This window comes from Brevibacillus laterosporus LMG 15441, assembly GCF_000219535.2.
Taxonomy (GTDB): Bacteria; Bacillota; Bacilli; order Brevibacillales; family Brevibacillaceae; genus Brevibacillus_B; species Brevibacillus_B halotolerans.
In genome coordinates this window covers 3,021,960-3,483,332 of sequence record NZ_CP007806.1, presented here as the reverse complement: position 1 = coordinate 3,483,332, position 461,373 = coordinate 3,021,960, and the positions used below count along the sequence as shown (strand labels likewise).

Below are 461,373 nucleotides of genomic sequence, written 5' to 3'. Positions count from 1 at the left end.
TGGGAAAATCAATAATGGAGATTACGCGGTTGATTTCGAAAAAGGTCGTGTCTATTTTACTGAATCATCTGGTGTAGACGACACAAACCGTCCAACTGTGACTTATAGTTATGCAACAAACGTTTCATTTTTTGATTTGTCAGTCCCTAATGGTGTTGATCCATCCAAGTATTACAATCGCCTCTTGGAGCGTTTTGACTACGAAAAAGCATACATGGGATCTGCACCGCGCTATGTTACACCTGACTTCGCTATTGGTAGCCTAAATGCAATGGTAAATCTAAAAATCTCTGAGTTGTTCTATAAATGGGCATCTCCAGAAGGTACGAAATTGCTACAAGGTCGTATGTGGTTTGCTGATCGAAACGGGTTGAATCTTGGTGAGATCAATGCTCCTTGGGCAGCGGGTGATAGCCGAATCCTCCTTGGTAAGATTAATGCTACTCGTTTTGGCGTTGGTTCTCCAATGCAAATCGAAGGGCCAGAACCTTACTATGATGGAACTGGTAAGCTGACTTCAGCCAAACAGTATTACGCAACGGAGCAAATCAGCATTGCTACACCACTGGTAACTGATAAAAATGGTGTGGTCTACAATCCTCCTTACCGCACCATTAAATTCGTGTAAGGAGTGACGAAAATATGAAGATCAATACAGGCTGCTCCTTTATACATCCGATTTCAGGAAACATGATCCATCCCGGACAAATGTATGATGACCATGTGTATACACCCGTTGATATCCAAAAAACAACTGAGCAAGAAGCTGAGATAACAGATTCCACTGAAGATAATTATCTGACACTTGAGCAGTTTGAAAAGTTAGGCGCAAATCATGAAAAGGAACTATTAATCCAGTTCAAAATAGTAACAGCATCAGATTCCGATTCTGTGAGCAATAAAGAGAAACGGGTTGAGTTGTATAAACAGTTCGTGGAGGCGAATACACATGATGGAGCTGGTGAAGAAGTTACGCTTTGACCTAGGAGACATGGAAGAACCCTTTTTCTATTCTAGCGATGACTTAATCAGTAGATTGACAGAAGCACTTTACGATTATTCTCGCTACCGTCCAAGAAGACGAAAGGGTTTTATAAAGCTAGTACCAGGTGTGACAGAATACAATCTTCCTGAAGATTACCAAACATGGATAGAAGGCTTAGCGGGGTATGAGATTCTTGATCGTACCCTGATAACTCCTGTTACACCTGCTGGCCATTCTAAACTAAGCTTTTATTACTACGCAGACCATACAATTGAAAGCCTTTCAGTAAGAGATCACCGAATTTTACTAGATTACTGCATGGCGAAGATCCTATATGAGATTGTTCGTGAGGGCGCAGAGATCAGCGGCTTAAAACTGGGCAAAGGGCTACAAATTAACTTTGACAACTTTGATAAAATCGCACAAGAAGCAATTTTTCGTGAGAAACGCTATGAACAATCGGTGAAGAAGCCTATAGGGATGTGGTCATAATGAACGCCTCAAAGTTGGCCAAGAAAATCAAACGAATTATTGATCGGCACATCAAGCAAAAGGGCTACGAGGTAGAAGCTGTCTTGCAAACGTTGACGGAAGAACAAACATCTAGCGGGCTTTCAATTATCGATAGAAAACAGCCTGATCCTATAAAAGAAACCATCAAAATAGTTGTTACGGGCCATTCAATCGATGAGGAAGCTACTGCTTTAGGGGATAATCCCGTGCAAAAGCTAGAGTTTATCTCTATTGAAGATGGCACGGAGCCACCTGAAAAAAGAGTAGAAGAAGGAAAGGTTCTCGTTTATGACGGCAAGCAGTTTAATATCCTATTAGCTTCTCCTGCGACTTTAGCGGGTGAGCTTATCATTAAGGAATGCCAAGCGAGGTCGATGTCATAATGGGTGACTTTAACGACTTGTATCGTGTGCTAGGGAATATCCCGCATCTGATGGCGAAAGCAGAGAGGAATACGCTGAAGAAGGGCGCTGCCGTTGTAATGGGTGCAGCTAAAAAGAAGCTGGGAACCTACCAAGGGGAATCAGGCGGGTATAAAGCGTGGGTAAAGCTGAAGCCAGAAACTGTCCGTAAAAAGCACATGTCCAAAACAAAAGCTGGTGCCTTAACACGAGCGGGAAAAAGGTACAAAGAGAAACATGGAGCATGGGGAGCTGGTGGAAATGACGATTCGCCATTAGTTGATTCTGGTAGCTTGCGACAAGCAATTACTACGGACGAAAAACAGATTAACAAAGGCGTTGCATATGTAGGAGTGGCTTCTGGATCATCCGATAGCAAAAAGGGTGATCCAGGAAGCTATGCAGCTGCCCATGAATTTGGATACGAACCTAAAAATATACCGGCGCGTCCGTTCCTACGACCTGCACTCCACGAAAATCGGGATCAAATAAAAGAGATCGCTAAAAAGGAAATAATTAAAAGTCTAAGGAGGCTTTGACGATGAGAGATCCACTTGTGTCGGCCTACACTGCCTTAGAAAAAGCCATTAAGACTGTTCACGGCTCAGGGTTTCTTGTGACTAACGATACACCAAACCCTATCGAGACTAAAAAAAGAGCCCTTCCTGCTGCTAATATCACGTATGTTAGCGGGACATCTGAAAAGGCCCTCATGAGGGAACACCACCCACATGGGGTACTATCAAACGGGAATGGTACTTTTACCGTAGGAACAGAAGCGGTACGGTTTCATTACCTCATTCAATTTCCTTTTTTGCTGAACGGCCAAGCCAAGCACAGCAGTTATCTACCAAGTTTTTAGCTTACATCGAAGCAGAAAATGAGATACCCATCCCTGAAGATAAGTGGGGTGACCTTGTACAGATTTTCATTGCTTCTCCACCTCTACCACCACGTGGCGAGCCTAACCTATACCAAGTGGATGCAACCTATCAATGTTTAGGACAGTTGATCATAGAGGAGCAAGTGAATGCGATTGATGTGAGTAAATTTAGACCAAAAATAATGTAAGGGAGCTGGTCTTGTTGACCATATTACGCGGAGTGACTTCGCTACAGGATTACGCACCTGGTTTATTTGTGAATGAGCTACCTGTGCCTCAAAGCGAAGAAATTAGTACACCACAATTTATTTTGGGTTTTGTAGGCGAATTTGATAGAGGACCACTCAATAAATATATGTTAATTTCTGAAACACCATCGAAACGATTAATTGAAATAGCCGAGCCTATTCTCGGCGCATCTACAAAAAAACTTGCGGGCAATCAATTGCTAGACCACCTACACCATGCCCGTATTAAAAAGGCAGCTTTCGTGCGAGTCTTGGGTAACGGTCACCAAACAGCTAGCTTACATTTGAAAGATCGCCAAGACAAAGAAACAGCCCGTATCTATCCAAAAGCCGGCCCCGGAGAGTACGCAAACATTTTTACTATTGAGGTACAAGAAGGGACTAAAGCAAACACCTTTAAGCTGATCTTATGGTCAGACTTAGGCGGTTTTGAAACTTATGACAATCTATCAAAGAATCCAGAGGATGCTCGTTATGTGGAGAAAGTAATTCAATCCACTAGCGAGCATTTTGTATTTGAAGATGTCAAAGCGGAAAAGGATTTCGACACAACACGTCCAGCAGTCATGGCCAGAACCCAATTGAAGAATGGATCGAATGGGGCTCCTTTAACGGATCAAGACCGTATAGGCTCCTTTGATCCAGGAACCGGTGTCCGGACGGGCCAGAGGTTACTAGGCGTTATTGGAAATATTCTAACGGATGTTGCTCATATTAACTATTCAAGTCCAGAAGTAGACAAAGCGTTGATTGCCCTAAGTGAGAAGCACAATTTCATTGCTTACATTGGGACAAATAACTCCCAAACGATTACTGACGCCTCGGAATATCGAGATCAGTTTGACAGTGATTTTGGACAAATGGTTTATGGCTATTACAGTTCGGTGACTGGCCAACGCATCTCCGGAAGTTGTCTTTCTGCAATTGCACACGTGAAAGGTCAAATAGAAGACTCCGGACTTGCCGTAGAGTGTAACTGGATTGCTGGTACCGATCAAGAACTTGAATTCGAGGACTACCAGGAGCTTTTTACTCATCAAATAGCGGCTTTCCAGCTAAAACCATCTGCTAAAGGGGATGGCTCTTATGCTTGGCGTATGGCTAACGATTACACACTTGCAAAGAACGACGTAGCGGGTGATCCAATTGCTGACAATAAGAATCGAAAAGTAAATCGTCGGCGCCTAAATAGCTGGATTGAGAAGCAATTGGAAGCTGTAGCCGCATCATGGCAAGGGAAAGCCATGACCAAGCCGATGAAAGAAGCAGCAGACATGCGCATTCGTACTTTCTTCGATAACCTAGTTAAACCGACCAACCCATTGGAAACAAGTAAAATCGAAACCTATTCCATTCGGTTTAATCAAAAGGCTCAATCAATCGATCAATTTGTACAAGAGCTGAAAGTCAAACAATATAACACTGCTGAGTGGATTCTATTGAATTATCAAGGCGGTACTAACGTGGAGGTGGATGTTTAATGGCAGAGGCGGGCTTGCTTGGTAAAAAGCTGGTAATTGCGATAACTGATTCGAATGGTAACGTCTTGAAAAAATCACCTGAGATATTGAAATGGTCTGAAGAGGAAATTACGACCGAGGATAAAAAGCACCCTATTGGTGAGGAGACTGAATACAGCACCAGCACGATAGATGGATGGAAAGGCTCATTTAGCGGCCAAGACACGAATGGGGCTTATGATGACATTGTAGATGCTAGGCTTAAATACCAAAAAGAGACGGGTGATACACTCTCTTTTTCGATGTTTACAACTAGAGTCTACAAAGATGGAACGGTAAAAAAATACAAGTTTACAGGCGTAACTTTTAGCGGATTTAAGGCTGATGTAGACGGCGGCAGTAAAGCAGTTAACAACTCAATCAATTGGCATGCGACAGAACGCATACTACTATAGGAGGGCTTACAAATGGAATACGCACTATCAACTGGTAAAAAAATTATTTTTCGTAAGAAGAAAGGCCCGCACCATCTTATTGAACGAAATCTTCTTTCAGCCGTACAAGGTCAAGGAGGTGCAAATTTTGGTGGTCTATCTCTATCAATATTAGTTAAGGCAGTGGTAGGTATTGAAAGTGTTGGCGGTGTAAAAATTGAAGTTCCTGATGATATTGTCGGACTCTTAGAGTTCATGGATCATTTTGAATACGATGAGTGGGATGAAGTAGAAAGTTTAATCCTTACTCCCCAAGAAAAACAAAAGTTTGAGGAAGCAGCAAAAAACTTGCTGGAGAGCCCTGGTTCAGAAGTAGAGTAGAGTTGGCTATGGGCTCAGGTGCAGGTATAACATACACAGAAGCGTTAGATATGGACGATGAAACGCTATTAGCAGCAACGATTGTTGTTAACGAATGGAATGAGAAGAACCCTCGAATGTTTTAATTTGGGGGTTCTCTTTTTGGGAGGGAGGCACCTCTTATTAGTACGATTTTAGATTTAGCTATCGCCATTAGCTTAACTGACCGTGTTTCAAGTGCTTCGCAACGGATTATTAGTCAATTTAAGTTGATGGAGCATGCCACAGATCAAGTACAAAGCAAGATGAACCGTTTAAAAAACATGGCCTTTGGCGGCGGTGCTCTCGCGGTAGGTGGGGTCCTGGCATTTAATTCGATTGCTAACGCGGCAGACGAGGTTGTTACTAGAGCTGGTAACTTACAAGAGATCATGACAGAGATTAAAGCACAGACATTCGGCAAACAGTTGTTTGATCCATCTAGCGCCAACGAAATCACACAAAAGATGAAAGAAATTGAAGACCTTTCTACCCGTTTAGGTTTGGAAACCACTTTCTCGAATCTGGATGCTGGTGAGGTAATTCGCGATCTTCAAAAAGGTGGTTTGCAATACAAGGACATCATGGATGGCGCGGCAGAGGCAACTATCAAGTTTGCACAGCTAAACCAAATGGCGCCAACTGCTGCGGCTGAACTCATGGTACAGACGAGAGCGGGTTTTCAACTCACCGGTCAGCAAATGTTAGAAGCAGCGGACACAGTAACGAAAGTGGCAGCGGCTTCAAGCGCTGGAGCTGAAGATATCAACCGTGGTCTTGGTAATATGGCGGGTGTAGCCTCTCAGATGTGGGGCACAAGAGGAAAGTTTGAACAAGTCATGGACTCTTCAGCCTTGGTAGCATTAACCCGAACACAGACAGCAGAGGGCTCCAGTGCGGGTACATTTGTGCGTAACTTCTTAGAGCGACTTGTACCTCAGACGAAGCAACAAACCGCGTATATGGCTTCTGTAGGCTGGCTAGATAAAAACGACAAATCGCTTTTCTTAGATTACTCAAAGGACCCCCGTGGGCAATTAAAATCTGCCACAGAAATAGCAAAAATTCTAAGGAAGACGGTTGGAAGCAATAAAATTATTGCAGATGAAAAAGCCGTAGAGAAAGAATTCGCCTTAGTCGAACAAGGTATGGGGACAGATAAACTAATCAAGCTATTCCACAAGGTTTTTGGTGAGCAAGGCGGTCGTACTGCCTATACGTTACTTCGATCAGGCGAAGGATCTCTAGAGGAAATTCTTAATAACGTAGATACGCAATTATCCTTAAACGATCGAGTCAAGATGCAGATGGAAAACTTTAATCAGGTAAAAGATACAGCGGGCGAGGCATGGAATACCTTCTTAACCTCCCTTGGATCGCCGTTACTGGAATCAGGAACAAAGTTTTTTGCGTTTCTAAACGACCAGTTATCGGAGGCGGCTCTGTATTTTCAACAACACCCTGAAGTAAGCAAGTACATGTTTGCAATTGCTGGCGGGGTTGCGGCTTTAGCTGGAATCGGCGGTATTATAACCGTTACGGCGGCTTCCTTTGGTGCATTGTCTTTAGGACTAAGTGCGGCCGGCATCGGTTTAGGAACAATTGCTTTGGTAAGTGGAGGAGTCTTACTTGCAATCGGAGCAATAGCAGGTGGAGCTTACTTGATCTACAAGAATTGGGATGAACTCCAGCCCTATGCAAAGGCCGTATGGGATGGGATTAAGGATGCCATATCGCCAGTTGTGGATTGGGTAAAAACGAACGTTATACCTGTCTTTACATCTATCGGTGATTCGCTTGAAGGACAATTTAAGCGGCTAGAGGAATGGGTTGGTACTAATAAGTCGAAAATCGAAGGTTTCTTTGGCTTCTCCCGAAAAACGGAGAGGGTAGGCAACGATCCGGAGGGGAAAGAGGTGCTATCTTGGAAACCACCAAGCTGGCTTAAAGCGGCTGGAGGAATCGCAGCCTTGTTTATCGGGGGTAAGGCTCTTGATAGGACTGTCTCGACGTTAAGCAAGCTAAGAGGGGTAATGAGTGCTGTAGGTAGAATCGGCGGCCCTATTAAGTTCTTTGGTGCTTTTATTCGTGGAGAGGTTGAAATGAAAAAGTTTGGCGGGATTTTCAAAAAGACTTTCGCTCTCCTAAAAAAAATACCTGGTGTTTCAGGCATTACTCGAATCGGTACTGCCTTTTTTGCAGTGGGCAAACGGATAATTGGTGTATTGCCAGCTATCACACGCTTTGGCGGCCTATTTGCGAGAGTGATGGGGGCAAATGCTAGGTTAATAGGGAAAGGCATTATGCAGATCGCTAAACTTGGTGGAAGCTTTGCGTGGTTAGCTGCACGTGCTTTGTGGATGGGCGGACGTGTTGCCTTAGCCTGGGTGATTGGATTAGGACCTGTCGGGTGGATCATTGCTGGAGCAACAGCGTTAGTGGTGGCTGGTATAGCGGCTTGGAACTCTAACTTCTTAGGATTCCGTGACAAAATGACCGCCCTTTGGAAATACATCAAGGAGAAAGCCTCTGCCGTATGGGATTGGCTGTCAAGCCTTCCTTCTGAAGCAGTACAGTGGGGCGAAAATTTAATGAAAATGTTTGCTGAAGGCATAACAAACGGAATCGCATGGGTAAAGCAATCGGCTGAAGATGCAGCGAGTACCCTCAAGCAGTTTCTTGGGTTCTCTTCTCCTACTGAAAAAGGACCTGCTTCGAAGTCCGATAGATGGGCTCCTAACTTAATGAAAATGTTCAGTGAGGGCATTACTGACTCGCTTCCGCATTTACAATCAGCAACAGGAACAGTAGCTGAAGCTTTACGAAACAATTTAAATAAATCTATTGAAGTTGCACCAAAGCTCAGTAGTAAGTTGAGCGATACTGTCCAAACTGATATAGGTTTGTCTGATCACAGCATACGAGTAAAGGGTCCTAGTGAGCTACCTAGATCAGAAAAGGTAGATTTACATTTCTATATCTATCAACAACCAGGGGAAGACACTGAAGCATTCGTTGACCGTGTTGCCAATAAAGTTATACGTAAGATGGGGCGAGATGCTCAAAGAGCTAATATGACGATGGGACGCGGGGCGTTTGGAGGGGCTACGTAATGAGAGTTGTCCTTGGAGGCATAGAATTAAAAACGTTTGAGAAGCCCGATGCAATACCGTTAGGCGGGCAACAAACATTAGCTATTAATCGATTCCCCGGTGGGGATGTAAGCATTCAAAATATGGGACCACAATACCGGCCGATCACATGGACCGGTATTTTTATTGGTCCAGATGCTTATGATCGAATGATCCGGATCGGGAATATGCGGACGGCTGGTAAGCCTATCACTTTTGAGACGGAGAAGTATTCGTTTCCTGTAGTGATTAGCGAATTTTTACCCGATCACAGGACCAATCGACGCATACCATTTTCCATCACCTTAGAACGGGTTATCTCTCAAAAAGGGAGCGGCAATGCTCAAAAGAGTGACCCGATAGCAAAAGCTGTACAAGCAGTAGCAAAAAGTAAACAGGCTTCTACGCAAAAAAAGCAAGCTACAGGTAAGGAGAAATACACCATTCAAAAGGGAGATACGCTATCTGGTATCGCCCAAAGAAAAAAGAAAAAATGGGAAGATATCTACAACAGCAATAAAAAGGTACTGGTTAACGGTCCTCATAAATTAAAGCCAGGATGGGTGATTTATGTTTAGCGATCCATTGATTAATCGAACAGGCCCATTTAGACCTACAGGAACCCCCATTGTAAAAATCATAGTCAACGGAAAGCCGGTACCTCACTGGCTTTCTTTTCGTGTAGAGCTAAACGGGCTAGGCTCCATTGATAATTTTGAGGTTACTCTACCGTGGGAGGTTACGGAGCAAAAACCCGATCATGAGCTCCTCTACAGCGGACCAAGTAAATCTTCACCACTTACAACAGGCCCTGCAATCGTTAGCATTGAGGTGGGGTTTGAAGGAGAAGGCGGTTTACAAAAATTAATAGAGGGTGACATGGACTACCCCATTTGGAATTTCGCTGAAAGCGAGACTGTGACGATAACAGGCAGATCCTACGGAGCAAGAGCCTTTGATTTTAAAGAATCTATCAAAATGCAAAACATGACGGCTAGTGCTGCTTTTAAAAAGCTTGCTGCTCAACACAATTTAAAACCTGTGGTACCTGTAGCGACAGACACTTTTATCGGTGAGTATATCGGGGAAGACCACGCTAATGCAAAGCGGGAGGTATCCCACTGGGATTTTGTTTTGTACCTAGCGCAGAATGAGGGGTTTACCACGCATGTTAGGGGGAAGGAGTGGTATTTTGGACCACGAGAAAAACTGCCGAACTACATGAAAGAACCTGTCATTTTTACATGGGGGCATAACATTAAACCAGGACTTCAAATCGAGCGGGCGCCTAAAGCATCTCGAAATCTAATCGTTGAAGTTATCTCTTGGATACCAGGACGAGCGAAGAAGAGAGGAAAAGGCAATCTCAAGGGACAGCGGATTGTAGAAAAAGCATCTTTTGCAGGCTCCTCATCCGGAGAGAAAAAAACACTGCGCTACTATTACCCCAACGTCACACGAGATCAAGCCCAACGTTTGGCTAGAAAAAAGCTAGAGGAGCTGTCTAAAACACAGGTCTTTGGCTCGTTTCCGACCGATTGGTTTCCCGATGTTCAAATCGATCGACGTATTTCTTTGCGGGGCGTCGGTACGGTTCTCTCACAGGACTACTTTACGTCAAAATTGATTGTCTCAGGGCAAATGGATTCGGGGATAGAAGCCGAAATTGAATTCACCAATTTAGAAGCTGACGACGGAGGTAAATTTGGATGAGGTTTCATGCAGAACAGGAAAAAGCATTTGATCGTTCCTTACCTGGGTCAAGTTTTTCTTTCGCTACGATTAGCGGTGTCAATGAAGAAGAACGCTTGTTAAAGGTTGTTTTGGAGCCATACGGCAATGAGACAGGGTGGTGTCGCGTACTAAAAGACACGTTTTATCCTATTCCAAAGCACAAGGACCATCCAGACCCAGACGGCAAACATACTCATGATGAACATGATCCTCAATGGCCCTATAAACCAGGGCAGGAAGTATTAGTGGGGTCTATTACTGGAATGGGGCATGAACAGTACGTTGTCCTTGGGTTAATCGATCAAGGGGCGGTGAGTGATCAATGACGGATTTTGGGAATGACATTATGATCGCAAATGGTGAGATCGTTTGGAATGGCGATGAAATCGTTATGGTAGAGGGGGAACGCAATGTTATACAGCAAGCGTACCTACGTTGCCAAGCAGATTTAGGAGAAAGCCTGATCTTTCCAGAGTACGGTAGCACATTGAGAGGATACCAAGGTAAGTCATTTACAAGCGAAAGCAAGATAGCAGCCGAATCCGAAGCCACTCAGCGTCTATTAATGGTGGGAGATGGATGGATCGAAGAGGTCTTGCGTTGTGACGTTTCCTTGATCGAAGTCAATGAAAAAAAGAAGATGTTAGTCCAAGCGAAAGTAAAAATCAGAGGGGTAGAAACGCCTCAAGACATGGATTGGAGCTTTTAAAAAGAGGTGATACGGATTGAAGTTTCCATCAAAAAATGAGTTCACGCAAAAGCTCGTGGAGTTTTTTGTTGGCGAGGGAAAAGCACTATCAGATTTACCAAATCAATGGTTTACCAAGTTCTTAATCCTTGCCCTACGTGAATCTCTGTTTGCGATTATTATCGTGATCCAAGCTGTATACGAACAAATAACCACACTGGGAGCAAAGGGTGAGATCCTAGACCAAAGAGGGTATGAATCGGGTGTCGATCGAAAACAAGCTTCGAAGGCTATCCACTCCGTCACTATTCAGAAAAGCGCTCCTGTCTATGAGGACACGCCTGTACCTGATCACTTTTTAGTAACAACAACGCCAAACGGTAGCAACCCACCTATCATGTTTCGAGTGGTAGAAGGTCAAAACAAAAACATCACTGCCGGTCAAAGCTCAGTTGAAAATGTCCTGATTGAATGTGAGGAAGAAGGAGAAATTGGGAATGTGCCGCCTAATTCCATTAACCTTATTGCCCAAGCGGGCTTTGATTATGTAACTGACTCGAAGGTAGTTAGCTATGGAACCGACCTTGAAGACGAGGAAATCTATCGTGGACGAATATTGGAAAGAAGACGTAGACCAGGACGCGGCGGTGCTGAAGACGATTATAAGTTTTGGGCCGAGAGCGTCCAAGGTGTTGTTTCTGCACGAGTAATTCCGTTGCATCGCGGCAATGGGACCATTGATATCAGCGTCGCAGGCGTCAACGGAATTCCGGATCAAGAGGTTATCCAGCGGTGCCAGCAATACATTGAAAAAAAGGCGCCCGCAGGAATGAAGGATGGCGGCGTTTTAGTAATAAGCCCTACACCAATAACAATCGATATTACGATATCTAATACCGTTTGGACTCTTGGCTATGATCTTGAATTAGGAGCTCCGCACGTCATTAACAATTTGCGGCACTATATCGAGAAAATATCCAATAGGGATCGAATCATTCGCTTTTTAGACATCATCACGATTGCGAAGCAGACATTTGATCCAGAAGACTCGCAAAAACAAAACCCTATCCTACTTGATTTTGTCATGGAGCACCCTCTTGAAAACAGGGCGCTGGCTGAAGACGAAATGGCGGTAGTTGGGGAAATTATTGTGAAATAAGGTGAGCGTATGGGATTTAAAGATTTTATCTTTAGTTTCTTTCCTTCTGGATGGTTGAATCCCAGTGCTGATGGAAACAAACGCTTTTTTGGGGGACTTGGCAAGTCCTTTGATTACGTTTATGACTTGGCCCATCAAGTCGAGTTAGAATCATCCGTATCGACAGCCGTTTTTACTTTGTCTGATCGAGAAATCGAATGCGGACTTGCTCCCGATCCATCTCTTGATGTGGAATTTCGTAGGGCTCGCTTAATCGCGCGGACGCAAGAGGAAGACGGTCCGGTTAACACCGAGGATTTTGAAAAAGCATTAGGGCTTTTATCAAATGGGATAGCGAAGATAATTCCTGATCACGCAAATTATTCTGTGACTTATCATCTTGAATTTTCAAAATCGCTCACATTGAACTTACTGTTACTTGAGGAATACATCCGGAGAAATAAACTTGCTCATTTAGCCCATTCTTATCGAATTGCTCCTACTACGAGCTCCGTACAATTTTTCACGGAAGAAAAGACAACCGTATACGTATCCACTTACCAGGAGTGCGGGACGTTTGTCGCGGGAGGTGGATGGTCATTAGCTTAACAAACAGTTGTCTTGAAGTTTTAGCAGAGCATCTATTAACCAAAGTAGTTTCTGCTGAAGTAGAGCTTGATAACAAAACCGTACAAGCAGGGTTAACGAAAACTCGTGAAGGAACACTGGTGAAATTCATTATTTCCTTAGGAGCCGACAGTAGCGGTGTTATTACAAACAGGATTTTAAAAAACGATTTGGGCGAAGTGTTCTGGAGTGACAAAGTTGGTAAGGTTCGAATTATAAAACCCAAAAGAGACATGCAGATCGTTATCCCTATAGACGTAAGCTGGCTTGAAGGAGGGGGCAAGCATTGAGTAGATCAAACCCGATAGCATTATTCCAAGATCGAATCCTAGAGCAAAACCCTGATAATACGCAGGAATACCGGTACAGGCTTATTGCTACGGATAAGCCAGACGAATTTTTAGTAAAGTTAGCTGCTCCAGTCATTCAACACGGCACCCCAATCAACGCTGCCATACTAAACAGGATAGTAGAGGAAGTAAATCTGCTGATGGGGACCTACGATACCATCAGGCGTTTTCAACTAAATTTTATCGCGGCGACAATTGAGCAGGAAACAAAAAACAACGCTAATTTAACTGGCGTCGATGCAAATATTGTGATCGAGACGTTTCGAAATCTGGACGATATCAACTTATTAGAAGGGGCCTTTGACGGGGTTAATCAAAAGGTCTATTTGCCTTGATAGAAGGAGGGAGATCATGGACTCAAAGATTACAATACCGTATAAGTGGAGCTTTAATAAAGATCAGCGCACTCAAACTGTAACCCTCAAAAAAGGGGACCTAATAGTAGGGTTCATTAGGTCTTCAAATAGTGGTGAAAAGTTTGAAATTACTTCTAGTCAGGGAGGTATTTCATTACTTAGATCAAGTGCATACAATACAGGCGGTAACGTCGTTGATTCTGTCTCAGCAGTAATTTATTTGACTACGACCGATATGAATACAACGCTTACTTTTCATGCACTACAACACCCTACAAATTTAGACTTTGCAATTACTGCTATTTTTAGAAATGCAAAATTAGTAGCGTTTGACAGTCTTGGCCATCTAAAAGGTTCACCTGAACAGACATTACCTACAAACAAATCAAACGGTATGGGGATTTTGTTATTAAATCGATATACCCCTAATCAAAAGACAGAAAGCTATACGGTAACTCTGGACGCAGGTGGTTCCTTTGGGCCAACTATGTTGACTTTAGACAATATACAAAAACAAGATGCAATGCCTCCTACTATTTCTTATAACGGTGGAGATTATTCATCTATAGTCGCCATTTTGTTAGATCCGGCTATAATCGGTCCCAATAAACCAACTAATCTTAGCCCATCAGGGTCAAGTAGCTCTCCAGCTATGGTAGGTTCAAACCCTACATTCGCATGGTCCTATAGTAGCCCTGACGCGGGAAGCACTCAAAAAGCCTATCAATTAGAGTTTAGAAAAAAAATCAATGATGGCACAATTTACGCCACGGGTAAAATAATTAGCGGAAGTAGTACGTTTACGATTCCAGAAGGATATCTACAACCTGATACGGAGTACTACTATGTGGTGAGAGTATGGGATCAATACGACAATCTCAGCCTAGAAAGTGATAGACAGTACCTTAAAATTTATAAGGCTCCAACAGCTACCCCGATATCGCCTGTAGGTAGTAGAGACAAACCAAGAGGCGCCAGTTTAGCACCTACCCTAAAATGGGATTACTATGACCCTCAAGGTTTTAATCAATACTCTTTTGAGATAAGGATAACAAAAAAATCCGATGATTCCCTAGTAAAAACCCCTGGCTTGGTAATAACGTCAAAAAACCAATACGATGTGCCTCTGGGTGATTTAGAGGCAGGGGAAGTCTATTATTGGTCAGTAAGGGTGCAATCAGAGAAGCACATAAAGCCTCTTACAGCGACACCAGCGCAATATTTTATTACGAATACGCCACCATCTGCTCCGACACTAACTTTACCCGTTGCCACCTATAGGACGAGCGCCAACCCGATCTTTGAGGCAATAGCTGGTAGCGATCCTGAGAATGATAAACAAAGCTTTGTTATCAAGATTGCATCAGATGAGCAATTTACTCAAGATATCCGTTATTACAACAGCGAATTCAATTATAAAAACTGGAGCTACTATGATGGCCATGAGTGGAAGGTGTTTGAAGACTAAAATTAAGTAACGATATCGTTAAAGGGAAAAAGATACGGTTCGATATGCGCGACAGCGAACCTCTACTAAAGAATAAAACCTATTATTGGAGCATGGCTGGTATAGACGGGACAACAGGAGCATTTGGCAACTGGTCTACTACACAATCAATCCGAGTAGGGAATGTTCTTCAGTTCCAACTAAAAGAGCCTATCTTCGATAAAGTAGAAGCTCATAGGCTAGTCATGAATGCAGTGTACAAGATAGCAGACGATGGGGCTAATCCAGCGAGACTGCTGGTAGAGGTAAGTAACAACGCGTTTGACGACTCCCCCACATGGGAAGACATGACTCAAGCGTTTCTAAACAGAGATTACCTTGAGCTACAAAATCGCGTAAAACAAGCAGACAAATGGGGTTTAAACGTGAGGATCACTGTCTTTGCTAATGACAGTTTAGGCCCGATTGAATTTGATGCGTTTGGTTTTTCTTATGACTAAGCGGGAGCTGAGGTGATATAGATTGGAAATAGCAAAATCAACGGATTTAGAGAAAATGCGTGCTGCTAAAGAAAAATTGGAGCAAGAGAAAAAGGAACTGCTAGACAAGGTTGAACAGCTTAAAAAAGATAAGCGGGATTTAATGCTTACTGTCACAGAAATGTACGAGCACACCTTGAAGGCGGACAAGCGGATTACAGCTATCATGATTACTGTAACAGAGTTATTCGAAAAATTTTTAGAATTACAATCTGGAGGTAAAGCCTAATGGATTCAATGGTTCCGATCTACTGCTCACTGATTAAGTCTGGAGACAAAACTTTGGAGCAGGTTCCCCAAAAAATTAGAGAGAAAGTTGAAAGTCAACTGAACGCCAATGAAGCTGATTAAAAGAGCTTTAGAGGCGTTTTTCTTTTGGCTTTTGGTGCTAGCGAAAGGGGGTGAATCCATCATGGCAATTGCGACTATATACGTCTATTTGATACTAGACGGCGACAAAACTTATCCTCAAGTACCGACTAAAATACAACCTGAAGTTAAGCGACAACTTACTGTACTGGGATATGAAGATTTAGCTAAGTAGCGCCTTCTCATTTTAAGAGGCGCTTTTTTTTCATGGGGAGCTGCGGCCCCCTATTTTATTTACCCCAAGGGGTGAGGAGGCATGGTACATGCGGCTAACAACGGATATTCAAACTTTATTCAAGCCAGGAAACGGCATTGCTGCTCTTGTAGGGGCCGTGGCCCTCCCGTGGATCGATATTTTATACGGTGCAGAGCGTCGAGAAGTATTGGTTTTTTTCTGTCTAATAATTGGAGCGGATTGGCTTACAGGTGTTTGCGCATCGAAAAGAGAGAAAACCTATTCGTCTGATTATGGAATCAGGAAAGGAATACCACGTACGCTATTCATCTTCTTGTTGCCTATCATTGCTAATTTTTTTGACGCTGCCTTAAAGACTCCCGGATTCCTTTTTTATGGAGTCATATTCGGCTTGTCCTACCATACATGGATAAGCGTAACAGCAAATACGGTGCGCGCGGGCTGGGGGCAGTTTGTACCCACATCTGTTATGAAAATTATAGGTTCGGAACTGAAGGCAAAATCAGAACGTTCTCAAAAGCATAAGGAGGGGAAATGATGGAGATGACCACTGATATTGCTACATTAGCTGCCATTGTTGCGGCGCTTACTGGTGTGGCTAAAGGGTTTGGGGTCCCTAACAAATACGCTCCATTAGTCGCTATGGCTTTTTCGGCCCTTTTTGTATCTCTTCCAAACGGCGAATTAAGAAACAATTTACTAACAGCAGTTGTGGGGGGATTAACGGCTTCGGGAGCTTATAGCTATGCAAAAACAGACAACGGGGGGAACAAGCAATGAAACCACAAGACTTTATAGGTAAGATTGCACCTAGCGCTGTAGCGGACATGAAGAAAACCAAGATACCTGCATCTCTTACGATCGCTCAGGCTATCCTTGAATCAGCTTGGGGAGAAAGTGGACTAACTAAACGAGGAAACAACCTCTTTGGTATCAAAGGAACAGGCCCAGCAGGTGTTTGCGCTATGCCTACAAAGGAGAATTACAACGGTCAATGGACAACTATCACGGCTAATTTCAGAGCTTACAACGATTGGGGAGAGTCTATTGCAGACCATTCCAAACTAATCTTAAACGGTACAAGAGACAAGCCGTCGCGCTATCATGGCGTGCTAGGTGCTGATTATAAGACTGCTTGCCACGCGATCCACAAGGGCGGATATGCCACTGATCCTGGTTATCCAGGTAAGCTAATTGGGTTGATCGAAAAGTACGGTCTAGCGAAATATGATAAGGAGGAAACAACAGTGAAACCAGAGGTAGCGAACGAAATTATTAGCCATTTACAGGGACAATGGGCTTTTTACAATCAGATGGGAATGAAGGATAAGGCTGTGAGGATCGGGCAATTGTCGGATGAGTTGAGAGTTGCAAGTGGGCAAGCAAGAAAGAATGAATAAGAACGGGTTAGAGTGTGCCAGTTACGTACTGGCACAATTTATTTTTTGCTATAAAACAGAACGTACATTCGTATCAAATGTAGATTGGTGGTCAAATAATGATGGATACAATTAACAAAAAATCTGCGAAAAATAAAATAATCGCTAACTTCTTGAGCAGAGAAGAGAATAAGAGTCTTTATGACAAAGTGATTTCAAACCCTTTAGACACTGGAGCAAGTGAAAAACTAAATGAAAGTTTCATAGAATATTTTGGTGAAATAAGGTTGGTAAAATATTTTGCTTCTTTAATAGAGTTTTCTTCCATCAATTATTCTAAGAAAAATCGTGAGGCAGAAGAAAAACTAGTCCCCATAATTTTTGAGAATGATGCAAAAGAAACAATTTCTAATGAGGATGATTATTTTACAGAAAACAATGACCTTTTAGAGGTAATTGGAAACGAAAGTTTGTACATAGCGTTAACCACATTAACTGATAAAGAAAAATTGATATTAAAGTATTTAGTTATTGATGGGTACGATGTTATTTTTATTTCAAAGAAGACAAATACAACTAAGCAATCAGTGTCAAAGACGAAGATTAGGGCACTAAATAAGTTGAAAAAGTTACTTGTGGAAAGGTAGATGTCATGACTTTAATTGAATTGATTAAAAAAGCAAAGCAACATGATACAGATGCAATGATTAAAATTTGTGAAAAATTTGAGCCGAAAATTCGGAAAGAGATTGCAAAAGCACCTAATCATTTAAAAGAAGATTTAAGACAAGAAATCGCAAAAAATATAATAGAAGCAGTATACAGATATGATATGAAAAGCATTCCTGATTTATTTGAATATATTAATTCTAATAAAAAAAGATTAGGTTGACTATTTTTGTTTTTTTATACCTTACCTTATATGAAACGTAAAAGATCGAATGTTTTGAAGGGAAACACTTGATCTTACCCTTCCGTTCAAATATAAGAATTGAGGTGTTTTTTTGGGAAATTTTATAATTACTTTTAAAACATTTATTCCAGAAGCTAAAATAGAAGAACCTGTCTGGGGTCACTGGTATAAAGGTGATAATCGAGGTTTTGATTTTTATGGAAGTTATCGTACCAAACAAAAAATTGTAATTAATTTTGATAATAAGACTATTGAAGATAAGCCTTATATTGGCGAAACTCATAATTTGACAACAGGAGAAACAGGAACTGCACCTACGAGTGACCTTAAATTACTTGATGTACAATGGAGTGGTTCAAATCAAGTAAAATTTAAAGTTGTTTGCTCAAGTAAAAATCCTTTGGTTAAAGGAGCTCCGGCGATTGATTACGAGTTTAAAGTAACTTTTAAATCAGATGGTACTGGATTTATTGAAGGATTGCATGACGGGTTCCCAAATTATGAAGTATATATCAATACTTCAAGTTCATTGGGAAGAAATAAAAACGTTATTTATACGTATGGTCATAAAAATGAAACAGCTAGGGCTCTCTTTCCTCCAATGGATAAGGGTGTAAGTCGTCGTCCATTTGCAGTTCGCATTGGCAAGTAAAAAAAGAGAGTTATCTAAAAACATAAAGAATCAAAAGGCTCCTTTTCAATAGAAAGGGAGCCTTTTGATTCTTATCTCTATACAATGATAAGCAATAAGATTGTGAAAATCGGACCACTAAAACTTAATAAAGTCGAAATTAATTTAGTGTTTTGAAATTGCGCTACGAAAAACATAATTGAACCGAATATAGTAATGAAAGGTAAAATGAATGCCTTAGGATAAAGCGTATAGAGTACAGCTCCGAAAATACTACCTAATACAATGAAGAAAAATGTACAAATGAGCCAGCTTTTAATTCTACTTTTTCGTAAAATAGTAAGTAACAACCAGCCAAAGATGCAACAAATATAATTAAATAATGAAATAAATAAAATAACAGCATCAAAACCTGATTTTCTTAAATCAGAAAAATCAATTGTATGACTTAAAGAAAATATAAAGAAAATTAAATTAGCAAAGAACAGAGATAATCCTGCTCCAGATAAGTATGATCGCATTTAGATCATAACCCCCCCTTGCGTTAATATTGCTTATTGTACCATAAAATGGGTATTGTTTAATGGTTCTTAATCTTACTAATGTGTAAATTTGAAATGTTAGGTTATTAAATGAGAGTATAAACATTGGGCAATTGGCTGATGAGTTGAGGGTTGCTAGTGGACAAGTTGTACAAAATAAATAAAACTAAGCCTCCTGTAAATAAACAGGAGGCTTAGTTTAGAGCTTATCTTTCTTCAATTTAAAGGAAATAACATTTAAATGTTTGGCTGTATCCAGTAGGTATCCAGGCTCTAAGTTAGCTAAGATCTCAATATCATTACGAAACAATCCAATTTCATAAACTAACTCTTCTTTTGTCTTAATACCATGTTGAAGTATAAGCTCAATGGCTTGTTTTAAGGCAGAAGGTTCTTCGAAAGGAATTACATCATCAAGAGGTTCATTTTTTAGCTGATTGTTAGATGCTAATTTTTTTCTAAGATAAATAAATTGATATTCATTTAATATGTTTAGTTGATATGCTCGGTATGCCATGGCTTGGATTGAAATTTTCCAACGTTTTTTTAAACTGACAAAATGATCAAGTGAACTAGACATCACTTCATTACCAAAACTTGAAGCTGGTAAAAGAAATGCAGAAGCGAAACGATCAGCTTCTTTTTCAATTAATTTGTAATTTACTTTGTTGTTAAACTCACTTAATTTCAAGTTTGGATGCAAAATTAAATGACCTAATTCATGAGCAACGTCAAATCGCGAACGTGGGGCAGTTTTATCATTGCCTAAAAATATATAGGGCCTCTCATCGTTTTCCCATCTAGAGCATGCATCAATTTTATAATCAGCAAAGGTAGCTCTTGAAATTATAGCTCCCTTCTTTTCAAGCAATAACAAAATGTTACTGATGGGACCATCACCTAAACCCCATTTTTTTCTAACTGTATTAGCTATCTCGTCTATCTCTTCAAATGCAATAGGTTCATAAACGTCAGATACATTGTATTTAGGGATATCTAATTCTGGAAATTCTAATATATCATCTAGGTATTTATGAATTATTTTAACCCAGTTAATTCTTTTAGAATGAATCTTTTTTGATTTAACTGTAGCCGCAGCTCTACTTCTAAAGAAGACTACACTATCTTCTGTTGCCTCTTTACTATTACTAAAAAAATAATGAATAGGCATTGTAAGAGTATCAGAAATGCGTTCTAGAGTTTGAGAACTAGGAGTGGTTGCCCCTTTTTCGAATTTAGAGATGGCTTGATGGGAGACCCCAACTAATTCAGAGAGCTCTTTCAGTGTAAGACCTCTAGCTTCTCTCGCGTCAGTTAGTTTTTGAGGGTTGAAAGTTGAGAAGTGAGACTTGTTATTTTTCACTTCCCACCACCTCTTTAACAAACTTTTTAAATCCAACTAATTGCTCTGGCATAATTTCCTCTTCCTTTACTTTGTTGTCATCTCTTGCTGTTACTAGATGAGGTTCAGCTAGCAAATTGATCTTTGTCATCCAAGAGTGCCCATCTGGGATACCTACATTGATAAAATTCGGTGCCTCTTGTCCATATCCATGAGTTATTAATATGTAATATGGTTGTTCAGTTACAAAATTATCATTAATAGTATCAAAATTAAAGCGAAGTTGGTTAGATAATTGCAGTTTCTTTCTGAAGAATGCATGTCTAGCAATTACATTATGATTTTGAACTTGACTCACTGTAATAATAGAGTTCCCAGTTTTCATTTCTAAATGTTTAGAGCTTCGGTTTGAATTGAACACCAAGCTACTTTCAAAAGGTAAATTACCATTCTCCGTTTCTTTTTTAAAGGCATACTGAACAGCTATATTTTTTAAATATCCAGTGTGTTGATACCCTAAATCCCAATCCAAGAAGGGAATCTCTTTTATAACATTATTCGCAAGATTGTAACCACGATTTATTATAGGTATAAACTTTGAACGGATTGCTCGGGGGATTTCTTCTTGAAGTACATCCATAGGATTCTTTAGAAGAATAATTTGCATTTATTAACCTCATTTCTTATTTTTCTTGACAAACATCTTTGCAACCATTTTACCTTTTTTCTTGTTTTTTTGCAACCAACTCTCTTCTTCGACGATCGAGGTTCAAACAGCTAAATATAAATTATGTACAGAAGACATGTTCCTAAATGTGCTATTTTATAGATGAAATGGGCCTTTAATCATTATAAGCACAAAATCCCTCTAGGAAGCCCTAGAGGGTTATTGCTATTTAAACAACTTACCAAACACCTTAAAAAAACACGAAAACCCCCTCCGTATGTAGGAGGGGGTATCTTATTATCTACTGTATTCTTGGACTTCAAAGCTTTCAATATGACTGTAGCTAATGAAGTCTTTTCTAGAATTGAAAGGTCCGATGTTGTATTTCTTATTAACGATGTAGGCTTCTCTACCGTTTCCTTTGGCTCTACCTTCATACCATTCGGTAAAGTTTCTGATTTCTTCATTTGTCATTTCATATTCTTTGATTAAACCACTATCCATGTAGATAACTAAGAGTGCGTTTCCAGTTGGATTTGGATTTGGTTCTGGGTTAGGATCAGGATTCAGATTAGGGTCTGGATCTGGATCTGGTTTAGATGTATCTGAAATGGCTAATTCAAATACGTCATTTAAATCTTTATAACCACCTATAGCATAAAGATGATCATTCACAAATTCAGATGTAAAATTACTTCTTCCTAGCGGTTTAACAGGATACTGTACTAATTTTTTTGAAAGTGAGTCATAGTAGGATAAACTACTCCCAAAGTAAAAAACTTTTTCATCATTAACATGTACATAGACGGTTCCATATAATTCAGGGGCCTGTTTTATAAACGTCCATGTATCCTCTATAGGGTTATAGTTATAAAGAAAAGTAGGGACTTCTGTATTATGATTAACAGCAAGTACATAAATAGAGTTATTGATAAGAAAAGGAATGGCTCTATCTGCTTTAACAGGCATTGGATTTTTCGTAATCCAAGTATCTGTTTGGGGATTAAATACTTCTACTGCGTCCGATCTTCCATCTTTTGAAGCTCCACCGAAAGTGTAAATTTGTTCTCCTAAGGTTATGGGATAAACATCATAACGTGGTGTGGGCATATCTTGTTTTGCAACCCAAGTATTTGAATTCGGATCGTATTCTTCAACTTTATTTGTTACTTTATCAGGGAATGTATAATTATATCCTCCTATAGCATAAAATTTACCTTGACTTTGAACAAGTCCTGTTTTGAATCTTGGAATAGAAGAACTGGCTAATTGTTTCCACTGATCTATTTCCGGATCATACATTTCGAGTGCTGAAGTTGCCATATCGTTTCCATATCCACCATATACGTATATCCTATCTTCATAGACTAAACTACGAAGACTTTCTTTTCCATTTGGCATTGGTGCTTTTTTAACCCATTCCATTTCTTCTGCTGCAAACGAATACGTTTGAAAACTAAACAAGGTCATAATCATCGCAATAGCGAATAATCCTATTTTCTTTAGGTTCATTTGTTTAACACTTTTACTCTATCTGTAGAGAAAGAGAAAAGTACTTACCTCCTTTATGAGTGTATGTAAGAATAACGAATAAAAAATGTTGTAAGAATACTAGCTATGTCGGCCGGCACATTTGCATTATACGAGATTGATTTTCATAAAACAAAACATAAATTGAAAAATCTGTAATTAATTATGGTGCATTTTGTATATTTTTTAAAAAATATCTTCTTTTTTAATTTAGATAGTCAAAAATTGTTCGTTGCATAATCTCCTCATCATCTAATAAAATAAGAACGTACATTCGTATTTAGGGAGATGTTTTGATGGCTAGTAAAATCCATGATCCACTTGTAACGAAATTCATCTTGCCGGAACATGTAGAAATGTTACGTCAGTATCACGAGGATAAGAAGCTGATCGAGAAGCCGATCATTGAAGAGGATGAGCTGGCCGAGTTTTGCTACAGGATATCTGACTCGCGTCAATATGACTATGCCTTAACAATTAGCTGGTGGAAAGAAACAAAAGAGGGTAGAGGCGTGATAGACTCCGCTTGGGGATGGGTAGATAGATTTGATTCAACGTTTAACCGGATCAAGTTAAAGAATGATGAGGATTTCTGGTGGATACCTGTGGAGGATGTGATTAGGGTAGAAGCCTAAGCAGAGTATCTTTCAATTGCATAAAATGTATTGCCTGTGGGAACAGGGATACAGCAAACACCCCCACCATTAAGAACCTGGCGGGGGATTTTACATTTCCCAAAAGTCGGTTTGCTTCACAGTCGGATCTACTTTGCGTATGGCGTCCAATATCTTTTTAGCGGTTCTCATCGTTGGTAGCTTTTCATCATTGGAGCAAAGTTGTCCAATTGTATCTCTGTTAACCTTTGAAGTCGAAGAAAGCCACTCCTGTTTCATTCCACGTCGATCTAGATACTTTCCAAGCTTTGTCCTTTTTTTTCCTAACCCAAACACTGATTTATCACCTCAGCACTAAGCTTTGACGAAATATCTGAAAAAAATACGTAAGCTTTCAGATAAAAATTGACATAATGGACAATCCATTAATCATTCATTTAGAACATAACAAGGAAATGTAAAAAACCAAAAAACAAGCAGAACAACCATAAATAAAGGGTTCCACCGTTTTTTGGTTACGTCTATAATATCTTGCTCTCCAATTCAGAAATACAAAATATTCCTTTACTACCAATTAAATAATATAGTAGTAATAATATGTAAATATTTTGCATTCGCAAGCGGGATTGCATTGTTGGGAATTTTTATTTTTTGTTTTTTAAATATTTTCTGATTACCAAAACGACTACCGCGATTACAACTACCCATATGATAACCCCAGTCCAAATTTGGAATCCGAATGAAAACATGGTATCAACTCCCTTCGGTTTCAATGAATTCCATTATACATTTTTTAGGAGGTAATTTCATGAGAAAATTTTTTAGTCTAGTTTTGGCAGTTGGTTTATTATTGCCCGCAGCGTTACCAGGAGCCGTATCAGCAAATAATGTATCAAGCGCTGAACAAACCTCAAACAAAACTCAGCTCGAAGGTGTTTTAACGGTTAAAGACGTAATCGACGAAGATTATCAAAAGTACATCGACAAATACAAAGGGGAGTTTAGCACTTATGAGGAAGTCCGTGCAAACGCGAACTTTGGGGATGGTGGAACAGTTGATATGGATGAGTTTGACCGTTCTAAAAGTAAAGGATACAAAGGTATTCAAGTTAACGATGTAGATGAATACGCTGCTTTATTGTTCTATCTTGACGATCAAAACAATAAACACACTACTGGTAAAATCGAGAAAAATTCTGGCATTGGCGCATATGCAACTAGAGAATTTGAAGAAATTATAAGTGATACTTATATCTCGTGGATTAAAGGCTATGTTACTGTCACTTATGATAAAGGTGTAATCACAAGTACCAGTACAGACAGTTCCATCTATGGATTCCATCCACTGAACACTTATACCCACAACAGCAAAAGGTCATATGTAGATTTGAACTCCAAGAAAAATGGCGGGAAAGCCTACATTAAAGGTACATTGAATCTTGTTATATTTATTGAGGGCCTAGGGACAGTTTCAACTAAGGAAATTAATGGTACAGTCAGTTTCTCCATTTAAACATTTTGGAAGAAGGTAGCTCTGATCAGGAGTTACCTTCTTTTATGCAACAAAATTTTTATATTCTTCGACAAGGTAACTGGAACACATTCCAACCTTGGGAGATTGCAAAACTCAAAAACCTATCCTTGATCGCCAGTATGACGAACGACATAGACTGGCAGCATGAGCTATGTTCAAGGATAGAGAAGATAGAGGGCTGAAATGAAATCATAAAATTCGTCTCCTAAGATATAAGGAAGCGAATTTTATGAAAACTATTAATTAAAAAACAGGTTAATTAAACTGTATATAGCTCTGGTACCGCCATAAAAAGGCGTCAGATTTCAAAACCAGATTTTTTCATTATCAACCTGCAGACTCATACGATAAGGGCGGTGTTTGCTTGTCGCTCGGTAAATACTCAATGACTATGTTGGCAAACATACCCAACGACAATTACGACCTGCAGAATCGCATACCCGAACTTTTTCATGTTCAGGAGGACATAGAGAACGAGGTTGCATAGGAAAATTGGAATATGGATCATAATATGGATGTGGACTGTAAGGCACTGGTTGAGTCATGCCATAAGGTATTAAAGGCGCATATGGCATTGGTTCTATACACCAAGGTTTTGTTTTATACTTATAACAATGGTGATGACATTCAAAATGCAAACCTGGATTTTCTCCAGATCCGCACCACTGCATGCAGTTCTCATAGGCTTCAGGGCCATAATAACAAACCAAAACAACCACTCCTTAACTTAATCTGATTTTCCTGTTAGTATATTTAGCTGTCTACATTCTAGACAATTGTCCATATATAATTGGATGAATACCTACATTCGTAACAAGACCTATTCTCAAACATTCACAGAGCAACAGAAAGTGGGTAAGGTGAATTCAAAGTTGTATACAGAAATACAACACATTAAAAGCGAATCTTTGATCGTTGGTATGATGAGTGACACAGACTGGTAGTATGAGCTCAAGGATAGAGAAGATAGAGAACTGACAACATTGACAACCAAATTGACAACGCACTTAAGCAAATCAGCTAAATGTACGTTAACTATATTCGTTAAGAATCGCATTAGAAAGCGGTTAATGCGGTCAAATTAACTAATAGAAACACAACTAATCAAACGAGTGATGTAGAGATAATTTGATCATCCATTGGCATGAGTATAGAGGAACATCTCGAACGTATGCTTACGAGGCGGTGGGATGTTCTTCTTTTTATGGATAATGAAGCTGATTAGGGGAAAAGAGGCAACATCGTGAATAACCATGATTTTAAACTTATTGCTAATCAAAATTCGTTGCTGTTGTCAGCTTTCTTTTGTTAGTATAATAGGATAGCAACCAAGGCAGGCATACATAGAGATAGGAATCAAATTTGATCGGATTTAGTATGAGTAGGAAACGAGTGATAAAATGATTGTAACAACAGGAAATGAGCCAAGGGCGTCTGTTTTGGCTCATGCGCAGGAACTGGCTACTATCTTTTCCGCTCCACTAGTTTCACGTGGAGAGCTTTCGATTGAAAAGCTCAGAGATAAATACCAGGCGAATGATATTTTAATTGTAACTGCTAAGGGAGCTAGGTTGGAACGGAGGGGTCAACAGGCTTTCTTTTTTCATCCAAATACAGCGTCTTTTCGTATAAAGAGGCTAGAACGCGGCGATAATGATACTATGCTTTCTGTTTGCCAAATTTCACCAGGTGATAAGGTGCTTGATGCTACGATGGGATTGGCGGCAGATGCGATCGTATTTGCCTATGCCACAGGTGGAACAGGGCAAGTGGTTGGAATTGAATCGGAGCCTATGATTGCGAGACTTGTCCGAGACGGTCTTACTCATTGGGATACGGGATCACCAGCTTTAATCGAAGCGATGCGGCGTGTACAGGTGGAACAGGTTGATCACCTTGACAAGCTTCAAGCATTGCCAGATAACTCATTTGATGTAGTTTATTTTGATCCTATGTTCCAACAAGCTGTCTTCGAGTCACATGGTATTTCTACCTTGCGTCAATTGGCTAATGATAAGGTGTTGACGGAGGAAACGATTGCTCAAGCTCGCCGGGTAGCTAAACGACGAGTCGTTTTAAAAGAGGGTACAACAGGTACCTTGCACGAGCAATTGGGCTTTACACCTTATCGAAAACGTGAACATCAAGTGATTTATAGTTATATGGAAGCATTGGAGGGGAGTGAGAGATGAGGCAAAAAGAGAATTTAGTGGTAATTGCAGGCCCTACGGCAGTAGGCAAGACTGCTCTTAGCCTTCGATTAGCACAACAGTTTAATGGAGAGATCATCTCTGGTGATTCTATGCAGGTTTATCGTGGCATGGATATAGGTACGGCTAAAGCTACCGAGGAAGAGCGGTCCATTGTTCCCCATCATCTGATTGATATCATGAATCCAGATGAGGAATACTCTGTGGCTATCTTTCAGCAGCAGGCCCAACAGCTAATCACCCAAATTAATCAGCGTAATCATCTGCCTATTATCGTTGGTGGAACAGGACTTTACATACAATCGGTTACTCATGCTTATCAATTCTCTGAGGCGGATCAGGACGAGGAATTGCGAGAGAGATTGCAACGATTTGCCGATGTGGAAGGAGTAGAAGCTCTTCACAGACGCCTACGCGAGCATGATCCTATTACAGCAGATCGCTTACATCCAAATGATGTTCGCCGGGTTATACGTGCAATCGAGATATACGAATTGACTGGAAAACGTATGTCTGATTTTCAAAATCAGGCCGCTTATTCGCCTTACAACTTGAAAATTATAGGCTTAACAATGGATCGGGCGAAGCTCTATGAAAGAGTAAATCAACGAGTCGATTTAATGATTGAGGCTGGATTGGTAGAAGAAGTTCGCAGGTTGCTAGATCAAGGGTATTCTGCTGATCTGGTAGCCATGCAGGGGCTGGGCTACAAGGAGCTCATTCCTTATCTATATGGAGAGATCACGTTAGATAAGGCAATAGCTGACATTAAGCAAAGAACAAGGCATTTTGCTAAGCGTCAGTTAACTTGGTTTAAGCGGATGCCTCAGTTGGAATGGTATGATATGACTGAATCCGATTCATATGAACAAGTGGTTGAAACAATTACCAGTGCGATGGAAGGAAAGTTCCATTCCACGCCGAATATATAACTTACAAGTCCTTTTAGGGGGTATTGTCCATGAAACAGACGATCAATATTCAAGATACGTTCTTAAACCATTTACGAAAAGAAAATATCGCAGTTACCATATATTTGGTAAACGGATTCCAATTGAGAGGCTATATCAAGGCGTTTGACAACTTCACAATCGTTATTGATACAGAAGGCAAGCAACAATTGGTTTATAAGCATGCGATCTCTACATTTACACCACAACGTCCGGTATCCTTGATGTCGGAAAGCCAATCACAACAAATGTAATTGCAGACAAGAAAATCAGGGTTTCTTCGGGAATCCTGATTTTTTTGCTTAAAAAAGCATAAACAAGAAGATTTTTGCAGGTAAATATTGACTTTTTTGCGGATAACGGAATAAAATGGAAGTATTACATAGTGAAGGCAGGCGATGAGATGTTTGCTGAAGAGAGAAGAGGAAAGATTCTGGAGATACTCCACGAAGCACAACGAGTGCTGGTGAAGGAGTTAGCGGAGCAATTTCATGTTTCTATTGATTCCATCAGGAGAGATTTATCCATTATGGAAGAACAGGGATTATTGAAAAAAACTCATGGAGGTGCTATCCCTGTATCAGCTGTGCGAAAGCCTGTTGTACCATCAGCGGTACGTATAAAAGATGGACCTAGTCATATCACTGCTATATCCAAAACAGCCGTATCCTACATACAAGAGCACGATACAATATTTTTAAGTGGAACGAACCTGCATTTTCATATGATAAAATATTTACCTCAACATATGCCGATAACAGTGGTGACGAACTCGGTTAAAATCGCAGAACAGTTACGTGAATCTGAAAATACTGACGTTTATCTTATCGGAGGACAAGTTAATAAAACAGGTATGATTTCCGATATTATTGCCAATGAAATGGTAAAACAATTTACAATTGATCTGTGTTTTATGACAGCAGGAGCCATTAGCTTGCAAGGTGTTAGTACTGCAACCCCAGAGGAAGCTAGTTTTAGTCGCGCTGTTTTGGAGGTTTCTCGACGTCGCTTCATTTTAGCGTCTCATGAGAATATGGAACATGATGCCTTTTCTAAAATAGGTCCCCTCAACAGCTTTCATTTACTCATCACTGATGAGGGAACACCAAAAGAGTTACGAGATCAAATCGAGAAGCAAGGATTAGAAGTAACGGTAGCAAAAGGAAGCTATCCTGTTGCCGTTCCTGATTATTCGTAGAATCTTACATTTCCTGGTCACCTACCTCTCTATCCGAAAGACGAAATAGGCTCCCAAGTTGCAAAGTGGCCAGGATATAATAATCATTGGCAGTTACTTCTTTAAAACCACAACGGTTATACAGTGTGAGCGCGCTTTTGTTCTTCGTTTCCACCTCCAAGACGATGGAAGGTGATTGTTTTTGAAGTAAGTCGTTCACCAATCTTGTCAAAATTTCTCTCCCAAAACCTTTTCCTTGTTGGGCTGGCATGACCGCAAAGCCGTAAATAAAATCCATATTCTCAATTCTTTGATAACTGGTTTTTCCTATAAATTCGCTGTTATGAAAGGCCATGATAAGATGCCGATCAGGTTCTTCAACTCCTGTTGAGGCATATCTGGTTGCATCCTCTTTTGTTGCTCCAAAGGCTTCCATATCAATTTGGACAAGCAGGGGAAGATCTTCTTGCGTTGCTTCTCTTAGTGAAAGAGAAGGTGCAATTAATTCTGTAGGCGGTGCTTCTAATTCCATCCAGTATTCTGAGAAGGAATAAGTGCTACCGAGTGATTCTAAAAATGCTTTGCCAGAATCTGATTTTTCCTGAGACATAAATATTAGCTTGGGTAATTGACGACGTTCGATTTCAGGATAGGCTTGCCGAAGCAAAGAGGAAAATATGCCATTACGTCTATACGCTGGATCTACCATCCCGCTGATTTCTACCTCCTGCGTATTAAAAATGTACAAGGCAAGATACCCAATGATTCGGTTATCTATAGCAAAGTAAAAATCTTGAATTTGGTCAGTGGGCCTACAGGTAAGCATATCCAGATTTAATTTTATCTGAATGTTATCGTGAGTATTACATACCTGTAGAAGCTCTTTTATTTGAATGAGTTCGGCTTCCGTAAGCCCTGTAGCGGCATAAGCACCGTTTGTTTGTCTAAGCACATTTATTCACTCCTTTCGAGAACTGCTAGCTACATCTAAATTTCCTGCGCTAACGTATCATAATTAAGTATAAAAAGAATACGGAAATTACGCACACTAAAAATTGCGCGTTATGTAGTATAAATTGCGATGCTTCATATTACTGTTTATTTTTCAGTGGCAGGATTGATGTTTCATATTTGACGTAGTGAAATGATTATTTGCAATGAGAAGTGGTCACTCTTTATAAAGAGCGACCACAGAGAGTACATATGACTACAATAAAGCTCCGGTAAAAGTAATTCCCCCTACAGCAGTAACTGTGCCGCTACCAACAGTTTGAGCCACTAATGTGTACGTGACATTACCAACTCCAGGGGCTAAATCAACATGATTTATACTCGTAGAACCAAACGCATTTGTTCCAGTTTTTTGATCATTAATACTAAAAATGACTGTTGTTCCTTGGAGAACTTGGAATTCGACTACTGGATTACCTGATCCATTTTGCCAACCAATTATTCCAGTTAACCAGATACGGCTTGTAGCTGTACTTCCTGTTACTGTGATGGTTTTTAATATGGTTTGAGTGGTACTTATTACTATAGTGGAACTGCCGCTGGTATTAGGTGCGTTTTCGGAAACTTGGAAATTTAAAAAGCTTCCAGAAGAACCAGTAGGTCCTGTAGCTCCCGTGTTACCTGTAGAACCAGTAAGTCCGGTAGCTCCCGTGTTACCAGTGGAACCGGTAGGTCCGGTGGGTCCTGTGTTACCAGTGGAACCGGTAGCTCCCATGTTACCAGTAGAACCGGTAGGTCCTGTAGCTCCCGTGTTACCAGTGGAACCGATAGGTCCTGTAGCTCCCGTGTTACCAGTAGAACCGGTAGGTCCTGTAGCTCCCGTGTTACCAGTGGAACCGGTAGGTCCTGTAGCTCCCGTGTTACCAGTGGAACCAGTAAGTCCTGTAGCTCCCGTGTTACCAGTGGAACCGGTAGGTCCGGTGGGCCCTGTGTTACCAGTGGAACCGGTAGGTCCTGTAGCTCCCGTGTTACCAGTAGAACCGGTAGGTCCGGTAGGTCCTGTGTTACCAGTGGAACCGGTAGGTCCTGTAGCTCCCGTGTTACCAGTGGAACCGGTAGGTCCGGTGGGTCCTGTGTTACCAGTGGAACCGGTAGCTCCCGTGTTACCAGTAGAACCGGTAGGTCCTGTAGCTCCCGTGTTACCAGTGGAACCGATAGGTCCTGTAGCTCCCGTGTTACCAGTAGAACCGGTAGGTCCGGTGGGCCCTGTGTTACCAGTGGAACCGGTAGGTCCGGTAACGCCAGTAATACCAGTGGCGCCAGTGATACCGGTAGCGCCGGTAGAACCAGTAGGTCCAGTGTCCCCAGTAGCGCCAGTAGCGCCAGTAATGCCAGTAGGTCCGGTAATGCCAGTAGGTCCGGTAATGCCAGTAGCGCCAGTAATACCAGTAGGTCCGGTAATACCAGTAGCGCCAGTAATACCAGTAGGTCCGGTAATGCCAGTAGCGCCAGTGTCTCCAGTAGCGCCGGTAGAACCCGTAGGTCCAGTGTCCCCAGTAGCGCCAGTAATACCAGTAGATCCGGTAATGCCAGTAGGTCCGGTAATGCCAGTAGGTCCGGTAATGCCAGTAGGTCCGGTAATGCCAGTAGGTCCGGTAATGCCAGTAGGTCCGGTAATGCCAGTAGCGCCAGTAATACCAGTAGCGCCAGTGATACCGGTAGGTCCGGTAACGCCAGTAGCACCAGTAATACCAGTAGGTCCGGTAATACCAGTAGGTCCGGTAATACCAGTAGGTCCGGTAATACCAGTAGCGCCAGTAATACCAGTAGTGCCAGTAATACCAGTAGCGCCAGTAATACCAGTAGTGCCAGTAATACCAGTAGCGCCAGTAATACCGGTAGCACCGGTAACGCCAGTGTCCCCAGTAGCACCGGTAGAACCCGTAGTGCCAGTGTCCCCAGTAGCGCCGGTAGAACCCGTAGTGCCAGTGTCTCCAGTAGCGCCGGTAGAACCAGTAGCACCAGTAATACCAGTAGGTCCGGTAACGCCAGTAGCACCAGTAATACCAGTAGCACCAGTAATACCAGTAGGTCCGGTAATACCAGTAGCACCAGTAATACCAGTAGCACCAGTAATACCAGTAGCACCAGTAATACCAGTAGCGCCAGTAATACCAGTAGCGCCAGTAATACCAGTAGCGCCAGTAATACCAGTAGCGCCAGTAATACCAGTAGCGCCAGTAATACCAGTAGCGCCAGTAATACCAGTAGCGCCAGTAATACCAGTAGGTCCAGTAATACCAGTAGGTCCAGTAATACCAGTAGGTCCGGTAATACCATTAGCGCCAGTAATACCAGTAGGTCCGGTAATACCAGTAGCGCCGGTAATACCAGTAGCACCAGTAATACCAGTAGGTCCAGTAACGCCAGTAGCACCAGTAATACCAGTAGGTCCAGTAACGCCAGTAGCACCAGTAATACCAGTAGGTCCGGTAATGCCAGTAGCGCCAGTAGGCCCCGTACCTCCTATTGTCCCTGCCCCTGTTTGTACTAAAACAATATCATCAACGACTATATCTGCAGTTGATGGAGCAGGGATTTTATGAATAATAACCATTGCTTGAGTAGCTGCTGCAGGTACAACAGAGGATATTTCGTAGATGGTAGACCAGTTATTATTCAGGTTATTAGGAAGTTTACCTACCGGAAGAATAATATTGATTCCGATATTTTCAGGAGTAGAAGCGGCATTTAAATAAATCAAAGCAATATTTACTTGTGGGCTTGGCAAATTTCCTATTTTTCCGATCGATAGAAAAAATTCAAAAATTTCTCCACTTGTGACAGGCACAGTCTGATACAATACACTATTAGTCGTATTTCCAAAAAATAGTGCACTAAAAGAACCTGTGTGGCTCTGCAGGTTATTAATTGCTACATTTGAAAAATTCCATGGGACTAAGCTTCCTGTCTCAAAATTTCCATTCACAATTTTGTTGCCAAAGGGCAAATAAATCACCGCTTTCATTAATAAATTTAGTAGATCTTTTGCATTATATGGTGACTCTTATAGATGGGGAAGGGTATATACCAGTGGCGAAAAATACAAAATGAAACGAAAAGAGGGCGTTATTTCTATAAAAAGAGAGAAGTGTATATTTTAATAATAATTAAAAAGAGTACAATAAAGATTTGGCTAAAAAATATACAATAGAAAAACAAATAAACTAGGACATATCAATGGATCATCGCTTTTTTATTCTTCTGATTATGTTAGACTAATGTGTAAAAATGTATGTATTTCCTATTGATAATGTCGTATTCCTGCTCATATAAAGGTCTTTTAAAATCAGAATATTGGGCACGTTAGAAATTCTTATTAGCTCTTGTAGTGGAGGAAATATAAATAAATGGATATGCTTTTAGAATGGAAAAACAGTGGTTTTCGATTGTTTACCTTACAACAGGGGGAAAGTGATGAATTACATGATCATGGCGATTACCTGCAAGTCAGTATGCCGCTGGACAATGAGGTAGAGATTCAATGGAATCAACGATATCAAAGAGTAGCAGCTAAGCAAAGACTGTTAGTACAACCGGATGAACAACATCGTCATCTTGCTACATATGGCCCTGCTACTATTTTGCTAGTTGGCCTACATCGTAATTTTCTACAACAGGTATGGGAGCATGAACAGCCCGTAAGAGCAAGACATGCACTTGAATATACAAGCTTATCTACGAAGGTTGTCCCCTTATTTCAACAAACCGTACAACGCGCCTTTCAGCGATCAGTGTTTGAGCCGATGGATGAATTGCTTCAAACGGAACTGGAGTGGGAGATAGCTAGACTCTTTCTTACCCTTCATTCAAAAAACAATACATACACGGAGCTTGAGGTAACCTCTTTGTATGAATATCCGGGAATCAAAAGAGCAGTTGACTATATGCACGAAGCATTTAAACATCCCGTAACACTTGAAGAAATAGCAGGCATTGCCGGCAGTAGCAAATATCATTTTATTCATCAGTTTAAAAAGAATAAAAAAATGACACCCGGACAATACCTGCAACATTTACGAATAAAAGAGGCAGCCTATTTACTACGTTCAACGGATTGGGATATCACTCGAATTGCATATGAGGCTGGATTTGGTAGCCTCAGCTCGTTTCAACGTGCTTGGAAGCAACAATATGGTGTTTCAGCGAGCGAGTTTAGAAAAAATGGATAAGCTATGTATAGAAATGTTCATTGTGGCTACACTATACTTATCGAGCTCGGTGGTCACAAATTAGAAACGCGCAACAGTCTTTATAGGAGGTTGATGTGCCGTGGACGATGAAATGATTACCCAGATTGTGGTATCCGGTTCGCTTTGATGATCTAACTCTATATTGGAGGTAGATGAGTTAAAGAACAGTACCGCTAGTACCCCAAAATGACTGAGCTCGATGTGAACCGCTCTCCTATGAGGGCGGTTTTTCATGTTTTACCTTTAGGGGAATTCCGATAAAAATCATTGTCACAAAAATCGTTTAGCAGAATCTAATTTAATAGAAGAAAAAAGAATACATAAAGCAGGTGAATTCATTGGAAAAAGCGGAAATCGCTTTAACAATGTCTAAAGAGACTATCTTTGAGTCTCTTATGCATGAATATGGTCCAAAGATTTTAAATATGGTGTATCTCATGATAAAAGACCAAAAGATTGCGGAAGACATTACACAAGAAACCTTTATGAAGGCGTATATGAATTGGGATTATTTTAGAGGGGAGTCAGAGCCTAAAACATGGTTGTATCGGATTGCTATCAATGAAACGAAAAAGTATGTCCGTTCCTGGTCATTTCGGACGATTTTTTCAAAGCTTACCTTGCAAAGTCAACAGCAGGCCCAAAGTAAGGTAACGGATGATACCGAAAGTATATTTTTTAAGCAAAACGGAGCCGTTGAATTAAGAAAGCTAGTGCTGTCTCTGTCTCCAGATTATCAGCAAGTCATTATTTTGCGTTATTACCAAGAGCTAGAAATGAAAGAAATAGCATTTATTCTACAGATAAAAGAAGAGGCAGTACGGAAAAGGCTTTCGCGAGCCCGCCAACAAATCAAGCAAATGCTAGAAAGCAGGGGAGAGACATGGATGTAGATTCATTTGATAAAAAATTAGCACAAGAGTTTAGGACAACTAACTTAGATGTCCTTCCCTTCACTCCTCAGTTGGAAGCAAAAATTTGGGAAGGTATTCGTAAGAAAAAGCAGAAAAACCGTCGATTATTCGCTTCCCTATCATTAGCGTGTGGCTTTACTTTGATTGTGCTTGGTTCACGCTCAGTGTGGCTCGAGGATATACAGCTTAGCTCAAAACAACCGATTATTAAGCTGGAAACAGAATTAAAAGGATTGTCTCTGGAAGCTCAAAAAACGATGCAGTCCCTTTATAAATTCGCCCCATATCTAAAAAATGGTAAAGTAATGGAGTTCAAAGATGCTCGTGATAATTATATTGTTACTATTGAAGAAAAGAAAACAGAAAAAGAAGAAGAGGGATGGTCAGCAAGAATTCGACTCGATCGGACTAATGGTAAGTTAGAAGAACTCGACGTATTGAATGCAGGACGGGATAAGGGGAATAAAGCGATTGATTCACAAAGTGCCACGGCTATTTTACAGGAATTTTTAGGTGAAAAAAGGAAAGAGTATAAACAAACCAATCTATCAAAAAGCTCAGCTAACTTTATGCGATATGTTAATGGGATTCCAGTAAGCGGGGATAATGTTTACATAAGTATTAATGGAAAAGGGGAGTTAAAAGGGTTCGGTGTACGGAGTGACGAATGGATAGATCAATCAGCCTTTCCACATCCGTCACAGGCAATACCTGTACATGAATTGGAAAATCAGTTACAAAAGTATATAAAATTAAGGTATGTCGAACATTTTGATCCAAAAAATGACCGGCCAATACTAGAATACACACCAGGTATCCTGAACGCGTACAGCTTTGATGCGATTACGGGCAAAGCGATCTATCATACTTACTACGATTATGATCAACCGACCTTGATTAAAATGAATCCACCAAATAAACCTGCCCTCGCACGCAATCAACAAGAAGCAGAGCTGCTCATTAAACAGGAGTATGGAATTAAGGGGCCATTAAAAGTTTACTCCAATAATTGGGACGATCATAAACAACGGAAAGAAGAAAATGAGGCTGTTTACCAATTTGGAGAAAAGGGTGAATATACGGTTATTACGGAATTAAGCTCCGGGCGTGTCCTGCAAATTTCCAAGGTTACTCTTAAAGAAAAATGGAGAGTTTCCAAAGAGAAAGCTAGAGAGAAGGCCATTCGATTTCTGGAGAAATACCTTGATCCTTGGGACAAAGAAGTACAGCTCACATACAGTAACGAGAATGAATACACGCATATATTCCGTTTCTTTAAAAGCCATCAAGGCATTCCGGTTTTACAGACGGATAGTTCCTATCTCAGTTATTCGGTTCATGTAGATTCAGCTACAGGAGAAGTCATCTTATTTATCAAAGATTCAGTTGAAAAGCCTTTTGTATCTTCTTCTATTAAGCAAGTCAAGCTCCCGGATCGAAATGCCATAGTGTCACCAAAAGTGGGAGCTAGTGAGTGGCTGCGCTATAATCCGGTAGAGCTTGTGTATGAATATGTGGATGGAGGTAAAAAGACTAGGTTAGTGTATCGAGTTAAGGAAAGAAAGGTAGACAAAAACGTATTTATTGATGCGACTACAGGTAAAGCTGTATTTGTTGACAGATAAGAAACATCCCGGATCACTGCAACAGGTGAGACGGGATTTTTTTATAAATCAAGCTATTTATTTTGGATTTTCTGTACAGGATTTCAAAGTGTGCTGCGTATACTGTAGAGACGATTATGGAAGGCAGGTGATGGGACATGAAACAGGCTGCGACTATGACCAAAACGGTCGTTACAGAATCACCGGAGTCACCACATCGAATTCAATTTGTGTTTCATCATCCGGTTGTACAGCCGCTAAAGGAACCAGAGCCGTTGGTAGACACGGTACGATCTACTGCGAATGATCAAATCAAATCCGTTATTAATGATCTGGAAAAAATGATTGGACTCGATGAGGCAAAGCTTGTCATGTACGAGATTTATGCCCTCCTTAGAACGAACCGTGAACGCGCAAAGCATCAGTTAAAGACAGAACAACAGGTATATCATATGGTATTTAAAGGTAGCCCAGGAACGGGAAAGACTACGGTGGCCCGGATTTTTGGGAAGGTGCTTAAAGAGATGGGGATTTTAAGCAAGGGCCATTTAATTGAGGTGGAACGAGCCGATCTAGTGGGAGAGTTCATTGGACATACAGCGCAGAAAACACGCGATTTAATTAAAAAGGCTTTGGGCGGAATCTTGTTTGTGGATGAGGCTTATTCGTTAGCGCGCGGAGGAGAGAAGGATTTTGGCAAGGAAGCAGTGGATTGTCTCACGAAGGCAATGGAAGATCACAAAAACGAATTTATTTGCATTTTGGCCGGGTACACAGAGGAGATGGATGAGTTTTTGCAGATCAATCCAGGCCTGCCCTCGCGTTTTCCGATTCAGATTCACTTTACAGATTATGAGGTAGATGAGCTGATGGAAATTGCGGCGATCATGGTCGAGGAAAAGCAATATGTGCTCACCTCTACGGCAAAAGAAAAAATGAAGCAGCATCTGATCCACCTGCTATCCGACCCTTTTTTGGAGTCATTTAGCAATGCGCGTTACATACGGAATATGCTGGAGAAGGCTATTCGAGCACAAGCTATGCGGTTGTTAAAGAGTTCTAACCCAAGCAAGGAAGAATTAATGAGCATACGAGCAGAGGACTTGCAGGTTAGCAATCCTTTTTTGAACTGAAGCCTGACGTTTAATGGATGTAACGTGTGTTTTTAAATCTGGAGAACAAAGTTGACATCTCCCTAGATTTAACGGGTGAAGGATGAAAAGGATGGCAAATGGGTAAAAAAGAAGGTATATTGATTACTAGCTAGTAAAAGAATGAATTAGGGCATACGTTTGCTAGACATGCGAACGGATGCCGTTCTTTTCGTCTGGGGACGTGGGAAGGAAGGTTACATATATGAGTGAATGGAATAAACAGCAAACAGCTATAGTAGTTGGTTGTCTATTAGATCAGCGAGATGAGGAGCGGATGCGGTTATCCCTAGAGGAGCTGGGAGAGCTAGCGCGGACGGCCGGTGTTGAAGTGCTAGAAGTTATTACCCAAAATCGCGAGCGTGTCGATTCAGCTTGGTATCTAGGAACGGGTAAAATCCAAGAGATTGCGGAATTAGCAGTTAGTCTGGATGTAGATGTTGTCATCTTTAATGATGAATTATCCGCTAGCCAAAACCGTAATTTAGAAGCGTTATTTGAGTGTCGAGTAATTGACCGTACACAATTGATATTGGATATTTTCGCGAGTAGAGCTAATTCGCGTGAAGGTAAGATTCAAGTAGAGCTAGCACAATATAGCTATTTACTGCCCCGACTTGCCGGGCAAGGAAATCAGATGTCCCGATTGGGTGGCGGTATTGGAACGCGTGGACCTGGTGAGACGAAATTGGAAACAGACCGCCGTCACATTCGTCGTCGAATTAGTGAATTAAAGCAACAGCTAGATGATATTGTGCGGACTAGACAGCTTCATCGTGAGCGCAGGAAGAAAAACCATGTTTACCAAATCGCGCTGGTTGGTTATACGAATGCAGGCAAATCTACCTTATTAAATAATTTAACAAAAGCAGATACATTGCAAGAGGATAAATTATTTGCTACGCTTGATCCAACCACACGTCAGTTGGCTCTTCCTAGTGGAAAAGAAGTACTGTTGACGGATACAGTTGGTTTTATTCAAGACCTGCCCACTGCTTTGATTGCAGCTTTTCGATCCACATTAGAAGGGGTTCAAGAGGCAGATTTAATCTTACATGTAGTCGACTGCTCCCATCCTGATTTTGAAGTTCATATGGAGGTTGTAGATCAGGTCTTAAAGGATTTAGAAGCTGAAGGCATCCCTCGATTAGTGGTATATAATAAGGCTGATCTGCTTGATACTGACAAGTATTTGCCGCACCCTGAAGATTCGATTCAGATATCAGCATTGTCTGAGCAGGATTTGCAGCGTTTATTAAATAGAGTCGAAGGAATAGTATTGACGGGGTATGAAAGTGTCGAACTGATTATTCCGATGGAGCGTGGGGACGTGATCTCCATGATGCATCGAGCTGGACTAGAGATGGAGCAGGAATTCTCCGAGGATGGCACCGCTTATCATATTACGATACGTATTAAGCCAGATGAACCCATGTATGGGCGTTTGATTCCATATATGGTAAACCCACCAGCAATCAACGAAGAGGAATGGTAAGAGAAAGGTGAGAGAAAGAACATGTTTCAACTGTTTACGCACGGGGCGCAATTACGTCCGCTTGTGGAAGAAGTAGAAGAGATGATTGCCAAGCGACATCAGGAAGTATCCCGCTTGGTTGACTATAATCAATTAAAAGTATTGCGCTCATTTCAAAAGCATGAAGTAAATGAATTTCATTTTTCACCATCCACTGGCTACGGTTATGATGATAGTGGTCGAGCAACACTAGAATCTATTTATGCAGAAGTGTTTGGTGGAGAAGCGGCTCTCGTACGTCCGCATATTATATCGGGAACGCATGCGATAGCAATAAGTTTATTTGGAATGCTGCGCCCAGGAGATCACTTATTATATATAACGGGCAAACCATACGATACGCTAGAAGAAGTGGTAGGAGTGCGTGGAGAAGGTCAAGGCTCATTGAAGGATTATGGGATTAGTTACGACTATGTACCATTATTAGAGGATGGAAGCATTGACTTTCATGCTGTAAGAACAGCGATTCGTCCCGAAACGAAAGTGATTGGGATTCAGCGTTCGCGTGGCTATGCGGATCGCCCGTCGTTTACGATTGCTAAGCTAGAGGAAATGATTTCTTTTGTGAAGGAAATACGCCCTGAATTATACGTGTTCGTGGATAATTGCTATGGGGAATTTACAGAGGAAAAAGAACCGCTACAGGTCGGCGCTGATATTATGGCTGGTTCACTGATTAAAAACCCAGGTGGCGGTTTGGTTAAAACAGGTGGTTATATTGTAGGACGCGAGGATTTGGTTACAATGGCGTCTTATCGTATGGCAGCTCCAGGAATCGGAGCGGAAGGCGGAGCGTCATTATACTCTTTATTGGAGATGTTCCAAGGCTTCTTCTTAGCTCCGCACGTGGTAGGTGAAGCGTTGAAAGGGGCGATTTTCTCGTCTGCTATGCTGGAAAAACTAGGATTCCGCACTGATCCGTTGTGGCATGAACCACGAACTGATTTAATTCAGTCTGTAGAATTTGGAAGTGCCCAACGATTAATAACCTTCTGCCAAGGTATACAGAAGGCGGCCCCTGTCGATTCGCATGTAACACCTTATCCTAGTCCAATGCCAGGTTATGCGGATGAGGTTATCATGGCAGCGGGCACCTTTATTCAAGGGGCTAGCATTGAGTTTTCTGCTGATGGTCCTCTACGTGAACCTTATTTGGGCTTTGTGCAGGGAGGGCTTACGTACTCGCATGTAAAAGTGGGTATTTTAACAGCTTTAGATGGCATGATTGCAAAAGGGTTACTTGATTTATAACATATAACGCTAGATATGATGAAATTATGCAGACAGCTATGAATGTCCAACATTTATAGCTGTCTTTTTATATGGAGTAAAAGTGAAACCTAGCGGGACGTACTAATTTTTCAGCTATATTATCTAATGGAATAAATGGAATGTTCTGGTATATTTATAAGAAAGGGATATATGACAAGGGATGCGGTGAAATCATGCAAATTGAACCAGAGCAGCAGCGAAAAAAAGACCCGGAAATAGTATTCCGTGTAAATATTATGTTTTTAGCTGTTTTTATCTGTTTTGTAGTTGTCATTTTACGGCTGGCATATGTTCAAGTTGTTCAAGGGGAGTTATTTGCGCAAGAATTAGAGAAATACAGCCTCAAAGAACTTCCAATTCCTGCTCCAAGAGGTCATATTTTAGATCGCAATGGAGTGGTCCTAGTGGATAATAAGCCTGTTTTCACTGTTAAATTTATGGATAGACCAGAAGAAAAAATAAACAAGGAGAGTGTAGCGGAGGAATTGGCTACCTTGCTTGATTGGAAGCAAGAGGAGCGAGGTGATGATAAGAAGCTGGCTGACTTAGGGATTCAGCTACAAGCTAGCTTTCCCATCATATTGTCTTTTGAGCAACGTCAGAGATTGCGAACGCAAATACAGACAAAATTAGATGCATTACCTTCACTAGAGAAAATGGAACTATTACAATCCGTAGAGTTACTCCGTCTGGCAAAAGAAGTGCATATCCCAATCAAATATGCCTTTACCGATGTAGAGCGCACTAAGGCTCTTGAGCTGTTACGAAAAAAAACAGGAAAGACCTTATCGTATGAGCAAGGGGCAAATGATCGGGTACTGCTTGGCGAACTTCTGCAACAGCAGATTCCGTTTCCTTATCATTTGGAGAAAAAACAATCAGATGATCTTGTTCGCAAAATAAAAAGCTCCATTGAGATTTTGCGTGCAACACCTGTTACGAAGCAAAGCGATCGAAAGCTAATTGAAAATGCACGCTTCTTTTTCTTAGATGTAAACCTAGGTCTGTCTGGGATACAACGTGAGCAGACTTGGCGAAAATTACTTGTTTTAGAGCGGATGGTAGGCATGGGTGTCCCAGCCTTCATGCCAAGACAGATAAAGCGAAATATTACAGCGGCTGAGGATGCTCGGATTGAGGAGCGATTAGCCCGATTCCCTGGTGTTTATGTAGAGGTGGAGCCGCTTAGAAAAGTAAAGACTGATGCAAACGGAGGGCCACTTGCGACACATATTTTGGGGTATATCAACTCCATTGATCCTCGCTTTGTGAAGGAGTATAAGTCCAAACAATATTCAGGGAATGAATTGGTTGGTGTAGCTGGCTTAGAAAATTATTACGAGTCGCAGCTACGGGGAAAAACTGGTGCTATGACTGTACAGGTAAATCGGAATTCGGAATTTGTCAACGAAACCATAAAGCGTGTTGCAGAGCCTGGAAATGATCTTATTCTTACTTTGGACTGGAGATTTCAAGATAAAGTAGAGGAAATTCTGCATAAAAACCTTTCGCAGAAAAATCTGAAAGTTGGGCATGCGGTGGTAATGTCTCCTGATACGGGGGAAATATTAGCTTTGGCTAATTATCCTGATTATGATTTGAATTTGTATTATGATCGAGAAACATTTAGTAAAGTGTATAAAACGGATATCTGGCCTTATGAAGATAATAAAATTACTCGGGGAGCCTATGCGCCAGGCTCGACCGTAAAACCTATATCCGTGATGCTTGCCTTGCAGGAGGGGCTGGTTACTCCTTCTGAGACGATCATAGACAGAGGTGGTCTCTTAGTTGGAAATCGCTTTAAAAATAACTGGTTACGCTCTGGACATGGTGCAGTAGATGCAAGAAGGGCCTTACAGGTATCTAATAATACTTATATGTATGAAATGGGGCTTCGTTTAGCAAGAAAGGGGAATCGTGAAGGCAAGCATTATAGCGAACAATTTAATGTGTTAGATTACTATAACAGCCAGTTCGGACTGGGTGTAAAAACGGGAATTGATCTTCCGGGTGAGAAGGCAGGGTACCTGGCAAACGACAAATATTTAGGGAATTTAGTAGATGCATTTATCGGTCAATACAATAGCTTTACACCTATGCAGCTTTGTCAGTACGTCAGTACAATCGCAAATGGGGGTTATCGAATCAAACCTCATTTAGTTAAAGAGATTCGCAAGGGAGCAAGTAATCCAACAGAACGAATAACATTGACCAAAGTGGAGCCATATGTTCTAAATAAGGTCGATATTGATCCCAAGTGGATAAAGGTAGTGCAGGAAGGTATGGCAAAGGTAACCCAGCCGAACGGGACAGCGTATCGTAACTTCAAGGGTTTTCCGTTTCCTGTGGCAGCTAAAACGGGCACAGCACAAACGGGAGGGAACGCAGACAATGCGCTAATTGTCGGATATGCACCCGTTAAAAATCCACAGATTGCATTTGCTGTCGTTGTACCAGGTGGGGGGCATGGTGCTGATATGTCTGGAGTGATTGCAAAGCAAATTTTGGAGGAATATGTGAAAATGTATGGGATCGAGCAGTAATTAAAATGAATAAGAAATAATCACAAGGGAGCATGTTCTCAGATCGTCTCGCTGTTCTACCGCAAATAAGGTAGTCAAGAGATCGTAGATAGCATGCTTTTTTCTTGTTGTAAAAAAGTCATGTCAGATTTCCTTACATGTGTTGACAGATAATCTGCTATCCGTTAGAATTTGAACATAACAAATTGAAATGATTTGATTTGCGAGGAAGGGGAAGCAAAATGAGTGATGAAATTCGTCGCAACATGGCCCTTTTTCCCATAGGCATCGTTATGAAATTAACCGATCTTACTGCACGACAGATCCGATATTATGAACAACACGGGTTAGTCACACCAGCTCGTACAGACGGGAAGCAGCGGTTATTTTCGTTTAATGACGTAGATCGTCTGTTAGAAATTAAACAACTGATTGATAAGGGGCTAAATATTGCTGGCATTAAACAGGTGATCCAATTGAAGGAGCCTGTTGTGGAGGCGCCGATCTTACCAGGGAAAACGGCAGCTCGTCCACAAATGGAGAAGAAGGAATTACTGCAATTATTGAAACAACAAGTGATCAACCCCAGTGCCAATCGCTTAGGTGAATCGGCATTGATTCGTGGAGAGCTTTCTAGGTTCTTCCACTAGATAGATGGGTACAAAAAATTGATGGATTTGGTCAAGGAGGAAGAGAGAATGAGCCGTTATACGAAAGAAGACATTATGCGTTTTGCTGATGAAGAGAATGTGAAGTATATCCGTTTGCAATTTACTGATCTAATGGGTATCAGTAAGAATGTTGAGATTCCGGTTTCTCAATTGCCAAAAGCGTTGGATAACAAGATGATGTTTGACGGATCTTCCATTGAGGGTTTCGTGCGCATTGAAGAGTCTGATATGTATCTTTTCCCAGATTTAGATACATGGGTGGTATTCCCGTGGGGAACTGAATTCGGAAAAGTGGCTCGTTTGATCTGTGATGTGTATATGCCGGATGGTAAACCGTTTGAAGGTGATCCCCGTTATATTTTGAAAAAGGTAATGAAAGAAGCAGAAGAGCTTGGCTATACGGATTTTAACGTTGGTCCAGAGCCTGAATTCTTCTTGTTTAAAATTGATGAAAAAGGCGAGCCTACTCTCGATCTGAATGATCAAGGCGGATATTTTGACTTTGCACCATTAGACTTGGGTGAAAACTGTCGCCGTGATATCGTTCTAACTTTAGAGAAAATGGGCTTTGAAATCGAAGCTTCTCATCATGAAGTAGCACCAGGACAACATGAAATTGATTTTAAATATGCAAATGCGATACATGCAGCTGATCAAATTCTGACGTTTAAACTGGTGGTTAAAACAATTGCGCGTCAACATGGTTTGCACGCAACCTTTATGCCAAAGCCATTGTTTGGTGTAAGTGGATCTGGTATGCATGCGCACCAATCCTTATTTATTGGCAACGAAAATGCATTCTATGATGAATCTGATGAGCTAGGTCTAAGTCAAACAGCAAAATACTATCTAGCTGGTCTTTTAAAGCATGCAAGAGGATTTGCGGCAATTACAAATCCACTAGTGAACTCTTACAAACGCCTTGTACCAGGCTATGAAGCACCTTGCTACGTGGCATGGTCTGCAAAAAATCGTTCTCCATTAGTACGTATCCCTGCATCACGCGGATTGGGGACTCGTTTGGAAGTGCGTAATCCCGACCCGGCAGCGAATCCGTACTTGGCACTAGCTGTTATGTTGAAAGCTGGTTTGGATGGAATCAAGAACAAATTAGAATTGCAGCCTGCTGTTGATCGCAACATCTATGTGATGAACGAAGCTGAACGTGAAGCAAACGGAATTGATAGCTTGCCATCTACGCTAAAAGAGGCGATCGAATGTCTGAAAGCAGATCGAGTTATCTGTGAAGCGCTAGGTGAGCATGCCGCGTTACACTTCATCGAAGCGAAGGAAATTGAATGGGATATGTTCCGTACACGTGTTCACGAGTGGGAGCGTAACCAATACATGTCACTGTAAGAATTGGCAAACCCCTTGCGCCTATAGGTGTGAGGGTTTTTCTTGTTTGTGGGTTATAGGGTTGAAAAAGTCTCCACCCACATACGCACCCACAAAACACCCACATTTTTTCAATTAGTCGTAAATATTTTGCATATACTCTTTGAATTTGCTTATCGAATCAGTTTCGATTTTTTTAGATATGTGGGCGTATACGTCTGATGTGATTCGAAGGCTGCCGTGTCCAAGACGCTCTTGAATGTATTTCATATCTACTCCTGTTTCTAAAAGCAAAACTGCGTGAGTGTGTCGTAAAGAATGTATGGGCATTGAGAGGATGCCTGCTCTAGTTAAAATCCTTGAGAAAGCGTTGAATAGAGAAGATTTAGGAATAAAGCTCCCATCATTTCTACATAGAACCAGGTTAAGATCGTGATGGTAGAGATCGTTTAGCGCTAACTTGTTTTGATTTTGATATTTTGCATGATTGATCAAATCATTAACTAAGTTTTAACTAATATGAATCGTTTGAACAGAGTGATAGGTCTTTGTATCACCAAATAACTCATTTCTATCCTTGGCAGAAAAATCGAGCGTTTTGTTGATGCTGATGGTCATTTGTTTTAAATCAATATCAGACCATTGAAGTGCAGTAGCTTCACCTTTTCGTATCCCTGTCTCAATTAAAAGCTTGAAGTAAATCCAATAGATGTAATTATATTGATAAGCTTGTTGCAAAAAAAGGGTATATCTTTTGACTCCATAAATTTTAAAGTCTGTACTTTTTGTTGACCTTTAATAGTTGCACCGATACATGGATTTTTCTCAATCTTCCCTAATGTAACAGCTCTGCTCATTGCATTATGCATGGTAGAGTGTACTAACTCAACTGAACGTTTGCTGTAGCCTTTATCAAATAGTTGATTCAAAAATTTCTGATACATAATAGGTTAATTTAATACGTACTATATTTGAAGTCCGTTTACCAATGGAGGATTCCCAAAGAGATTAAGTGTAAAATCCAAGTAAAAAATTTAAGAAAAATTTTATATTTACCCGACTTTTTATTTTAAAAGTTTTTCCTATCCTATAAACAAGTTACATCAAGGAGGAGACTAAAAATGAAAAAGTGGGGATTTTTATTGGTTTTTGCATTATTTCTAGTATTTATTTTTAATATATTACCGATATCCCAAGATAAAGTAGAGGATCAAATATATGAACAAAATGATAATACAGCTACTGAAAATACCCAAAAGATTGAGAGTACAGAAGAGCAGATCTATCAAGGGAATCTGCTTTTGGTTAACAGTGAATATGCTGTTCAACAAGCAGGTATAAAATAGGATATTGTAAAATTTATTTACGCACAAAGAATTGACGAAGGGGTATGGGTTACTTGATAACGAAATTAAATTGTCAGAAGAAATAGCTGAAGAATTTTCGGAGATGATAGCTGCTGCCGAAGAGGATGGGGTTAGTAATTTTTTAATTAGCAGTGGTTATCGAGACTTGGATGAGCAAAGCAAATTATACGAAGAGATGGGAGCTGACTATGCTCTGCCAGCGGGTCATAGCGAACATAATTTAGGATTAGCACTTGATGTAGGATCTACTCAAATGAAGATGGATAAAACACCTGAAGGAGAGTGGATAGAAGAAAATTCTTGGAAATACGGCTTTATATTACGCTATCCCTTGGATAAAACGGATGTTACAGGAATTCAATATGAACCTTGGCATATTCGCTATAAATTTCTCAAAACGAGACAATTGAAGTTGAAGTACCAGCGAATGAACAATATGAAATATCTGGTGATAATATAGATGGAGTGATTGTGACCACATTTTCTTGAATTAGGTTCTAAAAGTCATAGGTTTAATGTAAAGTTAGGAGATTCAGCAAGGGGGAATATTATGTCACTATTTCAGTATTTATATGTTTATACTCGTATATGTATTATGTATGTTGTTCATACGGATTTATTAATTAACATTATTTGCACATGTATTTTATGTATTATATTTCAAAAAATATTTTTTCTAAGGGCTAAGAAGAAGGAAGGAAGAGTTTCCCGCAAGCATTTTTTTGGGGTATTTATTTTTTTAGTGTATCTGTCAGTTGTTTATGGTGTAACAGGTATAGGAACAATTTGGGATGTGCAAAGGTTTGTTACCGCATCTACATCTGAATTTAATCGAATTTATTTAGTTCCATTCTCTAGTTCTGAGGTAACTATGCCGTATGTTTTAAATATTATAATGACGATACCATTAGGATTCTTGTTACCATTGATTTGGAAACAATTTCGAACAATAAAAAAGGTTGCCTTGTCGGGATTTTTGTTATCTTTATGTATTGAATTAAGTCAGTTGTTTACTCAAAGTCGAAACACAACGACAGATGATTTAATTATGAACACACTAGGCGCTATTATTGGATATTTCATCTTTAAAGCATTCTTTCACGTCTTCTTGAAAAAAAATAGCAACGAAAAAGATGAAATAACATCATCTTCAGTTGTCATCAAACACGAAGCATTCTTTTATTTAGGTTTATCATTTTTGGGGATGTTTTTATTTGCTATTTAGGGCTTTTCGCCATCAATAATGCTTGACAAAAAATAAAATTTAAAGATGATGAAAAAACGTCTGCTTAGCACTCTTGCACAAGGATAAGGAGTGTAACAGTATGGCAAAAGATCTACTTAAGATGCTCTGTAGATGGTTGTTGAAATACTTTCGAAAACCTGCGAATCAGAACTAAACATACTTCGATTGTAATTTCCTTAACGTTGTAAATCCGCATTTTCCTGACGCTATCCCTATTATAAGCATACTTCTTAGGATTTCTGAGCCATCCCCAGCCTTTTGGCATCCTTCAATCCAGCTCGATGTACTAACTGTCTTTTTAGGCTTGTCCTAGCTGCTACACGCTTTTTGAAACTTGGCTTACGCATTCCAAACTTCATAGCAATTACCCTTTTATTTTGATTTAGCGAGACGAAGATAATGCGAAAGCCCTCTGACGGTTTAATTTTTCTGTCGGAGGGCTATTTTTTTGTTTTCACGCTTTATTTCTGAATAGTTGGGGTTTCCAATCCAATGAAAACAGCTACAGCTAACTTTTCTTCATTGAGCACTTGTAGCTCATAATTCTCCGGAGTTAAAAGTGTTTTTTTCTCTTCCTCTGACGGTTTCTCTTTTAATTTGAGTTGTTGTGAAAGAGTATAGGTGTTTTCTTTACCTTTACTCAAATCAATTTGAATAACTGGAGGAGATTCAACAAGTAACTGCCCTATTTTTTTGCTACCCAATACGTCCCCAAACGTAAAATAAATAGGTTTTTCAGTATCCACCATCTTTTCCCTTAAATATTCCGATATAGAAATTTCAAGTTTAAGATCAGCCAAGGTATCTTTTTGGGATATTTGAAGTACAGATGTTTTTAGATGCTGTCCAGCAATTTCCTTACTGTACTCATTAATCGATTGATAGGTTTTGCTGGATACTTTCTGAATCGTTTCCTCTGATATTTTGTCTATTTTTCTCGGCGATTTATCTACTGCACAACCACTAAACAGAAATAATGAAGCAATGAGAACGGCTGGAATGACAGGTGTTCTTTTCATGTAGTTTTTTTTGCTACCTCAATTTTTTTGGATTTTTATCAGCATACTCGGAATATGAGTAATCGGTGTATACATAAGTGGTTTTCTTTGGCTCCCCGTGGAAGTACTTCACTATACTTCCGCTTGTGCTTACTGCTTTTGATCCGTACTCAATAGTTGTAACAGTATTTGCAGGAATGGTCCAGGTGTAAGTTGTAGTCTCAACAGTTTCCTTTCCAAATGCAACCTCTGCATTTATTCCTACTTTCCCTTGAATTAGCTTCCAATTAACTGCTGTTTCACCTGATGTGCCTACTTTTCCGGTAACAAATGTTTTTCTTGAAACTGATCTTGTAACAGAGTCATTTGCCGAACCCCTATTTGTTACTTCTGTTTCAAAACTTTTTGCTTTATATAAATCCTTTTTGCTAATTTCATAAACGGTTTCATTGAAATCGACATACTGAGGACTAATACCCTTGGGAGTATATTTCGTTTCCTTATCTTCTTCAAGAGCATCCTCATAATCATAATTCACAGGAGTATTCCAGACTTTTTCAACGATTTCCAAATCACCTATTGTTTCATGTGTAATAGTAGGTTCATTCATATCCTCAGATTTTGCGAATGCAGAACTCCCTCCAGATACTACTAAACAAATCCCTACAGCAATAGAAAGCTTTTTAAAGGCCATTTTTTTTGTTCCTCCTATTTTCTATTAATTTCCATTATATTACCAATTTAATACAAATATGTAAATATTAATATTAAACCTATGTATGGAAGGTATATAGAGGACACCTGTAAAGAATGTGACCATCTGGAGGCTTGGCAGTACTTCTTTCATTTACATTCGGTGTAAATACCAATTCTAACCATTGCATAATCTCCTCATCATCTAATAAAATAAGAACACACATTTGTATTTAAGGAGATGTTTTGATGGCTAGTATAATAAGTCATTGGATACGATGTTAGACATTTGGGATAGCACCAGGGATAGCACCAACAAAATGCGAATTTCGTACGCTAAGCAAAATTTTATAAAGAAGAAGCCGATTTCCTGTACGCTAAGAGATAATGGGATTCAGCCGAGATACACGTAAAAACAGGTCATAGGCTTACTTTTATTTCTAAATAAAACCTTTTGAACTTACAACTAGGCATCGTTTCGTCTATTTACAATAAAGAGTCGGTCTGTGTTTATTATGGGTGTAACCTAATTTTACAGAGATTATACATTGAGAAATAAACAACAATCCAATTGCAAAATAATTGTTATAAAAATGGAGAATTTATGAACATATCTGATTACATAATGAAAATAGTGGAATTTAGTGGAATTTAATTGTATGATTTTATTATGTGAATATATTCACATAATAAAATATTAACGGGAGGGTTTTTATGAAAAAATTTGCAAGTTTAATTCTTATAAGTGTGTTCCTTTTTTCGAGTACGCAATTTGTTCATGCGTCATCCACAGATGTTCAAGAAAGATTACGGGACTTGGCAAGAGAAAATGAAGCTGGAACCCTTAATGAAGCATGGAATACTAACTTCAAACCCAGTGATGAACAACAATTCTCTTATAGTCCCACTGAAGGTATTGTTTTCTTAACACCACCTAAAAATGTTATTGGCGAAAGAAGAATTTCACAGTATAAAGTAAGTAATGCATGGGCTACATTAGAAGGAAGTCCAACCGAAGTATCGGGGACACCTTTATATGCGGGAAAAAACGTATTAGATAACTCAAAAGGAACAATGGATCAAGAGCTGTTAACACCCGAGTTTAACTATACCTATACGGAAAGCACTTCAAATACAACAACTCATGGATTAAAATTAGGAGTCAAAACCACTGCTACCATGAAATTCCCGATTGCTCAGGGTAGCATGGAAGCTTCTACTGAATATAACTTTCAAAATTCTTCCACTGATACTAAAACTAAACAAGTATCATATAAAAGCCCATCACAAAAAATTAAAGTACCAGCAGGTAAAACCTATAGAGTTTTAGCATACCTAAATACTGGATCTATATCAGGTGAAGCTAACCTTTACGCAAATGTTGGGGGTATAGCTTGGGGGGTTTTACCAGGTTATCCCAATGGCGGAGGAATAAATATAGGTGCTGTACTTACCAAATGCCAACAAAAAGGATGGGGAGATTTCAGAAACTTTCAACCTAGTGGAAGAGATGTAATCGTTAAAGGCCAAGGTACTTTCAAATCTAATTATGGAACGGACTTCATTTTAAAAATTGAAGACATCACAGATTCAAAGTTACGAAACAATAACGGGAGTGGAACTGTCGTTCAAGAGATTAAAGTTCCACTAATTAGAACTGAAATATAGTAAGTCACTTTTTGATTATCCGTCTACTAGGGGTAGCACCACATTGCAATCAAGTGAAGAAATTGGTTGTTCCCCAAAAACGAAAAAAATGAGCTGAATTATTATTAACAACTATGGAAAGATAACGGGAAAGGCCTCTGACGGAAAGTTATAAATGGTATATCCCCTTTAGGTAGACAGTAAGAAGAAAGCCCTTTACTGTTTATGGTCAAGCCCCCGTTTTGTAGACAGTAAGAAAAGCCCCGGCCGTTAGGCCGCTAACTGACGCCTAAATTCACTAGGCGTCAGTTTATTTAACTTCAGTTGAAGACGTTCTTCGTTGTAAAAATAAATGTAATTTTCAATTCTCCTTTGAGCATCTTGAAGATCTCGTATATCATAGGGATATAGGGCTTCGGTTTTCAAATGAGAAAAGAAGCTTTCTATCGAGGCATTGTCTAGGCAATTGCCCCGTCGGGACATGCTGATTTGGGCGCCAACCGTAGGCAGCATGTCGTGGTATGCATGGGACGTGTACTGGGAGCCTTGGTCGCTGTGAACGATCAAACCAGTCACGTCTTTTTGCATTTCAAATGCTTTCCTAAAAGTCTCTAGAACAAGCGCATTGTCATTTCGAGTACTGATATGATAAGCGATAATCTCATGCGTACATAAATCTTTGATTGCAGAAAGGTAGATACGTTCCTCACCAATTCGATATTGGGTAACGTCAGTTACCCATTTTTGATTAGGCTCTTGAGCGGTAAAATCACGCTTGAGTAAATTATCTGCAACACGTCCATCCGATACCTTTGCTTGATGGGCAGTCATATAGGAACGTTTACGGCGAATGATGGATTTAAGTCCCAGATTTTGCATGATGCGTAATACTTTCTTATGATTAACCCTACAACCAAATTGGCGTAACAGTTCGGCCTGAATTCGACGATATCCATATATTCCTTTTCTTTGTTCATAGATCGTTCTGATCCGTTTTTTCATCGATTTATCCCTATACAAGTTTCTAGTAGAGAGGTACTTGTAATAGCCACTTCTCGAAACTCCTAACACCTTACAAACCTCAGTAATTGGATATATTGTAGACAAACTCTCCACAATTCGATACTTCTTCCTTACACCTCCCGCATCCAGATTTCCAAACACTTTTTTAGGATTTCATTCTCGTGCTTCAGTTTCTGGACATATCTATCCTGATCAATATAGGCCTCACGACGTCCGCGTCGATCTAGAAGTCCAAACTCACCCTGTTGTCTGTACTTTCTCATCCACTTTTTTAAGCGATCTTTGTCCTGAATTTCCAAATGCTCTACAATTTGTTTGTACGTCCATCTTTCCTCAATGTGTAAACGGATGGCTTCCATTTTCAATGATTCTGGATAACTTTTAAATTTTTGTCCTTTAACCGCCATGAAAAATACACCCCCTAAAGTTCATCGGATAACCTCAGGGCTTTTTCCAATGTCTACTTTAAGGGGTGCACTTCATTACTTGGAGGGGAATTTTTATGAGCAGCACTAAAAAGACGTATTCTCTTGAATTCAAACATCATGTAGTGGAATGTTTTTAGCAAGGGACTACTTATAGGGAGATTAGAGAAACATACGGTCTTGATTTAAGAATGTTCCGCAGGTGGGTTAGAAAATACAGAGATGATGGATTGAAAGGCTTAGAGGATCGTAGCGGGAAAACAAGAAAAACAGAGAAGACTCGTGAAAAATCTCTTCCCCCAGCGGAAAAAATACAGCGCCTTGAGGCAGAGATAGAATTCTTAAGCTCTTGGAGACCAGAAGGAAGGAAGAAGACCAGGAAGAAAACGGTAGAATTTAAGATCATTACGGAGTTGGCTAAACGGTTTCCTGTTTCACTTCTTTGTAAGATCGCTCAAGTTTCAAGAAGTGGCTATTATAAATGGCTGCGCTATCAAGAGTATCCGTCCCAAAAGCAGAAGGAAGAACAAAAGCTAAAATGATCATCACGGCCGCTTATCAAAGATTTAAAGGGATTTATGGGTACCCACGGATACAAGCTTGGCTCCGCCAAACACATGGCATTCCCATCAATCATAAACGCGTATATCGACTGATGAAGGAATAGGAATTCAAGCACGCATTCGGAAAAAACGTAAGTTTTTTGGTCGAAGAGAGCAAGTTGTCGTTTCCGAAAATAGACTAAACCGTGATTTTACTGCTTCACGTCCTCTGGAGAAATGGCAACGGACATTACGTTTGTAATTTTTAATGGACGTCGTCTGTATCTGTCGGTTATTTACGATCTATTTAATAATGAAGTCATGGCTTATCGAATCAGTAAACGGAATGATCTGAAACTTGTTATGGATACGGTAAAAGCAGCTATTAAAAAAAGAGATGTGAATGGTGTCCTCTTGCATAGTGATCAAGGATACCAATACACATCCAAAAAATATAACGAATTTCTACAAGCATCTAATATTACGGTTAGTATGTCAAGAAAAGGTAAGTGTCTGGACAACGCTTGTATCGAAGGTTTTTAGTCACCTCAAAACAGAATGTTTGTACCTAGAATCTTTTACGAAGGCTGAAGAGGTGCAAAAGGTGATTAAACGATATATTCATTTCTATAATAATGAGCGTATTCAAGTCCGTTTAAATAACCTGAGCCCGGTGAAATACCGAGCTCAGGTTGCCTAGGAAAGGGCTTGTTTCCAACTGTCTACTTGACAGGGGTAAGACCATGTAAACCGTTAGAAGGTTTTTTCGATTATTAGGTTGTGGTGTTTTCATTTATTATTTTTTCGCAAAAGAGCCACTAATAAAGCAATAGCGAATGATTGAGCGATTGCAAGTAATATCACCATATTCTCAATAAAAGAACCTTTGGTACTTCCGATAACTAAAAACACTAAAAACATTATTGCCATTGTGAGTAACCAGTATAGTATAACGCGTAATATCACAGAAGCTTCTCTCCTTCAGATCAATAGTTTATAGTGTCTAACATTACCGGAAAAAACCGGGTAAATTAAAGTTCTGGATACTTAAATTCTATACCAAAATCTGCCACTTGGGTAGTTTTTTCGGGTTGAATGGAAAGTCCCACGGGCTTATAAGAAACTGATATAGAACCGCCTATAATTGCATGCCCGTATTGGAACTTAATATTAATCGTACCTCTTTCATATTTATCAGCGTAAACATATTGAGAAATGTATCCAGAGTGTAGTTGTCTATTACCCATTTGTAAGTCATACTCTGCTGCTACACCAATACCTGGGTCCCAATCAGATGCTTTTGAAGAATCTTCGCATTCCCATTTCTTTTTAAAAGCTGGTTTAGTACAATAGCGATTTTCATGATCATCTGGTTTACCTTTTGAGGTCATAGGCATAAAGAATTTGGAGGTTGCAGGGTATCCAATTGACATTTTATCAGTTAACGTCCAAATCGGGGGTTCTGACCACTCGAATTTACCGTATAAATAGTATTTTCGATAACCACTTCTATCACTTTTGACTTCAAAAGCTTTTGCCTTTAGCTCTATTTCGCTAAAATCATCTTCTTCATCCTTCTTTTTGGCCAATGATTTATTCATCTCAGATTGACCTTCATCAAATTTATGAGTAACCGTTTTCGAACCAATTTTTTTAGCGTCCTGATCAATCAATGCTTGCAAGATATGAGGAGGCATATCTTCCAGTTCCTCTTCATCCAAACCAATGTCTGAAACAAGGGCTTCTCGTTCATTTTCTTTCAATTCTGTTTGGGTTGTTTCGGCATAAGCGCTAAAACATAAACTTAAAGATAGAAAAACAGTAAGAGCAGAAAACAGTAATCTCTTCATAATATTTCTCCTTTTCTTATATTTAAGAATAGAATAATTATATATGGAAAAAATGTCAAATGTTGAGAAATCATGTAGAACTCGTTTTGCTGGTCGAACTTTAAATACCATTTCCATCCATTGCATATTTTCCTCATCTATAAAATAAAATAGGAACGTACATTTGTATCCGAGGAGATGTTTTGATGGCTAGCAAAATTCTTGACCCACTTGTAACGAAATTCATCTTGCCAGAACATGCAGAAATGTTACGTCAGTATCATGAGGATAAAAAACTAATCGAGAAGCCGATCATTGAAGAGGATGAGCTAGCCGAGTTTTGCTACAGATATCTGACTCACGTCAGTATGACTATGCCTTAACAATTAGGTGGTGGAAAGAAACAAAAGAGGGTAGAGGAGTAATTGAATCGGCTTTGGGCTGGGTAGATAAGTTTGGTTCAACGTTTAAACAAATCAAGTTAAAGAATGATGAGGATTTTTGGTGGATACCTGTAGAGGATGTAGTGAGTGTGGAAGCCTAAGCAGAGTATTTTATAACTACAAAGAGATTGTATTGCTTGTGGATCGGGGATACAACAAACACCCCGCCAGATCAAATCAGGCGGGGTGGGGTAGTTTAATCGACTAAAAATGTTTTTGAGTAGCTGGCTTCTAAATTAGATTTGAAAAAAATTTAAAGGCCTCTGCCAAAATTCATTATAAAATTAAAGAATTTGTTCGAAAAAAGATGTACAGATATTGCACTTTTTTAAAATAGTATTAAAAAGCAAAGTTATTGTGTTAATAAGGTTTGAATATTATCATTAATAAAATCACTCAATGGTATTTGTTTTGAAACATAGGTTAAATTACTTTGTTTATTTTCAGTTGAATACCTTAAAACAAGTTCTTTTGTGAAATGATACGCTTGATTAATTTGTTCATCATTAATATTGTCTACATCAATTTTTTTAAAATCTTTATCTCCGTTATATCGAGATTTATTGAGAATTACTGAAACAAGCACTCTAGAAATATGAAAATGGTAATAGGTAGATAAAGCGGTATCATTATCATCGGTCGGAGTAAAAACTTGTTTCAAAAATACTTCAACTCGTTTCATTAATTTTATAGATTGTATATAGGTTTCCATTGGCCTACTTTCAGGAAAAAGCCTGTTATAATCACTTTCTTTTTTTGTAAGAATCGTAGGGTTAGATCTCGCTTTAGAAGGATTTTTCTCAATAATTGATGTTAAACACTGTGATAAATAATTTATTGAAATAATTTTTTTAAGAGGTTTATTTTGATTCCGATAATAATTTTTTCTCCTATCGTAATAAAAACCATTAGCTAAAAAATAGTCTTCAATGTCTCTCTGTACTTTATGAGTTGCTCTGAGTAAGGCTGGAGGGACAGGGTTGTGAGAATTATTAGATTTTATGACGGAATCCATGGTTTCTTTTTTATCAGTAATAATAATTTTTAGTAATATTGATCTTGTGTCTGATTCTGGAAGATTCTCAGAAAATACTTTATAAAGAGTATGTGAAGTTTGCAACCCGTTTACAATTTGAATATTTTCAAGTTGTAGTGTTTTACCAACTAGAGTACCATTTTCAGCTATAATAGTTATCCCATTATTTAACCACCAAAAATCAAACTCACTTTTTTCCTTAAGGGTATTTTCAATATCGTTATTGACTGAAGTATTATTTTGAAAATCTCGAATGTTTGATTCGAATAAATACTTTCTTAAAGAATTGTCTGTAGGATCACATAAAAATTTATAATATTCTTTTACGTTTACAGAAGCTATATATCCTCTTTGGTTTGTTTCAGTATATTCAATTGCTATTGGATTTTCGTTCAATTTAAGTGGAAGTGAATAGTTAGGTTCTTTTCTTAAAAGATCTAGAAGAGCCCCAGCATCAACTATTTTGTAATCAAAGTCCATATGACCAAGATTCGAATCGAGCGTCCTGTTTCTGAGAGTATTTATTTTATTTAGATAAGACAAGTTACTATGTTTAGATCCAAAAATATTTTGACTATCACCTTTACAAACATGATAGAAGGTTACATTTATTTTGGGGTGTCTAATTGCTATCTTTTTAATTATACTATGTATTAATTCTAATTTTTCTAGAAGATTACTAGAAATAGCAGACTGATAAGATTGGAGATCTTTATCTAAATTAAATATTTCTTCAGTAGCAACTATAAATTTATTAATAACTTGTTCGGAAATACTATCTGTATTTTTGTATTGTAGAAAATGTAATTCTAATGTCATCTTAGTTTGTAATTCAAATTCATCAATATTGTTAATTAATTCATTGTTTAAGTAGATATAAACTCCATCGATGCCGTAATCTTTAGTATCACCTACTAATCCCATTAATATTTCATCTATCCCTATTCCTTCATCTTTAAATATTTGTTCAGTCGAAAAAACCTCAAAAGCTTTATCAAGATTATCAAATGGGCTATTTAACAAGTAATTTTCCAAATGTACGTTTAAAAGTGTTAATTGATTACTCACGCATATACCATTCCTTTTTATTTTGATTGGAATATTATCCTAAAAAAATAATAGCATTAAGTTTTATAGTAATCTAGACTCAATGATTATAAAAGTAATATTTTGAAATAAACTATTGAGAAGGTATTATTGTTTATTACTAAATGAAAAGATAAATATTCTTATAAAATTTGTGATTTGATAGTATAAGGGGAGAAATTACATAATCAACGGATTTAGAGAAAATGCGTGCTGCCAAAGAAAAGCAGGAGCAAGAGAAAAAGAAACTGCTAGATCAGGTAGACCAACTCGAAAAGGAAAAGTGTGACTTAATGCTCATTGTCACAGACATATACGAGCAAAATTTAGAATCGAACAAGCGGATTACAGCTATCATGATTGCCGTAACAGAGCTGTTTGAACAATTAATAGAATTACAATCTGGAGGTAATGCCTAATGAATTCAATGGTACCAATCTACTACTCACCTACTGCTCACTAATTAGATCTGGAGACAAGACTTTGGAGTAGGTTCCCCAAAAAATTAGAGATAAAGTTGAAAGTCAATGAAGCGCCAATGAAGCTGATTAGAAGAGCTTTAGAGGCGTTTTTCTTTTGGCTTTGGGTGCTAGTGAAAGGGGGTGAGTCCATCATGCCTTTTGCGACCATATATGTATATCTAATATTGGATGGTGACAAAACCTATCCCCGGGTTCCGATTAAAATACGTCCTGAGGTTAAAAGACAACTTACTGTACTTGGGTACGAAGAATTAGCTACAAATAGCGCCTTCTCATTTTAAAAGGCGTTTTTTCATGGGGAGCTGCGGCTCCCTTTTTACTTTTGCCCCTAGGGGGTGATGAGGAGAAGGGAAGCATGGAAGAAATGATTACAAGGCAGTGATGTCCCAAGGGCCATTTGCTCTTTTGTTTGTATGGTTACTTTTTTTCTACCAAAAAAGATGGGAAAGAACGTGAAGCAAAACTCATGAAACAAAACGAGAAAATGGTGATTCAGCTCGAAAGAAATACAACTATCCTGCAACAGATTGAACGGAGTTTAGCAGAACTTGGCAGTGATGTCCAAGAACGAAAAGGTGGGATAAGGAATGGAGATGACCACTGATATCGCTACATTAGCCCCAATTGTTGCGGCGCTAACTGGTGTGTAAAGGGTTTGGAGTTCCGAATAAATTTGCTCCATTAGTCGCAATGGCTTTTTCAGCTCTATTTGTATTTCTTCCAAACGGAGAAGTAAAAACCAATTTACTATCAGCGGTAGTCGTTGGATTAACGGCTTCGGGAGCATATAGCTATGTAAAACCAGACAACGGAGGGAACAAGCAATGAAACCACAAGACTTTATAAATAAGATCGCACCAAGTTCTGTAGCTGACATGAAGAAAATAAAGATACTTGCATCCCTTACAATTGCTCAAGCAATCCTTGAATCAGCTTGGGGGGAAAGTGGACTAACCAAGCGAGGAACCAACCTCTTTGGCATCAAAGGAACAGGCCCAGCAGGTGGAGATGAGGGATGTAGCTGTTAGGATCGGGCAATTGGCTGATGAATTGCGCGTGGCGAGTGGACAGGAACCACAGGATAAAAATTAGTTGACGAAATATGTCAGCAACCAAGTTGATTTATATGAGATTTTTGTAACGGAATTGGGCTACTAAAAGTGAGGGCTATCAAGTGTTAACCATATACAGAAATAATTAAATGGTGAAACTGAAAGGGATTTTTAAGATGTGAATAATAAAAGGTTCCCAACAGAGAAGTAAATTCTAAACTGTTGGAAACCTATTTTATAACCTTAGTGAAACTTTCAAAAAACTATGTGCTTATGATTTATAGTACGTAACTTTGAAGGATTTAGTTCCAGTCGATTTACCATAATATTTAAAGCTTGCTGAGCCTGCCTTAACGGTAAAATAATTATTTCCAGGTTGAAGATATCCCGCGTCATCCCCATTAATATGGACCTTTACAGTATTAGAACCCATAGAGCCATGATAAATCTCATTTACATTAACACGAATTGTATGATTACCATAGTTACCTAATTCCAGAATATCTGTACTGGAACTAGAATATCCAGCAATGTTATGCGTAACTTGCTGTCCAAACTGTACATCTCCATTTGCTGTAATTTCCTTAGGTTCAGAGATTTGAGTTGAAGCTGATGCTGGAACTGCGGCTGTAACCATTGCAAGCACTCCTAAAGCAACTAAAGCTTTTCTCAAAATAATCACTCTCCTTAAATGGTTAGGCTATTACCTCTATACAATAACATAATATTGCAATAAATGTAAATATAATACATTTTTAAAAATTATTTTTATCATAAGAAATAATTTTTTATTGGTTAGCAGATTTATTGAACATGTAATTTTACCCATTGCATAGTCTCTTCAAGATTTAATAAAACAAGAACGCATATTCGTATTTTAAGGAGATGTTTTGTTGGCTAGCAAAATTCTTGATCCGCTTGTAACGAAATTCATCTTGCTAGAACATGCAGAAATGTTGCATCAGTTTTATGAAGATAAGAAACTAATTGAGAAGCCGAAAATCCAAAGACTGCAATGATCGACTACCAGTATGCATACTGATCTAACAATTTTTCCTATGTAGATGTTGGATGGAACAAACCACCCAGCTTGGCTCGTTTGATTTCGCAGGGTGGTTTGCGGCCATTATTCAGAGGGTTTTTGCCAGTGCGTTCGTCTCCAACGTTAATTCTTCTTGCAGTCCTTGTAAAAATTCACGCAATGTTCTGATTTGACTTACCAGTCCGCTAAGGGCGAATGTGAGTGCGAGTAGAATATCTTCTTTTTCGCTTGGCTCTTTACTCTCATTAGACAGCGTAGAGAGTAGCACTGCGAAACCGAAAGTAGCTTGCCTTTCTAAAGCAAGAATTGCTCTTTGTGTTGCCCTAATTCTTGTTGTTGTAGTAAAAATGTCAACCAAAAGGCTTTTTTGAAAGTCAGTGATCAAAATAAATCCCTCCCTTTATGCAAGCAATTGTTGAATGACGGCTAAAGTTTGTCGTAATTGCTCATTAATATCCTCGAAATCAGCTTTTATTTCGTCAGCTTCGTGCAGGAATTGACTTGTGAGTGTTTTAATATTTTCCTCGATTTCTTCCAAACGTTTACAGAGACTGGCACTCATGGTTCATAACCCCTTTCTGTTCTATGTGAGCAATGCTTGTTCGATTAATCTCTGGATCTCCGTGATGAGAATATTTGATTCATTTGCTTCTACTTTGCTCTCTCTTCTTGTATGTTTTAGTCTGCATTTAAATTTTTTGAGGTTGCGAACGATTTTATCAATTTCCTTTTCTGCACACTTGTTATTACTCATGGTATTCCCTCCCTAGTTTATCAGTGGTGTTATATATAATGCACAAGTGAAGAGAAGGGAAATAGACTAGTATCAAACCAAGAAGTCCATTTTTTGAGAGTCCTAGATATGTACCCATAGAAAGCAGAGATTTTACGTCAGCATCACGAGGATAAGAAACTGATCGAGAAACCGATCATGGTAGAGGATGAGCTGGCCGAGTTTTGCTACAGGATATCTGGCTCACGTCAGTACGACTATGCCCTTACGATTAGCTGGTGGAAAGAAACAAAAGAGGGGCGAGGAGTAATTGAATCAGCTTGGGGATGGGTAGATAGGTTTGATTCAACGTTTAAACAGATCAAGTTAAAGAACGATGAGGATTTTTGGTGGATTCCTGTAGAAGATGTGATTAGTGTAGAAGCCTAAGTTGAGTATCTTACAATTGCATAGAACGGGGAACAGGGATACAGTCAACACCTCACTATTAATAGCCTAGTGAGGTGTCAATGGCCCGTGACTCACTAGGGCTCTCGTGGTTGAATTACGTTTAAGGAAGAATTTATGTAGGTCGCCGTCGCCGTTTTTCCGGCGGCTTTTTGTATTTTTGGGAAAATACTACAGCATAGAATGTATTGTCAGTGAGGCATGGATACTATAATAGCCCTCCAGAGTACCGGAGGGCTAAAAGCGTGCAGACCTTCATACCTTTCTGTATTTTGTCTACACGCTGTACGCACCCAATGTGGTGCTTTTTTCTTTTGTACTTAATGTGTTACATCATGTTGCAATAACTCTGTTTAAATTGTAGTTTCTGCAACAGTAATAGGGGTTTTCGTTTACAATAACTAATTTCAAGAAAAATGGATATTTTAACCGTTTGAGTTTCTGTAAGCAATAACCTCCACAAAAGAAAAGAAATAAATATATATATAGGTCATTTTGATAGATATTTTTTCTATGAAACAAGGAAGATGAAACAATGCCTAGCAAACCATTAAAGACCTGTCTGCATTCCAGATGCCCAACCTTAACAAGAGTAACTTATTGTCCTTTACATCAAAAGAAACAAGTCCAGCAGTATGCTCGAGAACGCGGATCATCTACGCAACGTGGCCACGATGCTAAGTGGAGAAAAGCAAGAATAGGATTTTTAAGAAAGCACATCCACTCTGCAAACATTGCTTTGATAAAGGCTTACTCACTGGTGCTACAGTAGTTGACCAAATCGTTCCACATAGGGAGATAAGACGTTGTTTTGGGATCGGAACAACTGGTAGCCATATTGTGAGCAATGTCATAATCGGAAGAATGCTAGAGAAGATAGAGGCTCTTGGAGATGATCTATTTGTTAGAAGAAATAAAGTATTAGACGAAGTGCCTCATTAAGCTAAACGGAGATTAGTTTGGAAATATTAGCCGCTGTAGTGGAAACAAGTGGTTCTGGGAAAAGTACGTTATTAAAAGCGCTACTAGGGTTTTATCCCCCTGCGGAAGGCGATATAAATTTCTTTGCTAAAAATGCAAAAACTCACACTCTCACGCAGGTGAGAGAATTGATAGCATACGTTCCACAAGATCCGCATTTATTTGAAGGAACGATTGAAGAGAATATTAGATTTGGGAGGCCTGATGCAGAGGAGGAGGAACTTATTGAAGCAGCCAAAGCTGCGTATGCTCACGAATTTATTCTGGGGTTGCCTGATGGATACAAAACCTTCATTGGAGGGGATAAGGTACGTTTATCAGGAGGACAACGGCAAAGAATAGCCATTGAAACGTGCTTTATTATCAAAAGCTCCTATCGTTTTATTTGATGAGCCTACGTCTGCTCTAGATTCACATTCCGAATCATGTGTTCGTGACGCGATCCGCTCATTAAAGGATCAACGTACCGTCGTGATCGTAACTCATCAAATGCAAACTACAGAGATAGCAAATGTCATTTTCGTGATGGAGCAGGGCTCTATCGTGGATCATGGGACACCTGATGAGATGAAAGTAAAAGAGGGACCTTACCTGCGTTTATTTGTAGGGGAAACCACTTCTGACAAAGCAATCTCTATTCATTAGTATAGTACGGTCAATAGCATCTTTGACTTTTTCAGCATGAAATTTACAGAAATATATAAAAAAGTTCACAAAATTTACAAACACTTCAATGGAAGAATAATGCTAATATGTTATGGTGAGTCGCAAATGTTTATTTTTTCATAAAATATATTTTTGTGGAATATGTGATTTAGCTTTTACAGTGAGGTCAAAAGTTTTTTGCTGCAACAATATGTCACTCCCATCGAAAAGGAGGCCAAGTATGATCGCATACAACCGCTTCAATTATCCTTGAGTAAAAGAGGTGATGGTAAAATATTTGATAGATTCATATACAAAAAATCTTTTCTCACATCATGATGATTCCTCTGCATAAAGTACCGTCTTTCTTCAAGCGACTCCCTACATCTCCAGACATAACTCTCATAAATCTTAGATTAACGTCATCTATCCTAACATACAGTCAAACCTTACAACATGCCGATAGCATCTACATAGTAAGCAATCATAGTATTTTTTTATATAAACTATAATTTCTAACAAGAGGTGCAGCAATATGAATAAGGATTTGCTTCAATTATTTTCGTTGACTCATCCTCAACAAAGGATTTGGTACTCCGAATTACTTTATCCAAATACGGGGGTATCGTCGATTTCATTGACAGTTAAAATGAAAGGTAATATAAGTCTAGGTGCCTTGCAACAAGCTCTAAATATGATTATTTTCCGGCACGATGCCTTTCGGATTAAATTGACAGCTCAAAATGGCTATCCTCAGCAATATGTGGAGGAATATAGCGAAAAATCGTTCGAATGTTTCAATTTTTCAGGTGTTGATGGAGAAGCTCAGGCATTAAAGTGGCTGGACCAGCACAATCGTACACCATTTGAACTTCTACATTCAGAATTGTATCAATTTATCATTTGCAAGATTAGTGACCAAGAATATTGGTACAATGTCAAAATTCATCATATTGTCTGCGACGGAATCTCTGCAAGAATGTTCATCAATCAAGTGAACGAATACTATTCTCAGATTGCAAATGATGAGCTTCCAGAAATAACAAAGAATCATACTTATTTCGACTTCATACAAACGGAGCAGGACTATGAAAAATCGGATCGCTATCAAAAGGATAAATCGTATTGGGTAGATAAATTTAGCACCTTACCCGAAGTGATAGGGTTTAAATCATATAATCCTCTTACCTTGAGTACTGCTGGAAAAAGAAAAAATATTATCTTAGAAGAGCGTCTGTATTATAACCTGTATGAGTTTTGCAAACAAACAAACAGTAGTATGTTAACAGTCTTTATGACTGCGTTGTACATCTACTTGCATAAAAAGACAACACAGAACGATGTTTCAATAGGTACATTCTATGCGAACAGAATAACCAAAAAGGAAAAAGAAATGCTAGGAATGTTCGTTAGTACAGTGCCAACACGGGTATTCGTTGATCCTGAGATGGATTTGCTTTCATTATTGAAAGTTGTATCAAAAGAGCAGGTTTCGATCCTACGTCATCAAAGATTTCCGTACAATCAAATGATGGAAGATTTACGAGAAGCACATCAGCATAAGGACCTTCAACGTCTCTTTGGTGTTTCTGTACAGTACCGTGCTATGAATTATTCGCAGTATGAAAATGTTGAAATTGAAGTTGATGAGAATTTTTGTGGAGACGTCATTAATGATTTTGAAATGAATGTGATTGAATTAGATAATCAAAAAATTCTGTTTCAACTAAATTATCGAGCACAGTTGTTTACAGAAATGGAGATGGAACAACTAATTCAACAGTTCTTTACCATTATTGAAACAATCATTCATCATCCTACATCAAAAATAGCGGACATATCCCTGCTTCGAGAAGAAGAGAAAAATATGATTATATCTGAATTTAATAATACGGTAATGGAATATCCACGCGAAAAGCTGATTCATCAGCTATTTGAAGAACAAGTAGCACGTATACCAGATCAGATAGCTGTCATTTGCGAGGGGGAACAACTTTCTTACCGGGAACTGAATGAAAGAGCGAATCAGTTAGCGCGAAAGCTACGTGCTGAAGGAGTAGTAGCTGATCAATTAGTTGGAATCATGGCAGAACGTTCATTAGAGATGATGATTGGAATTTTTGGGATTTTAAAAGCTGGCGGTGCCTATATGCCGATCGACCCGGAATTTCCAGAGGAAAGAATCCGCTACATGCTAGAAGATTCAAAAGCAAAACTACTCTTGGGTCAGAACCATTTGTTGGAGCGAGTGACTTTTGCTGGGAAGATAGTAGATATAAATGACGCTCAAAGCTATCACCAAGATGGTTCGAATTTGGAAGCGATAAATGGTCCGAATCACTTAGCCTATGTTATTTATACATCAGGATCTACAGGGAAGCCTAAAGGAGTTATGATCGAACATCATTCAGTTATAAATCGACTGATGTGGATGCATGCAAAATACCCTATCTCATCCGCTGACACCATTATGCAAAAAACAGCGATTACGTTTGACGTATCAGTATGGGAGCTATTCTGGTGGTCGATGGTGGGCTCCAAAATGTGCCTTTTACCTGTAGGAGGAGAAAAGAACCCTGAGCAAATCTTAGAGACAATAGCCGAACATCGCATTACAACAATGCATTTTGTTCCTGCGATGCTGCACGCTTTTCTGGATTATGTTGAACAACAGCCAAGTAAGTTGGTAGAGGAAAAACTACAGTCTTTACGGCAGGTTTTTGCAAGTGGTGAAGCATTGCCACCACAGCATGTTGATAGATTCCGTCAAGCAGTTTCCTCCGTGTGTGAAGCTAGATTAATCAATTTATACGGACCAACGGAAGCTACTGTAGATGTTACGTATTTTGATTGTGATACAGATGAGGAACTAGCTGCAATTCCGATTGGTAAACCTATATATAATACTCAACTATACATCGTCCAGGCTAATTCTGAGAACCTTCAACCAATTGGGATAGCAGGTGAGTTATGCATTGCTGGTGTTGGTCTAGCAAGAGGGTACTTGAATCGACCGGAGCTTACGGAAGAGAAATTTGTGAAAAATCCGTTTGTCGCGGGAGAACGAATGTATAGAACAGGGGACTTAGCAAGGTGGTTACCAGATGGAAATATTGAATATTTGGGCCGAATTGATGATCAAGTAAAAATCCGTGGAGTTAGGATCGAACTTGGTGAGATTGAGTCACAAATGCGTAAGCTTGATGGTCTAAGAGAAGTAGTCGTTGTAGCGAAGCAAGATCAAGCGAAGGAAAAATTCCTCTGCGCATATATGGTTACGGATAGAGAGGTAAGTACAGCAGAAATACGTGCCCATTTAACAACTCAGCTACCGATCGCGATGATTCCTTCTACGTTTATTTCACTTGAGGCGATGCCATTAACTGCAAATGGAAAAATTGACAAGCGATCGTTACCAGATCCAGACAATTCTTTGCTTAACACAGAATATGTGGCTCCTCGAACCCAATTGGAAGTACAACTTGCTACTGTCTGGCAACAAGTTTTAGGTATTGATCGAGTTGGATGTAAGGACGATTTCTTCGCATTAGGTGGTCATTCCTTACGTGCTATGATGGTTATATCTCAAATGCATAAAGAGTATCAAATGGATATTCCTTTACGTGTCCTATTTGAAAAACCAACGATCGAAGAAATAGCCCAATACTTGGAGAGCGAGCGCATGAAGCAGATTATTTCTATCCGACCTGCTACAAAGCAAGATTACTATCCGGTTTCAGCAGCACAACGAAGAATGTTTATTCTTAACCAGTTTGATGGGATAGATATCAGCTATAACATGCCTTCTATCATGCTACTGGAAGGAAAGCTTGATCTGGTAAAACTAGAAACCGCTTTTAAAGGTTTAATCAACCGTCATGAGAGCTTGCGTACATCCTTTGAGTTAGTAAATGGTTCTCCCGTACAGAAAATCCATTCAGTAGTTGATTTTGAAGTCGATTATCAGGTAACTGTTGAAGAAGAGCTGGAAGAAATCATTGATGAGTTTATCAAACCATTCCAGTTAAATATGGCACCATTGCTTCGCGTCAAGCTTGTTCAAACCCGATTGGATCGTTATTTGTTACTAGTAGATACGCATCACATTATTTCTGATGGAGTATCATCTGGGATCATCATCAGCGAATTGGTGGAATTGTATCAAGGGAATACGTTACCAGAGCTTACGATTCAATATAAGGATTTTTCTGAATGGCAACATGAACAGTCTCAGACGGATTTGTATAAAAAACAGGAAGAACACTGGGTTCAAACATTTGCAGATGAAATTCCTGTGTTAAATCTACCGACAGATTTTCCGAGACCAAATACACAAAGCTTTGACGGAGATGTAATCACAAGAGGAACTGGCAAAGAGCTTATGGAAGGCTTGTACAAGATAGCTGCAGACACAGGAACTACACTTTATATGGTCTTGTTAGCCGCATATAATGTACTTCTTTCCAAATATTCTGGTCAAGAAGATCTGATTGTGGGTACACCGGTTACAGGTCGATCGCATGTTGATTTACAGAGCACTGTTGGGATGTTTGTCAATACATTGGCCATGCGAAATAAACCAGCTAGATCAAAATCATTTAGAGAGTTTTTAATAGAAGTAAAACGAAATGCATTACAAGCTTATGAGAATCAGGATTATCCATTTGAAGAGCTAGTGGAGAAACTGGAGCTACAAAGCGATGTAAGCAGAAATCCAATGTTTGATACCATGTTTACTCTCCAAAACAGAGGAGAAGATTCTATTGAATTAGATGAGCTACGGTTTATTGCCTATGAAAGGGAAAATAAATGGAAACACTCTAAATTCGATATCACCTTTATCGCCACAGAAGAAAGAGATCAAATCATGATTGGTGTGGAATACTGCACCAAATTGTACCGTCAGGAAACAATAGAACGCTTGACGACAAATTTCCTTCAGATTATAAAAGCGATCGTAGATAATCCTGAAGTGAAGCTAGCTACTATCGAAATACTGACGAATGCAGAAAAAAATCAGCTTTTACAAGAGTTTAATAACACAGAAAGAAACTATCAGCAGGATACAACGATTCATCAGCTTTTTGAAGAACAGGTAAGAAAAACACCAGATCAGGTAGCACTTATCTGGAACAAGAAGGAGTTGACTTATCAAGAGCTAAATGAAAGAGCCAACCAATTAGCTCGTACGTTACGTAATAAAGGAATCGTTCCCAATCAACTAGTAGCTATTATGGTAGATCGTTCCGTAGAAATGATTGTTGGTATCATGGGTATCTTGAAAGCTGGAGCAGCCTATGTCCCTATTGATCCAGCTTATCCTACTGAACGTATTGAATATGTCTTAGAAGATAGCGGTGCTGTTCTTTTACTGACCCAGTCGCATTTGTTCAATGGATTAGCAGTTAATATGGTGAGGCTAGATTTAGATGAGGAGCAAAATTATGTAGTTGATGGAACCAATCTCACAGTTGTGAACCAACCAACTGACTTGGCATATGTAATCTATACTTCAGGTACAACTGGTAAACCAAAAGGTGTCATGATTGAACATCATTCCATCGTGAACTGCCTGCAATGGAGAAGAGACGAGTATGCATTTAATCCAAAGGATAAAGCTCTGCAGATTTTCTCATTTGCTTTTGATGGATTTGTAGCTAGTTTGTTTGCTCCTATGCTTGGAGGAGCCACTTCGATCTTGCCAAGGGAAGAAGAGGCAAAAGATCCATTTGCACTACGGAAATTGATCGCCTCTGAATCAATCACTCATTACTATGGTGTTCCAAGTCTGTTTAATGCAATTGTGGATAGCGCTACAGCAGAGGATTTACACCAATTACGTTGTGTCACTCTTGGAGGAGAAAAATTATCACCACAAATTGTCCAAAAGATTAAACAAAAAAATCCTGCTATTGAGATTAACAATGAGTATGGACCTACGGAGAATAGTGTAGTTACGACGATCCAAAGAGCAATTGAAGTAGATCAAGCGATTACAATTGGTCGACCGCTAGCCAATGTAACTGTCTATATTGTTAATAATGAGCATCATTTACAGCCTATAGGAGTAGTAGGGGAGTTATGCATAGCAGGTCGTGGACTGGGTAGAGGTTATTTAAATCGACCAGAATTAACAGAAGAGAAGTTCGTTGCTAATCCATTTGTACCTGGGGAGCGCATGTATAAAACGGGTGATTTGGCCAAGTGGCGTCCAGATGGCACGATAGAATATGTTGGTCGGGTAGATGAACAAGTCAAAGTACGAGGTTTCCGAATTGAGATAGGAGAGATCGAATCTACCATTCTTCAGTATCATGGTGTTGGGGAGGTAGTGGTTACTGCTCAAGAGGATCAACATGCACAGCAATATTTATGTGCTTACTTTGTAGCTGAAAAGGAAGTTGTACTGGCTGATCTGAGAAAATTTGTTTCCAAGGAACTCCCAGCCTACATGGTTCCTACTTACTTCGTACAGCTTTTAGAACTACCTACTACTGCTAACGGAAAAGTAGATAAGAGAGCATTGCCAAAGCCTGAGAACGTCGGCGTTGCAGCAAAAGAATATATTGCTCCTAGAAACATGGTAGAGGAACAATTGGCTGCTATTTGGCAAGAAGTATTAGAGGTGGAAAAAATTAGCATCACCGATCATTTCTTTGAAATCGGGGGACATTCCTTAAAAGCGATGCTACTCATATCAAAGGTGTATGAGTACATGCAGGAAGAGTTGCCTCTACATTTTGTATTCCAGCATCCAACGATTGAAAAAATGGCAGAGTTTATTTTGCATAAGCAGTACGAGCAAAACGCGGGTCACCCGATTCTACTAAATAAAGAAACAAATCGACCTGTATTTAGCTTTACACCGATTGCAGCCCACAGTACCTTCTATCAAAAGCTTGCTGAAGAAGTCCACGACATTTCTTTATATAGCTTTGACTTCATAGAAGAAGACAATCGCATTGAGCAGTACGTCAATGCAATTACTCAGATCGATTCTGAGGGGCCGTATACTTTGATGGGGTATTCCTCTGGCGGTAACTTAGCTTTTGAAGTAGCTAAAGTATTGGAAAACCAAGGAAGACAGGTGTCCAGCATTATTTTATTTGACTCCTATTGGAAGGATAAAACAATTGAACAAACGGCTACTGAAGCAAGAAAAGAAATTGGAGCCTATTTTAAAAAAATAGCAGAAAATAACGAGCTGTTTAATATGACAAAAGAGGATCTAGAGCAGTTCATAACTAACGATTTTATCAAACAAAGTTTTTTTCAAAACATGTTCAGTTATCTGATGTTCCATAATCAATTGGTAAATAGAGGGAATATAAAGGCCGCTATTCATCTCATCCAAGCAGAATGCGAGCAAGGAAACGTAACAGCCTATGAGGCTGAAAAATGGAATGAGGAAGTGTGGGCACGGGCATCTGAACGATTTATAAACTATCGTGGCTATGGAGATCATCCGAGGATGCTTAGCGGAGAACAAGTTACTAAAAATGGCTCCATACTCAAAGAGATTCTCGAAGCGAGTTTTGCTCTGAAGTAAATAAGTTACCTTAGAGGCAGGCCACATGCCAGGTATGAAAGGAGCAACTGCTAAATTTGATTCAGCTGAACATACTACGTGTATATGGTTGATTACACTCCGACAACTGGTGGAGAACCAGTGAAAAATCATAAATGGGTAACAAAGAGTGAACTTTCAACTAAATAAAAGTTTGAACAATAGGGTTAGAAAATAAAGAAGCAATTCTTGATGGATTGCTTCTTTTATTTGTCCTATATTAAGGCGTATATTCAGCACATGGAGCGCGAAGAGGAATAGAAAATCAAAGAAATTTGTTACGATCCATACAATGCAACTCAATTCGCTGCTGATATGGAAGCAGAAGGCTATACCATGATTAAAATTAGGCAAGGGGTGTGTACTCTATCAGAGCCGACTAAGAATTTTAGAGAAATGGTCTTAGAAAAGAAGGTTCTAATGACAAGAAACCTGTCCTGGAATGGTCACTTGGAAACGCAGTTACCAAGATGGATGCCCAAGAAAATATTGGTCTTTTCTTTTGCAAGGGGGCGATCTGGTTTTTGACAAAGGAGAACTTGCAATGGGGTTGACAAGGGATATCTTCAAGCTGGGTGGAACGATTTTGAAGTTAAGGCAGGCTCAGCATGATAGAGAGTGGTAGTAGTACGCATAAAGTGACAGCATATTTACAAGCTGATACGGAGTTTTACGATACAGTACGAGTCTGGGATCAATACAACCACGCTAGTTTAGTGATAGACAATACCTTAAAACATATAAAGCTCCAATAGCTACTCTATTATCACCTGTAGGTAGTAGGGACAAACCAGAAGGCGCCAGTTTAGCACCTATCCTAAAATGGGATTACTATGATCCTCAAGGTTTTAATCAATACTCTTTTGAGATAAGTATTGCCGTAACAGATTCGAACAATTTTTACAATTACAATCAGCAGATAATGCTGTGGCTTTTAAAAAAATTGATTTGAAATAAAGATGGAGTAAAATGATATGATTTTGATGCCAAAGTATAATGAAATGCTCAAAAGTAAAAAATCAATATTAACTGAACTAATAGAAAGGAAGAGAAGAAAATGATTAATAAAGTCGGTCAAATTATGATATATGTAAATAACCAAGATGAGGCATTGCAATTTTGGACAGAAAAAGTAGGGTTTAGCGTAGTTTCTGAAGAAGATAATGGTCAAGGGTTAAGGTGGATTGAAATTGCTCCAACAAATGAGGCAGGAACGAGTATCATTCTCCACAATAAGGAACTAATTGCTAAAATGCAGCCTGAATTAAATCTTAATACACCTTCGCTGATGTTTTTCTCGGAAGATCTCGATAAGTTATATAAAGACTTTTCAGATAAAAAAATTACAGTCGGGGAAATTGTAAGTATGCCTTCTGGTAGAGTGTTTAACTTTGCTGATAATGAAAAAAATTACTTTGCAGTCATGGAAAAAAAGTAAATCATAAAATTATAGAAGAAAACATCAAAAGTTGTTTGGATGTGAGTGAACAATATACACCGTCTGTTATCAATCAAGCTTTTTTATAAAAATCGAGCCATCATTTATAAGTGAGGAATCCATTTTGATCAATCTTTTTTCAAAATGGATTCTTTTATTTTGGTGTAAAATGCAGGTTTACGCGCATATTTTGATCAAACTGTTTGGGTTGATAATAAATGTGCAACTGTTTATTAAGTTAGCCAAACTCATGGAGCATTACGAGCGAATGGTAATTCAATTAGAACGTAATACCACTACATTGCAACGGATCGAGCGCAGTCCAAATGGCTTAGAAAATGAATTACAAGAACTTAAAGAAAAGGTGGGCTAATGATGATAGAAATTGGTTTATGGCGTCAGGAGCATGGTTGAAAACACGGAGCTGGTCCCCAAAATGATTACATTCCTTTAGCTATTGTTGTGATGGCAATAGCCTATAATGCAATAAACGCTTTATTGTTCGAGGGAGATTTACTCGAAGCTGGCAAGAAAGCTTTTATTGAGGCAACGGCTGCCATTGGGATTCATTCAGGAGTTAAAAATTCGTTTCAGAAGGGAGATGTGGAGCTATGAAACCACAGGATTTTATAGATAAGATAGCACCTAGTGCTGTAGCTGACATGAAGAAAACGAAGATACCTGCATCCCTTACAATTGCTCAGGCGATCCTGGAATCAGCTTGGGGAGAAAGTGGACTAACTAAGCGAGGGAATAACTTATTCGGTATCAAAGGAACAGGCCCAGCAGGTGTTTGCGCTATGCCTACAAAGGAGAATTACAACGGTCAATGGACAACTATCACGGCTAATTTCAGAGCTTACAACAACTGGGATGAGTCTATTGCAGATCATTCAAAGCTAATTCTAAACGGCACAAGAGACAAGCCCACACGCTATCATGGCGTGCTAGGTGCTGATTATAAGACTGCTTGCCATGCTATCCACAAAGGCGGTTATGCCACTGATCCGGGTTATCCAGGTAAGCTTATCGGATTGATTGAAAAGTATAGTTTAGCTAAATATGACAAGGAGGAATTAACAGTGAAACCAGAAGTAGCGAACGAAATTATTAGTCATTTACAAGGACAATGGGCTTTTTACAATCAAATGGGGATGAAGGATAAAGCTGTGAGGATTGGGCAATTGGCTGATGAGTTGAGAGTTGCTAGTGGACAAATAAGAAAAAATTAATAAAAACAAGTTTAAAGAGCGTGTTAGTTACGTTTTGGCACAAGTAATAATATTTTTAAAAAAACCCCTAAGATATAGGGGCTTTTGAAACCTTCAATTAATCACTTATCAGCCCACAAAAGCTTTATTCCATAATCTATTGTATATGAAATCCATAAACAAATTACCATTTTGGTTTGATAGTGTTTTTAATCGTAAACTAATCCCATGAAATTTCTAAGCTGCCGTCTGGACCTTTTACTGAAGCAGTAACATTAATTGTTAGGACAGCCACACTACCATAAAAGTCTCGATCTAAACTATAAGTCCAAGACTTTTTAGTGCTTTTAGTCCAACCACTAGAATATGTCTCGTCAACAGTTTTACCAACAATTGTGCCACTAGTACCCACGGCACCGTATCCTATAATTCGAACGTCTGTGTTATAGTCAGTTGGTTCTCCGCTACTTACTTTAGTAGTGATATCCCCATCAATAGTATTATGCCAAATACCTAATGCTGTATAGAGCTTACCTTTTATCGAAGCATCGAAAAAATCGTTGAACGGATAAAGACGGTAAAAGTTTTTTCAAGATGATTTCTTCCTAGATAAAATAAATATTTACAAAAAATATAATATATATAAAAATAATACTTGTAAATAAAAGGAGTAAATTTCGCAAAATAATAATGATTTTAATTTAAAGCTTTACTTTTCGTTGATGGTGGTAATAAAGTTATTAAATGGATAACAAGGAGTGAAGTATCAATGTGGTCTGTTGGATATGCAGGGGTTATAATTCTTATCCTAGCTATTGTAGGGATTATTTTACTTATCAAAAATCTGAATAAGAAAAAATAGCCTAAGCTGACTCACTAAGTAACAGGATGCAAAGCTGTAGTAGTAATGAAACTAGAAAGATTGAGTCCAAATATAGCTATGTAATAAGCGTCCGAACTCCAAAATTCGGGCGTTTATTTCCTGTTTACAGTGATTAGCGTTTTTTCGATACTGAAGGTATGATCTAGCGAATTTTAATGGACAATGGCTGGATGAGCTGAGGATTGCTAGTGGATAGGAACCGCAGAATAAATAACTACAAAACCCTCCTTAATGATCTTACCCCTGTCAAGTAGACAACTTTAAACAAGCCCCATCTAGGCAGCCTGAGTTCGGTATTCTATCGGACTCAGGTTTTTTAATCGAGATTGAAACCGTTGCTGATTATAGAAATTAATGTAACCGTGGAGAGCTTCTTCCACTTCTTTATCTGTTTGAAACGAATGAAGATACAAACACTCTGTTTTTAAATGCCCAAAGAATCCCTCAATACAGGCGTTATCTAAACAGTTACCTTTTCTAGACATACTTGCTACGATTTTATATTTCTGAAGGAACTGGTTATACTGCTTTGAGGTGTACTGATATCCTTGATCACTGTGTAGGAGGACTCCGTTTACATCCCGCTTTTTAAGCGCTAATTTTACGGTATCCATTACAAGCTGTAAATCATTACGTTTGCTTGTTTTGTAGGCAACAACTTCGTTGTTATACATGTCGTATATGACCGACAGATAAAGACGGCGACCATTAAATAGTATGTAGGTAATATCTGTAGCCCATTTCTCATTTGGCCGTGAGGCGTAAAAATTTCGATTCAGCTTGTTTTCGGAGATAACAACCTTCTCTTTGCGCCCAAAGAATTTTCGTTTTTTACGGATTAGCGCTTGTATCCCAAGTTCCTTCATGATGCGATACACACGTTTATGATTGACTTTTAGTCCGTACCTTCTAAATAACCACACTTTTATTCGGGGATACCCGTAAATGCCTTTGACCTCTTGATAACACTCCATGATCATTCCTCTTAATTTTTCATTTACCAATTGTTTTGAGGTGGGGTGTTTCTCATGAGAAAGCCACTTGTAAAAACCACTACGAGATACTTTCGTAATTTTACACAATAAAGTAATAGAATACTTTTTAGACAATTCTTTAATAAGCTCGAAAAAACAGCGTTTATCTTTCGGTTTCACCTCTTTTCTAGACCTAGCCACTTTTTTAAGAATTCGTTCTCTGCACGTAATCGAACTATCTCTTCCTCCGTACTCTCTGGCCTTGTTCGTGGTCTTCCTCTAAGAGGATTTTTTGTTCTCCCGCGTTTTTCATCTAGTCCCTGTATACCTTCCTTTCTATAATGATCAACCCATCTTCTTAAAATAGAAGGGTCACTAATGCCGAGATCCCTTGTAAGTGTTTTGTACCCTTGTTCACCGCTCAAATAAAGCTGTACGGCTTTTAGCTTAAAATTCTTTGAATATGTTTTTCTAATTTTCCCCATAAAAAATTCCCCTCCTAGTTAATACAGTAAGGGGTCTTGCTTCTTACTGTCTACTAAAAGGGGATAATATCATAATCGGGAGGTTTTTTATTCTTTTTCTTGACAATCATCTCTGTAACCATTTTGCTTATTTTGGTGAAATTTTGTAACCTAAGTATTAGTTATTTAAACAACTTACCAATCACTTTAAATATATCAAACGTAGTCCTGTTATTAGCTTTATTATAAGCATACTTCTTAGGATTTCTAAGCCACCCCCAGCCTCTCGGAATTTTCAGCCCAACTCCGAAGTACTAGCTCTCTTATTAGGCTTTGTCCTAGCTACTACACGCTTTATGAAACTTGGTTTACGCATTCCAAACTTCATAGCAACCACCTTTTTTTCTTCAATAAAGGTACATGCTCTCAGCTCTATAAGCAACATTCGACATAACAAATTTTTATTTTCGCAAAAAAATCGTATGTCACGGATATTCTGAACATACGATTTTCTGCCAACCACTCCAAAGAATTTTCTCAAATTCTACTTGGTAATTTGTCCTGTTTCTTCATCGGTATTTAGTAAGAAATTCTTAAGTATGCAAAGTCCTTTCTCCAATTCATCAGCATCCTTGGTAGATGTCAACGAGATACGAATAAACTGATCAGATTCATCTTTTTTGACCAAAAAACGATGGGAATGATACACATGAATACCATGTGCCAAAGCGTTCTGTTCAAACTGTTTCAGTTGATACCTTTGGCGCAACGGAAGCCAACGAAAGAAACTCAAAGGGTTTTCGTTAGAATTTTTTTGAAAATATTGTTGATAGAGAATATTACGTTCTTTGGCAATTTCTCTCTTTTGAGTAATAATCTTCTCTGCACAACCAGTATTGATCAACTCTGTTATAACTTCTGCATTTAATGCGGAGGTCTTTATATTGATATTGAAAATTCCGTGAGTGATTTTTTCAGCAAACTGATTGGCGTAGGCTAAAAATCCAACTCGTATGCCTGAGCTTAGTGATTTAGAGATACTTAAACTATAAACAAAGCGTTCCGGTACAAAGTGTGAAATAGGTAGGTAACCTTGTGGAGCAAGGAAAGAAAATATGTCATCTTCCATTAGTATAAGGTTGTGTTTCTTTATGACCTTTGCTATATCTCTTCTTCGATTCATATCCATAGTGACAGCAGTCGGATTATTACAGGAAGGAATTAAATAGATTCCCTGCAAATGATTTGTTCTGCATACGGTATCTAACCGTTCTGGTATCATCCCAAAGATATCTCCTTCTACTGGAACTAAATGAATATTAAGCATATTTGCCAATTCTATAAAATTAGGGTAGGTATACGTATCTACCGCAATTTTATCCCCGGGATTAAACAGGGACATTAAAATCAGCGTAAGGGAATTTTGTCCTCCAGAAGTTATCGCAATATTTTCAACAGATACATCCATGTTAAAGCGCTCCATCCACTTTTTGGCTGCCATTCTATGATAAGGCATGCCTAACGGATGTCTGTAATCCAATAATTTTTCCAAATAATTTTTAGTGACGATGCTTTTAATTGTTTCTGCTACGAATGCATTTGAGCAATCAAGTGGTTCTATAATCCCCATCTCTATTACATTCCTTTTCTCTTCACTATCTGCTTTAAAAATAGCATTTCCCACATTAGGAGCGACAAAGGTTCCACTTCCGGTAACAGCGTAAATTAATCCTTTAACTTCACATATTTTAAAAGCTCTGGTTACCGTACTAAGATTAATATCAAGATAATCTGCTAGTTCTCTTTGAGGAGGAAGTTTGGTATTAGGTGTGAGATAGCCATTGAGAATATCATATTCTAATAAACTTGCAATGGATCGGTATATGGGAGAAACAAGCTGCTTCTTATCTGGTTTCCATGTCATTGGGTAATTTTCAAATGAATTTACAGGCATATTAAACCTCCTGATAATTGTCTTGCATACAATTCTATCATTGAAAGCATACAATTGCGATGATAAAGTAATTTGTAAGTTTTAGATAAAAACAAGGAGGTTATTACTAATGAAATATTACGTGGTAGACGCGTTTGCTGAAAAATTGTTTGAAGGAAATCCTGCGGGTGTCTGTATCATGAAGGAATGGCTACCAGATAACACTATGCAGAAGATCGCTACTGAAAACAACCTTTCTGAAACAGCATTTGCTGTCAAAGAGGGAGATATAGACAATTATCGTTTAAGATGGTTTACACCAGGAGGGGAAATTGATCTTTGTGGACATGCTACTCTAGCGACTGCGTATGTAATCACTAACTATTATGAAAAAGAACTAGAAAAAATCAGATTTCAAACAATGAGCGGAGAACTGGTTGTTTTGAAAAATTGCAATCTTTATGAATTGGATTTTCCAAGTATTAAAGTTGAGGAATATATGCTGACAGAACAGATGGTAGAAGCACTTGGTGTAAAGCCTATTGAAACATATATAGGGAGAGATTTGGTGTTTGTACTCGAAAATGAAGAAGCGGTGCTTAATTTATCCCCTGATTTTGCCAAATTAGCAAAATTTCCAGAAGGACTTGCAGTTTTTGTGACTGCAAAAGGAAAAGCGGTTGATTTTGTATCCAGAGCTTTTTGGCCAAAGTTACAGGTAAACGAAGATCCAGTTTGTGGCTCAGCGCATTGTAGTTTAACTCCTTTTTGGGCAAAACGACTAGGAAAAAACGAAATGATTGCTAGACAGCTTTCTAAACGTGGTGGAACACTATACTGTAAATTTATCGGGGAAAGAGTAAAAATTAGTGGTTTTGCTGTTTTATATTCTATCGCTGACCTTCAGATAAATTGTTAAGGATTGAGAAAGTATTATGGAAATAGAACGAAAAATTAAATAATTAGGTATTACACTTGCCTCTCAGTTGTTGTATTACGTGTTTGGTATCTTAGGTCAGCATGCTCGTACAGCTGTTGGTGTCAATCAGCTTCCGATGGATATTACAGTCGAAATTGACTTGTAACGAAATTCATCTTTCCAGAGCTAGCCGAGTTTTGTTTACAGGATATCTTACTTCACGTCAGTATGACTACGCATTAACAATTATCCGGTGGAAAGAAACGAAAGAGGGCAGAGGTTTATAAAATCAGCCTAGGGATGGACAGATAAATTTGATTCAACGTTTAAACAGATTCAAGTGAAAGAATGATGAGGATTTTTGATGGATACCTGTTGAGAATGTGGTAAATATAGAAACGTAAGCAGTGCACCTGTGGGGCAGGGATACAGCAAACACCCCACCATTGATAATCTGGCGGGGTGTTGCATTTGGCATCAATGCCTAGCGCTTGGCGTTTGTTTTCGCAACCTTCTGCTTTAGATTTAATTTCAAAACGGGCAAAGGAATCGGTCCAAAAAACTCGCGAAAAAATCTCCACCCTTTCCCCTTCGTTTCGATTTTCGTACTTTCATAAAAAGCGCCCGTTAAATTGAAAAATTAAGACTTCGATTGGGTTTCCCATTCTTTGAAGTAATTCATTAGTTCTTGATGATATGCTCTATTTGTATTCATGATTTCGCAACCTCTATCGTCATAAAGATGGAAAATACAATTTGTATTGATGTTTACTAAGAATACATCAGGCTCATAAAAGCTACCTTTTTTTCTTAAACGAGGCTGTAATTCATAAAAATCTTTATGTATCAATGTTTTTAATAACCACTCTAATTTTAAGTCAGATACTTTACATAACAATTCCATCTGCTGCACAAATTCATTCTCTTCATCATCCTGCCAATAATATTCATGAAGACGTAATGAATATTTTAGTTTTTGATTTTTTACATAACGTTTAAAAAAGTTTGGATATGCTGTTTTTTTTGTTTCATTCGGATATGAATTCACAACAACAATGACATCATCCTTTTGTTGAAATAGCAAGGAAGTAATTTCGGAAACTTGCTCATACACCCTATAAAACCTATCCATATTAAGTTGACCATTGCGATCTAATTGATATATATGATCGCCTAATTCAACATGGATTCCTAGTCCCCAAAGATGATAAAAATCAGGCATTAACTTTAAATTATGATAATGCTCTTCCATAAATTTTTTTAATTCCATATATACCACCTTACTTATTGATTTCTAATTGATTAGGCTATCCCCGTAGTTCCTACGGTTAGAAGTCGTATCGCTTTATTTTTTAGGTTTAAACCTGCATAAAGCTCTCTGGCGTGATGTGTACCACAAGATGGGCAATTCCAATCACGAAGGTTGAGATTCTTAACGTCTTTGTTTTGGTAGCCATAGCAGGAGCATAATTGAGAACTTGCAAAAGTTTTTACTAATTCTTTTTTCAATTGAGTCAACCCGACAGAGCACGTATTGTATGTAATGCTTTCTCTCCAAAATCCTTTCTTACTAACAAGACTCTTCCTTTAAAAATCAATTCTAACTTATCGATTTCTCCAAATTCTGTCAAGAAAAAAATCCGTGTGATCTTACAATCTGAGTTATTGTTTGATGAGATTTCAGATGCATATGTAACAACACAAATTCTTTTTCAAAACATTTATGGTTCGGTAAAGCAAAGACTTCGGTTCATTAAATTAATTATCATATAGGGGTAGCATCAGGAAATTGCCATTATCTTAACTTTTATGTGACAATCACTGTTAAATCAATGGCTCACATTGTTTAAATGTATTCAAAGTAGTTTTAAGCTTGTTTTGTTCGCTAATAATAAAGTATTAGACTGACCTCAAAAACAAACATAGCGACAATCCATGGACCATAAAAATAAAGTCCTAGACTGCAACTGTTTTATTAAGCTGACGTTTACCGTTAGTTTAATAAAAGTCAGCAAACAAAAAGAATCAATTTTGAAAAAAGATTGAACAAAATTGATTCTACAATATCGGATGGAAATGTAATACAAGAAGTTTGATCATTAGGATGGGTTTTGTTGAACTACATTTGTGGTGCTTCCATACCAAATTTTGCCCATTCCTCTTTTGAAGGACCATAAATTCCTGGAACAGTTAATCCTGCCTGTCGCATAAGAACGGTCATTTGTCCTCGATGGTGGCTTTGATGTTGAATCAAAAACATTAATAGTGAACCATTTGGCATCTGTTGGCCTATAAATTCGATAGATTCTTGTAGTGTATGGTCAGTCCATTCTTTTTTTAATGCCTGTACAAAAGCATTACTAGCTTGATGATAACTGTCTGCTATAAACTGAGCCGTAGTAGGAACGGGATAATCTTCGGCTGGGGCATCAAACGTTAAGTTTGTATTTGAAGTAATAATGCGAATGGCAGCAACGGTATGCCAAGCAATACGTCCTAAAGTCCAACTTTGTGAAGTTATTTCCTGTTTAAGTGATTCATCAGTTAGATTACGCAGTAGTTTCTGTGTAGCAGCAGCTTCGAACTCCCAAGATTTTAAAAAATGGTCTAAGGTTTGGAACATAAAAAAATCCCCCTAAAAATGTTTGTTTAATTTTTCTATTTTTAATGACGTTACAAGATAGATTTGAATTTTTAACAGATTAATTGAAATATTCTATAAAATATACACTAAATCCTTCTTACGCTAATCTCTCCTGCCCGTTAGCGTATTACCCCATCGTCAGGCTTCTGAAGTTCGGTAGGAAACTACCACAGCGCGACGGACTTCGGAAGCCGAAAGGTGGGCAAAACCAACTATATGTTAAAGGGGTGCTGTGATATGGGTGAGGAGCAAGTGAATTGTTTACAATGGTTTGAGTTTCAAAGTGAATTAGATGTGGTAGAACGATTGAAAAGCGTAGAGGAGATAAGACGTTTAGCGAAGGCACTACTATATTGTTGTATACCGTTTGAACGAACTTACAAGCGAGTAACGGGATTAGTCGAATCAGATTTGAGCTTGTCTTTAACTAAGGAAGTGCGGGATGAAGTAGCAAGGCGTCCTGTAGGCAAGGAACCCATTTATATTCGTTCGCCACAGGCTACTGCAAGCTAATCTTTGATCATTATGGGATAGGGCAAGCAGAGACTATAGAGGTACTGGGCCAGCACATATTTTGATTAATCAGGACAGGTAGTATTTAGCTTTATCAGATGGTCCTGTGATTGAAAAGAAGGAGTGAGGCAAAATGAAATGAACAATGTTCTGATTGGAGATGGTGAACGGGGGAAACGGGGCGATCCACTTAATGCTACTGATCTTTGCAAAATAGGTGGCTATTCAAAATTACAAGGATACTGTCTAATCCAATCGCTCTTAGACAAGAGAGCATTGGGCTTTTTAGCGTTGTCCAGCGAGGAGAAAGTGTATGTGGTCAACCCTGACTACTACACAAACGGCAGAGAGGTGTTGCCTGAGATTCACCGGTATTTTGAAAATGGAGATAACAAAAAAACGGATACTCCCCCGATAGATCAAAAATTCCTAAATCCTATGGGGGAGTATGGCGGAAGGCTGTTTTCTCTTTCCTATATACAGGAATAAATTGCTGTTTTTTTAAAAAATTCAGAAATAACTCTAGCCCATGTGGCTCTATGCGCCACCTTGTTTTTGGGGTGTTAATATTCTTAATACTAACACCAGAGAGCAAAAACACGTCATTAGACCAATAAAAACGCAACAAAATAAATGTTTGTAATAATTGGAAGGAAATACCGTATAACTCTAGAATAAGTCCCTTATGTAAAATATTTTAATAGTGTTAGGAGGATTTAAAATTTTTAAAGGTAATTCTATTTTCCTTTCAGTCATCTTGTCGCTATCGATTTTATCTTCTTCTTTAGTATTAGGTCCAGCATCAATTTCGGCAGCAGATCATGGAGGTATCCCAATCAATATTAATAAGGAGCAAAAAGGTGTTCTTCCTGCAATCTGGATAATTGCTGGGTTTTTAACAACAGGAGCCACTACTTTTACGATCTACACAGTCCACGAAAAAAATTATGATATGGCTGAACGACGCGCTCAAGATTGTAAAGATGCAGGGGGAGTTGCAGACGTAAAAAATACTTTTCCTGGTATTGGATATGATGTCAAATGCAAAATTCCACAATAATTAGTAAGAGGAAAAAAATGTTCTACCCCCTGTTGATTATAGTCTTAGTAATTGGTTGCTTTGTTTTCTTAAGCCTTCTTCATGCTAGAAACTACAGGTTTGCAGAAGTGCAATCACAGGATTGTAAAGAAGCTGGAGGCATTCCAGAAGTAAGAAATACCTGGGGTGGATTAGGATTTGTAATTACATGTAAAACAAAAGACTTAACATAGGAACTCAACACATTCATAAATCGGCGGAATGTTGTCCATAGTTTGAAATGAGAAAAAGAGAAACCAATTTGCTCCTCATATATAACAGAGGTTGGTAGAAAGATTTGCGGCATATAAAAAGCCTTACCAGTTCTGGACAAGCTCCCTATTTCTAGCACAGAATCCATTGTGCGTCCACTGTACAAGTAATAATCGGTTAACGGTAGCTAACGAAGCTCTGGCTCATGCTAGGGCTTTTTGTTTTAGAAGTAAATAGGCGACATCTGTAGCAATTAGACAAACTCCTACTCTTTTTATTTCGCATATGTTGGAATGGATAAATTTCTTCATGCCTATGATGAAGGAGAGTAGATATGTATCGATTTGCATCCAATCCAAATCAATTGAACATTGATGGAATCTACAAAACAAATGGGGGAACCACTCTAAAATTTAACACTTATATATACACAAATGTACTACCGCATCAGTATAGAGTTAATGGTTCAGTGTTGTTCAGGCATCAAGATCCTAACAAAGAAGACCCGATAATTTACATTACCGGAGAGTGGTTACAAGCCGGACCATTATTAGCATATTTACGGCGCGGCATTTGGTACTTTAGAGGTAGTCATGTTAATCCAGGCGCTGAAGCAGATTTTTATTTTGATGAGCATGAGAAAAAGGTTAAGGTTGAGGTAAGATTGTTTCGTCATCCACAAGGAGAAAAACAATATACATGGAGAGCAACAAAGATTCGATAGTGTGAGATAAAAAGGTAAACCATTCGATCCACTCAAAGTGATGTATCATGTGTACATGATCAAGCAATGAGTGGCTTTTTGATTAAGTTTTTGAGTGAAAAGTGGCGTAGCTCCCTGTTACGTACCGAACTAAAAATCGAGAAATTAAAACACAAAACAGTGGGAATCCATACATCGAGAAGACAGCCCATCCAGCTTTAGCTATGGCAACAAAAATGACCAAGGATATCGGCATTGATCTCTGCCAATATCTCATGACATCAAAAGCCCCTAAGGATAACGGCCCTACTATTATCACCTCTAAAAGGTTGATACAGAGGCTTTACAATCTGTGTTGGCCACCGAAAGCGGGTATCTGGAACTGTTAAGCGATCCTGGAGTAAAATGATCGTATCCAAATCTACTTAAAGGATAGACAGTTAGGTTTTTCATTTGTATTAGTAGCTCGTGCTCTTGCGAGATCACAAAACTTTGACGATTCTACTTGCATCATATCGTCATATGTTCTGGATGAATTTGCTTTCTTTGGTAGTTGGGACAGCGCCGTATACACGTTAGCGGTCCCTGTTCTTACAAGGGTAAAACATGGGTCTCTAACGACCATTAGCACCTCGCTAGGGAAGGTAGGAAAGTTTTACTAAATGGCTCCGAGAAGCGTACAGAGTTTTGAAGCCAGGTAGACATATTTATGTATCTATTGATTGGAGCATGTATTCGCTCTTTTATTTGTGGATGCAGCGTGTCGGATTTACGATAAAGAATTGGCTGGTTTGGAACAAAGTACACATGGGCATGGGCTGGCAATATCGCTATCACCCCCATCTTTATTTCTGAATATGTTATCCCATGGAGGTGATGTAAATGAGTAGAGACAAATCGAAAGATAAATATAAGAATGATAATTCAAAGGAAACTATCTCTAAGGAAGAGCATAAACAGGCATACGCTGATCTGAATGATTTAAATGAAGCGGCAAGCGCATTTTTTCGAATCCCTGTTTTTTTCAGCCACCAAAACCTGTTTACTCTCGGACCAGCGCAACCCCCATTATCACAGGAGCAACAATTCATCATTCGGATGTTTAAGGAAATCAAGAAGGTGCTTCTTTTTCCTAGAACGTTACCTAATACTGACCAGTACCCTAATACTACCTTAGAAAATATCCGCACCATGATCAACTCAAGTTACGGTACTATAGCGGCCCTATTGAAGCCAACAAAGCCAACAAATCAAGGTGAACCCTATTCTCCCTTCTTACAGATTGAACCTTCCATGGCATTCCAATATGGACTCCCTTTGCTCCTCGTTAAACAAGATACGGTTTCAGCAGGAGGGATTTGGGGTGATGCGGGGCCGCTCTTTCCCTTCACGCCACTGATCTGGCACTCTTCTACTGGTGTAACTGTGAATGATTTTTTTGAGAGTGTCCAGTGGAAGGAAGCATTGCATAATTGGGCAGGGCAAGTGAGAAGCGGTTACTTTATTCAAACATGCCCTGAATTTAAATATACTTGCAATGACTAAACCTTAAGCATTACAGGGGATCATAGATTGGAAGTTACATTGCCTTTCAATCGTCCCATTTAGTTTTTTCTTAAACAAAACCCCTTACACCATCCATTTTCTTTTACCATCAGAATTAGTTGTGGAGAAATATCAATTTTTTATTTTTGGAAAATACTTACCACATTAAGCTGTCGAACCGTCTAAACAAAAAACTTCCGTCATGTTGGAAGGGGTTAGACACCGAAGCATCTTACTTTAATTTTCCCGTACTAACAGTGAAGAGCACTCCACATGCCCGGTAGAAGGACAAAAAATGATTTATCCCATTGAAAAGCCAGTTAAACTTATGGAGAGTATTATTCTGAGCAGTAGTCAGGAAGGCGAAACGTTAGCGGATTTCTTTTTAGAATCTGGACCAACAGTAAAAGCGGTGAACAAGCTTGGCCGTTAAAATAACAGGATTTGAAATAGATGAAGTGTATTTTAAATTAGCCAAACAAAGATAATGCGAAAGCCTTCCAACGGTCTAATTTCCGTCAGAGGGCTATTTTGATATAAATGGATCATTTTTTATCTTTTGAGACGAAGCACAAGATACTAATAAATATAGAAGATTTATTTTGAGATATTTATGTCAAATGCTATTATGTTATGCAAATTGTTATGTTTGGTTTACCATATCCCTCATATGATATTGGAGTCAAGTATCTAATACAATTGCGGTTAAACAATGCCTGAACACTAATTTTATTTTTAGATAAAAGAATATTAACTCCTTCTTCTTTGGAACACAGAAAGACGATTTGCCCATGTTACATATAAAGTAACTAGTGACTGCGTTGGATTATTGAACGATTTAATCGTAACATATATTTTGACGAAAAAAACATTGGGAAAGAAAATCGAGACCATTAGAACCTTTATTATATGAATCAATTTCATAACTCGTAGCCTCAGAGCCCCAAGGGTTTTCAGGAGTTCTAAAAAGTAGTACCTCCCCAAGTTTCACTTACAAACATGTGTAAAAAACTTAGTAATTCCTGTAAAAACATAGCTTTTGATGAGCCGATTCGGTCTCTAAAGGAATATGACCAGTCAAAAGTGTTGAGGTATGCCCGGACTTGCTATGACCACATAGCGGGAGAAGTGGGTGTTGGATTGACTGATCGGCGGCTTAAGTTGGGAATGATTGAATGATCCGGTCGAGATTTTGTCGTTAGCAAACACGGTTATAACCACTTTAAGCACTTCGGTATCAATGTAGATAACGTACAAAAAGGGCGACGCCATTTTGCTAGGCAATGTCTGGATTGGAGTGAGGGATTTCTGGTGGATGCTGTTGTGGATGTAATATAAAGCAGGGTGGGAATCATTTTGTATATCTTCTCAGTGCGGATGTAATTTTGGATGTAAATTTTGTGCAACAGGTGACATTGGATTAAAAAGAAATTTGACCTCAGATGAAATAACTGACCAAATCCTCCATTTTTACTTACAAGGTCACTCAATTGATAGTATTTCTTTTATGGGAATGGGAGAAGCGTTAGCCAATGTACAAGTTTTTGATGCCTTAGATGTACTCACTGATCCTACGATGTTTGCTTTAAGCCCTCGTAGGATATCTATTTCAACTATTGGTATTATACCGAGTATAAAAAAAATGACTCTGAATTATCCGCAAGTCAATTTGACGTTTTCGTTACATTCTCCTTTTAATGAACAACGAAGTAAGTTGATGCCGATTAATGATAGGTATCCATTATTAGATGTAATGGACACATTAGATGAGCATATACGAATAACATCAAGAAAAGTATATATTGCTTATATTATGTTACCTGGTGTGAATGATTCTATTGACCATGCTAAAGAAGTAGTAAGGCTATTAAAAGGTCGATATAAAGAAGGACGTTTATATCATGTAAATTTAATCAGATATAACCCAACCGTCAGTTCTCCTTTAAGGTTCGGTGAAGTTGATGAAGGTCATGTTGTTCATTTTTACAAAAAATTAAAATCATCAGGTATTAATGTGACCATTAGAAGTCAATTTGGAATTGATATAGATGCTGCTTGTGGTCAATTGTATGGAAATTATTAAAAGAGCAACAAGCAGTAATTTGAGGTGAAGATGATGCTGAATTGTATTTCATAAAAAAATTTGTTACTATATAAATACAATTATGAGAGGACTGATGGATGGACAATGATTAACTAATCTATATTTTTATTTGAAATGAATAACTTCAAACTACAAAATATAGGGTTAGTCTATCCATTTTTATAAATCAGTTTACACTTTATTTGTCATGATTCCAATGGCAAAAAAGAGCTTATTTACTATAAGTGAAAGACTAATCCTTCCAATTACAAATTGGGAGGATTTTTTATTCTCTCATAGTCAAGATTGATATTTTTTAATCTGAAACTTTAATCTAATAAATAAAGGAGAGAGAGAAATGAGCAATTCAGACACTATTGTTACGCATGTAATACTCCGTATAAGTCGTTAATATCCATCAAACATATACGGAGAAATTTAGAATAGATGGATGTGCCGACTTTGTATAAAAAGTAAAAAGGGTTGATATACAAAGGAGGAATTATCATGTCAATGATACAAGTTCAAGACTTAACTTTTTCTTATCCAGGTAGCTTTGACAATATTTTTGAAGGTGTAAACTTTCAAATAGATACGGATTGGAAACTTGGATTTATCGGTAGAAATGGACGAGGTAAAACAACATTCTTTCATTTATTATTAGGGAATTATGAGTATAGTGGCAAAATCATTTCTTCGGTAGAATTTAATTATTTCCCTTATCCAGTTTCGGATAAAAACAAGTATACTCATGAAATCTTTGAAGAAATTTGCCCCCAAGCAGAAGATTGGGAATTTCTTCGTGAAATATCCTATCTAAATGTTGATGCTGAGGTCATGTACCGACCATTTAAAACATTATCAAATGGAGAACAAACAAAGGTGTTGCTTGCTGCACTTTTTTTGACTGAGGGTCAATTTCTATTAATTGATGAGCCAACCAATCATCTAGACACTGATGCACGAAAGACGGTCTCTGATTATCTAAGGAAGAAAAAAGGGTTTATTTTAATTTCACATGACAGAAACTTTTTAGATGGATGTGTTGATCATATTTTATCTATAAATAGGGCAAATATTGAAGTTCAAAGTGGTAACTATTCTTCTTGGAAGTTAAATTTTGATAGACAGCAGGAACACGAAGAGGCAACAAATCAGCGTCTACAAAAAGACATAGGGAGATTAAAACAGTCTTCAAAGCGTACAGCAGGCTGGTCTAATCAAGTGGAAGCTTCCAAAAATGGGACAACGAATTCGGGTTCCAAGTTGGACAAGGGTTTTGTAGGACATAAAGCAGCAAAGATGATGAAGAGAGCAAAGAACCTTGAATCAAGGCAACAAAAAGCTATTGAGGAAAAGTCAAAACTGCTAAAAAATGTGGAAAAAACTGAGTCATTAAAATTAGAACCATTGGAATTTCAGTCAAACGAATTGATTGTTTTGGCTGATGTGTCTGTTAAGTACAATGACCAAATAGTGAATAAGCCAATTAGCTTTAAAGTTGAACAAGGTGACCGAATTGTACTTGATGGAAAGAATGGAAGCGGAAAAAGTAGTATCCTCAAACTAATTCTAGGAAATCCGATACAGCATACAGGCTCAATGAATTTAGGTTCAGGCCTCGTTATTTCCTATGTCCAACAAGGTACTTCTCATTTGAAGGGACTGTTATCGGACTTTATTGAAGAGCATGAGATTGATGAACCGTTATTTAAATCCATCCTGCGTAAGATGGATTTTGACCGAATTCAATTTGAGAAAGATATATCTCATTATTCTGGTGGACAAAAGAAAAAGCTGCTTATAGCCAAAAGTTTATGTGAAAAAGCTCATTTATATATTTGGGATGAACCGTTAAATTTTATTGATATTTATTCACGCATGCAGATTGAAGAGCTTATTCAAAGATTTAATCCTACAATGGTTATTGTTGAGCATGATCAGGCATTTCAACAAACAGTTGCAACAAAAACTATATCTATGTAGTTAAATATGAAGAATTGAAGATATAATCAGTAAAAATCAGGTTATGAAACTATATGTTGCTTTAACTCTATTTTAAAGCAACATAGGGAACGAGCAAACGTCCGAATACGAGGGAGATTCGGACGTTTCTTCATAAATGATTATTCAGCTAAACCAATTATCAGCTATATTCATATCCTTTGTAATTTCATTTTATCTCCTTTCTGTTTATTAAATTATGGCATACACGATACCCTCTAGGATATATCCGCAAGTTTTTGCAACCCACCCCCAAAAGGAACGCTGCACAATAATGTAGGAATTGAATTTCTCCAGAAAGCAGAAATTTATCGAACGAGCTATGAAAACTTTGAAGAGGCAAAACGAGCTTTATTTTCTTATATGGAAGGTTTTTACAATTGGAATAGAATTCATAGCTCCATTGATTACTAAACTCCTCAGGAGCTTGAAGAAAAGATACGTAGCAAAATTACCTAATGTCTCTGCTAAAATGTATCCAAGATATGGACTCTAATCTAGACAGGAACCAATAAACGTAATTCAACAGTATATCTGAAAATAATGATTGACAAGTTGATTCCTCCTTTGATAACATAGCAACCATCAAAACGTAATGATTACTATTATCATTTAGGAATAAAAAACTAATAGAAATGGCTTCATCACTATAATTGAATTTTTATTTTATCTATTCATTCTGCTAAAGAATAGGGATTTCATTTATATTTTACTGATGAATAAAATTGTATGTGGGGATTTTTTGAAAATCCTTAACATACAAAATATACATATCAGCCAAAGAAGTTAGTTTAATTTGAGATGTAAATAGGAGGGTTTAAAATTGGTACAAGGATACGATAATTGGTGGCAAAAAGGGAATACTGGCGATCAGGAGATGGAAGACAGTCACCAAGAAGGATGGAAAAAAGTAATTGAGCTTATTGATATCGATGATGTGAAAAACCGAGATGTTTTGGATTTCGGTTGCAATCAAGGTGGATTTTTAAGGACATTGTATGATACCACGCCCTTTTATAGCGCTTGCGGGATTGATTTAGCTAAAAAAGCGATTGGGGTTGCAAAAGAACGTGTCAATGGGTATCCGATCGAATATTTTCAAACGGGAGATGCTACTTCATTAGAAAGAAAGTTTCATACGGTGATCAGCACCTCAGTACTATATCTGATTGAAAATATAGATGAACATTTCCGCATGATTTCGAGTGTATTAAATGATGGCGGAGTCTATTATGCTTCTTTTGCGGATCAATCGAAAAATCCTAGCTTCGATTATATGAAAGAACAGATAGATCAATTTGGAGCAACAAAAATGCAGAACAAGACGCTTACTGAGGTAGTAGATAGTCTGATCCAAAATGGATTTTCAGTCGAGCTGCTTAAAGAATACACTGAACCGGTATATAGTGTGACCGATTATAAAGAATTCTATCTATCAGTTGATGATTATATTTTATCTTGCGAAAATTCTTATCTAATCAAAGCAAGGAAAACAGAAAGCAACTCTTAAAATGATTACGACATATTGCCAGAAATGAATCAACGGATTTCATCCTTGTAGAAAAGCGGCATGGGAAATGTCCGTCCGCCTTGCAAAGCAAAGCTGTACATCTTGACAGTGCGAGGGTATGAAGTGGGACCATGTGCTTGCTCATCCCCTCGAGTTTTGCTGCGGACAACGACTTTTCCCTGCCCAAGTTTGGTTTACTGTAAAAAACACACAAGTGGTACGTTTGTTCTCAGACGATGTTGTCCTTTGAGTAGGAAATGTGAAAGGAATAATGATAACAATGAAAAAAAAGTTCGGGATTGTAATTTCTATGCTGGCTGCCATTTCTCTTGTTGGCTGCTCTTCTAATAATCAGGATGCATCAAAAAAAGATGAGAAGGCGACAGTAAATATCGCTATTTCAAACGAGTCAAATGCTCAGAAACTAGATGCCACTTCTTATGATACATATTTGGCTCTATATGGAGCAGTTTATGAGCCTTTAGTCGAATATGGCGAAAAAGGAGCCTTCAAGCCTGGTCTAGCTGAGTCTTGGGAAATATCAGAGGACGGGAAAAAATATGTATTTCATCTAAAAAAGGATGTCAAATTTTCTGACGGCAGCGATGTAAATGCGGAAGCTGTGAAATTTACAATTGATCGAGCAAAAGCAAAGAATGAGACAAGCGATTTGCAGACTCTGACAAATTTGGAAAAAGTCGAAGTGATCGATGGTACGACAGTCGCGATGCATTTTACAAAAATCTCCAATCAAGTATTAGCTGAATTGTGTCAGGCTCGTCCATTAAGAATCATGAGTCCGCATTCTGTTGAGGGTGAAAAAGTTGATGGAGCATTCAAAGAGGCAATTGGTACTGGGGCCTTTACTGTGAAGGAAATCTCTGCCGAGCAAGTGCTGATGGAGCCAAATCCATACTATAATCATGGAAATCCAGTGAATTATCAGGTAAATTTCAAGACGATCGAAGATGGAAGCTCACGTACTTTAGCGCTTAAAAGTGGCGAGGTCGACGTTGTCGGAGGAACATTAGGCAGTATCACGGATAGTGACATCAATTCATTGAAAAAGGATAAATCTTATCATGTACATAAATTTGAAGGAACGAGGTCGCATTTTCTAGCCTTCAATCCTGATAATCAAGTATTGACTTCCACTATCCGTAAAGGGATCGAATTGGCCGTCAACAAGTCTACATTATCGGATAAAAAGCTGGTTGGCTTATTCCAGGAGAACGTTAAATATGTTTCTACGGATAATCAAGAGAACTTCCCGTATGATCTTAACAAAGCTAGAAGTATGTTTGAATCAGAGGGCTACGTAGAAAATGCAGAGGGTTATTATGAAAAAGCAAACAATGTGCTTGCCTTTGATCTAGTTATCCAAACAACAGAATTTCCCGAATGGAAAGAACAGGCGGAAATTATTGAAAGCGACTTGAAAAAAGCTGGGGTAAAAGTAAATATCAATATCTTTGATAGTGAAAGCTACTATGATGTTTTATGGAACACGAAAAAGTATGACATGATTTTTTATCGTACCTATACTGATGCACTGCTGCCTTATAATTTCTTGAACTCACTTTATCATAATACTGCTGAGGGACATGGAGTTCTTGCAAATGACGCCAAATTGACGAATCTACTAGATGATTTTGCAGTTACAATCCAAGAAAAAAAACAGCAACAGATATTCGACAATATTTTTAAACGTATTTCTGAAGAAACACTTGCTATTCCAATCGATTACAAAGATGAAAAATTTGTTACTTCAAGCAAAATTTTAGAATTCCATTATTCTGGTGTATCCGATGTACCAATCGATTTTAAAAAACTTGTGGTGAAATAAGATGAATAAAGGGTTTTTTTTCTGGAAAACTCTACGTTTAGTCGTGAGTCTGCTGCTTTTTTCCTTTTTGCTATACGAGCTTCTCTCCTTTTCGACAGGCGATCCAGCATTAGGTGTTCTCCGAAAGCTGGGGGTCCAACACGTATCCCAAGAAGCAATTGAAGAAATGAGAACAAGGCTAGGGATCGACGGGAACTTTTTGGATCAGTACTTTCGCTGGCTGCTTAATAGTTTAAAGGGGGATTTTGGAAATTCCTTTATGACAAATACACCGGTTTTGCAGATCATTGCAGAAAAAGCTGCGGTCACTTTGAAATTGATCGGAATCTCCCTCGTTATTTGTATTGTTTTTTCTCTAAGTTTGGGAGGCATGATCGGGAATTTTCCTGCTTTGAAATGGCTGAGACAGCTTCTTTCTGTAATGTTGTCGTTTCCTATTTATTGGATCGCTATATTGGCTATCTTTATTTTTGGAGTCCAGCTAAAATGGTTCCCTTTTGTAGGCAGTAGTTCTGGCAGACATCTCATCTTACCTATATTCGTTATCTGCTTTTCTGAGGGATGTTATCTATCCAAAATGGTAAGTGATTTAATTGTATCTTCAGCAACCAGCGAGCAGCAGATTATTGCCAAGTTTAGGGGGATCAAGTGGTATTATCGGTTTTATTATCAATTGAAGGAATTGTTCGTACCACTGATTTCTCTTTACGGCAATAGTCTAATAAATCTTATCGGAGGGACGGTTATCGTCGAGATCATATTTAGTATTTCTGGCTTAGGAAAGCTGTTGATGGATGCCATCTCCACGAGAGATTATCCAGTTATTCAAGGGATCACCTTGATCATTGCTTGCGTTATCTTTTTATTGAATTATTTCGTCGATTTATTGATCCAAAAAATTGATATGAGAATACAACTCGATCAAGGGGGAGAATGATGAAGAAGCATATCGTTGTTTTTTTCGCTTGTTGCGTTGTTCTTGCCCTTATCTTCATTCAATTAAAAGACCCTTATGCTATCGAGAAGAGCAATAGTTTGCAAGGGATGAGCTGGAGCCATTGGTTTGGGACAGATTATTTGGGAAGAGATTTATTTAGTCGGACTTTTTATGGCAGCTTCTATTCTTTGCTGCTGGCCATTTGTTCTTTGTTCGGAGTCGTTTTGGTCAGCTTGATACTAGGTGGGATATCAGGTCTTGTTGGCGGGCTGGTTGATTCCAGTATAACAACTATTGCGGATATTATGATCAGTATCCCATCATTGATTTTGACGCTGGTTTTTACAGGATTCTTTTCAAATTCGATTTTTACTGTAATGGCTGCGCTAATCATAAGTTGGTCAGGCAAGTACATCCGCTATATCCGAAACTTAGTTCTGAATATCCGCAAAGAAGAATTCATCATTTTGGCTCCTTTGAGGGGATCGTATGGAAAGCATACATTGTTTTACCATATCATTCCTAATATTATTGCAGAATTACTTTCCTTATTTCTAACCGATATCGGCAAAATCATTTTGAGTATCTCTGGACTGTCTTTCTTAGGCATAGGTGTACAACCGCCAACACCAGAACTAGGAACAATCCTTTTTGATGGAAAAGCCTACTTCTTCGTAGCGCCATGGATATTTATTTTTCCAGGAATCATTTTGAGTGCGATCGTGCTCATAACTCAATTCATCAGCAGCAAAATCAGGAAACGGTGGGGAATAGCCTATGATTGATCTGTCCAATTGTTCTGTCTATTTCAAAGGACAAGCACTGCTAAAATCGATCTCACTGTCGGTTTCTAAAGGCGATTTCTTTTGCCTGATCGGTGAAAGCGGGGGTGGAAAAACCTTACTGGGCAAAACGATATTGGGCTTTTTGCCGAAAGAATTTCATGTCAGCGGCTCCATTCAAAGTGATCGGAAAAAGATGGAGATAATCCTACAGAATCCAATTGGGAGCATGCAAAGCAATGTTCCCGTGGAAACTCAATTTCATCATCTCTTAAAATCCAGAGGTATGAAAAATAGAGAAGAGCGTGAAAAGGAAATGCTTCAAATTCTAAGCTGGGTAGGTTTTTCCGATCGTTCTAGTTTGCTTGCCAAACGTCCTTTTCAGTTGAGCGGAGGAATGTGCCAGAAAGTGGCACTGGCAATGGCTCTCGTTTCTGATCCGGAGATCATCATTGCTGATGAAGCCACCAGTGCTTTGGATGAACAAAGCCAGGAAACGATTCTAAATCTTCTGCGGAGAATTTACGAGAAAAAGCAAATGACCATCTTTTTTATTACCCACGACTTAACGATCGTGAAGAAATATAGTACGCACGTGGGTATCATAAAAGATGGACGATTGATCGAAGCTGGACCAACAAATCAAGTCCTCAGTAAGCCGAAAGAAAAGTATACAAAGGAGTTAATCGAGATCTTTGAAGGAAAATACTAGTTTATTAAAAATCTCTCAACTGACCAAAACATATGGAAACCAATTGATTTTCAAAAATTTGGATCTTCTCGTTGACACTGGCGAGTGGGTAGGAATAGTGGGTGAAAATGGTGCTGGGAAATCTACTTTCGTTAGGATTATAACGGGATTAGAGAAATATTCCCATGGACAAATTTATTTAGACGGACGCACTATGGCAACTTTTTCTAAGAAGGAGTGGGTCCAGCAGATTCAGCTAGTGACCCAATATACACGGAGAGCTTTGGATCCGACAAAAACAATAAAACAACTATTATTTGAACCGTTAAAGCAGTTCCAGCTTGCCCGCAAAGAGGAATATCTACCAAAAGTCGAATCGGTGCTTTCACGTTGCAACTTGTCCGTTGATATACTTGCTAAGAGATCGTTGGAAATAAGCGGAGGCCAATACCAAAGAATCTGTATCGCTTTAGCTTTGCTCGTACAGCCTAAGCTCTTGATTTGTGATGAAGCAACGTCTAGTTTAGATAAGATCAATGAATTGTGGATCATTAAATTATTAAAAGAACAGGAAAATATGGCAGTTCTCTTTATATCACATAATAAGAAGCTTTTAAAAGAAGTTTGTGATCATTCTATTCAGCTAGAAGACTATAAATAAATTAGGGAGAATTTAACTAGTCCTGTGTTTTTCAAACCGCTTCTCATAGTGAGTAACTAAGATAACTTATTTCAATGATTTGCACTTGCACTAAAATACAGCAATAGTGAATGTAAATAGAAGAACTTCTTAAACTCAAAGCCACGCTCAAAAATTTACCCCAGATAGCGCTGACGGTTTAGCTGGAGGGTACACAATACTCATTTTGTTAAGTTAGCTTTCGAGAAAGACGTGCCATAATTTCACCCCATGGAGCTTTACCAAGAACTTGAAAGCCTAGTTTTTCATAGAGAGAGGCAGCGGCTTGGTTGTCCGGGTGATAGGCTACCATAATATCTGTTGTATCTGGTTTTGCTTTTATTTTGTCAATAACCTGTTTCATGGTTTCAATTCCGTACCCTTTTCCTTGATGACCAGAAGCGATCATAAGTCTATAAATCCAGTATTGCGAATCGTCGGGATCTATCCCAAACATCACAAATCCAACCATTATTTGATCTTTGTACACGGCAAGGGTTTCAAAATTCGGTAAAAATTTTGACTGTGCTAAGGAATATAGATTTGAGGCGATAAAGTGTTTTTGATCTTCATGGGGCTGTAACTCAATACATTCTTCCCAGTCTTCAGAAGTTACTTCCTTTAGAATAAGTTCCACAATGATATCTCCTTTCATTTTATTTAGGGAAATTATACCACACAATTAACTACTAGAATTGGATATTTAACACAGTGTGAAGGGAGAGTAGGTTACAACGAGCAAATGAAAGCCTTGCTGTGGTAGTTGGTTATTATTCCGATCGCGTATGGATGGGCAGATTATAAATATATCCCCCAATTTTTATTATAAATCTCCTTGTTTATTCATATTTGAATTTTCCAAGCGGGGGGCACTGACAGCCCCTAACGTCATATCCCCGCCGCTTGGAAATAATCCCCGATAATGCTGGCATTTCCTAAGACGTTCCAACAACGGTTATAGACAGGATTGTCTTAAAAACAACGGTAAATTTTTATTGACAACATTTTTGATAAGGATTAAAGTAAAGGATATTTATAAAGGGTGTTTATAAACCATATTTATAAATACCCTTTATTTTTAGGAGGCAAGCTAACAGATGAGCAAAAAAGTTAATCTTATAAAAGAGATTAATTTAAATAAAGTCCGTTCTGCCTTATTAGATGTTGAAACGGCGACGAAATCTCAGTTGGCCGAATTCACAGGTCTTAGTGTGGTTACCGTCAATTCCTTGATCAATACACTTATGGATACCGGAGAGGTTCTTCCGGATTTGGTATTGCATTCTGCTAGCGGACGTCCTGCGGCATCATTTCGCTATAACAGTACATTCCGCCTGGCTTTGATGATCTATATGCACGAATACTACGGACAGGACACCGTATTTTATGGCGTTGTCAATCTGAGGGGAGAGGTCATTCAAAGGACACAGCATGCTATTTCCAACGTTAATGTGGACAGCTTTGATAACCATATTGAAAATTTGCTTGCTCAATTTCCGGCAATCAAAGCTATCTGTTTTGGGATTCCGGGGGCAGAAGTGAATCAAAAGATCGTCATAAGCGATTACGAAGAAATGAGGGAACAATCCCTTTCTGGTCATGTTAGCGCAAAATTCCATTTGCCTGTTCTTATCGAAAATGATATCAATGCGGCAGTCATGGGTTATTGTCATCTGAATCAAATTCGTAGCGATGAGTGTGTGATCGGACTCTACTTTCCCGATAAATACCCCCCGGGAGCTGGAATTTACTTGAATGGGAAAGTTTATAAAGGACGAAATGGTTTGGCCGGAGAGATCAAATATTTTCCTTTCGGTGTTCATTGGGAATCATTTAATTACAACTCTGAAGAAATGGAAGATGTGATGTTCAAAACCATTAAGGCATTTCTTTGTATGTACAACCCGGATCGGATAGTTCTTTATGGGGCAAACATCAGGCACCGTATCACTGAGATCATTCATGAAAGATGTCTGTTGCCGTTAGAGAAGATGATGCTTCCCGAAATTATTACGTCAGCGGATTTAAATACCGATTTTGAAGCCGGAATCAAACATAGCGCATTAAGCATGATTGATACCAGATAAGATGCGGCAAAAAGAAGAGCTAGTGGATAATCAAAAACAAAAATATGAAAGCTCTGTCGGATTTATGTTCTTTGGACTCATGCTGTACGCGGCGAAGGCTTTTCGTGAGGATGGAAGAATTGACTTGTTTGAGCCTCATGTTTGTGATTGAACCCCTCACGAAGAGTGTTGCCCTGCTTATTTCCGAGATTTCTCTAAAGCTATTATCGGTGTCTGTTTATGTATTTTTTCACTACTCTCTTCCCAAGCCCACATGGGAGAGCGTTTGACTGCTAAAGGATCGCTTTTGCCGGTTTTGCACAAGTGATTGCGTCGATATTGGGGGAGCGTCGTATTTTCTCTTGCCATCGGAAAAGGCATGACCTTTTTTCAATGGCGACTAATTTTATTTATGGTGTTCTCTTGTTGTGAAATCCAGATGATTCACTATAAATACATACTATTTAACGTAGAACAGCGTGAAGGGATGAAGTAGATAATGAATCAAAAGGAAAGAATGCTTGCTGGTCTGCCTTACAAAGCCTGGTTAGACGGATTAAGTGAAGAAAGAACAGAGAACAGGCTGAAAATTCAAGAGTACAATTTGTCAAACCCGAACGAAGAAGCCAAACGGAATGATTTGATCCGGCGTATTTTAGGAAAAACAGGTCCAATTGTATATATTGAACCGCCTTTCCATTGTGACTATGGGAAAAATATTGAGGTAGGCAACAATTTTTATGCTAATTTCAACTGTACCATTCTGGATGTGGGTAAGGTCGTCATCGGCGAGAACGTTATGTTTGCTCCCAATGTATCCATTTATACGGCTGGTCATCCGGTTCATCCAGATTCTAGAAATTCAGGTTATGAATATGGAATTCCCATCACCATCGGGGACAATGTATGGATCGGTGGCAATGTCGTTATCAACCCCGGTGTTACGATTGGAAACAATGTTGTGATCGGAGCGGGCAGTGTGGTGACTAAAGATATTCCAGATAATGTGATTGCTGTAGGAAATCCTTGCAGGGTGATCCGCGAAATTACGGAAGATGACCGGAAATATTATTTCAAAGACAGGGAGTTTGATGTGGAGGACTATTTGCCAAATTGATGCATGGACGGAAGATATGCGGCGGCAATTTTACTTTCAACCGGTACTCCCGGTTGGAAGTCACTATATATGGAGAATGTGGATATGTTGGCTGAAAAGGGGAAAGTGTTGTCCGGAAAGCTATACAAAACATCGGATGAAGAATTGATTAGGCAGCAGGATAATCGCCAGAAATGCATCATGATTCAGTAAGTGGGGCCGGGAATGTCGTCACTAAAGATCTCCCGCCGGGGGGCCTTGCTGCCGGAGTGCCCTCGAGAATGATCCGTGAGATTACTGAGCTAGATAGCTGGAACGAATTATGGAATGATTCTAAAAATGGACAAGAGTGAATTAACTCAATGTCTTTACTGGCTCGCTGATTCTTATTCAGAAGCCACCGTGAGAATGGAAATACCCACACTGGCAATTCGTTAGGAGTGTCTGAAGTATATTCCGGGGTTCATAAGCCGTTCATGGTTGTTGGAGTATCCAGATGAGACTATTTGTACGGATTAATTACAATGACAGTGACAGTGGGGAGCCTTGTCTATTCGTTGCAGCTAGTGGAGAAACGGAGATGAATCGAAGCATATGACATCAACTTACAACCAAAATCCTAGAATTGTACGAAATATCTTGTTTTTACTGTTTGCTTTGCCCGGAATTTCCTTTGCTTCATGGGTTTCCCGCACACCTGCTGTTCGAGACTTACTTCAGCTCTCGACCGCCGAGATGGGAATCATTATATTCGCGCTTGCTGCTGGATCTTTGTTGGGCCTGCTCACGACCGGTTCGGTTATCGCACGAAAGGGTGCCTGTCTTGTCATTATGGTTAGTTCTCTGCTGATTGTGATTGGATTTGCGGCTATTGGGGTCGGTACGGCCCTGACATCGGTGCCCGTCGTAATGGGAGGATTGCTCATTTTTGGTTGCGGTTACGGCTCGGCGGAAGTGGCACTGAATGTCGAAGGATCGGCTGTAGAGAAGGTACTTAATCGAACGCTTTTACCTGCCTTTCATGGCTTTTTTATTGTTGGAACACTTGTGGGAGCGGCTATCAGTGCCGGGGCTTTGGCCCTTCACCTCCCGATCTTGGTTCATTTCTTGATCCTCGCTCTATTAATGGCTGCAGCAGTATATTACTGCTATCGTTACCTGCCGGAAAATACGGGAAAGGAACAAATGGAGGTAGGAACTCCAAAGCATTCGGCTGTTAAACAGCAGTTAAAGGTATGGAACGAGAAGCGGACGTTGCTAATTGGGATTATTGTTTTGGGTATGGCATTTGCCGAGGGTTCAGCTAATGATTGGCTGCCGCTGGTTATGGTGAACGGTTATGGGGTTAACGCGCTAACAGGTTCATTTGTCTATGACTTGTTCGTAGCCGCGATGACCATGGGACGTTTAACTGGAGGAAAATTTCTGGATCGTTTTGGACGAGAGCGGGTCTTATTGGGCTGTTCCATTGCAGCCACTATAGGATTACTGCTTGTGATCTGGGGACAGCATTATCTAGTCGCTTCGGTAGGCGTCGTCTTATGGGGGCTTGGAGCTTCACTTGGTTTTCCGGTGGGCCTGTCGGCGGCAGGAGATGAACCTCAAGGTGCTGCTGCAAGAGTCGGAGCCGTAGCCACTACAGGATATATCGCATTTTTGGTAGGTCCGCCTGTTCTGGGCTTCCTAGGAGAGCATTTTGGGTTATTGCGTGCACTGATTGCCGTATTTATTGGTATTATCATTGCAGGTTCACTTTCGAGAGCTGCCAGACCGCTGCAAAATCAAAATATTACAAAGAGTTAAAGAAACAGAACAACGTAATAGCTTCAAATTTATCGATATTCTAGGACTGTTATTATAATTAGAACTGACAAGCCAGGTATACAAGAGGTTTTATAATGTCGTACTATATAACAGATAAAAGTAGTATTTCGTATAGATAACTTAATTTATGAATTGGCAAATATAAAAAAAGCCTTTGCCGTTATAGACAGAAAGGCTAAAGAGAGTGATCGGGTTATTTTTTAGTTTTCTTCTTACGCTTTTTTAAATTGATACGTTCAAACACCAATAGGTTCGGCGTTCTCTTCGTTATCTTAAAACGATTTGACAGCAGACAATGTCTGGCGTTACTAACCCTTAGTCCTACAGCAATTAATGCTACGCACGGATCGGCACTTCCTTCGATTTTGAAGTCGATAATGTCTCCATCTATATTGTTGAATATCAATGTGACAATATCTACATTTATTCGGCGTCGCGGACAATATCGAGAGGCTTTAATTCTAGATGAACATGACATGTTTCATCACCTCCCTTTTCGTAATATTCTATAATATTGTTGAAAGAGTATTTGGTAACGGCTGATTGTCCATTCGTTTAATAAAAAAGATCACTCATGTGCTTTCGCTTAGGTGAAACTATTGTAGCGGGACGGACTTCAGAACCGAATATTGGAGGAAATTAGTTACATATTAAATGGGGATGTTAACTGACAGCGCAGCAAGCGAACAGTTCAAACGGTCTGAGCTTAAAATGAATATAGATGTGGTAGATGAGTGGAAATGCATAGAGGAAATGAGACGTTTAGTTGAGCAACATTCCTTAAAAACTATAGTTTAGTGTTTTACAGTCCATGAACTAATTACGTTAGAATTGGGTTCCGATAATAAGCACTATGTAGACAAACGTCCGGTTTCCTGATCTGAGCGCTTGTTGCTGTTAAATACAAATGCACCCCTTGAATCTGATTTTCAAGGAGTTGTTCCTATCTACTATAAGGGGTGCACTTCTTTTAAGTGGAGAGTTTTTTACAGGTTATACTTCTTTTTTCTCGGGAGTAATAATCTCTCCGGTTTTCGCATTTATTCCAAAAGTGATCGAGCGTTTGGAATCTTTTTCACTAAACGTAATGTTATATCTGCTAAAATTGCTTACATAGTTGTCGATAACATTCGCACTTGTAATCTCATAGGACTTTGTTTCTGGATACAAGGCGTAGATTTTATCTATCCCGGACTTTGCGTATGAAAGCACTTCAGCAGCCGTCAATGATTGTATGGTATAGCTGACTTTCCCCGTTTTCGCATCTACAGCAAAGTGAAAAAAGTTCTCTGAATCTTTTTCCAGTCTAATAACATACTTATCATACTCGCCTTTTGATACCACATCTTCATAGGCATTAATCTCATAGGATTTTGTTTCTTGAAACTGAGCATAGACTCGATCGATTGCTGCCTTCACATCCTTGTCCGCAAGAGCCTCGGAAGCTGTGATTTTTTTGTACCCTCCTGCATACAAACCTGCAGAATCTTGGTTTTGAGCTACAGTATTTTGAGCTGGATTTTCATTTGCACGTACTTGTAAACCACCAGATAGCGCGATTGCAGTGACCAATCCTAAAGCTGTCAAACGTACAGACGATTTTTTAAGGTTGTTTTTCATACCAATTCTCCTTTTTGTTATATAATTTGGGATTTCCAGTTCCCCCTTTCTTAGGTATAGGATAGTGAAGACTATTTAAATAAAAAGTAGGGTAAATTTAAAATTTTTATTAAATTCAGTTCAGCATCAGTGCCCGCTGGTAATCTTACTTTAAATATTGTTCGTAATGAACTACTTTCGGCAGAAATCGTTCAGTTATGTTGCAAGCTAGGTTACTTTTTCGATGAGACGGGGCATTTAATTATTAATAAGCACAAAACCCTCTAGAAAGCCCTAGAGGGTTAACTTTATGTAAACAACTTTTTAATCAACTTATTTACATTAAATGTAGTTCTGTTATACGGCTTGTTATAAGCATACGTTTAAGCAGATCAAGTCTCAATTTTACATATAAGGATAGTAAAGAAACAAATTAAAAGTGCCACAAGGAAAAGCACCCACTAAGGTGCCTTTTTTAATCCTATCATACAGAAAAGGGTTGAAGGGAGCAGTTTATTTAATTTTAATTCTAGCCCGTTTTGGATTGATCGAGCCATTAAATAAGTGAGTAAGCTGATACATCCCATGATAACAAGATGTTCGATCGCGTTTTCCTTTAGAAAGCCCATTAATGGCGTACCATAAAACGAATTTGTAGCCCCTTTATCATTTGAACTTATTTCGTTATAGAACCAGATAATCCTCTATTTCACTTCTACAGTAAAATCCTTCAGCGGCTGCATTGACCAACCTTGTGTCAATGAAACGATAAATCTGTATCTTGCTTTGGGAGCACTTTTGCTGGCTTTGACTTTGATTTGGACTGTGGCCGTTTCTCCGGGCATGAGTTCCAAGTTTTTTTCAGGGTCGGTAATAACCTTTACCATATTGGGACTGTTGAAGGCAAAGTGATAGTTGACATAAATATTGTATTTAGTGGTATGGACTCTGCTGTCATTGGTCACCTGAATATTTTCAATTACAATTTCTTCACCCGGGGACAACAAGTATCCACCATTGGTGTTCATCTGTTCTTCCGTAGAAGTGTTGGCATTTTGTGGCGTTGGTGCTGGTGTTTGGACAACGTGAGGTTGTTCGGTCGATGGTGCAGTAAGACTCTGATCCTGTGGGTATTGTTTTGACAAATAAACTACAACCTCATCGGTTTCAGGATAATGGTCCACTTTTACCATTGTATTACGGGTAGGAGACTCATAGAAATTCACGTCGCCTGAATCTAATGTTTTCGTAAGACTAGACAACCATTGTTTATTCAATAGTTCCTTCGTTCCCTCGTATGTCATGTAACTAATGGATTGGTCTTCATCATCGAAGAAAATTGATAAAGAACCATATCTGTAACATAAGCTTCTAGTCCCATTATCCACGTAGGACTCAGACTTAGGGTTCCCCAGCAATGTTTTCACTTCTTCTTTTGTTAAATCCAAAGAAAGTACCTTTTCCGTACCATTCTGATTGTAAACAGCTACATATTCATCCATCTGAAGAGAAGCATAGAAGGGCTCAAATCCTGCTTCAGAAGGATTGTTTACCTTATCAACAGGAGGTGAGGTTTGAGATTCACTATTTTCAGCTTCATTAAGCTTAGATACTCCTTCTGAACCCGCATTCTTCGCTGCTTCTGGATGAGCCGTTGTTATTACAGCAGTAGCATTTTTGGAGTCAAATACAAAATGATACAAACAATAGATAGAGCCTACACCTATTCCTAGAACAGTTCCGAACACTACGATGATTTTACCAAGCTCGCTTTTTGTTTCATTATTTTTTGCCAAGATGAGTCCTCCTACATCGTTACGGTCCATTGATCACTGCTCTGTTTACCAACGTCGTATGTCGTCTGTTACTTATTACCTAATATCGGAGTTTCGTTAAACGTTCTTTAGACCTGTGATTTCGATTTCGTTTTTTTAGTGGATATCTGTAGAAGAAGTGGATGCTGTTTTCAGGGTTAGAGGTACTCAACCTTCACACAAAAAGATGAATAGAAAATTACCAGAGGAGATATTCAATTTAATGAGGTTGGGAAAAAGGTAAAAACGAACTTAAACATAGTAAAACCGCCATTCTGTAGAGGCGGTACTTTTTATAGGGATATCTTGTAGCATAGGTTCGAATGATTCATCACCATATTAAAAATGATCAGCGTGTGCAGAAAACCTCTCTAGAGAAATAAAGTGTTCATATATTCGGCTAAAATGTTTGGCCAAACGTCATGTAAGGTGTTTTTATAGTCGAAGTGTCTAATAGCGTAATCTCGCCCAGCTTTTGCTATTTGATTTCGTTGCTTTTCATGGACTAAATAGTACGTAATTTTTTCAACTGTTTCTTTAGCGGAATTAGAGATTACACAATTAACGCCAGGAATAAGCTTAATACGGACTGCTGGTGTATCAGAAGTAAGTAAGAATCCCCCTGAAGACATGATATCAAAAGTGCGATTGCTTAATTGATCGTTACAGGTTTGTAAACTAATGGATATTTTTGCTGAATTATATATTTTGGGTGTTTCGGTATAAGCGATAGATCCATGCAGCATTTCAGATGGGAGATTTATATCACTAAAGTGATGTTGTACATTTTCCCAACCTTTCCCGAAAATTTTAGTTTTGAATGGTTGATTAATTAGAGAAAAGACAAGGTCACAAATACTTTTGTGACGGATTTCCCCAAAACCAAAGTGCCCATTAGCAACTACAGCAACATCACATTGATATTTTGGATCAATTGGTACGGGTCTGTGAATATCGGGATTGCAACCTACATCAAAGAACATAGAAGGTATCCCCAGATTTTGATATTTTTCTACACAGATTGTACTTCTTGTTAATACATAATTAGGTTGAATTGCTTCAACATATGACTTGGACCATCTGTCATGATGTAGCCAATCTTCTTCAGCAAAATATATATGAAAGATATTGTATTTTTTTAGAAGCTCCTTAATTAACGGGAATTTTCCTGTTTTAAAGAAAGATACATGCCACACTTCCCACCCCATACTAAATGCGATCTCTGGTTTAAATGTATTGATTGTTAGTTCCAAAAGATGTTCATCGAAGTTATCTAAATAAATGACTTCATGACCTAGCTTCTCAAGAGATTTTCCAATGGAAAAACGAAAAATTTCAAAAGACAGTAAGGCTAAAATTTTCATTTATTAAACGTTCCTCTCATAAAATAAAAAAGCCAAGGTGTCGAAAATTCTTTCGTATGAAAGTCCATAGATATAGAGGATAAAGCTAATTTTCATAAGAGCCCATTAATACAGGGTATGTTTTTTTTACAAAGTTGAGAACGGATTAAAAATAAAGGGGAGTTTTAACCCTTGATAATAGTTTGGCCTTTTTGAAAAGAATGATTTTATGATGGTTACGTAAACTGGTCTATTTTAGCAATCTAACGTGGTAAAAATACCGTTTAGTATCAGAAATACCAGTGATTATAATTCTAAGAGAAAGCATTACATGGCGTACCCAATGTGGTGCTTTTTCTTATGTACAGATTGGTTACATCATGTAGCCATAACTTTGTCGGATTTGTAAGAAAGCATCAATGCTGCAAACATTGTTATGCCAAAGAATTTCTAACGAGGGATACAGTAGTAGACCAAACGTTTTACACAAGGGAGATAAGACGTTATTTTAGGCTCGGAACAACTGGCGACCATTATGTGAGACGTGTCATAACCAAGAAGACTACTAAAGAGGGTAGGTGCGTTTGGACATAATCTATTTATCTGAGGCATGATACATGTGGCAGAAGGTTTCTAGTAAAGAAAAAGTAGTAGTCAGAAAGAAATATGTCCCGGACTACCACTTTTTCTTACACGATAGATTCCCGTTATTAGAAAAGTATTTGTACAAGATTTACGGGTGAGAGGGGGGAGGGGATGGTTAAACCAAGCAATCAGTTAGCTTGCTACTAGGAAGGCTTATTTGTTTGGCTCGTGGTGTATTGAATGCTTGAGTAAACCTATGAAATGAAGCAATTGGAAAGGGATACTTCCATGCCGGAGTCGTTTAACATTAATGGCTTCGCTCTTTCTTACAAGGGTCGAAGCCATTAATGGTTTGAAGGTAATATGGTTCATTGAAAAGAATCTTTTAGACTCGAAATAAAGTGTTAGACTGTGAACATATTGTTCTAAAATAAGTTCGTTAATCTGTTATCATGACCGAAGGAGTAGCTGTGCGCACGAAAATAATAGCATCAAAAGCTTTCGCTGGAATCATCTTTAAAGTATACATCTTTTCAATTTTTCCATACAATCCACTAAAGACTGCACCTATTGCACTGATGGACTGAGCTTTATGCAGATATTCAATGAAATTTTTATCATGTCTTACCTTTGCAAAGTCAAGGAATCCATCCTTCATGTTTGTAAGTGCAAACAGAACAGCTAGCCGATCGTTCCCATTATTTTTGACATAAAACTCTTTTCGTTCATTGGTAGAAGCGTCAGTAGCAATGAAGGAGCTTTCGTAGAATTCACTTCCTATTGCGTAATATTGATCACCTAAGGTTTTTGCGAGATACTCTCCCATGCAGGTTGTCATTCCCAAGGATGTGGAGGTTTTTTCGATGTGTCCATTATGTCCTGTTATGAATATGTTTTCACGACCGTAATATTTCTTTTCAAATGATAAAATCCATTTCACTTTTTCCGCCATATATTGATCACGGGTATTGTTATAGTTCGCATTTGTTCCGTGCAGTGTAGCGTTTTGCTTGATAGCCTCGGCAAAGGCCAGAGCCAACTCATATTCTTTTTCAGAGCTTTTTGCGGTATAAACGGATTTGTTTTCTTTCATCCGCTCCATCAAGCCTTTACTATGGGCAAGCCCCTCTTTAACGTTGGCCTGCTTTTGATCATACACCGTTTTATCATTTAGATTCGTAAGTGCAAGCTCATACTTGGAGGCAAGTGTCGGATCAACCTTTTTTAAATAGGAGAATAGCCCGTTTTTGTTATGGTCATAGCGCTGCATATCAAAACCATAAAAATGAATCTTATCTTTTGCCTCCCGATGCTCATTATAGGACCGCATCCAAGATAGAAGGGCCGCCATTTCTTGTGTATTGTAAATCGTAAATCCGATTGCCTTTGCAGCATCTTGCGCAGTTCCGTTGCCTCCTAAAATGTATTCATTGACTTTTTGTCCTCCGCCGAAATCGCCTTCTATGGCAAATACGCGATATCCTTGTTTTTCCACAAGATGCTTAAAAATATCTGACTTTAGCGTAGTAAATTGCTTGTTACCATGCGTAGCTTCTCCAAACCCGATGATGGTTTTCGAAGGAAGTTCCATTTGCGAAACAGGAACAAGGATAGATTTCAATGATTGTTCTAGCGTGTTGGGTGATTCAGAGATAGTGGTTTTCGAAGGAAGCTCTATTTCTGAAACAGGAACAAGGGTAGATTTCAATGACTGTTTCAACGTGTTGGCTGATTTAGAATAGAAACCCGTGAAAACACACATCATGATGAACAAGCTTATTACAATCAGGAGATTTTTTTTCATAGCGTTCTCTCTTTCTTGAGTTGAGCATTTGTTTTCAATTGGATGAAAGATGACAATCGCCTATGTCATCTTTCATCCAATTGATAAAAATGTACAGATTATGTTGTGGTTTTTCTTACTATTTACACTATTATAATCCTTTCTGATATTGTTAACTACATGAAATTGCTTGATACTCAGTTCGGGCCTTTACATGCAGAGTACGGACAGAAACATGGTTGGTGGGGTGGTGATTTTTCCTAAATCGAGTCATCGCTCTTTACATAGGAGATTGGATGGAAACGTCCTACTGCATTCAAGAAAGCAATTGATGAAAGTATCGCTCCTTTTATGTAGGAGCACGGATTGAAAGGAGTGAATGGACTGTTTAAGAACCTTGTCCTTGAAGCGTTCCCTACAACAGGAGAAAGGCTTATTTGCTAGATATCACAAATAAGCCTTTCAATAAAAATTTATTTTAGAAACTGGGAGATTATCTCCCTCCTCTTTTGGAGGGTGCAAAGTAGAAGCATGATAGTAGTTGTTATAGGGTTAATTTTGTTACGAAAAAATCAATAAGTCGCTTACCCATACAAATGTATTAGCTTTAGAAGAAATAAATTTTTCTTAGAGAATTCTATATTTCCCCATCTGCTAACCAAGGAAAAAAGCCATCGAAGAAACGTTCAGTGGCTGGCATAAAATATGAGCCAAAGTGATAGTCAGGATCAAGTGTTGTCATAATCCAAGTTCCATTAGTGCTTATCTTATCTACATACATTACTGCACCTCCATCTTCTGTTGTGATTAGTTTTTTCGTTCCTTCTATGGGCCAAAATACGCCATGCTGATGCCAAGTTGCATCAGCTAAAGTAATGTAATTAAAAAGGTCGTATTCAGGTGCAGACAATACTAGACCACTTTGGGCTCCTTTTTCTATCCACCACCAAAAATTCGTTTCTCGGTCCTCCCATTTTTGGTTTGGTAGCCACTCCCATGGTTGTGGGCCAAATGAAACGACAATTCCTCCTCGTTGTGCAAAAGCGTGAATTTTCTCTTTAGATTCTAGAAGTAATTTTTGGTTCAATTGAGACGGAACGATTAATACATCAAAACTATCTAGAGGGGTATCGAAAAATTCGGGAAAGTATATGAGTTCTTTGATATATTGTCGGTATTTAGGTTCATTAAATGTGCGATGATGCGGAGCGTTTCCACTGTAAATTACTGCGATTTTTCTCATTATTTCCCTCCTGAATTTTGTATTGTTTCGTATTCATCGTGAATCCATTGAAGTAATTGCGTACTAATACGATCTGTTGATTTATTTTGCATCCGATGGGCAAAAATGTCTCGTCCCGCGTGGGCTAAAATTGTCCCTTTTGTTGTATGCCGATCAATATATGTTACCGGCAAATCACCAGAAAGTGTAAGCAATACTTCAGCTTTGGCTGGAACAGGTGAATGTGTACCCCGGGCGAAAAAACCAGCAACTCCTTTGTTATAAGTCATATCGTTTGGTGTAACACCCTCAAAGATTGGATTTGATGTTGCGATAGAAATCTCATAATCTTTGTAAGTATTTATCTTTTTAGGCGTAAATATTGGACAACCAGGTAACCATTCTTTACATAAGTGACCAGAAAAAATAACAATTTTACCTTCTTCTAAAAATGAAGAAATTTTCTCCTTATGTTTAAACATATATTCCTGATCAATAAAATCATGGATGACAATACATTTGAATGGTCTTACATTTATCTCAGCAAAGTCATACTGATCAATTTGTGTAAAATTTTCTACGATAAATGGACTTGTACGATTCTCTAGACCAAATGCATGACCTGGATCTAACCATAAAAATTCTTTAAACTGAGCCAAAAAAAATCCTCCATTCGAATTGGGTTTAAATAGGTCTTGTTAACATATATCAATGTAACGGTGAACACCGTCGCCATATTCAAAAATTAACATATATTATTATCTTAATATTAAAATTTTGATATTATGATTGACCAAAGGATAGTATTGCTGTAAATTGATAATGAAAATCGTTATCAATAAAAATAATATCAGAATGAGGTAAAAGAATGAAGTGTAAATTTGTTTTATCGGCTACTACTCTACTATTGTTTCTTGCTGGATGTGGTAACACAGAAGAGATTTCTACAAGTAAAGAACTTATGCCAACTCAAGAAACAAAACTAATTGTTGACGAATTAAATCGAAAGGTGGAAATTCCAACAAAAATTGATCGTGTAGTAATGGGAAGTATTCTTCCATACTTCTCGACATGGTATATTGCAACCAATTCAACGGATGAAATTGTAGGGATTCATCCGAATTCATATAATGCAGCAGCGCATTCGATTTTAAAAGATATTTCTCCATCTATTCTAAAAGCGAAAACAAATTTTATTAAAAATGGTGAAGTAAACATCGAAGAATTATTAGCGTTAAATCCTCAAGTGTATTTTGAAATTGCTAACCAACAAAAGACTGTAAAAAAGCTTGAAGAAGCAGGTATTACAACAGTTGCTTTAGATACAAAAACAACTTCTTTAAACCCACTTGATACATTAAATCGTTGGTTGTCTTTAACAGGGGAAATTACAGGTACGATAAATCGACAAAAAGAAATTATTAATGAGGGTGAAGCAAATCAGAAAATGATTAGTGAAGTACTTTCAGGAGTGAAAGAAGATAAACCTCGTGTAATGATCCTTCAATATCATAGTAATGGGGAAATTTCGACAGCCGGTATTGGTATGCATGGAAATCGTTGGTTAAACGCAACGGGAGGTATTGATGTTGCTGCTGAAAAAATAAAAGGTATTAAAGCAATTAATATGGAGCAAGTTTATGAATGGAATCCGGACATTATTTACATTACAAATTTCACGGAAACACAACCAGAAGACTTATATAATAACGTATTTGATGGACAAGACTGGAGCCAAGTAAAGGCAGTGAAAAATAAGAAAGTTTATAAAATGCCTCTTGGAATATATCGTTGGTATCCACCAAGTGGAGATGCTCCTCTCATGCTGAAATGGATGGCACAGAAAAACTATCCAGAACTTTTCACATACGACATGAATAAAGAAATTAAGGATTACTATAAGCGTTTCTATGATTATGAATTAACAGATAAGCAAGTACAAGAAATCTTAAATCCCCCATCTGAGGCAGCAAAATATTAATGTAAAGGTGGCTTTCAAATGAAATCTAGATTCATAAAATCATTACTTTGGACGCTACCGCTGATATTTGGACTTATATCAATTGGAATTGGACGTTATCACGTAGATTTTATTGTACAAACTAAAATATTGCTTTCACAAATCGTTCCTATAGAAAAGACGTGGACAAATATGGATGAAACGGTTGTAATGAATATCCGTCTTCCCCGTATTTTACTTGCAATGCTCATCGGTGGCGGTCTATCCATCGCCGGTGCTGCATTTCAAGGAATGTTTGCGAATCCTTTAGTCAGTCCTGACATTTTAGGTGTTTCTGCCGGTGCTGGATTCGGTGCGTCTATTGGAATATTACTCTTTGGTAATGGTTTTACAATGCAAATTTTCTCACTACTGATGGGAATGTTAGCCATTGGATTTGCATTTCTTATCGGTGGTTCCAAACGAGATATGCCTATTTTTATGCTAGTGTTAGCAGGGGTTGTAACAAGCGCCTTATTTCAAGCTCTTATTTCACTAGTGAAGTTTCTAGCTGATCCAGAAGAAAAGCTGCCCTCCATTACTTATTGGCTGATGGGCAGCCTCGGAACAGCAAGCTATTCAGATTTATTTATTGGTGGTCCACTTATATTAATAGGAATCATCATTTTATATATCTTGCGTTGGCGTTTAAATATTTTATCGCTTTCTGAAGATGAAGCAAAATCGCTTGGGATATCGGTAGCGAAGATGAAATGGCTCGTAATTTTAGGGGCAACGTTAATTACATCTTCTGCAGTCGCAATAGCAGGAATCATAGGCTGGGTTGGTTTAATTATCCCACATATTGCCCGAATGCTTGTTGGTAGTAATAATCAGTATGTATTGCCTGCATCCATCTCAATTGGTGCGATGTATTTGTTAATGATTGATAATTTAGCGAGAAGTTTAACCTCAGCAGAAATACCATTATCGATCTTAACAGCAATTGTCGGGGCACCTTTTTTTGCGTATTTATTACGAAAAACAGGAGGTGGCTGGAGTTGATTTTACAAATAAAAGATGGCAACTATTTTTATAAAAAATCGAATCACGGCAATGAACAAAAGTATTTATACCATAACGATATCAACTTTGAACTACAGCCTGGGGAAATTATGTCCATTCTCGGCCCAAACGGTGCGGGAAAAACGACAATGCTCAAGTGTATTATGGGGTTGTTGAGATGGAAAAAGGGAGAAACTTTATTAGGTGGGAAACCTCTTTCTAGCTATAGTCAAAAGGAAGTATGGAAAACGATTGGTTATGTACCGCAAGCATCTAAAATGACATTTGGCTATTCTATTTTAGATTTAGTAATCATGGGGCGTGCATTGTTACTGCATACTTACGCCCAACCATCTGAAGTCGATAGAAAAGCTGCACTAGATGCACTCGATATGGTAGGTATTCAACACCTAGCAGAACAGCCATGCACAGCTGTAAGTGGTGGGGAACTACAACTTGCATTGATTGCTCGTACATTGGTATCAGAACCCAACATTTTAGTATTGGATGAGCCAGAATCGCATCTAGATATTCATAAGCAGAAAATTATATTACAAACGATTAAAAAGCTTGTGAAAGAACGTGGGCTAGCATGTGTTATCAATACACATTACGCAAATCATGCATTTTATTTTGGAGATAAAGTGCTCATGGTTGCTAAAGACCAACCCATTATTACAGGTCCAGTATCTGAGTTGATGACAGAAGAAAACCTATTACATTACTTCCAAATCGAAGTAACTAAGTTACTTCATAAGGTTGATGGACATGTATACGAAACCATAATACCAAAATATTTCGGTGTAGATTACGATAGTAATTGATGATAGTGGTAAAGCAGATGTTCTGAGAATTAATTCAGTACATCTGCATTTTTATTAGTAAGAATGAAAAGTTCCTTTACAATTGGATGTTACTAACATTTATGGGGTATTTAAACAAATAGTGAGGTCTTGAAGTAACAGGTGGTGTCCTGATTATCCCTCGTAAAATACTCAGTAGCTATATGGTCCAAAAACCCTCTACCTTTCTGGTAGGGGCTTTTTGGACTGTAGTTTTAGGGATTGAAGTAATGAGCAGAATAGTTCAATACCTCTCTACGTCAAGCTTGAACGGTTTTTTTAATAAATTTTCGTTGCATGTAGAACTATGTCTTAAGATTACGGAAAAGACTTAGCTATTGGAGAATGGCGTGTAAAACGAATGGATATAGCTTTTGATTGGTCAATTTCTATTAGTAGCCATTTTATTTGGAAAAATGGAAATGTAAGTGTATCTTTATGTATTTGATACTATGTCAGACTGGGAGGTAGGTTATGTAATTGCGGAACTAAACTCGGGAAGGTATTTTAAAAAAGAATTAGTGCCTTTAGAGGTGGTTGGAGTAGGTGTTGATAAAAATCCTGGAGGCTTATTCCACTTGTTGAAATTGGAGTGAGTCCTTTTTTGCATGGAGAAAAAACGAAGGAGATGAAAAGAGTATGGCAAAACTTGAACAGGTAGTAGAGGAAGCAGTAGTAAAAAAACAGGCGGGGGTGATAGCTCAGGCGCACATAGCTTATGATAAGCTGATGACCGAAATCCATGAAAACTCTCAAAAGGCAAGAGTATTGGGGGCAAATATTTCCTATTTCCCTGGTTACCAGAGTTAGGGAATTAGGAAGAGAAAGATAGTGCTTGGAAGTTATGATTTATATTATAATGTGCTAAAATCGATTCAACATAGGGACCTTTTTACATTTTACCCCTAGCCGGACTAGTAAGGAATGGTGATCTCCATGAATAAAACAAAAGTTCTCATTATTGAAGATGAACAACCAATTGCTGATTTACTTTCATATGGGCTTACGCTGGAAGGCTTTCGTACACGTACTTCCGCAAGTGGAGCTACAGGAATGATGGAAATGGAACAATTCAACCCCGATCTTCTCTTGCTCGACTGGATGCTACCGGATCAAAGTGGACTAGATATTTGTAAAAGAGTTACAGAAAACTACAATATTCCTATTTTAATGATAACTGCGAAGTCTGATATTACCGATAAAGTGCTCGGACTTGAATTCGGAGCAGATGATTATATCACGAAGCCTTTTGACCTGCGTGAAGTTATCGCTCGAATCCGCACGATTCTACGTCGGGTTGATCAAGCCAATATTAGGGAACGGGATACGGGTGAGAACGATGTGATCCGGTTTAAAAATATCGAGATTGTGGTGGAGGAAAGACTGGTTAAAAAAGAGGGCATACTAGTCGACCTGACTCCCAAGGAATTCGACTTGCTCATGACATTATTTGGCCACCGGGGAAGAATTTTTACTCGGTCAGAATTGCTAGACCTAGTATGGGGATACGATTTTGGCGGCGATACCCGGACGGTTGATACCCATATTCAAAGGCTCCGCAAAAAACTAGATGCAGGCGATCTGATCATAACCGTGTTCGGAATCGGGTATAAATTCGGGAAGCAGGTCGAATAGCGATGATCGGGACGATTCGAGCCAAATTTATCATCGGTTTTCTTCTGATCTTTCTTTTCTCTTTCCTTATCCTCAATCAGACGGTAAAAGAGATCATTTGGACGAGCAATCAAAAGATTGTAACTTCGGAATTGGTTGGTCTCAAAAACAACAGCAATGTGTATGTGCGTCAAGCATTTCTTATCAATCATTTTTCAAATAACAAACTCTATTTCAGCCAAATGGCTCAGGATTTGGTAAGTGATTTAAATCATGCCACCGGAAGCAACGTCGGCGTCTATACGTTGGAAGGCGTTTTGTTGTATTCCTCGGACAAATTGGTATTCTCAGGACAGCAAGAGGAGGACCTTAAACAGGCGATTGGAGGCAAAACAGCCTATCATATCACGTACGACCAGAACAACGGGGAGGTCTTTTTCTCTTATCCAGTTGTCATTGATGGAAGCAAGGTAGGAATTCTGCGATTTGCTAAAGACTTTAGCCTGCTTTATGAACAAAGTGGACGGATATTGGACATCATCTTTTACAGCTCGCTTGCGCTCTTCGCAGTGGCGTTTCTGTTCTCCTATATCCTCTCCAGGCACCTCTCGATCCCACTCGTCAAACTAACCCACGCTTCCACAGAGGTGAAGAACGGCAATCTCGATGTGCGTATTCATTTTCATCGCAAGGATGAGATTGGTCGATTGGCTGTCAATTTTAACGATATGATCGAGCGGATCAGCACCCAAATTTCAACCATCGAAAGAGACCGTGACTTACTTAAAGAAGTCAACCAACAGGAAAAACGATTTTTTGACAATATCACGCACGAGCTCAAAACACCGTTGACTTCCATTCTGGGGTACGCCGAAATTATTCGGGAAAAAGGGGAAACTGACCGGGCGTTTTTCGAAAAAGGGATCAATCACATCATTGAAGAGAGCCGACGTCTGCACAGAATGGTGTTGAAACTGCTTGAGATCTCCCGCAGAACCTCAAAGAATTATGAATTCGATAGGGTGGACACAGGAATAATTCTGCATGACGTTTGTGATTCGATGTCGTTTCGGGCGAAGCGCTATAAGAGGAAGATCGTCTGGAGGACTGAAGAAAATCTGTTTGTGTACGGTCAAGCTGACAAATTGCGCCAGCTTTTCATTAATCTTCTGGATAATGCCATCAAATACAGCTCAACTTATGCGGAAATATCAGTTAAGGGCGAGCTTTCAGCTGGGAATGTACGTGTTGAATGTAAAAATCCCGGTAATCCGATCGCACCTGAGCAACTAACAAAACTGTTTCAACCCTTTTATTCTGCAAATGTGAAAGGCGCGGAAGAAGGGAGTGTCGGTTTAGGATTGAGTATTGCCAAATCCATTGTCGACGATCACGGAGGGAAGATCAGTATCGTCAGCGAGAATGATTATACTAGCGTGTTTGTGGAAATACCTTGCATGAAGGCGGAGATATTATCATGATGAATAGTCGATCCTTGTTAACTTCTGGGGTGTTGCTGTTGTTCCTCGCCATCTTTCTGTCCGGATGCATGCAAGGGCCTAGATCTGAGACGATTGTTATACCAAGCAAGGAAGAGACTCATACCGATGAACTGAATAGCCGCCCGTTCCAGGTGAAGGCGATATACCGTTTCATTAATACATTCGTGGAGACGGATCAGATGTTGGGGTGGTCCGCCACAGATTCTGTGATTGGTTTGTTCAGAAAAGCGAGCACAACGGAGGGTGTGACGTGGAACCTGGGTCGTCTTCCCTTTCCCTATGAAAAGCTCAAGCTGCTGAAAAAAATCGACGCCAATACAGATTTTTTTGAACTGTCCCCAGACGGCAAGAAAATCTCTAAAATGGCCATGTCGGCATCGGGTGCATCGCTAAAGCTGATCTCGTTACCTGATGGAAAGGAAACGGAAGTAGTTATCTACCATTCTAGACAAAATTTGTATCTGCAAGATGTTGGGTGGTCTAACAACAGTCGATACGTATGCTTTCTCATCATAGATGCATCCATGAAGGGAAACGCCAGAGTAGGTGTATACGATAACGATTCAGGATCGTACAAAACGTATCAACTAAGGGATATTGATCGGGGAAGGACGCTCACAGGGGTTAACATTTCTGATGATGGACACAGCGTGCTACTTACCCTGTTTGAGAATAAATCAAATCGTTCCAACAGGATAGTCATGGGAATGATCAATGGAAGTGAGATTACCGTACAGTATGAGCACCAGACGGGTCGCGAACAAAACGCTTGGCTAAATAATGATCAGTTCGTGTACCTTGGAACAGATGGAACGCTGTATGAATACGACCGCAGAACCAGCGAGCTTACCGTCCTGCTGGATAAAGTAAGCAACTTCGAGTTCTCCCGAGACCGGAAGTATGTCGCATACTCGTTGTACGATAAAGACACCATCCTTGTCGGAAAGCTCCAAGGTAAAAATGTCCTCTACGAAGAACCCGTGTATCATGGAGTCATACCGTCGAAAATATTCTGGAGTCCAGATAATAAAAGCCTTCTCATTCATGGCAGGAAGTACTATTCTTCTGTGCAGGGTGGGCTGGTAGAATCGAATACCTCAGATGAGCCGCCTTTTGTACTCACATTTCAATAGTATATCTTGGAAAAGTAGCTCAATCTTAAAATCCTCAAATTTGTAATGATAATACCCTGTCTGAGGCCATATCGGGAACCAGACAGCTTTCCAACCTTATTTCGTTATTCAACCGAAATAAGGTTGTTTTTTTCATCAAAACAATAAAAGCTTGCGTCTGTCTCTTATATTGAACCTGAACTCTCTATCTCAGTAAATAGTCGGAATTACTCCTTTTCAGTACACATTACTGCCAGCTTAATGTTATAAAAAAGACATTTACAGATTCACCATGCTTTGAATCGTCAATAGATTTCATCCCTGTACTTTTTTTGTGTTTTAACGAAACGCCTATTTGGGGTACAGCCAGCAGTTTACGGGTCGTATCCACGACGCTGGTACAACCCAAAATTCAAAGGGATAAAGTTTAATTAGAAGAGCCGGTCACACCCTGAATGTGGTGAAAACCGGCTCTTTTATGTCAAGAAGTCCTTCATGTAGTAAATCTGCGTTTTGTTGGCGGTACCCCATATGCAAAAAAATTGAATTTGTAAACTGTTGATATTGCGAAAAGGTCTGACAGTTTTCTTTTGTTTTTTTTAATAATGAACGAGGGAAAGTTATCCATTTGGTTTCAAACGTCTGCTAAGCGCCGTAAAAACCCACATCAAGCATCCCCCGTTAAATAGAGGTGGTCGTTGGATAACGAGCTTGGCTCCCGCCGCCGTCAAGCAGAACCGTAGTGACATCAATTGAAAGAAGTATATAGAAAGCCTCAGACATCTACACGTCTTCATGATGTAACCATTAGAGGTATCGTCGCTTTCATGCTTTTCCCCTGCCCATTCTGAATCAACCTCAAGGGCCACACTGATTATCTCCTGTGTAGGTTTGATCCCCTTCAGTTCTAAGTCGATTTTCTTTCTTATAGAGATTCTTCCTTTTATGAGTGTTCATCGGAACTTGTTATATAAAAGTAGAGCGTTTGACTCCAAAAACAGCCCACCCAAGGGTGAACTGTTCTAGCAGGGTCTAAGCTTTTCCGATGCAACGAAGTATTTTTCTCAGTGAAGGTCGACAACAGGCTTCAAATTTATCATACTTCTGTTCCAAAGAGTGAACTATGCTATATCTCGGAGCTCGTCCTTATAAGGCTGAAGCAAGAAGATCAAATGTCGAGGACGACCGCCTACCTGGCCAATGGTGCTGTTCGGGAGGCGATGAATGCCTGGTCGAAATGTCGCATCAATGACTCGAGCGGACCGTTGGGGAGCCGCGCGATCAACCACCCCGTCACCAACGTTGCGACTGCAACGAGCAGGTCACTGAATGGAATTCCCTCAAGACCATATTCGATCCCCGCGAGTCTGAGACACCATATCACTATGAACTGAGCCGCATACATCGTTAACGCCACGCGTCCGACTGCCGCGAAAGGCATTAACACGGCAGAGGTCTTCTTCGGTACGAGGAATACCAGTCCCAGCACCAAGAATGCGCCCCCCAGCCCAATCAGCGTCTGGAATGTCGACGCACTGTGCGGAGATGTCCAGAGCAGCATGTTCCACAGCGGTGGTTCCGCGTTGAGCGGCCAAATTGCATTCGGGTCCGGCTGGTTGCTGACAGTGCTTTGAACGCCAATGAGCCATGCCTCGAAGGAAGGTCTCAGCCCAGGAAGAACGAAAGCGCCCAGCCCCTTTCCGACGACGAGCATGATGATGCCGCCGCCCGCGAGCGAGAGTGCAGTATGTATCTTGGTAAGTTCGAGGCGCCCGATTGCCATACCCGCGACGAAAGCGGGGGCAAGTGCGAGCGCAGACATCGGGCCGCCCGCAATATCATAAAGGAGGTAAGCTCCCGATAGGACGCTCGTACCAAGAATCATCAGCGGTGGGGCCACCACGGTCAAAGCGATTGCTGTCGTAATGAGTACGCGCGTCGATCGACGAATCAGCACCAACGCCAGCACGAACATTGCTGCATAAGCGGGCAAGATCACTCCATACGAGGTATTCAGTAGGATGAGCAGATACCCAATCACATCGATGAACACCGCGCGGGCGAGCATCCGTGTCCGGAAGACGGCTGTCTCCGTTTCTCGATCCTTCATGCGTTGCGCCATGATCGAGTAGGAAATGCCGCCACAGAGCACAAATAGTAGCGTCGTGTTCCCAGAGACGATTGCAGCAATCCTTTCGTTGAGCCCGAAGTGCTGCAAATACATCCCTATGACTGCCAACCCCCGTGCTGCATCAAGCGCTACAAGACGCCCCTTTGATTTGCCTGCAACCGCATTTTTTTTCAGTCCGTTGTTTTTGGAAGCCACTGCATCCGCGATGCTTGCTCCTGTTTTATATTCACTGCCGAACTCGTCCGGCGTCTTGCTACTGACTGACAATTAGCATTCCTCCTCAAAATGGTTATTTCTTTAGGTGTTCTATTATTCTTTGCATATGGGTGATGCTTGTGCTTATTCCACTATAGCGGGCACATGTCACCAAAGTTTGATCAACATGTAAACAAAATGTCACAGGCAAACGAAATTTATTTGGTACTGGCAAATTCTCCATTTTGTCCACTTAAGTGTCTGGCTGTTACACGGTTGTGTTCATCGAATTATTTGCTACGGGGAGTGGGTGCAGCTGTGTAGAACCCTCCTATTTTGACCCGGTAGTAAGGACGCTCCGTTAACATGAAGATCATAGAAAAACTAAATATTTCGCAGATTTCTTATTTATGTAGGAATTGTGTAATAGTATTACTTCATTAGAGAGCGGCGCTTTTTTCGAGGACGGGTGTCGGGTTTCTTGTTGCGATTCATGTTAAAAAGGGCACACGTGGTCCTACATTTAGAATAAAACGACATCTAAATAGATAAGACGCATGAGCCCATAACGACGGCGTATTTATAATTCGGGCGGGCGAGCTTTACTACCGACTTCTTTACCATTCCCGCCAACAAATTGTGTACCGCCGCGCAGACACGAAAAAAAGCTACTTATAGCATAAAATACCAATATTTGTGTCACGATCACAATGATAAATGGTTTGTAAATAGCAGAAAGTTGCTTTGATTAAGGAACTTTCTGCTATTTAATGAACAAAAAAACGAATGATAAAGTAATGTTGTAAAAAATAATGGAATTTATTCCAAGTATAAAATTGGTAAGATTTCATTACTTCTACAAATTACACCTAGAAAAGAGTTGATACGATGAAATTACCTAAAATGTATAAGTGTTTATTAGCTACTGCACTCCTCGGTTCATTCACATCCTATCCAGAGCTATCACATGCGGCTTCAAGCGAGAAAGAAATAATAAACGACCAAGAAGCGAATTTTAAAGGCCTATTGGGCTACTACTTCAATGATAAAGAGTTAAAAGAAACCGCACTGATTTCTAATTCTGAGTCTGGAGATCTATTCGTTGATAACGATCAAATCGATGATATGTTACCTGATGAATTAAAACAATTTCAATCTGCCATGTGGAGAGGATTTATTAAGGTAGAAAAATCAGGTGAATATACGTTCTCCACGTCTGATAATGACCACACCATGCTATGGATAGATGATCACCAAGTTATCGATCACTCCTCCGCTACGCAAAAAATCGAACTAGAAAAAGGGAAGCTTTATAAAATAAAAATCACTTATCAGCCAGAATCCTCCTCTGCTAACGAATTTGGCTTACAGCTTAACTGGATTACTCCACAAGGAAAGGAAGAAATCATTCCAGAGGGAAATCTACTGCTTCCTGACATAAAAAATCAACCAGAGAATGAATCTAGCAGAAAAAAAAGAAGTATTTCAGCTTCTGATGACGGAGTTGAAGATAGTGATGGTGACGGCATCCCTGATTCCCTCGAAATCGAAGGATACACCTTGGATGTCAAGAATAAAAAACTTATCCTGATGCCTTGGATTGAAAAAGTCCATGGAAAAAAACGCACGAAATCTGGAGCACCGTTAACAAAATATACATCTTCACCTATGAAATGGAGCACCGCATCTGATCCATATAGCGATTTCGCCAAAGTATCAGGAATGATTGATAAAAAGGTAAAAGTGAAACATCCGTTGATCGCGGCGTATCCTAATTTACAGGTTCATATGGACAAATTTATTATTTCAAAAAATAGAAATGAAACGCTAGAAAATGGCGGGAATACAAGTAGTTCGATCAGTGGAAGTACTTCCACAAGCAATACTCATTCAACAGAAGCTTCTGTTGGGGCGGAAGTTCATGCTTCCTTATTTAACTTTGGCGGAAGTGTATCCACTAATTTTAGCGATAGTAATTCACAGACCGTAACCATTGATCGTTCAAGCTCTGAGAGTTTGGGAAGAAACTGGTCCAAGTCCTTAGGTTTAAATGCAGGAGAGGCTGCCTATTTTAATGCAAACATTCGCTATGTGAATAATGGTACGGCACCTATTTATGAAGCAGCACCTACTACTTCACTAGTACTAGGGAAAAACGATACCATCGCAACGATAAAAGCAAAAGAGAATCACCTAGCAAACGTAGTGTTACCAGACCGTTTTTATCCAGATAAAGATCAAGCAGCTATTTCTCTACAAACCAAAGACGATTTCGGTTCTAGCCCGATCACAATCAATAAGGATCAGCTTACTATTCTGGAGCAGACACAGCAAATGCGCTTGGAAACAGATCAGGTTTCCGGTTATGTAGGAGTAATTGATCCTAAAACAAAATTAATTGTGGTAGATAAAGATAAACAGTGGAGTCATATTATCCCTCAAATTGAGGAAACTACTGCTCGACTGATCTTAAAAACACCAGACAATTCAGAGCTGGAAAGACGAGTAGCTGCTGTTGATCCTGATGACTACACTGAACAAACGAAGCCAGATGTTACATTAGGAGAAGCGCTCCAATTGGCTTTTGGTTTTGAGGACAAGCAAGGAAAATTATCTTACAACAATACGAGTATAGATGATTTTAGATTAGTGTTTGATGAAGAAACTGCTGAAAATATAGAAAAACAATTAGAAGATATGGAAACAAAAAATATCTATAACGTCCAACTGCATGCTCGAATGAATATACTAATTTCACCGAAGAAGGATGAACCTGGTGTTCATGAAGGGTTATCTAGCTGGGAAATAGATGGAGAAGACAATTACTATAAATATGATGTGCTGCAAACTGGCTGGCAAACGATAAATGGGAAAAAGTATTATTTTAATGAAAATGGCACTTTAGTACCCAACAAAGTAATTGAGGATGGAACCTATCAAATCAATACAGCATTAAAAAATACAAGTCTAGTTGATTGGAATAGAAGCGATAATAATATCACAGTGTGGGAAACGAACGATGGAAGTAATCAAAAATGGAAATTGAAGTATGATGACTCTCAACAAGCCTATGTGATTCGAAGCGTAGAAAATAACGATAAAATTATGGCTTGGAATGCTTATCAGAATTCTACTAATGTATTTGCTACAGCATTTGAAGGGAAACCCGAACATTTTTGGATTCCTGAATTGCTAGGTAATGATCTCTATATCTTAAAAAACAAGAAAGATCCGACAAAAGTGTTGGATGTAGATGGTTCAGGCACTTCAAACGGGTCCAACATTCAGGTAAGTGATTATAAAGGTACTGATAATCAAAAGTGGAAATTAGAACAATTAGAAGCAAATTAGGTTGTGAATCTACGTACAATGAAATAAACATGAAGGTAGTGTCTGAATCTCTCGCTATCCCATAGATGTTAAAATAGCCCTCTTTTACATAGTAATTATTTCATAGATTTACTAAAAAAGAGGGCTGTTTTCTTTCTTTGTCGATGAATCTGAGAAATGAGCGGTTCTATTCTTCGATGGAGATACAAAAGACGCTACTGCTTTCGGAGGTTCCACTACTGTAAGGAGGAATATAGATGCTACACAGACAAAAAATACGGAAAGTTCTGAGTACAACTGCTATGTTATTTGCCTTAACAGCCACTTCACCAGCGTTTTCCTATATTGCTCATGCGGCAAATGGATCACATGATGTGGAAGATAAAAAGAAAGAAGATAAAGAAAAAAAAGACAAGAAAGACAAAGAAGATAAAGAAAAGAAAGAGCGAGAGAAAAAAGCCAGAGAAGAAGGAATGAGGGAAGTCATAAAAGGAATTGTAACAACAAAGGGGAACAGTGAAGATAAACAACGGTTAGAAGATACCCAAGCACTAGTAAACAAGCTTTCGCCTGAAATATTGGAAATGTATGAAAAGGTGGGAGGGAAAATTCATCTGACCGAAAATAGTATCGCGGAAAATCCTATAGTCAAAGGACTCAGTGAAAAAGACAAAAACATAAAAGATAGCGAAGGAAAAGAGGTTTCTGTAGATTCTCACTTTGTATTTTCAATAGGTGGTAAAAATCCAACTGTGATTATACATACAGAAGAGTATTCAGAAAGCCACACCAAAAGCAAAGAGGTATATTATGAGATAGGAAAAGCAATCGCTCGTGACACGTTAGGAGAAAGTGCTTTTGTAAATGAAAGTTTTTTAGATGCTGTACATCAAGCAAAGGCAGACGAAGATGCAAGTGCTTTACTTCTTACACATGTACCTCCCTATGAAGGTGAGTATGATACCGCTTATGTGAAAGAACACATCAATGACTTTCGAGAAGTGTTTGCACAGGCCTTTGCGTATTATTATGAACCTAGTTATCAACCTGTTTTACAAGCTTATGCACCGGAAATGTTTAGATATATGAATGACATGAGCAAAAAAGGATTTAATGAAACGAATACTCACTTGATGGAAAAACAAACAACTCCCTTAGACTTTCAAGATGATATGGATGCTGCGAAGGAATTTGGAGCTAAAATAAAACTATCGGATACTGTAGTGACAAAAGAAGACAAAAAATTTATGGATGGTTATGTAGCATATGGCCCAATGTTAAATAGGATTTTAAGAGGGGTCGACAAACATCCGGGAATTTCTGATATTGATCTGTTCATTCATGGGATCGACAGTCTCTTTAAAAAAGAGGAAGCAAAGCTTCCTAATGATCTTATTGTATATCGAAGAACGGATGAGAGGGAATTTGCTCTCCCAGCGGGGTCTTTATTCACTAAGGATGGAAATGTTAATCACGACGCCATTAATAAATTAAAGAAACTAGAAGGCAAAATAAAAACGGATAAAGGGTTTATTAGCACATCACTAGCTCTTAATAGTGTTCCTTTAGGTGGAAATCAGGAATCAATTCTTATACAAATGAAACTCCCAAAAGGGACTCCTGCAATTTACATGGATAATAGCTGGTTAGAGTTATTATTGAAAAGAGATTCTTCTTATAAAATTATAAATGTGAAAGGTATAGTTTTAAATGGTAAGATCGTTGTCAATATAGAAGCTGAGCTGTTACCAGAAAAACAGAAAAAATAAATGATCTCTCCAATCAAAAAACCTCATAAATGAAGAACAAGTCGATTGCTAAAGGTGATATTTATGAAAGAGGTTCATACAGAAACGATTCATCCATCTATAAGGAAGCTTTTGTCCTTTGCCACATCAGAGTATAAGATTGGGCAAGAATACCAGAAGTATTTAGAATTGCTAAACCGAAAATTGTATAGTTTTGAGCTTGAAGGGGAAATTGTTGGTTGTATTGGTATTGAAATGATCAGTGATAAAGAGTGTGAAATTAAACATATTGCGGTATCTTCAGGCCAACGAGGTAAAGGTATTGGCAGCAAGATGATTACCTATGTCGCTGATACATATTCAGTGATTTATGCTGAGACGGATCATGAGGCAGTGGATTTTTATCGAAATTACGGTTTCGAGGTAACTAGTCTGGGTGAAAAGTATTCGGGCGTAGAACGTTTCCTATGTACATGGAGAAACGAGAGACTATATTGAACGAATAGGTGCTTTCGTTAGTCAAAACGAAAAAAGGTCGATTTCCTGTATACTAGGAATCGACCTTTTTCTGACTTCTTTTTTAAAAGGTTCTTTATGAGACAAAGGACTCTAAGATCATGTAAAATAAGAGACTATCAATCAATTTTTAATAAGGTGGGAGATACTGCTGGCTTATCATATTAGGGTAAGAGCGGGAGCAGTTATTATCAAAAATGATTCAATCCTGTTAATTGAATTTCATGACGAAAATGGCTCTTTCTGAATTACAGCATATCATCCTGTATCCAAACATAAGAGAGCATTTATTAGAAGAATATATCTCAAATTAAAGTTTACGTTTGATCTTAGAAACACTAGTGTTACGCTTTCATTAATAATTTCTTCATCATAATACTGAAAAGACAAATATTCGTTTGAAAGCAGATGTTTTAATGGCTAGCTGTAGCTTTGCAAGTAAGTCTGATTAAACTATACATGTATAGGAAGTGATCCCTTGTTTATTACTATATTTCTATCTATTCTTTTCGCATTACTCTCGGTTTTAAATACCAATAAGCTCATTGGCGTAAAGAATTATTCATCAACAAGTCATTTACATATGCAAATGAAAGTACTCATGATTACACCTGTAATTGCCTTGCTTATCATTTCAGTTGTTATATACAATTTTCATTCATTATATGAAGAATGGATTTCTCACGCGTTGCTTGTATTAAGTATGTGGATGTTAACTACTAATTCTATCTTTATTTATAGAAATATAAAAAGTCAAAATTGTAATAAAGCAACTACAGTTGCATTAGCTCTGATGAGTCTTATTGTCGCCATTTATTTTACCCCTCTTGAGCGATATAATAGTTTGTTTAACAGCCATTACTACGTAGTACCTTTCTTACTTAGTTTAAGCTTAATTGTCATTACATACATAAATCTATTTAGGATGAGGAAAGCTTTTTTCTCAGCACCAACTAATAAAATTGTGTAGAAAGGGGATTGATTCCTAGTAAATATAATTGACCTTATTCGATAGAAACAAGGCTGCAAATCGCAGCCTTTTCTTTCTTGTAAGGTTCAGCCTAGAATATCTATTTATAACGAATTGATGTAAAATATTTCTGAAATAAATTATGGATACATACAAGATTATTCTACAAGAGGTGAAAAAATGGAGATTAGAATGATACATGAAACTGAGGATGTACCGATGGAATTACTGTTGTTGGCAGATCCCTCTGAGAGGCTTGTGAAGGAGTATGTAGCGAGGGGGCAATGCTATATTATGGAACAGGATGGACGAATTATCGGTACATATGTGCTTATCCCGACTCGTCCAGAAACAGTAGAGCTTGTCAATGTCGCGGTTGATGAAGAACTGCATGGGAAAGGATATGGAAAACAACTAGTTTTACATGCCATTGAAAGTGCAAGATTGAGTCATTATAAAACGATTGAAATTGGCACGGGTAATTCAAGTGTTGTTCAATTAGCACTTTATCAAAAATGTGGATTTAGAATGACTCATATTGATAAGGACTTTTTTATCAGACATTATGACGAACCGATATTTGAAAATGGCATACAGTGCACAGATATGGTGCGTCTATCGCAAGACTTATAAGATTTGCAACTTTTAGATTTATTTACTTCTGGATAGACCAAGATAAACAGTAATAGGACTTGGGGCACCATTTTTAGCCGATTGTTATAGGGGCACAAAACGAGTCATCCTAAGGAGGAAAAATGAAACAGAAACCAATAGTAATAGCTATTGCGGCTGTGTCGGGTGGAGGTAAGACAACCGTTGCAAAAAATGTAGCTAGTAAACTTAATGATGCTAGAACCATTCATTTCGATGATTATGACATTGAAGGACCAAGTGATATTGGTAGATGGGTAGAAGAAAGTGCAAGTTATGATGATTGGAATGTTGAGCCAATCGTAAACGACATCAAATCGCTAGTACATGAATCTAACGTGCAATATATTATTGTAGACTATCCTTTTTCCTATCTTAATAAGCAGATGAAGGAATTGATAGATCATTCCTTTTATATCGATACACCATTAGATATCGCGATGGCCAGAAGATTCCTTCGTGAGCCGATGGATTCGATCAATGATGTCATAGATGATTACGAACTATATTTGGAGGTGGGAAGAAAGGCATACAAGCTGATGGAAAATAAGGTGAAACCTGATGCGGATTATATTATTGATGGTCAGCTTCCTCTAGATGAAATTGTAAAAGAAATACTGAATAATCTATAAGCTGTGAAAAAATAAGCAGATTACAAACGTGGCATGTGTTTGTAATCTGCTTTTGAAAATAGAATAGCTGTCCAATTGCGTGCATCAACTGTAAACTGCTGCAATCTTATATTCCTATAGATTTTTTTGCGCATAAATATGTAAAGAAATGTACATAGATAGGAAACCAATGAATAAGGCAATACCTAATGGAAGCCAATCTATGATTATGCCAGGGATTCCTTCAGTAAAAGAAAAATGCCAGGATAGGTTTGAAGATTGTATCCCTTTTAAAATAGTAGGAAGTACAAAAGGTGTTAGAAAGATTGTAAAGAATGAGATATATCTTGTTTTCTCATAACCTAACTTAATTTGAACGGGTATTAATATTCCAAAGAAAATAGAAACGACCAATAAGGCTATTCCGAAAGTCAAAGGGGTTAGCAATTCTAAACCAATAGATGCTCCAAGTACTGTTGCTAGGTTATACAGTATGAAACAGCTCAAAAAGATGAAAAGAACCAATAGGTATTTTCCCTTAATGATGCCATTTCGTGTATAAGGGGTAGTGCATAGCAGAACAGCACCTTTATATTTCTCTTCTGACATTGAAACCATATTAAATAGAATAAATTCTGCGAATATCACTGTGATTAGAAAGCTGATAAAGCTACCTCCACTGAATTCTAGCTTCGAATAGAGATAGATGGGGCCAACAACTGCAAAAATGAGCATGGGGATGATATATTTTTTGGCAAGAATTAAATCCTTTTTAACAAGATTCAAAACCATTTTGATGTCCTCCTATATAAGCTAGCATTACATTTTCGATAGATGGTCTCTCTACGATGACACCATTCATCTGTTCTAGAATCGCTTTTGGCTTATCTGTAATTCCTTCAAATCCGTATGCTGTTTGGCGCAGCTTTAAGAATAATTTTTCCGTATGCTGATTAATCAAATGATTGTCGCCCTTGATTAAGGCATGGCGGTCTAATAGTTCATCCTTACTCTCATTAAATATGATTCGACCATTATCAATGAGGATAAGAACGTCAGCAATCTTCTCTAAGTCAGAGGTTATATGAGTAGAAAAAAATACACTTTTTCCTTCCTCTTTCATAAATTCTAACAGGATCTCCATTAGCTCACTTCGAACGAGTGGGTCTAGGCCGCTTGTTGGTTCGTCCATGATTAATAAATCGGCATGATGAGAAAGAGCCAAGGTAATGGCAAACTTCATGCGCATCCCTTTTGATAGATGAGAAATTTTTTGATCTAATTTTAATTGAAATCGCTTGATATATTGGGAAAATACTGATTCATCCCAGTTACTATAAGCAGGGGCTATGATACTTTTCATTTCTTTTAATGTCATTTCCTCATAGAAATAACCCTCATCCAAGACTATTCCAATCCGATTTTTTATTTGTTGTTCATGTTTTTCTATGTCTTGACCGTTAAAGCGTATAACTCCTGAATCCTTTTTATAGAGTCCGAGTATTGTTTTTATCGTACTAGTTTTCCCTGATCCATTCGTGCCAATAAATCCAGTAATACAATTTTCTTGTAAGGAAAAATTAATATGATCCAGACTAAAACTGTCTAATTTCTTGGTTAGATGATTCACTTCTAAAACATTTTTCATTGTTCTTCATCCTCTTCAAAAAGTATATCCATCATGGCATATAGTTCTTCTTTCTGAATCCCTAGGTTTTTTGCCATATGCCATACCTCTGATAATTTTTTTTCTACTAGGTGCTTTTTCGTTTCCATTAATATATCTACATTTTCTGATGCCACGAATGAGCCTCTACCTGCTTGTGTTACAACAAAACCTTCCTTTTCTAATTCCTCATAGACTCTTTTGGTTGTAAGTACACTAACCTGGAGATCATTTGCTAATGAACGAATGGAAGGAAGCTGTTCTCCTGGCTTTAATTCTTCACGAAGAATAGCCGATTTAATTTGCTCCTTTATTTGCTGATATAATGGTTGACCAGAATTATTTTGAATAATAATTTTCATGAGTGTACTCCTTGTTATTCTAACTGTATATTATGATAATACACAGTATACACAGAGTCAACATGCATTACACTTTTAGTAGCGATTAACTGGTGTAAGAAGAGATTTTGCTGAGCTTGTTTATCGTACGGCTAATACTAAAATTATAATTGTAATTTTATGTAAATTAATATAATGTATGGTTATTTAAAAGGTACAATGTGTTAATGACTATCTGTTGAAAAAAGATTCATGGAGTTAGTATAGTCTCATGGACACCTCTTAGTTAAATCCTTACAATGAAAACAAGAGGAGATGAGGAACACAAAAAAACGAACAAGAGATACAATGAAGATTTTAAAAGAACAGTGGTAGATCTTTATCACTCTGGTTACTCTGTAAAGGAATTATCTAGCGAATATGGTATTTCAGAAGTTACTATTTACAAATGGATCAAAGAATTTACTCCTCTCGGGAAGCAGGACAATCTATTGCACCTAAAGAGATTGCTGCTATGCAGAAGGAAATGCTTCGATTGAAACAGGAAGTTGAAGAAATGAAAGGGATAGGTAATAATTGGAATGTGATTCGAGGGATGGTTATTAAAATGCATCTCACAAAAAGATATAATGATAATACACTGGAGAAGCTCTCCCAAAAAATCATGGAGGTTTCACAGGACGAAAGATGCTTTGCCGTACCATTGCTTGAGTAATATAATCGTCTCCTGTTAGAAAAGAAAGAATAAGCTAGAGAGTTTGAATATTAGAAAAGAAAACCCACAACAGAAAGGAAACATCAGGCATGATTTATGAGCTTCCTGTTCAACAATACGATCGGATTACGGATATTTTTCGCGAACAAATCAATCATCCTATTATTTGGGGAATCATTAATGGAAATAACCAAGGAAAAGTATATGTAGATGATACAGAAAAACCAAAAACAGCATTGATATGGGCAAGATTTGAAATATTTATACTTGGTGGAGACAAGGAGAACGAATCATTTAACAGAAGCCTTGAGTCGTTTATTCGGGAGAGGATTGCACCAGAGAGTTTGCAGATTGGTGACATTGCTTTTCAGCTAGAGTTCGCAGGGGCGAATACGGGTGAAGGAACAGTGATTGATAGGCTGAAAAGCTATTTGCCAAAAGCTTATGGACGTTGTGCTTTCACATTTAATGAAGCGAGGTATCGAGAGCTTGGAAAATGGCATGATCAGATTCCCTTTGGCTACTCTGTAGAAAAAATTACTCCGGAATTAATGGAGAGGGACAAAGAGGGCGTTATTCGAGAAGAGCTGGAGAACTTCTGGGTCTCTCCAGAGGTTTTTTTCGAGAAGGGTATTGGCTATTGCACCATGCAAGGGGATAAAGCAGTTAGCAGTTGCCTTTCTGTTTATGCAAGTGAAGGAAATATTGAGATCGGCATTAACACCTACGATAGGAAACATCGGAACAAGGGATTGGCAACACTGGCTGCTCGCGCTGTGCTGGAGGAATGTCTTCAACGGGGGATCACTCCGCATTGGAAGACAGAACATTTCCGTTATGCGTCCATAAGACTTGCAAATAAGTTAGGCTTTGAAAACCGTCGGGATTACATGGCGTACTATTTCTTTTATCGAGAACAAGATAATCTTGTCAGCAGTGCTTATTACCAGCTAAAAGAGTTTGGCGATGTCGTTACAGCCAATGACTATGTTAGAAGAGCAAAAGGTATGGGGGAACTGGAAGACTGGCATTGCTTTCTCATCGCTTGTGGCTTTGCTGTGAGTAAAGACACGACTACTGCTCTTTCCTATTTAGAACGAGCCATTGACAAGGGCTGGAGTGATACAAGCGACGTGAAATTTGAAAATGACTTGAAAAATTTGCATGGGCTAAAAGAATGGGAGATTCTGACCAAAAAGTTGTTTTTAACTGAAGATGAATAACGGTACCGGTTCTTAAAATAATGATTGAATTGCACTTTGAAATTTTTCAAGAAAAGAATGGGCTCTTGCTCCCACGTAGAATACGTGACGAATTTGTTTAAACAAGATACCATTGAGAGAATGGTGAATCACTTTTTTGCGATTATAGAGCAGATACTTCGAAATCCAAGCATCAGCATTTCTGATATAGAGCTCCTAACGCAAGCAGAGAAAGATAAGATTCTTTATCAGTTCAACAATACCAGAGAGGAGTATCCAAAAGATAAACAGGTTCATCAATTATTCGAAGAGCAAGTAGGACGCAATCCGAAGCAGATCGCTCTTATCTTTGAAAATCAGACATACACGTATGAGTTTGTGAACGAACGGGCGAACCAATTAGCGAGAAAATTACGTGGCTTAGGGATTGGAAAAGAAGATGTGGTAGGTTTACTTTTTAACCGTTCGGTAGAGATGATTCTAGGGATTTTAGCAGTGATGAAAGCGGGTGCTGCTTATGTAGCAATCGATCCTGATTACCCAGCGGTACATGTACACTACATTCTTGAAGATAGCAAAACACAGGTTTTACTAACGGAAACCAAGCATACCGATACGATTGCTTTTACGGGGCCAATTCTTGATCTTATCGCTGAATCAAATGGACATCGAAATCCTAAGCGTATCCTCCGTGCTCTTGAGTCTTATCATGTAGCACTTATCAACTTTGTTCCATCCATGTTTAAAGTATTCCTCAATTCGATTCACGAAGAGTCAATTGAGGTTCTCAATAAGTTGAAATACGTCTTGGTAGCGGGGGAAGCAATCTCGCACGACGTCGTCGAGCAATTCTCCTCTCTTACAAGGAATGTAACACTTGATAATCTCTATGGTCCTACAGAGGCAACCGTCATCGCCACAAGCTTTCCGCTGAGAAACGCAGGAGAGTATCATCCATTGCCGATTGGCAAACCGATCCAAAACGTTCAAGTTTATGTGATGAATGAGTCAATCCAATTGGAGCCAATCGGGATCGTAGGGGAATTATATATTGCTGGTGCAGGTGTGGCGAGAGGCTATTTGAATAAGCCAGAGTTGAATGAACAGACGTTTTTTGCTAACCCATTTGTAGCCAATGAGAGGATGTATCGGACAGGGGATTTAGCAAGATGGTTACCTGACGGAAATATCGAATTTTTAGGCCGAATGGATCATCAGGTGAGAATCCGTGGATACCGTATTGAATTGGAAGAAATCGAAACAAGACTTCGCTCCTATGAAGGGATAGCTGACGTTGTGGTACTAGATAAAGATGATTCACTTGGAAATAAACAGCTAGTAGCATACATCATTACCACAAATTCAATCAATATGAGTGAGATTAAGGAACATTTGAGTAAACAGCTTCCAAGCTACATGATTCCAGCTCATTTCATGACACTGGATACACTTCCCATAACGACCAGTGGAAAAGTAAATCGACGTGCACTTTAGGATGAAGTTCTACTTTTACCACCTAGGAACCAAGAAGGAGAAGAACCCCAGACTGTATTAGAAATGAAGCTTTTGGAAATTTGGAAACGTGTCTTGAAAGTTGAACAAGTAGGGACAAACGAGGATTTCTTTGAGCTTGGGGGAAATTCATTACTTGCTGTTACTCTTGACTTAGAGATGGAGGAAGAGGGATTAATCTCCGATGATCTGGTTGTCTATGAACACCGAGCGATCCGAGCATTAGCAGGATTTATCGAACAAAAGCAACCAACCAATGGCGAAGTTGAGACGCCTATGGAAAAATAAAACCTGAGGGCACAAACGATTATTACCTGTTTGTGCCCCTTATTTTTTATAATGTCATATGTTCGCAAGCTATGTTTTTCTTTGTTAAAGTCGATAACATAAAAATAAGATCATCCGATGTAAATGAAAAAATTGTTTTTTTATTGATGTTACAAAATTACATTTGAACACTACCAAAATACCGTGTATACAGCACGGTATTTTATTATGAATTGATACTAAAAAACTAGAATTTCCTTGTACGAAAAAATAAAAAAATTATAGATTATCAGAAATATAAATGTTATTCTCATAAAAGGAAATATTTGGTGGTTGTTTTTATAAATCAATTCTTAAATACGGTATAAGAGCGTTCTCAATTGTTTCTCTTCTATCTATATGGTCTGATGACTATCAAAACAAAATTTGTAAAAAGGAGAGTAGATATCATGAAAGTACATAACAAATTTGTGGCTTCTGTTTTAACGCTGTCCGTTTTAGGTGGTTTAATGGTGGTACCATATTCAGTAGTTGCAAATCCAAGTATCCCAGAGACTATGGAACCAGGAACCATTGTTACGTATGATGAAAATAATGAAATGATTGTCCATAAGTACCAATTTAATAATAATAATGCAAAGCGTTCAGCTCTTATTAAAGAAAATAGGCAAAATCTAAAACTCCTTGAAGAAGAAACGGCAATTTATGAAAAAGTGAAAAAAGATGCAGAATCGTTGCCTGTTTTTTATGTCGACGAGCCAGTATTACCGAAACCTGAACCTGGAATGACTATTTATTATGATGGAATGGGGTTACCTACAAAGATCGTTGATGCTAAAGGCAACTTAGTTGATACCGAGTCCAAAGCCGCTGCTTCTTGGACCCCTCCGAAAAATGGTGTTTACATTTATGGTAAGGATGATAATAAACTCACCATCACAGATAGCTATGTTCAAGGTGAAGGATGGGTATCATGGTATGATGGAATGGGCGAAAAAGGATCGGACAGAAAAGTATTAAAAGAAAAACATTGTGCTACAAAAATGAAATATGACAGACCTGCATACAATACGAAGATCAAAGTGAGGAACTTAAAAAATGATATCGTTGACTATGTATATAAGGCAGATGTTGGTGGCCTTCCTAATGCAGTCCTAGATATCATGCCTGATAAAATGGAAGATGACTTTGATTCTCCCGTAGACAGAAAAAAGAAAACTGGTCGATTTCAGGGAAGGACCTACTACGAAAAGTAGAACAGCTGCTCTTCTAAAATAGCTCATACCAAAAATGTTACTTATAACTGATTGATAAGTGTCGAGTTATTTTACGACACTTTTCTCTTTTTCAAAATAAAATGTAGTGTTATTTGTTATATAGGAGGGAGCCAAAAATGAAAAAAATCTTAACTACCTTCATTCTTGTCGTATCTGTAGCGATCAATGCCTGTACTCCAAATACAAGCACCACCAACACTTCGACTGTACCGTCTTCTGACTCAAATGCTGAAAAACATAACCAATCTGAATATTTTTCCCTCACCGTGACAAACAAACAAAATGAAAACCATTTTTATACATACGATATAGATGCAAAAACCATAAAAGAAATGGCCAAAACCCCTGATACTGCTCAATATCCTCTTGGAGCTGTTGATCTAAATACTAAGTCACTCTATTATTCCGAACGTGATTCTACAGGGTCTGACCAACTGGTAAAACTCGATCTAGCTACGAAAAAGAAGGAGAAATTAACCACCAATTTATTTGCAATCAATTATATTATCCCAGTGGGAAATCAAATAATTATAGCCGCTGCCGAAAAAACAAAATCAGCGGTCCAATTAGCTTCATATAACCTACAAACAAAAAAACTATCATTTTGGGTTCCTCCAAATGATGATGATACTTCAGTAAAACATCTAATGTATAATCCATATACAAAAAAGCTGTATGCTACTCTATATTCTAATCAGGAAGATGAAACACTTACCAGAAAAGCAGCAAAAGAACAAGCACCTGACATTGATGCAGCCACTCATCGTGTCGTCGAATACGATATGAATCAAGGAGAACAAAAAAAACCAAGAGAATTATACAAAGCAAAAGAAGTAATCAGATTATTCTCTGTCTCAACAAATACAGAAGTTGCACTGATAAAAAGTGGCTCTAAGGTTTTTAAAGAAAAACAAATGTATCTTTTTTATTTTGATTCAGGCAAAAAAGAGCCACTTGTTATTCCAGAACTAAGTACAATCGAAGAGGCATATTTTGCTTCTGATAAACAAGGTCTTTTCATAAAAGGAAACCTCAAATCGACTTTGAACAATAATGATATAACCGAAGATGGTCCACCGAATGGACTATTCTACTTTGATCTTAAGACTCATAAAATTAACGAAATATATTCAAAGTCCGACAGCTATATAAATAATTTCATACTGCTAGAAAACTCATCTAAGTAGCAGGGAGATTGATTGGGAACCCGTATTTGTGTAAGTGTTAGGATGGCTCTCCTCATACATACAAGTAGTCCTCACCATATTTAAGGTGAACAGGGCTATTTTGTGTTGTCATTTATAGCTTTCTTAGGATGAAACAGTAGGTCTGTTAGTTTAGTGGGACAAGCGTGCACTTATTATTAAAGTGAGTTCATTTCCTTAAAAATTACGCAAACAGGAGGAAACCGTATCATGAAGAAATTAAGTTAAATAGCCCTGATAAATATAAAAAACCCTTGCTAGTGAAAGCACGGGGCGTAGGAATGGGCATCCCTACATGACTGAAAGTTCGTGGGCAACTGATAGAAATCCTTTTTCGGATATGATAGTATATCAGATAAAATTGCTCAGGGAGAACATACATGCGAAAAACCATCTTGATAGTTGAAGATGAACCAATATTGCGGGAGATCATGAAGGATTATTTTATAAATGAAGGATATGAAGTGTTAGAAGCGGCAGACGGAAAAGAAGCACTCACGATTTTTCAGGAAAGTGAAGTACACTTGATTATTTTGGACATTATGTTGCCTGAATTGGACGGATGGACTGTTTGCAAACGTATTCGTAAGACATCCAATGTACCTATCATCATGCTGACAGCTCGTGTCGATGAGGATGATACGATCTTTGGGTTTGAGCTGGGGGCAGATGATTATGTGACCAAGCCATACAGTCCTCCCATTTTATTGGCACGAGCAAAACGGCTTCTGGAGAGTCGCGATGTTTCCGGGCTGGTGGGTGAAGGATTGTCGAGTAGCGGGATTACCATTCATTTCCTGTCCCGAACAGTTACCGTAGAAGGTGTTAAGACCGATTTAACGCACACCGAATTTGAAATTTTAGCTTATTTAATGAGGAATAAAGAGATGATTATCACAAGGGAGCAATTGATCACCAAAATATGGGGGTATGACTTTACCGGCGATGATCGCACCGTGAATAGTCACATTCGTAATCTGCGCTCCAAACTAGGGGAGAAATCAAAATGTATTACCACAGTCGTGCGTTCAGGTTATAAATTTGAGGAGCAAGTATGAAGTGTAGCATTGTATTGAAATTATTTATCTGGACAACGACTTTATGCTTGTTCATTCTTGCTTCCATTTATGTGGGACAGACCGTTTTCTTCAAACAATTTTACATCAATAAAAAAGTGGCGGACGTCCAAGCGAATCTGAAAACATTCGCACAAGAATATGGAAAGAACAACGGGGATGCGCAAGCGATCCAGAGGCTGGAGCAAGAATATTATCGCCAACACAATACATGGATCACCACGGTGGATTATCTGGGAAATATAAATCATGCCGATGATTTTTCCATCGAAGTAAAGCTATTGCCCGATAAGAACCGCCCCTTTTCCAATCAGACGCTTATTATTCCGTTATATGGGTTCCTAAATATTGAGGAAATTCATCAAGGAAACAGCTTTCTTCATACAGGAGCGATGGTTACCATTGAAGGAATCAAGAAAGATAAGGCGGTTGTTCCTTATCGACTTGGGGTGGAATGGGGGAAGGTAACTTTTGAAAATAATCAAATCGCTAAAAAAGAGCACGAGATAATTCCAAAATTTCAAGACCAGGAAAAATCGCTAAAAGCTTTCCCATCCATCTACCTTTTTGGAACCATCACCAAGACTCACCTTCCTGTAAAGAACGAAACACCCCGGCTATTATATACAAACCTTGTCTTTATGGACCGGATCAAAGAATTTCAAGCCAATCTTTTACTAAGTCCGGAAAAGATGAAATTGACTATCCCGTGGACGTACCTTGTAGAAGAAAACGATATCAAGTACCAACTGTTTGTCCATCCCATCCAGAACAAGGACGGGAAGCCAGCCTATATTTTTGCTATGACATCGCTACAGCCTGTTGATGAAGCAATCAGCATGATTAAAGAATACTATGTGTATCTCATTTTATTTGTACTGCTCCTCATCTTGTTGAGTTCGTTCTACTATTCGAAGCAGATCGCGAGGCCTTTGCTACGGATCAACCATACGACTAAAAAGATTGCAACCCTAGACTTCTCAGAGAAAATTCCCGTTAAGTCCAAAGATGAGATCGGGGACTTATCGCACAATATTAATATGCTCTCTGATCGGCTACACTCCTACATCGAACAACTGCAGCAAGATATCGAGAAAGAGAAGCAATTGGAAAATACGAGAAAGGAGTTCATCTCAGGAGTATCGCATGAGTTGAAGACTCCACTCAGTGTGATCCAAAGCTGTCTGTCGATCCTAAAAGATGGAGTGGCGAGCCATAAGAAGGATTATTATTTCGATGCGATGGAAAATGAAGTGAGAAAGATGGATATGCTCATTGTGGATATGCTGGATCTTGCTAAATACGAGTCCGGAACGTACAAGATGAAAATGGAGTTGTTTCCATTAGATGTGGTGATTAAGCAGATTTGTGAGAAATTACAGCCAGAAATCGAGAGCAAACAGTTGCATTTGCATACCGAGCTTGTTCCGATCAAGGTAGTGGCCAACCAGTTGCGCATCGAGCAAGTTCTTGTCAATTTCCTGACCAACGCTATTCGTTACACGCCTGATGGGGAAACCATCATGATTTCGATCGGCGCAGAACAGGATATGGCAATCGTTTGTATCGAAAACAAAGGAGCTCATATACAAGAAGAGCACCTTGAGAAAATATGGGATCGATTTTATCGAGGGGAGTCTTCCCGCCATCGCTCCACAGGTGGAACCGGGCTCGGTCTTGCCATCTCTAAAAAGATTTTGGAGCTCCATGACGTACCTTATGGCGTTTTCAATACGGAAGATGGCGTTATGTTTTACTTCCATCTCCACAAGTAAGTATAAGTCAACACCCAAGTGCAGAACCCGCTTCTGCGCTTTTTTTGTTTTCTTTCCGTTTTAGCGTATTCTTTAATCCATTTCGATTTCTTCTGCACTTTATCTTTATCTCTTTCTATTATCATCTCATTGTGAGCAAGAGAATGGAGCCTTGCGGATGTAAGTAAGAGGGGGAAAGGAGTAGGAAGTGATCGTCAAAAAGAAATTTATTTATATGATATTGCCCGTATTTGTCATCTTTATTGTTGGGTTATTATACAGCAATCCTAACAACAGTGATGCAAGCAACAGTTATGTAAACAAGAGCTATGCCAATCCTCAAGTCTATAAGATTGTCATCGACCCGGGGCACGGTGGAAAAGATCATGGCGCAAAGAGCGTAAGTGGTCAAGCTGAAAAGGATTTTACTCTGCAACTGGCACGAAAGGTAAAGGAGTTATTGGAGCAAGATTCGCGCATGAAGGTGTACTTGACCAGAAGCGATGACAGTTTTTTATCCTCGATTGATCGAAAGAGACCGGAATTTGCCAATCAGATGGGCGCAGATTTGTTTCTTTCCATCCATGGGAATACGTATACAGATTCCACTGTTTCGGGTACAGAAACGTACTATTATCGTCCCGAATCTCTTCCGTTTGCTGAGAGCATACACAAGCACGTGATAGAAGCGACCGGATTTCGGGATAGAGGGGTGAAAAAGGAGGATTTTTTCGTTGTCAAAGACACGGAAATGCCGGCAGTACTGCTTGAAGTAGGGTATGTAACGAATCCGATGGAGGAGCAAAAACTGTTGAAAGAAGATTTTCAATATCGCATTGCCACTTCGATTATCGAGGGAATTCAAGATTATCTATCAAACACAAGAGAGGAAGACTGACATGAGAAATAAAACTTTTGCAATTATGCTGACGGGGGTCATCGCATTATCCTTGGCAGCGTGTGGAAATCAGGCAAATGAGCAAGCAATGGGTTCAGTGACTCAAGAAAGCAAATCTGCTCCCACTATAGCAGAGCATTCGTATAAAACCACGTTTCAAACAAGTGTATTTTTAGGGGATTCGATCATGGAAGGACTGTCCTTCCATGATGTTTTGGACGAAGCCAATGTGAGTGCAGGTGCAGGGAAAACAGCCGAATTTGCCTTGGAAGATGTCAACGATCTGGCGAAAAGAAACCCGAAACATGTCTTTATTCAATTGGGATCGGATGACATCCTGTGGCCGACAGATGATCCCCTGAAATACTCGTATAAGCATTACGCAAAATTAATCGACAGCATCAAAGAAAGACTTCCTAAAGCAAAAATAACGATCTTATCGGTAACCCCGGTTACTGTGGAAGCGGAGCAGAAAGAACCCCGTTATCAAAAAATTGCAGAGTACAACAAAGGATTACAAGAGCTTGCTGCCGAGGAAAAAGTAGCGTTTGTCGATTTGTCTCCGATCTTTACCAACAGCCTCGATCTGTATGATAAGGACGGCATCCATTTCAACGAGAAATACTACAAACTTTTGCTGGACTTATTAAAAGGCTACGTGAACTGACATGCTGAAATTTTTAAATGACTGCAGGTTAGGAGGTGACGAGCGTTGGTATTCAGCAGTCTCATCTTTCTATACTATTTTTTGCCGATAACGATTTTACTCTATTTTTTAGTACCCACAGCTCTGAAAAATGTGATTCTCTTTGCCGCCAGTCTGGTGTTTTATGCGTGGGGAGAACCTGTATACGTATTCCTCATGCTCTTTTCAACCGTCTTTGATTATGCAAACGGACTATTGATAGACAACTTCAGGCACCGCAAAGGGATTAGCAGAGCTGTTTTTATCTGTTCGCTTGCCGGAAGCTTGGGCATTCTCGGGTTCTTCAAATATAGCGGATTTGTCGTGGACAATCTCAATCACTGGCTTGGCCTGAATTTGCAAGCTACAGAGCTTCCACTTCCGGTGGGAATTTCATTTTATACATTTCAAACGATGTCTTATATCGTAGATGTGTACCGTAATCGAGTGCCTGTACAAAAAAATATCCTGTCCTTTGGGCTTTACGTGACGATGTTTCCACAGTTGGTGGCAGGACCGATCGTTAGATACAGCGATATTGCCAAGCAACTATCCTTTCGAAAAGTGACATTGGAACGATTCGGCGAAGGAGCGGAATTGTTTATCGGAGGACTTGCCAAGAAAGTGCTGCTTGCGAATAACATCGGTATTCTGTGGACGAATGTGAAAGCGATGCCTGCAGAAGAAGTCACAGTTATTTCCGCCTGGCTTGGAATTATGGCCTTTAGTTTTCAGATTTATTTTGACTTCAGCGGATATTCGGATATGGCGCGCGGTCTAGGAAAAATGTTCGGCTTCGATTTTATGGAAAACTTCAAGTACCCGTACATCTCGAAAAGCATAACGGAGTTCTGGCGCAGATGGCATATTTCTTTAGGCACCTGGTTTCGGGAATATGTGTATATACCCCTTGGAGGGAACCGGGTAGGCATGCTGCGGCAGTTCATCAACTTGTTTGTAGTCTGGTTTTTAACTGGTCTATGGCATGGCGCGAGCTGGAATTTTGTGATTTGGGGATTGTATTTCGGGGTGTTGATCATGATTGAAAAATGGATTCTTTTAAGCTGGCTACAAAAGTCGCATGCCTTTGTCGGGCATGTCTACACGCTTATCATCGTGATCGTAGGATGGGTATTCTTTGAAATCGATCATGTTTCTGACGCCTGGACATTCATCCAAACGATGTTCGGATTCGGTTCGCATGGTGTTTCTGATGATCAATCGTTTTACTACCTGTCCAGCAATTTGATTCTTTTGCTTTTGCTGGCCTTGTGCGCAACACCATTTCCGAGAAAGGCTGTTTTGTACGTGAGAGAAAAATTCCATTGGGCAGGAGGTATTGCTGTTTTTACTATGCATTTCCTTTTCCTGCTTCTGACCACTGCTTTCTTGGTCAATGATACGTACAATCCTTTCTTATACTTTCGATTTTGAAGAAGGTGGTTTTTCTGAACAGACCTAATCATTGGTATCCGAACATACTTGCGATCCTGTTGATCGTTTTTTTATGCGGCATGTTGTTATGGAACCTTTTGACTCCAGATAAGCTCTTTTCGGAATCGGAAAACCGGAGCTTGGAGCAGCTAGCGAGTTTTTCCTCACGCAATCTGATGTCGGGAAAGCTTGCTTCCAATGTAGAGAAGTACATTGCTGACCAATTTGCGGCAAGGGATTTTTGGATCGGTTTGAAAACGGATGCGGAACGAGTTATCGGGAAAAAGGAGAGCCACGGGGTTTATTTGGGTAAGGACGGATTTTTACTGCAAAAATTTATTCCGCCAACAGACGAGAATCTGAAGGAAAAGGTAGCAGCAATCCATGCCTTCGATGATGCCACCCCCGATCTTCGAAAATACGTGATGCTTGTTCCCACGGCACAGAGTGTGTTGGCCGACAAGCTCCCTTCCAATGTCTCGGATAATGGCGAGCTTGTGTCCAGAGGCAAGGTCCAACGATCTCTTCGTGAAAATATTCATATTATTGATGTGTATCCAGCGCTTTTTGCCAATCGGGAGCAATCCATTTTTTATAAAACGGATCACCATTGGACTACCAATGGCGCTTACTATGCCTATCAGGTGTTGGGTAAGCAGATGGGGTTTGAGCCGAAAATAAAAGAAGATTTCCGTATTGAAACAGTGACGAATGACTTCTACGGTTCCCTGTATTCCAAGAGCGGTTACAGACACATGAAGCCCGACAGCATTAAGCTATATTTACCAGAGGATAACGGTAGAAACAGCGTAGAATATGTTGACGAACAGCAGCGGTCGGACTCCCTGTATGTGATGGATAATCTGAAGAAGAAGGACAAGTACACCGTTTTTCTCAACGGGAACCACGGCCTGATCAAAATAGCAACGAGCAATCGGAAGGGCAAAAAACTGCTGGTTATCAAAGATTCCTATGCCAACAGCTTTCTTCCCTTTTTAACACAGCATTTTCAAGAAATATATGTCATCGACCTCAGATATTATGAGGGAGATATCAAAAAGCTTATACAGGAACAGCAGATTCACGACATGCTGTTGCTATACAATGTCCAGACGTTTTTTGAAGATCCGTCTATCCAGGCCTTAACAGAACAGGAGGAGGAGAGAGGGGAGTAGAATGGAAGGAATTTATTCTAGCATAGGTTGTGGTTGCAGGAAATGGTTGTGTTTATTCCTTGCTTGCACAATTGTGTTTTGTGCGATGACGGGATGTTCTAGTGAGGGAGAAGATACCCCCATTCATACAGCGATCGAGGTCGGAGAACACATCAAGCAAGCCGTGAATTTGGAAAAAATGAAGCAAGGTGATATAGCTAAGCTGCAAAAGCTTTATCACATTGCTCCTGAGGAGGTCGAGGACTTTATCCTATTTACCTCTTCATCTAATGTTGAGGCGGACGAACTCTTGGTACTGAAAGTGAAAGACCTGAATCAGGTGGATGTCGTCAAAGAAAATGTGCAAAAACGAATTGAGGCCCAAACCCTCAAATTCAGAGACTATCGCCCGGAAGAATATCATCTCGTTGAAAAACATGTTTGGAAGGTGAAGGGCCAATTTGTTCTGTTTGTGGTTTCCAAGGAAGCCGATCAAATTGATCGTGCATTTGAAGAGGCTTTTCAATAATGAATGACCAATGTCTACTTTAAGGGGTGCACTTCAATAGGTTTATGGTTAGCATAGGGCTTTTTTTATTTTTTGATCATAAATAAGGAGATGAAATTATGAAAATTAGTGAGATTGCCAAACAATGTGATGTTGTACACGAGCTGTTTTTAAACATTAAAGAAAATCGCAAAAATCTGTTCAATATCTATTTCCCTGATCTAACGTAAATTGACTGAAATAATGAAAGGTGGTAACATTCTGAATAATTGTGGAAAATTACAGAAATAGGGGGTCGTTTGATGAAAAAATATATTATATTTGGAGCTAGCAAAGGTTTAGGAGACGCTTTTGTTAAAGGCTTACCCAGTTCTGGTGATCAGGTATGGATTGTGTCCAGAAGCAGGCCCAGAAGCTTAGACTTACATGACGGAGTTCAGCGAATATGGCTGGAAGCCGATTTATCGCAACAAAATAAAATAAAAATGATTACGGATACTCTTCAACATGAAAGAATTGATGTCCTGATATACAATGTTGGGGTGTGGGAAAAAGAAGGGTTTGAAGATCATTACGACTTCGAACAGGACGATCCAGAAGATATTGCTACTATCATTCATACAAACATAACATCCACGATTACTTATATCCAAGCCTTGTTGCCAAATCTAAGAAGATCAGAAAGTGGGAAGATCATCCTAATTGGATCGACTGCTGGGTTAGATAATACAAATAATTCTCAAGTATCTTTTGTGAGTTCTAAATTCGGGTTGCGAGGCATAACCAATGCTTTGCGAGAACATGTCAGAAAAGATGGAATTGCTGTTACTTGCATCAATCCAGGTGAACTAGCAGCAGAAATCCCATATGAGGCTGGTGCCGAAAAAGCGATTTCTGAATATAACGGCACACGAATTCCAGTTCAGGATATTGTCTCTTTAGCCAAATGTGTTGTGAACTTGTCAAAGGTTTCGTGTGTCAAAGAAATTCATGTACCAGCTATGACAGATTTAAATGCCTGACTCGATCTAACACGATAAATCAATACATGAATAGCTTTAATTTTTTTGGTAGCAAAACACATCTAAAATACATCGTAATCTTGTAAATTAAGATCGCGACATCAGCGTGATCTTTTTATTTTCATGCTTTCTTTTGGATAGGACTATGGTTTTCCGGCGGATCAGTAGGCGGTGGTTTTTGGGGCATGTACGAGAGTGAATTGAAAAGCTCTCCTTCATTTAAAAGGAGAGCTTTGTAGAGCCTATCTTCTATAAACTTTATACACTATTTCATCTTCTCCATCGAGAAGCAATTTAATATAACCACCGGTGAACTGGGAATCAGCTCTCATGTACCATGTTTGATTATAGGGATTTTTATATACCTCTAAATGTGAGTTGCCTGATATCACTACATATGAAATATTACGCATAGAATACAAAGGCACTGGTTGTCCACCTGGAACTACAAAAAGATCTCCAGTTCTTATTTGTGCTTTAACAATCTGCTGCTCTTGAGCGGAATCTAAAGTAGCCGCAGACGCGAAACTACCGCCAAATCCACTCATAAGTCCTAAGGCTAGGGCACCAACAACAAATTTTTTAAACATTTGCCTCAACTCCCTAAAAATTATTTTTTGTTACAACACAAATAATTCTTTGGTAGAAAGGAATATCCTTCCATATATGGTTAAGTTAACAATTTGGACACAAAGATTTATTGTTATTTCAACATATGGTACAAACATAAAAATCGAAAATATTTTATTGCACGAGTGAGAACCTTCTTTTATAGCTTCGTTTAACTAACGCCTTCATGGAGATCAACGAATTAACAGAGAAAAATACTGCTATGTAAAACAATTAGCAGCCTCCTTTTTCTACTGTTGATCCAATTTTATAGGATGGTGCTAGTGAAAAATCCATTATTCTCTCCTACATAAACAAAAATAAATTAGAAATATGCAGTGAATTGACTAGAAAATTTTTTTGCGATAACATTTGATTGATTGTTCGAAAAATTGATTATTGAATCGAAAATTCAAGGGAGAGCTTTTATGTGAACAAAAGAAGTGAACAAAAGTAGAGAAGCACAGCAACATGAATGAAGAAGAGAAGCGATCGTTCATTGCTTACGCAAGACGTGATTTAAAGTAGGCTCATCATACATAAGTAGGTGAAAATAGATGACAGCATCAAAGATATCATTGAATGAACAAAAAACAGTTGTTGGATACACCAAAATGATTGGTATTTTTTTATACGGTGGATTCGGAATAGTAGGGGTAGTTCTTGGTTTTTTTCTTCCTCAAATAGCGGCATGGGCTTTAACACTTCCTTGGGTCCCATTCAGAGGAATTTTAAAACTCATCAATTCCTTTCAAGGATTCTGGCCTACTATCGTGTTGGCAGTGATTGGTTTACTTGCTGGTTTGGTGTTTGCTTACATAGTTGTTAAAGAATCTCTTATCCTAACGATTACGAATCAGGAAGTACAGTTAGAGAAGGATGAGTATAAGCAGACGATTGCCTTAAAAGATATTGATACAGTTTTCTTGGATGGAAAACAATTGGTCATGCTCGATAAATCAGGATATGAGCTTGTACGAGAACAAAGCGATGAATCAGCTATCAAAATAAGTAATGCCTTTCAGAAGCATGGTTATCCTTGGTCTTCAGAAGGGGACCCGTTTAAAGACGAGTATCGGCGCTGGGTCCTTGATACCCCCGATATATCACCATCTGCCAATGCTCTAATGAGGGCGCGAGAAATGGCTTTAGAGAAGAAAGAAAAGGAAGATATCAGAGACTTTCGCAATGAACTTGCAAAGCTTGGCTACATTGTACGCGACGAAAAAACAAGACAATACTGGCGTAAAGTACATAAGGATATACAGAATCACTGAGGGCTTTTATCTAGTGAAGAAAGTCGTTTTCTATGAATGTAGAAGACGACTTTTTTGTAAACCTAATCGTTGTATTTTTACTATGTGTTGACCTGCTATGACCCAAGTAAAATGAACTAATTTGTATATGTAAACTCTCTATTTTATGTAGTTACTAGCTTGTTGGCTTTTCACTACATCGAATCGAACGGGGAAGTTGTTAAGAAGGTACATGCTTCTCTAAAGCCGGGTGGTGCTTTCATTTTTCAGTTGAGCATCCTATAATTTACTTCGTGAAATAAACAGGATTGGCACCTTGATAGAAAAACCAAGTCGTGCTGGTCAGCAGTATTCCTATCATCATAAATGACAAATCTGGCTCGCTTTACATAGGGTCTGGGAACTTAAGGGAAAACAAAAAGAGTTCAATGGCGTAGTATATTTTTTGCGAAGATCTTACTCTGTTCTCAGACGATTTACATCAATCTTAATAGAAAGTAATGTTAGTTGCACTAACATAGCTCTGGTAGGTGATTTAAGAGGATGTGCTGCTCACGTTCTATATCATGTTATGTGGAATAAGCTAGAGCCTACTCTTTTTACTGCCTATTTACTGGTAATTCATTACGGTAATTTTATTGTAAGAAAAGTGAATGCTATTTAAATCAGAAGTTTTTAAATTAACTAAAAGTAAACGTTTGCTAATAAACAAGCTATAATGAGGGCGTATTATCATTCTTCATCATTTGAAAACTAGATTTTTGGCATTATTTCATACTAAACCTGATTAAAAGGAAGTTGATATCATGGAGATTCTTAAGGGTACGATATTACTATTATTTGTACTAAGTCTGTTTTCCCTTTTTAGTTTTAAAGCACCCAATGGAATGAAGGCTATGGGGGCTTTAGCAAGTGCGGCAGTTGCTAGTTTTTTAGTTGAAGCTTTTCAGCTATATGTTGGTGGCGATTTAATCGGTATACCATTTTTAAAGGAGGTTGGCCAATCTTCCGGTAGTCTCGGCGGAGTAGCTGGTGCAACTTTGGTTGCTTTAGCGATGGGTGTATCACCTGTTTATGCTATGCTTGTAGGGGCTTCTGTGTTAAATTTTGGATTGCTGCCTGGATTTATTGCCGGTTACCTTATATCATTTTTAGTAAAACAAATTGAAAAACGCGTACCAGAAGGATTAGATTTAATTGCTTGTATTGTAATTGCGGCACCATTAACAAGATTAATTGCAAAAGGAATGGACCCGATTGTAACAGTAACATTGAAGCAGATCGGTGCAGTTATTACATCATCAACTGATGCCAATCCAATTATTATGGGAATTATTCTAGGTGGAATTATTACAGTCGTTGCAACTGCACCGTTAAGCTCAATGGCATTAACAGCATTGCTCGGATTAACAGGGCTACCGATGGCAATTGGTGCCTTGGCGGTAACAAGCTCATCCTTTATGAACTATGTTTTCTTTAAACGAATGAAACTCGGAGATAAGCGTACAGTAATTGCCGTTTCGATTGAACCATTAACGCAAGCGGATCTCATTTCAGCCAATCCAATACCGGTATATATAACGAACTTTATTGGTGGAGCAACGGCGGGAATTATTATTTCAATGTTTGATCTGATTAATAATGCAACCGGAACAGCAACGCCAATTGCAGGGCTTATGGTTATGTACGGGTTTAACGATCCAATGAAAGTGACATTATGTTTCTTATGTATTATGGTATCTGGTATTCTTTCAGGATATATTGGCTCACTGTTATTTAAAAATTACCCAATTCGTACAGCAGAGCAAATTCGTGGTACGGACGGAAAAGCAATAGATGCGGCAGCTTCGTAAATGAATGGGTTAAAATCGGACCAAAATACTAGTAGTGCTTCATGCAACAGATAACGTGGACCTGAAGCAGCACTAACAGGTCGTAGTGCAAGAAGGGAATTTTTACATGGGCACATACGAAAACAAGGCAATTACACGTAAAATCAAGTCGATTAACCGATGTACAGGATATCCTTTCCCTTTAAGTATATTCGTGCGATGAGATGAGACTTACAGTTTTTATAGACGAAGTTACGCTAGTAAGCCAGTTGAAATTAACTCAATTAGGAGGTTGTCCCTATCATTTTATTCCTTCTTTTCATAGTATGTAGCATACTCTTGGAAACAAGGTGAAAATATGGTAGAAGTTACTTGTATAAATGAAGTAAATGGCCAATTTTTCCTAGTTGTCACGCTGCTGGTGTGACAATTCGAACACCTATTAATGAAGCATTAGCAAACTTTCTGCTATCGCTAGGTGTACCGAGCTGCACATAAATTTGGTTTAACTAATTCTTGCTTAAAAAAGACAGAGTGAAGGAATGATTGTTTTGGGACAAGTGCTCCAGAGATAGAAGGAGGGGTTGTCCCTTTTTTTATCCGCAGCTTGTTGCCGTGTGAAGTGGCTTCAAGCATTTTCCATCCTGCTTTAATAAAATAGGTTTTATTATAAGCAATTATAGGAAGCAGAAAAACGGGGTAACAAAACGTGTAAAGGGGCGCGCTATTTCCTGGGACATAAGTATGAGTAAAAATGTGGGTGATAGGGAGGCTCTTTACGTATAAATAGATCGTTTCGTCTGGGAGTTAACTTAGGTGGTATTACTTATGCAGGCATGATAGAGGCTTATAAATTACTAAGAAAACCATTCTCGGACTTTATAAGAGAATACACCCCTTCAGCAGTCAATGGAAAACCTTATGGGTTACCGCTGAGCGTTAGGGGTGCATAGATTACGGAAAAACGGGTTGAAGTCTATTTAGTTGGTAATAGAATCTAATTTACTCTTCAAATCAGTTACGTATTCAACGATTTCGTTGTCATTTAATTGTTGCATTGTTTCATAATGGTTATACATTGTTTTTACATCTTCTAGCCAAGTTTGATATTCTTCTTTTTCTTGGCTGCGGCTACTTGTTACTAGTGAATCCAGGATAGCAGCATCTTGTTTAGTAACATGACTGAGATTACCTACAATCGTATTAAAAAACTCTACTACTTCTTCCTTATCCATTTTGTCTGATTTTTTTAATAGACGATCCAGATCAGATAGAGACTCATCTAAATCAATTAATTTTTCTATCATATCTTCTTTTAGACCCTGTCTGTCTAATTCTCTTGCTGCTGTATTGACATTTTCTGCAAGGTGGCTCGGAAGTAACGTTGCTTCTACTAGTAAATTTGTTTGTTTAACGCCAGACTTTTTCGTGTATTCGTAGGTGTCAATTTTATCAATTCTGTAAGAAGAACCTTTATCTATGATTAGTTCGGATTCTCCTTGATAGGTGGCAAGATCACCAAAAATATACGCAGCATGCGTTCCTTCTGGAATATTTATTTTAACTAAAACTGTTTTCGCATCAAACGATTCACTAAAATGGTTCGCTACTGAGGTACTAAGGAAAGCTTTTTCTTCTCTAATGGAACCTTCTAGCTGATTTTTCAATTTCTCTACAACATTTTCGTTTTTAAAATTAGTTGTTATGTCAATGCCTAGCGCATCTTTTCCCACTTTTCTATAGACAGTTCCTGCTTCTGAGAGAGGGGACTTAGCTAAAGCCTTTGACATATCTCTTACTTCTTTAATCTTATCTAAAGGCAAATCGTTCTCTCGTAGTCCTTTGTTGATCGTTTTATAATTTTGCGTGGTATATAATTGGATGGCAGATTTTTGTTCAGGCTTGAGTTTTTGACTATAATCCTTATACATTTCTTTGTACCATGTGTCAGCCGCTGTTACGTTTTCCTCGAAGTCTTTTCGCTCTGGCTGTTTTTCTGGTGCATCTACGCTCTTATTTATTTCTTCAAATCCATTTTTATTCATTTCATCCATGTACTTGAACATTTCAGGCGCATAAGTCTTTAATACCGGCTGATAGGTTGGTTCATAATAATATGAAAAGGCTTGTGCAAACACTTCGCGAAAGCCATCGATGTGTTCTTTCACATATTCGGAATCAAACTTCCCCTCATGAGTTGGTAAATGGGATAGGAGTAATGCGCTTGCATCCTCGTCTGCTTGTACACGATCTAAAGCATCTATAAATGCTTCATTGACAAAAGTTTTTTCTTCAAACGTATCACGAGCGATTGCTTTTCCGAATTCATAATAAACCTCTTTGCTTTTTGTGTGGCTATCCGAAAACTCTTCCGTATGAATAATCAGAGCTGGTTCCTTCCCACCAATTGAAAAGACAACATGAGAATCTAAGGATACTTCATTTCCTTCGCTATCTTTTATATTTTTGTCTTTTTCACTGATTTTTTCGACTAAAGGATTTTCCGCAATACTTTTTTCGGTCAGATGAATTTTTCCTCCCGCTTTTTCATACATTTCCAATGCTTCTGGTGGAAGTTTTTTTAATAGTTCTTGGGTATCTTCTAAGCGTCGCTCATCTTCCTTGTTACCTTCTGCTTTTACAATTCCTTTTATGACTTCCTTCATTCTTTCTTCTCTGGCTTTTTTCTCTCGCTCTTTCTTTTCTTTATCTTCTTTGTTTTTCTTTTCTTTATCCTCTTTCTTTTTATTTTCTACATCATGTATTCCATTTGCTGCATAAGTAATATGGGAAAACGCTGGAGAAGCGGCTGTTAAAGCTAACAGCATAGTAGTTGTACTCAAGACTTTCAACATTTTATTTCTGTGTGGCATCTAAATTCCTCCTTACAGGTAGTAAATCTTAAAAGATAATAGTGTGTTGAATAGGCAGTAAAAAATAGATCATCGTCTATCTATGTGCGCTACAGTAGAAGAAAAAAACCCTCTTTTTTAGTAAGTCTAATATGTGATTACTATGTAAAAGAGGGCTATTTTTGATATCTATGGTATAGAGAGAGGAGAATGTATCAACTTCGTGTTCATTTCATTGTCCAATATGAACGACAACTTAACTTTCTTTCACTAGTTTTACTTCCCACTTTTGATTATCAGTGCCTTTGTAATCTCGTACCTGAATGTTGGACCCGTCTGAAGTGTTTGAACCATCTACATCTAGCACTTTAGTAAGGTCTTTCTTATTTTTTAAGATATAGAAGTCATTATCAATCCATTCAGGAATCCAAAAATGTTCGGGTTTCCCTTCAAACGCTGTAGCAAATACATTAGTGGAATCCTGATAAGCATTCCAAGCCATAATTTTATCGTTATTTTCTACGCTGCGAATCACATAGGCTTGATGAGAGTCATCATATTCTAACTTCCATTTTTGATTATCCTCATTGTTCTTTTCCCACACTGTGATATTATTATCGCTTTTATTCCAATCAACTAGACTTGTATTCTTTAATGCTGTTTTAATTTGATAGGTTCCATCCTCAATTACTCTGTTGGGTACTAATGCACCATTTTCATTAAAATAATATCTTTTCCCATCTATCATTTGCCAACCAGTTTGCATCACGCCAAATCTATTGTAATATTTTTCTCCATCAAATTCTTCCCAACCAGATACCTCAACTTCATCAATAGGTTCATCATTATTCGGCTTGATTAGAATATTCATTCGAGCATGCAGTTGGACGTCATAGATATTTTCTGATTCCATATCTTCTAATTGTTTTTCTATATTTTCAGCAGTTTCTTCATCAAATACCAATTTAAACTCATCTATACTTTTATTGTCGTAATATAAGGTTCCATCCTTGTCCTCAAAACCAAAAGCTAATTGGAGCGCTTCTCCTAATGTAACATCTGGCTTCGTTTGTTCGGTGTAGTCGTCAGGATCAACAGCAGCTACTCGTCTTTCTGTCTCTGAATCATCTGTTTTTAAGATCAATCGAGCAGTAGTTTCCTCAATTTGAGGGATAATATGACTCCATTGCTTCTCTTTATCAACTGATACTAATTTTGTTTTAGGATCAATTACTCCTACATAACCGGAAACCTGATTTGTTTGCAAGCGCATTTGCTGTGTTTGCTCTAGTTTATCAAGCTGATCTTTATTGATTGTAATAGGGCTAGAACCGAAATCGTCTTTGGTTTGTAGAGAAATAGCTGCTTGTTCTTTATTTGGATAAAAACGGTTCGGTAACACTACATTTGCTAGTTGGTTTTCTTTTGCTTTAATTGTTGAAATGGTGTCGTTATCTCCTAGCACGAGTGAGGTAGTAGGTGCTGCATCATAAATAGGTGCTGTACCACTATTCACATAGCGGATATTCGCATTAAAATAGGCAGCCTCTCCTGCGTTTAGGCCTAAGGACTTGGACCAGTTTTTCCCTAAACTCTCAGAGCTTGAACGATCAATGGTTACGGTCTGTGAATTGCTGGCGCTCAAATTAGTAGATACACTTCCACCAAAATTAAAGAGGGAAGCGTGGACTTCAGCTCCAACAGAAACCTCTACTGAATTAGTATTGCTTGTGGAAGTACTTCCACTGATTGAACTACTTGTATTCCCGCCATTTTCTAACGTTTCATGTCTATTTTTCGAGATAATAAATTTCTCCATATGAACTTGTAAATTAGGATATGCAGCAAGCAATGGATTTCTCACTTGTACCTGTTTATCAATCATTCCTGATACTTTGGCAAAATCACTATACGGATCGGAAGCGGTACTCCATTTCAATGGAGATGATTTATATTTCGTTAGTGGAGCACCAGATTTCGTGCGTTTTTTTCCATGAACTTTTTCAATCCAAGGCATCAGGATAAGTTTTTTATTCTTAACATCCAAGGTGTATCCCTCAACTTCTAAGGAATCAGGGATGCCGTCACCATCACTATCTTCAACTCCGTCATCAGAAGCTGAAATACTTCTTTTTTTTCTGCTAGATTCATTCTCTGGTTGATTCTTTATGTCAGGAAGCAGTAGATTTCCCTCTGGAATGATTTCTTCCCTTCCTTGTGGAGTAATCCAGTTAAGCTGTAAGCCAAATTCGTTAGCGGAAGCGGATTCTGGCTGATAAGTAATTTTTACTTTATAAAGCTTCCCTTTTTTTAATTCGATTTTTTGCGTAGCAGAGGAGTGATCGATGACTTGTTGATCATCTATCCATAGCATGGTGTGGTCATTATCAGACGTGGAGAACGTATATTCACCTGATTTTTCTACCTTAATAAATCCTTTCCACATGGCAGATTGAAACTGTTGCAATTCCTCAGGCAACATGTCATCTAGTTGATCGCTGTCAATGGATAAATCGCCTGTCTCTGAATTCGAGATCAGAGCAGTCTGTTTTAATTCTTTATCATTAAAATAGTAGCCAATTAAGCCTTTAAAATTAGCATCTTGTGTAGTTACTACTTCCTTTTCGTGTGAAGCCGCATGTGATATTTCTGGATAGGTTGCAAATTGACCGAGAAGGGCAGTTGCCATCAAACATTTATACATGTTAGGTAACTTCATGGGATCATCTCTTTTCTGTGGAGTATTTGAGTGTTACGGTTTCATCCAAGTATATTTTCTCAAAGTCGTACGCCTTTGAAATCATACCTAGCAATAAGGAAAAACGTGCGTAATGAAGAGAAAAACCTCCCTTTTATCAATAACAAATTTCACATTGGTATAATTTGTTTTTATTTTTAATGAAAACATTTTATCATTTGGTTTTCTGTGAATTGAATAGCGAAAAATATATTTGTCAAAGTTACTTTTAGCCGTTCATTTGTAAGAAAAAAATCACGATAAGCATAGAAATCTGAACGTAAAATTGTGGAATGTAGGATCATGTAGAAAAGCTTTGCAATGCCGTTGTTCACGAGTGCATGGCATACACTAAATGAGGAGAGTAAGGGGGGAATAAGTAAGCGCGTTCATTATGTTTTACCTGTCAACCAATAGATGAAAGCGTGAACAAAATAACTAATGGATAGATAAAAAGTGGAGGGGAGTGAGAGCTTTCCTGAGGAGAACTTTTTGGCGGAAAAGGTTCTTAAAACAGGAAAAAGAGTGATCGAGCTTTAGTTTGAAACGGTGAGCTAGTAAGCAACGTGTTGTAAATAGGAGCTGATATAAAGAATACTAGACAAGCATGAGTGCCAGCTCATTACTGGCACTTTCCTTTTTACTGGAATAGGTATACATATACTAAAAATAGGCAGGGTCACTATGTACAATCAATAGCTATTTATAGCTAATGGTTAAATGGAGTACAACCTGTTCATCCCGTACGTTCATGTAAACATGCTTTTCACTCGCTGTAAACTGAATGGTGTCGAATTTGTTAAGTGTATAAGTGGCTTCACCAATTGTTAATTGAACTTCTCCTGCCATTACAGTAGCAATCTCGATCGTTCCAGGATGATGGGCTTCAGGCTCATACCGACAATGAGGTTGTAGGAAGCCACGATACATCTCAATACCTCCTCTGGTATCACTAAACAATGGTTCGAGCACCCATGCCTGACCCTCTTCTGAAATTTGTGGTCCTTGTCCAGCACGTAAAATATTAATTTCATTTTCCGGTTTTAAGAGTGTCATTAACGGTACAGAAAGACCGTTTGAAATTTTCCACAGCATCCCTAGCGTTGGATTGGTTTCACCTCGTTCAATATTTCCAAGCGTCAGCTTACTGACTCCTGTCTTTGCCGCTAGTTCCTCTAAGCTTAAATTCTGTTCCTTTCTAAGCTCTCGAAGTGTAGTACCTACAAATTGAATCAGTTTTTTTGTTTCATCATTAGTAGAACCCATATATAAATACACCCTTTTCGATGTTTAGCTTACTTTTTTCTTATTTTTATATATTATACTATATCAAATGAAGAGAGGATTCCTATTTATAAGTACTTTCTATTACATTTTTTATTCAATATAAGATATATTTTACTTTACATTATTACAGCAAAAGTATAATATAATATATCATAGTAGATAAAAAGAGGTGAATAAAAATGAGAGCAGTACTAGTTGGGATATTATCATCATTGTTTTTTTCAGCTACCTTTATCATAAATCGAGCCATGAATCTTGGGGGAACTAGCTGGGCTTGGACAGCATCTTTACGGTTTATTTTTGCCCTTCCATTTCTTTTTCTTATCGTATTGTTTAGAAAAAATCTAGGAGATTTATTCCGGGAAATGGCCAAGCATCCATTCCAATGGTTATTATGGGGGACAGCAGGTGGTGTTGGCTTTTATTCATTATTAAGTTTTGCGGCGGTTTATGGTCCATCCTGGTTAACATCAGGGACGTGGCAAGTCACGATTGTAGCGGGGGCATTGCTTTCGCCTATATTTTTTGTAACAGTACCAGCATTAAAAGGTCAGACGAGAGTGCGGCAAGCGATTCCTTTTAAAAGCTTGCGTTTTTCTGTCATTATTCTACTTGGTGTGATTCTCATGCAGGTAAATCAAGCAGGCCATTTAAGTGCTCAGGCATTTTTGCTAGGATTTATACCCGTTTTAATCGGTGCTTTTTTATACCCATTGGGTAACCGTAAAATGATGGAGCTGTGTGAGGGAAGAATCGATACCTTTCAGCGTACATTAGGAATGGCAATGAGTAGTTTGCCAATTGCGATTCTTTTGGGGATTTATGGAACGGTTACGGTGGGGTTACCGACTGGAACTCAATTTGTTCAGGCCATATTGCTGGCTCTATTCTCTGGAGTGATTGCAAGTATTCTTTTCTTCTTAGCAACAGATATGGCCAAAAACAATATGGGATTGCTTGCAGCAGTCGAATCCACGCAATCTGGAACGATGATCTTTACCGTTCTTGGTGAAGTGATTTTATTACATGGATCATTCCCCAGAGGATTATCTTTACTTGGAATGATTGTGGTTATAATTGGGATGATTCTGACGAGCCTAGCAAATGGCAAACAAAAAAGTCTAGCAAAGAAAAACGTTACGTAGACAGTGGGAGTTGTACAAAGAGAGAAGAGGGAGAGAAGCTAGCCAGAGAAGGCAGTTACAAATGTAGATAGTAAATTGGCTGGAGCCTCTGTAGTTGTTGAAGGATTAGCCGTAATAGAAAGTAGCATATCTCGATTAGCTACTAGCAACCGTATTTTGCATGATTCTCAATATGTAATTCTGAAGCCCTCTGTTCTATTTTCATGACAGAGGGTTTTGGGTTTATAAGATGCGGTTAAAAGGCTTTGATTGCATGTATCAACAGGTTGATCATTATTTAATCAGGATGAAAGTTTCCTTTGAGACAAAAAGTTGCATAAGGTTAAAAAAATATTTACAAATGAAACGATGTGGACGTATTATATTAATATATACACGCAATCGGTGTACTTTTTTTTACATATATTTTTTCCCTAAGGAAACATAATTTCCTTTACGCAATTTTAGTAGGAGGAAGAAACATGAATGCTCGAGTTGAAGAAGCAAAAGATAATAGCGGTTGGTTACAGAGAAGTTCCAATGTAAGCTTAGAAGAAGTGAATAATTCCGTGCGCATTCCTAGCAAGGCGGGGTTCTGGCGTAAATTTTTAGCTTTTGCTGGTCCTGGTTCGTTAGTAGCCGTTGGTTATGTTGATCCGGGAAACTGGGCAACGTCGATTGCTGGCGGGGCGCGGTTTGGTTATACCTTGCTGTCTGTGATACTCATTTCTAACTTAATCGCCATCCTACTTCAATCTTTGGCAGCTAAGCTGGGGATTGTTACCGGTCGGGATTTGGCGCAAGCTACTCGTGATTCGGTAGGTAAAAAAACAGCTTTTGTTCTCTGGATGTTAACTGAGCTTGCTATTATCGCCACCGATTTGGCAGAGGTGATCGGTTCTGCAATTGCCCTACATTTATTGTTTGGTATCCCACTTTTAGCGGGTATTGTCATTACCACGCTTGATGTTTTGCTATTATTAATGCTCCAGAAAAAGGGATTTAGAATTATTGAATCAATCATTATCGTGCTAATGACGACGATCTTTGGTGTATTTGCTTTTGAATTGATCATCTCAAAGCCAGAGGTATCAGCGTTATTATCCGGTTATGTACCTAAGGTTGAAATTGTTACAAATCCAGAAATGCTGTTTGTTTCCCTTGGAATTTTAGGAGCAACCGTGATGCCACATAATTTGTACTTGCATTCGTCCATTGTTCAAACCCGACAATATAAACGTAACCGGGAAGGGCGCAAGGAGGCACTTACGTTTTCAGTGCTTGATTCAACCGTTTCCCTGACTGTTGCTTTCTTGATTAATTCCGCTATTCTCATTCTCGGAGCAGCAGCTTTTCACGGAACTGGCTTGGATGTATCTGAAATTGAAGGTGCCTATGAGCTTTTGAGTCCGACTGTAGGTGTTGGTATTGCAAGTACATTATTTGCCGTTGCATTGCTCGCATCCGGTCAAAATTCAACAATAACTGGAACCCTAACAGGACAAATTGTCATGGAAGGCTTTATCCAATTACGTATTTCACCTTGGCTTCGTCGGATTATTACACGTTTAATTGCTGTCGTTCCAGCGTTTATTGTAACTTGGATAGCTGGCTCTAGAGGAACAGGGGATTTGCTCTTATGGAGTCAGGTGGTACTTAGCCTGCAGCTTCCATTTGCGGTTATTCCACTCGTATTATTTACAAGCGATAAAAGGAAAATGGGCGAGTTTGTAAATCGAACGTGGGTCAAATGGCTAGCTTGGTTGTCCACTGGCGTTATTTTAGCATTAAATGTCTTTTTGGTCGGATATATTCTCATGACTGGTCACGACTTGGGCTGACAATTAGGCTAGCGATGGGTTCAATTTGAAAGGCTTTACTATCTGCATCTATATAAGTGACATTCAATGTGAGAGATCTTCATTTTTTGGGAGGTCTCTTTTTCTTGCCCTTGATTTGGTGGTGGATGGATAAAATAACCACAAGGTGGATGGTTACACCAATTTTAGTAAATGATAGCATTCTTGTTGTAAGAACGATTCAAACCTATTTGAGAAGGAAATAAACAAAAACAAGAGGAGGAATTATGATGAAGAAATATCCGAAATTTTGTGCAGCAGCAGTTCAAGCAGCGCCCGTATATCTAGATTTAGATGCAACGGTTGAGAAATCTTGCAAATTGATTGATGAAGCTGCGACTAATGGTGCAAAGCTAGTCGCATTTCCAGAAGCATTTCTTCCGGGATATCCTTGGTTTGCGTTTATTGGACACCCAGAATATACAAGAAAATTCTATCACGAGCTATATAAAAATGCAGTTGAAATCCCCAGCTTAGCCATTCAAAAACTAAGTGAAGCAGCTAGAAGAAATCAAACGTACGTTTGCATTTCTTGCAGTGAAAAGGATGGGGGCTCCTTATATCTTGCACAATTATGGTTTAATCCGAACGGAGATTTAATTGGAAAGCATAGAAAGATGAGAGCATCGGTTGCAGAAAGGTTGATCTGGGGTGATGGAAGTGGAAGCTTAATGCCTGTATTCGAAACAGAAATCGGAAACCTGGGTGGTCTTATGTGCTGGGAGCATCAAGTGCCATTAGATCTTCTTGCTATGAATTCACAAAATGAACAAGTTCACGTCGCTTCTTGGCCTGGATACTTTGATGATGAAATCTCCAGTAGATATTATGCGATCTCAACCCAAACCTTTGTCATAATGACCTCATCCATTTATTCTGAAGAGATGAAAGATATGATTTGTTTAACACCAGAACAAAGAGAGTATTTCAACACATTTAAGAGTGGGCATACTTGCATTTATGGACCTGATGGAGAGCCGATTAGTGAAATGGTACCGGCAGAAACAGAAGGAATTGCTTATGCAGAGATCGATATCGAAAAAATCATTGATTTTAAATATTATATCGATCCAGCAGGACACTACTCCAATCAAAGCTTAAGCATGAATTTCAATCAAAATCCTACTCCTGTTGTGAGAAAATTTGGAGAGAGAAAAAACGAGACGATTTCTTATGAAGAAATCAATTTATTGGTAGGCAGTGAGCGATAATGTCAAAAAATCGGCTAGATTAAGCGAGCAAAAAAAAGTAGATCATCAAGCATAACTTTTATCATATTTTTTAAAGACTAGTCCTACATTTGAATAGAGACCATATTCATAGAACCCTCATGTCATTATGCGAGAGGGTTTTTCATATTTTTCATAAATAATAGGTTTTTTCTAAAAATAACATATTTTTATTTGTGAGACTATTTTTATAGCATGACGTAGAAAGCCCGGTAAATAGGGCTTTTTCGAATGTTAACAAATTCTTGTTTATCTATAAATTTAATTTTTTTGTAAAAATAAGAAAAAAATTCTTGATAATAGTTCTCAATGTAACTATAATGATTACAGGAGGTGAACAAATTAGAAGAAAGTGGTTAGAAGCAATTTTAATAATTTTCATAGTTTTTACTTTTTAACAATAATCTAAGGGAGGAATTATGATGTTTAAAAAAATTCTTTTAGCTGGTGTATTAGGAGTTGCAGGATTGACAGGAGCAAGCTTCACAGGTTTAGAAGCAACGAAAGCAAGTGCGGCAAGTGTTCAAGATCAAGATGTGTTTAAATATTATTCTTTAAGCTCTTATGAAGTTGCTCCAAAAGAATCCTTCTATCTAAAAAAAGGGGAAGAGCTTAGCGTTACCGTAACAAATTCAGGCTATCCGATCACATACACAGTCTATGATGCTGATAATAAGGTCATAGGTACATATGATACGTACGCAAGGTACGGCCGTATCTTTACAGCTACAAAAGATGGAAACATTTCTGTTCAATTTCAAGCAGGTGTAAATTCTTCTTTCACAAAGAAAATGAACTTTACTGCTACATTTTCTATTTATAAATAAGTCGAATAAGTTATACGATTTGTAGAAATCATACTTATTTGAAAACAAACTGGCGAATAAAAGTCACCAGAAATGGTAAGTAGGTCCTTCCTCAATAGAAGGACCTATTTATTTTTAAGCGAAAATATGATGATTCACTTTATTGCGCAAGAATATTTTCCCCCTATTTCTAGAGGATTCTGCCATCTGAACGGCTTTTTGGACCTCCAAAAGATCGTAATGAGCATAAGGCATCATGAGCCCCAATTTTTGCTTCATTATTAATGCTATTACATGAGAGAAGGTGTCTTGCCAGGTTTGTACAGATACCTGCTGATTCCAATGCCTTAAATGAAATAATCTAATGTTTACCTGTGTTCTACGCGAAATTTCCCCCCAATGAACAGGTGTTCCCGATAAAAGTCCAATCGTTACCAATGTCCCATTCGGCCGAACACAAAAAGCTAGGTCTGAACCAGCTGTGCCACCTACAGAATCAATAGCAGCAGTAGCTCCTTGGCCATTTGTCAATTCCATAACCGTTTGATGTAATGCGGTGTCAGAGGTGTTAATGACAGCAAAGGCGCCTAATTGAAGAAGTTCTTCGGTATAGAAATGATTCCTTGTGACCGCAATCAGTCGAAACCCAAGAATCGCAGATAACTGGCAAAGGATACGTCCAATTGAAGAACCACAAGCATTGACCAGAAGGATATCACCTTCCTTTAATTGTAATACTTCTGTACACGTAATCCAGGCTGTTATAGGGTTTATATAGAGCTGAGCCGCGATGTAATCTTCCATGGAAGGTGGTATCGTGATTGCTAAATCTGCTGGTGCTGTCACATAATCCTGCCAGGTCCCTTCTCCCCGCAAAGGAAGAACACGTTTGCCAAGAAGCTCATGAGAAACGGAAGATCCTACTTCCTCAACAATGCCGACACCTTCATACCCAGGAATGGTAGGCAATGAAATACGATGAGAATATGCTCCTCTAATAGGAAGCAAGTCAGATGGATTTATAGGACGATCAATCATGCGAACAAGAATTTCTCCATTCATAGGAGATTTCATTTGTTTTTGTTCAACCTGTAAAACCTCCTGCGGGTTTCCAAACGCATGAAATCTAATACATGTAGCTATCAAAGTTGTACGTCTCCTTTATCTTTTATCCTCTAGATTATTTTATAATATAAGTACTTGTCATGATGCTAGTGAATGTGGCTTTAATGTTCAAATTTACAATCCGTATAGTTATTGGTTAAGCAATGCAGCAGACAGCAGAAATTCTACTATTTATTTAGAATTTTTTGTTATAAAGCAGAAGTTTGCTTGCAATGTCTTCAAGATTATGAATAATAGTATATAACTTAAAAGGTTTTCTTTATTCTAATTACCTGCATGTTTTTGCTTTGTAGCTACTAAGGCCAGTTTCATTTTTCTTTTAGCAGTAAGAAGAGCGGGTTCAGTCCTATGAACCCGTTTTATTATAGTTTCATTATAGTAGTTAGATTAATAACCTCTAAAAATAGATTGGAGTAAAAATTATGAATATAAGGGCTTTTATTCAAATGTTCATCTCGATGACGATTTTTGGATCAGTAGGATTTTTTTCCGTGTTAACGGGTCTTTCCGCTTTAGAATTGGTTTTTATTAGATGCATTTGTGCGACAGTTTTTCTTGGTTCGATTTGGTTTATTACAGGAACGTATGCCAAAGAGCAATGGAGCAAAAAAGAACTAATGAGGATTGGCTTCTGTGGTATAGCAAATTTATTAAATTGGATTTTCTTGTTTAAATCCTTTGAGCTGATTTCGATTACAGTTGCCATCTCTCTCTATCATCTTGCTCCGATGATTGTCTTACTTGTCGGTAGCTTTCTTTTCAGAGAAAAGGTAACCATACTTTCAATTCTGGCTATCTCTGTATGCTTTGTAGGAACGATTTTTATCATCGGAGTAGATGGTGATCTCTCAAATGCTTCGTTTCAAATGACAGGATTTTTGTACGCTATTCTAGCGGCTCTTTTTTATGCAGTAACGATGATTTTAGGGAAGAGTATACAACAAGCAAGTGTCTATGCCACAACGTTTATTCAAACTGCTATTGGCGCGATATGCTTGCTTCCCTTTATCCATTACCATGTATTTTTAGACCTAACTCCGCAGAATTGGGCATACGCGATCATTACTGGCATTATCCACACTGGTGTTGTTTATCTTCTGTTTTTCGATAGTGTACGAAAACTATCGACCAGAACCATTTCAGGAATGGTATTTTTGGATCCAGCTGTTGCTATTTTATTAGATGTGATCATTATTGGATTTCGACCAAATATGATACAAACAATAGGAATTTTATTAATATTTATTGGGATGCTTTATACGTTAAAAAAACCAAAACAACAAAAAACAGCGAATATTACGTAAAAAAGATCACCTGCACTCTTGATTAACTAGTGGGGTACAGCTAAAATGGGGAAAATATTTTAGGATGGAGAGGGATCAATGAATTCTTATGAGCTGCAAATAAAAGAGTACCTACATGCAAAAGCTGCTGATGCCCAGCACTTTATACTGAATCAATCTTGCCATACGGTCGAAGAGGCGGCTAAAGCTGTGAATGCTTCTATTGATGAGCTGGTTAAAAATATTTGTATGATTGATGAAGATGGACGACTAATTGTGGCCATTGTAAAAGGAGAGGATCGAGCTAGTACATCACGAGTAAGTAAGGGACTCAATATAAAAAGACCTCGTTTGGCAGATGAAAAGGAAGTATTAGAAGCAACAGGTTATCCAGCCGGTGGGGTTCCTTCTTTTGGATTTGAGGCGATTTTTTTGGTTGATCCGAAAATAACAGAATTAGAGTATGTTTATACGGGAGGAGGCTCTCCTCATTCATTAGTGAAAATAAAGGTAGAAGATTTAGTAAGATTAAATAGCGGAAAATTGATGCGTGTAAGAAAATAGGCGATGCGATACAGCTAGCATTAAGGCATTTCCTCGCATACGACAACCCATTCTCCTACACCAATTTTTAGGGAATGCAGAGGCTGTAAGAGCTGATACTAATTGCGTGATAACGTGATAAAAAGACTAGTGAATCGTCACGTTGCCTGTAATAGGAACAGGTTTTATGCTAGCGTTTTGCAGAATAACAATCCAATGTGAATGTCGTGGGACGGTTACAGTAGAGCCTTTTGGGTAGATTTTTTCAGCTCCGTAGGTATTTGCATTCAGTAGATACCAGCCCAATGAATCTACTTTCTTATCAAACGTAACCGTTACGCTACCGCCTTTCGCAAGGAAAAAAGGGCCTGTAACACCAGCTTCCCCATAACCTCTATCCCATTCCTTTACCGTTAGTGCAAATGGAATAGAATATTGGCTGTAAGCATTACTACTAATCGTTACTTTTGTTGTGCTATGCTTATCTAAAGCCGCGTAGCTAGTCGAGGACAGTAAGAAAACAAGTGGTACTGCTAATAAAGAACAAACAATTTTGTGCATCTTGTAACCTTCCTTTCCGAAATAGGATATACAGGCTTGAAGCGGGGACAATTTAGTATATAGTATTAATTTCTCTAAATGTTATATTTTTCCTGTTATCCATATACCTTTTTCTTGCTGTCCTTTTGCCTGTATGAAGTGGAAAAAGGAACTGGTAAAAGAGCGCTATAGGTAAATAGGTCAGGCTTTGCTAAAAATGAGATCATAAAAAAGAGCAGAATCATGTATATGTAGGAAAAGACACGTTTCGCAAACAAGAAAAGGAAACTCCTAAGTAAAAATGAAACGTAGGAGGGCACTGAAACGTACATATAGAAAACGGGTCAGATGCAACAAAGAGGGGGGTTAAACATGGATGTTTTATTATGGTTGATTGTTATACTTCTATTCGGTGTAAGTATTGCTGGTATTTTCTTCCCAGTGTTACCTGATACGATTATGTTATGGGGCGGTTTTTTACTATATCAATTCGCGATTGCAGAGCCTGGAGCAGGATTACCGGTTTCCTTCTGGTGGGGAATGGGGATTTTGAGTGTGGTGTTATTTGGTGCTGACCTATTGACTAATATGTACTTTGTTAAAAAATATGGTGGCTCAAAAGCATCAGCAATCGGGTCAATATTAGGTGTTATTATTGGTGTACTTACGTTTCCGCCATTTGGTATGATTATTCTCCCATTTGTATTTGTATTATTAATTGAAATGCTGATGCAAAAACAACCGGCAGAACGAGCTTTTAAGATAGCGATAGGAAGTCTTATAGGTTTCTTTAGCAGTGTCATTATGAAAATCTCTATCCAACTCATCATGATTATCTGGTTCTTTATTGTTGCTTGGTAAAGCTTATTGTGGATCGTTACATTGGATTTTGAGTGTTGATCCATTCCATATAACCGAGATTGTCAAATTCTCTATCATTTCCTGTAGGGAAACCGGCAATCTCGGTTTATTTGTGTTTACAAATCAGAATTAGAGAAGGCTTGTTTGAAGATTGTTTGAAGATTTGCTAAAAAGAAACACTGTTTTAAGTGGCTATGCAGCTAATTTACACCTAAATATAAGTCCAAATAGTAGGAGAAACACGAAAGGTATCAAGGAGATAGGTAGAGTGGGGCATAAAATAAACCGTTACAAACAATAAATTTGAGCAGTAAAAAACTCTTGGCGAGTATGATCCTCACCAAGAGTTTGTACGTGTAAGCATGTGAGAAGTTAAAAATCCAATGCACTAGTGGAAAAGGCGGTAAACGCCAATTACTTTACCTAAAATCGTCACATTATCTAAAATGATTGGTTCTAGTTGTGAGTTTTCCGGTTGTAGACGGAAGTGGGTTTTCTCTTTAAAGAAACGTTTTACAGTTGCTTCATCCTCTTCGGTCATGGCTACCACGATATCCCCGTTGTTAGCTACATTTTGTTGGCGGACAATTACATAATCGCCATCTAAAATGCCTGCTTCGATCATGCTCTCTCCCATAACGCGCAACATGAACACATTGTCAGACGTAACGATGTTTTCTGGCAATGGAAAATATTCTTCCACCTGTTCAATAGCTGTAATAGGTTGACCTGCCGTTACCTTACCAACCACTGGTACTCGAACGATGGAGCTTTCATAATCGTCCTGTAGACGAGTCTCGTCCAATAATTCAATAGCACGTGGCTTAGTAGGATCGCGGCGGATTAAGCCTTTCTTTTCAAGTCTTGCGAGATGACCGTGAACAGTGGAACTGGAAGCTAGTCCTACGGCTTCACCGATTTCTCGAACAGACGGGGGATAACCTTTATCTTTTACTTCCTTACGAATAAAATCAATGATCGCTTGTTGGCGATTGGAGAGTTTGGACATTTCGAACACCTCATTCTCTCGATCCAGATATTTTCTACATTATACCATGAGAATTTGCGTTCGACAAACATTAGTTCGATTCTTTTGCTTGACAGGAATATTTGTTCGCATTATGATGATGTTATCAGAATGAGAACAAACGTTTGTGAGGGTGATGATAATGATGGTACAATCTAGCAATTGTCAGAATCTATATAAAGATAAAACAAAAACAATGACGAGTAAGAACACATTGGTACATCATAGAAAAGGGATAACGCGAGGGCAAGCAATCGTAACGTTATTGCTGATCATAGTATCCTTTGCAGCAGGCAGCATGATTTTTGGAAAAGAGAAGGTGGCTATTGCGGCTCCCCATACACAGCAGGTAGCTATAGTCATTACAATTCAGCCAGGTGATACGCTGTGGAGTATTGCACAAGCTTATCAACAGGAATCTGGGCTATCAGCCAGAGAGCTAATGGATGAGATCATGAAACAAAATCAGTTAGATAGCCCCATGATTTATGCAGGAAATAATCTAGCTATTCCAGTATACCGATAAGCGGGAGCCATAATTTATATCTCCTCTCCTTTGGTCTTGTGTTATAATAAAGAGAAGTTAGTTGAGGAGGTATCACCATTGGTTACTGATGCAGAAGTAAAACGTATTAATGAATTAGCCAAGAAATCGAAGGATGTTGGCTTAACTCCAGAAGAAAAAACGGAGCAACAAGTTCTTCGTCAAAAATACATTGATGCTATGAAGGCTTCCTTGAAATCTAGTTTAGATTCGATCCGTTATGTAGAGGATGAGGAACCTAAGCACTAGTCTATGTGATTTTTCCAAATGATCCGTAGCACTAGTGCTGTGAAACAGGTTTTTACAAGTAAATAGAGGCGATGGAGTTCGCCCTAAGCGCCAATAGGCTAATGACTCCTACCAGTAATATTACTGGTAGGAGTTTGTTTGTATATATGTGAAAAATAGTGGAAAAGGAGAGAATGCATGTCTTTTTTAATTGTTGGACTATCAGGAATGTTGGGGGCTGTATCCCGATATTTAGTAGGAGCATGGACAGCGGGCTGGTGGGAGCTCTCATTTCCTTTAGGTACGCTAGTAGTCAATTTCATAGGCTGTATCGGATTGGGAGCTCTCAATCAATATCTCTTAACCCGAAATCAACTGCCTGCTTGGTTTACCTTAGGAGTAGGAACAGGGTTTATTGGTTCTTTCACGACCTTTTCGACTTTTAGTGTAGAGACACTTACCCTTTGGCATCAGCATCAATATGTACTTGCCATTTGCTATGTACTGGCTAGTCTATGGGGTGGTTTACTGATGGTATGGCTTGGCTTTCATATCAAATGGAAAACGAAAAAGAGTTAGTTGTACTTAATCCTTTCAATTGAAGCTGGCAATGGTGTACCCCTTCTAGCCACTACTTTTGTAAATGGTGTATTAACAACTATGGTGTAAAAATAGTTCTTATCATTTTGCTTTTATCTGGATCACTGAGTACTGGCCATAGATCTGGAAGCTTAAGCATGAATTCAAACGCATCAGAACATGATGCACTTGCTTTCATTTGTTTATTAATAGCTTCCAGATCATTTAATGACTGAGTTTTTAAATCACGTTCCTCCATTGTCCGCTTTCGTAATTCTTCAACTGTTAGAAGCTCCTCAACAAATGCAAATTGCCATTTCTTTTTGCTTTCCTGAAGTTTATGTAGCTGCTTCTCAACATCATTTTTAGCAGTTTCTAATTGTGATTTCTTCTTAATCTGATTCCTTAGCGAGTTTCTTAATGAAAAAACTTACTGATACCAAGTATATAAAAGATGCTACTAGAACGATTCGTGATTCTAATTAGGGCCCCAAGCAAATTACAGGTGACGGAATATAATTGTGGAATTGATTTTACAATATATATCCCGATACGCGCATGGAAACCCTTACATAAGTGAAACTTCTTATGAAGAAACAATATATTTTGTAGATAGAATGTTGCTTACGTTAAATATATTGTAAGTCAACTATAGAAAAAGAAGAGATTGAATTTATTTTTTGACTCTGTTATACAACAATGTTGATCATTCATAAAAAAAAGGACTCCTTTTAAGTCCTGTTCAGAAAAATTAAATGGGGGTTGGCATTCTCTTTCTATGGTTTTGTTGGTTGAGCGGAAAGACCAACTATATCTGTGGAACCAAATATTAGCAATGTAATTAAAATAACTATTAGTATTAATTCCGAGAAACCCTCTCCATCAAAATTTTTCATTATGAGCTCACCCTTTTCCTTTTAATACTTATTAATTATCCATTTTCTTTTTAAGTGCCTGAATAATCTCATCCACAGTTATATTGCCATTATCGTTGAGAAATTTTAGCATGCTATCTACATTTGTATTGTTCAAATCGCCTAATGTAACGTACTTTCCCGTTAAACTGACAATCATCGTAGCTTGTCTAAACAATTGAACAGCATCTACTCTTAACTTACCAGTTAAAAGAAGAGCAGCCACAATAAGCTCTAAATTATTGCCATTCATGCAATGTAAAATGGATGAATTATTGGTTGATTGTTTCTTTTTAGCATTATTGGTTGACTGTTTCTTTTTTTTATTATTGGATGAATAATTGGTTGGCTGCTTCTTTTTTTTATTATCTGATGAATTATCGGTTGGCTGCTTCCTTTTTTCATTATCTAATGAATTGTTGGCTGACTGTTTCTTTTTAGCATTATTCGATGAATTTTGTGCTAACATGTTATTTTTTTGAAAGGAATCCATTTATTCTTCCTCCCACCAAACATAGTAATTGCTCATACATATCGGTGTGAGGTGAGACTGTAAAATACAATTTCGCAAGTTTCACCCTTTAGTACAAAACAAATAGAGTGCACACACTGACTTATAACCCATCATATTCAAAGAACGGATTTATTGTGCTTGGTAAAAATTTTTTGCGATTAAACTACTCGTTAGCTGAATAACAAATCACATTCTTTAACAGAACCTATTTTTGGGGGAATGGGAACGGGCAACCCTTTTCATTCTTGGTAATAATGTACATAACAAATTTGCATTCACACTATTTGTGTTTAGTTAGAGTACCTATGCTCTTTCCGATTGTATATTGAGTCACTATGTTGGCTAAATAAGAAAAAGACGAGTCAATGCCTTTGGTCGATAGTAGCTCATATGGAATGCAAATGTGGTAACAATTGGGGCTACTTATATTCGGGATGATTCACGTTGTACGCCTTTAGATTTCTAGGAAGATGATGAAGAGTGGTTAATCAGATAAGCTTCACCAGCCTTACCAAACACCAAATGCACGACATGATACTGCATCACAGTCAAATCTGGAAAAGGTAAACCGAACATTATCGCTGTTACGGATAGGTACCGATTTGATCAGGATGAATGATGTAGGCACGAAGATATGTATATCCTCGGTTCGTATGAACAGGGCATGATTGTTAGCTTTGGATAGGAGGAAGCACAATGACCAAACAGCAGCTCATTGAAACAGTGTAAGGGGCATCGTTATCCCCTTACACCCCACAAAAACTAATCTCTTCGAATGATCAAATATAATACCAAACCAATGATAGGAAAAGCCAATACAACTATTAATGCAATGAGTGAGAATTCCTTACTATTACCTCTACTTCTTGAATCACGATAGGCCCAGATACTAAAGAAAATATTTAAGAAAATGGGCAGCAATGCAAAAAAACTATGTATAATTTCGCCCATGTCAATCAAGGATATCACCTGCTTTTTAAGTTTGTGAGACATTTCGATTATATAAAAAAATTGGTAAATTGGTGTAATCTTTTTCACTAGGTTAATTACTCAACATACGATTTGTTAAAAATTGCATGGTTTAAGGAAAGGCCGGTCAGGAAGTAGGTAAGAATATTTTCTCTGAAAAAGCTTGGAACTGTAGAAAAAAACAAGAGACTGAGCTTCGAGTCTCAGTCTCTTGATAGTTTCAGTAATGAAAAAATTAATTGGTAACAGTAATGTAATAGACAACATGTTGCCCATTACCTAAAGTTCCACCTACAGAGGCTCTGCCTTCTTTGAGAGCAACGACTTTACCATTTCTATCAAGTGAAATAACACCATAATCTCCATTTAGGTAGAACCCACTTCCTGACAGGTAAAGGACATCTCCAACTTTCAAACTTGCAGGAACTTCAACTGTGTCCATTGCAGAGACTGAGCTTGATGTCACTTCTTGCTTTGCATGAACTTGGTTTACGCCAAACAAAAGAGGAACCAACATCATTGCTGACATGACTGCTTTACCTTTTGTCATAGAACCACAACCTTCCTTAAGTAGTATGTTACGTGCTTGATTATAAATGCCATTCTATTTACTGTAAATAACAATTATAGTAAAAAAAGTAAATAACTCAAATGTTTTGTCGATGACTTTGAATATGTTTAACACTGTATGGACTTTTTTGCTGCCAAAATATGATAAAGGGCGTGAAGTAAGGGCAGTTGCAAGCTATTTAATACGTGACTTATTACAACATTCAGGGTTTTTTGAGAGGCATTATGGCTACTCAAACTTGGCTGGTAACTTTGATGGTTAGGGTATCTCTTTTGGAATTATCCAATTTAACTTTGGACAGAGAACTCTTCAACCAGTTTTAAAACAATATATTTCATACCATGAAAAAGAATTCTATTCTATTTTCGGAAAAGAAAAAGGAGATATTCTTAAAAAAGTAGTTTTTGAGTACGGTTTTAGACAACAAGTTCAATGGGGAGCGAGTATTTCCAATCGTGGAGTAGTAATAAAGGAATGGGAGAAGCCTTTCATGGAGATGGGAAGAAGTAGAAATAATCAAAAGTGCCAGGAAGATGTGGCGATGGATTGTTAATCGAGCGGAAGTTTTTTTTGATTTATTTGGTATTATTTCAACACAAGGTCTTGCTTTTGTTTTTGATCACGTGGTTCAAAGTTGAAGTTTTAATAATATGCAACGAATTTTGCGTGAAATTCGAGAAAAAGAAGACGAGTATCGTAAAGCGCATGATAATATCATGTGAAAAACCGGATATTTACGGGCAGCTTTTTATTTTTTAATAAATAGAGATAAATTTCAAAAATAGTTCGAAATATTTGCAATTTTTTGTAATATAATACTTATATTACAAAAAATAATAGGAGTTTAATGTAGTGAAACTATTCAAATCTACAGTAGTAGCTATGACTCTAGTAGCTGGATTATCGACTTTTTCTGTTGGCGTGTCAGCAAGTGAAAATCAGCAGGTTAAACCTAAGAGTGTTAGTCTTCAAACCGCATCAACACAAGAATTAAGAATGAGTTATGAGTTGAGCCGTCTTATGAGGCAAACAAAAACAAAGGAATTTTGGGTAGGTTCAACAACTGATGTTACTTTTACACTTCTTCAATGGTGGGGGGATGGTAAGAGAGATGGATACCCTAAGGTGACATACAAGCTTATGAATCCTAATGGAGAAGTATCCGTTAAGGAGGTATATGGTCAAATTACAATTGAGGGGGATTTCAAGATAACATTTCCCAATCTTCCTCCTGGGAGTTACTATATCCACATTATAAACAACTCTGATTTTCCTATTCACGGGTTTGGATATGTTGAATATTAAAGAAAGTCATCTAAAAAAACGTGTGGCTGAACTTTTTCTTTTAAAATTTTTTATAAAAAAGAAGTCACTCTTGATGAGTGGCTTTTTTTGTCATGCAAAAGCCACCTATAAGTAGAGAGACAAATAAATCTTTTGTTATTGACATATGTTGAGCTAAGGATACTTCATGTCTTTTTGTAAACAAAAAAGAATTGCTGTTGATAAAAAAATGGATGAAGTACCAATATAAAAAGCTAATATTTTTTTGAAGAGTTCTTATATGGGTAGAGAATAATATTTTTTGAATCTAATATTATAAAAAAATGGTAAAATTATCATAATAATGTTATTATTAAATTGTAATATAATTATAAAAATGGTGGTGTATAGAAATGAAGAGGATGTTACTATCCGGCATAATCGCTTTATCTACAATTTTTGGATCAGCTAATGCATATGCTTCAGAAAAGGTCAGTCATCAAGACCTACTAAAAAACATTACTATTGAGCCTCATCAAGATCAAATTATCCTTAAATGGGGAGATATACCCAATACAGCTCAATATAAGGTTTATCAGGGGGACACTGAGTTATTCAGTGGCTTAGAAAACTCCTTTATACATAATAATTTAAAATCAGGAAAAAGCTATAAGTATAAGTTAGTAGCTCTTGATTCTGACAATTCTGAGATTATGAGCACAAAATTATATACTGAGACTTTGGAATCAGAAATAAAAAATGCGGGTCTAATTTCGCTATCTGCTAATGATAACGAAATAAATGATACTGTTGTTTCAACGATTTCCGATGGGAAAAATATAAAATTTGACTGGGATGATAACGGACAGGTAGAGGAGTATCAAATTAAGAAAAACGGAAAAATAATTGATACTGTCCAGACAAGTGAATATAGTGATGAATTGGACGGAGGAGAAGAGAAGGTTATCTATGAGTTTCTTGGTAAAATTCCACTAGATAAAGAAGAAAAGGAAAAGAGAAAAGAGAAAATACAGCATCTTTTGAAAAGTGGAGAAGCTAATGATTCCGAAATTGTTTCAAAAGGCGAAGAACTCCTCTATAATTATGTTTCAATTATTAAAATTGTAGAGAAAGAAAAAGTATCTCCGTTAGGGATTTCTTCAAATAATGATGTAGATAACGTAAAGTTAAGATATACAACTTTTATAGGTGACGAAATTGTGGGAAATCCAGTACCGAATTGGTTAAGATTAACTGGAGACAAATGGGAGAGAGACGTTGAATATTTTGGTGGAGATAATAGAGATTTTGCAGTTTCCCATTCTCGTTTTAGAACCCAGATAAATATTGAATCGGATTTTACAGATGAAGATACAACTTTATCAAAAAAAGTGAATAGCTCAACTTTTTATGACTCTAATAAAAAATTACTTAAAACCAAAAAGGCAGGTAGTAGTGGAATTAGATTAGATGAAAAAATTGTAAATATGGATAATATCAAATTTGATATTGAACATTCAGTTGGAATTCCATATTTAGAAGGTTCTTTAAAATTTACTCCGCCAGGAATTGATTACGCTTTTACTGCAAGTCTTTTTAGAGAAGACGGTGACTATAAAATTAAGGGTTGGCATGATGGGGCACCAAGTCATGAGTTCTACATATCTTTTGATGATGGTCCATACGAAGAATTATTTCAACACGATCTTTATGATTTCTTTTATTTATTCGAACTGACTCCAAAACATTATTTTAATATCTCTAATTAAACTGGAAGACTGGGAGCCCTTAAGCTTCCGGTTTTTTCACCTTAGTGAAATTAATGTATGTGAACTATTAACTAGACTAGTAATAAAGGGGGAAGGCAATGTTACACAGAATCTTTGTTGGGGTCGTTACCGCAATACTTTTTTGCTTAGTTCTTGCAGTGTCAGAATATACACCAATGACAGCACGTCAGCCGAATACCTATTATTTTCCTTTTATAACTCTAATGCTAATCTATCTAATGTACTCCATCCCGATATTTTTGTTTATTGGAATTCCCTGCACTATCTTAATCGATTTTATTACTAATAGAATGGAAATATCGACTAAAAGTAAGCTTTATTTTTTAAATTTAGGATTATATTCTTTAGCGGGTATTTCTATAGCTTGGTTTTTCTTCGGATTAAATAAAGGGGATATTCTACAAAAAATATTTAACTATAAAGCTTATATTATATATATAGTTGGATCGCTACTTTTTTATCATATATCTCTTGTCACAATGATTATTTTTAAAAAAATGACTAAGGACACAAACTGAAGCTCTGAGTATTAATTAGATCAGCACCTACTAAGGTGCTTCTGCGTGTAGACAAAATACCGAAAGGTATGGAGATCTGCACGCTTTTTTGTTGAATGTATGAATATAGTGGAAAGGAGTGAGTTTCTTGTTAAAAAGACAAGATGCAGAAGCCCGTTACCAACTGTCCGTTGTTTCGTTAGATGAGCTTGTCCCTTCTGATCATTTAGTTCGTAAAATTGAGAAAGCAATTGATTTTACTTTTATATATGACCTTGTAAAAGACAAATACTCGGCAGATAATGGGAGACCGAGTATCGACCCTGTTGTGCTATTAAAGATCGTATTTATTCAATATTTATTTGGAATAAAATCTATGCGTCAGACAATCAAAGAACTGGAGACTAATGTTGCTTATCGATGGTTTATCGGGTATGACTTCACTCAACCAATCCCTCATTTCTCTACCTTCGGTAAATATTATGCTCGCCGTTTTCAAGATACAGATCTTTTTGAAACCATTTTTGCACATATTCTTGGAGAAGCTCTTACACATCGATTTGTTAATCCTTCCGTTATATTTATTGATTCTACTCACGTAAAGGCTAATGCAAATAAGAAGAAATACAGAAAGACCATAGTTGAACAAGAGCCTAAAAAATATCTATCTTATTTAACAGAAGAATTAAATCAAGATAGGATCGATCACGGAAAGAAGCCCTTGCCAAAAAAGTCTGAGTCTATAAAAAAGGAAGTGAAGTTGAGCACTACTGATCCTGATAGTGGTTGGTTTATTAAAGATGAAAAAGAAAGGTTATTTGCATACTCTTTCCATGCCGCAAGCGATAAGAACGGATTCATATTAAGTGCAAAAGTAACAGCTGCTAATGTCCACGACAGCCAAGTGTTTCAGTTTTACATCAAGCTATTCATCAAGTGGGAAAACCGTATGCAGTAGCAGTAGATGCAGGCTATAAAACCCCTTATATCGCTAAAACCCTCATTACATCTGGTATACGTCCTGTAATGCCGTATACGCGACCACGTACAAAGGATGGATTCTTTAAGAGATACGAATATGCTTACGATGAATACTATGATTGCTATGTTTGTCCTGCAAATGAAGTATTATCTTATGAAACAACAACTCGTGAGGGGTATCGAATGTAACAGATCGAATCCATCCATCTGTAAAGATTGTTCCTTTCGGAACCAATGTACAAATAGCAAGGATGCAGTGAAAAAAATCAGTCGTCATATATGGGCAAAATACATAGAAGAAGCTGATCATCTTAGACATACGTCAAAAAATAGAGAAATCTATTCGAGAAGAAAAGAAACGATTGAACTAGTATTCGCAGATTTAAAGGAAAAGCATGGCTTGAGATGGACCACTTTACGGGGGATTAAAAAAGTGACCATGCAGGTGATGCTTGTTTTTGCTGCTATGAATTTAAAAAAACTATCTACTTGGCTTTGGAATCCTGAAAAGGAGAAGCGCAAGCTTCTTCAGTTACTGATTTTTTCCCAACAAAAAATAAAACAAACTCTCCTTATATCTGTAGCTTAAGGAGAGTTTGTCCACAGCCTGAAGCCTTGCATTAATTGCAAGGCTTAATGTTTTTATAGTAGCTCAATATAATGCTTTGCTTCCCGAGGTGTTAATTTAAGTTTATCTTGGGCTAATTTCTTTGCCTCAGCCTTTTGTCCTCGCTCAAGCAACGTTTGTAATTTTAAATCTAATTCATTTTCAATGGCTAATTTTTTAGAAATTTCTTTTAGCCTTATATTAGTTATTTTTATTGAAATGTACATATTTTTAAACAAGATCAAAGTTACTATAAAAAGAGTGGTCACCCAAATGATAATAGAAACACTGTCCATAGAATACCTCCTAAATAAATAAAAGTGCATCAGTTACGACTCAATTTACTATAATATGGAAACTATTTCCAGTCTTTAATTGGATATGTCAGAAATCCAATTTTTATATCTATTTAATTTGTTGCAGATTTGAATCTATAGTCGCAATCCCGCCTTGCTTTATAAGCTTGCCACAATTTGTATCCTGCTTTAGTACCGAGTACAGCATATGCTTCTTGTTGGTAAGATTCCGCCGACACGTAATAACATAATGAGGGTTCTGATGGAAACCTGTTGAGGGTGTATGAGAGTAGACAGTAAATAAAACCTACTCTAAATCAGTTTCATACGTCCGGTAGTTAGCTAATATATTTCATAGCATGAAAAAGAATTCTACTCTATTTTCGGAAAAGAAAAAGGAGATATCCTTAAAAAAGTAGTTTTTGAGTACGGTTTTAGACAACAAGTTCAATAGGGGGCGAGTATTTCCAATCGTGGAGTAGTAATAAAGGAATGGGAGAAGCCATTCATGGAGATGGGAAGAAGTGGAAATGATCAAAAGTGCCAGGAAGATGTGGCGATGGATTTTGTTAATCGAGCGGAAGGTTTTTGTGATTCATTGGTATTATTTCAACACAAGGTCGTGCTTTTGTTTTTGATCACGTGGTTCAAAGTTGGAGTTTTAATAATATGCGACGAATTTTGCGTGAAATTCGAGAAAAAGAAGACGAGTATCGTAAAGCGCATGATAATAGGTCTCTGCCAGATGAAGATCGCTTAAGTATTATTTTAGATTTTATTCCAGATGATGCAACTCACCAATTTAAAAGATGTTCCCTAATCAAACAAGGCTACGGATATTATGGAGATAACCGTTATGATATCAGTGATTTTGGATATGGGTCATTAAATTACAGTAGTTCATTTTATAAAATGAGAATGGGGGAATAATACCCCGTTTTTTATTTTAAAAGTTTTGTAAAATCCGGTTCCTGCTTTATCTCTAAGGTTTTCTTAATTTTGAAAGTGGGCAGATCAACTATATAGACAGTGTATGTTTTATATACCTTGTCACTATTATGGAAGTCTACATAATGAATAGTAATATAGGAAAGAGCTAAAGATTTTTTAACTGATGAAAATTGATAATCTGCAAAAAGGAATTTTTCATTAATGGGTAGTGTTGTGATTTTTTCATTCTCCTTTTTTAGTAAAAGAGAGTTACAAAGTTTAACTCCACATTGATATTTTAGGAGTAAATAGGTTGCATCCTTATTTTCTAAGAGGATCATACCACGTGTAGCAACACCCAGTTCAGCTTTTTTTTGTTTATCATCTTCTAGTTCTGAGTAAATCTCATTAAATTCTGGTATAGATTTGATTGGGACTTTTATGTTCTTTGTTTTGTCATTATAGTCTTCAAACGTAATATGATCTAAATCTTGTATGGATAAATATTCAGGAGGTGCACCTGTTCCAAAGGTAGGTTCTTCTACAGATGGAGAAGCTGCATAGAATTGAAGAACACCTAAAAGAATAAGCGTAAATAACCCAACTGATCTTACTTTCATCTGTGGTTCATCCTCCATATATACCAATTTTTACAAGTATAACATGATAAAGGGTAAATATCCTTAGGTATGTGAAGAACTTTGAAGCTTATTCGTTTTCGGATAGGCTTTTTGTCATGCAAAAGCCACCTATAAGTAGAAGGGTAAAACGATGGGAGGTGCTGAATTGAAAAGCGTTTCTTTAAGTGATAAAGAAATTGAATTAATCATTAGCGCTCTTGACTATCAAAACTATGAATTTGCAACCTATGAGGATGATATAGGTCATTACGATCTTAAATTAAAGCTAGAGCAAAGACTTAATCAAACACAGTAGCTACCTATATCCATCAAATGTTGTAGATTAATGCATGAAAGATACGAAAATTAAAATATATTAAAAAATATCAAAGCATTGCAAAATATTGTAAAAAAGTATATATTTGGTATATATTTACATTTAAATTACTTGGAGGTGCTTTAATTGAAAAAAGTAATTTTTAGTCTTTTAACATTAGCTCTAGTTACAAGTATTTCCTCATCCGCATTGGCTACAGAAAAAATTGGAGCAACAGAAGTAGCAGAAGCAACAAAAGCGACAGAAGTAAATACGTGTGCAGCGATATTCTATGATCGTGAACCAAATGATGACTTTGAACAAGCCAATGCATATATGATAGGTGGACAAATAAATGGGGAATTGCCTATGGATAAGGTTAGAGATAGATTAGACTACTATACATTTACCCCTACGCGCTCGGGTAAAGTTAGTTTAGTCTTTGCTTATAGTAAAGGAAAGTCGAATATTTTTAGTGTAGAAGTGTATGAAAAGTGGAGAGAAGGGAAACGCCCAAGTAGGATAACATGGACAGAAGATCCAGGAGAGGTTTTACAATTTGATGTTAAAGCAGGAACAAAATACTATATATGTATCAGCGCTGGGGCAAGAGATTCGGATTTTAGACATGATTACAATGTATACACAGAGTATATAAATTAAACTCAATAAACGAACAGGGCTACTCGATAACCGGGTAGCTTTTTTTGCCGCTAAAAATGATAAAGGGCGTGAAGGAATGGCAATTCCAAGTTCATTAGTCAGAGACATTTTGGTACACACTGGTTTTTTTGAAGGACACGATGGCTTTTCTACTGAATTCTTCAGTTTAACTTTGGTCAAGAAACTCTACAGCCTGTGCTTAAAAATTATATTAGATATCATAAAGCAGAGTTTACATCTACTTTTGGGAAAGAAAAGGCAACCATACTCAAGAAAGTAGTTTTTGAATATAGAAAAGAGGATCAAGTCAGGTGGGGAACGAGTATCTCCTTGCGGGGTGGAGGAGTAGTACCAGAGTGGAAAATTCCTTTTCAGGACATGGGTAGAAGTCGAAACAATCAAAAGTATCAAGAGGATGCTGATATGCAGTATGTTGATCGTGCAGAAGATTATTGCAAAAGGTTCGGTATCATTACAACTCAAGGACTAGCTTTTATTTTCGATCATATGGTTCAGACCTACAGGTTTGTAGATGAGCGATCTATATTCGTTAAAATAAGGGAACTAGAAGACGAATATCGTAAGTCTCATGATCGGGAACGCTTACCAGACCAAGATCGTTTAAGTGTCATTTTGGACTATATTTCAGAGAGTGCTAATCAAAAGTTACGCCGTGGCTTAAATAAAGAGGGTTATGGTAATTATCTAGGAAAGACATATGATATTTCCGATTTTGGTTCATTGTCTTATTACTCATATTTCTAATGAAAAAGAGGGGCCATACATGCCCCTCTAAAATTTTATGAGTTTTCACGTATGATTTTGTTTAAATCAGGAGTTTGTTGTTTTAAGGAGATTGTCTTATGTTTTTTTAACGTAGAAGTATCTATGAGGTATACCGTATATTCCTTATAGTCATTTCGGAGATCGGAAATAAAAGATAATGCTAATATCTCTTTATTTGGTGAAAATTTATGTTCTACATAAATTTGAGATTCTGGAATAACAGGGGTTGTTGTAATTTTGTTGTGGTCTTTTTTTATTAGAACTGCGTTACATAGTTTAGTACCACATTGATATCTGAGGAGTAGATAGGTTGTATCCTTATCTCCTGAGAGGATGATTCCACGGGTAGCATATAGCTCCATTTTTTTAAGGTTATCGTTTTCTAATTTTGAGTAAATCCTATTAAATTCTGGTATAGATTTGATTGGTATTTTTATGGTCTTGGTTTTGCTACTGTCGTCCTTAAACCTAACATTATCTAGGTCTTGGATGGATAAATATTCAGGAGGTGCACCGGTTCCAACGGTAGGTTCTTCTATAGATGAAGAAGCTGCATAGAATTGAAGAACACCTAAAAGAATAAGCGTAAATAACCCAACTGATCTTACTTTCATATAGGACCAAGCCTCCGTATATACCAATTTTTACAAGTATAACATGATAAAGGGTAAATATCCTTAGGTATGTGAAGAACTTTGAAGTTAAGCTTATTCGTTTTCGGATAGGCTTTTTGTCATGCAAATGCCACCTATAAGTAGAAGGGTAAATATGAGCGAAAACAAGTTGCTTTAAAAGAGAATATATTTTTTGTGGAAATATGAAACATTAAAAAAGTAAGGCAAAATCCCATGTATAATAGAGGGTATCATATGTAAGAAAGGGGTTGTTGCTATGGAGAAAATAAGGATAGTTGGTGACATCAACAGTGGTAATTATTCTGCTTATAAAAATGATGATACTGAACCATTTGTTAGTATAGTAGGATGGACAAATCGTGGGTTATCAGCAATAAGAAAAATGGTTGGTAATTATTTGGTGACTCAATGTGGTTATTCAACAACAACCAATATACCACAGCATAATATCAAGCCAGATAGACCAGAGAGTAAAAATGATCTTCATAAAATTTGTACTGTGCAAGATTATCTTGATGCAGTAGACCCAGCTAAAAAGTATAGAAAATCTTAAAACATCCGTCAAACGGATAAGTAATAAACAGGCTATTTGATGATGGGATAGCTTTGTCAGATATAATAGTATGGGCCACTCATAAAGGGTATAAGGTAGAAAACATTATATGTGTTAGGAAGACAATAATACAGGCGAAGCATAAATTACATTTCAAAATGGGCTGGGGTGCTATTATGCCAAAGAGCTTTAAGACCACATGATTTATTCAGTGGATACAGTATTAGGGTAGTAGCTAAGGTAGAAGGTGATGGATATTAAAAAAAAGTAACCACCATGTGGTAGCTACTTTTTTATTTTGATCTTAAATAATGGACCAAATTCTCCATCACTCATCCTACTCTCTACCCAACTGTAAGGAACCTGTATGGCAACATGGTGATTCGAAGTTTGTGTACTATAACCTAAAATAGTATCTCCATTTTCTAGGTCTTGAATTTCCTTATATTTTACATATACGGTTATAGTAATAAGACTCATAATAATTACATCTCTTTAGAAAATTTTACTTGGATTTGAGTCAATATCTTGGACACAATTAAGTTAAGTACTAGGATGCTTTTCTTTGCAAGTCTTCTACTTCTTGAGGTGTTTTGTAGCCTAGACTACCATGAATTCGGGTTCGGTTATACCAACCTTCTATATATGTAAAAAGCGCAAGCTTTGCGGATTCATAATCAATGTAAGTCACATGGTTTACTTCTTCTTTCTTCAGAATGGCATGGAACGATTCGATACAGGCATTGTCATAGGGACAGCCCTTTCTGCTAAATGAGTGAACAATGTGAAGTTGCTTAACATCTTGCATGAAATCCTTACTCGTATATTGGGCACCTAAATCAGTATGAAGTACCAAATCCCTTGCGGGTTTTTGAATATCATAGGCATTTTTTAATGCATGCAAAACTACATCCACTGTCATATGACGTGAAAAAGAGTACCCTATGATTTTTTTAGAATGTAGATTAAGAACGGATGCCAAATAACACCAACCATCCCGAAGAGTATGAATATACGTAATATCTGCTACCCATTTCTCGTTACTAGATGTTGTTTTAAAATCTTGCTGAAGTAGATTAGGTCTTTCCATAACTCTGTCTTTGCTTCCTTGTGGGCGGAATTTCTTACGCGTAATGGATCGAATATCGGCCTTAATCATTAATCGTTGCACTTTTTTCTGGCTAATAGAAAAGCCTTCTCTATTCAAAAGATAATGAATCTTGGGAGCACCATAACGTCCCTTGCTATCCTGATAAATTTCAAACATTCTCTTTCTAATCAGTTGGTTCTCTTTATGACGTGGAGAGTGCTCTTTCTTTTGGAATTGATAGTATGTACTTCTGGAAAGATTGAGTACCTTACACATAGTCTGTACAGAGTACTTTTCTCTGTTTGCTGCAATAAATTGATTCAGTTCTGCAATTTCTACTTTTTCGCGAATATGGCCATGGCCTTTTTTAGAATTTCATTTTCCTGTTTCAATCGAAGTATTTCCTTCTGCATAGCAGCGATCTCTTTAGGTGCAATAGATTGTCCTGCTTCTCCGAGAGGAGTAAATTCTTTGATCCATTTGTAAATAGTGACTTCTGAAATGCCATATTCGCTAGATAATTCCTTTACAGAGTAACCAGAGTGATAAAGATCTACCACTGTTCTTTTAAAATCTTCATTGTATCTCTTGTTCGTTTTTTTGTGTTCCATCCGGACTCATCTCCTCTTGTTTCATTGTAAGGACTTAACTAAGAGGTGTCCATGAAACTATACTAACTCCAAAGATATTCTAAATGTGGACTATGAGACAGAAGAGGTTTTTACTAGATCTTATGTTGATAAAAAAACAGTGATTTCTATAAGAGACACGAAAAAGTTTGACCTTAAAAATCGGTTAGTATTAAGTAACAAAGATCCTATATATTTTGTGGATAACATCAAAAAATATTAGGTTTGACTTGTTTATTTAGAATGAATCCCGATAAGAGATTTCTAAGGAGTGAAAAAACAAGTGGAAACTCTTCCAAGTTGGTTTTGGATTATATATTACTTGTTTTTGTTAACAACATTAAGAAGTGCTATATCCAGCCTTGTTAAAAAAAAGGTTTTAAGAATAGTATCTAGTTTTACAATTATTTTTGTGTGTACTATTCCCCTTATAAGTTTAATTTATAGTATCGAAAGACAAGAAGGGTTAAATGAGTTTGAATATTTTATCGATCAATTACAACAAGGAGAAGGGTGGACTATTTACTCGATTTTAGGATACATATACCTACTTGTGTGGTGGGGTCTAATAATCAACAAAAAAAAGACTAATTAATGTATACTGAAATGTACACTTAATGATACAGGCTTTTAGCTATACTAAACAATACTGGATAGCTGTAGTTGAGAAATGCCCCCCACGTGCTTGATCAAAATACCATGTTAAAATGATTAGGATAATTAGTTAGTTTATGGAAAAGCTCTAGAATTGTTCTAGGGCTTTTGTTGTGTGAGGCTTACATATATAATCATCATCTGTTAAAAAAATGATTAAACTAACACTTCATTTCCTCAGAATCTCTTTTTTGATCTTAGCATAAATACCCATTCCCTTTTTATCATAGATTCCTAATAGATTAATTTGCATACGAGAACGTACGTTTGTATTTTAAGGAGATGTTTTGATGGCTAGTAAAATACTTGATCCACTTATAACGAGATTTATTTTGCCAGAGCATACAGAAATGTTACGTCAGTTTCATGAAGATAAGAAACTGATTGAGACGCCGATCATTGAAGATGACGAGCTAGCCGAGTTTTGCTACAGGATATCTGACTTGTGACAGTACTTACTTTTCTTAAATTACTTTAAAGATATTTTTTTCCATTTACGAATTTTAGTTCTGAAATTCGTAAATGGAGCAACTGTATTGATATGCACCCATTTCCAAACAGGCCACATTGCTTTTGTTGTAGCCCATTTTCTTTGTTCTGGTTGGAATAATTCTGCTTCAGTAAGATCATTTATCCAATCGACTAGCTTTCGGACTAACTTTGTCAATTCTTCTTCCTGCTGTTTTAAGGTTAAAGCACCGTGTTGCTCATAAAAAGATTGATAAAGTTTACCTAAGTTATTCCATTTGTAGTCTGGAGTGGGTGTTTGTACGTCAAGTCCACTTTGCTCGTCTTTTTCCCACGATAACAATAAGTTGATCCACCCCAATTGATAGGAAAGGATTTCAGAAGGAGATTTATCCACTTCAGAGATATGTTTATCTCTCAACTCTTCAGGAATCACCTTAAATTCTTCAATAAATTTTTTATAGGCTTTATCGATTGATTCAATTAATTCTTCAGCATTAGAGTACCGCTGCATAGTTCTTTCACACCTTTACTTTTACTACCTTCAGTATATGATAGAATGGTATCAAAACCTGATACCCATTAGGAGCTTTTTATGAAAAAAGACGGGCGACTGATTCAAGAAATAATCTATCTCTTTGAGTTATAAATAAGATAAGGAAGCTTACTGACTCAGAAATGGAAGAAATGAGTCTTGTCTAAGTGCGAACGCTAAAAGGGCTTGAGAGATGGCAAAACTTAAAAACGTATTTTTGGTTGCCAGCTTAACAAGCGATACAAAGTGTCGACATGAGCTATGTGCAAAATCAGAAAAAATACAAGGATGAAATAAAAATGAAGAAAATCGTTTCCTAAGATAAAAGAAAACGATTTTTTCTTTTGTTACCTATTAATAAAAAATAGGTTATTTAAACTGTATATTATAGAAGATTTCATTTGAGATAATGATGTCGAATGCTATTATGTTAGGCAAAGTGTTATGTTTGGCTGGGTTCTTGGATAGGTACCCAATTAGCACAGAGAGGGAGCGATACTGATGCTGTTGAATAGTATAGGAGTAGCATTAGGCGGTTGTCTTGGGGCCATGTCTCGTTACGGAATCAGTTCTCTGATCAATCAACGTTATAAAGGAATGTTCCCATTAGCGACCTGCTGTATTAATATTTTGGGGTGTTTTTTATTAGGGGTACTAACAAGTTCTTCCTTAGCTCCTTTTTTTATCGTAATGGCAGGCACAGGTTTTATGGGGGCTTTTACGACATTTTCTACATGTAAGTGGGAGAGCTATTCATTATTTACATCAAAACGTTACCAGATAGGATTCATCTACTTGCTTATTAGCTATTCTGTGGGGATTTTATCTGCTGCACTAGGGATGCTGCTCGGGGTACATTTGTGATTTTTAAGATTGTCCTTGGAATTGCTTTTTCATTTTGATAAGATAAATATTCGTTTGATGAAAAGGAGGTTAGTCATGTGACCATTCATCATCCTGCATATAAGGAAGAACAAGATCGGCTGGAAAAAACAGTACATACGATTGAAAAGGAGATTGGACAGCTCCGAGAGGATTTGCGAGAGGCAACGGACGACTATGTCAAACAAGTAGTCAATTCCTCGAAAGCTAGGGATCTCTTTCATTTGGAAAGCTCTGTGAATAAGCCTTACTTTGGTCGAGTAGATTTCATGAAAGACGAAACCTATGAAATGGATTCCGTATATATAGGAAAGCGTGGGATTGTAGAACGCGACACAATGGATAGTGTTGTAGTAGATTGGCGTGCACCTATCGCTAGCCTTTATTATAGCGGGGAGAGCAAGGATGCTTTTTACCGAACATTACAGGGAATTGTACGGGGAGAAGTAAAGCTTAAGCGTAATTTTGCTATAGAAGATGGTCAGATTACAGGAATTTATGATGGTGCGTTAAAAGAGACGATCAATCGCGAAATCGGGACGCCAGAGGATTTTCTGGAAGAAGGCTATATTGATGAATTCTTAGCTTCCAGTCTGAATCAAAATAACGATAGTCGATTAAAGGATATCGTTGCTACCATTCAAACGGAACAGAATGATATCATACGTGCAGAAAAAGATCGGGCTATTGTGGTCCAAGGGGTAGCTGGAAGCGGAAAGACTACGATTGCATTACACCGCCTTTCCTATTTGATTTATAATTACCAGCATTTGATTGCATCCAAGAAATTTATGGTATTTGCTCCTAATAAGCTGTTTTTAACATATATTTCGGATGTATTACCCGAATTAGGTGTGGAGGATGTACAACAAGCCACTTTCTCAGAGTGGGCTGCCAAACAGGTAAAAGTACTTTTACCAAAAGGCTGGCGAATTGTTGATCCGAGCAAGCCATTGTTGCTTTTCTTTGAAGACGATGCTAGTAAGCAGGTACAGAAGCGTCAAACGTGGAATCGGATGTCTTTTAAGGGTTCCGTTCATTGTCGAAATATGCTAGATAAGTATATGGATTACTTACTGCATGAGCTGATTACCTATAAGGATTTACGATTTATTTATAACAAGACAAAGCATGTGTTTGAAATGAAAAAGGCAGATATTCGCCAGTTGTTTATTAATGAATTTGCTCATTTGCCCTATCACCGCAGAATAGAAGCCTTAGCTAAGCATGTTAAACAACAAATGACCCAGCAATTGTTTACACATTTACGAGAAGAAAAAATCGATTTGGATAAGCCAAGTTTATTGCGGTTCGAGAAGAAAATGGATGAATTGCTCGCTTTGTATTTAGGGAAGTGGCCAGAGATAGATGCTTTTACTGTGTATACCCAGCTTCTGCAGGATTGGGAGCTTTTACGAAAGCTTACTAGTGAGGATATTTCAGATGAATGGTTGCAGGATGTCGTAGAGACTTCAAAAGCAATCATAGAGGAAGAGCGTATAGAAGCAGAAGACCTTGCTCCCATTTTATATCTACGTCATCTGCTGGAAGGAAGCGGAAAGGAAGCCCCTTTTGATCATACGGTAATCGATGAGGCGCAGGATTTGAGCTATCTAGAGATTTTAGTGCTTTCTTTACATACGAAAAATGAATCAATGACAATCGTAGGGGATTTGGCACAAGGGATTCATGCGTACCGTGGATTAGATAGCTGGCAGCCAGTTTTACGAAATATCTTCAAAAAGAAAACAGACTTTTATACGTTAGAGCAGAGCTATCGTTCGACAGTTGAAATTATGAATTGGTCCAATGAGGTTTTACAGGGCACGCAATTGCCGGAAATTACTGAGGCAAAGCCGGTGTTGCGTCATGGTGAAGAACCGTTATTTTTACGGGCGAAGAATCAGAGCAACATGCTTGAGGATATTAAAAAGCGGGTTGAAAAGTCATTAGCACTTGGTCATCAAACGGTGGCGATTGTCACTAAAACCATACATGAGAGTAAAAAAATTGCTAAAGCCTTAAAAGAAAAGGGACTTGAGCTTCATCATCTAGGTGTGAAAGATAAGGAATTTCCAGGTGGAGTAACCGTTCTGCCTGCTTATCTGACGAAAGGGCTGCAATTTGATGTAGTAATCGTCCTACACGTAGATGATGAACATTACAAGGAGAATGTGATGGATGCCAAGTTACTTTATGTCACCATGTCACGACCTGTCCATCAACTTCTGCTATATATTCAAGGGGATGCTAAGGTGACTCCATGGCTAAAGACAAAAGCAGCTGCGATACAAGAGCTATGATATGAAAAATCATTCAGAAGATTAGATGTACACTTGATACAACCAATCCCCAAATAGGGGTGGCATACTCAGAAAAGCTGATAAAAATCAAAGTTAGTAACGTGTACAAAAGGAAGAAAAACAATGAAAACCATGAGGCTTTGCCAGAATGAACAAGTAAGATATTCCGGTAATGCAATCATGGTTTTTTCTTTAGTGAAGCTGACTTATGCTTTAGAGATGATCACTTGTTCTACTACTTCGGTATTTGGATGGAGTGATTGAATAATGGTGCAGTTAGGAGGTACCAAGCGCAAGGCCTTATCCAGCTTTTCCTGCACAAGGTCTGAACCAGTAATAGTATAAATGAGACTTATCTTCGTCAAAGGATTCGGGGCATTCTCGCTTTGAACGGCATCTACATGGAGAGTAAGCGAGTTGTATGAGATGCGTTTTTTTTCCAGGATGCGCGTAAAGACGATTTGGCTACACCCCGCAATGGCAGAAACTAGCAAATCAATCGGTTTAAAGCCTTGCTGACGGTCACTAGAGATGGTTAAATTTCCATAGGGTAGGGTTGTTTGCAAGTTTTGATTCATCTGAGTAAATTGCATGGTCCTTCCTCCTGTTTCGAAAATGGAGAAACCACGAAGAAGAGTGCTCCTCGTGGTTTCTCTGAAGGCAAATAATATGTAGAATATGATTTGATTCATACAAATTAATCAGGTAGAAGTATTAGTGATCTCCTGTATTGCCCTTGCTTGGATTGGTTACTACAAAGCCTTCCTCTGGAATAAACAGATAATCTATTACAACGCCATCTAGTAATTCCTCTGAGGTTTGCAGGAGGACATCGATATCTTTATCAGTAGATACAACGGTATCCTTCTCTGATGGTTTGTCCAAAGTCATTCCATAATGAGCGTGGTTACCGTGTTTATGTGTGATGTATACGCGAAGCTTTGCATCTTTATCAGTTTCCTGAGCCATGATTTCATTGATTTTTTTTGCCGCATTGCGAGTAATTTTTGCTTTCATCGTCGAGGACTCCTTACCTTGTTAGGATGTGTTCATCATAACAAACTTACCTTCCATGTGGCAAACCTCTTACGCACTTTTGCGTGAACATCTTGAATGAAGTGAATGGTTATATTTTAAAAGGAAAAATGAGGAACAAAAAACAGAAAATATGAATATTGGGTTGCCAATATGAACCTGGCAACCCAAGCTAGCTCGTTTTTAATAAAATGCTCCAGGCCAATCGTACCAACCTAGTGAAGATAAATAAGCATCTGTAAATGCATCTTCTTCACGAGGAGGGTAGGACAATTCGTGCTCATCTACAAATAACAACTCACTCGGCTCTGCATGACGATGTGGATCGTATTTCATGGAGAAAAGCCTCCCTTCACAGTACTAGTCTGTCCCATTTTAAAAGGAAATACGATTTTAAAACTTTTTTCAAAAAGGTATTGAATATCAAAAAGGTTCATGATATACTCAATCTTGTTGTGAAACAAGTGATATTTTAGTTGCTGAAATGCCGGTGTAGCTCAATTGGTAGAGCACCTGACTTGTAATCAGGGGGTTGTGGGTTCAAGTCCTATCGCCGGCACCATTTTTATGGGGAGATAGTGAAGTGGCTAAACACGGCAGACTGTAAATCTGCTCCCTCAGGGTTCGGCGGTTCGAATCCGTCTCTCCCCACCATACTTGTAATGAAAGCACTTTGACTGTTAGTCAGGGTGCTTTTTTTGTATTAGCTAGGATTTGTGTTTCAATTATTTGATGGAATTGCTTCAAATACAATTATTTTATGACACATGATTATCTGTATGTTATCCTATCATTGAGAAAGAGGCCTATTTTTTAGTTCGTCAAGGAAAGATAGAAGGAAGGTCCTCTTTTGCAAAATCTCGTTCCACAGTTCTTCTTCGTGCGATTAAATGAAAGCTCTGTTTGTCATACTAGAAAAGAGGAACTAATGAAACTGGGGTGGATACGTGATTTCACAACAAGATATTATGAAGATGAAGCAACAGATGAATCGGGAAGTCAGTAAGCTTGTTACTATTGTATTAGCCGACTCACAACAAGTGGCTGGCGAAATTTCGGAAGCAACCGATGAGGAGATTCGCTTATCTGATGGGCGAATCTACAGGTATGAAAATATCCGAGAAATTAATGGCTTATAAAAATGAAAGCGTTAACAATTTGATGGGAAAGAGCCGAAAATATTTTATAGGAAGCTACGATGTCTTAGTCGTCCTATCACCCTGTATTTCTTAAGGCTAAAAAAGGGGGCAGAAGCACCCCCTGCTATAGTTTATAGACCTGAGATTGGAAAGAAGTAGGTCAATGCATCAGGTAGCACACGTTGCCAAAAGCCCCATACATGGTCGCCGTGATCCTCAATATAGGAGGTACGTGCTTGCTTTTGATCCAAAACAGACTTCATTCTTCGGTTATAGTCTAAGAAATCGTAAGTGCCTGTACTGGTTTCGACTTGTAGCTCTTCCAAACCTACGATCATCCACATATTCATCCAGGATAGGTCAGTTTCTTTTTTCGCTTCATCAATAGAGGCATCAAAGAATGCACCTGATAAAGAGATGATTTTGTGGAATAGATGAGGGTAATCAAGAGCTAGATGGAACGAAACTGTACCACCAAGGGAGTCGCCAGCTAGAATGCGGCTATCAGGGTCTTGGCGAATTGGATATTTGTTTTCAATATAAGGAACAAGTTCCTCTGCGAAGAAGCGTTTGTACCCAGGGTTTCTTTCCCCAACATGTGAGTATTCACTGGTGCGTTTGCTTCGTTCGTTTGAGACGCCGACAATAATCATAGGCTCCATGCCTTCTTCAAGAATAAGGCGGTTAGCAATTGTAGCGATTCGACCCATCGTAAAGAACTCGTTTCCATCCTGACAATAGATGACCGGGTAGGAAAGCATGTCATTGTAACCCGGGGGTAAATATACTTTTACTTGGCGTGGTGTATCTAGGTACTTGCTGGTAAGTTCTTCTTTGATGATGGTTCGTTTTAGGATGTCTGACATCGAATGAAAACCTCCCGACAATTATTCTATCGTTTTAACAAATTGTAATTAAGGTCTTGCAAAAAAATGATACAGAACTTATCATTGATAATAACAGGAACAAGTAAACCCCTGTAATGACTATATTATAACACAAAAAACAGAGTCATGAACTGAAATATAACAGTTGAAATAACTTTTATATGGTTCATATATACAGGGCTTTCGTATCTTCCGAAAAATGTAATTTTACTCCAAACAAAACTCCGTTAATGAGGTGAGCTAAATGACTGTATCTACTGCTGTAGAACATATCGGTCACAATGAGCCATTGCAAATTCTGGCTCCGGATGGAACTGTTGTCAATCCTGAAATGATGCCTAAGCTTTCTGATGAAGAGCTTCGTGAAATTATGCGTCGCATGGTTTTCACTCGTGTTTGGGACCAACGTGCAATTAGTTTGCAACGTCAAGGTCGTCTTGGCTTCGTAGCTCCAGTTTCTGGGCAAGAGGCTACTATGGTAGGTTCTGAATTTGCTTTGAGCAAAGAAGACTTTATCCTACCAAGCTACCGTGACCTTCCACAAATGGTATGGCATGGTGTTCCTATGTACCAAGTATTCTTGTGGTCCCGCGGTCACATCGAAGGTGGACGTTACCCTGAGGGTGTAAACGTATTGATGCCACAAATTATCATTGCGGCACAATGTACACAAGCTACTGGTGTAGCAATGGGCTTTAAGCTTCGCGGAGAGAAGAAAGTAGCAATCAACTACTTCGGTGATGGTGCAACTTCTCAAGGTGATTTCTATGAAGCTATGAACTATGCTGGTGTATACAACCTACCAGTTATCTTCTTTAACCAAAACAATGGTTATGCAATCTCCCTGCCGTTTGCTAAGCAAACAAAATCCGAAAACATCGCTGTTAAATCCGTAGCAGCTGGTATTTCTAGCGCTCGTATTGATGGTATGGACGTTCTTGCAGTTGTAAAAGCAACTCAAGTTGCAAGAGAACGCGGTATTAACGGTGGAGGAGCTACATTGATCGAAGCTCTTACATACCGTTTCGGTCCTCACTCCATGTCTGGTGATGATCCAACTCGTTACCGTACTGGGGAAGAGCAATCCGAATGGGAACAAAAAGATCCATTGATTCGTTTCCGTAAGTTCCTAGAAGCAAAAGGTCTATGGAGCGAGCAAGATGAAGAGGCAGTAATCGAAGAGGCAAAAGCCCATGTTGCTGAGCAAATCAAGAAAGCTGACGAAACAGCAAAAATGAAAGTTTCTGAGCTTATTGATGTGATGTTCGAGACTTTGCCTCCACACCTAGAAGAACAAAAAGCAGAATATCTGGCAAAGGAGTCGAAGTAAGCCATGGCAAATTTGACAATGATTCAAGCCATTACTGATGCGATGCGTATTGAATTGGCACGCGACCCTCAAGTTCTAGTTTTTGGGGAAGACGTGGGTAATAATGGCGGTGTATTCCGTGCAACAGAAAATCTGCAAAAAGAGTTTGGCGAAGATCGCGTATTCGATACACCGCTAGCTGAATCTGGATTCGGTGGATTGGCAGTAGGTCTTGGTGTCAACGGATTCCGTCCAGTTGTTGAGATTCAATTCTTTGGTTTCGTTTTTGAAACAATTGATGCGATCGTAACTCAAGCTGCTCGTATGCGTTACCGTTCTGGTGGAAATTTCACTAGCCCAATCGTATTCCGCTCTCCATTTGGTGGTGGCGTAAAAACCCCTGAGTTGCATTCTGACTCACTAGAAGGTATCTTCCTTCAAACACCAGGTGTGAAAGTAGTAATCCCATCTAATCCTTACGATGCAAAAGGTCTATTGATCTCCGCGATTCGCGATAACGATCCGGTAATCTTCCTTGAGCATATGAAACTATATCGTTCCTTCCGTCAAGAAGTACCAGAAGGCGAATATACAATTCCATTGGGTAAAGCAAATATCGTTCGTGAGGGTACAGATGTAACGATCATCACTTACGGTGCAATGGTTCAAACAAGCATGAAAGCTGCGGAAGAATTAGAAAAACAAGGTAAAAGCGCTGAAGTTATCGACTTGCGCACCCTTTCTCCATTAGATATGGAAACAATCCTTGCTTCCGTACAAAAAACAAATCGTGCAATCGTTGTGCAAGAAGCACAACGCACTGCCGGTGTCGCTGCTGAAATCATCGCGCAAATCAACGAAAAAGCTATCTTACATCTAGAAGCGCCTGTTCTTCGTATCGCACCTCCAGATTCCGTGTTCCCGTTTGCACAAGCAGAAGATGTTTGGCTGCCTGATGTAAAAGGTGTTATTGACGGCGTGAACCGCGTATTGGAGTTCTAAGATTCGTATAATCAATGGCGGAAAGTAAGCTTTCCGCCTTCTTTCTCGAAATCGATAGGAGGGAATTATAGTGGCACGATTTGAATATAAACTGCCGGAAACCGGTGAAGGTATCCACGAAGGCGAAATCGCAAAGTGGCATGTTGCTGTAGGAGATACAATTGAAGAGGATCAAGTTATCCTAGAAGTACAAAATGATAAATCCATGGTAGAACTACCATCTCCTGTTGCAGGTAAAGTAGTTGAGATCAATGTGAGTGAAGGTACTGTTTCTACAGTAGGTGACACACTATGTGTTATTGAAGTAGAAGGTGCATTGCCTGAAGGTGCAGATCATGGACATGGTGGCGAAAGCGCAGCACCAGCTCAAGAAGCTCCTAAAGCTACTGAAGCACCAGCGGCGGCTGCAGCACCAGCTGTTGCTCAAGGTGGAGCTCCAATTGATCGCAAGCAAGTACTTGCTACTCCTTCCGTGCGTAAATATGCTCGTGAAAAGAACATCGATTTGGCGCTTGTACCAGGTACAGGCGGTAAAGTTGGTCGAATTACCAAAGCTGATGTAGATGCATATCTTGCTGGTGGGGCTACAGCACCTGCTCAAGCAGCAGCACCAGCGGCGGCTGCAGCACCAACTGCTTCTCAAGCAGCAGCAGCTACACCTACACAACACTACGCTCCACAAGCTTTCGAATTAGAAGAGCGCGTACCTTTGAAAGGTATCCGTAAAGCTATTTCTAAAGCGATGGTTAAATCTAAATACACAGCTCCACACGTTACTTTGTTTGACGAAGTAGACGTTACTGGCTTGGTTAACCTACGTAAAGAAGGTAAACCACTAGCTATGGAACAAGGAATTAAATTAACTTACCTTCCATTCATTGTGAAAGCAGTAGTGGCTGGTTTGAAAAAATTCCCAATCCTTAACACTTCTATGGATGATGAAACACAAGAAATCATCTTCAAAAAGTACTATAATATTGGTATTGCAACATCTACAGAAGACGGCTTGCTCGTACCTGTAGTTAAAGGCGCAGATCATAAATCCATCTTCGAAATCTCTGCTGAGATTAACGAATTAGCTGGTAAAGCTCGTGACCGTAAAGCAACTGCCGATGAAATGAAAGGTTCTACTTTCAGCATCACAAACATCGGTTCTGCTGGTGGAATGTTCTTCACTCCAGTGATCAACCATCCTGAAGTAGCTATTTTGGGTGTAGGTCGCATTGAAGAGAAACCAGTAGTGAAAAACGGTGAGATTGTTGTTGCACCAGTCTTAGCGTTGTCTCTAAGCTTTGACCACCGTCTAATCGATGGAGATCCAGCGCAACGTTTCATGAACTATATCAAAAAGCTTCTGGAGAACCCAACACTATTGGTTATGGAGGGATAACAACATGGTAGTAGGAGAATTCGTAGAAGAAATTGACGTAGTAGTCATCGGGGCAGGTCCTGGTGGTTATGTCGCAGCAATCCGCGCAGCTCAATTGGGGAAAAGCGTAGTTGTAGTAGAACGTGCTAACGTAGGTGGCGTATGCTTGAACGTGGGTTGTATCCCATCAAAAGCTCTTATCCATGCTTCTCACGTTTATGAAAATGCACAGCATGGCGCTAGCATGGGTATTACCATGGAAAACGTAAAAGTTGACTATGCGAAAGTACAAGAATGGAAAAGCGGCATCGTGAAACAATTGACTGGCGGGGTTGCTTCCTTGTTCAAAGGAAACAAAATACGTCTAGTTTCTGGGGAAGCGTTCTTCTTGTCTGAGAATGAAATCAGCGTTTATAACGATAATGAGTCCCTTAAATTCAAGTTCAACAATGCGATTATCGCAACCGGTTCTCGTCCGTTCGAACTTCCAGCGTTTAAATGGAGCAAGCGAGTATTGTCCTCTACTGAGGTATTAAGTCTTGGCGAAATTCCAAAACGCATGGTAGTTATCGGCGGTGGATACATCGGGGTTGAACTAGGTACAGTTCTTGCTAAATTTGGCACAGAACTTACAATCCTTGAGGGTGCAGACCATATCCTACCTGGATTTGAACAAGACATGACTCGTCTAGTTGAACGTCGTTTGAAAAAACACAACGTGAAAATTCATACCAAAGCTCTTGCAAAAGGCGTGGAAGAATCAGAAAACGGTGTAGTCGTAAAAGCAGAAGTAAAAGGAGAAGAAATGTCCTTTGAAGCTGATTACGTACTAGTTACTGTTGGCCGTAAGCCAAACACAAATGATATCGGTCTTGAAGCAATCGGCATGAAAATGAACGAGCGCGGATTGATCGAAGTAGATAAACAAGGTCGTACAAGTCTACCACACATCTACGCGATTGGTGACATTGTTCCAGGTCTTGCGCTAGCTCACAAAGCTTCTTATGAAGGTAAAGTGGCTGCTGAAGCAATTGCGGGACATGCGGCTGAAGTGGATTACAAGTGCATTCCTTCTGTTGTATTCTCCGATCCAGAAATGTCCAGTGTGGGTATCTCTGAAAGAGAAGCAAAAGAACAAGGTCTAGATGTAGTTGTAGGTCGTTTCCCTTATGCTGCTAACGGACGTGCTCTATCTGTTAATGCCGGTGAAGGATTTGCAAAAATCATTGCTGACAAAGAAACAGGAGTAGTTCTAGGTGCACAATTCGTTGGGGAAGATGCTTCTAACATCGTATCTGAAGTAGCTTTGGCTATTGAGATGGGTGCTACATTAGAAGATATCGAGCTAACTATCCATGCTCACCCAACTTTGGGCGAAGTAACATTGGAAGCTGCGGAAATGGCGCTTGGTCGTCCGATTCACGTAGTGGTAAAATAATTGCTTTCTATAAAAAAAGGTTGCTGGTCTATTTCAGCAACCTTTTTTCTTTACTCGTAAAAGAAGATCATATTAGCTTACAAGAAAAAGACAACAGGGTATACAGCATTACTGTGTAATACAAGCTAATAAAAGAGATCAGGTATACATTTTAGAGCCAGAGCGTTTAAACTCTTCTGCCTTTTGAGAAAGTCCTGTTTCAATGAGAGAATCTTCAAGACTTGCTGTACTTTTATCTGCCAAAGGACTGTTATCAACCATTCCTTTTAACTCATGACTAATTTTCATACTGCAAAATTTCGGCCCACACATCGAGCAAAAATGTGCTGTTTTAGCTGGTTCAGCGGGAAGGGCTTCATCATGATAATCGCGTGCTCGCTCGGGATCTAATGATAAATGAAATTGATCGTGCCAGCGAAATTCAAATCGTGCTTTTGACATCGCATCATCCCATGCTTGAGCAAGGGGATGACCTTTTGCTAGATCTGCGGCATGCGCTGCGATTTTATAGGCGATGACCCCTTCTTTTACATCATGCTTATTAGGCAGTCCTAAATGTTCTTTCGGTGTTACATAGCATAACATCGCAGTACCAAACCAGCCAATCATAGCAGCACCAATGGCAGAGGTAATGTGATCATATCCGGGGGCAATATCGGTTGTAAGCGGCCCTAACGTATAGAAGGGAGCCTCCTGACAAATATCCTGCTGAATGTCTACGTTTTCTTTAATCTTGTGCATAGGAACATGTCCCGGCCCTTCGATCATGACCTGAACATCATACTCCCAGGCAATTTTCGTTAGTTCACCCAAGGTTTCTAATTCCGCCATTTGAGCAGCATCATTGGCATCCGCAATGGACCCCGGCCGCAGACCATCCCCTAAGGAGAGTGAGATATCGTAAGCACTTGCAATTTCACAAATCTCACGGAAATGTGTATACAAGAAATTCTCCTGATGATAGGTAAGACACCAAGAGGCCATAATGGAACCTCCTCGCGAAACGATTCCTGTCACGCGGTTCATGGTAAGGGGGATGTAACGAAGCAAAAGTCCAGCATGTACTGTGAAATAGTCCACACCTTGTTCTGCTTGCTCGATTAACGTATCCCGGTATAATTCCCAGGATAAATTCTCTGGCTGTCCTCCCGCTTTCTCCAAAGCTTGATACAATGGTACAGTTCCGACTGGTACAGGAGCATTCCGTAAAATCCATTCACGTGTCGTGTGAATATTTTTACCGGTCGATAAATCCATGATGGTATCCGCTCCCCAGCGAATTGCCCAGACCATTTTTTCAACTTCATCTTCTATGGAGGAAAGAACAGCCGAATTTCCAATATTAGCGTTTATTTTTACCAAAAATTGCTTTCCAATAAGCATAGGCTCAAGCTCAGGGTGATTTATATTAGCCGGCAATATGGCGCGTCCACTGGCAATTTCTTGACGTACTACCTCTGGCTTTATTCCCTCGCGTATCGCTGCGAATTCCATTTCAGGTGTAATGATGCCTTTACGTGCATAATGTAGCTGAGTGACGCGTTTTCCTCTACGTGCTCGCAAAGATGGACGATTTTCAAATTCTTGAACAGGAAGCGGGTTAGCGGCCTTTGATTTTGTAGGGGCAAGATTTTTGGAGGCTCCATATGTTTCCGTGTCCTTCCGTTCTAAAATCCAAGGAGAGCGGAGTGGTGCAAGACCTTTGCTTAGATCAATCGTTTCAAACCGTGTTTCATCTGTGTAGGGTCCGCTCGTATCATACACTTGCAAAGGAGCATTTGGAGTAACGCGCCCTTGCTGATCAACAGTAGGGGAAAGCATAATTTCACGAAACGGAACCAGTAGATCAGGCCTTGAGCCTGTCACATATCTCTTGCGACTTGCTGGAAAAAAAGACGGAGTTGATAAAATAGACATTGCTATACCTCCCAACATCATTTAGCAACTAGCAAGGGACGGTAGGAGCGACAAACTAAAAAAGAGCCATACAGCAAAGGCTGACGGCTCTTATCCATACAAAATAAACATGCTGAAATAAACGAAGTCATTCGTATGGGATCGTTTCCTACGCTGGCATTATCCAGATCAGGTTTCACGGTCGGTAGCAGAGTTCTCCACCCTCTCAGCCTGGCTTCATCCAAGCTCCCGTATCCATATGTAGTTGCCCTTTTACCATATCATATGGGAAAATGTGGGTCAATAGGACTGATGGACGTTACGTGTGGGACAAATAAACAAAACCGCCAATCCGGCCAAGGACAAGCGGTTTGTTAGCAGAGGATTATCCTTCGCGTGTTTTAACTTGACGGGAATGATTCTTTTGCTTTACCTTTTTGGTTCCTGGTAAAGGTTTCCCGGTTTGTTCTAAGCCTTGAAATTGGTTATTATATGTTTGATGCGGATTTTCTACTAAGAAATCATCTTTTGCCATCCTTATCAGCTCCTTCGTGATTAGTATGGGAGGGAAATTGGTATCGCATGCACAGGGAAGTGTTTGTAACGCTGTGAATTATAGTTAAACAGGAGAGGACAGATTTTCATGAAAAAAAGATCGATGTTTACGGCAGTACTAGCTAGCTTATTACTTGTAACAGGCTGTAGTGGAAATCAATCGAATACTACGCCTACTGAACAAGCCCAAGATATAAAGGTTAATCAGATAGATCTCACAGCTGAGCTCAAGTTTACAGAGCAAGCTACGATTGGGAAAACGACACTAGCTCAGATGGAAAAAATATATGGTCCTGCTGTAGAAAAAAAGACCATTAAAAGTAATTTTCGTACCAATTTAAAATCAGAGAATGGACCAAATCCAGAAGTAGAGCAAGAAGTAGCTTTTATCAAGATCAACCCACTAACAGGGGCAAAATGGAATAAGGCATACCCCTTATATTTTACCAAAACGGCTAACCCTACATTAGTAGCTGCCCAAGTGATGTTAAAACGCGGAGATTTGATGAAAAATCTTGAGACTGGAAAGCAACTAACTCTAGAGGATATCAAAAAGGTATACGGTGCGCCAACACGCGACCTAGGAAGAGTTCTGGAGTATTATGATTTCAAAAATAAAGCTGTTCTGCATGTCATTCTAACGGACAATAATCAAATTTCCACTATGTTAACCCATTACGGATTGTTGTATGCGGACAAGCAAGAGGATATGATTGAGAATGAAAATATCATTAAGCGTTTGAGTCAGGAACAAGGATCAGCATCTAAGTAAAAACGGCCAGAAGCCTTTATAAGAGTCATACCCTATAAAGCCGTGGCGAATGGAGGGATCATCATGCCAACCTTGATTGCACCCGTATTTAATACCATAACAGATAAACCACTTCGTATACAGCTTAGTGAGGATTTCTTTCTGGTATCCGGCTTTGAGCCCTTGTATAAGATTTGTCATGAGCGCTTGCGTCCACAGATGAACGAGAATCGGCTTCATTTTGAAGAGAAGGTAAAACCAAACTCATTGTTTCTCTATGCAGAGTATCCTACCTTAAAAGTAAAAGAGGATCGTCCTTTTATAGCTGAAATAGAGAATCGCTTAAACATGGCGAATGGCGAAGGGGTTTGTTCGATCCCTTATCTATTAACAATGGAAGAAAATCGGTATGGGATTAATTATGTAAAACGCTCATTAGATGGTCCTAAGTTTATCTATACCGATCAGATAGAGGGATTGTTCAAGCGTCTCATGAATGCAGATATCTCGTTTCCAACCGTTCCGTATCGCAGATATTTATTAGCTTTAGAAAAGAAATCGTTGGAGGATGAGTTATTAGATTTATGGATTGCTTTGGAGTCCTTGTTTGTACCAGATGGTAAAAAGGGAGAGATTACGTACAAGGTACGAACAAGAATTGCTTATTATCTGGGGCAAACACCTGAAGAGAGGATTAGGATTGCTAATTTTATTAAAAGCTCCTACAACCATCGTTCTGAAGTGGTTCATAGCGGTAAGGATTTAGGTAATACAATCAAAGAAGAAATACAGATATTACGTCAGATTGCCAGAGCTACCCTTATTAATTTAGCTTTAGAAAAAACGAAACTACAAAAGCTGAGGGAACAACTAGACAATTTAGTGTTAACAGGCAGAACGTACAAGGAGGAGTTTTCACCTGCTTATTTTGAGCATATTGTCTTGCCTTAGAATGAAATAAAGTGGATAAATAGCAGGGGAATCCTTCTTAAATAAGAAAAGCAGCTACTCTTTTTTTCGGGAGTGGCTGCTTTTTTGGCAAATAAACAAAACGAATAATGACACAGGCTTGTTTTATTAAGATAAATGGTATGTATTACGAATATGATTGATTAAACCAATCGAACCTGCTTCGACTAACTCATACACATAATCAAATCTACCTGTAAAATAGGGATCTTCGACTTCTGTTTCCTTATAAGCGGAAGCATAATCCATCAGTTTGGTAACATTTTTAGCATCTGGAGCAAAAGCACGTAATTTTTGTACGTTGGAATCATCCATGCATACAATATAGTCAAATTGTTGAAAATCAGCAGAATGAATTTGTCTAGCAACAATCGTATCAAAACGAATGTTATGCTTCGTTAATACTAGTTGAGTCCCTTCATGTGGAGGATTTCCAACATGCCAACTGCCAATCGCTGCTGAATCAATTTCAATGAATTGCTCTAGTCCGGCGCGTTGTACATGATGACGAAAAACTGCCTCTGCCATGGGTGATCGACAAATGTTGCCTAGACAAACAAATAACACACGTACCATATGAAAAACCTCCTTACATTGAATTTGCACAAAGCAAAACCTCGGCTATCAAGCTCGCCGAGGTTTTTTGTTTTAACCTACTCACATGCCTATTCTTAGTATACCATCCATGCGTTTGGTAACCAACGACCACGTGGGTCGCCATTTGCGGATTTTGTGAGAACGTTGCCTTTATCAACCATCATAGAAGAAGTACCGCCGTCCATAGCCATTCCATTTACAGCGCCATATTCTTCGAGCAGATCAGCCATATCTTTCATGCTAGCCCCAATAGAGTGCTTTTGACGACCATCAATCACAATGAACAAGATGGTGCCATCAGCCATCTGGCCTACAGCCGTACGGGGAGCGATTCCCCAGCTAATCGGATCTTTTCCAGCAAAAAGGTTCTTCCCATTTACCACTAATTGAGGTCGAAATGACATAGCATCTCTAATATTCATCTTCAACAGCTCTTTAGAGGTATAACGACCTGTGATTAGCTTGCCGTTATAATCAATTCCAAGCACGGTGTCCCCGCCGGATGGATTGTAATCTTGAAGCAGTTTTCCATCTACGATTACTAGTCCAGCTGCTTGGCTGCCATACCCCATAAAATTGGGGTCATAAAAGCCGCTTGCATTGACTCCACCAATTGCATTCGTTCGTTCTGAGAATTCACTAATCCATTCACCGCGTGGTTTACCCCGGTTCTTTTTTGCACCGGTTGTTTGAATTAAGTGAACTCGGTTAGGATCAGAAACCTTCATAACGTATCCTTTAAAGTAATGAGCGGGATTGAAGTATTTTTCTACCGGAACAACTTCAGTCAGCTCTTTTTGAACAGGCTTTTCTTCTTGTTTTTCTTCTTCTTTTCCAGGCTGAGTAGTTACCTCTGTAGGTGAAACGGAGTTAATCGCTTCGGGATTATTAATCTCCGCACGAAGAGAATTAAGGGCGTCTTCTCCTACCAATGTATATTTAGCCCAACTGGAATGTTGAGTTGTTAACAACGTTCCAGCAAGCCACAACCGCAAGTCGTGGGTTAAATAAAAACCGGCTACTAGTACAGCGAAGGTTACAATACTTCCTACTAATAGTTTCTTTTTTCGTTTCGCTTTTCTCTTTTTTGATCTTCGCATGGGTTGCTGATCTTTAGAACTGCGAGTACGGGTTAGTGGTGCCTCTGACATGTATCTCATTCCTATCTAGCTTAATCTGATATTTTTAGGTGTAAGGAGGTAGTTCCATTTATATGACGCGCATGTGGATAAAAGGTTACGACCTTTTTGCATTCCATTGACAGCACTTATTGGATCTGCCCTAATGAAGCGATCAGCATGCTTTCTCTTATTCTGGGTAAACTACATATGGAGGTGAGGTTTATGCGCGAATTTGATAAAGAATTTCAGGAACAAGTAGAAGAGTACAGAAAAAATCCACCGGGTACTCATAACCAGCATAGTGAGACAGACCGCCATGATAAAATGGAAAAACACGAAACACGAGTGGATTCTAACTCCTAATCTGGCTAATCTGATACCTAAGGGCGATGACTCTTTTTGAGAAATCGCCTTTTGCATACATAGATGGTGATGAGAGATGCAAAGATTGAATTTGATACCTTGGGTTTTCTTCTTGCCAAGAAAATGGTAAGCTAATCTGTACGAACTATTTGGTTGTAGGAGGATTTCTTCAGTGTCTAACGATTTTATGCAAATTACACGAGGTCCCATTGTAACATTTCTAAGGGAACGTGGCTATGAAAAGCTAACTCCTATTCAAGCACAAACCTTACCTGTTATTCTAGAGGGAAAAGATGTCATAGCTGAATCTCCTACGGGATCAGGGAAAACAATGGCATATTTATTGCCTCTTGTCCAAAATTTAGATGAAACAAAAAAAGAATTACAAGTACTAGTATTAGCACCTACGCAAGAGCTGGTTATGCAGATTTATCGCGAGGCTACACAGTTGTTAGCTTCTATTGGAATGCATGCCGCCGCACTGATTGGTGGAGTCGATGCGAAGCGCCAGTTGGACAAGCTAAAAACCCATCCAGCTATTGTTATCGGAACACCGGGGCGCGTTAAAGAGCTGTTAGAAATACGCAAATTAAAAGTGCATACCGTGAAAAGTGTAGTAATCGACGAGGCCGATCGCATGCTCGATCGCGGATTTGCTAATTCGGTGCAGGATGTATTGCGCCGTTTAATGCGTGATACGCAACGCTTGTTTTTCTCTGCAACATTATCTAAACAAACACAAGCTTTAATAAAGAGCATGGCTTACGAGCCGGTAGTCATTGCAACAGAGGCTCCTGAGAGTAAATATGAAGTGCTTCATTTTTATTTAGTAGAAGAAGGGCGTAAAAAAGCGGATGCGCTTCGTCGTCTGATTCGTTTGGTCAATGCTAAAAAAACACTTGTTTTCTTAAATACCATCGAGCGGGTTGATGAAATTAAAGAGAAGCTAACGTATCATCATCTAGAATGCGAACTGCTTCATCGAGATACGCCAAAAGTGGATCGAGCAAGGGCCCTACAGCAATTCCGTGAAGGGAAACTGCCTGTATTAATCGTAACAGATGTAGCCGCGCGCGGTATTGATATTTCTGATGTTGAGCTGGTTATTCACTATGATCCTGCTACAGATGCCGATACATATGTTCACCGTAGCGGAAGAACAGGACGTATGGGGAAGGCAGGACTGGTCTTTTCGATTGTGTTACCTAACCAACGATTTATCATCCAAAAATTCTCTAAACAAAAACAAATTCCGATTCTAGAAAAAGCGATGTCCCATGGGGCTTTGGTTGATCCAGGTGAGGCACGTAAGCCTAATGTGGGACAGAAAGCGAAACAGCGTGAGTCTTCAACTGGAGATCGTACACAAGGTAAGCGGAGTCCTTCAAGAAAACGTTTCTAAAAAGAGCGCTTGTTTTTCTTTGTAGGTACATAAGCCTCTTCTAACTGTGACACATTAGTAGGGTACAAACATTCCTTATTAACGGAAGGTGGGAAGGGCTTGTGCGTAAAAACCGACTGTATGAAGAAAAGCTTTTGGTAAATGGGCAGATTGGTGGCGAGCGGTTATCCAGTCAGGAGCGCCAAACATTGCAAAGAGAAGCTCAGGAATTAAAAGAGCTAATGGAACAAGCAAAGCAACAAGAGATTGTCGAATAGGGTCCACGTTAAAAAGAGCGGCTTTTTTAGCCGCTCTTTTCGTTACTACAAGGTTATAGCTGGTTATTTTGGACGTTTAGATAGCAAATAGAATAAAAAACAAAAACTGACCCCAAGAATAATGATCCAGATAATACTAGTAAAAGGTAAACTGCTCAATGTTTTCTCTCCTCCTAGGGACTAACCTGCTCATGAAAATTGCTCCTCATCTCCAATGTAAGCAAATCATCTGTTATAATCAAGTTCTGATAGCTAGAACGCGGGAAATAGAGAGAAGGAGAAACATTTTTATGAACTTTAGTATCGATTGGCTTTCCTTTTTTGTATTAGAGCAGATTGATGATGAGGGAACGAAGCAGGTACGCATGTCTAAAATTCTTTCCCATAATGAATATGAACAAAGCGAACTAAAAACATTCCTTGACGGAGAATTTACCAAGATTGCTAAACGAAAAGTAGAAAAAAACCCCTTACATGATGCGGCGGCAACGAAATTGGGGCAATTTATCCTAGAGCCTGGACATCCGCTAGATTCAAATCCGAATTATGGGTTGTTTAAACGTTTGCTGCATTCCACAGCTAAGGAAGATATCAAATCGCATTCGCTAGACCTTCTACAATCGTATGTCAAAACACCACAAGTTCGCGGTGGCGTACTCATAATCGTCAAAGCCAAGCTAGACAAGCTCGACGATTCATTCTTATTTCTGTTAAAATGTGACTTTGAGCAAAAAACAGCGGTGATCACGGATGAAAACAGCCTGATATCTAATGTGGAAATGGCCATTAATGCAAAAAATATCAAATCAATTATGTACCCCTTCATGGAAGAAGAAGGTATGGTAGATATTTATCATGTGAAAATTCATCAGTTCTCCCATGCTCGCTATTTTGAAGAATTCCTCAAATTTATCGAGTATCCAAGAACGATCACAGAGATTGTCTCTCAAGAAGTTATCTCGCTTGCAAAACAGCATATTGAATATACTTATCCAGAAGATTCACCACAGCGTCAGCAGGAGGAAGAAGAAATCGAGCTAATAGCTACGAGTCCTAAACGGGAGCTGGCTGAGAAATGGGAACATGAGACTGTCATGGAAGCAATGAACATCATTACGGAGCACCAACCTGAGATCGAACTGAAATTTAAATTGGATCACCTACAGGTAAGAGCAATGCTGTCCGATTATGGCACACAAATGAATATTGCCAAAGTGAATGGCCGTTATGTTGTTGTCTTAGAGGGAGATGTGCTGCAATTTGAGAAAGGCTTCTCTCCTGTGGAATTTTTAAAGCCTAAATCTCTTCATGAGCTAGTAGATGACATTGAAAGAAGGGCTAAAGAAGCCGCCATTCATCCTGGATACCAAGGAAACAGCGCTGAAGAAACCTCTAGTATGGAAGTAGCATCAGCACTAGCACCTTCAGAAGATACTCCACCTTGGTAGGAATGATTTTTTAAAAGGCAATGTAAAGTAGCGATCAGACAAAGAGGTGAGTAGATGAGCTACAATCATGATCAAGAACAAAAACACAATCTAAAAGGCCGTGAATCCATTCAGAAGCGTGTAAAAGAATTATTGGAGAAAGAATTACCCGAGGGCTGGAGATGTCTTTTAGACGGGGAGCACATTAAGCTACAAGCTGTTATAAAAGAGGAGATCCATGAGCGTTCCATTTCTCTACAAGCCTTATATAAGCAGGTGGAAGCTCAGCCTGACAACCGTCGTGAACTTTTATATCGCTATGTACAGCATATCATGGCAGCGGTAAAAGGAGCTACAGATACGAGTAAGCTAGAGGGTAATGAACAGAATGTGTATCCAGTGTTGCGCCATTCATCTTTCTTCGATCATCCTAGAGCAAAAAGCTTAATTACCCATCCCCATACAGCAGAAACCACAATTGCCTATGCATTAGATCGCGAGGATGGATACATTCTACTAGATGAGAAAATGCTACAGCAGGCTGGATGGACCCAGGAGAAACTCCATGACCTTGCGATGGATAATCTTGAGGCATCTCCTTATACCATGAAAAGCGATCAGGTAGGAGAGCATGTGCTTTATTTTCTCAATGCACAAGACGGATATGCGGCGAGTCGGATTTTATTGCCCGGCATCCTACATGAATTTGAGGGGAAAAAGAAAGGAAAGCTACTGGGAACCGCTATTCCTCACCAGGATGTCATGATCATTGGCGATCTAGCAAATGATAAAGGCGCACAACTATTAGCTCAAGTAACACACCATTTCGCAAGTAAAGGTGACGTGCCAATATGTCCGTTACCTTTCATCTATCAACAAGGGGAATTAGAGACCTACCTAGTCGTCAGTCCTAATCAGAAAGGATAAGAAAAATGCTAACGAAAATTGAAAAAGAACTACTAGAAGAATGCATGGATGATTTATATGCTGATTATAGCGATTATAAAAAAAGCTTGAAGCCAGGACAAGAAATGAACGCAACTTATAAGACGTTTATTAGCATCACGAAAAAATTGGGATTGACCCAGCCTAAATAAGCCAAAGCAATACAGCGGGATGACAAGAGGCTTTACTCATTTTTTTAGATAAAGCCTTTTGTCACAAGGAGAGCAACCTATCGTCAGGTTGCTCTCCTTTTTTGTGAAATAGCTATCGTTTGGTAACGAATGTGGTTTATTTATTTTGAAAAATTACGATCTTTTGTAATGGATTGTAGCCATTGCTTTATTTTCAAAAACGGAGCAAACCAATGAGTGCCTTGTTTGATCATATCCAATGCTGATTGATATTCAGACTCTCCTTCTACTGGTAATAGTTCCCCTTCTTCTAATTTATCGTACCAGGACATGTCACAAAACCAGTCTATTCCCCCGGCATTCTTATGGCGAACGGGTAACCATACTTGTTGTAAACAAGGACTGTAGGCTGGGAAGGGTTCATCAGTGGCAAAGGCAGAAGTACGTATGTTTTCTTTCGTAGAAGTAAATCGATGGGGCCAATAATCAGCCCTTGAGCCTGTATGCGTAACCTCTTCGCAAAAACGACAGATAGCCTTCAAACGTTCAGGATTCGCAAATAGATAATGATATAAGGTTTTGCCGATCTGAATACGGCTGGATAGCTTCTCAAAATGTGTTAGATTAAGCACTAGCATTTTATCGTAGGCATTGCTGCACGAGATTTGGTAAGGGAATAGGACTTGTTGCAAGGAAAGCATTTCGGGTAAGGTAAAATCCAATCGTTTTAATACATGTGTGACAAAGTGGGGATGGGTAATGACTCGCTGATGAATATAATTTTGCTCATTAATAATGAGAGCCCAGGTAAGTCGTCTACGTTCATCTTTTAGAGATGGATCAAAAGGACTCCATGCTTTTCCTTTGAATTGGGATATTCTCCGCCAAAATTGAGACCAGATTGGAATCATAAATGCAGAAACCCCAAGCTCAGGGAGCCAGGTTGAAAAATCCTGCGAATGTTTCTGCATGGCTGCATATAGCAATAGCTGGGGATAGGCGTCTTGGAATATAAGCCAGTTACATCGCTCCAAAAAGATAAAAAAATCCTCTATTTCTTGCTGAGGTAATATTTTGGGCAACCATTCCCCGTGTAAATCGGTCATTTGCCAACCGCCGTTACGTGAGACTAGATGAGCTAACAGTGCCCAATCTATCTCAGGATAAGCCTTATAAAAGGAGTGATAAGCATTCGTGCGGGTAATATTTGTGGCATTGGCTTCCTTTACCTGATGACGAATGCTTGCTAGGATTTCTATTTTTGAAAAAGCAGACATGGCAGTGTAAAAAATCCTTTCTTTTACAGATACCTATTAGCCTATCCTGTTTGCAGGAGAACATGCAGCAAATGCAGTAACTAGAAAAACAGCCTCTCACCCGTATGGATGGAGGCTTTGTTTTTATGCTTATTTTGGTAGAACCTGAAATAACATCGAAACGATACCAGCAGCGATTAATGGTCCCACAGGAACCCCTTTAAATAGTGATACCCCAATAATTGTTCCTACTAATAAGCCTGTAACAATGACAGGATTCGCTGACATGAGGCCTGCACCTCGTCCCCCTAAGTAAGCAACAAAAATTCCCACCGCTACAGCTAATAACGATTGCCAGTGGGTAAATGTACTCCAAATCATTTGCGGTGTAATTTTTCCACTAGCAAGCGGAGTCATGACGCCAATTGTTAAAATAATGATTCCAATATGCAAACCGTTTTGTTCTAAAAACGGAAAAACACGCTCTAATTGTAATAAACGCACAAACAGTAAAAAAGAAACAGCAATCGCTACTGCATTATTACTACCTACAATTGACAATCCTAGCAATAACAATAGAAGTAAACTGGTGATGTCCATGATGATAATCTCACTTTCCCCGTAAATTATTCTTCTAGCATGCCGACTGGAAAACCCACGGCTTCTGCCTCTCTGTCATGTTGAAAGGTTCCCCACGCAAAGACACCATTAAAATACTCGATGATAAAAGGCTCTTGTTGTCCGTGTACCTTATAGCATTTCCCAATACGGAATTCTTTGGTACCTAGATAATAGGATTTTGCCATGAAAAATTTTTGTTCAAGAATGCCAATGCTTACCTGATCGTTTTGTCTTTTTTTCTCATCAATATGTTTCCGAAGTGTTTCCATTTCCTCTTGTAGTTCTGCTAAGGTAAACTGGCTGTATAAACGCATATTCTGCCTCCCCTATACTTGACTCCTGCTTCAATTTATCTTTCTAACTCTTTATTGTAACAAGAAAAAAGAAAAAGCGTGAGCCAAAATGGTAAAAAAAAAGCACTCATTCGTCATAGAATGTGTGCAGAGAATATGGGGGTTTTGAGAAGGAATACTTACAAATCGATTGATCCGCTCTCACCCGAATAACCGAATATGTGATAAGTACTCTGAAGAATAAGCCTTCAGAATCCAACTCAAATTTGAAACGACTGATTAGGCCTTACTATATCAAACAAAAATAAATTGGAAATAAAGGTAAAATAAAAGAAAAATAAAATCATCTGATGTCACATGTTGCTCCTATTTACCTAAACAGCAAACACATGATTATCAATCACGACAGTTGTTGTCCGGCTAAAAATCCACCTAGAAGTAGAGATATCTGGATTGTAAAAATACAGTGCTCCACGAGAAGGATCATCTCCAAATAAAGCATCTCGAACAGCTAGTTGAGTTTCTTTGTTTTTAGCACTGGATAATCGTCCATTTTGAATAACGCTAAATGCATTACGAGCAAAAATGACGCCTTTTATCGTATCAGGGAATTGCTCTGATTTCACTCGATTTAATACAACGGCTGCTACGGCAACCTTTCCGTCATAGGGCTCACCACGGCTTTCCGCATAAACTAGACGTTCTAGCATGTCTATTTCCGCGGAAATAGAATTACTTTTTTGTAACCGGGCGAACGTTTCTTCATTAAGTAGTCCGGTTACCGGGAGACCTTTTAAGCGTTGAAAAGCGGCTACTGCTTGTCCTAATTGCTCACTTGACCGACCGTCAATCGGCCCCTGATATAGCCCTGCTTTTTGGAGCTTAGCTTGCGTTTTCTGAATGTTTTTCTGATTACTGTCTGTTTGCACCTCTTCTACAACTTCCACGTTTGCTGGACTTTGTTGAGGAGCAAAAGCCACGGGAGCGGCTTGCTTTTCTGTCTTGTTTGCAGACACGGGTTGGATGGCCGGAGCAGCTACACCGGCTGGTGTAAAGAAAAATGCAATAGAACTAACGCTTGCTAAAAGGCTAATGTGTAAAGCCATACGTATCAAAGGTAATGTCCTTATTGATTGCAAGAGAATGCCTCCTTTAAAGTTCGAATGGGAGCTAGACTAGTTCACCACACGTCAAATTTGGCAATTTTTTCATGTAATAGAAAAGGACGTAGAGGTAAACGCCCTTTTGTTTTTTGTCCTCAGTTTATGCCGATGAGTCTTTTGATCTTCAATCATTCTAGTCGTAGGCAAAAGACTAGGACAATAGTAGGATATTGGAAACCGATTTGGGAGGAAATGCATGAAAAAACGCATAGGGATATAGAAATGGAAGAAGTTTTCTCTTGTGGGGGGAGCAGTAGGCAGTGAGAAAGAGAAGGCTTTTAGTAGGTACAGTCGAATAAAAGCGCAATGGAACAAGGAATGAAGGGAACAGAGGTGAGTGGGAAAGTATGAGTTAGCCAGCTAGAAAACAGAATTGAACATGATCAAAAAAAGCAGAAATAGACAGGGGAGGGAGGAGAACAAATGGTTCACTTTGCCACAAATGAACCCGAAGATTGGCTATCATACCTCTAATTCCCATGGGAAACGTATGAAATAAACTGGAAGAATGGGGATGTATACGACGCTGTATATGTAGGTAGCAAAAATAGATGAAAAAGGAAAAAGCCCTTGAGTCATGCCAAAAGGCATTCCAAGGGCTTGCGGTTTCCTTATGTTTATTTTTCTGTAACGGTGATCTTTTGTATGGTAATGGTTTCAGTTGGCATACTGTATTCACCAAATGCATTTGCTTTGACAGGTGTAGCGGCAATTTTGTCGATGGTGTCCATACCTGCTGTTATTTTGCCGAATATTGTATAGTCTGGTCGAGCCTCCAAGTTCTTTACATCATCTCCAGAACCAATGAAAAACTGGCTTCCATTGGTATTTGGCCCCGCATTCGCCATTGCTACAACACCTTTATCATACGAGTGTCCATTCATTAATTCATCTTCAAAGGAATAACCAGGACCGCCTGTTCCATCTCCCTTTGGATCACCAGTTTGAATCATGAAGCTCTGGATGATGCGGTGAAATGTTACACCATCGTAAAAATGATAGTTTGCGAGGAAAACAAAGTTATTGACGGTTTTAGGAGCGTCTTTTGCAAACAATTGGATGGTAAATGACCCTTTGTTCGTCTCTACAACGGCTTCATAATTTTTGTTTGGATCAATCTTCATTTCAGGAGCCTTATCATATTGTTTGCTAGGCTTTTTAGCGGTTTCCTCCTTTTTGTCTGAAGGAGCGGGTTGCCCGGAAGCAGCGTTATTTTGCTGTTGATCAGGAGCAGGAGCTGTTTTTGTCCCACAGCCTGTTACGAGAAGAGCGAAGCCTAATAATAGTGCGATCGGTAGACGTTTCATACTGATCCTCCTTATTTTTTCTTTATTGTAACAGACAACCCATGGAGAGGTGAAATGATGGTAGCTAAATCTCAATATACACAAAATGAAGCTGATAACTGGCTTGAAAGTTATAAATATATAAACTATTAAGTCCCTATGTAAATCAGATTTTCAGTCATGCTGTGTAGATTTTCAATTTTTACTTCTAAGACTTGATTACTGGACATGGTAAAAGTTCAATTCAACGTAGAGTTATATGAAGCAAGTGCATATTAATTAACTCCCTTTCCAGCGAATAGGAGTAGATTTATAAGGTTTTAAATTTAAAAAACCACCTTTCTTGTTGTAAAAAATATAAAAATTATTTAATCCAATAATTTTTATTGTTATTTACAAAAATATACAATATAGTTAGAGTCAAGTTAAGATTGATAAAGGAATCAATGTAATTATTTATAAATTATGGAAGGGGATTGGCATGGTTGACAGTCTAACTTTCACAACATTGGGGGAACTGATAAGAGGGAAAAGAGCAGATATGGGCTTGAGTTTGTCGGAACTAGGGAGAATGACAGGAATTAGCAAAGGGGTCTTATCGAAGATTGAAAACGATGAAACAAAGCGTCCAGAGTTGAGGACTTTGAAGCCTATCGCAGATGTTTTAGATATCCCATACGAACAAATCATTGAATGGTATATCAAATTAGAACATCGGGCTGAAGTTTTTGATGATTTTTTATCATTATGCATTGAACTTTCGAATCCTACTTTGATGGCTAAGGTTGCTATAAAATTTCTTGAAAATTCCAAAGAGGATACATTTGCATTATTAGAACATATAAATAAACTTGCTAATAAAACTGTAAACAATGAAATTAGACTGTCGCTATACAATACAATTATTAAATATGCAAGAATACACGGCATTCCTATGTACATAGCAAAATCGTCATTACAAAAATACCTAATTGAAAGACAAGATTTTAAAACTATGGAGGAATCATTTAAAATTGGTGAAGAGGTTGTTCACTATGCGGATTTTTTGACTGAAGAGGAGCGGATCATTTTATATTTTAGAATGGCGCTTCAAGCATATGCTATAAAAAAATACGAAACATGTATTGAACTATGTCAAGCTGGAATTACTCTTGAAAAAAAAGATACTGAGCTGAAGGCTAGAGCATATTTAGCTATGATTAACTCATATTCCGATTTGGGCGACTATTCCACAGTAGAATTACACCTAGAGATTTTTAAGGGGTTTAAGCATAATTTTGTTGCGGAAGCAACAAAACTAGAAAGCGCAATCGTAAAATCGAAAAAGAAAGAGTATGATCAGGCTATCCCGTTACTAAAAGAATCTCTACAAAATATTAGCGAGCACGCTCGAATACATGTAGTTAATGAACTACTAGAAATATATTTTGAATTAAAAGATATAGACTCTGTTTCTGAGATATTCGCAAATGAAAAGAGTTTACTGTTTAGTACCTCGACACCATATAAACTAAATTCACTTGGTAGGTACTATTTGTTCAAGGGTAATTATCAAGTAAGCATGGGTTTATTCGAGGATGGTATAATTAGTTACACTGAAAGTTTGAAAGCATATGGAGAGGTTAACGCATATCAAGAAATTGTAAAATGCATGAATGAAATACTTTCAAATCACTCTTTGCGTTCTCAATCGGAATTATTGTTCGAAAAGTTAAAAAAGGTATATAATGGGATTGAAAGCAATAAAATGAATTAGGAAGGAGAGGCTTAAATGAAAAAATTAATATCAATATTAACGTTGGCTTTGGCTATAATTTGTTTTATTTCTACAGAATCCCCTACAAGCGATAGTAATGCTACCACAAAAAAAATTGGGCTTTACACTATACAGCAGAATCATTATGATCCCGGCTATTAACACCAATAATTGGTGTTCTTTTTTTTAATCAACTTTTGTCGTAATTTGTAAAACGTTTCAAGTAAATGGAATTTAAAGCAAAAGTTAGAACAGGATGGAAAATAATACTCAGGAGGAAGAAAGGAGGTGCTACCTTTAGTCTATATCCATATGTCAACTAAAAGGAGCGTTCCCGTTAGTTTGCAGACAATCGGAACGCCCCCACCTTGAGCAACAAAAAATGTTACTCAAACTCATTTTACCACTCATCTACAGAATGTGAAAACAGAAAATTCTCAACTAGGAAATGACTTACAAAAAAATATTGAACTCCTCCGTCAAGAATTAGAGATGTTGTATTTCAAAGAAGGCTCATTTTCAAGTCCAACAGTGTTGCAACTGAGTCAGCAACTAGATGAATACCTTGTTGCATATCAAAAAATAACTATCGGTTATTCAATATTAAAGGGTATTAATTGATGACTGGAAGGGAAAAGATTTGAACGTTTCAGCGTGTTAGTACTGACAACTAGACCTCCAATAAGTTTATTGTGATATTCATAAAAATACGATAATTTTGAAAGAGGTGTATTTATTTTGAAAAAATCGATTTTTGTTGCTCTCTCCTTGTCAATTTTCACATCTTCATTGTATTTTGTAGTCCCTACTTCTGCACACACAAGCAATATTAAACAAGCTACAAATAAATTGAATTTGCCCAATGAAACTGCTGAAAAAATTCATGAAATAATGGAATCTGAAGATGCAAAACTACTTTTTAAGGGATTGGACGATTATAAGCAGTATTACTCCGTAGGTAATAAGGGGTACTACTTTACAGATAAGGCTAGAGAAAATATTCCAACAGAAACCTATGCATTAATGGAGGATACATTTAGACAAGCAAATAAATTAATAAAGGAAAGAGTAATTAGCGACAAGCCATCCAATGAACTATCTCCGTCTGCTATTCCTCCAGAGCATGAAGATTCAACTAAATATCAAGGAAAATCAAAGCAAACATATATATATGATAACCCTAATTGGGATGTCGGTCTCTGGTTTTACGCAAATGATGATGATACTAGGGCAGTTGTTGATGTTTTAATTGTTGCCACTGGAGTTACTGCTGTAGCTTCTGTAATTTTGTCATTATTTATGGGTCCTCTTCCTGCTGCTTCATCTGCACTATGCAGTGCTATTGCTGGAACTGCGGCTTCCCTAGTTTCTAACAAAAATAAAGGAAATGGTGTTATTTTTAGAGTATACAGTGGCGGTTTTATGATGAAATCTAGATAAAAGAGAGGCGATCGTCATGGCAAATAATTATATTTATATCGCATTTGGTTTAATGCTTATCACTACTTTATACGATATCTTCAAAAACAAATGGATATTCAAGCCAATAAATGGCGGTCTGCTGTCTGGTTTAATCTATGCAATTGACACAAGATACTGGTTAGTTAGTTTGCTTCTGTTATTATTTTTTTACGGGTTTGGGTTCTGGAGACTAAAGATAAAAGCACAACATAATTTCCAAAAAAAAGGTTAGCGAGAGGTAACTCGCCTCGAACTGCTATTTCCCTCACTTCAATTTCAGATTTTTCTAAAAGGAGTTGAGAATGCTAGTTTGGGACGATGATAGATGTCGAGAGAAGGAATTTAAATAAAACGGGATGTTCCCATATGCTCTCAGAAAGCTTAGGAACACCGCGACATTCCAAGCATTTAAAAAATGCTCCATTCAAGTCTATCATGCCCTTGCGTTCAAAGGGGAAAAAATTTTTTATTGGAAAAGTAGTTATCGAACATGTGGATAAGCTGTACGGGAAACTTTACGAAACCCAGTAGGGGGAATAATTAAAAAGTCGTTTTTCAGCTATTCATTGAAGACCTCCTAGGAGGTTTACAACATGTTAATATGAGACAATTCATTTCCTTTAGTCGAAAATGAAATCTCTAAAGAAAACGAAAAGGAATCAAAACCAGACTTCGACCAAGAATCACCTGCAAACAAAATTCGTATTTCGATTAGAGCTAGGCGATGCTGGCAAAAAAGATGCTACTCCAATATAGCAATTACAACCCTACTGCTTTAAAGCGTAGATAGGAAGTTGCTCCTATTTACAACCATCTTTTACCATATTATACTAATTTGTGGAGGTAATTTTATGCGTAGCAAGTTATTTAGTTTTCTAATGTGCCTTGCCCTTGTTTTTTGTCTATCAGTAGGTGCTTCTGTTGCAAAAGAGAAGGAAAATCCACTAGCTACACCTCAGAATTATGCAGAATATCTTGCAAACTATGACAAAGCAGAGGCATTAAGATTAGGCGTTGACCCTGCATATATAACACAAGCTGTACAGGATGCTAAAGATGCATTGGAAGATTTCCAAGCAATGTCAACTGAGAATCAGAAAAAATTACTAGACTACATGCAATCTCCAAAAATGTTGGAACAATCATTTACAAATGCAAAAGTCGAAAAAGTCCAAAAGCAAGAATTGATTTCTGATTATGCTATGCAACCACAAGCCAGCACGAAACGTGTTAGCCATGAATACAAAATGACTCTGCTGGGTGTTGATTGGACAATCTATGTTGTAGACGGCAAATATGAATATGACAAAAAAGGAGCAACAAAAGAGTTAGGTGCATCTGGTTATGTCAAGAAAAATTTGAATCCTTTGGTTCAGACTTCGAAAACATCTGAATATGATGAAGTAATTGGTGGTACTTATTATGGGACTGCTGTATTTGATTATAAAATCGGCCCATTAGAGGGGTTAAGTTATCAAATTGGCTCTGCCTACTGCCGAGTGACAGGAGATGAGAGTGGTAAAACTGGTGGAAGAGGATGGACAGAGTAGCAAGGAGGTTGTCGTGAGTAAGAAACTGAAAATCGTACTGTGGTCAATTGCAGGGGTAGTTGTTTTATTTAGTGCAATCGGAGTGATTACTTTCATGCAAGGTAAAGCGTAAAGTATATAAAATGAGGCGGGTATAACTCTTGCCTCATTTTATTTGAAAATATGTATATTTACAATAAAACCCTTCTTTATGGATTTGATGGCGGTTTAGACTTTAAGATATGTTCAGTCTGCTCTTTGTCAGTGTAAACTCCATTATACCATTTTCTTTGACTGTTATATATCCGATTGATTTCTCAGAGAAAGAGTATACCAAGGATTTATACTAACACTAGATAATCCCTATTAGATTAAAAAATCGAGGTGCGTCAACACAAACGGTTTTTTTAATAGATTATCTCTTTATAAAATTAAATTAAAACACAAAGTAAGGTCGCTTAGCTTCCAGGCCATGGCGATCTTATTTTTTTTGGTTCCACCTTACAAAATAAATACATAACCAGCATCTGCATCATATTTTAAATTCCTCACCGTAATCCTTGCATGTATGTCATTAATCCTTCTTACCCTTACTGTAACAGTAGCTGGAATTTGTACATCCCGATCCCCTAACCTTGAGTTCTGCATGTAAAAATCCTGAGTTAACTTGAATACTACAAGGGAAATCTCTAACATGTCGAACAAACATTTGACTAGTGAAAAACTTCCTTAATGGAATAACAACTGAGCCACTGAGTGTATCACTTTCTCGTTGTCGAACAATTAATGAACATGCAAGATCACGATTTCTTTCCTTTTTCTCAATACTCAAGGTAGCTGGTAAATTCTTTACATAAGCAACTTTAATGTTTGAACGTAGCTGTTTATTACGTGCTTTCTTCTCAATGCTCAGATTAGAGAATAGCCCTTGATGCTTTACTATACGTACAGTTAATGAAGCATCTAACTGACTCATACGTGACTTTTTTTCGATTGTTATAGAGCTTAGTAAAGATGTATCTTCTAATCGTCTTACAGTAAGTTCAGCAGGAATTGTAGCTTCTCTGGACTTTTTCACAATAGACATGAAAGCAGACATTGAATTGTTTCGTTTACCTACTACATCCAATGAGCAACTTAAATCGGTATCTACTGCTTTTCTTAAAATGGATACCTGTGCAGCTAAGTCTTTTGCTTTGTATTTGCTGTTTACATTGATGGAAGCTGTTAGGATGTCCTCACCGTTAGCACGAATAGACAAGGTTGCTGGAAGCTTGCCTAAAGCTAAATTAGATATGAGCTTATAAAACCCTACTTCTAATATAGGGGGAGTTGATGATTCTTTGGTTTGTAATTGAATAGTTGATTGCTCATTTTGTTCTTCTGCAAATAAAAAAACACCATGATTAGGTGTTTTACCTTCATACCATTCTTTAACTACGTAAAGACATCAATTTCAATATATCCATCAGCATGAGTAATGTACTTCTCAGCTATCTTTCTACCTTGAGGTGGTTGATTACTCCATGTTAGGTCATGTTCTCGCCAATCATCGAGAATTTCAAACAAAGAAAGATTAATGGGTGAATCTAGGTATCCACAGTATAGTTTTAACTTGGCTCGCTTTAATTCTTTCTCTTTGGATAATTTAGATAAATCAAATTCAACCAATCCACGAAAACGCTCTGTACTCCAAGAACTTTTTTGTTTGAAAATGCAATTTACAAATTCGAAACAGTTAATGACTGTATTTTGACTAGGATTGAGTATGATAATTGGAAATGACGCTCCGAAAGACTGATCATCAAAAACACAATTTGAGAATCTCAAATTAAGGGTGGCATCAGCTTCAAATCGCTCATAATACTGACTCAACAATGGAAGACATTGCCTTAAAAACAATACCAATAAATTCATTTAAGAAGCCCATTTTTATCCGATCATTATGAGATATTTTATAAAGATGAAAATTAACTCTCCCTAAATGTAAAGGGTGATCTGCATATGTTAATTCAATAGATGGATGTAACCCACCTTGAATCCCATTCCTCAGTTCATAATCACCTTTAGACAAAGCATATATACAAGCTTTTCCTGTGTTCGGCAGAGCAGAAAAAGCTTTGTCTATGTGTCTATATGGCTTATTTTTGCTACCATCTCCAGTAGCATCATCACCTGTTACATCAACATAGATAACGACATCAAACTCTTTTTCTTCACTTCCTATTAAAACTTTCGGCATTTAATTCATCTCCCAATTAAATTCTTGACCAGTTTCTTTTGAGGTTTGCAACCGATTCGCTTACGATTTCCCCATTACGCTTAATTCCAAGGCTACCTTGAATATTTCTATCTGCAACTAGTCGAAGAGTAAGGGTAGGGGATTGTTCAGATAATCCAATCAATACTTTTATATGAAAAGAAATATCTTCAAAAATCAATTTATGTTTATACCCAAACACATATTCTGTGATAATAGGGCTTAATTCTCCAAAGTTATTTAACAAATTTATCTCTGCTTCAGCACGTTTAAACGTAATTAAATCTTGATAAAACTCATTTTGTCCTGTTAAGAAATATTCTTTATCTCCAGTCTTATAAACAAGATCAATTTGTCCATTTCCTAATTTAAAATGACCACCAAATGTTTCATAGTAAAGTTTATGTCCATGACCGATTAGTCCAAAACGAACAACAGTTTTTTTGTCTATCGAGTAAAAATCATTTTCTTGTTTTGTATTAAAATCAAATTCTGATAGATGAGTACCATCTACGTATTCAGCCAACCATATGAACTCCCCTTTGTGGTACAGGAGAGTAGGGGATAATGTGAGATAACATTGTATTGATCTCCAAATAATTTTATAAGTGTAAACTAAAGGAAGAAATATTAACATTCTTAGTCTTTGTTTAATAAAGCTATAAAGTTTTCTGTGATGTAATCCGATACTAATCATAGTCACCTAAATCTTAGGTTTTATCTGAGCTATGCATGCTAATGGTAGCGTTACCATTAGCCGTTTGGGAGACTAAAGAAGTTGCCATTTTGAAACAACTTTATTTCAAAATAAAGCAACACAATATCATCTAGAACAAATGAATGGTTAAAAAAATGAAAAACAGGGAGGTAACAAATTATGAGAATCAATCACAACGTATCAGCACTAAACACACACCGTCAACTAGGTGTAAACACTGGCGCATCAGGTAAAAACCTAGAGAAATTGTCCTCTGGTCTTCGCATCAACCGTGCAGGTGATGACGCAGCAGGTCTAGCAATCTCTGAAAAAATGCGTGGTCAAATCCGCGGTCTAGAAATGGCTTCTAAAAATGCGCAAGACGGTATTTCCTTGATCCAAACTGCTGAGGGTGCATTGACTGAAACACACAGCATTCTACAACGTATGCGTGAACTAGCAGTTCAAGCATCTTCTGACACAAACGAAGGCGTAGACCGTCAAAAGCTACAAGCAGAGGTTGACGAATTGTCTAAAGAAATCAAACGTATTTCTACGGACACAGAGTTTAACAACCAAAAAGTATTGGATGGATCTTTCGATGACAAAACGTTCCATATCGGTGCTAACCAAGGACAAAACATAAAATTAAGCATCAATGATATGAGCAACACAGAGCTTGGTGTGAACGGACTAAAAAATGAAACAACACAAGCTGAACTTGGTGTTAAGATTACGAATCGTGATGGTGAATCAGACATTGTAATTGATGTTACTGCTAAAGCAGCTGTTGAAATCAAGGAAACTACTGCATCCATTGATAAAGATGGAAAAGTCAAATTAACTTTAGCACAAAAAGATGATGGTACAGTTACAGCTACGAAAGCAGATGTATTGGAAGCATTAAAGAAAGCTGGGTTAGAAGTTAATGATGACGGTAGTACTGCTACTGATGTAATTGCAGCCGCTGCTTATGGAAAATCGTATACATCAGCAAAAGCAGATGCAGCGAACCCAGCTCAGGTTGATGACCAAAAAGGTGTTAACATTTCTACTCAAAAAGCAGCAGACAAAGCCATCACAACCATCAACAACGCTCTTAACAAAGTATCCGAAGAGCGCTCTAAACTTGGTGCAAACCAAAACCGTCTAGAGCACACAATCAACAACTTAGGAGCAACTGCTGAGAACTTGACAGCCGCAGAATCCCGTATCCGTGACGTTGATATGGCGAAAGAAATGATGGATTTCACGAAAAACAACATCTTGACTCAAGCAGCTCAAGCAATGCTTGCACAAGCTAACCAACAACCTCAAGGCGTAATTCAATTACTTCGTTAATTTAACATTAGTAATAATGAGAAAAGACCTGACTAAAGAGTTGGGTCTTTTCTGCATCCCACCAATCAAATAAAATATCTTTTTTATTAGGTGAACGTATAAGAAACTCGAATATTAAAATTAAAATTACCAGCAGGGGCATTTAGTGGGGGGTAGCTTGAAGAATAAATTTAGCAAAGTTTGCTTTTGAATTCTCTTTAGTTCCATCATTTACAGCTCCAGCAATAGTGCCATCCTCTTGACCACTAGCCTTGATTTTTTTAGTTGATTGATTACCACCAATTGCAGTGAAATTAACTTCTGACATGGATACTACTTTAGTAGAAACCCATTTACCTGTAACAACTGGACTATTAGAACCACCCTGTGTATCTACTGTAGTAAGAGTACAGTCATTCATATCTGAGACAGCCGATGTACCACCTCTGTTATTCCAAAGTAATACTCCTAACTGTGGGGAAGTATCTCCTGCATTAATAGCTCCTATCTTTCAACCGCCATTAGCAGCTAAATCTAGTGTATTGTCCTGTGAATACCAGCTAATTAATGGTTCTGCCATATATGTAAACTTCCATTAAAATATTTTATAAAACAACATCAATTTATATTGATATGCATTCCTATAGGGGATCAAATTTATCAACCTAAGGGGTCTTATCGAAGATTGAAAATGATGAAACAAAGCGTCCAGAATTTCGGACTTCATTAATGCATACATTATATATAATCTTGTCTTTATATTTAATGTATAATTTTTATAAAAAAGAGGAGAAAATTATTGCCCTTCTGACTCTGATTATTTTCGTTTTATTGGTTATTTATATATTTTTACCTTATTAGCTAATGTCCAAAATTCCAATATCTGGTACTGGTATAAGCTATAGTCTTGACAATAAACGAATCTCAATGGAATTACTCAAGCCTTATGTAAGATCGTCCTTACTTTTCTGTTCTCAGGCGGTCTTATTTTTTTTATTATTTTTCAAGCCTTACAAAATAAATACTTAGCCAGCATCTGCATCATATTTTAAATTCCTCACTGTAATCCTCGCATGTATGTCACTAATCCTTCTTACCCTTACTGTAACAGTAGCTGGAATTTGTACATCCCGATATCCTCTAACCTTGATTTCTGCATGCAAAAATCCTGAGTTCGTTTGAATACTACAAGAAAAATCTCCAACATATCGAACAACCATTTGACCAGAGAGAAACTTACTTTATGAAATAACAACTGAGCTATTTGGTTTAATAATTTCTCGTGCCAAATAGTCAATGAACATGTAAGATTACAATCTCTTTCCTTCTTCTTAACACATATTTTACCGTGACGAAAAGCATTAGCGAATGATCACAGATCGTGAAGAGAAGGGATAACGCACGAGTAATTACTTTAATATTTAGTAAATAAAAAAATATTTGATAAAACTATAAATTTTTTTGTGATATAACCGATATTAATAATAATCACCCAAATCATGGATATTTTCTGGGCAAAATGATGGCTAAGAAAGGTATAATTATCCAAGATTTGGTTGACTAGCATCTTGAAACGATCCTATTTCAGAATAGTGCAACACTACATAATCTTGAGCAAATGGATGGTTCAAGAAGTAAAAAACACGGAGGTAGGAATCATGAGAATCAATCACAACGTATCAGCACTAAACACGCACCGTCAACTAGGTGTAAACACTGGCGCATCTGGTAAAAACTTGGAGAAATTGTCTTCTGGCCTTCGCATCAACCGTGCAGGTGATGACGCAGCAGGTCTAGCAATCTCCGAAAAAATGCGTGGCCAAATCCGCGGTCTAGAAATGGCTTCTAAAAATGCGCAAGACGGTATTTCCTTGATCCAAACAGCTGAAGGTGCATTAACTGAAACACACAGCATCCTACAACGTATGCGTGAACTAGCCGTTCAAGCATCTTCTGACACCAACGAAGGTGTTGACCGTCAAAAGCTTCAAGCAGAGGTTGATGAATTGTCTAAAGAAATCAAACGTATTTCTACAGACACTGAGTTCAACAACCAAAAAGTATTGGATGGTTCTTTCGAAGACAAAACGTTCCATATCGGTGCTAACCAAGGACAAAACATCAAATTAAGCATTAACAACATGAGTAACAAAGAGCTTGGCGTAAATGGTCTGGCTAAAGAAACAACGGCGGGTGACATCACGTTTACGAACAGAAGCGGTGATGAAGCTTTCAAAGTTGAATTTGCAATTGGAGCGAAAGGCTCTGGTACATCTGCTAAAGTTGATAAGGATGGAAAAGTAACTGTAACATTAGCATCTACAGACGGAACAAATACAACAGCAAAATTTGATGATGTATTAGGAGCTCTGAAGGCCGTAGGAGTTGAATCGAAGCTTGGCGCTGGTAAAAAAGGAAGCGATACTGCCGCTAAATTAGCAGAAACAACTATTGCTAAAGCTGCTGCTACAGATGTTGATGATACAAGAGGTGTTAACATCTCCACTCAAAAGGCTGCGGATAAAGCAATCACAACCATCAACAACGCTCTTAACAAAGTATCTGAAGAGCGCTCTAAACTAGGTGCGAACCAAAACCGTCTAGAGCACACAATCAATAACCTAGGAACAACTGCTGAGAACCTAACAGCCGCAGAATCCCGTATCCGTGACGTTGATATGGCGAAAGAAATGATGGACTTCACGAAAAACAACATCCTGACTCAAGCAGCTCAAGCTATGCTTGCCCAGGCTAACCAACAGCCTCAAAGCGTGCTTCAATTACTTCGTTAATGTATTGAGGATTATTTATCGATCGAAAAGACCTAGCGAATCAGTTAGGTCTTTTTTTTCGTTCAAAATAGAGGGCTTGATTCAGGTAATGTGTAGGATATTACATGGAAGAGTAAAAATCTAAATCAAAAGGTAAAACTATACAAAAAATTTCGATTTAAAAAATATTATATAAAACAATAAAGTTTTAAATCATATATCCGATATTAATAATAGTCGCTCAAATCATGGATTTTTTCTTTAGCATGGATGGATGCTGAAGGTAGCGCTACTATTTGGGACGACGGAAGCAGTTGCCATTTTGAAACAATTCTATTTCAAAATAAAGCAACACAACATCATCTTGAACAACATGGATGGTTCAAGATGTAAAAAACACGGAGGTAAGAATCATGAGAATCAATCACAACGTATCAGCACTAAACACACACCGTCAACTAGGTGTAAACACTGGCGCATCTGGTAAAAACCTGGAAAAATTGTCCTCTGGTCTTCGCATCAACCGTGCAGGTGATGACGCAGCAGGTCTAGCAATCTCCGAAAAAATGCGTGGTCAAATCCGCGGTCTAGAAATGGCTTCTAAAAATGCGCAAGACGGTATCTCCTTGATCCAAACAGCAGAGGGTGCATTAACTGAAACACACAGCATCCTACAACGTATGCGTGAACTAGCCGTTCAAGCATCTTCTGACACTAATGAAGGTGTTGACCGTCAAAAGCTTCAAGCAGAGGTTGATGAATTGTCCAAAGAAATCAATCGTATTTCTACAGACACAGAATTCAATAACCAAAAAGTATTGGATGGATCTTTTGAAAACAAAACATTCCATATCGGTGCTAACCAAGGACAAAATATTAAGCTGAGCATTAATGATATGAGCAATGAGAAGCTTGGTGTAAATGGATTGAAAAAAGAATCCAATGTTCTTGGTGGGGATATTATTGTCAATAATAAAGGCGATAAATTTGAAATCACATATTCTATCAATGGTGCAGATAAACCAGCAGTAGACAAAACAACTGCCAAGGTAGATAAAGATGGGAATGTAACTGTTACACTAGCACAAAAAGCAGGAACAGGTGCAGTAGGTGACATCAATGCAACAAAAGCAGATGTTTTGAACGCACTTAAGGAAGTAGGGATCGATGCTACAGCAAAAGCTGGTGTGGATTTAAGCACAAAAACGCTAACTGGTAAAACTGCTCCTACCAAAGACACCATTGCAGTAGCGAGTGAGGTAGATAATACAAGAGGTGTTAACATCTCCACTCAAAAAGCAGCAGACAAAGCAATCACAACAATCAACAATGCTCTTAACAAAGTATCTGAAGAACGCTCAAAACTAGGTGCGAACCAAAACCGTCTAGAGCACACAATCAACAACTTGGGAGCAACGGCAGAGAACCTGACAGCCGCAGAATCTCGTATCCGTGACGTTGATATGGCAAAAGAAATGATGGACTTCACGAAAAACAACATTCTTACTCAAGCAGCTCAAGCAATGCTTGCACAAGCTAACCAACAGCCTCAAGGCGTACTTCAATTACTTCGTTAATCTAACGATGATAATGATAAGAGGAGACCTAACCGAATCAGTTAGGTCTTTTCTTTTTGTATAAAAGGGTAGTTCTTAATAAAAGAGGAAAATTAAATTAGATATTAAGTTATCTAAGGGTATTTCTTTTGAAGAAGAGACAATACGAACGGAACTAGTTAGATGTGCCTTTTTCTCCGGGAGATTTCAAAGCATTACCCAACTCTTTGAATGCTGTATATTGTAGTGATTAAGAAGTTCTGTAATGATATTTCTATTTTTTGTTACGTATTTGAATCAAGTATAAGTTGATGTTAAACCCGAATGAATTGTTGAGATTTCATCATCACAACTAACCTACTTTCTACTAAAATGAAACCTCTTAACGGAACGTCGGAAAAATTTGAATAAAAAAACTTTTGGTGAACTGTAAAATTTTATGATTAATATCCGATACTAATAATAGTCACCTAAATCTTGGTTTTTATCTGAGCCATGCATGCTAAGGGTAGCGCTACTATTAGCCGATTAGGGGACTAAACAGTTGCCATTTTGAAACAATTTTATTTCAAAATAAAGCAACACAATATTATCTTGAACAAATGGATGGTTCAAGAAATGAAAAACATGGAGGTAACAAATCATGAGAATCAATCACAACGTATCAGCACTAAACACACACCGTCAATTAGGTGTAAACACTGGCGCATCTGGTAAAAACCTAGAGAAATTGTCCTCTGGTCTTCGCATCAATCGTGCAGGTGATGACGCAGCAGGTCTAGCGATCTCCGAAAAAATGCGTGGTCAAATCCGCGGTCTAGAAATGGCTTCTAAAAATGCGCAAGATGGTATTTCCTTGATCCAAACAGCAGAGGGTGCCTTAACTGAAACACACAGCATCCTACAACGTATGCGCGAACTAGCAGTTCAAGCATCTTCTGACACAAACGAAGGCGTAGACCGTCAAAAGCTACAAGCAGAGGTTGATGAGTTGTCTAAAGAAATCAAACGTATTTCTACAGACACAGAGTTCAACAACCAAAAAGTATTGGATGGATCTTTCGAAGATAAAACATTCCATATCGGTGCTAACCAAGGACAAAGCATCAAATTGAGCATTAACAACATGAGCAACTCAGAGCTTGGTGTAACAGGCTTTGAATCGAAAGAAACAGCTGTTGCAACAGATATTCAAGTTGGAAACACTTCTGAAGATACTTTTAAAGTAGAATTGAAAGCAGCAACAGTAAAAGGAAATGATGAAGTAAAAGAAACAACAGCAACAATTGATAAAGATGGTAATGTCGTTGTAACATTGAAGCAAGCTGGATCTTTACCTACAGCTGCTGGTCCAGGTGCTATCACTGCAACAAAACAAGAAGTAGTAGATGCTCTTAAGAAGATTGGTATCGAAGCTTCTGTTGCCACTGCGAAAGCTGGAGACGTACTTACTGCTGGTAGTACTACAACTATCGCTGCCGCTACAGACAAAGATGACCAAAAAGGTGTTAACATCTCCACTCAAAAAGCAGCAGACAAAGCAATCACAACGATCAACAACGCTCTTAACAAAGTATCCGAAGAGCGCTCTAAACTAGGTGCGAACCAAAACCGTCTAGAGCACACAATCAACAACTTGGGAGCAACTGCTGAGAACTTGACAGCTGCTGAATCTCGTATCCGTGACGTTGATATGGCGAAAGAAATGATGGACTTCACAAAAAATAACATTCTTACTCAAGCTGCTCAAGCAATGCTTGCACAAGCTAACCAACAGCCTCAAGGCGTACTTCAATTACTTCGTTAATTTAACGATGATAATGATAAGAGGAGACCTAACAATTCAGTTAGGTCTTTCTTTTTGCTCAAAAGGGTAGTTCTTAATAAAAGAGGAAAATAAGATATTAAATTATCTAAAGGTATTCTTTGGAGAAGAGATAATACGAACTGAACTAGTTCGATGTACCTTTTCTCCGGGAGATATCAGAGCATTCCCCAATTCTTTGGATGCAATATATTGTAGTGATTAAAAAGTCCTGTAATTGATATTTCTATTTTTTGTTACGTTTTTGAATCAAGTATTAGTTGATGGTAAACGAATGAATTGCTGAAATTTCATCATAAAAGCTAACCTATAAAATAAAACTTCTCAACTTTACGTTGGAAAAATTTGAATAAAAAAACTTTTAATGAACTGTAAAATTTTATGATGAATATCCGATACTAATAATAGTCACCTAAATCTTGGTTTTTATCTGAACCATGCATGCTAAGGGTAGCGCTACTATTAGCCGATTAGAGGACTAAACAGTTGCCATTTTGAAACAATTCTATTTCAAAATAAAGCAACACAATATCATCTTGAACAATTGGATGGTTCAAGAAATGAAAAACATGGAGGTAACAAATCATGAGAATCAATCACAACGTATCAGCACTAAACACACACCGTCAACTAGGCGTAAACACTGGCGCATCTGGTAAAAACCTAGAGAAATTGTCCTCTGGTCTTCGTATCAACCGCGCAGGTGATGATGCAGCAGGTCTAGCAATTTCTGAAAAAATGCGTGGTCAAATCCGCGGTCTAGAAATGGCTTCTAAAAATGCGCAAGACGGTATCTCTTTGATCCAAACTGCTGAAGGTGCATTAACTGAAACACACAGCATCCTACAACGTATGCGCGAACTAGCTGTTCAAGCATCTTCTGACACTAATGAAGGCGTAGACCGTCAAAAGCTACAAGCAGAGGTTGATGAGCTGTCTAAAGAAATCAAACGTATTTCTACAGACACAGAGTTCAACAACCAAAAAGTATTGGATGGATCTTTTGAAGATAAAACATTCCATATCGGTGCTAACCAAGGACAAAGCATCAAATTGAGCATCAACGACATGAGCAACACGGAGCTTGGTGTAACAGGCATGCAATTGAAAGAAACAACTGTTTCAGATATTAAAATTGGAAACACTTCTACAGATAGCTTTAAAGTAGAATTGAAAGCAGAAACAGCCAAAAAAAATGATGCAGTAACAGAAACAACAGCAAAAATTGATAAAGATGGTAATGTTGTTGTAACATTGGCTCAAAAAGCAGGAGATAAAACTGGTGCAGGTACTACAGGGGATATCACTGCAACAAAACAAGATATAGCAGATGCTCTTAAAAAGATCGGTATCGAAGTTTCTGTTACTGCTGGTAAAGAAGCAGATGTACTTACTGCTGGTGTTGCTGCCACAACTATCGCTGCCGCTACAGACAAAGATGACACAAAAGGTGTTAACATCTCTACTCAAAGAGCAGCAGACAAAGCAATCACAACCATCAACAACGCTCTTAACAAAGTATCCGAAGAGCGCTCTAAACTAGGTGCGAACCAAAACCGTCTAGAGCACACGATCAACAACTTGGGAGCAACTGCTGAGAACCTAACAGCTGCTGAATCTCGTATCCGCGACGTTGATATGGCGAAAGAAATGATGGACTTCACAAAAAATAACATTCTTACTCAAGCAGCTCAAGCAATGCTTGCGCAAGCTAACCAACAGCCTCAAGGCGTACTTCAATTACTTCGTTAATCTAACGATGATAATGATAAGAGGAGACCTAACGATTTTGTTAGGTCTTTTCTTTTTGTAAATGGGTACCTTAAATGATCCAAGCATACGGAATTCATTTACTATCAAAATACTTTCTACCGTGAACAAGATAATCTTGTAAGCTGTGCTTATTACCATCTAAAAGAGTTTGGTGATGTTGTAACAGAGAATGACTATATAAAAAGAACAAAAGAACTAGGGGAGCTAGAAGACTGGTATTGCTTTTCCTCGCTTGTGGCATTGCCGAGGGTAAGGACACACCTTCTGCTCTTTCCTTATGTAGAGCAAGCCATTCCTAAGGGCTGAAGAGATACTAGGACTGTGTGCGATTTGGAAATGGATTTAAAACGATTGTATGGGCTAATGTATGGACTAATGTATGGACTAAAAGAAGAGGAGATTCTTGTCCAAAAGCTGTTTGTAACTAAAGCTGATAAGGTTTCCAGTTAGTAAAATTTGATTGTGTACAGATGCAGATATAACCAGCCAAGCCGCCACATTGTTGATTTTCATATATTTTTAGTTTACTAGTTGACAACACAAAAAAAATGGGGTATGCTTTGTATATCTCAAATTTAAGATATTAAAAAGTGAGACATGTTGAATTGTTTTTTGTAAAAGGTAAGATAAAATAATCAAGGAAAGGAGAGAACAAAATGCAGGACAAACAGGGAAAGCAAACGGACATGATTACGGATGTTAATAAAGCTCAAGAGCAATCTCTCCATTTGTTCGTTGTCTTATCTCGTGCCTTTAACTGGATGTCTGCTCATGTTCAGAAGGATATTCGACAATATGGATTAAATCCGACTGAATTTGGCGTCCTAGAATTGTTATTTCATAAAGGCAGACAGCCTCTACAGCAAATTGGAGATAAGATTTTAATCTCTAGCGGAAATATTACTTATGTGGTTGATAAGCTAGAAAAAAAGGGTTATTTGCTCCGTAAGCCCTGTCCGAATGATCGACGCGTGATCTACGCGGAATTAACACAAGAAGGAGAACAATTTCTCCAAGAGATTTTTCCGAAGCATCGAGAAAAGCTAGCAGAAGCAATGAATGGACTGTCTCCTGAAGAAAAAGAGATTACCATTACCTTGTTAAAAAAGCTAGGGAAGTCAGCCCAAATGAATTTTGTAGATAAGTAGCTGAAAACAGATGCGATAATAAAAAGAAGCATATTATCCATCTTTCTCATATATCTTTAATTGAAGATACTTAAAATAAAACATATTCCTGAGGAGGAAAAAGAAAATGAATGCAGGACTTTTACTTATTCGATTAGTTGTGGGACTTTTATTTATTGGTCATGGTACACAGAAATTATTTGGATGGTTTGGTGGGCATGGCTTAAAGGGAACAGCGGGTTGGTTAGAATCAATCGGTGTGAAACCCGGCTTGTTAATGGCTTTCATGGCAGGAGCCAGTGAGATTGTTGGAGGATTGCTCTTTGCCTCCGGTGTGTTTACTTGGGTAGGAGGAGCGTTAATCGCTGTTACTATGCTGATCGCTATCTTTACTGTACATGGAAAAAATGGATTGTGGATTACTCAAAACGGTATGGAATACAATCTAGTATTGCTAGCGGTAGCTATCGGTGTTGCGTTGATTGGGCCAGGTGCATACGTTTTATTTGCATAAGTTTTGCCTAAGGACGGACCTGAAAAGAAAGGTATCCAGATTCACGTACTCTATTGTATGATAATGAGGGATAACGTAAACTATGCCGCAATTATAAGTCTAAATAAGTGTGATTAGAAAAGAACTGACAAAGAAAAGCAGAATGAATTCGGTACAAAAAGCAAGGGGAGCGAGTTAGTGTAGAGAAAACGCTCTTTCTCCTCCCCTGTAACAATTACGATACATACATGAGATGAGGGAGTTTACATGAGTGAATTTACAAGCCTAGTGAAAAGTCGACGTTCCGCAAATAATTATATGGAAGGGGTAGAAATTACCCGGTCCGAGCTTGAAGAGATCTTTACTTTGGCTAAATATGCTCCTTCTGCTTTTAATCTTCAGCATACACATTATCTTGTCGTAACGGATCCAGTCTTGAAAGAAAAAATTTATGAATCCTGCAAGCAGTATAAGGTGCATTCAGCTTCAGCGGTCATATTGGTGTTGGGCAATCGTTACGCTTATCAAGCGGTGGAAAAAATCAACGAGGGAATGCATCATCTTGGAATTTTGAGTAAACAAGAGCTAGATCGTACCGTCGAGACTGTTACAGGGATATATGAGGGTAAGGGTGAATCCTTTATGAAGGAAGAAGCCATTCGTAATGCAAGCCTTTCTGCGATGCTGTTCATGCTATCTGCAAAAGATAAAGGCTGGGATACGTGCCCGATGATTGGATTTGATCCAGGTGCCATTAAGGAAATTTTAGAAATTCCTGATGGATATGAAACAGTCATGATGATTACTATCGGAAAAGAAAAGCTCTCAAGCCAACGTCCACGCGGCTATCGTAAGCCGAACGGAGAATTTGTAAGCTACAACGGTATGTGATTTCGATGAAAACATTGCTAAAGCTGTTAATGGGACATGCTGTGGCAATGTTTTTTTACTGTAGAGGAATTGGCGCTTTTTATAGATGAACCTGATCCTAGATGCGTCTTCTTAAACCTCTTTGGGCAATAATGTTCCATCTCCCGAGCGGAATTATAGAAGGGCTTTAATTTCATATAGCGTAAACGCGGAATAACGAATATAATTTGTTCTAGGTAAACTTTTTGTCCTACTTTCAAAAAAAGGATATAAAGTGAATATTTCCAAGGAAAAACTACATATGGTAGTGGAATGGGTGTATTTGTTTCATAACGGATACTTAAAAGGGAAGTCGGTGTAAATCCGGCACGGTCCCGCCGCTGTAAGGGGGAGTCTTATGCAAATATGTCACTGGATCATATCTGGGAAGACGCATGGAGATGATGAACCCAAGTCAGAAGACCTGCCTATTCTAGAAATGCTGTTAGACCTACGGGGAGATAGGGAGGTGTTTGAATGCTAAAAGACCGATGTGATGTGTTCATAAACGATAGGCATTTCTGACCTTTTTAATCTGGTTGGTAATGTTTTTTTGTGTTTTAACATTTTTAGAATAATTAAATTATATAAAAGGTGATAAAAATGTATTTGAAACGGTCTGCATTTATTACTTCTTTTGTTGGACTAATAGCGCTGCTAACAATCATTATCGCTGGCTGTGGTAACACAACAAAAGAAGGAGAAAATAGAGCAACTCAAGATAGTTCAAAAGTTCTTACGTTTTCCTGGTCTGGAGATATCGGAGACGTAAATCCTCATACCTATTTTCCGAATCAATGGTTCTCACAAGCTATGGTATATGAATCACTAGTATACTACGGTGAAGGAGGGGAGCTTAAACCGTGGCTGGCCCAAAGCTGGGATGTATCGAAGGATGGAAAAGAGTATGTGTTTCATCTAAGAAAAGATGTTACATTTTCGGATGGATCGCCGTTTAATGCTACAATCGTGAAGAAAAATTTCGATACGGTTTTAGCTAATGCTCCCCAACATGAATGGATGGAATTAATCAATCAAATTAAAAGTACTGAGGTAGTGGACGATTTTACGTTTAAATTAATTTTGAACAAGCCATATTACCCTACTCTTCAGGAGCTTACGTACATTAGACCTTTACGATTTGTAGGAGAAGCTGCCTTTCCTGATAGCCAAAACACATTTAAAGACGGGCTCAAGTCACCGATTGGGACAGGTCCATGGGTACTAAGCGAATATAAGAAAAATGAAACGGCTGTCTTTACAAGAAACGAGAAGTATTGGGGCGAGAAACCGAAAGTCGATAAGGTGATTGTTAAAGTCATACCTGACGGTGAATCGAGAGTGCTAGCTTTTGAGAAAAAGGACATTGATCTGATTTTTGGAAACGGAGTCATAAGCCAGGATTCGTTCCGGTTTCTGAAGGAATCGGGAAAATATGAAACCAAACTATCAGAACCTACGGCTACAAGGGCGTTACTCTTTAATACGAACAGAGAAGCTCTTAAAGAGCGTAACTTACGTCTAGCTATCCAGCATGCCTTTGATAAGCAGGCTGTCATCGATCATATCTTTTACGGCACAGAAAGAAAAGCTGATACGTTATTTGCACCTACCATTCCATATACGAAGATTGATGTAAAACCGTATGAACACGATGAAGAAAAAGCGAAACAATTGTTGGATGAAGCGGGCTGGAAACTAGTAAATGGCAAACCATTTCGAGAGAAGGCTGGAAAACCGCTACAATTGGAACTAATGTTTATTAGCTCAGACAACATCCAGAAGGCGATCGCCGAATATACCCAAGGTGAGTTTAGAAAATTAGGGATAGATATGAAGCTGACAAGTAAGGAAGAAGAGGATTTTTGGGCTACAGCCAATGAAGGCAGCTTTGATTTATTATTTACGGCAAGCTGGGGTGTTCCGTTTGATCCACATTCCTATTTGTCTGCTATCACAACACCTTCGGAAGGTGGCAGTCCGGATTACAAAGCTCTATCAGGGCTACCAGGCAAGAAAGAATTAGATAAAAAAATCAAGGAAGTATTAGTAAGTACAGATGAAGCACACAGAAAGATGCTTTATACAGATATTTTAACAACATTGCACGAACAGGCTGCTTACTTACCAATATCTTATCAATCTAATATAGCGGTCTATCATAAAAATCTGAGCGGGGTTCATTTCTTGCCTCAAGAATACGAAGTTCCTTTCACTACCATTGATATGAAGTGAAGTGGGGTTATGTAAAAACGGCAAAGGAGTAGTAAATGGGTTGGTTTATTGTTAAACGTCTCACAAGTTTACTGCCAATATTATTGGGAATTTCTCTGATCACTTTTATTCTGCTCCACTTAACCCCTGGGGATCCGGCCGTAGCTTACTTGAGGGCGTCACATATTCCTCCAACAGATGAGGCAGTGGCTTCCCTTCGAGCAGAGCTAGGGCTGGACAAGCCCCTGTATATCCAGTATGTAAATTGGTTAGGAAAAGTGGTTCAATTGGATTTAGGGATTTCTTATGTGTCGAAGAAATCTATATGGGATGAAATTATTCTCCATTTCCTCCCAACGCTGCAACTTGCATGTGCTTCATTGCTCCTGATTATTTTTATTAGTGTACCTTTAGGAATGATTTCTGCCCTTTACAAAGGGAAATTAATTGATCAGGTTAGCAGGATGCTTGCCTTTGTAAGCGTCTCGATGCCTGCTTTTTGGCTCGGATTTCTATTCATCTATTTTTTATCGGTAAAGTTAGATTTATTTCCTGTATTGGGAAGAGGAACTTTTGCCCATCTAGTGCTTCCGGCCCTGACATTGGCTTTTCCTTATATAGGTACGTACATGCGCTTGCTTCGCACCAGTATGCTAGAAAACTTGAATGAGCCATTTGTGGTGTATGCGAGAGCGCGAGGGCTGCGAGAAAGTCTAATCATTGGTAGACATGTGTTTAAAAAATCCTTATTACCTGTGTTAACTGGACTTGGCATGAGCATTGGAAACATGCTAAGCGGAGCCGTTATTGTTGAGACCGTCTTTGCATGGCCTGGTATGGGTTCCTTGTTTGTCACTTCTATTTTACACCGTGATTATCCGATGATTCAGAGCTGTTTATTGTTTATGGGTGTGATCTTTGTCGTCTGCAATCTCCTTGTGGATATTGCATATGCTTTCCTAGATCCCCGGATAAAATGGGAAGGAGAGCAATAAGCGTGTTGAAAAAATTGAAGCAAAAGCTACTGTCGAAAAAGCTCATGATCATTTGCAGCATGATTATCATCCTCATGATACTATTGGCTCTGTTTGCTCCTTTTTTGTCTCCAAATGATCCGAATCTAGTTGATATCACGCAAAAGCTACAAGGCCCTTCCTCGAAGTTTCCGTTAGGGACAGATCATTTAGGCAGATGTATATGGTCTCGACTGATCTATGGAACACGAACCTCACTGGGGACAGCTTTTTTTGTCATGGGATTTACCATGCTAATTAGTCTTCCAGTTGGTATTTTTGCAGGCTATAGAGGTGGTTGGGTTGATTATCTGTTCATGCGAATTTGTGATATTTTCATGGCTTTTCCAAGCTTGCTTCTGTCATTAGCTTTGATTGGAATCCTCGGGCCCGGTCTGGGGAATATGATTTTTGCCATGGTGCTTGTCCAATGGGTGTTTTATGCGCGAATCATTCGAGGAATGGTTCTTAGTGTGAAGGAGCAACCCTTTATCTTAGCAGCAAAAGTGTGCGGAACACCAAAGCTGGTCATTGTTCTAAAGCATATCTTACCCACCATTGTATCGCAGGTGGTCGTTTTAGCTTTTATGGACATTGGAGGAGTTGTTTTAGCTATTTCTGGTCTCTCATTTCTGGGTCTTGGCATACAGCCGCCAGGAGCGGAGTGGGGAATGATGATCAATGACAGTAAACCGTTTTTTAGAAATAACCCTTCCTTGATGCTGTATCCAGGGATGATGATCTTACTTGTCGTGATCGCTTTCAACCTGTTCGGAGAAGCCTTGAGGGATGCCTTAGACCTAAAAAGAAAATAGAAGGGAGGATCAGAGGATGGCACAGCACCCCATTTTAACTGTTAACAATTTACATATAGTTGTATCAACACCGCATGGGGTGACTCAGACTGTCAATGAGGTAAGCTTTGAAATAGAGGCTGGAAAAGTGTTTGGACTTGTTGGAGAAAGTGGATCAGGTAAAACGATGACATGCCTGTCTTTATCACATCTTTTGCCTGAACAGGCAAAGGTGGTCGAAGGGAGCATCACATTTCGCAATAAAGATTTGCTAACCTGTTCAGAAGAAGAGGTAAGAAAAATACGCGGTAGCGAGATCGCTTTTATCATGCAAAATCCGATGACTGCCTTTAATCCTGTACGAACAATTGGCAGACATTTTATTGAAACACTTAGAACTCATCTGCCTATTACCAAGCGACAAGCACAGAAAATAGCTTTGGAGCATCTGGAAAAAATGGACTTGCCAAATCCAGAGAATGTATTGAAGCAATATCCATTTCAGTTAAGCGGCGGTATGCTCCAGCGTGTGATGATTGCAATCACGATGTCCTTACAGCCCACGATTCTTATCGCGGACGAGCCAACGACAGCCCTCGATGCGACGAATCAACTTCAGATTTTGAGGCAGTTGGATCATATAAGAAAAGAATATAATACTGGTATTTTATTAGTTTCACACGATTTGGGGGTCATTGCTCAGCTAGCTGATGAAGTAGCTGTCATGTATGCTGGCTATATTGTTGAAAAGGCACCGGCATCTACATTATTTAATCGCCCGATGCACCCCTATACCCGTGTCCTGTTACAAGCCAGACTTGGAGTAACGAGCAGGAGGAAGGGGATTAACCGTGTTAGCATGTCACTCCCTAAACAGTTAAATAGAGAGGATATCTGCCCGTTCTTAGACCGATGCGAGAATGCAGACCACATCTGTGCAACGAAAAAGCTTGAATGGAAAGAATATGAACAAGATCATCTGGTACGATGTGTAAAATTACGATAAAGGTGGCTGAATGAAGAGTGAGTCTGCTTACGCTTACAAACATAAAGAAAACATATTCACTAGGAAATTCTGTTTGGAGGAAGGGGAAAACGGTAGAAGCTGTTAAAGATGTCTCTTTCACTCTGGAAGAAGGGATATGTTTAGGACTAGTGGGAGAAAGCGGAGCAGGAAAGAGCACTCTTGGCAAAATTATTTTGGGACTTGAAAAACCTGATCAGGGAGAGGTCTGGTTTCAGGGAAAGGACCTTTATCGTCTAAAAGAAAAAGAATTAAGAGAGGTACGGCGGGATTTACAGGTTGTCTTTCAGGATTGTTATAGCGCTGTAAATCCACGATTAACGATTAGAGAGATTATCGCTGAACCCTTACGAAATTACGAACAACGAACAGATACTCAAGAAAGACAGAAAGTACAGGAGCTTTTGGAGATCGTAGGCTTAGATCCGGAAGATATGCATAAATACCCACAACAGTTCAGCGGAGGGCAATTACAGAGAATCAATATCGCTAGAGCGATTGCACTAAGACCGAAGCTGATTATACTTGATGAGGCTGTAAGCGCTTTAGATGCTCTTACTCAGGTACAAATCTTACACCTTTTAGCAGAATTAAAAGAAGAGTTTCAGCTTTCCTATCTGTTTATCTCACATGACTTACAGGCGATCAATTATATCGCGGATTGTATAGGGGTCATGTATAAAGGTGAGATTGTTGAATGGGTAGATGATATGGAGCAGCTTGAACGATTAAAACATCCTGTTTCCCAAAAAATCATGTCTTCTGTGTTATATCCATATCCAGGATTCTCTAAGCTTAAAGCTTAGGTGTTTGAGGGGATGGGACAGAAGCTGTTGAACGATCCAGAAATCTAAGAGAGTTTCAGAGTAGGTAAAAGTCAAATGTATCCCCTTATTTTTCGAACGCACTTTTTGGAAAAGGGGGAAAGAATTTGTATCCTATCCCTTTACAACAGAAGGTGGAAACTCTCTTTCATTCACCTACGGCACACCTGTTATCTATGGATTTTTGAATATTATGACTACTATCTATTTCAGATTGCACAAGGCAAAGGAGCAAGGTCTTTCTAGCTAGAAGCATTGCAATCCCGCCATTTTGTAATCATGTGCTAGTTTTTTTGCTAGTTTTGTAACACAAAAGTGTATTGGGCGAAAAGCTTTTCAAGAACGGAATGTTTCGATATACTGTCTTAGAGTTTGTAAGAAGGACGTGAACAAGATGAGTCAAGCAGATATACAATACCTTGCATTAGTGGAAGATATTTTAGAAAACGGATACTATGATAACAATCGGACAGGAATCCCTACAAAAAAGCTATTTGGTAAGCTGTTAAGCTATGATTTGCAAAAAGAATTTCCGATTTTAACAACTAAATTTGTTGCATTTAAAACAGCAGTTAAGGAATTGCTATGGATTTATAAGCATCAAAGCAATGATGTGAGACTCTTACAAGAGATGGGCGTACGTGTTTGGGATGAATGGGCCAAAGAGGACGGAACGATCGGGAAAGCATACGGTTATCAAGTTGCTAAACACAAACAGATAGACAAGCTGATTGATGGCCTAAAAAACGATCCTCAAGGGCGCCGACATATTATTAGTTTATGGGATATGAATGATTTAGAAGAAATGGCCTTGCAGCCATGTGCGTTTCAAACCATGTGGGATGTTGCGGACGGTTATTTAAACTGTACTCTTGTACAGCGTAGCGGTGATATGGGGTTAGGCATTCCGTTTAATACTACCCAGTATGCCGTGCTTATTCATATGATTGCGCAGGTCACAGGGCTGAAGCCAGGGAAATTCCAGCATTATATTAACAATGCACATATCTACGAAAATCATTTCGAAGGCTTGCGTACCCAATTAACAAGAGAGGCCTATCCTGCTCCTACCTTCTGGATTAACCCGGAGATCACCGATTTTTATGATTTTACACCGGATGATGTGAAATTAATCGATTATAAGCATCAGCCGAAAATTGCCATGGAGGTGGCTGTTTAGTGCTTTCAAGCATTTTTGCTATGGGTCAGAACCGTGTTATTGGGAGAGATAACCAGCTCCCATGGCGATTGCCAGAGGATCTCAAGTATTTTCGACGCATTACCACTGGTCATGCTATCATCATGGGGCGTAAAACCTACGAATCAATTGGAAAGCCTTTGCCTAATCGGCGTAATATCGTGCTGACGACACAGGAAAACTATAAGGCGGATGGCTGTGAAATCGCTCATTCGATCGAAGAAGTTCTGTCCCTGATTGATCATAAAGAAGAAGCCTTTATTATTGGTGGGGCGGAAATTTATAAGCTATTATTGCCTTTCACTAGCAAAATGTACATTACGAAGATTGGGCAGGAATTCGAGGGAGATGCCTTTTTTCCAGCCTTTGATGAATCTGAATGGGCATTAGTTGAAGTGACACCAGGTGTACAAAACGAAGAGAATCCATATCAGTATGAGTTCCAAATATATGTTCGGAGTGTAACGAATTGTAAATAGTTTGGGGACTATCCCAAGCAATGTCAACTGCCAAAACATCTTTGCTCCCAGTATTTGATCGGGAACAAAGATGTTTTTTTCTGTGTGTTTGTTTTTTTTTGCTTATGTATAAGAAAAAATGCATATTTTGCACTTTTTTTATTTATGGCTGTGACCTTTTTCAGATATGATGCGTCAATTGGAGTAGAAACAAACAGTGTGGAGGAAGAGGGATGGTAATGGCCGTAAAGCAGGACGGTAAAGAAAATCCGTCTGTTGCGATAGAGACTGATTACTATGAGGCGAGAGATTTCCCAGAGTTATATGATGAATATTTTGATCGGGTCAATCGTTATTTACGATGTCGAGTACATAGTTCGTGGGATGCAGACGACTTGACAACCAGCGTATTTTTAAAGGCTCTGGAAAAATTTGACCAATATAGCCGTCGAAGCCCGTTTGCATCTTGGATTTTTCGTATCGCTCATAATACGTTTATTGATTTTGTTCGTAAGGTACGTGAATACCCGACTGAAGCAGAAGAATTATTGTTTATTGAGGCAGATGATGAGTATCAACCTGAATTGCGTGTTTTATCTAAAGAAGAAATGACTTTATTACGGACTAGGTTAAATATGTTATCGCAGGATCAGCGTGATGTTTTGACGCTACGTTTCTTCGCTGATCTAAAGATTTCCCAGGTTGCTGAAGTGCTAGGTAAAAGTGAATCGTCCGTTAAGATGATCTCTCACCGCGGAATAAAAGTCTTGCAGAGTTTTTATGAGGAAGGTGATCGCCATGAAGGATGATCTACGCAATGCATCAGATCAGATAAATGATCATGAACAGACCGTGGTTGAACTCTTGTCACATTTAAGTGATATGCGTAAGGCGGTTCCTGTTAACTATCGATTAAAAGAAGATTTGAAACGTAAATTAATGGAGCAAATGCAAGGGCAAAAACAACCGCAACTGACGGTAATACGCCAGGAAGAAATAAAGCACAATGATCAAAAGAGGATCAATCGAAAAAGAGGCTGGTATATGCTAGGCGGGATTGGAACAATTGCTTTGGCTGCCTTTTTATACGTAAATGTTGCTCAGGCAGATGTTGATCTTGCTATTTCAAAGTCATCCATCAATATTCCTAAGCTATCCACTGATTTGGCAGTGCTATCCTCTGATTTACAAGTTGCCTATTTACAAGCCGATAATAAGTTGCACATCATAAGCGGATTTGACAGTGACATAGATACCCCTATTGAGCTTCCACAACAAATTGGAACATATGACTCCATTGCATGGAATTCTACAGGCACAAAGCTGGCGCTAACGGAAAACAGCCAGGAGAAAGGGAAATTGTGGATTTTACAGCTTAATAAGAGTAAACAAAAAAGCTATGCTCCGAGACTATTATTGGAGCAGGAGAATCGTCCGGTGATTGACCCTGCATTTGATCCTAAAGATGAATTTTTAGCTTATACAGCATATAAGCAGGATAAACCTGAGATTTGGGTAACCAATCTGCGTTCCTTTGGTAAAGAGAAGGTAGCGGACGGTTCAAAGCCGGCTTGGTCTCACAATGGTCGTTATCTCTCGTTTGAACAAAATGGAGAGGTTTGTATTTATGATCGCCAGACGGGAGAAATCAAGGAAAAAGTAAAAGGCAGCTCTCCCTCGTGGTTTTCAGCTAAGCAGCTTACAATTCTTTCTCCAGATGGCATCATGCTAATGGGGACAATGGATGAATCTATTAAAAACTGGAAAAAAGTAAAGCTTCCAGCAGGTATCGAGAAGGAATCAGTAAAAAGGGCTGAATGGACGAGTGATGGAAAGCATCTATTAATTGTCAACTCTGATCAACAAGGGTTTATGTTTACGCCGCTTGATTTACAATAATAGGAGGAAAACATATGTGGAAATGGCTGGTAGCGATTGCGCTCGCTTTCATGGGATTTCAACTTCCTGTTTCGTATGCGGCGGACAGAATTGAAATGAAAACGAAGATTCCGTTTGCTGATATAACAAGCCAGGATAATTTAATTCGCGTTCATGCAGATATTACAAATAACGGTGATGCCGTCTCGGGTGAACTGCGGTTTGCAAGTGAAACGCCTCATTCAAAGGAGGCTCTTCCTTATGTAAAAGAGATTACGGTTCAAAAAGGGGAAACGAAGCATGTTTTCTTCGACCTACCAAGTGAAGAGATCATAAATAATAGCGAGGCATTACGACTTGAATTTTATCAAGGCAAACACTTGCTTGCAAAGGTAAAACCAAACTATCAAATTAGAGAAAAGCAATCGGATCAAGTAACGGTTGTTGTCCTCGATCAACACGAAAATAGTATGCAATTCTTAAACCAAGTAAGACAAGAGGGTGCTAAAGACAGTAATCAAGAAGCTGCTCCGAGAAATGAGGCTACCTGGAGCAGTATGCTGGTCAGCAATGTAAGACCAGAAGAGTTACCCACTGAAGCTCATGTACTAAGTAATATCAATATGCTAGTCATTGGAGATATTTCAGCAAGCAGCTTACCTTCAGAACAGATAAAGAAAATAAAAGAATGGGTATATGCTGGAGGGAACATTTTGTTATCTGCTTCCACTCCTCCAGAAATACTAGATGCTTTTAAAGAGTGGATGCCGGCTTTAACCAAGCAGCCGGGAATCACTAAGGATTTGTCTAGCTTTACCGAGATCAGTAAAAAATCAGCTTTGCCTATTCAACAGATAGCGTTGTATAACAAGTCATTGCCACTGTTTTCGACCCAAAAGGTGGGCTTAGGAAAGTTGTTTTTTGCTAACTATGATGTCAATGCACAGCCACTGGCCTCATGGGAATTCAACCGTCAGCTTTGGAGTAAGCTAGTCTCCCAATATGCACTAAATAGCCAAGTGCGTTTTCCTTATCTGAATCGAAATCCTAACTATTATAATATGGCACAGCACATTCCTGATGTTCGTCTGCCGTCTGCTTCCGTGCTATTTTTCATTTGGATCGGTTATGTACTATTGATTGGTCCTATCCTGTATGTGCTGTTAAAACGTAGGGACCGTAGAGACTGGGCGTGGGGAATTATCCCGGTATCAGCCCTCGTGGTTAGTGTTGGAGCCCTTTCTTTTGGGAAGAATTTAATAGTTCCAAATGATAAGCTTTATACAGTAAACCAAATTATCTCGATTCGACCAGATTTAGCGATTTTAAAATCGGATGCAACTGTGTTGAAACGTTCTGGTGGAGAAGTAACCTTAGACACAAAAGATGGGATTATCGTTCCAGGAAATCTTTTGCAATACACAGAACGAAATAAAAACAAATCAACCTATACCATTCGACAAAACGATCGTGGTCAATTTCAAACAACCTTAACTCATATCCCGTATATGGCGCAAAAGCCGATTAATGGGGGAGGTTTAGTTAAAGATGTTGGCCAATTACAAGCTGATTTAGTGTTCGAGCAGGAGCATATCAAAGGAACCATAACAAACAAGAGTGTTTTTGATTATCAAGAGCTGTATCTGACAATGGGAAATCGAAGAATGGAGCTAGGCTCTCTTGCTAAAGGGGAAACCAAGCAAATAAATGAAGAAGTGAAGCCATTTTATACACAAGATTTCTCAGTTGAAGACGCGACATATCCTACGCAAAACGAGCGGGAAAAGGCTATTTTGTACGAAAGTTCACTGCAAGGGCTAAGCAATGCTAACGGATTGACTTTGATAGGTGTAAGCAATAGCCCCTATCAGGTCTTTACTACATCTGAACAAGGAATCATGGAAGACTATCTAAGCTTTGTTCAACAACCAATTTTGTTAAAAGATGCGCAAACCAGTCACATCACGTATCCATATGGGACACTAGGGGTTCAGATTCTTAGTACGGAAGGCAAAGTAAATAGAGATGATCACGATGCTGTTACTATGTTTAATGGAAAAGTAACGTACGGATTACAAGTACCAGCCAATGTGGACATCACAAGAGTGACGGCCCCTCTAGACAATTTGGCTTATCGCTTTGTGAAGAAAGCAGTGTATCATGCCGCTTCTCGTGAGTGGAAAATCCTTGACAGTAGTAGCGCATTAGAGCTAAAAGATAATCCGAAAGAATATATCAATTCGGAAGGTTTTATTTTGATCAGATTTATTTATGAAGGAGATTCACCTGTCTCCATTCCACAGCCTGTCTTCCAGTTGGAAGGAAAGGAGAAACAATAATGATACAGACGCAGAATCTCTCCAAACGATATGGGAAATTTGAAGCCCTAAAGAATGTGAACCTGTCCATTCAAAAGGGAAGCGTTTATGGGTTTATTGGGCCAAATGGTGCGGGCAAAAGTACAACGATGATGATTCTAGCTACCCTCCTGCCAGCTACCAGTGGAAAAGCTTATGTTGGCGGATATGATGTAGAGAAGGAGCCGAGGGAGGTTAAACAGCTCCTAGGCTATATGCCTGACTTTTTTGGTGTTTATGATAATTTAAAAGCAACCGAATACCTTGATTTTTATGCAAGGGCATATAATATTCCAGCCCGAAACCGTTCTAATTTGATTGCTGATCTGCTGGATTTAGTTAATCTCAGTAACAAAGCTGATGCTTATGTGGATCATTTGTCACGCGGAATGAAACAGCGTCTCGGCTTAGCCCGTTGCTTGGTTCATAGTCCAGAAATTCTTATTTTGGATGAGCCGGCTTCAGGGTTGGACCCACGAGCACGTATCGAGATGCGAGAAATCTTAAAGAAATTACAAGGAATGGGCAAAACAATCCTGATTAGCTCACATATCCTGCCTGAGCTAGCAGAGCTTTGCGATGAGATCGGCGTCATTGAAAAAGGCCAGCTTATTGCAAATGGAGCGGTTAACGAGGTAAGCACGGAGACACGCGGTATCTCTATTATGCAGGTAAAGACATTGGGGAACGTGGAGCTTGCAGAACGAATCCTTCAAGCCTCTCCTTTTGTGAGACGCTTAGATAATAAAAACAGTCATTTTCGGTTTCACTTTACAGGTACACCGGAAGAGAAGGTTATTTTACTACAGCAGTTAATACAGGCAAACATCCCTGTAACACACTTCGCAGACTCACAGGAAAACCTAGAAGATGTGTTCTTAGCGATAACGGAAGGGGTGGGTAACTGATGGGGCACTTTTTTGGTAATCCGCTTATTTCGAAAGAATTGCGTGAGAGATTTCGTTCGAAAAGGTCGATCTGGATTCTATTTAGCTATCTAATGGTCTTTGGTGCTGTTCTGTTGGGATATTTAACTATCATGGAGAAAACGTCCACGTTTTTTTTAGGAGAGGGAGATGATCTATTTTTTGCTATGTCAGCTCTGCATTATGCCTTAATTTGTTTTATTGCGCCGGCATTAGCAGCAGGGACAATCAGCGGTGAAAGGGAAAGACAAACCCTGAATATCCTATTAACCACTCAATTATCGCCACGACGGATTATATTGAGCAAGCTGGTTACATCATTGTCCTTTATGTTTCTCTTAATTATGGCTTCTCTGCCTCTATACAGTTTTGTATTCTTATACGGTGGAGTATCACCATCCCAGATTTTTAGTATCATTCTCTTCTTTGCTATCAATATCCTGTTTTTTGGTTCGTTAGGAATCTTTTGTTCAACATGGGTTAAACGTACTGGGGTTAGTACGATTATTGCATATGGTATTGCCTTTTTCTTTGTGGTAGGTACGGGGTTTCTCTTGTACTTTTTGGTAGCGATCATGCGTTACTGGTATCCCGAAATGAATGGGATAGAAAACTTTTTCCTACTAAAGTGGCTCACCTATATTAATCCATGTATAGTCGGTTCACGTATTCTAGGCATGACCATGTTTTCTTCTATGTCAAGCAACGATGATTTTTATTGGGGATATTTCGCTAGCTTTTATCTAGTGCTCAGTATAGGTTTATTATGCTGGTCTGCTTATTTGTTAAAGCCAGTGCGCCGTCCATGGTCTCGAAAACAAGAGGGCATCAGTGAGGGCTCTAGTGAATAGCCTAGCTTGGTGGATTCATGCTATACTACCCAAAGAATGGCTGAGAGAATGCAGGGGGTTATAACCATGGGACAGCAAAATAATCAACAAGATGTACAAGTGTTAGACTATGAAGAGATGCTGCAATTCGTAGAAAGAAAACTGGCTGAAGGCGGCATGAAAGTAGGCCGTCAAGAAATTATTACCATTTTGGAAGCTGAGGAAGCCTTTTTGATTGAAAAGGGAGTCATTGAAGAGATCCCTTACGAGGCTGATTAGTTTACCTCGAAACAGTAGATACATGAAGGAGACCGTCTTCTTAGAAGGAGACGGTCTTTATGTTTTAGAACTTCTCATAGACTTTTCCTAAAAAGCAGGGTATGCTAAGAAAGGTGTAGGGGAACACTGGATATAGATGGGACTAGCTAATTGAGCTAGCATCTACCCTGTTATGTAAGCCCATACCAAACATATGAGTTGCTGTCTGAATGGACGACGATACATAACCTAAGCGAACAAAAGCAGGAGGCATATACACATGGAAAATGAAAAAGATTTGGTTTTAGGTGATATCATCACACTAGATGATGAAAATGGCGAAGAAATGGGCGATTTTGAAGTAATCGCGATGTTTGAATTAAATAACAAGCAATTTGTTGCACTTACAGAAGCAACCGAGGAAGACGAGATTGATGAAGAAGGCGAAATCGATATTTATGTATTTGGTATTGAAGATGGAGAACTAGTACCATTGCTAGAAGAAGAGGAAGAGGCTGCTCATGCGAAATTGCACGAAACAATGGAAGGCATTGAGCTGATTGACCGTACGCACGAGTAAAAAAGACATGTAAAAAATGTGATAAATCAAACCCGGAGCTACCTTTACTCCGGGTTTCTTGCTGTTTGTAGCACCCTATTGATTATATTGAGTATTCATTTCAATAATATTATCTTTTAAATCATGCACAGCCAAAATGCAGGTTTTATCAGTCTCTTCCAGTTCTCTAACTAGGGCAGAGGCTTCGTCTTTGGTTAGTCCAATATGTTCGAGCTTTGAACGTAATTCCTTCCCACCGTTATCAAAAAAGTTAGCTTTGGTGTCCATATGGCCCTTTGCTTTTTCAAAATGTGTACTGTATTTGTAAAAATTGTCGCGTTGATTTGAATGATTCTTATCAGGATTCCATTTCAAGACATAAATGTCATCTTTAGCATATCCAGATGAATTAAGTGCCTCAATGTCAGCAACCAGATGCTCGTCATACTTATGCAGCTTTATAAACGGTTTCGTTGCACTTAGCACGGCTCATCCTCCTCGCAAATAGGTATGGGTTCACTATCTAGCTTACCCCGTAATTATGTCTTTACCCTTGCCATCTTTGTGGCAATCAGACGAGCCAGCCTTGTATGAATCGCTATTTTTTGCTACAATAAATTATTATTTCATACCCAAGCAGACATTTCTGGTGAGGAGAGTTTCAGATGCCAAAGTTTAAGTTATTTGCAGGAAAAAAAGGTGCAGCCGATCAAAAGAAAAACAATCAATATGTTAAGTTAGCTCGTCAAATTTTTGTAGAAGCTAAAAACGGCGGACCTGACCCCACTGCAAACCTGAAACTAAAAGCAATTATTGCCAATGCACGAGCTATTAATATGCCCAATGACAATATTGAGCGTGCGATTAAAAAAGCGACAGACAGTGGTCAAGGGGATAATTACGAAGAAATCCGTTATGAAGGCTATGCTCCAGGCGGAGTAGCTGTGATCGTAGAATGCTTGTCTGATAATCGTAATCGTACAGCCGCTGATGTACGAGCTATTTTTGGTAAACGTGGTGGAAACATGGGGGAAACAGGATCTGTAAGCTTCATGTTTGACCGTAAAGGTGTAATTGTTATTGACCGCGAAGAGTTCGAGGTTGATGAAGATACAATGCTGATGCAAGCCCTAGAGGCGGGTGCAGAGGATTTAATCGTGACAGAGGAAGAATTCGAAGTCATTACGCATCCCCACGAGTTAGAGCAAGTAAAACATGCATTGGAAACAGAGAGTTATAAATTTACCAATGCTGAGATACAGTGGATTCCACAAAACACTGTGAAAATCTCAGGTGAAGATGCTGAAAAAATCCTGAAGATGATGGAAGCATTTGAAGAAAATGACGACGTACAAAATGTGTATGCGAATTACGACATTGATAAAGAAGAGCTGGAACGTATTCAAGGCTAAGTCTTTCAGCCATCTTGTCCAAACGGCAGGGTGGCTGTATTTATCTACAAGAAACGAACGAATGTTCCTGTTGTTTTTAGGAAGTAGCCTGTTACGTAAAAGCTTTACCTTTTATAAGAGCTAGGTTGCAAAAAAATACATATAAAAAAGCAGGAAGAACGTTACCTTTGTTAGAAAGGGATAAAGATGGTTATTTTTCTAGAAGAATAGGGAAAAGCAATAGGAAAGGTGAACTTTTCTTTGTATGTAAGTTTGTTACGGTGGAACAACAAGTAAAATACATGTATAGTAGCAACTATGTAAGAGCTTTCATGTAAAAGAGTTTTTTCTTTTTATGAAATGAGATAAAATAGCGATTAGGTGTTCGCTTGAAGGAACGTTGATTGCAAGTGTGTAAGAGGGGAGAACAGAATGGCTGATAATCGAGCACTATCATATACCGAAGAAGATATTCAGGTCCTGGAAGGCTTGATCGCCGTACGTAAAAGGCCTGGTATGTACATAGGCTCCACTGGATCACGCGGTTTGCACCACCTAGTGTGGGAGATCGTGGATAATGCTAAGGATGAAGCTTTGGCTGGCGTGAACGATCGTATTATTGTCACTCTTTATCCAAATGGTAGCGTTAGCGTGGAGGATCACGGTCGCGGTATTCCAACAGGTATGCATAAGTCTGGACGACCAGTGCCAGAGGTTATTTTTACCACACTTCACGCAGGTGGTAAATTTGGCGGAGGCGGGTATAAAAAAAGCGGTGGCTTGCATGGAGTTGGCTCCAGTGTCGTTGTTGCCTTGTCTCGCTGGCTGGAAGTAGAAATTCACCGAGAAGGAAACATTTATAAACAACGCTTTGAATATGTAGTAGATAAGAATGGGCAGGAGTTTGTGGGTAAAGCTGTCACGGGCCTTGAGATTGTAGGAAAGTCCAAACGTACAGGGACAACCGTAACGTTCCAACCAGACCCTGAGGTATTTACTGCTACTAAATTTGATTACGAGACCTTGCGTGATCGCTTCCGTGAAACGGCTTTTCTGTTGAAAGGCTTGCGCATGGTGTTGATTGATAAACGTACGTCAGAGGTACGTAAAGAAGAATTCTATTATGAAGATGGCATTAAATCGTATGTAGAGTATTTAAACGAGGGTAAAAATGGTCTCCATTCTGTAGTTTATTTCGATGGAGAGAAGGATAATGTGTATGTAGAGCTGGCCTTCCAATACAATGATGGGTATACGGAGACATTAGCTTCTTATGTGAATTCAATCCCGACAAATGATGGTGGTACACATGTCACAGGCTTTAAAAATGCCACCACCAGGATTTTTAATGATTTTGCCCGCAAGAAAGGGTATATCAAGGAAAAAGATCCTAATTTGACCGGGAACGATTTGCGTGAAGGCTTTTTAGGCGTGTTATCTCTGCAAATGTCTGATGTTCAGTTTGAATCGCAAACAAAGGACAAATTGGGCAATGAAGAAGCACGCACCATTGTTGAACAGATTATCTCGGAAAAATTGGGCTTTTTCTTAGAAGAGAATCCTGAGATTGCTAAGCTATTAATTGATAAAGCTTTAAAATCGATGCAAATTCGTGAAGAGCTGCGAAAACAACGAGAAGCATTGCGCGGGGACAAAAAAGGGAAGAGTGCGAAGAAACGTAAATCCATTTCGGAAAAATTTGCACCCCCTCAATATAAAAATCCAAAGATTAACGAGCTATTCCTAGTCGAGGGTGATTCAGCAGGAGGATCGGCTAAGCAAGCACGCAACTCTGAATATCAAGCGATCTTTGGTCTGAAAGGAAAGCCGTTGAATACGGAGAAGGCTAAGCTTTCCGAGGTTTTATCAAATGAAGAGTTCAGAACGATCTTAGAAGTGCTGGAGACAGATATCGGCGAAGAATTTTCGATTGCGAATTGTGCGTTCGATAAGATTATCATCATGTCTGACGCAGACGTGGATGGTTCGCATATTCAGGCGCTCCTGTTAACCTTCTTCTTCCGTTATATGCAGCCGCTTATTGCTGCTAATAAGCTTTATATTGCTCAGCCGCCGCTTTATCAGGTATCTAGAGATGGTGGAAAGGGTAAGAAGGGTGCAGAATCCTATTACTGCTGGGATGATAAAGAATTGGAAATCGCTCTGAAAAAGTTAGGCAAAGGGGCAAAAATTACGCGTTACAAGGGCTTAGGTGAGATGAACCCTGATCAATTATGGGAGACGACAATGGACCCTGAGAACCGGAAGCTGATTCAAGTGTCTCTTGCAGACAGGGCTCACTGTGAAAAATTAATTACGGTTTTAATGGGCGATAAAGTCCCTCCTCGCCGTGAATGGATCGAGACCCATGTCACTTTTGAAGTAGGAGAGGATGAGTAGCATGTTTTCTAATCGTTTAATTGAACAAAGCTTTGCAGAGATCATGGGAAAACGTTTTGGGGATTATGCTAATCTAGTTATCCTCTCACGTGCTATTCCGGATGCTCGCGATGGCTTAAAGCCGGTACAACGCCGGATTTTATATTCGATGTACGAAGAGAATAACACCTTTGATAAGCCTTATCGGAAATCAGCAAAAACAGTTGGTTCCGTAATGGGAACGTACCATCCGCATGGGGATGCCTCCATTTATGAGACAATGGTACGGATGGCACAATGGTGGAAGATGCGCCATGTGTTAATTCAGGGTCAAGGTAACTTCGGTAGCCTTGATGCCGATCCTCCAGCTGCTATGCGATATACGGAGGCTCGCTTATCTGCACTGGCTAATGAGTTATTGCGAGATATTGAAAAGGATACTGTACCTTTTATCCCGAACTATGATAATTCCACAGTGCAGCCTGCTGTTTTACCAGCACGGTTCCCGAATTTGCTGGTAAATGGAGCGTCTGGTATCGCTGTAGGCTTTGCTACCGACATTCCTACACATAATCTTGGAGAAGTCATTGACGCTACAATTGCCATGATGCGTAAACCGTCCATTACGACTGATGAGCTCATGGAGTTTGTGAAGGGTCCAGATTTCTCTAACAGAGGGATTGTTCAAGGGGTATCTGGCATTAAAAAGGCATTCGAAACAGGTAGAGGCCAGTTTATTATTCGTGGACGAGCTGATATCGAAGAGGCAAAAGGGAACAAGCATAAGCGCATTGTGATTAGTGAAATCCCATATGATGTGGTGAAATCAAAGCTAGTCGCTCAAATCGATGAGCTGGTTATGGAGCGTAAGATTGAAGGTGCATTAGCTGTTCGAGACGAGACCGGGCGTAAGGAAGCCGAGCTCAAAAAAGTCCGTGTTGTTATCGATCTGAAAAAAGAAGCTGACGCCCAAGCGATCCTCCATTATTTATATAAAAATACGGATTTACAGATTTTCTACAACTACAATATGAATGCCATCCATGAGGGCACCATCAAGCAGATGGGACTCAAGCACTTACTGGATGCCTACATTTCACATCAAAAAGAGATGGTGACTCGTCGCTCTCAATTTGATCTGGACCGTAAAGAAAATCGAAAGCATATTGTTGAGGGCTTGATTCATGCTAAGTCCATTCTTAGACAGATCGTGGATACGATTATGGATTCTGAGGACCGTGCGGATGCCAAAGGGAATATTATTGCTAAGTTTGGTTTTACTGAGCTGCAAGCAGACGCTATTTTAAGTATTCAGCTTGCTTCTTTAACACGAATTGATATTGTGAAGCTTGAGAAGGAGCTACAGGTGCTTGCCAAGGAAATAGAGGAGCTTAAGGCTATTCTAGGTAGTGAGAAAAAGCTAATTTCAGTTCTGGTTGCTGAGCTAAGTGAAATCAAGAAAAAATATAGTGAGCCGCGTATGACTGAAATTCAGGGTGAAATTGAGGAAATTAAACTCGATTTATCCATGCAAATTCAGGTAGAGGACTGTATTGTGACGTTAACTCATCAAGGCTATGTGAAGCGAGTTAGCCCACGTTCCTTTAAATCAATGGGTGGTTCGATTGAAACCTGCGGGGTAAAGGAAGGGGATAAGGTAAGGACCTTCTGTGAAACCAATACATCCCATACAGCACTATTCTTTACACAGGATGGCAAATATTTTGCTATGCTGGTAAATGATATTCCGGACGCGAAATGGAAGGATATCGGGACAGCACTTGTAAATGTGCTTTCTCTTGAAAAGGGCCAAAGAATCGTTGCTGTACATATTGTCGATAGCTTTGACAAGCCATTATATGTCTGCCATTCAACCAAGAGCGGCTTACTTAAAAAGACAGCGCTAAAAGAGTATGAAACCAATCGATCAGGTGCGGTCGTTGCTATTAAATTAAAGAACAGTGAAGATGAAGTGAATCATGTTCATTTGATTGATGACGAGGGAGCATTTGTTGGTGTCACGCAGGATGGAATGGTAATCCGCTTTTTGCAAACGGAGGTATCGCCGACAGGCCGAGCTTCCAGTGGTGTCAAAGCAATTAATTTGGCAAAAGAAGACCTATTAATTGACCTGCTGGCTACGGATATAGAAGATAATCGAGTATTGCGAGCGTTAACTACAGAAGGAGTAGTGAAACGTACTTCCATTGCTCATATTCCTCTACAGGGTCGAGCTGGGAAAGGCTTACTTCTGATCCGTAAAAGAAAAACGAATCCGCATCAGATCAAAGCGATTTTGCTGGAGGAGCCTCATTCTCCTAAGTGGATTGTGGTGACAAAGCGTGGAGAGTTGATAACGGTAGAAGCCGATCAAGTGCCAATAACGGAGCAAGGTGGAATTGGACGACTAATAGTTGATGAGGCTTTTAACCAGATTTTGTTAGAAGCCACGATTCCATCCCATGATGATAAAGAATCGGAAACCGATTTATAACTTCGAATCAGCAATAAAAACGAGAATTTTTCATCCAACTAAGAGTAAGCACCAAGAGAAATCCTTATACAGGAACATCATTGAAGGGATGACGGGGAAATGTTAAAACCATTCGAGCGGTTTACAAGTGAATTGAACTGGCAACAGTTATCATTGTTGCTTGATACAGTCATGTATTTTGAAGATGCGTTAAAATATCTATCGATTCCGAGTCAGTCGGGGGAATCCATTTCTGTACCTTTGCATCCTGAAACATTGCGCTTAATCCTGGAGGAATTTGAGGAAGAGCAGGCGTTTGAGAAAAAAAGTGTAACGTTTGATTTTACCTGGACGAATGAAGAAGAGAGTCAAGGTCTTATGTACGTTACTTTGCCATCAGGAAAAGAACTAACGCAACGAACCAATATCATGGATTTTTCCATGGTATAAAAACAGGGTAGAGATAGGAAGCCAAGAAAGAGCCGTTGTCCAAGCACGTGGACAGCGGCTTTTATCTTTTCCATGAGTGAAATGGCTTATTTCCGGGGGAATGGAGAATGGAGAATGGAACTCATTTCTTTAGGTAACCAGAGCAAAGATAAGGATTGATCGTAATGCTTTTTTTAAAGCTGGACAAACTAAGGATGAGGTGATTATCGTGGAAAAAAATTTGAATGTAAACGGAAGAGAGTATCGATTTGCAACAACCTACGATGGAGATTCTCAATATAACGTACAGGTGTGCAGCGGAGAAAAGATTGTCAGCTCATTTAAGATATATGCTGAATCTGAACAGGACGTATTCCCTGCAGCACTAGCGCATATGGAGTCTGATATCGAAATGGGACATTTGCAACTATAATAGGTCATGCGACATTTCGCGTATGGACAAACAAGCAGGAGCTAAATAGCGATTGCTTGTTTCTTGCAGAGCAAGTTATGTCTTGTATAGCAACAAGACCCGGAATGAAGGATGAGCCGGGTTTTTTGCTGTGAGGAAGGTATCTATTTTTAAATAGATGGAAGCAAAATCCATAGATATAATGAGCTGATTGGGTTATCCTCTTTCTTTTTAGTTAAAAAAGTGATACAACAAGGAAAGGGAGCAGATAACGGAGGACAACATAACAATGAATAGAAGAGAAGAGCAAACAGTACTAGATAAAATCAAAGAATGGCAAAAAACAAATGGAAATTTGCATGTAACAGAAGTAGAGGCTATTGTGGCCTTGCAATATATAGAAGAAAAACGCGAGCAACTCCTACATATTCTTACCCAGGATTCTGACGAACAGATAGAGCAAAAACAGATGGTCGGAGTAGAACAGGCTGAGCTTGATCAAGCTGAAGCAACAGTCCTTACTATCCTTGCACAGATACGTTGGAGGAAGACCCAGCAAATTTCGCTGGTGGAGGAATGGTTAAAAAAAGCGAGAAAATTGGACCCAGATAGTAAGCAAGCCGCTTCTTTGCAAGCAGACATGTATCTGCATTCTTTATTGCAATCCTCAAAAGAAACAGCTCAATTTCCTGCTATGCGTGAAACTGACAATGCAGCTACGCGCAAGAAAGTAACAGCTCAATTCGTTTCACAGATTCAAGAGCGTCTTGACGATTTGGTTAATTGGGAGGATATCTTACAAGCAGGAACACAAGCCGCTCAGCTTTCGGCGAATACCCTCCTTCAGCAAAAATATAAGTCTCTGCGTGAGGGTACCTTAGAGCTAGAGGAAGCATTAATCCTGTTACATAAGGAGGCACAGAAGTATGCCGACTCGGTACAAGGATTATTTTACTCTTCCGAATTGTTGGCTCGACTTCAGCAAGCTAATAAAAATTTGCAGGAGATTGAGCAATCTATTCGCGAACAACTAACTCCTACACAAGCAGAAGCAGACTTACAGGATGAACTTCCGGCAATGGAACAAATTGATCAATTAGTTGGTTTAGCCGACATGAAAAAAAGGGTAAAGCAACTTGCACAATTTTTACAGTACCAGCGTATTCGTACGGAAAAGGGCTGGGAGTTGGCCGATCCGATAGAATTGCACGCTGTATTAATGGGGAATCCCGGTACGGGGAAAACGACATTAGCTCGCCTGTTAGCCACTCTATATCATGAATTAGGCTTATTAGAACGAGCAGAAGTGATAGAAGTCGATCGTTCTCAGCTAGTGGGAGCGTATGTAGGTCAATCAGAGCAAAGAACGATGGAAGTGATTAAGAAAGCGGTGGGCGGTGTTTTGTTTATTGATGAAGCCTACAGCTTGAAACGGGCGGAGTCCAGCGATAGTGATTATGGACAGGTTGTGATTGATACCCTTGTTTCTGCAATGACAAGCGGTGAATATAGCGGCAGGTTCGTAGTAATATTAGCAGGCTATCCTGAAGAGATGCGAAACTTCCTGCGGGCAAACCCTGGTTTACGCAGTCGTTTCCCGGAAAGCAATCACTTTACACTGCCTGACTTTACGACAGATGAGTTATTACAAGTAGCTGAGCAAGTGGCGGAGCGTAATGATTTCATTCTTCGTCCTGATACAAAGATCTCGATTCAGCAGCGCTTAGAGCGAGAGAGGGTTGATGAAACCTTTGGGAATGCTCGAACAGCCAAAAATATTATTTTAGATGCTATCTTTGCTAAAGGAAGCCATGTAGGCGATACAGAAGCAATGAAGATACCAGATTTCACAATCCTTACACCAGCAGATGTAGAAGCCCATTTATCTGGTAAAGAGGTACAAATCAACACTCTTTCGGCAAAGCAACGCTTGGAGCAAATGATAGGGCTTGCAGAAATGAAAGCTGAATTAACCAAGGTCGCTGCGTTTGTGTCTATTCAGCGTTCGCGTCAAAAAAATGGGTTGCCGGCTGTTCCTGTTGAATTGCATGCAGTGTTTACGGGTAACCCGGGAACAGGAAAAACGACGGTAGCTCAATTATATGCACAAATATTACAAGAAGTAGGCTATCTCAAGCGAGGGCATCTCGTAACAGTTGGTCGCGCTGATCTTGTGGCAAACTACGTAGGGCAGACAGCAAGTAAGACGAAGCGAAAAATGAAAGAGGCCTTAGGCGGTGTCTTATTTATTGATGAAGCCTATGCGTTGATGTCTACTAGTGAAAATGACTATGGACACGAGGCAATCAATACGTTGGTCGAAGAGATAAGTAAGCACGGAGAAAATTTAGTAGTTGTCCTAGCAGGTTATCCCTACGATATGCAAAAGTTTATTGATAGCAATCCAGGTCTTTCCTCACGTTTTAAAAAATATTTCCGATTCCCGGATTATACAGCCTCCGAGCTTTTATCCATTATTACACAATTTATTCAGGACAATAGCTATGAGGTAACGGATGATACACAAGAGTGTTTAGCAGAGCAGCTAGGGACGTGGAGTGAACAGGGAAGAATTAAAGGAAACGGGCGATTTGCTAAAAATTTGGTTCAAGAAGCAATGCAGGAGCAGGCCCTACGGTTAGCAGCAGCAGAGAAATCAGATTGGACGAAAGAGGATTTAAGATTACTTACATGGGAAGATTTTAGTAAAGCTATTGAGCGTATCATGCCGGCAAAATAATAGAAAAAGACAGGGGGCTGTGAGCCTATCCCTGTCTTTTTTACTTAGTATATGAGAAGCGAAGACGGATTGGTTCCATCACGATCGCGACAATACGAATGGAAAGAAACAAAGTAGATTAATCGGTTTGAGTAGAGGGATTCACACGATCTTGAGATTTCAATGAACCTACGACAAAACCAATAATCGCACCAATGATGGCGGGAATAACCCAGCCGATACCAACTGAATATAACGGAAGAATTTGTAGCCATACGGTAATCTTGCCTAAAGCAAAGCCAAAGGCATGCAAACAATCCACTAGACTAATGATTCCAGCGAACACGACACTATATATATATACTTCTTTAAAGCCTTTTATATGTTTGTGAATCAAAGATAAAAGGATCAGTACGATTGCAATTGGATATAGTCCAGCCAATACAGGTACAGAGAAGGAAATGATTTGATTCAAACCCAAGTTAGCAACAATTAAGCTAAATACAGACAAAATGCTGATCGAAACCTTATAGCTTAGGGCAGGAATAAGGTTGGAGAAAAATTGACCGCACGCTGTAATAAGTCCAATTGAAGTTGTTAAGCATGCTAAGGTAATAGCGGTACCGAGTAATATAACGCCTCCTTGACCAAACAAATAGGATACAACCGCAGTTAAAATTTGGCCACCATTTGTTGAGGTGCCTACTATAGAAGAGCTGCCAGCTCCTAGATAAGCTAAAGACATATATACAAGGGCTAGAGCAATTCCAGCAATGGAACCTGCTTTCACTGTAGCCATGGTAATGCTCTTTTTATCTGTAACTCCTCGATTTTGTATAGAAGAAATCACGACAATTCCGAAAACTAAAGCACCCAACGTATCCATAGTTAGATATCCTTCGAGGAATCCTTTAAAAAATGCATTGTTCATATAGGCTTCTGAAGGTGCTGTAAAGTCCCCTAATGGCTTAAAAATGCTCCGAACAAACAATATTGCGATAATTAGCAATAATGTGGGTGTTAAAACTTTTCCGATGCGATCGACCAACTTTGTAGGATTTAGACATAACCAGAACGTAATCGACATATAGACAATCGAATAGACAAGCAAAGGTAGACTGCTTCCTTTAATAGATTCTGACAACAAAGGACTAAGACCAATCTCATAGGCAACGCTAGCCGTTCGTGGAATTCCGAAAAATGGGCCAATAGCTAGATAAATGAGTGTGGGAAAAATAATGCCGAATAGCGGATGTACTCGACCTGCAATAACTTTTAAATCACCTAATGTTGTTGCAGTGGCAGCAACTGCTAGGATCGGAAGACCTACTCCAGTTAAAACAAATCCTAAAATACCTATCCATACGCTTGTCCCAGCGTTTTGTCCTAATAAAGGAGGAAATATCATATTGCCGGCTCCAAAAAAGAGAGCAAACAGCATTAATCCAATTGTCACTGTTTCTTTCATTGATAATTGCTTTTGTTTCATAAGGTAGGTAGACTCCTTGCGATAGATTTTCTTATTCAATTAATTTATCACACATTGAAAAAAGCATACGTGTTAAATTTTTTAATAATGTTACCGTTTTGTGAATAAAATCTGTTTTTATTGATAATTCCCACTTTTTTGTTCGAAGGTTTATACTATTACGAATTGTTTAGACCCATTTTTCCTGATGTTACCACTTTATTTACATAAGGGAAAGTCTTTGGGAAAGAATAAAAGGAAAACAACGGAAAGTAGGAGAAATGATGCCGCGAATTGTCTCAATCGGCACAGCAAATCCACATTATACTATTACGAAGCAAGAAAGCAAGGAATTCTCGCGTCGGTTCTTTCAACCGCATTTTTCTGATATCGAACGTCTGTTACAAGTATTTGAATCAGCAGAAATTGAAAATAGAAGCTTCTCAACTCCGCTAGAATGGTTTGAAAAGCCCCATGACTGGGCAGAAAAAAATCAATTATACGTGCAGCAGGCACTAGAATTAAGTGTACGTGCAATTGAGCAGTGTTTGGAAAGGGCAGGTGTTACAGCAGAGGCGATTGATCATGTGATTATGGTCAGCTCCACTGGGATCGCTACTCCGAGCTTAGATGCTCTTCTATTCAATCGCTTACCGTTTCGCTCCAATTTGAAAAGAACCCCTGTATGGGGACTGGGATGTGCAGGAGGAGCAGCCGGATTAGCCAGAGGTTTCGCGTTTGCGAAGGCACACCCATCGGAACGTGTACTTGTCTGTTGCGTTGAGCTGTGCGGTTTAACCTTTGTACATGGGGATCGAAGTAAAAGTAATCTAATCGCTACCAGTTTATTTGCTGATGGGGCTGCTGCTGTATTGCTCTATGGAGATAAACAAGCAGTATCTGATCATGTGCCTGCTATCTTGTCAACACATTCAACGATCTGGCGTGATACGGTTGATGTTATGGGATGGGATGTAAGGGAAGAAGGCTTGCGGGTAGTCTTCTCTAAAGACATTCCGACACTCATAAAAGATAAAATGAAGCCAGAGATGGAGAGCTTCCTGAAAAGAGAAGGAAGGGATTATTGTAGCGTTGATCGCATAATCGCTCATCCAGGGGGAAGTAAGATTCTGCAAGCCTACGAGCAGGCTTTGCAAGTACCATCAGATAGATTGCGCCATGCCAAAGAGGTACTACGAGATCATGGGAATATGTCTTCTTGTACCGTCCTCTTTGTACTAGAAAGAGAGCTGAGAGAAGAACATCAGCCAGGGGAAATCGGATTGCTTTTAGCCCTTGGGCCGGGGTTTTCTTGTGAGCAGGTGTTGCTGGAATGGTAGCTATTTTTTTGCTGGTGATTATGATCGTGATTTACCAACGCTGTATTGAGCTGGTAATAGCAAGAAGAAATGCGCGGTATATAAAGCAAGCGGGGGGTTATGAGGTAGCTGCCGGACATTACAAGTGGATCGTGAGCTTACATGCTGTTTTTTTTGTCAGCTTGATTGGCGAGGTACTGCTTCATGTATCCACTGTTTCAATCCCGTTTTATTTTTGGCCGTTTTGCATATTTTGTCTCGCTCAGCTATTAAGAATCTGGAGCATGCGAAGCTTGGGGTATTTTTGGAATACAAGAATCTTTGTATTAGAAGGTAAAAAGCCAGTGGTACATGGCCCGTATCGTTACATCCGGCATCCAAACTATCTGGTCGTATTAATCGAGGTAGGAATGCTTCCCGTTACATTTGGTGCTTGGAAAACAGCAGTAATCTTTACAGTTGCTCAGGCCATCATATTAAGCGTGCGGATTACAGCAGAGGAGGAAGCATTGCAAAAGGCATATAAATATGAAGCGTGGATGAAGGAAAAAGGAAGATTCATTCCGCTGAGAAAACAAAAAGACTAAAGGGGTCTGTCAAAAAATAAAACTCGGCTTATCGCAGATGTGCGTTCCTAGAGCCGAGTTTTATTTTGACGCTAATCTATGCTTGCCTATGAGTGACGTAGCAACGTCAAGATTTGTTCCTTCACAAGGAGAAACTCTGAAGATAGCAGCATTTTTTCCTGACGCGGTCGTTCAAATGGTACAGAAATTGTGGCAGCAATTCGAGCTGGTTTTGCTGTGAGCACATAGATTCTATCGGATAAAAAGATAGCTTCATCAATGCTATGTGTTATTAAAAGAACGGAGCGTTTATGCTTTTCCCAAATGGATAACAACCAATTCTGCATGTCAGTACGGCTAAGTGCATCCAAGGCCCCAAAGGGTTCGTCCAAGCAGATGAGTTCTTGTCTGCTTAACAAGGCGCGCAAGAAAGCGACTCTTTGCTGCATTCCCCCTGAAAGCATGTGGGGATACGCTTTTTCATATCCGCCTAAACCAACCCGCGGGAGCCATTCCCGAGCCAGCTTTAGCGTTTCTTTACGAGGCACACCCTCTATTTCTAAGGCTAATCCCACATTTTCCTCTATTGTGAGCCAGGGAAGTAAGCTAGAGGATTGCGGCATATAGCTAATATGACCTGTTTTGCCCGTGGCCTGTTTGCCTTCAATCGTAATGCTCCCGTGTATTGGTGATATAAGACCGCCAATGATATGAAATAGCGTGCTTTTTCCGCTTCCAGATGGTCCGATTAAGGAAACAAACTCTCCTTTTTTTACTTCTAAAGATATTTGCTGAAGTACATCAATAGTGACCCCCGACTCTGTAAAGGATTGGGAAACTTGTTCAACGACAAGTGCAGAGGGGGGAGAAGACGTAGATGTTGTTATTGAAGTAGACGCTAGATTACTTTCTGTAGTCAACCTCATAGTATGAGATGTTTGAATTCCATTACTCACTCTTGCTCACTCCCTTTTTTATTGACCTTATATTGTAGCTACTGGCTAGTCTCGCTTATTCGATTGCCATCGGAACGCCCAGCGTTCTAAAAGACGAATCAAGCCAAATAGTAAGCAACTGACAATTACAATAAGAAACATCGTGACAAAAACCCGATCAGCACGAAAGGAAGCCTTTGCCATAAGCATGTAGACGCCTAACCCTTTTTGCGACCCTAACCATTCAGCAATGACGGCTCCCATCACACTGTAGGTTGCCGAGATTTTTAGTCCAGAAAACATGGAGGCAAGCGAATGAGGTAACTCTAGCTTCCAGAAAATTTGTTGGCGAGTTGCTCCAAGCATTAGCATATATCGTTTGATTTGAGGATCGGTTTGCGCCAGTCCCGTCATGGTAGATAAAGTGACGGGAAAAAAGCAGACCAGCGTAATCAAAATCATTTTTGGCAATAACCCAAAGCCAAACCAGATCATCAAGAGAGGAGCTAAAATAATGGTCGGTATGTTTTGGCTTAGGATGAGTAATGGATACAAGGCGGCCTTCACAGGCGGAGTTACATGTAATAAAAAGGCAAGAATAAGACCCGTTGTACTCCCAATTGCAAAGCCTAATAGGGTGATTTGTAAAGTAGCCCATAGGTGTTGTGTAAGATGCGGCGCTTGATTCCAGCCTTCTTGGAAAATAGCAAGGGGACTTGGTAAAAACCACGCTTCGGGTTTCCAGATAAAAGTCGCAAGCTGCCATATAAAGAGAAACAGGAAGACCGCGAGAACGGGCGGCCATCCTGTTTTATATAGACGACGATTGTTATTCATGGACGATATTTCTCCGTCAATGCATCCATCGAAGCTAACCCATCAGCACGGTGATAAATTTTGATTTGGGAGATTACGGACGGGCAACCAGCCTCAACCATTACATCACTCATCTTTTTTACGATAGCAAGCAGTTCTTCCAACTCGCCTTCCATCGTGGTCTCTAACGGGCTAACGAAATATTTTACTCCTGATTGCGAAATGACTTCAATTGCTTTGTCTACAAAGGGAATGACTCCCTCACCTTGAGGGGTGGTAGGGATAATTTGAATGCTAACTAAGGCATTTGCCATCTGTAATCGCTCCTCTATGTGATATGCCGCGTTTATGATTTCGGTAAAAAGTCGTTGGTAAATGCTTTGTCGACATCCAGTGGTTTTTCTAATAACTGATGTTCCACCATCCAGTCGGAGTAGCCTTGCCAAACATCGCGTTTTTGTTCTCCCCAACGCGGTGCATCATCCTGATAACGTGGACTTAACCATTTTTGGCTCGCTTTTACCAATTTTTCATCCAAATCGGGAACATGCTTAAGGAGGATGCTAGCCGCTTCTTCCGGATGCTTACCAGCATATTGATATCCCTTGGAGGTTGCTGCCATGAAGGCTTTAACAATCTCTGGCTTTTCTTGAATCATTTTTTCATTCGTAATGAGAACAGGGGTATAATAATCTAGTTTATCCGAATATTTATTAACGTATATCATGTTAATTGGCTCGTTTCGCAGCTCTGCCTCAATGCCCGTCCACGCGTAAAAAATCCAAGCGAAGTCAATATCGCGTTTTACAGCAGTAAAGTAATCTGCTTCACCTACATTAATCATGTTTAGCTTATTGATATCAGCTTTTTCTAAGCTCATCAGAGATTGTAAAACCGCTTTTTCACTTGGAGCCCCATAGCCTCCGTAGGTTTTTCCTTCAAAATCTTTGGGAGACAAAATCTTCTTGCTTACTGGTGAAGCAAAACCAGAAGTATTATGCTGAATGACAGCGGCAAGCGATACGATAGGGACATTTTGAGTTCGTGCTTGCGTGACACCCTCCTGATAGCTTACTCCAAATGGAATTTCACCGGTGGCCACCATGGTATCAGCTCCGTTCATGCCAGGCTGAACGATCTCTATATCCAGCCCTTGCTCGGCGTAGTAGCCTTTTTCAAGAGCGACATATAATCCGGTGTGATTGGTATTAGGTGTCCAGTCAAGGACGACCTTACTTTGGGTTTTGGCAGGGGCTGCTTCAGGTGTCTTTTTGTCGCTTGGTGTATCCGGTGTAGCAGATTGTCCGCAAGCTGATAGAGCGAGCACGAGCAATCCAGAAAGTAATGTAGCAGGTAAGCGTTTACTAGTTCTCATAAATCCCGAAACCTCCATGTTGTTTGGTAGACAACAAAAAAACGCAACCTGTCTTGGAAGCGTTCATGTAAGAAGATATCAGAAGCTTACTTCCCTACGCTGGCATTATCCAGATCAGGTTATGGGTCAGTATTATAAGGAATACACTCTCAGCCGGCCAATTCCAGCTCCCCGAAGCGTTTTGCAGTTGTTATCGTTACTGCCATCATATACTCAAATGGAACGTTTGTCTATAAAGAATACAATTCAATGATTGATCCTGTTCGTTTTGATCATTGTGAAAAAATTCGGCGTTTTACTCAGGTACCTGCAATGATGTTGAGAAGGAGATGCGCTGTATTTCGAGCTACAAAAGCGCTTGTCACAAACACTTTACTATGTTATAACTTTAGTTAGCTAATATACTAAAGCGTAGGTGAACGTTATGCTATTATTTAATGGAGTTATACTTTCGGTGATCGTAATTGTTATACTGTCGCTGTTGCGATTAAATGTCATTTTTGGCTTGATCGCCGCTTCCATCACCGCAGGGCTGGTTGCCGGTGGTTCCATAACTGACACCATCCAGATGATGGTGCAGGGGATGAGCGGACAGTTAGAAACAGCGCTCAGTTATATTTTACTTGGGATGTTTGCTGTGATGATCGCTAAGTCTGATATTACAGCCTTATTAGTAAAAAAATTATTGGTGGTATTGCGTGGAAAACGTGGTATTTTACTGATGTCCATTGCTACAGCAGCTTGTTTGTCGCAAAATGCAGTACCTGTGCATATTGCCTTTATACCTATTTTAATCCCACCCTTGCTGAGCTTGTTTACTAAAATGCAAATTGATCGTCGTGCTGTTGCTTGTGCGTTAACATTCGGCTTGCAAGCACCCTATATTATGCTTCCGGCGGGCTTTGGGCTGATCTATCATCAGATTGTTGTATCTGAAATGGGGAAGGCTGGGATGTCAATTGCAGTAACCGATTTTCCAAAAGCAATGCTTATTCCAGGGATTGGTATGATCGTAGGGTTATTGGTGGCACTATTCATTAGCTATCGTAAACCCAGAACATACCAAATTATCGCTACAGATACTGACCAGGATAACGAGAAGAAAGAATTACGTTTTACCAAACGACATGCATTCACCCTCGTAGCCATTCTCTTAGCATTAACCGTGCAATTATTGACGAAATCACTCATTATTGGTTCGCTTACAGGAATTGTTTGTTTATTTATTTTCCGAGTGGTGCCGTGGAATTTGGGGGACGAGGTGGTGCAGCGCGGTGTTGCTATGATGGGATTTATCGCTTTTGTTATCCTCCTTGCCTCTGGTTATGCTACTGTGTTGAAAGAGACAGGAGCTGTTCAGCAGCTAGTAGCTTCTGGAGTGGAATATTTCGGTCAAAATCGTTTTTTAGCTAGTGTGATTATGCTATTGATCGGTTTAGTGATCACCATAGGAATAGGTTCTTCATTTGGTACGGTCCCAATCATTACTGCTATCTTTGTACCGCTTTGTGCTGGACTGGGCTTCTCTGTACTTGCGACAGCGGCGTTAATTGGTACAGCCGGAGCTTTGGGGGATGCAGGATCTCCAGCTTCCGATAGCACGCTAGGGCCTACCTCAGGATTGAATGCAGATGGGCAACATCATCATATCTGGGATACATGCGTACCTACATTTCTTCATTATAATATACCCTTGTTTATATTTGGACTTCTAGCTGCCTTTACTCTGTAATTTTCATCATAGACAAAAAATGATAGGGAGTCTTTTTCAGTGAAAAAGACTTTTTTTGTATCTATATACCTATACGTAACGAAAAAAACAGGACCAATTACTCTAGTATGAAGTTCCTGGTTCTGTAAATCTAAAAAGATAGGGAAAATCCCTGAATTTGTTCCAGAAATCTTGTTTAAGTGAGCATCATGATTCATTTCCAAGGTCAAGAGTAATGAAATTTCGTACTACCTGTTAGAACGAGTATGAGTAAATCAGAGGGGATAAGAGATGTCGCGAATACTAGTACATCCGCATCTGTTGCAAGAATTGGGTCACGAATACAAACGAGCTGCACAGGAGTGGAATGAAATAGAAGGACGTTTGCATCATGCAATGGAAAGTCTAAGCTGGGAAATTGGGCAACACACACAGCTAGAGGATAATTGGCGTGCTGTCCGTGCCCTCATGGAGCAACTGCAAGCACACTCCAACGATTTAGCTAAGCGTCTCGTCGAATCTGCGGAACGCTTTCAACAAGTTGATAGAGAAAGTGCAGAGCGGTTAACGATGACAATAGAGCAGGTTCGACATCAATTGAGAGAGCAGGGAGCTGTACTGGGATTAACAAGCTCTTCACGCTTTTTTCCACAGCAGGATATGCAACGTCATTTAGCTACATTGGGCAGCACAGAAGAGCTGCCAATGGCACGTTTTCAATTTGTCCGTGAAAATATACAATTTCTTGATACTTCTATACATGATGGATATAGCGAGGATACAAATGAAGATGATCAGGTTCAGCCTTCTGTATCTGGATTGGTTAAAGTAAGTGAAAAAATTCCGAGGTCCTAAAGCGATTGTTCTGCTAGGGAGGAAGGCGAGTTTTTGATCTTTATTACACCAGTAAGGTTACGCAGGCATTTTAGCTGAGCGAATGCTTATCGTCCTGTAGTAGCAATCAGAGCCGCTTGGAAAGTAGTATAAGTAATGATCAAAGGGGGGATCTCCTCGGGAAGTGTTGAAAGAAGGGAACACATAAAACACTTCATATTCCAAATAAGATCACGGTGGCTTAAAGTCAAGCGCTTCTACCGTGGTTCTCTGCAACAGGAGCATAAGGAGAGTCGATTATGAGCTATGAGTTACCAGCGACACATCGAACCCCTGCTCTTATCATTTACCTGATTGATGTGAGTGGTTCCATGTGTCTGCCTATGGGAGATAAACGTAGGATTGATATAGTGATGGAAGCATTATCTGCTGCCATTCGACAGATGATTTTTCGTTCGACAAAGGGAACTCGGATGTCCCCACGCTATCGTATCGCAATTTTAGCATACAGCGATGAAGTATATGATTTATTGGATGGAATTCGAGGAATAGATGAGGTAGCCCGTTTGGGGAAACTGCCCGAAATAAGTCCGCGTAGATTGACAGATATGGCTAAAGCATTTAAACAAGTTGAAAAATTATTGCTAGAAGAGCTCCCGTTTCTACAAGATTCTCCGGCCCCTTTGATCTGTCATATGACAGATGGTGCTGCGACTGGTGAAGATCCGGAGCCCATTGTCAAACGAATTATGCAAATGGCTGTTCCTGATGGACATGTGCTTGTAGAAAACATTTTTATTTCCGAAGAGCTGCATGATCAAGAGCTTGTCGATGTGAAGCGCTGGGACGGAATCATGCCAGATACAATTTTAAGAGATGAACATGCCAATAGGCTGCGTTCCATGTCCTCTGTCTTACCGGAGAGCTATCGTGAGATGATGAGTGAGTCCATGTATCAATTAAAAAAGGGTGCCTTGCTTATGTTTCCGGCTACCAGTCCAGAATTGGTGTCTTTAGGGTTTCAAATGTCGGCAGCAACCCCCGTCCGTTAAAGACAGGTGATGCAATGTGAAATTAGCCTATCGTTATAAAAACATACATCAACACACAGAACAGTCTGTAACAAGAGAAGAGGAACATTTTGTCTGGAGATATGCGTACGCCCGGGCTTTGGAAACGCAACATGCTCAGGAGAAGGGGCAGGATTATCTTACGTTTGCCAGAAACGAGCAATCTTTTTTATTTGCATTGTGTGATGGCGTATCGCTCTCTTACTGTGGGGAGCTTGCGGCCAAAATGCTAGGGGACGGGCTACTAGATTGGCTTGCTTCCGATCTCTTTGAGAAAGAGGAGCGAGAGGAGTTCCTTCTACAACAGTTGGATATACATCTACAATCGTTAACCACTGTAACGAGTAGAATCATAGGTAATCATCCGATACCTTCAAGTATTACAGGCTTGCTACGTGATGTATTAGAATCGAAGCGGACACATGGAAGTGAAGCCATGTACATTTGCGGGCGTATTGATCTACCCTCGCATTCCTTTCCTAATGGAAGAATCCTGTTCGCTTGGCAGGGGGATTTACGGTTACGATTATTTAACCAAGAGCTTGAAATAACGGAATGCTTACAAGGAACATTTACTACACAAGAGCGCTGGTCAACGTTACATGGACCTGTGGGAGGAAAGCCTCATTTATTTCAATCCAGTTTAGCTGGACAACATCGCTTTACACGAATGATAGCCTATACAGATGGCTTAGCCACATTAGATAAATGCTATCCGCTCCCGACAGACAACGAGCTACAGTCCATGATTCTTCAAGCGGGTGACAGTCCGCTTAGTGATGATATAGCGTTAATGGATGTTAGCTGGAATCAGACAGACTCGTTTATCCCATACGATAAGGCGGGACACAAAAGAGAGTGGTTCGCTTGGCTTACGCGATAAAATCAATAGCATTGTAAGGAGGCTAGTATGAAAAATCCGTTTGAAACTATTTCAATCACGGATAAACAGCTATACTTTTTAGCATGCCTAACTGGTGCTGATCAAGTACTAGGTATAGCAGAGCCTTATGCTGGGTATCTAACAGAAGACTTGCAAGAGGAATGGGACCTAATAAAGACAGAGCTATTACACAAAGGGTATATTTTTGAAGATGAAACAGGCTTGTACATAGATGAGATGGTAAATTCCCTTGTAGCTCCGTGCGGACATGCCACAACGTGCTGTTATTTTCGTTATACGGATAAACATAGAGAAGATTATGAGGGGTATTTTCATTTTGACCGAGAAGTTGTAGTGGAAAAAATAGCAGCAGTAGGCGGTAAAAACGTATATGAGCTACTAGCTTTAGGTGACCCCTTAGAAGCCAGTAAAACAATGTGTAATCGAATCAGAAAAAACGCTGAGGAAAAAGTAGTAGTTCCCTCTATTGAACTACCAAATGCCATTTTTCAACAGATCAGAGGAATGGTAGAAACCGCCTCAATTGATGAGATTTGTGCTACCTTAAAGGATTATCAGTGCCATCAGGATGCAGCAGAGGCTTTTGCTCAGTCCTTGAAAGCTCAATGGTGCGAGGGACAACTAATTACAATGTCATGGCATCAAAATGAATGGAGCTTAAATGGCATGACGTTTCTGACCTCTAGTATTGCCAATTGGCTGATTCGTTTATTTGTGAAGGAACGAGAGGATTGGGTATGCATTTCTCCCAGCTCTCATATAGAAATGGATGACATTTTGCAGGAAATCATTTTAGAAAAGCTGGTCGCTCAGACGATCTAAAAAATGGTGGAGAAATGGATAAAATCATTGTGACAATTGTAACAAATGCTGATAAAAGTAAGTGGCCGGATTTTGAATTACCGACTCATTTCCCTTGTCAAATGATTGCCGAAAAGGTCTCTCGCATGGTAAAAGTCAGAGATCCCCATAGAGGGACTGATGCAAGATATCTGCTAGAAATGAAAGTGGGAGAACATGAATGGAAAATCCTTTCGTCAGACTCCACATTGTCTGAGTTAGGTGTCAAGTCCGGGGCATATTTGAGAGTACAGCGTAGCTTTTCTACTGGTGGGGAGGGCCAAACAATTGAAGGTTGGCGCTCATTATATCAACAACCATTATCTGAAGCTGGGCATGTACATCTAGCAAATGAGAAAAAAGACAAAAACAAGAGCGAGCTAAAAGGGTATGTGTGGAAAACCTTATAAACGAATACAGGGGAGGGGGAGCAGGAATGGCCTATGATTATTTTCAGCGATCACCGCGCTTAAAGCGTACATTACCCAAGCAAACAGTAGAAATCCATCGACCTCCTCTTGTTCCCCAACCACCCGCTTTCTCCATCATTTCTATCTTAATCCCCATTATTATCACGGGGATTTCGCTTTTTGCTTATTTATATATGGGATCGAGAATGAATACGGGAAACAAGAATTTTTTTGTGTTTCAAATGATTTTTATGAGCACCATGATTATTTCATACACAGTTCCGGTGTTTACCTATCTGCATAACAAGAGAAAATATCGTAGACAGGCAGAAACACGAACCATTCAGTACCAGGAGCAATTAGAGAAACACAGAAGAGAATTAAAAGAGTTACAAATGGAACAGCAAGCCATTATGCACGAATTGAATCCGTCTGTTTGGGAGTGTATACAGCGGATAGAGGAGAGAAGCAGTTCGCTATGGGAGCGTTCTGCACGTGATGAGGATTTTTTACAGTTGCGTTTGGGACTAGGAACGCTACCAGCTACCTATCAGATTATAGCGCCCAAACAGGAAGGCTATGAGACAGAGCCTTTGATTGAGGAAGCCCAGGCGTTGGCTCAAGCCTTTGAAAGAGTTGAGTCGGTTCCTATTCAACTACCCCTGTATCAATCGAAAGTCATAGGCGTGGTCGGTGAGCAGGAGGCTATTCTAAATGCGATCAGAGTGATGGTATTGCAGATGGCGACACATCACTCACCAGATGAGGTGAAAATCGCTGCCTTTTATCCAGAGTGGGAAGAAGAGCAATGGAAATGGCTACGCTGGCTGCCGCATACTTGGGATGATGAACAGACCATGCGATTCGTTGCTCAGGAAAAAGGAAGCGCTCACCAGCTACTCGACGTTTTGTACAGTCAGCTAAACCGGCGGAAAATGACGAGGGCTACTGATTTTCGTAAAGAGGCAGAGCTACCTTGCTGGGTGTTTATTCTGTCAGCCCCCCATCTAATTGAGGACGAGCCTATTTTGCCCTTACTTTTAAAAGAGGCTGAAGCAATTGGAGCATGTACGATTTTACTGGCGGATAGGAAAGATTCGTTGCCTATGCAGTGTCAATTGATTGTGGAAATACAGGGCAATCGCGGTGTTTGTAAAGAAACGGTGACAGGGGATGTGACTGGTCTAGAAGAGGGAGAAATTGCATGTACTATAGACGATCTTCCATTAGATAAAGCGGAGCATGCTGCGCGAATGATGGCAGGTGTAAAGGTTAAGCGCTCTACATCAGCAGAAATTCCACAGCGACTATCGTTATTTGAGCTTTTGGGGATTGAAAAAATAGAAGATTTGGATGTAACTGCCCTTTGGCAGGCGAATCGGTTTCCACAATCCTTGCCAGTTCCAGTGGGAGTACGAACAGGTGGAAAAAAAGTCCTGTTGAATATACATGACAAAATAGAACGGCGTGGGCATGGTCCGCATGGATTAATGGCTGGCACGACAGGTTCAGGAAAAAGCGAGGCTATTCAATCCATTGTTGCCTCATTAGCCGTTCATTATCATCCTCATGAGATGACTTTTCTATTGATTGACTATAAAGGCGGGGGAATGTCTAACACGTTTAGAGATTTACCGCATTTGGTCGGCTCCATCACCAATCTGGATGATCAGCTCGTAGAAAGAGCGATGGTTTCGTTACGCGCTGAGTTAATCCGTCGGCAAAAAATTTTAAATGAAGCAGGAGACCTTCAGCACATTGATGAGTATTATGAAACGACATGGCGGATGACTCATCCTCTACCTCATTTGGTTATTATTATTGATGAGTTTGCTCAACTAAAAAAAGAGCAGCCAGAGTTTATGAATGAACTAATATCAATTGCAACCATTGGTAGAACGTTAGGCGTGCATGTAATCCTAGCTACGCAAAAGCCTGGCGGTGTCGTAGATGATAAGATTTGGAGTAATGCCCGTTTTCGTATTTGTCTTAGAGTTCAGGATGATGCAGATAGCCGGGAAATGCTAAAGATACCAGATGCAGCATGGATTACAACACCGGGGCGTGGCTACTTACAGGTGGGGAGCAATGAGGAATTTGATTTGGTCCAGTTTGCCTGGAGTGGCGCACCATATCTGGCAGAGCAGACGCGAAATCAAAAAGAACCGGAGATTTATGAGGTTTCATTAAGTGGAAAACGTACGAAATGTGAGATAAAAGAAGAGCTAAACACAGATCAAACGAGAAAGCAAAAGAAGCAGCTTCAGGTCCTAATGGAATATCTGGCAAGCGTAGCAGAGAAAGAAGGGGTCAGCCGATTACCTGGTCCGTGGCTTCCTCCTTTGCCCAAACAGCTTGCTTTAGAGGATATTTCAGCGTGTACATACGGTTGGAATGGAAAGGAATGGAGAGCCAATGCCCCGGGTCTTTCTGCCATTGTAGGCTTAGTAGACGATGTGGCACAGCAGCGACAGGAGCCATTGCTACTATCACTAGAAGAAGGGCATTTACCTATTTATGGGATGCCGGGAACAGGAAAGACTACATTTTTACAAACCTTACTATTATCCCTGGCTACTCGTTATTCTCCAGAACACCTTCATTTTTATTTGTTGGATTTTGGACGAACGCTACGCGACTTTTCGTATTTGCCTCATGTTGGCTCCGTTATTTTGGATGAGGAAACAGATAAAATCAAGCGTTTATTTCGTTATCTGCTTGAGGAGGTAGGCAGACGCCGAGAGCTACTTGCAAATAGCGGTGTGAAAACACTTCGAGCGTACCAAATGTCTACGGGGAAGACCGTCCCTAGAATTGTCGTATGCATAGATGGCTATCTAAACTTCCGAAATCAGTACTCCTATGAGAATGATCAGCTAGAGCAGCTAGTAAGAGAAGGGGGAAGCGTAGGACTTTCTTTCGTTGTGACTGCTAACCGTATTACAGATATTGTGGAGAGAATACGAGGTAACTTTTCTCTGGGAATTGCCTTTGAACTATCTGATCCAAGCGACTATTATTTTGCGGTGGGGCGTCCTACAAAACCACCCGTCCATTTATCAGAAGGAAGAGGACTAGTGAAAGGACAAGTGCCTCCACTTGAGTTTCAGACTGCTTTACCTATAGCGGGCAACGACGACATGCAGCGCTCGGTTCGACTGCGCAATGTAATGGAGCAGATGAGCATTGCTTGGAATGGGGACCGTCCAAAAGAAATTTTGTCACTACCAGAGGTTATTTTCCTAGAGGAGCTATTAGCTATCAAGTCTGTTATTCCTAATAAATCCTCTCTCTCTAGTATAACGGATATTTCCATATCCTCACCTTCTAATTCATTTAGAGTTCCTGTAGGTATATATGTAGATGATTTAACTTTGTTTGAGGTAGATGTAAAAGAAGGCCCGTATTTTGTGGTAGGAAGTCCGATGGAAGGGGGAAAAACCTCCTTTTTAATGACATGGGTACTATCTCTATGCGATCGAGTGTCTCCACAAGATCTGGAAATTTACTGTATCGACTTCCGGCCTAGTTCCGCATCCTTACTAGCTCTAGAACACGTAACACACGTAAAGGGGACGGCCACTAGAGAGAGCGAGCTTACAGAATTGCTTACTACTCTAAGTACGAAAATAAAAATGCGCCACACCCATGATGATCAGCTAAACAATCAATCTTACAGAGAGCAATCGACTTCTTCTCAGATGTGCAAGGAGGAATTGTTCAATCAGGCTGAATCCATCAAAACAGATAAATTAGAGGACCAAAATCATAAAGAGCCAGCTCTTCTGCTGGTAATTGATGATGCAGATTTATTTTTCAAGCAGATCACAGATTATCAAATCAAGGATCAATTGACTCAGTTGCTTCGACAAGGTAGAAGCCGCGATCTGTATGTGATTATCTCTGGGGTGCCATCTGATTTTCCATATAGTAGCAACGATTGGTTATCCGAGATTAAAAATATGCAAACAGGCTTTTTATTTGGCAGTATTGATGCTAATGACTTGGCTTTCTTGAAAATCCCATCGACAGAAGCTAGTCATTATCCGCATGCTGCCTATAATAAAATGCTGCCACCAGGTCAGGGCTACTTTGCTAAAAGGCGTTATCATCGAGTCAAGGTAGCTATGCCTTTCAACGAGGAGCGATCCCTACAAGAGCTCATCCACACTATTAATGAAAAATGGGTACAGAAGGATGCTTGTAGGCCGATAGATTCACAAAATAAAAGTTATTGTTAAAAATGAAGGGCAAAAGTCCTTTTTAACTATAAGTGAACATAGGTGTTTCTTTCTAAATCGGCTTCCTTACAAATTGGGAATTGTTTCTAAAAATACTCTAGGCTACAATAGGACAAAAGAGAATGTGAACGACTTGGGGGGAAAAAGAACATGTCACGCATTTTAATTTCGCCTGATCAAGTGGATGAAGTAGCAAACCAGTTTCAACAAAGCAAGGAACAAAGTCAGCAAGTGATTGATCGTCTGAACCAACAAATTCACCAAATGGAAGGTCAGTGGGACGGGATGACGAAACAAAAATTCTTCCAGGAATTTCAGGAAGCGAACAGGCAAATGACTGGATTTGTCCTGTTGCTTGAAAGTATATCACATGAATTACATGCAATTGCGACGAAGTTCCGTCAGGCGGATTCTCAATAAAGCAAGAAAATCAGAAAAGGACTAGGTGGGAAAGAGAGCCTAGTCCTTTTCTCAGTGAGAGATTACATAGGACAAAAATCAATAGTCAAAAATCCATTGAACGCGCCTGTATGTTTTTTTTCGTTCCACCATCTATGTTTATTATATGAATACTACAAGGTAAGAAAGAGAGGAGGCTCTCATGGTATTTCAGCCGAGAGTAGAGGAAGAGCTTCATCTACACAATGCTACATATACAATCGGCGAGCATCCAGTCGCTCCTCATGTTCCCTACGGTCAGGAGGGGCGTCAAGGAATTGTCTATCAAATGATTCCTCGAAAAGAAGCAGATTCCAAGTGGAAGGCATTAAAGGTGTTTCGTCAGCAGTATAAAGATCCAAAGCAGGTTTATCTTTCTGAGCAAATCAGGGACTTTGCTAGTTTACCAGGGCTATCTGTATGTGACCGCGTTATATTGACACCTCAGAAACATGGAGAGCTATTAAGTCAGCATCGCGATCTGATGTATGCAGTGGTTATGCCCTGGATAGAAGGACCTACTTGGATGGATATTATTATAGATAAACGGGCATTAAGCCGGACAGACAGCTTAACTTTAGCACGTTCATTAGCTAAAGTTTTATCAACTATGGAACAACAAGGGCTAGCTCATTGTGATTTATCCGGTCCCAACTTGATTTTGCCAGGTTTGGTCAGGGATCAGGTAGAAGACGGCTTTTCTTATGTAGAGCTGGTAGACGTAGAGCAATTATATGGACCGAGATTGGAGCGGCCTGATGTCATATTTGCAGCATCTCCCGGCTATTCCCTGCCACAAACCTCTCCATTAGGCTTATGGAGTAAATATGCTGATCGATTCTCTGGAGCTATTTTACTAGCCGAGATATTAGGCTGGTATGATGAAACGGTCAGAGAAGCCGCTTGGGGAGAAAGCTATTTCCATCCAGAAGAAATACCTCACAGCACAAAAAGATATCCACTTTTGATAGATTCTATTCGTAATGATTGGGGGGCAGAGATTGCTTCCTTGCTTGATCGTGCTTGGCAAAGTAAGGAGCTAAATGAATGCCCAACTTTTGGAGAATGGTTACTCGCTTTAATGGATGTACAGGAAGAAGGGCAGATAGGATTCGAAAAGCAGAAGATGGCCGATCAACCACCGATTCATATCTCCTTACCGCAAGTGGACATGCCTTTTTCTAGAAAAGAAACAGAACGATTGCCTGCTCCGGAAATCTTGAAAACGGAAGAAAACGCACAGGGAGACTTTGCAAATTTACCTGCTATCTACCAAAAAATGGAACGTGCTAAACAGTGGGAAGCACAAGGAGAGCTGGAACGTGCAATAGAGACGTATCGAGCTGTGCAGAAGCAACTAGAGCCCCAGCATGCTCTAGCCCAGGATTTATGGATGATAATCGCTGAGCTTGAAACAAAAATAAAAACTCACAAGCCTCTCCCAGAGGAGAAAGCATCCCAATCGGCACCTGCCAAGCAGGCGGAACATAAAAACAGCATGGCTAAAAAATCGCTTGGAGCAGGGGTGGCAGCTGCCTTTTTTCTCGTAGCAGTTGGTGGTCTTATGTGGAGTAATGAACAAAATGAGAAGCAGGCAGTCAATGCTATTGAGATAACAAAACCTCCGGAAGGGGAAAAACAAGACAAGGAAGCGCGAGAACCTTTGGAAAAAGAAGCTGTGGAACAACTAAAGGCTGCTAAAAACCTACAGGAGATAGCCATACAGGAGGAGCAGCTAGCGAAGCAGAAGGCTGAACGCGATGACAAAGGACAAGCAGCTCAAGGAAAGAAAGAACAGACGAATGAGCAACAAGCCCCTAAAAAAACCACTAGCGTAAAGCCTGAAAAGACCAAGAAAGATATACAAGTAAAGGAAGTAGCGCACGGCAAAACAAATGTAGCTCAGGAGTCACCTACTAAAGTAACGTTACATACACAAGAAAAAGACAAGATACAGGTGAATCAGAAAAAAAGCACTCCAAAGCCGAAACACCCCACTCTTATCCCTAGAGAAAGGGCAGGGAAGTGGGGCTTTGTTGAGTTAGATTCAACTGGCTCTACTAATGTCGTGGTCGAGTATCAGTATGATTATGCAATGCCTTTTTCGGAAGGTTTTGCTGTAGTGAAGAAGAATGGTAAATTTGGCTACGTGAATACTACAGGTCAGGTAGTCATTGCATTAACCTATGATTGGGCTTCTAGCTTTCAAAATGGAAAAGCTACAGTGAAAAAGGACGGAGAGAATGTAGTCATTAATCCTCAGGGGATAGAATTGCATACTCAGTAGCCACCCTGCTCCGGTTCAATAGCACTAAAACTAGTTGCCACGATTCTCGATAAGAAAATGAGTATCCATCCCCTTCTGGACGCGTTTAGAAGGGGATTTGGTGCTGAGATAAGAATAAGGAAGGAATAAACGAGCCAGAGGAGGAGTTCTGATCCATGAATTTCGATTCCCTACGAATTTTTGTCAAAGTAGTAGAAAAACAAAACTTCTCCCGTGCTGCTGAAGAGCTTAATCTGTCGCAACCCGCGGTCAGTCTACATATTCGCAATTTAGAGGAAGAATTTGATACTAGCTTTATTATTCGTTCCCCAAAGCATGTGAGGGTGACTAGAGCAGGAGAACTTTTTTATCAGAAAGCCAAACAGATTCTCTATGCCGTAGATGAAACCCGATTGGAGCTGCAAGCCCTCAAGCAAGAAGTAAGCGGCCTCCTTTCTCTTGGTGCAAGCTATACGATTGGGGAGTATTTCTTGCCGAAGCAATTGGTTATGTATACCAAGGAGTATCCAAAGGTACAGACGCAGGTAAAAATTAATAATACTAGAGAAATCATTGAGGCGTTAATTGATGAGAAAATCGATGTAGGATTAATTGAAGGGTCAATCAGTAGCTCTGATGTGGATGTGCAGGTTTTTATGGAGGATCAATTGGTGCTACTTGTTCCAAACGACCACTCTTTGGCACGCAAAAAGGTTGCAACTCAGGCTGACTTAGAGAACCAAGTATGGATTTTTCGTGAGTTTGGGTCAGGGACACGTGAGCAAAGTGATCAAATTATCCAAGAGCTAGGGATACAAGTAAAGCGTTATTATGAGTTTAGTAGCAGCCAAGCAGTTAAGGAGGCGGTAATGGCCGGACTGGGCCTGTCAATTGTTTCTGGATTGATTGCGAAACGCGAGGTTTTTTTGAAGGAATGTAAAGCGCTTGCTATCAGTTCAAATTCGCATAAACGTCTTTTTTCGCTCATTACAAAAAAAGGTAGACCGAAAAGTAGGGCGGCTCAATTTTTCGAAGACATGATATTGCAATCTCCAGAGCTTGAGCAACAGAGTAAGAGATGAGATAATAGAGTGAAAATCATTCTTACTGACAACTGGCACTGGAGGGCATCAACATGAAATTCATTGACAATCAAGGCATTACAGACCCACGAATTAATCTAGCTATTGAGGAATATGCCTTAAAACACCTGCCGGCAGATGATGATTATCTGTTGTTTTACATAAATGAGCCATCCATTATTATTGGTAAAAACCAAAACACGATCGAGGAAATTAACGCGGATTATGTGGACGAGCATCAAATTCACATTGTCCGCCGTTTATCAGGTGGTGGTGCGGTTTATCATGATTTAGGTAACCTAAACTTTAGCTTTATTACCAATGACGATGGCAAGTCCTTTCATAACTTTAAAAAGTTTACGGAACCAGTTGTGTTCGCTTTGAAGGAAATGGGAGTAGAGGCTGAATTAAGCGGACGAAACGATATTCAAGTCGGTGAACGTAAAATTTCGGGCAACGCTCAATACTCCACGAAGGGACGCATGTTTAGCCATGGTACTCTCTTATTTGACTCTGAAATGGAGAATGTAGTAGCAGCGTTGAAGGTGAATGCTGCTAAAATTGAATCGAAGGGTATCAAGTCAATCCGTAGTAGAGTTGCTAATATCACAGAATTTTTACAGAAACCAATGACTATCGAAGAGTTTAAACAACAAATTTTACACTCCATCTTTGCTCAGGGTGAAGTAAGTGAATACGTGTTGACTGAAGAGGATTGGAAAAACATCCATGAGCTATCCAAGGAACGCTACCAAAATTGGGAGTGGAATTATGGAAAATCACCGAAGAGCAATTTCCAACAAACCAAACGTTTTCCGGTAGGAACGATTGAGCTCCGCCTTGATGTGGAGAAGGGAAAAATCAAACACGCAAAAATTTATGGCGATTTCTTCGGAGTAGGGGAAGTATCTGAAATTGAGCAAAAGCTTACCGATATTCCGATGGAGAAGAAAGCGATCCGTGAGGTTTTGGAGTCACTTCATTTGCCAACCTATTTTGGAGCTATTACGGTCGAGGAATTATTGACGCTGTTTTTTGACCATGACAACGAATAGCAAATCACGATATTCCTATTCAGGATGCATGTTATAAAAAAATAAGGTGATGATTTCGCCTGTTTTTTTGTTTTTGGTTTTTGTAAATGAAAAGCAGGCTAGCAGCATCAATCTGCTAACCTGCTTACATCATAAGCCTTTAGGTATTCGGATAGGGCAAGCATCGTTTGCCCTCCCAGCTATGTAACTAGCTTTATTTTTCTTCCTTCCACCATGTATCAAATGGCGTAACGGGAAGATGGCGTTTGTGTGCTGTACGAAGGTAACGCTGATCAATTTTTTCAGCAATCTCGCTTGGAACAGATTTCCCTTCCAAGTAATCGTCTAATTGCTCATAGGACATGCCCAGCGCTGTTTCATCAGGTAAAAGTGGTTTATCATCCTCAAGATCTGCTGTAGGTATCTTGGCATAGAGAGATTCCTCTGCACCAAGAGCTTGTAATACCTGTTTACCCTGACGCTTGCTAAGGCCTGTGAGAGGTGTTACATCACAACCACCATCTCCGAATTTAGTGAAAAAGCCGGTAACCGCTTCAGCCGCATGGTCTGTTCCAATCACTAATAGTTGGTAGTGGGCGCCTAGATCATATTGAACCTTCATACGTTCGCGTGCTTTAATGTTTCCTTTAAGAAAGTGAGATAATTGTTCTCCAGTAGCTTCCTCAAAGGCTTGTACGGAAGCATCTACAGCTGGTTTTATATTAACCGTAACCGTGCGATCGGGTTTAATGAAAGCGAGCGCACGCTGGGCATCATCTTCATCCTGTTGAACTCCATATGGCAATCGAACAGCGATAAAGCTATAATCCTTACCAGTTTCTTGGCGAATCTCATCCACGGCTAATTGGGCGAGACGACCTGCCAATGAAGAATCTTGTCCACCACTAATTCCAAGTACATACCCTTTGGTGTGCGTTGCAAGCAGATATTGCTTTAAAAATTCCACTCTTGATCGTATCTCTTGCTGCGGATCGATGGTCGGTTGCACATCCAGTTCCGCTTGAATTTGTTTTTGTCGCATGCTTATCCCTCCATTGCTCCGACTATCTTCTTTTATATTATATGGGTTTTCCTTGTAAAGTAAATCTGGCAATAGAAAAACCTCCTTCCTCTGTCATCTGAGGTGATCTTACCCCTGTCAAGTAGACAACTTTAAACAAGCCCCATCTAGGCAGCCTGAGTTCGGTATTCTATCGGACTCAGGTTTTTTAATCGAGATTGAAACCGTTGCTGATTATAGAAATTAATGTAACCGTGGAGAGCTTCTTCCACTTCTTTATCTGTTTGAAACGAATGAAGATACAAACACTCTGTTTTTAAATGCCCAAAGAATCCCTCAATACAGGCGTTATCTAAACAGTTACCTTTTCTAGACATACTTGCTACGATTTTATATTTCTGAAGGAACTGGTTATACTGCTTTGAGGTGTACTGATATCCTTGATCACTGTGTAGGAGGACTCCGTTTACATCCCGCTTTTTAAGCGCTAATTTTACGGTATCCATTACAAGCTGTAAATCATTACGTTTGCTTGTTTTGTAGGCAACAACTTCGTTGTTATACATGTCGTATATGACCGACAGATAAAGACGGCGACCATTAAATAGTATGTAGGTAATATCTGTAGCCCATTTCTCATTTGGCCGTGAGGCGTAAAAATTTCGATTCAGCTTGTTTTCGGAGATAACAACCTTCTCTTTGCGCCCAAAGAATTTTCGTTTTTTACGGATTAGCGCTTGTATCCCAAGTTCCTTCATGATGCGATACACACGTTTATGATTGACTTTTAGTCCGTACCTTCTAAATAACCACACTTTTATTCGGGGATACCCGTAAATGCCTTTGACCTCTTGATAACACTCCATGATCATTCCTCTTAATTTTTCATTTACCAATTGTTTTGAGGTGGGGTGTTTCTCATGAGAAAGCCACTTGTAAAAACCACTACGAGATACTTTCGTAATTTTACACAATAAAGTAATAGAATACTTTTTAGACAATTCTTTAATAAGCTCGAAAAAACAGCGTTTATCTTTCGGTTTCACCTCTTTTCTAGACCTAGCCACTTTTTTAAGAATTCGTTCTCTGCACGTAATCGAACTATCTCTTCCTCCGTACTCTCTGGCCTTGTTCGTGGTCTTCCTCTAAGAGGATTTTTTGTTCTCCCGCGTTTTTCATCTAGTCCCTGTATACCTTCCTTTCTATAATGATCAACCCATCTTCTTAAAATAGAAGGGTCACTAATGCCGAGATCCCTTGTAAGTGTTTTGTACCCTTGTTCACCGCTCAAATAAAGCTGTACGGCTTTTAGCTTAAAATTCTTTGAATATGTTTTTCTAATTTTCCCCATAAAAAATTCCCCTCCTAGTTAATACAGTAAGGGGTCTTGCTTCTTACTGTCTACTAAAAGGGGATAATATCAAGGTAGGAGGTTGTCTATTTCCTGTACGCCGATCTAGAAGCGGCACACAAGGACTATTACTTACAGATGAGGAAAGTATTCTTTCCAACGTCTGCTGACCAGTTTGTCAATGTCTGGACGGGTTTCGACTTCTGCTGGATAGAACGGCTTCATACGAGCATCTACGATTAATGGCCCTTCATAACGGATTTTATTGCGTACGATAGTTGATTTGGCATATAGATCGTTTGCTGGATCAAAGCGCGTAAAGACTGTCCAGAGGAAGCTGCTTTCCTTGCGAGAGATTGCAGCGTCATCAACGATACAAATCATAGGCCAGTCCGCTACATGTTCATTGGCATAAGCGATCAAATCTTCCCCTATTTGCGGGGCATCTTCAAATTTTGGTCCTGAAATTACGAGACAGCCTGGGCAAAAAACCTCTACATGAGGAAAACGCGGGATGTCCGGCCCGTTATAAGTGTGTAGCAGGTCACGAACAGGATCGCCAATGCCGAGCATTACCCCTTTGCTACCATGATTAAATTTGCGTCCTGTATAATCAAGTGTATCGTTGGAGGTATCGTTGACAATCAGTAGATCACGTTCCGGTTGGAAACGAGCTAACACGATCTCTAAAAACTTACTGAACTGCGATAGGTCACAATGCACATCCGTTACCATCAAAAACTTAGTTAATGTAAGCTGACCTTCCCCTAGAATTCTAAAGGCATGGGCCATTGCTTCTTTATAGTAGCTTTCGCGTACGATTGCTCCTGCTAATGCATGGAAGCCGGTTTCCCCATACGTCCAAAGAGCCTTCACTCCAGGCATAACCACAGGGAAAAGCGGTGACAGCAGACTTTGCAGGTATTCACCAATAAAGAAATCCTCCTGGCGCGGCTTACCAACCACCGTAGCTGGATAGATGGCATCTTCCCTGCGCCACATTTGCTGCACATGGAAGACAGGGAAGTCGTGAGCTAAGGAATAATAGCCAAAATGGTCGCCAAACGGTCCTTCTGGTCGGCGAACATGCGGAGGGACAATACCGCCAAACACGAATTCTGCTTCCGAAATAATTTTATGTGGATGATTATCTACATCGGTCATTCCTAGCTTTTCTCCCATTAAGAGAGAGGAGAAAATAAGCTCCGGAACCATCTCCGGTAATGGAGCAATAGCAGAGACAATCAAAGCAGGTGGTCCGCCAACTGTCAGGGTTATCGGCAAAGCACGGTTACGTTTTTCTGCCTCATAATAGTGGAACCCACCACCTTTATGAATCTGCCAATGAATACCCGTAGTATTTTCATCATATAGCTGAATACGATACATCCCCAGATTGTGTTCTTTACTAACGGGATGCTCTGTGTAGACAAGTGGCAATGTAACAAACGGTCCCCCGTCTTCATGCCAGCTAGTAATAGCCGGTAGTTCATGTAAATTGACATCAGTTGTATGTACCTGAGCGACAGGAGCATTTTTTAACGATACGTTTTTCGTACCTGTTTTCATGACACTTAATAAAGGATCACGTAATCCCCAAAGGGCAGAGAGCTTCGGGGGCATCAGCTTGTCCATGTTACTTACTAATTGCTGAATGATCTTTTCTGGCTTTGGTCCGAATGCCATATCGACCCGTTCACGGGTTCCAAATAGATTGGTTACAATAGGGAAGCTTTTCCCTTTAACATTTGTAAAAAGAAGGGCTGGGCCTTGTTCATCAATGACTCGACGATGAATTTCTGCCAATTCCAAATATGGATCGACAGGAGTATCAATCTGCAATAATTGTCCTTCATCGCGAAGCTGTTGGATAAAAGTTCGTAAATTTGTATGCATGAAAAGAGGTCACCTCATAATCTATCATCGCTTGTTGATCTCTATTCTTAACTGTACACGAACTGGTTGCATTGATCTAGCCTAAGATTGTACAAAATGAGCGAAATGGGGAGGTTTTTTTCAAAGAAGGGTGTACTTTTCTATGAGTAACGTTGCATCATAAGGGCCAGCTTCTCTTTTACCTGAGGCCATTCTGAATCAATGATCGAAAACATAGCAGTATCACGGACATAACCATTGGCCAGACGCATATGCTTGCGGAGCGTGCCCTCATAGGTAGCCCCGATTCGCCGAATAGCTCGTTGTGAGTTTTCGTTGCGAGAATCGGTTTTAATTTGAACGCGAACGCATCCGAGATGTTCAAAGCAATGGCTTAGCAACAAATATTTACATTCCGTATTCACGCCTGATTTCCATACGCGTGGAGTAAGCCAGGTTGAACCAATTTCTAAGTGATCATCCTTACTTGAAATATTCATAAAACGAGTAGTACCAATAATGCGTTGGGAGGAACGTTCCCTAATGATAAAAGGAAATTCTACTCCTGCATCCTTTGCATCGTATGCTTTTTTAAAATAGGCTTTCCAGTCCTCATTTGTAACCATTGCCTTCGGTAAAAAGGTCCAAATTTCGGGAAAGCTTCCGACCTGCTGAAGCTCTGCTTCGTGTTCTGGCTGTAGCGGTTCGAGTACCACGAAAGTTCCTTGTAGTGGAATGGGAGTAATAACAAGCATGTAATTGGCCCCTTATCTATGTGAAAGTTCTGAATCCTTTTTTCTATCATCAGATTAAAAGGTATTCAGCAGAGAAGCAACTCATTTTTTAGGAGTGCTGTACGTTGATAACTGGATGATTTAGGGGAGAGAAATCCACCTCCATGTGTAACTTTCACTCACATCGGGGAAACTAAGCCGAACAATCGGGAGGTGAGTCAAACCATGTCCAGCAAGAACAACAAATCTAAAAACAAGGCGAAAAACAGAGGGAAAACGCTAGATACCAATGACCAAAACAGTAACATTCGCGATAATGGAAATACGCATAAAGCATAAATGTGTGTAAAACAGCAAGGTCCCCTTTCTAGAGAGAGAAGGGGACTTTGATTGTATACATGAAAAATGTTATTTTTGTAATAGAACGATTATTTTGATTTGTATTCAATGTACAGTATGGCAAGGCTAGAACTGGGCAAAATGCCACCTAGAGGAAACATTCATGCTATAATAAAAATAAATCTACGGCAGATAGATGGGAAGAGACGGAGGCATACTTGTGGAAGACTCAATGATGCACCTACATGCAAACGAAGTAGTTCTTAGCACACAAGCATTTTTAATCTTGTGCCGTTTGTATGATAGTTTTTACGATGAATTAAGACAGCATGAGCAACTAAATGAGGTGGCTGAGAAGACAGCGGCGATTTTATTAGATGGCGTTGAGGCTTTAAAAGAACAGACGCAGCCGCCTAAACAAGTGGTGATGGCTTTAGATTTCTCCAGTTTGTTTTTAGTAAAAAAGCTGGTAGAACAAGCATATCGGGAAGTAAGAGAAGTACCGGAGCAGGCCAAGGCTCTGGGATGGTTAGAAGAGTGTATGCAGGCAATGAATAAGGGAATGATTACACACTGATACGAGGCAGAATGATCTGGTGTGAACAATGAACGAGAATTTTTCTAAAGAAAATCTATCTGTTTACAAATAAGTAGTGACGTGGTACTGTAAAAGCGAATTCAAAACTTTATAACTTTGTACCGAGCGGGGGCCGAGCTGTCGGCTGAGATTGTAACACGATGCGTTACTGACCGTTGAACCTGATCTGGTTAATACCGGCGGAGGAAGAGGGCAACCGAGAACAGAGTGAAGATAACTTTGTTCTTTCAGATGCATACGAAACCATCCGCTACGGGTGGTTTTTCTTTTTATAAAAAACAACCTGTAGCTGTTTACAGTATGGATCAAAAAAGCAGTAAGCTACTAAAGATTATCAGCTTACGAACAGCTAGTTCAGCTTAGCCTCCGCTATCTATTTCGGTACTATCCGAAAAGACAGCGGAGGCTTTTTTGATGTCAGGCCATGAATGGTCCCAACTAGATCGGTCAGCTATAGAGGTTCGTTTCAAACAACAAGAAACAAGGCATATGCGAATGTTTTTGCGAAAGGAGTTGAATTTTTGCGAGCACGCTCCCTTCATCTCATTACCACAGGGCGTCAAGCTCTCAGAGAAGTGTTGCCCATTATAGAGAAGGCAGACCAAGCAGGAGTAGATTATCTACACATTCGGGAAAAGCAGCGGACAGCAAGGGAATTAGCTGAATGGATCAGGCTCTTGTCGGATGTTTTTCCAAGGGACCGAATCATCGTAAATGACCGTGTGGATGTAGCAATGACTTATCATTGCGGCGGTGTACAGCTTGGACAGCAAAGTCTGCATGCCAGCTTGGCAGGTCGTATGCTGGCCTCCCATCAATTGCTGGGTTGTTCGGTTCATAACGATCAGGAATGCTTGTCGGTACAATCGTTACAACCCTCTGACCAGTACGATTCATTGACAGAACATAATTTCGTACCAAGCCGTCCTCCAACCTTTGTGATAGCGGGGCATGTCTTTGTGACGGAATGTAAGCCCGGCGTAGAACCGCGTGGTCTTCCCTTTGTAACGCGAATGCGGAAACTGTTAGCTCCTAGTATCTCACTACTTGCGATAGGTGGCATAACTCCGCATCGTGTTAAGGACGTGATAGCGGCTGGAGCGGATGGTATTGCTGTAATGTCGGGGATCATGCAGTCAGCACAACCGCAAGAAAGGATGAAAGAGTACCGTGATCAGCTTGATAAAACAGCAGAAAATGCTATCCAGTAGCTACTCTATTCGATTTTTGCTTAGGCTACGCCAAACGCTGGAAAAGATAGGCGAAAAAACAATCACACAAGAAACGAGGTGACCGTTTTTGCACGCTAGCACAGTACAGATTCAGGTTAATGGGAAAGCAACAAGTGTAGAAAAAGATACGACAGTGGAGCAATTGCTTGTTCATTATGGATTGGAGCAAAGAATAGTGGTTGTTGAGCACAACCAAATCATCCTTGATCGTTCCAGCTATGCCCATACAGCCATAATGGATGGGGATCGCATAGAAATAGTTCATTTTGTTGGAGGAGGATAATCGATGACGGATACGACTTTACGAATTGGAGAGTATGAATTTAGCTCACGTTTTTTAATTGGTACCGGGAAATTTCGTGATTTGGAAATTCAGCGAGCAGCAGTAACGATCTCTGAAGCGCAAATTATCACATTTGCGGTACGTCGTTTAAATTTGGAAAAAGTAAACGAGCCTATCTTTTTAGAATCGCTTGACCTCTCAGCGTATACACTGCTCCCCAATACAGCAGGAGCAACCACCGCAGAGGAGGCTGTACGTATTGCACGTTTAGCAAAAGCGAGCGGATTATGCGACATGATTAAAGTGGAAGTAATTGCAGACCAAAAAACGTTACTGCCCGATCCAATAGAAACTCTGCGAGCATCTGCTTTATTGGTGGAAGAAGGCTTCACTGTTTTAACCTACACCAATGATGATCCCATTCTCGCGCGAAAGCTACAAGAAGTAGGCGTTCATGCTGTAATGCCCGGTGCCTCCCCAATTGGCTCTGGTCAAGGTATTCTTAATCCTCTGAACCTTAGCATCATGATCGAAGAGGCGACAGTTCCCGTCATTGTAGATGCTGGAATTGGTTCACCCTCAGATGCGACGCAAGCGATGGAGCTAGGTGCAGACGGCGTATTATTAAATACAGCAGTTGCGTTAGCAAACGACCCTATACGAATGGCAGAAGCAATGAAGCTAGCGATTCAGGCTGGACGAAAAGGCTTTTTAGCAGGACGCATTCCTCGAAAACGCTATGCTTGTGCTAGTAGTCCGATAGAAGGAATGCTGACATGAAGCTGGCTCGTCTCGCTCTTTTATCTCAAAAGTGGAGTATCTATTTAGTAATAGGTAGTCAAGATTGCGGGAACTCCGTTGAAAACATGTTTCGTATCTTGACAGAGGCACTTCAAGCGGGAGTCGGATGCGTTCAGTGGCGGGAAAAAGGAGCAGGCTCCATCAGCGATGCGATTCAAAGAGAGCAAATTGCGATCCGTATGAAAAAGCTATGTCATACATACGATGCCATTTTTCTGATTAATGATGATGTGAGCTTGGCTTGCAAGGTTCAGGCTGACGGGGTGCATGTAGGACATGAGGATATGCCGTTTGCCCAGGTTAAACAATTAGTTCCTCCTGAGATGATCATTGGAATATCAGCCGGCAATATAGAGGAAGCTCGGATCGCTCTTACATATGGAGCTGATTATTTAGGGGTAGGGCCTATGTATACATCGAAAAGTAAAACGGATGCTGGGAAGCCAATCGGCCCCAATGGACTTTCCGCTATTCGCAAATTTGTAGGAGGGTACCCCATTGTGGCTATAGGTGGAATTAAGCCAGAACATGTAAGTTGCTTGCGAAAAAATGGAGCCGATGCTATCGCGGTCATTTCAGCTATTACACAAGCACCTGATACCAAAAAAGCCGTTCAGGATTTTATTTACCATGTTCATAAAAATCATAATTATACATGAGTTCGCATAAAAGGAGGCTGTACGCCGATGAATACGCGAGAAATAGAAATCGCTTCTTTTACAGAGCTTTTATACGCAGAAGCAAAGCCGATTTGGGAAAAGACGCATCTTCATCCTTTCATTACTGGCATTGCTAATGGGAATTTACCGATCTCTGCATTTATCCATTACATGAAACAGGATTATCTCTTTTTACAGGAATATGCAAAACTATTTGCGATTGCGAGCGTTAAGACAGCGCGTTTAGACTGGAGCGGTCGATTTGCCCAAATCATGACATCAACACTACAAGAGGAGATGTCCTTGCATCGGGGATACGCTCAACGACTAGGCATTTCCCAAAGTGAATTAGAAACGGCCGAACCATCATTCGTCATGCTTGCCTATACAAGCTATATGCTACAGATCGCTCACCAAGGTAGCTTAGGAGAAGGACTGAGTGCTTTGCTTCCATGCATGTGGAGCTATCAGGAAATTGGGAAAAGATTAGCACAAAAAACGGGGGTAATCGATCATCCGCAGTATGGCGAGTGGGTGCGGATGTATAGTTCTGATGAATTTGCCAACTCGACGGACTGGCTGAAAGGTGTACTTAATGAAATTGCCCGTGACAGTAACAAACAGGAGCTTGCTCGGATGAAACAGCATTTTATCGCTGCTTGCAAAATGGAGTATTTATTTTGGGATATGGCTTATCTAGAACAGACATGGCCGTAATGCAATGGAAAGGGGGGCAAAAAGTCACACAGGAGGTCTGGAAAAAGAATCGGCATATCGGATGGGTTCTCGCTTCCGTAGGTACTTTCCTCCTGTTATGGGAAGCAAGTTGTCGCTTGCTTGAGCTACCTGCATTCATTTTGCCAGCGCCTTCTCTTATTGCCGTTGCGCTCTGGGAGCTACGCAATCAGTTATTGACGACACATCTGTGGATTACATTACAGGAAGCGTTGCTAGGACTAGTGATCTCTATAATCGTAGGGACAGGAATTGCCATATGCATGCATCTTAATGAGAAAATGAAAAAGATCATGTTCCTGTTCGTTTGTTTAGATTGACTGATGATGGTGTACCCAGCTATTATGAATTGGTGTTGGTCACAAGTGATCAGACGGCAACAAAAAAACGGGAGGCGCTAGAACGCTTCCAGCAAGCGATACAAAAAGGGCAGGCTTATGTTGCTTCTCATCCGAAAGAAGCACTGGAAGCACTTTTACAGCATGAAGCCACAGAATTTCCTTTAGATAGAGAGATTGAACACAAAAGCCTGAAGGTCTTACTTCCTTTGATGGATGCTAAGGGTCAACCTTTTGGTAGTCAGGATACAGCCCAATGGCAGGAGGTCATTGACTGGATGGCTACTAAGAAGCTCATTTCTAAGACTTTCTCAGCTCAGGAGATTCTTCCAGTAGTAAAATAATGTATAATAAGAAGAAATGAATGAGAAAGCGCCTGTTCATGGCGCTTTTTCTAGTCTGTTCACTATGGAATTTCCAAGGAACAAGAGTAATTATGGGGGGTACATCATTTTGAAAAAAAACATCTATCACATCGGCTATGAGCGAGTATCCAGACGCGAATTACTGGAGCGTTTAGACATAGAAGATGGATTCATGTTGCAACATGATCGCCTCCATCCTGTTGATGCAGATAAAGAAGAAGTGGCGCCAGAGTGTGAGCAACATCAGATATTGGTTCGCTATCAGCACCGACCAAGCGAATGGATAACTTTTAGTGGTACGTATCAAATCCAAACAAGAGAACCAATACCTTGGATTGATGCACCTTTAGAATATCATTTATTTGGTGAGCAATTAATTCCAGGTAATTATCGACGGGAAAAAGCACCACAAGCCCGCATACCAGCCCGAACAAAGCTACAAATCACGGCTATTCGCGATGGAATAGTATACGTTATGATACCCAACCATCCGTCTAGGCGATATGAGATGAAGCTGGAGGATGCTCGATTTGCCCGCCATTTTCCTACAGAGCTAGAAATGCGATTGCAGTATTACTCGTTTCCACCCCATCCAGACATTTTAGTCGATTGGCTATTGCAGGAGGGAAGGAAACGTGGCATGATAACTCGCTTAAATGGAGAGCATACAGAGCGCACTGCTTTTGAAGTTTGGGATGATCTGCGTAAGGAATACTCGTTAAGCGTGAGCGCAGCGATTTTAGCGATTAAGCAGGCATTGGTCGTCATGGATAGGGCCGGAGTGGAGGCGGATTTTCCTAACCCGGTTAAAAGTGCCGATATTTCTAGCTACAGTGAAGAAGAGCGAGATGCCTTTTTTTCTTATCAGACCGTACGTGCGGCGCTTGCTGCTGTCTCAGCCTTGCTAACCATCGACCCGATGGATCAATTGCAGGATCATTTATTGATGGATGTAATGCTAGAGCAACAACAAAATCGACGTTCCTCTAAGGAATAACGAAAGCATTCATGCAAAGGGAACATATGGATTGCGACAAAACAAATAGAACCCCAATCTGAATGTATCGATTGGGGTTCTTGATTTTACATGCGAGCATAGATGCCTTGCTTGCTGCGTTACAGTATCATAGGAATTGGGCGTTTGATAGGCAAACTTTTTTACTCCATTTTCCACCAAAAGATGTTATAGTAAATCTTATAATGATAGCGCTTTCTATTGCCGAAATATCGTTATTTTGCTAAGGGAGGTATAAAGTTATGAGTCACATTGAATCTGATTTTTCATTGGTCAACATTCCTGTTCATTTAAAGCAATTCGTTGTTGACCAAGACTATGACAAGTATACACCGATAGATCAAGCTGTTTGGCGATACGTTATGCGTCAGAATTATCATTTCCTAGGGAAAAGAGCCCATACCGCTTACTTAGATGGCTTGCAAGCATCTGGTATCAGTATCGAAAAAATACCGAATATTCGTGAAATGAATCGGTGTTTATCGGAAATTGGTTGGGGAGCAGTAAGTATCGATGGTTTTATACCAGCCGTCTCCTTTTTTGACTTTCAGGCTCATCAAATCCTTCCAATCGCTTGTGACATTCGTACTTACGATCATGTGGCTTATACACCTGCACCTGATATCATTCATGAAGCTGCCGGGCATGCCCCAATCATTAAAGACGAGAAATATCGTGACTATCTGAAAATTTTTGGAGAAATTGGTTCTAAAGCCATTTCATCACGGGCAGATTATGAGTTATATGAGTCGATTCGCTATTTATCTATCGTAAAAGAGGATATCAATGCTACGGAAGAACAAGTGCTTGCAGCAGAAGAAGACCTAGCTCGGAAAACAGCGGCGGTTACGGAGGTTTCAGAAGCTACTCAATTATCCCGTCTCTATTGGTGGACAGTCGAATATGGCTTAATTGGAGATGCTGATCAGCCCCAAATCTATGGAGCAGGGCTATTGTCCTCTGTTGGGGAAAGCATGAGCTGCTTAACAGATGGGGTTAAAAAAATCCCGTTTTCACTCGATGCTTGTATAGAAACTGATTTTGATATCACCAAGCCTCAGCCCCAATTGTTTGTTTGTCGAGATTTTGATCAATTAATTGAAGCGGTGCTTGAAATGAAAGAGAGAATGGCCGTGCATCTTGGTGGCACTGAAAGCTTGCATAAGGCAATCAATAGTGGCCAAATCACTACTAGTGTGTACAGCTCTGGTCTACAGGTAAGCGGTACGCTACATCATCTTATCTTGGATGATCAGGGGGAAGCGATTTATATAGCGACAGGAGGACCTACTGCCCTCGCGTTTGGAGATATTGAGCTGGTGGGTCATGATAAATCCTATCATAGCCATGGATTTTCTTCCCCAATAGGCAAAATAAAAGGAAACGAGAAGCCATTAGAGGATTGGACCGATGCCGAACTTGAAGCCTATGACTTAGTTGTAGGTAAAAAAACGGTGGTATGCTTTGCTTCAGGAGTTGAAGTCGTAGGTCGTGTTTCCTATATTGATCGTATGCAGGATAAAGTGGTGCTAATTGGATTCGATGAATGTAGTGTACGCTATCAAGAGCGTATGCTGTTCCAAGCAGAATGGGGGACCTACGATATGGCAGTCGGAGCCGAGATCGTCTCTGTCTATGCAGGAGCTGCTGACCGCGAAAAATTTCAATCGGGTACACATCAACCCTCAGAGACCCAAACCCGTCGTCCCATATACACAGACGTGCAAAAAAGACAGCAGCAGTTGTATCAAATTGTTCGTAACCTACGGATAGAAGAAGGGGCTGAAGAGGAACTGCCAGAGAGCTTGCAAGCTATTAGGCAAGAACTAGATGCCTCTTATCCGAACGATTGGCTACTGCGATTGGAAATTTTAGAAATAATGATGGATCATCATTTCCCGGAAGCGGACTGCCAGCGACTTCACGCCCAAATAAAAGAAATTGGTGATGCTGATCATGAATTAGCTGTTTTGATTGCGAATGGACTCTCTTTGTTGGAAAATAAATAAGAAAACCAGACCGCCGGTGGGATTTCCTATCAGGCGGTCTCAGTTTTGGAATGCAAATGTTCCTCTTGATACTGTGAATTCAGTCTCGTTCTTTGCTGAGTCCTCGCTTGTATGACCTTTTCATAAAGACTTCTCACGTCATTGATATTTTGTCAGCTATCTAAATAAAATAGAAGAAGAATGACCCGCGTACTGCTGTGAGTTTTGTCACACTTCGTTCACCTGTTATGCAGAACGGAGCATGAATGAATATCTGTGGACTAGAATACATAACAGAAAGAGACTTTTGGGAAATGGGGGCCAATTATGGATACACAACTTACAGTATGGCTAGCATTCGCAGCAGGATTTCTCTCGTTTATATCACCTTGTTGCTTGCCGTTATACCCATCCTTTTTATCTTATATTACTGGGGTTTCGGTTTCAGAGATGAAACAAGGAAAAGCTGTATTTCAGCGACAAGCATTGTTACACACCTTGTTTTTTATTCTCGGTTTCTCTCTTGTCTTTATCGCGCTCGGATTGTCAACCTCATGGATTGGTAGCTTATTTGCATCAAAAAAGGATTTGATTAGGCAACTAGGTGCTATTTTATTAATTTTTATGGGATTAGTAATTACAGGGGTATTAAAGTTTGATTTTATGATGAAAACATGGAAGAAGGACATAAACAATCGTCCGCTTGGGTATACTGGTTCTATCTTGGTGGGAATTACCTATGCTGCTGGCTGGACTCCCTGTGTAGGGCCGATCTTGTCAGGGATCATTACGCTTGGAATGGTGAACCCAGAGAGTGCCCTTACTTATACGCTTGCCTATACGATAGGGTTTGCCCTGCCATTCTTCGTGATGACCTTCTTCATTAGTAAGATAAGCTGGATCATGAAATACTCGGATAAATTAATGAAAATTGGCGGGGGAATCATGGTTCTTTTCGGGATTTTGCTGTACTTTGATAAGCTAACAGATATCTCTATCTACTTAATTAAAATTTTTGGACAGCCTAGTTTATAAAGGAGCTGGATAAAGCATGCGGCAGGTTTTTATCATTCTCAGTTTGCTCGTTCTGGGAGGAGGAGCGATTTACCAAAGCGAGGTCAAAAGTAAATCGCTACCTACTCCGCAACCAATATTGGGACAGTCTATAAAATCTGAACCACAGCAACAGCATCAGGCGAAAGAGACAACCAAAACTCAAGTACAACAAGAGGTCTCTAGTCAGATAGAGCCAAAAGCCAACCCAACCATTGCGCAAGGGGCTAAAGCTCCTGCCTTTGAACTTCCAAGTATGGATGGAACTAGATACAAGTTTTCGGGACAAAGACAGAAGCCACTGGTTCTAAACTTCTGGGCAAGCTGGTGTGGTCCTTGTAGAATGGAAGCTGCTGATTTACAAAAGTTATATGAAAAAAATAAAGGCAACGTAGATTTTTATGCAATTAATCTGACCAAAACGGATGATTTAGATTCCGTCAAGGGATTTGTAGATACCTATAAGCTGACGATGCCGATTCTCTTCGATCAAGATGAAACAGTAGCAAAGCAGTACCAAATCCTCGCTATCCCAACGACTTTTATTATTGATCCTAATGGGGTTGTTACGTATAAGGTAATGGGATCGATTCAACCGGGCGTGTTTCAGACAGAGCTAGATAAAGTAGTCAAAGCAAAAAAATAACGATGCGAAAAGACTGCTATTGCAGGATTTCCTAACAAGAAATGAAGAGCGATATATGTTTACAAAGTATCAAGCTGTCCTTTTAAAAAATGATTTCGATCGTTAATAAAACGACAAATATAGTCAGGCTCGGCGTCAAAGACGTTGAGCTTTTCTTTTTTGTGCGGATCAATCTGGAGGTAGGGACGTAGCAGGCGATGGAGAGACTCGATTCGAGGGCCTATATATTCGGGAGTAAACCAGGAATTTAGTATTTCTGCCATTCTATCTTTGTAGAGCTGTCTGTATGTAGAAGTATCTAGTAGACGAGCGCTCAAGGTATTGTATCCGTCTATATCAACAAAATCATAGGCCATTTCTTTTCCATTACAATCTCGTCCCCAGGTGGCGTCATAATCCCATGGAATAATCTCAAATAAACCTGTCCTCGAATTTCGATATAAAGCGTAATTATGAATAAAACCGTCAAAATTTTGGGTGCATACAGCCCCTGCTAGCCAACTTAGATATTGGTTGATATTAAGGTATCGAGCAATGGTTTCTTCAAAATCAGCTATTGGCGTTGTATTTATGATATAAATCAATTCTCGGAGGAGCTGGATATCCTCCTCTTGGCCATATTTGCGTCGATACCCTGCGTCTAGGCGTGGTTTTACCTCCTCTGTTTTGGGGCTTAACAAGGAAAAATTAGCGTTTCCACTAACAGCGTAGAAAATTGGACCTAGTGGTAGCTGACGCCTTTGTAAAAATAATTCATCGACAGATTCTAATTGAAGATAAAGACCTTCACTAACTCCATTTTTGCATAACACCACAAACGAAGTAGCAGGCGATAAGACACCGAGGAGCTCAAAAAAGGCAAATGACAAGGCATTTCGCATGAACGAGGGGTCCAGCATTTCAGCATTAAGATGAACCTCACGTTGTCCCTGAAAACGGTTGTCATCAGAAAAATAGAGAGTATAAGACTTTTTCGCCAATTCTCGTGTATGGGCACCTCGATAGGAAAGCTGAATGGGGTACGCTTTCTGCTGGATGGAGAGGGAAGCATCTATGCGAACATCCGCTCTGATATGCTGATCCAGGTAAGCAATACCCTCATCTGAGACAGTTACATAATAAACCTGTGGCAAGGCGTGCGACAGAATTTCCATAGAACCCTTCCTTTCTGCTTTATCTTATGAGGAATACGGGCTCTTGGCGCTATGTTTTATTGAGAATAGATAAAGAAATAGTTCACCTTTTTATTTGCAGGAAATATACATACAAAAGTGAGCAAAATTAGCGACATGAGGTGACAGCATGATCACAATTAGTTTATGCATGATCGTGAAAAATGAGGAAGATAGTTTGGCGAGATGCTTGGATTCTGTAAAGGACCTGGTAGACGAAATCAATATTATTGATACAGGCTCGACTGATGGGACTGTAGAGCTTGCAAAACAGTATACGGATCGCGTTTTTTTCTTTGAATGGATTGACGATTTCTCGGCCGCTCGTAATTTTGCCTTTACGAAAGCAACACAAGAATATATTTTGCATCTGGATGCAGATGATTTCCTCTTGGAGATCGACCGTGAACGGTTACGAACCTTGAAGGAAACATTAGATCCGGCTGTTGACTCAGTTACCATGAAATATCACACTGCCTTTGATGAGTTCGATAATCCTATTATGTCTTTCCGCCGAAACCGTCTGGTGAAACGAAGCAATAATTTTCAATGGATTGGTGCTGTGCACGAGTATTTAGCTGTTTGGGGAAAAATTATCGACAGTGATATTGCTGTGACTCATAAAAAGATTCATCAGCACGAAGGGTATTCGACGCGTAATTTGCGGATTTATGAAAAAAAGCTGGAGCGCGGGGAAGAATTTACCATAAGGGACTTGTATTATTATGCAAATGAACTACGAGATCATTCTTTTCATGAAAAAGCGATTGAATATTATATCAAAATGCTCGATTCTAAACAGGGCTGGATTGAGGATGAAATCAATGCGTGCTACAAGATCGCAGATTGTTATGTTGCCTTAGGGGATAAAGAGAAGGAATTAGAATATATAATCAAAGCCTTTTCTTATGATACTCCACGGGCTGAGGCTTGCTGCCGATTGGGTCATATCTTTTTTGGCAAAAAGGAATATCTAAAAGCAATTTTTTGGTATGACCTAGCTACTAAGGTCAAAAGACCGGATAGCTGGGGATTTTTTACAGAAGCATGCTGGACGTGGCTTCCGCATATTCAATTATGTGTTTGCTACAATCGCATTGGACAAAATGAAAAAGCCTATGAGCATAACGAACAAGTAGGGAAGTATCGACCAAATGATCCAAAATATTTATTCAATAAAAAGCTAATAGAGGGATTGTTGAATAAGGAGGAGTCAGGTAGCTAACTTCTTTCACAGGAAAAGTGACCTTCTTTCCATCTACTTCATACAATGTGAGAGTTGAGTGAATTTGTAAGTTTTTGGATGGAAAGAAGGGATGTGGAGTGAAGGTAGGAGTAATTGGAACCGGTGTAATGGGCAAGCATCATGTACGTGTCTACTCCTCGCTCAACGATCATTGCCAATTGATAGGCGTTTACGATGCAGACCAAAAACGGGCGCAAGAGGTCGCACGGGAATATGATATACTTTCGTTTTTTACCCTAGATGAACTGTTGGCCCAAGTAGATGCAGTCAGTATAGCCGTTCCAATACCTGCTCATTTTGAGGTAGGAATGGCTTGTATTCGTCATCGGGTGCATATGCTGATGGAAAAACCTCTCACTGCGACTTTAGCAGAAGCCAGTGAGTTGATTGATCGAGCCAAAGAAGCTCAGTTACATTTGCAGGTGGGGCATATCGAGCTGTTTAATCCTGCTATTGGGGTGTTACGCTCTATTTTGGAGGGTGAAGAGGTTGTCGCCATCGATATGCACCGCATGAGTCCGATGGAACCACGTATTCAAGGAATTGATGTGGTATTGGATGCTATGCTTCATGACATATATATTTTGCAGCATTTACAGCCGGGTGCATTAGCCAGGATGCATGCGGTGGGTCAATCTTATCAAGGAGCAATCAAACATGCTGTAGCACTGTTTCAATTCGAATCAGGAGTTATCGCACAAATCACAGCTAGTCATTTAACGGAAGAAAAAGTGCGTACCTTACGAGTAGTAACTAGACAGGCGTTTGTTCAAGCTGATCTACTCGATAAAAAAGTGGTCATTTCCCGTTCTACAAATTTCTTAGAGAAACAAAGTGATGGCTATAGCCAGCAAAACATTTTGGAAAAAGTGATTGTACCTGGGATTGAGCCACTACGGGCAGAGCTAATAGATTTCTTACAAAGCATCACGAAGAAAACGCCCACTTTGGTCTCAGCGGAGTCAGGTATGCAGGCATTGCAACTGGCAACAGAAATTTCCCAACAAATCCAACAAAATCTATCCGGATAAATTGTTGTAAAAAACCTGTAGCAAATGTGCACAGGTTTTTTTGCTGCTGTTAAGCATCATCTCTAACACTTACAGAAAGGATCGCAAAGAGGAGATGCTCACATCCTAGCGAATTGAAACAGAAGAGAATCAATGCTAAAGGAGGAGCAATCATGGCGATTAACTTGCACTCGAAAACAGGGACAGGAATGACCATGCAGCAATTCATGGAAACAATGGAGAAAAATAAAGAGGAATTCTATGGCTGGTATGAGCGATTTTCGTGGGAAACAGAAAAGGAGCATTCCCAAATAGCAGCCATGGTTCAGCAAGCGGGATTGCGAGCCTTCTTATTGTGTGCAGAATGGTGTGGAGACGTTGTGCGGAATGTACCCGTATTGTTCCGTGTAGCAGAAGCCGTTTCTTTACCTGTAGAAGTATTAGTCATGGAGGATCATCTGGATGTGATGGATCAATTTCTAACTATGGGAGGACGAGCTATTCCGGTGTTGATTATTTGCAACAAGGACTCAGATGTGCTTGCTACATGGGGACCACGTCCAGCGCATGTTCAGAAAATTATGACTGAGTTTAAACAGGAAAACCCTGATCGTGAGGCACACGATTATCAAGACAAAATCATGGTGGCTCGTCAGGAAATGCTTGCCCAATATGGAGAGGGGACTGGCTACCAGCAGGTCATTGTGCAAGAATTATCCGATTTATTCCGTCAGATACAATGATTAGCGTCGAGCGTGGTATAATGGGATCGATTGATAAAGACAGCAAGAGGTGAAAAGATGAGACCTTTACAGATATCAGCAGAAACAGCCGTAAAGTTGGCTGAACAGCTTGGAGTTCCCTTGGAAAGATTAATGCACATGCCTCAGCATATATTGATGCAAAAGCTAATGGAGATTTCAAAGCAGGAAGTCTCAGAGCAAAAGACAGAATCGGATAGCAAGGAGAAATAAGTAGTCAAAAACGCTCGTCTGGACGAGAAGCGATTACACTTACAAGAGATGCCTATCAAGGCATCTCAGACTGTGGACAAACTCTTCTTATGCTACTGATATAAGGAGAGTTTGTTTTATTTTTTGTTGGTAAAAAGTCAGTAATTGAAGAAGCTTACGCTTCTCCTTTTCAGGATTCCAGAGCCAAGTAGCGAGCTTTTTTAAATTCATAGAAGCAAAAACAAGCATCACCTGCATGGTCACTTTTTTAATCCCTCGTAAAGTGGTCCATCTCAAGCCATGCTTTTCCTTTAAATCTGCAAATACTCGTTCAATCGTTTCTTTTCTTCTTGAATAGATTTCTTTATTTTTTGGCGTATGTCTAAGATGATCAGCTTCTTCTATGTATTCCGTCCATATATGACGACTAATTTTTTTCACTGAATCCTTGCTATTTGTACATTGGTTCCGAAAGGAACAATCTTTGCAGATTGATGGATTCGATCTGTACATTCGATACCCCTCACGGGTTGTTGTCTCATAAGATAATATTTCATTTGCAGGACAAATATAGCAATCATAATATTCATCATAAGTATATTCGTATCTCTTAAAGAATCCATCCTTTGTACGTGGTCGCGTATACGGCATTACAGGACGTATACCAGACGTAATGAGGGTTTTAGCAATATAAGGAGTTTTATAGCCTGCATCTACTGCTACTGCATACGGTTTTCCTACTTGATGAATAGCTTGACTTAAAACATCTTGGAACATTTGGCTGTCGTGAACATTAGCAGCTGTTACTTTTGCACTTAAGATGAATCCGTTCTTATCGCTTGCGGCATGGAAAGAATATGCAAATAATCTTTCTTTTTCATCCTTAATAAACCAACCACTATCAGGATCAGTAGTGCTCAACTTCACTTCCTTTTTTATATACTCAGACTTTTTTGGCAAGGGCTTCTTTCCGTGATCGATCCTATCCTGATTTAATTCGTCTGTTAAATAAGATAGATATTTTTTAGGCTCTTGTTCAACTATAGTCTTTATGTATTTCTTCTTATTAGCATTAGCCTTTACATGAGTAGAATCAATAAACATAACAGAAGGATCAACAAATCGATGCTTAAGAGCTTGTCCAAGAATATGTGCGAAAATGGTTTCAAAGAGGTCTGTATCTTGAAAACGACGAGCATAATTTTTACCGAAGGTAGAGAAATGAGGAATTGGTTGAGTGAAGTCATAACCGATAAACCACCGATAAGCTACATTCGTTTCCAGTTCTTTGATTGTCTGACGCATAGATTTTATTCCAAATAAATATTGAATAAATACGATCTTGATTAATACAACAGGGTCGACACTCGGTCTCCCATTATCTTGCGAGTATTTGTCTTTTACAAGGTCGTATATAAAAGTAAAATCAATTGCTTTCTCAATTTTACGAACTAAATGATTAGAAGGGACAAGCTCATCTAATGAAACCACAGACAGTTGGTAACGGGCTTCTGCATCTTGTCTTTTTAACAAGAAACTCACTCCTTTCCACTATATTCATACATTCAACAAAAAAGCGTGCAGACCTTCATACCTTTCGGTATTTTGTCTACACGCTGAGATGCCTATCAAGGCATCTTTTTTCTATTTCAGAAAAAGTGAAAATGGCATATAATGGATATTTACTGAATAGGATAGTATAAGGAAAAATATAGGCTCAGGCTGGGAAAGGGGGAGTTCACACGTGTTGCAAGAATTGGAGACACTTGCTGATCGCATAAATCAAGACCCTTCTACCATTGAGGGATGGTTGGCTGTTTATCAATTCGATGTAAGTGGAGAACGGGGAGGCACCTATCAGGTTCGATTTTGTGACAATCAGGTTCAAGTAATGGAAGGAAACTCTAATCAGGCACAATGTACGCTCCAGCTATCTGACACCAATTTTGCAAAGCTCCTACGAAAACAATTGAATCCTACTGCTGCTGTTATGTTAGGTAAAATAAAGATTAAGGGAGATATAACACTAGCTTTACAATTACAGCGCTTACTTGCTTAATGAGAGAATGTTATGAAATACACAGCTTTTATATAGGTATAAAAAACGGATAGCTACAGTTAATTTTTAAAGATTAATTGTGGCTATCAAATTTTTTTATAAAAAAGTCTTGCTTTTTAATTTAAGTGTATGCTATATTAAAAAAGCCGAAACGGTACTGAAGAAAAACAACAAGCTAGAAAGCTCGTTGTTGACCGTTTAGCTCACATGCGGGTGTGGCGGAATTGGCAGACGCACCAGATTTAGGTTCTGGCGGGCGACCGTGGGGGTTCAAGTCCCTCCACCCGCACCATTTACATACATAACGAAAAGACAAGCTTTCAATATGAAAATGCCGGTGTAGCTCAATTGGTAGAGCACCTGACTTGTAATCAGGGGGTTGTGGGTTCAAGTCCTATCGCCGGCACCATTTTTTTATGGGGAGATAGTGAAGTGGCTAAACACGGCAGACTGTAAATCTGCTCCCTCAGGGTTCGGCGGTTCGAATCCGTCTCTCCCCACCATTTTGGGGTATAGCCAAGCGGTAAGGCAACGGACTTTGACTCCGTCATTCCCAGGTTCAAATCCTGGTACCCCAGCCAACTTTATATTTGCCGGTATGGCGGAATTGGCAGACGCGCGCGACTCAAAATCGTGAGGGAAACCGTGGGGGTTCAAGTCCCTCTACCGGCACTACAATAAAAAAGCGGAATTTACGTTAGATGCGTAGATTCCGCTTTTTTCGTTGTCTATTATTATTTTCTTATCTTGGACTAAAAGAGAATATATAAAAGGTAATAAACGAGAAATAAAATGTAAAATTATGAAAATAAAAAGTAATCATTTTTCTCACAAAAACACTCTTTTTTCTAAGATGATTTTTAAATAAATAGAATTTTGTCAAAACCTTGACAATGGCGAAAACTAGATAGCTCTAAAGGGCTAAAAGTGATGAATCTCACACCCTTTACAAATGTGGGAATGGTTTAATCAAATCGTAAACAATGCCAATTCCTTTTTGAGGAAAAACTGGATGACAAGGAAGAAAAAGAGAGGAGGTCATCGGATGAACAGCTCCCAAACTCAACCGAATCAAAAGGCAGAGAACGAGAAGCATCAGGAAGGCGAACTAAATTTAAAAGGAACGCTAGCTTCGGTCTTTCTAGTAGGTCTGTTTATCGCAGTGACTTGGTTTGCTGTATTTGGGGTTTTTCTAAGCAGGGCATAGCTGGTATAGAGAGGGAATGAACGGGAGGGTATTTTATGCATTTACACCGCTTTGAAAAAATTTGGCTGATGGTTGGGGGCGCGACGCTTGTACTGTTTTTGATCGTCTTGTCTGTCAATGCCTATGCAATGGGGATGATGCCGCCAAGCCATATGAAAATGATAGACCCAAAAAAGGTAGATGAAACTGCCCCATTTGATAATCTAGGACTTCATAAAACTGGTGATAATGAATACGATCTTGTCATGACATCATTTATTTTTACTTTCCAACCTAATCAAATTGAAGTTCCAGTCGGTGCCAAGGTTAAATTTGTCGTAACGAGCAAAGACGTGGTACACGGCTTCGAGATACCAAAAACAAATGTCAACATCATGGTGTTACCTGGTCACATCAGCGAAGTCACTCACACATTTGACAAGCCAGGAACGTACTTAATTCTCTGTAATGAATATTGTGGCGCTGGTCACCAGTTAATGGCAGCTACAATTGTTGTGAAGTGATGCAGAAAGGTAGTGACGATAAAGTATGGTAGCGCAATTAAAGGAATATCATAAAACACAACCGGTGGTAAAAGTAGACGCCGCAGCTGCAAAACTTTCGTTGGCGCATATTTATGTGGCGTATATTGGTTTTGCTATCGCCATTTTGTGCGGCTTGCTTCAAGGTCTGGTACGGGGCGGGGTTATAACCTTGCCATCTTGGTTAGGCTATTATCAGGTTTTAACAGCACACGGGGTATTATTGGGTCTAGTTTTTACAACATTCTTTATTATAGGATTTTTCATCTCAGGTTGTGCTCGCACATCAGAGGGAAAGCTAACACCTTTAGCTTTGAAGCTGGGTTGGATTGGTTGGCTTCTCATGACGGTGGGTACAGCGATGGCAACAGTAGCGATTCTATCCAATGAAGCCTCGGTTCTGTATACATTCTATGCACCAATGAAAGCGTCTCCACTGTTCTATATTGGGTCAGCCTTACTAGTCGTAGGTAGCTGGATGGGCGGATATTCGATTTTTGCGAATTACATTCATTGGAGAAAAACAAATAAGGGAAAAACATCTCCCCTATTTCAATTCATGGCTGTTTCTACCATGATTTTGTGGCAGATTGCAACATTAGGGGTGGCAGCAGAGGTCTTGCTACAGCTCATTCCATGGTCTCTTGGCTGGGTACCAGAAGTGAATGTCCTGCTAAGCCGTACGCTCTTTTGGTATTTTGGTCACCCACTTGTCTATTTCTGGTTAATGCCTGCTTATGTCTGCTGGTATGTTAATATTCCAAAAATAATCGGTGGTAAAGTATTTAGTGATTCGCTCGCACGTTTATCTTTTATTCTGCTTATTCTATTCTCCATTCCTGTAGGCTTTCATCACCAGTTAATGGAGCCAGGTATTTCAGATAAATGGAAAATGCTACATGTAATCTTGACTTTAACCGTAGTATTCCCTTCGCTTATGACGGCATTTTCGCTATTTGCCGTATTTGAAACATCGGGACGTAAAAAGGGTGCAAAGGGCTTGTTTGGCTGGTTTTCGAAATTGCCTTGGAAGGATGTGCGTTTCTTTGCCCCTATGCTGGGGATGCTTGCTTTCATTCCAGCGGGTGCAGGTGGAATTATTAATGCGAGTAACCAGATGAACGCAGTGGTGCATAATACAATCTGGGTTACAGGTCACTTCCATTTAACGGTCGGAACTAGCATTGCGCTCACTTTCTTTGGTATTACGTATTGGTTATTGCCAAATTTAACAGGGCGCAAAATGACCCCTGCCTTGCATCGTGTAGGAATTTTGCAGGCAGTCATGTGGTCGGTTGGGATGTTACTCATGTCAGGTGCGATGCACTATCTTGGGCTTCAGGGTGTGCCGCGCCGTACGGATTACACTACTTACTTTGACAATGCGGAGGCTCTAAGCTGGATACCTCCCCAACAGTTAATGGGCTTTGGCGGTGCTATCCTATTCTTTGCAGGAATACTGATGGTAGGAATTTTATTCTATCTCATCTTTAAGGCACCAAAAGGCGAGGAGGATTATCCAATTGCTGAATCCCAAGAATCAGTGGAACGTACTCCAAAAATTTTAGAGCGCTGGTCTTTATGGCTCGGTATCGCCGTATTTTTGATTATCGTGGCTTATGCATATCCGATCTACCAATTGATTGATCATGCACCACCTGGATCAAAACCGTTTATAACGTGGTAAAAATAAAAACCATCTGAGGTATGCTTCCTTTTCTAAAAAGGAGTATGCGTGTAGATGGTTTTTTATTATGAGAAAATAAAAAAGGCAGTGGATAATATCAATTTGGCCCAGAGCATGGAGGGTTTTGGGCTGTAAAAAGCAAGGATACATCAGCTATAATTTGTTAGGGCAGGTGTTAATAAATACAAGGGGTTAATTTTTACTTGTAAATGTAGTAAAATATACGTTTGAAGAAGAAAATGCATATTAAAGGATGAGATTGAATGATAAGTACAAATGGTGTTACCCTGCGATATGGGAAACGCGCTTTGTTTGAAGATGTAAATATCAAGTTCACACCTGGTAACTGCTATGGATTAATTGGGGCAAATGGAGCTGGTAAGTCTACATTTCTGAAGATTTTATCCGGCGAAATTGAACCAAACAACGGAGAGGTTATTTTAACTCCTGGAGAACGTCTTGCCGTTTTAAAGCAAAATCATTATGAGTTCGATGAATGCGAAGTCTTGAAAACGGTAATGATGGGTCATAGAAGATTGTTTGATATCATGGAAGAGAAAAATGCTCTGTACATGAAAGAAGATTTCTCTGAAGCAGACGGGATTCGTGCGTCTGAATTGGAAGGAGAATTCGAAGACTTGAATGGTTGGCAAGCAGAATCTGATGCCGCTGCTCTACTAATTGGCCTAGGAATTCCTGCTGAATTCCATGATAAGAAAATGCTAGAGCTTGACGGAAATCTGAAAGTTCGTGTCTTGCTGGCACAAGCATTGTTTGGTAACCCTGACATCCTTCTACTCGATGAGCCTACCAACCACTTGGACATCGAATCCATTCGTTGGCTAGAAAACTTCTTAGCTAATTATGAAAATACTGTTATTGTTGTATCCCATGACCGTCACTTCTTAAACCAAGTATGTACGCATATTGCTGATATTGACTTTGGTAAGATTCAAATGTATGTGGGGAACTACGATTTCTGGTATGAATCTAGCCAGCTAGCTCTTAAGTTAATGAGAGAGCAAAATAAGAAAAAAGAAGAGAAAATTAAAGAATTGGAAAGCTTTATTGCGCGCTTTAGCGCCAATGCTTCTAAATCAAAACAAGCAACCTCTCGTAAGAAGATGTTGGATAAAATTTCGTTGGATGATATCAAGCCTTCCAGCCGCCGTTATCCATTTATTAACTTCAAGCCGGAGCGAGAAGCAGGTAAAAATATTTTGGAAATAGAAGGCTTATCCAAGACTCTTGAAGGTGAAAAGCTTTTCGAAAATACACACCTTATTATCAACAAGGGTGATAAGATAGCGCTAGTGGGCCCAAATGGTCACGTAAAAACAGCCTTGTTCCAAATTTTAATGGGTGAAATGGAAGCAGACAGTGGAACATTCTCTTGGGGTGTTACAACCACTCAGGCATATTTCCCGAAAGATAACTCTGAGTACTTTGATGGATGCGATTTATCCTTGGTTGATTGGTTGCGTCAATACTCCAAAAATCAAGACGAGACATTCTTGCGCGGCTTCTTAGGCAGAATGCTGTTCTCTGGCGAAGAAGCACTGAAAAAAGCTAATGTTTTGTCCGGTGGAGAGAAAGTGCGTTGCATGCTGTCCAAAATGATGATGGTGGGCGGAAATGTTCTCCTATTAGATGAGCCTACTAACCACTTGGATTTGGAATCTATTACAGCATTAAATAATGGTTTAATTGAATATGATGGTACGATGCTGTTTGTTTCTCATGACCATCAGTTTGTTCAAACCATTGCCAACCGGATCATTGAGATTACTCCAAATGGTATCATTGATAAAATGATGACATACGATGAATATCTGGAAAGCGAAGAAATCAAACAGCTTCGCGAAAAATTGTACAGCGAGTAATGAAAAAGAAAAGAGGGTTAACCAATCAAGGTTAACCCTTTTACTAAAAGCTGGAGGGCATCAATGACGACGTTGCACGGTATCTGGTTACCAGATGCTTTTTTTCTTTTCTGTTTGCGCGGCGGCGAGATTGTACCCGTCAGTAATTGGATGGAACAATTGTCGACCGAACAACAGATGAAATTGATGAAGTCTGGAAAAGTGGGCATCCGTACCTTTCAAGTTCCATATTGGTTTGATCAAGGGGAGTATTACCCGTCCAATAAGCCAAAATTGATGGTACAACAGATTAATGGACTAAGTATAGCTATGAAGGAAGCTTTACCATTCCTGTGGCAAACAGACGAAGCAATGCTACAGCATAGCGGTTTTTTGCTAGGTGATAGCTTGCATTACTACCAAAAGGTAGCTCAATTTGCCCTGCAAATGCTATGGCATGCAAATATCCGGCCGGGTGTTAAGGTACGTAAAGGAAAACGGTACGGCTATGCAGAAGCAGACGCTATTTGGGATGTAGATTTGACCAAGGAAGAAGTGCGCACATTTTCACACACCTTGGCGCTTGCAATGCCGGCTATCTGTCGAGCGTATGACCCACAGAAGACAGGTGGAAGCGACATTATGACAGATCCGCACAACATTCAGGCGGATTTTTTACAAAATGCAATACAAACTACGATACATGACTGGCTGGATATGGAAAGCGAAGAGCTGCGACAACAGCTTAGCAAGGGGAAGGGAGATTTCTCCTTGCAATGGCTACGGGGATTACTAACTCGGATAACGGAGCCTATTGAGGGTACAACGAAGGAGCTGCAAAGCTTTAAACAGCAAGTAGATTTGTGGACAAAAGGAGAAGGACGTAACAAGCGGGATTGTGTGGGACAGTATGCAATGCGCCTATACTTACGTCTGGAACCACCTCAGCAGATCGAAGTAGAAGCAGAAGAGTCCATTTTTACATTGCATGTGTATCTACAACCTGTCACAGAACCATCTCGGCTTATTTCAGCTAAGGATATCTGGTTAGGGTCTGGTGAGGCTACAGCCTTTTTCGGAAAGGATCTGGGTAGGGCTCAAGAATTCTTGCTGGAGCAATTGGGATGCGCGTCGATACTAATGCCAGCGTTAGAAGAAACGCTACGCCAAGCATTAGTGGAGCAAATACAGCTTCCTGTGCAAGAGGCCTTTCATTTTTTACAAGAGATAGCTCCACGGTTGCAGGCAGAAGGAGTTGGTGTTCAATTACCTTCTTGGTGGGTAAAGCGTGGACGCAAACGACTAGGCTTAAAGCTTAGAGTTATGCAGGATCACTCACTCTATGCAGCGGATTCCTCTGCTGTTATTCATCGTTTAGGCTTACATGAAATCGTTCGTTTTGATGCGAAAGCAGCTTTAGGTGACCAGGAAATCAGCTTGGCCGAACTGGAGAAAATTGCCGATTCAAAGCTCCCTTTTATCCAATTACGCGGGGAGTGGACTGAGGTAAATCAGGAATCGGTTAAACGGATGCTGCAATATTTAAAACAGGCTGAGCAAGATGAAATCACGCTGCATGATATGCTTTACTTAATGGCTGAGCTGGAAGCAAGTGATGAATGGGAAGATATCCCTGTAGTTGATTTCGAACTTCCTACAGCTCTTGATGACTTATTACATGGACGACTTGAACAGAATTTAGATCATATTGACACCCCAATGGGACTGCAAGGAGTATTGCGTCCTTACCAAAAACGTGGGTATGCTTGGCTTCAGCTTATGTCCAAATTAGGCTTTGGCGTCTGTTTGGCAGATGATATGGGTCTAGGAAAAACCATTCAGATGATTACAGTTTTGATGGCGGAGAAGCTATCTGCACCGGCTATAATCGTGTGCCCGACCTCATTGATGAATAATTGGAGTAAAGAGATAGAGAGATTTGCCCCAACACTACGGGTGTATACGCACCATGGACCAGAACGCTTGCACCAAAATGAACTGCAAGCAAAAGTAGCTGAACATGATGTTGTGATTACATCTTATTCCTTAGTCAACCGTGATTTAGCTGATTTAATGGAAATCAAATGGTCCTACTTGGTGTTAGATGAGGCTCAGAATATCAAAAACAGTAAAAGTAAACAGGCGAGAAGCGCCATGAAAATACATGCTCAGCATCGAATTGCGATGACGGGTACACCAATTGAAAATCGGCTAAGTGAGCTTTGGTCGATCTTCCAGTTTTTAAATCCGGGTTATTTAGGCACTTTAACGCAATTTCGTACACAATTTACGTTGCCTATTGAAAGGTATCGCGAGCAGGAACGTATGGAATCTCTGCGAAAATTAGTAAAGCCCTTTATTTTGCGGCGGTTGAAAACAGACCCTACCATTATTGTGGATTTACCAGAAAAAATTGAAAGCAAAACGTATTGCACACTGTCAGAGGAACAGGCTAGCTTGTATCAAGCAGCCGTTAATCATATGATGCAAAAAATCAATTCGGTAGAAGGAATGCAACGTCGTGGATATGTTCTTGCTACGTTAACTCATCTTAAACAAATCTGTGACCATCCAGCCCTCTATTTACACCAGTCTGCCGATCATTTAGAGCGTCGTTCTGGTAAGGTACGGCGGGTAACCGAACTTGTTCACGATATAATGGAACAGCAGGAGGCCGTGTTGCTGTTTACGCAATATGTAGACATGGGGAGCATGCTTGCAAAGCATTTTCGTGAGGTTTTACAAGAGGAGGTTCTCTTCTTACATGGAGGGATTAGTAAACAAGAGCGGGATGATATGATAGATCGCTTTCAGTCTGGTATGGGACCGCGAATCTTTATTTTGTCATTAAAAGCTGGCGGTGTCGGTCTTAACCTGACCAGAGCAAATCATGTGATTCATTTTGATCGGTGGTGGAATCCTGCTGTCGAAAACCAGGCAACCGATCGGGCATATCGCATTGGGCAAAAGAAAAATGTACATGTCCACCGATTAATTTGTCAGGGAACGCTAGAGGAGCGCATTGATCAGTTAATGGAATCAAAGCGGGAATTGGCAGAGCAGGTGATCCACTCTGGTGAACAATGGATTACCGAGTTATCAGCAAATGAGCTACACTCCTTATTTGAGCTACGTGAGGATTTGATCTGCCAAGAGGAGGATGATTTGTTGTGAAGCCGCAAAAATCGAACGTACAGATTGAGTGGATCGCTCGCTTGAAGGAATTGATTCGAAAAGCAGGTGGGGCACAGCGAAATCAGCGTGGACGTACGAAAGCCAAAGAAGGCGGAGTATTAGAGTGGAGAGCCGTTGAGGCTGGTATAAAAGCAAAAGTGACAGGGGCAAATCAGGTGCACTACACGGTCTCACTTAGCCCCAAAAAACCGGTGCATGTAGGGCGTGAAAAAGCATTGGACTTAATCAGACAGTCGCCTCTTTTTACAGCTCAGCTATTAGGCGGGACATTTTCTGGGGAACTGGCTGCCCATTTCGCCGATCAAAAATTGGAGGTTCTTCCAGACTCATTAGAGGAATGGAATGCTCACTGTAGTTGTCCAGATGTGGTTGGTTATTGCAAACATGTATATGCTCTGTATTATCAACTGCTCGCTGAAGCGGAAGAGGACCCATTTGTATTTTTAGCATTTCTTGGGCTACAGTGTGCTGATATTATAGGTGGATTTCGGGAGCAGTGGTTGCCACACAGTAAAGCCTATTCGGGAGAGGGAATGGGCCAACAGGAAATTACGAGTCTACCAGAGCCGACCAATCCGTCTGAATTGCTACATACAGGTATAGACGAGGAAGTGGGTGCTGTGTTTTTACGCAGAGCGGTTGACCACGGCACCTTTTTTCAGACCGCTCCTCATTTTTCTGCGATGACAAATTCTTTTACGCAAGAAAATATACTACCTGAGCAATTACTTCTAATCTGGGGACCGCCTGCATTTGCCGTCCGCAAAGAAGCCATGATGATTGGAGCCCTACAAGAAGTGTATCGGGTTGTGAGTAAGAAGGCTGGAGAGGAGATAGCTACTTTGCCATGAAAGTGTTTGCGATAAAAGTACCCGATACGTTTTCAGAGGCGGTGTATCGGGAGTTGCTCTCTCTGCTCCCGTTGGACCGTCAGGAAAAAGTAAATCGTTACCTTAAAACGGAGGATAAATGGCGCTCCTTGCTTGGGGAGGTGCTGGTACGGATGCAATTGGCTCAACGAATGGGGATTTTGCCAGAAGAGATTCGCTATGAGACCAATCCATACGGAAAGCCCTTTGTTACGGGAGAAGGTGCGTGCGAATTTAATGTGTCGCATTCAGCTAGCTGGGTAGTTGCTGCTTTTAGTGCCAGTCCAATTGGTATTGATGTTCAACAAATCAAACCCATTAATCTACAAATTGCTGACCGATTTTTTTCTGAACAAGAGCGTCAGAATTTGTTCCAGCTCCCTGAGGCGAACCAAATAAAAGGTTTTTTTAGTTATTGGGCGTATAAAGAAAGCTATATAAAAGCCGTGGGGAAGGGACTTTCACTGCCGCTTGATTCTTTTACGATTCAGCAGGAGGCCTTAGACAGAGCGACGGTATACGCTGATAACATACCGACTGGTTATCATTGTAGAGCCTATCACGTAGATGAGATGTATAAAGTTGCCGTATGTACAAAGCAGGATCAATTTTGTGAGGAAATTACAATTGTAGAAATAGAAGAGTTGACTAGCAAGCTCTTACAAGCATAAATGGAACAACAAGAGGAAAGGGTTATCACATGTTTATGGGATAACCCTTTTTTTGTCGAATAAAGTCTCAAACTCTCTATTTTTGTTTACAAAGTTTCGAAAATTACGATAATATTTATAGATATTGAGCATAAGGTAAAACTATCACCCCTATTTGTAGGATATGAAGGAGGTTTTCCCATGATTTATGCAAATCCGAATCAATCAGGAGCCAAGGTAGCGTTTAAAAGTAGATATGATAATTATATAGGTGGTAAATGGGTAGCGCCTACTCATGGAGAATATTTTGAAAATGTTACTCCCATTACAGGTAAAGTCTTTTGTGAAATAGCCAGATCGAGTGCTGAAGATATTGAGCTTGCACTTGATGCAGCTCATGCGGCGAAGGAAGCGTGGGGCCGTACTTCTCCAGCAGAACGCGCAAACATTTTAAATAAGATAGCTGATCGAATAGAGGCTAATCTAGAGATGCTTGCGGTAGCTGAAACATGGGAAAATGGAAAACCTGTGAGAGAAACGCTAGCAGCAGATATTCCACTTGGAGTTGATCATTTCCGTTATTTTGCAGGTTGTTTACGCTCGCAGGAAAGCTCAATCAGTCAAATTGACCATGACACTGTTGCCTATCATTTTCATGAGCCACTTGGTGTAGTTGGGCAAATTATACCTTGGAACTTCCCGTTGTTAATGGCTATATGGAAGCTAGCACCGGCACTCGCAGCAGGTAATTGCGTGGTGCTCAAGCCAGCCGAGCAAACACCGGCCTCAATTCTAGTGCTCATGGAATTAATTGGTGATTTATTACCTCCAGGGGTAGTTAATGTGGTCAATGGTTTTGGGTTGGAAGCAGGTAAACCGCTCGCCTCTAGTAATCGTATTGCTAAGGTTGCGTTTACAGGTGAAACGACTACAGGAAGACTGATCATGCAATATGCTTCACAAAATATCATTCCTGTGACATTGGAGTTAGGTGGTAAATCGCCAAATATATTCTTTGCAGACGTATGCGCAAAGGATGATGCGTTTTTAAACAAGGCAATTGAAGGATTTGTCTTGTTTGCGCTCAATCAAGGAGAGGTTTGCACATGCCCATCCCGTGCGCTTATTCAGGAATCTATCTATGATCAATTTATGGAGAAAGCACTTGCACGGGTAGCTTCTATCAAACAAGGAAATCCATTGGACACAGAAACGATGATTGGTGCTCAGGCCTCCTTTGAGCAAGTAGAAAAAATTCTGTCCTATTTAGAAATAGGAAAAGCTGAAGGGGCAGAGTGTCTAATCGGTGGAGAACGAAATTTGCTGGGAGGAGAGTTGAAAGAAGGATATTATGTTAAGCCGACTGTGTTTAAAGGACACAATCGAATGAGAATCTTCCAAGAAGAGATTTTTGGCCCGGTAGTGAGCGTGACGACATTCTCCGATCCTGAGGAAGCATTGTCGATTGCAAATGACACTTTATATGGACTAGGGGCAGGTGTATGGACACGGGATATCAACCAAGCATACCGTTTTGGACGTTCTATTGAAGCGGGACGTGTGTGGACGAATTGCTATCATGCCTATCCAGCACATGCGGCCTTTGGCGGGTATAAAGTATCTGGAATCGGACGCGAAAATCATAAAATGATGCTGGCACATTATCAGCAAACTAAAAATATCCTAGTAAGCTACAGTGACCAAGCACTCGGGTTCTTTTAAACAAGCATAGAAAAATAATAGCCAAACAACATGAGATGAGGGGATATCATGGGAATGCAGCCAAAGGTGTTGGCAACAGAAGCTGCGCTTGCTTTAATCGAAAAGCTTACAGCCAAATATGGTCCCCTCTTGTTTCATCAATCTGGGGGCTGTTGCGATGGTAGTTCTCCGATGTGTTATCCTGTGGGGGAACTATTAATCGGCGATCATGATGTACTGCTTGGAGAGATTGGAAATACGCCTTTTTATATGAGTGAAGCCCAGTATGAATATTGGAAGCACACCCAACTGATTATTGATGTGGTTCCTGGACGCGGAGGAATGTTTTCGTTGGAGGGACCAGAGGGTGTTAGATTTTTAACACGCTCTAGATTGTTTACAGAAGAATAGGATTTGTTATACAAAGAGAAATGCTAATGATTAGTAAGTAGGATATAGACAGTAAAAGGCTTGATCGTATGAACGATCGAGTCTTTTTTTTGGGGAATGAGATATCAGATGATTCTTTTTGTACAAAAAAATCCTTCAGTTTGTCCATTGTCATTATGGAAGCTAGTGGACTATAATCATAAAAGTGAAAATGAGAATCACTTTCATTAAATTGTAAGATCAGGAGGAGTTTCTTCCCATGGTCACGTGGAAGAAGCCATTTGGTCATGCATTTGTACATATCAGTACCCATTACATATTACATTGATGAAAAGGTGGCACGAATGAGTCAAAAGGCCAATGTAAGTAAAGCAGTTACAGAGCTCGATCACATCAATGTGAGATCTCGTCCTTGGGTAGTTACATTGATCATAATCGGTGGTTTGAGCTTGCTTGTATTAGCAATTATTTTATCCGTTTCCTTTGGGGCAGCCGATATTCATTTTTTCGTTGTCTGGGAATCTATTTTTGCCTTTAATCCAGAAATGACCCAGCATCAGATCATCCAGGAGCTTCGCTTGCCACGGGTCCTTGGAGGAGCTATGGTGGGGGCTTGTTTTGCTGTTGCAGGAGCAATTATGCAAGGAATGACCCGTAATCCATTAGCAGATTCTGGCTTGTTAGGGATTAATGCTGGAGCTGGGTTTGCTCTGGCACTTTGTTTTGCCTTCTTTCCAGGTCTGCCATTTATGTATTTGATCATGTGGTCGTTTCTTGGTGCAGGCTTAGGAGCCGGAATGGTATACGGGATTGGCTCGCTGGCTAAAGGGGGATTAACACCAGTTCGTCTTGTGTTAGCAGGTGCAGCATTAAGTGCCTTATTATCGGCACTTAGCGAAGGGATTGCCCTATATTTTCGGATCGGTCAGGACTTAGCATTTTGGTATGCTGGGGGCGTGGCAGGGACGAAGTGGGTACAGCTTCAGATTATGTTTCCTTGGATTGCTGTTTCTATTATAGGTGCGATTGCTTTATCGCGTTCCATTACCATGCTTAGTCTAGGTGAGGATGTTGCAAGAGGACTTGGTCAGAAAACCCTCTTGGTAAAGCTGATGGGGACTCTTCTTGTGTTGATTCTAGCAGGTGCTGCGGTGTCGATCGTCGGCGCGGTAGGTTTTGTTGGGCTTATTATCCCTCATCTAACCCGTTATATAGTGGGTGTCGATTATCGCTACATCATTCCATGCTCAGCTATACTTGGAAGTTTACTAGTGGTATTCGCTGATTTAGCTGCTAGAATGATTAACCCTCCCTTTGAGACCCCGCTTGGTGCCTTAATCGCCCTGATAGGTGTTCCGTTCTTTCTCTATCTGGCACGTAAGGAAAGGAGGGAGCTGTAAGCTATGCAAAGTGTAACAGCTACGAAAACAGAACGGCTTAAATCAAAACATGGGTTCACGGCGATCGCTATTTTAAGCATTTTGATTGTCATTGCCTTTATTTTCAGTATGAATACGGGATTTATCCGATTGTCTCCACTGGAGCTATTACAGACGCTGTTTGGAGCAGGTACAGATAAGCAGAATCTAATTCTGTTTGAATTTCGCCTTCCACGTATTGTGATTTCGCTCTTGATTGGTGCGGGTTTAGCTGTGTCAGGCTGTGTGATGCAGGGAATCTCGCGTAATGCATTGGCTGATCCTGGTATTCTCGGTATAAATGCGGGTGCTGGTTTGATGGTAATGCTATTTATTTCTTTTTACCCAACAACAGCAGCTGCGCCGATCTTTTTATTACCTGTTCTAGCTTTGATTGGTGCAGGCTTGACTGCGGCGCTTATCTACTCACTTGCCTACAAGCGATATGAGGGACTTTCAACCACGAGACTGTTACTTAGTGGGATTGCGGTTGCTGCAGGGATAAGTGCTGCCATGATCGTTTTGACATTAAAAATCAGCCCGGAGAAATATCAGTTTGTAGCAACATGGTTAGCAGGGAGTATATGGGGAACTGACTGGAAGTTTGTGTTGTCTTTACTCCCGTGGATTTTACTATTACTACCATACGTGTACTATAAGGCACGAGTCATGAACGTACTAACCCTTGGTGAACAAGCTGCTGTCGGACTTGGCGTGTCTGTATCAAGGGAACAGCTAGCGTTGATAGCTGCGGCAGTCGGACTTGCTGGTTCTTGTGTCGCAGTAAGTGGGGGAATTGGCTTTGTAGGGCTAATTGGTCCGCATCTGGCACGGAGATTGGTTGGTCCACGACATCAGATATTGATTCCCACGGCAGCTCTAGCTGGAGCATTGCTTGTCATCACGGCAGATACGATTGGAAGATGGATGCTACAGCCATCAGAAATACCGACTGGAATTGTGGTAGCTGTTATTGGAGCACCTTATTTTCTCTATCTGTTGGCGCGATCGAAAGCATAGCATGACGATCTACATACTTTGGTGATGAAGACAAAGAAGGGGGCTTTATTGAAAAATATGATAAAACGTTTCTTTGCCTATTATGTTCCTTATAAGAAATTGTTTATGCTGGACTTTGGCTGCGCGGTCATTGCTGGTTTATTAGAGCTTTGTTTCCCACTTGCAGTTAATTATTTTGTTGACGATCTGTTGCCAGGCGGGAAATGGGATATTATTTTATGGGCATCGCTTGGTTTGCTAGGCATTTATGCCTTGAATACTTTTTTACTCTATATTGTCAACTATTGGGGTCATACGCTGGGTATCAACATTGAGACCGATATGCGTAAGAAACTATTCGATCATATACAGAAGTTGTCATTTCGTTTTTTTGATAACAACAAAACAGGTCATCTGATGTCGAGATTAACCAATGACATGAATCAAATTGGCGAGATGGCCCATCATGGACCAGAAGATTTGTTCGTAGCGCTGATGACCTTGATAGGTTCCTTTACGTTAATGTTACTTATCCATTGGAAACTCGCTGTGTTTACCTTTGTGGTCATCCCGATCATTATTTGGTTTGTTGTTTACTTTAACAAAAAAATGACCGAAGCCATTCACCAATTGTTTACTGATATTGGAGATTTTAATGCGCGAGTAGAGGACAATGTTGGTGGCATTCGTGTTGTGAAAGCTTTTTCAAATGAGGAGCATGAGAGAAAGAAGTTTGCCGTAAATAATAGTAGATTTCGTGTAACGAAGCTAGTCTCCTATAAACTTATTGCCAAAAATGGATCGATTAGTTATATGATGATGCGATTTATAACGGTTTTTGTGATGGTATGCGGCACATGGTACGTCATTAATAATGAACTTACGTACGGTGAATTTATCGGCTTTTTGCTCTTAACCAATGTCTTTTTCCGACCGATTGAGAAAATTAACTCGATCATTGAGAGTTACCCGCAAGGATTTGCTGGATTCAAACGGTACGTTGAATTGCTAGATACGGAACCCGACATCATGGATGCACCGCATGCAGTTGAAATGGGAGCATTTAGAGAGGCAATCCGTTTTGAAAATGTTTCGTTTGGGTATGAGAATCAAACAAAGGTACTAAATAACGTTCAGTTAACCATTAACAAGGGAGAGACAGTAGCCTTTGTGGGTCCATCTGGGGCGGGGAAAACAACCCTGTGCAGCTTACTCCCGCGCTTTTATGAAGTACAAGCTGGAAGAATTATGATTGACAACGTGGATATTCGCAATCTTAAGCAAGAATCCTTACGCAGACAAATTGGGATTGTACAGCAGGACGTATTCTTATTTTCGGGGACCATTCGTGAAAATATCCTATACGGAAAGCTACATGCCACAGAGGATGAGATATGGGAGGCAGTTAAAAGAGCAAGGCTTGATGAATTTATTCTGGCTCAACCAGATGGATTGGATACGGCCATTGGGGAGAGGGGTGTTAAGCTTTCAGGAGGACAGAAGCAAAGGCTCTCCATAGCCCGCATTTTTATAAAAAATCCACCAATTCTAATTCTTGACGAAGCCACCTCTGCATTGGATACGGAGACGGAGGTTGCTATTCAGCAGGCGTTGACCGAGCTGTCAGAAGGAAGAACTACGCTAGTGATTGCTCATCGTTTAGCAACGATTAAAAATGCTGATCGAATCGTAGTAGTAGCGGATCAGGGAATTATCGAACAGGGAAGTCACCAACAGCTACTATCGGTGGGAGGCATATACAGTAGACTGCATGAAGCACAGTTTGGAACGTAAAGATTCTATTATTTCTTCAATATCTGTTTGCTACCCGATTTATGTGTGGGATGAAAATGACTAGAAGGTTGGAGATAGGGATATGACTGAACAGTTAGAACTATATGATGTAACGATTATTGGAGGAGGCCCGGCTGGAATGTATACCGCTTTTTACAGTGGTATGCGTGATCTAAAAACAAAATTGATCGAGGCAAAGCCGGAGCTTGGGGGGCGGATGCTCATTTATCCAGAGAAAATGATCTGGGATGTTGGTGGTATGACCCCAATTCTGTGTGAAAAATTAATCGGACAATTGGAACAGCAAGCTAGAACATTCGACCCAACAATCGTACTAGGCCAACAAATTACGGGGCTTTCTCGCCAAGAAGACGGAACGTTTATTCTTACGGCTGCAACTGGTGAGAAGCACCATACGCGCACCATTATTCTAGCAATTGGGTACGGTATATTGACCATGCAAAAGCTAGAGATTGAGGGAGCCGACCGTTACGAGGTCACAAACCTACATTATACCGTTCAAGAATTAGAGGTGTTCCGAGGCAAGCGAGTGCTTATTTCGGGTGGCGGTAACTCTGCTGTAGACTGGGCGAACGAATTAGAACCAATTGCTGAAAAAGTAACGATTGTCCATAGACGTGATCAATTTGGAGGACATGAAAAAAACGTTTCCATTATGAGAGAATCTTCTGTCGATATCCGGACACCTTATGCGGTTACACAGCTTCATAGTAATGGAGAGAACATAGAGCAGGTAACGATTACTCATATGGAAACAGAAGAGACCGAGCGTATCGAGGTGGATGCTGTGATCGTTAATCATGGACTCAAATGTGATTATGGACCGCTAGTCGAATGGGGACTAGAAATGAAGGATGAGCTGGCGGTTGTGAATGGAAAGCTGGAAACCAATATACCTGGTATTTTTGCGGCTGGTGATTTCATCAATTATGATAGTAAAGTTCGGCTAATTGCTGGGGCATTTACGGACGGAGCACTTGCTTTGAACAGTGCGAAGCTGTATATAGACCCAGAGGCACCAAAAGTGGCATACGTTTCTTCGCACAATATTCGCTTTAAAGAAAAGAACAAGCAACTGGGACTGGATGATGATAATTATCGCAACGTATGATAATTGAATTTTCAGCTATGCTTGGAGGATAGTTACACGGGAAAACATTTGAATCATCTTGTAAACAGAAAGCAGATAGACACCAATAGGGAGTGTCTGTCTGCTTTTTGATGTATCGACAAAAAAGTACTGCTGAGCAATAAGGTCAATTCGTATGATTAATGATACGGCTAAAAAACTAGAGCTAACTACACAATGAGCTGGGGGAGAGTTTCCAGCAACCACTCTCTTGTCAGCGCATCTGCATAATTCCATCTCTCTGCTTCTGCCAGATATACGTATCCATTGCGAGCCGCTGGGAGGCTTTTCCATAAAGAGGTGTCCATTAATTCAGCGGTAGCTTGTCTAGACTCTGAATTAGTGGATAAAAGCATGAAAATCCGATCACCAGCATATTGTGGCAAGTCTTCCTCCGAGATTTCCATAAAACCTGAACCTGAATCCAGGATTTCTTGTATTTTGGGTACTGGTTGAAAGCCCAGTGGATGATAAAGTGCTGATGAAAGACCTGTAGTCCCCATGACATACAAATGCTTGCCATGTTCATAGAGAAAGACGGAGGCGGTTTCTCCGGGGGGTATTTTTGAACGTAGCTGCTGCCACATGCTAGTAGCTTTTGTATCATACCAGTCTAACCATTTTTGTGCCTCTTTCTTCTTATCTAATATTTTGCCGAGAGTTTGAATACGTTCAGCAAGTGGCGCAAATGAATTAAAAGTAACCGTAGGGGCAATTCGGGAAATTTTTTTATATTCATTTTCGTCAGCATTAGCGAAAATAATCAAATCAGGCTTGAGAGCCATCGTTTTTTCAGGATTAATAGGCAAGCCGATATCTTGTACTTCAATTCCCCGATCTTTATAGATGGGGTGATCCACTAAAACATAACCTCCACCGACAGCCTTCACGCCTAAAGCTAGCAAATCCCCATATGTTTCGCCATGATAAATGATGCGTTTTGGATGTGTGGGAATATTAACCTCATGACCTGTCCAGTCCTTAATAGCCTTCCCACGCCGCATCATCAGAGCATACTGCTTCGGAGCAATCCCCGTCATTTGGCGAAAGCGGCGGTTGAAATAATACTCATCTGAAAACCCGACTTGGGAAGCAATATCGCGCAGGGGACTGTTGGTATGAGTTAATAATTCCTTCGAATGGTTAATGCGTAGCTCGGTTAAAAAGTCTAGTGGTTTCTTTCCTGTTAATTCCTGGAAGATCGTTGTGTATTTCCAAGAAGCTACATGAGCTAGCTGGGCAAGCTGTTTAACTGTAATGTTGTCCATATAGTTTTGTTTCATATAATGAATCGTGTTTTCTACCGAGAGAGTGGAATGAAACGACTGATTATAATGAAGAGTATGTTCAAACAGAAAGCCTAGCAAATCCTGAAAATAAAGATGCTGTTTAAACCATTCAAGCTCGGAAGAATGGCCGTTTCCCGCATATAACGCTTCGGCGAGACGATGTAAACGTGAGAATGGGTATACCGTTATTTCTTGTTTGTCAGGCAGTATGTTGCCAGAATAAGTGGTATGCTGGGATTCACCTATTTGAATTACGGTAAACGTAATCTGATAGAATTGAATTTCACTATCGTATCCATTTTCAATCTGAACCTTACTCCCTGGGGGAAGGGAATAGCATTTTTCAGGCAATAATTGAAAGACGTCCGTGCCGATATGTACGGTGCTCTTTCCCTTACTAAAAATGAAAAGGGTATGATAATGAGAGGTTTCCATTTCGGACTTCCATCCTACTGGCTTACTAATCATCTCAATAGCTGACAGATGAAAAAGCAAGGAACGGAGTGGAACACAAGTAGATGTAAGCTGAGTCATTCTGTTCTCCTCCTCTTTGGTGAGAATTGTTATCAGTTGTGTTTCATTGTATAAAAAGAAAAGAAGCTTTTCAATCATCTTTGAAAAGCTTCTTCATGTATTTTATTCACATATTTTTAAGGAGGGCCACTTTATTTTTTTAGTAGCTTAGGTAATTTTTCTACCAGCCATTCTCTTGTTAAAGCGTCACTACCTGATTTCACGATGTCAAGGGAATAGACATGCCCCTGTTTTACGGCAGGTAGCTCCTTCCACATTGCTGATTGTAGTAAATCCTCTGTAGATCTTTTCGCTTCATCAGCGATAGGAGTGAGAATAAAAATCCGATCACCGGCATATTTCGGTAGAAGCTCCATAGAAATTTCTTTAAATCCAGTATTATTGTTTAAAATTTCTTGAATTGGTGCGGTTGGTCTAAAGCCATTTGGCTGGTATAGCACTTGTGAAAGCCCTGTACTTGCCATAACAAATAAGCGATTGCCGGGATAATAGGTGAACACAGAAGCAGTCTCGTCATTTCCTAACCCATTTTTGTGCAGCTCATCCCACATTTTATCAGCTTTGGCATGGTAATCAGCCAGCCATTCTTTTGCTTGCTGCTCTTTTCCAACGATACTGCCTAATAAAGTGATACGCTCGTCTAACGGTGCGAAGGTATCGAACATAACTGTAGGCGCGATTTTAGAAAGCTGTGCGTATTCCTTCTCGTCTGTACTTGCAAGAATAATTAAGTCTGGTTCAAGACCCAACGCTTGTTCAAGATTGATCGGAAATCCAACATCTACAGTATGTTGTTTGACTTTATCTTCATAAACGGTGTTTGAAAAGAATTCGGAGGATGTACCAACAGCATTTATCTGTAGGGCCAATAAATCACTCAATGTTTCTCCATGATAAATAATGCGTTGTGGTTCAACAGGAATATCCACAGAATGCCCCTTATAATCTGTAAATTTTCGAGTTGAAACAGTTGTGCCTCTCGTATCCTGCTTCGTAACATCAGAAGAGGTAGGTGGTGTATTTGTTTGATTGATTTGCGTCGAATGTTGCTCTGTACTGCTTTTTTGCGCTTCCGAAGGGCCGCCACACCCCGCTACAACAGCTCCAATCATCGCAATCATACACAAATTTACGATATTTTTTCGGACTTGGATCATGATATACGTTCCTCCAGCATATGTACATATTATTTCAAAAGTAATGATTATCATTATCATCTACTAAAAGAATCATAAAGGATGATTTATAGTAACTCAATGGACAAACCTAAGATGCGTATTTTATTTTGTGCAAAAGAGAGAAGGGGAAGTGTATTTACAGCATCTTTAAACAGTTTTGAGGATCAAAATATGTAGAAAAAATATTATTGTGATGATAAAATCTTATTATCTTTTTTAACGCTAACAATGATGGAAAACGGAGAAATACAGCATGCAGAATACAGCAGTTCTACAGATGTATGTTCCACTTGTCTCCTTTATCGCCTCCATTCTTGGCAAGCATTCAGAGGTAGTTTTACATGACTTGTCTCAGCAGGAAACCTCTATTATCGCGATTGAGAATGGGCATATTAGTGGAAGAAAAGTAGGAGACGCACCCACGAATCTGGTGCTACAGGTACTACAGGATAAGACCTATTTAAAAAAGGAATTTATTGCAAACTATAAGGCATACGGTAAAAATGGGAAGGTTTTTCGCTCATGGAGCTATTTTATTAAGAATCAAGCAAATGAGCTAATCGGTGTGCTGTGTGTCAATTCGGATGTGGAACATTTTGAAAAAGCAAAAGAGTGGATCGATAGCTTTTTACACATCGGGGAGCAGCCGCAAGAGGTAGAGCATACAGGACGCAGAGATGCAGAACACCTGCCGGAGCACCTGCATGGTCAGGCAGAGGATGTACTTGCTAGTATGATCCACCATACGATGATGGATCTACCAACACCACCGGAGCGGATGACGGTACAGGAGAAAATGGAGATTGTGAAAAAATTGTACCATCAAGGTGCTTTTCAGTTAAAAGGCGGTGTACATGCGATTTCCAAGCAATTAAAATCCTCAGAACCAACTATTTACCGGTACTTGCAAAAAATCAAGGAAGAAGAGAAGGATTTACTTTAACGAAAAGGAAGACGGCTATGAGAGATATGAGCAAAAAGATTGTACAGCTATTAGAAAAAGAATTGGTTGTTGCTCTTGGGTGTACGGAGCCTGTAGCTATTGCTTGGGCAACCTCTGTCGCCAAAAGTTATCTGGAAGCCGCCATTACCTCTATTGATGTAACAATTAGTGCGAATGTGATGAAAAATGCTATGGCAGTTGGAATACCTGGCATGAAACAAACCGGGATTGATTTTGTGGCTGCATTGGGTGCTTTGGCAGGCGATCATGAACGAAAGCTAGAAGTGTTGAAGAATGTAGGACCCGAATTTGAACAACAGGCACTTGAATTCGTTGAAGCTGGCAATGTCACGATTCAGTTAGCAGACACGCCCAAAAAGTTATATATTGAAGTCACTGTCCACTCGTCCTCTGATTATGCCAAAGTAATCATCGAAGATATGCATACAGAAATCAGACGGATTGAAGTAAATGGAGCTACTATATTTGAAAAGGAATGCGACTACTATCATGAGCAGGGCGGGCAAGAAAAAGACATATGTGAAACCCTGACGCTAGATAGTATCCATCAATTTGTTATGGAAGTGTCTCTTGATGAGTTGACTCTGGTCAAGCAAAGCATTGAGCTAAATCGAGCAATCTGCATGGAGGGACTAAAAAACAACTACGGATTACAGGTAGGGAAAATCCTCAAGGATAATGTTGCCAAGGGATTATTATCCGATGACTTAATTACGCATGCCATGTCAGTAACAGCCGCAGGTTCAGATGCAAGGATGGCTGGGATTATGTTACCTGTAATGTCCAATTCAGGCAGTGGGAATCAGGGGATTTCCGTAACAATGCCAGTGGTTGCGGTTGCAGATAAATTGGGATCATCCGATGAACAGATGATTCGAGCCGTTACCTTTAGCCATTTATTAGCTATTTGGATTAAATCAAAATTTGGCAGATTATCTGCATTATGCGGAGTAACGGTTGCGGGAGCTAGCGCGGCTGCGGCAATTACGTATCTACTCGGTGGTAATCTTAATCAAATTTCTTTTGCCATTCAAAATACGATTGGGAATGTAACAGGTATGCTGTGTGATGGGGCTAAAGCAGGCTGTGCAATGAAAGTGTCTACTTGTACAGGTGCAGCCGTACAATCTGCCTTGTTAGCGTCACAGGGGATCGGGGTACCTGGAACAAATGGAATTATTGATGATGGCTTAGAAAAAACGATCGACAACTTCTGCCGTCTAGGCAATGAAGGCTCAGGTAAAATGGATGAGCTGATGCTAGAGATGATGGTTAAGAAGCAGAAGAAATAAATAGGCCCTATCATGTAATCTTAAGGTGGTTATGTGACAAGATATGGATTACATGATAGGTTTTTTATTGTATAGAGATTTCGTTTTGAATCAAAGTTAGAGGATGGCAGAGTTGATTCTAACGATTTGATATAGTTCTTCAAGCTTTTGGATTTGATAAGTTGGCACAAATTCCGTATGATTTGGCTTCATGCCGGGATTGAACCAGCATGTGTCAAGCCCGGCTAGCTGTCCGCCTTTTATATCCGCGTTTAAAGAATCCCCGATCAGTAAGCCTTTTTCAACAGAGAAATTAGGGATTTGGGCAAAAACATAATCAAAATATTCTTTCATAGGCTTCTGAAACCCAGTGTCCTCCGAAACATAAATACCCTTAAATAGTGGATATAATTCGCTATCACGTAAGCGTCTATACTGTGTCTTGGAAACACCATTTGTCACAATATATAAGTCATAATGCTTGTGAAGCTTTGTTATCAATTCCAAGGCCCCATTCATAAGCTGATGCCCCTCTTCTAAGTAGCTGCGATAGCTCTGCTCCAATAAGACTCCATCCACCTCTTGATCATATTCCTTGAATAGAATGGAAAAGCGTGTGTTTATGACCTCATCTCGACCTATTTTCCCTTCCTCAAAGGCTCTCCATAGACCCTGATTTATGTGCTGATAATGCGCTTCGATCTCAGGCGTTAAAAGAAGGTTTTGATCCTTAAAAAGTAATTGTAGGGCTGAGCGTTCTGCTGCACCAAAGTCTAAGAGTGTATCATCTACATCAAATAACAGGGTTTGATAATTTTTCAAAAAATTTCCCCTCGTTTTCTTATTCATTATTTTTTTAGTATAGCACTTTTTATTTCAGTATTTACAAAATCATCTTACCAGATATAGGGGTAGAACAAAGAAATACATGGATGCACTCAACCTTAGGTGGCAATGCTAGCTGTTAGAATCCCTTTGAGCCTAGATAAAGAACCTATTACACACAAAAGGAGAGTTGTGGATGAAAATTATCATTATTGGTGGAGTTGCAGCGGGTATGAGTGCAGCAGCGAAAGCAAAGCGAATCCATGCAGATGCAGAGATTGTTGTCTATGAAATGACCGAAGAGGTATCGTTTGGCGCATGTGGTTTACCCTATTTTGTAGGAAATTTTTTTGAGAATCCCAATCAAATGATTGCCCGTACGAAGGAGCAATTTGCCGATTCGGGAATTATAGTGCATACGAAGCATCAGGTGATGGCATTACATCCACAGTCAAAAACCATCCGAGTGAAGTCTTTAAAAACGGGCCTGGAGTTTGGTGATCAATATGACAAGATTATGATTGCTACAGGAGCGTCTGCGGTTATACCACCGTTTGATAACAAAGACCTTGTGAACATTTTCACGCTAAAAAGTATGCAGGATGGTGTAGCTCTAAAAGAAAAGGTCATGAAGCCTGAATACAAGCAAGTAGTGGTCATCGGCGGGGGCTATATTGGAATGGAAGTCGTGGAAGCTATGCTGCATGTAGGGAAAGAGGTGAGGTTATTTCAAGCAGATAGCCGAGTTCTTCCTGAAACATTTGATGAAGAAATCACCGATATCATGACTGATGAAATTCTTCGTAAAGGTGTACTTTTACATACAAAGGAACGTGTGCAGGGGTTTGTCGGAGAAATAGAGGTAGAGGGGGTTATAACGGATCAAGGTCAATATCCGGCTGATCTTGTCGTGATAGCCACTGGTGTGCGTCCGAACACGGGGTTTCTTACAGATACAGGGATTACGATGCTGGAAAATGGCGCGCTTGTCATTAATGGGCATGGAGAGACTTCTCTTCCAGACGTTTATGCCGCTGGGGATTGTGCAACGGTCTATCATTTGGTCAAAAAACAAGAAGTCTACATTCCGTTAGCTACCACAGCTAATAAGCTAGGACGAATTGTAGGCGAAAATCTAGTGGGTCTCAATAGTCATTTTCCCGGAACATTAGGCTCTGCCTGCATAAAGGTACTAGATTTGGAAGCGGGGCGTACAGGACTTTCAGAAAAGGAAGCAAAGGAGCTAGGGCTCTCCTATAACACAATCCTGATTCGTGACAAAAATCAGACCCATTATTATCCTGGTCAGGTAGACATTCATGTTAAACTGATTTATGATGCAGAGACAAAGGTCATTCTTGGTGGACAAATCGTTGGGGAACAAGGAGCTGTCCTGCGAGTTGATGTGCTTGCAGCCGCTATTTACAACAAGCTGACAACAGAAGAGTTAGGAATGCTTGATCTATGTTACTCTCCACCGTTTTCACGAACATGGGATGTACTTAATATAGCGGGGAACGTAGCAGAATAAGCAAAGAGAAGAAAATCTAGGGGAGGATCAATTATGAACAGACAAGTTATTCATACCGAAAAAGCACCTCAAGCGATTGGACCATACTCACAAGCAATTAAAGTAAATGGCATGGTGTATACTTCAGGTCAATTAGGGTTTAAGCCAGGTACGGCAGACCTATTTGCAACAGTGGAAGAGCAGACCCATCAAGCGATGAAAAATTTGCAGGCTATCTTAGAAGAAGCGGGGACAAGCTTAGAGAAGGTAGTAAAAACGACTGTATTTGTTCAGGATTTGAACGACTTTGCTAAAGTGAATGAGGCTTATCATACATATTTCCAAAAAGACGCTCCTGCACGTAGCTGCGTACAAGTTGCTGCCTTGCCTAAAGGCGCACTAGTTGAGATTGAAGCGATTGCAGTCGTTGAGTAAGGATAGTGTAGTAGATAAATTAGGAAAAGCATCTTTGCAGATCTTGAGCAAGGGTGCTTTTTTAGCATTACATCTTGCTTACAGGTTTAACATTCGATATGATAGGTTTACAGAAAAGGAACGTTTGTTCGGTAAATGATAATTAAGGAGGAAAAGCAGATGAATAGATGCGGTTGGGTAAATCAAGACCCCTTGTATATTGATTATCATGACAAAGAATGGGGCGTCCCAGTCTATGATGATCGGTTACTCTTTGAATATTTAAATTTGGAAGGGGCTCAGGCAGGACTTAGCTGGTACACCATTTTAAAAAAGAGAGAAAATTATCGTCTAGCCTTTGACCAATTCGAGCCATCAAAAATTATTGCCTACGATGACAAGAAAATAGCAGAACTAATGAATAATGAAGGGATTGTAAGAAATAAGCTTAAAATACAAGCTGTTATTACCAATGCCAATGCTTATTTTGATGTTGTAAATGAATTTGGATCGTTTAGCACATACATATGGTCATTTGTAGACGGAAATCCTATCCAAAACCATCCTTCTAGTCTACAAGACGTTCCGGTAACTACAGAAATTAGTGACAAACTAAGTAAGGATCTGAAGAAGCGAGGGTTTAAGTTTGTAGGTTCTACCATCTGTTATGCCTTTATGCAGGCTGTTGGAATGGTAAATGATCACGTTGTAGACTGTCATTGCTATCGTAAGCAAGTGGCCAGAGAATAATGAAAGCCGTACTTCCTGTTAGGATGGATAATCACATATCCATCTAGTAACAGATGCAACTATTTAGTGAAAATTCGATCAAATCGTGCTCTGATAAGAGATTCTCTTTTATAATGAAAGAAGAGAGGGGGACTTGCATATGTTGAATAGAGAAGAGGTCGCGGGAGTAGGTGTAATGGGGTAAGGCATTGTTTCTAGTGAATGACAGTGCGGGAAAACTAGCCACTCATTTGATCCGGTTGAAATATGCTCCTAAAAGGCATTTAATCTACTACAGACAGTATGAATCTGTATAAAGACTTTCAAGATCAAGAGTAAGAACATCAGCGAAATGGGGGAGGCAGGTTGGCTACTTCAATCCAAAAAGGGATGTTTATGTATGCATGGACGGTTTATGAAATCGGCACAGAGCGTATCTTATCTGATATGCAAAGAATAGGATGCGATACGGTGGTACTAAATAGTAGCTACCATCAGGGACGGTTTTTTCAATCCCAAACAGAACAGTTTCTACAAGTGCCGCACGCAGGGGTATTTTTTAGGCCCGATCCGACACGCTATGGTCGAGTCCAGCCAGTCGTACATCGCTCGTTAGCGAAGGAGGAGTTGTTTCCACGGATGAGGGAAGCCTGTCGGAAGCAAAATATGCACTTTCATACCTGGTGGGTAGGGGTGCATAATTCTGCAATAGGTAGCCAATTTCCTGAATTATGTGTACAAAATGTATGGAGAGATAGATTTACATACAGCTTATGTCCAGCTCAGCCAGACGTAAAGGAGTATATAGAGGCTTTATTTGAAGATACGTTAATTCAGGTTCAACCAGATCGGATTACGGTAGAAGCAACCTCTTTTATGATGATGAAGCATGGCGGCCATCATGAGATAAATTTGTTGCATGTAGGTGAAGCGGCTCAATGGTTACTTTCGCTTTGCTTCTGCCCAGCATGTAAACGAATTGCGACGGAGAGAGGCATTGATGGAGATGCTGTACAAGAATTGTCCAAACGCTTGCTACAACCGATGTTATCCAAAGATTACGGACCGCTCCCAGAAGAAGGTAGCCAAATTGCTTATTTGATGCTCTCTTATCCTGAATTGTATGCCTATCAACAATCCCGAGAACAAATCACTACAGACCTGATTGCTAGCTTGCATGAAATCGCAGGACGTTATCAGGTAAAAATAGATTACATTCCATCCTCGACACCGTTCTCTGTAAACCAGTCATTTTTAGAAGGAGTGTCGTTACGTAATCTTGCCCCCCATGTCGATCGCTTTGTTCCTTTAATGTATGGTGACCAGACTGACTCCCTGCGATACGGATTTGAAAATCTACAATTACATGATCCCAAACAGGAGATTGGTGTTGCGCTTTCTCTGCACCATCAACGAACGAAAACAAAGGGAGATTTGATAGAGAAAGTAAAAGCTGCGGTAGAAGAGGGAGCAAACTGTTTATATTATTATAATTATAGCCTAGTAAATGAAAGGCGCTTGGCTTGGGTGCAGGCAGCCAACGAATCTGTTTAGTTAACTAAGCTAAGATTAGTTAGATCTATGCCATTTCGGAGGTTTCAGACTCCTTATGATGAAATGGAGAAGCTTGTGATAGATTGAACCACAAGAAGTTAAAAGATGTGAAAAAATGTAAAAACCAATAGCAATATGGCTACGAGGGTGATAACAGAACAAAGTAGGACGTCTGAAATTCGAATATTCGGGCGTTTTAAGCCTAAAAACAGGTATGCAGATAGAAAGTTATTTCCTGTTGATATGAATAAAATCTCCTTTTTGGAAAAAAATATATGATATTCTAGCAATTTATTTAGGAGGAGAGAATATCTATGGCGAAACCAGACGATCGTTCCGACAATGTTGCAAAGCTAAAACAAATGATTGCAAACACACAGCAAAATATTAGTCAGACAAAGGATTACCTGAAAGCACATGAAGACGAAATCTCCAATAAAGAGCGTTCCGATCTACAAAATAAAAATGCTCGTCGTGAAAACAGTATTGATTCTTTCAGTTCCGAGATTGAAGACGAACTGCAATAAGAAGACATATCCCTTTTGTGTAATCGAGTGACCGTTAGTGCCAAGCGTACTGCGGTCTTTTTATATAGAATTCTGTTTACTTGTATATCATTTCCCTTTCCTTTTTATTTTTAGTATAATAAACTTATTTTCAATCGTTCTTATTGTGAATATCAGTTATGATGGAAATAGGAAGTTTGTTGGTGCAGAGAGGAGATTTAACATGAAAAAACCTGAAGATACACGTGTCGTTGTCGGGATGTCCGGTGGGGTTGACTCTTCCGTGACCGCTTTGCTTCTCAAAGAACAAGGCTACGACGTTATCGGCATCTTCATGAAGAACTGGGACGATACGGACGAATTTGGTCATTGCACAGCAGAAGAGGATTATCATGATGTGCGCCGTGTATGTGACCAAATCGGTATACCTTACTATACAGTTAATTTTGAGAAGGAATATATGGAGAAGGTATTCTCTTATTTTTTAGATGAATATAAAAGTGGACGAACACCTAATCCAGATGTAATGTGTAACCGAGAAATTAAGTTCGGTGAATTCTTGAATAAGGTCATGGACTTGGGCGCTGACTATGTAGCAACGGGTCACTATGCGCGTGTGGAACTACGTGATGGTGAATATAAATTGCTAAGAGGCGTTGACGAAAATAAAGATCAAACTTACTTTTTGAATCAATTGGGTCAGAATCAATTAGCTAAAACCTTGTTTCCGATTGGTCATTTACCCAAAAAACAAGTGCGTGAAATTGCTGATCGAGCAGGACTTGCTACAGCTAAGAAAAAAGACAGCACAGGCATCTGCTTTATTGGTGAACGTAATTTCCGTGAGTTCCTCCAAAATTATCTGCCTGCAAGACCAGGTAAAATTGAAACTACAGATGGCGAGGTTATCGGTAACCATGATGGCTTAATGTATTACACATTAGGACAACGACAAGGTCTTGGCATTGGAGGAGGAGCAGGAGAAGGACTACCTTGGTTTGTTGTTGACAAGGATTTAGAGAGAAATGTTCTCATTGTCGGACAAGGCTCAAACCATCCTTGGCTTTACTCATCACACCTGATCGCTGAACAAGTGAAGTGGGTAAGTGATGAACCAAAAGAAGAAGTATTTACCTGCATGGCTAAATTCCGTTATCGTCAACCGGATCAGCAGGTTACGGTTCGGCGGATAGAAAAAGATACCTACAAGGTCGAATTTGCTGAACCGCAAAAAGCAGTGACTCCTGGGCAGGCAGTTGTCTTTTATCAAGGAGAAGAATGTTTGGGCGGCGGTACCATTGATAAGGTATATATAGATGCGAAGGAAGCGGCAAAAGCAAACGCACAAGCTTAGTCGCAAGGAGGAACCGGATGGACAGTACAAAGAAATCAAAACTGCTGATCATCGGATTTTTGGTTGTAAGCGTACTAGCAGTTATTGCGGCATTCCTCGGATTTAGACAAGCAAAAGACGCGAATATAGATACAATCCAGCAGAAGATAGCCCAGCGTGGCGGGCAGCTTACTTCTGCCACTGTCATACCGCTGGAAAAAAGCCCGTTTGACAAAAGTAATAAGGGTAACACGATTTATCAGGTAGAATATCAAAAAGCCAATAAAAGCTATGTTGCCTATTATCGAGCCTTTAATGAGCTGTCTATTATTCGTGAACCAGAAGAGTGGATTTATCCAGAGGAGAAGGAATAGGGCAACTTCTATTCGAGAGTAGCTAAACATAAGAGGATAATCAGAAAAAGCAGGTAAGGAGCACAAACTCCTTCCTGCTTTTTTCTATATAACGATGAAGTCTTGAGCTATTGTTCTGGACTATATCAAACTGCTTTCTTAAAAGCAAAAGGGTAGATCAAAATAGCACTAAAGAAAAGTCCTATTCCAAGTAAAAGGGTTTCTAAATCCGCAATACCTGTTTTAATCACCCACATTGAATAGAGCGTTGCTAAAATTCCAATGCAACCATCCAATAACCTAGCTCGTGCTTCACCCGTACGATAGGTTTCTCCCGTATAAACCAGCTTCAATTGAAAGAGGGCAGATACGATATACGGGATCAGATAAGCAAGAGTTGCTACCGTGATGACAAAGGTAAAGGCTCCTGCGATCGTATTGGAAATGGTGGAAAAAACAAAGAGCTGTGTGCACAAATTAGTAATCAATAAGGCTTGAGCTGGGCTTCCATGCTGATTCGTTTTTTCAAAGATTTTAGGAAACATCCCTGCTTGTGCCGCTTGATAGGATACCTCCGAACCAACTAAAATCCAGCCAATCGTTGTCCCAACTAGGGAAAAAATCGCTAGAAGTGCTAAGACAATGCCCCCGGCAGGTCCCATAATAGCAACGAGTGCATCTGCTAGCGGTTTATCTGAATGACGCAGTGCTTCGACAGGGAGCACACCCATGGTCAGTAATGTAATTAAAACATAGATACAGACAACAATTACTAATCCAAGAATCGTAGCTATTTTTACATCTCGCTGGGAGCGAGCTCGTGATGATAAAATGGAGGCAGACTCGATTCCAACAAATGCCCATAGCGTTGAAATAGCCGCTAGATTGACTTGTTCAAGCAATCCATGCTCTACTGTAGAACCAGCTACTGGCATTGGATAATAAAACGACCCCATCATGGACCATTGAAAAATAGAAAGAGCAGCAACCATGAAAAAGACAAATCCGACCACTTTTGTGGCTGTTGCCATGAAGTTAAGTCTACCGGCTACCAAAGTGTTACGGCATAAAATGAAATGCGTCCCCCATAGGTAAATCGTACAGACTAAAAAGGTGATGAGTTTCCCAGTCTCAACCGGAAAAGAGCCAATTTGAAATAAAACACTAGTTTGTTTCATGATAGGAAAAAAGGTAGAAAGATATCCGGCAAATGTTGTGATAATCGCTACATTTCCTGACCAATTCGCCACCCAATAACCCCAAGCAATTGTAAACCCGAATACTTTCCCCCGTCTTTGATTTCGAAATAAGGCAGAGGCATAACTCTGTGGACCTGCAGTCAGATCAGGTCGGCGAATTGCTAAATTACCAAAGACGAGCCCAATTAATAAGACTCCAAACCCGGTAAGCAACCATGCTAAGGTGACTGCCAAGGGGCTAGCTATTCTTGCTAAGGCACCTGGTAGCATAAAGATTCCTGAGCCTACCATGTTACCTACCACAATGGCGGTTAGCATCCAAGCTCCCCATTTTTTTGTTGTCATTGATGTTCCCTCCATGTTGCAAAAAACACGAACAAATCATAGCAGATGATTAATATTTATGCAATCAAACAGGATATTTACATATTTGTCTCGGAAAAAGGAATTTTCAGAAAATAAATAGAATTCCTTATTAAATAACAGTTACATCTAAGGGAGGGATTTATCATGTCAACAGATAAGCTGCGAGAACATGGAATGGTTGAGATTCCGCCACTGTATAACTTTGCATCTGAAGTAGAGAGATATGCTCTTCTTCATCCAGAGAAAGCTGCACTTGTGATTGTCTCAGAAGATGAAAAGGAAGAAATCCTTACCTACGAGCAATTACGCATTTATATGAATAAGCTTGTGAATGCTTTCCTAAGCTGTGGAATTGCTTGCTATGATAAAGTGCTTGTGTTAGTGCCGCGGGGGATAGAAGCATATGGAATTTATTTAGCGCTGATAAAAATGGGTGCTGTCGTGATACCCGGCTCTGAAATGCTAAGGGGGAAGGATATTGCGTATCGTGCTAACCATGCAGAAGCGAAAGCCATTATTGCTACAAAGGAACTGCTATCTGAAATTGATGATATTCGAGAGGAATGTGAATCACTAACTTGTTTTATTTCAGTTGGGGAGCATAGGAAGGGATGGCAGGAGCTAACTGATATCCTAGTCGGTGTAGCAGAAGAAGCTGAGAGCGTAGAGACAGGATCGGATGAGCTTGCCTTCCTATCTTACACATCAGGTACAACTGGTGGGCCTAAAGGTGTTATGCATGTTCACGGTTGGCCGTTCGCTCATTTAGCTGTCGCAGCTACCTATTGGCTTGACGTTCAAGAAAATGATCTGGTATGGGCCACAGCAAGCCCTGGATGGGCAAAATGGATATGGAGTCCTTTTGTATCTACATTAGGCAAGGGTGCAACCGCTTTTGTCTATAAAGGGAAATTTAGACCTGATACCTATTTATCCCTGTTACAAAAATATCCCATTTCCGTTATGTGTGCCACTCCAACGGAATACAGGCTGATAGCGAAAATGCCTGATTTGGCAAATTATAAAATGAATGCTTTGCGCTCTGCTTGTTCAGCCGGTGAGCCTTTAAATCGTGAAGTCATTGATACGTTTCGCAGGACCTTCAACCTGACTGTACGAGACGGATACGGGCAAACGGAAAATACTTTGCTGGTAGGTACATTTATTGGTATGGAACCGCGTCCAGGCTCGATGGGACGACCTTCTCCAGCGGTGCGAATCGCGATTATTGACGAGGAAGGCAATGAATTGGAAACAGGAAAAGTGGGAGATATTGCAGTAGATCGCAAAATGATTGCTTTATCTAAAGGGTATTTGAATGATTCCATACGGACACAGCGAGCGTTTCGGGGTGACTGGTATGTAACGGGGGATCAAGGTCGACAGGACGAGGATGGCTATATTTGGTTTGAGGGGCGTTCTGATGACATCATTATTTCGTCTGGCTATACGATTGGACCGTTTGAGGTAGAGGATGCGTTAGTAAAGCATGAAGCAGTTGCAGAATGCGCAGCCGTAGCTAGTCCAGATCCAGATCGCGGACAGGTTGTAAAAGCCTTTATTGTATTAAAACAAGGGGTGGAAGCGTCTGATGAATTGATTACACAATTACAGGAGCATGTAAAAAGCTTGACCGCCCCATATAAATATCCACGTAAAATTCAGTTTGTCAGCGAGTTGCCCAAAACTACTTCCGGTAAAATCAGAAGGCTAGAGCTACGTCAAAATGAAAGGTCGTCAGAGTGAACAAATTAATACAGGAAATATGTAAAAAGACGCCATTAATGTGGCGTCTTTTTACTTCGCTGTAAATCACATATTGAGATGGTGATCTAACTCACCTAGGAAATGGCTAGGTTCATAGCTACCTAGGATTAGTGATGGATATAAGTCTGCCGTGATATATAAGCTCCTATACGAGGTAGACCATTTCCAGTTCGGGTGTCTCAGTGCTTAGCAGCGAGAATTGCAATTATCGAAGCAGCAGCAACTGATAATCACCAAAAGAATAAACAACACTAGGATACAAGAGAAATCGCCACAACCATTACCACCAAAGATACTTGACATGTTATATCACCCTCCTTTGTCTCTGCCCTATATCAATATGTCAAAAATGGGTGGATGGTTATTGAGGAAATAAAATTTTTGCGCCCAAAAAGATGGAAGCTTGGGCGGAAACAGGTTAAGGTAAGGATAGGAAAATAAGAAGGAGGCAATGAATATGGGGGAATGCAAGCTAGATCACAGTCAGGCGGATGTCCTACAAAAATGGGCGGATCAACAGACTTTTTTACCGAAAGCATTGGCAGAGCAGATACATGTATTTTTACAAAAGGAGCTGCCTCAATCGACTTTGAACGGACTGTTTCATGCGCTTAAAAAATACGACTTGGCAGAAGAAAGCGAACGTGAAGCTCGTAACAAGAAGCTATTGGACTTGATTTCTTTGCCGTAAACGAGAAAAACCACTCTTATTCTATAATATTTAGGACATGTGGTAGTACATGTGGCTATTTCATGTAAAAACTTGTCTATCATGTTGTGAAATAATAAAAGTACACCACTTATTTATGGAGTGGTGTACTTTTATTATTTGAAAAGACCAACACGAAGTGGCAGTAGAGCAGATTTGTGACAACAATGTAAGGCAGATAACCACGTTGTGACCACATTGATTTTTGGGCTAACAATATTCTTGCTCCGTTTAATTCAAACGAGAACGGGTATTATCATTTTTTCTATTCGCCATAAAATATCATTGTCAGAAATCCAACTATTGTTATTACTGCTGAAATGATCCAGTATTAATAAACAACCCTATAAATAGAAGAGCAAATCCTACATACAACCCAGTATCTTTGCAAAGCGTTATGGCTGGATTAGCGTATACTTAGAAATGCAAGTAGCAGGAATTTATTCTGCCAAGGAGGGGAAGAGAGGTAACGTGAAAGAGATCATCGATGTCCAAAAGGTAATTCAAGTAGATTTATTACACACAGAATACTCGATATTCTATCTGTATACGCCGCTGTGTGGAACCTGTCAAATTGCTAGTCAGATGGTGACGATGCTAGAACAGCTCTTTCCTTCAGTAGTGTTTTACCGAGTTAATATTAATACTCATAAAAAACTGGCACAAGACTGGAAAATTACCAGTGTCCCATGTCTCATTATTTACCAGCGTGATAGAGAAGTAGCACGAAAGTATGCCTTTGAATCCGTACCAGATCTATATTCTTGGCTACAATCACTTTCTATATTTCAATAGGAATCGGGTAAAAGCCCGATAAAATAATTTTCTAACTCTTCAAAATATAAATGATTAATGGTAACATAGTTACGTATATCGTTACTTGTAGAAGGTAAAGGGGGATTCTGTGTGAAAGGTAAATTAAGTAAGGCAAGGTTCGTTTTGGCCCTATTTTCAATCCTAATGCTTTTGATTGCAACTGCCTGTAGTCAGACTGGCACAGCTCCAGCTAGCAACCAAAACGGAGCAAATTCTGGAGCTCAATCTGCAACAAATGAATCTAAAGTCATTAAAGTCGGAATTGTGCAAATAATCGAACATCCAGCTTTAGATGCTGCGAGGGATGGATTTATAGCCAAAATGCAGGCAAATGGTTTTGAAGAAAATAAAACGGTGGCATATGATCTTCAATCCGCACAGGGGAATATGGATACGGCGATTCAAATAGCCAAAAAATTCACTGGCGACAAGGTTGATCTCATTCTTGCTATTGGTACCCCTGCTGTACAAGCAGTAGCACAAACTACCACAGATATCCCTATTCTGTTTACCGCAGTGACCGATCCAGTAAGTGCTGGATTAGTTCAATCAATGGATAAACCAGGTGGCAATGTATCTGGCACCACAGACATGAATCCCGTAGAAGAGCAATTATCATTGATTAAAAAAGTAAAAGCAGATGCAAAAAATGTAGGTGTAATCTATAACGCTGGGGAAGTCAATTCAAAAGTGCAGGTAGATAAAGCGAAAGAGGCAGCTCAAAAGTTAGGGCTAACGATCATAGAAGCTGCTATCACAAATCCAACTGAGGTAAAGCAAGCGGCAGAGTCTATGGTAGGTAAGGTGGATTCCTTTTATGTGCCAACAGATAATATGGTAGTAGCCTCTATCTCAGCAGTTGTGAGTGTTGCGGAAGCACAAAAAATTCCTGTGGTCGCTGGAGAAGAGAATTCCGTAAAGAGTGGGGCCATTACTACTTTTGGTATTGATTATAGCCTGCTCGGTGCGCAAACAGGAGATATGGCTACTAAAATTCTTAAGGGAGAAAGGAAGGTGGGCGATATGCCAGTGGAATCCCAAAAGGAAATGAAGCTGGTCATTAATAAAAAGGCAGCCGAAAAAATGGGCATATCATTACCGCAGGATCTCATAGACAAAGCTGTACAAACCTTTGATCAATAAGCAATTGACAGAGGGAGTTAAAGAGGGGGAAACAATGAACATTGCAATCGTTGGAGCAATTGAACAAGGACTACTCTTCGCAGTCATGGTACTGGGCGTTTTTTTAACCTTTCGAATTCTGAATTTTCCTGATTTAACGGTGGATGGTAGTTTTGCCATGGGAGGAGCTATTGCAGCTACCCTTATTGTAGACGGAATGAATCCATTTTTAGCAACCGCACTTGCCATGGCAGGTGGCGCGATTGCTGGTGTATTTACTGGGGTTCTGACGACAAAGGGAAAAATAAATGGCCTTCTGGCAGGTATTTTAACCATGATTGCATTATATTCAATCAATCTACGGATCATGGGGAAAAAATCAAATATACCACTGTTGCGAGAGGAAACACTCTATACGAAAGCCCAGGCAGTCTCCATATTTGACTTTCAAATCTATGGTGTCTCAGTAGCGAGTTCTATTGTATTTCTCATCATGGTGTTGATTGTAAAGCTAATGTTGGACTGGTTTTTGCATACAGACCTGGGACTAGATATTCGAGCGACAGGCGATAATGATCGGATGATCCGTAGCTTCGGGGCTAATACAGATACGACTACGATTATAGGTCTGGCGTTATCAAATGCGCTGGTAGCTGCTTCTGGTGCTTTAGTAGCGCAATATCAGGGCTTTGCTGATGTAGGGATGGGAATTGGAATGATCGTCATCGGACTTGCTTCCGTCATTATCGGGGAGGTGCTGTTTGGGACAAAAAGTATAATGCGACTTACGCTCGCAGTCATTCTTGGTTCCATCGTGTATCGACTGGTGATTGCGTTTGCTCTGCGGCAGGGTTTCCTTGCGTCCGATATGAAGCTGATCACGGCAATTATTGTAATCATTGCCCTAATTTTACCGAACATCATGAAGGGTGTTTGGAAAATAGGCAGAACGGTGAAAGGAGGGTAATGATCGTGTTAGAAATAACCAATGTAACCAAGGTGTTTAATCAAAATACCGTAAATGAAAAGATTGCCCTTAGCAGCATACATCTAAAACTTGAACATGGGGATTTTGTGACAGTGATTGGTAGCAATGGAGCAGGAAAGTCTACTTTGATGAATACGATATCTGGTGGAATCCTCCCTGATACAGGAAGTATTTTTATTGATCAGCAGAATGTAACGAAACAGGGGGAGCATAAGCGAGCCGCTTTGATTGGACGAGTATTTCAAGATCCAATGGCAGGTACAGCTCCACAGATGACAATTGAGGAAAACTTGGCTATCGCTTATTCTCGTGGTCGTCACCGTACGCTTTCACTGGGTGTAACCAATAAAAAAAGAACGTTTTTTCAAGAGAAGCTGAAAATATTAGACCAAGGATTAGAAAATCGTTTGAAAACCAAGGTTGGCTTTCTATCTGGTGGACAACGTCAGGCGTTGAGCTTGCTGATGGCTACGTTTATCAATCCTAAATTATTACTGCTGGACGAACACACAGCTGCTTTGGACCCAAAACGGGCTCAGTTAATTGTTGATTTGACCAAAAAAATAGTGGAAGAAAACAAATTGACTACGCTTATGGTTACTCATAACATGGAACAGGCCCTGCATATGGGAAATCGATTATTCATGATGCATGAAGGGAGGATTATTTTGGACCTTCCCCAAGAGACGAAAGCACAAATGACAACAAAGGACTTACTACAGGCGTTTGAGGAGGCAAGAGGCGGAGAAGCTTTCTCAGAAGATCGATACATTTTAGCATAAGCCGCTCTTTATATTTTTAAATATTCGTAATATTCAACCAAGTAAATGACGAAAGAGGGACAAGACATGAAAGTAAATCAAAAATCACTTGCAATCGTATCTTCAATTTTATTGGCTGGAGCAGCTTTGTCAGGGTGTGCTGGCGGGAATAATGCGACATCAGGCACTTCACAGCAGAAGGGGAGTGAGGGAGGAAGTGGCGCAGCAGGTGGAGACAAGATTGTGATTGCGTTAGTTGGTCCGCTCTCAGGTTCAGCTTCAGATTATGGTGACTCCGCCAAAGCAGGTGCCGAATATGCACTAAAATTAAAGCAGAAGGAACTACAAGACTTAGGCCTTAACGTTGAATTAAAACCTTTAGATGACCAAGCAGAACCTAAACAAGGTGTTGTTAACGCCCAAATGGCGATTAACGACAACGACGTAGTAGCGGTTGTAGGTCACGTGACTACGGGTTCATCCTTGTCTGCTGTAACAGCTTATGAAAAAGCTGGTTTGGTCATGGTATCGCCTTCTACAACAGGGCCGGAATTTACTGAGGGAGGTAAAAAAGTAGCACATCGTATTTGTGCACGCGACGACGAACAAGGAAGAAAAGCGGCTATTTATGCAAAAAATACCTTGAATGTAAAAAATGCAATGGTCATTCATGATAAACAAGCGTACGGCCAAGGCTTAGCCAATGAAGTAAAGAAGCAATTTGAGAAGGATGGTGTTAGCGTTCTAGGTTTTGAAGGCTTGACTGCTGGTGAGAAGGACTATAGTGCAGTGGTGAACCAAGTGTTAGCGAAGAAGCCGGAAATGGTCTATTTTGGCGGTTATTATGCAGAGGCAGGAATTTTAATTAAGCAGTTGCGGGAAAAAGGATTTACCGGCGTGTTTATGGGCGCTGATGGTCTTGATTCTGCTGAAATGTTTACAATTGCGGGACCTGCAGCAGAGGGTATCGTGTTTACCTCCACTGTTGGTGACGTAAAAGCAACAGAAGAAGGGAAGAAATGGATACAGGAATTTGAAGGCTCAACAGGCAAAAAGCTGGGGATATTTACCTCGTTTGGCTACGATGCCATGGCTGTAGCTATCAATGGCATTGAGGAGGCGGCTAAAGCGAATGGCAACAAAAAGCCAACTCGTGCTCAAGTATTCGAAGCCATTCACAAAACACAAGATTTTAAAGGACAGTTTGTACATGTTTCTTTCGATGATAAAGGTGACAATAAGAATGCGCAGGTGTTTATTTATACCTATGCAGGCGGTTCAAAGAAATTTGAAGGTGAAGCAAAATAATCTATTGACATGGATAAGGACCCAGGTGTAATATCTGTTGTAAGAAAAAACGTTACAAAATTTAAAATACTCTCTTATCAAGAGTTGGCTGAGGGACTGGCCCGATGACGCCCGGCAACCTAATGTCTGTTTGACAAGACATCAAGGTGCTACCTCCTGCAGGGAAACCTGAGAGATAAGAGGCGTAGTGGGTTTCCATATACACAAGCCTCTTTTCTTAGGAAAAGGGGCTTTTTTATATTGAGTAGTACTCAGCTATGACTGAACCAATGAGTATTGTACATTTTTTCACAAAAAGAGATAAATGAAAAAGGGGAGAAACATGATGAAAGGTCTAATTAACAAAGGTTCCGTCTATTTATTCGCAATATTCTTTTTAATAGGAAGTGTGCTAAGCGGTTGTGGTGTAACTTCTACATCAAAAGCCGATAACGTGTCAGCATCAAGTAGTGAAACTGCTGGGGATCAACCTACGACAGTTAAGAAAAAGCGAATTGCGCTGGTGGTGCAATTTAATATTGGTTCGTTTTCATCTCAATATATTGCAGGCGTGAAGGAAGAGGTAGAGAAGCTGGGAGGAGAACTGACAGTTTTAAGCGGGGATAATGACCTTGCCAAAATGGCTTCACATGTGGACGCGGCTGTTACCCAACAATTTGATGGCATTTTGCTGGATCATGGACGTGCAGATAGCTTAGCACCAGGTGTTCAAAAGGCCTTGGCTCAAAAGACTCCAATTGTAGCTTTTGATACAGGATTAGATATTCCGGGAGTAACAGTAGTAGAGCAAGATGATATCAAATTGGCTGAACAAACACTAAACAAAATGGCACAAGACACAGGTGGCAAAGGAAATATTGTGAAGATATGGGTAGCTGGTTTTACTCCAATGGAACGTCGTCAAATCGCTTATAAGGCATTTATGGACAAAAATCCAGGCTTTAACGAAATTGCTGCATTCGGATCAGCTTCTGCTAACACGGCTCTTGATACGCAAGCGCAAATGGAAGCGATTCTGAAGCAGTATCCAAACAAAGGAGATATCACAGCAGTTTGGACTGCTTGGAATGAATTTGCTAAAGGTGCGACACGCGCGATACAGCAGGCTGGACGCAATGAAATTAAGGTATACGGCATAGATATGAGCGATGAGGATTTGCAAATGCTCCAAGACCAAAATTCACCATGGATTGCCACGGCAGCCGTAGACCCTTCTGATATTGGACGGGTACAGGCACGATACTTATTTAAGAAGCTGAAGGGAGAGCAGGTACCAGATAAGGCAAGCTTAAATCCTGTGCTAATCACACGTGAACAATTGCCTAAGGAGCCTGTGAAAATGGCAGATTTGAACAAGTACGTGAAGGAATGGGGCACGAGTACACAGGGTCAATAGGAAAGGTAGCGGTGAATGGGGTTTGGCATAGAGGTTGCCAGACCCCTTGTAAAATCCGCCCATAAAAGGGGAGAGGCACGTTGACAGCATTAGAGATGAAGGGGATCAAAAAAGCATTTCGCTCTGTCCCAGCTTTACGCGGCGTGGATTTTACTGTGAGACCTGGTGAAGTTCATGCTTTGCTTGGGGCAAATGGGGCGGGCAAGAGTACATTGATGAAAATCATGACAGGTGCTTATGCATTAGATGCTGGCCAAATTTTCATAGATGGAAAAGAAGTTAGTCTGACCGAGCCGCAGGACGCCAAGGCGCATGGTATCCAATGTGTCTATCAGGAAGTGGATACAGCACTTATTGGATATGGAAGCGTAGCAGAGAATATTCTGCTGGAGGGCTTTGTAGAGAGGGGACGATCTCCTTTTATTAACTGGCGAAGCTTGGAGGAAACAGCAGCCCAAGCACTCAAGCGGCTAGGACTCGATATACCTGTGCAAAAAAAGGTCGAGGAACTAACTTTATCCGAAAAGCAGTTGGTGCTTTTAGCTAAGGCGATTGCTCAAAAGGCTAAGATTATTATTTTAGATGAACCAACTGCTCCTTTAAGTCAAGCAGAAACGGTGCAGTTGTTCCAGATCATCAAACAATTGCGGGCACAGGGGATTGGAATCGTATTTATCTCTCATAGAATGCCAGAGGTCTTTAAGATTAGTAATCGAATTACGGTTTTACGAGACGGCGAGCTAGTCTTGTGCAAGCAGGCAAAAGAGACCAATCCGCATGAGGTTATTACCAGTATGCTAGGAAAAGCATTGTCTCAGGAATATCCCAAAGAGCAGGTCAAAATAGGAGAGCGGTTGCTTACGTGTAAAAATGTAGTGGCTGGATCACAAGTACGCAACCTTTCCTTTACGGTTCATGAAGGTGAAATTGTAGGGATTGCGGGTCTTGTGGGGGCAGGAAAGTCGGAATTAGCTCGGGTTCTATTTGGAGCTGACCCACTGACCTCAGGAGAAGTGTACAAAAGAGGGAAAAAGCTGAAATGTACATCGCCAAAAGTAGCTGTTGATGAGGGGATTGCCTTGATTCCCGAGGAGCGTAGGCGAGAAGGCATCATGGCAGAAGAATCCGTAGCTGTTAATTTAACAATGACTACCCTTCATAACTATAGTCGATTCGGTTTCTTGCGCTCGCTGTTAGTAAATGAAGCTGTAAAAGGGCTGATTCAAGCATTACAGATCAAAGTAGCTAACCCGCAGTTGCCTATTGGCTCATTAAGTGGAGGAAATCAACAAAAAGTAGTGATTGGGAAATGGCTGGCGACGGAAGCCGATATCTTTATTCTCGATGAGCCGACGAAGGGTGTTGACGTAGGAGCGAAATCAGAAATCTATAGAATCATCGGCAATTTGGCCAAAAATGGAAAGGGAATTGTGTATCTTTCTTGTGAGTTCGAGGAGCTTGTAGGGATTGCAGATCGCATTTTGGTCATGTACGACGGGTCCTTCGTTAAAGAACTAAGCCGATCACAAGCAACAGTGGAAACCATCATGTATTACGCGAGCGGAGGACAGTAGTATGGTACAAGGAACAGCTAAAGATAAGCTTTTACATCTTCTATTTCGATATGGAACATTAGGTTTTATTGCGATTATCATCGTTTTGTTTAGCATTGTAAATGAGTATTTTTTCACGTTTAACAATATTACTGGTATTTTACAGTCCATTTCTATCGTTACGCTTGTTGCTATTGGAGTTACGTTTACTCTTATTGTCAATGGCTTTGACATGTCAGTAGGATCAATCGTCTCACTAGCTTCTGTCGTGTCAGCCTCTATCATGGTCTGGTTTGAACAAAGCGTGTGGTTAGCCGTTTTGGTACCGATAGTTATAGGAGGTTTGATTGGATTATGTAATGCTTTTCTGGTAGTAAAAGTGAGGATTCCTGATTTGCTGGCTACCTTAGCGGCTCTCTACATTGTGAAAGGAATTCATCTGGTATATACAAAGGGGTATTCCATTACTTCTAACATGGTCATGCCAGATCAGACAACAGCTCCAGGAGTCATATCTCCAACCTTTTTGAAAATTGGCCAAGGAACGATAGCCAACATTCCCATCTCAGTGATTATCATGCTAGTAGCTGTTGTCTTGGTGTATATTTTTCTGCATTATACGCGTTTTGGCCGCTTACTCTATGCAGTTGGTGGCAATCAGGAAGCGGCTCGTCTATCAGGAATTCCAGTTGATCGCTATCGGGTGTTAGCTTATTTGTTATCAGGACTCTTTTGTGGCTTGGCAGGTGTTCTAATGACAGCACGTATCGGGACTGGGCAGGTAGATGGAGGTGCCCCTTTGTTAATGGATGCGGTTGCGGCAGCATTTGTTGGCTATTCTGTGTTAGGAGCTGGCAAACCAAATGTCGGAGGGACCTTTGTAGGTGCTGTACTGATCGGTGTACTCCTGAATGCTTTGACCATGCTGAATTTGCCTTACTATGCACATGATATTGTAAAGGGCACTGTACTTATTTTTGCATTATCAGCAACGTACTATCAGATGAGACGTCGTTTTAGATAAGGTTTGAATGGGCGAACCCAGATAATTTTGGTATACTACGTTTATTATTTTAACGTGTAATTTACTGAAGTATTCCATAATTCCAATAACTGGAGGTTCCTCATGAATATTACTGACATAGAAATCAGACGTCAATTTGTGCCGCTGATTAAACCTTTTAAAACAGCCTTGAGAACGGTAATTACTTCAGAATCGATTATTGTAAAGGTGTCGACCGATACTGGATGTCATGGATTTGGAGAAGCCCCAGCAACTGTGGTGATCACTGGTGATAGTCTTGATAGCATTGAGGGGGCTATCCTGCATGTCATCCGGCCACAATTAGTCGGAAAATCTTTGTCTAACTATGAAGATATTTTTCAAACGCTCCATAGCTGTATGGTAGGCAATTATAGTGCAAAAGCAGCAGTTGATATGGCTATATATGATTTAATAGCACAAAAAGCCAAAATGCCGTTGTATCAGTTTTTAGGAGGATTCCGAAACAGTATGGAGACGGATTATACGGTTAGTGTGAACTCCCCTCAAGAGATGGGAGAGGACGCCGTTTCCTATTTGCAGGCTGGATTTCATACGCTAAAAATTAAGGTAGGCAAAGATGACATTGAACATGATATCCTTCGTATTCAGGAAATTCGCAACCGTGTAGGCAATCAGGTCAAAATTAGACTGGATGCTAATCAGGGCTGGGGGGTCAAGGAAGCGATTCGCTCGATACGCAAGATGGAAGAGATGGGATTGGCTATAGAATTGGTGGAACAGCCAGTTAAAGCACATGATATTGAAGGTCTAAAGCTGGTAACAGATCATGTGGATACACCGATCATGGCTGATGAAAGTGTATTTAGTCCCAAGGACGCGTATGCTGTATTAACCACACGCGCTGCTGATCTTATCAATATTAAATTAATGAAAGCAGGCGGAATCTATAAAGCTCAACAAATTAATCAATTGGCAGAGTTATGTGGCGTAGAATGTATGGTGGGGAGCATGATTGAGACTCGTTTGGGTATCACGGCAGCCGCTCATTTTGCCGCAAGTAAGAAAAATATTACTCGCTTTGACTTCGATGCTCCATTAATGCTACAGCATGATACGGTGAAAGGTGGGGTCGTGTATGAGGGGCGTTGCATGAAGCTAACAGATGCCCCCGGACTAGGTATAACTGATGTGCTGGAGGTAGAACACACATGATTACATATGAACAGCAGTATGTTGTTAGTGTAAATGTAGCAACCCTTTGGACGTCTCCAGAATCACCACGCGAGTTAGATCTGCCTGCCCTACAAAATCCGGCACAGCTCTCTGAGTGGTTGCGTGTTCTTGGCTATCACGAACGGCTGGAGCTTTGTGAGGCAAACAAGACACAGACGCAGGTTTTGTTTGGAACGATTGTTCATGTAGAGGAAGAGGCTGGGGATTGGGTAAAAGTCCTTGTCAGTGACCAGCCTACTCTAAAAAATAAGAAGGGTTATCCAGGCTGGATGCCTCGTGCCCAATTGGCTCTGGTGAATTGGCCCATTTCCACCCCGGAAGAGCTAATTGCCGTCGTACAAGTCAATAAGGCGTGCTTGTATGTTGAAAAGGAAGGGCCCGTTACCGGGGAAGCTAAGCTTCCTTCTAAAGCAATTGAGCTTGAATTGAGCTACCTAACTGAATTGCCTGTCGTTGAACAAGAAGAGATGTGGGTTCGGGTACAGACCCCCATCGGGGAGCGGTGGCTACAAAAGGCAGATGTGTCTATCCGTACACGTGGCGAGAAGAGCGATGTTTCAGGGGAGCTGATTGTGCACGCTGGTAGGCAGTTTCTTGGACTGCCCTATCTGTGGGCTGGGACTTCTTCGTTCGGCTATGATTGTTCAGGGTTTGCCTATTCCATGCATAAAGCATTTGGCAAAATAATTCCTCGAGATGCCTCCAATCAGGCTACATTTGGGCAAGAGATACCGTTAGATAAGGTACAACCAGGAGACTTATTGTTTTTTGCCTATGAACAAGGGAAGGGTGCTGTTCATCACGTGGCCATCTCGCTGGGAGGTACACGGATGCTTCACGCTCCTAAGACAGGACGTTGTGTAGAAGAGCTAGAAATTACTGGACATCCCGAATACGAGCCGGAACTATGTATTGCTCGGCGCTACTGGCATTTAACAAGCCCTGTTTTTATTCACGACGATAAATAAAAAGAATAGACAGTCCGTTATGCCGCCAGATAGTGGTATTTACGTGGCTGTCTTTTTGCTGTGTGGCTATAATCTAGAAGCTTTCCCAATATATCGGGCGATTTGATTGCTTATTAAAAAAGAGCAGAGCAAAAAACTGCTCTTCAGAAAGCAGTAGTTTAGGGGAATGTCTCGTGGGATGAAAAAATGATCCAATTGTACATTCCTGATGAGTATCCATAATAGCTTCAAAAAGAAATCCTACTCCCCAAAAAGAAGATCGTGAAGCGTAGATGGTGTGTGCTTTACGAGCTTCTTTTTTGACCCAACAAAAAGAAACCGCCTCCAATGGCTACAATAATAATACAAATTAGGAGTGTGAACATGTTGGAACCTCCCTCTAAAAGTAAAAATCTTGAAAGAAAACAAGTGAAATTTTTGTGTCTTTCTTAAGAATAACACAATTTTAACACATTTTTGTAACAATGTGTTCATTAGTTTGCCCTAAAAGGTGAAAATCTCTTCTTTAAGAAAATCTACATTTGTAAAATGGATACTTAGTAAAGCGTTTGCCGACTAACAGAAGCTCATTCTTCTCATAAAGAAACAAAAACTTGGAACAAGAAGAGAAGACTCTCCATGTTTCCAAGTTTTTTATATACAAAAAGGTATTCATATCGCTTATAAGTGGATGAATTGTTATAAAAGTCAGTTTGTTTTTCGCTGGAATAGCTTCTTAACAAAGCAGACGACTACTGGCTTGTAAACGACAAATCTGTTATTCCATGACAAGTGATCGTTCTCGTAAGCTTTGTTTTAGCACCTTTCCTAAGCTATTCTTCGGTAGAGCATCAGTGAATCTAATTTGAGGGATCTTATAAAGAGCGAGTCTTTGTTTACAATATTCGATAACGTTTTCCTCCGAAAGGCTACTTCCGACTTCCTTCACAATATAGGCGCGTGGGATTTCACCTAACATTTCATCAGGAGCAGCGACTACTGCTGCTTCTAGAACCTGTGGTATTTGCATGATGACATCTTCTACCTGATCGGGATAGACATTTCTTCCACCAGATACAATAACATCCTTATATCTACCCATAATATACAAAAAACCATCCTCATCAAATTTACCGCTATCACCAGTATGTAGCCAGCCTTCTCTCAGCACCTGATTAGTGGCTTCAGGATTATTCCAATAGCCTTTAAATACATAAGGGCTTTTCACTACAATCTCCCCAACTTCTCCAATAGGCAACTCCTCGCCTGTTTGGGGATGGATAATTTTACATACAACTTTTGGCAGGAGCTTTCCGGCAGATTCGGTTTTTTCCAGCCCCATTTCAGGAGTATAGAAGCTAACTCCGATTGCTTCCGTGCATCCATAAGTGACTGACATTGTAATTCCTAATTCGTGATAGTGCTTAATTAAGGTAGAAGGAACCTTTGTGCCTCCTGTGCTGACAGTTTTTAGTGATGTTGTTTTTCTTTGGCTTTTTTTAAATTCTTGTAGCATATAGGTAAAAATATAAGGGAAAGCAATCATCATCGTAATGTTTTCTTGATCAATCATCTCCCAAATTTTTATGGGATCGTAATCATGCAAAAAGACCAGCGTATTTCCAGCAACGATACTATATAGCATGTTATTAATCGAACTTAGATGGTAGAGATGATGGACGGCAAGAAAACGTTCATTTTGATGAGCATGGGGATAAGAAAGCATTTCATTAAATGATTCAGAGAAAGTACGATGGATGAGCTCGCAAGCTTTTGGATTGCCAGTGGTTCCTGAAGTAAAGCAGTAAAATGCTGTATCGTTTTCATTTACGGTTACAGAAGGGGGCGAAGAAGGATAGTTGCCACTAAAGATTTCTTCAAAAGCTGTTGAGGTATCCATTCCTATGCCTATTAATATCGAAGTGGGGAGTAGATCATTTTTGGGAAGTGCGTTTGCAAATTCCTGGTCATAGAAAAGTATTTTCGGCTTAGATGTATTGAGGATGCCTTCCAATTCATAAGAGGAGTAGGTAAGATTTAAGGGGACAACGATTGCTCCTATGCATAATGCTGCCATCATGATGGTCGGAAAAGGGTGATTGTTTTTACACATGATGGCTACCCGATCACCTTTTTGTATACCGTTTTCCAATAAATAATGTGCCAATTGATTGACTCTTTCGTTATACATTTGAAATGAATAGCGAGTGGACCCACCAACAAGAGCTTCCAAATCAGGTGTTTTTTCAGCACGAATTTTTAACATTGTGTGTAAGGTATTCATCAGATAACCTCATTTCCAAGTTATTTTTTTGCCGTAATGTAAGAACAGTTTTGAAATAGATTACTTTTGTTTACGTATCAAATTGTATTTGAAACGTTTGTCTATTATGTATAATTTTACCTTATACAAGCGGACTTGTACAGATTATGTCGCTGCTTTTTGGACTGAAAATACTTTATAAATAAATGATTTTTGAGATCGTTTTCGTATTTCGTGTTCAACAATTCCCGATTGCTTTTGTTTTCATTGTGTAAATTTCCATTTCACTGGTGAGTCATGCTGAGATTTGCATTTATTGGACGTTATGCTTTAGTTATAAAGTAACTACGTATGGAAAAGGCCTCAACAAAGGTTTACATAACTAAGATGTTTGTAATGAAAGATTATCAGCGTTTGGATCGCTGTGAACTATTTTCATAGATTTGCTATCCGAATATTGTGCTTCTTTTGCTCTTTTTACATGGTTCCCTCTATAATAGAGGCGGAGGTGTGAGTAGCATGTTAATTTCAGCGACAACCAAACTCTACTATCAAAATCCTTATTGGCGGGAATGTACAGCCACCGTCTTACACCAAGTCACCGATGAATTTCAGAAAAACTGGGTTGCGTTTGATCAAACCATCTTTTATCCAACAGGTGGGGGTCAGCCACACGATACAGGATACATAGGGCAGCATAAGGTACTAGATGTAGAAGATAGAGAGGGCGTGGTCTGGCATCAAATAGAAAACCCACTCCATTCAGACCAAAAACAGATTCAGATGAGCATTGATTGGGATCGACGCTTCGATCATATGCAGCAGCATGCAGGACAACATATTTTGTCCGCAGCCTTTGCTGAGGAGTATCGTGCCTCTACCATCGGCTTTCATTTAGGACAAGAAACCTGTACCATCGATTTGGATATAAAAGAATTAACCGAAGAGATGGCAAAAGAAGTGGAAGCCTATGCGAATCAGATCGTGTTTGAGAATCGTGATATCATCGCACGTTTTGTACATGAGGAAGAGCTGGAGAAATATCCGTTACGTAAAAAACCTACTGTTGAAGAAGATATTCGTTTAGTGATTATTCCTGACTTTGACTACAATCCTTGTGGAGGGACGCATCCTAATCGCACTGGTGAAGTAGGACCAATCCTTATTTTGCAGTGGGAAAAGCATAAGGGGCATATTCGCTTAGAGTTTACAGTAGGAAAACGAACAGTAGAGCGATTGCATGATAAGCATGCCCTGTTAAGACAGGTTAGCCGTCTTCTACAAACAAATGAAGCTGGGTTGCAGGAGGCCCTCTTACGATTACATACGGAGCAAAAAGAACTAGCTGACGAGCTGTTGCAAGTAAAAGAAGCGTTGTTCTCCCATGAGAAGGACATGCTGATTCGTCAAGCAGAACAACTAGCTGACAGAATGTTGATTACGCAACGGTATGAAGAGCGGCCCTTATCTGAGCTACAAAAAATAGCACAGCTTATAACTGGGCAGGAAGCGAATGCCATTGTTCTTTTGATCACAGGTGGTACGAAACAGCAATTTGTCTGTGCTTGTGGAAAAGAGGCAGATGTTGAGATGAACACGTGGGTAAAGCGTATTCTACCACGAGTCGAAGGAAAGGGTGGGGGGAACGCATTGATTGCCCAAGGTGGTGCAGCTTCTACTTATAACCCAGATCAAATTCATACCTATGCACGAGAAGAATTGCAGATTTTGCTAGAAAAATAGGTTATTGAACGCTTTCATAAAAAGCTATACAATAGAAAGTAGTTTTCGATGAAGAAGGTGTAAATTTATGTCAGATGAACAAGCTCCAAAAAAAATTAGTCTAGCTGAAGCGATGAAACAACGACTAGCTCAGAAAAAACAACAGGCAAGTGACAAGGATTTTCAAAAAGGAAATCAATCAACTAAAGTACTAAAGACGCAAAACAACAAGAAGCCTAACAATCAACGTAGAAGAACAGGCGGCTCATAGGAGTTCTAACAATTAAAGCTTGGCATGAGCGAATGGAGAAACGCGGAATGTTTCTTGTTCGCTCTTTTACTTTTGAAGGTAAAGCGTATGGCAAACGTAGATTTCATTTGTATACAGTAGCACCATGTTTTTCTTCGATAAGCAGGTATTGCCGAACCGTTTTTCCATTTAACTATTGTTGAATGTTGTCTAATAAGGTAATATTACAATAATGTAAATGGCATATGGATTAGTTATCAATGACATAAAACAATATAAAGACAGGGGTCTAGTGATTATGAGTCTTTTTCTCTCTGTTCTAGGAACAGTTTTTATGGATGTGAAAGGATTTCCGTTTCAAGCATATGAGGCCAAAAACCGGAATCTAGGGAATGTCCAATTTGTTCATGGCGGAGTAGGACGTAACATTGCTGAAAATCTTGGGAGAGCGGGCTGTCCAACCGCTTTTGTATCGGTACTAGAGACCACCGGTATGGGGCCAGACGTTGAGAATCGTTTGAAAGCAGCAAATGTAAGTACGGATTATTCTCATTATACCAAGCACGGTGGAATGGGAATGTGGATGGTTATTTTGGATGAGACTGGAGAATTACAAGGCTCTATCTCTCAAATGCCAGATTTAAAACAGATGGAACAATTGATCAAGGATAGAGGAGAAGAGATTGTTCAAGCCTCCTCACATATTATTACGGAGTTGGACTTAAATCACGAGATCATTTCTCATATCACGAGCTTAGCCAAAAAGCATAACAAACCAATCTATGGTTTGCCAGCTAATATGGAAATCGTGCTTGAGCATCCAGAGCTACTACATGAGTTTGATTGTTTTGTTTGTAATAATTATGAAGCGGACAAAATTTTTGGTATTGATTTTACCAATATGGAAATTGCGGGTCAATTAGCAGTACTTACTGACTACATGAAGCATTCTGGATTACAGCAAATGGTTATTACATTGGGTGAGAAAGGCTCTGTATTCTATGACAAGAAGACGGGAGCTAAAGGGCATCAGCCTGTATTCCCTGTGAATCTAGTTGATTGCAGCGGTGCTGGGGATGCTTACTTCTCTGGTATTGTCATGGGGCTATCCACTGGTTTAACTCTTCAAGAGGCGGTTATATGCGGTACCAGAGTAGCAGGATGGACAATTGAGTCAACAGAAAGCATCTGCCCTGACTTAATGGAGAAAATTGAACAAAATCAAGAGATGCATGACTTACTTTTTCGGCATAAATTAGTAGGTCAGGCGTAGGGATAAGGAACTAACCCTTGTGGTTAGTTCTTTTTTTATAGCATCATTTTTTCATAGCTCGTCACTAGGTAAGAGCATTATTTACGATATAATCCATTTGTCGTATTTCCTTCCTAACCATTAGGCATACTGATTAGCAAAAAGGCGATGCCGTGGACAGCGCTAGGAGGCAGGTAAAAGCAATGATTGGTTATCAAGTAAGCTGGGAGGATGGGGGTCAAATTAAAAAAATACTTGATGATTTCTCCATTCCTTATCGTGTAAAAAACCAGGTAGATCAGCTCATTTTTTTATTTCCTCAGTTACCTTTTGGAAAAGATGTGTTTATTCGTGAAGTATTTTCGCTATATGCCAGTACGCTTTCTTCCCAAAATGAGCGTGGCTAGCTTTATATTTAATGTTAGCAGGGTTGGGCTTCAGCATAGTGTTGCTGGTTCCTCAACCCTTTTTATATAGGAGTAACATAATCGTAAAAAAGCAGCGGAAAGATTTAATGTAGAAAAAATCCAAAAAAATGAATGAAATTTATCTTTTAAAAGTTTAGTAATACTAAAAAATAGGAACTTATTTTTGATTATATATACGCATTACATATGGATTTGAGCATTTTTAAAATATTTTTTTTCAAATTAAGTGAAACTATTTGGCATGTCTTGAGTCTAAACATAGAAGGGAAAGTTATCCAAAAAAACACAAAGGGTAGCAAATGCTTGCCTGATAAAGACCTTTTAAGGGGACAGGCCTTGTATAGGAACTGAAAGGAGCTACAACATGAAAAAAACAAGTTCGATCCTGTCATTGGTGGTGCTCATGTCAACGGCCATCACACCGAGTGCTTTGGCAAGCCAGCTAAAAGCCCCTGTGCTTGTGGCTAGTAACAAAGATGCATACCGATCCATGGATCAAATGAATCAAGGAACGTATCTCACCGAGAAAATTATGGTGAAGGATACGGCAAAGAAAACAATTGAATTGGAACGGTCGGGGTTCCTTACGTTAGCAAACGAGGCACAAGTTTATCAATTATCTGGCGATTCGCTTGTTCCAAAATCTTTGGCAGATGTGCGTGTCGGTGCGGAAAATGTCAGAGTTTATGTAAATGGACAAAATCAAGTCAATATGTTGGTCCTAGAGGGAGAAACACGTGCCGATCGGATGCGCATAGGATTGTACAATACAGGCTTTGGTTCACTTGATCACACTACGTTCCAAGCAAAGTCAGCGGAGGGCTTGTACCTTATTGATAAAAGAACGAATCAGCAGTTTGAGGTTGCACCTAATCAAGTTGTAAACATTACGAATCAAGGAAACAGTTTAACTGTTAGTGTTAATAATCAAACGCTCGTTTCTATGTCGGAACGTCTTTATGTAGTACCTGCTGATAATAAAGATGGACTGACTGAGGTGCTAAGTCTCAAGCGAGCACAAGGAACACCTAAATATCGAGGTGTGCTGGAAGTTAAACCATCTGTGTCCTTCGGTAAGCTATCTATCATCAATGAATTGTCGCTTGAGCAATATTTGCTTCAAGTCGTACCGAGCGAGATGCCAGCATCCTTCGGGGATGAAGCATTAAAAGCACAGGCAATCGCAGCCCGTACATATGCACTAAGCGACTACTACAGTAATCGTTATGCGGCAAAAGGCTTTCATGTAGATGATAGTACGATGAGCCAGGTTTACAACAATACTCTAGAAAATGCGAAAGTGACGAGAGCAGTAGAGGCAACAGCAGGTCTCATCATGAAGTATCGGGATGAGCTAGTTGATGCACGCTACTTTTCATCATCTGCTGGAGTGGTGGCAGGTCGTCATGAAATTTGGCCTGATCCGATTACACAACAATTTCCAGGAAGCGGTGTACCCTATTTGATTCCACAGAGCTTTGTTATGGAATCTCAAAAGAAACAAGGATTTTTGCCAGTAGCCATTTCAAGTGAGGAAGATATGCTTTCGTTTGTCAAAGATTTATCAATCGTGAGCGTAGATTCCCAATCTCCATTTTTCCGCTGGAAGGTTGAGTTATCGAAAGGGGAGCTACAAAATACGATTAATAAAAATCTAGCTGCTCGTGCTGCCGCTGATCCAAATGGAGTATTTATCAGTAATGGCGATGGGAATTTCGTGAAGGGAGCCATTCCTTCTAGCGGTGTAGGTGACCTATATAATCTTTATGTGAGCAAACGTGGTGAGAATGGAAACATTCAGGAGCTTATTTTGGAAGGAAGTAATGGTACCTTTAAGGTAGTGAAGGATTACAATGTACGTTATTTACTCCGTCCTTCTAAGACCTATACCGGTGGTGGAGATGTCATTCTTCATCGAACCGCGGGTGATTCCTCTCACTATGACGCTAAACTAGCAATGAAGAACTACAGCCTGTTACCATCCGGCTTTGTTGCCTTTGAAGTAAGTCGTAATGAGCAAGGCAATCTTCAAAATGTCATCATTTATGGCGGCGGAAATGGTCATGGCGTGGGGATGAGTCAATATGGTGCCTCGACACTTGATAAGCTGGGGCTGCCTGTGGAGCAAATTCTCCAAACCTTCTACCCTAACCACCAATTGGTAAATTTATATCAATCTTAGAATGTTAAACTTTGTTGAACTCTTATGTAAAATGATTCCTAACCATACAAAGATGGCCGTTTGGTCATCTTTTGTTATAGTCTTGATTGCTTGAAATATTAGATTCTCTTTAGTAACTTCCGTCGCAGACAAACATATTTCTTTATAGGATAGGTGCTACTTTAGCAGGTTTATGGTAAGATATTTTGGTCGGAAATGCCTCATACTAGGTAGACCGGCCGATAATAGATTAAAAGAGAGGCTTACAAAAAATGAATTGGAAACAATATTCTCTGATAACGTCTCTGTTACTCCTATCTAAATTTTTTTGGTTTAGAATTTTTATCTACGATGACCGCAACCCTTTTCACTTGCTTTGGGCTGAAACAAGCTCTGTTTTGCTAATCGTCGTAATCTTTACCTTGCTTTTTTATAAGCGAAAAACACTGATGTATACGATTGCTAACTTTTTACTGTCTAGCTTTATGCTTGCGATCGTTGTGTATTATTCCTACTATGGAAAAATCATGACCTACCAAGCATTCATGCAAATCGGACAGGTAAAGGACGTTTCTTCTAGTGTATTTACATTAATTAAACCACAGTATTTTGTGCTTTATCTGGATCTAGTTATTTTCTTACTCTGGTATCGCTCCGTGAAAAAGAAAAAACAAGATGCGGTTCAAGCACAGGTGGACATGACTTTGGTCAAGCGTTTAATTTTGACAGCTTGTTCTGTGGTGGTTCTGTTCTCTTTTGAAGGTGTAAAAGCAGAGCGAACAGCCGGCATTCAAAACGAAACAAAAAAAGCCCAGCAACAAGGCTTAATTACCTTTCAAGTGAATAGCTTCTTGAAAGATCAGAAGGTTCCAGTGTGGAATGAGGAATATATAGCACGTATTAAGGAACTAAAGGCTGAACGTGAAAAACAGCAGCCTAAGCAATTATTTGGAGCGGCAAAAGGCAAAAACGTGATGGTTATTCAGATGGAGGCCTTCCAAAACTTTTTGCTTCATAAAAAAATAAACGGTGTTGAAATCACGCCAAATCTTAATGCCTTGATTAAGGAAAGCTATTATTTCCCACACTTTTTCCAACAGGTGGGGCAAGGAAACACCTCGGATGCTGAATTTATTAGCAACACCTCAATTTATCCAGTAGGAACTTCACCGATGTCTGTTTCTTTTGGAGAAAGAGAGATTCCAAGCTTGCCTCGAATGTTAAAGGAACAAGGCTATGCGAGTATGACCTTTCACGTAAATAAGGTAGATTTTTGGAATCGAGATGTAATGTATCCAGGACTGGGCTTTGATAAATATTATGATACCGATTTCTTTGGATATGACGATATTGTTGGACTTGGACCATCTGACGAAATTTTATTCAATAAAACCTTAGGGGTATTGGAGGAGTATCAAAAGCAGAACCGACCGTTCTATTCTCAGATCATTACCTTGTCGGGACATCACCCTTTTGTTATTCCGCAAGAGAAGAATACACTAGCACTACCACCAGCTTGGGAAGGGACAAATGTAGGTAATTACATGCAGGCCCAGCATTACGTAGATAAGCAGCTAGGAGCTTTATTTGCGAAAATGAAGCAAAATGGACTCTGGGATAATACAGTTATTGTTCTGTATGGTGATCACTATGGCATTACACAAGATGATCAGGGTAAAGATGGGAAACCGATTATTGAGAGCCTGACAGGACATGCTTACGACAAAGTGGATGCGTTCACGGTTCCACTGATTGTTAAGGTTCCAGGCAATGAGACTGGCAAGACGATGGAAAATATGGGTGGTCAAGTCGATATTATGCCAACTATCGCCAATTTAGTTGGGCTTGATCTTTCAAACACGACATATTTTGGTCAAGACTTGCTCAATACGACCCATAATGTACTGGGCGAACGCTTCTATATGCCAAGTGGTTCCTTTATTAATGATGACATCTTGTTTATTCCTGGTCAGAGTCTGGAAGACGGTTCTGCTACGAATATCAAGACACATGAAGCTGTTGTGGATCTGGAACCGTACAGAAAAATGTATGAAGAGACTCTAGAGCTTCTGTCTATATCTGATGCTTATGTGAATCAATTACCAATGAGAGATTAATCAAGGATTAGCACTCTGAAGGGCCGTTTTTAAAACGGCTCTTTTTGCTATATATGCGGAACAAATAAGGACAGGCTTGCTTTTTTTCGTGTATAATAATGGATATTACACAGATGAAAAGAGGGTTATAATGCGCATTCAATTTCATGGACACTCTTGTGTACAATTAACTCATGGTCAGCATTCCATCATTATTGATCCATTCTTGACAGGAAACCCTATTACAACAAGTAAGCCAGAAGATATAAAAGTAGACTACATTTTGTTAACGCATGGACATGGTGATCATATTGGTGATGCGGTACAGATTGCGAAACAAAATGATGCTACGATTTATTGTATGGTAGAACTGGCCCAATACCTGAACTGGAAAGGTGCTAAAACGGTGGGTTTTAACATTGGAGGAAAAGTTCAGCTACCATTCGGCTATGTAAAAATGACACAAGCATTTCACAGTACAGGCATTGTATTTAATGATGAACAACAGATTATTTATACAGGAATGCCTGCTGGACTGATCATCCAAATGGGAGGTAAAACCCTTTACCATGCAGGAGATACAGGGCTTTTTGGCGATATGAAACTAATTGGTGAGCTACATCAACCAGATATTTCCTTCTTGCCAATAGGTGACCATTTTACAATGGGACCAGAAGATGCTTTACTGGCCGCAGAATGGACTAGAGCGAAAACAGTCGTGCCAATTCACTTTGATACGTTCCCGCCAATTAAACAGGATGGACATGCTTTTGTTAAGGAGTTAGCCAAAAAAGGCATACAGGGCAAAGTAATGCAGCCGGGAGAAAGCTGGGAGATATAATGAATGACCAACAGATAGAAAGTGTTGTTAACCAACTATCCACCCGTCAGCGTGGCATTTTAGGCCAGGAGGAATCACGTAGAACAGCCGTACTTGTTCCATTGATCCGTGATGAACATGGAGAGTGGTCTGTTTTATTTGAGAAGCGTGCTTCCACGTTAAGAAGTCAGGCAGGTGAAATTTGTTTTCCAGGTGGACATATAGAGCAAAGCGATCACAATGAATGGGAAGCAGCTAGACGAGAAACGTCAGAAGAATTGGGGCTTGATCCTGATAAGATCATGTATGCAGGAGATTTAGATATTTTAGTCTTGTCCTCAAGCTTACTAATTTATCCTTATGTTGGGTTTATACATAGGAAAATCTCTGAACTAGCTCCTAACCCAGATGAAGTGGAAGAAGTTTTTACGGTTTCGTTACGAACGCTTTTGGACACGATACCTGATCGCTTTGACATTGATCTACGCTTTGAGCCAGGGGAGGATTTCCCGTATCATCTCATTGCCAATGGGCGAGATTATAAGTGGAAACATGGAAAGCTCCCTGAATATTTTTATGAAGCAGATGGCCGGATTATCTGGGGATTAACTGCACGAATTCTACTGCATTTTTTACAATTTTTTCGCAGGTAATCTGCGCAATAAGGACAAATGAAACAGAGTGGAAAACCAAGGAAGACATGGTATAAGGGGACAGTGTCCTATAATACCATGTCTACTTTGGTTTGTTATGTCAGAAAAGTAAGAAAAATAATTATAAGATGAATCAGTAGCGTAAGAAATGGCTTGTATGTTATCAATTTATGGTTCTAGTTTTCCCTTTTTTTGCTTATTTAAGGGTAAGGGTACCTCTCTTTTGGATGGTCGTCGTTTTTTTCTGCACATGCATGGTAGCGCTTGGCTTTGTTTACTCTATAAAGAAGAAGGAGGAAAGCAATGAAGGGAAAAAACAGTCTTACGCTACGCTGTGTGCTTACAGTGGTGCTTCTCATGCAGTTGGTATTCACACCTGTCACCGCATTGGCAAGCAAAATGGAAGCAAGCATGGTTGGCCGTCAGATAGATTCGTTGCTTGAAAAGCTTTCGCATGAGGATGTAAGCAAAGGGATGTATGCAGGAATCTCTGTATACAATCTGAATAAGGAAGCCTTCCTATATCAGCATGAGGCAGATAAGAATTTTATTCCAGCATCTAATATGAAACTGTTTATTGCGGCTGCTGCTTTGGAGGAATTAGGTGCTGATTATCAGTTTAAAACCGAAATATATACTGACGGAAAAGTGGAACAAAACGGTGTACTTCAAGGAGATGTAATCATAAAAGGCTACGGTGATCCAACCTTACAAACAACAGATTTTCACCAAATAGCGTCTGAATTGAAACAAAAAGGGATCACAGGGATTCAAGGTAAGGTGTACGTGGATGAAAGTTATTTCGATGATATACGTCTGGGGCCAGCTTGGATGTGGGATGACGAGGTGTATGCGTATAGCGCACAAATCAGTGGATTATCCTTACATAAAAATAGCATGGAACTAGTGATTACGCCTGCAAAAGAGGTCGGTAAACCAGCTACTGTTAGCATAACACCCATAAATGAGTACGTAAAGGTTATTTCGTCTGTCACAACGACCGATAGCAGGGAGACCCAGATCACTGTTGAACGGACGATTGGACATAATCAACTAATCATGAAGGGCAGTATTGGTAGAGATGCCATTCCTTATAAAGAAAACGTTACCATGGAAGACCCTGCACTGTATGTCGGTGAAATGTTTCAGTCTATCCTACAGTCAGAAGGGATCTTATTGGTTGACAAGAAATCGGTTCAAAAAAAGAGCTTAGTCAAAGGAACACCACTAGTGACTCATTACTCTCGGCCTCTATCAGAAATCATACTGGAATTGAATAAAGATAGTGATAATTTTTATGCAGAGATGCTAACCAAGACACTGGGAGCTATAAAAAAAGGGAAAGGTAGCTGGCTTACCGGTACAGAGGCGATTGCTGAGGTGCTACGGGGAGCTAAATTTCCTGGAGCATATGTGCAGGTGGATGGATCAGGATTGTCGCGTCTTAATTTGATCACACCCAATCAAATGATTGCCCTCCTTCGCTATGTGCAAAAGAAGGAGTATCGAGAAGCATTTGAAGCGAGTTTACCTATTGCCGGCATCGATGGTACATTAAAAAGCCGTATGAGAGAGACCAAAGCAGCTCATACCCTAATAGCCAAAACAGGCTCAATGGGCGGAGTAAACAGCTTATCGGGGTATGTTACAGCTGCGAATGGCGATAAGCTAGCTTTCTCCATCATGATTAATGGAATTTATAAATCAAAGGTTGCAACTCAGCTGCAAGATTCGATTGGGACTGTGCTAGCCGAATATCCTATACTACCGGAACTCCCCGCTGAAGTATCAACGAATGCGACATATGAGTTAAGCGCCTTGCTTGACCCGTTGTGGGAAGATCCGGCCCTAGCCAATGTGCATGGCAGTATGATCGTTAGTTCCTTAGACCGAACAGGGTCAAAAGCCACATTGTATGAGCATCAGGCGGATCGTTTGTTAACACCAGGTACAATTAGTAAGGAGCTTACGAGTATAGGGGCTCTTTTGACCTTGGGTGAGAATTATTCTTTTAAAACAGAAGTATTCCTGTCAAAACCTGCTAATGCAAATGGTGTGGTAGAAGGAGATATCATTGTCAAAGGATACGGGGATCCAACCCTACGTGCAGATCATCAAAATGATGAGGAGCAAGGGCCTACATTAGAACAATTAGTTGGTTTTCTACTAGATAAAGGAATTACACAGGTCAATGGCAATATTCTGGTTGATCAGAGCTATTTTGACCATCAGTTAGTAGGTATGGGCTGGCCGTGGGATACGGAGAAGCAACTTGCAAAAATCAGCGCTCTTACAAGTGAAGCTGGAAAAGTAAAGCTTACCTATAAGCCTGGATTAAAAATTGGCGATCCAGTAATCTTTGATATGTGGCCAAAAACCAATTACGTTGTTATCTATCAAAAGGCGTCCACTGTCGGTAAAGGAGCACAGCAAACCTTTCAGTTGAAAAAAGAACGATCTAAAAATATTTTTCATTTTCTTGGAGAATTGCCAATGGGTACCAAGGAGCGAAAGGAGCTTGTTTCGGTAGAGGAACCGGCTCTTTATTCAGGAGTATTATTTCTACAGAAAATGAAGGATGCTGGTATCAAGATATCGCCTACTAGTGAAGTGCTTTTGGGACAAGTGACACGAGAGGCAATTAAGTTAGGTGAAGTACGATCCATGGTACTGCAAGATATCCTGACCCTGCAGAATAAAAATGATGATCACCTGATTGCAGAAATGGTCAATAAAGCGATAGGAGCAAGCAAAGCGGGCAAGGGAACGACTGAGGCAGGGGTAGCAGCTACACAGGAGATTCTAAAAGCCTGGGGGGTAAATACTAGCTACGACATTCTTGATGCTTCAGGTGTGACTCGCTATAATTTATTGTCAGCTCGGCAACTAAACGATGCATTACTTACATTAGCTGGACAAAAGGAATATCCATTATATTATAACTCCCTACCCATCGCTGGTGTGGATGGGACACTGAAAAACAGGTTAAAACGCACAGATGCTCAAGGTAATCTGCGGGCATTGAGTAGCCAATCACAGGGTGTGTCTAGCATAAGCGGCTATATTACTACGAAAAAGAATGAACGTCTAGCTGTAACGATTATTCTCAATGGACATATCCGTTCTCCAGAAAAAATGAGCAAATGGGAGGATAAAGTCTTTGAATTACTAGCTTCTTATCAAGAATAACGAAAGGGCAACGAAGAGTAGCCAAGCTCAGCAATAGAGCTTGGCTTTTCGGCACATGTAAAGTGTTTTTTTCCATTCATTCTTCACAAATGAAGCCACTTCATTTGTATTCATTTTCTTATACAGGCTTTTTCGCAGAAAACGTTCAAACATGTGGGGAAACGAAAGGTCAATATAAAGAAGCCCTAATTCATGAGACTGTAGTGGATTTTGCTGTTGATACGCCTGTAAAAAGGACTCAAAGCGTGAGGGACAAAAGGTTTTATGCTTGCGCATGATCATAAAGTGCATACGGGAAATATCCTTGGAAACAAAATCGTGTCGGATATCTTCCCAGTCGATGAGATAAGGAGTGTTTTTCTGAAACATGGTGTTTCGAGGATGATAATCGCCATGACATAGATAATGCTGTTCATCTGGGTACGATTTCCATTCGTGATAAAAAGAGTTAGCAAGTAGCTTTTGATAGGCCCATTCGGCACGTGAACTAAACCGTTTACAATAACGTATAATCCACTTGATTTTAGGAGAATCAGAACGTAGATGCTTCTTATACCACTGATCGATACGTCTTTTATCCGCTTGATACTCATTTTCCCAGTCTAAGGCCCCCATGGCTCTACAGTCAGCCGGGGGAGAAAATCCTAAGGAACGGTGATGAAACCGACCGATAAGTTTACCGAGCTTTAAAATGTTTTCCAAGGAGGAAACAGTAGGACTTTTTCCTTTAATCCACTCCTGTAAAATGTATCGTTTGTTTTCGAATGTGAAATATGGCTGTCCGTTTACTGTTAGATATTCACGGGGGATCAAAATTTTTTTTTCATGCAGATGCTGTTGAGCTGCACGGATGTAACGCATACGGCTCTCTTGCTCTTCCTTTCCTTTCAGAAGATAGATGCCTTGGTCGGTTATGATTTTACTTACATGCACTGTTGAAATTCTACTTAAATTTTTACTTGAACGTATTGTCAAGCCAAAATGCTTTTTAACCTGATTGGTAAGTAGCTTGTTCATGAGAATGCTCACATCCTCTATGTCATTATCTTTTTAGTCTATGACACACATGAAAAGTTGTGTACCTGTACCTACATGAATCTGCATAACCAAGCCTCAAAAATTAGGGTGTCAGATACTGGGAGCTAGGGTGTGCTTGTCTAAAGGAAAACAGGCTATTTTCTTGGTTTGACAACGGTATGTCCTCATCATACAATGATGCATATAAATGCAAAGCGGCCCACATTTACATGAAGAGCCGACTTCGGGAAGGAGATGTGGCTGATGAATCGTGCACTAGTTGTTATTGATTATACGGTTGACTTTGTGGCGGACGAGGGAGCATTAACATGCGGAGCACCTGGACAAGCTATTGAGAATCGCATACGTTCGTTAATAGAAGAATTTCTGCAAAACGGGGATGAGATTATCATGGCTGTTGATCTTCATGAGGAGAATGATCCTGACCATCCGGAGACAAAATTATATCCTCCTCATAATATTCGTGGAACACATGGCCGCGATCTTTATGGAGAGATTCAAACGATTTACGAACAAAATAAAGAACATATTTTCTGGATGGATAAAACAAGATACAGTTCTTTTGCAGGAACCGACTTGGATATTCGCCTGCGGGCAAAAGGCATTACGGAAGTGCATTTGACTGGTGTATGCACGGATATTTGTGTACTTCATACGGCAGTTGATGCCTATAACCGTGGATATCAAGTGGTTATTCATGAGGATGCCGTGCAAAGCTTTTCGGCTACAGGGCACCAATGGGCCTTGCAACACTTCAAGAATGCGATGGGTGCTACCGTCGTGTCAAAATAAAGGAGCTGCCAGCTGTGAACTATGAGAATTTGACGTTACATACGGACAAATATCAGATCAACATGATGTATGCTCATTGGAAAAATGGTACACACAATCAAATTCGTGTTTTTGAGGCTTATTTCCGAAAACTTCCTTTTGGAAATGGCTTTGCTGTGTTTGCCGGATTACAACGGGTTATTGAATATATTGACAATCTGCACTTTACGAAACAAGAGCTGGAGTATTTGGCTGAGCAGGAAGAAAATTATGAGCCTGCTTTCTTAGAGGAGCTAGCAAAATTGCGTTTTACAGGTCAGCTTCGTTGTATGGCTGAGGGAACTATCATTTTCCCAAATGAGCCATTGATACAGGTAGAAGCTCGTGTCTTTGAAGCACAATTAATTGAAACCGCCATTCTAAACTTTATCAACTACCAGATTTTAATCGCGACAAAAGCGGCACGTATTCGTTTAATCGCTCCAAATGAAACTTTGCTGGAGTTTGGAACAAGGCGAGCACAAGAAGCAGACGCCGCCGTATGGGGGGCACGCGCGGCCTATTTGGCGGGTTTTGATGCCACATCAAACATGCGGGCTGGTATGTTGTTTAAAATTCCTACAAAGGGTACGCACGCGCATTCGTGGGTGCAGGACCATGCTACAGAGGAGGAAGCGTTTGAGAAATTTGCAAAGGCTCTTCCGGAAAATGTGGTTTTGCTTGTTGATACATATGATACGTTAAAAAGCGGAGTACCGAACGCCATAAAGGTGGGAGAAAAGCTGCGCAAAGAAGGAAAGCAATTAAAAGGTATTCGGCTAGATAGTGGGGATATTGCTTATTTGTCGAGAAAAGCCCGCAAGATGCTAGACGATGCAGGTTTTCCGGAAGTTGCGATTATAGCATCCAACGATTTAGATGAGAATGTGATATTCAATCTAAAAATGCAAGGAGCTCAGATTGATACGTGGGGTGTGGGAACCAAGCTCATCACAGCGGAGGATAATCCTGCATTAGGTGGAGTATATAAGGTGGTAGCTAAGAAAGAAGAAGATCACTACATCCCGACGATTAAAATCTCAGGAAATCCAGAAAAAATTACGACCCCAGGGAACAAACGTGTATATCGAGTAATTAACAAGGATACGGGTAAGGCTGAAGGAGATTATATTGCAATGGCAGAAGAACAGGTCCATGGCCTGCCGCGTATTATGCTATTTGATCCAGTTCACGTTTACCTTCATAAATTCGTGGAGAACTACGAGGCAATCGAATTGTTGCAAACGATCTATGAAGATGGAGTCTTAGTGTATCAGTCTCCTACTCTTGAGGAGACTAAAGAATATCATAAACAACAGTATCAACTGTTCTGGGATGAATATCTGCGTAAATTAAATCCGGAGAGGTACCCAGTTGATTTAAGTCAATTAGTATGGGACACCAAAATGAATCTCATTTCGCAGCATAAACAAAAATAATGGAAATAGATAAGAGGGCGTTCGATTAACCGAGCGCCCTCTTCATTTGTTGAAGTGCATGGTGGTAACTGTTGGTGATGATTTTCTTACTGCTCATTATGGTCTGATTGGTCAGCCTTTTTAGGTTGGTAGGGAAGATCAATGGTAATCGTAGTCCCTTTACCTAATTTACTTTCTACTTGCATTTCACCACCATGATTGCTCACAAGGCGCATTGTAATAGGCAGGCCTAAACCAGTCCCGCCTTCTTTTACAGAGAAGAAAGGGTCCATCACACGAGATAGATATTCTTCAGGGATACCATTTCCGGTATCAATAATGCGAATGCGTACGCCTGATGTTGTTTCCGTGCAGACAACTTTTAGTTGTCCTCCCTGTGGCATTGCCTCCATGCTATTTTTCATTAAATTTAACAAGACTTGCTTCATTTGCTCCTGATCAACATAAAGCGAAATGGTTGGAGGACAAATAAATTTCATTTCAATTCCATGCAGAAGAGCTTCCCCCTTCGTTAAGGTAAAAATAGAGTTCAATAGCTCTAAGGCAGGAATTTCACGGTTTATAGGTGTTGAGGGTTTTGACAAAAGTAACATTTCCGTAACGATTTTGTTCACACGCTCTATCTCTTGCAGGACAAGTGATAGGTGATATTTTTTACGTTCTTCTTTTGTTAGCTTTTGTTGTAGCAATTGAATAAATCCATAGATTACTGTTAGAGGGTTACGAATTTCATGAGCGGCACCAGCAGCTAATTGTCCGACCAAGGCTAGTTTTTCGGATTGGTTAATATATTGTTGTACCTGTTCTTGTTCGGTAATGTCGGATAAAACAACCATCCACCCCATATTTCCTTGATCATTATCACGTAAAGGAACGTAGGAAACGAGACCAAGGAAAGGAGAGTTATTTTTATGTAATAGCTCCATTTTTTGATTCTCAAACCAAACGGAATTACAATCCATGCTTGGATCATCTTTTGATACCCAGACTTGCGGAGTCACTGTACGCGGATATGATTCTTCATCTAGCTGTACTAATTCTAAGGCCTTGCGGTTAATATAAACTTCACCAGTAACAAAATGGCGGGTAATGATCCCTACAGGCAAGGAATCAAGAATTTGCTCTCGAACATGCTTCTCTTGGGCCAAAATTTGATTTTGGCGTTCTCCTTGTTGAAAGAGGAGAGAAATATTACGTGACATCTTGTTACATTCTTGTGCTAGTTCATAAAATTCATCGCGTACACTGTACGTAATTTGCTGACCAAAAGTTCCATTCGAAACCTCACGCATCTGTCTTAGAAGCGAGCGAATCGGGCGCATTAGTTCTCTTCGGAAGTAGAGGGTACAAAATAAGCCGAACAAAATAGAGGCTACCGAAATGGTATATGTAATAATGAGTGAAAATTTTAGACGTTTGCTACTGTTTAGCACTTCTTCTGATGTTTTCGATTCAATCGTTCGTAAGGATAGACTGACGAACTTCTCTAGGTAAGCGATTTTAGGGTCAACCTCTGTTGTTAAGACGAAGGTAACAGCGTCTACGTTGTTGGCTTTCAGTAATGGATCAACTTTATTTAGGAAAATAAGATCTAATTCATGAATAAGGTCGATGATTTGGAAAAATTCCTTGTTTTCCTCATTTCGTTTCAACATTGTGAATGTATCTCGCATCTCAAAAACGGTATAATATTTTTCCAGATAGTTCGGTTCACGTGTTGATACATACATTTGTAAGGCAAACATTTTCGTATACAATTGATTTTTTAGTTCTAATAAAGCATTGGTTTGTGGAACAACCTTTTGCGTTAAATGAGATTCCTCAGAGGTTACCTTGGTGATCTGATAACTATTCAGAATTGCAACGGAGCCAATGAGAAGCATCATCACAAAGTAACTTAACATCATTTTCATCTGAAATCCCATGTTGCGAAAAGGGGACATTAATATCCCTCCTAAGCCATGATCAATGGGCATTGGCTCGTTTTAGATTTTCTATGGTACGATTCATTTCTAGTTGGACGGAAAGAGGAACCATCTTCCCATAAGGCCCCAAGCAATTTACATTCTCATTAAGCCCATACAATACGGTGCCACTTTCAAGTCTTTTTTGAAGATATTGTTCAATTAAGGTCGTATACACTTGCTCTACGTCTTGCACGAGGCTAGAAATTACATGGTTCGGCGCTAAGAAACGCTGGTCACTAATATATCCAATAGCAAGGACATTTTGTTTTTGCACCTCATTGATTACTTGTAAATTAATACTATCACCTGCAGAGTAAATCACATCAGCTTTATGCTCAGTCATCAAATTCCGAGCGGCTTTGACGGCGGCCTTTGTATCATTGTAATCTGGAATAAACCTGATTAAAGCTTTTGCGGAAGGGTCTGTTTCTTTCACTCCACGCTCTAATCCCTTCGCAAGAGGCCTATCATTAGGCATATCTGCAACGATAAAGCCTACAGTCTTCGTTTTGGACATCAGGGTAGCCAGCTTGCCAATAAGATAACCGGCTGGTTCCATATCAAATTGAATGACTGTTTGATTTGGATGACTGGCCGTTCCATTAAGAGTGACAAACCTTGTATGTGGATACATGGCAGCTACCTCTGTAAAGGGTTCAGAGAAAACGATTCCGTGACCCATGATTAAATCATATCCTGACTCTGCCAGATTGGATGCGACTGCCTTAATTTTATGTCTATCCACTTCCTGAACGATCTCTAGATCAAAATGATACTTGTCCTGTAGCTTATACATAGTCTGCAGGGCTGCACTATTCCAAGCTTGATCGAAAGTAGGACCCTCTAAAAGTAAAGCAATTTGATGTTCGGCTACATTTTTTCGTGTGAACCCTTGGATTTGTTTCATATTTAATAGAAACTGAAAGGTTAGGAGCAAAAGTAACCAGATTACCAAAGCTCCAATAATGTAGACGAAACCCTTGGATTGTTCGGTCACTTCATTTCCTCCCATAGGTGACATATACCATATTTGAACATTAGTTCCCATTTGCAAGATTCGACAAATAATAACAATTTCCTGCTTGGTTTAATCATACATATTAATAACATAAAATATGTTTTTTTGAAATAAGTAAATTTTATCCTCTGAAAGTATAAATTGTAATAAAAACGAGTGATAGGCTAAATGATACAAATATAGCAGGAAAATAGACATATTGAAATGAAATTTTGTAATGACAGTGAATTTTAAATGATCTGAGAAAAAAGCAGGAGTTTTTCTTTAAAAACCGAATCCAAATTAAATAAGGGGGAGATAACACAGCATGTTACAATCTAAGGATTTTCCGTATGAACGAATTGATATGTCCCAATTGAAAGAAGAATTTACTGAACAATTGAATAATTTTACGGAAATAAGTACGTATGAACAAGAAGAAGCAGCCATAGCTACTATACTTGCCTTACAGCGAAAATTCCTAACCGCATGGAGCATCGCTAGCAATCGTTTTTGCATAAACACGGAAGATGATTTTTATAAGAAAGAACAAGAATTTTACGATGAGCAGGTTCCTTATTTTGATGAGTGGAAGAACGAATACTATCGTGCAATTTTACATTCCCGCCACAGAGAGAAGCATGAGCAAAAGTGGGGGAAGGTTTATTTTACCTTGGCAGAAAAGCAAATGAGCACCTTCTCTCCAGATGTTCTTTATGATTTGCAGGAGGAGAATAAATATTGTAGCGAATATGTAAAATTGCTAGCCAGTGCTAAGGTTGAATTTGATGGCAAGGAACTATCCTTACCCGAACTAGGCCCATATCAGCAATCAACCGATCGGGATATTCGTAAAAAATCCATTGATGCAAAATATCAATATATGAAAGATCATGAAGCAGAACTAGACCACATATTTGACAAGCTTGTTAAAATCAGAACAACTATCGCACATAAGCTGGGCTTCCCATCCTTCGTGGAGCTAGGCTATGCTCGTATGCAACGAATAGACTATAACCAAGAGATGGTCAGCGTATTCCGTGAACAAGTGAAAAAGCAGATTGTACCAGCCGTGAACCGCCTTAAAGAACGTCAGCGACAACACATTGGAGTCTCGACGTTAACTTATTATGATGATCCTTTGTTGTTTCCTTCTGGAAATCCAGTCCCAAAAGGGGGGCCGGAATGGATCTTAGAAAACGGAAAAAGAATGTATAAGGAGCTATCTCCTGAGACGAACGAATTTTTCAAAATGATGGTAGATAGAGGCTTGCTTGATGTGTATAGCAGAAAAGGCAAGGCAACAGGTGGCTACTGTGACTATTTTCAGGAGCAAAAAGTCCCGTTTATTTTTGCCAACTTTAATGGAACTTCCCATGATGTTGTTGTACTAACACATGAGGTAGGTCATGCCTTCCAAGCATATTCTAGCAGGCACATCCCCATGCCAGAATGCATCTTTCCAACTAGTGAATCAGCCGAGATTCATTCCATGAGTATGGAATTTTTAACCTGGCCATGGATGTCTCTCTTTTTTAAAGAGGATGCCGAGAAATTTAAATATGAGCATGTACATGATAGTTTTTCCTCCATTCTATATATTTGCATGGTGGATGAATACCAGCATTATGTTTACGAAAACCACACAGCAAGCCCCGAGGATCGTAAACAAGCATGGAGGCAGCTAGAACGGGAGTACCGTCCTTACTACAACTTTGAAGAAAATGATTATTTAGAGCGTGGAAATTACTGGCATCAACAGCGCCATATTTTCAAGTATCCCTTTTATTATATTGATTATGGTCTTGCTCAAATTTGTGCCTTCCAGTTTTGGCAATTAGCAAATAAAGATCGAGACCAAGCATGGAAAAACTACTTGCGTATTTGCGAAGTAGGAGGCAGCAAAAGCTTTACGGAGATCGTCGAGCTGGCAGAGCTGCGCTCCCCATTTACAGCAGGCTGTCTAGATTCAGTGGTTAAGGACATTGTAGATTGGTTAGAACAAGCTGATTATGAAAAAATGTAAGAATGTAGCGGGGAATAAATAGAAAGATCGGGTGTACGCGACAAGCTAATACGTACGCCCGATCATCCGCATTTCACACATTCAGGATTTTAACCTCATAGTAATAAGCTTTGCTTGTAAGTAATCAATCAGATATTAGCTTTTAGGTGCTGCTAGTCTTTCTATCTCCTCACTCACCACGAAAGCAAGATCATCATTTTCATACATGGATAGCATAGCAAGCAGTGTATCATTTTCAATCGTGCCGGCTTCTTCCTTGGGAACGGTCAACTCCATGATTTGGTCAAGCAATGGATTTTGACCTTGCTTGGGATACGCTCTCTGATATAGCTCATGTGGATCAAGTCCATGATTGATGCACCATTGTGCAAAAACTAAAATCATCATATGTTCATCATGCTGATATTGTCGGATAATCTGTTCCTCAATTTCTTTACGGCTCATTTTCCTTCTCCTTTACATTACACTTCTACTTGGACAAGACGTCCATCAGGCAAACGAATGACATACTCTTTGCATACGAGTGCCGCTTTACAGCAAGGGCTTTTATCTTTTTTACGTGCTTTTTTTAAAATGTCTGCCTTTCTGCCGCACTCAGAGCAGTATGTCTGAAATCCTTCCAGCATTTTAACCGCAAATAAGGGAGCTCCTATACGTTTACATTCGGCTACGAACTCTGGTGTTCCATCCGCAAAGGGCTTGTTTTGCAAGCACAGATGGTAATGAGCCAGCTCATGCTTGAGCGTGGCGATGACATGCTGGGCGCCAAATTGATTGTATTGCCACAGGCTTTGTACAATTTTAATAGGCTTTTGATAGGTTCGCTCAAATATAAAGCTTCCTGCAGCATCCTTTACTGATTTATCCCATTCGATAGGAATCTTACAAGGGCGGCCAAAATAATGAAGGCTTAATTGATTGCCAATTTGATACAATTCCATGGAGGAAGAAGTATCAATTCTCCAAATAGCTCGCTCTTGAAAGCTACCAGAGAGTGATAACGTTTGTTGTTTTTCTTTTGTGAAACGTTTTATTTGCTGAATAAATTCATACACGTCCTGATAGGAGAGTTTCTCCAGCTCCAATTCACGTTTTGGGTCCACAACAAAAAGGTGGGCGTATAAATATTTTAACATGAGGGCAGTTGGTTTTTGTTTACTATTCATATCTCTATTGTAGCGAGAGAAAAACAAAGATGGCAAGAAAAAATCGCTAGATATAGAGACCAGGTATTTACAGTTCTTTGGATTACATTAGAAGACGTTTTCATGTAAAATGTTTAGAAGAAAAATGAATAATGTGATAAGTCTGTTGTTATTTATAAGTAAAATTATTACGTAGAAGGGAGAAAGTCTGTATGAGCAAGAAATACTTTAGTCTAGATGAAGCGAATCAATATATCCCGTTTCTAGAAAAAGAACTCCTCTTTTTACGAGATCAAAAGCGCGAAATTTCTGAGAAATATCACCGCTTGCAAATTGTCAAAAGTCATGTTGACCATATTGGGATTAATGACTTTGCCGATCATGAGGTTTTTGAATTAGAATGTCAGATAGAGTTTTTGCATATGGAATATTCCATGCATGCTGAAGCGATCGAAAGACATGGCATGAAGGTTAAAGAGATAGAGCTTGGGTTAGTGGATTTTCCGGCCATTCTAGATGGAGTAGAGGTATACCTCTGTTGGAAGCTAGGAGAGGGGAGTGTTAGCCACTATCATGGGATGGAAGAAGGCTTTCTCGGTAGAAGAAAAATCTCGTAGCTTCTACACATCTTCTTTTTCGCCTATGGCCAGAAGCATTTTTATAATACGAACGAACGAGGGATGAGCGGAGGTAAAATGCTTGTCCCTTTCTTTTATAGCTTTCGATTACGGTTCTTTTCATAGACACAAGACTAGAAATCCGTTTTTGCAGTTTAGAGAAAGCTGATTGCAAGAAAATGGATATACAGGGGCGAATGTAAGAGGAGGATGTTTTTTAGTAGACAATAAAGGATTGTAAAGCTGGAGAGGGAAAACAATGCAAACTGAGTTGGCCACGTTTTCATTTCTGATGAATCAAGTAAAAGACATTATCTTCTTGATAAAGGTAACGGCAGATCAGCAATTCGTAGTGTTACAGGTAAATGAAGCATTTTTAGAAGCTACTGGATATGAATATGATGAAGTTGTTGGAAAACCCATACAAGCCTCTTTCAAAGAAGAAGCAATGCTTTTTTCTGTGGATAAATGTTTTGAAGCCGTACAACAGCAATCTACGGTCGAATATGAAGAAAGTCTGAACGCTCCGCTTGGTACCTCTACTTACGAAATTGCCCTACATCCCATTCAGCATGCAAACTCAACTCAATTTGTAGTTGGGATTGTACGCAATATTACAGAACGTAAGCTTGTGGAAGAGAAGCAGTGTAAATCTGAGAAGCTATGGGTAGTTGGTCAGCTCTCAGCTGCCATTGCTCATGAATTACGTAATCCCTTAACTTCTTTAAAGGGTTTTCTTAAATTAATGGAGAAGCAAATGGAAAACAGAGATGAGAGGATACTGAAGTATCTGCAAATCATGGGAGGAGAATTTGAACGAATCGAGCAGATTGTTGATGGATTTATGCAGTTGTCTTTGCCTGAACCAATACAACGTAACTATCTATATCTTCCAAGTCTTGTAGAGGAAGCAATAGAGCTTTTTTATGAAGAAAATCAATCCCTGTTCCTAGAGATCCACATTGAGTTTCATTTCTATGGAGAAATACCCTTGATTAGCTGCGATCGCGATTTAATGAAGCGAGTTTTACTGCACTTGTTCATGAATGCAGCCGAGTCAATGCCTGGTGGGGGAGATATTTTTCTGACAGTGTATGTAAACGAGCTAGAGGTATGCATAGCAATCGTGGATGAAGGTATCGGGATTGAAGAAGAACGCTTGCATCGATTAGGAGAACCCTTTTATTCGACGAAGGAAAAAGGAACAGGACTGGGACTTACTATGTGTTATCAAGTAGTGAAACAGCATCAGGGAAGAATCATGATTCATAGTCAGGAAAATGAAGGGACGATTGTCACTGTTGCCCTCCCCATTCATCCTTTCTAAAAATCTTTTTGAAGACACAGTTATTTTTCGGTAGAAAACGGGGATAAAAGGCCTGATACGGCTCATACGTATAGAAAATGAGTTTGAACAATAATAATTTCATCAGACATCTAGGGGGAGTCGTACATGAATAAAGGATGTACATTACGAGTTGGAGATTGCGTTGGATTAATAGCGCCGGCAAGTCCAGTTGAGGGGTATCGGGTAGAGAAGGCGATATGCGAGGTAGAAGCTATGGGATTGCGTGTTAAGGTAGGGCCTAGTAGCTATCGTTCCTTTGGTGGATATTTAAGTGATACACCAGAAAATAGGGCTTGTGAGCTGGAAGCGATGTTTCGTGATCCTGAGGTGAGAGCGATTTGGTGTCTTCGAGGAGGCTATGGTACACCACAGCTTTTAGACTTATTGGATTACTCGATTATAGCAGAGAATCCGAAGCTATTTATTGGCTATAGTGATATTACAGCGTTGCATACGGCATTTATGCAGGAGGCTTGCTTAGCTACTCTGCATGGTCCCATGGCAGCAGTAGAACCGGTTAATGGCTTTGATCCCCTTTCCAAAGAGTATTTAGAACGGATATTGTTTTGTGCAGAGCCGTTGGGTGAAATCGTTAATCCACCTGGTATAGCTGCTCGTTGCCTTGTGCCAGGTACGGCTTCTGGCACTATAGTTGGCGGGAATCTTAGCCTAATTTGTACGACGCTAGGAACAGCATACGAGCTTGATACGACTGATAAAATATTATTTTTAGAAGATATAGATGAAGAGCCATATCAAGTGGATCGCATGTTAACTCAGTTAGCTTTAGCAGGTAAATTTTCCGATGCGAGCGCAATTATCTTAGGCTCCTGGGAGGCTTGTGCCGCAAAAGAGGGGAAAGAAAGCTTTACGGTCGAGGAGATTTTTGAAAGAATCATTGTTCCTTTTCAGAAACCTACGCTAGCTAATATGCAAATCGGTCACGATCCTACTAATCTCCCGCTGCCATTAGGCGTGAGAGGTACGGTTATCGCTCATGAAGGAATACTTTGTGTGGAGGAAAGTTTAACGATAGAATGAGGATTGTGATAATTTAGCTATGATATGTAAGAAGGATAGGGTATAATACGAAAGGCGTCTCTTTTGATGCCCGTCCAACTATCTCTTACATAACTGGAGGGACACGAACATGAGTGTACATATCGAAGCTAAAGAAGGCCAAATTGCAGAATCTATCTTATTACCAGGTGACCCGTTGCGTGCCAAATACATTGCTGAAACATTCTTGGAAAACCCAGAGTGCTTTAATAATGTTCGCGGTATGCTAGGATTTACAGGTACTTATAAAGGAAAACGCGTGTCTGTTATGGGAACTGGAATGGGTGTACCATCTATTTCTATCTATGTTCATGAATTAATTAACTCTTATGGCGTGAAAAATTTGGTTCGCGTAGGCACATGCGGTGCGATCCAAAAAGATGTAAAGGTTAGAGATATTATCATTGCGATGTCTTCCTCTTCTGACTCTGCCGTTAACAAAGTACGTTTTAACAATATCGATTATGCACCAACAGCTAACTTTGACTTGTTGAAAAAAGCATATGACGTAGCTACTGAACGTAACATGCCGACTAGGGTTGGTAACGTATTTACAAGTGATTCGTTCTACAATGATGATACAGCTCGCTTGCCAAAATTGGCTGAATACGGCGTCCTAGCGGTTGAAATGGAAACAACTGCTCTGTACACAATCGCAGCTAAATTTGGTGCTCGCGCATTGTCTGTCCTTACAGTGAGTGATCATATTTTGACAGGTGAAGAAACAACAGCTATGGAGCGTCAAACCACCTTTAACCAAATGATTGAAGTTGCATTGGAAGCTATTATTGCAGAAGCGTAAGTAACTGCTTCTACTCGTCCTGCCTATGAATTAGGCGGGACAATTTTTTTATGGAAAAAGGTTTCAAACTTCATTAAAACGGTTACAAACAGGTTGTGGAGTTTAATTCAATAGGGAGATGGTCATTGTTGATAGCTCAATTATTAGAGCAAACCGAGCGTGCAGAGAAACAATTGGAACGTATTCGTCACAGGCTTTTAGGCATTCATCAACGATTGGATAGTACTGAAAACCGTTTGTCGAAGATTCGGAGTCAACTAGTAACCATCGACCGGCGTTTAACTAACATTCAAAAAGGCTGTAGTTAACTTATTCAAATTCCACAAAATGAAGCCTTATCTTCCAAAGAGATAGGGCTTTCTACTTTTATGGAGCGAATCAAGAAGCAAGTATGGGACGAGTCTTGAAGGATTGGCACATGTTCAGCAGGAGAAATACACATGATGAATGTGTTGGCTATGGGCTAGAATCGACAGTGGATCAGCTTTTGGTAAAAATACTAGAAATAAAATAGCCATGATCCGTTTAAGCTGCTTTAGATGGCTTTGGATTTTATAGGGACCTAGAAGTTGGGTCTTTTTTTGTGCAGGAAAAAGGCTCACGGCTTGTATGCTTGTACGGTTCCAAAGAAATGACCTTTAAATATATTACTAGTATATAGAAAACATTTGTAAATTTTTTATTGTCAGTATTATTTTGTTATAGAGAGGAGTTATAAAATGGGACTTTGTCGATTTTTTTGGAGATTTTTTGGTGGCAATCCTTATATTCCTCCTTTGAGAAATGCATGCAACAGGTTCCACAATGTAGATACGAATATTACAACGACAGCAGGTGAAATTGTTATTTTTGTAGTAGAAGTAGGAAGCGATTTTATAAGAGGGATTGATGCAAACAATCATATTGTGCTGGTACCCTATTCAGCAGTGTTAGCGGTTCGAGTAGCTGACTAACGAAAACAATGAAAAATATTCTCTTGTAAGAGAGGGGTACAGCCCATGTTTAGAAAAGAACTAGAAGAATATATAGGCTTTGAGGTACAGATTCATGTGCTACAGCGGATTATTTATGGTATCCTGCGAGAGGTGACGAATGCTACGGTAACGGTCAGGATACTAAATGGTCCTGATTATAGTGAGTACGTGGATGTAGAAGTACCTATGTTAAATATTTCTTACGTAACCATTCCCTAGCTCTTGAAACACATTCAACATCACATGCCTTTCGTATCAGAGCGATTGGTGCCATCGTATAGAAGCTGTTTTTATCTTGGCAGTATAAAAGATGCAGGGCAATATAAAGCTGGAAACACTCGCGCAGTTAGCGGGTGTTTTTTTAGATCGGAAAAATTTTGCCGAACCAATTTATCGAGGCGTGATTTAAAAATAACCTTGTCCATCATTTCAAAACACAAAAGTGAGCTTCGAAACCAAAAGCCACAACATGCAGGAAAGGTATTGTTTTGGATGTTTTTAAACAAAAATATCTGAAAAGTATAATATATATTGACTTTATAAATATTTTTATTTACAATGTCTGTAAGTCATCTGTTGGGATTTTTTTCAAAAAAATATAAATTTACCAAATAAAAAGGAGGATCGCGTATAATTTGCTCTTCTTAGTAACAAATGAAAGGGTAAATACATGAGGGAGGGAATGAGAATGAAGAACTGGGTCCAAGTAAGGATAGCAAGACCAACGGATAAATATGAAGAGGTTATCAGCTTTTATGAAACAGGTATAGGGCTAAAACGGATTGGGAGCTTTGAAAACCATGAAGGCTATGATGGAATCATGTTTGGCTTACCTGATGCAGAATATCATTTAGAATTTACCAGACATGTGAACGGAAGTCCTTGCCCAGCTCCAACCAAAGACAATCTGCTGGTATTTTACATGCCTGATATAAATGAAATTCAGAAAATTACCACTAGATTGCAGTCAATGGGCTATTACCCAGTTGAGCCAGAGAATCCTTATTGGAAAGAAAAAGGGACTACTATAGAAGATCCTGATGGATGGAGAATTGTATTCATGAATGCGGCGGAGTAAGAGATTTTAGTTAAAGACATCTTGATTCAACTTCCCCCAACAGTAACAACAAAGCATTCAACCACTAACAGCGATGAACAACAAGATGTTCAACTTTTTCATACTTGGTATTTCCTGCTGAAAGTAGCGGGTGCCTGCATACTGCCTATGCTTTGTAGAATTAGGCAAGCCTGTTAGAAACATATGTTTCAGCAGGCTTTTTTATAAAAACATTCTCTGATGCTGAATTTTTTAGCTACATACAAAGGAACTCTCGCCATCAATCTTTTATGTGACAAGAATAAATGATAATGATTTTCAATAATGTATAGAGGAGGTGAATGACCCTTGAAAATTTTAATTTCAGGAAGTGGGATTGCTGGGTTAACATTGGCTAATTGTCTTTTATCTTATGGCTATCAACCTGTTGTGATTGAGAAAGCTAGTTCGTTCCGATCGATAGGCTCGGTCATTAGTTTACGCGGTGATGCCCTTTTTGTTTTAAGTAAACTAGGCTTACTAGAACAGGTGAAAAAATGTGGGGTTGTAATAGAGACACGGCGTTTTGTTCAGGCAGATGGAAGTGAACTGCGCAATATCGACTTCAGAAAGTTTCATATACAACAAGGTGGCTCAATAGGGATACATCGTTTTTCTCTGCATAACATCCTCTATGAAGCTATTAAAAACCAAATTGATGTTAGATTTAATACGACAATCCAGTTTCTCACACAAAACGAAGAAAGCGTTCGGGTATGTTTTCAGGATGGAAAGGAAGAATCCTTTGATTACGTATTTGGGGCGGATGGCATCCATTCACAAACGAGGAATTTACTGATGGGCAATCAATTTGAAGAACAGTTGGATGTCGGATTTTCCGTATTTACGATCCCTAAGCCTGAGATCTTCATCAAAAACTTGGATACAAACCAAACACTAGAGTCATTAATGCCAGGTTATTATGTCCAATGCGGTATGGATGCGGACTTTGCATGGGGAATGTTTATCTACAAGCAAAAATATCGCGAACAACTGAAAGATGTAAACAACAAGGAATTTTTACTAGCGTTATGCAAAGACATTACGTGGGGCGTTCGGGATATTATTGAACAAATTGATCATCCCTCTACCATCTTTCAGGATACAATGACTCTCATCAAGCTATCAAAATGGAGCGAGGGACGAATCGTGTTAGTTGGAGATGCCGCCCATGCTATGACATTTATGTCGGGAACCGGCGGTGGAAAATCAATGCTAGGCGCCTATCATTTAGTTGAAGAATTAATGAATTGCTCTACACATCATGAAGCATTTCAAAATTATGAATCCTATTTAAAACAGGCCGTTCAGAAAACGCAGAAAAAATCAATCAAAGCAGCTCATTTCTCCTCATCGGACAATCAGATAATGGTCTACTTTAAGAAAGCACTTCTTAAATATTTCCCCCCTTTTCTTATGAATGCTGTGTTAAAAAATCTCTTCATCGTAAAGCCGCAGAATACCAAAAATACATTGTAAAATTGAGTTGATATAGAGCCGAGCTGCCGATCCCTACAACCTGCAAAGTCTGAAGAATGGAAGCATTTTTATCAGCCGCTCGGGACAGGCTGAATAAGAAATTAGAGGAGCAGACCTACAGAAGGCATCATTTCTGTAGGATTTTTCTACTTGCAAAAAGGGAATAAAAAAGTTTTCGAGTCATGTAACATTTCTCAAATCTCTCCGTCAAAGCTTATGAAACAAGCAAAAATAAATGGCTACATACAAGCTGAAGGGCTAATAGAGTAGCAATCTAGTATTGTTTTGACTATGAATTAACAAAAATAACAAAATGATTTTCGTTTTTATAATAGGGGAGGATTTTTCAAATGAAAAAGAAAATGATCGCAGTGGTTTTAGTAGGAGCAACACTTGTAGCAACAGGAGCGTATGCACAAGAAGCTGTATATGATAAATATGTGAAGACCAATGTTTACGATGCAACGGGTAAAGTGATTGGGCAGACGAGAGCAGGTAGTGAATCCCTACCAGAGGTGAAAAATAGTAAACTCACAATGGATCAGGTATATGAAGAGTTATTAAAAAAAATGGAAATGGTTCCGCTATATAAAGAAATAACTGTGAAACGTGAGCAGCAAGGAAAGGTCGTTACTTCCACAGCGAAGGAATGGTATAGTCCCCTAGACAGAGGATATCGGATTGAGGAGAAAGATCATACAGGGGTTGTCACTTATAGTGTATTCAATGGTACATCCTCACTTAGCTATCGTGATGGGACGAAATCTGCTAGTGAAATTACGGCTGCACCTGATCAAAAAGTGGTAAATAACGATGTTTTTTATCTTCGTGAATTAAAAAATAACCACAAACTACAATTTCTAGGCGAAGAAACCATTAACAATCGTGCAACCTATCATATCATGGCAATCCCTACTCAGAAGGATGATCTTCAAGTAGAGTTGTGGATGGACAAAGATACAGGTGTTGCTATGAAGTCAATCACAACTGTTTTTGGCTTACAAGGGATCACTGAAGTAACCAAATTAGATTTTTATCCTGCGTTTACAAAGGAATTATTTACCCTTACTTTACCGTCTGATGTAAAGGTGTATAAGGATATGCAATTTGCCCCGCAAAAATAACCCATAGATTTCAAGAAACCCTTGAGTATCTCCTAGTGCGAGGCGGTGCTTGAGGTTTTTTCTTTTCCAGAAATACACTTGCAAAGCACATTCTTTCGTTTACATGACTTATAATAAAAGAACAATAAAAAGAGAAGCATGGATTTAACTGGAAGGAGAGTTCATCTATGGAGGAAATCATCATTATTGGAGCTGGCCCATGCGGTTTGTCAGCGGCTGTAGCATTAAAAAAACGCGGAATTGATCCGCTCGTGCTGGATAAAGGAAGCTTGGTACATTCTATCTATCGGTATCCTACCTATATGATATTTCATAGTACGCCAGAGTTATTGGAAATTGGGCAGGTTCCCTTCACGACTCCGAATGAGAAACCAACCCGCTTAGAGGCCCTTCATTACTATCGGATGGTTGCTAAGAGGTATGATATTCGCGTGCAGACCTTTGAAGTGGTGGGAAGGATCGAACACGTTGACAAGCATTTCGTTGTATCTAGCACGGATCGTTTTGGTACCGCTAAGCAATATGAAACAAAGCGTGTTGTGATTGCTACGGGTTATTTTGATAATCCTAACCGTCTAGGTATTCCAGGGGAAGAACTGCCAAAAGTAAACTCGTTTTATACGGAGGCACATCCTTATGCAGGAATGCAAGTGGCTATTGTAGGTGGCAATAACTCTGCGGTGGATGCAGCGATGGATTTAGAGCGGGCGGGAGCTTACGTCACGGTGATCTGTCGTGGCGAGAAGCTTTCTTCTCGTGTGAAAGCATGGACTCGTCCTATTTTTGAGGGCTTGTGTGAAAAAGGTCGTATCAAGGTGTACTATTCTTCTGAAATCCAAGAGATTACGGATAGAATGGTGATTATAAAAAATCCTGAGGGAATTACAGAGATTCCGAATGATTTTGTCTTTAGCCTAATTGGTTATCGACCTGACCGTCAGCTACTACAAAGCCTGGGAGTAGAGCTGGATCAAGAAACCGGAGCGCCGATATTTAATCCAACTACGATGGAGACGAATGTTCCCGGTGTATTTGTTGCAGGAGTGATTGTCTCTTCTGCCCACGCCAATGAAATTTTTATTGAAAACGGCAGGTTCCATGGCGAAGTGCTTGCTAAGAGCGTGACTACATAATGGATGAAGGATCGTTATTAATCTTCCTCTAGCTGTTGTAATAGCCAATGAGCCGGTATCCTTTGGTAGGATATCGGCTCATTAGTCATGCTAGAATCGTTCCTTTCGTTTGTAAGTCCATGTGTATATTGCGACTCCAAGCATAATAGCAACGATTAAAACGAGCGATACATTGCTATATAAAAAAGCAGTAGGAACAGACAGAGTAGGAAGTATAGGAAAATCAAGTACGTGCTTCGATAACAGACCGCCCACAATCGCTACCCCAATTCCTTCTGATAAAAAGCACGAAAGGTTAAGCATTCCCATTCCCGCACCAGCTTCCTCAGATGCGAGTGTGTCTGCAACGCTGGAGGAGATCACGGTTTTAACAAATGAGAGGCCTCCAAAAGTCATGATCAGCATAATGGATGTTATCCACGGTGACTTCTCTACGAACAATGAAATAACGAGGAAGCTTAGCACAATCAAAAAGGCTCCAAGGTACATGACAAACGTATTTCCTCTTTTGTCCACAAGACTTCCGCCCATAATACCGAAGAAAATAACGCTGAGTGTACCGGGAAACAGGATGCCGCCACCGATCATTCCTGTTGACAAATGATAGACATCCCTCATCATATAAGGAACCATTGAAATGAAGCCAGCAACCGTTCCTAATAAGATGCTTCCTGCCAAAACACCCATTACAAACATTCGATTTTGAAACAGAGCAGGTTCAATAAATGGTTGTTTTGCACGACGGATATACAGAGAAAATATCAGCAGCACGACAAGGCTGAATAGTAAATAGAACCAGTTATCTCCCGTTGCATATAAGGTAAACAATACAATCCCAATGGAAAGCAATGCTGCTCCAAATATATCGACTTTTCCCTTACGAGCGGGCTCGTTTGGTAGCACTCGTATAAAGAACGGGAGAGAGATCAGTGTGATAATCGGTAGAACAAACAGGAGGGACCAGTGGAAATGATGTGAAATCATTCCACCGATAGCAGGCCCAATTCCCTCACCAAAGGCAACCATAGAACCGATCATACCAAAAGCCTTGCCCCGGCTTTCTGCATTGATATACTTTACCACAATTACCATGAAGATAGCCGGTACCGCAGATGCTCCAGCCCCTTGAATAGCACGAGCAACAAGAACAGCAGGAAAATAAGCTTGTGCAAGGATACCAAAGAGTGAACCCCCACTGTAAATCAAAAGGCCAATCACAAGTAATTTCTTAACCCCATAGGTATCAGATATTTTGCCATATACGGCAGATCCGATAGCAAAAGCGATCATGAAGCTTGTATTGATCCAGTTTACATAAGCGGGCTGTAAACCATATTGCTGGGCAATATCAGGGAGCGATACATTAAACACGGTCTCATTAAAAACGCTAAAAAAAGCAAGAAAGCTAAGCCACAGGAGTATTGTTTTTACGTTCTGAAAAGAGTGGCTTGGTCGATCAGCTTCTAAGTCAGCCATTGCGTTGCTTCTTATTTCTCTTCCATCTTTTTTCACAAATAGATGCCCCTTCCCTAAGTAAAGGGGAATCGCGCAGGTTACAGGGCAATTAATGCGTTTTCCCCTTAAATGTTTTGCGCCCGAATTATTCCTGTGTACTTCATACAAACGCCTCCTAAAAGATATATGCAAGATTATATCACAGCTAATTTTTGAATTGTCTTACTTTATTAAATTTATCTAAAGAGTACCAAAGTCTTATTCGCTATCGTTCCTTCATTTAGGTGTGTTTTTCATCTAATTTTTGTCATTTATTTTAGCCGTGAGGGCAGACTACAAGGCGAGGTGATGGAAGTGGGTAGCCAAAACATGCGAGCTTTACGTCTTCAGGGCAGAAGTGTCTGTGTGCTCGCTTGCTTGCTTTTGTGGGTCAGCTTCTTTCATGGGAGCTCCTCTATCTTAGCTGATGAAACAAAGGAAAAGCATGTCCTTGCTGGGATTGATGTTCTTTTATCACATCCTGAGCTGTTACATGGTAAGAAGATTGGACTTATCACGAATCAGACTGGAGTCACTAAGGATTTGGTTACTGATTTGGACGCCTTACAGCAAAAAGGTCTAAACGTAGTTGCCCTTTATGGTCCAGAGCATGGAATATGGGGGGTAAAGCAGGATGGAGAGCCAACTGTTTTTCCTTCTGTATCGCCACAGATAAAACAACATTCCATTCCAGTATTTGAGCTATATCAAAAGAAACCAGAACAGATTGCGACGCTATTTGCTGGCACGGATATTCTTTTGTTTGATCTACAGGATGTGGGTGTACGCTATTATACTTATGCTTCTACATTGGCTTATGTATTGGAGGCTGCTAAATTAGCTGATAAGCCGGTCATGGTGCTAGATCGTCCCAATCCCTTAGGCGGGGTTAGGATAGAGGGACCTCTACTGGAGAAGGGGTGGAGCTCATTTATCGGAATGATGCCTATTCCTCTGCGCCATGCAATGACGATGGGGGAACTTGCTCTCTTTTATAATGAAGAAGTTATGCCTAACAAGCGTGGAGGAAAGGCAGACCTACGAGTAATTCGAATGCAAGGCTGGAAACGAGAAATGACTTGGGATCAAACTGGATTGTTATGGGTAGCTCCTTCTCCTAATCTACCCACAGTAGAGTCTGCTTGGTTATATGCTGCTACAGGATTGCTAGAAGGAACCAATCTTTCAGAGGGAAGAGGGACTACTCATCCATTCGAATGGGTTGGTGCACCTTTTATTCATGCTCATCGCTTGCGAGCAGATCTTGTTGGGGCAAATCTTCCTGGGATAGCAATTCGTGAAGCACATATGGAACCGATGTACGGTAAATATAAGGGACAAGCCATTCATGGTGTGCAATTGTATGTAACAGATCGAACAGCTTATCATAGCACCTTGACGGGACTCACCTTGCTGCAGCTTATTAAAAAGCGTTATCCCCAGCATTTTAAATGGAGAGACGATGGCTGGATTCATTATATGGCAGGTACGCGCTCCTTGCAGGAAGCAGTTGATCAGCAAACCCAAACCTTACAAGCCCATAATCCCCAGCAGATGATTCAACAATGGAGAGCAGCTCTACATCCATTTGTAAAGGTGCGTCAAAAATATCTGCTGTATCGTGAACGTGGATCAGGGAAACGTGGTGAGGGGATGCGTGATGAAGTGAATCAGGCGATCGAACAGGCCATTAAAGACAAGATTATCCCGGGTGCCGTCGTAGCCATTATTACAAGAGGAAAAAGAAAAATAGAGCAAGCCTATGGACATGCCTATCTATATCAAAACAAAGCTGGTAAATTAGCAGAAATGCCAATCAAAATGACGGAAACACATTTATTTGACATCGCTTCTCTGACAAAGCTATTCACAGCTGTGGCCATTATGCAATTAGCAGAAAAACAAATGTTGCAGCTAGATAAGCCAGTAGCTGCCTATCTTCCCGCTTTTGCGTGTAAGGGAAAGCAGGATATTACGATTCGGCAGCTTTTGACTCATACCTCTGGATTTGCCCCTACTATGCGGCTGTACAGAATACCGGGTGACCGTGAGCAAAGGATGAAGGCTGTACTCATGCTTGGTCTTAAAAATCATCCCGGCGAAAAAATGGTGTATAGTGATCTCAATTATATTGTACTGGGGTATCTGATTGAACAGCTAACAGGGAAACGGCTGGATCAATATATGCAAGAGAATCTATTTCAACCATTGGGAATGAAGCACACAGGATTTTGTCCAAAAGTACATAGGCAGAAAATCGTAGCCACTGAACAGCAACCTTGGACAAAGCGCGACATCATTTGGGGCAGCGTTCATGATGAAAAGGCTTGGGCCTTAGATGGCGTGGCTGGACATGCTGGATTATTTAGCAATGCAGATGATCTAGTACGATTTGCTACGATGATTCTTCACAATGGAAAAGTAAGGGGAAAACGGATACTTAAGGCTGAGAGTGTACAGGAAATGCTCGCGAATCAATTATCAGACACTTGCCCGAAACAAATGGGGCTTGGATTTGAGCGGAATCAAGCCTGGTACATGGGGCATGGTTTTGTCACGCCTAGCGTGGGACATACTGGATTTACGGGCACTTCATTGTTAATCAATCAACAACAACAGTCAATCGTGTTGTTATTAACGAATCGAGTGCATCCGACCAGAGAAAAACCTTCCCTTAATGCGTTGCGCCAAAAAATTGCTACCTTGGCTGCAATAGAAGGGGAGTAATCAACATGTGACGGAGGCTTATGTTCATGAAACGGAAGCATATTTTTGCTTATACGTCAGTTAGCTTGATTCTTCTTGCTTGTTTTTTCATTCCCTTCTTATCAAAGGACAGGGCAGATACGATGCGGACAACAACTGTGTCCACGACCCACCCTACAGATTTATTGTTGGCGCAAAATCTGCCTGAAACGCCCAAGACATATCCCGCCACGCAGATTCAATTACAAGCGTTGCATACGTATGCCGATGGTCGCCTATCAAAGGTGCAAGCTAATATAAGCTGGAGCTCTAGCAATCCACTGGTAGCAACCGTTACGAGAGAAGGACTTTTAACCATACAGGATAAATTGGGTCAAACAGTCGTTTTAGTGTCAGATGGGACCTACCATGACCGATTGGTGCTTGAAAAAACGGACAAGAATACTGTGAAAGTCATTACTGAGCCACAGGCCAAATACGATGTTATTTCTCGGCTGCTCGCTACCATGAGCGTGGCTGATAAAGTAGGACAGACATTAATGCCAAGTTTTAGTATGTATGGCGGCAAGCCTTTTCAGGAGTTGACGCCAGAGATTGCAAATATGATAAAGAGACTCCAGCTAGGAGGAATCATTTTATTTAAGGACAGCTTAAATGAGACCAAACAAATTGTTCAATTGACAACTGCTCTACAGCAAAGCCAGCATAAATTCGGCTTACTTATTGGTACAGATCAGGAAGGCGGAATTGTTTCACGACTGAAGCAAGGGACGAATATGCCAGGAAATATGGCATTAGGTGCAACACGAAATCCTAAGCTTGCCTATCAGGCTGGACAAGTAATGGCAGATGAACTCCTTTCACTCGGGATTAATTTAGATTTTGCACCAACCATAGACGTCAATAATAATTCTAAGAACCCAGTGATTGGGGTACGTTCTTATGGTGAAAGCCCACAATTAGTAGCCGAAATGGGTACTTCCTTTATTGCAGGTATGCAGGATGCGGGAGTTGTGGCGAGCGCAAAGCATTTTCCCGGACATGGCAATACATCGGTAGATTCCCATGTTGGTTTACCCGTTATTTCTTATGGGAAAAAGCAGTTGGAGCAAGTAGAGTTTATTCCATTTCGACAAGCAATCAAGCAAGGAGTAGATTCTGTTTTAGTCGCTCATATAGCTTTTCCACAGCTAGAGCCTACAAAGGTAGAATCTCATCAAAAGGACAAATCCATTTATCTACCAGCTACGCTCTCACCTAAGCTCGTCCAAGGGCTATTACGAAAAGAGTTTGGTTATGATGGCTTAGTTATTACGGATGCTATGGATATGGGAGGGATTACACAGCATTTCGAGACTGTAGATGCCAGTATTCGTGCAATGAATGCTGGTGCAGACATTATTTTAATGCCCCCAGATGTTGAAAAGGTTAGTTTAGGAATGCAGAAGGCAGTCATGTCGGGAACAATAAAGAAGGAACGTTTGGATGAAGCAGTTAGACGGATCCTAACAGTAAAGATGAGAAGAGGAATTTTTGCGCAGGAACAGATGCCACATGTTCCTATTCTTCAACAAATCGCAGAGAAATCAATTACTTCACCAGCTCACAAACAAGTGGAGCGAGCTATTGCTGAGCAATCAATCACAGTGGTTAAAAATGATCGGATACTGCCGCTCCATCCTTCTCCTGAACAAAGAATAGCGGTGATTGGGTCACGATATACGAGTGAAATGACTAGGGCATTCCAGAAATATCATCAAAATACAGTAGCCATTAAGCTCAACCATGTGCTCAAAGCTGAGCAACAACAACAAATAGATCGTGCCGACATATTGATGGTTTTACCAGACTCATTCGCAGGAGGCTTACAGCCGGTAAATCAACTCATAAAAAAGCTGATTGACCAGAAGCAAAAGCCGGTAATTATGATTTCTACACGAAACCCATATCAGCTTACTGATTTTCAAAAGGTCCCTACGTATGTGGCGCAATATGGAAATGCAGATGCAAGCTTTCAAGCCACAGCAGCGATTCTGTTTGGTGAAGGGAAATCCAAAGGGAAGCTACCCGTTACAATCTATGATACGAAAGGCAACATTTTGTATCCCTACGGTCATGGACTGTAAACTGTGTGTTTTCAAATGGAGTGAAAGCGGATGCCGTTGCACATACTAACAAAAAACGTTGTAAAGGTAGGTTTAAGTATGTGGATTGCTTCTAAACTAGGAATAGTCTTGATGCTTTGTGGAGCGCTTGTCAGTTCCTCAGTCACCGCTTCTGAACAAAAGATTCCCGATCCCATGAAAACACGCAAAGTGGCCCTCATTATAGACGATTTTGGCAATAATATGAGGGGAACAGAGGAAATTCTTAATTTACCGATTCCATTAACTATTGCAGTCATGCCATTTTTACCAAGTACAAAAAAAGATGCTGAGTTGGCCCATCAAAAGAAACATGACGTAATTGTTCACATGCCAATGGAACCAATGAGAGGGGCTAAAAGCTGGCTAGGGCCCGGAGCCCTTATGAGTAATTTAAGTGATGAGGAAATCCGCAATCGAGTGAACAAAGCGATTGACGATGTTCCGCACGCAATCGGTATGAATAATCATATGGGGTCGAAAATTACCCAAAATCCACGTATTATGCGGATTGTATTACAGGTATGTAAAGAGCGAGGACTTTTTTACATTGACAGTAAAACCTCTTATAGAAGCATTGTGGGACAGGTCGCTCACGATTTACAGGTTCCTTATATTGAAAACATGGTCTTTTTAGATGATGTGCATACGTCCTCACATATTACGAAGCAACTGAGACTCATTAGTGAAAAAGTAAAACAAAATGAAGTATGTGTTGCTATCGGCCATGTGGGGCCTGGAGGTAAAAAGGTTGCTCAAGCAATCCGCAACTATTTACCTCAATTACAAAAAGAAGCCACAATTATGCAGGTATCCAGAATGGTAAAAGAAAAACAAGCGACACCAACAAAGACAGACAAGAAAACGAAAAAATAAAGTAAAAGCTATAACTGTTACCCATTTGTGAGCGATTCACTGCTTTTTTGATCAAAAACTGTCTTTACCTTCCTCTAAAAAGTAACAATTCATAACATCTCCCACAAGGAATGGACAGTATGTTACAATAGGAACTGTACTAGCTATTTATGTACAGATAGGGAGGTGAGATGCACGTGGTGGATGAATTAATTGGGTTGTCATTACCTTATGTTTGGTTGCTCTTCTGGGTATCTGTAATTGTAGTTCCATGCTGTCAATTATTATTTACTCACATCGTTGGGAAACGTCAGTCAATGCAATACGAAGAACGTTTTGAATGGCGTCAACAGCTTGTGACAATGCCAATACGTTCGTCTTTTATTAAATTATATCGACGAGTACCTATGCGAAAAGAGAAGCGAGCAACCACGTCATCTGATGATACACTCCCAAATCTTCTCCTTGTTTGTTTATAGAGTTTGCAAACAATGAGGAGGATTTGTTCATGAAAGCTGTACGTAAATCATTACCTGTATTTTTATTTGGTGCTGTGGTGTTATTGCTGAGCGGATGTAGCAATACAGCTCCGATAACATCAGATAGTCCTGGTATCTGGGATCACTTTTTTGTTTATCCATTTTCATGGTTAATCCAAAACGTTGCTAGCTTAACAGATGGGAATTATGGGCTAGCGATTGTCATTATGACGCTGTTGATTCGAACACTTTTATTGCCTCTCATGATGAAGCAAATGAAAAGTGGGGCTGCCATGAAAAAGCTGCAACCACAGATTGATAAACTGAAAAAAAAGTATAGTAATTCCAATCAGGACCCTAAACAAGCCCAAAAAATGCAAATGGAAATGATGGAATTGTACAAAGCAAGCGGAGTTAATCCAATGGCGGGCTGTCTCCCTGCTCTGGTTCAAATGCCGATCCTAATGGCATTTTACTTCGCGATTCGTCGTACACCAGAGATTGCTGACCATTCATTTATGTGGTTTAACTTAGGACATGCCGATCCATTTTATATCTTGCCTTTACTAGCAGCAGCGACAACCTTTTTCCAAACGATGCTGTCAATGAAAATGACTCCTACCATGGGAGCTAATAATATGAAAATGTTCTATTACATGATGCCGATCATGATCTTTATGGCTGGAATGAATTTGCCAGCAGCCCTTCCATTATATTGGGTCGTGGGTGGAGTATTTTCGCTCGTGCAAACCTATTTTTTAAATAAGGTTTATCATGTACCGCTAACTTCTTCTACAAGTGCAAAATAAATATAAATGATCATGAAAGAGGATAGTTGTCCACTTAAAGGGGATAACTGTCCTCTTTTTTACTAAAAATGCTGCAAAGCAAAACCAGCATATGAACTAGTAGACAGCGATATTTATGTGAGTGAAACCTATTCATTTTTACCAAACTTCAAGGTTAGTAGGCTATGGTCTCGCTTCTTTAAAAAAAGATCTAATCCAAGATTACTGCTTTGGCAAATGGATGAATGATATGTAGTCCCTGAATATCGTAAACAAAAGCTGAGGCAAGCAATCGTGGAGAAATTAATGACTGGATTCAAGCTCAAGGCGCTTCTCCGATTTATGTGTGTGTTGATCTAAAAAGGCATTGGCACAAGAGTTCTGGGAAAAAGTAGAGTTAAGCAAAGAGTGCTATATTATGTATGATAATTATGCTTGTAAAGCCTTACCTCCTATTTTATTAGAAGCATAGATGACAGCCCTCTGACGGGATAGAGCCGTTAGGGGGCTGTTCGAATTTTGCCTAGGGCTTACGATTTTATGTTTTCCTTCAAAAAGAGGTACAAGAAAACAAAATATTTTTCTATATCCTTTGAGTAGTTGAACATACAAGCCATTTTTAATTTTCCTAATAAAGTATTATAAGGAGGTGTAGAGATGACAATACAATTCCAAGCTAAGCTACGAGGCTCTGAGGAAGTCCCACCTGTTCTCACAAATGCTTCTGGGACCGCTACGTTCCAGCTTAGTGCAGATAATAGCAGACTTGATTTCCGTTTATCGTTACATGATTTACGTGACCTGACCCAAGCCCATATTCATATCGGGGTTAGAGGTGTTAATGGGCCGATAGTGGTATTTCTTTTTGGACCGGTACAACGTGGAATTAGTGTATGTGATGCCGTTGTGACTGGATCCATTACTAGTGCAGATTTGGTTGGTCCGCTCCAAGGAAGAACACTTGCGGAATTAATCCAGCTGATGCTAAGAGGAGAAACCTATGTAAATGCCCATACCACTCAACACCCTGGTGGGGAAATACGTGGTCAGGTTCGCAGAGTTGAAAAAGTTTGTATTTGTAAATGCTAGGATAAGTACTCATCCTCATGTACAGGATGAAATTCAGAATATATTCTTTACAGCCCTTTTTATATGGCTATTTGTATAGAAAAATGTAGCAAAAATGGCGTGAAGGTGTTACTAGCCTGCATGGAAAAGTCGTTTCCTATTTTATTAAAGAAGCGACTTTTTCATAGACCAGTTTCTTTAGTTAACAGGGGAGCCAAACCACAACCTCCGTTCCGCCTGTAGGCGTTCTACGCATCTCAATTCGTCCATGATGTAAATCAACAATTGATTTGGCAATTGATAAGCCTAATCCGCTACCACCTTTTTCACGAGTCCGAGATTTATCTACTCGATAAAACCGTTGAAATACGTTTGCAAGTTCTGCGTCAGGAATTCCTACACCAGTGTCTTTTATATGTATCTCGACCCAGGCGTCAGTGGAAAAGACATGGACTTCAACAAAGCCCTCCTCTGTGTATTTCTTGGCATTATCTAATAAAATATCAAAAAGTTGACGGATTTTACCTGGATTCATGGGTAATGTTAGTGGTGCATTCCATGAAAAGTGAAGCGAAAGGTGTTTAGGAAAGAGCGTTGTCCATGTTGTACGGATTTCTTCTAACAAGGGAACCATATCCTGTGTGGCAAATAAGGGTTCCTTAGAGGGATTATCTTGTAATTTAGCAAGCGATAGTAGATCTTCAATCAACTCAAAAAGACGCGAGCATTCTTGAAGCATGGCAGAAAGCGCCTCATCCCTTACCTCGGGATTATGCTTTCCCCAGCGTTGCAAAAGGCGTGCATAGCCTTCGATGATAGCAAGTGGCGTTTTAAATTCATGAGATGCATCTGCAATAAATTGTTGTTGTTTACTGAAGGCATCCTCAACACGATCCAATAGAGAGTTGAAAGCTAGGACTAAATCTTTGATTTCAGCATCATTGGTGATGACGGGAAGGCGTGAGCGTAAATCCTCAGCTTCTTTTTTACGAATTTGCTCAATTAGTTGGGTTAACGGCTGTAATCCAATTTGGGTCAATTGATAGACACCGATGGCTGAAATGATAAAGGTAGCGACAGCAGACCAGCAGAGAATCTGGATAAGGATGCGAAAAATGGGACGGAGTTGTTCATTATCCTGAATGATGGTTAGCAAAAGGACATCTGGAAAACCAGGTAATTGAACCGTTTGCATTGAGCTAATTACATTTTCTTGATTACGTAAATCTTCTTCTGTCCAGCCAGTACCAATCACAGATGCTAGGGTTTTGTTAGTGGAGGTTTCTAATAGAATCGCTTGATGAACATCAGCATATTTCAACAGTACATCCTTTACAACTTGAAGGTTAGTGGTTTTATGACCCAAAGTAGCTTTTTGCAACTCATTTAAAATGGTAACAACCTTCTTTTGCAATTGCTTTTGTTCATATTGATAAACCAAATTACTAGTAGACATGTAGACAAACAAATTCATAAATAACAAAAACAGAGTCATTGCAGTGGTTAAAATAACGGTTAATCGCCAAGTTAAAGAAGTTGGCAGGCGTCTAGTAACTTGTTTTCGCATTTATTCCACCCGTAAACTGTAGCCAACTCCACGAATGGTATGGATTAATTTTTTGGCTCGTTTTCGTTCAATCTTATTGCGTAGATAGCGGATATACACATCGACTACATTGGTATTGCCCATAAAGTCGAATCCCCAAACTGCCGTCAATAATTGTTCGCGGGTTAAAGCTTGACCTTGATGATTAGCTAAGTACAGCAATAAATCAAATTCTCGTGGGGTTAATAAAATTTCCTTCGTTTCACGGAATACACGCCGGTTCTGTACTTGAATTTCCAGTGAACCGATGTGTAGTATTTCCTGATTCTTGGAAACAACCGGGCGAAGATTAGCACGGATACGAGCAAATAACTCCTCGATAGCAAAGGGCTTAGTTAAATAATCATTAGCACCACTGTCTAGTCCAGCTACAATATCCTGAACCTCATTACGTGCCGTAAGCATGATGATCGGTACCTCACTTCCTGTATCTCGGATACGCCGACACACTTCAATGCCGGAAATTTGGGGAATCATGACATCCAACAGAATGAGGTCGTATTCATTATGTAATGCTTTTTCAAGCCCGATCGCCCCATCATAGCAAATCTCAACATTATATCCTTCATTCATTAATTCCAATTGTAAATAACGTGCAAGATTTTTTTCATCTTCAACTAAGAGAAAGCTCCCTTTGCTATCTGTCGGACTCATGCTGCTGTCATCCCCCCGCTTTGTATGTAAAGCTGCTGCTTCAAAACAGGTATATCTGTTGTAGTGTAACCAATTGATCGCCCTTTTACCAATTCTCACGAAAATCTTAAATTCTCTTTTAGTTCTAGAGATGATTTGTAAGAAATGTATTGCAAGGAAATATTTCATTTCACGGGAGGATGACAGATGAATAAAAAAATAACATCGAAAAGGAATAATCAGCCTACCGGTTGTATAATTGGTCGAAATATTATTGCAACAGCAGAACAATATTTAGGGATACCATACAAATATTGTTCTAGTCGTAAAGAAAAGACAACGATGGATTGCTCTGGTTTTACAATGTGGGCTTATAAAGAAGGAGCAGGGATTAACTTAGGCGCAGGCGGGGCACGCTCCCAATATAAACAAGGAACTCCCATTCCTCGAAGTAAATTGCGAGTCGGTGATCTCGTATTTTTTTCGACAAAGAAAACCATGAAATATCCCAAAAAATCCATTAACCGTATTGGTCACGTAGGAATTTACGCTGGAAACAATCAGGTTCTACATATATATGGAAAGGAAGGTGTTAAGTACAGCAATATGTCTAAGGGTTGGTGGAATAACCACTATGAAAGAGCAGCGCGTTACTTACACAGAGAATAAACAGAAGAAGCTCTCTCGTAAGGTGAAATAATGACCAACGGGAGAGCTTTTTGACACAGACAGATAGCTATAATAGGCGGCTAATTCCTCATAGGGAACAGCAGGCAGAATGTTTTTACTCTTCCAAGTGAGCTTATAGCCTTCTTGTGCTATTTCCTTTTGGAGCTTTTGCATCAAAGGATCATGTTGGACAAGCTTGTCAAAGGAATTAGGCTGCTTCAACGAGCTTTTGCAGCTTTCCTTGTATAGAAGGCAGTTCATAGGTAGGCTTCCACAGCTTGAGGTGAGTAAAACTGGCATAAATTATGCATAGTTTTAGACGGGGTGAGACCTTCGAAATACACGACAGTTTCACCAGATTTTTTTGGGGGAGATCCATCAAGATTTTTTAATTTTAAAGGTTTGATCCAACAGCACCCAGTTTTGTTTAAAGGGAATGCCTAGTCTCCAATAGCTAATTCCTCGTAAATGTAACTCTTTTAATAATGAAAACTTAGCCCGCATCGAACGTGCGTCCTCAAACCAGACTTCATGCTCACGACCTTGTTCATCGAAATACCGAAAATGCGGTGCTTGTGCTACCGGGTCAAATTGAATGGATTGCTGGTAACGTCGTGCTAGGTTAACCGCCTCTTTAGGACTCACTACTTTCGCAAATTTACCTCCAGGACGATAGGGGAGTGTCCAGTCATAGCCATATAAATTTTGTCCCATCATAATTTTTTTAGCGGGAATCTCAGTTAATGCATATTCAAGTACACGCCGCACTGGCCCGATTGGCGAGACAGCCATTGGAGGCCCTCCGCTATATCCCCATTCATAGGTCATAATAATTACAAAATCAACGATCTCTCCATGGGCACGGTAGTCATGAGCCTCGTACCATTGACCTTGTTGGGTAGCGCTGGTTTTCGGGGCAAGAGCAGTTGAGATCATTAATCCATTTGCATGCAGACGATCCCTTGCTTTTCGTAAAAATTGATTATAGGCTTCGCGATCTTTGGGATATAGGTGCTCAATATCAAAATGAATGTCACTAAATCCATATCTTTTGGCTCTTTGTATGATTTCATCAAGCATGCGATTTTGTTTTTGCTCATCGTTTAGAATTTCCTGACCTAATTCCGCACTGAATTGATTATTTTCTATGTTTGTAATCACCATCATCAAGGTTGCTCCATTTGATGTAGCGATCCTAGGCAGATCGCCCAGCTCCAGTGAGGTAAGACTCCCATCTCGCTTGATTTGATAGCTAAATGGGGCAAGGTAGGTTAGATAGGGTACTGATTCTTGAGCAATTTGTTCAGTCATGGCGATGTTTCTGCGTGGCTCTATGTAGGCATTCACTTCAATCGTGGGCTTAGGTGCTTGGGGAATGGTTAAAACCATGCCAGGATAAATGGGCCTTGAAGCAGAAAGATTGTTTGCTGCTGCTAATTGTTGAACAGAGACATTGAATCTCAATGCAATCTCATAAAGTGAATCCCCTGGCTGGACCGTGTACTGCTTAGGAGTAACGATTACTAGCGATTGACCTACTACCAGGGTTTGTTGGGGCGTAAGATCATTATCGTTGGCGATTTGTTCTACAGAGGTTTTATAACGATTGGCGATTTTATATAAACTGTCACCGGGTCGGACAACATAAATGATCATGAGGCCACCTCCTTGTTGTTTATCTCTTTTACTCATATTCAAGAGGAAGCCAATTTAGGTGCTATTTTTCTTGGATGTATCTGGAGGGAATTATGTGATGCATGTTTTTTAACACGGGCATAATAAGGAGGCGAATGAGAAAGGAATGAAATGTATGCAGGAATTGGACTACAGGCGAAAAGTGACAGTTATGCTTGCTATTATGGCGGCGTTATTGTTTGCTTCCATTAATCAAACAATTGTAGGGACAGCGCTCCCTAAAATTATTGCTAAATTGGGTGGCATGGATTATTACAGTTGGGTGTTTACGATCTATATGCTCACCTCAAGTATCGCAACCATATTAGTAGGAAAGCTCTCTGACATGTATGGCCGCAAGCCTTTCATTTTGATCGGATTAGGAGTATTTGTTGTAGGTGCCTTTTTGTGTGGAACATCTCGCACTATTTTTGAACTGATTTTGTATCGAGGTATTCAGGGTGCTGGCGCAGGGGTAATCATGTCCACGGCTTTTACCTCCATAGCTGACCTATTTGCTCCAAGGGAGCGAGGGAGATGGCAGGGCTTAATGTCATCGGTGTTTGGATTAGCTAGTGTTTTTGGACCTGTGCTAGGTGGATATATTGTGGATAATGCAGATTGGCACTGGGTGTTTTGGGTGTTTTTACCGTTTGGAATCATTGCAATTGGAATGATTTATTGGCTGTTTCCACGTGCAGTTCATCGAGAGAAGCAAACCGTTGATTACTGGGGTTCGCTACTTATTACGACAACGATGGTGCCTTTTCTACTAGCATTTTCATGGGCGGGCACAAAATATGAATGGACGTCCCTGACGATTCTCGGTTTGTTTGCCTTTACTCTGGTTTCATTCCTTTTATTTATTTATGTTGAAAAGCAAGCGAGAAATCCTGTGATTCCATTACATTTATTTCGTAATGATATTTTCACGATCTCAAATGTAATTGGCTTTATTGTTGGAGCTGGGATGTATGCATCAATTATGTACATGCCATTTTTTATTCAGGGGGTACTTGGATATTCGGCTACTCATTCTAGCTATCTAACAATGCCAATGACGCTTAGCTTGGTTGTAGGGAGTGCAGTATGCGGTCAATTGATGACGAAGACAGGTACTTATAAGAAATTTGCCTTGGGTGGCTTAGTGCTCATGCTTGTAGGGATGTATTTACTAGCCCGAATGGATCAAGGAACTACGGGTAGCTCAATTGTGTTCAATCTCATTGTATTTGGATTAGGGCTGGGCGTAGCTATGCCAGTATTTACGATCACTGTCCAAAATGCAGTGAAGAGTAAGGATTTAGGAGTTGCTACAGCTTCATCACAGTTATTTCGTTCCTTAGGTGGGACAATTGGCGTAGCTATTATGGGAACCATTCTTTCCGTACGCATTGGCTCAAAAATGAGTGAGTCGACGGCACAATTAGGTATTAGTCATCTGCCTAACATTCCGCCAGAACTTGTCCAGAAAATCAGCGCATTGCATAACCCACAAATTTTACTGGACCTACAGCGGCTGGATCAAATAGAAAAAAGCCTTCCACCAGTGCTGCACGAGCTGTTTAATCATGTAATTGCCAATTTACGAGATGCCTTGCAGTATGCATTAGCAGGAGTTTTTCTTACTTCCACCTGGTTGCTTGTATTTGCTTTACTTCTTACGTTTTTTCTGCGAGAAATACCGTTGCGTAGTGAAGGGGATACCCGGCAGGTAGGTACCAAAAAAGCTTCATGGGGGAGTAAAAAGAAATTGAATGAGCAGGAGTAGCAAAAGAAAGGAGCTTTGCATACGGCAAAGCTCTTTTTCTTTCCTTATATTGATGCGGCCAAGTGAATTTCATCCTCTGTTAAATAACATTGTGGATCGGATGCCCAGAAATCTCCATAGAATCCCTGTGCGCGAGGCCGGAAGTTTCCGTTACAGACGGAGAAGTATTGACAGGTCGCACAGCGCCCATGAATCTTGCTTTTCCGATCACGCAACCCAAGAAGAATAGGATGATCGCCCTGCCATATCTCTGCGAAGGACTGTTCCCGCAGATTTCCAAGTGCGATGTTTTGACTAAATTGATCAGGATGCACAATTCCACGATGATCAATATTGCAGAAAGCGATACCAGAACGATTACCGCCATTGCGTTGCAGCTTTTCCCATATGCGTCCTGCTAGCTCAGGATCGGTTTCCATTACTTTTAGGTAGAGATAGATTGCATCTGCATGGTTGTCAACTGTTAAAATTTCGCGAGGTTGTCCTGATTTTTGGAAATAATGAATTTTTTCAATGATAAAGTCTAAAGCCTCACGTGTTTGCTGATGAGTAATATCATCCTCGACTCCTCCACGGCCTGCATAGACGAGATGATAGAAACAGACACGCGGAATATTCTCTCTTTCAATCAGGTCAAAAATATCTGGCAACGCTTCAATGTTGTGTTTGTTCATCGTAAAACGAAGGCCAACCTTTTGACCCACTGCCATACAGTTTCGGATTCCACGAATGGCTAAATCAAAGGCACCTTCTTTTTGACGGAAAAAATCATGCGTCTTTTGCATCCCATCCAAGCTTATGCCAACATAGCTAATCCCTAAGTCCTTTAAGCGCTTCGCCTTTTTCTCATCAATAAGCGTGCCATTGGTTGAGAATGTAATGCGAATACCCCGAGAAATAGCATGCTCGGCTAGCTCAAAAATATCTGGTCGAATGAGAGGTTCACCGCCCGAAAACAGGATAACGGGTACCTTCATATCCGCTAGCTGATTAATTACATCGTGGGCTTCCTCTGTGCTTAGCTCTCCTTCATATTTCTTATTTTCGGAGCTGGAGTAGCAATGTAAGCAATGAAGATTGCAAGTTTTTGTAATATTCCAAGCAACAACGGGTCCATGCCCATGATGGGTTCCTGTTTTTTGATTTCGAGAAGCCTCTGAATATCGCAATTTATCTCCGAAGGTCGTAGTTGTTTCTAGTAAACTGGAAAGTCCAATCATTATATCCTCCCCTAAGCCTTTTGTACAAACTTTCACGGCCTAATTCTAGCAAATAGCTGGAAAAGATTTTGTGAGGAATATCACTTCTTGGAATAGCCAACTTGGTTACAATCAAAAAGAGCAAGGAGGGATTGGTATGCTGGAATACGAGAGCGATTTCGCTATGAAAAAGAAACATGAACACATTTTGCTTTCCTATTTATACAATGACCACAGCGAGCTGGATGGAAAACTAAAGCACATTCTGTCTCTGATTCGTTATGGTACAAAATGGAACGAAGCATTGCATGAAGATTTACATCGTTTCCTTCAATTCCTTCAAACAGATTTCCGTCGGCACATTATGGTGGAGGACGATATTTTATTTTTTACGTTGACGAGTCGACTGGCAACATTAGAGGAGCCATTACTGCTCATTAAATCAGAACATGACCGATTATTAGAGATCTCAGATCGAATTGGGACCGAATTGAATCAGTGTGTGCAACTGGAACAAAAAACCTCGACGATGGTTTGTTTACTGAAGCAATTTGATGAGCTATTTGAAGAGCATACGATCAAGGAGGATCGGGTATTGTACCCGATGGCCAATAAACTGCTGACATTAGCTGAAAAGGATAGTCTGTATCAGACAATCTCCAAACATTATAAATAGATACCATCATGCCAATGGAGTGAACTAGATGAATTACGACCAGAATCCTTTTATCGTGATTTGGGAAGTGACGCGTGCATGTGCATTGCGTTGTTTGCATTGTCGCGCCGTAGCGCAGCCCAATCGTCATCCCGACGAGCTGAGTACAGATGAAGGGAAGGAATTGTTAGATCAGATCAAAGAAATGGGTAATCCTCTTCTTGTTTTTACTGGCGGCGATCCATTAATGCGGGAAGATTTATACGAATTAATCGATTACGCAGTAAAAATTGGATTACGTGTCTCTATGTCACCTAGCGCTACGCCGCGTGTAACAGAAAAAGCGATCGTAAAAGCAAAAGAGGCTGGGCTATCACGCTGGGCTTTTAGCCTAGATGGTCCTACCGCAGAGGTGCATGATTATTTCCGCGGAACACCAGGCTCGTATGATATTACCGTAAAATCGTTGGCTATATTGAAAAAACATGGGTTACCTGTTCAACTAAATACAACGATTTCTGTTTATAATGCGCATTTACTAGAAGAAATGTCCCAAATGGTGGAAGAATGGGGCGCAGTTCTATGGAGTGTTTTCTTTTTAATTCCTACAGGAAGAGGGCAGGCAAGTGATGCGGTATCCCCAATGGAGCAGGAGCGCATTTATCGCTGGCTGATCGAGAAGAGTCAGACTGCTAGCTACAGCATCAAAACAACAGCGGCCCCTGCCTATAGGCGAGCACTATACTTTGCAACACAAAAGGGCATGAATACCCAACCTGAGAAAGTGAAAAGAATGGATCTTTTAGGACGTTCAGCTGGAGGCGTTACGGACGGCAAAGGCTTTGTGTTTATTTCTCATGTAGGGGATGTTCAGCCAAGCGGATTTTTACCAATTAATTGCGGAAATGTACGCCAAACACCTTTGGCTGATTTATATCGTAATCATGCAGTCTTTCAATCGTTACGCTACCCGGATGGCTATTCGGGTAAATGTGGCGTCTGTAACTTCAATCAGGTATGTGGCGGATCACGCGCCCGTGCTTATGCCATGACAAAGGATTATTTGGCAAGCGATCCTTCATGCATGTATATCCCGCCAAAATGGGAAGAAGGCTATGGACAAGATCATTGGGCCACTTTTAACACAACAAAATGACATAATATAGAGCATTGGAAAAGAAGCAAGAAATGTTAGGTTGACATGGCTTGCTTTTTTTGTATGTCATTTTTAAATTTATATATATTAATATATTTTTGTACAAAATGTGAAAAAGCAAAACCATGTGATTAAAATCACAAAGCACTATATAAGAGTTGGGTATGATTTGTGATGTAAAAAAGGTTGTATATATAAAAAAGTTCAATTTCGTTTAAAAAAATAGGTTGAGCGTTTGAACTTATTAGAGGAGGTAACCTATGTCAACAAAAGGAGTAATGAAATGGGAGCCTGAGAATCCAGAATTTTGGGAATCTACAGGCAAAAAAGTGGCCAACCGTAACCTTTGGATATCTATTCCAGCCCTTTTACTTGCTTTTAGTATTTGGTCCATTTGGTCGGTTGTTGCTGTGAATCTGAATAAAGTCGGGTTTCAATTTACAGCAGATGAACTATTTAGCTTAGCTGCTCTTCCAGGTCTCTCAGGTGCTACACTGCGTATTTTATATGCCTTTGTTGTTCCGATCTTTGGGGGGCGTAATTGGACCGTATTCAGTACAGCGACTTTGTTAATCCCAGCCATTTGGATTGGATTTGCTGTACAAGATCCGTCTACCTCCTATGAGACAATGGCATTGCTCGCCATTTTGTGCGGCTTTGGTGGTGGTAATTTCGCTTCTTCCATGGCAAATATTAGTTTCTTTTTTCCACAAGCGAAGAAGGGTTCTGCCTTGGGGTTAAACGCGGGACTTGGGAATCTTGGTGTAAGTGTAGCACAATTTCTAGTACCAATCGTAATTGGAATTAGCGTATTTGGAAATATCGCTGGTGGACCACAAACGAGCGATGCAACGCAATTATGGCTACAAAATGCTGGATTTATTTGGGTAATCCCAATTTTACTGACAACAATTGCAGCTATGTTTGGAATGAATAATCTTCCGATGAAGCAATCGATTACAGATCAATTGGTTATTTTTAAACGCAAGCATATGTGGATTTGTTCGTTTCTCTACACGATGAGCTTCGGGTCCTTTATCGGCTTTGCAACAGCATTTCCATTGCTAACCCAGCACCAATTTCCTGATGTGAATCCGTTGCAATATGCCTTTATTGGTCCTCTATTAGGAGCATTAGTTCGGCCGATTGGTGGTATGCTGGCAGATAAGCTTGGTGGGGCAAGAGTAACTCTCTACAATGTGATTCTGCTGATCGCTGCTACGGCAGGTGTTATCTACTTCATGAATGCTAAAGAATTCTGGGCATTTTTCGCCTGTTTCATCGTGATTTTCTTTACGACGGGGATTTGTAATGGCTCCGTTACACGTATGATGCCTACGATCTTTCCTCCAAAGGAAGCGGCGCCAGTCATCGGCTTTACATCGGCTATTGCGGCTTACGGGCAATTCTTTATTCCAAAATCATTTAGTATGTCGATTAAGGCTACAGGTGCTCCAGATATTGCTTTATATGGTTTCTTGGTGTTTTATGCAGTAGCTTTGATCTTGCTGTGGTACTTCTATGCACGTAAAAATGCCGAGGTAAAGTGCTAGAGTATAACCCGGCTTGATTCAAACAAAAGAGTCTTGGTTGCCAGTGACCAAGACTCTCTTTTAAATCTGACATATTTCATTGGGACAATCATCACAGCAGATGGCATCTTTTAAAAAGGTAAGGTCCTTAATTAAAATATTTCATTGGGAATTTTGCTCAATGACATCTTGTTTCTTTAAATCAGACAGCATGCGGTTTACGCTTTCTCTGGTTAGCCCAATAAATTGAGCCAAATCTCGATTAGTAAGAGCAAGCGTAATGTAAATCCCTTTTTCATGTGGCTCTCCGTAGCTGTTACTCAGCCGGATAAGCGTGGAGTATAGTGCTCCGATTTTGCCATTTAACAACAAATCACGGAATTTGGATTGGATACGGCGATTCATGATACCCATCCACCGCAAAAACTCAGCACAGAACATCCCATTTTTCAAGAGAAGGCGTTCTAAGGATTGACGGGGGATAATGTTGACTTCACCCGCTTGCAACATGCTGGCGGTAGTGTTGTAGCTTAAGCTCTCTTCGAACAATCCGGGTACCCCTACTAGTTCGCCATCGCTGAAGACTTGCAGAGTTAATTCTTTTCCGTCCGTCGTCGTCTTTGTCAGTTTCAATTGTCCGGATTCAATCAGGTATAAATGATCAGCCTTGTCTCCATCCATAAAAAGCACGGAGCCAGCAGCAAATTTTTTAGAAATAGAAATCTCTTTTAGACGCTGGGTAAAGTCAGGGGAGACTTGTTGAATGAATGTAAATCCTTGATTGCCCACAACGAGACCTCCATGCAAATTGACGTTTTCTTGCGTTTTATTATAGCGATGAATAACTAGAAATGAAAGGCACTATTTCACAATGTTAAAAATTTGTGCAGGAATAAGTGATGCTCATCACAATGAGCAAGAAGTGAATTAAGTACAATGACAATCGATCATCACCTAAAAAAGAAAAAATAGGGCAAAACAAACGAAAAATTACAGGGGGGTAGTAGATCATGGATCGTGCTTTTGCATCCAAATTTGCCAAGAGAGCCTTTTGCATAATCTTGGTGCTGTTTTTCTTATCATATGTAGGCTCAAGATCATTTACACATATGGATTTAGCCTTATATGGGTATATGGTTGGCACAATCGTGTTTATTGGCGGATTTTTATATCGATTTGGCGCGTGGGCAGAACGTCCACCTACTAAGCTTATCATTAAAAAGGGGATAAAATTACTTTTTCGTAAAAATAGCCCTAAAACAGCTACCGAACAACTGGTAACGTATCGCTTCATCTGGAATCGCCATTGGTATCGTTGGACTCAGCATATCCTGATAGGATGGGGCTGTATGCTTGCCGCTTTCGTAACCTTCCCGCTTGTTTTTGGCTGGATGTATTTTACGATGCCGATAAACGGAATTTACACGGTTGTATTTATGGGAATTGATTTAATGACGATTCAGGCAGATGGAATCTTAGCTTATTGTTTTTATAATGCTTTAAACATTAGCGCCTTTATGGTGATTGCTGGTGTTTCAATGGCCTTGTATCGACGGTATAAGGATATGCAAGCGCGTGCAGAACAAAGCTTTGTTTACGATTTTTTACCGCTATATTTATTAATGGCTATCAGTATCACAGGTCTATTCTTAACCGCATCTAATGTCTTTTTGGCAGGCTTTGGTCATCCTGTATTAAAAATGATTCATCAGTTCTTTGTTATTATTACATTAATTTATCTGCCATTTGGTAAGCTTGCGCATGTGCCATTCCGTCCAATGAGTGTGTTTGCTCGCAATTATCGACTTCATTACAGTGAACAATCGATGAAAACCTGTAAGCTATGCGGTGCAGAATTCGTCTCCGCAGAGCAATCGAACGATGTTATCGAGGTGCTACAAAAAAATCAAATGGCATTTGAAATGCAGGAGGGCTTTCACTTAGCAGAGCTTTGCCTGCCATGTCGCCGCAAATATCGGATGTTCCGTTTTACAGGTAAACCAACACATCAAACTTTGAAGGAGGAGGGCAACCAGCATGCCAACGGATAAATTTCAAAAACAGATTCCCAACAAAATTCATCCAGGTGAAAGGCTTGTTGATACTCACTGTAGCTACTGCGGTATGCAATGTGGCATGAAATTGCGAGTGGACATTGCCTCTAACAAGATCATCGGGGTAGAACCTCGCTATGATTTTCCCGTTAATCTAGGCAAGCTGTGTCCTAAAGGAACAACAGCTTATCAGCAGGTGAATCATCCTGATCGGATCAAACGTCCGTTAATTCGTGATAATGCAGCGTTAAAAGGAACATCAGAAGGCTTTCGAGAAGCTAGCTGGGACGAAGCTTTAGACCTTATTGTCCGAAAGTATCAGGAACTGCAAGAGAAGTATGGAAAGGATACCCTGTCTGTTTATTCTGGGGTTTCGATGACCAATGAAAAATGTTATTTAACCGGGAAATTTGCTCGGATTGCTTTACAAACACGCTATATTGACTACAATGGTCGCTTTTGCATGTCATCAGCGGCAGCAGGCTTAAATCGTAGCCTGGGAATTGATCGAGGTTCCACCGTTCCGTGGACAGATATTCATCAGACGGATTGTTTGTTTATCACGGGATCAAATGCTGCAGAGTGCCATCCCACGAGCATGTTTCGTATTTGGGAGGTTCAGAATCGAGGGGGGTACCTAATTGTCGTCGATCCACGTGAAACACCGTTGGCACGGCGAGCCGATATTCATTTAGATATTCGTCCGGGGACCGATTTAGCCTTAGCAAATGGAATTGTTCATCTGTTGATTGAAAAAGGGTATGTCGATGAAGAATTTGTGAAAAACCACACAAATGGTTTTGAGGAAACAAAGGAATTGGTAAAGGACTTTACACCAGAATATGTGAGTGAGATTACAGGATGTGACATCCAGAAAATCATTCGTGCTGCCGAGATATATGGGAAGGCTCCAAATGCGATCGTTATGTTCTGTCGGGGTGTGGAACAGCAATCGAAAGGAACAGATAATGTATCAGCCTATACAAATATGGCGTTAGTAACAGGAAAAATTGGACGTCCCAAATCAGGGGTAGCAACATTAACAGGCCAAGGTAACGGACAAGGTGGACGTGAACACGGACAGAAAGCGGACCAATTACCGGGCTATCGTAAAATGGATAATCCCGAGGATGTAAAGCTAGTAGCAGAACGTTGGGGGGTACCTGTTTGTGAGATGCCGAAAAAAGGGGTATCTGCCTACGAAATGTTCCAACTGATGCTAGATAAAACCATCCGTTCTCTCTATTTGTTATGTTCGAATCCCGCGGTAAGTGCGCCTAACCAGAATCATGTACGGTCAGCACTTAAGCAACTTGATTTTATGGTTTGTGTGGATTTTTATTTATCGGAATCGGCTGAATATGCAGATGTGATTTTACCAACTACAACATGGGCAGAGGATGAAGGCACGACCACAAATCTTGAAGGACGTGTAATTCGTCACAACCAAGCTCAAAACTGGTATGCGGAATCTAAGCCTGATTGGTGGATTCAAATTGAAATTGCCAAACGAATGGGACGGGGAGAATATTTTGGGCATTTACAATCTCCACGCGATATATTTACTGAGCTAACGGAGCTGTCTCGGGGCGCTGTTGCAGATTATTCGGGCATTACGTATGAAAAAATTGAACAAAATAATGGCGTTTTTTGGCCCTGTACATCAGATGAGGATCAAGGACAGCCGCATTTGTTTTTAGATAAACAATTTTATCATCCTGATGGCAAGGCGAAGATTTGTGCTCTGCCTTATCGCCCGCCAGCAGAAGAGCCATGTGAGGAATATCCGTTGCGCTTAACGACGGGGCGTGTAGTCTTTCATTATCTTTCTGGTAATCAGACACGCCGGATTCCTTTTTTGAAAGAAATGTATCCCGATCCATTGCTAGAGGTTCATCCTGAAACAGCAGAGGCATATGGCATCAAGCATGATGAGGTTGTTGTATTAAAAACCCGCCGCGGTCAAGCGAAGTACAAGGTGAAAATTATTGAAGCGATTCGACCTGATACTGTTTTTGTACCCTACCATTGGGGAAAGGACGAATGCATTAACCTGCTGACGAATCCAGCGCTTGATCCTTATAGTCGGATGCCAGAATTTAAGGCATGTGCAGCACAGATCGTCAAGCTAGACAAGGGAGGGAAATACCATGGCTAAGCACACTTTATATATTGAAATGGAAAATTGCATCGGGTGCCGGAGCTGTCTAGCAGCCTGTACGCAGTGTGGTGGCCATGATATGCGCAATCGCAACTATGTGTTGGAGACCGACCCGTTTGTCAGTCGTCAGACGATTCCACTAATGTGCCTGCACTGTGTTAATCCGGCTTGTGCTAGAAGTTGTCCTGCTCAAGCGATTCAGATAGCCGATAATGGAGCGGTTTTATCAGCTTTAGTAGAAAAATGCATAGGCTGTCAAAACTGTACGATTGCTTGTCCGTATGGTATCCCAAAATTTGATGAAGAACAGAACCTAATGTACAAATGCGATCTTTGCTACGATCGATCAAAGGACGGGATTCCTCCAATGTGTGCTTCTGTTTGCCCTACCAATACATTGCAATGGCTAACAGAAGAAGAGCTAGCCCAGAAGGATTCTCAGGTAAAGCTGGCCAACGGTAAATGGACCGCCAGCATGCTTGGCGCCTTAGAAGGGGAAACGAATGTCAAGATCAGTCTGCCTGGCATCTTACAAGGAAAACAGAAGCTATTCTAAGGGAGGGTGTCATACGATATGGAAAATAAACAAAAAATGATAGTCCCAAAGCAGGATGATAACTATACACATAATATTCATCGAGATAATGAACGTAAGTTGGATCGGCGTGGATTCATGAAAACGATGGCCGGAGCTGTAGGAGTATTTGCCGTAGCCTCATTACCCTGGGGAACACTGGCTGCCCGCGAGCTGCTTGGGCTTGCACCTAAGCAGGAAGATAACCTGCTAAAGATAGCGGATATAGCTCAGATCGGGATCGGCGAAGCAGTCAATTTTACTTATCCAAGCAAGCATGATCCAGCATTGCTAGTACGTATAGGGAAGGACGAATATAGAGCTTATCAGAACTCCTGTCCTCATTTGAAATGCCCTGTGTTTTGGAATAAGGAGCAACAGGAATTATTATGTCCGTGCCATCATGGTAAATTTAGCGTTATAACAGGAGATCCGATCGCTGGCCCACCTAAACGTGCTTTACCCGAAATTAAGCTCAAAATTGAAGGTGGAGCCATTTATGCGACAGGAGTGAAGCCGTATGAAATCTAGCCAATGGAGAGTTGTTTGCATGAGCGTGCTTTTGTTGGCGAGTATTACGTTTGTGCAACTGTGCGTCGATATGTTTTATGCCCAGCGTTATATGGAGGTGTTGCTATATAGCGGCCTCGCTATCATTTGTGTACCGGTGGCCTTTTTACTCTATTCACTTGATAAACGCCGATAGTTGAGGGACGATTGGAAAGGAGAAGTGACGATGAACGCAGAAAAGCAGGTTGGTTCGTTTTTGCAAAAAATACTGCCTGATTTTGTGGATTGCGCTATGGAGATTCAGATCATTGATGTTGCCGAGGATGCAGAAAAAGAGGTGGCACCTCCGATTCATCGTCATTTGGCTAAATGGGAATTGATTGAAAATGATACCATGGTTCGCCTGTATTTTAATTCCTGTCAGTTTATCGCAATTCCTGCGGTTGGAGTTGGGATCAGCTTAAAGCAGTTGGCGGCACAGGTGCAACAAAATAACCAAGAAAAACCGGAAAGCTGTAGGGATTGGGAGAATGATCAGAGGAAAGATGAACTTCAGATAAATGATAGTGAGCGTCAATTAATCTATCACATTATGTTTCACAGACCCACTATGTAAGATACTTATAGCTTTTAGATAAAAGGTAAAAATTTATCCCGTTCCTCTAAAAATGATGGAAGCTCATAGTTAGAGGAACGGGATTTTTGTGTAGACTAAAAAAAGGAATACTACTCCTGATGCAGTTCATACGTCTCAGAAGAAACTGACGAAATAAATGGACTTATGTTCTGAAGGCAGTAGAGATGCAATTCGTGCATAGCCCGGGTACATGCTGTATACAGTAGCTTTCGATCGTTTTCTTTTCCATATTGATCTGCCGAGGCGTTGTAGATAAGGACGGCATCAAACTCAACGCCTTTTGAAAGAGAGGCAGGAACGACAAGCACGCCCGGCTCAAAGCTAGCTGTGTCTTGCTCCACTAGCCGTACGGATAGCTCTGCTCGTAGAAGCTCATATGCTTCCTTGCTTTCTTTCATCGTTTTACAAATGACGGCAATGGTACGATGCCCCGCTTGCTGTAATTCTTGAAGGTGTTTTGAGATATCACGGGTAAGCTTGGTAATGTTTCCTGCTATTGTCAGGGTAGGTTTTCTGCCGTCCCGATTGAAAGGAATAATATCTCGGCCACCTTCAACAAGTTCACGTGTAAGCAAAACGATTTGTCGAGTGGAACGGTAGCTACGAGTCAGTTGAATGATTTCGCTAGTGGCAGTAGAAAATGTGGACGTAAATGCTGTCCATTCGTGAGTGGGAGCTGTATGAGCTAAGATCATTTGATTGTAGTCTCCAAGTAAGGTCATTTTACTAAAAGGAAACATTTTTCTAAAGAAGGCTAGCTGAAAGGGTGAATAATCTTGTGCTTCATCTAGGAAAACATGTAAAACCCGTGTATTTATACCGAAGCCTTTGAGTAAGCCTTGCAGATAGAGATAAGGAGTAGCGTCTTCGTAATAAAGCTCACGATGACTAAGCTTTTCTAGAGTTAAGGAACAAATTTTTTCCCATTGAGTGGGAAGAGTAATCGTATCACTTTCTGTATCAGGAGCAGTTGTAAACAACTGTTGGTAGATGGAAGGAAGATCAAGGAACCCAAGTCGTTTGATTCGAGCCCGCAATGGCTTAAAGTGTTTGTTTACAATCATGCGCCCTAGTATTTTTTTCTCTTGCTCATGATCGTCAAATGAATTTCCTCGTAAGCGATTTTGTTTTACTAACATGTCATAGGCCTTTTGAAAATCATCCTTATCTAATAGCTCAACCTCATCTTCTACCCAAGATTTCGTTTGCTCTTTGCGCGCTGCTAGTTTTACTTGCGCAAGTAACCAGTCAGCTAGCTGTTTGATTCGCAAAGGGATGGATATAGAAGGATCAAAGGAATAGAATTTATCTGCCATTTGCTTTTGGGTGATTAACACGTTGCCTTGAAATGAAATGTCATGAAACACAAGACCCTGCTTGCTTAATTGGTGGACGTAGCATTCAATAAGCTGTATAAAATCAGAGGTAGCCTTGAAGCGAATGGCCTCTACTCTTGCTTGATAATCTGACTCCTTGGAAGCTGTCTGAACATATTCTAATTGAGAAAAGGGGTCTTCTATTGTAAAAGCTTTTCCAATATGCTTGCTCAAAAAATCCTGGAAGGTTGTTTGCTGCATATTCTCTTCGCCAAGCTCTGGCAGCACGGTAGAAATGTAGCTATTAAACATCTGATTTGGTGAAAATAAAACGATTTGATCTGCACATAGACGATCTCGATAGCGGTAGAGTAAGTATGCGATACGTTGGAGAGCAGCGGAGGTTTTTCCGCTCCCAGCCGCTCCTTGTACGACTAAAAGCTGACTTTTTTCATTACGTATGATCTGATTTTGTTCACGCTGAATGGTGGAAACGATGGTCTTCATCTGATTGGTTCCTTGTTTGCCAAGTACCTCTTGTAACAGCTCATCTCCAATAGTGACACCTGTATCAAATAACCCCTCGATCGTACCATTTTTAATGATAAATTGTCGCTTTAATTCAAGTGATCCAACCACAAAACCGTCTGGTGTATCATATTGGGCTTCTCCAGGCGGATAATCGTAGTAAAGGCTGGCAATAGGGGCACGCCAGTCATAGATTAATAGCTCATCGTCTGTTTGGGTAAGAAGAGATGCGAGACCAATATAGATGCGCTCTGCCTCTTTTTTCTGCAAAGCATAATCAACAAAGTCAATTCGACCAAAGTATGGAGATTCGCGTAAGCGTGTTAAGGTACGCAATTGGTTTTGGGTATGCACATGTGTACGTTCCCGCTCGGATAATATTTCTGCTTGCTGCTTGACGCTAGCATAGGTTTCGACGGCCTCATGAGGATCATCTAAATTCACGCTCACATCGTCCCAAAAGGTTTTGCGCATTTCAACCACATCAGATTGAAGCACATGTACATCAGCCTCGTATTGCTTTAACCGGCGATCAATTTCATGAATGACTTGATTAACACGTATTTGCTCTTGTTTCCAATTTTGATCTGTCATAACGAAATAAGTCACTCCTTTTACTTGAATTAAAAGTGCAGAAGGGGATTGACAAGTGAATCTTCACATGATAAAATCTAATTATATGATTGTGATTATTGAAAAGTGAATTACAGAAGCACCTTCCATTCTATCATCATGAATGGATTTTTTCAATGTTATTTTTGAGGTCTTACATATAATTTCTAGATCAGTTATCGACAACGATACCTCCCAGCTACCTTTAAAGTGGATGGGAGGTTTTTTGATCGGCAAAAAGAAGAGCCTGCAAACGAACAGCGCAGGCTCTTCTTTTTATTGTGTACAAATAGTAATGAGTGTTAGTAGTAAACCGAATGTAAATCGTTTTTCAATCATGCTGTTTACTACTGAGGTTCATTCATACGTTTTTAAGGAGATACTATGAGGTTCCTGTAATGGGTGAACCATTTATTTTGTAGTTGGTAGGAACGGAGGCTTTCCCAGAACCAGCACCGCCGATTGTATAGGATTTCCCGGGTGCAATTTCCGTTGCCCAGCTTGGAGGCTTAACTGTGTAGTTGTTTTGACCTGGTGTGAGAGTGGCATCCCAAACAGAAGTGAGTTGACCTGTATAGTCAAATTGTAGGGTCCAATTTGTAATAGGTGTGTTCCCTGTGTTGGTTATAACTAGGTTAAAATTGTACCCATTATCCCACTGTGAGGTTATCTGAAAATCCACCTTAGCTTGAACTTTGCTTGGATCAGGATCGGTAGGGCCTTTAGGCTCCTGTTTGTATTCGATTGTGACGGGATGTGTTTGCCCTTTGGCAACATGAACGGTAGCTGGTTTAACGATTGGAGAGTATTTGTAGGTGGTATCCTCAAATGGTTTTGCCGTGATCGCGTAAGTACCTGTTGGCACTTGCTCCACTAGCTTTTTCTGCCCAAAAGCAACATTATAGGTAGCGCCATTAAAGGTAATTTCAGGTGTGAAGGAGTAGGACTGCTTGGTAACCTCTAAGGAAACAGCTCCATATTCTGTAGGGGTGGTGCCAGATTTGAAGCCATTTGCGATTACATGAATTAATTCTTCTTTTGGATCTCCTGTCACTTCCCAGACAATGATGCCGCCATATCCATTTTGGTTAACAAAATTTACTTTTTCTTGTAGGGAAGTTGGATCCTCATAAGTATACATTTGTTGTTTACTTTCGCTGTAAAGATAAGGAGCTTTGGCAACAGGGTCGTAATACTTTTTAAAGGCAGGATCTTTTTCGAGCACCTCTTTGATATGGTAGTAAGGATTGTTGCCTGCGTTTCGACCACCATCCCAAATTCCCTTTACACTTTCAGGAACAGTGGAAGCAAACAGACCAGGCAGTTCAGGAATCGGACCATCATTTTTCACTTGTCCCCATCCACGCGAGTAGAAAGGAGAGCCGACAATTAGCTTGTCCTTTGAGATACCAAATTTTTCAAAGTTTTTCATTGCCTGAGCCGTATTGTAATTCACTTTGACGAATTCTTCATAGGGTTCTTTCGGGTTTGGGAAAAGAGGGGAGTGATGGCCAGTTTTATTTTCCCACGCGCCGTGGATGTCGTAGGTCATGACATTGATGAAATCGAGGTATTGGGCATATTTATCAGGCTCGGTCTTGGCGATTTTGTCTAAACCGCAACCTACTGCTGCTGTCAGCTCGTAGTATTTTCCATCTTCTTGTCCAGCTTTTGTAAGCGCTTCCCTAAGATCCTTTAAAAGAAGAGTGAAGGTTTCTTTTTCGGTATCATCTGCTTTTGGTGTACCAAGATCATTAGGATTGTCTACTTTATCAGGGTCGCGTTTAAAGCCGGGGTATTCCCAGTCGATATCTACCCCATCGAATTGCCATTGACGAATAAAATCGATCACACTTTTGGAAAATTTGGCTCTTGCCTCTGGCGTTTTGGCAACGTCATGGAATCCGGCAGACCTAGACCAGCCACCGATGGAAATCATCGTTTTAACATGTGGATATTGCTTCTTATGCTTGCGAATAGAACCTAGCGTACCTGCATCAGGAGAACCCCATGTTGCTCCATCCATTAAGGCCTCTGTCGCTGCATATTTGTCAAAATAATCGATGGTTCCTGTTGTCATGTTAATGTCTGCGAAGGCATAGTTGAGATGGGTAATTTTACTCCAAGGAATTTTGGCAGGCGTATAATTGTTGTGTCCTGCATAAATCCCCCACTCTGGATAATACGCTACAATCCGTTTGTTATACGGTGAAGCAGCCGTTTTTGAATCTGAGGGCGAGGAGTTGCTCCTGTTCTCGGCAAAGGATGTGTTTGGTACAAGCATTGCTACCAAAACGAGAAGCGTAGATAGCCATGAGAAAAATCTTTTCATTTTTCAGCCTCCTTTTTAATATTTATATCAACTATATTCCTATTATTTCCTGTTTGTGGATTTTTTTCAATACTTTTTTTAATTTGAAATTGTAAAAAAATACTTTGTTAATGAATAATAGTTTTTTGTAACGAATGTTGCTATTTATTGATATTTTTATAAAAACAGCAAATTTAAATCGTTTATCGTTTCGTCTATGAAGTATCGAATTTTGCACCATCTGATAGGGAAAGGAATCGAACTTTAAGAAAAGAGGAGACAGACATATAATGAAATCAACAAGTGATGGATACGCTTACAACATTGATGAGACGGGAAGGAGAGGAAGGCATGCTGTCTTCGCGATCGCGTGAAATTATTAAAACGTTGGTGCTAGCACCAGAACCACTCCGAATAAAAGAAGTAGCACAGGTCTTTCAAGTTAGTGAACGAACCGTCAAATATGATTTGGAGCATATCCGTGCTTGGCTGAAAGAACGAAATATTCCTTTGCTTTCTCAACCCAATAAGGGAATCTGGCTGGAATGTGAAGGACAGATCAAAAATCAAATAATCAACTGGTTACAAAATCACCGGGCAAATGAAATTTTTTTACATCAAAACGAAAGAGCCCGCTATATCGCCCTGGAGCTATTATGTGAAGTCCGATATTTGCGGATCAAGGATTTTACGGAGAGCTTATTGGTAAGTCGCAATACGATCATTTCAGACCTTGAAAAGGTAGAGCGCTTCTGTAGCTATTGGCAATTACATCTTGAGCGAAAGCTACGTGTTGGCTTACGAATGGTTGGTACTGAACTTCAGCGGAGGCTAGCACTAGAGCAATTAATGCTGGATTTACTAGACGGTGCTCAAATGTTTCAGCTAGTACAGAGCATTTCACAAGAACAGGATAGCATGACTCTCATCATGCCAATTTTTCAGAGATTGAAAATAAGAGAAGAGGAAGCATACCGATTAAAAGAAGCATTAAACCGTGTCGTTCTTCGTATAGGGAAAGAACTACGGATTCATCTGTCAGACCGAGTTCTAATAAGCCTATTGATACGGATGGGGATCGTCGTGCAACGCTTGCGTAGCGGATACAGCAACCAGCTAGATACGCTAGAGATTTCAGCTATTCATCAGTTTTCTATTTTTGCCTATTTCAAAAATGAACTGCAAGTCTTGTCTGAACAACTGTCGCTTCCGATCACTGAGAAGGAAATAGCCTTTATTTGTATGCCGACCATCGGGATGATCGTGGACCCACATGCCTATGAGGATACGGTTGATTCCTCCGAGCAAGCAGAGATTTATGCACTGACTGAGGAACTTATTCAAGCGGTAACGAACAAATGCGAGATTCGATTTCGAGAAGATCCAGGCCTAATGGAGCATTTATTTGCGCATCTGTCAGATCGAATTGTGAAATACAGAAATGGCGTTTTGGACCCGAATCCACTGACTGATGATATCATTCGGACATATCCTTCCTTGTTTACAGTATTGAAGCAAATTTGCTTAGAAAAGTTTGCAAAGTATCAAATTCTACTTTCTAATTCTGATATCGCCTACATTGTCCTTCATTTTCAAGCTGCTCAAGAAAGATTGGCAGGTCATAGGCAAGTGCGGACCTTACTTGTTTGTGGAACGGGAAGAGGAGTAGCAAGATTTCTCCAGACCCATTTAGAAAAAGAAATCAAAACATTACAAGTGGTAGGCCTTTGCTCTAGCTTGGAGGTTGATAGCTTCCTACAAAGGCGCTCTGTTGACCTTATCGTTAGTGTAATCCCCCTACAGGCGAAAGTACCTGTTGTGCAAATAAATGCCCTGCCCACGAAACAGGATCGAGAAAAGCTACAATCTGTTTTAAACGTGGTAAAGGCAAAGCAACTGGAGGAAGCCTCCCAAGCAGGAGAATGGAAGGCAATAAAAGTGAAGTCACATACAGCTAAGCGGCTCTCAAGTGCAGTAGATTCCAGTACTGATCCGTTCTCAAGCAGAGAGCGAACAAATTCTAGTCTACTTGTGAAAAATACTTCATCTGCCATGGCTCAGGAAATGGAACATATGACACAGGACATTATCCTGCAAGGTTTTGAGATTGGAATGAAAGTAACGAGTCGATTTGCTCATCTGTTACCTGAAAAGAGGCAGCAAGGCTTGCTTCTACACGTTCTACTAATGGTGAATCGCCTGTCGCATGGCAGCTCTTATCTAAACTATGAGACAAGCGGATTACAAGAATCTCGTCACATGAAGGCCTATCGGCAGGAGCTAATCCAATTTTTTGAGCAGGAGCATCTTTCAGTGCCAACCAGCGAGCTTACTGCCATCATGCGATATTTCACAGAAGAGAGGGGCTAACATAAAAATGGACTACGATGTACTTCTTTGTAATGGTCTTGTGATAGATCCAGCTAACAGCCGAAACGGTCGTTTTCATATTGGGATTCGAGGGGACAACATTCAAAGGGTTTGGGAAGCAGATGATCATATGCCTCTTCCAGCCTCTAAAATGGTGATTGATGCGAAGGAATTGATTGTGACGCCTGGATTAATAGACTTGCATGTGCATATATTCACAGATTACACACCGCTGGGCATTCAAACGGATCGGATTGGTGTACAGCAGGGTGTGACAACAGTGGTGGATGCTGGGAGTGCCGGCGTGGAAACCTATCCTATTTTTCTGGAAAAAGCCGTTACGAGCAGTGAGACGGAAGTGCTTGCTTGGATCAATATTTCACGATTAGGGCTCTGTGGAGGACTTTCAGAGTTAGCTGATTTATCTCAATTGGCACCAGTAGAAACAGCTCATTTGATGAAAAATGATTCGCGTATCTGTGGTATTAAAGCAAGAATGAGCGCTTCTGTGGTACAAGAAAACGGAAGTAAGCCCCTATATATAGCTAAACAGGTGGCAAGAGAACTAGAGGTACCAGTGATGGTTCACATAGGAAATGCACCTCCAGCGCTACATGACGTATTGGAATTATTAGAAGCTGGGGATGTTGTTACACATGCGTTTCATGGGAAAAAAGGCGGTATTTTTACAGAGGAGGGTAGCTTGCTTCCAGAAGCAGAACGGGCATTGAAGCGTGGTGTAATCTTTGATGTCGGTCATGGTACCTCTAGCTTTAGCTTTGCCACGATGAGACGTGCGCTGGAATTTGGGATTAAGCCATACACCATTAGTACAGACATTTATCGGCAGAACATAGATGGTCCTGTACACAGCTTAGCAATGACAATGAACAAATTACTAGCGTTAGGTGTTTCTCTCGATGAAGTGGTAGAGATGAGCACATGTAATCCAGCTAGGATTTTACGAAAAGAGCATGAAATCGGCACCTTAACAGAAGGGACACGAGCTGACATTAGTCTGTTGAGAATGAAAAAAGGGCCCTTGGAACTAACTGATTCTGAGCAAGCTACCCTTACCACATCAAGTTATTTGCAGCCAGAGCTCACTATTAAATCAGGAAAGGTATTGAAATGCGTATGATGATAAGCATCGTGGAGGAAGTAGCTAAATTATCTCCCATACAAGATACAGAGGTGTCCGAGTTAACCAAGCTGTTAGAGGACATACAGCAGTTGACGAGCCAGATTCCGCTGACGATTAACGAGGAACGCTGGATTGCGATGGGAGTTCATCTGCTGGCCTTTATGAGACGCGTGCAACATAAGGAGAGACTAGCTGCAATGGATTTATCTTTGATGGAAGAAGGAGATGTAAGGTTACAGCAAATCTCGCAAAAGGTTTTGGATGCTTATGGGGAGCAATATGGTTTTTTGATCGAACCAATTGAAATCTTTCTTCTGCAAGTTCATTTAGAAACAGCAAAGGCTTTATTAGAAGAGACGAAATAGGAGGGAATTGTAATGGGTGAAATTAAGGTGGTTATTGGAGATCGTCTAGGAAAAGGACAGAATATTGCGAAAGGGATTAAAGCGGCTGGAGGTCTACCTATCCTTATTCCGGGAGTCGGAGCAGATATGAAGGTCGGAGATTACATGCATAAGGAGCATGCCGATTTTGGACTATCTTTTTGTGGAAGCGGTGGAGCTGGCGCTGTTACAGCTAAAACGAAATATGGCTATGAGATTGAATTTGGCTTACGCTCCATAGATGCGGGCATTACGGCCTTGCGTGAAGGGAAAAAAGTAATTGGCTTTGGGTTTATGGATACGGAGGAATTGGGGAGACGGATGACAGAAGAGTTTAAAAAAATGAAAGGATAGGAGGAAGCAGGGAATGTATAAAGAGCTTGATTACACGTTGACGCTAAGCGGGAGCGGTGATTCTAAAGAAGCTGCCTTTCAATTTGTGTTTAGTCAAATTAAAAGCAAGATGGCTCGCGAAATTCCTGATCTCATTTTACGAATTGAACCGATGGATGTTGAGGTTTTGAAGGCAACGCAATTTTCCTATAAAGAGCGCTTTCTAGGGATTTTGTTTCCGCGTACTAGAACGAAATACACGATTGAAGTGCGTATTTTGGTCCGTTTACGTGTAATTGAGCTGTCCAAAATAACGTTTACGGAAGAAATTCAATCAACTTCTAGCAGGCAGATCAAACTAGCGAAGAATCCTAACACGTAAGCACAGAAAAGAGGGAGTAGCGGATGGGTATCACCTTGGTCATTATTGTGAAATCAATCATTATTGGTGCACTCGTTGGGTTTGGAGTTGGAGCAGGTGCGGCTCGTATGTTTCACGCTCCCAATGTGCAAGGGATGGGTGCTTTTCGTACCTTTGGTGAATTAAATGCATGTGAAGGAGATCCAATATCTCACTTTTCATTCGGTTTGGGATTTTTATTTAATGCATGGGCGTCTGTTGTAGGTGCAGGTGCGTTGACTCAGGACGTTGATCATCGCATTATCCCAAACTGGGCAGCGGCTGGTCTGTTATGGAAAAATCGGAATGTTTCTGAAACGTTACATAATCCGAAAAAAATGGCATTTGTAGGAGCGTTTGTAGGGGTTGTCGTGGTGACTTTATTAAATTCTACCGCCTCGTCCATACCATCTTCCATGCAGTTAGTAGCAACTAAGGTATTGGTCCCGGCTGCAAACTGGCTGATTAACCCAATCATGCCAATCGTTTTCTGGATGGCTGCGATGGATGCTGGTAAGCGTACTGGTTTATGGGGGACGGTACTAGGTGGATTGGCTCATTTAATCATGGGGAATGCTGTCCCTGGTATTGTTCTTGGTATTCTCATCGGTAAAGGTGTGGACGACAGCGGCTGGAACCGTATTACGAAAACCTTGGTGCTTGCGGTAGTGCTTTTATACACATTAAGTGGTTTCTTCCGTGGTTTCGATGTAGCGTTTCTGCATAGTATTCAGGTGGATATTCCCCAATGGCTTATTGATGTACACAAATTATTTGGATCAGAGGTGAAATGATATGGACCAATCGTTAGAAAAACAAGGCTTTTGGATGTCTGAATGGGCTTTTCCTATCTTTGTTGCCTGCTTATGCTCGGGGATTTTTGCTGGTACACATATGTATTATGTGCATCATGTAGGAGCATTTAATGATATTGCTATTGTAGCGATGTTAGAGGCAGGGATCAAAGGCGGAAGCTATGGTGCTGCAGCGGCATTTGGCGCTAGCTTCTTGTTTGCCCGTGTCTTAGAAGGCCCCCTAGTAGGGATTTTGGATATCGGCGGTGCTCTACAAACGGGCATCGGAATTGGAGTACCTGCCCTGTTGCTAGGAGCCGGAATCGTGGCTCCCATAGAATCGTTTCCGCTCGCGTTGCTAGTAGGTGCTGGTCTAGGTTTCTTGATTGGGATCATTATTATTTTCATTCGGCGCTATACTGTAGCTGGTTCTACCTCAACCTTTGGGGCAGATGTCATGATGGGGGCGGGAAATGCTGCTGGTCGGTATTTGGGACCGTTAATTGTTATCACAGCGATTATGGCCTCAATACCAGTGGGCATTGGCGCGACAATTGGTGCGGCCCTGTTCTATGCGTTTAAAAAGCCCATTGCAGGTGGGGCAATCATTGGGGCAATGATTATGGGTGGAATTTTTCCGATTCCAGCATAAAAGAGGTGCTTATGGAAAGTTGTCTTGCGTGTACTTAGATTCCTGTATCTTTTTACACATACGCTAGAAACAGAAAGGCTGAGAAAAACATGTCAATCTATCAACAGCTAGGTCTTCAAGCCGTCATTAATGCGAGTGGAAAGATGACGGCGCTAGGTGCAAGTGCTGTTCATACCGAAGTGGCTCGAGCTATTTCAGAAGCTTCGATGGATTATGTGAATATGCAGGAGCTGTTAACTTGGGTTGGGAAACGTATCGCAAAAGCAACCGGAGCAGAAGGAGGCTGTCCAACACTCGGAGCCTCGGCAGGAATAGCAATTGCTACTGCGGCCATTGTTGCAGGAAGCAATCTTTCGAAACTAGAGAAAATTCCATTTTTACAAGGTGTTCCGAATGAAGTGATTATACAGAAGGGGCATTCTGTACATTTTGGTGGAGCTGTCCCACAGATGATGGCTTTAGGAGGAGCCCACGTAATTGAGGTAGGTCATGCCAATTTTGTGGAGGCCGAGCATATAGAGGGGGCGATTAGTGAGAAAACGGCTGCGCTCTTTTATATCAAGTCCCACCATGCCGTACAGAAGGGGATGCAATCTCTTCAGACCATGCTAGAGATCGGACATCGTCATCAGCTCCCTGTGGTTGTGGATGCAGCGGCTGAAGAAGATTTGCGCAAGTATGTTCAGATGGGCGTGGACTTGGTCATTTATAGTGGTGGTAAAGCCATCGAAGGACCAACCTCGGGTTTTATTTGCGGCAAACAGCACTTCATTGACGCGTGCCATGCTCAATATAAAGGAATAGGTCGTGCAATGAAGGTCGGGAAGGAAGCGTTGATTGGTTTAACAGTGGCACTGGAGCGCTACGCCAATAAGCGTGATACGGGCGAGGAGCAAAAGGGGCGCATGCAATCATTTTTGGAGCAGATAAAGGATGTGCCAGGAATCACAGGACGCATTGTTCAGGATGAGGCTGGCCGCGAAATTTACCGGGCACAACTAACGATCGATCCAGCCATAGCTGGGATGACGGCTTTAGAGCTAGCGCAAAAATTGAAAGAAGGAAATCCCTCTATTTATACAAGGGATCATTATGCCAATGTAGGAATCATCTATATTGACCCAAGACCCTTGCTTCCCCAACAAGAAAATCTGATTGCTCAGCGTTTACGTGAGATATTAGCAAGCATAGAAGGAGGAAAATGATGAGTAGCCATGTAAAAGTACGCGTCAATTTATTAGCCAGAGACCCTGAGAATGCAAAGGATATCATGGAAATATTGAATGGGCAGGTATTAATTGGTCTTATGGTCAAGTCATTTTCAAGTGTGGAATTGGCAGTTGAAAAGGTAAGGGAGTATCAAAAAGCAGGGATTCCAGTGTCAGTAGGCTTAGGAGCGGCTGACCCCACTCAGTGGAAAAAAGTAGCTGAGGTAGCCAAGCAAACGATCCCACCGCATGTGAATCAAGTATTTCCAGCAGCTGGCTACACGATTGGACTATTGGAGGCTGAAGGTGGGGCAAATACCATTGTCAATGCGGTGATTACCCCAAGTGGAACCGTAGGAAAGGTGTATGTAACCACAGGGCCTGTGAGTCAGAGGTATGAGGAAGCCATCTCATGTGAAGCGGCGGCGGCATTAATCGCGGACATGGGTATCCCTTCTGTCAAATTTTATCCATTGAATAACCGATTAGATGAGTTAATTGCCATGGTAAAGGCTGCTGTGGAAGCAGGTATTACCATTTTTGAGCCTACAGGAGGAATTACGATTGAAAATATGGCAGAAACGGTGCGCATTTGTATCGAAAATGGTGCTAGAGAAGTGATTCCTCATATCTATACGTCTATCGTGGATAAAGCGACTGGTTTGACAAGAATAGAAGATGTGCAAGCTGTAAAAGCTACATTAGCTGAGTGGTTATAGGTTATAGTTGATTTCGGTGTGCAATTTTTTCCGAATGGTCCCTTTGATTCGGCTACGTTAATCGTATAAAATAATGAATGATAGACTGATTGGGTATATCCCATTCAGTCTCTTTTTGCTCCTATAAACGAGGCAGCATTGATAAGCGGAAACCTGCTATAATGACAGTGTTTTTAACTTTATTTAGAGGGTGAATACAATGATGCGTATCACTATTTTGATAGCTGATGATGAAGCAGAGATTGCAGAGCTGATTGCGTTACATGTAAAAAAAGAGGGATACCATTGCATAAAAGTGTCTGATGGGCAAGAAGCAATTCATGCGGTTCAGAACCATTCGATTGATCTGGCGATTTTGGATATTATGATGCCAAAGCTGAATGGGTATGAAGTAACCAGACTTATTCGGGAACAGTATCCTATGCCGATTATTTTCTTAAGTGCAAAAAACTCCGACTTAGATAAAATCTCAGGATTAGTAATGGGTGCAGATGATTATATGACCAAACCATTTAACCCTATGGAACTGGTTGCTCGAATAAATGCTCAGCTTAGGCGCTCCATGCAGTTAAATCAACTGGCTGCGACGAACAAACCTGTTGTGGAGGCGGGGGGCTTAATCATTTATCCGGAGGAACGAACCGTAAGCCTTTACGGCAAAACCATTGAGCTGACGCCAAAGGAATTTGATATTTTGTATTTGTTAGCTCGTCATCCCAAGAAGGTGTATAGTGCCGAAAACCTTTTTCAACAGGTATGGGGTGAGGCATACTTTGAGGGAGGGAATACCGTCATGGTCCATATTCGTACCTTACGGAAAAAACTTGGAGAAGATAAAAATCGAAACAAACTAATAAAAACCGTCTGGGGAGTAGGGTATTCGTTCAATGGATAAAATGATACGAAGCTTTCGTTCTAAAATGATTCTGTTATTGGGTCTTAGTATGCTCTTGTCTGGTACGATTACCTACATACTCTATAAAGCTCTTCAGCTTTATTATCGTGTTCAGGTCAAGTTCGAAAACCCACTAACTACGATTCGCTATTTCATCAGAGATATAGGGGATATCAACTTTTTTCTGCTTATTTTTATCCCTCTTGCTATTTTGTTTTTCTTTCTTTTGACCAAGCCTTATGCCACTTACTTTCAACAGATATCCAATGGCATTCATCATCTTGCCAATGGTAATTTCACAAATAGGGTTCATATTCCTTCGAATGATGAGTTTGGAGATATTGCAAAAGATATTAATTTGGCGAGTGAGAAGTTGCAAAAAGCGGTCGAAAGAGGAGATTTCGCAGAAAATAGCAAGGACCAGCTAGTATTGAATTTAGCCCATGATTTGCGCACTCCGCTGACTTCTGTTATAGGGTATTTAGATTTCATTCTACAAGACGATCATTTGACCCCAGAACAAGTCAGACATTATATGGCCGTTGCTTTTACCAAGTCTCAACGTTTAGAAAAGCTGATCGATGAATTATTTGAAATCGCGAGAATGAATTATGGAATGCTTCCCATTGAGAAGAAGCCAATCGATTTAAGTGAACTTATCGTGCAATTAAAAGAAGAACTATACCCAGCCTTTGAGAAAAACCAGCTGGAAGCTAGACTGAACGTAACGCCGCAGCTAATTATTTGGGGAGATGGGGAACTGCTTGCGCGGGTGTTTGAAAATCTCTTGACCAATGCCATTCGTTATGGAAATGATGGTCAGTTTGTAGATATTAGTTGTTATCTGGATGTCGAGGATGTGGTAGTTGAGATAGTCAATTATGGAAATTGCATTCCTTCAGAAGAGCTGCCGCACATCTTTGAAATGTTCTACACAGGTGACCAGGCACGAACCCATCAGGGAGGAAGCACAGGTCTGGGGTTATTCATTGCGAAGAATCTTGTAGAGCAGCATCATGGTGTTATTTCTGTGGAGAGTAATGTGATCCAAACATGTTTTCAAGTGCGGTTACCGCAGAATTTTCATCAAAAGACCCAAGATTTTAAAGACTAACCGAATAAATTAAGAATTATTTTAGATTTACCCTGCTTATTTTTTAAACAGTTGTCCCTATCCTATAGGATGAAAGGGGAAGCTGTGTATGAAAAAGTGGGGTTTTTTCGTTATTATCATCGTTTTGTTGCTAGGATATAAAACGATCTTTCAGGATACGGATTATACAAACAGGATAGTATCAATTGTGAAAAATATGAGGTCGATTCATATCCTCTTGCCGAAACGGTAAAGGCAAAGAACCGTCCGATAGGGAGAATTCGAACGGTCGCTTTCCTAATAACGAAGTGTTACATGTCATAGCTGATAGCACCAGTTTTAACATTCACGTCAGCTTTTCCCGCCTTGTTAGCAATCGCTTCAAAGGTAATGATTTTCGTTGTGTTGGTTGGATATGCCTGGAACTGATAATCAGCGGAAATGATAATCTGCTGAAATCCAATTTTTTCAAGAATCATTCTAAATTCCTCTACGCCGTACCAACGTAGGGGAAATCGTTCTAGCTCAGTTTCTACTAGAGTTCCATTACGCCACTTTTCATATCGGCCGTAAGAAATACTATATTGATTAATATAATCTACCTCAACCAAAGTATCTTGATATGTGATCACATCAGCGTTATCACATGTCCATGTTCTTGTTGAGATCGTTCCAAAGCTGAACTCTGTTTGTAAAAAAAGATCAATGATTAATTTTCCGCCGTTTTCCAGACTGTGATAAAAGTTTTGTAAGGCTGTGATGGATGCTTCTCTCTCATGAATCAATAAAAATGTTCCAGCGGGTATAATAATGGCCTGATACAGGGTAGGTGAAGCATAAGTTTCCATCGTTGCTTCAAACAGGGTTGGAGATAGTCCCTTTTTTTGGCAGTTATTCTGACAGATTCGAAGCATTTCTGGGGAGCTATCATATCCTTCTACCTGTAAACCACTTTCCAAGAGTGGAATAAGTATCCGACCTGTACCTACAGCAGGTTCAAGGATTTTTCCTTTATGTAGGAGTAATCGTTGTTTATAAAATTCTACATCACCAAAGGAATGACCAATTGGTTTATCCAAATCATATACTTCTGAAGATAAACGGTTATAAAAGCCAAGCATACTAATACCTCCTTATTTTATCAGAAAATTATAACATTATATGAACTAAATCAAAAGTCCGCCTGCAACATGGATTTTCATGTACAAACGGACTTTTGATTTTCAGAGGATAGCTAGTAATGAATACTTAGCTTTCTTTGGTAAACGTAAAATTACGCGCTATATATAAAATCGGTGTAGAAGCAGCCGAAACTACGAATTTAATCAGATAGGTTGTGAGTAAAATGTCAAACCAAGTATCCATAGGTAATACCCCTAAAAAAGCAATGGTGCAGAAGAGTACGGTATCAACGAATTGGCTAATTAAAGTGCTTCCGTTATTTCGAATCCATAATTGATTTGGTTTCGGACATATCTTCTTTAAGAAAGTATAGATACGGACATCTAAAAACTGACTAATAAAATATGACGTTAAACTAGCAATTACTAGTCTAGGCATAATGCCAAAAATCATGGCTAAGGCATCCTGCTTCGCCAGCTCCTCTGGATGAGGTACAAATCTAAGGGCCATCTGCATGATAATGGTTGTGGCAATTAGCGTGAAGAAACCAAACCAAACAGCTTTTTTCGCTTGCTCTTGCCCATATTTTTCATTGAGCAGGTCACTGCATAGATAGATAGTTGCATACATCGTATTTCCAAGCGTCATGGCAAAACCAAACAGCTCAACTATTTTCACTACTTGAATGTTGGCCAGCACGGTAGCAAATCCAATCCAAGCATATAAGCCTACTTTGCCAAAAAAACGATAGCATAATAAGAATAAGACAAAATTGACTAGCACAAAGCCAATCCCAAACCATAAATTAAACATGTATCCTCCTAGTTTTGATAACGCGGGAGATCTCGAACCGCGAAGAGTGTATGAAGTTGTTACAAGGACTCATTGTAACAAGCTTCACCCAGTGGTTCAATGCTTTTTTCCACATCAGTAGTTATTCTTTGATGGAGGAGTATCATTTAACCAGCAATCAAAAAAATTTTTTAGAAAAAACAAACCAAGTAAAAAGAATTCTCTTTCTCCCAATGCAAAGAAGAGCAGCAAATAGCTGCCCTATATGGAATATGTTTAAAGAATAAGATTTAAAATCTCATCGACCCACTCCAAATTCTCAGCTTGTAACCAGATGGAGGGCTGCATATCTTCCGCTCGATAATAAAAGGAATCTACCTTTATAAAAGAAGAAAAATGCGCAACACTGTAATTTGCCAACGGGTCATCCTCATAAAATAAAACGTTCCCCCAGTTATTTGCTCGTTGCTTCTTCAATGCTAGGTATTCTTCATAAAACTCATCTTTGACTACGATACGAAGATCAATGTCAGAGTACAGATCGGTATTTTATATGGATATCTTTTCCTTTTTACCTATAAAACTTTCTTTTTGATAGATAAAACTCATCAGGGACGCTTGTCGACAGGCTCTTTACAAAACAACCAATGTCGGTCCATAACGTGTTCAAGCTGAATCTCGATCTCAAAGAAACGGGATAAAAGCTCTGGACCAAGCATGTCTTGTGTCTGACCAGAATCAAAAATACTCCCATTCTTGAGTAAGAGCGTATGAGTAAAACAAGGCAAAATTTCTTCTATATGATGGGTGACGTAGATAATGGTGGGAGAATTAGGCTGTTTCGCCATTGTTTCAATGTACAGTAATAATTGTTCACGTGCTATAAAATCAAGACCCGTTGTAGGCTCATCTAAAATCAACAATCGTGGGGATGCCATTAGGGCACGGGCTAATAAAATACGCTGACGTTCGCCTTGTGACAAAACCTGATAGGGACGATGCTCTAAATGAGTACAACCAAATTGTTCTAATAGAGCTTTTGCCTGTTCTATCTCTTCTTGAAGCTTTGGCTCGTAAAGGCTTAAAGAAGCGTGTTTACCAGATAATACAATCTCTAGCCCGGTATCACCGCCTCGAAGCTGTTGTTGCAGAGAACTACTGACAAGGCCGATTTCTTTGCGTAACTGTCGCAAGTCATAGGTACCGAACCTTTTTCCAAGAACCTCAATTTCTCCAGAAGTAGGCCAAACATAGCCGTTTAGAAGCTGAAGGAGGGTTGATTTACCTGATCCATTTAGACCGAGTAGACACCAATGCTCTTGAGAATGAATGTTCCAGCTTATTTCTTTAAGAATAGGTGTATCACCGCGTTTCCAGCTTACCTTGTTTAAAGTAAGAATTGGTTCAGCATGCACGAGTAGGTTCTCTCCTTTTTCGTCTTTTTAATCATTGTACTAATTTTCTGTCTTATATATCAATCTAGAAATGAAGGGATTAAGAAGGAAATATCGTTTTATTAAACCTTTTTTCCAAGAACAATTACAAATAAATAATACGAACAAAAAATAAACATTCAATAAAAATGTTCGGATTCTTTCTTGATTATTTAAAAAGCAATGTTATAATCAATAAGGCTTGTAATTTCCTAACATTTTCAAGGGGGCAACATCTATGAATTATGATGTTATCATTGTCGGAGCTGGTCCAGCAGGCATTTTTACGGCATATGAATTGATCCATAAAAAACCTGATTTACAGATCCTGTTGATTGAAAAAGGACATAATATTTACTCGCGTCGCTGTCCCATCCTTGAGAAAAAAATTAGTAAATGTCCGCCTCCAGCAGGTCGAAAGGATTTTAGTGGTTGCTTGCCAGCCTGCTCAATTACCAACGGATTTGGTGGAGCAGGAGCTTATTCAGATGGAAAATTTAACATCACGACAGAATTCGGTGGCTGGATGACCGATTATTTAGCACCTTCTGAAGTGCTTGAGCTGATTAAATATGTTGATGATATTAATTTAAAACACGGAGCTACTCCCAATATAACCGATCCAACCACGGAGGCTGTCCGTGATATAGAACGTAAGGGGCAAGCAGTTGGACTGAAACTACTGCGTGCAAATGTCCGTCATTTAGGTACGGAACAAAACTTGGAGATTTTGAAGAGTATCTGCGAAGAGCTAGAATCAAAAATTACAATGCTTTTTAAGCAGGAAGTGGAAGATATCATTGTTGAGCAAACGGAAAGTGGTAAAGAAATTCGCGGAATTACCTGTAAAAAGGGTCAGGAGTACCGAGCGAACAAAATCGTTATTGCTCCTGGCCGAGACGGCTCGCAATGGTTCGGTGAGATTTTGAAAAAACAGGGCCTACGATTGAGTAACAATCAAGTAGATGTGGGGGTTCGTGTAGAAACGACCAATGTAGTCATGGAAGAAATCAATAAGCATCTATATGAAGGGAAGTTCTTGTTCAAATCTTCTACGGATCAAATTGTGCGAAGCTTTTGTTCCAATCCAAGCGGTCATGTTGTTGTAGAAAATCACAGCGGTGTAATGGCGGCTAACGGGCATGCATACAAGGATGAGAAGCTGGGGTCCCCTAACACGAACTTTGCTCTGCTTGTGTCTCATGTCTTTACAGAACCATTTGATAAGCCAAACGAATACGCGAAAGAGGTATCAAGACGAGCGAATGATCTTTCTAACGGCTCCGTGATTGTACAGCGCTTTGGCGATATAAAACGTGGGCGGCGTTCGACAGAAAAACGACTGAAAGAGGGATTTATTGAGCCAACGTTAAAAGAAGCCGTACCAGGTGATCTCGGCCTAGTATTACCATATAATACAATGAAAAGCTTAATTGAAATGGTGGAGGCACTCGATCATGTTACGCCGGGTATTGCAAGTGAACACACGCTGTTTTATGGAGTAGAAGCGAAATTCTATTCAGCACGTCCATATTTGAATCCGCACTTTGAAACAGAAATTAGTGGTTTATATGCAGGCGGCGATGGAGCAGGTTTAACGCGAGGGCTTGCGCAAGCAGGAGCATGCGGCGTTCATATTGCTCGGGGAATTTTACGTCATCTGCCTTAAAATATGGAAGAATACAACTATATTTTGTCACAACAGCATGATTGTCAAGTCCATTTCTTGTGCTATAATATTTTCAAATGGGTCACATCTCATTCATGTAAATAATAATAGTTTTAGGTAATGGAAGTTTGGTGCAAATCCAACGCGGTCCCGCCACTGTGATAGACTGTTTTCCGGTCTTAAGTCAGGTCTTTTACCTAAAAACTACTGAAAGGCTAACCATTTCGAGGCGAAAGTGGTTAGTCCATGTCTAGTGATGTTCCCGCCTCACTAGACTTTTTTAATGGAGAAAGGAGCGGAAATGGTAAGAAGAGTTTGTCAAATCGCCTTACTTATTGCACTTGCGCTGGTAAGTGTAGTGGGTTGTTCAAATAATGAAGTAGCGCAAAACACATTAGCAGAAGAAAAGGTTGAAAACAAGATCGTTGTGGAAGTTTCAAGCGATCAGGGCAAAACCAAAATTGCCGAAAAAACAATTCAATTCAAAGGGGATCAAACCTTGTATGAGTTGATGAAAACCAATTTTAAAGTGGAAGACGATAATGGATTTATCACGTCAATTGAGGATGTGAAGCAAAATCCAGCAGAGAAAAAGTATTGGTTATACGAAGTGAACGGAGCCCCAGCGGTTACAGGAGCCAAGGATCTTAAAGTCAAAGATGGCGATGTCATTAAGTGGGATTTACATGCCTCCTAACCACCAAATACACAAAGCATCCCTATCCAGTGTAAGAGGCATAACGCTGCTAGCTATCTTAGCTGCCTTGTCTGTTGCTGGCCGGATTGCACTGTCGTCCATACCTAACGTACAGCCCGTGACAACATTTGTCATTCTTATGACAATTCTGATGGGACTTCAATATGGTTTGTTGCTTGCGATAATTGTGATGATTTTGTCAAATATGGTCCTGGGAATCGGGATTTGGATTATCCCGCAGATCATTGCGTACTGTATAATTGTCGTAGTAACCGGTATATTTATACGTCCTGTGTTTCCAAAGTTTTCCTTGTTCGTGATGGCCATATACGCCGGATTTACAGGAATGCTTTACGGGTTTATTAACTCTCTTTGTCAGATACCGCTTTACGGTTCAACTTATTTTCTTGTTTATTATCTAGCAGGAGTCCCCTATGATACGATGCATGCAATTGGGAATTTCGTTTTTTATGTCGTACTCACACCTCTTTTACTTCCTTTGTTGCACAAATTGATAAATCAACATTTTGCTAAGTCTTGACAACTGAACAGGCACAATGCAGTGCTTGCCGAATTATATCAAACCTTTGATGCAAAAGGTTTTTATACACAAAGACGTGTATAGTGTTTTTAAAAATAACAATCAATACATAGTTGACTATATGGTAAATATAGTAGTACAGTATTGGTAGAAAACAGAATACAGGTTACACAAAGACGTGTTACTTATGTAGATAGCAAAGAGGCTTTTAAAGGGTATGCTCCCTTCTAAAAAGCCTCTTTTTTTATTCCAAATGGAGGTGTCAGCATGGATAAGGTTAGTTTTAAAACAGATATTTACATGGGACAAGGCGCACTACATCGCCTGCAGGATCTGAAAGAAAAACGAATTTTTATTGTCACAGACCCTTTTATGGTTCAATCGGGAATGATTCAGCATGTCATTGACCAGATTGACGCGAGTAATAAGCACTTGGTTTTTAGTGATATCGTTCCAGACCCGCCAATCGAGGTTGTTGTAAGTGGAATGAAAGCCCTCAGTGAGTTTGAAACGGATACGATTGTTGCACTAGGAGGAGGCTCGGCTATCGATGCAGCGAAAGCAATGAAATATTTTGCGAAACAAGTGTCGAATCAAAAAGACCTTCCTTTCATTGCGATTCCGACAACAAGTGGAACAGGATCAGAGGTAACCGCATTTTCTGTTATTAGTGATCAGCAAAAAAATATTAAGTACCCTCTAGTGTCGAATGATATGACGCCAGAAGAAGCTATTTTAGACCCAGAGCTAGTAAAAAGCGTCCCTGATTTTATTACAGCCGATACGGGAATGGATGTTTTGACGCATGCTATCGAGGCGTTTGTGTCTACAAAAGCAAATGATATTTCTGATGCTCTAGCGGAAAAGGCGATGAAGCTTGTCTTTGAATATTTAGTAAGAGCATACAAGGATGGTAATGATTTAGAGGCACGTGAAAAAATGCACAATGCTTCATGCCTTGCAGGAATGGCCTTTAATGTTACATCACTAGGCCTCAATCACGGAATTGCCCATGTAGCTGGAGCTAAGTTCCACATTCCTCATGGTCGCATGAATTCCTTACTGCTTCCACATGTCATCGAATTCAATGCGAATTGTGGAACAGGATATGGTCAGGGTGAAAATCAGGCGACCGCTAAGAGATACGTAGCTATTGCTAAAACCTTAGGTCTTCCAGCAAGCAATACGAGAAGTGGAGTGCGCAGCTTAATTAATGCAATCAAGCAATTGCAAAAACAATTGAAAATGCCAACGAATTTGCGGGATTGTGGCATAGAGTATAAGCAACTGGAAGAAATGAGAAATGCGATTGCAGAAGGCGCGCTTAAGGATGGATGTACAAAAACAAATCCACGTGTGCCAACGGAAGAAGATGTTATTGGAATTTTGAACAAAATGTTTCAGTAGCGAATATTTTGTCGAAATTAGTCTAATGAAGTATTGACATCGTTTACAAGTTCAAATATAGTGAAATTAACACAATGACGTGTTAAGAATTTCAGTTGAGAGCGAAGAGGCTCCTTAAAAATTGCCGAGTGTATTTTTTAAGGGGCCTTTATGTGTTTTTAATGTTTTTTCAAGCAGATGGGATGAGATTTATGAGCCAAAACAACGAGAAACAACGTGTCATTCAGGAGTATGTACCAGGTAAACAAGTCACACTAGCTCATATCATAGCTAATCCGAATGCAGATATTTATAAAAAGCTAGGATTAGGTAGTGATACGAAGGATGCAATTGGTATTTTGACCATTACCCCAAGTGAAGCTTCGATTATCGCTGCTGACATAGCAACGAAAGCTGCTGGAGTGCTAATCGGCTTTGTGGATCGTTTTAGTGGATCAGTGGTGATTACAGGTGATGTATCCTCTGTGGAATCCGCGCTAAATGAAGTGTTGCTTGGCTTACAGAATATTTTAGGATTTTCAGCTACGAAGATAACGAGAACGTAGTTATGAAAAAAATTATTCTAACCGGTAATACAGGATGTGGGAAGACCACTTTATGCCAGCGACTTCACGGACATGTGATCGCCTATAAGAAAACACAAGCCATAGAAACCTTCGATCAAGCCATTGACACACCTGGGGAATGTATAGAAAATAGAGGTTTATATAGAATGTTGCTTGTAACAAGTGTCGATGCGGATGTCATAGGCCTTGTGCAAGATTGCACAAATGAAGATTGTTATTTTCCACCTTCTTTTGGTTCTGTATTTGCAAAGCCAGTTATTGGTATCATTACAAAAGTAGACATTGCCAAAAATACGGAGGATGTGAAAAAAGCCCGAGAATACTTGCTAGCGGCTGGAGCTTCGACCATTTTTGAGATTTCTTCTACTGAAAACATTGGTTTAGAAGAGCTGCAAAGCTATTTAAGTGATGATGAATAAGTTTTGGGAAGTATTTATTTTGCTTAGACAATGAGGTGTGGTACCCATGAATGGAAAAATTGTAGTAGTCGATGATGAGCCTATTACAAGAATGGATATTCGTGAGATTTTAAAAGAAGCGAACTACAATGTGGTAGGGGAAGCTTCAGACGGTTTTGAAGCCATTGAGTTATGTAAAAAGCATTTGCCTGATTTAGTGATTATGGACATTCAGATGCCTATCCTAGATGGATTAAAAGCGGGAAAAAGAATCCTTTCAGAGCAATTAGCTGGTGGCGTCGTTTTGCTGACAGCCTTTAGTGATAAAGAAAGTATCGAAAAGGCTTCCAGTATTGGTGCTTTGGGTTATCTAGTAAAACCACTTGATGAAAAGTCTTTCATTCCGATGGTGGAAGTAACCATCGCCAAGGGAAAAGAATTTCGCAAGCTAGAAAAAAACTATACAAAAGTCTCTCAAAAGCTAGAAGAACGAATTGCAATTGAGAAGGCAAAAGGTATTTTGATGAAAGAAAATGGTTTTTCTGAAGAAGAAGCATATCAGACGATTCGTAAATTGAGTATGGATAAACGATGTCCTATGATTGAAATCGCTACCACAATCGTGATTTCCTATGATTAAAGAGACAATTACACAATTGTGTAAAAAACATACTCATTTATCTGATGCTGAAATTCAGAAAATCATTGAAGTAGCTCATTCAAACGAATTATTTGATTTGCAGGAGGGAAGGGACCTTTTTATCGATGTCCTTTCAAAAGTGACGAACGAAGCGATTGTTGTCTACCACCAAACTCATGGGATTGCACAATCTCTCTATCAATGTCCAGTGGTTGGCGAGGTTGCTTTAAGAGAGAACGAGCCTGGTGTACTCCGGACGCTAGAGACCGGGGTTATGTCAGTGGGTCTTGTTGCAAAAACCCAAGAGAATCAATTGGTTCGACAGACGGTATATCCCATTCATTTAGATGGAAAAGTCATCGCTGTGCTTATCTATGAAAAAGATGTAAGCGAAGACGTCAATGCGAACTTTAAAGTAACGAAAAATGATTCCCAGTACGAAGATATAGCATCTACCGTAACAGCTATGATCCGGTTTAATGAATCCGTTATCAATCAGCTAGATGACGCTATTTTAATCTTTGATAAAGATGGTTTTTTAAAACTCAAGAATAGCAAAGCGGATAGACAATATAAAAATCTGGGGTATTTAGAAGATATACAGGGTTTACATTACGATAATCTCTCGCTAGATCAAACCTTGTTTGTCGAGGTAATGAGAGAATTTGATGAAACCCAACTGACTCAATTCCAGAAAGATGTACATGTTGCTAAGTATTTCTTTCAGGTAAAAAGATTGTTGATTGATGAGCGTGATTTACGTTTAGTCGTTATTTTGCATGACGTAACGGAAATTAAAGATAAGGAAGCTGAAATTATCTCAAAATCCGTGGCTATTCGTGAGATTCACCATCGTGTTAAAAATAATTTGCAAACCGTAGCTTCCTTACTGCGTATTCAATCTAGACAATGTGAGAGTGAAGAAGCAAAGAAATGTCTGAATGAGAGCGTTAGCAGAGTATTAGCTATCGCTGCCACGCATGAACTGCTCTCTACACAAATAGAAGCTAACGTAGATTTGCTTGAGGTTATTGAGCTAATCGCAGCTAATATTCAACGTTGCTTTGTTAATTGTAAGAAGATTGATATACGCATTGAAGCCAATCAAAAAATTTGTATAGATAGTAATCGTACAGTTGCTATAGCTCTTATAATCAATGAGTTGCTACAGAATTGCTACGAGCATGCTTTCTCCGATTGTGAGGAGGGAATTGTAAGGGTTTCCCTTTGTGTCGAAGGGAAGTATGCTACTCTTGAAGTGGTTGATAATGGAAAAGGTTTCAGGGTTGATAAATGTTCACAAGAAAGCCTAGGTTTATCTATTGTAACAAGCTATGTTAAGGATAAACTAAAAGGGAGCATGAAAATTGCTTCTAGCGAAAATGGAACATCTGTTACTTTTTCTTTCAAAATTTAATAATGATACTACAAAGACGTAGTATGAAATAAGCAAAGAGGCTTAAGGTTATATATTCCTGGTAGATGGGGATGTATGTAACTTTAAGCCTCTTTTCTTTTTTCTACTAGCTATAGGGGGTGACAAAATGAAAGAGGAATTGCTAAGCGTAGGTATCGATATGGGAACATCAACAACCCAAATAGTGTTTTCAAAGCTATATATTCAAAACTTGGCCTCAACGTTTTCTGTTCCACGTATCGTCATCACCGATAAAGAAGTGGTATACCGAAGTGATATTTGCTTCACACCATTGCTCTCTGCAAACAGAATTGATGTTCAACAAATTAAGCTGTTTGTACAGGAGCAGTATGAAAAAGCTGGCATTAAAAAAGAAGAGATTCAAACTGGCGCCGTGATTATAACCGGTGAGACGGCACGAAAAGAGAATGCAAACGAGGTATTACTTACCTTAAGCGGCTTTGCTGGTGATTTCGTAGTTGCAACAGCTGGTCCTGATCTTGAAAGCCTAATTGCTGCTAAAGGAGCAGGGGCACATACGTATTCGAAGGAGCATTCTACCTCAATTGTTAACATTGACATTGGTGGCGGTACTAGTAATTTAGCGGTATTTGCCCACGGAGAATCACAGGATACGGGTTGTTTAGATATTGGTGGACGATTGATCAAGGTAAATCCCGTGACTCATGAAATCATCTATATCGCACCTAAAATCAACATGTTGATTCAAAAAAGAGGATACGACATACAGCTAGGACAAACCGCTACACCAGAGAAGTTGCAACCAATCATCCAAGAAATGGTTTGGCTACTAGAAGAAAGTGTGGGTCTAAAAGAAAAAAGTGATTTCTATGAAACGATTCTCACTCATAGAGGTTTAAAACTAGACAAACCGATTTCATGCATTTCCTTTTCAGGTGGCGTAGCCGATTATATCTATCAGCATGAAGAGAAGGATGTGTTCCATTACGGAGATATCGGCATTTTGCTAGGAAGAGCGATTGCTGCTTCTCCACTGATGACACAAATGAAAGTCTTTCATTCTGTAGAGACAATTCGCGCAACAGTTGTTGGTGCTGGTTCTCATACTACTGAAATAAGTGGTAGTACGATCACTTATACAGATGAATCGTTTCCGATTAAAAACGTACCGATTCTAAAGGTTTCGAACGCGGACGAATCGGGAGACGAAGAGAAGCTAGCACAGGCCATTCGTGAAAAATTAGAGTGGTTCAAAGTAGATAATGATCTACAAAAAGTAGCGATTGCCATTGAAGGGAAAAAGAATCCTAGCTTCCCCGAAATTCAGATATACGCTAAAGGAATACAAAAGGGGATGGCTGAGCTACTTGAAAGAGAGTATCCATTCATAGTGATTGTTCACCATGACATGGCGAAGGTACTAGGACAAACCCTGTATGCACTACTCGACTACAAAAAAGATGTTGTGTGCATCGATAGTATTCAGGTAGACAATGGCGATTACATTGACATTGGGAAACCAATTGCCGATGGAAAAGTATTACCTGTAGTGATCAAAACACTCGTATTCAACTAAGAGATGTACAAATGAGAGGAGGAGCTTTTGTGATCTTAAAGACGAAATTATTTGGTCGGATGTATCAATTTTCATCCATCATCGAAGTTCTAGCAAAAGCGAATGAAGTAAAATCTGGGGATACATTAGCCGGTGTTGCTGCTACTTCTGCTGAAGAACGCGTTGCTGCTAAGGTTGTTCTAGCCCAACTAACATTAGCCGATTTGCGTAACAATCCAGTTGTTCCTTATGAAAAGGATGAGGTAACACGTATCATTCAGGATCAAGTGAACGAAAAAATTTACGCTGAAATTAAAAACTGGACAGTTGAAGAATTGCGCGAGTGGATTCTAAATGAGAACACAAAAGAATCTGACATCAAACGCATTTCCAGAGGTTTGACTTCTGAGATGATCGCAGCAGTAGCAAAAATCATGTCCAACCTTGACTTGATTTACGGAGCAAAAAAGATCCGCATTACTGCTCATGCGAATACAACAATTGGTCGCGCAGGAACGCTATCTGCTCGTCTACAGCCTAACCATCCAACTGATGATCCAGACGGTATTACAGCATCATTGATGGAAGGCTTAACCTACGGTATTGGTGATGCGGTACTTGGTTTGAACCCGGTAGATGACTCCACTGAAAGCGTTGCTCGTGTCTTAAAAAGATTTGAAGAGTTCAAGCAAAAATGGGAAATTCCTACCCAAACTTGCGTATTAGCTCACGTAACGACACAAATGGATGCTATTCGTCAGGGTGCGCCTACAGATTTGATTTTCCAATCAATCGCTGGTTCTGAAAAAGGAAACGAAGCATTTGGTTTTAATGCGGCAACAATTGCAGAAGCACAACACCTAGCTTTGCATGAAGGTACTGCTACTGGTCCAAACGTAATGTATTTTGAAACTGGACAAGGTTCCGAATTGTCTTCTGAAGCTCATCATGGAGTGGACCAAGTAACAATGGAAGCACGTTGCTATGGTTTTGCTAAGAAGTTTAGTCCATTCCTTGTAAATACAGTTGTTGGCTTCATCGGACCTGAATATCTCTACAACTCAAAACAGGTTATTCGCGCAGGTCTTGAGGATCACTTCATGGGTAAATTAACAGGTATTCCAATGGGATGCGATGCTTGTTACACCAACCATATGAAAGCGGACCAAAATGATATTGAAAACCTAGCAGTATTACTGTCGGCTGCTGGATGTAACTTCTTCATGGGTATCCCTCATGGTGACGACGTAATGTTGAACTATCAAACGACTGGATACCATGATACAGCAACATTGCGTGAGCTGTTAGGCTTAACTCCAATTAAAGAATTCGAACAATGGATGGAAAAAATGGGCTTCATTGAAAATGGAAAACTTACGAAAAAAGCCGGAGACGCTTCTGTGTTCTTAAAGTAGAGAAAGGAGGAAACAACAGTGAACGAAAAAGAACTAAAATCCATGATTGAAAGCATTCTATCTCAAATGATGGACAGCCCAAAAGAGGCAGCAGCTACACAGGAAGTAGTATCACAGGAAATGGTTACTCAAGCAATTGCAGCAAGTGCTCAACAACTTCAAGAGGAATCTATGATCAGTGATGAATGCCTAGACGACATCACAGAGATTGACATTAAAGGGCAGCTTTTAATTCCAGACCCTGAGGATAGAGAAGGGTATCTGAAAATGAAAGAAAGAACTCCTGCTCGTTTAGGGATTTGGAGAGCAGGCCCGCGTTACAAAACATCTACCTCCTTACGTTTTCGTGCGGACCATGCAGCGGCACAGGATGCAGTTTTCTCCTATGTACCTGAAGAATTTGTAAAAGAAATGAATTTGGTATCGATTGCAACGCTTTGCAAAGACAAAGACGAATATATCACTCGACCAGATTTAGGCCGTCAGCTATCTTCAGAAACCATCCAATATGTAAAACAGAACACAACACAATTTGCGAAAGTTCAATTGGTTGTAGGGGATGGATTAAGCTCTGCTGCAATTGAAGCTAATCTTCGAGACATTTTACCATCCATTACTCAAGGTTTAAAAATGTATGGAATCGAATTGGGCAATATTTTATTCGTAAAACATTGCCGTGTACCGTCCATGGATGTCATCGGTGATATTACCGGAGCAGATGTTGTATGTCTGCTAGTAGGGGAGAGACCTGGTCTAGTTACAGCAGAATCAATGAGTGCTTATGTTGCTTATAAGCCAACAGTTGGTATGCCAGAAGCAAAAAGAACAGTTATCTCTAATATTCACCAAGGTGGTACACCAGCAGTAGAAGCTGGGGCTCATATTGCAGAGCTAATCAAAACCATGATTGAGAAAAAAGCTTCAGGTATCGATTTGAAATTGTAGGAGAGGGAGGAAGTCTGATGAGAAACGAGCCTATCTACGCAAAAGTATTAGGAACCAAGTTGATCTCTAACGTGAGTCCTGATATGGCTGAGAAGCTAGAATTAAAACCGCATCACAAAAGCTTGGGAATCATCACAGTTGATATTGATGATGTGACATATACAGCATTGGACGAAGCAACCAAAGCAGCCGATGTAGATGTTGTTTATGCAAAAAGTATGTATGCAGGATCAGCTAATGCATCTACCAAACTAGCTGGTGAGGTAATTGGAATCATTGCAGGTCCAAGCCCAGCGGAAGTGAAAAGTGGACTTAGCGCTGCTATCACCTATATCGAAGACTCAGCACATTTCGTAGGTGCTAATGACGATAACTCCATTACGTATTTCGCACATTGTGTTTCCCGTACAGGTAGCTATTTGTCTCAAGTAGCTAATATAAATGAGGGCGAAGCGATTGCCTATTTGATTGCCCCTCCTCTCGAAGCAATGTACGCACTTGATGCAGCGCTCAAAGCAGCCGATGTGAGCATTGGAGCTTTCTTTGGACCTCCATCTGAAACCAACTTTGGCGGTGCCTTACTAACGGGTAGTCAATCTGCATGCAGAGCAGCATGTGATGCATTTGCAGCAGCCGTTCAATTTGTGGCTGACAACCCTACCAGTTACTAAGGGATAATCCATGAAAAATCAAGCATTAGGACTTGTAGAGACAAAAGGACTCTTGGGAGCAATGGAAGCTGCTGACGCTGCTCTCAAAGCCGCAAACGTAACATTGATTGGTCTTGAAAGATTAAAAAAAGATGGTTTGATTACAGTTAAAGTCAAAGGCGATGTCGGAGCGGTACAGGCTGCTGTTGATGCGGGAAGTGCTGCTGCCAGACAACTAAACTGTCTCTTTAATAGTCTTGTCATCGCAAGGCCACATGAAGAAACAGCTAAAATCGTAGCTGTAGATTTGCCAAAACAAACATCAAAACAAGCACCTAAGGTTACGCCTAAGGAATTACCTGAAAAAGACATCAAAAGTACTCCACTTGAAGTGATTACAGGAGGAAAAGTGTCAGAGACAGCACCTGTTGTTGATCACCTTGAAGAAGTCTCTGTTAAGCCAAAGGATCATGCCCAAGAGGAAGAACAAGATCTACATCATGCGGTAATCCAAGAGCAACTACTAGAAGAAGCTACCTCCCTTGTTTCTTCTAGCAAAAAGAAAGATAAACGACTAGAAGATATGAAACTAGCGGAGTTAAGAAAAATAGCTTACAAGTTAAAATTAACAAACATTACAAAAGGGCAAGTAAAGTATGCCAAAAAGGATCAGCTTATCGAAGCGATCCAACAACATGAGGGAGAGAAGGAGTAGAAAATGGAAGTTCTAGATAAAGACTTAATGTCCATTCAAGAGGTACGTACTTTAATCAAAAAAGCAAAAGAAGCTCAAGCCAAACTAGCTTCCATGACACAAGCTCAAATTGATTCCATTGTAAAAGCAATTGCGGATGCTGCTTATGAGAATCGTGAGAAGCTAGCTAAAATGGCAAACGAAGAAACAGGCTTTGGTCGTTGGCAAGATAAAGTTGTTAAAAATGCATTTGCTTCCAAGCATGTTTATGAAGAGATTAAAGACCTAAAAACTGTAGGTATCTTGAATGAAGATAAAGAGAAGAAAACAATGGAGATCGGTGTACCTGTAGGTGTTGTAGCTGGTCTTATTCCATCAACAAATCCTACTTCTACCGTTATCTATAAAGCAATGATCGCTCTTAAGGCGGGAAATAGTATTGTATTTTCCCCACATCCAAATGCACTACGTTGTATCTTGGAAACCGTAAAAATCATCAGTGAAGCTGCTAAAAAAGCAGGCTGCCCAGATGGCGCGATTAGCTGCATGACTGTACCAACTATCCAAGGAACAGATCAATTGATGAAACACAATGATACAGCTATGATCCTTGCCACTGGTGGTACAGCTATGGTAAAAGCAGCTTACTCTTCTGGTACACCAGCAATTGGTGTTGGACCTGGTAATGGACCAGCATTCATTGAAAGAAGTGCTAACATTTCTTTAGCAGTAAAACGTATCATGGATTCTAAAACGTTTGATAACGGAACGATTTGCGCTTCTGAACAATCTGTAGTTGTCGAAAGAGATAACAAAGAGACAATTGTAGCAGAGTTCAAAAAACAAGGAGCTTACTTCTTGTCCAAAGAAGAGAGCCAAAAACTTGGAAAATTCATTATGCGTGCAAATGGCACAATGAATCCTCAAATCGTAGGAAAAAGCGTTCAGCACATCGCGAAATTAGCTAACCTAGAAGTTCCAGAATCAACTAGAGTTCTAATCGCTGAAGAAACAGAAGTTGGAAGCAAAGTTCCATACTCTCGTGAAAAATTGGCTCCAATCCTTGCTTTCTACACAGAAGACAACTGGAGAACAGCATTAGATCGTTGCGTTGAGATCTTAAATAACGAAGGTGCTGGACACACAATGATGGTTCATACAAACAATGAAGCTATCGTTCGTGAATTCGCTTTGAAACAGCCTGTATCCCGTATCCTTGTTAATACACCAGGTACTCTAGGCGGTATCGGTGCAAGCACAGCTCTATTCCCAGCATTAACATTGGGTTGTGGAGCGGTTGGAGGAAGCTCAACTTCCGATAACGTTGGTCCATTAAACCTACTTAACATTCGTCGCGTAGGTTATGGCTTGAAGGAATTAGAAGATATTGTAGGAACAAGAGCAACTGAAGTAAAAGAACCAACTCTTGAAGCTACTAATAAAGAAGAATTGATCAGCTTAATTGTGAAACGCATCTTAGCTGAAATGTAAGACCCTGTTACGCTATAAACTTGGCTAGTTCAAGTTTACTTATAAACATGTTGCACATCATATGTACTTTTCTAAAAATCATAAATCTAACAAGATTCTAGGAGGAATTTTATTATGGCAAACGCAAACGCATTGGGAATGGTAGAAACTAAAGGACTAGTTGGAGCTATTGAAGCAGCAGATGCAATGGTAAAAGCAGCAAACGTTACATTGATTGGTAAAGAACAAATCGGTGCAGGTCTAGTAACAGTTATGGTACGTGGAGACGTAGGTGCAGTTAAAGCGGCTACAGACGCTGGAGCAGCAGCAGCAGAACGCGTTGGAGAATTACTATCTGTACATGTAATTCCAAGACCACATACTGAAGTAGATGCAATCTTGCCTAAAACAGCTGAATAATTATAGTCGGATGGATGCAGAACTTTTTGCATCCATCTCCCTATCTACCATATTGGGGTCAGGTAAGCTTCTTGGCTAGTCATTGTGAGAAGTTTTTCCGACGAGGGATGTGAACATATGGCTCTTATCACAGAAAGCGATTTGCGAAAACACTTTAAAAATCAAGAAGCTAAAGATAGCAAGGTTTTTGAAGTGAAAAAAGGCGTCATTCTCACGCCTTCTGCTAAAAGTTTTTTAACAGATCATCAGATAGAGCTTCGCTACTATGATGAGAATGCAACCCAACAACAGAATGCTCCTGTGCCACCAACAGAAATTTCAAGTAAGCCATCTATGCGTTATGAAACGATCTATGGTGGATATCTTGAAAGTAAGCCAGAGCATATGACTCATTTATATGGAAATCTCCTTGTCTATAAAGACCATCCTCGCATCATTTTTCGTGGAAAACTAGATTCATTAGAAGCTAACATTCTCGAAGCTCAAATCACTGGAGTAAGAGCAGGTTTGCCAAAGCTGGCAGTTGACTTGGAAGAAGTGCTTCTATTTGTACGAAATATTGTGCGCTGTGAAGTTCTTGGTGAGAGGCTAACGAATATCCAATTGCTAGATATGACATCTGATGAAATAAGAGAGCAATCGCATCATCCCAAGAAATACTTCGGATTAGATCATTTTAAACCGAGCTATGAAATGGGTGAGATGGTCATTGCCTTAAATTCATTGCGTACTTTCACTAGAGAAACGGAATTGTTGGCTTATCAAGCATTTAAACAAGAGCATGGAAGTGTGGAACGTGAAGACATCATTCAAGCGTTGAATCGCCTTTCCTCCTTATTTTGGATATTGATGTTCCGCGTTCGTCTAGATAAATACAAAGCTTGAGGAGAGAACTATGAAAAACGATCTGATTGAAAGCATTGTAGATGAAGTAGTAAAACGTGTTAATGAAGAAATGTGCGTTCCTATTGAAGCATCTGGGAAACATGTTCACTTGAGCAGAGCTGACATTGACACTTTGTTTGGCCCAGGCTATGAGCTGACAAAGATGAAAGATTTGTCTCAGCCTGGACAATATGCTTGCAAGGAACGGGTTACGCTAATTGGTCCTAAAGGTGCATTGCATAATGTAGTTGTACTTGGACCTGAACGTAAAGAGACGCAAGTAGAGATTGCTTTAACAGATTCTGTTGCACTAGGTGTAAAAGGAATTATCAAAGAGAGCGGACAGCTAGAAGGAACACCAGGAATTGTAATCGCCTCAGCGACAAATATGGTTCAATTGCAAAGAGGGTTAATCGTAGCAAAACGCCATATTCATATGACTCCTGAAGATGCGAAAAAACATAATGTTGTCAATGGCGAAACGGTTCAAGTTAAGGTATTCAGCAACAGACCATTGATTTTCGATGATGTAATGATTCGTGTAAGTCCTTCTTATGCAACATTCATGCATATTGACTATGATGAAGCGAATGCGTGTGGATTTACGAAAGGTACTATGGGGAAAATTTTGAAGAAAAGTACCTAGGAGTGTGAAAAAATGAACATAGAAGCTTTAGTCGAAGCGGTTACAAACGAGGTATATAAAAAGCTCCAAGGTATGAAGCTTTTGCAGGAACAGCCAATCAAGCGGCAAAAAGCAATCATTATGGACAACCAAGCACACCCTGAAATTGAAGCACAAATCGAATCACGCTACGATTTTCAATATTACGATGAGCAGACGAGGGATTGCGATCTTGTTATCATCCCGACTATTTGCATACAGCTACTGGGAAATTTGGCAAATGGCATCAGTGCGGGCAGTCGTGAACGTTTTATTTTAACCATGCTTTTAAAAGGTAAAAAAGTAGTCGCTTTAGAAAATTCCATGGTTTATAAAAAATATAAACAGACGGCAAACCCGGTGTTGTTTAAGCAATACGAGGCGTTTGAAGAGAAAATCAAAAGTTTTGGCATTCAAATGGTTCAAGTATCTGACTTACTCAAAATGGATGACAAGGAACATAGCCAAAAGGTTGTAAGTGCTAAGCAAGAGATCGAGATTGAACGAGAAGAAGTAATTCAGGAAGTTCTTTCTAAGAAGCTGATTACAGAGTCTGATTTAAAGAAATTTCATCTGCGTCGCGTGAATCAAATCATCGTGAACAAAAACAGCATTATTACACCACTTGCAAAAGATTATATCAAAATGCAGCAAATACAAGTACGGAGAAAATAACGGGGTGAACGTATGATTGTTGGAGAAGTTGTCGGCAGTCTTTGGGCTACGCGAAAAGATGAAAAGCTAAATGGTTTAACGTTTCTAGTAGTTAAACCGCATTCATATGATGAAAATACTTCAAAGGAATGCTTTGTTGCGGCGGATCATGCCGGTGCGGGCATAGGCGACACCGTTCTCGTAACGAAAGGCAGCGCAGCAAGAAGCTCCATGAAAGATCAAAACGTACCTATTGATGCAGTTATCGTGGGTATTGTAGATTCTCTGGAGATGAACGATGAGTAGTTCTATTGGCATCCTAGAATTAAGAAGTATAAGTAAGGGATATGAGACGGCTGACTTCATGCTAAAAAAATCCACTGTGGATATCCATCATATGCGTTCCATTTGCCCGGGTAAATTTCTGATCATTGTTAGTGGTGATACTGCAAATGTACAAGAGTCCATGGAGATTGCCAAAAAGGTCTCAAAGGATTTTCTTGTGAGTGAATTTATTCTAAATGGTGTTCATAACGACATCGTTAATGGTTTGAAAAAAAGCTACTCAACTGAGCCTATAAATGCCATTGGAATTTTCGAAACATCCAACGTCTCATCTGGTATTTACGCGATAAACCTTGCCTTAAAAGGTGCCCATACCTTCTTGAAAAGAATCAACCTAGGTATGGGTATCGGAGGCAAGCTACTTGCTGTCATTACTGGAAGTGTAAGCGATGTTGAACAAGCGATGGATATAGCTGTTTCATCCATCGATCAGAAGCGAATCGTTCATTATACCGTTATGCCATCACCAAGTGAAGAGATCAAAAAACAGTTTCGGTAAGAGCGGAGGAAGTCATGTATGGGAATAAATGAAATCATTATTTACTTAATGGTCATTTTTATGGTTCTGGGTGCGATTGATAAGTGTATTGGGAATAAATTTGGCTTAAGTCAACAATTCGAAGAGGGTATTATGGCAATGGGTTCCTTAACACTAGCCATGGTAGGTATTATCTCTTTGTCTCCTGTATTAGCCAAAGTGCTTAGTCCTATTGTTGTACCTGTATTTAATGCACTAGGAGCAGACCCAGCAATGTTTGCTACTACGATTTTAGCAAATGATATGGGTGGCTTTGCATTAGCGCAAGAACTAGCGAAAGATCCAGAAGCAGGAATGTTTGCAGGGGTTATTTTAGGTGCTATGTTAGGGCCAACGATCGTTTTTACGATTCCAGTTGCTCTAGGTATTATTCGTAAAGAAGATCACAAGTTCTTAGCAACAGGTGTTCTATCAGGAATTATTACAATTCCGATTGGTTGTATTGCTGGTGGACTAGTTGCTGGTTATTCAATTGGCATGATTTTAACCAATCTAGTGCCAATTCTCATTTTTGCGGCTCTTATTGTACTAGGATTAGTGAAATTCCCGAATGGAATGATCAAAGGCTTTACAATCTTTGGCCAATTCATCGTTATTGTGGCAACGCTTGCATTAGCAGCTGGCATCATTGAACAACTAGTGGGTCTGACTATTATTCCAGGACTAGCTCCTATCTCAGAAGGTATTAAGATTGTTGGAGACATTTCCATTGTCTTAGCAGGCGCGTTCTGTATGGTATTTGTTATTACAAAGGTGTTTAAGAAGCCATTGCTTAAATTGGGTAAAGTACTTGGAATGAACGAAGTTGCAGCAGCAGGTATGGTTGCTACTCTTGCTAATAACATTCCGATGTTTGGAATGATGAAAGATATGGATGATAGAGGTAAAATTATTAACGTTGCCTTCGCTGTATCAGCAGGATTTGTTCTTGGTGACCATTTAGGATTCACAGCAGGTGTTGCAAAAGATATGATCTTCCCGATGATTGTAGGTAAACTAGTCGGTGGTATTACGGCAATCTTTGTAGCGATCTTCATTTCTAAAAAGATGATTGAAGGAAAAAAAGATAAAGATAAGAAAACGGAGGTTGCGTAAAATGGAAAACTTAGATATTAAAGCCATTGAAGAAATTGTCCGTAAAATCATTACTGAAAAAGTAGGAGCTAGCACAGCATCAGCTCCTGAAGAATTCCCAAAACATCGGGATAGTAGTGGTGTTACCTCTATACCTTTGCAAGTTGTACGTGTAGCAGAAACAGACCGTTTGGATACTGGCAATAAAGAAGATATCGTATATTGCAAGGATCTATTTTCATTAGAAGAAAGCCCACGCTTAGGTTGTGGAATTATGGAAATGAAAGAGACAACCTTTGATTGGACCCTTAATTATGATGAAATTGATTATGTAATAGAAGGGTACTTGGAAATCATCATTGATGGTCGCAAAGTTAGTGCAAAAGCCGGAGAAATCATTTTAATTCCAAAAGGAACCAAAATCCAATTCTCTGTGCCTGAGTTTGCTCGCTTTATGTATGTAACTTATCCAGCAGATTGGGCAACTCAAAAATAAATCGAAAATGTGTGAAATAAACATTAATAACATTACAAAAATAAATTTGAGTTGATAATTAGGTTGTCGAGTAAATTCGACGGCCTTTTATTTATTTACAGGTATGGAAATACCGTATAATTCATATATAATTAAATTTAGTAAATAATAAAACAATAAAGTAAATTATAAAACCATCCTGTCTATTCTTTTATTCGTTATAATTTATAGTGTAACAACTTGGTTACACTATAACTAGACAAGGGGGGGTATTATAGTGAGCTTTAGTCGAAAGAATATCATCTCGTTAAGCATCGCACTAGCTGTACTGGTTATTATTCTGTTACTCCCAACACCAGAAAGCTTACCACTTGCTGGTCAAAGAACACTAGCAATCCTTGCATTCGCTGTTATTTTATGGGTTACGGAAGCGGTTACATATCCGGTTAGTGCGGCTTTAATCGTTGGGCTTATTGCTGTTTTAATCGGATTTTCGCCAACAGTTGAAGACCCAAATGTCGTGTACACAACAAAGAAAGCGCTTACTATGGCGCTGGGAGGTTTTAGTAATTCAGCAGTTGCGTTAGTGGCCGGTGCATTGTTCCTTGCTGTAGCGATGGAAATTACCGGATTGCATAAGCGCATTGCTCTATTGGTACTATCAAAAGTAGGGTCCAAATCAAACAATATCGTACTCGGAACCATTCTTGTAAGCATTGTACTTGCTTTGTTTGTACCTAGTGCAACAGCTAGAGCAGGTGCTATTATTCCAATCCTAATGGGAATGGTAGCTGCTTTTGGTCTAGAAAAGAATAGCCGTCTTTCTGCCTTGCTGATGATTACAACCGTCCAATCCATTTCCATATGGAACATTGGGATTAAAACGGCTGCAGCGCAGAATATGGTTGCCTTGGGATTCATGGAAACCGCTTTCAATTACCATATTTCCTGGGGAGAATGGTTCATTTATGCAGCACCATGGGCTGTTATCATGTCTGTCATTCTATATTTTGTGATGACAAAATTAATCAAACCAGAGCTTAGTGAAATACCAAACGGCAGAGAATTAATCAAAAAACAATTGGCTGAGCTAGGGAAGCTAACCCCAAAAGAATGGCGTTTAATGATAGTTTCCTTGCTTCTATTGTTCCTTTGGTCTACTGAGGGAGTCTTGCATGCATTGGATTCCACTACAATTACACTTGCGGCTGTTGCCATCCTTTTATGCCCTGTCATTGGGGTGTATACTTGGAAGCAGGTAGAGCAAAAAGTAGGATGGGGAACGCTAATTGTATTTGCGGTCGGAATGTCTCTAGGGAACCTCTTATTAAAAACAGAGGGAGCTCAGTGGATTTCCAAAGGATTGTTTGAATCAATGGGTTTAACTGCTATGCCAGTAATTACTGTTATTATCATATTAACATTATTTAACATTTTGATTCACCTCGGGTTTGCTAGTGCAACAAGCTTGGCATCTGCGTTTATTCCAATTGTTATTGCATTGGTAACCGCAATGGAGCCTACGTTTAACAAGCCTGGTATGGTCTTAATCCAGCAATTTGTCATTAGTTTTGGCTTCCTTTTACCAGTAAGTGCACCGCAAAATATGCTTGCTTACGGTACAGGTTCCTTTACGACCAGCGACTTTGTGAAGTCGGGTGTACCTCTTACAATAGCGGGCTTTATTCTCATAATTGCATTTAGTATGACTTATTGGCAGTGGATGGGTTTACTTTAGAACGCAAAAGGTTTAAATTGTTTAATGGGATTGATCTCCTTCTATTTGAAACCGCTTCGATTAGGTATTTTCATCCAATTGGGAGTTTAATTGAAATAAAAGGAGATCAACAAACCTCAATTTCGTGCAGGTCATGATCACAACAAGACTGTAGGAGGGTTACAAATGAGTATGAATAACAAACTGCCAGCTAGCCCTTGGGCAGAATTTTATGGACCGAATCTTGGTTATGTGTTTGAGCAGTATGAGATCTATATGGAAAATCCGGAAGAAGTACCTGCAGACTTACGAAAATTGTTTGATAATTGGGGATCGCCGGTCCTTCCAGAAAATGATCTTCATGGTCAGGAAATGACACCTGAAAGCTCCGCACCAAGAACGCTACCATTTGCAAAAATGAAGAAATTCGTTGCTGCTCTTCAGTTGGCAGATACTATCCGTGGGTTTGGACACTTAGGTGCTAATCTGTATCCTTTGGAAGCTCAAGCTCCACAAGCGGATTTGTTAAATCTGGATCAATATGGTTTGACCGAGGCTGATCTTCGAGATATTCCAGCTGAATTCATTTGCAAGCATCAGCCGGAACGTTTCGCTAATGGCTGGGAAGCGATCCAGTATTTGAAAGGAACGTACACTAGCAATATTGCCTTTGAAATTCAACATGTGGATGAGGCAGAAGAAAAAGCTTGGATTCAAAGTATGATTGAGTCTGGCGAAGTAACTAAGGAACTCTCTTTGCAGAAAAAGACTGATCTTTTAAAAAGATTGAATGAGGTAGAAGGTTTTGAAAAGTTTCTACACAAGCAGTTTGTAGGGGCCAAACGCTTCTCCGTAGAAGGTTTGGATGTCCTAGTACCTGTCATTGATGAGCTCGTGGAGCACTCCGTTCAAGCGGGAACAAGCGATGTAACCATCTCAATGGCACATCGTGGTCGTTTAAACGTACTAACTCACGTGCTGGGTAAACCTTACGAAGATATTTTTAGTCAATTCCAGCATTCACCAAAAGAAAAGCTGGACAAGGCCCAAGAAGCTCATGTCGGCTGGACAGGTGATGTTAAGTATCACTTTGGAGCAGTTAAAGAGATTAAGAATGGCGATAAAACCACACGCATCACGATGGCGCACAATCCAAGTCACTTGGAAGTGTCAGGTTCTATCGTACAGGGCTACACAAGAGCAGCTCAGGATGATCGCTCTCAAGCGGGCTATCCAAAACAGGATGAATACAAAGCGATGTCTATTCTTGTTCACGGTGACGCTGCCTTCCCAGGTCAAGGTGTAGTTGCAGAGACGCTGAACTACTCCGGTATCAAAGGCTATAAAACAGGAGGAACCGTACACATCATCGCTAACAACCGTGTTGGTTTCACCACGGAAAGTGAAGATTCCAGATCCACCAGATATGCGAGCGATCTTGCCAAAGGATACGGGATTCCCATTATTCATGTGAATGCAGATGATCCTGAAGCATGCATTGCCGCCGCAAAATTAGCCTTCCAATATCGTAGTAAATTTTATAAAGATGTACTAATTGACCTAATAGGTTATAGACGTCTTGGCCATAACGAAATGGATGAACCAATGGCGACAAATCCAATGACCTACATCGTGGTTCGTAAACATCCAACGATTACTCAAATTTACAAAGATCGTTTAACCGAAAGAAACGAGCTGTCAAAAGAGCAAATTGAAGCGATCGAAGAAACGGTTAAACAAGCATTTGTAAAAGCTTATGAGAAAGTAAACAAAGCACATGATGACTCTGGCTTGATTCCCGATCTACCAGATGCGGTCAAAATTGGTTATCCAAAGGTTAAAACTTCTGTTGATTTGAAAAAGCTGACAGAGATTAACGCGGATTTATTAAAATGGCCTGAAGGTTTCCATGTCTTTGATAAACTAGAAAAAATCTTATCCCGTCGTCAGCAGGTCTTCGCAGATAACTCGAAGATTGATTGGGCACATGCAGAAGTTCTGGCATTCTCCACTATATTAGAAGACGGAACACCTATCCGTTTAAGCGGTCAAGATTCTGAGCGTGGTACGTTCTCTCACCGCAACCTAGTACTGCATGATTCTAAGACGGGTGAAACGTATTCTCCATTGCACAGATTGCCAGGAGCAAAAGCTTCTTTTGAGGTGCGCAACAGTCCATTGTCTGAATACGCCGTACTCGGATTCGAATATGGTTATAATGTTTTTGCTCCTGAAACGCTTGTCATGTGGGAAGCACAGTTCGGGGATTTCGCCAATACGGCACAAGTAATATTTGACCAATATATTTCAGCAGGTCGTGCAAAATGGGGTCAGAAATCAGGTCTTGTGATGCTACTTCCACATGGATATGAAGGTCAGGGACCAGAACACTCCAGTGCGAGACTGGAACGTTTCTTACAGCTTTCAGCGGAAAACAACTGGACAGTAGCTAATCTTTCTTCTTCTGCTCAGTATTTCCATATCTTAAGAAGACAGGCTGCCATGTTAAACAAAGACGAAGTAAGACCATTGGTGATTATGTCACCGAAGAGCTTGCTACGTAATCCTTCTGCGGGATCAGCTATTGATGAATTTACCAACGGGGAGTTTAAAACGGTTATCGAGCAGCAAGGTTTGGGACAAAAAGCTGAAGCCGTAGAGCGCCTAGTATTCTGCACAGGAAGAATGGCTGTTGATTTGTCCGATCAGGTAGCGGACGTCGGAAAATTTGATTGGTTGCAAATTGTTCGAGTTGAGGAACTATATCCGTTCCCAACAGAAAAAATCAACGAGATTATTCGTAAATACAAAAATCTGCGTGAAATTGTCTGGACACAGGAAGAACCAAGAAACATGGGAGCATGGACTTTTGTTGAACCACGTTTAAAAGCACTAGCACCAAAAGGAGTAAATGTATCCTACAACGGACGCATGAGACGCTCAAGTCCGTCAGAAGGAGATCCAGTTGCTCATAAAAAAGAACAACAACGTATTCTTGCACAGAGTGTTACTAGAAACTTGGTAAGGGTGTGATAGAGATGGCAGAGGTAAAAGTACCAGAATTAGCAGAATCCATTTCAGAGGGAACAGTAGGTAAATGGCTAAAACAGCAAGGTGAAGCAGTAGCCATGGGGGATATCCTACTTGAATTGGAAACCGATAAAGTAAACGTGGAAATTATCGCTGAAAATGAAGGTGTGTTAACGCAAGTATTAAAAGAAGAGGGTGACACCGTTAAAGTGGGTGAAACCATCGCAGTTATTGATGAAGCTGGGGCAGCATCAACACCAAAAGCGGAAAGCAAACCAAAGCCAACTTCACAACCTGCGCCAGAAGTAAAAGTGCAACCGGCTGTTACTCAAGAAGAAAGTAAACAATCTGTAGTAGCTTCTCCAGCAGCTAGAAAGCATGCTAGAGAACGTGGCATTGATCTTAATGAAGTGGCTACAATGGACCCGTTAGGTCGCGTTCGCAAACAAGATGTTTCTACTTTTGATCCAAGTCAGCAAGTAGCTACACCAAAACAAGCAGCTTCTGCTCCAAAAGCAGCACCGCAGGCCGAAGAGGTTAACCCTGCTAAACCAGTTGAGCGTCAAAGAATGTCTCGCCGCCGTCAGACGATCGCAAAACGCTTAGTAGAGGTACAACAAACTGCAGCGATGCTAACTACTTTTAATGAAGTAGATATGACAGCGATCATGGCACTACGCAACAAACGTAAAGATGCGTTTGAAAAGAAAAATAATGTAAAGCTTGGCTTTATGTCCTTCTTTACAAAAGCTGTTATTGGTGCGTTGAAAAAATACCCACTTCTAAACGCTGAGATTCAAGGCGATGAAATCGTAATGAAAAAATTCTATGATATCGGTATCGCTGTGTCTGCTCCAGAAGGCTTGGTAGTTCCAGTCGTTCGCGATGCAGATCGTATGAGCTTTGCTGAAATTGAAAAAGGAATTGGCGATCTAGCTGTAAAAGCAAGAGAAAACAAACTAGCCCTGTCTGACTTGCAAGGCGGAACGTTTACGATTACAAACGGTGGCGTATTCGGTTCACTATTGTCTACACCAATTCTAAATGCTCCACAGGTAGGTATTCTGGGGATGCATACAATCCAGACTCGTCCAGTAGCGATTGATCAAGACCGTATGGAGAACAGACCGATGATGTATATCGCACTTTCCTACGATCACAGAATTGTTGACGGTCGGGAAGCAGTAGGCTTCTTAGTAACAGTGAAAAATCTATTGGAAGATCCAGAGTCTCTATTGCTTGAAGGCTAATATCCAGGTGTGAATACGGTCTGCCTCTTCTTTGCCTAAGCGCGGTGAAGCAAGTGGGAGGAAGGGGCAGGACCTTATTATAAAAAAGCTGTACAAGATAGTTGAATTACAATGGTTCCTACCAGGTAACAGGAGGATAATCGATGAACATTCATGAGTATCAAGGAAAAGAGGTTCTGCGACAATATGGGGTTACTGTTCCAAACGGGAAAGTAGCATTCACAGTTGAAGAGGCCGTAGCAGCAGCAAAAGAACTAGGTACAAAAGTATGTGTAGTAAAAGCTCAAATCCACGCAGGTGGACGCGGTAAAGCTGGTGGCGTAAAAGTAGCGAAGTCTCTAGATGAAGTAAAAGCTTACGCAAGCGAAATTCTGGGCAAAACGTTGGTCACTCATCAAACAGGTCCAGAGGGTAAAGAAGTTAAGCGCCTTTTAATTGAAGAAGGCTGCGATATTAAAAAAGAATATTATTTAGGTCTAGTTTTAGATAGAGCTACTTCTCGTGTGGTTTTGATGGGCTCCGAGGAAGGCGGCACAGAGATCGAAGAGGTAGCAGCCGCAACGCCTGAAAAAATCTTTAAGGAATATATTGATCCGGTAGTTGGTTTAACACCATTCCAAGCTAGACGCCTAGCATTTAACATCAATATTCCTACAGAGCTGATCAATAAAGCTGCAGCGTTCATGACTGCTTTATACACTGCCTTTGTTGAAAAAGATTGCTCTATCGCTGAAATCAATCCATTAGTTGTCACAGGTGACGGAAACGTAATGGCATTGGATGCAAAATTGAATTTTGACTCCAATGCACTATACCGCCATAAAGACATCATGGATTATAGAGATTTGGAAGAAGAAGATCCAAAAGAGATCGAAGCATCCAAATATGATCTAAGCTATATTTCCCTAGATGGTAATATCGGTTGCATGGTAAATGGTGCAGGTCTAGCAATGGCTACGATGGATATTATCAAACACTTTGGTGGAGATCCTGCCAACTTCCTAGATGTAGGGGGCGGTGCTACTGCTGAGAAAGTAACGGAAGCCTTTAAAATCATTTTGTCTGATAAAAATGTAAAAGGAATCTTCGTTAATATCTTTGGTGGAATCATGAAGTGTGACATTATTGCTACTGGTGTAGTTGAAGCGGCGAAACAATTAAGCCTTGAAGTGCCATTGGTTGTTCGTCTAGAAGGTACAAATGTTGAATTGGGCAAACAGATCCTAAAAGACTCTGGTTTAAACATTACCTCTGCTGATTCAATGGCAGACGGCGCTCAAAAGATTGTATCACTCGTGGGTTAATGGTTAGGGGGAAAAAATAAGTGAGCGTATTTATTAATAAAGATACAAAGGTAATCGTCCAAGGTATTACAGGTTCAACAGCATTGTTCCATACAAAACAAATGTTGGAATACGGAACAAAAATCGTAGGTGGGGTAACTCCTGGTAAAGGTGGTACAGAGGTAGAAGGCGTACCTGTATTCAACACCTTGTCAGAAGCAGTTGAGAGCACTGGTGCAACAGCATCCGTTATTTATGTACCAGCTCGCTTTGCGGCAGATGCGATCCTAGAAGCGGTTGACGCTGAATTAGATTTGGTTATTTGCATCACTGAGCATATCCCAGTTCTTGATATGGTTAAAGTAAAACGCTACATGGAAGGCAAGAAAACTCGCCTAGTAGGTCCAAACTGCCCGGGCGTTATTACTCCAGATGAGTGCAAAATCGGTATTATGCCTGGCTACATTCATAAAAAAGGCCATGTAGGAATCGTATCCCGTTCTGGTACTTTAACATATGAAGCGGTACATCAATTAACTGTTGAAGGTATCGGTCAATCGACAGCAGTCGGAATTGGTGGAGACCCGGTAAATGGCACGAACTTTATCGATGTGCTAAAAGCTTTCAATGAAGACCCGGAAACATATGCGATCATTATGATCGGTGAGATCGGTGGTACAGCTGAAGAGGAAGCGGCTCTTTGGGTAAAAGAGCATGCAACTAAACCAGTAGTAGGCTTTATCGGTGGTCGCACAGCACCTCCAGGAAAACGTATGGGACATGCTGGTGCTATCATCTCAGGTGGTAAAGGAACAGCCGATGAAAAAATTCGTGTCATGAACGAATGCGGTATTAAGGTAGCAGAGACTCCTGCAGTAATGGGTGAGCTATTAATTTCCGTATTAAAAGAAAAAGGCCTATATGACAAGTGCAAAACTCACTAATCGAATCTAGCTAAGCTAGTAGATTAGGGGTTGTAAAAGGATAGAGCGAGCTGATGAATGGCTATGCTCTATCCTTTTTTTATTTAACGTCAATAACGATTGATCTATTCAATGAACCTCCTTTTATTTGCCTACCTCTATCACGCGGCTGGGTTTAGAGAAGAGTCATCTGAGCGCTAGCCGGTGAAATAGTAAACATTTTTAGGAAGGGTTATCAATAGTACGTCGATTGCCTCTTTTTCCATATAGAGGTAGAGATGCTCTATTCTTGATTTCATCAGATCACCATTCTTTCTTGAATTGTGATAAACATGACAAGCTGGATTTAGATGATTGTAGGGTGTTAGCTTTTAAAAATAACCGGGGTTAGGACTGATAGGACATGGGTCTCTTCGTTATCTGATGGATTGAACCAAGTGTGTTCTAATGTGGAAGGGAAGTGGATTGTGTCGCCTTTTTTGAGGATATACTCTGTTTCGTCAACACAAATGGTCATGGTTCCTTCTAGGACGTAGTAAAATTCTTCTCCAGCATGGTGAAAACTGACATGGCGGGTTTGACCGGGAGGCAATATCGTTAGCAGGGGCTCCATCGTTCTCTCAGGAAAATCTCCACCTAATCGGGTATAGATACTAGGAGATCCTTCTATTCGAAACGGATGTCGATCTTTAACGTGTGTGGCATATTTGTTAGCTTTTTTAGATTCAAAAAAATAAGTAATGGGAACCTGTAAACTCTCCGCAATTTTTTGAAGGGAGGTAATAGCGAGCGAACTGTTGCCTCTCTCTACTTGTGATAAAAAACTGATCGAGAAACCTGACTTTTCGCTCAGATCTTTAAGCGTTAATCCCTTTTGTAAGCGAATGCTTCTTATTTTCTCATATATACTCTCCAAATCATCACCTCTAAAATGTAGAAAATGCAATTTTTGTAGTGTAAAAACATATTACAGCAATACAAAAAAATAATCCATTTTTTATTTTGAAAATTCAGTAAATTGTTTCGGTTAGTAATGATAATTGACGATTTTATATTTGTTTTGTTTGAATATTCATTTTATAATAAAAGAACGTTTGTTTGGGTTTGGTGACGTGATACATCTGTATTTCCATTCTAGTGAAGAGGTGATTTTCATGTTTGCATTTTTTCAGTATAATTGGCAGGTTAGAGATGAATGGTTAGAATGGTGCAAGCAACTGACTACAGAAGAGCTACTGATGAACCAAGTTGGGGGCGTAGACAATATACTAAATACGCTTTTACATATTATTGATGTGGAATATAGTTGGATTCGGGCTATCCGGGGAGAACAGGATGTTGCTTTGCAATGTGGGGACTATCCTACCATAGAAAAAGTGAAATCCCTCTCTGATACATGTCGTACCGAACATGAGGGATTTTTGAAGACAGATGTACATGTTTTACTAAACACCATAGTAATAGTTCCATGGGATCAAGGAAGGTTTACAGTAAGAGAGATTTTACACCATGTTATTGCTCATGAAATTCATCATATTGGTCAATTATCTGTCTGGGCAAGGGAACTACATAAACAACCAGTCTCTGCAAGCTTTTTAGGACGGTTATACTTAGAGTAGAGGGAAGCATTGTTCTGGTTTATTACTGTCTACAGTCAGAGGCGAGAAGACGAGAGGACCTTTTTGAAGGAGAGTTACTGTCATTTTCACAACCGTCTCGCCATCAAAAAGGTACAATGATAGATAGCTGATAACTAAATGGTAAAAAAGTAAATACATTAGAGCTGTCGTTATCATTCATGTTCTAAGTACTGATCTTTGGGTTATATGCGTACTTAGGCCTTCGTCTCATGTAACGTCCATAGCTGATCGTCAAATTTGCCATAACGTGAAATGGTTAGTGCTTTGATCAAAGCATGTCCTTTTAACAAAATTTCTTCAAATTCCTGTTCGGGATCAGAGAGACTTACAATGGCGCCTCCTACACCTATTGTCGTTGTTTGAGGAGACATTACAATGGTTCGTATGACAATATTGAGGTCAATTGTTCCGTTTAACCCTAGAAATCCAATAGCACCAGAATAGATGCCCCGAGCGTTGGTTTCCAATTCGTCGATGAATGTCATTGTACGCAATTTCGGAGCCCCGGTCATTGAACCTCCAGGAAAAGCAGCACGTATGCAATCGATTCCTGACAGCTCAGGTCTGAGTGTTCCTTGAATTGTAGATACCATTTGGTGTACCGTTTGATAGGATTCAATAGCCATTAATTTGGGAACACGAATGCTTCCCGTTTCACATACTAGGCCTAAATCATTGCGCAACAGGTCAACAATCATGAGATTTTCGGCCCGATCCTTCTCACTGCTGCGTAATTGTTCTGCAAGACGCATATCCTCCTCGGAATCAGAGCCGCGTGCTATGGTGCCTTTTATAGGCTTGGCCTCAACCAATCGATTTTGATCGATTTTTAAGAACCTCTCTGGAGATGAACATAGGATACTTAGGTCGTGAAACTTGAAAAAAGCAGAGTAAGGAGCTGGATTAATCTCGCGTAGAATTCGGTACGTCAACATTGGATCGAAATTCTCCCGCGTATGAATTCGGTTCGTTAAACAAATTTCATATGTTTCACCGTCTAAAATATATTGCTTGCATGCCTCTATGCTATCTACATATTGTGAGTGCGATTGACTTAAGTGAAAGGAAAGCGGTTGCTTGACATCACCTGTATTGGGAATTTCTAAAGCTGGCTGTAGGGGAAGGTTTTTTAGTTTTTGTTCCATACTTTCAAACCACAGGTCAGCTGAAGCAGGATCATGAATGGGTACAATGCTAACCAAATAGATACACTTTTCCTGATGATCAAAAGCAAGCAGTCGATCGGCATAGATAAACATTGCGTCAGGGGTTGCTGCGGTGTGGTGTAGGGAAGCACCGCATTCTGCTTTTAATTCATAGCCAAAGTAACCAACGAACCCTCCGTTAAAATCAAAAGGCAATTCAGTAGATTCTTGTTGCATGCTATATAATTCGCGGTCTAAATAATCAAAAATGCTCTCAGTGACTTCAGTTTGGCCCGTAGAATCTTTTATTTTGATCTGTTTGGTCGCTGTTTCATAGGAAATAACCCGGCTTAATGGACCATCGTTCGTTCCCATAAATGAAAAACGTGACAAATTTGATTCTACATGATTGCTATCTAACCAGTATGTATATGTTTCTTTTGCGAATAAGTGAAGAAAGACTCTTTCTGGTTCTACATACATCGTTACTTTTCGGCTGATAACCTTGACAGTTGGGCATGTATCTGTCTTTTTGTGAGATATTCCCTGAGGGACAATTGAATGAGGCGGAATGTTAGACAAAATACACATCTCCTTGTATATGTTAATTACGTAATTATTGTGTGTAGGAAATTTCCTCCCTTTGATAGTTACATAAAATTGATACCAATTGCAAAATTATTTTTGAGGAGTCTTAAAGACTTGTAAACGCATCAAGAGCATCTGGATGGAATTACTTATCCTAAAAAGATTTATTGATCGTCTAAATTCACGTATGATTGATACAGCATGTTTCCTGAAACCATACATTTTCGAAAAAATAATCCCAGTATAATGTGAGGATGCCCTTTTGCAGTGGAGAGGAGTAAAGACTGTGAAGACCTTATTAATTGACAACTATGATTCCTATACGTTCAATCTTTATCAACTTTTCGCGTCTACAAGTGGAGTGTTGCCAACAGTCGTTCGTAACGATCAATTTACATGGTCGGAATTACAGAACCTGTCGTTTGATAACATTGTCATTTCACCTGGACCAGGAACCCCGGCAAATGTAAAGGATTTTGGGATTTGTAGAGACGCTTTGCTTAAAGCTGAAGTTCCCATTTTAGGGGTCTGTCTGGGGCATCAGGGAATTGGTCATATATTTGGTGCAAAAATCATTCATGCACCAGAGGCGATGCATGGGAGATTAAGCAACATATGGCATAATCATTCAGCGTTGTTTAGTGGAATTCCACAAGGCTTTCAGGTGGTTCGTTATCATTCTCTAATAGTTGAGGATAGACTCCCTGAATGCCTTGAGAAAACGGCATGGACAAGTGATGGTATCATTATGGGATTGCGCCATAAAGAGCGGCCTATTTGGGGAGTACAGTTTCACCCTGAGTCAATTTGTACTGAATTTGGCCAGCAATTAGTTGAAAACTTTACAGAACTGACCAGAAAATATCATTCTTCAAAAAAAGCACAGCTAGAGGACTTTGAGAATGAAACCCTCCATCCAAAATGTCTAGTCATGTAAGTTGAACATCATGGGGCTGCATGATAAAACTTCCCTTCCTGATAGCGTTAATTTTCGCTTGGGAGGGGATTTTATATTTTAGTAGCTTATTGGTATATTGCTCTCGGGAATTATGTAAAGAGATGAGCGATTCCGAGTTCCCCCATATCCTGAGCTTTATTTAGTACAAATAAACAAGAAAACAGACGGAATTTCAGGGTTTTCTTACAAACAAATCAAGGACAAAAAAATGTATACGAATATGAAAAAGAGCGGGATGCTCCTTTCGAGCGGATAGATGGCAAGAAATTCGTTGCTAAAGTTACACCGGTAATCATAGAGGGCAGGGAAGTACTCAATACGGAGCCATATAAAATTGATGAGGAAATGAGCTCGTCAAGTGAGCCGGATATCATCTCTTATTTTTGGCTAGAAAATGACATATGCTACCAAGTCTCCTTTGTAAAGAATGGAGATGCTCAATATAAGGCAATAGCGGCTTTAATCAAAGAAAAAATCGTTGAAGTAGATAAGGTCAAACCAATAAGCTAATTCGGGCAGGAAAGGGATGAAGTGAGTCAGAATAATCTGCACTCTGTCCTTTTTAAAGGATAAAAATATTGAAAAAATCAGAAAATTAATTATAATAAAAACTGAGAGGTGATTCAGGTGTCAGAAATAGAGCGAGAACTAGGGCAAACAGCCATGACACACATGACAAAAAAAGGGCAAGAAACCAGACAAAAGTTATTGACAGCAGCCGAGCAGGTCTTTGGGGCAAATGGGTATTATGAAGCGTCCATCGTTATGATTACCCAAGAGGCCCAAGTAGCCCAAGGCACTTTTTATAATTACTTTTCTTCCAAAAAAGCAATTTATGAAGAGCTAATTAGACAACTAAGCCGTGATTTACGTTCCCAAATTAAGCTAGAGGTGATAAAAGCTCATTCCCATGAAGAAGCTTTGCGACTTGGATTCCAAGCATTTTTTCGGTGGGTAAAAGAACATCGGAACCTATATGGGATCGTACAACAAGCCGTGTTAGTAGATGAGGCGTTGTATCGCTGGTACTATGATAAGCTGGCGAGTGGCTTTATCAAAAGCTTGACGGCTGCAATGGAGGAGAAGGCTTTTCGCTCACTAGATAAGGAGACACTAGCTTATTGTCTGATGTCAATTGGACAGTTTTTAGGCATGAGATGGGTTTATTGGGAAAATCAAGAGGTGCCGGTAGAGGTATTTGAAACAGCGATGAGTTTTATTCTGCAAGGTATGGGGAAAAAAGCTGAGAACAAGTAATTAGGAAAGGAGGATGTCTATGCAAGGGATTGCTTACTGGATCGACCAGCGAGCACAGAATACGCCTAATCGAATAGCCATCATTACAGAAGAGCAACAGCTTACCTATAAGGAAATGGGGCAAAAGGTGAATCAGTTCGCTCGGTTTCTCCAACAGGAATGTGGGGTAGATGCTGGAGTCCGAGTAGGGATTTTAGCACAAAATAGTCTGTCCTATGTTTTATTATTGTTTGCTATTGCTAAGCTGGGCGGTATTGCGGTTCCGCTGAATATAAGATTGACCGCAAATGAACTCACCTATCAGCTAGAGGATAGTGGGACCAAAGTATTGTTTACACAACATGAATTTCAGCCTGTCATCGAGCAACTGGAAACGAAGGTGAGTTTGATACAGATTATTTGGATGGATCACAAGAAACATGTTTCCGGTGAAGAAGCACGAGATCGAGTAGCCACTGCTATTGAAGCTGATTTTGAAAACGCTATCAATCTGTTGTCAAGCCAACCTCTCATTTATGAAAAGATGAATGCTAAAGCCCCCTATCTAATTTGCTATACCTCTGGCACCACAGGACGCCCCAAAGGAGCAGTATTAACACAAGAAAATATGTTTTGGAATGCGATCCATAATTTGACCTCTTTAGATATTACTTCGAGTGATCGTTCCATTGTATTACTACCCTTATTTCATATCGGAGGAATTGGACTGTTTGCTTTTCCAACATTGTTTGCAGGAGGAAGCATTGTTATTGTGGGCAGGTTTCATCCAGACAAAGCCTTAGAAATGATCCAACAGTATCAAGTGACAATCGTCATGGGGGTTCCGGCTATTCATGATGCACTTAGAAGAAGTCAATTATTTTCCACTACAGACCTGAGCTCCGTCCGCTGGTTTTATAATGGAGGCGCCCCTTGCCCACATGAGCTGATTTTGTATTATCAGGATCGAGGGCTTCCTTTTGGACAGGGTTTTGGTCTAACCGAGACATCCCCCACTGTTTGTATGCTTTCAGCTGAGGATGCACGCCATAAGGTTGGCTCTATTGGCAAGCCTGTCTTATTTTGTGAAATTAGGCTAGTGGATGAGCATGATCAGGAAGTACCAAATGGGGAAGTGGGTGAACTGGCAATAAAAGGTCCTCACGTGATGAAGGAGTATTGGAATTTACCCAACGAGACGGCAAAGGCAATGCGTAATGGTTGGTTTTATACAGGTGATTTAGCGAGAAGGGATGAAGAAGGCTTCCTCTATATTGCTGGACGTCGCAAGGAAATGATTATATCCGGTGGCGAAAATATTTACCCTTTAGAGGTAGAGCAAGCGATTGGCTCATTACCGGAAGTAGCTGAAGTGGCTGTGGTTGGTGTAGCAGATGAGAAATGGGGTGAGGTAGCAAAGGCTTTTGTAGTCATAAAAGAAAGTGCTACGCTTACAGAGGAAATACTTCGGCAAGCGTGTCAAATGAAAATCGCAAAATATAAAATACCTAAATATTTTGTCTTTTTGGCTGAATTGCCTCGAAATGCGACAGGCAAGATCAATAAAACTGCTTTGCAAAGGATAGGATCAAATCATTGATAAGGAAGGTGACTGCAACAATGAGTTTTAAGATTGGACAGAGTGCCTCATTTAGCCGAACCATGACAGAAACAGATTTCGTGATGTTTGCTGGATTAAGCGGCGATTACAATCCCATCCATGTTGATAAGGAATATGCAGGTGATACACGGTTTGGACAGAGAATTTCCCATGGATTACTAACAGCTAGCCTATTATCCCGTCTACTAGGAATGCATTTGCCAGGTAAAGGGTCTGTTTATAAGGATCAGACCTTGCAATTTAAGGCTCCTGTGTTTATTGGAGATACCATCACAGCCACTGCTACTGTAAAAGAGTTTAATGAAGCACGAAGAACATTAATTTTAGTAACAGAATGCATGAATCAACATGGCAAAGTAGTTCTCACTGGAATAGCTACTATGGTGGTGCCAGGAGAAGGGGAGAAGATATGAATAGAAAACAGAGTAACATAGCAAGTGTTAGCATTGGGATTGAGGAAACGGGTGTTTATTTCCCTCCTCACATTGAAACAGCAGACCTGCTCGCTCAAAAAACAGGTATTCCTGCATCCGTTATCATAGAAAAGTTTGGACTTTATGAAAAACATGTAGCGGATGATACGCTTCACGTATCTGATCTGGCGATAGCGGCTGCTACATCATTTGTAGGAAAGAAAATTCGTCCAGAAGAGCTTGATGTCATTATCTATTTTGGTAGCCCGCACAAGGATTATTACGTGTGGTCGTGTGCAGCTAAAATTCAGCATGAGCTAGGGGCTACAAACGCATATGCTTTTGAAATTATGAATGTCAGCTCCTGCTTTCCTATCGCGTTAAAGGTGGCAAAGGATATGCTAACGGCCGATAATAGCATTCGGAATATTCTGCTCGTTGCTGGGTGTAAAGAATCGCACATTATTGATTACGACAATCCGCGATCCCGGTTCATGTTTAACTTCGCTGATGGTGGAACTGCTGCATTAGTTACACGCGGAGCTTCTAAGAGTCGAATTTTACAATCAGCTGTGATAACTGATGGATCATTTCACGACGATGTCAAGGTACCTGGGGGTGGCAGTAAAAATCCAGCAAGCCACGATACGGTGGAGAAGCGTCTTCATTATATTGACGTGACGAACCCTTCTGGCATGAAGGAGCGTCTTGATCCCATATCCGTTCCTGCTTTTGTGAAAGTGATTGAACTAGCACTACAAAAGAGCGAAAAAACCATTCAGGATATAAAGCTACTTTTACCACTGCATACCAAGCGTTCCATGTTTAGAGAGTTATTACAACGTCTAGGCCTAGCTGAGGATCAGGCGATTTATTTAGATCACCATGGACATATGTCAGCATTAGACCCATGCATTGGTTTGCATTTTGCACAGAAAAAGCATCTGTTGCATAAGGGAGATATTGTCGTAGCAGTAAGTGCTGGTACGGGATATACCTGGGCAGCTACCGTTCTTGAATGGATGGGGGAGGATTGCTAATATGAAAAGCTTGGAAAATCGCCCTTTTTGTCATAAGCGATCAAGGCTTCATACACTTTTTGTAACCAACCTACTCTCCATAATCTGTTCGTTTTCCCTAATTTTCCTTGTGGGGTCACCTGTGTTTGCCTCAAGCTTTACGTATTCAGAAGCTTGGGGAAATGAAGCAGACGATCCTTCGATGTTCCGTACGCCAGTCGCTATGGCAAAGGATCTTACTGGCAATATATATGTGGCTGATATGGGGAATCATCGGATTGTGAAAATGAATAAGTCTGGTAAGGTACTAGAGACCTTTGGTGGTCTTGGTGACAAGCCAGGAAAGTTCAACATGCCGTTTGGAGTCGCTATTGATAAGGAGGGGAATATTCTAGTAGCAGATACGGGGAATTATCGGATACAAAAGTTTGATCATCAATTCCATTTTTTAAAAAGCTGGGGAACCCGTGGGAAAGGGGAAGGAGAGTTTGGTTTTCCACGAGAGCTAGCGGTTGACAGCAAGAATAACTATTATGTTACTGATGAATATAATCATCGTATTCAAAAGTTTGATCAGGCTGGGGCATATCTACTAACGATTGGCACATACGGAAAAGGACAAGGAGAGCTTGCCCTCCCACAAGGAATTGCAATTAGTCCAACTGATGAGGTATACATAGCTGACACATTTAATAATCGAATACAGGTGTTTAATGATAAAGGCAAGTTCCAAAGACAGATTGGAAAAGGTGAATCTGGTCTTGGACCCTGCCAATTTAATTTTCCGAGAGGCATCAATTTCGATCCTTTATCAGGTGCATTCTACGTGGCAGATACCTTTAACAATCGGATCATGAAATTTGATCAGCAGGATCGCTTTTTGTATACTGTGGGACTATTTCCGATTTTAATCTATCCAAACCAGGTGTTGCCTGATGGGGGTGGGAAATTCTACGTAACAGATACGGGGAATAATCGGATTGTTGTCTATAAAGATTCCGTTTTGAGTGCTGTGCTAGATGGTTCTATCGGAAACTCTCGTGGTGACAAAAAGCAGTATGCGGGTCCTTTCGATGTGGAAATTGACAAAAGCGGCAATATCTTTGTGGCTGATTCATTTAATCATAGGATTCTAAAGTATAATTCCAGTGGAGTGCTCGTTGGAAAATGGGGCAATAATTTCGGAAATGGTGGCCCCAATGCTTTTGGCAGTTTGCCTGGTCAATTTATCGTTCCACGTCAGGTTGCTATAGATGCTTACGGATTTGTTTATGTTGCTGACTCTGTGAATCATCGCATTCAGAAATTTACCAATACGGGTGTTTTTGTAGCTACCTATGGATCGATGGGCTATCTCAGCGGTTTTTTTCAATTTCCAGCAGGTGTAGCAGTTGATAGTAAAGGAAACATCTTTGTGGCTGATACACTTAATCATCGCATTCAAAAATTTAATCCGTTTTTCATTTACATGACAGAATGGGGCCAAAAGGGAACAAAAGAAGGCCAGTTTAACCAGCCAATGCAATTGGCCATTGATTCAAAAGACAACATATATGTGGTGGATCGGAATAATCATCGTATTCAGAAGTTTGATAATAGCGGACGTTTTCTAGCTAAATGGGGAACGAATGGTGGTGTAGGTGCAACAGACCAATTGGGAAATTGGAAGGAAGGAAAAGGGGATTTGTTTCTCCCAATCGGTATTGCCATAGATAAACAGGATCGTGTTTATGTCGCGGATACCTCGAACAATCGAATGGAAATGTACGATCAAGAGGGAAAATTTCTTAAGGAGTGGGGGCATTTTAGTGGAGCAGACGGACATTTTTTCTCTCCGCAGGGAGTAGGGATTGATTCTTCAGGAGCACTGTGGATTGCGGATGGGCTGCTGCAACGGATTCAAAAATTCGTTCCATCGGACTAAAAAATAATGGTGCATGTTGTTTTTTCGAGTGAATATACTCCAAATAGCTGATAGAGAGGAGAAATAGTTGCTATGAGTCAGATTAATACGCAGAAGCTACAAGCAAAAGTAGTGATCGTAACAGGAGGAGCCAATGGTATAGGCAAAGAGACCGTGAAGCTGTTTTTAGAGGAAGGCGCAAAGGTGGTCATCGCTGATTATAATCAAAGTGCGGGAATCACCTTATTGGAGGAGTGCCAGCAGGCTGGTTTTGAGCATGTTAGGTATGTACAGGTAGATGTCTCCAACATGGAGAGTGTCGAGAAGCTGGTTCAAAGTGTAATCGAAGCATTTTCCACAGTGGACATTTTGATTAACAATGCGGGGATTACGCAGGATGCTATGGTAGCAAAAATGACGGTAGAGCAATGGCAACGGGTTATTGATGTTAACCTGAATGGGGTTTTCTACTGCACAAAAGCAGTTATTCCGCATCTGATTGAGAAAGGCTCGGGTAAAATTATTAATACATCATCTATTGTCGGCTGTGCTGGTAATATTGGCCAAACCAACTATGCTGCATCTAAAGCAGGAGTAATTGGGATGACAAAAACTTGGGCCAAGGAGCTAGGTAGAAAGGGAATAACGGTCAATGCGGTTGCTCCGGGCTTTATTGAAACTTCAATGGCTCTAAAGGTACCTGAGAAGGTACTGTCAAATTTGGTTGCCCAAATTCCTCTCCATCGTCTAGGGAAGCCATCTGATATTGCAAAAGCTTACCTATTCTTAGCCTCAGAGGATGCAGATTATGTAAACGGTACGGTCTTAGAGGTGAATGGCGGACTGTCGATTTGAACAAGTAACGATAAAGCGCGCTGATCTCATGAAGAGATGGCGCGCTTTATTAACAAAAATTAATAATTTCTTTATTAGATAAAAAAACGCTGGAGGAAAAATTTTATTTATAAAATATAAGGAAGCATTTATTTATAATATATTCTTAAAATTCAATAATGGCCTATTTTTCCATAATAATAAAAGAATTACCTTTTTGAAAAAAAGTGAATATAGTAACTTTTAGCTTTTCGTCATATAGACATCGCTGGAAAGTTTAGGTATATTAAAAATATGGAAAAAATTTTTCAATAATATGCTTTTATAGTAAAGATTATCTTAAAAAGTCATTTTATTTCATAACAGGAATGTGAATGAAATTTGCTGTTTGTTTTGAATTTACTTACAATTCACTTTTTGATTATTCGCTTCTAACAGAAAGTAGCTAGAGCACTTTATTTAGTTTGATTGAAGGTGATAGCTTAATCAGCATGCACTTTTATGAAAAGGAATGCAAGCGAAGTGTTGCATTGGGCAATACGAATACCAAAGGGAGAGGTAATTTATGCTATCAAAACTAGACGAGCTACAGTCATTTATTGGTGATACACCTCTTTTACATTTGAAAAACGATACGATGAACCTTTATACCAAGCTGGAATTTCAGAATTATAGTGGAAGTGTGAAAGTTCGGCCGGCTTATTACATATTAAAATCTGCAATTGAGAGAGGCGAAATAACCCCTACGACTACTGTAATTGAATCTACTTCCGGAAATTTTGGCATCGCATTAGCCTATTTATGTAAAAAGCTCGAAATTCCCTTTATACCTATTGTTGATAATAATATTAATGAGATATATGAAAAGGTTTTACGTGTCACCGCTACCAAGGTGATAAAAGTAACCGAGCGAGACGAGACTGGTGGTTATTTATTAAATCGAATAAGAAAAGTAAATGAACTTCTACGTACAATCAAAGATTCATTTTGGACAAATCAGTATGCAAACCGGGATAGCTTCCTGGCTCATTATCATGGATTAGGCAGGGAAATTGCCGACTCCTTTGAACATCTGGATTATGTGTTTATCGGTGTTAGCTCGTGTGGAACCATTGCTGGTGTGTCCCGCAGATTAAAAGAAAAGTTTCCATCCGTTAAGGTTATTGCAGTAGATACAGAGGGTTCGGTGATATTTGGGAATAGTCCGAAAAAACGCTTTATTCCAGGGATTGGATCTAGCATGGTCCCAGAAATACTGAAGGAGGCTATGATCGACGAGGTGATTCATGTACCCGAGTATCGAGCAATCCAAGGGTGTCACGAACTGCTAGAAAAGCACGCTTTATTTGTAGGTGGCTCATCGGGCAGCTCCTATTATGCTATCAAGCATTATTTTGCAGATAAGACATTTCAAACACCGCCGAATGTAGTCTTTCTTTGTCCTGATAGCGGTTTATCTTATGTGGATACGATTTATAACAAAGAGTGGGTAGAAAAATTCTGCCTACACCAATCATAACGATATAAAACGTCCTATCACGATTATCTATCATCAAGCATCTAATTTGGGGGCGTTATCTATGACTAGTAAACCAAAATACGTAATGGGGGAGTGATGAATACATGAGAGATTTAGCATTTGTGTTTTCTGGACAAGGCTCACAATATGTCAATATGGGAAAAGAGTTATGCGATCATTACGCTATTGCTAGAAGGACCTTTGAAGAGGCCGAGCAGATCGTAGGATTTGATTTACGTAAACTATGCATCGAAGGCGATCTTGAGGAGCTGACCAAAACGGCTAATGCTCAACCAGCTATTTTAGCTACAAGTATTGCTCTTTGGCGTGTTTATATGCAGGAGATAGGTGTCAAGCCTCATTTTGTCGCTGGACATAGCTTAGGTGAATATTCCGCACTTGTTTGCGCTGGAGCAATGAATTTTTCACAGGCAGTTCGTTTCGTTCATAAGCGCGGTCTACTTATGCAGGAAATAACGGCTCAAGGAACTGGAGCGATGGCATCTGTTTCGGGAATAGACAAGGCTGACATTGAAAAGGTTTGTTGTGAATATTCAGATGAGGAGAACTTTGCGCATCTTTCTAACATTAATTCCTCACGTCAAGTAGTTATTTCCGGTCATCGCCAAGCGATTGAAAAGGTAGCAAAAATACTGGAACAGATGGGGGCTACAGTCATATTCTTGCGTGTTAGCGCCCCGTTTCATAGTCCACTAATGCAATCAGTTGCTTCCTCTTTACAGACGGAGCTTCAACAAAATAGCTATCAGCCTATGCGTTATTCTGTCATTGCGAATGTCGATGGACAGCCATACACAAGCAGTGATCAAATTGTAGAAAATTTGACTACACAAGTGACGGCACCGGTTCAATGGCTTGCCACTATGCAGTTTTTATACCAAAAGGGCATTCGAAAAGTAATCGAGTTTGGACCGAATAAGGTCTTGCGCAATTTAATGAAAAAGGAATATCCTGATGTACTTGCCTATTCATATGATGTCGCACAGGATGTTGTTGGCGTGAAAGAAATGATGGGATTCCCGGCGGATTATCAAGCCTTTATTCCTAGTGTAGTTACAAAATGCTTAGCTGTTGCTGTTGCAACACCAAATCGAAATATGGATGCTGAAGCGTATCAACAAGGTGTGATTGAGCCATATCGACGGATTCAAAAGCTACAAAATGAGCTGGAAGAGACAGGCGTAGAACCGACCGTAAAACAAATGCGTGAAGCCCTTGATATGCTGACATCGGTATTTGTAACCAAAAAAACTCCAACTGAGGAACAGAAAAAACGCGTTGATGAAATTCTAGACGAAACAGGGACGGGCTATTTGCTTCCTGAGTTTCAGAATTACTGATTTGAAAATTGATTGAACCGTCACCTTTACTATGGGAAGAAAAAGGAGCTTTTCACTTGGAAAAAAAACCAGAAGTAACCAAAATTTATCCGCTGACTCCCTTACAAGAAGGCATTTTATTTCACTCCATTGTACATAAAGATTCTGGTGCCTACTTTCAGAGCTTGACTTTTTCGATTGAAGGTCATGTAGAAATTGATCTGTTTTTAAAAAGCGTCAATGTATTAATTGAACGACATGATATTTTACGAACAGCCTTTGTATATGAAAAAGTAAAAAAGCCAATGCAACTGGTGCTTAAAAAACGGGAATTGACGAGCATTCATTTTGAGGATATTTCCAGAGTGCGTGATCAGGAGGAATATGTACAAGATTATTTGAAGAAAGACAAAACACAGGGATTTCATTTATCTAAAGAAGTCCTTATTCGTATTGCTATATTCCAGACATCAAAAGAGTGCTTTAAAGTAGTTTGGAGCTACCATCATTTAATTATGGATGGCTGGTCACTTGGTATTATGTTCCATGAATTTCTACAAATTTACGATTCTTTTGCGTTCCATAAAACGCTAAAGCTGGAACCGGTCCATTCCTATCAGCAATTTATTCAATGGTTAGAAAAGCAGGATAATGAGCAGGCCAAGGAATATTGGGGAGGTTATCTGGAAGGTTATGATCAGTTGGCCGTAATGCCAAGTTTAATCAATAAAGCGAATGCTACTGGATATGAGGCAAAAGAAGCGGAATTTGAGATCGATATTAAAAAAACACAACAGCTTACTAAGCTTGCACGGCAAA

Annotated in this window: 439 protein-coding genes, 7 tRNA genes, 16 pseudogenes and 7 riboswitches (2 of these 469 running past the window's edge); of the genes and pseudogenes, 351 read left to right on the top strand and 111 right to left on the bottom strand. The window is 39.9% G+C overall.

Annotated features, from left to right (window positions below):
- The 30 genes from BRLA_RS15075 to BRLA_RS14945 form a co-directional block, all read left to right on the top strand.
- On the top strand, nt 1–628 hold the 3' end of the coding sequence (locus BRLA_RS15075) for a hypothetical protein (protein WP_236867858.1). The gene continues 2,288 nt to the left of window position 1, outside the view; the window shows 628 of its 2,916 coding nt (coding positions 2,289–2,916); the start codon falls outside the window, past its left edge; its stop codon occupies nt 626–628.
- A 14-nt stretch (nt 629–642) separates the two neighbouring features.
- On the top strand, nt 643–981 hold the full coding sequence (locus tag BRLA_RS15070; RefSeq protein WP_003337129.1) for a hypothetical protein: 339 nt from the start codon (nt 643–645) through the stop codon (nt 979–981).
- Nucleotides 950–1,477, top strand: coding sequence for a hypothetical protein (locus BRLA_RS15065; protein ID WP_003337130.1), 528 nt, complete (start codon nt 950–952; stop codon nt 1,475–1,477). The genes BRLA_RS15070 and BRLA_RS15065 overlap by 32 nt, the downstream gene beginning before the upstream one ends.
- A complete protein-coding gene (locus tag BRLA_RS15060) occupies nt 1,477–1,881 on the top strand; it encodes a hypothetical protein (RefSeq protein WP_003337131.1) in 405 nt (134 codons plus the stop codon). Before BRLA_RS15065 ends, BRLA_RS15060 begins: the two co-directional genes overlap by 1 nt.
- A complete protein-coding gene (locus tag BRLA_RS15055) occupies nt 1,881–2,438 on the top strand; it encodes a phage virion morphogenesis protein (RefSeq protein ID WP_003337132.1) in 558 nt (185 codons plus the stop codon). The genes BRLA_RS15060 and BRLA_RS15055 overlap by 1 nt, the downstream gene beginning before the upstream one ends.
- Nucleotides 2,439–2,440: 2 nt before the next feature.
- On the top strand, nt 2,441–2,761 hold the full coding sequence (locus BRLA_RS24790) for a hypothetical protein (protein WP_003337133.1): 321 nt from the start codon (nt 2,441–2,443) through the stop codon (nt 2,759–2,761).
- Nucleotides 2,762–2,984: 223 nt separating this feature from the next.
- Nucleotides 2,985–4,511, top strand: coding sequence for a phage tail sheath protein (locus tag BRLA_RS15045; protein WP_041752267.1), 1,527 nt, complete (start codon nt 2,985–2,987; stop codon nt 4,509–4,511).
- Nucleotides 4,511–4,945, top strand: a complete 435-nt coding sequence (locus BRLA_RS15040) for a hypothetical protein (RefSeq protein ID WP_003337136.1) — start codon at nt 4,511–4,513, stop codon at nt 4,943–4,945. The genes BRLA_RS15045 and BRLA_RS15040 overlap by 1 nt, the downstream gene beginning before the upstream one ends.
- 12 nt (nt 4,946–4,957) lie before the next feature.
- Entirely contained in the window at nt 4,958–5,305 is a 348-nt protein-coding gene (locus tag BRLA_RS15035; RefSeq protein ID WP_003337137.1) for a hypothetical protein, read from the top strand.
- Between the two features lie 2 nt (nt 5,306–5,307).
- Complete coding sequence (locus BRLA_RS25015; RefSeq protein WP_272898019.1) at nt 5,308–5,430, top strand: hypothetical protein; 123 nt, start codon at nt 5,308–5,310, stop codon at nt 5,428–5,430.
- Between the two features lie 159 nt (nt 5,431–5,589).
- On the top strand, nt 5,590–8,436 hold the full coding sequence (locus BRLA_RS15030) for a phage tail tape measure protein (RefSeq protein ID WP_236867861.1): 2,847 nt from the start codon (nt 5,590–5,592) through the stop codon (nt 8,434–8,436).
- Nucleotides 8,436–9,032 (top strand): LysM peptidoglycan-binding domain-containing protein, encoded by a 597-nt coding sequence (locus BRLA_RS15025; RefSeq protein ID WP_003337140.1) that lies wholly within the window; start codon nt 8,436–8,438, stop codon nt 9,030–9,032. Before BRLA_RS15030 ends, BRLA_RS15025 begins: the two co-directional genes overlap by 1 nt.
- Entirely contained in the window at nt 9,025–10,167 is a 1,143-nt protein-coding gene (locus BRLA_RS15020) for a hypothetical protein (RefSeq protein WP_003337141.1), read from the top strand. Before BRLA_RS15025 ends, BRLA_RS15020 begins: the two co-directional genes overlap by 8 nt.
- Nucleotides 10,164–10,514 (top strand): hypothetical protein, encoded by a 351-nt coding sequence (locus tag BRLA_RS15015; RefSeq protein ID WP_003337142.1) that lies wholly within the window; start codon nt 10,164–10,166, stop codon nt 10,512–10,514. Before BRLA_RS15020 ends, BRLA_RS15015 begins: the two co-directional genes overlap by 4 nt.
- A complete protein-coding gene (locus tag BRLA_RS15010; RefSeq protein ID WP_003337143.1) occupies nt 10,511–10,897 on the top strand; it encodes a DUF2634 domain-containing protein in 387 nt (128 codons plus the stop codon). Before BRLA_RS15015 ends, BRLA_RS15010 begins: the two co-directional genes overlap by 4 nt.
- A gap of 16 nt (nt 10,898–10,913) precedes the next feature.
- Nucleotides 10,914–12,035: a baseplate J/gp47 family protein gene (locus BRLA_RS15005; RefSeq protein ID WP_003337145.1), complete on the top strand. Its 1,122-nt coding sequence runs from the start codon at nt 10,914–10,916 to the stop codon at nt 12,033–12,035.
- Between the two features lie 9 nt (nt 12,036–12,044).
- Nucleotides 12,045–12,623: a putative phage tail protein gene (locus BRLA_RS15000; protein WP_003337146.1), complete on the top strand. Its 579-nt coding sequence runs from the start codon at nt 12,045–12,047 to the stop codon at nt 12,621–12,623.
- Nucleotides 12,608–12,931 carry a hypothetical protein gene (locus tag BRLA_RS14995; RefSeq protein WP_003337147.1) on the top strand — a complete coding sequence of 108 codons (324 nt, stop codon included), beginning with the start codon at nt 12,608–12,610 and terminating at the stop codon, nt 12,929–12,931. Before BRLA_RS15000 ends, BRLA_RS14995 begins: the two co-directional genes overlap by 16 nt.
- Nucleotides 12,928–13,326 carry a hypothetical protein gene (locus BRLA_RS14990; protein WP_003337148.1) on the top strand — a complete coding sequence of 133 codons (399 nt, stop codon included), beginning with the start codon at nt 12,928–12,930 and terminating at the stop codon, nt 13,324–13,326. Before BRLA_RS14995 ends, BRLA_RS14990 begins: the two co-directional genes overlap by 4 nt.
- A gap of 16 nt (nt 13,327–13,342) precedes the next feature.
- Nucleotides 13,343–14,815: a glycoside hydrolase family 78 protein gene (locus tag BRLA_RS14985; protein ID WP_003337149.1), complete on the top strand. Its 1,473-nt coding sequence runs from the start codon at nt 13,343–13,345 to the stop codon at nt 14,813–14,815.
- Nucleotides 14,816–14,859: 44 nt separating this feature from the next.
- Nucleotides 14,860–15,294: a hypothetical protein gene (locus BRLA_RS22870; protein WP_003337150.1), complete on the top strand. Its 435-nt coding sequence runs from the start codon at nt 14,860–14,862 to the stop codon at nt 15,292–15,294.
- Between the two features lie 22 nt (nt 15,295–15,316).
- Nucleotides 15,317–15,562 carry a hypothetical protein gene (locus tag BRLA_RS14975; RefSeq protein ID WP_003337151.1) on the top strand — a complete coding sequence of 82 codons (246 nt, stop codon included), beginning with the start codon at nt 15,317–15,319 and terminating at the stop codon, nt 15,560–15,562.
- The gene (locus tag BRLA_RS25010; RefSeq protein ID WP_272898020.1) at nt 15,562–15,684 is read left to right on the top strand and encodes a CD1375 family protein; all 123 of its coding nucleotides are present in this window, start codon (nt 15,562–15,564) and stop codon (nt 15,682–15,684) included. The genes BRLA_RS14975 and BRLA_RS25010 overlap by 1 nt, the downstream gene beginning before the upstream one ends.
- A 61-nt stretch (nt 15,685–15,745) precedes the next feature.
- Complete coding sequence (locus tag BRLA_RS25005) at nt 15,746–15,877, top strand: hypothetical protein (protein WP_272898021.1); 132 nt, start codon at nt 15,746–15,748, stop codon at nt 15,875–15,877.
- An 88-nt stretch (nt 15,878–15,965) separates the two neighbouring features.
- Complete coding sequence (locus BRLA_RS14970; RefSeq protein WP_003337152.1) at nt 15,966–16,436, top strand: phage holin family protein; 471 nt, start codon at nt 15,966–15,968, stop codon at nt 16,434–16,436.
- Nucleotides 16,433–16,678: a hypothetical protein gene (locus BRLA_RS14965; RefSeq protein ID WP_003337153.1), complete on the top strand. Its 246-nt coding sequence runs from the start codon at nt 16,433–16,435 to the stop codon at nt 16,676–16,678. The genes BRLA_RS14970 and BRLA_RS14965 overlap by 4 nt, the downstream gene beginning before the upstream one ends.
- Complete coding sequence (locus BRLA_RS14960; protein ID WP_003337154.1) at nt 16,675–17,298, top strand: glycoside hydrolase family 73 protein; 624 nt, start codon at nt 16,675–16,677, stop codon at nt 17,296–17,298. The genes BRLA_RS14965 and BRLA_RS14960 overlap by 4 nt, the downstream gene beginning before the upstream one ends.
- Before the next feature lie 98 nt (nt 17,299–17,396).
- On the top strand, nt 17,397–17,924 hold the full coding sequence (locus tag BRLA_RS14955; RefSeq protein WP_003337155.1) for a sigma-70 RNA polymerase sigma factor region 4 domain-containing protein: 528 nt from the start codon (nt 17,397–17,399) through the stop codon (nt 17,922–17,924).
- A gap of 5 nt (nt 17,925–17,929) precedes the next feature.
- Nucleotides 17,930–18,169, top strand: a complete 240-nt coding sequence (locus BRLA_RS14950; RefSeq protein ID WP_003337156.1) for a helix-turn-helix domain-containing protein — start codon at nt 17,930–17,932, stop codon at nt 18,167–18,169.
- Nucleotides 18,170–18,281: 112 nt separating this feature from the next.
- Nucleotides 18,282–18,842, top strand: a complete 561-nt coding sequence (locus BRLA_RS14945) for a DUF3238 domain-containing protein (protein ID WP_003337157.1) — start codon at nt 18,282–18,284, stop codon at nt 18,840–18,842.
- 77 nt (nt 18,843–18,919) lie between these two features.
- On the opposite strand, the gene BRLA_RS14940 is transcribed toward BRLA_RS14945, so the two are convergent.
- From BRLA_RS14940 to BRLA_RS14925, 4 genes are all read right to left on the bottom strand, one after another.
- The gene (locus BRLA_RS14940; RefSeq protein ID WP_003337159.1) at nt 18,920–19,342 is read right to left on the bottom strand and encodes a hypothetical protein; all 423 of its coding nucleotides are present in this window, start codon (nt 19,340–19,342) and stop codon (nt 18,920–18,922) included.
- 220 nt (nt 19,343–19,562) lie between these two features.
- Complete coding sequence (locus BRLA_RS14935; RefSeq protein WP_003337160.1) at nt 19,563–20,726, bottom strand: helix-turn-helix domain-containing protein; 1,164 nt, start codon at nt 20,724–20,726, stop codon at nt 19,563–19,565.
- Nucleotides 20,716–21,372, bottom strand: a complete 657-nt coding sequence (locus tag BRLA_RS14930; RefSeq protein ID WP_003337161.1) for a hypothetical protein — start codon at nt 21,370–21,372, stop codon at nt 20,716–20,718. Before BRLA_RS14930 ends, BRLA_RS14935 begins: the two co-directional genes overlap by 11 nt.
- Before the next feature lie 297 nt (nt 21,373–21,669).
- Complete coding sequence (locus tag BRLA_RS14925) at nt 21,670–22,884, bottom strand: Kelch repeat-containing protein (protein WP_003337162.1); 1,215 nt, start codon at nt 22,882–22,884, stop codon at nt 21,670–21,672.
- Between the two features lie 314 nt (nt 22,885–23,198).
- On the opposite strand from BRLA_RS14925, the gene BRLA_RS14920 reads away from it, so the two are divergent.
- Nucleotides 23,199–23,537: a YolD-like family protein gene (locus BRLA_RS14920; RefSeq protein WP_003337163.1), complete on the top strand. Its 339-nt coding sequence runs from the start codon at nt 23,199–23,201 to the stop codon at nt 23,535–23,537.
- A 90-nt stretch (nt 23,538–23,627) separates the two neighbouring features.
- Here the strand turns inward: BRLA_RS14920 and BRLA_RS14915 are convergent, their stop codons facing one another.
- On the bottom strand, nt 23,628–23,852 hold the full coding sequence (locus BRLA_RS14915; protein WP_041752263.1) for an XRE family transcriptional regulator: 225 nt from the start codon (nt 23,850–23,852) through the stop codon (nt 23,628–23,630).
- 472 nt (nt 23,853–24,324) lie between these two features.
- Here BRLA_RS14915 and BRLA_RS14910 point away from each other — a divergent pair, with 472 nt between their 5' ends.
- From BRLA_RS14910 to BRLA_RS14885, 6 genes and pseudogenes are all read left to right on the top strand, one after another.
- Nucleotides 24,325–25,029, top strand: coding sequence for a hypothetical protein (locus BRLA_RS14910; RefSeq protein WP_003337165.1), 705 nt, complete (start codon nt 24,325–24,327; stop codon nt 25,027–25,029).
- 98 nt (nt 25,030–25,127) lie between these two features.
- Nucleotides 25,128–25,232: pseudogene (locus tag BRLA_RS25340) on the top strand (DUF7667 family protein); the annotation flags it as partial.
- Between the two features lie 1,218 nt (nt 25,233–26,450).
- Nucleotides 26,451–27,242 (top strand): class I SAM-dependent methyltransferase, encoded by a 792-nt coding sequence (locus tag BRLA_RS14900; protein ID WP_003337166.1) that lies wholly within the window; start codon nt 26,451–26,453, stop codon nt 27,240–27,242.
- Nucleotides 27,239–28,192, top strand: coding sequence for a tRNA (adenosine(37)-N6)-dimethylallyltransferase MiaA (gene miaA / locus BRLA_RS14895; protein ID WP_003337167.1), 954 nt, complete (start codon nt 27,239–27,241; stop codon nt 28,190–28,192). Before BRLA_RS14900 ends, miaA begins: the two co-directional genes overlap by 4 nt.
- A gap of 29 nt (nt 28,193–28,221) precedes the next feature.
- Complete coding sequence (gene hfq / locus BRLA_RS14890; RefSeq protein ID WP_003337168.1) at nt 28,222–28,464, top strand: RNA chaperone Hfq; 243 nt, start codon at nt 28,222–28,224, stop codon at nt 28,462–28,464.
- A gap of 149 nt (nt 28,465–28,613) precedes the next feature.
- On the top strand, nt 28,614–29,408 hold the full coding sequence (locus BRLA_RS14885; RefSeq protein ID WP_173645584.1) for a DeoR/GlpR family DNA-binding transcription regulator: 795 nt from the start codon (nt 28,614–28,616) through the stop codon (nt 29,406–29,408).
- Between the two features lie 4 nt (nt 29,409–29,412).
- Here BRLA_RS14885 and BRLA_RS14880 read toward each other — a convergent pair whose 3' ends face one another.
- Nucleotides 29,413–30,339 (bottom strand): GNAT family N-acetyltransferase, encoded by a 927-nt coding sequence (locus BRLA_RS14880; RefSeq protein WP_003337170.1) that lies wholly within the window; start codon nt 30,337–30,339, stop codon nt 29,413–29,415.
- Nucleotides 30,340–30,594: 255 nt separating this feature from the next.
- Nucleotides 30,595–33,348, bottom strand: coding sequence for an NTTRR-F1 domain (locus BRLA_RS14875; RefSeq protein ID WP_238547452.1), 2,754 nt, complete (start codon nt 33,346–33,348; stop codon nt 30,595–30,597).
- A gap of 400 nt (nt 33,349–33,748) precedes the next feature.
- Between BRLA_RS14875 and BRLA_RS14870 the strand changes: the two genes are divergently transcribed.
- From BRLA_RS14870 to glnA, 9 genes are all read left to right on the top strand, one after another.
- Nucleotides 33,749–34,570 carry an AraC family transcriptional regulator gene (locus BRLA_RS14870; RefSeq protein WP_003335717.1) on the top strand — a complete coding sequence of 274 codons (822 nt, stop codon included), beginning with the start codon at nt 33,749–33,751 and terminating at the stop codon, nt 34,568–34,570.
- A 359-nt stretch (nt 34,571–34,929) separates the two neighbouring features.
- Nucleotides 34,930–35,484 (top strand): sigma-70 family RNA polymerase sigma factor, encoded by a 555-nt coding sequence (locus tag BRLA_RS14865; protein WP_051876123.1) that lies wholly within the window; start codon nt 34,930–34,932, stop codon nt 35,482–35,484.
- Nucleotides 35,475–37,130, top strand: coding sequence for a YcdB/YcdC domain-containing protein (locus BRLA_RS14860; RefSeq protein ID WP_003335719.1), 1,656 nt, complete (start codon nt 35,475–35,477; stop codon nt 37,128–37,130). The genes BRLA_RS14865 and BRLA_RS14860 overlap by 10 nt, the downstream gene beginning before the upstream one ends.
- A gap of 137 nt (nt 37,131–37,267) precedes the next feature.
- Complete coding sequence (locus BRLA_RS14855) at nt 37,268–38,242, top strand: AAA family ATPase (RefSeq protein WP_003335720.1); 975 nt, start codon at nt 37,268–37,270, stop codon at nt 38,240–38,242.
- A 223-nt stretch (nt 38,243–38,465) separates the two neighbouring features.
- The gene (hflX, locus tag BRLA_RS14850) at nt 38,466–39,755 is read left to right on the top strand and encodes a GTPase HflX (RefSeq protein WP_003335721.1); all 1,290 of its coding nucleotides are present in this window, start codon (nt 38,466–38,468) and stop codon (nt 39,753–39,755) included.
- Between the two features lie 21 nt (nt 39,756–39,776).
- A complete protein-coding gene (locus tag BRLA_RS14845; protein WP_003335722.1) occupies nt 39,777–41,045 on the top strand; it encodes a methionine gamma-lyase family protein in 1,269 nt (422 codons plus the stop codon).
- Nucleotides 41,046–41,239: 194 nt separating this feature from the next.
- Entirely contained in the window at nt 41,240–43,612 is a 2,373-nt protein-coding gene (locus BRLA_RS14840) for a peptidoglycan D,D-transpeptidase FtsI family protein (protein WP_041752627.1), read from the top strand.
- Nucleotides 43,613–43,833: 221 nt separating this feature from the next.
- The gene (locus BRLA_RS14835) at nt 43,834–44,241 is read left to right on the top strand and encodes a MerR family transcriptional regulator (protein WP_003335725.1); all 408 of its coding nucleotides are present in this window, start codon (nt 43,834–43,836) and stop codon (nt 44,239–44,241) included.
- 48 nt (nt 44,242–44,289) lie between these two features.
- Nucleotides 44,290–45,621 (top strand): type I glutamate--ammonia ligase, encoded by a 1,332-nt coding sequence (gene glnA / locus BRLA_RS14830; RefSeq protein WP_003343687.1) that lies wholly within the window; start codon nt 44,290–44,292, stop codon nt 45,619–45,621.
- A gap of 114 nt (nt 45,622–45,735) precedes the next feature.
- Here the strand turns inward: glnA and BRLA_RS23835 are convergent.
- Nucleotides 45,736–46,550: pseudogene (locus BRLA_RS23835) on the bottom strand (site-specific integrase); the annotation flags it as partial.
- Between the two features lie 171 nt (nt 46,551–46,721).
- On the opposite strand from BRLA_RS23835, the pseudogene BRLA_RS14820 reads away from it, so the two are divergent.
- Nucleotides 46,722–47,456: pseudogene (locus tag BRLA_RS14820) on the top strand (M15 family metallopeptidase).
- A 106-nt stretch (nt 47,457–47,562) separates the two neighbouring features.
- Nucleotides 47,563–48,192: a VanZ family protein gene (locus BRLA_RS14815; protein ID WP_164496774.1), complete on the top strand. Its 630-nt coding sequence runs from the start codon at nt 47,563–47,565 to the stop codon at nt 48,190–48,192.
- Between the two features lie 482 nt (nt 48,193–48,674).
- On the opposite strand, the gene BRLA_RS14805 is transcribed toward BRLA_RS14815, so the two are convergent.
- Nucleotides 48,675–49,232: a hypothetical protein gene (locus BRLA_RS14805; RefSeq protein ID WP_003335733.1), complete on the bottom strand. Its 558-nt coding sequence runs from the start codon at nt 49,230–49,232 to the stop codon at nt 48,675–48,677.
- A gap of 13 nt (nt 49,233–49,245) precedes the next feature.
- Complete coding sequence (locus tag BRLA_RS14800; protein ID WP_003335734.1) at nt 49,246–49,905, bottom strand: hypothetical protein; 660 nt, start codon at nt 49,903–49,905, stop codon at nt 49,246–49,248.
- A gap of 713 nt (nt 49,906–50,618) precedes the next feature.
- Here BRLA_RS14800 and BRLA_RS14795 point away from each other — a divergent pair.
- Complete coding sequence (locus tag BRLA_RS14795) at nt 50,619–51,572, top strand: ETX/MTX2 family pore-forming toxin (RefSeq protein WP_003335736.1); 954 nt, start codon at nt 50,619–50,621, stop codon at nt 51,570–51,572.
- Nucleotides 51,573–51,821: 249 nt separating this feature from the next.
- On the opposite strand, the gene BRLA_RS14790 is transcribed toward BRLA_RS14795, so the two are convergent.
- Entirely contained in the window at nt 51,822–52,667 is an 846-nt protein-coding gene (locus BRLA_RS14790) for an IS3 family transposase (protein WP_158332762.1), read from the bottom strand.
- A 17-nt stretch (nt 52,668–52,684) separates the two neighbouring features.
- The gene (locus tag BRLA_RS14785; RefSeq protein WP_003335133.1) at nt 52,685–52,981 is read right to left on the bottom strand and encodes a helix-turn-helix domain-containing protein; all 297 of its coding nucleotides are present in this window, start codon (nt 52,979–52,981) and stop codon (nt 52,685–52,687) included.
- Between the two features lie 170 nt (nt 52,982–53,151).
- Here BRLA_RS14785 and BRLA_RS23375 point away from each other — a divergent pair.
- From BRLA_RS23375 to BRLA_RS25330, 4 genes and pseudogenes are all read left to right on the top strand, one after another.
- A pseudogene (locus BRLA_RS23375) lies at nt 53,152–53,541 on the top strand (helix-turn-helix domain-containing protein); the annotation flags it as partial.
- Nucleotides 53,481–53,666, top strand: a complete 186-nt coding sequence (locus BRLA_RS25335) for a helix-turn-helix domain-containing protein (protein ID WP_119912813.1) — start codon at nt 53,481–53,483, stop codon at nt 53,664–53,666. The pseudogene BRLA_RS23375 and the gene BRLA_RS25335, both read left to right, overlap by 61 nt.
- Before the next feature lie 112 nt (nt 53,667–53,778).
- Entirely contained in the window at nt 53,779–54,084 is a 306-nt protein-coding gene (locus BRLA_RS23825) for a DDE-type integrase/transposase/recombinase (protein ID WP_119912812.1), read from the top strand.
- 52 nt (nt 54,085–54,136) lie between these two features.
- Nucleotides 54,137–54,241, top strand: a complete 105-nt coding sequence (locus tag BRLA_RS25330) for an IS3 family transposase (RefSeq protein ID WP_369333533.1) — start codon at nt 54,137–54,139, stop codon at nt 54,239–54,241.
- Nucleotides 54,242–54,330: 89 nt separating this feature from the next.
- Here the strand turns inward: BRLA_RS25330 and BRLA_RS24035 are convergent, their stop codons facing one another.
- Together BRLA_RS24035 and BRLA_RS14770 are read right to left on the bottom strand one after the other, a co-directional pair.
- A complete protein-coding gene (locus BRLA_RS24035) occupies nt 54,331–54,507 on the bottom strand; it encodes a hypothetical protein (protein WP_154071886.1) in 177 nt (58 codons plus the stop codon).
- Nucleotides 54,508–54,572: 65 nt separating this feature from the next.
- Complete coding sequence (locus BRLA_RS14770; RefSeq protein WP_238547451.1) at nt 54,573–55,517, bottom strand: hypothetical protein; 945 nt, start codon at nt 55,515–55,517, stop codon at nt 54,573–54,575.
- 59 nt (nt 55,518–55,576) lie between these two features.
- Between BRLA_RS14770 and BRLA_RS23370 the strand changes: the two are divergent.
- Nucleotides 55,577–55,914, top strand: a pseudogene (locus BRLA_RS23370) (YolD-like family protein).
- 251 nt (nt 55,915–56,165) lie between these two features.
- On the opposite strand, the gene BRLA_RS14760 reads toward BRLA_RS23370, so the two are convergent.
- Nucleotides 56,166–57,917, bottom strand: a complete 1,752-nt coding sequence (locus BRLA_RS14760; protein ID WP_003335744.1) for an AIPR family protein — start codon at nt 57,915–57,917, stop codon at nt 56,166–56,168.
- 224 nt (nt 57,918–58,141) lie between these two features.
- Between BRLA_RS14760 and BRLA_RS14755 the strand changes: the two genes are divergently transcribed.
- The 4 genes and pseudogenes from BRLA_RS14755 to BRLA_RS14735 all read left to right on the top strand — a co-directional run.
- The gene (locus BRLA_RS14755) at nt 58,142–58,354 is read left to right on the top strand and encodes a hypothetical protein (protein ID WP_003335745.1); all 213 of its coding nucleotides are present in this window, start codon (nt 58,142–58,144) and stop codon (nt 58,352–58,354) included.
- 444 nt (nt 58,355–58,798) lie between these two features.
- Nucleotides 58,799–58,873: a BhlA/UviB family holin-like peptide gene (locus BRLA_RS24785; protein ID WP_236867771.1), complete on the top strand. Its 75-nt coding sequence runs from the start codon at nt 58,799–58,801 to the stop codon at nt 58,871–58,873.
- A gap of 10 nt (nt 58,874–58,883) precedes the next feature.
- Entirely contained in the window at nt 58,884–59,021 is a 138-nt protein-coding gene (locus BRLA_RS24780) for a hypothetical protein (RefSeq protein ID WP_238547450.1), read from the top strand.
- A 220-nt stretch (nt 59,022–59,241) separates the two neighbouring features.
- Nucleotides 59,242–59,421, top strand: a pseudogene (locus BRLA_RS14735) (glucosaminidase domain-containing protein); the annotation flags it as partial.
- Nucleotides 59,422–59,740: 319 nt separating this feature from the next.
- Here the strand turns inward: BRLA_RS14735 and BRLA_RS14730 are convergent.
- A complete protein-coding gene (locus BRLA_RS14730) occupies nt 59,741–60,151 on the bottom strand; it encodes a hypothetical protein (RefSeq protein ID WP_423752638.1) in 411 nt (136 codons plus the stop codon).
- 211 nt (nt 60,152–60,362) lie between these two features.
- On the opposite strand from BRLA_RS14730, the gene BRLA_RS25000 reads away from it, so the two are divergent.
- Complete coding sequence (locus BRLA_RS25000) at nt 60,363–60,488, top strand: hypothetical protein (protein WP_272898009.1); 126 nt, start codon at nt 60,363–60,365, stop codon at nt 60,486–60,488.
- A 111-nt stretch (nt 60,489–60,599) separates the two neighbouring features.
- Here the strand turns inward: BRLA_RS25000 and BRLA_RS14725 are convergent, their stop codons facing one another.
- Genes BRLA_RS14725 through BRLA_RS24025 form a run of 3 tightly spaced genes read right to left on the bottom strand, consistent with a single transcriptional unit; the run spans nt 60,600 to nt 61,265 of the window.
- A complete protein-coding gene (locus BRLA_RS14725) occupies nt 60,600–60,896 on the bottom strand; it encodes a hypothetical protein (RefSeq protein ID WP_022586652.1) in 297 nt (98 codons plus the stop codon).
- Between the two features lie 15 nt (nt 60,897–60,911).
- The gene (locus BRLA_RS24030) at nt 60,912–61,073 is read right to left on the bottom strand and encodes a hypothetical protein (protein ID WP_003343659.1); all 162 of its coding nucleotides are present in this window, start codon (nt 61,071–61,073) and stop codon (nt 60,912–60,914) included.
- Nucleotides 61,074–61,094: 21 nt separating this feature from the next.
- Nucleotides 61,095–61,265: a hypothetical protein gene (locus tag BRLA_RS24025; RefSeq protein ID WP_003335754.1), complete on the bottom strand. Its 171-nt coding sequence runs from the start codon at nt 61,263–61,265 to the stop codon at nt 61,095–61,097.
- A gap of 129 nt (nt 61,266–61,394) precedes the next feature.
- Between BRLA_RS24025 and BRLA_RS14720 the strand changes: the two genes are divergently transcribed.
- The 10 genes and pseudogenes from BRLA_RS14720 (at nt 61,395) to BRLA_RS14685 (ending at nt 73,554) form a co-directional block, all read left to right on the top strand.
- On the top strand, nt 61,395–61,673 hold the full coding sequence (locus tag BRLA_RS14720; RefSeq protein WP_041752253.1) for a YolD-like family protein: 279 nt from the start codon (nt 61,395–61,397) through the stop codon (nt 61,671–61,673).
- Between the two features lie 699 nt (nt 61,674–62,372).
- Nucleotides 62,373–62,633, top strand: a complete 261-nt coding sequence (locus tag BRLA_RS14715) for a hypothetical protein (protein WP_003335756.1) — start codon at nt 62,373–62,375, stop codon at nt 62,631–62,633.
- Between the two features lie 17 nt (nt 62,634–62,650).
- Nucleotides 62,651–63,061, top strand: a complete 411-nt coding sequence (locus BRLA_RS22865; RefSeq protein ID WP_003335757.1) for an ATP-binding cassette domain-containing protein — start codon at nt 62,651–62,653, stop codon at nt 63,059–63,061.
- Entirely contained in the window at nt 63,018–63,317 is a 300-nt protein-coding gene (locus tag BRLA_RS22860) for a hypothetical protein (protein ID WP_003335758.1), read from the top strand. Before BRLA_RS22865 ends, BRLA_RS22860 begins: the two co-directional genes overlap by 44 nt.
- A gap of 535 nt (nt 63,318–63,852) precedes the next feature.
- The gene (locus BRLA_RS14705; RefSeq protein ID WP_003335759.1) at nt 63,853–70,866 is read left to right on the top strand and encodes a non-ribosomal peptide synthetase; all 7,014 of its coding nucleotides are present in this window, start codon (nt 63,853–63,855) and stop codon (nt 70,864–70,866) included.
- A gap of 4 nt (nt 70,867–70,870) precedes the next feature.
- Nucleotides 70,871–71,034 (top strand): annotated as a pseudogene (locus BRLA_RS23810) (YdhK family protein); the annotation flags it as partial.
- A gap of 66 nt (nt 71,035–71,100) precedes the next feature.
- Nucleotides 71,101–71,381: pseudogene (locus tag BRLA_RS14700) on the top strand (terminase TerL endonuclease subunit); the annotation flags it as partial.
- 560 nt (nt 71,382–71,941) lie between these two features.
- A complete protein-coding gene (locus BRLA_RS14695; protein WP_003335761.1) occupies nt 71,942–72,322 on the top strand; it encodes a VOC family protein in 381 nt (126 codons plus the stop codon).
- Nucleotides 72,323–72,542: 220 nt separating this feature from the next.
- Nucleotides 72,543–72,695 carry a hypothetical protein gene (locus tag BRLA_RS24020; RefSeq protein ID WP_154071885.1) on the top strand — a complete coding sequence of 51 codons (153 nt, stop codon included), beginning with the start codon at nt 72,543–72,545 and terminating at the stop codon, nt 72,693–72,695.
- Nucleotides 72,696–72,933: 238 nt separating this feature from the next.
- Nucleotides 72,934–73,554 carry a glycoside hydrolase family 73 protein gene (locus BRLA_RS14685; RefSeq protein WP_003335764.1) on the top strand — a complete coding sequence of 207 codons (621 nt, stop codon included), beginning with the start codon at nt 72,934–72,936 and terminating at the stop codon, nt 73,552–73,554.
- Between the two features lie 1,137 nt (nt 73,555–74,691).
- On the opposite strand, the gene BRLA_RS14675 is transcribed toward BRLA_RS14685, so the two are convergent.
- From BRLA_RS14675 to BRLA_RS14665, 3 genes are all read right to left on the bottom strand, one after another.
- Complete coding sequence (locus BRLA_RS14675) at nt 74,692–75,570, bottom strand: IS3 family transposase (RefSeq protein ID WP_003335352.1); 879 nt, start codon at nt 75,568–75,570, stop codon at nt 74,692–74,694.
- Nucleotides 75,567–75,875, bottom strand: coding sequence for a transposase (locus BRLA_RS14670; RefSeq protein WP_003335353.1), 309 nt, complete (start codon nt 75,873–75,875; stop codon nt 75,567–75,569). Before BRLA_RS14670 ends, BRLA_RS14675 begins: the two co-directional genes overlap by 4 nt.
- 523 nt (nt 75,876–76,398) lie before the next feature.
- The gene (locus tag BRLA_RS14665) at nt 76,399–77,808 is read right to left on the bottom strand and encodes an aminotransferase-like domain-containing protein (protein ID WP_003335766.1); all 1,410 of its coding nucleotides are present in this window, start codon (nt 77,806–77,808) and stop codon (nt 76,399–76,401) included.
- A 109-nt stretch (nt 77,809–77,917) separates the two neighbouring features.
- On the opposite strand from BRLA_RS14665, the gene BRLA_RS14660 reads away from it, so the two are divergent.
- A complete protein-coding gene (locus tag BRLA_RS14660; RefSeq protein WP_003335767.1) occupies nt 77,918–78,706 on the top strand; it encodes a PhzF family phenazine biosynthesis protein in 789 nt (262 codons plus the stop codon).
- 174 nt (nt 78,707–78,880) lie between these two features.
- A pseudogene (locus BRLA_RS25325) lies at nt 78,881–79,071 on the top strand (hypothetical protein).
- A 275-nt stretch (nt 79,072–79,346) separates the two neighbouring features.
- Here BRLA_RS25325 and BRLA_RS14655 read toward each other — a convergent pair.
- The 3 genes and pseudogenes from BRLA_RS14655 to BRLA_RS14650 form a co-directional block, all read right to left on the bottom strand.
- Nucleotides 79,347–79,976, bottom strand: a complete 630-nt coding sequence (locus tag BRLA_RS14655) for a DUF3885 domain-containing protein (RefSeq protein ID WP_041752249.1) — start codon at nt 79,974–79,976, stop codon at nt 79,347–79,349.
- 32 nt (nt 79,977–80,008) lie between these two features.
- Nucleotides 80,009–80,197: pseudogene (locus BRLA_RS23355) on the bottom strand (zinc ribbon domain-containing protein); the annotation flags it as partial.
- Between the two features lie 628 nt (nt 80,198–80,825).
- Nucleotides 80,826–81,329, bottom strand: a complete 504-nt coding sequence (locus BRLA_RS14650) for a DinB family protein (protein ID WP_003335770.1) — start codon at nt 81,327–81,329, stop codon at nt 80,826–80,828.
- Nucleotides 81,330–81,587: 258 nt separating this feature from the next.
- Between BRLA_RS14650 and BRLA_RS14645 the strand changes: the two genes are divergently transcribed.
- The 15 genes and pseudogenes from BRLA_RS14645 to BRLA_RS14580 all read left to right on the top strand — a co-directional run bounded on the left by BRLA_RS14645 (nt 81,588) and on the right by BRLA_RS14580 (nt 95,916).
- Nucleotides 81,588–81,863 (top strand): hypothetical protein, encoded by a 276-nt coding sequence (locus BRLA_RS14645; protein ID WP_003335771.1) that lies wholly within the window; start codon nt 81,588–81,590, stop codon nt 81,861–81,863.
- Nucleotides 81,864–82,001: 138 nt separating this feature from the next.
- Nucleotides 82,002–82,352 carry a hypothetical protein gene (locus BRLA_RS14640; protein ID WP_003335772.1) on the top strand — a complete coding sequence of 117 codons (351 nt, stop codon included), beginning with the start codon at nt 82,002–82,004 and terminating at the stop codon, nt 82,350–82,352.
- 214 nt (nt 82,353–82,566) lie between these two features.
- Nucleotides 82,567–82,923, top strand: coding sequence for a hypothetical protein (locus tag BRLA_RS14635; RefSeq protein ID WP_003335773.1), 357 nt, complete (start codon nt 82,567–82,569; stop codon nt 82,921–82,923).
- 565 nt (nt 82,924–83,488) lie between these two features.
- Nucleotides 83,489–83,878 (top strand): hypothetical protein, encoded by a 390-nt coding sequence (locus tag BRLA_RS14625; RefSeq protein WP_041752246.1) that lies wholly within the window; start codon nt 83,489–83,491, stop codon nt 83,876–83,878.
- A 666-nt stretch (nt 83,879–84,544) separates the two neighbouring features.
- A complete protein-coding gene (locus tag BRLA_RS23350) occupies nt 84,545–84,712 on the top strand; it encodes a site-specific DNA-methyltransferase (RefSeq protein ID WP_081870819.1) in 168 nt (55 codons plus the stop codon).
- Between the two features lie 27 nt (nt 84,713–84,739).
- Nucleotides 84,740–85,402 (top strand): hypothetical protein, encoded by a 663-nt coding sequence (locus BRLA_RS14620; protein ID WP_003344322.1) that lies wholly within the window; start codon nt 84,740–84,742, stop codon nt 85,400–85,402.
- A gap of 295 nt (nt 85,403–85,697) precedes the next feature.
- A complete protein-coding gene (locus tag BRLA_RS23345) occupies nt 85,698–85,835 on the top strand; it encodes a DNA methyltransferase (protein WP_003335780.1) in 138 nt (45 codons plus the stop codon).
- 900 nt (nt 85,836–86,735) lie between these two features.
- Nucleotides 86,736–87,485: pseudogene (gene cfr / locus BRLA_RS14615) on the top strand (23S rRNA (adenine(2503)-C(8))-methyltransferase Cfr); the annotation flags it as partial.
- 507 nt (nt 87,486–87,992) lie between these two features.
- The gene (locus BRLA_RS14610) at nt 87,993–89,471 is read left to right on the top strand and encodes an Lsa family ABC-F type ribosomal protection protein (RefSeq protein ID WP_003335783.1); all 1,479 of its coding nucleotides are present in this window, start codon (nt 87,993–87,995) and stop codon (nt 89,469–89,471) included.
- An 841-nt stretch (nt 89,472–90,312) separates the two neighbouring features.
- Nucleotides 90,313–90,999 carry a class I SAM-dependent methyltransferase gene (locus tag BRLA_RS14605; RefSeq protein WP_003335784.1) on the top strand — a complete coding sequence of 229 codons (687 nt, stop codon included), beginning with the start codon at nt 90,313–90,315 and terminating at the stop codon, nt 90,997–90,999.
- Nucleotides 91,000–91,279: 280 nt separating this feature from the next.
- The gene (locus BRLA_RS14600) at nt 91,280–92,845 is read left to right on the top strand and encodes an ABC transporter substrate-binding protein (protein ID WP_041752245.1); all 1,566 of its coding nucleotides are present in this window, start codon (nt 91,280–91,282) and stop codon (nt 92,843–92,845) included.
- A gap of 1 nt (nt 92,846) precedes the next feature.
- Nucleotides 92,847–93,782 carry an ABC transporter permease gene (locus tag BRLA_RS14595; protein WP_041752243.1) on the top strand — a complete coding sequence of 312 codons (936 nt, stop codon included), beginning with the start codon at nt 92,847–92,849 and terminating at the stop codon, nt 93,780–93,782.
- Nucleotides 93,779–94,567, top strand: coding sequence for an ABC transporter permease (locus tag BRLA_RS14590; RefSeq protein WP_236867779.1), 789 nt, complete (start codon nt 93,779–93,781; stop codon nt 94,565–94,567). The genes BRLA_RS14595 and BRLA_RS14590 overlap by 4 nt, the downstream gene beginning before the upstream one ends.
- A complete protein-coding gene (locus BRLA_RS14585; protein WP_003335790.1) occupies nt 94,560–95,276 on the top strand; it encodes an ATP-binding cassette domain-containing protein in 717 nt (238 codons plus the stop codon). The genes BRLA_RS14590 and BRLA_RS14585 overlap by 8 nt, the downstream gene beginning before the upstream one ends.
- Complete coding sequence (locus BRLA_RS14580; RefSeq protein WP_041752241.1) at nt 95,260–95,916, top strand: ABC transporter ATP-binding protein; 657 nt, start codon at nt 95,260–95,262, stop codon at nt 95,914–95,916. Before BRLA_RS14585 ends, BRLA_RS14580 begins: the two co-directional genes overlap by 17 nt.
- Nucleotides 95,917–96,124: 208 nt before the next feature.
- On the opposite strand, the gene BRLA_RS14575 is transcribed toward BRLA_RS14580, so the two are convergent.
- Nucleotides 96,125–96,571 (bottom strand): GNAT family N-acetyltransferase, encoded by a 447-nt coding sequence (locus tag BRLA_RS14575; RefSeq protein WP_003335792.1) that lies wholly within the window; start codon nt 96,569–96,571, stop codon nt 96,125–96,127.
- A 460-nt stretch (nt 96,572–97,031) separates the two neighbouring features.
- Here BRLA_RS14575 and BRLA_RS14570 point away from each other — a divergent pair, with 460 nt between their 5' ends.
- The 5 genes from BRLA_RS14570 to BRLA_RS14555 all read left to right on the top strand — a co-directional run bounded on the left by BRLA_RS14570 (nt 97,032) and on the right by BRLA_RS14555 (nt 100,899).
- A complete protein-coding gene (locus BRLA_RS14570) occupies nt 97,032–98,021 on the top strand; it encodes an ROK family protein (RefSeq protein ID WP_003335794.1) in 990 nt (329 codons plus the stop codon).
- Between the two features lies 1 nt (nt 98,022).
- Nucleotides 98,023–98,172: a hypothetical protein gene (locus BRLA_RS24300; RefSeq protein WP_003335795.1), complete on the top strand. Its 150-nt coding sequence runs from the start codon at nt 98,023–98,025 to the stop codon at nt 98,170–98,172.
- A 327-nt stretch (nt 98,173–98,499) separates the two neighbouring features.
- A complete protein-coding gene (locus BRLA_RS14565; RefSeq protein ID WP_003335797.1) occupies nt 98,500–99,117 on the top strand; it encodes a sugar O-acetyltransferase in 618 nt (205 codons plus the stop codon).
- Nucleotides 99,118–99,186: 69 nt separating this feature from the next.
- Nucleotides 99,187–99,309 (top strand): hypothetical protein, encoded by a 123-nt coding sequence (locus tag BRLA_RS24995; RefSeq protein ID WP_003335798.1) that lies wholly within the window; start codon nt 99,187–99,189, stop codon nt 99,307–99,309.
- 381 nt (nt 99,310–99,690) lie between these two features.
- Nucleotides 99,691–100,899: an MFS transporter gene (locus tag BRLA_RS14555; protein ID WP_003335800.1), complete on the top strand. Its 1,209-nt coding sequence runs from the start codon at nt 99,691–99,693 to the stop codon at nt 100,897–100,899.
- Between the two features lie 214 nt (nt 100,900–101,113).
- On the opposite strand, the gene BRLA_RS14550 is transcribed toward BRLA_RS14555, so the two are convergent.
- The 8 genes and pseudogenes from BRLA_RS14550 to BRLA_RS14520 all read right to left on the bottom strand — a co-directional run bounded on the left by BRLA_RS14550 (nt 101,114) and on the right by BRLA_RS14520 (nt 109,925).
- Nucleotides 101,114–101,398 carry a hypothetical protein gene (locus BRLA_RS14550; protein WP_003335801.1) on the bottom strand — a complete coding sequence of 95 codons (285 nt, stop codon included), beginning with the start codon at nt 101,396–101,398 and terminating at the stop codon, nt 101,114–101,116.
- A 515-nt stretch (nt 101,399–101,913) separates the two neighbouring features.
- Nucleotides 101,914–102,540 carry a hypothetical protein gene (locus BRLA_RS14545; protein WP_003335803.1) on the bottom strand — a complete coding sequence of 209 codons (627 nt, stop codon included), beginning with the start codon at nt 102,538–102,540 and terminating at the stop codon, nt 101,914–101,916.
- A gap of 557 nt (nt 102,541–103,097) precedes the next feature.
- Nucleotides 103,098–103,187 (bottom strand): annotated as a pseudogene (locus BRLA_RS24765) (cysteine hydrolase); the annotation flags it as partial.
- 36 nt (nt 103,188–103,223) lie between these two features.
- On the bottom strand, nt 103,224–104,315 hold the full coding sequence (locus tag BRLA_RS14540) for a COG1470 family protein (protein WP_003335805.1): 1,092 nt from the start codon (nt 104,313–104,315) through the stop codon (nt 103,224–103,226).
- A 389-nt stretch (nt 104,316–104,704) separates the two neighbouring features.
- Nucleotides 104,705–105,697 carry a CgeB family protein gene (locus BRLA_RS14535; protein ID WP_003335806.1) on the bottom strand — a complete coding sequence of 331 codons (993 nt, stop codon included), beginning with the start codon at nt 105,695–105,697 and terminating at the stop codon, nt 104,705–104,707.
- Between the two features lie 1,003 nt (nt 105,698–106,700).
- Entirely contained in the window at nt 106,701–108,065 is a 1,365-nt protein-coding gene (locus tag BRLA_RS14530; RefSeq protein WP_003335809.1) for an erythromycin esterase family protein, read from the bottom strand.
- A 616-nt stretch (nt 108,066–108,681) separates the two neighbouring features.
- Nucleotides 108,682–109,287, bottom strand: a complete 606-nt coding sequence (locus BRLA_RS14525; RefSeq protein WP_003335810.1) for a hypothetical protein — start codon at nt 109,285–109,287, stop codon at nt 108,682–108,684.
- Complete coding sequence (locus BRLA_RS14520; protein ID WP_003335811.1) at nt 109,287–109,925, bottom strand: hypothetical protein; 639 nt, start codon at nt 109,923–109,925, stop codon at nt 109,287–109,289. The genes BRLA_RS14525 and BRLA_RS14520 overlap by 1 nt, the downstream gene beginning before the upstream one ends.
- 209 nt (nt 109,926–110,134) lie before the next feature.
- Here BRLA_RS14520 and BRLA_RS14515 point away from each other — a divergent pair, with 209 nt between their 5' ends.
- The 8 genes and pseudogenes from BRLA_RS14515 (at nt 110,135) to BRLA_RS14490 (ending at nt 117,361) form a co-directional block, all read left to right on the top strand.
- The gene (locus BRLA_RS14515) at nt 110,135–111,247 is read left to right on the top strand and encodes an ABC transporter substrate-binding protein (protein ID WP_003335812.1); all 1,113 of its coding nucleotides are present in this window, start codon (nt 110,135–110,137) and stop codon (nt 111,245–111,247) included.
- Between the two features lie 18 nt (nt 111,248–111,265).
- A complete protein-coding gene (locus tag BRLA_RS14510; protein WP_003335813.1) occupies nt 111,266–112,270 on the top strand; it encodes a FecCD family ABC transporter permease in 1,005 nt (334 codons plus the stop codon).
- Nucleotides 112,267–113,094, top strand: a complete 828-nt coding sequence (locus BRLA_RS14505) for an ABC transporter ATP-binding protein (protein ID WP_003335814.1) — start codon at nt 112,267–112,269, stop codon at nt 113,092–113,094. Before BRLA_RS14510 ends, BRLA_RS14505 begins: the two co-directional genes overlap by 4 nt.
- Before the next feature lie 470 nt (nt 113,095–113,564).
- Nucleotides 113,565–113,669 (top strand): annotated as a pseudogene (locus BRLA_RS23340) (glutamine amidotransferase); the annotation flags it as partial.
- 82 nt (nt 113,670–113,751) lie between these two features.
- On the top strand, nt 113,752–113,922 hold the full coding sequence (locus BRLA_RS24015; RefSeq protein WP_003335816.1) for a hypothetical protein: 171 nt from the start codon (nt 113,752–113,754) through the stop codon (nt 113,920–113,922).
- Nucleotides 113,923–114,048: 126 nt separating this feature from the next.
- The gene (locus BRLA_RS14500) at nt 114,049–114,747 is read left to right on the top strand and encodes a response regulator transcription factor (protein ID WP_003335817.1); all 699 of its coding nucleotides are present in this window, start codon (nt 114,049–114,051) and stop codon (nt 114,745–114,747) included.
- 2 nt (nt 114,748–114,749) lie between these two features.
- On the top strand, nt 114,750–116,207 hold the full coding sequence (locus BRLA_RS14495; RefSeq protein WP_003335818.1) for a sensor histidine kinase: 1,458 nt from the start codon (nt 114,750–114,752) through the stop codon (nt 116,205–116,207).
- A 68-nt stretch (nt 116,208–116,275) separates the two neighbouring features.
- Nucleotides 116,276–117,361 carry a WD40 repeat domain-containing protein gene (locus tag BRLA_RS14490; protein WP_238547449.1) on the top strand — a complete coding sequence of 362 codons (1,086 nt, stop codon included), beginning with the start codon at nt 116,276–116,278 and terminating at the stop codon, nt 117,359–117,361.
- A 1,168-nt stretch (nt 117,362–118,529) separates the two neighbouring features.
- Here the strand turns inward: BRLA_RS14490 and BRLA_RS14480 are convergent.
- Nucleotides 118,530–119,738, bottom strand: coding sequence for a DUF418 domain-containing protein (locus BRLA_RS14480; protein ID WP_003335821.1), 1,209 nt, complete (start codon nt 119,736–119,738; stop codon nt 118,530–118,532).
- Between the two features lie 816 nt (nt 119,739–120,554).
- On the opposite strand from BRLA_RS14480, the gene BRLA_RS14475 reads away from it, so the two are divergent.
- From BRLA_RS14475 to BRLA_RS14450, 5 genes are all read left to right on the top strand, one after another.
- On the top strand, nt 120,555–123,017 hold the full coding sequence (locus BRLA_RS14475) for a binary toxin-like calcium binding domain-containing protein (protein ID WP_003335822.1): 2,463 nt from the start codon (nt 120,555–120,557) through the stop codon (nt 123,015–123,017).
- A 236-nt stretch (nt 123,018–123,253) separates the two neighbouring features.
- Nucleotides 123,254–124,765: an anthrax toxin lethal factor-related metalloendopeptidase gene (locus BRLA_RS14470; RefSeq protein ID WP_003335823.1), complete on the top strand. Its 1,512-nt coding sequence runs from the start codon at nt 123,254–123,256 to the stop codon at nt 124,763–124,765.
- 63 nt (nt 124,766–124,828) lie between these two features.
- On the top strand, nt 124,829–125,242 hold the full coding sequence (locus BRLA_RS14465; protein ID WP_003336410.1) for a GNAT family N-acetyltransferase: 414 nt from the start codon (nt 124,829–124,831) through the stop codon (nt 125,240–125,242).
- 1,168 nt (nt 125,243–126,410) lie between these two features.
- The gene (locus BRLA_RS14455) at nt 126,411–126,863 is read left to right on the top strand and encodes a GNAT family N-acetyltransferase (RefSeq protein ID WP_003335825.1); all 453 of its coding nucleotides are present in this window, start codon (nt 126,411–126,413) and stop codon (nt 126,861–126,863) included.
- A gap of 122 nt (nt 126,864–126,985) precedes the next feature.
- Complete coding sequence (locus tag BRLA_RS14450; RefSeq protein WP_003335826.1) at nt 126,986–127,513, top strand: nucleoside/nucleotide kinase family protein; 528 nt, start codon at nt 126,986–126,988, stop codon at nt 127,511–127,513.
- A gap of 114 nt (nt 127,514–127,627) precedes the next feature.
- On the opposite strand, the gene BRLA_RS14445 is transcribed toward BRLA_RS14450, so the two are convergent.
- From BRLA_RS14445 to BRLA_RS14435, 3 genes are read right to left on the bottom strand one after another with little or no spacing between them, the layout of a single operon-like run.
- Nucleotides 127,628–128,284, bottom strand: coding sequence for an ABC-2 transporter permease (locus BRLA_RS14445; RefSeq protein WP_003335827.1), 657 nt, complete (start codon nt 128,282–128,284; stop codon nt 127,628–127,630).
- Entirely contained in the window at nt 128,265–129,140 is an 876-nt protein-coding gene (locus BRLA_RS14440) for an ABC transporter ATP-binding protein (protein ID WP_003335828.1), read from the bottom strand. Before BRLA_RS14440 ends, BRLA_RS14445 begins: the two co-directional genes overlap by 20 nt.
- The gene (locus BRLA_RS14435) at nt 129,137–129,520 is read right to left on the bottom strand and encodes a GntR family transcriptional regulator (protein ID WP_003335829.1); all 384 of its coding nucleotides are present in this window, start codon (nt 129,518–129,520) and stop codon (nt 129,137–129,139) included. Before BRLA_RS14435 ends, BRLA_RS14440 begins: the two co-directional genes overlap by 4 nt.
- Nucleotides 129,521–129,798: 278 nt before the next feature.
- Between BRLA_RS14435 and BRLA_RS14430 the strand changes: the two genes are divergently transcribed.
- From BRLA_RS14430 to BRLA_RS14360, 16 genes and pseudogenes are all read left to right on the top strand, one after another.
- Complete coding sequence (locus BRLA_RS14430) at nt 129,799–130,038, top strand: transposase (protein ID WP_101668567.1); 240 nt, start codon at nt 129,799–129,801, stop codon at nt 130,036–130,038.
- Nucleotides 129,948–130,214 carry a hypothetical protein gene (locus tag BRLA_RS25320; protein ID WP_003335830.1) on the top strand — a complete coding sequence of 89 codons (267 nt, stop codon included), beginning with the start codon at nt 129,948–129,950 and terminating at the stop codon, nt 130,212–130,214. Before BRLA_RS14430 ends, BRLA_RS25320 begins: the two co-directional genes overlap by 91 nt.
- An 89-nt stretch (nt 130,215–130,303) precedes the next feature.
- The gene (locus tag BRLA_RS14420) at nt 130,304–131,437 is read left to right on the top strand and encodes a GNAT family N-acetyltransferase (RefSeq protein WP_003335831.1); all 1,134 of its coding nucleotides are present in this window, start codon (nt 130,304–130,306) and stop codon (nt 131,435–131,437) included.
- Between the two features lie 57 nt (nt 131,438–131,494).
- A complete protein-coding gene (locus tag BRLA_RS14415) occupies nt 131,495–132,910 on the top strand; it encodes a non-ribosomal peptide synthetase (RefSeq protein WP_003335832.1) in 1,416 nt (471 codons plus the stop codon).
- A gap of 63 nt (nt 132,911–132,973) precedes the next feature.
- The gene (locus BRLA_RS14410; RefSeq protein ID WP_003335834.1) at nt 132,974–133,216 is read left to right on the top strand and encodes a phosphopantetheine-binding protein; all 243 of its coding nucleotides are present in this window, start codon (nt 132,974–132,976) and stop codon (nt 133,214–133,216) included.
- 428 nt (nt 133,217–133,644) lie between these two features.
- Nucleotides 133,645–134,451 (top strand): hypothetical protein, encoded by an 807-nt coding sequence (locus BRLA_RS22855; protein ID WP_003335836.1) that lies wholly within the window; start codon nt 133,645–133,647, stop codon nt 134,449–134,451.
- A 137-nt stretch (nt 134,452–134,588) separates the two neighbouring features.
- Complete coding sequence (locus BRLA_RS14400) at nt 134,589–135,659, top strand: hypothetical protein (RefSeq protein WP_003335837.1); 1,071 nt, start codon at nt 134,589–134,591, stop codon at nt 135,657–135,659.
- Nucleotides 135,660–136,057: 398 nt separating this feature from the next.
- Entirely contained in the window at nt 136,058–136,735 is a 678-nt protein-coding gene (locus BRLA_RS14395; RefSeq protein ID WP_003335838.1) for a response regulator transcription factor, read from the top strand.
- Nucleotides 136,732–138,054, top strand: a pseudogene (locus tag BRLA_RS14390) (histidine kinase dimerization/phospho-acceptor domain-containing protein); the annotation flags it as partial. The gene BRLA_RS14395 and the pseudogene BRLA_RS14390, both read left to right, overlap by 4 nt.
- A complete protein-coding gene (locus BRLA_RS25315) occupies nt 138,037–138,528 on the top strand; it encodes a sensor histidine kinase (RefSeq protein WP_425304191.1) in 492 nt (163 codons plus the stop codon). The pseudogene BRLA_RS14390 and the gene BRLA_RS25315, both read left to right, overlap by 18 nt.
- A gap of 187 nt (nt 138,529–138,715) precedes the next feature.
- Nucleotides 138,716–139,405, top strand: coding sequence for an N-acetylmuramoyl-L-alanine amidase family protein (locus BRLA_RS14385; protein ID WP_003335840.1), 690 nt, complete (start codon nt 138,716–138,718; stop codon nt 139,403–139,405).
- Nucleotide 139,406: 1 nt separating this feature from the next.
- A complete protein-coding gene (locus BRLA_RS14380; RefSeq protein ID WP_003335841.1) occupies nt 139,407–140,072 on the top strand; it encodes a GDSL-type esterase/lipase family protein in 666 nt (221 codons plus the stop codon).
- Nucleotides 140,073–140,117: 45 nt separating this feature from the next.
- Nucleotides 140,118–141,524 carry an MBOAT family O-acyltransferase gene (locus tag BRLA_RS14375; protein ID WP_003335842.1) on the top strand — a complete coding sequence of 469 codons (1,407 nt, stop codon included), beginning with the start codon at nt 140,118–140,120 and terminating at the stop codon, nt 141,522–141,524.
- Between the two features lie 140 nt (nt 141,525–141,664).
- Complete coding sequence (locus BRLA_RS14370) at nt 141,665–142,699, top strand: DHHW family protein (RefSeq protein WP_236867781.1); 1,035 nt, start codon at nt 141,665–141,667, stop codon at nt 142,697–142,699.
- Between the two features lies 1 nt (nt 142,700).
- A complete protein-coding gene (locus BRLA_RS14365) occupies nt 142,701–143,207 on the top strand; it encodes a DUF4358 domain-containing protein (RefSeq protein ID WP_003335844.1) in 507 nt (168 codons plus the stop codon).
- A 281-nt stretch (nt 143,208–143,488) separates the two neighbouring features.
- Nucleotides 143,489–144,208, top strand: coding sequence for an SDR family NAD(P)-dependent oxidoreductase (locus BRLA_RS14360; protein WP_003335845.1), 720 nt, complete (start codon nt 143,489–143,491; stop codon nt 144,206–144,208).
- A 242-nt stretch (nt 144,209–144,450) separates the two neighbouring features.
- On the opposite strand, the gene BRLA_RS14355 is transcribed toward BRLA_RS14360, so the two are convergent.
- Complete coding sequence (locus BRLA_RS14355; RefSeq protein WP_003335847.1) at nt 144,451–144,798, bottom strand: hypothetical protein; 348 nt, start codon at nt 144,796–144,798, stop codon at nt 144,451–144,453.
- A 576-nt stretch (nt 144,799–145,374) separates the two neighbouring features.
- Between BRLA_RS14355 and BRLA_RS14350 the strand changes: the two genes are divergently transcribed.
- Both BRLA_RS14350 and BRLA_RS14345 read left to right on the top strand, forming a co-directional pair.
- Complete coding sequence (locus BRLA_RS14350; RefSeq protein ID WP_003335848.1) at nt 145,375–146,094, top strand: DUF308 domain-containing protein; 720 nt, start codon at nt 145,375–145,377, stop codon at nt 146,092–146,094.
- Between the two features lie 785 nt (nt 146,095–146,879).
- The gene (locus BRLA_RS14345) at nt 146,880–147,926 is read left to right on the top strand and encodes a PTS sugar transporter subunit IIC (RefSeq protein ID WP_003335850.1); all 1,047 of its coding nucleotides are present in this window, start codon (nt 146,880–146,882) and stop codon (nt 147,924–147,926) included.
- A gap of 959 nt (nt 147,927–148,885) precedes the next feature.
- On the opposite strand, the gene BRLA_RS14340 is transcribed toward BRLA_RS14345, so the two are convergent.
- The 3 genes from BRLA_RS14340 to BRLA_RS14330 form a co-directional block, all read right to left on the bottom strand.
- Nucleotides 148,886–150,778, bottom strand: coding sequence for an ADP-ribosyltransferase (locus BRLA_RS14340; RefSeq protein ID WP_003335852.1), 1,893 nt, complete (start codon nt 150,776–150,778; stop codon nt 148,886–148,888).
- Nucleotides 150,779–151,013: 235 nt separating this feature from the next.
- Nucleotides 151,014–153,476, bottom strand: a complete 2,463-nt coding sequence (locus tag BRLA_RS14335; protein WP_003335853.1) for a binary toxin-like calcium binding domain-containing protein — start codon at nt 153,474–153,476, stop codon at nt 151,014–151,016.
- Between the two features lie 717 nt (nt 153,477–154,193).
- Nucleotides 154,194–154,760 carry a helix-turn-helix domain-containing protein gene (locus tag BRLA_RS14330; RefSeq protein WP_003335855.1) on the bottom strand — a complete coding sequence of 189 codons (567 nt, stop codon included), beginning with the start codon at nt 154,758–154,760 and terminating at the stop codon, nt 154,194–154,196.
- A gap of 200 nt (nt 154,761–154,960) precedes the next feature.
- Here BRLA_RS14330 and BRLA_RS14325 point away from each other — a divergent pair, with 200 nt between their 5' ends.
- The 4 genes from BRLA_RS14325 (at nt 154,961) to BRLA_RS14310 (ending at nt 159,820) form a co-directional block, all read left to right on the top strand.
- Complete coding sequence (locus tag BRLA_RS14325; protein WP_003335856.1) at nt 154,961–155,926, top strand: DMT family transporter; 966 nt, start codon at nt 154,961–154,963, stop codon at nt 155,924–155,926.
- Nucleotides 155,927–156,387: 461 nt separating this feature from the next.
- Complete coding sequence (locus tag BRLA_RS14320; RefSeq protein ID WP_003335859.1) at nt 156,388–157,746, top strand: Nramp family divalent metal transporter; 1,359 nt, start codon at nt 156,388–156,390, stop codon at nt 157,744–157,746.
- Between the two features lie 245 nt (nt 157,747–157,991).
- Nucleotides 157,992–158,975, top strand: coding sequence for a carbon-nitrogen hydrolase family protein (locus tag BRLA_RS14315; protein WP_003335860.1), 984 nt, complete (start codon nt 157,992–157,994; stop codon nt 158,973–158,975).
- A gap of 437 nt (nt 158,976–159,412) precedes the next feature.
- Complete coding sequence (locus tag BRLA_RS14310) at nt 159,413–159,820, top strand: hypothetical protein (RefSeq protein WP_003335861.1); 408 nt, start codon at nt 159,413–159,415, stop codon at nt 159,818–159,820.
- A gap of 114 nt (nt 159,821–159,934) precedes the next feature.
- Here the strand turns inward: BRLA_RS14310 and BRLA_RS14305 are convergent, their stop codons facing one another.
- Nucleotides 159,935–160,945: a zinc-dependent alcohol dehydrogenase family protein gene (locus tag BRLA_RS14305; protein WP_003335862.1), complete on the bottom strand. Its 1,011-nt coding sequence runs from the start codon at nt 160,943–160,945 to the stop codon at nt 159,935–159,937.
- Nucleotides 160,946–161,346: 401 nt separating this feature from the next.
- Here BRLA_RS14305 and BRLA_RS14300 point away from each other — a divergent pair, with 401 nt between their 5' ends.
- Together BRLA_RS14300 and BRLA_RS14295 are read left to right on the top strand one after the other, a co-directional pair.
- A complete protein-coding gene (locus BRLA_RS14300) occupies nt 161,347–162,228 on the top strand; it encodes a DMT family transporter (protein WP_003335863.1) in 882 nt (293 codons plus the stop codon).
- A 78-nt stretch (nt 162,229–162,306) separates the two neighbouring features.
- Nucleotides 162,307–162,771 (top strand): aminoacyl-tRNA deacylase, encoded by a 465-nt coding sequence (locus tag BRLA_RS14295; protein WP_003335864.1) that lies wholly within the window; start codon nt 162,307–162,309, stop codon nt 162,769–162,771.
- Nucleotides 162,772–162,897: 126 nt separating this feature from the next.
- Here BRLA_RS14295 and BRLA_RS14290 read toward each other — a convergent pair whose 3' ends face one another.
- Entirely contained in the window at nt 162,898–163,311 is a 414-nt protein-coding gene (locus BRLA_RS14290) for a hypothetical protein (RefSeq protein WP_003335865.1), read from the bottom strand.
- Between the two features lie 351 nt (nt 163,312–163,662).
- Between BRLA_RS14290 and BRLA_RS14285 the strand changes: the two genes are divergently transcribed.
- Nucleotides 163,663–164,151, top strand: coding sequence for a DUF456 domain-containing protein (locus tag BRLA_RS14285; RefSeq protein ID WP_003335867.1), 489 nt, complete (start codon nt 163,663–163,665; stop codon nt 164,149–164,151).
- A 388-nt stretch (nt 164,152–164,539) separates the two neighbouring features.
- Here the strand turns inward: BRLA_RS14285 and lexA are convergent, their stop codons facing one another.
- Nucleotides 164,540–165,160 (bottom strand): transcriptional repressor LexA, encoded by a 621-nt coding sequence (gene lexA / locus BRLA_RS14280; RefSeq protein ID WP_003335869.1) that lies wholly within the window; start codon nt 165,158–165,160, stop codon nt 164,540–164,542.
- Nucleotides 165,161–165,320: 160 nt separating this feature from the next.
- Here lexA and yneA point away from each other — a divergent pair, with 160 nt between their 5' ends.
- The 3 genes from yneA to crcB all read left to right on the top strand — a co-directional run bounded on the left by yneA (nt 165,321) and on the right by crcB (nt 166,529).
- Entirely contained in the window at nt 165,321–165,704 is a 384-nt protein-coding gene (gene yneA / locus BRLA_RS14275) for a cell division suppressor protein YneA (RefSeq protein WP_003335870.1), read from the top strand.
- A gap of 78 nt (nt 165,705–165,782) precedes the next feature.
- Nucleotides 165,783–165,971, top strand: coding sequence for a DUF896 domain-containing protein (locus BRLA_RS14270; protein WP_041752233.1), 189 nt, complete (start codon nt 165,783–165,785; stop codon nt 165,969–165,971).
- A 58-nt stretch (nt 165,972–166,029) separates the two neighbouring features.
- A riboswitch (Fluoride riboswitch) is annotated at nt 166,030–166,089 on the top strand.
- Between the two features lie 59 nt (nt 166,090–166,148).
- Nucleotides 166,149–166,529, top strand: coding sequence for a fluoride efflux transporter CrcB (gene crcB, locus BRLA_RS14265; protein ID WP_003335872.1), 381 nt, complete (start codon nt 166,149–166,151; stop codon nt 166,527–166,529).
- A 79-nt stretch (nt 166,530–166,608) separates the two neighbouring features.
- Here crcB and BRLA_RS14260 read toward each other — a convergent pair whose 3' ends face one another.
- The 3 genes from BRLA_RS14260 to BRLA_RS14250 all read right to left on the bottom strand — a co-directional run bounded on the left by BRLA_RS14260 (nt 166,609) and on the right by BRLA_RS14250 (nt 169,476).
- Nucleotides 166,609–166,788, bottom strand: coding sequence for a hypothetical protein (locus tag BRLA_RS14260; protein ID WP_003335873.1), 180 nt, complete (start codon nt 166,786–166,788; stop codon nt 166,609–166,611).
- A gap of 668 nt (nt 166,789–167,456) precedes the next feature.
- Nucleotides 167,457–167,936: a hypothetical protein gene (locus BRLA_RS14255; RefSeq protein WP_003335874.1), complete on the bottom strand. Its 480-nt coding sequence runs from the start codon at nt 167,934–167,936 to the stop codon at nt 167,457–167,459.
- A gap of 1,225 nt (nt 167,937–169,161) precedes the next feature.
- Nucleotides 169,162–169,476: a hypothetical protein gene (locus BRLA_RS14250; protein ID WP_003335876.1), complete on the bottom strand. Its 315-nt coding sequence runs from the start codon at nt 169,474–169,476 to the stop codon at nt 169,162–169,164.
- 873 nt (nt 169,477–170,349) lie between these two features.
- Here BRLA_RS14250 and BRLA_RS14240 point away from each other — a divergent pair.
- From BRLA_RS14240 to BRLA_RS14225, 4 genes and pseudogenes are all read left to right on the top strand, one after another.
- Nucleotides 170,350–170,802, top strand: coding sequence for a prealbumin-like fold domain-containing protein (locus BRLA_RS14240; protein ID WP_003335877.1), 453 nt, complete (start codon nt 170,350–170,352; stop codon nt 170,800–170,802).
- 371 nt (nt 170,803–171,173) lie between these two features.
- Complete coding sequence (locus tag BRLA_RS14235) at nt 171,174–172,529, top strand: DUF3238 domain-containing protein (protein WP_003335880.1); 1,356 nt, start codon at nt 171,174–171,176, stop codon at nt 172,527–172,529.
- 98 nt (nt 172,530–172,627) lie between these two features.
- Nucleotides 172,628–173,068, top strand: coding sequence for a hypothetical protein (locus BRLA_RS14230; RefSeq protein WP_003335881.1), 441 nt, complete (start codon nt 172,628–172,630; stop codon nt 173,066–173,068).
- 127 nt (nt 173,069–173,195) lie between these two features.
- Nucleotides 173,196–174,617 (top strand): annotated as a pseudogene (locus BRLA_RS14225) (IS1182 family transposase).
- Between the two features lie 53 nt (nt 174,618–174,670).
- On the opposite strand, the gene BRLA_RS14220 reads toward BRLA_RS14225, so the two are convergent.
- Complete coding sequence (locus BRLA_RS14220) at nt 174,671–174,931, bottom strand: hypothetical protein (RefSeq protein WP_041752231.1); 261 nt, start codon at nt 174,929–174,931, stop codon at nt 174,671–174,673.
- Nucleotides 174,932–175,600: 669 nt separating this feature from the next.
- Here BRLA_RS14220 and BRLA_RS23790 point away from each other — a divergent pair.
- A complete protein-coding gene (locus BRLA_RS23790) occupies nt 175,601–175,861 on the top strand; it encodes a hypothetical protein (protein WP_003335885.1) in 261 nt (86 codons plus the stop codon).
- An 11-nt stretch (nt 175,862–175,872) separates the two neighbouring features.
- On the opposite strand, the gene BRLA_RS14210 is transcribed toward BRLA_RS23790, so the two are convergent.
- On the bottom strand, nt 175,873–176,481 hold the full coding sequence (locus tag BRLA_RS14210; RefSeq protein WP_003335886.1) for a hypothetical protein: 609 nt from the start codon (nt 176,479–176,481) through the stop codon (nt 175,873–175,875).
- 151 nt (nt 176,482–176,632) lie between these two features.
- Here BRLA_RS14210 and BRLA_RS24295 point away from each other — a divergent pair, with 151 nt between their 5' ends.
- The 3 genes from BRLA_RS24295 (at nt 176,633) to BRLA_RS14200 (ending at nt 178,225) form a co-directional block, all read left to right on the top strand.
- Nucleotides 176,633–176,797, top strand: coding sequence for a hypothetical protein (locus tag BRLA_RS24295; RefSeq protein ID WP_003335887.1), 165 nt, complete (start codon nt 176,633–176,635; stop codon nt 176,795–176,797).
- Between the two features lie 147 nt (nt 176,798–176,944).
- Nucleotides 176,945–177,460, top strand: a complete 516-nt coding sequence (locus tag BRLA_RS14205; protein WP_003335888.1) for a hypothetical protein — start codon at nt 176,945–176,947, stop codon at nt 177,458–177,460.
- Between the two features lie 195 nt (nt 177,461–177,655).
- Entirely contained in the window at nt 177,656–178,225 is a 570-nt protein-coding gene (locus BRLA_RS14200) for a hypothetical protein (protein ID WP_003335889.1), read from the top strand.
- A 35-nt stretch (nt 178,226–178,260) separates the two neighbouring features.
- Here BRLA_RS14200 and BRLA_RS14195 read toward each other — a convergent pair whose 3' ends face one another.
- Complete coding sequence (locus tag BRLA_RS14195; protein ID WP_003335890.1) at nt 178,261–178,860, bottom strand: hypothetical protein; 600 nt, start codon at nt 178,858–178,860, stop codon at nt 178,261–178,263.
- A gap of 277 nt (nt 178,861–179,137) precedes the next feature.
- On the opposite strand from BRLA_RS14195, the gene BRLA_RS14190 reads away from it, so the two are divergent.
- Nucleotides 179,138–179,434 (top strand): hypothetical protein, encoded by a 297-nt coding sequence (locus tag BRLA_RS14190; RefSeq protein WP_003335892.1) that lies wholly within the window; start codon nt 179,138–179,140, stop codon nt 179,432–179,434.
- A gap of 550 nt (nt 179,435–179,984) precedes the next feature.
- Here the strand turns inward: BRLA_RS14190 and BRLA_RS14180 are convergent.
- Nucleotides 179,985–181,135 (bottom strand): IS3 family transposase gene (locus tag BRLA_RS14180; protein ID WP_119912750.1). Its coding sequence is split into 2 segments (ribosomal slippage): nt 179,985–180,895 and nt 180,895–181,135, totalling 1,152 coding nucleotides; the frame shifts between segments, so codons are not numbered across the junction.
- A 289-nt stretch (nt 181,136–181,424) separates the two neighbouring features.
- Between BRLA_RS14180 and BRLA_RS14170 the strand changes: the two genes are divergently transcribed.
- The gene (locus BRLA_RS14170; protein ID WP_238547448.1) at nt 181,425–181,748 is read left to right on the top strand and encodes a hypothetical protein; all 324 of its coding nucleotides are present in this window, start codon (nt 181,425–181,427) and stop codon (nt 181,746–181,748) included.
- Between the two features lie 349 nt (nt 181,749–182,097).
- A pseudogene (locus BRLA_RS23785) lies at nt 182,098–182,250 on the top strand (YolD-like family protein); the annotation flags it as partial.
- 26 nt (nt 182,251–182,276) lie between these two features.
- On the opposite strand, the gene BRLA_RS14165 reads toward BRLA_RS23785, so the two are convergent.
- Nucleotides 182,277–182,789, bottom strand: coding sequence for a ClbS/DfsB family four-helix bundle protein (locus BRLA_RS14165; RefSeq protein WP_003335899.1), 513 nt, complete (start codon nt 182,787–182,789; stop codon nt 182,277–182,279).
- A gap of 214 nt (nt 182,790–183,003) precedes the next feature.
- On the opposite strand from BRLA_RS14165, the gene BRLA_RS25310 reads away from it, so the two are divergent.
- The 3 genes from BRLA_RS25310 (at nt 183,004) to BRLA_RS14155 (ending at nt 185,995) form a co-directional block, all read left to right on the top strand.
- Nucleotides 183,004–183,102 (top strand): DUF7667 family protein, encoded by a 99-nt coding sequence (locus BRLA_RS25310; RefSeq protein ID WP_423752639.1) that lies wholly within the window; start codon nt 183,004–183,006, stop codon nt 183,100–183,102.
- Nucleotides 183,103–183,311: 209 nt separating this feature from the next.
- Nucleotides 183,312–183,674: a fluoride efflux transporter FluC gene (locus BRLA_RS14160; RefSeq protein WP_003335900.1), complete on the top strand. Its 363-nt coding sequence runs from the start codon at nt 183,312–183,314 to the stop codon at nt 183,672–183,674.
- A gap of 77 nt (nt 183,675–183,751) precedes the next feature.
- Nucleotides 183,752–185,995, top strand: a complete 2,244-nt coding sequence (locus BRLA_RS14155; RefSeq protein WP_003335901.1) for a HelD family protein — start codon at nt 183,752–183,754, stop codon at nt 185,993–185,995.
- 206 nt (nt 185,996–186,201) lie between these two features.
- Here BRLA_RS14155 and BRLA_RS14150 read toward each other — a convergent pair whose 3' ends face one another.
- The 3 genes from BRLA_RS14150 to BRLA_RS24290 all read right to left on the bottom strand — a co-directional run bounded on the left by BRLA_RS14150 (nt 186,202) and on the right by BRLA_RS24290 (nt 187,366).
- Nucleotides 186,202–186,588 carry an OsmC family protein gene (locus tag BRLA_RS14150; RefSeq protein WP_003335902.1) on the bottom strand — a complete coding sequence of 129 codons (387 nt, stop codon included), beginning with the start codon at nt 186,586–186,588 and terminating at the stop codon, nt 186,202–186,204.
- 121 nt (nt 186,589–186,709) lie between these two features.
- Complete coding sequence (locus BRLA_RS14145) at nt 186,710–187,012, bottom strand: HesB/IscA family protein (RefSeq protein WP_003335903.1); 303 nt, start codon at nt 187,010–187,012, stop codon at nt 186,710–186,712.
- A 201-nt stretch (nt 187,013–187,213) separates the two neighbouring features.
- Nucleotides 187,214–187,366: a hypothetical protein gene (locus BRLA_RS24290; RefSeq protein ID WP_003335904.1), complete on the bottom strand. Its 153-nt coding sequence runs from the start codon at nt 187,364–187,366 to the stop codon at nt 187,214–187,216.
- 150 nt (nt 187,367–187,516) lie between these two features.
- Here BRLA_RS24290 and BRLA_RS14140 point away from each other — a divergent pair.
- The 3 genes from BRLA_RS14140 to BRLA_RS14130 all read left to right on the top strand — a co-directional run bounded on the left by BRLA_RS14140 (nt 187,517) and on the right by BRLA_RS14130 (nt 188,169).
- Nucleotides 187,517–187,592, top strand: a tRNA-Thr gene (locus BRLA_RS14140).
- Between the two features lie 7 nt (nt 187,593–187,599).
- A tRNA-Tyr gene (locus tag BRLA_RS14135) sits at nt 187,600–187,684 on the top strand.
- Between the two features lie 293 nt (nt 187,685–187,977).
- Nucleotides 187,978–188,169, top strand: coding sequence for a hypothetical protein (locus BRLA_RS14130; RefSeq protein ID WP_003335905.1), 192 nt, complete (start codon nt 187,978–187,980; stop codon nt 188,167–188,169).
- 131 nt (nt 188,170–188,300) lie between these two features.
- Here BRLA_RS14130 and BRLA_RS14125 read toward each other — a convergent pair whose 3' ends face one another.
- Nucleotides 188,301–189,035: an alpha/beta hydrolase gene (locus tag BRLA_RS14125; protein WP_003335906.1), complete on the bottom strand. Its 735-nt coding sequence runs from the start codon at nt 189,033–189,035 to the stop codon at nt 188,301–188,303.
- 265 nt (nt 189,036–189,300) lie between these two features.
- Here BRLA_RS14125 and pdhA point away from each other — a divergent pair, with 265 nt between their 5' ends.
- The 4 genes from pdhA to lpdA all read left to right on the top strand — a co-directional run bounded on the left by pdhA (nt 189,301) and on the right by lpdA (nt 194,174).
- Nucleotides 189,301–190,386, top strand: a complete 1,086-nt coding sequence (gene pdhA, locus BRLA_RS14120) for a pyruvate dehydrogenase (acetyl-transferring) E1 component subunit alpha (protein WP_003335907.1) — start codon at nt 189,301–189,303, stop codon at nt 190,384–190,386.
- Between the two features lie 3 nt (nt 190,387–190,389).
- Nucleotides 190,390–191,367: an alpha-ketoacid dehydrogenase subunit beta gene (locus BRLA_RS14115; RefSeq protein WP_003335908.1), complete on the top strand. Its 978-nt coding sequence runs from the start codon at nt 190,390–190,392 to the stop codon at nt 191,365–191,367.
- Nucleotides 191,368–191,437: 70 nt separating this feature from the next.
- Nucleotides 191,438–192,757, top strand: a complete 1,320-nt coding sequence (locus tag BRLA_RS14110; protein WP_003335910.1) for a dihydrolipoamide acetyltransferase family protein — start codon at nt 191,438–191,440, stop codon at nt 192,755–192,757.
- A 4-nt stretch (nt 192,758–192,761) separates the two neighbouring features.
- Nucleotides 192,762–194,174 (top strand): dihydrolipoyl dehydrogenase, encoded by a 1,413-nt coding sequence (gene lpdA / locus BRLA_RS14105; RefSeq protein ID WP_003335911.1) that lies wholly within the window; start codon nt 192,762–192,764, stop codon nt 194,172–194,174.
- Between the two features lie 138 nt (nt 194,175–194,312).
- On the opposite strand, the gene thiC is transcribed toward lpdA, so the two are convergent.
- Together thiC and BRLA_RS14095 are read right to left on the bottom strand one after the other, a co-directional pair.
- Nucleotides 194,313–196,091, bottom strand: coding sequence for a phosphomethylpyrimidine synthase ThiC (thiC, locus tag BRLA_RS14100; RefSeq protein ID WP_003335912.1), 1,779 nt, complete (start codon nt 196,089–196,091; stop codon nt 194,313–194,315).
- A gap of 125 nt (nt 196,092–196,216) precedes the next feature.
- Nucleotides 196,217–196,333: riboswitch (TPP riboswitch) on the bottom strand.
- 122 nt (nt 196,334–196,455) lie between these two features.
- Nucleotides 196,456–196,605, bottom strand: coding sequence for a hypothetical protein (locus BRLA_RS14095; protein ID WP_003335914.1), 150 nt, complete (start codon nt 196,603–196,605; stop codon nt 196,456–196,458).
- 108 nt (nt 196,606–196,713) lie between these two features.
- Between BRLA_RS14095 and BRLA_RS14090 the strand changes: the two genes are divergently transcribed.
- Nucleotides 196,714–197,397: a peptidylprolyl isomerase gene (locus BRLA_RS14090; RefSeq protein WP_003335915.1), complete on the top strand. Its 684-nt coding sequence runs from the start codon at nt 196,714–196,716 to the stop codon at nt 197,395–197,397.
- Between the two features lie 63 nt (nt 197,398–197,460).
- The gene (locus BRLA_RS14085) at nt 197,461–198,327 is read left to right on the top strand and encodes a HEPN domain-containing protein (RefSeq protein WP_003335916.1); all 867 of its coding nucleotides are present in this window, start codon (nt 197,461–197,463) and stop codon (nt 198,325–198,327) included.
- Nucleotides 198,328–198,453: 126 nt separating this feature from the next.
- On the opposite strand, the gene BRLA_RS14080 is transcribed toward BRLA_RS14085, so the two are convergent.
- Nucleotides 198,454–198,921 carry a low molecular weight protein-tyrosine-phosphatase gene (locus BRLA_RS14080; protein WP_003335918.1) on the bottom strand — a complete coding sequence of 156 codons (468 nt, stop codon included), beginning with the start codon at nt 198,919–198,921 and terminating at the stop codon, nt 198,454–198,456.
- A 95-nt stretch (nt 198,922–199,016) separates the two neighbouring features.
- Entirely contained in the window at nt 199,017–200,093 is a 1,077-nt protein-coding gene (locus BRLA_RS14075; protein WP_003335919.1) for a phosphodiester glycosidase family protein, read from the bottom strand.
- A 192-nt stretch (nt 200,094–200,285) separates the two neighbouring features.
- On the opposite strand from BRLA_RS14075, the gene BRLA_RS24285 reads away from it, so the two are divergent.
- The 6 genes from BRLA_RS24285 to BRLA_RS24275 all read left to right on the top strand — a co-directional run bounded on the left by BRLA_RS24285 (nt 200,286) and on the right by BRLA_RS24275 (nt 204,609).
- Nucleotides 200,286–200,426: a hypothetical protein gene (locus BRLA_RS24285; RefSeq protein WP_003340661.1), complete on the top strand. Its 141-nt coding sequence runs from the start codon at nt 200,286–200,288 to the stop codon at nt 200,424–200,426.
- A gap of 172 nt (nt 200,427–200,598) precedes the next feature.
- Complete coding sequence (locus BRLA_RS14070) at nt 200,599–201,828, top strand: DEAD/DEAH box helicase (protein WP_003335922.1); 1,230 nt, start codon at nt 200,599–200,601, stop codon at nt 201,826–201,828.
- Nucleotides 201,829–201,929: 101 nt separating this feature from the next.
- Nucleotides 201,930–202,085 carry a hypothetical protein gene (locus BRLA_RS24280; RefSeq protein ID WP_003335923.1) on the top strand — a complete coding sequence of 52 codons (156 nt, stop codon included), beginning with the start codon at nt 201,930–201,932 and terminating at the stop codon, nt 202,083–202,085.
- A 290-nt stretch (nt 202,086–202,375) separates the two neighbouring features.
- A complete protein-coding gene (locus tag BRLA_RS14065; protein ID WP_041752225.1) occupies nt 202,376–203,533 on the top strand; it encodes a DUF3900 domain-containing protein in 1,158 nt (385 codons plus the stop codon).
- Between the two features lie 54 nt (nt 203,534–203,587).
- Entirely contained in the window at nt 203,588–204,439 is an 852-nt protein-coding gene (locus BRLA_RS14060; protein WP_003335925.1) for a DUF1444 family protein, read from the top strand.
- Between the two features lie 5 nt (nt 204,440–204,444).
- A complete protein-coding gene (locus BRLA_RS24275) occupies nt 204,445–204,609 on the top strand; it encodes a hypothetical protein (protein ID WP_003335926.1) in 165 nt (54 codons plus the stop codon).
- A 140-nt stretch (nt 204,610–204,749) separates the two neighbouring features.
- On the opposite strand, the gene BRLA_RS14055 is transcribed toward BRLA_RS24275, so the two are convergent.
- The 5 genes from BRLA_RS14055 to BRLA_RS14035 all read right to left on the bottom strand — a co-directional run bounded on the left by BRLA_RS14055 (nt 204,750) and on the right by BRLA_RS14035 (nt 209,228).
- The gene (locus tag BRLA_RS14055) at nt 204,750–205,865 is read right to left on the bottom strand and encodes a DUF2515 family protein (protein ID WP_003335927.1); all 1,116 of its coding nucleotides are present in this window, start codon (nt 205,863–205,865) and stop codon (nt 204,750–204,752) included.
- 129 nt (nt 205,866–205,994) lie between these two features.
- On the bottom strand, nt 205,995–206,444 hold the full coding sequence (locus BRLA_RS14050; protein WP_003335929.1) for a DUF441 domain-containing protein: 450 nt from the start codon (nt 206,442–206,444) through the stop codon (nt 205,995–205,997).
- 26 nt (nt 206,445–206,470) lie between these two features.
- A complete protein-coding gene (locus tag BRLA_RS14045; protein ID WP_003335930.1) occupies nt 206,471–206,779 on the bottom strand; it encodes a DUF1811 family protein in 309 nt (102 codons plus the stop codon).
- A 353-nt stretch (nt 206,780–207,132) separates the two neighbouring features.
- Nucleotides 207,133–207,897: a cell wall hydrolase gene (locus BRLA_RS14040; protein ID WP_003335931.1), complete on the bottom strand. Its 765-nt coding sequence runs from the start codon at nt 207,895–207,897 to the stop codon at nt 207,133–207,135.
- A 641-nt stretch (nt 207,898–208,538) separates the two neighbouring features.
- The gene (locus BRLA_RS14035; RefSeq protein ID WP_003335935.1) at nt 208,539–209,228 is read right to left on the bottom strand and encodes a peptidylprolyl isomerase; all 690 of its coding nucleotides are present in this window, start codon (nt 209,226–209,228) and stop codon (nt 208,539–208,541) included.
- A gap of 460 nt (nt 209,229–209,688) precedes the next feature.
- On the opposite strand from BRLA_RS14035, the gene BRLA_RS14030 reads away from it, so the two are divergent.
- The 5 genes from BRLA_RS14030 (at nt 209,689) to BRLA_RS14015 (ending at nt 213,974) form a co-directional block, all read left to right on the top strand.
- Nucleotides 209,689–210,963 carry an XRE family transcriptional regulator gene (locus tag BRLA_RS14030; RefSeq protein ID WP_003335936.1) on the top strand — a complete coding sequence of 425 codons (1,275 nt, stop codon included), beginning with the start codon at nt 209,689–209,691 and terminating at the stop codon, nt 210,961–210,963.
- A 15-nt stretch (nt 210,964–210,978) separates the two neighbouring features.
- Nucleotides 210,979–211,125 (top strand): hypothetical protein, encoded by a 147-nt coding sequence (locus tag BRLA_RS24005; protein WP_154071880.1) that lies wholly within the window; start codon nt 210,979–210,981, stop codon nt 211,123–211,125.
- Nucleotides 211,126–211,383: 258 nt separating this feature from the next.
- Nucleotides 211,384–211,584, top strand: a complete 201-nt coding sequence (locus BRLA_RS23320; protein ID WP_003335937.1) for an aspartyl-phosphate phosphatase Spo0E family protein — start codon at nt 211,384–211,386, stop codon at nt 211,582–211,584.
- A gap of 117 nt (nt 211,585–211,701) precedes the next feature.
- A complete protein-coding gene (locus BRLA_RS14025) occupies nt 211,702–212,403 on the top strand; it encodes a hypothetical protein (RefSeq protein ID WP_003335938.1) in 702 nt (233 codons plus the stop codon).
- A gap of 872 nt (nt 212,404–213,275) precedes the next feature.
- A complete protein-coding gene (locus tag BRLA_RS14015) occupies nt 213,276–213,974 on the top strand; it encodes a hypothetical protein (protein WP_003335941.1) in 699 nt (232 codons plus the stop codon).
- Nucleotides 213,975–214,527: 553 nt separating this feature from the next.
- Here the strand turns inward: BRLA_RS14015 and BRLA_RS24750 are convergent.
- The 4 genes from BRLA_RS24750 to BRLA_RS13990 form a co-directional block, all read right to left on the bottom strand.
- The gene (locus BRLA_RS24750) at nt 214,528–215,214 is read right to left on the bottom strand and encodes a hypothetical protein (protein WP_003335942.1); all 687 of its coding nucleotides are present in this window, start codon (nt 215,212–215,214) and stop codon (nt 214,528–214,530) included.
- A 176-nt stretch (nt 215,215–215,390) separates the two neighbouring features.
- Complete coding sequence (locus BRLA_RS14000; RefSeq protein WP_119912751.1) at nt 215,391–215,870, bottom strand: CBM96 family carbohydrate-binding protein; 480 nt, start codon at nt 215,868–215,870, stop codon at nt 215,391–215,393.
- Nucleotides 215,812–216,195, bottom strand: coding sequence for a hypothetical protein (locus tag BRLA_RS13995; RefSeq protein WP_003335945.1), 384 nt, complete (start codon nt 216,193–216,195; stop codon nt 215,812–215,814). The genes BRLA_RS14000 and BRLA_RS13995 overlap by 59 nt, the downstream gene beginning before the upstream one ends.
- Before the next feature lie 16 nt (nt 216,196–216,211).
- Nucleotides 216,212–216,739: a hypothetical protein gene (locus BRLA_RS13990; protein WP_051876122.1), complete on the bottom strand. Its 528-nt coding sequence runs from the start codon at nt 216,737–216,739 to the stop codon at nt 216,212–216,214.
- A 351-nt stretch (nt 216,740–217,090) separates the two neighbouring features.
- Here BRLA_RS13990 and BRLA_RS13985 point away from each other — a divergent pair, with 351 nt between their 5' ends.
- Nucleotides 217,091–218,251, top strand: a complete 1,161-nt coding sequence (locus BRLA_RS13985) for a flagellin N-terminal helical domain-containing protein (protein WP_003335947.1) — start codon at nt 217,091–217,093, stop codon at nt 218,249–218,251.
- A gap of 142 nt (nt 218,252–218,393) precedes the next feature.
- Here the strand turns inward: BRLA_RS13985 and BRLA_RS24745 are convergent, their stop codons facing one another.
- Nucleotides 218,394–218,651, bottom strand: a complete 258-nt coding sequence (locus BRLA_RS24745) for a hypothetical protein (protein WP_003335948.1) — start codon at nt 218,649–218,651, stop codon at nt 218,394–218,396.
- A 1,237-nt stretch (nt 218,652–219,888) separates the two neighbouring features.
- On the opposite strand from BRLA_RS24745, the gene BRLA_RS13975 reads away from it, so the two are divergent.
- The 21 genes from BRLA_RS13975 (at nt 219,889) to BRLA_RS13875 (ending at nt 243,038) form a co-directional block, all read left to right on the top strand.
- Entirely contained in the window at nt 219,889–221,022 is a 1,134-nt protein-coding gene (locus tag BRLA_RS13975) for a flagellin N-terminal helical domain-containing protein (protein WP_003335951.1), read from the top strand.
- A gap of 392 nt (nt 221,023–221,414) precedes the next feature.
- Nucleotides 221,415–222,578: a flagellin N-terminal helical domain-containing protein gene (locus BRLA_RS13970; RefSeq protein WP_003335952.1), complete on the top strand. Its 1,164-nt coding sequence runs from the start codon at nt 221,415–221,417 to the stop codon at nt 222,576–222,578.
- Nucleotides 222,579–223,200: 622 nt separating this feature from the next.
- On the top strand, nt 223,201–224,364 hold the full coding sequence (locus tag BRLA_RS13965; protein WP_003335953.1) for a flagellin N-terminal helical domain-containing protein: 1,164 nt from the start codon (nt 223,201–223,203) through the stop codon (nt 224,362–224,364).
- Nucleotides 224,365–224,967: 603 nt separating this feature from the next.
- Nucleotides 224,968–226,134: a flagellin N-terminal helical domain-containing protein gene (locus BRLA_RS13960; protein WP_003335955.1), complete on the top strand. Its 1,167-nt coding sequence runs from the start codon at nt 224,968–224,970 to the stop codon at nt 226,132–226,134.
- Between the two features lie 677 nt (nt 226,135–226,811).
- The gene (locus tag BRLA_RS13955; protein WP_003335958.1) at nt 226,812–227,303 is read left to right on the top strand and encodes a MarR family winged helix-turn-helix transcriptional regulator; all 492 of its coding nucleotides are present in this window, start codon (nt 226,812–226,814) and stop codon (nt 227,301–227,303) included.
- A gap of 106 nt (nt 227,304–227,409) precedes the next feature.
- Entirely contained in the window at nt 227,410–227,796 is a 387-nt protein-coding gene (locus BRLA_RS13950) for a DoxX family protein (RefSeq protein ID WP_003335960.1), read from the top strand.
- Between the two features lie 246 nt (nt 227,797–228,042).
- Complete coding sequence (locus tag BRLA_RS13945; RefSeq protein ID WP_003335961.1) at nt 228,043–228,666, top strand: nitroreductase family protein; 624 nt, start codon at nt 228,043–228,045, stop codon at nt 228,664–228,666.
- A 276-nt stretch (nt 228,667–228,942) separates the two neighbouring features.
- A riboswitch (cobalamin riboswitch) is annotated at nt 228,943–229,130 on the top strand.
- Between the two features lie 157 nt (nt 229,131–229,287).
- On the top strand, nt 229,288–230,919 hold the full coding sequence (nikA, locus tag BRLA_RS13940) for a nickel ABC transporter substrate-binding protein (RefSeq protein WP_003335962.1): 1,632 nt from the start codon (nt 229,288–229,290) through the stop codon (nt 230,917–230,919).
- A gap of 35 nt (nt 230,920–230,954) precedes the next feature.
- Nucleotides 230,955–231,893 (top strand): nickel ABC transporter permease, encoded by a 939-nt coding sequence (gene nikB / locus BRLA_RS13935; RefSeq protein WP_003335963.1) that lies wholly within the window; start codon nt 230,955–230,957, stop codon nt 231,891–231,893.
- 2 nt (nt 231,894–231,895) lie between these two features.
- Entirely contained in the window at nt 231,896–232,726 is an 831-nt protein-coding gene (nikC, locus tag BRLA_RS13930) for a nickel ABC transporter permease subunit NikC (RefSeq protein ID WP_003335965.1), read from the top strand.
- Between the two features lie 16 nt (nt 232,727–232,742).
- Entirely contained in the window at nt 232,743–233,711 is a 969-nt protein-coding gene (locus BRLA_RS13925; protein ID WP_003335966.1) for an ABC transporter ATP-binding protein, read from the top strand.
- A 17-nt stretch (nt 233,712–233,728) separates the two neighbouring features.
- Nucleotides 233,729–234,535 (top strand): nickel import ATP-binding protein NikE, encoded by an 807-nt coding sequence (gene nikE / locus BRLA_RS13920; protein ID WP_003335968.1) that lies wholly within the window; start codon nt 233,729–233,731, stop codon nt 234,533–234,535.
- A 412-nt stretch (nt 234,536–234,947) separates the two neighbouring features.
- Nucleotides 234,948–235,733 (top strand): thymidylate synthase, encoded by a 786-nt coding sequence (locus tag BRLA_RS13915; RefSeq protein ID WP_003335970.1) that lies wholly within the window; start codon nt 234,948–234,950, stop codon nt 235,731–235,733.
- A complete protein-coding gene (locus BRLA_RS13910; RefSeq protein WP_003335971.1) occupies nt 235,733–236,230 on the top strand; it encodes a dihydrofolate reductase in 498 nt (165 codons plus the stop codon). Before BRLA_RS13915 ends, BRLA_RS13910 begins: the two co-directional genes overlap by 1 nt.
- A 212-nt stretch (nt 236,231–236,442) precedes the next feature.
- On the top strand, nt 236,443–237,018 hold the full coding sequence (locus tag BRLA_RS13905; protein ID WP_003335972.1) for an RNA polymerase sigma factor: 576 nt from the start codon (nt 236,443–236,445) through the stop codon (nt 237,016–237,018).
- Entirely contained in the window at nt 237,008–238,108 is a 1,101-nt protein-coding gene (locus BRLA_RS13900) for a TolB family protein (protein ID WP_003335973.1), read from the top strand. Before BRLA_RS13905 ends, BRLA_RS13900 begins: the two co-directional genes overlap by 11 nt.
- A 14-nt stretch (nt 238,109–238,122) precedes the next feature.
- On the top strand, nt 238,123–240,426 hold the full coding sequence (locus BRLA_RS13895) for a hypothetical protein (RefSeq protein ID WP_003335974.1): 2,304 nt from the start codon (nt 238,123–238,125) through the stop codon (nt 240,424–240,426).
- Entirely contained in the window at nt 240,426–241,352 is a 927-nt protein-coding gene (locus tag BRLA_RS13890) for an ABC transporter ATP-binding protein (RefSeq protein WP_003335975.1), read from the top strand. The genes BRLA_RS13895 and BRLA_RS13890 overlap by 1 nt, the downstream gene beginning before the upstream one ends.
- Nucleotides 241,352–242,221 carry an ABC transporter permease gene (locus tag BRLA_RS13885; protein WP_003335977.1) on the top strand — a complete coding sequence of 290 codons (870 nt, stop codon included), beginning with the start codon at nt 241,352–241,354 and terminating at the stop codon, nt 242,219–242,221. The genes BRLA_RS13890 and BRLA_RS13885 overlap by 1 nt, the downstream gene beginning before the upstream one ends.
- Before the next feature lie 66 nt (nt 242,222–242,287).
- Nucleotides 242,288–242,479 (top strand): hypothetical protein, encoded by a 192-nt coding sequence (locus BRLA_RS13880; RefSeq protein WP_003335978.1) that lies wholly within the window; start codon nt 242,288–242,290, stop codon nt 242,477–242,479.
- Between the two features lie 259 nt (nt 242,480–242,738).
- Nucleotides 242,739–243,038 (top strand): DUF1292 domain-containing protein, encoded by a 300-nt coding sequence (locus tag BRLA_RS13875; protein WP_003335979.1) that lies wholly within the window; start codon nt 242,739–242,741, stop codon nt 243,036–243,038.
- Between the two features lie 75 nt (nt 243,039–243,113).
- On the opposite strand, the gene BRLA_RS13870 is transcribed toward BRLA_RS13875, so the two are convergent.
- Nucleotides 243,114–243,503: a YflT domain-containing protein gene (locus BRLA_RS13870; RefSeq protein ID WP_003335980.1), complete on the bottom strand. Its 390-nt coding sequence runs from the start codon at nt 243,501–243,503 to the stop codon at nt 243,114–243,116.
- A gap of 179 nt (nt 243,504–243,682) precedes the next feature.
- On the opposite strand from BRLA_RS13870, the gene BRLA_RS13865 reads away from it, so the two are divergent.
- From BRLA_RS13865 to BRLA_RS13840, 6 genes are all read left to right on the top strand, one after another.
- The gene (locus tag BRLA_RS13865; protein WP_003335981.1) at nt 243,683–244,429 is read left to right on the top strand and encodes a YebC/PmpR family DNA-binding transcriptional regulator; all 747 of its coding nucleotides are present in this window, start codon (nt 243,683–243,685) and stop codon (nt 244,427–244,429) included.
- A gap of 411 nt (nt 244,430–244,840) precedes the next feature.
- A complete protein-coding gene (locus BRLA_RS13860; RefSeq protein WP_003335982.1) occupies nt 244,841–246,808 on the top strand; it encodes a DNA gyrase/topoisomerase IV subunit B in 1,968 nt (655 codons plus the stop codon).
- Nucleotide 246,809: 1 nt separating this feature from the next.
- Complete coding sequence (gene parC / locus BRLA_RS13855) at nt 246,810–249,281, top strand: DNA topoisomerase IV subunit A (RefSeq protein ID WP_003335983.1); 2,472 nt, start codon at nt 246,810–246,812, stop codon at nt 249,279–249,281.
- 99 nt (nt 249,282–249,380) lie between these two features.
- Nucleotides 249,381–249,710: a hypothetical protein gene (locus tag BRLA_RS13850; RefSeq protein WP_003335984.1), complete on the top strand. Its 330-nt coding sequence runs from the start codon at nt 249,381–249,383 to the stop codon at nt 249,708–249,710.
- A 208-nt stretch (nt 249,711–249,918) separates the two neighbouring features.
- Entirely contained in the window at nt 249,919–250,122 is a 204-nt protein-coding gene (locus BRLA_RS13845) for a hypothetical protein (protein WP_041752217.1), read from the top strand.
- 268 nt (nt 250,123–250,390) lie between these two features.
- Nucleotides 250,391–252,841, top strand: a complete 2,451-nt coding sequence (locus BRLA_RS13840) for an AAA family ATPase (RefSeq protein WP_003335987.1) — start codon at nt 250,391–250,393, stop codon at nt 252,839–252,841.
- 118 nt (nt 252,842–252,959) lie between these two features.
- Here the strand turns inward: BRLA_RS13840 and brnQ are convergent, their stop codons facing one another.
- The gene (gene brnQ, locus BRLA_RS13835; RefSeq protein WP_003335988.1) at nt 252,960–254,309 is read right to left on the bottom strand and encodes a branched-chain amino acid transport system II carrier protein; all 1,350 of its coding nucleotides are present in this window, start codon (nt 254,307–254,309) and stop codon (nt 252,960–252,962) included.
- 263 nt (nt 254,310–254,572) lie between these two features.
- Here brnQ and BRLA_RS13830 point away from each other — a divergent pair, with 263 nt between their 5' ends.
- Together BRLA_RS13830 and BRLA_RS13825 are read left to right on the top strand one after the other, a co-directional pair.
- Nucleotides 254,573–255,628 (top strand): type III polyketide synthase, encoded by a 1,056-nt coding sequence (locus BRLA_RS13830; RefSeq protein WP_003335989.1) that lies wholly within the window; start codon nt 254,573–254,575, stop codon nt 255,626–255,628.
- Nucleotides 255,622–256,194, top strand: coding sequence for an isoprenylcysteine carboxyl methyltransferase family protein (locus BRLA_RS13825; RefSeq protein ID WP_003335991.1), 573 nt, complete (start codon nt 255,622–255,624; stop codon nt 256,192–256,194). The genes BRLA_RS13830 and BRLA_RS13825 overlap by 7 nt, the downstream gene beginning before the upstream one ends.
- An 86-nt stretch (nt 256,195–256,280) precedes the next feature.
- On the opposite strand, the gene BRLA_RS13820 is transcribed toward BRLA_RS13825, so the two are convergent.
- From BRLA_RS13820 to BRLA_RS13805, 4 genes are read right to left on the bottom strand one after another with little or no spacing between them, the layout of a single operon-like run.
- Nucleotides 256,281–257,129, bottom strand: coding sequence for an ABC transporter ATP-binding protein (locus tag BRLA_RS13820; protein ID WP_003335992.1), 849 nt, complete (start codon nt 257,127–257,129; stop codon nt 256,281–256,283).
- Nucleotides 257,130–257,174: 45 nt separating this feature from the next.
- Entirely contained in the window at nt 257,175–257,945 is a 771-nt protein-coding gene (locus tag BRLA_RS13815; RefSeq protein ID WP_003335993.1) for an ABC transporter permease, read from the bottom strand.
- Entirely contained in the window at nt 257,942–258,238 is a 297-nt protein-coding gene (locus BRLA_RS13810; protein WP_003335994.1) for an MTH1187 family thiamine-binding protein, read from the bottom strand. The genes BRLA_RS13815 and BRLA_RS13810 overlap by 4 nt, the downstream gene beginning before the upstream one ends.
- A 32-nt stretch (nt 258,239–258,270) precedes the next feature.
- Nucleotides 258,271–259,299: an ABC transporter substrate-binding protein gene (locus BRLA_RS13805; RefSeq protein WP_003335995.1), complete on the bottom strand. Its 1,029-nt coding sequence runs from the start codon at nt 259,297–259,299 to the stop codon at nt 258,271–258,273.
- 72 nt (nt 259,300–259,371) lie between these two features.
- Nucleotides 259,372–259,482: riboswitch (TPP riboswitch) on the bottom strand.
- Nucleotides 259,483–259,723: 241 nt separating this feature from the next.
- On the opposite strand from BRLA_RS13805, the gene BRLA_RS13800 reads away from it, so the two are divergent.
- The 11 genes from BRLA_RS13800 to BRLA_RS13750 all read left to right on the top strand — a co-directional run bounded on the left by BRLA_RS13800 (nt 259,724) and on the right by BRLA_RS13750 (nt 274,150).
- Nucleotides 259,724–261,031: a Na+/H+ antiporter family protein gene (locus BRLA_RS13800; protein WP_003335996.1), complete on the top strand. Its 1,308-nt coding sequence runs from the start codon at nt 259,724–259,726 to the stop codon at nt 261,029–261,031.
- A 270-nt stretch (nt 261,032–261,301) separates the two neighbouring features.
- Nucleotides 261,302–261,865, top strand: a complete 564-nt coding sequence (locus BRLA_RS13795) for a type VII secretion target (protein WP_003335997.1) — start codon at nt 261,302–261,304, stop codon at nt 261,863–261,865.
- A gap of 278 nt (nt 261,866–262,143) precedes the next feature.
- Nucleotides 262,144–262,896: a vWA domain-containing protein gene (locus BRLA_RS13790; RefSeq protein ID WP_003335998.1), complete on the top strand. Its 753-nt coding sequence runs from the start codon at nt 262,144–262,146 to the stop codon at nt 262,894–262,896.
- Between the two features lie 16 nt (nt 262,897–262,912).
- Complete coding sequence (locus BRLA_RS13785; protein WP_003335999.1) at nt 262,913–263,797, top strand: hypothetical protein; 885 nt, start codon at nt 262,913–262,915, stop codon at nt 263,795–263,797.
- Between the two features lie 27 nt (nt 263,798–263,824).
- Nucleotides 263,825–264,640, top strand: a complete 816-nt coding sequence (locus BRLA_RS13780) for a hypothetical protein (protein WP_003336001.1) — start codon at nt 263,825–263,827, stop codon at nt 264,638–264,640.
- A 14-nt stretch (nt 264,641–264,654) separates the two neighbouring features.
- Entirely contained in the window at nt 264,655–265,068 is a 414-nt protein-coding gene (locus BRLA_RS13775) for a hypothetical protein (protein ID WP_003336002.1), read from the top strand.
- A 26-nt stretch (nt 265,069–265,094) separates the two neighbouring features.
- Nucleotides 265,095–269,309 (top strand): type VII secretion protein EssC, encoded by a 4,215-nt coding sequence (gene essC, locus BRLA_RS13770; protein ID WP_003336003.1) that lies wholly within the window; start codon nt 265,095–265,097, stop codon nt 269,307–269,309.
- A gap of 150 nt (nt 269,310–269,459) precedes the next feature.
- A complete protein-coding gene (locus BRLA_RS13765) occupies nt 269,460–269,729 on the top strand; it encodes a WXG100 family type VII secretion target (protein WP_003336004.1) in 270 nt (89 codons plus the stop codon).
- Between the two features lie 181 nt (nt 269,730–269,910).
- Complete coding sequence (locus BRLA_RS13760) at nt 269,911–272,034, top strand: WG repeat-containing protein (RefSeq protein WP_003336005.1); 2,124 nt, start codon at nt 269,911–269,913, stop codon at nt 272,032–272,034.
- A 155-nt stretch (nt 272,035–272,189) separates the two neighbouring features.
- Entirely contained in the window at nt 272,190–273,095 is a 906-nt protein-coding gene (locus tag BRLA_RS13755; RefSeq protein WP_003336006.1) for a LysR family transcriptional regulator, read from the top strand.
- A 53-nt stretch (nt 273,096–273,148) separates the two neighbouring features.
- On the top strand, nt 273,149–274,150 hold the full coding sequence (locus BRLA_RS13750) for a lipoate--protein ligase (RefSeq protein WP_003336007.1): 1,002 nt from the start codon (nt 273,149–273,151) through the stop codon (nt 274,148–274,150).
- A gap of 193 nt (nt 274,151–274,343) precedes the next feature.
- On the opposite strand, the gene nadE is transcribed toward BRLA_RS13750, so the two are convergent.
- The 5 genes from nadE to BRLA_RS13725 form a co-directional block, all read right to left on the bottom strand.
- Nucleotides 274,344–275,171: an NAD(+) synthase gene (nadE, locus tag BRLA_RS13745; protein ID WP_003336008.1), complete on the bottom strand. Its 828-nt coding sequence runs from the start codon at nt 275,169–275,171 to the stop codon at nt 274,344–274,346.
- Nucleotides 275,172–275,317: 146 nt separating this feature from the next.
- Complete coding sequence (locus tag BRLA_RS13740; RefSeq protein WP_003335352.1) at nt 275,318–276,196, bottom strand: IS3 family transposase; 879 nt, start codon at nt 276,194–276,196, stop codon at nt 275,318–275,320.
- The gene (locus BRLA_RS13735; protein ID WP_003335353.1) at nt 276,193–276,501 is read right to left on the bottom strand and encodes a transposase; all 309 of its coding nucleotides are present in this window, start codon (nt 276,499–276,501) and stop codon (nt 276,193–276,195) included. The genes BRLA_RS13740 and BRLA_RS13735 overlap by 4 nt, the downstream gene beginning before the upstream one ends.
- Nucleotides 276,502–276,633: 132 nt before the next feature.
- Nucleotides 276,634–278,397: a UbiD family decarboxylase gene (locus tag BRLA_RS13730; RefSeq protein ID WP_003336009.1), complete on the bottom strand. Its 1,764-nt coding sequence runs from the start codon at nt 278,395–278,397 to the stop codon at nt 276,634–276,636.
- Between the two features lie 140 nt (nt 278,398–278,537).
- The gene (locus BRLA_RS13725) at nt 278,538–279,131 is read right to left on the bottom strand and encodes a GNAT family N-acetyltransferase (protein WP_003336010.1); all 594 of its coding nucleotides are present in this window, start codon (nt 279,129–279,131) and stop codon (nt 278,538–278,540) included.
- Between the two features lie 538 nt (nt 279,132–279,669).
- On the opposite strand from BRLA_RS13725, the gene BRLA_RS13720 reads away from it, so the two are divergent.
- The 12 genes from BRLA_RS13720 to BRLA_RS13665 all read left to right on the top strand — a co-directional run bounded on the left by BRLA_RS13720 (nt 279,670) and on the right by BRLA_RS13665 (nt 289,162).
- Nucleotides 279,670–280,026, top strand: a complete 357-nt coding sequence (locus BRLA_RS13720; RefSeq protein WP_003336012.1) for a hypothetical protein — start codon at nt 279,670–279,672, stop codon at nt 280,024–280,026.
- Between the two features lie 116 nt (nt 280,027–280,142).
- Nucleotides 280,143–280,252: riboswitch (TPP riboswitch) on the top strand.
- Between the two features lie 316 nt (nt 280,253–280,568).
- Nucleotides 280,569–281,258: a thiamine phosphate synthase gene (locus BRLA_RS13715; protein ID WP_041752610.1), complete on the top strand. Its 690-nt coding sequence runs from the start codon at nt 280,569–280,571 to the stop codon at nt 281,256–281,258.
- Nucleotides 281,259–281,346: 88 nt separating this feature from the next.
- A complete protein-coding gene (gene thiS, locus BRLA_RS13710) occupies nt 281,347–281,562 on the top strand; it encodes a sulfur carrier protein ThiS (RefSeq protein WP_022586779.1) in 216 nt (71 codons plus the stop codon).
- Nucleotides 281,563–281,565: 3 nt separating this feature from the next.
- Nucleotides 281,566–282,342, top strand: coding sequence for a thiazole synthase (locus tag BRLA_RS13705; protein WP_003336017.1), 777 nt, complete (start codon nt 281,566–281,568; stop codon nt 282,340–282,342).
- Entirely contained in the window at nt 282,339–283,022 is a 684-nt protein-coding gene (thiE, locus tag BRLA_RS13700) for a thiamine phosphate synthase (RefSeq protein WP_003336018.1), read from the top strand. The genes BRLA_RS13705 and thiE overlap by 4 nt, the downstream gene beginning before the upstream one ends.
- 27 nt (nt 283,023–283,049) lie before the next feature.
- Entirely contained in the window at nt 283,050–283,739 is a 690-nt protein-coding gene (gene tenA / locus BRLA_RS13695) for a thiaminase II (RefSeq protein ID WP_003336019.1), read from the top strand.
- A complete protein-coding gene (locus tag BRLA_RS13690) occupies nt 283,739–284,077 on the top strand; it encodes an ABC transporter permease (protein ID WP_003336020.1) in 339 nt (112 codons plus the stop codon). The genes tenA and BRLA_RS13690 overlap by 1 nt, the downstream gene beginning before the upstream one ends.
- On the top strand, nt 284,065–284,439 hold the full coding sequence (locus BRLA_RS13685; protein ID WP_003336021.1) for an ABC transporter substrate-binding protein: 375 nt from the start codon (nt 284,065–284,067) through the stop codon (nt 284,437–284,439). The genes BRLA_RS13690 and BRLA_RS13685 overlap by 13 nt, the downstream gene beginning before the upstream one ends.
- Nucleotides 284,440–284,548: 109 nt before the next feature.
- Nucleotides 284,549–285,457, top strand: coding sequence for a hypothetical protein (locus tag BRLA_RS13680; RefSeq protein WP_003336022.1), 909 nt, complete (start codon nt 284,549–284,551; stop codon nt 285,455–285,457).
- Between the two features lie 260 nt (nt 285,458–285,717).
- Nucleotides 285,718–287,484 (top strand): aromatic amino acid hydroxylase, encoded by a 1,767-nt coding sequence (locus BRLA_RS13675; RefSeq protein WP_003336023.1) that lies wholly within the window; start codon nt 285,718–285,720, stop codon nt 287,482–287,484.
- Between the two features lie 306 nt (nt 287,485–287,790).
- Nucleotides 287,791–288,498 (top strand): cytochrome c biogenesis CcdA family protein, encoded by a 708-nt coding sequence (locus BRLA_RS13670; protein WP_003336025.1) that lies wholly within the window; start codon nt 287,791–287,793, stop codon nt 288,496–288,498.
- Between the two features lie 16 nt (nt 288,499–288,514).
- Nucleotides 288,515–289,162 (top strand): TlpA family protein disulfide reductase, encoded by a 648-nt coding sequence (locus BRLA_RS13665; RefSeq protein WP_003336026.1) that lies wholly within the window; start codon nt 288,515–288,517, stop codon nt 289,160–289,162.
- A 59-nt stretch (nt 289,163–289,221) separates the two neighbouring features.
- Here the strand turns inward: BRLA_RS13665 and BRLA_RS13660 are convergent, their stop codons facing one another.
- Nucleotides 289,222–290,316: a CotH kinase family protein gene (locus BRLA_RS13660; RefSeq protein ID WP_003336027.1), complete on the bottom strand. Its 1,095-nt coding sequence runs from the start codon at nt 290,314–290,316 to the stop codon at nt 289,222–289,224.
- A gap of 148 nt (nt 290,317–290,464) precedes the next feature.
- Between BRLA_RS13660 and BRLA_RS13655 the strand changes: the two genes are divergently transcribed.
- The 4 genes from BRLA_RS13655 (at nt 290,465) to BRLA_RS23290 (ending at nt 293,564) form a co-directional block, all read left to right on the top strand.
- Nucleotides 290,465–291,559 (top strand): tetratricopeptide repeat-containing glycosyltransferase family 2 protein, encoded by a 1,095-nt coding sequence (locus BRLA_RS13655; protein WP_003336029.1) that lies wholly within the window; start codon nt 290,465–290,467, stop codon nt 291,557–291,559.
- A 98-nt stretch (nt 291,560–291,657) separates the two neighbouring features.
- Nucleotides 291,658–292,611 carry a Gfo/Idh/MocA family protein gene (locus BRLA_RS13650; RefSeq protein WP_003336031.1) on the top strand — a complete coding sequence of 318 codons (954 nt, stop codon included), beginning with the start codon at nt 291,658–291,660 and terminating at the stop codon, nt 292,609–292,611.
- Nucleotides 292,612–292,763: 152 nt separating this feature from the next.
- Complete coding sequence (locus tag BRLA_RS13645; protein WP_003336032.1) at nt 292,764–293,333, top strand: thioredoxin family protein; 570 nt, start codon at nt 292,764–292,766, stop codon at nt 293,331–293,333.
- Nucleotides 293,334–293,390: 57 nt separating this feature from the next.
- Nucleotides 293,391–293,564 carry a YycC family protein gene (locus tag BRLA_RS23290; protein WP_003336033.1) on the top strand — a complete coding sequence of 58 codons (174 nt, stop codon included), beginning with the start codon at nt 293,391–293,393 and terminating at the stop codon, nt 293,562–293,564.
- An 87-nt stretch (nt 293,565–293,651) separates the two neighbouring features.
- Here BRLA_RS23290 and BRLA_RS13640 read toward each other — a convergent pair whose 3' ends face one another.
- Nucleotides 293,652–295,076, bottom strand: a complete 1,425-nt coding sequence (locus BRLA_RS13640) for an IS1182 family transposase (protein ID WP_003336034.1) — start codon at nt 295,074–295,076, stop codon at nt 293,652–293,654.
- 211 nt (nt 295,077–295,287) lie between these two features.
- Between BRLA_RS13640 and BRLA_RS13635 the strand changes: the two genes are divergently transcribed.
- The 19 genes from BRLA_RS13635 (at nt 295,288) to BRLA_RS13550 (ending at nt 313,027) form a co-directional block, all read left to right on the top strand.
- Nucleotides 295,288–295,602: an SCP2 sterol-binding domain-containing protein gene (locus BRLA_RS13635; RefSeq protein ID WP_003336036.1), complete on the top strand. Its 315-nt coding sequence runs from the start codon at nt 295,288–295,290 to the stop codon at nt 295,600–295,602.
- Nucleotides 295,603–295,811: 209 nt separating this feature from the next.
- Nucleotides 295,812–295,894, top strand: a tRNA-Leu gene (locus tag BRLA_RS13630).
- Nucleotides 295,895–295,935: 41 nt separating this feature from the next.
- Nucleotides 295,936–296,011, top strand: a tRNA-Thr gene (locus BRLA_RS13625).
- Between the two features lie 9 nt (nt 296,012–296,020).
- Nucleotides 296,021–296,105 (top strand) — tRNA-Tyr (locus tag BRLA_RS13620).
- A 3-nt stretch (nt 296,106–296,108) separates the two neighbouring features.
- Nucleotides 296,109–296,183 (top strand) — tRNA-Gln (locus BRLA_RS13615).
- A gap of 11 nt (nt 296,184–296,194) precedes the next feature.
- Nucleotides 296,195–296,274, top strand: a tRNA-Leu gene (locus BRLA_RS13610).
- A gap of 373 nt (nt 296,275–296,647) precedes the next feature.
- Complete coding sequence (locus BRLA_RS23770) at nt 296,648–296,809, top strand: cytochrome c oxidase subunit 2A (protein WP_119912705.1); 162 nt, start codon at nt 296,648–296,650, stop codon at nt 296,807–296,809.
- Between the two features lie 35 nt (nt 296,810–296,844).
- A complete protein-coding gene (locus BRLA_RS13605) occupies nt 296,845–297,312 on the top strand; it encodes a cytochrome c oxidase subunit II (protein WP_003336039.1) in 468 nt (155 codons plus the stop codon).
- A 25-nt stretch (nt 297,313–297,337) separates the two neighbouring features.
- Nucleotides 297,338–299,017, top strand: coding sequence for a b(o/a)3-type cytochrome-c oxidase subunit 1 (locus tag BRLA_RS13600; RefSeq protein WP_003336040.1), 1,680 nt, complete (start codon nt 297,338–297,340; stop codon nt 299,015–299,017).
- A gap of 263 nt (nt 299,018–299,280) precedes the next feature.
- Nucleotides 299,281–300,900 (top strand): ABC-F family ATP-binding cassette domain-containing protein, encoded by a 1,620-nt coding sequence (locus BRLA_RS13595; RefSeq protein ID WP_003336041.1) that lies wholly within the window; start codon nt 299,281–299,283, stop codon nt 300,898–300,900.
- A 63-nt stretch (nt 300,901–300,963) separates the two neighbouring features.
- Nucleotides 300,964–304,053 carry a DEAD/DEAH box helicase gene (locus BRLA_RS13590; protein WP_003336042.1) on the top strand — a complete coding sequence of 1,030 codons (3,090 nt, stop codon included), beginning with the start codon at nt 300,964–300,966 and terminating at the stop codon, nt 304,051–304,053.
- Nucleotides 304,050–304,925: an SWIM zinc finger family protein gene (locus BRLA_RS13585; RefSeq protein WP_003336043.1), complete on the top strand. Its 876-nt coding sequence runs from the start codon at nt 304,050–304,052 to the stop codon at nt 304,923–304,925. The genes BRLA_RS13590 and BRLA_RS13585 overlap by 4 nt, the downstream gene beginning before the upstream one ends.
- A complete protein-coding gene (locus tag BRLA_RS13580) occupies nt 304,922–305,614 on the top strand; it encodes a 4'-phosphopantetheinyl transferase family protein (protein WP_003336045.1) in 693 nt (230 codons plus the stop codon). The genes BRLA_RS13585 and BRLA_RS13580 overlap by 4 nt, the downstream gene beginning before the upstream one ends.
- A 180-nt stretch (nt 305,615–305,794) precedes the next feature.
- A complete protein-coding gene (adh, locus tag BRLA_RS13575; protein ID WP_003336046.1) occupies nt 305,795–307,315 on the top strand; it encodes an aldehyde dehydrogenase in 1,521 nt (506 codons plus the stop codon).
- Between the two features lie 48 nt (nt 307,316–307,363).
- Nucleotides 307,364–307,705, top strand: coding sequence for a DUF779 domain-containing protein (locus BRLA_RS13570; protein WP_003336047.1), 342 nt, complete (start codon nt 307,364–307,366; stop codon nt 307,703–307,705).
- A 323-nt stretch (nt 307,706–308,028) separates the two neighbouring features.
- A complete protein-coding gene (locus tag BRLA_RS13565) occupies nt 308,029–309,084 on the top strand; it encodes a FecCD family ABC transporter permease (RefSeq protein ID WP_003336048.1) in 1,056 nt (351 codons plus the stop codon).
- Nucleotides 309,085–309,087: 3 nt separating this feature from the next.
- The gene (locus tag BRLA_RS13560; RefSeq protein ID WP_003336049.1) at nt 309,088–310,122 is read left to right on the top strand and encodes a FecCD family ABC transporter permease; all 1,035 of its coding nucleotides are present in this window, start codon (nt 309,088–309,090) and stop codon (nt 310,120–310,122) included.
- 57 nt (nt 310,123–310,179) lie between these two features.
- Nucleotides 310,180–311,895: an ABC transporter ATP-binding protein gene (locus BRLA_RS13555; protein WP_041752608.1), complete on the top strand. Its 1,716-nt coding sequence runs from the start codon at nt 310,180–310,182 to the stop codon at nt 311,893–311,895.
- 82 nt (nt 311,896–311,977) lie between these two features.
- The gene (locus tag BRLA_RS13550; RefSeq protein ID WP_003336051.1) at nt 311,978–313,027 is read left to right on the top strand and encodes an NAD(P)/FAD-dependent oxidoreductase; all 1,050 of its coding nucleotides are present in this window, start codon (nt 311,978–311,980) and stop codon (nt 313,025–313,027) included.
- A gap of 188 nt (nt 313,028–313,215) precedes the next feature.
- Here the strand turns inward: BRLA_RS13550 and BRLA_RS13545 are convergent, their stop codons facing one another.
- Both BRLA_RS13545 and BRLA_RS13540 read right to left on the bottom strand, forming a co-directional pair.
- Nucleotides 313,216–314,868 (bottom strand): AraC family transcriptional regulator, encoded by a 1,653-nt coding sequence (locus BRLA_RS13545; RefSeq protein WP_003336053.1) that lies wholly within the window; start codon nt 314,866–314,868, stop codon nt 313,216–313,218.
- Nucleotides 314,869–314,999: 131 nt separating this feature from the next.
- Nucleotides 315,000–316,025, bottom strand: a complete 1,026-nt coding sequence (locus BRLA_RS13540; RefSeq protein ID WP_003336054.1) for an ABC transporter substrate-binding protein — start codon at nt 316,023–316,025, stop codon at nt 315,000–315,002.
- A gap of 274 nt (nt 316,026–316,299) precedes the next feature.
- Between BRLA_RS13540 and BRLA_RS13535 the strand changes: the two genes are divergently transcribed.
- A complete protein-coding gene (locus BRLA_RS13535; protein WP_003336056.1) occupies nt 316,300–316,989 on the top strand; it encodes a helix-turn-helix transcriptional regulator in 690 nt (229 codons plus the stop codon).
- 17 nt (nt 316,990–317,006) lie between these two features.
- Nucleotides 317,007–318,302, top strand: a complete 1,296-nt coding sequence (locus BRLA_RS13530; protein ID WP_003336057.1) for an L-cysteine desulfidase family protein — start codon at nt 317,007–317,009, stop codon at nt 318,300–318,302.
- Between the two features lie 96 nt (nt 318,303–318,398).
- On the opposite strand, the gene BRLA_RS13525 is transcribed toward BRLA_RS13530, so the two are convergent.
- Nucleotides 318,399–319,103, bottom strand: coding sequence for a YjjG family noncanonical pyrimidine nucleotidase (locus BRLA_RS13525; protein WP_003336058.1), 705 nt, complete (start codon nt 319,101–319,103; stop codon nt 318,399–318,401).
- A 199-nt stretch (nt 319,104–319,302) separates the two neighbouring features.
- On the opposite strand from BRLA_RS13525, the gene BRLA_RS13520 reads away from it, so the two are divergent.
- From BRLA_RS13520 to BRLA_RS13490, 7 genes are all read left to right on the top strand, one after another.
- Nucleotides 319,303–320,637: a CoA-disulfide reductase gene (locus tag BRLA_RS13520; RefSeq protein ID WP_003336059.1), complete on the top strand. Its 1,335-nt coding sequence runs from the start codon at nt 319,303–319,305 to the stop codon at nt 320,635–320,637.
- 33 nt (nt 320,638–320,670) lie between these two features.
- Nucleotides 320,671–321,051: a RidA family protein gene (locus tag BRLA_RS13515; protein ID WP_003336060.1), complete on the top strand. Its 381-nt coding sequence runs from the start codon at nt 320,671–320,673 to the stop codon at nt 321,049–321,051.
- Between the two features lie 159 nt (nt 321,052–321,210).
- Nucleotides 321,211–321,780 (top strand): DNA-3-methyladenine glycosylase I, encoded by a 570-nt coding sequence (locus tag BRLA_RS13510; protein ID WP_003336062.1) that lies wholly within the window; start codon nt 321,211–321,213, stop codon nt 321,778–321,780.
- A gap of 345 nt (nt 321,781–322,125) precedes the next feature.
- Nucleotides 322,126–323,313, top strand: coding sequence for a hypothetical protein (locus BRLA_RS13505; RefSeq protein WP_236867785.1), 1,188 nt, complete (start codon nt 322,126–322,128; stop codon nt 323,311–323,313).
- Between the two features lie 314 nt (nt 323,314–323,627).
- On the top strand, nt 323,628–323,840 hold the full coding sequence (gene tlp / locus BRLA_RS13500; protein WP_003336064.1) for a small acid-soluble spore protein Tlp: 213 nt from the start codon (nt 323,628–323,630) through the stop codon (nt 323,838–323,840).
- Nucleotides 323,841–324,042: 202 nt separating this feature from the next.
- Nucleotides 324,043–325,173, top strand: coding sequence for a tRNA 2-thiouridine(34) synthase MnmA (mnmA, locus tag BRLA_RS13495; protein ID WP_003336066.1), 1,131 nt, complete (start codon nt 324,043–324,045; stop codon nt 325,171–325,173).
- Nucleotides 325,174–325,190: 17 nt separating this feature from the next.
- Nucleotides 325,191–325,526: a hypothetical protein gene (locus BRLA_RS13490; protein WP_003336067.1), complete on the top strand. Its 336-nt coding sequence runs from the start codon at nt 325,191–325,193 to the stop codon at nt 325,524–325,526.
- A 125-nt stretch (nt 325,527–325,651) separates the two neighbouring features.
- Here the strand turns inward: BRLA_RS13490 and BRLA_RS13485 are convergent, their stop codons facing one another.
- Nucleotides 325,652–327,049, bottom strand: coding sequence for an amino acid permease (locus tag BRLA_RS13485; protein ID WP_003336068.1), 1,398 nt, complete (start codon nt 327,047–327,049; stop codon nt 325,652–325,654).
- A gap of 165 nt (nt 327,050–327,214) precedes the next feature.
- Between BRLA_RS13485 and BRLA_RS13480 the strand changes: the two genes are divergently transcribed.
- A complete protein-coding gene (locus tag BRLA_RS13480) occupies nt 327,215–328,816 on the top strand; it encodes an acetate--CoA ligase (RefSeq protein ID WP_003336070.1) in 1,602 nt (533 codons plus the stop codon).
- A 207-nt stretch (nt 328,817–329,023) separates the two neighbouring features.
- Here BRLA_RS13480 and BRLA_RS23765 read toward each other — a convergent pair whose 3' ends face one another.
- Nucleotides 329,024–329,140: a YjcZ family sporulation protein gene (locus BRLA_RS23765; protein ID WP_099421450.1), complete on the bottom strand. Its 117-nt coding sequence runs from the start codon at nt 329,138–329,140 to the stop codon at nt 329,024–329,026.
- A 154-nt stretch (nt 329,141–329,294) separates the two neighbouring features.
- Between BRLA_RS23765 and BRLA_RS13475 the strand changes: the two genes are divergently transcribed.
- From BRLA_RS13475 to BRLA_RS13425, 11 genes are all read left to right on the top strand, one after another.
- Nucleotides 329,295–329,528, top strand: a complete 234-nt coding sequence (locus BRLA_RS13475; protein WP_003336071.1) for a hypothetical protein — start codon at nt 329,295–329,297, stop codon at nt 329,526–329,528.
- 489 nt (nt 329,529–330,017) lie between these two features.
- On the top strand, nt 330,018–330,341 hold the full coding sequence (locus tag BRLA_RS13470; RefSeq protein WP_003336072.1) for a thioredoxin family protein: 324 nt from the start codon (nt 330,018–330,020) through the stop codon (nt 330,339–330,341).
- Between the two features lie 165 nt (nt 330,342–330,506).
- Entirely contained in the window at nt 330,507–331,505 is a 999-nt protein-coding gene (locus tag BRLA_RS13465) for an ABC transporter substrate-binding protein (protein WP_051876160.1), read from the top strand.
- Nucleotides 331,506–331,539: 34 nt separating this feature from the next.
- Nucleotides 331,540–332,451 (top strand): ABC transporter permease, encoded by a 912-nt coding sequence (locus BRLA_RS13460; RefSeq protein ID WP_003336074.1) that lies wholly within the window; start codon nt 331,540–331,542, stop codon nt 332,449–332,451.
- 5 nt (nt 332,452–332,456) lie between these two features.
- Entirely contained in the window at nt 332,457–333,254 is a 798-nt protein-coding gene (locus tag BRLA_RS13455) for an ABC transporter ATP-binding protein (RefSeq protein ID WP_003340428.1), read from the top strand.
- 66 nt (nt 333,255–333,320) lie between these two features.
- Nucleotides 333,321–334,541, top strand: coding sequence for a branched-chain amino acid ABC transporter substrate-binding protein (locus BRLA_RS13450; protein WP_003336076.1), 1,221 nt, complete (start codon nt 333,321–333,323; stop codon nt 334,539–334,541).
- Nucleotides 334,542–334,612: 71 nt separating this feature from the next.
- Nucleotides 334,613–334,723: riboswitch (SAM riboswitch) on the top strand.
- A 140-nt stretch (nt 334,724–334,863) separates the two neighbouring features.
- Entirely contained in the window at nt 334,864–335,937 is a 1,074-nt protein-coding gene (locus tag BRLA_RS13445) for a sugar ABC transporter substrate-binding protein (protein ID WP_003336077.1), read from the top strand.
- An 80-nt stretch (nt 335,938–336,017) separates the two neighbouring features.
- Nucleotides 336,018–337,511, top strand: a complete 1,494-nt coding sequence (locus BRLA_RS13440) for a sugar ABC transporter ATP-binding protein (RefSeq protein ID WP_003336078.1) — start codon at nt 336,018–336,020, stop codon at nt 337,509–337,511.
- Between the two features lies 1 nt (nt 337,512).
- On the top strand, nt 337,513–338,514 hold the full coding sequence (locus BRLA_RS13435; protein ID WP_003336080.1) for an ABC transporter permease: 1,002 nt from the start codon (nt 337,513–337,515) through the stop codon (nt 338,512–338,514).
- Nucleotides 338,515–338,616: 102 nt separating this feature from the next.
- Nucleotides 338,617–339,708, top strand: a complete 1,092-nt coding sequence (locus BRLA_RS13430; protein ID WP_003336081.1) for a mandelate racemase/muconate lactonizing enzyme family protein — start codon at nt 338,617–338,619, stop codon at nt 339,706–339,708.
- Entirely contained in the window at nt 339,705–340,697 is a 993-nt protein-coding gene (locus BRLA_RS13425; protein WP_003336082.1) for a C40 family peptidase, read from the top strand. The genes BRLA_RS13430 and BRLA_RS13425 overlap by 4 nt, the downstream gene beginning before the upstream one ends.
- Nucleotides 340,698–341,454: 757 nt before the next feature.
- Here BRLA_RS13425 and BRLA_RS13420 read toward each other — a convergent pair.
- Entirely contained in the window at nt 341,455–342,960 is a 1,506-nt protein-coding gene (locus tag BRLA_RS13420) for a class I adenylate-forming enzyme family protein (RefSeq protein ID WP_003336084.1), read from the bottom strand.
- Between the two features lie 498 nt (nt 342,961–343,458).
- On the opposite strand from BRLA_RS13420, the gene BRLA_RS13415 reads away from it, so the two are divergent.
- The 9 genes from BRLA_RS13415 to dacB all read left to right on the top strand — a co-directional run bounded on the left by BRLA_RS13415 (nt 343,459) and on the right by dacB (nt 355,510).
- Nucleotides 343,459–344,682 (top strand): alanyl-tRNA editing protein, encoded by a 1,224-nt coding sequence (locus tag BRLA_RS13415; protein WP_003336085.1) that lies wholly within the window; start codon nt 343,459–343,461, stop codon nt 344,680–344,682.
- Nucleotides 344,683–344,749: 67 nt separating this feature from the next.
- Nucleotides 344,750–344,932, top strand: a complete 183-nt coding sequence (locus BRLA_RS13410) for a hypothetical protein (RefSeq protein WP_003336086.1) — start codon at nt 344,750–344,752, stop codon at nt 344,930–344,932.
- 277 nt (nt 344,933–345,209) lie between these two features.
- A complete protein-coding gene (locus tag BRLA_RS13405) occupies nt 345,210–346,184 on the top strand; it encodes a PfkB family carbohydrate kinase (protein ID WP_003336088.1) in 975 nt (324 codons plus the stop codon).
- 182 nt (nt 346,185–346,366) lie between these two features.
- Nucleotides 346,367–346,570, top strand: coding sequence for a hypothetical protein (locus BRLA_RS13400; protein ID WP_003340408.1), 204 nt, complete (start codon nt 346,367–346,369; stop codon nt 346,568–346,570).
- A 385-nt stretch (nt 346,571–346,955) separates the two neighbouring features.
- A complete protein-coding gene (locus tag BRLA_RS13395; RefSeq protein ID WP_003336090.1) occupies nt 346,956–348,773 on the top strand; it encodes a SpoIID/LytB domain-containing protein in 1,818 nt (605 codons plus the stop codon).
- 251 nt (nt 348,774–349,024) lie between these two features.
- Nucleotides 349,025–350,869, top strand: coding sequence for an LTA synthase family protein (locus BRLA_RS13390; protein ID WP_003336091.1), 1,845 nt, complete (start codon nt 349,025–349,027; stop codon nt 350,867–350,869).
- Nucleotides 350,870–350,999: 130 nt separating this feature from the next.
- Nucleotides 351,000–351,689 carry a metal-dependent hydrolase gene (locus BRLA_RS13385; RefSeq protein WP_003336092.1) on the top strand — a complete coding sequence of 230 codons (690 nt, stop codon included), beginning with the start codon at nt 351,000–351,002 and terminating at the stop codon, nt 351,687–351,689.
- The gene (locus BRLA_RS13380; RefSeq protein WP_003336093.1) at nt 351,689–352,321 is read left to right on the top strand and encodes an NUDIX hydrolase; all 633 of its coding nucleotides are present in this window, start codon (nt 351,689–351,691) and stop codon (nt 352,319–352,321) included. The genes BRLA_RS13385 and BRLA_RS13380 overlap by 1 nt, the downstream gene beginning before the upstream one ends.
- A 303-nt stretch (nt 352,322–352,624) precedes the next feature.
- A complete protein-coding gene (dacB, locus tag BRLA_RS13375) occupies nt 352,625–355,510 on the top strand; it encodes a D-alanyl-D-alanine carboxypeptidase/D-alanyl-D-alanine endopeptidase (protein ID WP_003336095.1) in 2,886 nt (961 codons plus the stop codon).
- A gap of 27 nt (nt 355,511–355,537) precedes the next feature.
- Here the strand turns inward: dacB and BRLA_RS13370 are convergent, their stop codons facing one another.
- Complete coding sequence (locus BRLA_RS13370) at nt 355,538–356,527, bottom strand: phosphotransferase (protein WP_003336096.1); 990 nt, start codon at nt 356,525–356,527, stop codon at nt 355,538–355,540.
- Nucleotides 356,528–356,791: 264 nt separating this feature from the next.
- On the opposite strand from BRLA_RS13370, the gene BRLA_RS13365 reads away from it, so the two are divergent.
- Both BRLA_RS13365 and BRLA_RS13360 read left to right on the top strand, forming a co-directional pair.
- Nucleotides 356,792–357,340, top strand: a complete 549-nt coding sequence (locus BRLA_RS13365; protein ID WP_022586831.1) for a cysteine hydrolase family protein — start codon at nt 356,792–356,794, stop codon at nt 357,338–357,340.
- A 14-nt stretch (nt 357,341–357,354) separates the two neighbouring features.
- The gene (locus BRLA_RS13360) at nt 357,355–358,797 is read left to right on the top strand and encodes a nicotinate phosphoribosyltransferase (protein ID WP_022586832.1); all 1,443 of its coding nucleotides are present in this window, start codon (nt 357,355–357,357) and stop codon (nt 358,795–358,797) included.
- 86 nt (nt 358,798–358,883) lie between these two features.
- Here the strand turns inward: BRLA_RS13360 and BRLA_RS13355 are convergent, their stop codons facing one another.
- Both BRLA_RS13355 and BRLA_RS13350 read right to left on the bottom strand, forming a co-directional pair.
- Nucleotides 358,884–360,740: an ATP-binding protein gene (locus BRLA_RS13355; protein ID WP_003336099.1), complete on the bottom strand. Its 1,857-nt coding sequence runs from the start codon at nt 360,738–360,740 to the stop codon at nt 358,884–358,886.
- Nucleotides 360,741–360,762: 22 nt separating this feature from the next.
- Complete coding sequence (locus tag BRLA_RS13350; protein ID WP_003336100.1) at nt 360,763–361,761, bottom strand: BMP family ABC transporter substrate-binding protein; 999 nt, start codon at nt 361,759–361,761, stop codon at nt 360,763–360,765.
- A 328-nt stretch (nt 361,762–362,089) separates the two neighbouring features.
- On the opposite strand from BRLA_RS13350, the gene BRLA_RS13345 reads away from it, so the two are divergent.
- Nucleotides 362,090–363,787: a M3 family oligoendopeptidase gene (locus BRLA_RS13345; protein WP_003336101.1), complete on the top strand. Its 1,698-nt coding sequence runs from the start codon at nt 362,090–362,092 to the stop codon at nt 363,785–363,787.
- A gap of 135 nt (nt 363,788–363,922) precedes the next feature.
- Here BRLA_RS13345 and BRLA_RS13340 read toward each other — a convergent pair whose 3' ends face one another.
- The gene (locus BRLA_RS13340) at nt 363,923–364,231 is read right to left on the bottom strand and encodes a hypothetical protein (RefSeq protein WP_003336102.1); all 309 of its coding nucleotides are present in this window, start codon (nt 364,229–364,231) and stop codon (nt 363,923–363,925) included.
- 17 nt (nt 364,232–364,248) lie between these two features.
- The gene (locus BRLA_RS13335; protein ID WP_003336103.1) at nt 364,249–364,953 is read right to left on the bottom strand and encodes a SprT-like domain-containing protein; all 705 of its coding nucleotides are present in this window, start codon (nt 364,951–364,953) and stop codon (nt 364,249–364,251) included.
- A gap of 191 nt (nt 364,954–365,144) precedes the next feature.
- Between BRLA_RS13335 and BRLA_RS13330 the strand changes: the two genes are divergently transcribed.
- From BRLA_RS13330 to BRLA_RS13280, 11 genes are all read left to right on the top strand, one after another.
- Entirely contained in the window at nt 365,145–365,549 is a 405-nt protein-coding gene (locus tag BRLA_RS13330) for a DUF2203 domain-containing protein (RefSeq protein ID WP_003336105.1), read from the top strand.
- A gap of 259 nt (nt 365,550–365,808) precedes the next feature.
- A complete protein-coding gene (locus tag BRLA_RS13325; protein WP_003336106.1) occupies nt 365,809–366,876 on the top strand; it encodes an ATP-binding protein in 1,068 nt (355 codons plus the stop codon).
- 126 nt (nt 366,877–367,002) lie between these two features.
- Nucleotides 367,003–367,938 (top strand): S66 peptidase family protein, encoded by a 936-nt coding sequence (locus tag BRLA_RS13320; protein ID WP_003336107.1) that lies wholly within the window; start codon nt 367,003–367,005, stop codon nt 367,936–367,938.
- 109 nt (nt 367,939–368,047) lie between these two features.
- Entirely contained in the window at nt 368,048–368,758 is a 711-nt protein-coding gene (deoD, locus tag BRLA_RS13315; protein ID WP_003336108.1) for a purine-nucleoside phosphorylase, read from the top strand.
- 128 nt (nt 368,759–368,886) lie between these two features.
- Nucleotides 368,887–369,066, top strand: coding sequence for a hypothetical protein (locus BRLA_RS13310; RefSeq protein WP_099421465.1), 180 nt, complete (start codon nt 368,887–368,889; stop codon nt 369,064–369,066).
- Nucleotides 369,067–369,477: 411 nt separating this feature from the next.
- Nucleotides 369,478–369,711, top strand: a complete 234-nt coding sequence (locus BRLA_RS13305) for a hypothetical protein (RefSeq protein ID WP_003336110.1) — start codon at nt 369,478–369,480, stop codon at nt 369,709–369,711.
- 45 nt (nt 369,712–369,756) lie between these two features.
- The gene (locus BRLA_RS13300) at nt 369,757–369,951 is read left to right on the top strand and encodes a hypothetical protein (RefSeq protein WP_003336111.1); all 195 of its coding nucleotides are present in this window, start codon (nt 369,757–369,759) and stop codon (nt 369,949–369,951) included.
- A gap of 469 nt (nt 369,952–370,420) precedes the next feature.
- Nucleotides 370,421–370,810 carry a VOC family protein gene (locus BRLA_RS13295; protein ID WP_041752208.1) on the top strand — a complete coding sequence of 130 codons (390 nt, stop codon included), beginning with the start codon at nt 370,421–370,423 and terminating at the stop codon, nt 370,808–370,810.
- Between the two features lie 327 nt (nt 370,811–371,137).
- Entirely contained in the window at nt 371,138–372,307 is a 1,170-nt protein-coding gene (locus BRLA_RS13290) for an FAD-dependent monooxygenase (RefSeq protein ID WP_003336113.1), read from the top strand.
- A 350-nt stretch (nt 372,308–372,657) separates the two neighbouring features.
- On the top strand, nt 372,658–373,431 hold the full coding sequence (locus BRLA_RS13285; RefSeq protein ID WP_003336115.1) for a LolA family protein: 774 nt from the start codon (nt 372,658–372,660) through the stop codon (nt 373,429–373,431).
- A gap of 167 nt (nt 373,432–373,598) precedes the next feature.
- Nucleotides 373,599–374,564 (top strand): YpdA family putative bacillithiol disulfide reductase, encoded by a 966-nt coding sequence (locus tag BRLA_RS13280; protein WP_003336116.1) that lies wholly within the window; start codon nt 373,599–373,601, stop codon nt 374,562–374,564.
- A 90-nt stretch (nt 374,565–374,654) separates the two neighbouring features.
- Here BRLA_RS13280 and BRLA_RS13275 read toward each other — a convergent pair whose 3' ends face one another.
- Entirely contained in the window at nt 374,655–376,040 is a 1,386-nt protein-coding gene (locus BRLA_RS13275; protein WP_423752640.1) for an MFS transporter, read from the bottom strand.
- A gap of 348 nt (nt 376,041–376,388) precedes the next feature.
- Here BRLA_RS13275 and BRLA_RS22845 point away from each other — a divergent pair, with 348 nt between their 5' ends.
- The 6 genes from BRLA_RS22845 to BRLA_RS13240 all read left to right on the top strand — a co-directional run bounded on the left by BRLA_RS22845 (nt 376,389) and on the right by BRLA_RS13240 (nt 384,119).
- Nucleotides 376,389–378,785: an exo-beta-N-acetylmuramidase NamZ domain-containing protein gene (locus tag BRLA_RS22845; RefSeq protein WP_003336119.1), complete on the top strand. Its 2,397-nt coding sequence runs from the start codon at nt 376,389–376,391 to the stop codon at nt 378,783–378,785.
- A gap of 26 nt (nt 378,786–378,811) precedes the next feature.
- Complete coding sequence (locus tag BRLA_RS13260; RefSeq protein ID WP_041752207.1) at nt 378,812–380,890, top strand: glycoside hydrolase family 3 protein; 2,079 nt, start codon at nt 378,812–378,814, stop codon at nt 380,888–380,890.
- A 30-nt stretch (nt 380,891–380,920) separates the two neighbouring features.
- Complete coding sequence (locus BRLA_RS13255) at nt 380,921–381,784, top strand: divergent polysaccharide deacetylase family protein (RefSeq protein ID WP_003336122.1); 864 nt, start codon at nt 380,921–380,923, stop codon at nt 381,782–381,784.
- A 170-nt stretch (nt 381,785–381,954) separates the two neighbouring features.
- The gene (locus BRLA_RS13250) at nt 381,955–382,242 is read left to right on the top strand and encodes a hypothetical protein (RefSeq protein ID WP_003336123.1); all 288 of its coding nucleotides are present in this window, start codon (nt 381,955–381,957) and stop codon (nt 382,240–382,242) included.
- A gap of 29 nt (nt 382,243–382,271) precedes the next feature.
- A complete protein-coding gene (yidC, locus tag BRLA_RS13245) occupies nt 382,272–383,051 on the top strand; it encodes a membrane protein insertase YidC (protein WP_003336124.1) in 780 nt (259 codons plus the stop codon).
- A 636-nt stretch (nt 383,052–383,687) separates the two neighbouring features.
- Nucleotides 383,688–384,119 (top strand): CHRD domain-containing protein, encoded by a 432-nt coding sequence (locus BRLA_RS13240; protein ID WP_003336126.1) that lies wholly within the window; start codon nt 383,688–383,690, stop codon nt 384,117–384,119.
- Nucleotides 384,120–384,300: 181 nt separating this feature from the next.
- Here BRLA_RS13240 and BRLA_RS13235 read toward each other — a convergent pair whose 3' ends face one another.
- Together BRLA_RS13235 and BRLA_RS13230 are read right to left on the bottom strand one after the other, a co-directional pair.
- Complete coding sequence (locus BRLA_RS13235; RefSeq protein ID WP_003336127.1) at nt 384,301–385,665, bottom strand: sensor histidine kinase; 1,365 nt, start codon at nt 385,663–385,665, stop codon at nt 384,301–384,303.
- Complete coding sequence (locus BRLA_RS13230) at nt 385,666–386,358, bottom strand: response regulator transcription factor (RefSeq protein ID WP_003336128.1); 693 nt, start codon at nt 386,356–386,358, stop codon at nt 385,666–385,668. It lies immediately after the preceding gene.
- A gap of 186 nt (nt 386,359–386,544) precedes the next feature.
- Between BRLA_RS13230 and BRLA_RS13225 the strand changes: the two genes are divergently transcribed.
- Nucleotides 386,545–387,006: a C40 family peptidase gene (locus BRLA_RS13225; protein WP_003336129.1), complete on the top strand. Its 462-nt coding sequence runs from the start codon at nt 386,545–386,547 to the stop codon at nt 387,004–387,006.
- On the opposite strand, the gene BRLA_RS13220 is transcribed toward BRLA_RS13225, so the two are convergent.
- Both BRLA_RS13220 and BRLA_RS13215 read right to left on the bottom strand, forming a co-directional pair.
- On the bottom strand, nt 386,992–387,267 hold the full coding sequence (locus BRLA_RS13220) for a hypothetical protein (RefSeq protein ID WP_041752204.1): 276 nt from the start codon (nt 387,265–387,267) through the stop codon (nt 386,992–386,994). The two genes, BRLA_RS13225 and BRLA_RS13220, sit on opposite strands and share 15 nt — an antisense overlap.
- A gap of 117 nt (nt 387,268–387,384) precedes the next feature.
- Entirely contained in the window at nt 387,385–388,662 is a 1,278-nt protein-coding gene (locus BRLA_RS13215) for a glycoside hydrolase family 18 protein (protein WP_041752201.1), read from the bottom strand.
- A gap of 154 nt (nt 388,663–388,816) precedes the next feature.
- Here BRLA_RS13215 and BRLA_RS13210 point away from each other — a divergent pair, with 154 nt between their 5' ends.
- Nucleotides 388,817–390,451: an MDR family MFS transporter gene (locus BRLA_RS13210; RefSeq protein ID WP_003336133.1), complete on the top strand. Its 1,635-nt coding sequence runs from the start codon at nt 388,817–388,819 to the stop codon at nt 390,449–390,451.
- Between the two features lie 44 nt (nt 390,452–390,495).
- Here BRLA_RS13210 and BRLA_RS13205 read toward each other — a convergent pair whose 3' ends face one another.
- Nucleotides 390,496–391,671 (bottom strand): radical SAM protein, encoded by a 1,176-nt coding sequence (locus BRLA_RS13205; RefSeq protein ID WP_003336134.1) that lies wholly within the window; start codon nt 391,669–391,671, stop codon nt 390,496–390,498.
- A gap of 136 nt (nt 391,672–391,807) precedes the next feature.
- Here BRLA_RS13205 and BRLA_RS13200 point away from each other — a divergent pair, with 136 nt between their 5' ends.
- From BRLA_RS13200 to BRLA_RS13190, 3 genes are all read left to right on the top strand, one after another.
- Complete coding sequence (locus BRLA_RS13200) at nt 391,808–392,326, top strand: hemerythrin domain-containing protein (protein ID WP_003336135.1); 519 nt, start codon at nt 391,808–391,810, stop codon at nt 392,324–392,326.
- Nucleotides 392,327–392,354: 28 nt separating this feature from the next.
- Nucleotides 392,355–393,461 carry a TIGR04053 family radical SAM/SPASM domain-containing protein gene (locus tag BRLA_RS13195; protein ID WP_003336136.1) on the top strand — a complete coding sequence of 369 codons (1,107 nt, stop codon included), beginning with the start codon at nt 392,355–392,357 and terminating at the stop codon, nt 393,459–393,461.
- Between the two features lie 260 nt (nt 393,462–393,721).
- Nucleotides 393,722–395,014 carry a NarK family nitrate/nitrite MFS transporter gene (locus tag BRLA_RS13190; RefSeq protein WP_003336137.1) on the top strand — a complete coding sequence of 431 codons (1,293 nt, stop codon included), beginning with the start codon at nt 393,722–393,724 and terminating at the stop codon, nt 395,012–395,014.
- Between the two features lie 141 nt (nt 395,015–395,155).
- Here the strand turns inward: BRLA_RS13190 and BRLA_RS13185 are convergent, their stop codons facing one another.
- The gene (locus BRLA_RS13185; RefSeq protein ID WP_003336138.1) at nt 395,156–395,782 is read right to left on the bottom strand and encodes a Crp/Fnr family transcriptional regulator; all 627 of its coding nucleotides are present in this window, start codon (nt 395,780–395,782) and stop codon (nt 395,156–395,158) included.
- 221 nt (nt 395,783–396,003) lie between these two features.
- On the opposite strand from BRLA_RS13185, the gene BRLA_RS13180 reads away from it, so the two are divergent.
- The 5 genes from BRLA_RS13180 to BRLA_RS13155 all read left to right on the top strand — a co-directional run bounded on the left by BRLA_RS13180 (nt 396,004) and on the right by BRLA_RS13155 (nt 400,908).
- Nucleotides 396,004–397,044: a hypothetical protein gene (locus BRLA_RS13180; RefSeq protein ID WP_003336139.1), complete on the top strand. Its 1,041-nt coding sequence runs from the start codon at nt 396,004–396,006 to the stop codon at nt 397,042–397,044.
- Nucleotides 397,031–399,205: a molybdopterin oxidoreductase family protein gene (locus BRLA_RS13175; RefSeq protein ID WP_003336140.1), complete on the top strand. Its 2,175-nt coding sequence runs from the start codon at nt 397,031–397,033 to the stop codon at nt 399,203–399,205. Before BRLA_RS13180 ends, BRLA_RS13175 begins: the two co-directional genes overlap by 14 nt.
- The gene (locus tag BRLA_RS13170; RefSeq protein ID WP_003336142.1) at nt 399,198–399,764 is read left to right on the top strand and encodes a 4Fe-4S dicluster domain-containing protein; all 567 of its coding nucleotides are present in this window, start codon (nt 399,198–399,200) and stop codon (nt 399,762–399,764) included. Before BRLA_RS13175 ends, BRLA_RS13170 begins: the two co-directional genes overlap by 8 nt.
- An 18-nt stretch (nt 399,765–399,782) precedes the next feature.
- Nucleotides 399,783–400,313 (top strand): QcrA and Rieske domain-containing protein, encoded by a 531-nt coding sequence (locus BRLA_RS13165; RefSeq protein ID WP_003336143.1) that lies wholly within the window; start codon nt 399,783–399,785, stop codon nt 400,311–400,313.
- A 205-nt stretch (nt 400,314–400,518) separates the two neighbouring features.
- The gene (locus BRLA_RS13155; protein ID WP_003336144.1) at nt 400,519–400,908 is read left to right on the top strand and encodes a hypothetical protein; all 390 of its coding nucleotides are present in this window, start codon (nt 400,519–400,521) and stop codon (nt 400,906–400,908) included.
- A gap of 110 nt (nt 400,909–401,018) precedes the next feature.
- On the opposite strand, the gene helD is transcribed toward BRLA_RS13155, so the two are convergent.
- Both helD and BRLA_RS13145 read right to left on the bottom strand, forming a co-directional pair.
- Entirely contained in the window at nt 401,019–403,367 is a 2,349-nt protein-coding gene (helD, locus tag BRLA_RS13150) for an RNA polymerase recycling motor HelD (protein ID WP_003336145.1), read from the bottom strand.
- 400 nt (nt 403,368–403,767) lie between these two features.
- Nucleotides 403,768–405,717, bottom strand: coding sequence for a glycosyl hydrolase family 18 protein (locus BRLA_RS13145; RefSeq protein WP_003336146.1), 1,950 nt, complete (start codon nt 405,715–405,717; stop codon nt 403,768–403,770).
- Between the two features lie 330 nt (nt 405,718–406,047).
- Here BRLA_RS13145 and BRLA_RS13140 point away from each other — a divergent pair, with 330 nt between their 5' ends.
- The 11 genes from BRLA_RS13140 to BRLA_RS13090 all read left to right on the top strand — a co-directional run bounded on the left by BRLA_RS13140 (nt 406,048) and on the right by BRLA_RS13090 (nt 415,708).
- Nucleotides 406,048–408,066: a BglG family transcription antiterminator gene (locus tag BRLA_RS13140; protein ID WP_003336147.1), complete on the top strand. Its 2,019-nt coding sequence runs from the start codon at nt 406,048–406,050 to the stop codon at nt 408,064–408,066.
- A gap of 7 nt (nt 408,067–408,073) precedes the next feature.
- The gene (locus BRLA_RS13135) at nt 408,074–409,207 is read left to right on the top strand and encodes an amidohydrolase/deacetylase family metallohydrolase (protein ID WP_003336148.1); all 1,134 of its coding nucleotides are present in this window, start codon (nt 408,074–408,076) and stop codon (nt 409,205–409,207) included.
- On the top strand, nt 409,198–409,575 hold the full coding sequence (locus tag BRLA_RS13130) for a PRD domain-containing protein (RefSeq protein ID WP_003336149.1): 378 nt from the start codon (nt 409,198–409,200) through the stop codon (nt 409,573–409,575). The genes BRLA_RS13135 and BRLA_RS13130 overlap by 10 nt, the downstream gene beginning before the upstream one ends.
- A 12-nt stretch (nt 409,576–409,587) precedes the next feature.
- Nucleotides 409,588–409,947, top strand: a complete 360-nt coding sequence (locus BRLA_RS13125) for an SFCGS family glycine-rich protein (RefSeq protein ID WP_003336150.1) — start codon at nt 409,588–409,590, stop codon at nt 409,945–409,947.
- Between the two features lie 13 nt (nt 409,948–409,960).
- The gene (locus tag BRLA_RS13120) at nt 409,961–410,308 is read left to right on the top strand and encodes a DUF4312 family protein (RefSeq protein WP_003336151.1); all 348 of its coding nucleotides are present in this window, start codon (nt 409,961–409,963) and stop codon (nt 410,306–410,308) included.
- 23 nt (nt 410,309–410,331) lie between these two features.
- Complete coding sequence (locus BRLA_RS13115) at nt 410,332–411,120, top strand: DUF4311 domain-containing protein (RefSeq protein WP_003336153.1); 789 nt, start codon at nt 410,332–410,334, stop codon at nt 411,118–411,120.
- Nucleotide 411,121: 1 nt separating this feature from the next.
- Nucleotides 411,122–411,772: a DUF4310 family protein gene (locus BRLA_RS13110; protein WP_003336154.1), complete on the top strand. Its 651-nt coding sequence runs from the start codon at nt 411,122–411,124 to the stop codon at nt 411,770–411,772.
- A gap of 89 nt (nt 411,773–411,861) precedes the next feature.
- Nucleotides 411,862–412,977 carry a DgaE family pyridoxal phosphate-dependent ammonia lyase gene (locus BRLA_RS13105; protein ID WP_003336155.1) on the top strand — a complete coding sequence of 372 codons (1,116 nt, stop codon included), beginning with the start codon at nt 411,862–411,864 and terminating at the stop codon, nt 412,975–412,977.
- A complete protein-coding gene (locus BRLA_RS13100) occupies nt 412,977–413,699 on the top strand; it encodes a KDGP aldolase (RefSeq protein ID WP_003336156.1) in 723 nt (240 codons plus the stop codon). The genes BRLA_RS13105 and BRLA_RS13100 overlap by 1 nt, the downstream gene beginning before the upstream one ends.
- A 199-nt stretch (nt 413,700–413,898) precedes the next feature.
- Nucleotides 413,899–414,594 carry a response regulator transcription factor gene (locus BRLA_RS13095; protein WP_003336157.1) on the top strand — a complete coding sequence of 232 codons (696 nt, stop codon included), beginning with the start codon at nt 413,899–413,901 and terminating at the stop codon, nt 414,592–414,594.
- Entirely contained in the window at nt 414,587–415,708 is a 1,122-nt protein-coding gene (locus tag BRLA_RS13090; RefSeq protein ID WP_003336158.1) for a sensor histidine kinase, read from the top strand. The genes BRLA_RS13095 and BRLA_RS13090 overlap by 8 nt, the downstream gene beginning before the upstream one ends.
- A gap of 290 nt (nt 415,709–415,998) precedes the next feature.
- Here BRLA_RS13090 and BRLA_RS13085 read toward each other — a convergent pair whose 3' ends face one another.
- The 4 genes from BRLA_RS13085 to BRLA_RS13070 all read right to left on the bottom strand — a co-directional run bounded on the left by BRLA_RS13085 (nt 415,999) and on the right by BRLA_RS13070 (nt 419,016).
- On the bottom strand, nt 415,999–416,808 hold the full coding sequence (locus BRLA_RS13085) for a class I SAM-dependent methyltransferase (protein ID WP_003336159.1): 810 nt from the start codon (nt 416,806–416,808) through the stop codon (nt 415,999–416,001).
- A 127-nt stretch (nt 416,809–416,935) separates the two neighbouring features.
- Complete coding sequence (locus BRLA_RS13080) at nt 416,936–417,622, bottom strand: queuosine precursor transporter (RefSeq protein WP_003336160.1); 687 nt, start codon at nt 417,620–417,622, stop codon at nt 416,936–416,938.
- A 255-nt stretch (nt 417,623–417,877) separates the two neighbouring features.
- Nucleotides 417,878–418,078 (bottom strand): hypothetical protein, encoded by a 201-nt coding sequence (locus tag BRLA_RS23755; RefSeq protein ID WP_003336161.1) that lies wholly within the window; start codon nt 418,076–418,078, stop codon nt 417,878–417,880.
- Nucleotides 418,079–418,209: 131 nt separating this feature from the next.
- Complete coding sequence (locus tag BRLA_RS13070) at nt 418,210–419,016, bottom strand: ABC transporter ATP-binding protein (protein WP_003336162.1); 807 nt, start codon at nt 419,014–419,016, stop codon at nt 418,210–418,212.
- Between the two features lie 256 nt (nt 419,017–419,272).
- Between BRLA_RS13070 and BRLA_RS13065 the strand changes: the two genes are divergently transcribed.
- The 27 genes from BRLA_RS13065 (at nt 419,273) to sucD (ending at nt 446,359) form a co-directional block, all read left to right on the top strand.
- Nucleotides 419,273–420,703 (top strand): NAD(P)/FAD-dependent oxidoreductase, encoded by a 1,431-nt coding sequence (locus BRLA_RS13065; protein ID WP_003336163.1) that lies wholly within the window; start codon nt 419,273–419,275, stop codon nt 420,701–420,703.
- A 96-nt stretch (nt 420,704–420,799) separates the two neighbouring features.
- Nucleotides 420,800–420,952: riboswitch (adenosylcobalamin (AdoCbl) riboswitch) on the top strand.
- A gap of 52 nt (nt 420,953–421,004) precedes the next feature.
- Nucleotides 421,005–421,400 (top strand): DUF4430 domain-containing protein, encoded by a 396-nt coding sequence (locus BRLA_RS13060; protein ID WP_003336165.1) that lies wholly within the window; start codon nt 421,005–421,007, stop codon nt 421,398–421,400.
- Complete coding sequence (locus BRLA_RS13055) at nt 421,390–421,941, top strand: hypothetical protein (RefSeq protein ID WP_003336166.1); 552 nt, start codon at nt 421,390–421,392, stop codon at nt 421,939–421,941. Before BRLA_RS13060 ends, BRLA_RS13055 begins: the two co-directional genes overlap by 11 nt.
- A gap of 267 nt (nt 421,942–422,208) precedes the next feature.
- Nucleotides 422,209–423,348, top strand: coding sequence for a 1-propanol dehydrogenase PduQ (locus tag BRLA_RS13050; RefSeq protein ID WP_003336167.1), 1,140 nt, complete (start codon nt 422,209–422,211; stop codon nt 423,346–423,348).
- Between the two features lie 191 nt (nt 423,349–423,539).
- Nucleotides 423,540–423,893: a BMC domain-containing protein gene (locus BRLA_RS13045; RefSeq protein WP_003336168.1), complete on the top strand. Its 354-nt coding sequence runs from the start codon at nt 423,540–423,542 to the stop codon at nt 423,891–423,893.
- A gap of 2 nt (nt 423,894–423,895) precedes the next feature.
- On the top strand, nt 423,896–424,333 hold the full coding sequence (locus tag BRLA_RS13040; RefSeq protein ID WP_003336169.1) for a EutP/PduV family microcompartment system protein: 438 nt from the start codon (nt 423,896–423,898) through the stop codon (nt 424,331–424,333).
- A gap of 46 nt (nt 424,334–424,379) precedes the next feature.
- Entirely contained in the window at nt 424,380–424,952 is a 573-nt protein-coding gene (locus BRLA_RS13035) for an ANTAR domain-containing response regulator (RefSeq protein WP_003336170.1), read from the top strand.
- Entirely contained in the window at nt 424,948–426,369 is a 1,422-nt protein-coding gene (locus BRLA_RS13030) for a sensor histidine kinase (protein ID WP_031309892.1), read from the top strand. Before BRLA_RS13035 ends, BRLA_RS13030 begins: the two co-directional genes overlap by 5 nt.
- A 127-nt stretch (nt 426,370–426,496) precedes the next feature.
- On the top strand, nt 426,497–427,927 hold the full coding sequence (gene eutA, locus BRLA_RS13025; protein ID WP_003336172.1) for an ethanolamine ammonia-lyase reactivating factor EutA: 1,431 nt from the start codon (nt 426,497–426,499) through the stop codon (nt 427,925–427,927).
- 29 nt (nt 427,928–427,956) lie between these two features.
- Nucleotides 427,957–429,321, top strand: a complete 1,365-nt coding sequence (locus BRLA_RS13020; RefSeq protein WP_003336173.1) for an ethanolamine ammonia-lyase subunit EutB — start codon at nt 427,957–427,959, stop codon at nt 429,319–429,321.
- Nucleotides 429,322–429,492: 171 nt separating this feature from the next.
- Nucleotides 429,493–430,266 (top strand): ethanolamine ammonia-lyase subunit EutC, encoded by a 774-nt coding sequence (gene eutC, locus BRLA_RS13015; RefSeq protein WP_396125742.1) that lies wholly within the window; start codon nt 429,493–429,495, stop codon nt 430,264–430,266.
- A 17-nt stretch (nt 430,267–430,283) separates the two neighbouring features.
- The gene (eutL, locus tag BRLA_RS13010; protein WP_003336176.1) at nt 430,284–430,937 is read left to right on the top strand and encodes an ethanolamine utilization microcompartment protein EutL; all 654 of its coding nucleotides are present in this window, start codon (nt 430,284–430,286) and stop codon (nt 430,935–430,937) included.
- A gap of 10 nt (nt 430,938–430,947) precedes the next feature.
- A complete protein-coding gene (locus tag BRLA_RS24990) occupies nt 430,948–431,631 on the top strand; it encodes a BMC domain-containing protein (protein ID WP_003336177.1) in 684 nt (227 codons plus the stop codon).
- A 3-nt stretch (nt 431,632–431,634) separates the two neighbouring features.
- On the top strand, nt 431,635–433,101 hold the full coding sequence (locus BRLA_RS13000; protein ID WP_003336179.1) for an acetaldehyde dehydrogenase (acetylating): 1,467 nt from the start codon (nt 431,635–431,637) through the stop codon (nt 433,099–433,101).
- Nucleotides 433,102–433,215: 114 nt separating this feature from the next.
- Entirely contained in the window at nt 433,216–433,500 is a 285-nt protein-coding gene (gene pduA / locus BRLA_RS12995; RefSeq protein WP_003336180.1) for a propanediol utilization microcompartment protein PduA, read from the top strand.
- 117 nt (nt 433,501–433,617) lie between these two features.
- On the top strand, nt 433,618–434,385 hold the full coding sequence (locus BRLA_RS12990) for an ethanolamine utilization cobalamin adenosyltransferase (protein ID WP_003336181.1): 768 nt from the start codon (nt 433,618–433,620) through the stop codon (nt 434,383–434,385).
- Between the two features lie 10 nt (nt 434,386–434,395).
- Nucleotides 434,396–435,031, top strand: coding sequence for an ethanolamine utilization phosphate acetyltransferase EutD (gene eutD / locus BRLA_RS12985; protein ID WP_003336182.1), 636 nt, complete (start codon nt 434,396–434,398; stop codon nt 435,029–435,031).
- 12 nt (nt 435,032–435,043) lie between these two features.
- Nucleotides 435,044–435,724: a hypothetical protein gene (locus BRLA_RS12980; RefSeq protein WP_003336183.1), complete on the top strand. Its 681-nt coding sequence runs from the start codon at nt 435,044–435,046 to the stop codon at nt 435,722–435,724.
- Between the two features lie 12 nt (nt 435,725–435,736).
- Nucleotides 435,737–436,009 carry a EutN/CcmL family microcompartment protein gene (locus BRLA_RS12975; RefSeq protein ID WP_003336184.1) on the top strand — a complete coding sequence of 91 codons (273 nt, stop codon included), beginning with the start codon at nt 435,737–435,739 and terminating at the stop codon, nt 436,007–436,009.
- The gene (locus BRLA_RS12970; protein WP_003336185.1) at nt 436,002–436,547 is read left to right on the top strand and encodes a BMC domain-containing protein; all 546 of its coding nucleotides are present in this window, start codon (nt 436,002–436,004) and stop codon (nt 436,545–436,547) included. The genes BRLA_RS12975 and BRLA_RS12970 overlap by 8 nt, the downstream gene beginning before the upstream one ends.
- Before the next feature lie 18 nt (nt 436,548–436,565).
- Complete coding sequence (gene eutH / locus BRLA_RS12965) at nt 436,566–437,681, top strand: ethanolamine utilization protein EutH (RefSeq protein ID WP_003336186.1); 1,116 nt, start codon at nt 436,566–436,568, stop codon at nt 437,679–437,681.
- Nucleotide 437,682: 1 nt separating this feature from the next.
- Nucleotides 437,683–438,156: a cupin domain-containing protein gene (locus BRLA_RS12960; RefSeq protein ID WP_003336187.1), complete on the top strand. Its 474-nt coding sequence runs from the start codon at nt 437,683–437,685 to the stop codon at nt 438,154–438,156.
- 256 nt (nt 438,157–438,412) lie between these two features.
- Nucleotides 438,413–439,873: a DASS family sodium-coupled anion symporter gene (locus BRLA_RS12955; protein ID WP_003336189.1), complete on the top strand. Its 1,461-nt coding sequence runs from the start codon at nt 438,413–438,415 to the stop codon at nt 439,871–439,873.
- A gap of 165 nt (nt 439,874–440,038) precedes the next feature.
- On the top strand, nt 440,039–442,885 hold the full coding sequence (locus tag BRLA_RS12950; protein ID WP_003336190.1) for a 2-oxoglutarate dehydrogenase E1 component: 2,847 nt from the start codon (nt 440,039–440,041) through the stop codon (nt 442,883–442,885).
- Nucleotides 442,886–442,890: 5 nt separating this feature from the next.
- On the top strand, nt 442,891–444,132 hold the full coding sequence (odhB, locus tag BRLA_RS12945) for a 2-oxoglutarate dehydrogenase complex dihydrolipoyllysine-residue succinyltransferase (RefSeq protein ID WP_003336191.1): 1,242 nt from the start codon (nt 442,891–442,893) through the stop codon (nt 444,130–444,132).
- 143 nt (nt 444,133–444,275) lie between these two features.
- Nucleotides 444,276–445,436, top strand: a complete 1,161-nt coding sequence (gene sucC / locus BRLA_RS12940) for an ADP-forming succinate--CoA ligase subunit beta (protein ID WP_003336192.1) — start codon at nt 444,276–444,278, stop codon at nt 445,434–445,436.
- Nucleotides 445,437–445,456: 20 nt separating this feature from the next.
- Complete coding sequence (gene sucD / locus BRLA_RS12935; protein ID WP_003336193.1) at nt 445,457–446,359, top strand: succinate--CoA ligase subunit alpha; 903 nt, start codon at nt 445,457–445,459, stop codon at nt 446,357–446,359.
- A gap of 176 nt (nt 446,360–446,535) precedes the next feature.
- Here sucD and BRLA_RS25305 read toward each other — a convergent pair whose 3' ends face one another.
- Nucleotides 446,536–446,637, bottom strand: a complete 102-nt coding sequence (locus BRLA_RS25305) for an aminopeptidase P family N-terminal domain-containing protein (RefSeq protein WP_119912703.1) — start codon at nt 446,635–446,637, stop codon at nt 446,536–446,538.
- A gap of 65 nt (nt 446,638–446,702) precedes the next feature.
- Entirely contained in the window at nt 446,703–447,254 is a 552-nt protein-coding gene (locus tag BRLA_RS12930; RefSeq protein ID WP_003336194.1) for a helix-turn-helix domain-containing protein, read from the bottom strand.
- 238 nt (nt 447,255–447,492) lie between these two features.
- Between BRLA_RS12930 and BRLA_RS12925 the strand changes: the two genes are divergently transcribed.
- Complete coding sequence (locus tag BRLA_RS12925; RefSeq protein WP_003336195.1) at nt 447,493–447,957, top strand: DinB family protein; 465 nt, start codon at nt 447,493–447,495, stop codon at nt 447,955–447,957.
- 215 nt (nt 447,958–448,172) lie between these two features.
- On the opposite strand, the gene pabB is transcribed toward BRLA_RS12925, so the two are convergent.
- Nucleotides 448,173–449,714: an aminodeoxychorismate synthase component I gene (gene pabB, locus BRLA_RS12920; RefSeq protein WP_238547447.1), complete on the bottom strand. Its 1,542-nt coding sequence runs from the start codon at nt 449,712–449,714 to the stop codon at nt 448,173–448,175.
- Nucleotides 449,715–449,997: 283 nt separating this feature from the next.
- Here pabB and BRLA_RS12915 point away from each other — a divergent pair, with 283 nt between their 5' ends.
- From BRLA_RS12915 to BRLA_RS12870, 10 genes are all read left to right on the top strand, one after another.
- Nucleotides 449,998–450,648: an anthranilate synthase component II gene (locus BRLA_RS12915; RefSeq protein WP_003336197.1), complete on the top strand. Its 651-nt coding sequence runs from the start codon at nt 449,998–450,000 to the stop codon at nt 450,646–450,648.
- 684 nt (nt 450,649–451,332) lie between these two features.
- Entirely contained in the window at nt 451,333–451,926 is a 594-nt protein-coding gene (locus tag BRLA_RS12910) for a TetR/AcrR family transcriptional regulator (RefSeq protein ID WP_041752598.1), read from the top strand.
- A 19-nt stretch (nt 451,927–451,945) separates the two neighbouring features.
- Nucleotides 451,946–453,505, top strand: coding sequence for an o-succinylbenzoate--CoA ligase (locus BRLA_RS12905; RefSeq protein ID WP_003336201.1), 1,560 nt, complete (start codon nt 451,946–451,948; stop codon nt 453,503–453,505).
- Nucleotides 453,506–453,525: 20 nt separating this feature from the next.
- Complete coding sequence (locus BRLA_RS12900; protein ID WP_003336202.1) at nt 453,526–453,939, top strand: MaoC family dehydratase; 414 nt, start codon at nt 453,526–453,528, stop codon at nt 453,937–453,939.
- Complete coding sequence (locus tag BRLA_RS12895; RefSeq protein WP_003336203.1) at nt 453,936–454,979, top strand: 3-oxoacyl-ACP synthase; 1,044 nt, start codon at nt 453,936–453,938, stop codon at nt 454,977–454,979. The genes BRLA_RS12900 and BRLA_RS12895 overlap by 4 nt, the downstream gene beginning before the upstream one ends.
- A gap of 1 nt (nt 454,980) precedes the next feature.
- Entirely contained in the window at nt 454,981–456,882 is a 1,902-nt protein-coding gene (locus tag BRLA_RS12890; protein WP_003336204.1) for a 6-bladed beta-propeller, read from the top strand.
- Nucleotides 456,883–456,954: 72 nt separating this feature from the next.
- Nucleotides 456,955–457,716 carry a 3-oxoacyl-ACP reductase FabG gene (gene fabG, locus BRLA_RS12885; protein ID WP_003336205.1) on the top strand — a complete coding sequence of 254 codons (762 nt, stop codon included), beginning with the start codon at nt 456,955–456,957 and terminating at the stop codon, nt 457,714–457,716.
- 544 nt (nt 457,717–458,260) lie between these two features.
- The gene (gene sbnA, locus BRLA_RS12880) at nt 458,261–459,214 is read left to right on the top strand and encodes a 2,3-diaminopropionate biosynthesis protein SbnA (RefSeq protein ID WP_003336206.1); all 954 of its coding nucleotides are present in this window, start codon (nt 458,261–458,263) and stop codon (nt 459,212–459,214) included.
- A 104-nt stretch (nt 459,215–459,318) separates the two neighbouring features.
- Entirely contained in the window at nt 459,319–460,575 is a 1,257-nt protein-coding gene (fabD, locus tag BRLA_RS12875; protein ID WP_003336207.1) for an ACP S-malonyltransferase, read from the top strand.
- A gap of 56 nt (nt 460,576–460,631) precedes the next feature.
- Nucleotides 460,632–461,373, top strand: partial view of a non-ribosomal peptide synthetase gene (locus BRLA_RS12870; protein ID WP_003336209.1) — the start only. 2,996 nt of this gene lie beyond the right edge of the window; only the first 742 of its 3,738 coding nucleotides appear in the window; its start codon is at nt 460,632–460,634; its stop codon lies off the right edge, out of view.

Excerpts from the sequence above, each read along its gene's own strand:
- BRLA_RS13925 (WP_003335966.1), top strand. The coding sequence starts at position 232,743 with ATGGCACAGCACCCCATTTTAACTGTTAACAATTTACATATAGTTGTA.
- BRLA_RS13300 (WP_003336111.1), top strand. The coding sequence starts at position 369,757 with ATGTTTAGAAAAGAACTAGAAGAATATATAGGCTTTGAGGTACAGATT.
- BRLA_RS14785 (WP_003335133.1), bottom strand. The coding sequence starts at position 52,981 with ATGGCGGTTAAAGGACAAAAATTTAAAAGTTATCCAGAATCATTGAAA.
- BRLA_RS14235 (WP_003335880.1), top strand. The coding sequence starts at position 171,174 with ATGAAGAGGATGTTACTATCCGGCATAATCGCTTTATCTACAATTTTT.
- BRLA_RS14510 (WP_003335813.1), top strand. The coding sequence starts at position 111,266 with ATGAAATCTAGATTCATAAAATCATTACTTTGGACGCTACCGCTGATA.
- BRLA_RS13960 (WP_003335955.1), top strand. The coding sequence starts at position 224,968 with ATGAGAATCAATCACAACGTATCAGCACTAAACACACACCGTCAACTA.
- BRLA_RS12950 (WP_003336190.1), top strand. The coding sequence starts at position 440,039 with ATGAGTATGAATAACAAACTGCCAGCTAGCCCTTGGGCAGAATTTTAT.
- BRLA_RS13750 (WP_003336007.1), top strand. The coding sequence starts at position 273,149 with ATGAAATTCATTGACAATCAAGGCATTACAGACCCACGAATTAATCTA.
- BRLA_RS13320 (WP_003336107.1), top strand. The coding sequence starts at position 367,003 with ATGAATAAAGGATGTACATTACGAGTTGGAGATTGCGTTGGATTAATA.
- BRLA_RS14355 (WP_003335847.1), bottom strand. The coding sequence starts at position 144,798 with ATGTTTAAAAAATTTGTTGTTGGTGCCCTAGCCTTAGGACTTATGAGT.
- BRLA_RS13885 (WP_003335977.1), top strand. The coding sequence starts at position 241,352 with ATGGGGCACTTTTTTGGTAATCCGCTTATTTCGAAAGAATTGCGTGAG.
- BRLA_RS13465 (WP_051876160.1), top strand. The coding sequence starts at position 330,507 with ATGCTTTTGATTGCAACTGCCTGTAGTCAGACTGGCACAGCTCCAGCT.
- BRLA_RS13130 (WP_003336149.1), top strand. The coding sequence starts at position 409,198 with ATGCGTATGATGATAAGCATCGTGGAGGAAGTAGCTAAATTATCTCCC.
- adh (WP_003336046.1), top strand. The coding sequence starts at position 305,795 with ATGATTTATGCAAATCCGAATCAATCAGGAGCCAAGGTAGCGTTTAAA.
- BRLA_RS14145 (WP_003335903.1), bottom strand. The coding sequence starts at position 187,012 with ATGAAAGCAAAAATTACTCGCAATGCGGCAAAAAAAATCAATGAAATC.
- BRLA_RS13430 (WP_003336081.1), top strand. The coding sequence starts at position 338,617 with ATGAATATTACTGACATAGAAATCAGACGTCAATTTGTGCCGCTGATT.
- lpdA (WP_003335911.1), top strand. The coding sequence starts at position 192,762 with ATGGTAGTAGGAGAATTCGTAGAAGAAATTGACGTAGTAGTCATCGGG.
- BRLA_RS15025 (WP_003337140.1), top strand. The coding sequence starts at position 8,436 with ATGAGAGTTGTCCTTGGAGGCATAGAATTAAAAACGTTTGAGAAGCCC.
- BRLA_RS14805 (WP_003335733.1), bottom strand. The coding sequence starts at position 49,232 with ATGAAAAGAACACCTGTCATTCCAGCCGTTCTCATTGCTTCATTATTT.
- BRLA_RS13115 (WP_003336153.1), top strand. The coding sequence starts at position 410,332 with ATGGGTATCACCTTGGTCATTATTGTGAAATCAATCATTATTGGTGCA.
- BRLA_RS14950 (WP_003337156.1), top strand. The coding sequence starts at position 17,930 with ATGACTTTAATTGAATTGATTAAAAAAGCAAAGCAACATGATACAGAT.
- BRLA_RS13400 (WP_003340408.1), top strand. The coding sequence starts at position 346,367 with ATGATTGGTTATCAAGTAAGCTGGGAGGATGGGGGTCAAATTAAAAAA.
- BRLA_RS13370 (WP_003336096.1), bottom strand. The coding sequence starts at position 356,527 with ATGAACAAGCTACTTACCAATCAGGTTAAAAAGCATTTTGGCTTGACA.
- BRLA_RS14350 (WP_003335848.1), top strand. The coding sequence starts at position 145,375 with ATGACAGCATCAAAGATATCATTGAATGAACAAAAAACAGTTGTTGGA.
- BRLA_RS23290 (WP_003336033.1), top strand. The coding sequence starts at position 293,391 with ATGAGACCTTTACAGATATCAGCAGAAACAGCCGTAAAGTTGGCTGAA.
- hflX (WP_003335721.1), top strand. The coding sequence starts at position 38,466 with ATGAGTGAATGGAATAAACAGCAAACAGCTATAGTAGTTGGTTGTCTA.
- BRLA_RS13730 (WP_003336009.1), bottom strand. The coding sequence starts at position 278,397 with ATGCATACAAATTTACGAACTTTTATCCAACAGCTTCGCGATGAAGGA.
- BRLA_RS13390 (WP_003336091.1), top strand. The coding sequence starts at position 349,025 with ATGAATTGGAAACAATATTCTCTGATAACGTCTCTGTTACTCCTATCT.
- BRLA_RS14845 (WP_003335722.1), top strand. The coding sequence starts at position 39,777 with ATGTTTCAACTGTTTACGCACGGGGCGCAATTACGTCCGCTTGTGGAA.
- BRLA_RS14150 (WP_003335902.1), bottom strand. The coding sequence starts at position 186,588 with ATGCAATTTACTCAGATGAATCAAAACTTGCAAACAACCCTACCCTAT.
- BRLA_RS13765 (WP_003336004.1), top strand. The coding sequence starts at position 269,460 with ATGTCACGCATTTTAATTTCGCCTGATCAAGTGGATGAAGTAGCAAAC.
- BRLA_RS13340 (WP_003336102.1), bottom strand. The coding sequence starts at position 364,231 with ATGAGCCGTAAAGAAATTGAGGAACAGATTATCCGACAATATCAGCAT.
- BRLA_RS23345 (WP_003335780.1), top strand. The coding sequence starts at position 85,698 with ATGATTTATCCCATTGAAAAGCCAGTTAAACTTATGGAGAGTATTATT.
- BRLA_RS13145 (WP_003336146.1), bottom strand. The coding sequence starts at position 405,717 with ATGAAAAGATTTTTCTCATGGCTATCTACGCTTCTCGTTTTGGTAGCA.
- BRLA_RS13690 (WP_003336020.1), top strand. The coding sequence starts at position 283,739 with ATGCAATGGAAAGGGGGGCAAAAAGTCACACAGGAGGTCTGGAAAAAG.
- BRLA_RS14610 (WP_003335783.1), top strand. The coding sequence starts at position 87,993 with ATGTCAATGATACAAGTTCAAGACTTAACTTTTTCTTATCCAGGTAGC.
- BRLA_RS14920 (WP_003337163.1), top strand. The coding sequence starts at position 23,199 with ATGGCTAGTAAAATCCATGATCCACTTGTAACGAAATTCATCTTGCCG.
- BRLA_RS14490 (WP_238547449.1), top strand. The coding sequence starts at position 116,276 with ATGCAAGGGCCTAGATCTGAGACGATTGTTATACCAAGCAAGGAAGAG.
- BRLA_RS14345 (WP_003335850.1), top strand. The coding sequence starts at position 146,880 with ATGGAGATTCTTAAGGGTACGATATTACTATTATTTGTACTAAGTCTG.
- BRLA_RS24780 (WP_238547450.1), top strand. The coding sequence starts at position 58,884 with ATGAAACAAAACGAGAAAATGGTGATTCAGCTCGAAAGAAATACAACT.
- BRLA_RS14455 (WP_003335825.1), top strand. The coding sequence starts at position 126,411 with ATGGAGATTAGAATGATACATGAAACTGAGGATGTACCGATGGAATTA.
- BRLA_RS14590 (WP_236867779.1), top strand. The coding sequence starts at position 93,779 with ATGATGAAGAAGCATATCGTTGTTTTTTTCGCTTGTTGCGTTGTTCTT.
- BRLA_RS13080 (WP_003336160.1), bottom strand. The coding sequence starts at position 417,622 with ATGTTTAATTTATGGTTTGGGATTGGCTTTGTGCTAGTCAATTTTGTC.
- BRLA_RS14650 (WP_003335770.1), bottom strand. The coding sequence starts at position 81,329 with ATGTTCCAAACCTTAGACCATTTTTTAAAATCTTGGGAGTTCGAAGCT.
- BRLA_RS13825 (WP_003335991.1), top strand. The coding sequence starts at position 255,622 with ATGGTAGCTATTTTTTTGCTGGTGATTATGATCGTGATTTACCAACGC.
- BRLA_RS14565 (WP_003335797.1), top strand. The coding sequence starts at position 98,500 with ATGAATCAAAAGGAAAGAATGCTTGCTGGTCTGCCTTACAAAGCCTGG.
- BRLA_RS13705 (WP_003336017.1), top strand. The coding sequence starts at position 281,566 with ATGACGGATACGACTTTACGAATTGGAGAGTATGAATTTAGCTCACGT.
- BRLA_RS14475 (WP_003335822.1), top strand. The coding sequence starts at position 120,555 with ATGAAATTACCTAAAATGTATAAGTGTTTATTAGCTACTGCACTCCTC.
- BRLA_RS14165 (WP_003335899.1), bottom strand. The coding sequence starts at position 182,789 with ATGCAGCGGTACTCTAATGCTGAAGAATTAATTGAATCAATCGATAAA.
- BRLA_RS14445 (WP_003335827.1), bottom strand. The coding sequence starts at position 128,284 with ATGGTTTTGAATCTTGTTAAAAAGGATTTAATTCTTGCCAAAAAATAT.
- BRLA_RS14800 (WP_003335734.1), bottom strand. The coding sequence starts at position 49,905 with ATGGCCTTTAAAAAGCTTTCTATTGCTGTAGGGATTTGTTTAGTAGTA.
- eutA (WP_003336172.1), top strand. The coding sequence starts at position 426,497 with ATGAAAGAGGAATTGCTAAGCGTAGGTATCGATATGGGAACATCAACA.
- BRLA_RS13880 (WP_003335978.1), top strand. The coding sequence starts at position 242,288 with ATGGGACAGCAAAATAATCAACAAGATGTACAAGTGTTAGACTATGAA.
- BRLA_RS14320 (WP_003335859.1), top strand. The coding sequence starts at position 156,388 with ATGAATGCTCGAGTTGAAGAAGCAAAAGATAATAGCGGTTGGTTACAG.
- BRLA_RS12910 (WP_041752598.1), top strand. The coding sequence starts at position 451,333 with ATGACACACATGACAAAAAAAGGGCAAGAAACCAGACAAAAGTTATTG.
- BRLA_RS12890 (WP_003336204.1), top strand. The coding sequence starts at position 454,981 with ATGAAAAGCTTGGAAAATCGCCCTTTTTGTCATAAGCGATCAAGGCTT.
- nadE (WP_003336008.1), bottom strand. The coding sequence starts at position 275,171 with ATGCGACAAAAACAAATTCAAGCGGAACTGGATGTGCAACCGACCATC.
- BRLA_RS14695 (WP_003335761.1), top strand. The coding sequence starts at position 71,942 with ATGATTAATAAAGTCGGTCAAATTATGATATATGTAAATAACCAAGAT.
- BRLA_RS14705 (WP_003335759.1), top strand. The coding sequence starts at position 63,853 with ATGAATAAGGATTTGCTTCAATTATTTTCGTTGACTCATCCTCAACAA.
- BRLA_RS14435 (WP_003335829.1), bottom strand. The coding sequence starts at position 129,520 with ATGAAAATTATTATTCAAAATAATTCTGGTCAACCATTATATCAGCAA.
- BRLA_RS14495 (WP_003335818.1), top strand. The coding sequence starts at position 114,750 with ATGATCGGGACGATTCGAGCCAAATTTATCATCGGTTTTCTTCTGATC.
- BRLA_RS14055 (WP_003335927.1), bottom strand. The coding sequence starts at position 205,865 with ATGTCTGCTTTTTCAAAAATAGAAATCCTAGCAAGCATTCGTCATCAG.
- BRLA_RS24990 (WP_003336177.1), top strand. The coding sequence starts at position 430,948 with ATGAAAAATCAAGCATTAGGACTTGTAGAGACAAAAGGACTCTTGGGA.
- BRLA_RS24015 (WP_003335816.1), top strand. The coding sequence starts at position 113,752 with ATGGCAAAACTTGAACAGGTAGTAGAGGAAGCAGTAGTAAAAAAACAG.
- BRLA_RS22855 (WP_003335836.1), top strand. The coding sequence starts at position 133,645 with ATGAAAGTACATAACAAATTTGTGGCTTCTGTTTTAACGCTGTCCGTT.
- BRLA_RS13260 (WP_041752207.1), top strand. The coding sequence starts at position 378,812 with ATGAAACGGAAGCATATTTTTGCTTATACGTCAGTTAGCTTGATTCTT.
- BRLA_RS13480 (WP_003336070.1), top strand. The coding sequence starts at position 327,215 with ATGTCAACAGATAAGCTGCGAGAACATGGAATGGTTGAGATTCCGCCA.
- BRLA_RS14395 (WP_003335838.1), top strand. The coding sequence starts at position 136,058 with ATGCGAAAAACCATCTTGATAGTTGAAGATGAACCAATATTGCGGGAG.
- BRLA_RS13285 (WP_003336115.1), top strand. The coding sequence starts at position 372,658 with ATGAAAAAGAAAATGATCGCAGTGGTTTTAGTAGGAGCAACACTTGTA.
- BRLA_RS14080 (WP_003335918.1), bottom strand. The coding sequence starts at position 198,921 with ATGGTACGTGTGTTATTTGTTTGTCTAGGCAACATTTGTCGATCACCC.
- eutL (WP_003336176.1), top strand. The coding sequence starts at position 430,284 with ATGAGAAACGAGCCTATCTACGCAAAAGTATTAGGAACCAAGTTGATC.
- BRLA_RS13345 (WP_003336101.1), top strand. The coding sequence starts at position 362,090 with ATGTTACAATCTAAGGATTTTCCGTATGAACGAATTGATATGTCCCAA.
- BRLA_RS13565 (WP_003336048.1), top strand. The coding sequence starts at position 308,029 with ATGAGTCAAAAGGCCAATGTAAGTAAAGCAGTTACAGAGCTCGATCAC.
- BRLA_RS13490 (WP_003336067.1), top strand. The coding sequence starts at position 325,191 with ATGGACAGTACAAAGAAATCAAAACTGCTGATCATCGGATTTTTGGTT.
- BRLA_RS13215 (WP_041752201.1), bottom strand. The coding sequence starts at position 388,662 with ATGATCATTTATGTTGTCCGACCCGGTGACAGTTTATATAAAATCGCC.
- BRLA_RS13790 (WP_003335998.1), top strand. The coding sequence starts at position 262,144 with ATGAGCTATGAGTTACCAGCGACACATCGAACCCCTGCTCTTATCATT.
- BRLA_RS13875 (WP_003335979.1), top strand. The coding sequence starts at position 242,739 with ATGGAAAATGAAAAAGATTTGGTTTTAGGTGATATCATCACACTAGAT.
- BRLA_RS13165 (WP_003336143.1), top strand. The coding sequence starts at position 399,783 with ATGGAAAATAAACAAAAAATGATAGTCCCAAAGCAGGATGATAACTAT.
- BRLA_RS13590 (WP_003336042.1), top strand. The coding sequence starts at position 300,964 with ATGACGACGTTGCACGGTATCTGGTTACCAGATGCTTTTTTTCTTTTC.
- BRLA_RS14315 (WP_003335860.1), top strand. The coding sequence starts at position 157,992 with ATGATGAAGAAATATCCGAAATTTTGTGCAGCAGCAGTTCAAGCAGCG.
- BRLA_RS14530 (WP_003335809.1), bottom strand. The coding sequence starts at position 108,065 with ATGAAAAAAAATCTCCTGATTGTAATAAGCTTGTTCATCATGATGTGT.
- BRLA_RS15070 (WP_003337129.1), top strand. The coding sequence starts at position 643 with ATGAAGATCAATACAGGCTGCTCCTTTATACATCCGATTTCAGGAAAC.
- BRLA_RS14095 (WP_003335914.1), bottom strand. The coding sequence starts at position 196,605 with ATGGCAAAAGATGATTTCTTAGTAGAAAATCCGCATCAAACATATAAT.
- BRLA_RS14655 (WP_041752249.1), bottom strand. The coding sequence starts at position 79,976 with ATGGAATTAAAAAAATTTATGGAAGAGCATTATCATAATTTAAAGTTA.
- BRLA_RS14230 (WP_003335881.1), top strand. The coding sequence starts at position 172,628 with ATGTTACACAGAATCTTTGTTGGGGTCGTTACCGCAATACTTTTTTGC.
- BRLA_RS14940 (WP_003337159.1), bottom strand. The coding sequence starts at position 19,342 with ATGCGATCATACTTATCTGGAGCAGGATTATCTCTGTTCTTTGCTAAT.
- BRLA_RS13805 (WP_003335995.1), bottom strand. The coding sequence starts at position 259,299 with ATGAGAACTAGTAAACGCTTACCTGCTACATTACTTTCTGGATTGCTC.
- BRLA_RS13830 (WP_003335989.1), top strand. The coding sequence starts at position 254,573 with ATGCCGCGAATTGTCTCAATCGGCACAGCAAATCCACATTATACTATT.
- BRLA_RS14300 (WP_003335863.1), top strand. The coding sequence starts at position 161,347 with ATGAATATAAGGGCTTTTATTCAAATGTTCATCTCGATGACGATTTTT.
- BRLA_RS12975 (WP_003336184.1), top strand. The coding sequence starts at position 435,737 with ATGATTGTTGGAGAAGTTGTCGGCAGTCTTTGGGCTACGCGAAAAGAT.
- BRLA_RS13235 (WP_003336127.1), bottom strand. The coding sequence starts at position 385,665 with ATGCGAAAACAAGTTACTAGACGCCTGCCAACTTCTTTAACTTGGCGA.
- BRLA_RS14380 (WP_003335841.1), top strand. The coding sequence starts at position 139,407 with ATGAGAAATAAAACTTTTGCAATTATGCTGACGGGGGTCATCGCATTA.
- BRLA_RS22845 (WP_003336119.1), top strand. The coding sequence starts at position 376,389 with ATGCGAGCTTTACGTCTTCAGGGCAGAAGTGTCTGTGTGCTCGCTTGC.
- BRLA_RS13475 (WP_003336071.1), top strand. The coding sequence starts at position 329,295 with ATGGGGGAATGCAAGCTAGATCACAGTCAGGCGGATGTCCTACAAAAA.
- BRLA_RS14965 (WP_003337153.1), top strand. The coding sequence starts at position 16,433 with ATGATGGAGATGACCACTGATATTGCTACATTAGCTGCCATTGTTGCG.
- BRLA_RS13085 (WP_003336159.1), bottom strand. The coding sequence starts at position 416,808 with ATGCTTGGCTTTTATAACCGTTTATCTTCAGAAGTATATGATTTGGAT.
- BRLA_RS13815 (WP_003335993.1), bottom strand. The coding sequence starts at position 257,945 with ATGAATAACAATCGTCGTCTATATAAAACAGGATGGCCGCCCGTTCTC.
- BRLA_RS13380 (WP_003336093.1), top strand. The coding sequence starts at position 351,689 with ATGAATGACCAACAGATAGAAAGTGTTGTTAACCAACTATCCACCCGT.
- BRLA_RS13665 (WP_003336026.1), top strand. The coding sequence starts at position 288,515 with ATGCGGCAGGTTTTTATCATTCTCAGTTTGCTCGTTCTGGGAGGAGGA.
- BRLA_RS13225 (WP_003336129.1), top strand. The coding sequence starts at position 386,545 with ATGAATAAAAAAATAACATCGAAAAGGAATAATCAGCCTACCGGTTGT.
- BRLA_RS13135 (WP_003336148.1), top strand. The coding sequence starts at position 408,074 with ATGGACTACGATGTACTTCTTTGTAATGGTCTTGTGATAGATCCAGCT.
- BRLA_RS23770 (WP_119912705.1), top strand. The coding sequence starts at position 296,648 with ATGAACAGCTCCCAAACTCAACCGAATCAAAAGGCAGAGAACGAGAAG.
- BRLA_RS13485 (WP_003336068.1), bottom strand. The coding sequence starts at position 327,049 with ATGACAACAAAAAAATGGGGAGCTTGGATGCTAACCGCCATTGTGGTA.
- BRLA_RS14195 (WP_003335890.1), bottom strand. The coding sequence starts at position 178,860 with ATGAAAGTAAGATCAGTTGGGTTATTTACGCTTATTCTTTTAGGTGTT.
- BRLA_RS14910 (WP_003337165.1), top strand. The coding sequence starts at position 24,325 with ATGAGAAAATTTTTTAGTCTAGTTTTGGCAGTTGGTTTATTATTGCCC.
- BRLA_RS13660 (WP_003336027.1), bottom strand. The coding sequence starts at position 290,316 with ATGGAAATTCTGTCGCACGCCTTGCCACAGGTTTATTATGTAACTGTC.
- BRLA_RS13865 (WP_003335981.1), top strand. The coding sequence starts at position 243,683 with ATGCCAAAGTTTAAGTTATTTGCAGGAAAAAAAGGTGCAGCCGATCAA.
- BRLA_RS13395 (WP_003336090.1), top strand. The coding sequence starts at position 346,956 with ATGAAAAAAACAAGTTCGATCCTGTCATTGGTGGTGCTCATGTCAACG.
- BRLA_RS13540 (WP_003336054.1), bottom strand. The coding sequence starts at position 316,025 with ATGATCCAAGTCCGAAAAAATATCGTAAATTTGTGTATGATTGCGATG.
- BRLA_RS14955 (WP_003337155.1), top strand. The coding sequence starts at position 17,397 with ATGATGGATACAATTAACAAAAAATCTGCGAAAAATAAAATAATCGCT.
- BRLA_RS14290 (WP_003335865.1), bottom strand. The coding sequence starts at position 163,311 with ATGCACAAAATTGTTTGTTCTTTATTAGCAGTACCACTTGTTTTCTTA.
- brnQ (WP_003335988.1), bottom strand. The coding sequence starts at position 254,309 with ATGAAACAAAAGCAATTATCAATGAAAGAAACAGTGACAATTGGATTA.
- BRLA_RS14420 (WP_003335831.1), top strand. The coding sequence starts at position 130,304 with ATGATTTATGAGCTTCCTGTTCAACAATACGATCGGATTACGGATATT.
- BRLA_RS13110 (WP_003336154.1), top strand. The coding sequence starts at position 411,122 with ATGGACCAATCGTTAGAAAAACAAGGCTTTTGGATGTCTGAATGGGCT.
- BRLA_RS24275 (WP_003335926.1), top strand. The coding sequence starts at position 204,445 with ATGCTAACGAAAATTGAAAAAGAACTACTAGAAGAATGCATGGATGAT.
- BRLA_RS14795 (WP_003335736.1), top strand. The coding sequence starts at position 50,619 with ATGAAAAAATTTGCAAGTTTAATTCTTATAAGTGTGTTCCTTTTTTCG.
- BRLA_RS14585 (WP_003335790.1), top strand. The coding sequence starts at position 94,560 with ATGATTGATCTGTCCAATTGTTCTGTCTATTTCAAAGGACAAGCACTG.
- BRLA_RS14995 (WP_003337147.1), top strand. The coding sequence starts at position 12,608 with ATGGTCATTAGCTTAACAAACAGTTGTCTTGAAGTTTTAGCAGAGCAT.
- BRLA_RS14330 (WP_003335855.1), bottom strand. The coding sequence starts at position 154,760 with ATGGGTTCTACTAATGATGAAACAAAAAAACTGATTCAATTTGTAGGT.
- BRLA_RS13810 (WP_003335994.1), bottom strand. The coding sequence starts at position 258,238 with ATGGCAAATGCCTTAGTTAGCATTCAAATTATCCCTACCACCCCTCAA.
- yneA (WP_003335870.1), top strand. The coding sequence starts at position 165,321 with ATGATGGTACAATCTAGCAATTGTCAGAATCTATATAAAGATAAAACA.
- BRLA_RS13895 (WP_003335974.1), top strand. The coding sequence starts at position 238,123 with ATGTGGAAATGGCTGGTAGCGATTGCGCTCGCTTTCATGGGATTTCAA.
- BRLA_RS13735 (WP_003335353.1), bottom strand. The coding sequence starts at position 276,501 with ATGGGGAAAATTAGAAAAACATATTCAAAGAATTTTAAGCTAAAAGCC.
- thiC (WP_003335912.1), bottom strand. The coding sequence starts at position 196,091 with ATGTCTATTTTATCAACTCCGTCTTTTTTTCCAGCAAGTCGCAAGAGA.
- dacB (WP_003336095.1), top strand. The coding sequence starts at position 352,625 with ATGAAGGGAAAAAACAGTCTTACGCTACGCTGTGTGCTTACAGTGGTG.
- BRLA_RS14430 (WP_101668567.1), top strand. The coding sequence starts at position 129,799 with ATGAAAACAAGAGGAGATGAGGAACACAAAAAAACGAACAAGAGATAC.
- BRLA_RS14220 (WP_041752231.1), bottom strand. The coding sequence starts at position 174,931 with ATGGACAGTGTTTCTATTATCATTTGGGTGACCACTCTTTTTATAGTA.
- BRLA_RS13105 (WP_003336155.1), top strand. The coding sequence starts at position 411,862 with ATGTCAATCTATCAACAGCTAGGTCTTCAAGCCGTCATTAATGCGAGT.
- pduA (WP_003336180.1), top strand. The coding sequence starts at position 433,216 with ATGGCAAACGCAAACGCATTGGGAATGGTAGAAACTAAAGGACTAGTT.
- BRLA_RS14295 (WP_003335864.1), top strand. The coding sequence starts at position 162,307 with ATGAATTCTTATGAGCTGCAAATAAAAGAGTACCTACATGCAAAAGCT.
- BRLA_RS13520 (WP_003336059.1), top strand. The coding sequence starts at position 319,303 with ATGAAAATTATCATTATTGGTGGAGTTGCAGCGGGTATGAGTGCAGCA.
- BRLA_RS13460 (WP_003336074.1), top strand. The coding sequence starts at position 331,540 with ATGAACATTGCAATCGTTGGAGCAATTGAACAAGGACTACTCTTCGCA.
- BRLA_RS13000 (WP_003336179.1), top strand. The coding sequence starts at position 431,635 with ATGGAAGTTCTAGATAAAGACTTAATGTCCATTCAAGAGGTACGTACT.
- BRLA_RS25335 (WP_119912813.1), top strand. The coding sequence starts at position 53,481 with ATGGCTGCGCTATCAAGAGTATCCGTCCCAAAAGCAGAAGGAAGAACA.
- fabG (WP_003336205.1), top strand. The coding sequence starts at position 456,955 with ATGAGTCAGATTAATACGCAGAAGCTACAAGCAAAAGTAGTGATCGTA.
- BRLA_RS13780 (WP_003336001.1), top strand. The coding sequence starts at position 263,825 with ATGAAAAATCCGTTTGAAACTATTTCAATCACGGATAAACAGCTATAC.
- BRLA_RS24790 (WP_003337133.1), top strand. The coding sequence starts at position 2,441 with ATGAGAGATCCACTTGTGTCGGCCTACACTGCCTTAGAAAAAGCCATT.
- eutH (WP_003336186.1), top strand. The coding sequence starts at position 436,566 with ATGGGAATAAATGAAATCATTATTTACTTAATGGTCATTTTTATGGTT.
- BRLA_RS13555 (WP_041752608.1), top strand. The coding sequence starts at position 310,180 with ATGATAAAACGTTTCTTTGCCTATTATGTTCCTTATAAGAAATTGTTT.
- BRLA_RS12900 (WP_003336202.1), top strand. The coding sequence starts at position 453,526 with ATGAGTTTTAAGATTGGACAGAGTGCCTCATTTAGCCGAACCATGACA.
- BRLA_RS23825 (WP_119912812.1), top strand. The coding sequence starts at position 53,779 with ATGGCAACGGACATTACGTTTGTAATTTTTAATGGACGTCGTCTGTAT.
- BRLA_RS14365 (WP_003335844.1), top strand. The coding sequence starts at position 142,701 with ATGGAAGGAATTTATTCTAGCATAGGTTGTGGTTGCAGGAAATGGTTG.
- BRLA_RS14885 (WP_173645584.1), top strand. The coding sequence starts at position 28,614 with ATGTTTGCTGAAGAGAGAAGAGGAAAGATTCTGGAGATACTCCACGAA.
- BRLA_RS14115 (WP_003335908.1), top strand. The coding sequence starts at position 190,390 with ATGGCAAATTTGACAATGATTCAAGCCATTACTGATGCGATGCGTATT.
- BRLA_RS12960 (WP_003336187.1), top strand. The coding sequence starts at position 437,683 with ATGGAAAACTTAGATATTAAAGCCATTGAAGAAATTGTCCGTAAAATC.
- BRLA_RS13155 (WP_003336144.1), top strand. The coding sequence starts at position 400,519 with ATGAACGCAGAAAAGCAGGTTGGTTCGTTTTTGCAAAAAATACTGCCT.
- BRLA_RS25320 (WP_003335830.1), top strand. The coding sequence starts at position 129,948 with ATGGATCAAAGAATTTACTCCTCTCGGGAAGCAGGACAATCTATTGCA.
- eutD (WP_003336182.1), top strand. The coding sequence starts at position 434,396 with ATGAAAAACGATCTGATTGAAAGCATTGTAGATGAAGTAGTAAAACGT.
- BRLA_RS14815 (WP_164496774.1), top strand. The coding sequence starts at position 47,563 with ATGTATGTTGTTCATACGGATTTATTAATTAACATTATTTGCACATGT.
- BRLA_RS13195 (WP_003336136.1), top strand. The coding sequence starts at position 392,355 with ATGAATTACGACCAGAATCCTTTTATCGTGATTTGGGAAGTGACGCGT.
- BRLA_RS15020 (WP_003337141.1), top strand. The coding sequence starts at position 9,025 with ATGTTTAGCGATCCATTGATTAATCGAACAGGCCCATTTAGACCTACA.
- BRLA_RS13950 (WP_003335960.1), top strand. The coding sequence starts at position 227,410 with ATGAATGCAGGACTTTTACTTATTCGATTAGTTGTGGGACTTTTATTT.
- BRLA_RS13365 (WP_022586831.1), top strand. The coding sequence starts at position 356,792 with ATGAATCGTGCACTAGTTGTTATTGATTATACGGTTGACTTTGTGGCG.
- BRLA_RS13755 (WP_003336006.1), top strand. The coding sequence starts at position 272,190 with ATGAATTTCGATTCCCTACGAATTTTTGTCAAAGTAGTAGAAAAACAA.
- hfq (WP_003337168.1), top strand. The coding sequence starts at position 28,222 with ATGAAACAGACGATCAATATTCAAGATACGTTCTTAAACCATTTACGA.
- lexA (WP_003335869.1), bottom strand. The coding sequence starts at position 165,160 with ATGTCCAAACTCTCCAATCGCCAACAAGCGATCATTGATTTTATTCGT.
- BRLA_RS14960 (WP_003337154.1), top strand. The coding sequence starts at position 16,675 with ATGAAACCACAAGACTTTATAGGTAAGATTGCACCTAGCGCTGTAGCG.
- BRLA_RS12895 (WP_003336203.1), top strand. The coding sequence starts at position 453,936 with ATGAATAGAAAACAGAGTAACATAGCAAGTGTTAGCATTGGGATTGAG.
- BRLA_RS25305 (WP_119912703.1), bottom strand. The coding sequence starts at position 446,637 with ATGAAATCAAGAATAGAGCATCTCTACCTCTATATGGAAAAAGAGGCA.
- BRLA_RS13205 (WP_003336134.1), bottom strand. The coding sequence starts at position 391,671 with ATGATTGGACTTTCCAGTTTACTAGAAACAACTACGACCTTCGGAGAT.
- pdhA (WP_003335907.1), top strand. The coding sequence starts at position 189,301 with ATGACTGTATCTACTGCTGTAGAACATATCGGTCACAATGAGCCATTG.
- eutC (WP_396125742.1), top strand. The coding sequence starts at position 429,493 with ATGATCAGTGATGAATGCCTAGACGACATCACAGAGATTGACATTAAA.
- BRLA_RS14045 (WP_003335930.1), bottom strand. The coding sequence starts at position 206,779 with ATGCGTTTATACAGCCAGTTTACCTTAGCAGAACTACAAGAGGAAATG.
- BRLA_RS14550 (WP_003335801.1), bottom strand. The coding sequence starts at position 101,398 with ATGTCATGTTCATCTAGAATTAAAGCCTCTCGATATTGTCCGCGACGC.
- BRLA_RS14400 (WP_003335837.1), top strand. The coding sequence starts at position 134,589 with ATGAAAAAAATCTTAACTACCTTCATTCTTGTCGTATCTGTAGCGATC.
- BRLA_RS13045 (WP_003336168.1), top strand. The coding sequence starts at position 423,540 with ATGAGCCAAAACAACGAGAAACAACGTGTCATTCAGGAGTATGTACCA.
- BRLA_RS24030 (WP_003343659.1), bottom strand. The coding sequence starts at position 61,073 with ATGAGTGCCAGTCTCTGTAAACGTTTGGAAGAAATCGAGGAAAATATT.
- BRLA_RS14085 (WP_003335916.1), top strand. The coding sequence starts at position 197,461 with ATGCCAACCTTGATTGCACCCGTATTTAATACCATAACAGATAAACCA.
- BRLA_RS14255 (WP_003335874.1), bottom strand. The coding sequence starts at position 167,936 with ATGGATTCCTTTCAAAAAAATAACATGTTAGCACAAAATTCATCGAAT.
- BRLA_RS13515 (WP_003336060.1), top strand. The coding sequence starts at position 320,671 with ATGAACAGACAAGTTATTCATACCGAAAAAGCACCTCAAGCGATTGGA.
- BRLA_RS13095 (WP_003336157.1), top strand. The coding sequence starts at position 413,899 with ATGATGCGTATCACTATTTTGATAGCTGATGATGAAGCAGAGATTGCA.
- BRLA_RS13600 (WP_003336040.1), top strand. The coding sequence starts at position 297,338 with ATGGTAGCGCAATTAAAGGAATATCATAAAACACAACCGGTGGTAAAA.
- BRLA_RS14525 (WP_003335810.1), bottom strand. The coding sequence starts at position 109,287 with ATGAGAAAAATCGCAGTAATTTACAGTGGAAACGCTCCGCATCATCGC.
- BRLA_RS15040 (WP_003337136.1), top strand. The coding sequence starts at position 4,511 with ATGGCAGAGGCGGGCTTGCTTGGTAAAAAGCTGGTAATTGCGATAACT.
- BRLA_RS15060 (WP_003337131.1), top strand. The coding sequence starts at position 1,477 with ATGAACGCCTCAAAGTTGGCCAAGAAAATCAAACGAATTATTGATCGG.
- BRLA_RS13550 (WP_003336051.1), top strand. The coding sequence starts at position 311,978 with ATGACTGAACAGTTAGAACTATATGATGTAACGATTATTGGAGGAGGC.
- BRLA_RS13330 (WP_003336105.1), top strand. The coding sequence starts at position 365,145 with ATGAGCAAGAAATACTTTAGTCTAGATGAAGCGAATCAATATATCCCG.
- BRLA_RS22870 (WP_003337150.1), top strand. The coding sequence starts at position 14,860 with ATGCGCGACAGCGAACCTCTACTAAAGAATAAAACCTATTATTGGAGC.
- sbnA (WP_003336206.1), top strand. The coding sequence starts at position 458,261 with ATGCTATCAAAACTAGACGAGCTACAGTCATTTATTGGTGATACACCT.
- BRLA_RS12980 (WP_003336183.1), top strand. The coding sequence starts at position 435,044 with ATGAACATAGAAGCTTTAGTCGAAGCGGTTACAAACGAGGTATATAAA.
- crcB (WP_003335872.1), top strand. The coding sequence starts at position 166,149 with ATGTCTTTTTTAATTGTTGGACTATCAGGAATGTTGGGGGCTGTATCC.
- BRLA_RS13995 (WP_003335945.1), bottom strand. The coding sequence starts at position 216,195 with ATGCCGAAAGTTTTAATAGGAAGTGAAGAAAAAGAGTTTGATGTCGTT.
- BRLA_RS14620 (WP_003344322.1), top strand. The coding sequence starts at position 84,740 with ATGAGTAGAGACAAATCGAAAGATAAATATAAGAATGATAATTCAAAG.
- BRLA_RS13140 (WP_003336147.1), top strand. The coding sequence starts at position 406,048 with ATGCTGTCTTCGCGATCGCGTGAAATTATTAAAACGTTGGTGCTAGCA.
- BRLA_RS15055 (WP_003337132.1), top strand. The coding sequence starts at position 1,881 with ATGGGTGACTTTAACGACTTGTATCGTGTGCTAGGGAATATCCCGCAT.
- BRLA_RS13050 (WP_003336167.1), top strand. The coding sequence starts at position 422,209 with ATGGATAAGGTTAGTTTTAAAACAGATATTTACATGGGACAAGGCGCA.
- BRLA_RS14075 (WP_003335919.1), bottom strand. The coding sequence starts at position 200,093 with ATGTCAGAGGCACCACTAACCCGTACTCGCAGTTCTAAAGATCAGCAA.
- BRLA_RS23790 (WP_003335885.1), top strand. The coding sequence starts at position 175,601 with ATGCGACGAATTTTGCGTGAAATTCGAGAAAAAGAAGACGAGTATCGT.
- BRLA_RS14625 (WP_041752246.1), top strand. The coding sequence starts at position 83,489 with ATGTATCGATTTGCATCCAATCCAAATCAATTGAACATTGATGGAATC.
- BRLA_RS13435 (WP_003336080.1), top strand. The coding sequence starts at position 337,513 with ATGGTACAAGGAACAGCTAAAGATAAGCTTTTACATCTTCTATTTCGA.
- BRLA_RS13040 (WP_003336169.1), top strand. The coding sequence starts at position 423,896 with ATGAAAAAAATTATTCTAACCGGTAATACAGGATGTGGGAAGACCACT.
- BRLA_RS13125 (WP_003336150.1), top strand. The coding sequence starts at position 409,588 with ATGGGTGAAATTAAGGTGGTTATTGGAGATCGTCTAGGAAAAGGACAG.
- BRLA_RS25310 (WP_423752639.1), top strand. The coding sequence starts at position 183,004 with ATGGCAAAACTTAAAAACGTATTTTTGGTTGCCAGCTTAACAAGCGAT.
- BRLA_RS15015 (WP_003337142.1), top strand. The coding sequence starts at position 10,164 with ATGAGGTTTCATGCAGAACAGGAAAAAGCATTTGATCGTTCCTTACCT.
- BRLA_RS15000 (WP_003337146.1), top strand. The coding sequence starts at position 12,045 with ATGGGATTTAAAGATTTTATCTTTAGTTTCTTTCCTTCTGGATGGTTG.
- BRLA_RS14500 (WP_003335817.1), top strand. The coding sequence starts at position 114,049 with ATGAATAAAACAAAAGTTCTCATTATTGAAGATGAACAACCAATTGCT.
- BRLA_RS13385 (WP_003336092.1), top strand. The coding sequence starts at position 351,000 with ATGCGCATTCAATTTCATGGACACTCTTGTGTACAATTAACTCATGGT.
- BRLA_RS25005 (WP_272898021.1), top strand. The coding sequence starts at position 15,746 with ATGGCAATTGCGACTATATACGTCTATTTGATACTAGACGGCGACAAA.
- BRLA_RS13240 (WP_003336126.1), top strand. The coding sequence starts at position 383,688 with ATGACAATACAATTCCAAGCTAAGCTACGAGGCTCTGAGGAAGTCCCA.
- BRLA_RS15065 (WP_003337130.1), top strand. The coding sequence starts at position 950 with ATGATGGAGCTGGTGAAGAAGTTACGCTTTGACCTAGGAGACATGGAA.
- BRLA_RS13325 (WP_003336106.1), top strand. The coding sequence starts at position 365,809 with ATGCAAACTGAGTTGGCCACGTTTTCATTTCTGATGAATCAAGTAAAA.
- BRLA_RS14840 (WP_041752627.1), top strand. The coding sequence starts at position 41,240 with ATGCAAATTGAACCAGAGCAGCAGCGAAAAAAAGACCCGGAAATAGTA.
- BRLA_RS14410 (WP_003335834.1), top strand. The coding sequence starts at position 132,974 with ATGAAGCTTTTGGAAATTTGGAAACGTGTCTTGAAAGTTGAACAAGTA.
- BRLA_RS15030 (WP_236867861.1), top strand. The coding sequence starts at position 5,590 with ATGAACCGTTTAAAAAACATGGCCTTTGGCGGCGGTGCTCTCGCGGTA.
- BRLA_RS14415 (WP_003335832.1), top strand. The coding sequence starts at position 131,495 with ATGGGCTCTTGCTCCCACGTAGAATACGTGACGAATTTGTTTAAACAA.
- BRLA_RS14555 (WP_003335800.1), top strand. The coding sequence starts at position 99,691 with ATGACATCAACTTACAACCAAAATCCTAGAATTGTACGAAATATCTTG.
- BRLA_RS14640 (WP_003335772.1), top strand. The coding sequence starts at position 82,002 with ATGAACAATGTTCTGATTGGAGATGGTGAACGGGGGAAACGGGGCGAT.
- BRLA_RS14660 (WP_003335767.1), top strand. The coding sequence starts at position 77,918 with ATGAAATATTACGTGGTAGACGCGTTTGCTGAAAAATTGTTTGAAGGA.
- BRLA_RS13220 (WP_041752204.1), bottom strand. The coding sequence starts at position 387,267 with ATGAACTGCCTTCTATACAAGGAAAGCTGCAAAAGCTCGTTGAAGCAG.
- BRLA_RS13250 (WP_003336123.1), top strand. The coding sequence starts at position 381,955 with ATGCACGTGGTGGATGAATTAATTGGGTTGTCATTACCTTATGTTTGG.
- BRLA_RS12990 (WP_003336181.1), top strand. The coding sequence starts at position 433,618 with ATGGCTCTTATCACAGAAAGCGATTTGCGAAAACACTTTAAAAATCAA.
- BRLA_RS12925 (WP_003336195.1), top strand. The coding sequence starts at position 447,493 with ATGTTTGCATTTTTTCAGTATAATTGGCAGGTTAGAGATGAATGGTTA.
- BRLA_RS13570 (WP_003336047.1), top strand. The coding sequence starts at position 307,364 with ATGGGAATGCAGCCAAAGGTGTTGGCAACAGAAGCTGCGCTTGCTTTA.
- BRLA_RS13975 (WP_003335951.1), top strand. The coding sequence starts at position 219,889 with ATGAGAATCAATCACAACGTATCAGCACTAAACACGCACCGTCAACTA.
- BRLA_RS15010 (WP_003337143.1), top strand. The coding sequence starts at position 10,511 with ATGACGGATTTTGGGAATGACATTATGATCGCAAATGGTGAGATCGTT.
- nikB (WP_003335963.1), top strand. The coding sequence starts at position 230,955 with ATGGGTTGGTTTATTGTTAAACGTCTCACAAGTTTACTGCCAATATTA.
- BRLA_RS14190 (WP_003335892.1), top strand. The coding sequence starts at position 179,138 with ATGGAGAAAATAAGGATAGTTGGTGACATCAACAGTGGTAATTATTCT.
- BRLA_RS14770 (WP_238547451.1), bottom strand. The coding sequence starts at position 55,517 with ATGCAATGGATGGAAATGGTATTTAAAGTTCGACCAGCAAAACGAGTT.
- BRLA_RS13335 (WP_003336103.1), bottom strand. The coding sequence starts at position 364,953 with ATGAATAGTAAACAAAAACCAACTGCCCTCATGTTAAAATATTTATAC.
- BRLA_RS14285 (WP_003335867.1), top strand. The coding sequence starts at position 163,663 with ATGGATGTTTTATTATGGTTGATTGTTATACTTCTATTCGGTGTAAGT.
- BRLA_RS13675 (WP_003336023.1), top strand. The coding sequence starts at position 285,718 with ATGAGTCACATTGAATCTGATTTTTCATTGGTCAACATTCCTGTTCAT.
- BRLA_RS14645 (WP_003335771.1), top strand. The coding sequence starts at position 81,588 with ATGGGTGAGGAGCAAGTGAATTGTTTACAATGGTTTGAGTTTCAAAGT.
- BRLA_RS13210 (WP_003336133.1), top strand. The coding sequence starts at position 388,817 with ATGCAGGAATTGGACTACAGGCGAAAAGTGACAGTTATGCTTGCTATT.
- BRLA_RS13800 (WP_003335996.1), top strand. The coding sequence starts at position 259,724 with ATGCTATTATTTAATGGAGTTATACTTTCGGTGATCGTAATTGTTATA.
- BRLA_RS13180 (WP_003336139.1), top strand. The coding sequence starts at position 396,004 with ATGGATCGTGCTTTTGCATCCAAATTTGCCAAGAGAGCCTTTTGCATA.
- BRLA_RS13170 (WP_003336142.1), top strand. The coding sequence starts at position 399,198 with ATGGCTAAGCACACTTTATATATTGAAATGGAAAATTGCATCGGGTGC.
- BRLA_RS13560 (WP_003336049.1), top strand. The coding sequence starts at position 309,088 with ATGCAAAGTGTAACAGCTACGAAAACAGAACGGCTTAAATCAAAACAT.
- BRLA_RS24995 (WP_003335798.1), top strand. The coding sequence starts at position 99,187 with ATGGAGAATGTGGATATGTTGGCTGAAAAGGGGAAAGTGTTGTCCGGA.
- BRLA_RS24005 (WP_154071880.1), top strand. The coding sequence starts at position 210,979 with ATGAAAAAATTAATATCAATATTAACGTTGGCTTTGGCTATAATTTGT.
- helD (WP_003336145.1), bottom strand. The coding sequence starts at position 403,367 with ATGACAGATCAAAATTGGAAACAAGAGCAAATACGTGTTAATCAAGTC.
- BRLA_RS14755 (WP_003335745.1), top strand. The coding sequence starts at position 58,142 with ATGCGTGCTGCCAAAGAAAAGCAGGAGCAAGAGAAAAAGAAACTGCTA.
- BRLA_RS13510 (WP_003336062.1), top strand. The coding sequence starts at position 321,211 with ATGAATAGATGCGGTTGGGTAAATCAAGACCCCTTGTATATTGATTAT.
- BRLA_RS14125 (WP_003335906.1), bottom strand. The coding sequence starts at position 189,035 with ATGTCAGACATCCTAAAACGAACCATCATCAAAGAAGAACTTACCAGC.
- BRLA_RS14065 (WP_041752225.1), top strand. The coding sequence starts at position 202,376 with ATGAACTTTAGTATCGATTGGCTTTCCTTTTTTGTATTAGAGCAGATT.
- BRLA_RS14545 (WP_003335803.1), bottom strand. The coding sequence starts at position 102,540 with ATGAAAAACAACCTTAAAAAATCGTCTGTACGTTTGACAGCTTTAGGA.
- BRLA_RS13645 (WP_003336032.1), top strand. The coding sequence starts at position 292,764 with ATGGCGATTAACTTGCACTCGAAAACAGGGACAGGAATGACCATGCAG.
- BRLA_RS24300 (WP_003335795.1), top strand. The coding sequence starts at position 98,023 with ATGCGGCAAAAAGAAGAGCTAGTGGATAATCAAAAACAAAAATATGAA.
- nikA (WP_003335962.1), top strand. The coding sequence starts at position 229,288 with ATGTATTTGAAACGGTCTGCATTTATTACTTCTTTTGTTGGACTAATA.
- BRLA_RS13100 (WP_003336156.1), top strand. The coding sequence starts at position 412,977 with ATGAGTAGCCATGTAAAAGTACGCGTCAATTTATTAGCCAGAGACCCT.
- BRLA_RS13120 (WP_003336151.1), top strand. The coding sequence starts at position 409,961 with ATGTATAAAGAGCTTGATTACACGTTGACGCTAAGCGGGAGCGGTGAT.
- BRLA_RS14450 (WP_003335826.1), top strand. The coding sequence starts at position 126,986 with ATGAAACAGAAACCAATAGTAATAGCTATTGCGGCTGTGTCGGGTGGA.
- BRLA_RS14335 (WP_003335853.1), bottom strand. The coding sequence starts at position 153,476 with ATGAAGTTACCTAACATGTATAAATGTTTGATGGCAACTGCCCTTCTC.
- BRLA_RS13535 (WP_003336056.1), top strand. The coding sequence starts at position 316,300 with ATGCAGAATACAGCAGTTCTACAGATGTATGTTCCACTTGTCTCCTTT.
- BRLA_RS13175 (WP_003336140.1), top strand. The coding sequence starts at position 397,031 with ATGCCAACGGATAAATTTCAAAAACAGATTCCCAACAAAATTCATCCA.
- BRLA_RS14160 (WP_003335900.1), top strand. The coding sequence starts at position 183,312 with ATGCTGTTGAATAGTATAGGAGTAGCATTAGGCGGTTGTCTTGGGGCC.
- BRLA_RS13850 (WP_003335984.1), top strand. The coding sequence starts at position 249,381 with ATGTTAAAACCATTCGAGCGGTTTACAAGTGAATTGAACTGGCAACAG.
- BRLA_RS13530 (WP_003336057.1), top strand. The coding sequence starts at position 317,007 with ATGAGAGATATGAGCAAAAAGATTGTACAGCTATTAGAAAAAGAATTG.
- BRLA_RS13955 (WP_003335958.1), top strand. The coding sequence starts at position 226,812 with ATGCAGGACAAACAGGGAAAGCAAACGGACATGATTACGGATGTTAAT.
- BRLA_RS24295 (WP_003335887.1), top strand. The coding sequence starts at position 176,633 with ATGGGAGGTGCTGAATTGAAAAGCGTTTCTTTAAGTGATAAAGAAATT.
- mnmA (WP_003336066.1), top strand. The coding sequence starts at position 324,043 with ATGAAAAAACCTGAAGATACACGTGTCGTTGTCGGGATGTCCGGTGGG.
- BRLA_RS13890 (WP_003335975.1), top strand. The coding sequence starts at position 240,426 with ATGATACAGACGCAGAATCTCTCCAAACGATATGGGAAATTTGAAGCC.
- BRLA_RS14470 (WP_003335823.1), top strand. The coding sequence starts at position 123,254 with ATGCTACACAGACAAAAAATACGGAAAGTTCTGAGTACAACTGCTATG.
- BRLA_RS14665 (WP_003335766.1), bottom strand. The coding sequence starts at position 77,808 with ATGCCTGTAAATTCATTTGAAAATTACCCAATGACATGGAAACCAGAT.
- BRLA_RS14325 (WP_003335856.1), top strand. The coding sequence starts at position 154,961 with ATGAGAGCAGTACTAGTTGGGATATTATCATCATTGTTTTTTTCAGCT.
- BRLA_RS13670 (WP_003336025.1), top strand. The coding sequence starts at position 287,791 with ATGGATACACAACTTACAGTATGGCTAGCATTCGCAGCAGGATTTCTC.
- BRLA_RS13355 (WP_003336099.1), bottom strand. The coding sequence starts at position 360,740 with ATGTCCCCTTTTCGCAACATGGGATTTCAGATGAAAATGATGTTAAGT.
- BRLA_RS14900 (WP_003337166.1), top strand. The coding sequence starts at position 26,451 with ATGATTGTAACAACAGGAAATGAGCCAAGGGCGTCTGTTTTGGCTCAT.
- odhB (WP_003336191.1), top strand. The coding sequence starts at position 442,891 with ATGGCAGAGGTAAAAGTACCAGAATTAGCAGAATCCATTTCAGAGGGA.
- BRLA_RS13860 (WP_003335982.1), top strand. The coding sequence starts at position 244,841 with ATGGCTGATAATCGAGCACTATCATATACCGAAGAAGATATTCAGGTC.
- parC (WP_003335983.1), top strand. The coding sequence starts at position 246,810 with ATGTTTTCTAATCGTTTAATTGAACAAAGCTTTGCAGAGATCATGGGA.
- BRLA_RS14050 (WP_003335929.1), bottom strand. The coding sequence starts at position 206,444 with ATGGACATCACCAGTTTACTTCTATTGTTATTGCTAGGATTGTCAATT.
- BRLA_RS13280 (WP_003336116.1), top strand. The coding sequence starts at position 373,599 with ATGGAGGAAATCATCATTATTGGAGCTGGCCCATGCGGTTTGTCAGCG.
- BRLA_RS13900 (WP_003335973.1), top strand. The coding sequence starts at position 237,008 with ATGAAGGATGATCTACGCAATGCATCAGATCAGATAAATGATCATGAA.
- BRLA_RS14310 (WP_003335861.1), top strand. The coding sequence starts at position 159,413 with ATGATGTTTAAAAAAATTCTTTTAGCTGGTGTATTAGGAGTTGCAGGA.
- BRLA_RS13605 (WP_003336039.1), top strand. The coding sequence starts at position 296,845 with ATGCATTTACACCGCTTTGAAAAAATTTGGCTGATGGTTGGGGGCGCG.
- BRLA_RS13420 (WP_003336084.1), bottom strand. The coding sequence starts at position 342,960 with ATGAATACCTTACACACAATGTTAAAAATTCGTGCTGAAAAAACACCT.
- BRLA_RS12970 (WP_003336185.1), top strand. The coding sequence starts at position 436,002 with ATGAGTAGTTCTATTGGCATCCTAGAATTAAGAAGTATAAGTAAGGGA.
- BRLA_RS13595 (WP_003336041.1), top strand. The coding sequence starts at position 299,281 with ATGATAAGTACAAATGGTGTTACCCTGCGATATGGGAAACGCGCTTTG.
- BRLA_RS14970 (WP_003337152.1), top strand. The coding sequence starts at position 15,966 with ATGCGGCTAACAACGGATATTCAAACTTTATTCAAGCCAGGAAACGGC.
- BRLA_RS13230 (WP_003336128.1), bottom strand. The coding sequence starts at position 386,358 with ATGAGTCCGACAGATAGCAAAGGGAGCTTTCTCTTAGTTGAAGATGAA.
- BRLA_RS14855 (WP_003335720.1), top strand. The coding sequence starts at position 37,268 with ATGAAACAGGCTGCGACTATGACCAAAACGGTCGTTACAGAATCACCG.
- BRLA_RS14670 (WP_003335353.1), bottom strand. The coding sequence starts at position 75,875 with ATGGGGAAAATTAGAAAAACATATTCAAAGAATTTTAAGCTAAAAGCC.
- BRLA_RS24745 (WP_003335948.1), bottom strand. The coding sequence starts at position 218,651 with ATGAATGACTGTACTCTTACTACAGTAGATACACAGGGTGGTTCTAAT.
- BRLA_RS14035 (WP_003335935.1), bottom strand. The coding sequence starts at position 209,228 with ATGAAACGTCTACCGATCGCACTATTATTAGGCTTCGCTCTTCTCGTA.
- BRLA_RS14340 (WP_003335852.1), bottom strand. The coding sequence starts at position 150,778 with ATGCCACACAGAAATAAAATGTTGAAAGTCTTGAGTACAACTACTATG.
- BRLA_RS14250 (WP_003335876.1), bottom strand. The coding sequence starts at position 169,476 with ATGACAAAAGGTAAAGCAGTCATGTCAGCAATGATGTTGGTTCCTCTT.
- BRLA_RS13945 (WP_003335961.1), top strand. The coding sequence starts at position 228,043 with ATGAGTGAATTTACAAGCCTAGTGAAAAGTCGACGTTCCGCAAATAAT.
- BRLA_RS13415 (WP_003336085.1), top strand. The coding sequence starts at position 343,459 with ATGTTAATTTCAGCGACAACCAAACTCTACTATCAAAATCCTTATTGG.
- BRLA_RS13725 (WP_003336010.1), bottom strand. The coding sequence starts at position 279,131 with ATGCTTGTTATTACTCCCATTCCACTACAAGGAACTTTCGTGGTACTC.
- BRLA_RS13410 (WP_003336086.1), top strand. The coding sequence starts at position 344,750 with ATGTCAGATGAACAAGCTCCAAAAAAAATTAGTCTAGCTGAAGCGATG.
- BRLA_RS14535 (WP_003335806.1), bottom strand. The coding sequence starts at position 105,697 with ATGAAAATTTTAGCCTTACTGTCTTTTGAAATTTTTCGTTTTTCCATT.
- BRLA_RS13775 (WP_003336002.1), top strand. The coding sequence starts at position 264,655 with ATGGATAAAATCATTGTGACAATTGTAACAAATGCTGATAAAAGTAAG.
- BRLA_RS13060 (WP_003336165.1), top strand. The coding sequence starts at position 421,005 with ATGGTAAGAAGAGTTTGTCAAATCGCCTTACTTATTGCACTTGCGCTG.
- BRLA_RS24025 (WP_003335754.1), bottom strand. The coding sequence starts at position 61,265 with ATGAGTAATAACAAGTGTGCAGAAAAGGAAATTGATAAAATCGTTCGC.
- BRLA_RS14030 (WP_003335936.1), top strand. The coding sequence starts at position 209,689 with ATGGTTGACAGTCTAACTTTCACAACATTGGGGGAACTGATAAGAGGG.
- BRLA_RS13795 (WP_003335997.1), top strand. The coding sequence starts at position 261,302 with ATGTCGCGAATACTAGTACATCCGCATCTGTTGCAAGAATTGGGTCAC.
- BRLA_RS13985 (WP_003335947.1), top strand. The coding sequence starts at position 217,091 with ATGAGAATCAATCACAACGTATCAGCACTAAACACACACCGTCAACTA.
- BRLA_RS14210 (WP_003335886.1), bottom strand. The coding sequence starts at position 176,481 with ATGAAAGTAAGATCAGTTGGGTTATTTACGCTTATTCTTTTAGGTGTT.
- BRLA_RS14465 (WP_003336410.1), top strand. The coding sequence starts at position 124,829 with ATGAAAGAGGTTCATACAGAAACGATTCATCCATCTATAAGGAAGCTT.
- BRLA_RS13065 (WP_003336163.1), top strand. The coding sequence starts at position 419,273 with ATGAATTATGATGTTATCATTGTCGGAGCTGGTCCAGCAGGCATTTTT.
- fabD (WP_003336207.1), top strand. The coding sequence starts at position 459,319 with ATGAGAGATTTAGCATTTGTGTTTTCTGGACAAGGCTCACAATATGTC.
- BRLA_RS13035 (WP_003336170.1), top strand. The coding sequence starts at position 424,380 with ATGAATGGAAAAATTGTAGTAGTCGATGATGAGCCTATTACAAGAATG.
- BRLA_RS14595 (WP_041752243.1), top strand. The coding sequence starts at position 92,847 with ATGAATAAAGGGTTTTTTTTCTGGAAAACTCTACGTTTAGTCGTGAGT.
- BRLA_RS14600 (WP_041752245.1), top strand. The coding sequence starts at position 91,280 with ATGAAAAAAAAGTTCGGGATTGTAATTTCTATGCTGGCTGCCATTTCT.
- BRLA_RS14000 (WP_119912751.1), bottom strand. The coding sequence starts at position 215,870 with ATGAATTTATTGGTATTGTTTTTAAGGCAATGTCTTCCATTGTTGAGT.
- miaA (WP_003337167.1), top strand. The coding sequence starts at position 27,239 with ATGAGGCAAAAAGAGAATTTAGTGGTAATTGCAGGCCCTACGGCAGTA.
- BRLA_RS13915 (WP_003335970.1), top strand. The coding sequence starts at position 234,948 with ATGAGTCAAGCAGATATACAATACCTTGCATTAGTGGAAGATATTTTA.
- BRLA_RS23765 (WP_099421450.1), bottom strand. The coding sequence starts at position 329,140 with ATGTCAAGTATCTTTGGTGGTAATGGTTGTGGCGATTTCTCTTGTATC.
- BRLA_RS24290 (WP_003335904.1), bottom strand. The coding sequence starts at position 187,366 with ATGAAATACGATCCACATCGTCATGCAGAGCCGAGTGAGTTGTTATTT.
- BRLA_RS14090 (WP_003335915.1), top strand. The coding sequence starts at position 196,714 with ATGAAAAAAAGATCGATGTTTACGGCAGTACTAGCTAGCTTATTACTT.
- BRLA_RS13090 (WP_003336158.1), top strand. The coding sequence starts at position 414,587 with ATGGATAAAATGATACGAAGCTTTCGTTCTAAAATGATTCTGTTATTG.
- BRLA_RS25010 (WP_272898020.1), top strand. The coding sequence starts at position 15,562 with ATGGATTCAATGGTTCCGATCTACTGCTCACTGATTAAGTCTGGAGAC.
- BRLA_RS14515 (WP_003335812.1), top strand. The coding sequence starts at position 110,135 with ATGAAGTGTAAATTTGTTTTATCGGCTACTACTCTACTATTGTTTCTT.
- BRLA_RS13760 (WP_003336005.1), top strand. The coding sequence starts at position 269,911 with ATGGTATTTCAGCCGAGAGTAGAGGAAGAGCTTCATCTACACAATGCT.
- BRLA_RS13965 (WP_003335953.1), top strand. The coding sequence starts at position 223,201 with ATGAGAATCAATCACAACGTATCAGCACTAAACACACACCGTCAATTA.
- BRLA_RS13305 (WP_003336110.1), top strand. The coding sequence starts at position 369,478 with ATGGGACTTTGTCGATTTTTTTGGAGATTTTTTGGTGGCAATCCTTAT.
- BRLA_RS14060 (WP_003335925.1), top strand. The coding sequence starts at position 203,588 with ATGAGCTACAATCATGATCAAGAACAAAAACACAATCTAAAAGGCCGT.
- BRLA_RS25315 (WP_425304191.1), top strand. The coding sequence starts at position 138,037 with ATGCTGGATCTTGCTAAATACGAGTCCGGAACGTACAAGATGAAAATG.
- BRLA_RS13655 (WP_003336029.1), top strand. The coding sequence starts at position 290,465 with ATGATCACAATTAGTTTATGCATGATCGTGAAAAATGAGGAAGATAGT.
- BRLA_RS14570 (WP_003335794.1), top strand. The coding sequence starts at position 97,032 with ATGAGCAAAAAAGTTAATCTTATAAAAGAGATTAATTTAAATAAAGTC.
- BRLA_RS14930 (WP_003337161.1), bottom strand. The coding sequence starts at position 21,372 with ATGCAAATTATTCTTCTAAAGAATCCTATGGATGTACTTCAAGAAGAA.
- BRLA_RS13905 (WP_003335972.1), top strand. The coding sequence starts at position 236,443 with ATGGTAATGGCCGTAAAGCAGGACGGTAAAGAAAATCCGTCTGTTGCG.
- yidC (WP_003336124.1), top strand. The coding sequence starts at position 382,272 with ATGAAAGCTGTACGTAAATCATTACCTGTATTTTTATTTGGTGCTGTG.
- BRLA_RS14925 (WP_003337162.1), bottom strand. The coding sequence starts at position 22,884 with ATGAACCTAAAGAAAATAGGATTATTCGCTATTGCGATGATTATGACC.
- BRLA_RS13445 (WP_003336077.1), top strand. The coding sequence starts at position 334,864 with ATGATGAAAGGTCTAATTAACAAAGGTTCCGTCTATTTATTCGCAATA.
- BRLA_RS13405 (WP_003336088.1), top strand. The coding sequence starts at position 345,210 with ATGAGTCTTTTTCTCTCTGTTCTAGGAACAGTTTTTATGGATGTGAAA.
- BRLA_RS15035 (WP_003337137.1), top strand. The coding sequence starts at position 4,958 with ATGGAATACGCACTATCAACTGGTAAAAAAATTATTTTTCGTAAGAAG.
- BRLA_RS13295 (WP_041752208.1), top strand. The coding sequence starts at position 370,421 with ATGAAGAACTGGGTCCAAGTAAGGATAGCAAGACCAACGGATAAATAT.
- BRLA_RS13255 (WP_003336122.1), top strand. The coding sequence starts at position 380,921 with ATGCCGTTGCACATACTAACAAAAAACGTTGTAAAGGTAGGTTTAAGT.
- deoD (WP_003336108.1), top strand. The coding sequence starts at position 368,048 with ATGAGTGTACATATCGAAGCTAAAGAAGGCCAAATTGCAGAATCTATC.
- sucC (WP_003336192.1), top strand. The coding sequence starts at position 444,276 with ATGAACATTCATGAGTATCAAGGAAAAGAGGTTCTGCGACAATATGGG.
- BRLA_RS13545 (WP_003336053.1), bottom strand. The coding sequence starts at position 314,868 with ATGACTCAGCTTACATCTACTTGTGTTCCACTCCGTTCCTTGCTTTTT.
- BRLA_RS14860 (WP_003335719.1), top strand. The coding sequence starts at position 35,475 with ATGGATGTAGATTCATTTGATAAAAAATTAGCACAAGAGTTTAGGACA.
- BRLA_RS14015 (WP_003335941.1), top strand. The coding sequence starts at position 213,276 with ATGCGTAGCAAGTTATTTAGTTTTCTAATGTGCCTTGCCCTTGTTTTT.
- BRLA_RS13190 (WP_003336137.1), top strand. The coding sequence starts at position 393,722 with ATGTCAACAAAAGGAGTAATGAAATGGGAGCCTGAGAATCCAGAATTT.
- BRLA_RS14835 (WP_003335725.1), top strand. The coding sequence starts at position 43,834 with ATGAGTGATGAAATTCGTCGCAACATGGCCCTTTTTCCCATAGGCATC.
- BRLA_RS13970 (WP_003335952.1), top strand. The coding sequence starts at position 221,415 with ATGAGAATCAATCACAACGTATCAGCACTAAACACACACCGTCAACTA.
- BRLA_RS13055 (WP_003336166.1), top strand. The coding sequence starts at position 421,390 with ATGCCTCCTAACCACCAAATACACAAAGCATCCCTATCCAGTGTAAGA.
- BRLA_RS13840 (WP_003335987.1), top strand. The coding sequence starts at position 250,391 with ATGAATAGAAGAGAAGAGCAAACAGTACTAGATAAAATCAAAGAATGG.
- BRLA_RS14440 (WP_003335828.1), bottom strand. The coding sequence starts at position 129,140 with ATGAAAAATGTTTTAGAAGTGAATCATCTAACCAAGAAATTAGACAGT.
- thiE (WP_003336018.1), top strand. The coding sequence starts at position 282,339 with ATGAAGCTGGCTCGTCTCGCTCTTTTATCTCAAAAGTGGAGTATCTAT.
- essC (WP_003336003.1), top strand. The coding sequence starts at position 265,095 with ATGGCCTATGATTATTTTCAGCGATCACCGCGCTTAAAGCGTACATTA.
- glnA (WP_003343687.1), top strand. The coding sequence starts at position 44,290 with ATGAGCCGTTATACGAAAGAAGACATTATGCGTTTTGCTGATGAAGAG.
- pabB (WP_238547447.1), bottom strand. The coding sequence starts at position 449,714 with ATGTGTATTTTGTCTAACATTCCGCCTCATTCAATTGTCCCTCAGGGA.
- BRLA_RS12905 (WP_003336201.1), top strand. The coding sequence starts at position 451,946 with ATGCAAGGGATTGCTTACTGGATCGACCAGCGAGCACAGAATACGCCT.
- tlp (WP_003336064.1), top strand. The coding sequence starts at position 323,628 with ATGGCGAAACCAGACGATCGTTCCGACAATGTTGCAAAGCTAAAACAA.
- BRLA_RS14685 (WP_003335764.1), top strand. The coding sequence starts at position 72,934 with ATGAAACCACAGGATTTTATAGATAAGATAGCACCTAGTGCTGTAGCT.
- BRLA_RS14870 (WP_003335717.1), top strand. The coding sequence starts at position 33,749 with ATGGATATGCTTTTAGAATGGAAAAACAGTGGTTTTCGATTGTTTACC.
- BRLA_RS24285 (WP_003340661.1), top strand. The coding sequence starts at position 200,286 with ATGCGCGAATTTGATAAAGAATTTCAGGAACAAGTAGAAGAGTACAGA.
- BRLA_RS14260 (WP_003335873.1), bottom strand. The coding sequence starts at position 166,788 with ATGGAGGAACGTGATTTAAAAACTCAGTCATTAAATGATCTGGAAGCT.
- BRLA_RS14985 (WP_003337149.1), top strand. The coding sequence starts at position 13,343 with ATGGACTCAAAGATTACAATACCGTATAAGTGGAGCTTTAATAAAGAT.
- BRLA_RS13450 (WP_003336076.1), top strand. The coding sequence starts at position 333,321 with ATGAAAGTAAATCAAAAATCACTTGCAATCGTATCTTCAATTTTATTG.
- BRLA_RS13580 (WP_003336045.1), top strand. The coding sequence starts at position 304,922 with ATGAAAGTGTTTGCGATAAAAGTACCCGATACGTTTTCAGAGGCGGTG.
- BRLA_RS13200 (WP_003336135.1), top strand. The coding sequence starts at position 391,808 with ATGCTGGAATACGAGAGCGATTTCGCTATGAAAAAGAAACATGAACAC.
- BRLA_RS14360 (WP_003335845.1), top strand. The coding sequence starts at position 143,489 with ATGAAAAAATATATTATATTTGGAGCTAGCAAAGGTTTAGGAGACGCT.
- BRLA_RS13425 (WP_003336082.1), top strand. The coding sequence starts at position 339,705 with ATGATTACATATGAACAGCAGTATGTTGTTAGTGTAAATGTAGCAACC.
- BRLA_RS13275 (WP_423752640.1), bottom strand. The coding sequence starts at position 376,040 with ATGGCTGACTTAGAAGCTGATCGACCAAGCCACTCTTTTCAGAACGTA.
- tenA (WP_003336019.1), top strand. The coding sequence starts at position 283,050 with ATGAATACGCGAGAAATAGAAATCGCTTCTTTTACAGAGCTTTTATAC.